Here is a 461,373-nt window from a genome sequence, read left to right on the forward strand (position 1 = left end):
GATTTATGAGCCTGAGTACCCTGAGTTTAGCTTTCCTCAAGATGAACGAATGCCGAAACTGTTTCAAATGTATTTGAGTATGCAGTCTAAATTATCTAAAGAAGCCTTTTTCGATGATAAATTTAACTGTCTTGATTATTTTGTATTCTTAGAAGTGAATAAAATTGCGACTTCATTTGTAATGAACAAAATGGCTCAGAGATAAAGATATCTTATATTTTGTAATAGCGAGCACATATTGGGATTTACAAGCTATTTTACTCTCATGCACAATAGTGCATACGGGGTAATGAAGTGAATAAGTTTAAAACAATATGTGCCAGCTATTAGGAATGAATTGTGCAACACCAACGGACATTACTTTTTCTTTCCGTGGGTTTTCACAACGCGCAGGAATTACCTCTGACCACAGTGATGGATTTGGTATCGCCTTTTTTGAAGATAAGGCATGCCGTTTATTTGTAGACAACCAATCAGCAGTCGAATCTCCAATTGCTGATCTGATTCGTAATTATCCCATCAAATCACGTAACGTGATTGCACATATCCGTAAGGCCACCCAAGGTAAAATTACACTTGAGAACTCCCATCCCTTTATTCGGGAATTATGGGGACGTCACTGGATTTTTGCCCATAATGGCGATTTACATGATTTTAATCCACCGCTTAGTGGACGTTTTACGCCTATCGGTAATACAGACAGTGAAAGAGCATTTTGTTATTTATTAGACCAGTTGGTTGAAGTATTTGGCTATGAAGAGCCAAGTCTTGATCAGATATTTGAAGTATTAGAAAAGATTTCGCCACAAATTGCAGAATATGGCACATTTAATTTCTGCTTATCGAATGGAAAAGCTTTATTTAGCTATGCAATTACTAAATTGCATTGGTTAGTTCGAGAATATCCATTTAACAATGCACATTTAATCGATTTAGATGTAGAAGTCGATTTTAGTGAGGTCACTACGCCTGAAGATAGGGTAGCTGTGATTACAACGGAGCCATTAACCCATAATGAAACATGGACAGCTTATCAACCAGGTGAAATGATTTTATTTCAACATGGAAAGCCTATAAAAAAAGCTATTACCCGAGTTGAAAGATTAATACGTGAAGAGAAAAACCCTGAACTTAAACGGATTACTCGTGCAGACCAATATTAATTTTTTAATTAAATAATTTTTAATAAGTGAAAAGTATATTTTTATTTATTTAGCAATAAAGTATTTTGTTTAAAAAATACTTTATTGTTTTAGTTGGTTAATATTATTTAATTTATTACAAATCAAATGCTTGGATATTTATTGGATTTTGTTTATATAAAACCAACGAAATAGCTTTGTTTTTATTTATACCCTTTAAAGATAAGATGCGATTTATGCAACAGTCATTGAACATCATTGGGGGTGATGGATGAAAATGAAATGGGCTTCGGAATATAATACGGGTATTGATGTTATTGATGAACAGCATAAACGAATACTCGATTATATTAATGAGATTGATGATGTAAAAGATGAAGAAGATAGACGTCGTATTAAAGACGTTCTAGACAATATTATTGATTATACGCAGTCACATTTTACCTTTGAAGAAAGTTTGCAAGAAGAAGCAGATTATAAATATAGAGTTCCTCATAAACGTGTACATGACTTGTTTATTAAAAAAATAGAGTTATATCGTGAACGTTTTGAAATGGGACATACGATTGAAGCAGAATTACAAGAGATTTTGGCTAAATGGTTAATTAATCATATTCAACATGATGATGCCGATTATGTAGGAGCAGTAAAAGAAAATATGATGGGGATTATTAAAGAAAAAGAAAAGAAGAAAGGAAAAAACTGGTTCGCTCGTTTTTTCTCATAAATTTAACTGGAAAAACTCTAATTTACAGTTAGCGCGGCAAACTATCGTTTCGGTGGTTTGCTTTTTTTATTATGCAATCTTTGATTTTCATGCATGAGACGGGCAAAATATCGAGAGACTTTTTCAAGGAATGCATAATGCAGGACATACCTATGTCACGATGGTTATCGCCTCTTATGGCGTTTTGCTTATCTTTTGTCATCATGGCTACATTAGCACCTACCATGGGTATCCAGATTGATCGTCAGCTCGATTTCTGGTTATTGTGGTTTGGCACAATGTTGTTATTGGCATTACCAGTTTGTTATTTGGAAATTGCTTTAGCAAAACGATCTAAAACAACCGCTTTAAATGCGTTATCGAGTTTAACTCGTGAAGCAGATAGTTCACCTAAATGGCGTTTGGTTGGTTGGCTTGCTGTTGTTTTTATTCCTTTTTTAGCCGGTAATGTTCTAAGCACTGCAAGTAATATCTTAGTTGCACAATTTGCTCCAAGCATTTCAGGCCAAATTATTTTTGCAGGCCTTGCAGTCGCGGCCTTGGTATTATCATTTATTCCACGTCAAATTCTCATTTTATTAATGACATTAGGCGTGATCGCTTCTATTGTGCTGGCAAACATGATGGGAACGTCTTTACAACCGTGGCACTGGACCAATGTAGAGTTCAAAGAGTGGGGTAATGCAACCGTACTTGCACTGGTAGCGAGTGGTCTAGGTTTAGGCCTTTACTGGCAAAATACAGTTGGTACGGTTAAAGCTGAAGAAGGAGCAACTAAAACGGTTCTTCCAATTTGGTTGGCTCAGCTCATTGCTGTAATTGCTTTTGGTTTCTTTTCGCTTCAAGCGCAATTACCAGTCCTTACTTGGATATTTACAGGGGTAATGACATCGGCCTTGTTTGTTCAATTGGCAAGAGAGCAGTTGGCTCAGCGTCAGCTTATGCCTATTTTACAGTGGGTGATTATTGTTGTCGCAATTGCGGTTTGGGCAGTGCCTGAGCTTCATAATTTATTTACGCTTATTCTTATGCTTTGGGGCTTACTCATTAGTTTGATCTATGCAATTTTTGCAGGTTGGATTATGAAGATTAGCCATTTGCGTAAATCGATGAATTTCAGCAATGAGCTTTTCTATAATTTATGGCGTATTGCTGTACGTATTGTATTGCCGCTTTCAATTATTGTGGCAATGATTGCTGTAATTGGACAAAGTATCTAATGGAACGTGCTCAACAAGTTTGGGTTGCTTTTGCAGCGCCAGATCAACAGTTTTTAATTTCTATTCCATTTGAAGAAGGGATGACGGCTTCGCAGGCAGTTCAACTAAGTGGTTTATCAAATCAAGTTAATTTGCCTGAACCACTTCAGCTTGGCGTTTTTGGAGTAAAAATAGAAACTGATGCAGTACTACATGCAGGTGATCGAGTTGAAGTTTACAGACCTTTAACGATCAATCCAAAAGACATTCGCAGGAAACGTGCTGCGAAGAATCCAGTGGGTAGATACATTAAAAGTAATCGCTCTAAGCAATCAGCTCAATAAGCAAAACCCCTCAAGTTTTTTCACTTGAGGGGTTTCTTTTTATTAGAAAAAACGATTATAGTGGTGGGGCAGTTAAAATCGCTTCTTTAGAAGCAGGTAAACCTGGTTGCGATTCTGGAATAGTATCTAAACCTTCAATTTTAGTTACGGTTCCGGTTTCATCAAAGTAAATTTTTAAATGCTGACCATGTGCTGCGGGGATTTTCGCTTTTTTAGCATATGTTCCCGGGATATAGTTGTAGATATAGTCCCAACGTTGTGGATTGAGGGGATCAGTCACTGTTGGGCTACCAAGCAAAAAACGAACTTGCTGGAAATTCATGCCGACTTGTACTTGAGAGGCTTGAGCTTTAGTCAATGGAGTCCCTTGAGGAATATCAACCTTATACACACCAAAGATTGAACAACCAGCTAGGAGTGAAGTGACGAATAACGTCAGCACGAGTTTTTGCATTTTGCTACACTATCCCAATAAATTATGATGCATTTGATCAAAGGATAGATCATACTTCATATAAATTCTATTGCCTATTCCAACTTGAGATTTGTTGAGAGACCTTTTTTCATGCCTATTTCCAATCAAGATTTGCGCAAAGCTGGACTTAAAGTTACCCTTCCACGAATTAAGATTTTGGAATTATTAGAAAATTCAAAACAGCATCATCTTAGCGCTGAAGATATTTACAAGACTTTGCTCGAGCAAGGGGAAGATGTCGGACTTGCAACAGTTTACCGTGTGTTAACACAATTTGAAGCTGCAGGTATTATTCAACGTCATCATTTTGAAAATAATCACTCTGTTTTCGAAATTATGCAAGAAGATCATCATGATCACTTAGTATGCCAAAACTGTAATAAAGTCATTGAATTTACTAATGATATTATCGAGAAAGAGCAACACGCTGTAGCTGAGCAACATGGGTTTACCTTAACAGGTCACTCATTAAACCTCTATGGTTATTGTAATGAACCTGAATGTCAGGAAACATTGCGCAAGAAATAATCGTTTTCACATAAAGAAAACAAATAAAAAAGGAAGGTTACGTTTAACCTTCCTTTTTTTATGAAGAAATTACTGACGATCGAAAGTTAAATGCTGTTTTTCGTCTGTTATTTGATCTGGGCCTTCATTTGCAAGCTTAATGGTTAAGCGTAAATCGTTTGGCGAGTCGGCATGTTTAAGCGCATCTTTATATGTAATTTGACCTGCTTTATATAAATCAAATAAAGCTTGGTCAAATGTCTGCATACCCAGTTCACGTGAGCGTTTCATCAAGTCTTTAATTTCATGAATTTCGCCTTTACGGATATAGTCTGAAATTAATGGTGAGTTAATTAAAATCTCAATTGCCGCTCGGCGTGAATTGCCATCTGGTGTTGGAATAAGCTGCTGGGCAATCATGGCCTTTAAGTTTAGCGATAAGTCCATGTAGAGCTGGCTATGACGGTCACTTTCAAAGAAGTGAATAATACGGTCGAGTGCTTGGTTGGCGTTGTTGGCGTGCATTGTGGCTAATACAAGGTGGCCTGTTTCAGCAAAGCCAATTGCATAGTCCATGACTTCACGAGAACGAATTTCCCCAATTAAGATGACATCTGGTGCTTGTCGTAATGTATTTTTTAAGGCAATTTCGAATGAGTCTGTATCGATACCGACTTCACGTTGAGTAATGATGCAGCCTGCATGTTCATGAATAAACTCAATCGGGTCTTCAATGGTAATGATATGGCCTTTAGAGCTGTGGTTACGATGGCTGATCATTGAAGCCAATGAAGTTGATTTACCTGTACCTGTTGCGCCTACGAAAATAATAATGCCGCGTTTGGTCATCGATAAATCTTTCAGTACAGATGGTAGCTGTAAATCATCAATTGAAGGAATTTTAGTTTCAATTCGACGTAGAACCATGCCGGGCATGTCGCGTTGCTGAAAAGCACTCACACGAAAACGTGCCGTTTTATCACGGTTCATAATGGCAAAGTTACATTCACGAGTCTCTGCAAATTCTTTGCGCTGTTTTTCGCTCATAATGGAATGTAAGAGTTGACCAATCACTTCGCCTGAAAGGCTATTTTTCGAAATTGGAACAATTTGACCATTAATTTTCATAGATGGTGCAACACCATCGGTAATAAAAAGATCCGATGATTTTTTCTCAACCATGAGGTTGAGTAAGTCATTAAAATCCATAATTGTACTCTCGCTATTTTGTTATTTTTATAGGAATGATTCAGGCTGTTTTGCCGCAGTACGCGCCGTTTGTGGGCTAATTACACCACGAGACACTAAGTTTTTTAAGCTTTGATCGAGGGTCGTCATACCATGGTTAGCACCCGTCTGAATGGCTGAATACATTTGTGCGACTTTGTTTTCACGAATTAAGTTACGAATAGCAGGAATACCAATCATGATTTCATGTGCTGCTACACGACCACCACCGTTCTTTTTAAGTAAGGTTTGTGAAATAACGGCTTGTAAAGATTCAGACAGCATGGCACGAACCATGTCTTTTTCTTCGGCAGGGAATACGTCAATTACACGGTCAATGGTTTTTGCGGCAGAAGTCGTATGAAGTGTACCGAACACCAAGTGACCCGTTTCGGCAGCAGTTAATGCTAAACGAATCGTTTCAAGGTCACGCATCTCACCGACCAGAATAATATCTGGGTCTTCACGTAGTGCTGAGCGAAGTGCTTCATTAAAGCCATGTGTATCACGATGTACTTCACGCTGGTTAATCAGGCATTTCTTTGACTGATGTACAAATTCGATGGGGTCTTCAACCGTTAAAATATGGTCATAGCGATTTTCATTAATGTAGTCCATCATCGCTGCAAGGGTGGTTGATTTACCCGAACCGGTTGGACCTGTCACCAGTACAATCCCACGAGGATAATCACAGATATCTTTAAAGATTTGACCTAAGCCTAAATCTTCCATGGTGAGTACTTTAGATGGAATGGTACGAAATACCGCGCCAGCACCACGGTTTTGGTTAAATGCGTTCACACGAAAACGGGCAACATTAGGTACTTCAAAAGAAAAGTCGGTTTCGAGTTTTTCTTCATAGTCACGGCGCTGTTTATCGTTCATGATGTCATAAACAAGGCGGTGGACATCTTTATGTTCTAAGGCTGGTAAGTTAATACGGCGAACTTCACCATCGACACGAATCATTGGTGGCATGCCAGCAGACAAGTGTAAATCGGAAGCGCCATTTTTCACAGAGAAGGCAAGTAGCTCTGTAATATCCATAATTTCCCCAAGTAAATCAAAATATGTCATTATTTTGTAGAATAATATACGGCTTTCACCGAGGCTTACCAACACTTCGCTTTAGGTGAAAAGCAAAAAAGTTTTTTGAAAATGAGAACCTTGTCAATGAATTACTTGCAAGATGCGCGACAGCACGTATTACAGCAAATCCAAACTGCTTGTGAGCATGTTCAGCGTGCGCCTGAAACAGTGCAACTTTTAGCCGTATCAAAAACACATCCGAGTGAAAGATTGCGTGAAATGTATGCGGCAGGGCAAAGAGCATTTGGCGAAAACTATTTACAAGAAGCTTTGGACAAAATTGAAGCTCTGCATGATTTAGACATTGAATGGCATTTTATTGGACATGTTCAACGCAATAAGACTAAGTACTTGGCTGAAAAGTTTGATTGGGTACATGGTGTAGATCGCTTGATTATTGCAGAGCGCTTATCTAACCAGCGTGGTGATGACCAAGCTGCACTTAATATTTGTTTGCAAGTCAATATTGATGGCCAAGACAGTAAAGATGGCTGCGCACCTGAAGAAGTTGCCGAGTTGGTCGCTCAAATAAGTCAACTGCCGAAAATCAAATTACGTGGTTTGATGGTGATTCCTGCACCAGACAATACTGCTGCTTTTGCAGATGCCAAAAAGTTATTTGATGAAGTGAAAGGCCAGCATGCTCATGTGCAAGACTGGGACACATTAAGTATGGGAATGTCAGGTGATTTAGAGGCTGCAATTGCCGCAGGTTCAACCATGGTTCGTGTAGGTACGGCTTTGTTTGGAAAACGTGACCCGATTGAGAAAAAATAACTTTTACGGTTTATTTAAATATTTTGTGGTGAAACTGTAATCAGTTAATTTAAATTTAATTTTCCTCATTTATAAACCAGATATTTTAATATTTGAGTGTGTAATGTATGGATTTGTTGCATGTTTTCATTCTGGCAGTCATTCAGGGTTTTGCTGAATTATTGCCAGTTTCTAGTTCCGCACACGTTATTTTAGCTGAAAAGTTAATGGGGTATGATCCATCTGCACCTGACATGACATTCTTACTTGTGATGTTGCATACAGGTACGATGTTTGCCGTGATCGTTTACTTTTGGAAATCTTGGAAAAAGACCTATTTTTCTTCTTGGGAAAGTTTTAAAAAACAAGCCTTCTATATTATTTTGGCAACCCTAATTACAGGTGTGCTCGGTTTAGCGCTCCAATCTATTATTAAACATGTATTCTTCGGCGGCGCGAGCAGCTTCGAAATTGAGCATTTGTTTAGTAACTCAAAATTAATGGCGGCTGCACTGATTTCGGCTGGTGTTCTGATTATTTTATCTTCGCGTTTAGATCGTGGCCAACAAGGTGAAATTAGTTTGCGTAGTGCTTCTATTATTGGGGCAGTGCAAGCGTTATGTTTACCTTTCCGTGGCTTCTCTCGCTCTGGTGCAACCATTTCTACAGGTCTGTTTTTGGGCGTATCGCGTCAAAAAGCTGAAGAGTTCAGTTTTGCACTGGCTGTGGTATTAACACCAGCAGTGATTTTAAAAGAATTATACCGTTTAATTCACGCTCAAGGCTTACAAACAGTTGCTCATGGTCAAGTGTTCCATTCAATGGTTCCAAGCTTATTGGGTATGTGCTTTAGCTTTGGTGCTGGTCTTTTGGCATTAAAATGGTTGTCTTCATGGTTAGAACATGGACGCTGGCATTTGTTCGGTATGTACTGTATTGGTTTTGCAGTTGTCGTACTCTGCGTGAATTAATTTTTTGATGTTTTAAAAAATAAAAAATTAGTACAAGATCATACAAGAAAGAAGGGGGCGTAAATAATACGCCCCTTTGTTATATAAGATTCAATCAAGTTTAAGATATGAAATCCTAATAAATTAACCCACGACCTCAATCGTACTTGCACCCGCACCGAGGGGTTTCACCTGAATTTGTACAGGAATACGTTCATGCATTTCTTGAATGTGTGAAATGAGAATAACCTGACGTCCTTGGTTTTGCAGTTGGTCTAAAGCATTCATGACCATGTGCAAAGAAGAAGCATCCAAAGTACCAAAGCCTTCATCAATAAACAGCGATTCAATTTTCATTGAACCCGATGCCATATTGGCAATTGCTAACGATAAAGCCAATGCTGTTAAGAACGACTCACCGCCTGATAGCGATGCAACAGAGCGAGTTTCTCCATCCATGTCGTGGTCAATAATCGCAAGGCTTAAAGACTGATCTAGACGTTTTAGCGTATAGCGCTGAGATAGCATCGCCAGTTGCTGGTTGGCATGTTCAACTAAAATATCTAGGTGATATTGCTGGGCATAGTCACGGAATTCTTTACCTTTAGCATCACCAATGAGACCTGAAATTTTGCTCCAGCGATGTTCTTCTTGCTGAATAGTTTGAATTTGCTCGGCGTATTGTTGCTGCCTAACAAGATTTTGCTGATGCATTTCGAGTTTAAGTTTCAGTCGATCACGTACTTCAAGCTGTGCTTTAAGCTCTGCAATATTATCCTGAATAAGGCCAACGAGCTTTTCATGCTCAATATCTGGCTGAGTTTGTAAGTGCTCAGTCAGTTGCTCTTGCATGGTTTTTAGGGCAGAGGAGGCTTCACTTAAAAGACGTTCGGCATGATTAAGACGGTTACGAATATCTTGCTCTTGCGCTGAATTGATCTGTAGCAGCACAGTAAGCTCAGATGCCTCAAAATCAGCTTGAGCTTTTAACCAGTTTTGAATTTGGTCATTAAGCTGCTGCTGATGCTGTTCTGTGTGTTGATATTGATGCTTGAGGTGATCGAGCGCCTGCTTTTGCTGCTCAAAGTGTTGTCTAGTCTGTTCGAAACGTTGTTTAGCCTCATGATACGCCGTTTGTTGCTGCTGGCGTTTAGCATCGTGCTCAATTAACCATTCATGCGGTTTAATGTCAGCGCGGCCTGTCATTTGTTGAATGAGTGACACCGCTTTTTCGTTATTTTGTTGGCCTTTAAGCGTAATTTCTTTGAGATTTTGATCGACCTCATCAATTTGTTTGGTCATTTGTTCAAGGTTGGCAGCCAGCATTTTAAGTTCTTGTTGCTGCTGTTCAAAACGCTGTGCAAGCTGTTCTTGTTGTTCAAGTTGCTTGGCGCGTGCATCAAGAATAGTCCAAGTCTGCTTAGCCGTTTGGCTACTCGACTGCTGCCACGCGTGCTGCTCGGTTTCCGATAAACACTCAACAATATGTTGAACTTGTTGTTGCCATTGCTGGGCTGTATTCAGCAAGCTTTCACTGCGTTGGATATATTGAACGAGCTGATTATGCTGTTTAATCGCTTGGGTTAAACGCAAGCTTTCCGACTCAAATGTACTCATCGCAGTTTGTGCGGCTTGTCTGAGCTCGTTAAGCGTTTGCAAAATTTGCTCAGGAGTCTGATTAAGTTCAATGTGGAACTGATTGAGGTTAAAAGCTTGCTCAAGTTCTTGCTTTAAGTTTGCTTGTTTTGCTTGAAATTGAGCTAGATATTTCTGAACTTGCTCAAGCTCGGCATGACACTGGGTCAGCGCATGTTGCTGGGTTTGCCATGCATTAAATTTAGTTTGCTCTAGTGCTACGGCTTGTTGTTCTTGTTGCTGCTGCAAATCGAATAAAGCTTTAGAGACTGCACTGTCATCAACACGGTAAGGGTGATGGGTGCTTCCACACACTAAACAAGCTTCGCCGTCTTTAAGATTGGCTCGTAACTGTTCAATATTTTCAGTATGTAATAAACGCTGCTGTTGCAGAATGTGTTGTAACTTTTCACGTTCAGTTTTTGCTGTTTGGTAATCTTGCTCAGCCGACTGATAAAGCGCTTTGAGCTGTTGCTCTTGGGCTAAAGTTTGGGTCTGTTTTTCGGTGAATTGCTGAAGTTCAGCATAGAGCTCATGATAAATTTTTAGTTTCTGTTGAATCAGATTTAACTGCGTGATTTGAGCAAGTTTTTGCTCTTTATCTTTACGCTGTTGCTCAAGTTTTAAATCAATTTGTTCAACTGTGCCTAGAGAAGCCGTCAGTTGTTCAAGTTCACTTTTAGCTTCCGATAATTTTTGGCGAGCAAGGGTAGGGTTACCAAGCTGCTGTTCAATCGCTTGGTAATTTTGAATAAATTGCCCAAGTTGATTTAAATGCGCTGAGAGGCCTTTGTCTAATACAGCATATTGCTGAGTCTGGGTAAGTTGCTGTTGAAGATGAATTTTGTTCTGCTCAAGCTGTGCAATATGCTGTTGTACAACGTTTTGCTGCTGTTGCAACGGACTAAGTTTTTGCTCAAGAGTATGTCTTTTTTCTTTGCATTTTTTATATTCATCGGCAATAAAAGCACGTTCTTGAATGGACTGTCGAACTTGATTTAAAGCTTGTTGATGCTGTTGCTCAAAATCGAGCGTTTGTTTGAGCTCTTGTTCTGCAAGTTGATATTGCTTTTGTCCCGTTTCAAAAACTTGCACCAACTCATTAAACTTGGTTTGAGCTTGCTGAATTTGCGGCTCAAGCTGTTGTAGCGTTTGTAAATTTTGAGCTTGCTGAAAAACTTGTGGGCGTATTTCAGAGAAAACTTCAAGTCGTTTTAATTGCTCACGCTCACCAGCCAATTGTTGATGATGGTTTTGCTGGGTTTGAAACTGTTGCTGTTTAGCCTGAACCTCTTGCTCAAGTTTGGCTTTACGCTCAAACCATTGTTGTTGTTTGTCTAAGACATTTTTTTGCTGTTCTAACTGTTGACGGTTTTGTTCAGCTTGCTGATATTGCTCGGTAAATGCAGCAATTTCTTCATCAGATAAAATTTCAATATGGCCTAAAAACTCTTCGAGCTGTTTACGCTGCTTTGCAATATCTGCTGTTTTACGAAAAGCCAGCTCACCGATTTTGGCGAAAATACTAGAGTTGGTCAGGTACTCGAGTAACTCACCGCGTTCACTGTCTCGTGCTTTTAAAAATGCAGTGACTTCTGACTGAGCAAGCAATACCGCACGGGTAAACTGTTCAAATGAAAGCTGGGTAATTTGCTTAACTTTTTCATCAACCGCTTTGGCTTTATCGGCAAGCACCACACCATCGGTCAGACATTTTAAGTGGCGCTGTACACTTTGTAATTTGCCATTTGGGTTTTCACGTGCACGTTTAATTTCCCAACGTGCCAAATAGCGTTTTTGATCTTGGGCAATAAAGCAAAGCTCAGCAAAACCATGTCCTGTACCACGGCGTAAGACCGTCAAAGGTGAGTTAGTGAGTAACTCGGAGCCATCGACATCTTTTAATTTACCATCGCTGTCTTTAAGACGTGGAACCCGATTAAACAAAGCCAAACACATGGCGTCTAAAATGGTCGATTTACCTGCGCCTGTTTTCCCTACAATTGCAATTAAACCCGCATGGGCGAGGGGTGCGCTTTCAAAGTCAATAAAGTGTTCATCAGAAAGAGATGCCAGATTTTTTATTCGAATGGATAAAATTTTCATGACATATCCTTAAGGGGTTGCATCATTTTCAAGATGTTTTTGTGCTTCTTGTACTAGGCTTAGAAAATCTTTTAAGACCGCATCATCTGCGCTGTAACCTTGTTTTTCCCAGATATTTTGAAATAGTTTTTCTGGTGTTGGTGGTTCAAGAGCGATGTGCTGAGTGGTATTTGAATCGGTCGAGTCTTTATTGACATATTGGCGTGAAATACGCACTAAACGATAGCGCTCAGGTGGTAAGGCTGCTTCAAACTGCTGACGTAAATTGGGCTGTGGCGGCGTTAAACTATAGTATTCAATATCGACATATTCACGGTGGTCAATATTTTCAATCACGCCGTGTGGCAAAGCTTTGAGTTGTTGTAGCACTTCGTTTAACTCACCACGAATGCGGTGTAATTGTATGCAACGCGGAATTTCTACTGCTTCAAATTGCAAACGGTTGTCTGTATCTTGAGTAGGGTCAATTTTGACCTCAACCACTTGGTGTTTATAGTTAATTTCACTAAAGGAAAGTGGAATGGGTGAGCCACTATAACGAATGTGAGGTTGACCTACTTTTTGTGGTTTATGTAAGTGTCCTAGCGCTACATAGTCCACAGCATCTTCAAACAAAGTCGTTGAAAGCGCTTCTTCATTACCAATAATAATCGGGCGTTCAGAGTCGGATGTTTCCCCACCTTGCATGTGGGCATGCGACATCAAAATAAGTGCTTGATCTGGTGTTTTACGACGTTTGGCTTCGGCAATCAGTTGCTGGTGCAAATAAGCAATTGCGTTTTTACTGTTGGTGGTATGTTCATTAAAGCCTGTAATTTCGGCCGAGCGTAAAAAAGGTAGGGCCAGACACCATGCCACAATATCTTGATTTTGATTATAAATAGGTAAAAGCAGTCGATCGAGATCTAGCGTTTTATCTTCATTCCAGCGAACTACACCCACGGTTTTTGCATTATATTTTTCTAAGAGTGGTTCAACCTGTTCAATCCTATAGCCTGAGTCATGGTTGCCTGCAATCATGAGCGTTTGCATGTGCGGTGCAAGGCGATGTGCATCTGCTAAAAATTGGTAGAGTTGTTTTTGTGCTTGTGAACCTGGATTAATGACATCAAAAATATCGCCGGCAATAAGCAGGGCATGCGGTTGTTTTTCTTGGATTTGAGTGAGTAACCAGCTTAAAAATTGTTGGTGTTCGTAGTGGCGTGAATGATTATAAAAAAACTGTCCCAAATGCCAGTCAGAAGTATGTAGAAAATGTACGGACATAGAAACAGACATCAAGCCAAAATAAACACAGATACGTTAGCATAATTTGGCGAGAGATTTTATCAAGACATTTTAAAGTGCTCGTTATTTAAGCCCGTAGAAAAACCTGAATTAAATTGTTCACTTTGAACTTTGCTTTGTTACTATCAACTCAAACAACGAACTTTGAGAATAAAATGACCATTCATGAATACCAAGTAAAAATACAGTGGGAAGGTAATACAGGTACAGGCACTTCATCTTATCGTTCATATAAACGAGACTTTAGTATTCAACATCCTCAAAAGGCCACGATTCAAGGTTCATCAGACCCTGCCTACTTAGGCGATGTGACTAGATGGAACCCCGAAGATTTATTGGTTGCTTCCGCCTCAGCTTGTCATAAGCTTTGGTATTTACATCTATGTGCAGTCAATCATATTCATGTACTAAGTTATGTCGATCACGCGCTTGGATTTATGGAAGATGCAGATCCAGTTAAACGTGGTCACTTTACCCAAATTACTTTAAGACCAGAAGTTGTTTTAGAAAAAGGTGCGGACCAAGAGTTGGCTGCGAAATTACATGAACAAGCACATCATGAATGTATGATCGCCAACTCTGTGAACTTCCCAATTACATGTGAAGCCAGCTTTAGTTTTGCTGAGTAATTAATATGAAATAGCCACCGTTTAAAAGGCGGTGGCTATAGATTAAAAATAAAGTGGTTAAATAAGCTCTTTTAAGCTGCATTTTCATCGGCTTGAAAAATACCAAAAACGTTGTGGTCTAAATCGACAAAGTAACCATGCCAAGCGCGGCCGGGAATAGCGAATTTGTCCATCGCGACAATACCGCCTTGCGCTAAAATTTTTGCTGCCACTTCATCGAAATTTTCCACTTGAATAGAACAGGTAAATGCATTGGTACCGTATTCCATAGGTGGGGTTTGAGCTGGGCGTTTTAACAGTCCACCCATAATTGACGGCGTTTCTATACGATAATATTCGATGGGTAAGTTTGGATCTAATTTAAATTGCCAGCCGAACACAGCTTGATAGAACTCTGCGTCGCGAGCAGGGTTTGAAGACTGGATTTCAAAATAGGCAATAGCGTTCATATTATTTAAATCATATTTTTATGGTGTAAATAATATAGACAAAGACTGAATGGTTGGTGAAGCACCATTGTGTAAGGATAGGGTAAATTTAGGAATGCCAGATAATAAAAACCGACGATTCGAGTGATGAGAGAATCGTCGGTCAAAAACTTCATCAAGGGTTTGGCTGCTAACAAAACCTAATCCGAAGGTAGAAAGAGTCGTAATGAAAGGTCACCGAAACAAATTTGCGGATGCCGTGCAAAGGAAGTATTCGGTTGCTGCGACCTTATTACCCTATATAACGTCGAGAGATTAGGATTGGTTGACATAAAAATGAAAAAAAATTGAAAAAAATTTATAATTATTTTTTGAACTCATAAATTAGGCAAAAATATGACCAAATTACGTTCTTACTTTCTCTGGTTTTTGCTTTTATGCTTTGGACTTACCTTGGTGGTTGGGGTGGTTGCAGCAATTTTACCAGCGAGCGTAGGTGGTATTTTAACAGCCGTTCCATATTTAGGTGCAATGATTTTTGTCTTGTTTAGATTTTTAAAGAAAGAACGCCGTGCGCCGACTGTACAGGAAAAAAAGAAATTTACTTTAGGTTTTACCCTCATTTTTTGGGGCTATAACTTATGTGGTGTTTTATTTGGTTTGTTTTTATTTGCCAGAAAAGACCCTGAAATTTTGCAAAACTTTATGCTTTACCTCAAACAGCCGCAATTTTTAAGCATTATGGTGATTATGCTTTTAATGTTAGCCATTCCACTTTATTTAATTACTTATTGGTTTTATGGCAAGCAAGCACAGCGAATGGCAAGCAAAATGTTTAATACACCATAGATCACTACAAAAATGGCTACGATTAGCAATGAGTGATCCTTATATAATTAAATAAAACTTACTGTCCTCGGTTTTGGAGGAAATATGAATAAGAACGTATTAATCACTGGTGCTAGTGGTTTTATCGGAACATATTTAATTAAGTTCCTATTACAAAAAAATTATAACGTGATTGCTGTGACACGGCAGGCTGGAAAGGAATCTGACCATCCTGCCTTACAGTGGGTACAAAAGTTTGAAGATATTTCGACACGTCAAATTGACTATGTAGTGAATTTGGCAGGTGCAAATATTGGCGAAAAACGCTGGACCGAGTCACGCAAAAAACAACTCATTGAAAGCCGAGTGAGTACGACACGGAAATTGTATACGTGGCTCAAGCAATCTGAAATTTTTCCAGAAGTAATTGTCTCTGGTTCAGCTATTGGTTATTACGGTATAGATGTTCAAGAAAAGTGGACAGAGGTGTGTACAGAACAAAGCTCGCCACAGCCTATTTTTATGTCCGAGCTTTGCCAAGAGTGGGAGCGAGCAGCTTTGGCCGATCCTCAGCAAAATACTAAAATTATTCGCTTAGGTGTGGTGTTTGGGCAGGGCGGTGGCATTTTGCCTAAAATGTTATTTCCGATTCGGCTCAATTTAGTTGGTCAAATTGGTCATGGTCGTCAGCCTGTGGTGTGGGTGCACATTGAAGACGTGTTAAGCGCAATCGAGTTTATATTTAAGCATCCTCAATCTGCTCAGATTCACAATGTAGTGGCGCCAGAAAATGTGACTCAACACGCTTTTGTTGAACAGGCAGCTGCGGTACTCAATAAGAAACCACTGTTGAAAGCACCAAGTACAGTTTTCCGCTGTTTGTTAGGGGAACAGTCGCAATTGATTTTAAATGGTCAATACGTCAAACCTGCTGCTTTACAAGCAGAAGGATTTGAGTTTGCTTATCCCAAACTAAAAGCAGCTTTAGAGAATATACTCGCGTCAGGCTAAGATTTTATTTTGTAGGCGCTCTGGCGAATATGCTTTTGCATCCACTAAGGTCGGTTGACCCAGCATAAGCTGACGGAGCAATTGCGCAGAGCCTGCACCCATACATAACCCATTTCTAAAGTGACCAAAGTTTGCCCATAGGTTGTCCATTTCAGGCATTTTGCCAATGTAGGGCACACCATTTGGTGAACTTGGTCGAAGTCCTGCCCAGCGCTGTACAATTGGGAAATCGGCCAGTTCTGGCACCATTTCTAAACACGCTTCTAAAATATTGTGCTGAGTGGTTTCATCGGTAGAGGTGTCAAAACCACGATGTGCCATGCTCGAACCACACACGATATGACCGTCCATACGTGGAATCAAATACATCACTCGATTCATGCACATGGTCGGTAGCCAGTGAGCAGGGGTTTTAAATAACAACATTTGGCCTTGAACAGGTTCAACTGGAATTTCGAGTTGTAATTGTGAGTTCCAGTAGTGACTCCAAGCGCCCGACGTTATTACAAAATGGTCTGCTGTATGTCTGCGACCATCTTCGGTTTGTAGGGCTTGTATCACATCGCCCTGTTGAATCAGTTTTTTAACAGCAGCGTGCTCAAAAAACTCAACATTGGGATGTTGTTTTAAATAACTAATCAGGGACTGTAAAACGCGTGGATTACGGATATTAGACAGTTCAGGGAAATAAATGGCTTCTTGAAACTGATCGGAAATATGTGGATTGACTTGTTCTAGCGCATCTCGCTGTAAATATTCACAGCGTTGCATTGGTTCTTGATGCTGCTCGGCGTAAGAAAGTCCAACGTCAAAATCTTCTTCATCAAAAATCAGCATCCCTGTGTCATGAATTTCAAAATCAATGCCTGTAACAGGGTGGAGCTTTTGATTCCATGCTTGATAAGAGGCTTTGCCAAATTGAGCAAGTTGGTTCACTGCATGCACATAGCGCCACGGATACATTGGAGATAGAATGCCTCCACCAGCCCAAGAGGCTGCTTGTCCCGCTTGTTGTTGATCAAAAATGCTGATGGTACAGCCTTGTTCAACCAACTCCAGCGCAGACATTAATCCACTTATGCCCGCGCCAATAATTGCAATATGCATGCAGTGTTATCCTTTCTCTGCGAACTTAGTTCATTTCCTTGAGTTTTTCGGCAGCAGTTTCTGCAAAGTAAGTCCAGATCCCATCTGCACCTGCACGGCGGCAGCACATGAGTGATTCTAAAATGACTGAGTCAGATAACCAGCCATTTTGAATTGCGCCCGCTAACATTGCATATTCGCCGCTGACTTGATAAATGAATGTTGGAATACCAAAGGTATCTTTCACTTCACGTACTACATCAAGATATGGCATGCCCGGTTTTACAATCACCATGTCGGCGCCTTCTTGAATATCAAGCGCGATTTCATGTAACGCTTCGGCACGGTTGGCAAAGTCCATCTGGTAGTTGTATTTATTACCACCTTTTAGGTTGGATGCAGAGCCAACCGCATCACGGAACGGGCCATAGAAACTCGATGCATATTTTGCAGAGTAGGCCATTATGTTGGTGTAGATGTGACCATTGGCTTCTAAAGCCTGACGAATTGCGCCAATACGGCCATCCATCATGTCACTTGGTGCAATCACTTCGGCACCGGCTTCAGCGTGACTTAACGCTTGTTTAATCAAGCATTCAACAGTCTCGTCATTGAGCACATAGCCTGTTTCATCAATAATGCCGTCTTGACCATGTGTGGTATATGGGTCAAGAGCACCGTCAGTAATTAACACCATTTCTGGTAATTCTTTTTTAAGCAAACGGCAAGTGGTTTGTACTAAACCATCTTCACGCCATGCAGCTTCTGCGGTGAGGCTTTTGTCTTCTTGAGGAGTAACTGGAAAAAGAGCCAGTTTTGATACGCCCAATTCCAGAAGTCTTTCAGCTTTTTTCAGTAATAAATCTGCCGACAAACGCTGAATGTTTGGCATACTTGGAATATCTTGGGTTTGATTTTGCCCCGGTAATACAAATACTGGATAAATCAAGTGATTGGTAGTGAGCTGTGTTTCGCTGACCATCGCACGCAACTGGTCATTTTTACGGATACGGCGCATGCGAGTAGCTGGAAATGCAGGACGATTGAACGTATAAGTCATAACAATCTCGATGTTCGGTATTACACTAGGATAGGTTGGCGGATATTCCATTACTGTCAACCGACTGCTGTATTGTAGCCCCATAATGTTGGATTTGTACAAAATTATGGGTGTTTATCATGCTTTTAAATTTAGGCAATGTATGAGTGATGAAAAGAAAAATTGGACTGGGAACATACAATTAGGTACAAAAACTGACCTAAATGTAGTGCTCAACCAATTATGTAAAGCGTTTAATAGCTGCCCTTTTTTTAAGCATAGTGGAATGATTATGCGTGTGGTTGATGGGCATATCGAAGGCTATGTTGAAATGCAACCTGAGCTGATTGGTAATCTGGCATTTCAGGTTTTACATGGCGGTGTAGCTGCAACTTTGCTCGACAGTATTGGTGGTATTGTGGCAATGGAACATTTATATCGACGTTCAACACCAGAGACCTTGCCTGAAACGATTAAACAAGTAACGCGTTTGGCAACTGTCGATATGCGAGTAGATTATTTAGCACCGGGACGCGGTAAGTATTTTATTGCACGCGCCGAAGTGTTACGTTTAGGGCGTAAGGGCTGCACTATGCGCATGACGATGGTCAATGATGAAGATAAAGCCATCGCCGCGGGGATCGCTTCATATGTCTATTAGGCGATGAATTGAACAATTTAAAAGCACCTAGCGTGCTTTTTTTGTGTTTAAAAAGCTAAAATTTTCATAAAAACCTTGAGATAAACATTAATTTAATTAGAACGAACGCATTAGTTATATTTTTTTATTCTCATATCATGAGGTTTTAGCGTTAAAATTGACTGCTTTGACAATGCGATATGTCTTGTTCATAGAATAATAAAAACTCTATAACAAGGTGTAGTGCGAGATTGATGGCAAAGCCAACTCATCTTTAGGAACATACCATGACTGATGCACAAAGCAATGTACAAGAAACAGTGCCAACAACATCTGCCTCGGATGACAACATGAAAAACAAGCGCAAAAAATTTCTTGGTTTTTTTGCGCTGATTTTATTGATCGCCGCTATTTTATATGCAATTTGGGCTTTATTTTTAAATCATTCCGTGAGTACGGATAATGCCTATGTCGGTGCAGAAACCGCTCAGATTACCTCAATGGTTAGCGGTCAGGTCGCTCAGGTTTTGGTAAATGATACTCAAACAGTACGTCGGGGTGACGTGCTGGTTCGCATTGATGACCGTGATGCCAAAATTGCATTGGCTCAAGCTGAGGCAGAGCTTGCCAAAGCAAAACGCCAATATAAACAAACCGCAGCAAATAGCAGTTCTTTAAACTCTCAAGTTGTGGTGCATGCTGACGAAATTAATAGTGCCAAAGCACAAGTTGCTCAAGCACAGGCAGACTACGACAAAGCTGCTTTAGAACTGAATCGCCGTGCGCAGTTAGCAGCCTCTGGTGCAGTATCTAAAGAAGAACTGACCAAAGCACAAAGTGCGGTTGAAACAGCAAAAGCAGGGCTTGAGCTTGCTAAAGCAGGTTTAGCACAAGCATCTTCAAGCCGTAAAGCTGCTGAAAGTACTTTAGCTGCAAACGAAGCATTAATTCAGGGTGTAAGCGAAACTTCGACTCCGGATGTACAAGTTGCACAAGCGCATGTAGAACAAGCTCAGCTTGACTTGGAACGTACTGTGATTCGTGCGCCAGTCGATGGTGTAATCACGCGTCGTAATATTCAAGTTGGACAACGCGTTGCACCGGGTGCCAGCATGATGATGATTGTGCCACTCAACGAGTTATATGTAGACGCTAACTTTAAAGAAAGTCAGTTGAAAAAAGTCCGTCCGGGTCAGCCAGTAACACTTACTTCAGATTTATATGGTGATGACGTTGAATACCACGGCAAAGTGGTGGGCTTCTCTGGTGGTACAGGCTCTGCCTTTGCCTTAATTCCGGCTCAAAACGCAACAGGTAACTGGATTAAAGTGGTTCAACGCTTACCGGTTCGTATTGCACTTGACCCGAAAGAACTTGCTAAACACCCACTACGTGTTGGCTTGTCGATGGAAGCAAAAGTCGACTTATCTGCGAAGTAAACGCTTATGAAAACGCAAACACCTTTTGCCGAGTTAAGCGGTGGCCGTTTATTACTGGCAGCGTTTGTTATTGCCTTGTCGAACTTTATGGTCGTACTGGATACGACCATTGCCAACGTCTCTGTACCACATATTACCGGTAACCTTGCTGTATCAAGCACACAAGGTACATGGGTCGTTACGTCCTATGCAGTTGCAGAAGCGATTTGTGTACCCTTAACTGGTTGGCTTGCTGGGCGCTTTGGAACTGTACGGGTCTTTATATTTGGTTTAATTGGCTTTACGGTTTTTTCTTTTCTGTGCGGATTGGCAACATCGTTAGAAATGCTGGTGTTTTTCCGTATTGGACAAGGCCTATGTGGTGGTCCACTTATGCCGCTCAGTCAAACCTTGCTTATGCGTATTTTCCCTCAAGAAAAGCATGCACAGGCGATGGGCCTCTGGGCAATGACCACAGTCGTTGGGCCAATTTTAGGACCAATTTTAGGTGGTTTAATTAGTGACAACCTATCTTGGCACTGGATCTTCTTTATTAATTTACCTGTCGGGATTATTTGTGTTTTTGCTGCAATGCGCTTATTAAGAGTCGCTGAAACAGAAACCATTTCCTTAAAAATTGATACGGTTGGTTTAGGCCTATTGGTACTTTGGATTGGTGCGCTACAGCTCATGCTTGACTTAGGGCATGAACGCGACTGGTTTAACAGCACAAGTATTGTAGTTTTAGCTTTAATTGCCGCCATTGGTTTTGTGGTGTTCCTCATATGGGAGCTGACCGATAAGCACCCCGTCGTGGATGTCAAAGTATTCCGGCATAGGGGCTTTGCAATCTCGGTACTGGCGCTGTCACTCGGTTTTGGAGCCTTCTTTGGTAGTATTGTACTGATACCGCAGTGGCTACAAATGAACCTTTCCTACACTGCAACATGGGCAGGTTATTTAACGGCAACCATGGGCTTTGGTAGTTTGACCATGTCACCGATTGTGGCAAAGCTTTCGACCAAACATGACCCAAGAGCGCTCGCGAGTTTTGGTTTAATCTTGTTAGGCGGCGTGACCTTAATGCGAGCATTCTGGACTACAGATGCTGACTTTATGGCACTGGCTTGGCCGCAAATCCTACAAGGTTTTGCTGTACCATTTTTCTTTATTCCACTGTCCAACATTGCACTCGGTTCAGTACTCCAGCAAGAAATTGCATCTGCTGCGGGCCTTATGAACTTTTTAAGAACCATGGCAGGGGCGATTGGTGCTTCAATTGCAGTGACGGTATGGGACGACCATGCCAAAGTTGCACGTAGTGAAATGGTGTCAAACCTCAACCCAACCGAAGTACAAAATAACCTTTTGCAAAATGGTTTTACGACTGACTCGACCTTAGGAATTATTTCAAACCTTGTCGATAAAGAAGCCATTACCATGTCGGCCAACCATGTGTTCTTGCTGTTTGCGATTGTATTTATATTTGCGGGACTAGTGATTTGGCTGTGTCCTAAACCCAAAGGGAATACGGGCGGTATGCCTTCTCACTAAATATAAAAAAGCATCTCTTCGGAGGTGCTTTTTTTAGGCCTACTAAAAAATAGAGCGAGTCTATAAATGGTAGATTTTGCCTGTATTTCACTAAATAAAGCATGCCAGAATCGGGCAGATCAAATATAAAAGCGTGTAATATCAAGCAAGGAGGCTTAAGACAGGGCACAGGAAAAACGCCCTTAAACATTCAATATTATAAAACCTTATTTTTATCAAAGATTAAAAAAACTTAATACCTGAAAACAAAGAAGCTTGCATGGCAATTGCATGGATAGGCAGGCGTATATATTGGAGTTATCACGTGAATAAAAGATATTCATTTTTGTTCAGTAGTTTATTAGCAGTCGGTTTATTACAAGGATGTGGAGATAATTCTTCAGATCAACCCAAAGACGATTCAAATACAACCCCACCTGATTTAATTGTTGATAATGACCCGACCAGTTGTAGCAAACTGGCACAAGACGGTTCAAACGTGGTTGTGGGTTCTAACCAAAATGGTGACCCAGCAGCCCCTGAAGGCGCATCGGGTTATCGACTCGGTAACACGGTTAAATACTCAGATAAATATATGGTGGTGGCAAATACACCACTTGCGGTAAAAGCAGGTTGTGATGTTTTAAGAGTCGGCGGTAGTGCAGTCGATGCGGCGGTTGCGGTACAAGCAGTGCTTGGTTTGGTTGAACCACAGTCGAGTACGATTGCTGGTAGTGGTTTTATGATGTATTACGATGCTAAAACCAAAAAGGTTACGGCTTATGATGGCCGTGAAACTGCACCAGCAGCAGCCAATCCATATTACTTAATTCGCCAAAATATGGATGACCCGAATTCACCTGCACCAGTACCGAGTGCCCGCCGTAGTGGACGTTCAATTGGTGTGCCGGGTGTGATGCGTTTGCTCGAACAAGCACAAAAAGAGCATGGCAAACTTAAGTGGAACCAGCTTTTTGGTGAAGCGATTGGTTTGGCTGACAACGGTTTCCGTATACCGGGACGTTTGGCCGATGCAATTACAAGTAATGCAAGTGATTTGGCGCTTGATGCAAATGCAATGGCGACTTATTTTTATCCGGATGGTTCACCACGCAAAGTGGGTGAAATCATGACCAATAAAGAATATGCAAAAACACTCGAAGCACTTGCTGTACAAGGTGCAAATGCACTGCATACTGGCCCAATTGCCCAAGCGATTGTGGCAAAAGCAGGTCAAACAGTTGGGGATGACCCCGCACGTACACCAATTACTCCAAGTTTGATGACCTTGCAGGATTTATCGAACTATGAAGTGAAAAAACGCGACCCGATTTGTACCACTTACCGTGATCGTTACTATGTTTGTACGATGCCACCTCCATCTTCGGGAGGGATCGCGGTTGCGCAAACACTGGGTATTTTAGAAAACTTCGATATGTCGCTGTATCCACCTAAAAACCCTGAAAATGAAGGCGGTGTACCAGATGTAATGGGCGTGCATTTAGTGTCTGAGGCAGAGCGTTTGGCCTATGCTGACCGCGACAAATATGTGGCAGACACCGACTTTGTTCGTTTGCCGGCACAAGGCATTCCAAGCTTGATTGATAAAAACTACCTTAAACAACGTGCAGCACTGATTAACCCGAATCAGAGTATGGGTGTTGCTCAGGCAGGTAATTTCAATACCGCTTCGGGCGTCGACACAACTGTTGAACATGGTACAACCCAGTTCACGATTGTAGATGCATACGGCAATGTGGTTTCAATGACATCGACTGTTGAATCGAGCATGGGTTCATTCCACATGGTGGATGGTTTCTTACTGTCGAACCAATTAACTGACTTTAGCGCGAACCCTTATGACAGTACTGGGGCACTGGTTGCTAACCGTGTAGAAGGAGGCAAACGCCCACGGAGTACCATGGCGCCAACAATAGTGTTTAAAGGCACCACGCCAGATGAGTTTTATATGGCAACAGGTTCACCAGGTGGTGGTACGATCATTCAGTTTGTGGTAAAAACTTTGGTAGGAGCACTAGACTGGAACTTAAACGCTCAGCAAGCCACTTCCCTTGTAAACTTTGGTGCGACCAATAGCCCAACGACCAATATCGATAGCTCGAATGTACAGCTTTCTATGCTTGATTTGATTGCGGGCTTAAAAGCCAAAGGGCATGGCGTTGCCAACACTGCACAGACCAGTGGTATTTCAACGATTATGAAAGTAAAAATTGATAACCAAAGCAAATACGCAGGAGGGGTAGACCCACGCCGTGAAGGTATTGTGTTAGGCAATGGTGCTTTATAGACCGAACTTTAAAAAAAGCTGTCATTTGTGGCAGCTTTTTTATGTGGCCCTTGAAAAAAACAAAAGACACTCAATTATGTAAATATGTTCATCAGTAGCGGACTGTTGATAAAATGCACAGTATTTTATTTTAGTTATGCTATGATGCTCATACATTCATGGGGATGTTATTGGCTTCGACGCTGGTGATGAAACTCATAGATGCATGCCGAGAGCGCATTTTCTCTCGTAAATCAAATTTGCATATTTTAGTCGCAAACGACGAAACTTACGCTCTAGCTGCCTAAGGGCAGTTTGTCCGCTTCCTAGAATACTTGTGGTTTAGGAACCCGACCGTAGCGCACGCACACAAGTCCGTATAGAGTCAAGCCTTGGGGCTTTATACCAAACTTAGAGGATCGCAACTTGTACCCTGTTCGTCGGGTCACTTGGTGTTAAAACAATAGACGATATCTAAGCATGTAGTATTCTCGAGCGTAGTGCTGGCGGACGCGGGTTCAACTCCCGCCATCTCCACCAAGATTCGTGAAAAGCCCTGAAACGAAAGTTTCGGGGTTTTTTATTTTTAAGATTTAAATTATTAAATTATCTATGCGATGAAAGAAAAAGATGAATTTTAAATTCTCCTAAAATTAAGAAAAGTCTTTATATATGGTTTTTATGATTTGAAGCCCCCTCAAATTTAAGTTTTTAAATTCCTTGTTTTTTTAATTGATTTCAATTTTTAGGAATATGATTTCAGCTATATAACCAACTTGAATCTAATGTGTAAGGATGTATTTAAATTTTCATTTTATTAAGCTTGAATGAGTTAGAAAGAAGAAACAATAAATCGATAACAAATACAATATAAGTAGAAAGTTATATATTCTTTATAAAGAATTACTTGCGTAATGTTTTGTAATCTCGTTATAGTCTAACCTCTAATATATAGGGGTTAGATTGTGAAAAAAATAATAGGAATATTTTTATTTTCCTTAGTGTTAGTTGGTTGTGGTAAATCAGCAGAAGATATTGCTAAAGAAAAGCAAGCTCAAGAACAAGCACTTAAAATAAAACAAGAACAAGAGAGACAATTAAAAGAACAGGCTGAACTTAAAAAAGTTGAGGATGCTGTTCGCTATTATCTTAAAGATGGTGATTCTGCAAAATTTAGAAATGTTATTAAAAATTGTGGTGAGGTAAATGCTAAAAATTCATGGGGTGCTTATTCGGGTTTCTCCAGATTTATAGTTAAATCAGAAAAACAAGTTATCTTTGATGGACCTGATAATTACTATTTTGATAGTTTGGTTAAGTTATATTGCCATAAAGATTATTTAGCTAAGTTCCCAGTGCAAACAAGTGAAGATATAGCAATTGATGCGAATACAATGGAACAAGTATCAGCGACAGCGGCTGCTGATGCGGCAGCGGGAGAAACTTTAGAAAATGAAACAAGATCGGCTAGTAAACATCAGAAAGAAGAAGTAGCTGTTGAGGAATCAGCTACTGAATCTACAACGTCAGATACTGGTAGTTCTGAAAATTATTAAGATGTTTAAATTTTAAAACCCGCATATGCGGATTTCTAAATCTACAAAATATTGTGGGAAGTAATCTTGGTATTTTATACCTAAATTTTTGGACATTACTAAACACTATGTAGGGACATACTCTGAAATTTGGGGAAATTTTAAAAGATGATTACTCCGCTGGGGAGCGGTTTAGAAAAACGGTAATCATCTATTTTTAAATAATTTATAAGATTTGGTTAGATCAAATGAACAACTTAATAACGAGATTTTTAAATAATCTGGGGCAGTGGCATGAAGTTGCACTGACAATGACTAAAGCCATAGTCGCAATAGGGGTGTTGTGCTTAGTTGCTTATCTTTTAACAATTAACTATATCCCTTCGGAAATTAGCTTTGGTGATACGCTCATTTTTTTACTAATTTTTGCAGCATTTTCTATTGTTTATACTGGGTTCTGCATGATGCTATTTTTCTTTGGTATCTCTTTAATACCCGTAACTTGGTTCATCTTAAGTGTGGTTGACAAGTATTTGCCATCTCACGTAAGAATTGGGCAAAAACTTCCATTTCCAAAGATTAGTATTATCACATTGGGTGTATCTATTTACCTTCTATATATTATTCGTGGTTTATTTTTCCTAGATTGGAAAATTAATGCCTATATGGATATTACAGTAAGTCTAATTTCTTTATTTTATTATGCTTTTTACGTCAATCAGAAGAGAGTCAAAGAATACCGTTTAAAGTTTGAAAATTTAAGAGATATCATTGATGATCCTAAAGCAAGTGAAAATCTAAAAACTTTTGCAGAAACAAAGTTAAAGCAATTAGAAATATGGATTAAAAACTCTATACAATCAGCCCTATTTCTTATTCTGACTCCACTAATCTTTATGTTTTTGATTGGAGATGTGGGCAAAATTTTTTTACATTACACAATGCAAAAAACTGGTGTAAGAATAGAAAAAGCGAATTTATACATCAAAAAACCTTATGCCAATCTAATTGAATTACCAAAACTGACCACTAAAGAACTAAGCCAAGACCAAATTTTTATTTTTAGGGGGATGGAAGTTCCATTTCAAGGAATTGGTAAAAATACTTTAATTTCTTACAAGTTGAAAGATGTTGAAAAGCAGATTGTAATTCCTAATGAATATATTACTGTAGAGCGAAGTATGAAAATTAAAGAGTAATTAAAGCTATTATTAAAATGAATAGAGTTAAACTAATTAAAAGATATCTTTTAGAAGGAGAGTCTTTCAGAAAGAAAATTTCTATTGAGATAAAATGACTTGCTTTGAAGTTTTAAATCATTTTCTAAGATACTAATTCTAGATGATTACATATAACTTATTTTTTAGTTTAAGAGAATTTTGATATCATATATTGAAAATTAGAACAGGAAACATAATGACAAGTCCTATTTTTTAAAAGACCTTCTTATTGAACAATTAGAAAAGCTGTCAGAAAATGATATTCAACGAATTTCTAATGCTGAAAAACTTTATTGGAATAATAAACCACATGCTATCTACTGCGTAGCTGTACATGGAGCTAAAACTCAGAATGATGGTTTAGTTAATGCATCTTCTACTAATACGAAAATAAAAGGATTATCTATTGCCCGTGTTGGAGATGATGTTATTTATGCAGATGGTACAACCTCCAAAATCATCTCTGGTGCTGGTACAGCATGTATTGTTGATGGGGCACCAGTAGCTCTAGTGGGCAGTCGCTTAGAAAATGGGGATGAAATTATTGAGAGTCCGAATACTACTATTGCGATCAAAATTTACAAAGATCAGCACTTACTCAAAACTTTTTGAATCATGTCTAATTTTTAAGGTGTAGTCTATGGCTAAAGGTTTTGCAATTCACAATGCTATTACTGATCATGGTGGAGTTATTCCATCTACGCAAGCAATAAGCTCTCAAATGGGAAACTTGTTTGTTAGAGCTGGTGATGGCCATATGTGCCCTAAATGCAGGTGTTGGTCTGTAGTTATTAAAAGTCATGACCATGTGATTTTTGATGGTAAACCAGTAGCATATGTGGGTGATAAGCTATCATGTGGCGCAACGATTCAACCACAACAGTCTCATGTTGTAGGGGAAAGTGGTAGTCCTTATTCTCGCGCAACCTCACAGACTAATAATAAAGATAACTTTGTTGACTTACACGACTATGGTCAAAGATATTTACTGATTGATGAAATAACAGAAACCCCTCTAAGCAATGTATGCTATGAAATTTATAAATCAGGTGCTCTTTGTACTCACGGAAAAACTGATGATCAAGGATATACAGAAATAGTTACAAGTAAAAATGAAGAAGAAATTGAAATAGTTATACATTCTGAAGAGGGAGACCATAATGGCTATTGTTGCAAAGGATAAAAGCAAATTACCAAGAAGAATAGGAGATGAATATCAGGTCAAACAAGTTAAAGTTAGTTCGCAACGTTCTTTAACTGCTCGTGAAATTACACTTGCACGGGAAGTCTTTAAAGATTCCATTGACTATTCAAAAGTAAAAATTATTAATGGCGGTTTACTAGGAATGCCAAATGCTAGTAAAAATGCTATGACTCCTTTCGGAAGTATTCATCTACCTAGTGAAGATTATAATACTACAAAAGATTTTGGGTTGGATAATGTTGATGCAACACTAAAAATTTGGTTTATTCATGAAATGACACATGTATGGCAATACCAACATGGCTTTAATAATGCACGTGCGGGAATTAACACTGGAATCAATGGTGGATACACCCAGAGAAGTTTAGCTTATGAATATAGCTTAGCTGACAAAAGTAAAAAATTTAATGAGTACAATATGGAACAACAAGCTGAAATAGTTTCACACTATTTTGATGCTACGCATACATACCAAACTATTCACAATAGTCCACGTCTTCATAAACAAAATGTTATGAATTTACCTAATCTTCGGCAAGTTTTATCTGAATTTTTAGTCAACCCAGATAATAAACAATTAGTTTCATTATCTAGAGGTCAGGAAAACTACTGGTTTAAATAATATGAATAAATCTCTTTTTATACTCATTAGCTTATGTTTTTCGCAGCAAATTTTTGCAATGAGCAAAGAATATTCAGGTGGAGAAGTCTACATAACAATAAAAGATAATTCCCCTTGTTTTTATATAAACAATAAAAATATAAGTGGAGATTATGACATTACACTTTATGAACGAAATATCAATTCTGGTCTTTATAAAGTTAGTAGTATTTCATCAATATTAGCCTCGAAAAGATATCCAGACAAAGAAAAATGTATTACAACAAATGAAATAAAAGATAATTTTAAGTATAAAAATAACACTCCATATTTGGTGGTTTTAGAAACCGATAGATTTAGCTTTGGTAAAAATTTTTGTGTTGATTCAGCAACTAAAACTATTCAAGATTTCACAGACACCTGTAAAGTAAAAAACTTATCTTGGTGGGAAAAAATTCTTAATTTACTTAGCTTTTAATAAGTTTCTATTAAAATGAGATAGAAATGCCATGAAATTATTGTATTTACTACTTTTTATTAGTGGTACTGTTAGTGCTTCTCCTAGTTCAACACTATATGTAAAAATTAAAGATAGTGATGTGTGTGTGTTTACAAAAGGAGGATATGATAAAGCATATGGAAATCAGACTTTAATTTATATGGGAAAAGTAGATGGAATTAATGCTTTTCACTCTTCGTATTCAAAGACTTATTTGAATCTTAAAATGCCTATTATTGAAGAAAACTGTATTAAAATTAAATCTTCTGAATTTAAAGAGCCTTTTCCATATGATGTTGTTCTTGAGACAGACCAATCATATACACAAAGAATTTGCGTAAATAGGACTAGTGAAGGTAAAACTGTACTATTAGAAGCTAAAGTAGACCTTGATAAAGGTATATATTGTGGCACTAACCAATATGATTACTCTAGTAATGGCCTTTGGACTAAATTAAAAAATCTCTATTATTGGTTAATTAATTTTTTTAATTAGAATACTTTTAAAGAGGTCATGGATACTCTATATATGACACATGTATTCATGTTTATAGCTCTCCATTTCCACAACAGAATTTTAATTTTTTGCGCTGATTTAAAGTAAGAAACTTTTGCAATACAGAGATAAAGGGGCTAAGCCAACCGTTTAGACCCTAAAGCCTAAATTTTAAATAAATAAAATAATTAAAAGGGAGAGGGGTTAATTTAAAAATAGTCATGCTCAACTCCTTAGAATTTATGGAGCTCTATCCTTAAGAATAACCGTCAATTAATTAGGGTGGTAGAGCGAAAAAGAGGGGCAAGTTGGCTTCAAGAACCCAACACCTATGGAAGTGTCCTACCTTTCGAGATAGGGATTAACAGCAATATAAAAAACAACATTACCCTTCATGATGAATGCTTCATGTAGTTTTTCATGAAGGAAAACCCCAAATTAATATTTCTTTCATAATGGCACAAAAAGTCAAATCTAAGGCTATCGCTGTCAAGACATTCCTCTGAGTCATAAGATAATCTGATTATAAATTCCTACTCAGATTAGCAATTATTCAATGTGTCTGTCAGAAATAGAGTATTGCTATTCGCCAGTATGAAATGCATAACCATTATTTTGCTATAGGGATATACATGAGTACTCAAGCAAAAACATCTAAGCCTGATCTATCTGAAAAGTTCAAATTTGAGAGCGAAAATTATTTAGCGCAGCGCATTCAACATTTTAATCATGGTGAATTTGAATTTAAAGTTATTGATACAGGTCCACTTGATGGTAAGCCAGTAATTTTATTACATGGTTTTCCGGAAGTTGCCAGCAGCTGGGAAAAACTCAGTGATATTTTAATTCAACATGGCTATCGTACTTTTGCGATTGAACAGCGTGGTTATAGTAAGCATGCTTCTCCTAAAGGGCGCTTTCAATATCGTATTGATCAACTGGCTGGCGATGTTTATCAATTTATTAAAAAGATTCAACAGCCTGTATATTTGATTGGTCATGATTGGGGTTCAATAGTCGCTTGCGAACTTGCAAGACGAAATCCCGAAGTAATTAAACACCTAACACTAGTCTCGGTTCCACATAAGGGCGCTTTTATCCAAGCCATGTTTAGTAGTGCGCAAATTTTTGCATCCTACTATATGGCTTTTTTTCAGTTACCTGTTATTCCAGAATTTGTGTTTAAAAAAATGCCTAAATTTAAACATTATTTTCTTAAAAACTCTGGAATGACTGATGAACAAATAGCAGATTTTAATCAAAATTTTATTGAGGAAGATCGTATCGGTACGGCAATTAATTGGTATCGAAGTATGCCGCTGACATCTCCAAGATCAATCTTTCAAAAAATCACTGTACCCACATTATTTGTCTGGGGAAAAAAAGATATTGCCGTATGGGAAAAAAGTGCTCACCTAAATAAAAAATATTTTAGCAACACTTATCGTGAAGCATTTTTAGATGCTACGCACTGGATTCCTAACCAAAATGCTCAAGAATTAAGTCTGCATTTTTTAAATGCAGTCAAAGTGGGAGAATAGATATGCATCCATTACAACGTTTAGAAAATCACACGATTAAACAGCGCAAAGTAAAGTTTGATTTCAGTCAAACTCCACACTACTGGATTTATGACAATCCATTTGCAACTCATTTAATTAATGCTGTGCATTTAATCCTCCCTGTAGGTGAGCTTTGGATGTGTCGTGTATTTAATCAAGCATTACCTTTTGTGACTGATGAAAAATTACGTTCTGATGTCAAAGGTTTTATTGCCCAAGAAGCACATCATGCTGCTGCCCATAAGGTCGCACAGGATTATTTACGTCATTACGGCTATGATATTGACGGACTATTAAACTATATAGAACTAGCTTTTAAAAAGTTAGGAGTTGATTCACCACTCGGTTTAACTTTACCTAAAAGCTTGCAGCCTCACTGGCTTACTGTAAGGGTGGGTATTGCGGCATCAGTTGAGCATTTTACTTCAATGTTAGGTACTTGGTGTTTAGATACACAGCCTTGGCAAGAGCAAATGGCTGATGAGGCCATGTCAGCTTTGTTTGTTTGGCATCTTGCCGAAGAAGTTGAACATCGTAGTGTCGCTTTTGATTTATATATGCATTTATGTGGTGAGGAAAATAAAAACTTTGCGTATCTCCAACGTCAAGCAATTATGGCTGCTGTTGCACCATCCTTTATTATGATTTTGCATCATTGCTTTAAAAGCTTGGCCAAGGGTGATAGAGAACTTAATGTTCCTCTAAAACTTGATTTGTTCAATGTGGCAAAGCAATCAGTCGTTGAAAATGCAAGATCTAAACAAGTGCCTAGTTTTGTTGAAATGGTGGGCAGTTTAAAACGTTGGATCAGACCGAGTTACCATCCATATTATGAGGGTGACACAGCAAAAGCATTACAAGTAATGGAAAATTCTTCGGCAGTCAAAGCACTTAAAGCAGCCGCCCTTGCTACTGCTTAAAGGCTATATGGTTAAAAGAGCTTTCAAGTGATGCAAAGTATTTTCTAACCTTTAGTCAAATCCTGAAAATTGAGTGGTATTTAAAAGAAATGCCACTCAATTTTTTTATAGTTTGGCGTGATATAAAGCGCAAAAAAAAGCAGATATATCAAATATCTGCTTTTTTAACTTTATTGGCTATATGAAAGAATAATTCTGTTCATCAAAATATCTGAGATCATTTCTCATATGTTGTATTGTCCAAGGATAATTCGATACATTGACCCTTTGATCATCAAGATAATAACTCACACAACCACCACGATTAAAAACTGTTTTATCTAAAGCATGTTGTAATTTTTGATTATATGAATCATTTGCTAAAGAATTTACTTCAAAAGAGTTTTTACGCTTTTTAATGACTGATTTCATGGCTTGAATTCCATATCCAATATGAATTTCAGCCGTAGTAATAAAAGAATTATAATTTAAGCTATTAGGCCCTAATACATAAATTGCATTTGGTACATTCTGAATTACACAGCCTTTATACGCTTGCATTTTATTTTTTGACCACATTTCAGCGAGAGTTTCTCCTGTTTTTGTGACAATTTTCTTAGCAATTGGGGCTTGAGTAACTTCGAAGCCTGTTCCCCAGATAATAATATCTAAAGGAATTTCTTTACCATCGACAACAATTCCATTTTCGGTCATTTCTTCGACACCTTGGGCAATGACGGTGGTATTGCTTGTTGCTAAAGCCGAATAATAAGTATTTGAAAAGAGAATCCTTTTACATCCCATCGTAAATTGTGGAGTCACTTTTTTACGTAAGTTAGGATCTTTGATTTGAGAGTGCATCCATTGGATCAATACTTTACCCGTCGCTTCTAAAGACTTTGGATGACTTACAGCTTGACTCAATAATTCCATTGAAATGTCTGTCGATAATCGAACAAATTTTAAAAGGAGTGGCGTATTTTTCATTGCACTTTGTGAGAGTTTACCTAGTTCCATATTGGGTTTAGGAATAACCCATGGAGCCGTTCTTTGAAATACATAAAGCTGATCAACTTGCTTTTGAATGGCTGGAATAATTTGAATTGCAGAAGCTCCTGTACCTACAACCGCAACTCGCTTACCTGTTAAATCAACGGAATGGTCCCATTGTGCTGAATGAAACATTTTGCCTTTAAATTTTGACATACCATTGATTTTAGGTATTGCTGGATGGCTTAATGGTCCACCTGCGAAAAAAACAAATTTTGCATAATACGTTGTTTCGGCTATTTTAATTTCCCAACATTGCTTTTGTTGTAGCCATTTTGCTTGTTGTAATTCTTGATTAAATTTAATTTTTGGATATAGATGATGTTGATGTGCAACATCTTCTATATATTCCTTAATTTGAGTTTGTTTGGCAAAAACATGGTTCCATTTGGGATTCGGTGCAAAAGAGTAGGAGTAGAGTGCTGAAGGAATATCACATTCACAGCCAGGATAGGTATTATCTCTCCACACTCCACCAATTTCATGGGATTTTTCAAGAATTAAAAAATCTTTAATGCCTGATTTGAGTAATTTTATTCCTGCCGCAATTCCTGACAGTCCAGCGCCAATTACAATCACTTCAAGATTTATAATCTTTGAGTCTGTTGATGTTGATAGTTGACTCATTTCACTTTCCTTAAACATTAAATTTGTTAAGTTCTTTCTAAAAGGTAGAGGCAATACAAGAACCTTTGATTATTAGGTCCAAACTGTAATTAAGAATTAAATAAAGAAAGAACACTTAATATGGGATATCGACATATTCCATATAACATCGACCTTCGATTGGTCTATTTTCAAACTCACCATGAAATTTATAGCAGGTCGAATAACCCACACCATGACCATAATGGTATTCAGTGTCCGCATCACCTAAGATAGACAAAAGAACATTTCCTTGCTTATCTTTGGCGATCCAAGATAATTTTTTAGGTACTTTCGTTGAGCCACCATTGAGACCCACTTTTTCTTGTTCGTAATATTCTAAAACCTCAAATTTTACGTCATCATAATATTCAGAAGATTGGTTTAAACGACGTACATGGATGCAATAACAAACGGGCACACCTAATATTTCAGCTTTAGTCAGTAATACTTGAATATCTTGATCAATTTTTAAAATTTGATAAGTAAAGAAATTTAAAGGAATTTTATGACGGTAATCAATAGGTCGATTTTTTAAACTATATAAACCAAAAGCGCGAGCATATTCGTAAGTACATAATCCTTTAACAGGTGTTTCCTGACCATTAAATATGATTCGGCCTTCATAAGTTGCTAATAAACTTAAATGATCGTAAATAAAACTTTTTGTAAAGTATGAAACTTGATCGGTAATATCAACTTGAATATCAATATCTAACCCAGCGTAATTTCCAATTAATTTTACATGCGGATATTTACCTTCTATTTTTAACTCTTGTCCAAATGTGATATCACTGCCATCTGCATTCGCATGACATTCTTCATTAATGATATAACCTTTGAGTAAAAAATCTGAGCATGCAGCGGTACCAGAAAATAATGTCGCTGTTGTTCTCGGAGAATCATTTTTCACTAAATAATCATGATCAAACGCCATTGCCCCTGGGGTACCAAACAAGATCATAATATTCAGAAAACGATGTGGTTCAGGTAAATCAGAAAAAAACAAACCAAAATGTGACCAGCAATACCAATTATCATTAAAGCGAGGAATCATGATTTGTGGATTCTTAAATGGTGCTACAGAGCCAGAACTAGCAGAATCAGCTATTGGCTTTAAGCCAATCAAGGCTCCCCCCATACATTTTGAAAGAATGGAAGATTTTTGCTCTCTCATGAAATGTCCTCTTACCTATTGTATTTCTTAAATTATGTAATCATGCTTGAGGACGTCACTTCACTTTATTCTATTTCTATCCTAACTTATTGCATTTTTCCAAATCCTTAGCAGATAAATCTCTGGATAAAACAAAATTGTCCTAACATGACACATTATTGAAAATGTGATTTCTGTAGAATTGATTCAGAACCAAGATATTACGATTAGTATTTCAGTTTGTCTTGACACTAAATTTTATAATTTATCTTTTTATGCCACTGAGAATGTTATGACAGAAATAGTTACTATTCCTGGAATATTATTGGAATTAGTTGAAAGTTATATACATAATAATCAGTTAGATATTGATCAGGTCAATACTTTGCTTCGACAATATAAAGGACGAGAACGGATTCCTTTAGAAGTTTGGTGGGAAATATTGGAACTTATTTATGAAAAATATCCTGTTCCAGTGTTAGGGCATTATATTGGCAGTCTGATTGAACCTTGTCATATCAATATTTTGGGATATTTAGCGTTATCTAGCCCTAATGTAATCAGTTTTATTGAAAGTTTTAAAAACTTTCAGCCTTTATTACAAAATAGTGCGCAGTTTTCTATAAATATTGAACAAAATAAGTTCGCAATGACATGGACACCCGTCATTGTTAAAAACTCCCAGTTATCTAATGAGGTACTTATTTCTGGAGTATTAAAGTTACTTCAAAATATACTGCACTATAATAATATTAAACCTTTAAAAATTGAATTTTCAGCAACCAAACCTAAAATAATAAGACATCATGAAGAAGTATATGGTTGTCCTGTTAGTTTTGACTCAGATGCTTTACGTTTATGGTTTCCTATTGATATGCTTTATTTACCTATTCCAACTGGGGATCCATATTTAAAAGAATTACTTAATAAACAAGCTGAAGTACTATTAAAAGCCTTACCAAATGCTGATAGCTTTCTAAAAAAGCTACAAGAAGTCATTGTTCAAACGCTTAATAATAAAGAGCCCACCGTACAAAATATCGCAATACAAATGGATTTATCTGTACGTACATTTTATAGAAATGATATGTGCTGAATTAGCAGGAGACTTTCACTTGGGATATGCTAGGCAGCTAACCGATAAAAGTTCTCTGCTATTTGATTTGGCGTTTTAAAATCCAAACTCTTTTGAATTCTTCGCTGATTATAAAATAACACAATGTATTCTGTAATATCTGCTTTAGCTTCATCTCTGGTTTTATAGTTGCAATGATGCACTAATTCATTCTTGAGTATGCCCCAGAAACTTTCAATCGGTGCATTATCGTAACAGTCCCCACGTTTGCTCATTGAACCTTGAAAATCACATTTTTCCAGTATCTTTCGATATTCATGGCTGCAATATTGGCTGCCTCTGTCCGAATGAATAATTAAGCCTTTCGTTGGTTTTTGATTACGAATCGCCATAGTCAGTGCATTGCAAACAAGTTGTGCGGTCATACGCTCATTTAAGCTATAGCCAACCACTTGTTTCGTGTACAGGTCTTTTACTGCTGCCAAGTATAACCAACCTTCAGCAGTCCAAATGTATGTAATATCGCTTGACCATGCAAGATTGGGCTTAGTCATTGAAAACTGTTGCTCTAGTAAATTTGCGTAGATCGCTCGATTATGATCACTCTTCGTAGTTCTTTTGAAACGCTTATGACGCTTACAATACAGCTGGTTGAGCTTTTTTATTTGACGTACAGCATACGTACTGATTTTGATACCTTGCGCTTGTAAATGCTTAGTTAATCGAATATAGCCATAGCTTTGTTTAGTTTCCTCATGAGCTATTTTGACCAAAATTGTCTGTTGATTTCGCTGAACCAATCTTTTATTCATGCCTCGTTTTAGCCAATCATAAAATCGTGACACTGAAACGTGAAGTAATCTAGCCATAAAGCTAATCGGGAATAAATATCTTTGCTGTTTCATATAGGCGTACCTTACTGACTTTCTTTCGCAAAGTACGCTGCTGCCTTTTTTAGAAATTCACGTTCCATTTCAGCTGTTTTGAGCTGTTGTTTGAGCTTTTTATTTTCTTCGAGTAAGGCATTTAGATCAGGTGAATATTGTTTAGTGCCTGCTAAGGTGCCAGTCTTTGCTTTATTATTCCAATTTGAAAGAGTTTGCATTGAAATGCCAAGTTGTCTGGCTGTTTCCGATACATTGCCTTGATTGGCTTCAATCAATTTTATTGCTTCAACTTTAAATTCTGCGGTGTAAGTCTTCTGTTTCTTGCTCATGGTAAACTCCTGATGAGTGTCTATAGTTTACCAAGTTAAAACCTCCTGTTTTCTCAGCACACATCAAAAGCTTAATCAACGTGGATTGCAATACTCTGATATTGTAAAAAATATAAGAAAAGAGCTTGCTAAAAATTATTTGGTAGAAACAGATTTATCTTTATCTAAAATTGCTTTTTTATTGGGTTATGCAGAACAAAGCGCATTTAGTCGCGCTTTTAAACAGTGGGAGACTCTCACGCCAACAGAATATCGTAAATCTTTTCAAAAAATGAATATTAAACTTTAAAAGTTTAATTCTAGTTATATTTTTAATGTGATCAGGCCCCCATGCCACAACAGAACTTTAATTTTTTGCGCTGATTTAAAGTAACCCACCATTGCGACACAGAGATAGAGGAGCTAAGCCAAACGCTTAGCCCATGTCGTTTTTATCGCACCGCCGCATCACACTAAAAAAAGTAGGGGCAAAGTCCTGTGGGAGAGCAGGACTTTGCAAACTGACATGTTCTAGGCGCTGCATAAGCTGAGGCGAATACGCTTCTTCAAGCCGTTGGTAAATACAGTCGCAACTTGCGAGGGTGTGTCCACCCGACAGGCAAATTTTTTCAAACTCCTGTTGAGTGTGGATGTCACAACCCGAAACGCTGTAATCGCCTATAACTAGGCCTAAAACCAAAAGAGTTTTATAAAATTTCATATTATTCTCGTGATGATTTGGGGATATCTCAATGAGAAAAAATAAATAGCTATATTTAAAGTTTTAAAATCATTTTTTAGGATGTAATTAATCCGCCTATAAAATAAGGAAAATAAAATGATTAAAATTTTAAAATAAAAATAATTTATAGATTTAAAAAATTAGATAATAGAAAACCTAAGTTTTAAATAAATAAAAAGTTTATAGGGGAGAGGGGATAAGTTTATATAGTGGCATGGTCAACTCCTTAAAATTTATGGAGTCCTACCACCCAAAATCACCGTCAATTGATTTAGGTGGTAGAACGAAAAGGGGTTAGCAGACTGGGATCCATGGAACCAGCACGCGCAAGCGCGTCCCCCTCTCGTCCTACCGCAAAGAAAAGGGACGCAAGGGTCTAACGACTTATAGTAGAACTATAACCCGCCGTGGATCTACGGTCTGCTAAAACCGTCTGGCAATGTAGGCCAGCGAGACCATAATAATCATAAGTTTTTAATAGGTCAATTCAATTTAAATAAAATATTATAAAAATTTTAATCATAATTTTATATTTTAATTAAACTCAAAAATTAATCCATTAAAATAGGTAAATTAATAAAGATAATAAAGTTAAACTAAACCATTATATAAAATTTAAAACGTATAACGATAATTAATTAATACACGGTGCTGATCCCAATCTTTACGGGTCATTCCATTTATTTTTTCACCTAAGTTTGCATTTAGAAAAAATTCAAATCAAAAATAAAAGTTTAAAAAAAATCTTGATTGAAGCTTTGTGGGCGTCTGTAGTCGTTTGCTTAATTTCTCCTCTAATTCAATCTATCTAAATATAGCTTTAAAAATAAGCAAAAGATTGAGAGGGACGACATGTATTGCCGCTGAACATGTATGGCTATAGCATTTCAAAGGTATTTCTAACACAATACGCATCGAAGAAATTTGAGGTTCAACATTGTGATTACGGGCGAGATTAAAAGTAAAATTGACCAAATTTGGAATGCTTTCTGGAGTGGTGGAATTTCTAACCCTTTAGAAGTCATGGAGCAAATGACATATTTACTGTTTATTCGCCGTCTTGATGAAATTCAAACTACAAAAGAAAAAAAGGCGAATCGTCTCAAAATTGCTGTTGAACAACCAATTTTTAAACCAGAACAAGATCACTTACGTTGGTCTAAACTCATTCATTTAGGTGATCCAGCTAAGTTATATAAAACGGTTGCAGAGGAAGTCTTTCCTTTTATTAAAAACTTAGGCCGTGATGATGACACTACTTATAGTCATCATATGAAAGATGCCCGTTTTACTATTCCTAATCCTGCATTATTAACTAAAGTGATTGACCTTTTGACAGATGTGCCAATGGATGATAAAGACACTAAAGGTGATGTTTACGAGTATATGCTCGGTAAGATCGCTTCAGCGGGTCAGAATGGGCAGTTCCGGACACCTCGTCATATTATTAAAATGATTGTAGAGCTTATGCAGCCTAAGCCTACCGATACCATTTGTGACCCAGCTTGTGGTACGGCTGGTTTTCTTGTGGCAGCAAGTGAATACCTTAGCCAACATTATAGTACTGAGATTTTTGCTAACTCTGAAGCTGCAAAACGCTTTAGTGAAGAAACTTTCTTTGGTTACGATTTTGACAGCACCATGCTTCGAATTGGTTCAATGAACATGATGCTACACGGGGTCGAAAACCCAAGTATTGAAAACCGTGATTCATTAAGCGAAGCACATTCACATATTGAAAGTAAGTACAGCCTAATTCTTGCTAACCCTCCATTTGCGGGTAGTTTGGACTACGAAAGTTGTGCCAAGAATATTCAGGCGATTGTTAAAACCAAAAAGACTGAATTGCTGTTTTTAGCTTTGTTCTTACGTTTGCTTAAAACAGGTGGGCGCGCTGCGGTGATTGTGCCTGATGGTGTGTTATTTGGTTCATCTAAAGCGCATAAAGATTTGCGCCAAAAAATTGTAGAAGAGCAAAAGCTCGAAGCGATTATTTCGATGCCGTCCGGTGTGTTTAAACCGTATGCAGGTGTTTCCACTGCAATTATGATTTTCACTAAAACTGAATCTGGTGGTACAGATAAAGTTTGGTTCTATGACATGCGGGCAGATGGTTATTCACTAGATGATAAGCGTAATGAACTAGATGCGTCTAAGCATGAAAATAACAATATTCCTGACATCATTGCCCGTTTTAAAAATTTAGATGCTGAAATAGACCGTAAAGCGACTGAACAAAGTTTCTTGGTAGATAAAGCCGATATCGCTGCCAATGGTTATGATTTATCAATTAACCGTTATAAAGAAGTGGTGTATGAGCAAGTGCAATACGAATCACCAAGTAAAATTTTGGCGGATTTAGAACTTCTTGAGCAGGATATTCTAAAAGGAATGAATGAGCTTAAGGAGTTGCTGAAATGAGTTACCCTTTAGTTTGTTTAGGTGATATTGCTGATTTTATTAATGGCGTTGCTTTTAAGCCTGAAGATTGGGGAACAGAAGGTAAACCAATTATTCGTATTCAGAACTTAAATGACCCTTCAAAAGAATATAACTATACAGAACGTGAAGTTAAAGATGCTAACATCGCGCGTAAAGGTGATTTATTAGTTTCATGGTCAGCTAGTTTAGGTGTTTATGAGTGGCACGGACAAGATGCTTGTATTAATCAGCATATTTTCAAAGTTGTACCCAACAATGAAAAAATTGATAAAACTTATTTAAAACGTGCTCTTGAACTGTCTATAGTTGAAATGGAGAGCCAAGTTCATGGTGCCACGATGAAACATATTACTCGTGGAAAGTTTCTAGCAAATAAAATCCCACTCCCACCACTAGCAGAACAACGTCGAATTGCTTCAATTTTAGATAAAGCGGATGAGTTACGCCAAAAACGTCAGCAAGCGATTAAAAAGCTAGACCAGCTTTTACAAGCCACGTTTATTGATATGTTTGGTGATCCTGTGAGTAATCCTAAAGGGTGGGATTTGGTTAATCTTGAATCACTTTTAGCTAAAAAGTTAATAAGTGGAGCTTATTTCCCTAAAGAAACATATGTAGATTTAGGGGGAACCCCAATGGTGCATATGGGAGATGTCTTTTATGGCGTTGTTAAACCCGATAATTTAAAACAAGTTAATATTAGCAATGAAGAAATTGAAAAGTATAAGATCACAAATAAAGACCTCTTAATTGCTCGACGTTCATTAACCTACGATGGTGCTGCAAAAGCATGTCTTATTGAATGCTCTGAACAGAACATGATTTTTGAATCATCGTTAATTAGATTAAGTCCGAATCTTGTAAAAGTTTTGCCTGAATTTCTTTATCATTATTTAAATAATAACGATGTTAGAAATAAATTTATTATTCCTTACATTACAAAATCTACTATTTCAGGGATTAATCAAGCAAATTTGAATAAAGTTACAGTGCTACTTCCACCTTTGGCTAAGCAAGAAAAATTTATAGAAATTTGTGATAAATTTAAACAGCTTGGAACAATACTTACTCACGATTTAAACAAACTAGATGAATTATTTAAATCACTACAAAACCAAGCATTTAACGGTATTTTATAACATTTCATTAAAAATATGAGGGAATATATACATGAGTAACTTTCAGTTTTTAGAGCCTGAATTTAAAAGCTTAGCGGCTACGGCTAAAGAAGCTGAAAAGCTCGTGTATATTTCTCCTCAGTTTGCGCTTGCTGCGGCACGTTCATCGCTCGAAAACCTTGTTTTATGGCTCTATCAATACGACAAAAAACTCACCCAACCCTATGATGCATCACTGCATAACTTACTCAATGACATAAAATTTAAAGATCTCATTCCCCCTTATATTTGGGACAAAATGGACAATATTCGCATGGTTGGCAACAGTGCCGTTCATGGGAAAAAGTTCAAATACCTCACCACCGAAGAAACGGTAAAACACATCAGCCATTTATTTTTGATGTATGTTTGGTTTGAACGTAATTACGGTTCACCTTCAAAAGATCGTTCTCAGTCTATTTTATTTAACCCAAAACTGATTCCAAATGCTGATAACACCCAGCAAATCACAGCCAACAAAGAGCAACTGCAAAAAGAAACTGAAGCTAAAGAAAAACAGTTTGCAGAACAACATAAAGCCCTACGTGAATTAGAACAACGACTGTTTGAACAATCTGCAAATTTAGAAGAACGAGAAAAACTACTCGCTCAAGCAGATGCAGAACGAGCGCAGATTCGTCAGCAAGTCGAACAAGCCAAAATTGCCAATAGCAAAATCGAAGATCATACCGACTATAAAGAAGACGAAACCCGTAAACTTAAAATTGACCTACTTCTTGAAGAGGCAGGTTGGGAAATTGGTGACACCGTACGCGAAGAAGTACCAGTTACAGGTATGCCAAACTCATCAGGTAAAGGCTCAGTTGATTATGTGCTTTATGATGCTGATGGCTTACCCTTAGCGCTTGTTGAAGCAAAACGTACATCTGTCAATCCTGATATTGGACAACAACAAGCAAAGCTTTATGCGGATTGTTTAGAACAACAAACAGGGCAACGGCCTGTAATTTTCTATACCAATGGCTACAAAACTCGAATTTGGAACGATGTGCAGGGCGGCCCGCCACGACTAGTCCATGGATTTTATACTCAGGCAGAACTTAAACGGCTTATTGAACGACGTAAAAACAATCCTGATCTGAGTAGTTTCCCAATTAATGCGGAAATTGTTGAGCGTTATTACCAAACTCGTGCCATTAAAGCCATGCTTGCAGCGTATCAACGTAAAGAACGTGCTGGCTTGCTCATTATGGCGACAGGTACAGGTAAAACCCGTACAGCGATTGCATTGGTTGATGTATTGATGAAAGCTAATGTAGTGCAAAAAGTACTCTTCCTTGCTGACAGAACATCATTAGTCAATCAAGCGACCAATGCTTTTAAAGCCAATTTACCTGATGCTGCACCAGTAAACTTAGTCGATAGTAAGAACCAAAACGGACGAGTTTATCTTTCTACCTATCACACAATGATGGGCCTGATTGATGAAATGAATGCAGATGGAACCCGTAAATACGGTACAGGTATGTTTGACCTGATTATTGTTGATGAAGCACACCGTAGTGTTTATCAAAAATTTGGTGAGATTTTTAACTACTTTGACAGTTTATTAGTTGGTTTAACTGCAACACCGCGAGATGAAGTGGATCGTGATACTTATGCATTGTTTGGTTTAGAAAGTGGTGTCCCAACCGATTACTACGATCTCGATCAAGCTATTGCTGATGGTTATCTAGTACCACCAAAAGCCTATTCAGTTCCTCTTAAATTCATGCGTGAAGGCGTGAAATATGATGAACTTTCAGAAGAAGAAAAACAGCATTGGATTGAATTGGACTGGGAAGGGGGAGATGCACCGGAAGAGGTTTCAGCATCCAAACTTAATAAAGAACTCTTTAATACGGGTACAGTCGATAAGATGCTTCAACACTTAATGGAAAATGGCATTAAGGTAGAAGGTGGTGATCGGTTAGGAAAAACAATTATTTTCGCCGTAAATCAAAATCATGCTAATTTCATTGCCGAGCGCTTCGACAAAAACTATCCGCAATATGATGGTAAATTTGCACGTGTAATTACTCACGCGACTAAGTACGCGCAAAGTTTAATCGATGGTTTTAGTAAAAAAGACCTGCCAGACCCACAAATAGCTATATCTGTGGATATGCTTGATACAGGTATTGATGTACCTGAAGTGGTTAATCTGGTGTTCTTTAAGGCGGTACGTTCTAAAGTCAAATTTATGCAAATGATTGGGCGAGGTACACGACTGTGTAAAGAGCTATTTGCACCAGAACAAGATAAAAAAGAGTTTTATATTTTCGATTATTGCTCAAACTTTGAATATTTTAATGAAAACCCTGAAGGTGCTCCAGTCTCTACGACTGAACCGTTGGGACAGCGATTATTTAAAGCTCGATTAAATATTTTAAGTTTATTGAATACCAAAGATTTTGAGACTGAAGAATTAAAAGCAGTACAGCAAGATATTCGTCTAAGCTTACAGACAGAAGTGAGATCGATGAACAATGAGAATTTCATTGTGCGGTCTGAACTCGAATATGTTGAACATTTCAAAAATGATGATGCTTGGAATAATTTAGATGACCTATCTATGGGCATATTACGCGAGCATATTTCAAAATTACCAAATGAGCTTGAGGCTGAAACCCTAGAAGCAAAGTTATTTGATATGTTGTGCTATAACCTTGAACTTGCAGTATTAGCAAAGAACAATAAAGCAATTCAAACGTATGCTAATAAAGTGATTGAAGTTGCATCTAAGCTAGAGACTAAAGAAAATATCCCTGTTGTTGCTGCACAAATCACTTTAATTCAAGAAATTCAAACTGCTGAATATTGGAAAGATATTACACTTCCAATGCTTGAATCGATGCGTAAACGTATTCGTGGCCTAGTAAAACTGATTGAGAAATCCACCTCTACCATTGTTTATTCCATGCTAGATGATGAAATTGGTAATGCAGTAGCAATTGATATTCCTGTCGTTTCTAGCGGTGTCAATCTTGCACAATATCGTAAGCGTGTTGAAAATTTTATTAAGGCAAATGAAAACCATATTACTATCGCAAAATTAAAACGTGGCCTAGCATTAACCCCGACTGACTTAATTGAGTTAGAGCGTTTTGTCTTTGAAGCACAAGAAGTCGAGAGTAAAGAAAAATTTGAAAAGTGTTTTGGTACAGAAAAGTCTTTAACTCTCTTTATCCGTTCTCTAGTGGGTTTAGATCGGCAGGCAGTACAAGAGGCATTTTCAAATTATTTACATGGCACTACATATAACGAAAAACAAATCCGTTTCGTAGAGATGATTATTGACCATTTAACTATGCGCGGAACTTTAGAAGCGTCTCAACTTTATGAACCACCGTTCAATCAAATTCACTATGAAGGTATTGATGGCGTGTTTGCTGATAGGGATGCTGACAAGATATTTGGCGTTGTTGAAGCATTTAATCAAAGTGCGGTAGCGTAATATTTTTAGTTAAAAAATCATGATTACGACCAGTGCTTTTACATAGTTATAATCATGATTTTGTAACCTAAATGTTCAGCCTATGCTTAAAATGTATAACGGTAATTAATAAATACACGGTGCTGGTCCCAATCTTTCCGAGACATGCCATTTATTTTTTCACCTAGGTTTGCATTTTCAAACTTTGACTCATAATGCAAAAATGAATAACGCACATCTATGTTTTTTACCCACGGCAAGGCATAACTTACCGTAAAGTCAAAGTAACGCTCTTTACCTTCAATATCACTGCTAATGTTACTTTGGTGAGCACCAAAACCATAAATATACTTCGCCTCGGTTTTTAAACCTTTCACATAGTCTTTCCAGTTATATTTCAGCCGAAGGGCAATGGCGGTTTCATCGTTATTGGTAAAGTCAGGGCCAATGGTCGACGAGGTTGGAAATGGGTTAGTACCGTGGTCTTGCGTCAAAACCGAGTTACGATCAGAGTGTACGGCAAAGTTATCTTCTATCCAAAAACCATCAAACTTTGAAACGGCTATGCCGCCTTCAATATTATTCTTGGCTACATTTACATCGACAAAGTAACCATTGCCACGATTGTTAATGTCTTGGCCTTTGACACAGTCCAGCTCGGTTTCTGCACCGCATTTAAACAGCTTGCCATCATCACGCGAGAAAAAAGCCCCTGTGTTGAATGTCCACACAAGCCCATGCAGGGGCAATTTATATTGCGCAATTGCCCCGTACTTTTTTAAATAATCTTTGCTACTTAAATATTCGGCATTCACGCTCCAGTTTTTGTACTGATAGTTGGCACCAAGCAAGCCGACATAGTCAATATGCTCATCATTTTCAGTCACGAATTTTTCAAAACTATCCATGCTGCGAGGTTTCCAGCGGTCATAGTAGGCAATGTAGGTCTGTAGTTGGTCATTCAGTTGAAACTGACCACTCACACCCGAAAAAGTATCGGGCACCGCGCGGTTATTGGTGCTTTTAAGCAATAGCGAGTCTTGCAACTGACGGCCTAATTTAATTTCGCCTTTATCGCCGAGTTTTGCCTTGATATAGAGCTGCCCTAAAGTCGCAAAGTTTTGATCGAGCTTGCCGTTATTTTCGACCTCTAAAAGCTGAGCGCTCGGTTTGCCAGAGTCAAATAACTTAGTGACTGCATAAAGTGAACCATCCACCCCAAGCCAGTCCCACATGTAAGGTGACTGATAATTTAACTCAAGCCCTAACGCACTTTGTTCATATTCACTCGACGAAGGCGAAGGGTTAGCGAGCGTGGGGTGGGCAGTGCCTTCATCGTTCCAGTAACGGGTGTTGAGTTTTAATTCTAACTTGCCAAATTCTTGAGGAAGCTCTGCATAAGCGTTGCTTACACTGCCTAAACCAATACAGCCCCATAGCAAATATTTATTCATTTTAAATTCCTTTTTTAAGCATGAATAAGCCCTTTGCCTAACAATGAAGCTAGGCAAGCTTTTTATAAAATGGGTGAATTAAGGAGAGAGTTCTTCGAGCACTTGGCCTTTGGTTTCAATAGCAAACAAGAAGGTCACTAGGCCACCAATGAGCGCCACAACGGCAAGTACACTAAACACATATTGAATGCCATAGCCACCAACCACGAGGCCGACCATAACCGGCCCAATTGCAGAGCCGGCACGTAACCAAGCAGTACTAAAACCAATGCCTATCGCACGTAGGCGAGTAGGGTAAAGTTCGGCAGCGTAAAGGTATAAAGAGAATGAAATGGTTTGCAAAATGGCATAGCTAATCGTTGCTAAAATCACCACTTCCATTGCCGATTTGGCACCTAAAATCGTTAGGCTCATGAGTGGAATAATCGCCAAGAAAAACGCTGCACTGTACCAAGGGCGGCGACCCACTTTATCAATCATTAACGCACAGATAATAGAAGCAACCACACCTACGCCCGAAGTAATCCAGCCATAACCTAAACTGGTTTGCAGCGACAGACCAAAGTGTTGTTTGTAGAGAGATGGCAGCCAAGTCACCATGGCATTGTTCACCATATACACGCAAAACCACATGCCCCATAGGGTAAAGGTACGTTTGCGGTAAATGCCACGGAACAGTTCACGCCAGTCGGTTTTTGCCATGCCTTGCGAGTTAATTTCTTTAACCACAGGTTCAGCCAAGGTTTTACCGCTTTTAATGGCACCGTCTTCAAAGCTTTTGACGACTCGATCTGCTTCTTTAAAACGGCCTTTTGAAGCAAGCCAGCGTGGTGACTCAGGCAAGAAAAACCGTAAAGGAATAACCAGTATCGATGGAATTAAGCCCACAATAAACATGACTTTCCAGCCATAAATTGGCATCAGAAAAAATGCTGCCATGCCTGCAAACATTAGGCCAAGTGGGAACAAAACTTCATAGAGCAAGAAAAACTTACCGCGCTTTTCTGCACCAATAAACTCGTTAATGTAGGCACTCGCAACAGGCACTTCGCCACCTGTTCCAACACCTTGCAAGAAACGGAAAATTAACAGTGACATTCCGCTCCATGCAAATAGACATGAAATATCCATTGCCACAAACAGTAAAATGGTAAAAGACAGTACTTTTAAACGACCGACTTTTTCGGCAAGTGAACCAAAAAAGATCGCACCGACCAGTTGCCCGACATAGCCCGCGGCAATGATCGCACCGACATAGGCAGGCGTCAGGTGCCATTCGGTAATGAGTTGAGGTAAAGCAAAGGCAATCGCAAGAACAGTATAAGCGTCAAAAAAGGTCGCTATACCAATGGTAATTCGCATAAATTGCATTCGACCAGTGACGGGTAGCCGTTCAAGTCTTGCAATAATTTCCGCATTTTTTTGATGATGACTAATTTGTTCTACATCCGCTAGATTTGTCATCTTCTATCTCCTTATCACTACATTCCTCGTAGTTTTGTTGTTCTATTTCGCACTACCTGTTCACCACAGTTTGCATGCTTTTATTATTATTTTTAAGAGACATGCCCAATGTTTGGCCTCAGGCAGCGTACAGGAAAAAAAGGCTAGCGTACATGCTAGCCCGAATCGAATTTAAGCAACGGCTTGGGTTAAATCGACCTTGCCAATTCCCGCTTGACGCATCGCATCATGAATTTCTTGCTCAGCACCCTCTGCAAGTGGAAGCAATGGTGAACGCACAGTGGCATGGTCCAAAATTCCGCGAGCAACTAATGCATGTTTAAGCGCGACCGTGCCTTCCATGTGTGAACCACGGTGATAGACATTGCGAGTCACTGGTAATAATTGGTCGTGAATAGCGCGTGCTTTAGCGTAATCTTTGGCTTTACCTGCTTTAATCATTTCAATTAAAAGCTCAGGAGCAATATTGCCGTAGCCAACCAAAGCGCCGTCTACATCAAACATGGTGTGAAGCAGATATTCATCGTGGCAAGTCAACACTTGTAAGTCTGGACGTTCACGGCGAATAATCGGAATTTCAACATCCCAGCGGCGCATGTTACGTACACCATTTTTCATGGCAAACACACCTGGCTGTGCAGAAATATCAAGTAGAGTTTCTAGATCGTAAGTGGCTTTAGTCGCATCTGGATATTGGAATAAAATAGATGGTAAACCGCTTTCTTCATAAATCGCTTTATAGCGGTCTTGTGGTGCGCCTTTTTGATAGCCAAAACGTAACCAACCATGTGAAGGGTAAATTAAACCTGCCGAAGCACCAGCACTCACGGCACGTTTTGCTTCTTCTGCTGCAACAGAAGTACCTTCGAGTGTAATCCCTGCGATTACCGGAATTTTATTATCTACAGATTTAACAAAGCTTTCGATGACCTGCATTTGTTCTTTTTGCGACAAGAATGTTCCTTCACCTGCATGCCCAAGAACAACCAAGCCTTTCACACCATCAATACTGCCTAACCATGAACCTAAACGTTGAATCGCATCATGGTCTACTTGTCCGTCACGGGTAAAAGGAGTCACAGGTGCTGGGGTCAATCCACGTAAATCTAAACTCATAATCGTACTTCCTATACAGTTTAATTAAATATTCTCTGGTTCTTAATCTGACTTAAATCGTGTTGTAGAGAACATGATTGGAGTATAGAAATAGGTGAGCTATATAGGAATTACTAATTCTTGAATTTCAGTTATACTGAAAATGTATAGCTCAAAAGTGCAAGTTTACGATTTAGGAAGAATCGATGAATTATGAATTATGGAAAATATTTTTAGATGCGGTGGAACTCGGTAGCTTAAGCAAAGTCGCGATGCTGCATAACACCAACCAACCGCAAATTAGTCGGCAAATGAACGAGCTTGAGGCGCAATGTGGTGGACGTTTGTTTAACCGAACTGGACGCGGTGTCGAACTCACCGATTTAGGCCAACATTTACTTCCTAAAATTCGTTCATGGCTGAATGTGACCGACCAACTTAATAATGAAATTTTGCACTCGACCGATACCCCGATTGGTACGGTTCGTATCGCCAGTTTGCCGTCTACTTCTCATCCTTTGCTATCGACTCTCTATAAAGTGCTTCAAGAGAAATATCCCTTAATTAAACTGTCGGTGCGTGAAGGGCAAGGCGTGCATTTAGAAAAATGGCTTGAAGATGGCAGCGTCGATTTAGCCATACTTTATCGGTTTAACCCGACACCAAAACAGGGTGATGTTTATCTTACCCAAGCCGATACTTACTTAGTCGGTTGTGAAGGAGATGTGCTTACTCAGGCAAATGAAGTCGAATTTAAAGAGGTCAGTCAGTTACCACTGGTCACTTTTTGCAGGCCAAGTAACTGGCGCAATTTTTTAGACCACATGGCTTATGAAAATGGGGTAGACCTGAACATTGTGTTTGAGGCTGACTCGATTAGTTTACAAACCCATTTGGTTGCCGAATCTCGCATGTATACCATGCTAGGGCCACAAGCTTTAAAAAAGGCCAGCCAATACACCCCAATTCAAGCTGCAAAAATCATTAATCCAGCCCTAAAGCGCTATATTTCTTTGTCTATTTCTAAACAGGGCTATTTAACGCCTGCTTGTAAGGCAGTGATGGAAGAAATTAGAAAGCTGGCCGATTTGCTTTAATCAACGCGTAGCTTTATGGCTGGCACTGTTGCATTGTACGCAGCATGGTTTTCACAAAATCACGTGGTACTTCTGGGCTTTGTAGACTTAAACTGCCAAGTTTATGCATAAATTTAGGAGAGTATTGACGCTCTAAACGGTGGTAAATACACAGACAACTTGAGCGGCTATGTCCGGCTGTAATGCATTTTAAATAAAAGTCACGCTGTGCGGGATGCTTGTAGCCAGCAGAGGCAAGCGATACAAATAATAATCCACCTAAAAAAACTAAAAAATTATAAAAAGACATGTTCCTTCTCTTTGTTTTTTCTTTATCAATCACTTAGCACAAAGTTATTTGTGCGAAATACTGGCAAAACTCACGGCTTCATCATAGTCAGAACGGTTTTAGAGGTCAAATTGATTTGAAGATGAAAAACATTTTGTGATTTAAAAAGAGACAAATCACATTGTTGCTGTTTTGAAGACAGTGTTGCGACATTAAACACCCTATGTTTTTACATGCTTTTTTGTTTTTATAAATGCTTTAGCTTTGATTTGTTTTTAGATTTTTTAAAACATCTTTGTACCGAATGTAATGACTTTAAAATAACAGGATGCAGCTTATGCCAGAGACCTCAAATCAGCAAGAGACACAAAGTACATGGGCCATATGTCGAGATCCTGTTTTACTGACAATGGTGGGTGGGGCAATTGATACCATTGGCTTTATTGCATTATTTGGTTTTTTTACTGCGCACGTTACAGGTAACTTGGTACTGGCAGGGGCAGCCTTAGTAAAAGGCGGTACGGGAGTATGGATTAAGCTTGCTGCTATTCCACTATTTATTTTGACTGTGGTGATTACCAAACTGTTAATTGACCGTAGTCAGGTCAAACACAAAACGCTGTCTTATTTATTTTTATTTGAAGCTATTTTCCTGTTTGCCTTTATGGTGTCAGGGCTGTACTTCGAGCCATTTAAAAATGCCGATGCAATTACCGTTGCCCTCACGGGGGGACTTGGTCTAATTGCCTTGGCTATTCGTAATACTTCCAGTAAAACGCTTATTAAAAATATTAGCCCAAGTACCATGATGACAGGCAACACCACTCAGCTTGGTATAGATATTGCCAACTTGCTCAAAAACAATAATGAAGCCAATCGGGCAAGCTTGCTTAAAAGTGCCAGTATTGTCATTGGCTTTGTGATTGGTGCTTTTATGGGGGCTGTGCTGTATGTTTATTTTGACTTTTGGAGTGTAGCGCCGTTTATTTTACCTATACTCTATTTTTCGTATTTGGCTTCACAGCAGAAGTTTAAACAAGCTTAAAAGTAGTTGTTCAAATAGCCTGAATTTAAACGAATTCGGGCTTTTATTTTTTGAATAAATGGCAATCAAAGCTGAGCTGAAATTGTTCGTTCACAGCTTTACAGGCATAATGATGCATGGGGAAATACACTCGCGAAAGGAATGCGCAATGACAAAGTCTAGCCATTATTTCATGCTCACAATAATGGGACTGCTCAGCGGTTGTCAGGTCATTCATTTAAAAGAAAGTAACTTAAGTAGCGCGTTAAAAAGTAAAAATGAAAGTATTTTGACCGACGGTACCTTAAGTCATCAAACGCAAAACTTGCTGTACTTGGTCAAAAAAAATGAAAAAACCTGCCTGCAAAATTTTGATGATTGTTTAAAGCAAGTACAAAGCCTGTCTGAAAATAGCAGCAGAGAAGAGCGTTATGCTGCACTCAGTGAAATTTATTTGGCAAAAGCTTTAGACGTTGGGCGTAGTAGTCAGTGTAATAGCAGTAAAAGTAATGGTTGTGTTGAGCAAGAGCTGGCTTTATATGATAAGAGCTTGCGCTATAGCTATGTTTATTTGTTTGACTCAGAAGAGTCGCCTTTCGACCGAGTGTTCGACCATCGCCAAAATCAGGTACGTATTTTTTATAACGTGGCTTTGTCGAAGCTTATGACCACGTATTTTAATCATTTAAATACGCTTCATTTTCCCCCTTTGCTCAAAGCAGACGGGCATGAGTACCATGTCAATTTTGATCATGCCTTAGATGTACAAAACATTGAGGTCGATACTTTTCGCTCCAGCTATAACATGAACTTTTCAGGGTTCAATACCGTTAACCGTAGGGACGGTTTAGGCGCAGAGTTTATTGTTGGACGTAAGGAGCATGATGTAAATCATGGTTTCATTTTAGACCCCGATACTTTTTATGCTCACGAGACGAATTCCAATATTCATTTGCCACGTTTCTTTCCCGTGACGGCCATTGCTTATCCAAAACAAAAAGCGACAGCAGAACAGGTGATTGCTGGGGCAGACTTAGAAATTGCCATGTTCGACCCGTACCGAAAGGATCGTGTAAAGGTTGAAGGTGTGGATTATCCGCTGACTGCAAACTATTCGGCACCTTATGGGCTGTGGCTGTCAAAATATAATTTAGGTGCGGCGGGTTATTGGTCTTTAGTGAATAAAGAATCTAATTTGATCATGCCGCATTTATATATGCTAGAACCCTTTAACCCCAATAAAAAAATCATTGTGTTTATTCATGGTTTGGCAAGTAGCCCAGAAGCGTGGGTGAGCCTAACTAACGACATTATGGGCGATGCCGAATTAAGGAATAATTATCAAGTTTGGCAGGTGTTTTACTCAACCAATATGCCAATTTTTGAAAGTCGTTTTCAGATTTATTCTTTGCTGAATCAGGCTTTTCAAAACATTGCCAAAGACAGTTATGCTGCACACGATGCTGTGTTAGTCGGGCATAGTATGGGCGGAGTGATTAGCCGATTATTGGTAAGCGATGCCGATGTTACGGAGCAAGCCATGCAAAAAATGAATGAAGCCCAATTAAACCGTTTAAAAGAAAATCCGGTAATTCGAGAGCGTTTTCAGTTCAAAAGTTTGCCCTATTTTAAGCGGGTTGTTTTTGTGTCAGCACCGCATCATGGTACTGACTATGCCGACAGCTGGTTTACCCAAATTGCCCGCCGTGTTATCCGTTTACCGGCTGACTTTTTTATTGCAGTTGAAATGAGAGATGAGAAAAATACAAAACTCAGAAAGGGCTTAATTGAAAATGGAGCGAGTAATTTAAGTCGTTTTTCTAACTTTATGCAGCTCACCCAAGCCATTCAGCCATCGTCCAACGTGGTCTATCACTCGATTATGGGTAATATAAATGGCACCACAGATAAGTCCAAAATGAGTGATGGGATTGTGCCTTATCAAAGTTCACATTTGGGTGGCGAGCAGTCAGAGCTGATTATTAAAGGTGGGCATTCGATTCAAACCACACCAGAGGCGATTTTAGAATTACGCCGTATTTTAAGATTGCATTTAAAGCAGTCACAGTCTGCAAAATAGAGAGCATTTAATTGAAAAAAACCACTGCTGAAATGGGGCAACAGTGGTTGAGGTGATTAATTGAGTTGGTTTTGTTTAAGCGATTTTTTATGCTCAAAGTAGCTGATTGAAAAAATAACCAAGCCGACCAAATACAACACGCCAGACAACAGCAGTAAGTCTAACCCTGCGGCATAGAGCAACCAAAGCGCATAGATTGAAGCAACGCTTGCAATGGCAATATGTGGTGTGCGTTTGTGGCGAATTGATTCTTTAAGATAAAAAGCCGACACCAGAAAATAAGGCAGCAAAATCATGACCGATGAAATCAATAAAAGCTGAGTATAGTTTTTATTGAAAAAATACACGGCAATGAGTGAACCTTGCACCACAATCGTTGTGAGCCAAAGTGATGAAATGGGTACGTTGTTCTGATTATTCTTTAAAAATAATTTAGGGAATGCACCATTTTTTGCAGCCAAAAATGGAATTTCGGTCGCAAATAACGTCCAGCTTAAATAAGACGAAGAAACAGAAATAATCAACCCGATGGTAATAATGACAGTACCCGGTAGACCGATCAGTTGCTGCAAAATGGTCGCCATCGATGGGTTATGCATGCCTGCAAGCGCTTCACGACTCACCACACCATAAGCCAATACGGTGACCATTACATAAAAACTTAACGCCAGTAACACACCTAAAATGGTCGCTTTACCAATGTCATTACGGTTTTTTGCGCGTGATGATAAAACCACAGCACCTTCAATACCTGTAAATACCCAAAGGGTAATCAGCATCAGGTCTTTAACTTGCTGCCAAAGCGGAACTTTTAAAGAGAAATCATTTAAGTTGAGTTTGAATAAATCAAACTTAAAGGCAATGAAAGTAAAGAAGATGAAAACCACCATTGGAATGATTTTGGCAATGGTGGCCAATAAATTCACTACAGCAGCTTCTTTAATACCTCGGCTCACTAACCAATGTACCAGCCATACAAAAATACTTGAACCAATCAGGGAATAAAGCGTATTGCCTTCACCAAAAATAATATGGTCTTTGCTGTCGGTAAACATACCAACACCTGAAAAGGCAATCACGACATACCCTACAATACCAATGGTGGTACACAACCAATAACCCCACGCCGAGCAAAACCCAATCAGGTCTCCAAAACCTTCTCGCGCATAGTTATAAATACCGCCGTCTAGGTCTGGTCGTTGGCGGGTCAAATGCAATAGCGTGAGCGCCAAGAAAATAATGCCGACTCCGGTAATGAGCCATGCAACAAGAAGGGCAGAGCCGTTGGCAACCTGAGCCATATTTTGGGGGAGGCTAAATACACCTGACCCCACCATAGAGCTAAATACCAACGCTGTAAGAGACAATAATCCGATTTTGGCAGCAGACATGGTATTTATTCTTTAAAAAATTGAGAAAGTTCAGCAATGTGTTCTGGGCCAATACCACAGCAACCGCCAACTAGACTTGCACCTGCTTGCTGCCATTGTTTTGCAAAACCAAGATAAGCCGGCGCATCTAAGTCTTTACGGATTTCATCCAGACCATCGTTGGCAGTAGCACTTTCATCTTGCGGTGGGAAAGCGTTGGCATAAGCACCAATTTGTACAGACTCTGGAATGAGTCCTTTAATTTCATTAATCGCCTGCAAAATCACTTCAGGCTGACAGCAGTTAAACAATACGGCTTTGGCATTTGATTTGTTTATAAACTCAGCCACTTGTTGCATGGTTTCGCCAGAACGAAGGAGTGCTTGTTCATGTTTGATTTCATCTTGCAGCGTAAAAGACACCCAATAATCTTTACCATCTTGTGGTAACAAGGCATGTACTGTTTCAACTTCTTTTAAGCAAGATTGAGTTTCAGCGAGCCAGAAATCAACCTCTGGTGCCAATGTGTTAATGATGGGCTCAGCAAGGTTTTTCGCTTGTTCAGGCTGAAACAAGTCTGCGCGGTAAGAACCAAATAAAGGGGGTAAGCAGCCGGCGATTTTGACATTTTTGCCGCTTTCTTTAACTGCATTTTTTGCTTGTTCAATCGCAACTTTAATTAAACGCACGCCGTCAGTTTCAAAGCGTTCTTGACCAATGTGAAATGGTACAACAGCGTAGTTGTTAGTCGTAATGACTTCTGCACCCGCGTTAATAAAGTCGAGGTGGACTTCTTTTACTGTTTCAGGAGCTTCAATGAGTGCCAGAGCAGACCATTCTGGTTGACGAAATGGAGCGCCACGACGGGCCAATTCACGGCCTAAACCACCATCTAAAATTTTCATAAATTACAACGTAAAGGGAGAAAAATAATTTAGCTAATCTAGCGTGTAGATGAGGTGGGTTCAATCGCGAATATGCTCGATATATTTCTAAATAAATTAGATTGTTATGAATATTTTTTCTTAAAAGGAATTCTGTAGATGATGTTCAGTTTTACTGATGAACTTCATGTGAAAAAGAGCGCGTATTAATTTGAAAATATAGAATGAAAAATGCCTTTATAAAGCACCATATTGTTGCCAGCTTTGACCTGTGTCTTGGGTTTTATAATAGGCTTGAAGTTGTTTAAGCTGTGCAAAGTGAATACCTGACCAAACCAATAAACTGATCAATATTAAAATCTTAAATACATTGCGAAGTTTATTTAGGCGAGCAAAAGCCAGTAGAATAAAAAACAGTGCAGGTAAAAATATAAAGATTTGAACAGGGGTGAAAAACAAATGTGCAGTACTCAAATATATCGCGGCTGCACTCATCAACACATTTAAAACAGCACATAATTTTTGATATTTACCGAGCTTAAATGCATAAGCCGTAATGGCAAGTAACACGGCTGAGCTGACATAAATTGCGGTACCGCCAATCATCCACATGTAAAACCCGCTCAACAAAAGATAAGCCAGTAGCAAAACAAGCACGAGCTTAAAACAAAATGATAAGAGGCGAGGTGATGAGTTTAAAGGCGTCATAGCTAGTCTAAATGTCTCAACTGTGGTCTAAAAAAACAAAAGGACGAATCGAAATTCATCCTTTTGATATTTTACTTATACATCATCAAACTTAGTTTGCTTTTGCAACAGGGGCAGCAGCAGTTTCATCGTTTGCAGCTTTGAATGGAGATGTATAGTTCAAGCCAAGTGTAGAACTTGTGTACTGACGAACTTTGTCGAGTAACGCAGGGTCTTTACTTAAGTCTTGCTTATAAGAAACTACAATTTCATGAAGCTTCTGGTTCCACTTACCTTCAGTTTGCTGTGGGAAAGCTTTTTCAAGCAAGTTCAGCATGATGTATGGAGAAGTCGAAGCACCCGGAGACGCACCTAACAATGCAGTTACAGCGCCGTCTTTAGAAGCAAAGATTTCTGTACCGAATTGAAGTGTTGCAGGTTTACCCGGTTCTTTCTTGATGATCTGAACACGTTGACCACCTTGGCTTAAGCGCCAGTCTTCAGCTTTCGCATCTGGGTAGTATTTACGAAGTTCATTTAGACGGTCTTGGTCTGACATCATCACTTGGCTTACCAAGTATTTCACAAGATCAAGGTTTTCCAAGCCAACAGTCGTCATTGGTAAAACGTTGTTTTTGTTGGTAGAGGCAAGCAAGTCAAGCTGAGAACCATTTTTCAGGAACTTGTTTGAATACGTTGCAAATGGGCCAAACAATACATATTTTTTACCGTCGATATAACGTGTATCAATATGTGGTACAGACATTGGAGGCGCACCAAGTTCAGCACGGCCATATACTTTTGCAGTATGTTGAGACGTAATTGCTGGGTTATCAGTAATTAAGAACTCACCACCTACAGGGAAGCCGGCATATTGTTTCGCTTCTGGTAGACCAGTAAGTTGCAATAATTTAACCGCTGCACCACCTGCACCGATAAACACAAAACGTGTTTTAACGTGATCTGTTTTACCAGTTTTCAAATCTTTGAAAGTTACAGTCCAAGTTTTGTCATCATTTTGGCTGATGCCAGAAACTTCAGTTGAAGTCTGTAATTTGAAATTTGGGTTTTGGTTTAAGTGTTTCACCAACTGGTTCGTGATTGAACCGTAGTTTACGTCTGAACCAACTTCCATACGAGTCGCTGCAACTTTTTGAGTTGGATCACGATCGTTCATGACTAAAGGTGCCCATTGCTTAATCACAGCTGGGTCTTCAGTAAATTTCATACCTTTGAACAACGGGCTTTGAATCATGGCAGCATAACGTTTTTCTAAGAACTGAACGTTATCGCCCCAAACGAAAGCAATGTGTGGAACTGGGTTAATGAATGTTTTTGGTTCAGCTAAAACGCCTTGTTTTACCTGATATGACCAGAACTGTTTAGCCACTTCAAACTGAGAAGCAACTTTTTCAGCTTTGACAATTTCCATCTTACCGTTTTTTTCTTCGGTATAGTTCATTTCCATAAAGCCAGAGTGGCCTGTTCCGGCATTGTTAAAGCCGTTTGAACTTTCTTGAGCAACTTGGTCAAGACGTTCATACATACGGATTTGCCAGTTTGGTTCAAGCTCTGTGAAATAAGTACCGAGAGTAGCACTCATGATGCCGCCGCCAACAAGAACAGCATCAACAACAGGCTCATCTTTTGCAGTTTGTACTTGTTTTGACGCAATCGGTCTAAACAAGAAAACGATACCTGCAATTAAAATAAGAATGATTAATACCAGAAGGTATTTCAAAAACTTCTTCATGTAAGGGGGACCTTAAAATAAGTTATTTGAGTCACTTAAGGTGTGAGGAAACCTAGACAGCGTATCCAGACAAAATGGATATAAATGCGAAAGTAAAATTCTCCAAAACAGAGAACTTCAAAAAAATAAAAATTAATGGAGATTATCGCAAACACACTATATTTTAGACTAATTTTGCATTGACAAGACAATTTTTATAATAAATGGGGTTCATCAAAATCATAAATATGATTTATATTTAATCAAATTAAGCTTTTATAAGATAATTTTCTGTATATTTTCTTGTTTAAGTTTTTGAAATTTAATTAGTAAATTTATGTTGATTGAACTTTAATCATTTAAGGGTTTTTTGCTTATAAAAATAAGATAATTTTTGTTTTATGCGATATTTATGTAAATCAGCACTTTTGAGTTGCTTATTTTCTGTCATACATAGTTCTTATTAATATTTACGCTTACATCTTAAATAAAGGGCATATTCTGTATAAAAAATATGCCCTTAAGCGTTTTATGATGCTACATAGAAGGGTGCAGTTGAACGTGGTAACGCTTCACGCCCACGAATTTGATCTGCAATTTTCTCGGCAATCATAATGGTGGTTGCGTTTAAGTTACCGGTAATAATCAGCGGCATAATTGAGGCATCAACTACGCGTAAACCCTGCATACCATGTACGCGACCTTGACCATCTACTACAGCCATTTCATCTTCACCCATCTTACAGCTACAAGAAGGATGGTAAGCTGTTTCTGCGTGGTTACGAACAAAGTCGTCAAGCTCTGCATCGGATTGCAAATGTTTGCCCGGACTAATTTCTTCACCACGATATGGGTCAAGTGCAGGTTGCTGCATAATTTCACGCGTGATACGAATTGCATCACGGAATTCACGCCAGTCTTGTTCAGTCGACATGTAGTTAAACAAGATACTTGGATGTTCAAACGGATCTTTCGATTTAAGTTTGATACGACCACGTGAAGGCGAGCGCATTGAACCTACGTGTGCTTGGAAACCATGCTCTTTTACGGCATTACTACCGTTATAGTTAATGGCAACTGGCAAGAAATGGTATTGAATGTTTGGCCATGTGAACTCATCTGAACTACGGATAAATCCGCCTGCTTCAAACTGGTTACTTGCGCCAATACCTGTACCATTAAATAACCACTCGGCACCAATGGCAGGTTGGTTATACCATTTCAAGGCAGGATATAAAGAAACGGGTTGCTTACATTTATATTGTAAGTACATTTCTAAATGGTCTTGCAGGTTTTCACCTACGCCCGGCAAATCATGAACCACATCAATGTCCATTGATTTTAAGAAGGTACTTTGACCAACACCAGAGCGCTGTAAAATTTGCGGAGAAGCAATTGCACCTGCACATAACAATACTTCGCGTTTTGCCAAGGCACGTTGTAAGTTGTTTTGGTCAGCACCAATAATATATTCCACACCAATCGCTTGTTTTTGGTTAAACAAGATTTTATTGGTTGTCGCATGGGTCAAAATGGTCAGGTTTGGACGACCTTTGGCCATATCCAAATAACCACGTGCGGTGCTTGAACGACGACCTTTAGGCGTAACTGTACGGTCCATTGGACCAAAGCCTTCTTGCTGATAACCATTTAAGTCATCGGTACGTGGGTAACCTGCCTGTACGCCTGCTTCAACCATGGCATGGAACAGTACATTGTTGCCATTTTTAGGAGTGGCAACTGAAACAGGGCCACTATCACCGTGGTAGTCATTGCCACCAATGTCGCGGGTTTCAGCTTTTTTGTAATAAGGTAAGCAGTCGGCATAAGACCAGTTTTCAAGGCCTTTATGGGTTGACCATTGTTCTAAATCCATTGCGTTACCGCGGATATAGCACATGCCGTTAATTAAAGATGAGCCACCTAAACCTTTACCACGACCACATTCCATACGGCGGTTATTCATATGTGGTTCTGGGTCGGTTAAATAAGCCCAGTTATAGCGACGGCCTTGAAGAGGGTAGGCCAAAGCTGCCGGCATTTGTGTACGGAAATCCAAACGATAATCCGGACCACCTGCTTCTAACAATAAAACGGTAGTATCTTTGTCTTCGGTAAGACGTGCAGCGAGTACATTTCCGGCAGATCCTGCGCCAATAATAATGTAATCATATTCTTTAATATTCATAGCTATCCTTTTTTTACTAACAGTTTGCCTGAGCAATCTATAAAGACTGCTCGGCATATGTGATTTAGGTTGAAGTGTTTAAAGCGATGGATGCATTAAAAAATGCTTTGATAATCGCCAAGTTCAACTTGAATAGATTTGATACGGGTGTAGTGCCCAAGAGTGGTGAGACCATTTTCGCGGCCTACACCTGATTGTTTATAGCCACCTACTGGCATTTCGGCAGGCGATTCGCCCCAGGTGTTAATCCAGCAAATACCAGCTTCAATCTGGTGAATAATCCGATGAGCGCGACTAATGTCTTGAGTAACAACGCCGGCAGCCAAACCAAAGGTCGTATCGTTGGCACGACGGATGACTTCTTCTTCGGTTTCATAGCTTAAGATGCTCATGACAGGTCCAAAAATTTCTTCTTGAACAATCGCCATCTGGTCAGTACAGTCACTAAATACCGTCGGAAGTACATAAGCGCCTTTGGCAAGTTCGCCTTCGGTCGCACGGCCACCACCAATTAAGACTTTAGCTCCTTGTTGTTTGCCTGACTCAATGAAAGACAACACTTTTTCCATGTGCGGGAAGCTAGTGAGTGGACCGAAGTTTGTGTCTTCAGCCATTGGATCGCCCATGCGAATACGTTTTACACGCTCTACCACAGCTTTTTCAAAATCGGCTAAACGTGATTTTGGAACAAATACACGCGTACCGTTGGTACAGACCTGACCTGAACTAAAGAAGTTCGCCATAACTGCAATATCTGCTGCACGGTTCAGGTCAGCATCTTCACAAATAATCAGTGGTGACTTACCACCAAGCTCCATGGTCACTTCTTTAAGTGTAGAGCCAGCAGCGCTTGCCATGACTTTTTTGCCGGTTTCAACGCCACCAGTGAATGAGATTTTTTCAATCACAGGATGTTCAGTGAGCCATTGACCAATTTCACGGCCAGCACCTTGTACAACGTTAAATACGCCGTCTGGTAAACCAGCTTCTGTATAGATTTCTGCAAGTTTAAATGCAGTGAGTGGCGTTGTTTCACTTGGTTTGAAAATCATGGCGTTGCCGGCTGCAAGAGCAGGGGCAGATTTCCATAAAGCGATTTGAATTGGATAGTTCCAAGCCCCAATACCTGCAACTACGCCTAATGGTTCACGGCGTGTATAAAAGAAACTTGATTCGCGAAGTGGAACTTGGTCACCCTGAATGGCAGTTGCAAGTCCTGCGTAGTATTCGAGTACATCTGCACCAGTCACAATATCGACTGTAGATGTTTCGCTATAGGCTTTGCCTGTGTCTAAGGTTTCAAGTCGAGCAAGCTCATCATTACGTTCACGAAGAATATCGACAGCGCGGCGTAAAATGCGTGAACGCTCCATAGCGGTCATAGCTGCCCAGATTTTTTGTCCTTGTTGGGCACTTTTTACAGCAGCTTCTATATCTTGCTCAGATGCTTGTTCAAGAGTCGCGATAATTTCGCCGTTGGCAGGGTTAATACTATTAAATGTTTTACCACTAGTTGCTTTAACGTAGCGTCCATGGATATACAACTGATGAACTTGTGCATCATTCATTTTGTCTCTCCTGCAAAGGCTTGTTCGCAAATTGCAATTGCGTTTGTACATAATCGTAAGCAATGGAACGGGCAAGGTTGCTGTCAAATTCGTTATGACGGCTTAAACTGCCTCGTAACCATAATCCATCAATCAATGCTGCCAAACCTCGAGCGGCAACACTGGCCTGTTGTTCTTCCATTAACTTGAGAAAATAAAACTTCAAGTTGGAATACAGGCGTTGATCATTAATCTTTTGCAAGCGGCTTAAGTCTGGTACATGCATACTTGCAGACCAAAAGTCTAACCAGACCCGCATTGCTTTTTCGTTGACCTGACTAATGTCAAAGTTAGAGTCAATAATCGCCTTAATCTGGCTCTCTGGATGCGAATCTGCTTCTGCTCTGTACTGTTCGGTTTTCCGACGCAAAACATTTAGCATTTCTTGCATACAGGTATTTATTAACCCCTGTTTGTCACCAAAGTAATGGCTGACAATGCCGGTCGACAGCTCGGCTTTTTTTGCAATTTGTGCAATGGTGGTATTGGATAACCCCACTTCATAAATTACGTCGAGTGCAGCGTTCATAATCTCTTCACGGCGCACATGCTCTGGTTTTACTCTGCGTTTTGTCATGATTGTCCACATCAGCACTTTTATGGGTGCTTTAAATTCAGCATGTTAACTTGCAGAGCATCATAGCACTTTTTTTATCATACTTGTTATTGATTGAACGTTCAATCAATAACAAGTATGATATGTAAAAATCAATGAATTTTTGAATCTTACTTCGGGGTAGAAGAGATAGAATCAGAAGTTCTTAAGGATAGGATGATGCGCATAAGTCCAGTACTTATCACGTTATTTTTGAAAAAATACACCGATTGCAAGGAGCAATAAGATGGTGTTGAAAGGTAATGGATATTATTCAGACCATATTCGGTTAAATCGTTTCGTATTTTGGAGTTCAGCAGTCAGTATCGGCATTTTTGGCCTCTTATTTGTACTGTTTCCAGAAAAAAGTCAGTTTTGGCTGACCTTTGTACAAGAGCAGGTAAATCACTTTTTCGGGTGGTATTACATGCTGGTGATTGTGGTGTGTTTAGGCTTTGTGGCTTGGCTTGCTTTTTCAAAAGTTGGGCAAATTCCGTTAGGTAAAGATGACGACAAACCCGAGTTTGGCTATTTGGCCTGGACCTCTATGCTGTTTTCGGCAGGGATTGGGATTGCTTTACTTTATTACGGCGTTGCAGAGCCTGTTGACCATTTTCTAAGACCGCCAGAAGGTGAGGCCGGCACCATTCAAGCCGCCCGAAATGCCATGACCAATAGCTTTTTGCACTGGGGTATTCATGGCTGGGTACTTTATGCTTTGCTTGGCGTGACTTTAGGTTACTTTGCCTTTAGAAAAGATTTACCTCTCGCATTACGCTCGGCACTCTATCCAATTTTTGGAGAGCGTGTTCATGGCTTGGTGGGCGACTTTGTCGATGGTTTTGGTATTTTAGCGACAGTGATTTCGCTTGTGACTAACTTGGGTATTGGTGCTTTAGTATTAGTCTCAGGCATTTGCTATTTAATTCCTGAAATACCGCATAACTCTCTTACTTTAATTACCGCTGTTTTACTGATGATGTCTGTGGCAACCATCACCACAGTGGTTGGCATTGAAAAAGGTTTGGCATGGTTATCACGCATTAACTTGCGATTACTCTATGCTCTATTGTTATTTGTGTTTTTAACAGGACCGACTAACCATTTGTTAAATGGTCTGGTTCAAAATGTGGGTGACTATCTCGACCATTTTATTGGCAAAAGTTTTGATATGTATTTATACAATCAAAAGGCCAGTGGCTGGTTGGGTTCGTGGACTGTGTTTTATTGGGCATGGTGGATTGCTTGGGCACCTTTTGTAGGTATGTTTATTGCCCGCATTTCCAAAGGTCGAACGATTCGTGAAGTGGTTTTAGGGGTTTGTTTAATTCCGCTTGGTTTTACTTTGGCTTGGATTTCGATTTTTGGAAATACCGCAATTTATTTAATTCTTAATCAAAAACAGAAAGCTTTAGGTGATATGGTTTTAAATGATCCGGCATTGTCATTATTCAAATTACTCGAATATCTCCCGTTTAATCCATATATAGCCGGGATTGTTGTTGTAATTTGTTTCGTTTTATTTTTGACACCGGTTGGGTCTGGTACACTAATGATCGCCAATTTGTCCTCGAAAGGGGGCACCAGTGATAGTGATTCACCGATCTGGTTACGTATCTTTTGGTCTGTGGTCATTACCATTGTAAGTATCGGCTTATTATTAGCTGGTAGTTTTAACTCCATGCAAAGTGCCGTGGTGTTATGTGGTTTACCATTTTCAGTCATTATTTTGCTTTATATGTTTGGTTTAGCCAAAGCCTTAAAGCAAGATGATTTTGACCCGAATGTCGCGAAAAAGCAGTTAGCTATTTCAAAAGACATTTCTACTCCATCGAATTGTGACCAGAATAAAGTGACCGAGGTTTTATAATCTTGGTTAATCACAGTTATTTATATTTTTTGCGTTCAAAGCAGTCTTTTCATTATTATTAAATAGTGAAAAGGCTAAATTGAATATTTTATTTTTCTTCTATTCCTTGAGGATTGTATGGCAACAGATAATCCAAGAGCAGTTGATGATTTAACATTATCTAAATCTAAAAAAGACCCGCTTAACCGTGTGGTTTTTTATATTTCAGCTCTAATCATTTTAATCTTTTCTCTCGTTACTTTTTTCTTTAACGATTTTGCAAATCGAACCATTAACACGGTACTTGAATGGGTAACGGCAACATTTGGCTGGTATTACTTACTGGCTGCAACACTGTATATGGTGTTTGTAATTTTCATTGCATGTTCAAGATATGGTGAAATTAAACTTGGTCCTAAACACTCAAAGCCTGAGTTTAGTCTACTGAGTTGGTCTGCCATGCTGTTTTCGGCAGGTATTGGTATCGATTTAATGTTCTTCTCGGTAGCCGAGCCATTATCTCATTATATGCAACCACCTGTTGGAGTAGGCCAGACCTATGAAGCTGCACGCCAAAGTATGGTGTGGACCCTGTTTCACTATGGTTTGACTGGATGGTGTATGTATGCCTTGATTGGTATGGCACTTGGCTATTTCAGTTATCGCTATAATTTGCCACTTACTATTCGTTCTGCACTTTACCCGATTTTCGGCAACAGAATTAATGGGCCGATTGGTCACAGTGTAGATACTGCCGCTGTCATTGGGACAATTTTTGGTATTGCGACCACCTGCGGGATTGGCGTGGTACAGCTGAATTATGGTTTACATGTTTTATTAGGACTGCCAGAGAATATCTGGATGCAGTTTGCACTGATTGCCACTGCGGTTGGCATTAGTATTATTTCGGTGACTTCCGGAGTCAATAAAGGCCTTCGGATTTTGTCTGAGATCAATATTTATGTATCCATTGGTCTTTTGCTGTTTATTTTGTTTTTGGGTAATACCGAGTTTTTACTTAATGCGCTGGTACAAAATATTGGTGATTATTTAACTCGGTTCCCAACTTTAGCTTTGCAAAGTTTTGCTTTTGAACAGCCTAAAGAGTGGATGAGTAGCTGGACTCTGTTTTTCTGGGCATGGTGGATTGCTTGGTCTCCATTTGTAGGACTCTTTTTGGCGCGCATTTCAAGAGGGCGTACTATTCGTGAGTTTGTCTGCGGGACTTTAATTATCCCACTTTTATTTACGATTACATGGTTATCTATTTTTGGTAATAGTGCATTACACAGTGTGATTTTTGAAGGTAACAAGACTTTAGCTGCAACGGTATTAGTCAATCCTGCTCATGGTTTTTATGACTTATTGGCGCAGTACCCAGGTTTTACCTTTATTGCTTCAATCGCAACAGTGACAGGTCTCTTGTTCTATGTAACTTCTGCCGACTCAGGTGCTTTAGTTTTAGGAAACTTCACCACTAAGCTTACTCATATTGATAATGATGCACCGCGTTGGTTAAGTGTGTTTTGGGCAATTGCCATTGGTTTGTTAACGCTCGCCATGCTCATGACCAACGGGATTACCGCTTTGCAAAATGCAACCATTATTATGGGATTGCCGTTTAGTTTTGTGATGTTCCTTGTCATGGCCGGTCTTTATAAGTCACTTAGACTTGAAGACTACAGGCACGCGAGCCGGAGTATGAATGCGGCACCTGTGGTGGGTAACGTTGATATTCTGAATTGGAAAAAGCGTTTGACCCGTGTAATGCATCATCCCGGAACGACTGAAACCAAACGTATGTTAGATGATGTTTGTTATCCAGCAGTTCAAGCCGTGGCTGATGAGCTGATTAAGCAAGGCATGAATGTCGATGTACAGCAAACTCCACTTGAAGATGAAGAGGCGCTTTATCACCTCGATATCACCATTCATTTGGAAGAAGAGCAAAACTTTGTTTATCAGATCTGGCCAGTTCGTTATAGCGCGCCTAACTTTAGTCAGCGTGTAAAACGAGGCAAGCAGTTCTATTACCGTTTGGAAACTTATCTTTATGAAGGCTCTCAAGACAATGATCTTGTAGGCTACAGTAAAGAACAGGTTATTAATGACATTTTAGATAAATATGAAAGACACATGACTTTCTTACATATTAATCGTATTAGCCCAGGGAACCGTCCATTGTTCCCAGATCCGCAAGCTTAAGGGGAGTATGCATGGTTTCACCCTATCTGCATTCTTTTGCTTTATTTTTCTCTTTGCTCAATCCATTTTTAATGAGCATTTATATGATTGGCCTCATTCGCCATTCAGACGCGAAGGTATTTAATAAAGCCTTAATTCAAGGCAGTTTGATTGCTTTTGTCGTGTTCATGCTGTTTGCATGGGGCGGCGAAACAATTTTTAGTAAATACCTGAATGTTCGCTTTGAAGCTTTCCAGATTTTTGGCGGCCTTATCTTTTTAGTGATTGGCTATCGTTATGTGTTTCAGGGTGCCGATACCATTGGTGAAATGCGCGGTGCACCGGAGCATCTGGCTGGCACCATTGCTATGCCTTTTATGATTGGGCCGGGCACCATCAGCGCTGCTGTAGTCACAGGAATAGGTATGTCAATTGTTGAGGCAGCTTTAGTCATTGCCTTCACCTTGTTTCTAACCTGTAGTATTTTGATTTTGATGAAATTTTCACATGATCATTTACGTTATAAACATGCAAAATATATCGATCGCTATTTCGATATTGTCGGGCGTTTATCTGCTTTATTAATTGGTACGATTGCGATTGATATGATTATTAATGGTGTAATCGGCGTAGTGAATAAAGTATAGCAAGACCTCTGTAAAACCACGCTATGTCATTTAAAACTAAAAAAAATGGCATAGCATTTTTTTTAACTTTGATTAAGGCTGAGCTGTTTCTTTATTTAAGAAAAACTAAAAAATGATTAAAAAACGCGATTTAAAAAAATAATCGACAATATTAAGAAATACGATGCTATGTAGTGGATTTAAACATGTTTTTTTTATGAATAATCCACCATAATATTTACTGAGCTTGTTTGAGACAGAGTTGAGTCATGACTACATTAGATGAAATGACAACAGTAACTGATGATCAGTCAGAATTATCCATGTCAGTTTTAATGACACCCGACATGGCAAATTTTTCAGGTAATGTTCATGGTGGAACAATTCTAAAGTTTTTAGACCAAGTGGCATATGCGTGTGCAAGCCGTTATTCGGGCAGTTATGTGGTGACCTTATCTGTAGATAAAGTGAATTTTAAAGAACCGATTTATGTAGGTGAGCTTGTTACATTTTTAGCAAGTGTGAACCATGTTGGGCGTACTTCAATGGAAGTGGGTATTCGTGTCGAAGCCCAAAATATTCAAAAGCGTACTGTTCGCCATACCAATAGCTGTTATTTCACTATGGTTGCTGTAGATGAAAAGGGCAAGCCGTGTGAGGTTCCGCAATTAAATCTGGATACTGAGTGGAAACGCTGTCGATTTGAAGCAGCAGAGCATCGTAAAGTTTTACGTTTACAAGAAAATCATAATCCTTCTTGTAGCATGTATAAGAAAACTTCTTAAAAAAAAGATCGAACCGCAGCATGGTTCGATCTTTTTTTTTGTTCTTCACCGGAAATTAACGTCCTGTTTCATTCCAGTAAAATTATCTCTGAGCTTGGAGGAGAGTACAGAGATAATTAACGAGTTGCAGGAGCAGCTTCAGAAGCAGAACCTACCGCCTCAGATGCAGCATTTGCAGTGTTTGCTTGTTCTTGAGTTGAAACTACAACTTTATCTTCAGGAGCATGAACTTTATCATGTTTAGAAGCAGCAAAAGTTGAAGCAGCAGTTAAAGCGAGTGTAGTAGCGAGTAAAGTTTTAGCTAATTTCATTTTATGGCATCCTTAAATATCTATTGATAAATAAATTAAACTTAACAGTCCATACATCGAATATGTATTTGAGAACGATTAAGTTAGGAGACATGCTAAGCCGCACTGGGCATTACATCAATTAACTTAACAATCTATTACGGCTATCTTAACAATAAGAAATATAAGGCCCGTTTATGTGCGTATACTGTAAAATTAGAGCGCCAATTAGGGTCTAAAAATGTGAAAGAATATTTCTTGTTGGATAAAAAAAAATCAAGTTGGTTACGTAAACAAAACACTTTGGCATGAATTATGAATGTCTATAAATAGAATATTCCGTTTAATTGTTTATTATTCAAAGTTAATTTAGATACTTGATGAGATGTATGTCTCATTTTTAGTGCTTAAACCGAATAATTGAAAAGTATATCTTCAAAATGAAAAATTATTTTCATGACACATAAACAGTGATATACCTTAAACAGATTTTAAAACCTTGTTGATTTGAGCCGCTTGTGAAACTAATTGCCCAAAAAACCGTTCCGACCCATATTATTTCAGGATTTTTAGGGGCAGGAAAAACCACATTGCTACAGCATTTATTAAGCCAGAAACCTAAAGATGAAGTATGGGCTGTATTAATGAATGAGTTTGGGCAAATAGGGGTAGACCAGCAACTCTTACCGCAAGAACAAGGTTATGCCGTAAAAGAATTATTAGGTGGCTGTTTGTGTTGTAGTAGCCAACTCCCCATGCATATTGCCTTGGCGCGTTTGTTAAGTGAACAAAAGCCAGATCGACTCTTTATTGAACCAACTGGGCTTGGTCATCCTTCGCAATTGTTTGATCAGTTAACGGAACCTCACTGGCAAAATAGTTTAGCCATGCGTGCATTGGTCACGGTTGTAGATGGTAGTCGTCTGCATAATACCAGTTGGGTAAAGCAAAACCTTTATGAAGACCAGTTAAAAGCTGCGCAAATTGTGGTGGTGTCGCATGCTGACATGATGACTTTTGAAGATGATCAGGCGCTTGATGAGCTTCAAGAAGAATATCAACCTTATGGGCAGCAGTGGCTAAAGAGCGAACATGGCCAACTTGAACTTGAGCAAATAGATGTAGCTGCTCGTTTAACTGAACGATCTATACAGCCTTTGCTTAAGATTCAAAAGAAAATGACTCAAGCTGAGGCTGCAAAAGAAATTCATCAATTGCCTTATCATTATGTTGAGTCGGCGCAAGGCTATATTGTTGCAGGTTGGAAATTACCTAAACGTTGGAAATTCGAGTTTTATGCTTTGCTCGATTTACTCTGTGCACAGCAAGATTGGCTACGTATTAAAGGTATTTTCAATACCGATCAGGGTTGGAAAACATTTAACTTTAATCCTGAGCAGTTTAATTACAAGTCGGGTGAAGAAAGTATTGATAACCGCATTGAAATCATTGGTCAACATCACCATGACTGGTTAGCATTTGAAACAGACTTGTTAGCTTGCAGAATTGATGAATAGAGAACATTGAAAAAATAGCTCAATGTTCTCAAAAATATTCATCTATTTTTTGAGGTCGAGCACAGCTTTAGCTTGAGCATGGTCAATGTCTTTTTCCCAATGTGCAATCACAACGGTAGCAACACAGTTACCAATTAAGTTGGTGCAGGCACGAATAATCCCGATAAACCAGTCTACAGACAATAAAAGCACTAAACCAATTGCAGGTAAGCTTGGAATAACCGAAAGTGTCGCAGCAAGAATCACTAGGGCAGACCCGGGAATACCATGTGCCCCTTTAGAGGTAATCAGCGAAACCAGTAAAATAGCCAACAAGTCATGCATAGAAAGATCGATATTGCAGGCCTGTGCAATAAAGATCACCCCTAAGGTTAAGTAAATTGAAAAACCATCTAAATTAAAAGAATAACCCGTTGGGATGACTAGACCCACTGTTGAATCTTTAATGCCTAGGTTTTTAAGCTTTTTCATTACTTGCGGAAGAACCGAATCGGAAGAAGCGGTACCTAAAACAATTGCCAACTCATCTTTAAAATAGCCCACAAATTTGAAGATGTTGAGGCCAGCCAGTTTTAAAATGGCACCTAGAACAATCACAACAAATAAAATACAAGTGATATAGAACAGCAGCACCAAATAACCAAGTTGTAAGAGTGAGTCTGATCCAAATTTAGCAGTGGTGTAGGCAACTGAACCGAATACGCCGAGAGGTGCCAAACGGATAATCAGTCCCATAATTTTAAAGAAGACTTCAGAGAAAGCCTCAAGTGCTTGACGTACCAACTCGGCTAAATGTTTAGGAATTAAAAGTAGCGAGACACCAAATAAAATCGCAATGAGTAAAACCTGTAAAATATCGCCGTTGGCAAAAGCAGCAGTAAATGTTTTTGGAATGATATTGAGTAGAAAGTCCGAACCTGTATGCATGTCATGAGCACGTTCGGTATAGGTACTTAAATCTTTAGCATCTAAATGATGAATATCTATATTCATACCGACGCCCGGTTTAAAGACATAAGCAACAATAATTCCCAAAATTAAAGCAATACCGGTGACTACTTCAAAATAAAGAATCGTTTTTGCACCGACTTTGCCCATTTTTTTAATGTCGTTTGCACCATAGATTCCCAGTACCACCACACAAAACACAATCGGTGCAATTAACATTTTAATGAGAGAAATAAAACCATCGCCGAGAGGTTTCAAAGCTAGGGAGAAATCATGAAAACCAAGTCCTACTGCAATTCCAAGGAACAGAGCACAGAGGACTTGTAGAAATAGACTACTTTTAAGTTTTTGCCACATAAGTCATCAAATCGAGAGAGGAATACAATCCCTTTCAAGCAAAAAGCCCGCCAACTTTGAAAGTGCTTAGATGTTTTGGAATAAGAGGTAAATTTAGAGAATAAGAAGTTTTGTGTTACTGCGTTTTTTCTATAATTTTTTTAACTAAAATCGAGTATTCTTAGCGCCAAATTTTTGGACATATCGACTATGGCGCTTAAAGCAACAATTTATAAAGCAGATTTGAATATCGCCAATATGGATGACCATATTTATGGTGATTATCAACTAACGCTTGCCTTACATCCTTCAGAAACTCTAGAACGATTAATGGTTCGTGTCATGGCATTTGCACGTTTTGCAAGTGATAGTCTTGAATTTACCAAAGATCTTTTTGAGACCGATGAACCAGCATTATGGCAAAAAGATTTAACAGGCCAGTTAGAAAACTGGATTGAAGTTGGTTTACCTTCTGAAGATAAAGTAAAAAAAGCCAGTGCTCGCTGTAAAAGTGTGGCAATCGTTGCCTATGGTTCACAGGTCGAAGACTGGTGGAAGAAAAATAGTAAAATTAAAACATTGAGTAATGTTCAGGTCTGGCAAATTGCTTCTAAAAGTACCGCAGAGCTAGAGCAACTTTGTGAGCGCACTATGCAGTTGCAGTTAAATGTTATGGACTCAGAATGGACTGTACTTGGTGAAAATGGCCAAGCGAATGTCGTGTGGACTCAATTACAGTAAAATTGAAAAGCGCAACAAAACTTACAAGTTCACTTGCTAGACTAAAGACTGAGTCTGAATTGTCAAATTAAATGAAACGGGAATGTTATGATCACTGAATTAGAAATTATCGATTTAAAAGTAGGCGAAGGTAAAGAAGCGGTTAAAGGTGCTCTAATTACGACTCACTATACGGGGTGGTTAGAAGACGGTACTCAATTCGACTCTTCGATCGATCGCGGAAATTATTTCGAATGCGTGATTGGTACCGGCCGTGTCATTAAAGGATGGGACCAAGGCATTATGGGTATGAAAGTTGGCGGAAAACGTAAACTTATTGTTCCTGCGCATTTAGCGTATGGTGAACGTAAAATGGGTAAAATTATTCCGGCAAACTCAAATTTGATTTTTGAAATTGAATTATTTGACGTAAAAACCCGTGATGAATGAAATCAAATTTTTTAGTTTTTGATTTTATATATGAGCTTTAAATATATATACATTAGTTATTTATATTTTAGCTTAGTGAATATTTAAGATTATTTTCAGTTTATTTGATTATAAAGGTGAACTGAAAAACTGTTCTTTTGGGACAGTCTGAACCTAAGAGCTAAACGAGTATAAGTTTTGGTCCTTAGGTTTAAATTTCACATAAATAATCTATATTGCTATTGAGACGCTATTTCATGATTACCCGTTTTGCATCTCCTTTGTTGAATCTAACGCTTGGCTTAGCTTTAGCAGGCTTGTCAGGTATTGCATTAGCTAAGCCTCCTAAAATAGATGCTTCAGAACTTACTGTTATTGGTTATCATGAAATTACCGATACTAAGAATGCCTTAATTCCTCAATATGCAGTAACCACGAAACAATTTAGTGAGCATATTGATTGGCTGCAAAAAAATGGCTTCCATTTTATTACGGTAGACCAATTGATTCGTGCTCATCAGGGGAAGGTTTCACTACCGAGTAAGCCAGTTTTATTAACTGTAGATGATGGTTATCAGACTTTCTATCAAAATGCTTATCCAGTTATTAAGGCTAAAAAAATTCCGGTGGTACTTGCAGTTGTTGGTTCTTGGTTAGAACCAAAAGAAAATCAGAAAGTCGATTTTTCTGGTGAAGAAATTCCACGTGATAAAATCTTAAGCTGGCCTGAACTTAAAGAAATGCAAGACAGCGGTTTTGTTGAAATTGCAAGCCATAGCTATCATTTACATCGTGGTATTACAGGTAACCCGCAAGGCAACTCTGAGCCAGCGGCAACCACTCGTTTTTATGATGTAAAAACCAAAACGTATGAAAACGACAAAGAATACCAAGCTCGTATTTATAATGACCTGAAAAAGAATAATCAGTTACTCAAGCAACATGGTATACGTTCGCCACGTATTATGGTGTGGCCATATGGTCGCTATAATATGCAAACGATTCAGATTGCTAAAAAGCTTGGCATGCCAATTACCATTACGCTTGATGATGGGGCAGATCATGCAAAACAATCTCTACAAAATATGAGTCGTATTTTGGTAGAGGGTGGCATGAGTACCAATGATTTGGCTCAAGAGATTAAGAACCGTGAATTAAACTTAACGGATAATAATCGTCCACAAAAAATCATGCATGTTGATCTCGACTATATTTATGATCCAGATCCGCAGCAACAAGAGCGTAATTTAGGTAATTTACTCGACCGAATTAATGCGATGGGTGTAAATACAGTTTATTTGCAAGCTTTCGCAGATGCAGATGCTAATGGTTCTGCCGATATGGTATACTTCCCAAATCGACATATGCCTATGCGTGCTGATTTATTCAACCGTGTTGCATGGCAAATTCAAACGCGTACCCCTGTAAGTCGTATTTATGCGTGGATGCCATTATTGGCATGGGAACTACCAAAAACTGATCCTGTATCTAAAGATTTGGTTGTGACTCAACAGGATAAAACGAGTGGACATCTCAATATGGGATACATTCGCTTGAGTCCTTTTTCACCTGAAGCACGTCAAACCATCCGTGAAATATATGAAGATTTAGCGAAGTCAGCGTCATTCAACGGAATTTTATTCCATGATGACGTGACTCTATCTGACTATGAAGATGCAAGCCCTGATGCTTTAAAAGCCTATGCACAACAAGGCTTACCAACAGACTTGGCAAAAATTCGTGGAAATGACGCAGATTTGCAAAAGTGGACTGCATACAAAACCAGATATTTAGATGATTTTGCAATGCAGCTTGTTGATGAGGTACGTCAATATGAACCGTTCCTGTTAACAGCACGTAATTTATATGCACAAGTGGCTTTAAAACCATATGCGGAAAATTGGTACTCTCAATCACTTGAAGAGTCGTTAAACCGTTATGATTTTACTGCCATTATGGCGATGCCTTATATGGAGAAAGTAGATAACGCAGATCAATTTTATAAAGATATGATTGACCGCGTTAAAAAATATCCAAATGGCATTAAGAAAACTGTTTTTGAGCTACAAGCGACAAACTGGCGTAACAACGAAAAGGTACCTTCAACTGAAATGGCTGCAACAATTCATTCTCTCTACCAGCAAGGTGCAATGCATATTGCATACTATCCTGATGACCCAATTAAAGATCATCCAGACGTTAACGTGATGCATAAAGCATTTGCAGAAAAGTCATCTCGTCTTGTGCCATAGACGAGGCTGAAACATGACAATCTTTGCTGCAATATGGTCGCAAGCTTTAAAATTCGTTTTTTATTATCCATTGTTTATGTCATATCTATGGATGATAGGTGCGGTCATATTCTATTGGAAGGAACGTAAGGCTCCGCCTTATGATCAACCGGCTCCATTAGAAAGTTATCCAAAAGTTGCTGTACTCGTTCCTTGCTTTAACGAAGGTGATAATGCTGAGGAAACGATTAGCCATGCTTTAAAACTGGATTATCCTAATTTTGAAGTCATTGCGATTAATGATGGTAGTTCGGATAATACGGGTGAAGTGCTGGATCGTTTAGCTGAACAATACGAAAAATTACGTGTTGTTCATCTTGCGCAAAACCAAGGGAAAGCGATGGGTCTACAGGCTGGTAGCCTGATGACTGATGCCGAATTTTTAATTGGTATTGATGGCGATGCTTTACTTGACCCTCATGCAGCAAAATGGATGATTCGTCATTTTATTCAGAATCCAACAGTTGCAGCTGTGACTGGAAACCCACGTATTCGTACACGTTCAACTTTGTTAGGACGTATTCAAGTTGGTGAGTTTTCTTCGATTGTAGGAATGATTAAACGTGCGCAGCGTACATTTGGTCGTTTGTTTACTGTATCTGGTGTAATTACAGCTTTTCGTAAGAGCGCAGTTCACCAAGTTGATTATTGGTCTCCAAATATGTTGACCGAAGACATCGACATTACTTGGAAATTGCAGCGTGCGGGCTGGGACATTCGTTTTGAACCGAATGCTTTGGTCTGGATTTTAATGCCTGAAACATTAAACGGATTGTGGAAACAGCGTTTACGTTGGGCAATGGGTGGGGCACAGGTATTAATTAAAAATATTGATGTGTTCACCAAACCGAAATTGAATTTTTTATGGCCTCTCATGTTTGAGCTTTGCTTAACGTTAGTATGGTCATATTTAATGCTGGCAATGGCTTTGTTGTGGTTGGCACATTTTATTTTACCGGTGCCGGCATTAGCCGTTGTGAGTTCCCCATTTTTACCGTATGGTAGCGGTATTTTATTGGGGGCAACCTGTCTAATTCAGTTTGCTTTAAGCAAATGGATGGATAGTCGTTATGAACCGCATCTAGGAAAAAACTATTTCTGGATGATCTGGTATCCATTGGTCTTTTGGCTAATCACCATTTCGGCAACCATTGTGGCATTTCCAAAAGTCTTACGACGTGGAGATGAGAAACGAGCACGTTGGGTAAGCCCGGATCGGGGCATTCGTTAGATGAAATGCAAGAGTCATGAGATTTTAAAGATCGTGCTGTATTGATGTCTGGGGAAAACCACAGCACTTCGTTAGGTAAAAGAGAAATGAAGACAAATTCGTTGATTATTGATTTACGTCGTCAATTACCGTGGCACAAGCGCTATGTTTCTACAACAAGCACAGCCATGATGTGGGGCGGTTGGTTGTTGTTGTGGCGTCCGTTTGTATTTATCTGGCTATTGGCGGAACTGCAAAAAACTCATTTGGCACACCGTTTATTTAGTGCCTTTGGTGTGGGAATTGAGCATGGCTTTACAGCACTGGTTGCTTGTGCAATTGGTTTGTTGTTATGGAGTCATATTTTGCCTGAACGCCGTGTGGGTGGTGATGAACTTGACATGAAACAGACAGATGATTATGCGCGCTACTTTGATTTACCTGAGCAAGAAATTGAGCAGGGACGTAGCCAAAAAATTACGATAGTTCACCACGATGAATTAGGTAAAATCATTAGAGTTGAATAAGCCAAATTAATTCAAGAAAGCCCACATCATGTGGGCTTTCTTTTTTCACATTTATTCTTATGGAATAATACGCCTGAGTAGGTTTTATTTGCCTTTAAAATGAGGTGGACGCTTTTGTAGCATGGCAAAAATACCTTCTTGAACATCTTCTGTTGTGAGTAAAGGCTGTAGATGATTTTGTAATTGATTAAAAGCAGCTTCGTAGCCTTCATTCATGGCTTCACGTGCAGAGGCAAGGGTGGCTTTTACAGCAAGTGGTGCCGCTTCGGTAATATGTTCAGCAAGTTCTATTGCACGGTTAAGCTCCGTCCCTTCTGGGCATATTTCTGTAATCAGGTTCATATCAAAAGCTGCTTTTGCATCAAAAGAGTCCCCTGTAAGCAAATAGCGCATGGCCTTGGCCCAGCCCGCAGCTTGAGTGAACCGTGCAGTTGCTCCGCCAAAAGGTAAGATGCCACGTTGGACTTCCATTTGAGCAAATTGAGTATTTTCACTTGCAACAGTAATATCTGCATTAAGAAATAGTTCTATGCCAGCTGTATAGCAATAACCCTGTACGGCTACAATTAATGGTTTACTCAGTTTTCGGCCAACAGTACCCCAAGGGTTAATTTCATCATCACTAAAATCAAAAACACCTGTAGCAAGCTTAGGTTGTAGCTCAACTAAATCTAATCCTGCTGTAAAATGATCGCCGTGTGCGAAAATAATCGCACAGCGCAGGTCATCGTTATTTTCATATTCGGTGAGTGCAAGTGATAAATCTTTAATAAGATGGCTATCAAAGGCATTGCGCTTTGCTGCCCGATCTAGGCCAATTAAAAAGATGTGACCGCGAGTTTCACGGCTGACTTTTCCTTCTTGATTTGACATATTCTCACGCTCTTTATTTGTCTTTACTTATCTTTTAAACAATCATTTAAAAACGATCAAATATAATTTGTTGATGACTTGGTCAGTAAAAATAAAAAGGATGCTGTAAATATGAGTTAAAAGTACAACCTAACATCATTGTTATGTCAGGTTGTATAAGCTTATATAGAGCGCCGTGAATACATCAATAGACCTAAACACAGCATGCTTAAACCTAAAATAAGGTGTGAGCTAAGTTGTTCATGGTTAAACCATGTTCCCCAAAAGGTAGCTAAAACAGGGGTGATAATTGTAATCAGTAGTACCGTTGTTGGCTGTAGTACTTTAATGAGTTGATAATAAAAAATCATGGCAAGTACGGAAGAAAATACAGCACTATAGAAGACCGCTAGTGAAATTTTTAGACTTGGAAATTCAGTTGGAAGATGTGACCAGAAGAACGGCAACAAGCATACATAACCTACCCATGAGACAAGGCTAGAGCCTGTCATTTGTATAATCGGGTGAATATGCGCTCCGACAGATTTTACGGCAAAAGTCGACAATACATAAAACAGCATGGCGATCAGTTCTAGCATAATACCGATGTGGTTGAGTTGAAGACCTGATGAAGATAGCCCCAATGTAAAACTCATCCCGACAAGAGCAATACCCAGACCAAGCCATTGCCATGACGAAAAACGCTCGCGCCCTAAAACAAAAGAGCTAATGAGCCCAGATACTAAGGGAGAGGTGCCGTAAATAATTGAAATAATCGCCGAGGGAACTTTATCTGCACCCATATAGCAAAAAGCCATAGAACCAAATAAACCAATGGCTCCAGCACAGTAGCTTAAAACAGCTTTTTGACTAAAGATCAGTTTTAAACGGAAAAATTTTAGACATAGTAAGGCAATAGGAATTGCTAAACTAAAACGAATAAATAGTCCCCATGCCCAATGAAATTCTTGTACTGTCCAGACGGCTGCAAGAGGGGTAAGCGACCAAATAATAATGACAGCAATAAATTGGCCGGCTGTAGCGAGTCGAGTTGAAGATGCAGATAATGCTACAGCCGGCTGAATCTGTGGGCTGGACGTACTCTGTTGCTCAAATAAAGGCTTCATATAAAGCTCCATAAGGTGATGTTTGTATAATGAAGAGATATAAAAAAAAGCCGCGTTTTATGGCGGCTTCTTAAGAAAAATCAGAGAGTATATTAAGTCATTAACTTCTTGATTTTTTGATTCAAAGCGCCAAATTGTCCAAAATAAGGACGTCGCCAATTGACCACACAGAACTTGATCTCTGAGGCGTAGAATTGACGCGCTAGACAATAATGGGCTTTAGATAAAAACATGCTAAATATATTAAAAATATAGATAATATTTTTATAACATATAAATAGAAAAGTACAAATTAGATTCAAGCGTGAGACATAGTTTTTTTTGAATACCTTAAATTAGTTGTTTGCTTAGTGACATATTTTTCTCATAATACCTCGTCAAATTGAACTCAGTAAGAAGCTATTCTTATGTCACCTTTAGAAATTTTTGCAGTCTTGATTAGCTTAATCGGAGTCGGGTTAACTGTTATTCGAAACATGTGGTGTTGGCTGTTTAATTTCTTTGCTTTTGTTTTATATGCCTATTTGTTTTACGAATTTAAACTTTATGGCGAAACGATTTTGCAATTGTTCTTTATGGCAGTAAATTTTTACGGTTTTTATTACTGGTTCAAAGGCAAGCAGCAAGACCATGATATTCGTATAGAACCGATAGCACCTAAAGTTGCAATTTTTCAAATGATCATTGCTGCAGTAGGCGGTTTACTTTTTGGTTTGATACTTAAAAACTTTACCGATGCAGCGGTGCCTATGCTCGACTCGCAACTTGCAGCATTTAGTTTGCTTGCAACTTACTGGACCAGTCGAAAGCACATTGCCACATGGATACTTTGGGTTTTTGTCGACATTATTTATGTGGGTATGTTTATTTATAAAGATCTATTTTTAACTTCAGCCTTATATGCCGCTTTTGTATTAATGGCAGCTTATGGTTGGTATCAATGGGAAAAAGTGAAAAGAAAGCAGGTTGATCATATAGATCTGAAAAAAACCATTTAATGTATGAGAAAATATTAAGACAATAATCCTGTTTGGAAATTATTTGATGACTCATACTTTAAAAAAACTTTTACTTTGTTTATTTCTTTATTCTGGTTATGCAAATGCTCAGGTTAACGCTCTTCCTTTAAACCAGCTCAGTAAATTACCTGATTCATGTCAGAAAGATGAACCAGCTGAAAATAATAAATTAGTTATACAAGCCTCTCAGGTAAAAATACAAAGTTATTCTTGCTTTAAGCCCGATATAGCTGATGCGCTAGGATATAATGTGTTTGCTATCAATTTAGATAAAAACAAAACCTATTATTTTAAATCGCAAACTCGAGATATATCCTCAATAGCGGGTCAGAACATACATAAAATTGATTCTGAAACCTTTGCAATAGACAACTATCAAGAACGTGGCGGAAATTTCATTATTTTTTGGATAGCGAATTGGTCAAATATTTATACACAAGATATTAGTTATTATACGGATGATGAAGTCTCTATAGATAGTGTTATTAAAGACAACCAGATTTATTTACAGAAGAAAAAATATTTGAATAATACCAAAACCAAAAAAGTTGGATATCCTTTAGTCATTATGAAAGATAAACAAAAAGGTTTGATTATTAATAAGACTAAGACACAAAACTTTTAAATCTTTAATTTCTGGATTTTTATGAAAAATTTAACTCATATATTTTTATTTTGTATTGGTTTTTTAGTAGCAACGACCTCTTATGCACAAGTAAATATTAAACCTTTATGGCACGGTAAAGTATTAAACAGTTTTAATATTCCCTTAAATAACCTGAAAAAGCCAAAGCAAGTTATTAAAGGTGAGGCTGATGAATGCAATGGTGGTTATTTTCCGGATCAATGGGTATATGACGATGGAGTGGTACTCGCTACAGGCTCATTAGATACAGTATATGTAAGTCAGCAGAACGGTCTAAAGTATGGTTCCCGATTATTTAATCATTTAACTACCGAGAATGAGTTCAAAAAATTTTTTGGTGAACAGATCTATATGACTAAAAAACATGTTTATTCTTTACAACCTTGGGAAGGTAGTAATGATGGCTTACACTTTCATTTCCGTAATGGAAAATTGCACTACTATACGCACTCTATTGATGACTGCTAATGATTAAACGTTAAGAATAGCCATGATCCTGAATTTAATCCTATATAAACAGCAACAGTTTGATGCGGTGGCCCAAAAAATTATGGCTGAATCGGCAAAATATATAGATTTTAATTCGGTGTCAGATTTTTATAGTGCTGTGTGGCTTAAAGAATTTCCACAAGGTACTCAAATCTCTGCGACAGGTTTAGATGATGGTGCTGAAGAGTTTTATGCCGTAATACAGTTTAAACAGCAGTATTTAAAGTTTGATATTAAAGAAAATCATTCGACACTGAGTTTTCAGGACATAAATGGGGAAATGTTTAAAAGTAATTTTTAATTGATGAAATAGCAGCACAAAAAAAGCGACTTAATGTCGCTTTTTTTTAATAGATAAATTTTGAAATTTTATCTGCGGTTGTAATTACTAGGCTCGCGATGTCTTCTTTAAAGGTCTCTTCATCGTAAGTCGTAATTGGACAACTCACCGAAAGGACTGCCACCATTTTTCCATTCGATTGTTTGAAAATAGGAGCAGCACAAGCAGCCATATCATGATTGTAATGACCCCAGCTCACCATCGACTTTTGAGTTTTTACATAACTCAATTTTTGTAAGAGTGCTTTCAAACTGGTTGGAGTAAGTTCTGAGTAACTGTCCCATTCATTGAAATTACGATAGCGTTGTCGTACTTCTGCCTCTGGCAAATCTGACAATAACATTTGTCCAATGACCGTGGCATGAGCAGGCCAGCGAGTACCTAAACTAATATTGCTGGTAAAGGTTCCCATAGATTGAACGTTATTTACAAAAACAATGTGAGTCCCTTCTAAAACCGTTAGGTGTACTGCAAGTTTGGTTTGGTCACGTAGTTCTTTCATTAATGGCGTTGATAAATCCAGTAATGAAAGTTTAGATAAACTATTAAAACCAAGTTCCATGACTTTTGAATCAAGTGCATAGGTTTTTTGAGAAGCTTTTCTTAAGTAACCGCAAGCTTCGAGTGTATAGATCAGACGAAATGCACTAGAACGGTTCACTTCCAAAATTTCGGCAATTTCGGTAATCGTCATTTCTTGTGCTTGTTGATTAAACGCTTGCAAGATGGCTAAACCACGTACAAGCCCTGGTACTAAATACCGATCATCATTTTTTGTTGTTTCTGATTCTTGCGAATCTTCTTCAATCTCTAGGCTCATTCGTGTTGTTTTCCTATAAATAAAACAGGGTTCGAATTGGGGCATTATGCTTTATTTTAGAACTATTGTAATTATAAAGATAACATAAAATAATTTTTATATTTAAAACAATGTTTCCATTCTGAAACGTAACAAATTATTTATAATTTATTAATAATATGATTTATATAATTATTTTTACTTTGACAAAAATTAACCAAGAGTATTATTCTTTGCTTGTGTTTTGAAAATGAAATTAAGTTTTGTATATAAAACAAAACGAGGACGCAAGATATGAGTTGGATCTCAGTTTGTCAGCAAGGTGACGTTAGCGAAGATGAGCCGAAAGCCATCGAAATTGAAGGGAAAAAAATAGGCGTATTTTTCGTCGATGAAAATTACTTTGCTATCGAAAATGTTTGCCCTCATGCGTATGCCTTATTAACCGAAGGATTTATCGAAGATCAGACTGTTGAATGTCCATTGCACGAAGCAATTTTTGACATTCAGACAGGTGAGCTAAAAAGTGGACCCGGGTGTAGAAACCTATGTACTTACCCAGTTCGTGTTGAAGGACAGGATATTCAAATTCAACTCTAGTCCTCTCATGTACAAGGAAGCAGAACAATGAAGACATTTAATGAAAAGTTGGCAAGCTGGATTCATGCAACGCCAGCAACTGAAGCAGGTATCAACAATATTCAAATTCCTGGTCAATCTGAATTGTTGGTTTGGCAAACTCGATATAAAGAACCAACCCTCTACGAACAAGATTTTGTAAAGAACTTGATTCAGGCATTTTCTGCGGGCGCAACAGAGTTAGATGACGTTGTTTCTGCACTTAATCAGCAAGGTTTCCGTTGTGAATCTGGTGATGAATGGACTTCTGCAAGCTTTACAGAAGAAATGCAACGTTTAGGTTATTGATTCAGGGAAGAATAAAATGAACGCAATCGTATCAGCTTCACAAAGTGCTGAAGAATATTTAGAACTTGGTTTACGTGATCAATGGCATCCGGTTTTAGCAAGTTGGGAAGTCGCTGCCAATCCCGTCGGAATTACCCGTTTAGGTGAAAACATTGTGGTTTGGCGTGATGCCGAAGGTCAGGTTCATGCGCTTGAAGACCGCTGTCCGCACCGCGGTGCTCGTCTTTCCCTTGGTTGGAACTTGGGTGACCGAGTAGCTTGTTGGTATCACGGTGTTGAAGTTCGTGCTGATGGTGTCGTTGCTGATGTGCCAGCCGTTCATGAATGTCCAATGACTGGAACCAAATGTTTAAAGAACTATCCAGTGATTGAGCAACATGGCGCAATCTTTATCTGGTTCGGTATTGATGCAAATGAACAGCCAAAACCGCTTGAGTTCCCAGAGCAACTCGAAAGTGAAGAATGGAGTGCATTCCTTTGCCAAGCAGACTGGAAAGTAAACCATCAATACGCGATTGATAATGTAATGGATCCAATGCACGGGACCTATTTACACGCGACATCACACTCTATGGCAGATGGTGAGCGTACCGCAGAGATGAAGCACCGTACAACCGATAACGGCTTTGTTTTTGAAAAAGAAGGTCAAACAGGGGTGAACTTTGACTGGGTCGAATATGGTTCAACTGGTGCAAGCTGGTTACGTCTTTCAATTCCATATCGTAAACAATTTGGCCCAGGCGGCGAATTCTGGATTGTGGGTTATGCAACCCCAATTGATGCCAACAATACTCGCGTATTTTTCTGGCGCTGCCGTAAGGTAAGTGGGTGGCAACGTAATGTATGGCGCTTCTTATATCGCAATCATTTAGAACAGTTGCACTGGGATGTATTGGAACAAGACCGCATTATTTTAGAAAACCTTGCGCCAAATGCCCGTGAAAAAGAGTTCCTCTATCAACACGATGTTGGTCTTGCACGTTTACGCCGTTTAATGAAAAAAGAAGCTGAAAAGCAATTAAAGAAAATTGCTGCGCTCAATGCATCAAACCGTATCGAGATGCAGGAAGAAGCTCATGGCTAATGTAGCGTTGTTGCAAGGCAAAAAAGTTTTAGTGACGGGTGCTGCACGTGGTTTAGGCCGAGATTTCGCTCAAGCCATTGCCGAAGCAGGTGCTGAAGTTGTGATGGCAGATATTTTATCTGACTTGGTGCAACAAGAAGCGCAAGCTTTACAGAAGCAAGGGCTAAACGTTCATGCTGTCACTGTTGACCTTGCCAATGCAGACTCTATTGAAAGTGCGGTTGCAAAAAGCGTGGACGTTTTACAAGGACTAGATGGCCTTGTGAACTGTGCAGCGCTGGCAACCAATGTCGGTGGAAAAAATATGATTGATTACGATCCTGAACTTTGGGATCGGGTCATGAATATTAATGTAAAAGGCACATGGCTGATCAGTAAGGCCTGCGTTCCACATTTAAAGCATTCGGCTGCTGGCAAAATTATTAATGTTGCTTCCGATACAGCACTTTGGGGTGCACCAAACCTGATGGCTTATGTGGCAAGTAAAGGGGCAATTGTTGCCATGACACGTTCAATGGCAAGAGAGTTGGGACAGTCCAATATTTGCGTCAACACCTTGTCACCGGGGCTGACTCTAGTTGAAGCAACCGAGTATGTGCCTCAGGAACGTCACGATTTATATGTCAACGGAAGAGCGATTCAACGTCAGCAACTTCCACAAGATTTAAATGGAACAGCATTGTATCTACTGTCGGATTTGTCCTCTTTTGTGACAGGTCAAAATATTCCGGTCAATGGCGGTTTTGTCTTTAACTAAGGAGTAGTCAAATGATTACAGGGATCGAGATTTTAAAGTTTGGAGTTGAAGATAGAGCCGCTTCAAACAAGTTTTTAGCAGATTTTGGTTTAAGTCAAAGTGCTTCGGATATTGAAGGTGCAGATTTATACCAAACTCAAAACGGCAGCAAGATTTATCTATTTAATTGTGATGATGATCGTTTGCCTGCTGCCATTGAACAAGGTTCAACTTTACGTGAAGTCACTTGGGGCGTTGATCATGCTCAAGACCTTGAAGATTTGGCAGCTCGTTTGGCTGATGTAGAAGGTTTTAAACGTTCTGAACATACAGTTCAGTGTCTTGACCCAAATGGCATGACCATTCGTTTTGAAAAAAGTTTTGTAAAAGACGTGCCAGAACTTAAAACGGAAGGCATTAACCAATACGGCAACATTCAACGTGTCAATGCAGCAAGTCCTGTCTATGAAAAAGGTCAACCTGTTGCGATTGGACACGTGGTGTTCTTTACACCAGATTTGGTAACAACTGAAAAGTTCTATATTGAAAAAGTAGGCTTTCATTTATCTGATGCCTATAAAAATCGTGGTGCATTCTTACGTTGTCGCGGTGAAGGTTATCACCATGATTTATTCTTACTCAGTGTTCCAAATAAACCTGCTGGCTTAAATCACGTTGCGTTTGTAGTACGTGATATTCATGAGGTGATTGGGGGCGGTTTAAATATGAATCGTTCGGAATGGTCGACCTTTATTGGGCCGGGACGTCATCCAATTTCTTCTGCTTATTTCTGGTACGTCAACTCACCATTAGGTGGTGCATTTGAATATTACACCAACGATGATTATTTGACCGAAGAGTGGCAGCCACGTGTAGAAGAGCATCGCTTAGAGCTTTTCACCGAGTGGGCGATTGAAGGTGGTCTTGATGATACAACCCGCCGTCAGGTGAAGCCTGTTTAACAGGTATGGCTACAAGGAAGATGGCTATGGAAAAGATTGTAATTGTAGGTGCAGGGCAAGCAGCAGGTTGGGCAGTAAGTACACTACGACAAAATGGTTATGTGGGCGAAATTCACGTGGTTTCAAATGAAGATCAAGTGTTTTATGAGCGTCCGCCACTGTCTAAGCAAGTACTTTCAAAAGAAGCCACTTATGAAAGTTTGAATCTGTTCTCTCCTGAACAGGTTCAAGAGTTCAACGTTCAATGGCATAAACCAGAAATTGCGACAAAAGTCGACCGTGAGCAAAAACAGGTTCATTTAGAAAGTGGTCAGGTTTTGCCGTATGACAAATTACTGATCGCAACAGGAAGCCGTGCACGTGTACCTGTCAATACATGGCAGTTTATTCCAAATGTGGTGACCTTACGTAATGTGCATGACTGTGAACGTTTGGCTGAAATCTTAAAGACTGCAAACAATGTCGCTGTGATTGGCGGTGGCTGGATTGGTTTAGAAATTGCTGCAACTGCACGTAAACAAGGTAAAGAGGTTCATATTTTTGAATATGGCGACCGTTTATGTGCAAGAAGCGTAAGTCCGGAAGTTTCTGCATTTTTAAAAAATATGCATGAAACCCAAGGTACAAAAATTCATTTAGACAGCAAGAGCCTTCACTTGGTTGAAGCCCCTAACCAAAAAGTGGAAGTGGTGAATCATCCACAACATAGCCGGTTATTTGACTGTGTTGTAGTGGGTGCAGGCGCTGAGATTGCTAAAGAGTTAGGTGTACATGCTGGTCTCGATGTGAAAGACGGCATTGTGGTGAATTGTTTTGGGCAAACTTCAGATCAAAACATTTATGCCGCAGGCGATGTCGCGATTCATCCGGGTTTGGGGTATTGCATTCAGTCTTGGGCAAATGCGCAAAATCAGGCGATTGCAGCTGCAAAGTCAATGCTTGGAATTGAAACTGAATATAGTGATATTCCGTGGCTTTGGTCTGATCAATACCACTTTAATATCCAGATTTTAGGAACATATCAACCTGAGAAAACCAAAGAAGTGGTGATTCGCCAAGGCGGTGAAGATCAGGTGAGCTATTTATATCTGGACCATGAAAATCGTTTGCTCAACATGATTGCCATTAATGACTCGAAGTTAGTCAAACTGGCAAAACGTTGGATGCAAGCCAACACCGTTTTAGACCCAAAACTGTTAGCAGATGCTGAATTTAATGTCATGAAGTTAAAACCGTAAACATTAAATCTGGTTCTCATTACCAAATCGAAGGAATGACACATGAGTAATGAAGAGAAAAGTGGATTGAAGCATTGGGTTCCTGCTTTTGTCCTTATGGTGTGTGTAGTACTGGCATTTTTCGACAAGATCAGTATTGCGGTTTTATTTTCAGATCCGCATTTTCAAAACTCGATGGGAATTGCTGGAGATAAAGCCAAACTAGGATGGCTCATGACAAGCTTTTTGCTTTCCTATGGTTTCTCATCAGTATTTTTAAGCTTTTTAGGCGATATTTTTAACCCAAAGAAAATGCTGTTCTGGAGTGTGACCTCTTGGGGGTTACTCATGTTCTGCATGGGCTTCACCACCAGTTATTCAGGCATGTTGATTTTACGTGTACTGCTCGGTTTAGCAGAAGGTCCATTGTTTGCCTTGGCATACACCATTGTGAAGCAGACATACACAGACCGTCAGCAGGCACGTGCTTCTACCATGTTCTTATTAGGAACACCAATCGGGGCCTTTCTTGGATTTCCGATCACTGCAAATGTTTTGGCACACCATGACTGGCACACCACTTTTTTTGTAATGGCTGCGCTAACCCTCATCGCGATTTTCAGCATTGTTTTTGGTCTGCGTAACTTGCAACTCAAGAAAACTGTCGAAATTGAGGGCGAGAGTAAACGCACCAATTTCAAAGGTCACATTGCCAATACTAAATTGCTTTTGAGCAATAGCGCATTTTGGTTGGTTTGCCTCTTTAACATTGCATTGATGACTTATTTGTGGGGCTTAAACAGTTGGGTTCCTTCTTATCTTATGCAAGACAAAGGCTTCAATCTCAAAGAGTTTGGGATGTATTCAAGCTTTCCATTTATTGCCATGTTAATTGGCGAAGTGCTTGGTGCATTTTTATCGGACAAGTTAGGCCGCCGTGCGATTCAAGTATTTAGCGGATTATTGGTAGCGGGCATCTTCATGTATGTGATGGTCATTATGACCCAGCCATTGTTGATTATTGCTGCCATGTCTTTAAGCGCTATGGCGTGGGGTTTTGGAGTAGCAGCTGTATTTGCTCTGCTTGCAAGAGTCACAACCTCAAATGTAGGGGCGACTGCGGGTGGAATATTTAACGGTTTAGGTAATTTTGCAAGTGCAATTGCGCCTGTTCTTATCGGTTACATCGTGATGCAAACACATAGTTTTAATTTAGGAATTACCTTCTTGGCTGCTGTCGCTGTCATTGGGTCGTTGTTCTTGGTTCCTCTTTTAAAACGTTATTAATTCACTGTATAGGAGTTTAAAAATGACTACACAACAATTCGAATCATGGACACAACCAGAAGGTGCTTCTTTAGAAGATTGGTTAAACACGCGTATTGCTCGCTTTGAGACACGTAAATATGACTTTGATGCTTTGAAGTTCCAAGCCGATTACGACCCGAAATATCGCCGTGCACAAATGCGTTATATGGGTACAGGCGCAACAGGTGTTGTAAATGACGGCAACACTGTACCGGCAGAAAACTTCACGTTTTCAACCATGGTTTTGCCACCACAGTGTGAGGGTCCTTTGCACATTCACCACGACGTTGAAGAAGTATTCTTTATGCTTCGCGGCGAAATTGATTTGTTTATTGAGCACAACGGCGAGAAATTTGAGACCCGTTTAAAAGAGCGTGACCTGATTTCAATTCCACCGGGTATCTACCGTGGTTTATTTAACCCTGGTCAAGAAGATGCCTTGATGTGTGTGATGTTAGGAACAGGTAAACCAACGATTCCGAACTATCCACCAGAGCATCCATTGTCTCAAATCAAACGTTAATTGTTTGATGAAGTAAATGAAGGAAAGAATTGAAAATGATGACACTCATTGAAAAGTTAGCAGAGTTTCCGGTGAAAACCGTCACTGTTCAAGGCCAGCAGCAAGCCTATCGTGAAGCCGGTCAGGGCCAATACCTTGTGCTGTTGCATGGCATTAGTTCAGGTTCTGCTTCATGGGTGAACCAACTTGAAGTGTTGTCTCATCATTTTCATGTCATTGCCTGGGACGCACCGGGCTATGGCAAATCAGATGAACTTTTAACTGATCAACCGAATGCGACCGATTATGCAAAGCGTTTAGCAGCGTTGTTTGATGTTTTAAAAATTGAAAAAGCAATTGTGGTCGGACACTCATTAGGTGCCTTACAGGCGAGTGCATTTGCTGCATTTTACCCAGAGCGAGTGGAACACTTGGTTGTTGCTAACTTAGCGCAAGGCTACCAACGCCACGATAAACAGACACAAATTCAGGTTTTTGAAAAAAGACCAAAAATGTTGAAGGAACTCGGTGCTAAAGGCATGGCTGAAAGCCGTGGACCTCATTTGATTTATAAACAAGAGCCACAAGCCTTAGCCTTAGTTTCAGAGGTGATGCAACAGTTGACCTTACAGGGTTTTACCCATGCATCGTACTTACTGGCTTATGACGAAATACGTAATTATTTAACCCATTTAAAAGTCCCATGCACAGTGATTGCAGGGCAGCAAGATCAAATCACTCCTGCGTTAGGTATACAAGCACTTGCTCAGGAATTGCAGTTGGAACAGCGCTTTGTCATAGAAGATGCAGGACATTTAAGTTATGTCGACCAACCGCAAGCATTTAACCAAATTATGTTGACGATTCAGGAACAATCGTAAGAGAGATTAAGGATTATGAGCTTCCAAGTTGAAGGAAAAGTTGCAGTTGTTACCGGTGGCTCATCTGGGATTGGGCTGGCTGCTGTTGAAATACTGGTTGCAGAGGGTGCAAAAGTAGCGTGGTGTGGTCGCGATGAAGAACGTTTAAATGTTTCTAAACACTATATTTTAGAAAAATATCCGCATGCCAATATTTTTACCAAAGCATGCAATGTATTGAAAAAAGAAGAAGTTCAGCAATTTGCCAAAGACGTCAAACTCAATTTGGGCAATGTGGACATGCTCATTAACAATGCTGGGCAAGGCCGTGTTTCAAACTTTGAAAATACGCAAGATGAAGACTGGATGAAAGAAATTGAGCTGAAATATTTCAGTGTTTTACATCCGGTACGGGCTTTTCTTGATGACTTAAAACAATCGGCAAATGCCTCAATTACCAATGTGAACTCATTATTGGCATTGCAACCAGAACCGCACATGATTGCGACTTCATCTGCACGCGCTGCACTGTTGAATTTAACCCATTCGTTGGCCCATGAGTTTACTCAATATGGTGTTCGTGTGAACTCGATTTTACTCGGAATGGTCGAATCTGCGCAGTGGAAACGCCGTTATGAAACCCGTTCAGATTTAAATTTGTCATGGGAAGAGTGGACCGGAAATATCGCAAAAAACCGCGGTATTCCAATGCAGCGTTTAGGCCGACCAGAAGAACCTGCACGTGCTTTAGTTTTCTTGGCATCGCCATTGGCATCGTACACCACAGGTTCCACCATAGATGTCTCGGGTGGTTTTAACAAACATTTATAAATATTAGGTGCTGTCATGAAAAAGTTGATGATGATTGGTTTTGGCGCAATGGCAGCAGAAGTGTATGCCCATTTGCCCCAAGATCTGCAACTCAAATGGATTGTCGTACCATCTCGCAGTATTGAAAAAGTTCAATCACAAGTCTCGTCTGACATTCAGGTGATTTCCGATATTGAGCAATGTGATGGTGAGCCAGACTATGTCATTGAGGTGGCAGGTCAAGCAGCAGTGAAAGAGCATGCTCAAAAAGTTTTAGCGAAAGGCTGGACCATTGGTCTGATTTCGGTAGGTACTTTGGCTGATAGCGAATTTTTGATTCAGCTTAAGCAAACTGCCGAAAAAAATGATGCCCATTTGCATTTGCTTGCAGGCGCTATCGCAGGCATTGACGGTATTTCTGCGGCCAAAGAAGGTGGTTTGCAAAAAGTCACTTACAAAGGCTGTAAAAGCCCAAAAAGTTGGAAAGGCAGTTATGCAGAGCAATTGGTCGATTTAGACCATGTTTCAGAACCTACGGTCTTTTTTACTGGAACTGCCCGTGAAGCTGCCATGAAATTTCCTGCCAACGCCAATGTTGCAGCAACCATTGCACTTGCAGGGCTTGGAATGGATGAAACAATGGTTGAGTTAACTGTTGACCCAACCATCAACAAAAACAAACACACCATTGTGGCAGAAGGTGGCTTTGGGCAAATGACCATTGAACTGGTGGGCGTGCCGTTGCCAAGTAACCCGAAAACATCCACTTTGGCTGCGCTTAGCGTGATTCGTGCTTGTCGCAACAGTGTAGAAGCAATACAGATTTAAGAAGGATTTGATCATGGCAAAGGAAATTTATATTGCGGGTGAATGGCGATTAGGTCGTGGTGCAGTCATTCAAAGCCTGTTTCCGGCAGATCAGTCGGTAAACGCTGAGCTTTCAACAGCAACGCTTGATGATGTAAATGAAGCAATTGAAAAAGCAGATCAGGCTTGGCGTCAACCGAGCTGGAGAAACAGTTTGCCGCATGAACGCGCACGTATTCTCTACAAAGTTGCAGACATTATTGAAGCGCGTGTAGATGAATTAGCAAAATTACAAACACGAGATAATGGTAAGCCTTTAACCGAAACTCGTGGTTTGGTGATGAGTGCGGCGGCAACTGCACGCTATGTTGCGGCGGCATGTGAAACGCTGAACGATGAACTCACCACTCAACGCGCTCCAGACTTTATGACCATGAGTGTGCATGAACCTGTAGGCGTGGTAGCAGCAATTACGCCGTGGAACTCTCCAATTGCGAGTGAAGTTCAAAAGCTTGCTCCAGCTTTGGCGGCAGGTAATGCAGTGGTGTTAAAACCCGCAGAAGCAACTTCACTGATTGCTTTAGAGCTTGCCAAAATTTTTGAAGAAGCAGGCTTACCAAAAGGCTTACTCAGTGTGTTAGTTGGGCGCGGTTCTGTGATTGGTGATGCAATTGCTCAACATCCGCTGGTTCGTAAAATCTCTTTTACAGGTGGAACAACCACGGGTCGTCATTTGGCACATATTGCAGCTGAAAAACTGATTACTACTTCGCTTGAGTTAGGTGGTAAGTCACCAACTATCGTTTTACCGGATGCAGATGTCGAACTGGCTGCTAAAGGTGTGGCGTACGGTATTTTTAGCTCGGCAGGCCAAGCGTGTATCGCAGGTTCTCGCTTGTTTATTCATAGCAGTCTTTACGATCAGTTTTTAACACGTTTGGTTGAAATTACCAAAGGTCTACGTGTGGGCCATCCAGAACAAGCGGGTGTGCATTTAGGGCCACTAGTGAATGACAAACATTTGCAGTCCGTTGATCGCTATGTGCAGCTTGCCAAAAGCGAAGGTGGTCAAGTTCTGATTGGTGGTGAAGCGCTTACCACGGGTGACTATGCCAAAGGAAGCTATTACTTACCAACGATTATTACGGGTTTAAATAACAGTGCTCAAACTTGTCAGGAAGAAATTTTTGGCCCTGTTTTAGTCGTTATGAAATATGACAACGAGCAAGATTTAATTGCCCAAGCGAATGATAGTTGTTTTGGTCTTGCCGCAGGTATCTGGACTGAAAGCTATCGCAAAGCTTGGCGCATTGCACGTGCCTTAGAAGTGGGAACGGTATGGATTAACACCTATAAAAAATTCTCGATCAGTGCGCCGTTTGGTGGCTTTAAAGACAGTGGAATCGGGCGCGAAAAAGGCCGTTTGGGCATTTTATCGTACATGCAACAAAAGAGTATTTATATGGGGCTGAATGAGCAGCCTAACCCTTGGTGCGATTAATAAATTCAAGGACTGAAAACAAATTTTGAGGAACAGACATGACTGAACGTGTAAATGTAGGCGAAGCAATCGCAAGAGTTTTAGAAGCGCACCAAGTTGATAGTATTTATGGTGTTATTTCCATCCACAATTTACCTATTGCCGATGCGGTAGGCCGCCGTGAAAAAATGCGCTTTGTCGCAGCGCGCGGCGAAGCTGGTGCGGTCACTATGGCAGATGCACACTCACGCTTTAAAGGCCTAGGTGTAGCATTGACCAGTACAGGTGCAGGGGCAGGTAATGCAGTGGGTTCACTGATTGAAGCAATGAATGCCGGTAGTCCTGTACTACATTTAACAGGTCAAGTTGAGCGTGAATATCTCGATCGTGATGCGAGTTTTATTCATGAAACCAAAGACCAACTTACGTTTTTACGTGCATCAAGCAAAGCGGCATTTCGCATTACCAGTCCAGACAACGCCGTTGGCGTGATTCGTGAAGCCATCCGTGTAGCAACGACTGTTCCAATGGGACCAGTAAGTGTCGAGCTACCTATTGATGTACAAGCAGCAGAAATCGATTTGCCACTTAATCTTGGGCCAGTCAAAGCACTTGAGTTACCACAAGCAGAACAAGATGAAATTGATCTTCTTGTGAGTGAAATTAAAAAAGCAAAACGCCCAATTTTCTGGATTGGTGGTGGAACTTTAAATAGTGTTGCCGAAGTTAAAGCCATTGCAGATTTAGGTATTCCAGTGGTGTCATCTACGCATGGTCGCGGTGTGTTGCCGGATGATCATCCACGTAGTTTAGGTGCGTTCCATAACTCGGCAGCGGTTGAGCAGTTACTAAAAGATGCTGACTTAATGGTTGTAGTAGGTTCACGTTTACGTAGTAATGAAACCAAAACTTATTCGGTTGAGTTCCCTGAAAATATTATTCAGGTAGATGCAAATCCAGTGGCTCAGCAACGTAATTACAAAATTCGTAACTTCATTTGTGGCGATGCCAAAGATGTCTTAACACGTGTGTTAGAACAGCTTCAAGGAACCTCAAAAATCGATGCCGATTACGATGCTGCTGTAGTGGCGGCTAAACAATCTGCAATTGATGCACTACGCAAACAAATTGACCAATACGCTTTGATTTGTGATCACTTACGTGCGGCTTTACCGCAAGACGGCATTTTTGTACGTGACATCACCATGTCAGGTAGCACTTGGGGTAGCCGTTTATTCCCTGTACAAGCACCAAACCAAAACATCCACTCACTCGCGGGTGCAATTGGTTTAGGTCTTGCAACTGCAATCGGTGCTTCGGTTGCTAACCCTGACAAGAAAGTAATTGGTTTAGTCGGTGATGGCGGCTTAATGCTTGGCATTGGTGAGATTGCAACCATGGTGCAAGAAAACACCAACATGATCCTCATGATTATGAATGATGGTGGTTATGGGGTAATGCGTGGCATTCAAAATAACTACTTTGGTGGTCGTCAATATTTCAATGAATTGCATACACCTGACTACAAACTTCTTGGCGAATCAATGGGTGTGAAAAGCTGGAAAGTGGGTAGTGCAGATGAGTTTAAAACGGTTATTCAAGAGGCTGTCGCTTTTGAAGGGCCAACCGTGATCGAGCTTGATATGAACTCGATTGGGCCATTAAACTTTGCGGGTCCACCGCAAAAGAAACTGTATTAACCAGTTTGGATGGTTTAGTACATATGCGATGGGAGCTGCTAAGCCATCCTTTTTTTAGATAAATTTTTTTGTCTAAAAAACAATAAAAACTAAGTTTTACAGGTAAAACAAATAAAGTTCCAGCAGGACGCTGGAACTCAATCAAGGATGTAGAGATGAAAAAGACTTCATTGATCATGGCATTCATTGCACCGTTTACGCTGGGGGTAAGCGTCAATGCTTTTGCAAAAGATTCATTACTTGAATGGAAAAGTGATGATGGAACTGAGTCATTAAAGTTAGGTGGGGTGGTACGTTTAAATCAACGTTACGAAGATTGGGAAGGGCCAAACCGCGGTTTTGGTAAGCTCTATTTTGATATTTTCAGGGTCGATCTCAAAGGTAAGTTTGATGATGCTTACATCAACGCCAGTTATCTATTTCAAGACCAACAAAAAAGGTCTATTGAAAAAGCCTATGTGGGCTACAACTTAAATGCCAATAACAGCATTGAAGCAGGCTTGGTCTATAAACCTTTTACGATTTATCCATACCCGCAAAATGGCTGGACCTATCACATTCCATTCTTTCTAGGTTATGGCAACAATATTGCACCGGGGCTTAACTGGAATTATCACGACAAAGATTGGGATGTAAAACTTGGTTATTACCCGCAAATGCTAGAGACTAATCTGCGTTATTCACCTGAAAGTGCAACTTATGATGACTTGGCAGGAAATGCATTTCCATCTCAAAAAGCCTATCAAAATGAAAAACGCAATCAGGTTAACACCCGTATTGTACGTAAGTTAGAAACAGACTTTGGTAAGCAAGAGTTTGGCGTTTCGGGTGCAATTGCTCAGTTACATAACAAAGTAACCGATAAAGACGGCAAATATTATGCAGTCGGTTTGCACACCGAAAACAACTACAATCGCTTTAATTTACAAAGTTCTGTCATTCACTATCAATACGATGCTAAAAACCCAGATGGTGTAAATAATGACATGACTTTAATGGGTAACAATGGCTTTACACCTGCCTATTTCATTGCGTCGGAAGGGACAATTGCTAGTTTAAACCTTGCCTATACGTTGCCTGTCACCAATATGGGTAAACTAAAAGCCATTAAATTTTATAATGACTATAGTTATCTCGATAAAAAACGTGATGATTGGGCAGCTTCGCAAATGAACACTACAGGTATGATGTTTATTGCTTCACCATTTATGGTTTGGGCAGATTATACGTGGGGTAAAAACTCCAATATTATAGGCGGATCAACCAACTCAACAGGTTATACCTCTGCCACTTCGCCAAACAGCGACAAATGGTTATACCGTATTAACTTTAATATTGGCTTTACTTTCTAAAGTGTATAGCAATAAAAAACCACGCAATCGGCGTGGTTTTTTAGTTTATGAGTTAAAGCGTTTAATATCTGTTTTTTTCAAATTTATTCCAAAAAACAAAAGCAGTCACAAAGGCCAAAATAGTGAGCGCGAAAATATAATACATCGCACCAATATCACTATATTGACTAAGCCAATGTACTAAAGGCAATGTCATACCACCAACAATGGCATAAGACAAATTATATGAAAATGAAATGCCCGAGAAACGCACAGGCGCGGGAAACATTTTAACCATACTGCTCGACACCATACCAACCGTGCCTGAGCATAGACCCAACAACATATATAAACCAAAAATAGTTGAATGTGCGGCGTGACCTAAACTGTTATAAAAAACTGCTGCTGTGAGTGCCACTGCAAGCGCACCGACCATCATGACTTTGCCACAGCCAAAACGGTCAGCAAAATAGCCCGCCAAAATACAGCCGACCATTTGCATGATAATGGCTGCACTTTGCATTTCAAAAGTCTGTGCGCGTTCAAAACCAAATGAACCAATCAATAAATTTGGCATGGCTAAAATCACCACCACCACACAACCAGTTAAAAACCATGTAAACAACATGCCAATTGCAACAGCTGTTTTATGCGTTTTTAATACTTGCTTGACGGGCATTTCTTTTGAAATTTCTTTACGTGCCTGCATGGCTTTAAACACAGGCGTTTCTTTTAAATAAGTCCGTAAATAAAGTGCAACCAGACCAAAAATACCACCAGCAATAAAAGGAATACGCCATGCCCAGTCATGGATTTGTCCTTCACTAAAATTCAGTGAAATCCATAAAGACATCAGCGCACCTAGTAAAATTCCTAAAGACAACCCAGCGGTGAGTAAACCATTGGCCAGTCCAATTTTTCTTTCAGGGACGTGTTCAGACACAAATGTCCATGCGGCTGGAATTTCCCCCCCAATTGCAATTCCTTGTACCACTCGCATAAGTAATAAAAGTAGCGGTGCCAAATACCCAATATTTTCAAAGGTGGGCAAAATCCCGATAAATAAGGTAGGCAGTGCCATCAGCAAAATTGAAAGTGAAAAGAGTTTCTTACGCCCGACCAAGTCACCAAAATGGGCCATGACAACCCCACCCAACGGCCTAAAAAAGTAACCTGCCGCAAAAATGCCGTAAGTATTGAGCATGGCCCAAAAAGGACTAAGCGTACTTGGGAAAAACAGGTCGGAAATGATTTTTGCGTAAAATACATAAATCACAAAATCGTAAAACTCTAAAGCACCACCCAATGAAGAAAGGGCGAGGGTTCGTTTATCTTCTTTATTAAGATAGTTCGCATCCTGCAAAGTTAAGTCCTGTTCCATTTTTTTACTTAATTGTTGTAATTGAAGTTTGGATATTAATGGAAAAGTGAAGTAAAAGTAAATGGAGGAAATTTGTTCTATAGGTGACGGTCAATTGGTCTACCTAAGAAAAGCAAAAAGCTTTAAAACAAAAAACGCTTTAGATGAAACAAAAACAGATGTAGGAATGACTTTTCTTTTGAGCCATTCAGCGACACAATAAAACTTGTCTGGCCAGTTTAATGAGAGATTCAAAGGATGAGCGTAGTTTTACCTGTCGCGAAGCGTGGTGAAGATATTTTGAAACTGATTGCGGCTCCAGTCTCGGCAAATGAGTTAAACAGTGATTGGCTTTATCAGTTGGCAGCCGCTATGCAAGCAACCATGCTTGAGCGTAATGGTGTAGGGATTGCAGCACCACAAGTTTATATCTCTAAACGTGTCATTATTGTGGCGTCTCGACCAAACCCACGTTATCCAGATGCACCTGAAATGGATGCTGTGGTGATGGTAAATCCTGAGATTTTAGAGTTCTCAAACGAAGTTTGTTTAGGTGAAGAAGGCTGTTTAAGTGTGCCTGATGAGCGTGGACAAGTTGAACGTGCAGAAATGGTCAAGGTCAAATACTTAACGCTTAAGGGTGAGGTGGTTGAAACGATTTTTCATGGTTTTCCTGCTCGCATTGTTCAACATGAAGTCGATCATTTAAATGGAATCTTGTTTGTAGAAAGAATAATCTAATTTGCTATTTAAAGTTTTGAAAAACCTATAATGAGCTTGAAATGAATAAGACATAGCAATTACAATACTTATAGCGTGATATTTAAATCATTACAAAAGATATAATTTTAATATTATCAGCAGGTTGTGCTGAAATTTTGCGCGATGTTGTGAATCTCCTCATTTAAGGTTACTGACCATGAAAACCCCTCTCCCAGAATATTTGGCAAATGTTATAGAAGCCTGTGACATCGATAACAGCGGTCATCTCGCCGATTATATTCCTGAGTTGGCAAATGCAAACCCAGATCGATTAGCTTTAGCAATGTCTACGGTAGATGGCGAAATTTATTCGGTTGGTGATGATGATGTCGAATTCACCATACAGTCGATTTCTAAACCTTTTGTATATGCTTATGTTTTACAACAACTTGGCATTGATGCAGTACTTGCGAAAGTAGGGGTGGAGCCTTCGGGGGAAGCCTTCAATGAAATTTCATTGGGTAAAGACGGACGTCCGAAAAACCCGATGATTAACTCTGGCGCAATTACTGTGCATTCTTTGATTCAGGTCAAGCATGGTTTGCATAGTGCAGAAATTCTACGCCGTTTTATGAGCGAGCTTGCAGGTCGCGAATTAAGTTTTGATGAGTCGGTTTATGATTCGGAAGTCAAAACAGCTTACCGTAATCTTTCGATCGGTTATATGTTACGCACTGTCGGAATTTTAGAAACTGACCCTGTCGATATTGTGAATGGTTATATTCGCCAATGTGCGATCATGGTTACGGTTAAAGATCTGGTACGTATGGGCAGTGTGCTTGCCAATGGTGGGGTCGACCCTAAAACTGGAAAACGCCTATTGAACCGATCTGTGGTTAGACAAGTACTCAGTGTCATGATGAGCTGTGGTATGTATGATGCCGCGGGTGACTGGCTTTCAACTGTAGGTATTCCTGCTAAGAGTGGTGTGGCAGGCGGTATTTTAGGTGTGCTGCCGGGTCAGGTGAGTATTGCCGCTTTTTCGCCTCGACTAGATGAACATGGTCATAGTATTCGAGGTATTGATATTTTAGAGCGATTATCTCGTGACATGGGATTACATCTCATGGAAGGTACACCTTCTGCACAAACCATTGTACAAAGCCATTACCGTACAGGAAAAGATGCTTCATTAAGTGTGTATGTGCTTCGTGGCGTATTGAAATTTACTGAAGCTGAAATGTTGTTGCGTATTTTACAAGATGAGACAACTGACCAAAGCACAATCGTCATTGATTTAACTCAGATTTCACTGATTCATGATGTGGGTAAACGTATGTTCTTAGAAGGGGTAGATCGTCTGATTGATGATGGTCATACTCTTGTTTTAGTTGACCCAGAACAGCGATTGGATCATGCGAGAACTGCCAAAGATCGTGAGCTTCATGTCTACCACGATTTTGATGATTTACTAGAAAAGCACGAGATCCGCACTAAAAAAAAGACTTATAGCGACATCGCGGCACTTCTAAACTGCTGAGGTGTTTTTCCTAGATGTCGCTTAAACATCGCACTGAACGCACTGGGGTTTGTATACCCCAGTGATTCTGAAACTTGAGCAATAGATTCACCATTCGCAATTTTGCTCAAAGCAATTGCAATATGCATTTGCTGTACCCACGCCCGATAAGACAGCCCAGTTTCTTTTTGGAACATGCGCATAAGAGTTCTGGAACTTGCTCCAATATCATCAGCCCAATCTGTTAAATCTTTTGAATGGTCAGGAGTATGTAATAACTCTTGGCAAATTTTTAAGAGCCGTTTGTCTTTCGGCCACGGAATCTGAATAGGCAACAAATTGGCCCGATGAATTTCTTCAAAAATCAAAATTTGTAAAGAGCGTGATAGCTCTTGAGACGTCGCCGTATTTGGCGTGTCTTCTCGCTCAATTTCATTTAAGCGAATCAAAAGTTCATGAAGCAGATTGCTGACTCGAATAATAAAGCAATGTTGTCCCATTAAAGCTGCTGCATTTAATTCAACCAATGCCGTATTTAACTTCACGTGACTGAGCGAAATGACGCTGTGCTCTACATTTGCCGGAATCCATAACGCGCACATGGGCGGCACAATCCACACATGATTAGGCGTAAAAACCTGAATATTTCCAGTGGATGCATATAAAAACTGTGCGCGTGTATGCGTATGGGTAGGCGTGATTTCTCGATAAGAATGCTCGGAAGATAGCCCAATCACCAGTTCAGACAAATCGGACTGAATAAGAGTATCGGACATAAACTATCCTAAAAATTGTCATTTATACGATGATTATTGGAAGATAACGTTATAAGCGACAATTTACAATAAACATCTCACTTAAAAAATATTGGAGTTTTTCAGGTATGACGTCTTCAATACAATTGAAAGATGGTATTGCCAATACCGTTGCAAATGATCAGCCTCAAGGAATGATTATTAAAATTGTAGGCGCTGTAGCGATTGCACATTTACTCAATGATTTAATTCAGGCAGTGCTACCAGCCATTTATCCAATGCTAAAGGCAAACTTTTTGCTGAGTTTTGCCGAGGTTGGCCTAATCTCGTTTGTATATCAAATTACAGGTTCGCTGCTACAGCCTTGGATTGGACTTTATACCGATAAACATCCAAAACCGTATCTTCTCCCACTCGGAATGGTCGTTACATTCTGTGGCATTATCTTATTGGCATTTTCGCCAAGTTTTGCTGTGTTGTTATGTGCATCTGCATTGATTGGGGTAGGCTCTGCAACCTTTCACCCAGAGGCTTCGCGAGTGGCACGAATGGCATCGGGCGGACGCTTTGGTACAGCCCAATCGACTTTTCAGGTGGGTGGAAATACGGGTACAGCCATTGGCCCATTATTGGCAGCTTTGCTGATTGTCCCGTTTGGACAGCATGCAGTTGCAGGCTTAGTAATCATCGCGCTTTTAGCGATTTGGGTTTTGTTTGGGGTAAGTCGTTGGACGGTAAGTCATGCAAAAAGTCAGATGGCTGCGCGTGTAACTCAAGCACATAGTAAATTACATGGTCGTAAGCTGATTATTGCATTGAGCACAATTAGTGTGTTGATGTTTGCTAAATTTACCTACATTGCCAGCATTAGTAATTACTTTACGTTTTACTTAATTCAAAAGTTCCATATCAGCATTCAAACTGCTCAACTACATTTGTTTGCCTTCTTGGCAGCCGTTGCTTTAGGTACATTTGCGGGTGGTCCAATTGGTGACAAAATTGGTCGTAAAGCAGTTATTTGGGTTTCATTTGTGGGTATGGCGCCGTTTGCATTAATGATGCCGTATGCAAACTTATTTTGGACAACAGTTTTCTCAATTATTGCGGGTTTGGTATTGTCGTCTGCTTTTGCTGCCATGGTGGTTTACGCACAAGAAGCTGTTCCAGGTCGTGTGGGTATGATTGCTGGTTTAATGTTTGGCCTCATGTTCGGGGTAAGTGGTATTGCCGCAGCAGGCTTAGGACATTTAGCCGATATTAACGGCATTGAATGGGTATTTGGTTTATGTTCATTCTTGCCATTACTTGGGTTTGCAACTGCATTTTTACCAAACACAAAAGCTAAATAAATAAAAAAACTCTCAGTCATATCCAGCTGAGAGTTTTTTTAGCTAAATATAGCTGCACCTGAAAAGACTATTTTTGAACACCAAATTTAAATACTGTGACACTGTTATAAGTTTGATTTGGGTTTAAACGTGTAGAAGGGAAGGATGGTTGATTCGGACTGTCTGGAAAATGCTGTGTTTCTAACGCTACCGCATCTGCTTGTCGATAGAGCACACCATTTGCACCAACAACATTTCCGAGTAAATGATTCGCCGTATACATTTGGAGGCTTGGTTCAGTGGTTAAAACCTGCATGGTTCGTTTAGATTTTGGATCAAATACACTAGCTGCAAGATTTAACTTTCCGTGAGACTTCTGATTAATCACCCAAGTTTGGTCATAGCCATATCCATAAGCCAACTGCTGATGATTGGCTCGAATATCTTTCCCAATGGCCTTTGGCGTCCGAAAGTCAAAAGGTGTGCCTGTAACTGAAGCAATCTGCCCTGTTGGTAAAGAGTTTTGATCGGTTACCAATATACGGTCTGCATTGAGTTGTACGACATGATCGAGCACACCATAAGGGTTATTGCCAGCGCCTGATAAGTTGAAATAACTGTGGTTGGTAAGATTGACGACTGTAGGTTGATCAGTTTTGGCTTTATATTCAATCTGGAATTCATTTTGATCTGAAAGACTGTAGATCACTTCTACATCTAACTTTCCGGGAAAGCCTTGATCTCCATTTGGACTGGTTAACTTCAAAGAAGCTTTAACGGTTTCACCTTTGGAAACGAGGGGCTTAACTTGCCAAACACGTTTATCAAAACCGGGGTTACCGCTATGTAATGAATTCGGGCCATTATTTTTTTCAAGATTATACGTTTTTCCATCTAAGCTAAATTTAGCATTACCAATACGGTTTGCATAACGACCAATCAATCCACCAAAATGAATACCTTCCTTGGTATCAGTGACTTCATAGCCTTTTAAGTAATCAAAGCCCAAAACGATATTATTTTGTTTACCTTGTGCATCGGGAGTCAAAATTTGTGTAATTACACCACCATAACTAATAAATGAAACCGAGACTCCTTTATTATTACTCATGGTGTATAGATCAACTTTTTGACCGTCTTGAGTTGTGCCATATGGCTTTACATTTAATGTTGCTGCATTTGCAATTTGTGCAAAGCTATAAATCGCAACACCTAAAATTACTAATTTTTTCATGCTTATACTCTATTTTTTAATAATTGGACTAGATGAATATAAGATTGATTTTTCATCTTTTTAAAGAGGTTTTTATTATATATAGTGTTAATAATAATCGAGTAGTTAATGCTAAGTATTGAACAAACTCCCACAGTTTAAGGCTATGAACAAAATAACTCGATTAGTAAAATTCAACGGTAAGCTATTTTTATGAATTATCCCGACTCTGTTTTTAAATTTTCACTTGGTCTTAATGGCTTGTCATTTGATATAGACAACCAGCACGTTCAACTTGAGCAGGGCTTAGGTTTTGTTAATTCAAAAAGTATTAGGCATGGTGTTATTGATGAACTTGCTATCGAAAAGATGATTTATTTTATTGAAGAAATCATAGAGTCACAGCCCCTCAGAAATCTAAAGATAAGTGGTGTAGCTGCAACGTCTGATGCGGCCATGACACAACTGAGTGAGTTATTTTTTAGTGCTAAAAAGCAAATTAGCCGTATCGAGCTTGAGCATGGATTCAATGATTTTATTGAGCGTTTGAGCTACTACACAAGCCAAGTGGCTCCAGATCAGCTTTATATTTTTACCTACTTTGTATTTATTCGAGAGATGATGCATCACTTAAGAGTTGAGGAAATTCAGATCTTTTAAAAAATCACTTTCTCAATCTACTAATTCATCATGAATCCAGTTTAAAACAGTTCAATTTTAGGAATAAATTGGTGGGTTCGAGGATATACCAAATGATGAGCAGAAATAGGAATCGATAGCTCCTCTGCAAAAACTCTAACCAACTTTCCAGATTCTAAATAATTTGGGGTAAGCAAATTACTTTCTAAAACAAAACCTAGCCCGTGTGTAGCTGTTTCAAATAACGAATTTTTAAAACTGAAAATTATGATAGAGACTTGAAAGGTTGATTTTATCATTTTTTAAAAATAAATAATTGAATTTTAATGTGTTAATTTTTGTAAGTGATGATAATATCTATAGGGATTTGGAAAAAAAAAATTAATATGAGGATATTATGAGTTATAAACTAATCAAAATAAGTTTATTAAGTGCTATTTTTTTAATTGGTTGTGGGGAGAATTCCAAAAGAGAAGAAAATGAGTATGAGAAAAATATACTAACAATTGAAGCTGAAAATTTTACCGATAAAGTTAATTTGAATGTAAAAGAAGAGGAATACAGCTTAATAGCCCAAGGAAATAGCCCTGATGTAACTGTTTATTTTAACAAATCTGAAAAAACAGATTTTCCTATCTATGGTGAATTGAGGCTTTTAGCTGAAAGTAATAAAGCGAGTTTTGCCGCCCTTGCTTGGATAAATAAATATAATAATATGAGTGTTTTGTTTTGTATAAATTATGAAGATTGTTCAGGTAATACAGAATATAGTTTTGATAATGCTAGCAGACAATTGAATGTAAAATTTAAAAATAACATTAATCAATTATGGAAAGATTATCTAGGGGATTGGGGAAGGGAAAAAGCGTTAGCTGCAAAAATTACAGCTAACTTAGAATTAAAAATTCCCTCTAACTGGATAGCTTTTAATAAAGATAGATTTCCAAGAAAAAGTGGGGTAGGTATCCTAGAATTGGATAATCAACCATATAAATTATCTGATATGAATTCAGATATTGTTGTTTATAAAGATGGAAATAATAAACGCATTGGGAGTGTAGATAAGCTTAGTTTTAAAAGAAGTGATGATAATGTTGATATTGAAATATTTAAACAAAATAATGATAATCAATATACTGAAGATATAATGCTTAATGTGAGAAGTTATAATTTAAAAAATTATGAATCAGATTTTTCTTTTTATGGCTTAATTCCTGCCTCTTCGATCTCATGGGGAGATGATGGAAAGATACTATCTATTAATATACAGAACTTAAACTTATTTGATAAAGGACGAACTAAATCTAGAGTATTAGATTTGGAATATAATATTCCTAGGAATACTTCTAATATTTTAATTAATAAAGAAATATACCCTATTTTACGCCAAAATTATGGTTTCGCTTATGTAGTAAATGATCAGAAAAAATATTCTATTAGTTTAATAGGGCAAGCAGGAGCTTATCCATTGGAATTAATTCAAGAATTCAATGGTCATATTTCAATTGAAACTACGAAAGAAAATGAAAAAATAGTTTGTGGAGATCGTTATAAATCTTGTTTCGGTTTATCTATGGATAATGATAAAAAAACTTTTAGATTTAATAATGTTAAATTAGGTGAAGATGTTTTAAATGGAGTGATTTATATTCCAGGAATTATTGAGTAAATATAATAAAAAATCCCCTTACTCGAGGGGATTTTTTTATTACTATTTAAACTTAAACAATCGAATCATCTAAATTCGGCGCTAACCAACGTTTCGCTTCATCTAGTGTCCAACCTTTACGTTTTGCATAATCTTCAAGTTGGTCTTGAGAGATTTTACCCACGTTAAAATATTCACTTTGAGGGTGAGAATAATAGAAACCACTTACCGAAGATGGCGGCATCATTGCAAAGTGTTCAGTCAGTTTAGTACCAATTTTGTCTGTAGAGCCTAACCAGTCAAACAACACCGCTTTTTCAGAATGCTCTGGGCAAGCAGGGTAACCAGGTGCAGGGCGAATACCGACATATTTCTCTTTAATCAACTCTTCATTACTGAGTTGTTCGTCAGCTTTATAACCCCAGAACTCTTTACGAATGCGTTCATGTAAGTGTTCTGCAAAAGCTTCAGCAAAACGGTCAGCCAATGACTGCACTAAAATTGCAGAGTAGTCATCACCTTTGGCTTTGTATTCATTTGCCAGTTCTTCTGCACCAAAAATCGATACAGTGAATCCGCCTAAGTAGTCTTGTTGCTTACGGTCAGCGCGAATGTAATCTGCCAAAGACAAGTTTGGTTTCCCAGTTACTTTGTCAGATTGCTGACGTAAGTGTTCAAAAGTATGCGTAACATTTTGGCCAGTTTCATCAAATACGCTGACTGTGTCTGCGTCCGTACGCTCTGCAGGGAACATACCAAATACAGCACGAGCATCAAAACGATTGTTGTCGATAATATCTTTCAACATCGCTTGAGCTTGGTTGTAAAGGTCAGTTGCTGCTTCACCAACCACTTCATCTTCTAAAATTTTCGGGAATTTACCTGCCAAGCTCCAAGAAATGAAGAATGGTGTCCAGTCAAAATACTCTACGAGTGTCGCAAGCGGGTAGTTCGTTAAAACTTGTGTTCCCAAAAGATTTGGTTTTGGTGGTACGTAGCTTTCGTCAATTTTAAAGCCATTCTCAACCGACTCTTTATAAGTCAATTTAGCCGCTTTTGGTTGTTTGTTGGCTAAGCGCTCGCGGATCTTGGCATATTCAGCACGGTGCTCTGCAATAAAGTTTCCGCGCATTTCTTTCGAAAGGAGAGTCGTTGCAACACCTACAGCACGTGAAGCGTCGGCAACATAAATCACTGCATCGTTTTGATATTGAGGGTCAATTTTTACTGCTGTATGTGCCTTAGAAGTCGTCGCGCCACCAATTAACAACGGAATGTTAAAGCCTTTACGCTGCATTTCTTTAGCAACAAATACCATTTCATCTAGAGATGGGGTAATCAGACCAGACAACCCAATGATGTCACATTTTTCATCAATTGCAGTTTGTAAGATCTTCTCGCAAGGAACCATCACCCCAAGGTCAACAATGTCGTAGCCATTACAGCCCAGTACCACGCCTACAATATTTTTACCAATATCGTGTACGTCGCCTTTAACAGTTGCCATCAAGACTTTACCTTTAGATTGGCTACCTGTTTTTTCAGCTTCAATGTACGGGTTCAGCCAAGCTACGGCTTGTTTCATAACACGTGCAGACTTCACAACCTGTGGTAAGAACATTTTGCCTGAACCGAATAAGTCACCGACAACATTCATACCATCCATCAAAGCGCCTTCAATTACATCTAAAGGACGTTTAGCTTTGAGGCGAGCTTCTTCGGTATCTTCATCAATATAAGTGGTAATACCTTTAACCAATGCATATTCAAGACGCTTTTCAACCGACTCATTACGCCATTCAAGGTTTTCAGCTTCACGCTGAGCTCCACCTTGCCCACGATATTTTTCTGCAACTTCAAGCAATTTTTCAGTCGCGGCTTGACCAGACTCACCTTGGTTTTGGTTTAAGATGACATCTTCAACAGCTTGTTTTAGCTCGACTGGAATATCATCATAAATTGCCATTTGACCAGCGTTCACAATACCCATGGTCATGCCTTGTTTGATGGCATGGTACAAGAACACTGAGTGAATCGCTTCACGTACAGGCTCATTACCACGGAACGAGAATGAAACGTTCGACACACCACCAGAAATCATAGCGTGCGGCAAGTTTTGTTTAATCCAACCCGTTGCTTCAATAAAATCGACCGCGTAGTTATTGTGTTCTTCAATACCAGTTGCCACTGCGAACACGTTCGGGTCAAAAATAATGTCTTCAGCAGGGAAGCCCACTTCATTCACTAAAATGTCGTATGAGCGCTTACAAATTTCGCGTTTACGCTCAGCAGTATCAGCCTGTCCGGCTTCGTCAAAGGCCATCACAATAATTGCGGCACCATATTGACGGCAGAGGCGGGCTTTTTCGACAAACTCGTCATAACCTTCTTTTAAGGAAATCGAGTTAACAACGGGTTTACCTTGTACGCATTTTAAACCAGCTTCAATGATTTCCCATTTTGATGAGTCAATCATGATGGGTACACGTGAAATATCTGGTTCAGATGCGACAAGGTTTAAGAAATGCACCATCGCATTTTGCGAATCGAGCATCCCTTCATCCATGTTAATGTCGATAATTTGCGCGCCAGCTTCAACTTGTTGCTGTGCAACTTCTAAAGCTTCGGCAAAGTTTTCTTCACGAATGAGGCGTAAGAATTTCTTAGAACCTGTAACGTTAGTACGTTCACCCACATTTACGAAAAGAGAGTCATCATGAATATTAAATGGCTCTAAACCACTTAAACGGCAAGCTGGGACTGTTTCAGGTACTTGGCGTGGTGCAATGTCTTTTACTGCATTGGCAATGGCACGAATATGATCTGGCGTTGTACCACAGCAACCACCCGTAATATTAATTAAACCGCTTTCAGCAAATTCTTTTAGGAAAGCTGCAGTTTGCTCAGGCGTTTCATCATATCCACCAAATGCGTTTGGTAAGCCTGCATTTGGATGTGCTGAAACAAAAGTATCTGCAACATCAGAAATGGTCTTTACGTGAGGACGCATAGCATCTGCACCAAGGGCACAGTTAAAACCAATTGAAAGCAAATCACCATGACGAACAGAGTTCCAGAAAGCTTCAGCAGTCTGCCCTGTTAAGGTACGACCTGATGCATCGGTAATGGTCCCTGAAATCATAATTGGTAATTCACGACCAATTTGTTTGAAGACTTCTTTGACCGCAAAAATCGCCGCTTTACAGTTTAATGTATCAAATACGGTTTCAATCAAAATGATATCAATACCGCCTTCAATGAGTGCATGAGTCGCTTCAATATAGTTTTCTTTTAGCTCATCAAAGGTAATGTTACGAAAGGCAGGGTCATTTACATTCGGTGAAATTGAACAAGTACGTGATGTTGGCCCAAGCACACCTGCAACAAAACGCGGTTTATCTGGAGTTGAGTACTTTTCACAAGCTGCTTTGGCTAAACGTGCTGCTTCACGGTTAATCTCTGGAACAAGATCTTCCATGTGGTAATCAGACATTGAAACACGGGTGCCGTTAAAGCTGTTGGTCTCAATAATGTCTGCACCTGCATCGAGGTAAGCTTCATGAATGCTTTGAATGATTTGAGGTTGTGTTAAAACTAAAAGGTCATTATTACCTTTTAAGTCATGTGCCCAATCGGCAAAACGCTCACCACGGTAGTCAGCTTCTTCTAATTTATGGCGCTGGATCATGGTTCCCATAGCACCATCAATAATCAGAATGCGTTTAGCAAGAAGCGCTTTGAGGGTGGCAAGCGTAGACATAGAAAACCCCGATCTTTATACGAATTTAAAAATGCGGCGCTATTGTAACAGAATAGCAGCACAAATGATGACCTACCAAGGTCATGAGTAAATGAGAAAAATATTAAAAAGAGGAGGCTTTTATGACAAAAAAAGAAGAATTTTCATGAAATATTCATCAAATGATCATGATATTGAAATATTTCATGCTCAATATGCCGAATTATTACAGTTGTCTTGTGTAAAAAGTAGCCATATGGGTCATTTTATATATTTTTTTGCTGTAAAAATAGGCACAAAAGGAGTTAATAATTAATTAATTAAGTTATTGTAATTTAAAAATAAAATAAAAAAGGTCGGGGAAAGGTGCATCAAATGAGGTCAAAATATGAAAAATTGACTTCATCAGGCGGCTCTTTGTCATATAATTGTCATAATTTAATTTAAGAATACAGAGGATTTTATTATCCTCTAACCGTCTGCATGAATTCTAATCTACCCCCTGTTTCGGATTCAAAACTTGCGGCAAACCTGCAAGCAAAATCGACGAATGTACATGTCCCAACACCTAAGTTTTTTATGCCGGTGTTTCTGACGATTATTATTGCAACACTTATTTATATTGGGTTTCAGGTGAGTGCTGATTTAGCACACGTTCCACCTTTGAGCCTTTATTCAGTTATTCTTTTATCTACTGCACTCTTAATTGCATTAGGTTTTGAATTTGTAAACGGCTTTCACGACACGGCTAATGCAGTTGCAACGGTAATTTATACAAATGCTTTGCCTGCGCCAGTTGCAGTGATGTGGGCTGGTTTTTGTAATTTTCTTGGGGTAATGGTCGCAAGTGGTGCTGTTGCTTATGGCATTATTGCACTGCTTCCAGTTGAACTAATCATGAATATGGGCAGCGGTGCTGGCTTTGCAATGGTTTTTGCGTTGTTGATCGCTGCAATTCTTTGGAACCTCGGTACTTGGTTCTTAGGAATCCCTGCTTCTAGCTCTCATACCTTGATTGGTTCGATCTTGGGTGTGGGTATTATGAACCATCTGTTGAGTGCATCGACTGGCATAACAACCAGTGGTGTAGATATGGATCAGGTCATTAAAGTTGGTAAAGCATTATTATTTTCACCTTTAATTGGTTTTGCTTTTGCAGCAATCTTATTCTTGTTGGTTAAAACTATTTTTAAACGCCAATTAGAATTATTCCAGCCACCTGAAGGGAATAAGCCACCACCAGCAATCATTCGTGCAATTTTAATCTTTACCTGTACAGGTGTAAGTTTTGCACATGGTTCTAATGACGGCCAAAAAGGTATGGGTCTCATCATGCTCATTTTGGTTGGTTTGGTACCATTAGCTTATTCAATTAATAAAAACCTCGACACACAACAGGTTCAATCATTCCACCAACTTTCTTCTCAAACTGCTGTTTTGTTAAACCATAATCAGCAAGAATTAACTGATGAGAAAGCGCGTGCAGTTTTAACTAAATATATTCAGACCAAACAACAAACACCTGACGTTGTGCCTGCATTGGCAAGCATGACTGACCATTTAGGTGCGCGTGTTTCTAGCTATAGCAACTTAAAAGATATTCCTGAAGCTGCAATTAGTGAAATTCGTAATGACATGTATTTAAGTACGACTACGTTTAAACGTTTGGACAAAGCAGATGCTTTACCAAAATTAGATCAAACACAGCAAAAGCTTGTGAAAGATTATCGTAGTAGCTTGGATTCATTCTTACAGTACATCCCTAATTGGGTGAAAGTGGCAGTTGCATTAGCACTTGGCCTTGGCACCATGGTCGGTTGGAAACGTATTGTGGTGACTGTAGGTGAGCGTATTGGTAAGCACCATATGACTTATGGTCAAGGTATGTCTGCTGAACTTATTGCAATGAGTACCATTGCAGCGGCAGATGGCTTAGGTATGCCGGTTTCAACAACACACGTTTTAAACAGTGCTGTTGCGGGTACGATGGTTGCAAATAAATCAGGCCTAAATTTCAATACCATTAAGACCATTTTATCAGCTTGGATATTTACTTTACCTGCGACGATCTGTTTGTCAGGTGGTTTATATTGGTTGTTCTTACAGTTTGTATAAGCAGTCTGTTTAAATGTAAAAAGCCGCTATTATTAGTGGCTTTTTTATTGGCATATTTTTAAAAAAAGATCGCTTTTTTCAGGGAAATTCAGTAAAGAATAAATGATTATTGCAAACACTTAGTGTTGAGTAATTAGCTCAAAAAATTACGAAAGGATATAGGACGAAAATGCTTCAACTCGATCAACTAAAACAACAATTTCCACTTATTCAAACATTACAAGATTATCAAGAAACATTTTGGTTTAACCCGAACCGTTATCCTTTAAAAGAAGCTCTGGCAAAAGTTGGACTTACAGAGCAAGACGTAAAAGATGCCGAAGCAAGACTAGAACGTTTTGCGCCTTACTTGGCAAAAGTATTTCCGGAAACTCAAGCACAACATGGAAAGATTGAATCCGAGTTAGTTGAAATTGCAGCTATGCAACAAGCTCTATCTGTAAAAGAGCAAAAGGAGCTTACAGGGAAACTTTGGTTAAAAAAAGATAGTCATTTACCTATTTCAGGTTCAATCAAAGCACGTGGGGGCATTTATGAAGTTTTGGCTCATGCTGAAAAACTAGCAATTGAGGCAGGGCTTCTCAAGTTAGAAGATGATTACAGTAAACTCGACCAAGGCGCATTTCGTACGTTCTTTTCTAAGTACCAGATTGCGGTAGGTTCGACAGGTAATCTTGGTTTATCTATTGGCATTATGAGTGCAAAGCTCGGGTTTAGAGTGTCGGTGCATATGTCTGCCGATGCAAGACAGTGGAAAAAAGATAAGCTGCGCTCACTGGGTGTAAATGTCGTGGAATATGCCAGTGACTATGGGGTAGCTGTAGAGCAAGGCCGTAAGGCTGCCGAGCAAGATCCATTTTGTTTTTTCATTGATGATGAGAATTCGATGACTCTGTTTTTAGGTTACGCAGTTGCTGGCTTACGTTTAAAAGAACAATTTGAGCAAAAGCAAATCAGAGTAGATGCAGAACATCCATTATTTGTATATTTACCATGTGGAGTAGGCGGTGGGCCGGGTGGGGTAAGTTTTGGCCTAAAACTGGCCTTTGGTGAGCATGTTCACTGCATTTTTGCGGAGCCGACGCATTCTCCGTGTATGTTACTTGGGGTTTATACGGGTTTGCATGATCAGATTTCAGTAAATGACATTGGTTTAGATAACATCACAGCAGCAGATGGGTTGGCTGTTGGCCGTGCTTCTGGTTTCGTAGGACGTGCTATGCAGCAGTTAATCGATGGTTACTATACGATTCATGATGAACGTTTATATGAGCTAATTGCGCTTTTAAATCAAACTGAAAATATTCAAGTTGAACCCTCGGCAGCGGCAGGTATGATGGGGCCATATTATGTTCAAACTACGCCAGATTATTTGGCTTTGCATCACTTGTCAGTTGATCAGTTACAACAGGCGACCCATGTGGTCTGGGCAACAGGAGGAGGAATGGTACCTTCTGAAGAAATGCAAAAATATTTAACTCACAGCCAAAGCAAATAATAAGCTGTTAAAAAAGCCCAATTTTAAAATTGGGCTTTAACTCCGTTATTTCTTAGAGAATTTCCCAAAGGGAAGTTTTTCGGCCGCAAAACCATAGATGGCTGCAAAAGGAAGTGCAGTACGGGCTAAATAAGCAACACGCCATAGTCCACCATGATTTGCTCCTTCCATCATTAACTCTAAAGGATGTTCGAGTACAGTTTCAGGGTTTGCGACAGAAGATTCATTTCTTAAGTCATGAATCCATAGCGCAGCCATAATCGCATTGGTGGTTTCAGGGCTAAATGCTTCTACATCAAAAAGTTCGGCACCATTAAATGCAGCTTTAAGTAGCGGATTTTTAGTCACTGAGTGAGTTGTTGTAGAGGGGGCAATATTGATGCTTACACGTTGTCCATGATGACGAGCAAGCGTTGCACGCCATTGTTGAATACGTTTTGCCAAAGCATAGTTTGGTCCTTGTTCAACAACTAAACAGTCTGCAATGCCATATGTTTTTCCATTTTCGCTAGTGATCAAATCTTGATAAGGTGCTTGAAAAAAACGTTTAAGCGACAGGGTAGAAATACCTTTGGCAGCCATTTTTTGTATTTGTGAGCGAGATTTAAATTTCTCTTGAGCAGCCTCAGCAACTTCTTTAGGTACTGCATAGACATCGGTTGGGGTGCACATAAACATTAAGCTTGTATCAGATTTATGCTCACTCACATATTGCATAATACTGTCCATTGCCATTGAGACACGGACATGTTTTTCCCCATCTAAATAAGCAATTGCAGCCAAATCTAATTTTTGTGGAAATTGAACTAGCCACTGTGCAATTTCTGGTAGTTGAGTCAGTAAATTGGCGCCCAATTTATCTTTTAATTCAGAAGACTTTGCTGATGGGGCAATTGCCTCAACACTTGGGGCAATCAGCGTGGCATTTCCTTTTTGAATCGTATTTAAAATTTTGCCCCAAACACGCGAGTTTGGTAAATCGACTGCAATGATATTTGCTTTCCACTTTGCTAACCATGGCAAGGGACCAGCTTCTGATGCTGCACCAAATAAGACCATAGTGCGGTCAGATAAATCAAACCATTCAGGGTGAGCAACAGCTTCACGTAAAGCCTTTGCATGACTAGGCTCAATAATGCCCGCATTTTCCCATTTTTGAATTTGATCAAGTAAGCTCTGTCCACTGAGTTTTTGCCCTTTATAAGGAACATACCATTCTGGGCCTGCTTCACTTTCACCTTTAAATTTCACTGTATTTAAAGGGGCTGAAGGGGTGATATGAACTGCATCTTTTAATAGATAGTGCTTACCATCGCGGAAATAATCAAAAAGATGGTGGGCCTTATGTAAACCTTGTTTTGCAATAGTAATCGGGTTGTTGTTATTAGAGAGTCCATGCTGAACAAGTGATTTAAAGTATGTTGGATAATTTTTCCGCCAGTTTTTTTCAGTCAAAATTTGTTGAGCAGTTTTATTATCTACAATAGATAAAGCTTCTGACAAAATCTCTTGGCCTGTGCGAGAAGTACTTTGCTTTTTTGTTGAAGCGTGTATCGGAAATTGTAAACCTTCGTCTGGACTCTGGCTGGACATAAAATATCTCACTTGTACGGTAGCATTAATATACAGGTGTATACATTATCTATGCCAATTAAAAGAAACGAGTGGCAATAACTGACAAAATGAAAATTAAATTATTTTTGTGATAGAGGTTGTTTGAGTGATTTTTTATGATAATTTGATCTCATTTTTACCTCAATTTTTTTCACATTTTTAGAACATTTTTATAGACTTACGTTACATAAATGATTATTTTGTATAGACAGAATTCATCAGGTTTAAGCTGAAGATAAAATGTTCAAAATGTATCAATAAAAAAGATACGATGATGAGTAAAAACTAGACTTTTTTATTAAATGATAAGAAAAGTCAAACCGAATAAGAAAGAATTGGGGTGAAACTAGATGGAAGACAACGTAAGATTGTCTTTTAAAAATCTTGGGGATATGGTGATTTTTTTACACCATAATTTTCTAGTTTCATCCCATCTAATTTTGGGTGAAACCCTCCACATAAGCTGTAGATTTTCTTTCCACAGGGCAAGATTAATTTATTTACAGTTTATCTAAACCTAAGCTTTAACAACGACCTTTTTTGGCTTGTCCAGGTGGGCAGAAGTCTCCAGGGTGATTGTGATAAGGTGAATCAGGATCAACCACAACACTGCCAGTAGGTGTATAAACTGCGCAAGCTGACAGTGATATGGTGAAAATTGCCGCTGCACAAACGAGTAATCTTTTCATTTTGTTCTCACTTTTTATCATTCTCCCTTTTAATATTTACTATAGAAATTATTAGATGGTTTTTCGATCTATTTTTGGTTAAGAAATATCAATACTACAAACTCGTTTTAATCTATTGAGCTGTGCGCAAAATTGTACGAAAACCCACATGGGTCGCGGCTAAATCAAAATCTTGAGGGTAACGGCTACTGTTGCGATAACGTGAGCAGTAATTTTCAGCACATAAAAATGAGCCTCCTTTAATTACATATTGAGTACTGCTCATTTCTTTTTTCCTTAACTCAGAATAATTACCCATATGCTGATCATGCGCACCTTGATAGGGAGAAGATGTCCATTCCCACACATTTCCAATCATATCGAATAGTTTAAAACCATTTGGTTTAAAGCAGCCGACTGGAGCTACACCGGTAAAGTGGTCTTGATTTAAGTTTTCAAAAGGGAATGCGCCTTGCCAGTAATTTGCTTGTGGATGCTGATGCTCATCGGTAGGTGCTTGATGTAAAGGCGTGTCAGTTTGTGAGTTTGCTTTAGCCGCATATTCCCATTCAAGTTCAGTGGGCAAGTCGCGTCCTAGCCAAACTGCATAATGTTCAGCATCATTTTTTGTTACGTAGCGTACGGGTTCATGAGGATTAGGAGCTGCTCCATTTTTACCGTTTGGAGTTTTCCATGTATATCCCGATTTGATTTGCCACCATTGCTGTGGATGATGTGGGTCAGGAGAAAAAACAGCAGCCTGTTTTTGTTTTTCAGCATCAGTCATATAGCCAGTTGCTGTTATAAAACTTGCGAACTGAGCGACAGTAACCTCAGTTTGATCCATCCAGAAACCTTTGACGTCTCGCTGTTTTTTTCCAAAGTTAAGTTCATCTGGATAAGCTTTTTCAGAACCAAAATTAAAATGACCATCTGGAATGAAGACCATTCCAGCGGTTGTATTTTTAAGCCAACCTGAAGGAAGACCTGTATAACTTTGACACTGCTCAATAGAACCCAAAGCAGCCGATGGTGTGGCTTGCTTTGGTAAAACGGTTTTTGTGTCAGAGCTATGTTCGGACTTGCTACAACCTGTAATGAACAACAGGCTGATTGCAGTACTTAAAACCAGGTTCAATTTCATTTGGCGTTATATTCCTGTACGCCGTTTTGTTCAGTGTACTTTTGATAAACTGAGAGCAACTCTTGAACTTTTGCTGGATAGAGCTGAGCAACATTGTGATTTTCACCACGATCCGTAGCAATGTTATATAGCTCCCAAGTGCTGGTGCCTAATTCAGGGCGACCTTGAAGCGCAATTTTCCATTCGCCTTGTTTCGCATATTTACTGCCATGTAATTCATCGGCAAAACTGAAATTTGCTGGACGAATGGTTTGTGATTTATTTTCAAGTACAGACTTCCATGAATAACCACTCGGTGTATTAATGGTGCGGCCTTTATATTGCCCTTGAGGTACAGGAATATGGGCATAATCTAATAACGTTGGAAAAACGTCGAGCACAGAGGCAAAACTATGATTGGTTTCCTCAGCTTTTTTCTGATTTGGTAGTTTAACAATGGCTGGGGCAGTAGTTGCGCCCTCACCAGCAGTATCTTTCCATAAGTGGAATGGGGCAGCACTAACTTCGGCCCAACGTGGTCCAATATAGTGGTATGAAGTAGGTGTACCTACGTTTGCCACAGAGTTATCAAAACCAGATTCACTACCATATCCACCACGAATAAAGCCTTCAGCACCGTTGTCGGAAACAAAGAAAATTAAAGTATTTTCATAAAGATTATTTTGTTTCAAATATTGAATAATTCGACCTATGTTGGCATCTAGATTTTCTACCATACCTGCGTAGATTTCCATTTTACGGGCTTCAAGTGCTTTTTGTTCGGTTGTTAATTCATCCCACTTTCCATATTTTTGTGGTGCATTTTGCGTCGCAATGGGTTCTGCGGCCTCAAAGTTTGCAGGAATAATTCCAAGCTGTTTTTGGCGAGCTATACGTGCTTTACGAATCGCATCATAACCGACATCGTAAACGCCACGATATTTATCACGGTATTCTGCAGGAGCCTGTATAGGCCAGTGAGGGGCTGTATAGGCAGCATAAGCAAAGAAGGGTTTGCCGCTATTTTTGCCTGATTCTAAATAGCTAAGTAATTTGTCGGTAAAATAATTGGTCGAGAAGAAGTCATCGGGCAATGCTGAAACGGGAATAATTTGCCCATCTTCGGTATACGTCGAATTTCGTTTAAAGGCACTTGGGGCTTGTTTAAAGTGATGGTCTAGACCTTGCAATAAGGTAAATGAATGATCAAAACCTTTAGCATGTGCATTGGTTTCAGGTGTTAAGCCTAAATGCCACTTACCACTTATATAAGTCCGATAGCCATTGTCTTTGAGCACCTGAGCAATTGATAAGGAGCGTTCATTTAAATAACCTTCATAACCAGGCTGTCCTTTTAAATGATCTGGGGTAAGCTCTGCCATAGCACCTATACCTGCTAGGTGATGGTCAGTCCCTGAAATGAGTTGCGAGCGAGTAGGGGAGCAAGTGGGTGCAGTGTGATAGTCCGTTAAAAGTCGGCCTTCTTGTGCCAGACTATCAATATTCGGTGTATGAATTTCACCACCAAATGCGCCTAAATCTGAATAGCCTAAGTCATCGGCCATAATGAATAGAATATTGGGCTGTTTTGGAGTACTTGCCGCAGTTTCTTGTGAGTCATTATCGTTACAGCCAGCTAAAGATAAGCTAAATAATGCAATTGAAAGACTAGATAAAAGAGCTTTGTACTTCATTGTATCATCTGAATTATTAAAAGAATTGTGCTTGAGTTTAATCAGATGGTTTTTGCAATCAAAACAAGGAATTGATCAAAGAAAATCAGAAAAATGTCTGAGAATTTATGTTGATAAATAAATGAGTAAAAAAGAAAAGCCCATTTAGGGCTTTTCAAACATGCTAAATTTAAAACGGCAAGCGGGTAAGTTGATCTAGGAAATGCGGAATAACTCTTGGCTCAATCAAAATCGTTACAACCACGCCATAAGCCGCACCCCATAAATGGGCACTATGGTTAATATGAGTATTGCCACGTTTACCTGCCCAAATGCTATAAGCGACGTATAAAATTGCAAAAATAATCGCTGGGACAGGAATAAAAAATACAAAAATCAACTTCCATGGCTGAAACAGGATATAGGCAAATAAAACCGCAGATACCGCTCCTGAAGCTCCAAGACTCGCCCAGTTTGCATCATTTTTATGTTGTAGATAGCTTGGTAAGATCGCAAAAATTAATCCACCTAAATAGAACAACACAAAACCCATGTCATAAAAATATTGGCGATAAAAACTTTCGATAATGCTGCCAAAGAAAAATAGGGTAATCATATTAAAGAGTAAATGAGTACCATCTGCATGAATAAAGCCATGGGTAATGAAACGATCAAATTGTCCACGTTGCATTGCAGGTGGCCAGAAGATCAGGCGGTTCATAACGTTTTGATTGCTAAAAGCAAGTAAAGAGACGACGACCGTAATAATAATAAGGGTAATGGTATGGTTAAACGGCAAATTCAACATAAGAAATATTTAAAAAATGATCAATACTACGGTCAATAATGCCATTAAAAATACAACTTGAAACCCTGTTGTGTATAAATCCGACAAATTTAGTTGATTTTTTTTAAATCCCCCTCATCTTCGGTTAATATAAAGGCATCAGCTTGAGGAATATTGTTATGTCGACTGAGAACACCAACACTGCTGTTGCAGAAGAAATTCCGAACCTTTTGATTACACCATCTGCACAAGAGTATTTGCACGAATTATTGGCAAAGCAAAATACTCCGGGAATTGGCGTTCGAATTTTTGTTGAACATCCGGGTACACCACGTGCAGAGTGCTGTATGGCATATAGTGCACCAGAAGAAGTGGTACCAACGGATTATAAACAGGACTATCCTGATTTTCCTGCATACATTGATGCACCGTCTATTCCATATCTTTTAGATGCTGTAATTGATTACAACAAAGATCGTTTTGGTGGTCAGCTTACCTTCCGCGCACCGAACTCTAAAGTGCCACGCGTAGGACCAGATGCTTCAATTGAAGAACGTATTACTTACATTCTTCAAGCAGAAATTAACCCAGGTCTTGCAGGGCATGGCGGCAATTGTAGCTTAGTAGAAGTGCAAGATGATCCAGAACATGGTTTAACTGCTGTATTGAAATTCGGTGGTGGCTGTCAAGGTTGTTCTGCAATTGATGTGACTTTAAAACAAGGCGTAGAAACAACGTTGAAAGAAAACATTCCTGAGCTTCAACGTGTGGTTGACCAAACCGACCATACGCAAGCAGAAGGCGCTTACTTCAAATAATAAAATTATTTGAAAAGTGAAATAAAAAAGCCTCATTAAGAGGTTTTTTTATTTTTAGTAATTGAAAATAATTATCAATATTATTTATTTTATTATTTAAATTTGTTACATTTGTTTAAGTAAAACTTAATATTTATTCATAATTTAATCTGTTGGAGCAGGATATGACTAAGCGTATTTTCCAATCTGTACTATCAATTTCGGTATTTACAGGAATGTTTCCTGCGGCTTATGCTGCTGAAAGTGAAAATATTTTAGTTGATTCTTCCAGAAAAAATAAAAAATCAGGGGAAGTTGCACAGTTAGAAAAAATAGTCGTGACAGCAAGTGGTTTTGAACAAAATATAAAAAAAGCAGCAGCTTCAATTTCAGTTTTAACTCAAGATGAAATTAATAAAAAAGCATATCGTGATGTCACTGATGCCCTTAAAGATGTGCCGGGTGTTGTGGTTACAGGTGGTGGTAGTTCATCTGATATCAGTATTCGTGGAATGGGGAGTGCCTATACCGTTATTATGGTCGATGGCAAGAAAGTAAATACACGTTCTGTGCGACCAAATAGTGATAACTCCGGTATTGAGCAAGGCTGGTTACCTGGTATCGAAAGTATCGAGCGCATTGAGGTTATTCGTGGTCCAATGTCGGGACTATACGGTTCAGATGCGATGGGCGGTGTAATTAATATTATTACTAAAAAAGTTGCAGATGTTTGGAGTAGCTCAGTTAAGTTAGATACTACCATCCAAGAAAATAATAAATCTGGCAATCTTTACCAAGCCAATACGTATGTTTCGGGGCCATTAATTAAGAATTTACTTGGGTTAAAAGCCAACGGCACATTTTCCCAAAGAGATGAAGATGAAATTATTGGTGGCTATAGCAAACAAAAAATTCGTGCAGGTGGGGCTACTTTAAGTCTGACTCCGAATGATCAACATACGATTGAACTGGAATATCAGCGTTCTATCCAAAATCGTAATGCTACAGTTGGAAAATCAGTTTCACCTGTTCAGACTGGACGTAATCCACCAGTGGATTCAATAACGGATTATTATCGTACCGAATATAGTTTGACCCATCGTGGTGACATTGGTCCTGTGAAAACTCATTCTTATATTCAACGTGAAGAAAATAAAAACCCTTCAAGAAATATGGAGGCCATCAATACTACCTTTAACACACTTAACCAGATTACATTAGCAAATCATGCGCTGAGTGTTGGAGGAAGTTATTTAAAAGAAGAATTAGACGATTTAGGTAATCAGTTAAACGTGGGTGGTGCAAAGCCTGTCTCTAATTTAGATCGTTATAGTTGGGCATTATTTGCAGAAGACGCATGGAATATTATTGATCCCTTTACTTTAACAATGTCACTGCGTATGGATAAAGACGAAAAATTTGGAGATCATTTTAGTCCTAAAGTCTACGGCGTGTGGACTTTAAATGATAACTGGATTATTAAAGGCGGTGTATCAACAGGCTATAAAACACCTGCGCTAAGAGCGACTGTAGCAGAATGGGGACAAGCTACAGGCGGAGGACGTTCAGCGGGAGTAATTGTTGGTAATCCAAATTTAAAACCAGAAAAAAGTACCAACTATGAGTTGTCTTTCTCTTGGGATAATTTAGATAACTTGAATGCTGGTTTAACGATTTTTAATAGCGAATTTAAAGATAAAATTACAGAAGTGAGAACATGCTCAGGAGATGCAGGTACTTATAATTGTGATTGGTTAGGTACAAAATTTGATTTTGTGAGTCAACGTACCAATGTGGATAAAGCCACCATGAGAGGTGTTGAAGCCACTTTGGGTTGGTTAATTTCACCTGAGCTCAAATTAAATGCCAATTATACCTATACCGATACAGAGCAAAAAAGTGGAGAGTTTAAAGGCCAACCTTTAAATGAAATGCCGGAACATATGTTTAACACTACTTTAGATTGGCAAACTAATGATTTGGTTAGCATGTGGGGCCGTTTGAATTTCCGTAGCAAAACTTCTGAATATTTAAGCCGAACTTCAATGGCTGAAGGAAAACCTGCTTATGGCTTGGTTGATATTGGCATGAACTATAAACCGACCGATAAAATCCAAGTGGCGGCAGGAATTTATAACTTATTTGATAAAGACATTGATGTCGCATCTTATAATTATGTTTTAGACGGGCGCCGTTATAATTTAGGAATTATTTATAAATTCTAAGTGATTAAATAATAAAGGCGCTTTAAGCGCCTTTATTATTTAGAATTTCTAATGTTTTTTCAGAATAATAAAATTTCTCTAGATACACACGAGCACGGCGTCTTAAATGTCCTGTTGTGACTAATTGTTGTAATACAGGTACAAGTAACTGCGTGAGTTCATGTTTTACTAAATTTTCGTCAATGTTAAGGTCACGGAGCAATAAGTCAAAATTACGTTCCTGATTACGCACATACCAAGTATAGATGCCATCATGTACTTGCTGTTTCAGGTAAGCAGTCTGGCGCATATGGTCCCAGATTTCATGACCCAAACCGACTGTTTTTGTTAAATCTTGCACTTCGACATAATTTTTCAAAACAGCAAGCGGCATAGTTTTAACTTTATGCCAAACATTGGCTTGAAAGTGATAGAGCTTATCATTGTCAAAATGTTGGTTTAAAACACGCTCACTCATTTGGCTGAGTTTTAAAATATTCTTTTGCAAATAATGATTAATCGTATCGTCGAGGTTGGAGTCGGTGACTGTTTCCAATACAGATTTGCCCATTTTCATAAAACGGCCGACACCTGGCACGCGTTTTGACATGGATTCGTCTAAATAATCATGCATTGTTTGCTGAATCAATTGCGTTAATAGCGCTGAAAAGGCTGGATTATTTACAATCGTTTTAATGAGCTTTTTACGGTGTTCTTCTTTACTTGCAACGTACTGAGCAATTCGGTCAATGGTTAAAACAGGAATAACATCTTCAACAGTTGCTGTGCCATTTGCAGGATGAATCAGTGCAAAACGAATATGATCAGTAATCTGTTCAATCAGAAAATCAGAAGCAGGTGTGTCCAAAATCTGCTTTTGAATAAGCTGCTGAATCTGTTCAAACGTCCACAAATGTTGTAATTGCCGAGTCCCCAACCAATGATAAAATTGTTCAAACTCTTGTTGGATCACTTGAGACTGAGCAAATTGCTCATCTAAGAAATCTAGATGAGCTTCAATAAGTTGTTCTATAAGTGGTTGGGTAGACATAAGGTCTCACAAGTCCGAAGTTTTATTTAAGGTGTAGCCGTTTTCGGCGACTGATTTGCTTCTACTTTAAGTAAAAACGGCACATATTGTTGAACAACTAACTGCTCAGCTTCCAAAATTGGCATGTGGCCTACATTTTCTAAAATGACAGGAGGTTGAGCATTCTTTATAAGGTGTTTTAATTCACTTGCCACTTCTACATTAATAATCTTATCTTGTTTGCCCCACAAAATAAGGGTAGGTGCATCAATAGTCTTGGTGAGTACTGCAAATGAGTCTGGTGTATAGACTTTATTAAGTGCAATGAGTTGGTCAACCAGTTTTTGTGTTTGAGGTGCCTGATTAATCATTAGTTTTTCCTGAGCTTGTAGGAACTCTTTAGGAATAAACGGAGGATTAAACATGGTTTGTTTTAATAAATAATGAAAGTCACCTTTTTTAGAGACTAAGAGTTGCTTTAGATAAATTGGATCTTTTAAGTAAATTGTATTGGCAGAACGAAATATACCGCCGCTATCGACTAAAAATAGACTTTTAGTTTCAAATGGATACTGTCCAGCATAAAGTAGAGCAATCGAGCCACCAAGTGAGTGTCCGGCAATATGGATTGGACCTTTTAAATTTGCAGCTTCAACAAATCGACGTAATTTTTCAGCAAGGTTTGGAACTGAGTAGTCGAAGTCTTGAGAAACCACAGTTTCGCCACTGCCGGGTAAATCTGGAATAACGACGTGGTAATTTGTAGTTAAATAATGTGCTACACGATTCCAGTTATCTCGACTACCCGCTAAACCATGAATCAATAGTAAAGTTGGTTTTGTTGTAGAACCTCCTTCACTATAAGACCATGTGATATCGCCGACTCTTAATTTTTTGCTTTGTAAACCCGCCCAACTACGTTCTTGCTGCAAAATAGTTTGAAATGCCACATCAGTATTATCGGTTGCCTGAGCCTGAGAAATACTCATAACAGAGCATAAGCTACAAGCCAGAGCGAGTGCAGTAGCAGTTTTTTTCAGAGAGGCTTGAATTGATGTGGACAGCCTGGTCATAGATTTCATCCTTGAAGCTTAAGCGAGTTTGAAAAATTATTGAAAAACTTTGCCAATGAGTCATTTGCCAAACGTTTGGAATGATGAAAATTATAGTCAATCTAGAAACTAAAGTATGTCTATTTTTTCACTAAACAGTAGGGAATACGCAGTAATAGCCACATTAAAACGATGAAGTATTTTTAAATTTTTTTATAGCAAAGGATTTATTTTTTTGTCAGTGACATTCAAATTTTGACACTTTAAAATGATTCCAACCTTGAAAAAACAATGGAAATATAAAATGCCTACTGCGCAAGAAGTTTTAGATCGTCTGAAAGCTGGTAATCAACGATTTGTAAATGGAAATACTTCCCTTGCAAAAACCCTATCGCATCATGAACGCGCTGAAATGGCAAAGGACCAAAACCCGTTTGCGATTGTATTAGGCTGTTCAGATTCTCGTGTACCAGCAGAAATGGTATTTGATCAAGGACTTGGTGACTTATTTGTAATCCGTGTTGCTGGTAATGTTGTTGCGCCGTCTCAAGTCGGTAGTGTTGAGTTCGCAGCAGAGCGTTATGACTGTCCGGTTGTTGTGGTGTTAGGACATAGTCATTGTGGCGCGATTCAAGCGACTATTGATACGTTAATGAATCCTGATCAACCACCTTCATCGAACTTAATGTCGATTGTGAACCGTGTACGTCCATCAGTTGAAATCTTGATGCAAACTGACTTAAAAAATGATTTGAAAAAACTTTCATGTCATGCAGTACGTTCAAATGTTTTTGCTTCGGTAAATCAATTGCGTCATGGTTCGGCGGTGTTAGAAAATTTAATTGCACAAGGTCGGTTGATTGTTGTTGGTGCTGAGTACTCACTAGAAACTGGTGAAGTTACTTTTTTTGACTTCTAATTATATTAAAAAGATTTAAAACCAAAAGGTGCCTAAAGGGCACCTTTTATGTATGGGTAAGCTAAATTAAGTAATTTAGATTGTGCTTGAGCATTGGGGTGAATCAAGTCATTTTGCATAAGCTGTTTTTGACCAGCAATGCCATCAAGAAAAAACGGGAGTAATTTCACCTGATATTTCTGGCTGACAGTTTTGTAGTTATTTTCAAATGCTTTGCTATAAGCAGACCCATAGTTTGGCGGAATTTTCATGCCAAAAAGAATAACCTGAGCTTTTTGTTTTTGGCTTAATTGAACCAGTTGAGATAGATTTTGCTGAATCATTTGTGGTGGTTGTCCGCGCAAGCCATCATTTCCACCTAACTCAATGACCACAATCTCTGGTTTATGCGTCTGTAAAAGTTTAGGTAATCTTGCCAAGGCGCCACTAGTCGTTTCACCACTCATACTTGCATTGACCACTTTATGCTGTTTGGGATACTGTTGGTCTAAACGTTTTTGTAGTAATTGTACCCAACCTTGTTTAGGGTCTATTCCATAGCCGGCACTAATACTATCTCCTAAAATTAAAATAGTTTTTGCCGAGACCAACATAGGCAACATGCTTAATGAGATGAGCAAGAGGCTTTTAGAACCAAACAAAAAAGATTTATACATTTGTCTTCGACCCGAATACTAAAATATATAGGACTGATTACATCATGCCACAACCCATCATTGCTGCCCATCAAGTTACACAAACTATTCAGATTAATCAAAATCAATTTACGATTTTAAAAAATATTGATTTAGACATTTATGAAGGTGAGCAGGTAGCAATTACGGGTCGTTCAGGTTCTGGTAAATCGACACTATTGGGGATTTTAGCAACGTTAGATCAACCGTCTGAAGGTGAGGTTTGGTTATGCGGTCAGGCAGTACACCAGTTGACAGAAGAACAGCGTGCTCAAATTCGAATGCAGCATATTGGTTTTGTATTTCAGTCTTTCCAGCTTTTACCACAGTTGAGTGCACTTGAAAATGTGATGTTACCGCTTCGGTTACGCAAAGACTTTGAGTATAAAGTGGCTGAACAAAAAGCATTGGAGTGGTTACATCGAGTGGGTTTAAGTCGCCAGGCAGAGCAAACCCCTAAAGTCCTCTCTGGGGGAGAACAGCAACGTGTTGCAATTGCCCGTGCATTAATTGCAGAGCCGCAAATTATTTTTGCCGATGAACCTACCGGAAATTTAGATAGTCAAACAGCACAAGAAATTGAAGGTTTGCTTTTTGATTTAAATCGAGAGCTTGGTACGACGCTGATTTTAGTCACGCATGACCGTAATTTAGCGGCGCTTTGCCAACGTCATATTGAACTAGATGGCGGTCAATTAAAGACAGTGCAGGGTGGCTAAAATATGCGTAATTTACTTAAGCCACTTTTGCTACAGAGTTTTCGTACAGGTGGGCTTTATTTACTTATTATTGCGCTTTCACTTGCGATTAGCGCAACAACCGCTCTCAAGTTCAGTAATGATCAGGTTAAAAATGCGGTAAGTCTGCAAGCGTCACAAATGTTAGCAGCCGATCTAGTTCTATCAAATAATGAGCCGATAGACTCAAAATGGAAAAAAGAGGCAGAAAAACTTGGTTTAAAACAAACCAATGTGATCATGTTTAGTTCTATGGCGCATACTCAAGATCAGTTTGTCATGGTCAATGTAAAAGCGATAGAACCTGCATTTCCATTAAGAGGACATCTTGATATTGCTCCTCGTGTTCATAGCATTCAGCCGGGCCAAGTATGGTTGAGTCAGAGAGCAGCCGATTTACTGAAAGTTAAACTAGGAGATGCTGTATCTATTGCTGATGCAGAATTTCGCTTTAGCGGTCTTATTGTACGAGATTCAAATCAAGAGTTGGGTTTTTCTGGGTTTTCGCCTACCGTTATTATTCATCAGGCAGACATTGCTAAAACCCATGCAATTCAAACTGGAAGTAGAATCGATTATCGACTATTAATGTCTGGTCAACCTGAACAGGTTCAGAACTTTAGTAAGCAATTTAAACAACAACATAAACCTGTAAATGATCAGGAAGAAGCCACAGGTTTACGGTTACGGGATGCTAGTGAATCAAATAGTAGATTATTACGTCCACTTGAGAACCTCGATACCTTTTTACAACTTGCCAATATTTTAACGATTTTATTGTGTGGTATTGCGATTGCTTTAACGAGTCAACGTTACGTTCAGCAAAACCAAGATCATATTGCTTTAATACGTTGTTTAGGGGCCAGTAAGTTTCAAATTTTATGGGCCTATATTGGGTTGCTTTGTGTTGTTAGCGCAATTTCAATTGGAATAGGTAGCCTGTTAGGCGTCATCATGGGCTATGGCTTGCTCGAACTCATGCTACAACTGATTCCGCAATTAGAATTAAGTTTCTCAGTCGTCGGCTTTTTACTTGGCCCATTACCGATTGCTATTTTTACCAGTGTGATTGTGCTCCTTGGATTTATTCTGCCAAGCATTTGGGAGCTTCTAAATACACCACCTATTCGTGTCATTCGAGAGCAGGCAAAATCCCGAAAATCATTATTCTTTATGTTTTTTGCAGGGATCAGCAGTCTAGTTATTTTTAGCTTGGTTTTAAGTGAAAACTTAATGCTTAGTATTTGGGTGTTAACTGCCATTATTGTGCTTTGTATTTCGCTTTACCTCGTTGTTTGGCTATTGCTTCGTAGTTTAAAAAAGATGAAAACCCGTTTGTCTTTTTATATTCGTTCTCCCTCTCAAAGTGCCTTGCAAATTACAGCTTTGGCTTTGGGATTAAGCCTCATTACGGTATTAAGCGTACTAAGAACAGATTTATTAGAGCGGTGGCAACAGCAGTTACCAGAGGGCACACCTAACCAGTTTGTTTATGGTTTGCCTCCATTTGTAGTAACAGATTTTGAGCAACAGTTAAAGCAACATGGTTGGCAAAGCACGCCGCTATACCCCAATGTTCGTGGGCGCTTACTTACAAAGAATGATGTTCCTTTCTCGGAAGATGCAATAAAACAAAATAACTCCTTACGTCGTGAATTAAATTTAACTCAATCAAACACCCTACCAAGTGACAATGTCATTACAAAAGGCCAAGCTGGTTTTAACGCTGTAGGACAAGTTTCAGTCGAGGAAAAAACTGCTGAAAGTCTAGGCATCCAAATTGGAGATAAGCTTACCTTTGGTCTGCCAGACGGTACCTTGCAGGCTAAAGTCGTAAACTTCAGGAGTGTTGAATGGGAAAGTTTTAGCCCTAATTTTTTCTTTATTTTTTCACCTAAAACATTCGATGAAAATGCTGGAAGTTATTTGGGTAGTTTTTATGTGCCAAAACCAGATCAACCTAAAATGATTAGTATCATTCAGCAGTTTTCCAACACAGTGTTTATTGACGTTGACCGTATTTTGGATGAAGTGAAGCGCTTAATGAATGTAATAGTCAAAATTGTGACTGTACTAGCAGCATTAGTAGGCTTTTCTGGAATATTGGTATTAATTGCTTGTTTAAATTTATTAATGGATGAGCGCCGTCGAGAAGTCGCTTTGTTACGTTCATTTGGTTTATCTAAAAATAAAATGAAGCACATGCTCAGTTTTGAAATTGGCTTTTTAGGGTTATTAGCAGGCATTGTTGCCTGCTGTTTTGCCGAGGTAATTAGTGCAATTGCAAGTTATAAAATGAACATGGCTCTACAATCGCATATCGAAATATGGTTGATTCTACCTCTTGCCATGATGCTACTTTGCGCCCTGATCGGTCGATATCGACTAGGTTATTTGTGTAACTTACCGCCATTACAAAGCTTACGGGAGCTAAACCAGATTTAAATTAGGGAAGCATTTCCGGGTTCTGGATTAAAACTTCATGCCAAAGCGGAAGTAATGGAGAGTTGAGCTGATTACAGTAAATATAGAATCCGACCGTAATGAAAAGTGCTCCGAGTAGCCCTAAAAATTTTAAGGTCATACTAAGTTTGGTACGGTAACTTAAATACCAAATCAGAGCGAGGAATGCGCCAATAATCATCCCGCCGACATGAGCAGCATTATTAATCCCTGTTGCGACAAAACCGAAAATCAGGTTAATCGCCATAATCATTAAGAGTGCTTTTTTGTCGAGTAGATAGGCTTGATGAGGCAATGGTGGAAATAATGAAAGGACTGTTAACGCAGCGCCTAGGCCCATCACCGCACCCGAAGCGCCTGCACTCACGTGAGGAAGTAAGCTCTGATCAAAATGCTGTAGTAGTTCATGCCCATGTTGAATGTTGATATAGCTGCTTAAAAGGCTGCCAAATAGGCCAGCAAGCAAATATAGGCCGATAAAATATAGTCGGCCAAATAATGCTTCAGCGACATTACCAAAGATATATAAGGCCCACATGTTAAGCATAAGGTGAATGATACCAAAATGAAAAAACATGCTGGTGAACAAACGTTCTGGCTGTCCAGTAAAAGTAAGTGGTGTAAAATCTGCACCCCAGTGAAGGGCATCTTTTATGGCCGGGTCACTAATGTCGACACCAGATAAGATTTGGCAGATAAACAAAGCAACATTAATCGAAATCAGTAGGGCGGTCAGCCACCAAGCTTGTACATTGAGTTTACGATTAATGTGCGGAGGCTGAGATTGAGTCATGCTATGCTTTTGTTATATATGAACATGCTTTACAGCTTAACATGAAAAAAGTTGAATACAGGAGATCAAGACGAACATGAAAGCTTTTATTGTTCGCGTGTTGTTAATTTTTATTGGGGCAATTCTTCTTATTCAGCTTTGGATTTTTTCAAGTTTAGTCTGGTGGCGTACACATGAAGTTGATACCACCATGTTTATGCGAATTGATTATTGGTCAGATACCTCTAAACCAATTATTCATGAATGGCGTGACTATGATGATATTAGCGACAATTTTAAGCATGCGATTTTGGCGGCCGAAGATGCAAAATTTATCCACCATCACGGTTTTGACTGGAATGGTATTCGTTTTGCGCTAGAGCGCAATAATGAAGAAGGGGAAGTTGTTGCTGGTGGTTCTACCGTATCTCAACAACTTGCAAAGAACTTATTTTTATATAATAAACGCTCTTTCATTCGTAAGGGCCAAGAAACCGTAGCGACTTGGATGATGGAGCGAATGTGGTCAAAACACCGAATTCTTGAGGTATATATGAACTCGGTTGAATTTGGCAAACATTTATATGGTGTTGAAGCTGCTGCTCAATATTATTATGGTAAAAGTGCCAAAAGTTTAACGAGAGAACAAGCTGCCTTTTTAGCAGCGTTATTGCCTGATCCAAAATATTATCAAGATCATCACGATGATCGTAAACTACAATATAGAAAACGCATTATTTTACGTTATATGAATAGCACCCCAATTCCTGATTAATGCTGTGTTAAATATGTGTTATTTTTTTAGTGTTTATCAAATTGACATAATTTTGCAGCATACTGGTTTGCAGAGATTTTGGTTGGAAAGAGATAGAGTTAGACATGAATACAGCGATTACAGCAACGACCCCAACAGAATATAGTTATAACGACCGTTATATTAATCGTGAATTGTCTATTCTTGACTTTCATTTGCGTGTATTAGAGCAAGCTGTAGACCCTTTACATCCATTACTTGAGCGAATGAATTTCTTACTCATTTTTTCGCGTAATTTGGATGAGTTCTTCGAAATTCGTGTAGCTGGAGTCATGGAGCAATTTGCTCTGGGCAACGAAAGTCGAAGTCCAGATGGTTTAACGCCAAGACAGGTCTTACAAAAAATCTCTGAAACTGCTCACGCTGCAATTGAGCGTCAATACCGTATTTTAAATGAAGAAATTTTACCTAAACTCCGTGAAGAAGATATTTGCTTTTTACGTCGTGGTGAGTTGACACCAGCGCAATCTGCTTGGGTGAAAAAATACTTTCAAGAACAAGTTGCACCTGTTTTAACACCCATTAGCTTAGATCCGGCTCACCCATTTCCACGTTTAGTTAACAAAAGCCTTAACTTCATTGTGACCTTAGAAGGTAAAGATGCGTTTGGCCGTCAGATTGATTTAGCAGTAGTACCAGCGCCGCGCTCACTACCACGTGTTGTACGATTACCGGATGAGTTAACAGGTGGAAAAGAGCACCATGTCATGCTGTCTGCAATTATTCATGAACATGTATCTGACTTATTCCCAGGTATGACTGCAACTGGATGTTATCAATTTCGTGTTACGCGTAATGCAGACTTGGCTCTCAATGAAGATGTTGAAGATTTAGCAAAAGCTTTAAAAGGTGAGTTGAGTTCACGTCGATTTGGCCGTGCAGTTCGTTTAGAAGTGACTCATAACTGTCCAAAGCATATTTATGAGTATTTACTTGAAGAGTTCGATTTAAACGAAGAACAATTATATAAAGTTGATGGTCCTGTGAACTTGGCACGTTTAGTGTCCAACTTTAAGCGTCCTCATTTACGTTATGACTCACATACACCAGTCGTACCGAAAGTGTTTAAAAAAACCGAGAGTATTTTCTCGGCAATGCAAAAACAGGATATTTTGCTTCATCATCCCTTTGAGTCATTCGCTCCGGTTATTCAGTTACTACGTGAAGCTGCGCGTGATCCACAAGTACTTGCAATTAAACAGACGCTTTATCGTAGTGGTGCCGACTCTGAAATTGTGCAGATTTTGGCAGAAGCAGCACGTAATGGAAAAGAAGTAACAGCAGTCATTGAATTGCGTGCCCGTTTTGATGAGGAATCAAATATTGAGGTGGCAAATGTACTTCAAGAAGCAGGAGCAGTCGTTGTTTACGGTATTGTAGGTTATAAAACCCATGCCAAAATGATTATGGTGGTACGCCGTGAAAACAATAAATTGGTGCGTTATGTTCATTTAGGCACAGGTAACTACCATGCCATGAATGCCCGTATTTATACCGATTATGGCCTCATGACGACCGATAAAGACTTGTGTGAAGATGTACATCGTATCTTCCAAGAGTTAACCGGTATGGGCAAAATGGCAAAACTGAAAAAGTTACTCCATGCGCCATTTACTTTGCATGCTCAACTCATTAATTTTATTGATGAAGAAATAGCCAATGCAAAAGCCGGTCGTAAAGCTCAAATTATTGTGAAGGTCAATGCATTAACTGAAGTTCAGCTCATTAATAAACTGTATGAAGCTTCTCAAGCAGGAGTACAGGTAGATCTCATTATTCGTTCGATTTGTTGCTTACGTCCAGGCTTACCAAATTTATCGGAAAATATTCGTGTACGTTCGATTGTAGGGCGTTTCCTTGAGCATACCCGAGTTTATTATTTTAGTAATAACGGTGATGCACGTATTTATTGCTCAAGTGCAGACTGGATGGATCGTAACTTATTCAATCGTGTTGAAGCATGTTTCCCAATTGAAGATCCTGCGTTGAAAAAACGTATTTATCAGCAAGGCCTTCTTAATTATTTGCAAGACAATCAGCAAGCTTGGTTATTACAAGGGGATGGTACTTGGGTACGTGCGCAGCCTGCTGAGGGTGAAAAATTACATAATGCTCAAAGAGTACTATTAGAAACATTTAAATAAAACTTAATATTAAAAAGCCGACTTCATGTCGGCTTTTTAATTGCTTGAAATTCATAATAATTTAATGTGCTTTCTCAAATGGTTGCAGGATATACGATAATAATTTGAATCACCGCAATATGTTTTAAAAATATGTGATTCTTTGCATAAAACATTGAATTTAAAAAATATACAAATTAAGTGAAATCTACTTTAATACGCGCCATTAAATATACTTAACTTTGGTAAGTGAATAATATGCAAGGCTTTATTAAAAGTTTATTTATTAGAATATTTTTGGGGATAATGCCAGTGACTGCCTATGCAGATCAAAAGTGCTATGGAGATATTATTGTTTTTCATAAATATGATGATCAAATGATATATCCCTACTTTGTACAACCTTCTAAGGAAAAAAATAAGAAAAATGAAACACAAAACAAGGTAATAACTGTCCAGAAAAGAAAATCTACTCAAGATGAATTAGTAGCACAAAAGAAAGTTGAAGATAGTCAATTTAAAAAAATAGATGAAAAGAAAAATCTTGAGAATAAAAAACAACTTGATGCAGCGGTGGCGAAAGAAATTTTAGAAAATGGCGAAAAAAAATGGATGGTACAAGTTGCATTGGCACCTAATCAAAATAAAGCAAATATGATCCAGTCTCAATTGCAGGCGAAAGGATATAAGATTGTGACTAGCCCAACCACAAAAGGAATACGAGTCATGGTAGACCCAGCCAATGACTATGCGATTGCACAGATCATTCGAGAAAAAATAATTTCAGATGAGAGCTTGGATTTGAAATCAGCTTGGGTCTTTAAATGGGCATCTTTAACAGCACAGTAAAAGAAAAAGGAGTCCGAAGACTCCTTTTTTTTATTCATGTAAATTTGTAGTAATTTTCTGCATGATTTGCAGCAGTACATCAAACTCGCTTTGTAATGGCGTACTTTTACGAGTAACAAGTGCCAAAGTACGACTTGGTGCATCTTCAATTGGTTTTGCAGTAATTTGATCATTAAACTTGATCATACTATTTTCAATTGCGATTTCTGGTAAAAGCGTAAAACCTAAATTAGAAGAAACCATCTCGACTAATGTTGGTAATGAACTTGCTTTTAAGCGGTTATCATTTTTACGCTCACCAATTGGACAAGCACTTAATACGTGGTCACGTAAACAGTGGCCTTCTTCAAGCAAAATAAGACGCGACAAATCAAGGTCATCAAGTGAATTTGCTTGAAGTGCATTCGTATCTTGTTTACTGCAAACAAGATATAAATTTTCTTTTGAAATTTCAGCTACTTTTAGACTTCTTGTGTCAAAAGGTAGGGCAAGGACGATCATGTCCAAATTACCATGTTCTAAGCGCTCTACAATTTTCTCACTTTGAGCTTCATGTAAATGCAACTGAATCTTTGGTAATTGCTGATGCACCTCATCAAGTAACCGTGTCAGGATGAAAGGTGCAATTGTTGGAATAACACCCAAATGAAGATCACCAGTTAATGGTTCACTCATTTCACGGCTTAAACGCATTAAATCTTGAGCATCTGCTAGCAGTACACGGGCTCGAGCAACGACTTGCTCACCCAACGGCGTTAAACGCACATTCTGACGGTCACGCTCAACCAGAACGCCACCTAGTAGCCGTTCCAGCTCCATAATGCCGCCCGATAAAGTCGATTGGGTAACAAAAGAGCGGCGTGCTGCTTCAGTAAAATGCAAAGTTTCCGACAACGTAACTAAATATGATAGCTGTCTTAGTGAGGGTAATGCAGCCATAGTGTCCTAGTATGATGATTTAAAATGATGCGCAAATAAACCGCTAAGCTGTGGAATAAAATGGGCAGGGATATCATGCCCCATTCCATCAATTAATTCAAACTTAGCACCGGAAATTGCTTTTGCTACAGCCTTACCATGACTAGGTGGAAGTAAGCGGTCACGAGAGCCATGTAAGACTAAAGTAGGTTGCTTAATTTCACGGTCCAGTTGAAGTAAGGAACCTGTACATAATATTGCTAAAAACTGTTGAAGTACACCAGCAGGATAATAGCTACGTTGATAAAGTTTTCGTGCAGTTTGAATAGCTTCAATATGATTAATATAACCAGGTGAGCCAATCAATTGAAATAATTTTAAGCTGTGGTTAACAATCCCTTCTTCATCACGTGATTCTGGTTTGCCAATCAAGCTTAAAAGTTGTTTAGGAAATGGAGGAGGTAGAAATGGCTGATTATTACTTGTAAACATCAAACCGAGTTTTTCTACTCTTTCTGGATATTTTGCAGCAAGAATTTGTGCAATCATCCCGCCCATGGAAGCCCCAATGACATGTACTTTGTTTACTCCTAAACGGTCAAGGAGCATAGATACATCATCTGCCATATCGTACAAGGTATACGGCGCGCCCTGATTACTGAGTCCTAAAGCAAAGCGGCCCATCAACTTCATGGTATTTAAACGTTTACCCTGATGACGTACTTTCGAAGAAAGGCCAATATCGCGGTTATCAAAACGAATAACACGGAAACCTTGGTCAATGAGTGATTTGCAGAAAAAGTCCGGCCAAAAAAGCATTTGGGCACCTAAGCCCATAATAAGCAAAATGGTTGGATTTTCTGGTTTTCCACCTACTTCAACATGTAACTCAATCCCATTGCCTAAGTTGACTTTGGTTTCTTGCATAAAGGGAGTGTACGGTGAAATACTAAATTGTAAGGCGCTATTCATGTTATTCATTCCTTGAGGGAATACTCAAATTATGAGTATTCCTGTTTTAAACCTTATGCTTGGGCAGGAATAAGATCTGGAACAAGCTTAGTTAAAGTTAAACGTTGTTTGCCTGCTGTTGCACCTAACAATACAAAGCCACGCAATGTTCCTTCATTGTCAATTGCTTTAGCAAGCATACCATCGTCGTACTCTTCCGTTTCCCAATTTACGTCAACATCAACCGGAGCAGGTAAAACCGTAAGTGGGGCAGCCGGAGTTTTTACTGCAACTGGCATAGCAGGATAATGTACAGCTGTTTGTTGCCCGCTTAACGTTTTTGCTAAAGCACGAGCTTGCTGCATAATCGGCATGACATATGGAAGCAGGGTACCATTTACCTCTGCACAGTCCCCAATGGCATAAATATCTGCTTGATTCGTTTCAAGCAAGCTATTGGTAATCACACCACGGCTAGTGTGAATATTTGCACTTTGAGCAAGAGATATATTGGGTTGTAAACCAATCGCGGAAAGTACGATGTCAGCTACCAAAGTTTGACCATTTGCCAATGTAACTGCGTAGTCTTCGCCATTATTAATTTTATTTACTTTTTCAACGGTTGTGCCTAAGGCAAACTTAACACCAGCTTGTTCAAGATTTTGCTGGAATGCTGAAGCAATGTGTGTCGGCAATAAACGACCTAATGGTTGAGGTGCTAAATCAATTACTGTTATATCGTGTTCACTATGAAGTAAGTCGTTGGCAAATTCACAACCGATTAAACCAGCACCCAAAATCACAACGCGCTTGTCTTTGCGCTTTTCTAGATTTTCACGGAAGGTACGATAATCAATGAGTGAGTTAACAACATGGATATCATCACTACCATCACCAGCAATTGCTAGACGAATGGGGTTAGCACCGATAGCCAAAACTAATTTTGAATAGGGTTGCTTCGACGTTACGCCGTCTTTTTCTAAAACCAGCTCATGACGCTCAGCTAAAATTTCTTTTACCCAAGTAAATGGCTCAATACGCATATTGAGTTGAGTACCCATTTTAGCAGCATCACCTAAAGGAATTTGTTCTGGTGCTTTTTTACCTGCAAATGCGTTTGATAACGTTGGTTTTGCATAGTTCACTGCATCATCCGCACAAATCATCACAAGTTCTTGCTCGGGGCTAAGCTTACGAAACTCACGTGCTAAGGTATAACCCGCCATGCCTGATCCGATAATGACGATAGGATGCATTTTTCTCTCCAGAGTTAGAATTATTTATTGAATACAGTGATTGGGAATATTCGTAAAAAAGACCATGTTGATCATGGCCTTTTACTTTAAGTTCTTAGATTTCGATCATTTCAAAGTCAGCTTTTGAAACGCCACAATCAGGGCAAGTCCAGTCATCAGGGATATCTTCCCATTTTGTTCCTGCTGCAATGCCGTCTTGTGGCCAACCTTCTGCTTCATCATAAATCCATCCACAAACGATACATTGATATTTTTTCATGAGACTCTCCGCACTGATAAGTTTGCTCAAAGCTGCCTTTCAGTAAAACTATTCCATCTATTAATAATGTAACTACGATCCGTTCAATAATAACTAATGTAGCTTTGATCGGATATCAAATTTTTACGCAGTTATACATTTAAAGTAAAGCACATAAGGGAGTTTAATCATTCATAAGCAAAGATGAATGGCATATCAAGACAAATAAGTGGTTATTTAGGCAAAACTTCAACATAAATATCTAATAAAGAAAATATTTTTATGAATTTATTAATGAAAGAACGCTGTAAGTGATATGAAGGGTTACAAAAAGATCAAAGCATTCATATAAATAATCCATCTAAAAACGTAATCTGATTAATAAGTAGACAGATAAATTGATATTTATATAAATCGAGAAATCTAGTGAACACTTAAGTAACAAAGGATAAGGATATCGAATATGGAAACTTTAATATATGAAGTAGAAATTGAAGCACCCATAGAAAAAGTATGGGACATACTTTGGAATAGTGAAACATATAATGCTTGGACGAAATTTTTTGCTCCTAGCTCTTCAATGCATACCGACTGGCAAGTAGGTGGAAAAACGTATTTCCTTGATGGAGAAGGGAATGGCATGGTTTCCACAATCGATGAAATGAAAAAGCCTGAGATTTTGATTTTTAAACACTTAGGAATGATTAAAGATGGTAAAGAAGACTTGGAAAGTGAAGAGGTGAAAGTATGGAGCGGTTCACTAGAGAAATATTATTTAAGCCAAAAAAATGGCGTAACCATTTTGAAAGTTGAAATAGCCACCTTACCTGAATATATCGGCATGTTAAAAAGTGGCTTTGTCCAAGGTTTTGAAGCTGTTAAATACATTGCAGAACAGAATTAATTCATAAGGTTTAATTTTTTAGTCTGAATGATTGAAGTCTATAAATAAGGTTATGCAAAGTATTTTTTATGAATTTTTATAATCAGATCATTCAGGCGAGACGGATAAGCAAGACGATGATGGCCGCCTTCATATGTTTCTATTGTCATATAAGGTGAAAGCTTTTCTTGTACTTGATACATATCAAGTTGCTCATCTCCTAACTCTAAATAAGCCATTTTAGGATTAGAATGATCCAAGTCTTCATCACAAAGGTGAGGATAATCACCACGAAAGTTAGGAGTAAGGCTAGGGTTGGCAACAACAACAGCTAATTTATGTTGAGCAGCAGTTTTTAAAGCCCAGTAACCACCAAGGCTATGACCGACCAATAAATCAGGTTTAATGGTTTCAATCGCTTGATGATAAAAATCTTTAACTGAGGCATAACTTAAGTTACGATAATCGACGTCAATACAAAATTTTTCAGGATGTAAAATAGCATGGAACTTTGTTGATTCTCGAGAAGAATCCAAGCCATGTAAAAATAGAATTTTCATTATTTACTACACAATCTCATAGATAAAATAAAAGGCAAAAGAGGCCTTCTAAAATTGAGGTTATTTGGATTTTTTTATATTTTACTTAAAGCTAAAAAAAAATGATCTTAGCGATTGGTCTAAGTAATTTTTGTCATTCAATATAAGCTTAATGTGGACGGTTTGACTTTTTTCATTTTTGTTTCGTTGAAATCATTCGAAAAACTTCAGCAATCTGTTAAGCTATGTCACTTCATTTTTACTTAACCGAGGCAGAGATGACGCAACAAAACGCTCAATCGACTTCTGAACCAACTATTTCCGAAAACGATTTAATTGCACAGCGTCATGCCAAATTAAAGCAAATCCAAGAGGTTGCAAAGGATACTGGAAAGAGTCCTTGGCCAAATACATTCAAACGTGAACATTACGCTGCTGATCTACAAGAACAATTTAAGGATCAGTCGAAAGAACAAATCGAAAGCGCTGAACATGTTTATGTAAAAGTTGCTGGCCGTGTCATGCTAAACCGTGGTTCTTTTATGGTTATCCAAGACATGACTGGCCGTATCCAGTTATACGTTGACCGTAAAGGTTTACCTAAAGACATACTCGAAACAATTAAAGGTTTGGACCTAGGCGATATTATTGCCGCTGAAGGTTATATTGGCCGTTCTGGTAAAGGTGACTTATATGTTCACTTAGAAGGTTTTGAACTTCTTACAAAATCACTTCGTCCATTACCAGATAAATTCCATGGTCTGAATGATACAGAAGTTAAGTACCGTAAACGTTACCTTGACTTAATTGTAAATGAAGAAACACGTAAAACTTTTGAAATCCGTGCCAAAGTGGTTGCAGGTATTCGCGCATTTTTAAACAATGAGCGTTTTATGGAAGTGGAAACGCCAATGATGCATGTGATTCCAGGTGGTGCATCTGCACGTCCATTCGAAACACATCATAATGCTTTGGATATGCCGTTATTCTTGCGTATCGCACCTGAACTTTATTTAAAGCGTTTGGTTGTTGGTGGTTTTGAACGTGTGTTTGAAATTAACCGTAACTTCCGTAATGAAGGGGTATCAACGCGTCATAACCCTGAATTTACAATGATTGAGTTTTATCAGGCATATGCTGATTATAAAGACTTGATGGCTTTAACTGAAAACATGCTTGAAAAGTTAGCTCTTGATATTTTAGGTACAACTGATGTGCCTTACCAAGGCGAAGTATTCAGTTTTAAAGGGCCATTCAAAAAAATCTCTATGTTTGATGCGATTTTAGAAAATAACCCTCAATTTACGCCAGAAAATGTAGGTGACCGTGAATTCCTTGCAAAATTTGTTCGTGAGGAATTAAAAGAACAAGTTAAACCTGGTTTTGGTTTAGGTAAGCTTCAAACAATTGTATTTGAAGAAACTGTTGAAACTAAACTTCGTCAACCTACCTTTATTACTGAATACCCAGCGGAAACTTCTCCACTGGCTCGCCGTAATGATGATAATCCACACATTACTGATCGTTTTGAATTCTTCATCGGTGGTCGTGAATTGGCAAATGGCTTTAGTGAGTTAAATGACCCGATTGATCAGGCTGAACGTTTCCAAGCTCAGGTAGAGGAAAAAGATGCAGGTGATGATGAAGCAATGCATTACGATGCAGAGTTTGTTGAAGCGCTTGAATATGGTTTACCGCCAACAGCTGGTGAAGGTATTGGTATTGACCGTTTGGTTATGCTTTTTGCTGATGCACCGAGTATTCGTGATGTAATTTTGTTCCCGCATATGCGTCGTAAAGAAGGTTAATTTAATCTTCAAAATAAAAAAGGCAGTTTATACTGCCTTTTTTATTAACTATTTATATATAAAAAACACTTAAATTATAGAAAACTTAAAGCCCCGTTAAAAAATGTAATTGCACAGTTTAACAATTGCAAAATTGTGATAAAAAAATTAATGTGTTGCTCATAAATAACTTTGAGAATTGTGCTGACATGTTTTTAAGAAAAACACTTTCAATTGCATTATTAGCGGCTGCCTCATCAGCTGTTTTTGCACAAGGTTTAGTGTTAAATGATGCGAATTTACGCGCAGATTTAAACTGGTTAAATCAACAGGGTGTCATTCAAATCAGCACCTCAACTTGGCCATTGAGTGGGGATGAAATTCAGCGTGCCTTATCTCAGGCTAAAATTAATAATAATGCGCAGCAAAAAGTTGTTGATTCAGTAAAGCATGCTTTAGATGCTGATAATGAAACTGTGAAGCTTGGTGTGTTTGCTGAAACTGATCCAAAAGCAATGCCACATACTTTTGCTGATCAACAAAATGCAAAATATCAGATTTCTGCAGAGTTTAATGCAGGAGGAGAAAATTGGGATGCCAAACTCCGTGTCAATGCAGAAGATAAATTACTTATTAAGAACAACCATAAAGTAAATGTTGAGGGGTCATATTTAGCAGGGAAATTTTGGAATCAATGGGTGATTGCTGGACAAGTTCCAACCTATTGGGGGCCTGCACATGATGGTAGTTTGATTCGAGGAGATGCAAGTCGTCCTGTGTATGGTGTGACCATGCAACGTGCTGTACAAGACGCTTTTGAAACAAAATGGTTATCTTGGATTGGACCTTGGCAATATCAATTATTTGCTGGTCGATTACAGGATTACCAATCTGATCCTGGAGTTAAATTACTGGGCATGCGTTTGACTGCACAGCCTTTACCTTATCTAGAATTAGGTGCATCTCGAGCAATACAATTTGGCGGTGGCGATCGTCCTGAAAACTGGGACCGTTTCTGGAAAGCAATAGCTGGCCATGACAATGTACAAGATGGTAGTGAAGATCCATCAAATCAATTAGGTGGATTTGATGCCCGTTTATCTTTACAGCCTTTATTGCAGATCCCTGTAAGTATATATGGACAGATGATTGGTGAAGATGAAGCAGGTTATTTGCCTGCAAAATGGATGTATCTTGCAGGTACAGATTTTTCATCAGTTTATAAAAATATGCCATATCAGCTGTATGCAGAATGGGCTGATACTCGTACAAATCTCGGAGAGAAAACTGGAATTTCTTATACACATTATGTATATCATGATGGCTTTTACCAACAAGGTTTTCCATTAGGCCATGGTATGGGTGGTGATGGTCAAATGTATTCAGTTGGCGGTAATATCAGCTTTGATACGATGAATCGTTTAAGTGGACGTGTTCTCTATGCCAAACTTAATCCTTTAAGCCTTGCTGTCAATCAGGCTTTTCCTGAGAAGGATACAATTAAAGGCTTAGACTTGACTTGGACACATTATATAAAACCAACACTTCCATTAAAAATTAATGGTTGGATAACAGACTCAGATCGTAATGGTCGAGATAATGGCGTTTCTGTAGGTGTTGAAATTCCATTAGAACGTAAAATGTTTGGTTTTTAAGACCTAAATAGTGCTTAGAAAGAGAGAAGCTAGAATGGCTTCTCTTTTTTATTGTATTTACAGAAATCTAAAGATGAGATGGTGATTTGCCTCAGTTAATGATGCGAGCTAGGATGAATGGGTTAGTTATGCAAATCAGTATTTTACATTTATATGATGAATTTGAATATCAATATGAAAAAACAAGCAAAAGAAAACAGTTTTAAATCACTATAATGCATAACTAATGCTATAAGCCTCATAAAGGCTTGTGGTTGGATTATTTATCACGAAAAATTGGAGTTGTTATGGCACTCGTTCCTCCACATGGTCTTCTAAGTGGTGGTTTAATACCACTTCTAGATTTTATGGGCAAAATGGATAGAGAAGGACGTGTTCATGACTGAATCAAGACTTACGCACCTCAAGCAACTTGAAGCTGAAAGTATTCATATTATCCGTGAAGTTGCGGCAGAATTTGAAAATCCAGTTATGCTTTACTCAATTGGTAAAGACTCGGCTGTAATGCTTCATCTTGCATTGAAAGCATTTTACCCTGCTAAGCTTCCTTTTCCTTTACTACACGTAGATACAGGTTGGAAGTTTAAAGACATGATCGCATTTCGCGATAACATGGCGAAAACGCATGGCTTTGATTTAATTGTGCATCAGAACAAAGAAGGTCGTGAAGCAGGAATCAATCCATTTGATCATGGTAGCTCAAAATATACAGATATTATGAAAACCCAAGCTTTAAAACAGGCTTTGGATAAATATCAATTTGATGCTGCTTTTGGGGGGGCACGTCGTGATGAAGAAAAATCACGTGCCAAAGAGCGTGTGTATTCATTCCGTGATAGCAAACACCGTTGGGACCCTAAAAACCAACGTCCTGAACTTTGGAATCTTTACAATGGTAAAGTGAACAAAGGCGAAAGTATTCGTGTATTCCCATTATCAAACTGGACAGAGTTGGATATCTGGCAATATATCTATTTAGAAAATATTCAAATTGTTCCTCTTTATTTCTCTGCTGTACGTCCTGTGGTTGAGCGTAGCGGTACGCTCATTATGGTAGATGATGAACGTATGCGTTTAAAAGAGGGTGAAGTTCCGCAAATGAAGTCTGTACGTTTCCGTACACTTGGCTGTTACCCATTGACTGGTGCGGTTGAGTCTGAAGCTGATACATTGCCTGAAATTATTCAGGAAATGCTTTTGGCGACAAGTTCTGAGCGTCAAGGTCGTATGATTGACCATGATGAAGCAGGCTCAATGGAAAAGAAAAAGCAAGAAGGCTATTTCTAAGACAGTTTCTAAATTTGTGGAGTTTGAGCAATGTCTCATCAATCAGACTTAATCAGCCAAGACATTCTGGCTTATTTAAAACAACATGAACAAAAAGACCTTTTACGCTTTTTGACTTGCGGTAACGTAGACGATGGTAAAAGTACTTTAATTGGTCGCTTACTTTACGATTCAAAATTGATCTATGAAGATCAATTACAAGCCGTAACCCGTGATAGTAAAAAAGTCGGTACGACGGGTGATGCACCAGACTTGGCATTACTTGTAGACGGTTTACAAGCTGAGCGTGAGCAAGGTATTACCATTGATGTGGCGTATCGTTATTTTTCGACTGAAAAGCGTAAATTTATTATTGCTGATACACCGGGACATGAACAATATACCCGTAACATGGCAACTGGTGCATCGACCGCTGATCTTGCAATCATTTTGATTGATGCGCGCTATGGGGTTCAAACGCAAACCCGTCGCCATACGTTTATTGCAAGTTTGCTTGGTATCAAAAATATTGTTGTTGCCATTAATAAAATGGACTTGGTTGAATATTCTCCTGAACGTTTTAATGAAATTCAGATTGAATATGATGCGTTTGTAAGCCAATTAGGTGAGCGCCGCCCAGCCAATATTTTGTTTGTTCCAATTTCTGCTTTAAATGGCGATAACGTTGTAAATCCATCTGCTCATACTCCTTGGTACAAGGGTCAAACCTTAATGAGTATTCTTGAGTCTGTAGAAATTAGCCGCGAATCAAACAAACACGAGTTCCGTTTCCCTGTTCAGTATGTGAACCGTCCAAACCTCGACTTCCGTGGTTTTGCTGGTACTGTTGCTTTAGGTGAAATTAAAGTAGGTGACGAAATTGTAGCGTTGCCTTCTGGTAAGCGTTCTACGGTTAAGGAAATTGTTACTTTTGACGGTAATCTTGAGCAGGCAGTTGCAGGTCAAGCAGTTACATTAACGTTAAATGACGAAATTGATATTAGCCGCGGTAACGTGCTAGTTCGTGCAGGTGAGCAGCCATTAATCTCAAGAAGTGTTCGTGCTTCAGTGGTATGGATGAATGAACACCCGCTTGTAAAAGGTAAGTTGTATAACATTAAGATTGGTACTCAAACTGTTCCAGCAAAAGTGACCAATATTCACTACCGTGTGAACGTAAATACACTCGAGCATACTCAGGTAGAAGAGCTTGAGTTAAATGCGATTGCCGATGTGGTAGTTGAGTTTGATGCTCCAGTAGTATTTGACCAATATCAAGATTCACGTTACACAGGCTCGTTTATTTTTATTGACCGTTTAAGTAACGTGACTGTGGGTGCCGGGATGATAGAGGCGGCTGTAGAATGGACTGCTCATAGCAATCCTGTTACTGCTGAAGACCGTGCTGCTCGTTTAGGTCAAAAACCTGCGGTTATTGGTGTTTCTGTACCATTAATTGAAAAAGCTCAAGCCTTAGAAAGTTTGCTAATCCAGCAAGGCGTAGTTGCAATCGCGAAAGCAAGCTTAACAGCTGAGCAATTGGTTCTATTACGTGAGACAGGTGTTGTAATTATTACAACTTCTGTGGATGGTATAGATACAGAGATAACTGCTGAAACGGTAGAAGAAGCAGTAGAAAAAATTGTGGAATTGGTTCGTCTTTAATAGATTGAAAATGATTCTAAAAACCCGCGTAAGCGGGTTTTTTATTGAATTTAGAAAATACTTTGAGTTTTTGAAGTTAAATATTCTCTCAAATCTTTAGGATAGCTTTGAATCATCTTTAAGAATGTATCTCGATCACCTTGATATAAGGCGCGTGTTGCTTCCTCATAATTTGGCATATTGCCTAACATGGCAGACATAAAACGGTCGATGGCTTGTTTGGTCAGCATAATATTGCCTTCAGAATTTGGATTATTTAACTCTTTATCAATTAATTTGCGAATAACTGCTGATGCACTCGCACTTTGTTGATCTAACCAATCCCAATGTTTTTTCTGTAAAGTGATTTCACGCGAAATTACTCCAAGTTTAGGTCGACCAACTTTTTTAATTTCTTCCGGTTCAGCATAGCGCTGTTGAAATTCTTGTTCCGAACCAGAAAGATCAAGATCAATTTGTTGACCTGTTTGATCATTAAAAATCAGAATATTTTCTGTTGTTTTAGGACGATCTTTGATTTTTTTTGCAAGTTCGACAAGGGAGTCACTCGCAATAAGCGTGCTTCCGGTGAAAGCAGTATAAGTGATTTTAGTATTCATTTTAGCCGCATATTTTTATCAGGGTAAAATGATATTATCAGGGTAAAACTAATTTGGCAAATAATTAAAATTATAACTAAAGAATTAGCTAATTTTAGGAGTGTAGTCTCTGAAATTAGGACTATAAAAATAGTCAAAATAATAGGCTATTTAAAATTTTACTCTGCTTTAGTATCGCTTTTATGAGAGAATACGCCTTTAGTTGTATGTATAAGGACTCCTATGTTTGAGCAATCTCCTGAATCTTTAAGCGATATCGAAATTTTAGACATCTTACAGTCTATGAAAAAAGATAAGCTAGATACGGAAGCAAATGAGATCATCCGTAACGGGGGAAAAGCAGGGCGTCAGGAAGCACATAAACAGGCTTTGGTAGCACTAAATACAAGTTTTGAAGAGAAGTTTGTAGAGGCTGTTACTCTTGCATTAGGTTTAAATGCAGGCCAAGCTAAAAAAATTCGCTATAAAAAAGATCGAATTCGTATTTTAAAAGCGCGTGGTATTGATTATCTTGCTATTGATGGTGCAGAAACAGCACAAGTTCTGGCGCAAATTTCACAAGCAATTGTTCGAGAAGATGCAATCGTTACCCATGATTTGCATAATATTTTTCCATTTTGGAAAGAAGGTTGGCCAATGGTGCAATTTGATAATGCCTATAAAATTTTAGAAGAAGATATTACATTGCACTTTCATGCGTTCTTAGACGCCATGATTGAATATGTAAATAAATAAAAAATAAAAGCCCCAATTGGGGCTTTTATTTTTTATAGTAAATGTGATTAAACTGCGCTGAACAGCGGGAAAACACCAATCACTAAAGCTGTACCCATCAACACCATACAAGTAATAAATGCCCACTTAAAAGTGAACTTTTGGTGGTCTGCAAAATCGACTTTAGCAAGGCCACATAACAAGTAAGTTGATGGAACAAGTGGTGATAATAAGTGTACAGGTTGACCTACGATTGAAGCACGAGCAATCGCTTCTGGGCTAATACCATAATGTGAAGCGGCTTCAGCAAGAATTGGCAATACACCATAGAAGAACGCGTCATTTGACATAAAGAATGTCAAAGGCATGCTCACTAAAGCGGTAATTGGCGCAAGATATGGCCCCATACTTGTAGGAATCATTGCGACAAATTCTTTAGACATCGCTTCAACCATGCCTGTGCCAGATAAAATACCTGTAAAAATACCTGCCGCAAAAATTAAACCAACCACAGCCAAGATGCTATCTGCATGCATAGCGATACGCTTTTTCTGCATATCAACATCAGGATAGTTGATGAGCATAGCGATACAGAATGCCAGCATGAACAACACTGACATCGGTAAAATACCTTTAATCAATGCAATCATAAGAATAATGGTGAGCACCATATTTACTTTACGTAAATGTGGACGCGTCGCTTCAGGATCTTTTGAAACTGTAATGTTGTCACCGTGATGACTTTCAAGCTCAATAACCCCTAAACGTTTTTGCTCATAACGACCATATAAATATGCTAAGAAGAATAACCAGCCAATACTAATGACCATAGGAAGAATCATAGGTACAAAAATATGGCTTGGATCAACTTGAAGAGCACTTGCTGCACGGGCAGTAGGGCCGCCCCATGGAGTTAGGTTCATTACACCACTACATAGCAGCATGAGTGCTGTCATAATAAGTGTATTCATACCTAGGCGCTGATAAAGCGGTAGCATAGCAGCCACACAAATCATATAAGTGGTTGAGCCATCGCCATCAAGAGACACTAATGTAGTTAAAAAAACAGTCCCTAATGTAATTTTTAAAGGATCACCCTTAACTTTTTTCAAAATCCATTTAACCGGTGGATCGAAAAGACCTGCATCGATCATTAAGGCAAAATATAAAATTGCAAATAATAGCATTACGCCAGTAGGCGCAAGTTTTTTGATGCCTTCTAGCATCATTTCACTGAGGCCTTTGAGCTCAATATGACTTAAGCTTTCAAAGTAATGACCAAGACCCCAGGCAATAAGAGAAAAAATAAATGGGATAAGAATTAAAGCAATAATAGGGCTTAAACGTTTGGACATGATTAAATACATGAAGCATAAAATCATGCCAACACCAAGTAATGTCAGCATACAATCAATCCTTTGCCTTTAGTTTTACTGAACAAGTTTATTCAAAACTCTGACCTTGATTATTCTTATGAATTTTTATTAAAAAGACAAATAATATATTTAGTTTATTTGGTTAATATATATTCATTTAGAAAGGTATATTTTGATGAAATACTGAACATATATAATAATGGTATAGTCCGTTCATTATATATAATACTTATTATCTAATTTTATAATGCCTTTATCATATTTAAAATTGGCATATATTTTTAAAAATTATACTTATTTGATGACTGAAATGAGAAGTATATCCATTTACAATGGCTACTTTTCACTACGTTATAGAAGATAGAGATTGCTGTAAATGTTTAATTTGCAAATTTTTATTTCGATTTAATTTAACTTTTTATCTGAATCCCAAGCTTAATTAATATATTAAAAAATATGATTAGGGTAATTAATTAAACTTTTAATGGAAAATATTAAATGAGGATGGTGATTTAAAAGCTATTAACTACATTAAAAAATATCCTGCATTTAGCAGGATATTTTGCACCAAAATAAATCAATTTTCATCAGTTGGTGATTGTAAATCAGACTTTTCTAATACGCGAGTTACTAATAATTGATCAATTTTAAAATGATCTACGTCAACAACTTCAAATTTATAACCTCCGAATTCAACAAAATCTGCTGGACGAGGAATTTTACGTAAACGGTACATCATAAAACCGGCAAGTGTTTCGTAATTTTCTTCATCTGGCATTTCATCAATTTCTAGAGCGTGTCTTAGGTCATCAATTGGTGTACTACCATCAATTAACCATGAATTATTATCACGTTTAATAATTTGCTGCTCTTCCTCAATAGGAGTTACCCAATCGCCCATAACAGTAATCATAATATCGCTTAAAGTAATAACACCTACAACAAGTGCATATTCATTAATTACGACTGCAAATTTTTCTTTTGTTGAACGGAAACGGTCGAGTAATTCAGAAAGTGTTAGCGTATCGGGAATAATAAGAACATTACGTATGGTTGATTCATTTAGTTGAGTCGGTGATTGATTATTTAAAATGCGAACAAGGAAATCTTTAGCATCTACATAACCAATAACCTGATCGATGTTTTCATTACACACTAAAAATTTTGAATAAGGATATTCTGCTAATTTTTGTCGAATACTGTCTTCATGTTCATTTAATGTGAAATAAACTACATTTTCACGTGTCGTCATGCTCGATGGTACGTTGCGTTCTTCGAGTTCAAAAACATTTTCAATAAAATGATGTTCTTGTTTTTGAAGGACACCTGCTTGAGCACCAGCATCCATAACTGCTGAAATATCATCAAAGGTAATATTGTCTTCGCGAGTTGTATTTACTTTAAATAAGCGAAACAACAGATTCGCAATTGCATTAATTCCCCAAGCTAAAGGTTTGCAAACCTTAATAAAAACCTGAATAGGGTTAATAACACTAATTGCAATTTTTTCAGGGGCAATCATAGCCAAACGTTTCGGCATAAGATCGGCAAATAAAATAAAGAGCGATGTCACTAAAGTAAAGGACAGGGCGAAACCAATCGTTTGTGACCAGGGTCCTACGTAGAAACGGTCAACTAAGGTGACGAAAAAAGGACGAAATGCAGCTTCACCCAAGATACCGCCTAAGATTGCAACAGCATTTAAGCCAATTTGAGAAGCTGCAAAAAAATCTGCAGATTGTTCTTGTAAATCAAGTACTTTTTGAGCACGTTCTTCGCCAGCTTCGGCTAGAATTTTTAACTTTACTTTTCTGGCACCCGCTAGAGCGATTTCAGTTAAAGATAAAAAGCCTGCTGCGATGATGAGCAGTACGATGATAATGATATTTTGAAAGAGACTCACAAATCACCCGAGGATCATCATTATTATGACTATGTTTTAACACAAAAAAGCGCTGAGGTAATCAGATTGATTGCTCAGCGCTTAAAGATAATATTTAAAAGGACTATTAAATTATGATTTATTTAATAGTGAGAAAATTGTGAATTGTTGGTTAGGAATTCACGATTTTCCTCTTCGATCATTTGGCGAGCAACAAAGAGAATAAGTTGGCGTAACCAGCGATGAGCTGGATGATGGTGTAATAATGGACACCATGCCATTTTAAGTTCGAACTCAGGAATATAAAACGGAGGATCTTTAATCACTAATTTAGGATTTTGTGCTTGAAGACGCGCCATTCGAGTTGGGAGGGTGGCAATCAAGTCAACATTTTGAGCAAGTAATGCTGGCATTTGATAGTGGCGAGTAAAGACAGAGATTTTGCGGCGTTGACCAATACGTTCTAACGCCTGATCAATCCAGCCCAAGCCACCTTGTTTATCTGGGTTTACACCAAAACCAACACCCATACCTGTTTTAGATACCCATATGTGTTGTGCATCTAAATAGCTTTTTAAATTTAAATGAGTAACAGCAGGGTGTTTGTCATTTAAAATACAGCTAAAACTATCACGCCAAACTAAAACTTGGTGGAAGCTTTGTGGAATTTCATTGAAGCGATTGATTGCTAGATCAACTTTCCCTTGTTCCATGTCTCTATATGACACATCACTTGGGGTAAGAAAATCGAGTACAACATTTGGAGCTTCAGAGCGTAGGGCTTTTACAAGTCGAGGAACGAGGGTGGCTTCAGCATAATCAGAAGTCATAATGCGGAAAACGCGATTACTTGTATAAGGGCGGAATTCGGTACGCGGTTCCAAAATCATAGACAGATCAGCAAGGGCATCACGAATACGCGGTTGTAATTCGAGTGCGCGTTCTGTCGGTGTCATACCTTCAGATGAGCGGATCAGGAGAGGGTCATTAAATAAATTACGCAAACGGCGTAAAATATTACTCATGGCAGGTTGAGTAACACCAAGCTGTTCGGCTGCGCGAGTAACGTTTTTTTCACGAAGAAGAACATCAAGATATATTAATAGATTAAGATCTACCCGCTCCAGATTCATAAAAAAAATACCGAAAATAAAACCCTGAAATTGTTTCAAATTATGCCATATTTAAAGGACATTGTGTGAAAAAATGATGAGAAAAACAACATTTTTTGTTGAAATTAAGTGTGCTTGAAAAGTACTTCAAACACTCGATTTTATTATCTTTGACCCGTTTTTATAGTCATACTTATTTAAAGGAAAATTTTATTTAATATTTTTAATGTTCTAGCATTTTGATTGACTTTTTGCATTGGCAAAAATCGCCTAATTTACAATTGACTTTTAAGACTAAAAATGAATGGAAAAATCTCTAAAATTGTATAAAAATAAAACTTAGATAGTTTTTTGATCAAAATACTATACTCCTTTAGGATTATTTTGTTTTTATAAACAAACTATTATGTTTTTTAGTTTTACTTATAATATCGATTTATTGGTATATTTTTTAAATAAATACTGAAGATTAACGAAGGATATTGGATTAATTGATTGGCTAAGTCTAAGCTGTGTACATGAAGGAGCAGCTTGTGTCATAAGAAATTTAAGTAACATGACTCTAGGCTTCGATCGATGAAATCCTAAAATGAATACAGGACAATATCATGACTACATATCAAACAGCGATTGATGCAGTACGTGAATTAAAAGCAAAATTCGGCAAAACTTGGGCAGACATTAGCCCGGAAGATGCTGCTCGTATGCAACTTCAAAACCGTTTCAAAACTGGTTTAGATATTGCTAAGTATACAGCTGCGATTATGCGTCGTGATATGGCTGAATACGATGCTGATTCAAGCAAATATACTCAATCATTAGGTTGCTGGCATGGTTTCATCGCTCAACAAAAAATGATTGCTAACAAAAAATACTTCGGTACTACTAGCAAACGTTATATCTACCTTTCAGGTTGGATGGTTGCTGCACTTCGTTCAGAATTCGGTCCACTTCCTGACCAATCTATGCACGAAAAAACTTCAGTACCTGCTTTGATCGAAGAAATCTACACTTTCTTACGTCAAGCTGATGCAAAAGAATTAAATGACTTGTTCCGTGCTTTAAATAAAGCAAAAGAAGCGGGTGATTCTGCGAAAGTAGCTGAAATCACAGCTCAAATCGACAACTTTGAAACTCACGTTGTGCCAATTATTGCAGACATCGATGCTGGTTTCGGTAACGAAGAAGCAACTTACTTACTTGCTAAGAAAATGATCGAAGCTGGTGCTTGTGCACTTCAAATCGAAAACCAAGTATCTGATGCAAAACAATGTGGTCACCAAGCTGGTAAAGTAACTGTTCCACATGCTGACTTCATCGCTAAGATCCATGCTCTTCGTTACGCATTCTTAGAAATGGGCGTAGAAGAGGGTGTTATCGTTGCTCGTACTGACTCTGAAGGTGCTGACCTTACTCAAAGCATTCCAGTAGTTAAAGAGCCAGGTGATATTGCATCTAAATATATTAGCTACTTAGATACTCAAGAAATTGATATTTCTGAAGCAACTGATGATGAAATCTTAATTAAACGTGATGGTAAATTACATCGCCCAACTCGTTTAGCTTCTGGTTTATATCAATTCCGTGAAGGCACTCAAATTGACCGTGTTGTACTTGACTGTATCACTAGCCTTCAAAACGGTGCTGATTTACTTTGGATCGAAACTCCGACTCCAAACGTAAAAGAAATTGCACACATGGTTAACCGTGTTAAAGAAGTAGTTCCAAATGCGAAGCTTGTTTACAACAACAGCCCATCATTCAACTGGACTTTAAACTTCCGTCAACAAGCTTATGACCGTTGGGTTGCTGAAGGTAAAGACGTTTCTGCTTACGACCGTGCTAAATTAATGAGCGCTGAGTACGACAATACTGAATTAGCTGCTGATGCTGATGAAAAAATCCGTACTTTCCAAGCAGATGCTGCGCGTGAAGCTGGTGTGTTCCATCACTTGATCACACTTCCTACATACCACACTGCTGCTCTTTCAACTCATGAATTAGCACAAGGTTACTTCGGTGACCAAGGTATGTTAGCTTATGTTGCTGGCGTACAACGTAAAGAAATTCGTGGCGGTATCGCATGTGTGAAACACCAAGCAATGGCTGGTTCAGACATCGGTGATGATCACAAAGAAATCTTCGCTGGTGAGAATGCTCTTAAAGCTGGTGATGATTCTAAAAACACAATGAATCAATTCTCAGCTCACTAAGAATTGATTTCATGAAAAACCCGCTCAAATGAGCGGGTTTTTTATATTGAAAAATTTATTAATCTTCTTTTTTCAATACATAATGTTCAGCTAAAGAACCTTCCATTTTCTTACCTTCAAGATCTAAAGCAGTCGCTGTATTTTCACCAATAAAGAATTTACGGTTTTGTCCTTTATCATCTAAGGTAATAATAGAAGTATTGTCTTTATTGAAACTAAATTTACCGTGTGTTTCAAATGGTTTTGTATCACCTTTGCCTAAGTAAGTTTCAGTCAACTCATACGTTTTATCATCTTTTAATTTTAGTTCAGTTTTAATGCCTTCACAGTCTGCACATGGAAGAGTGCCTTTATATTTACCGTTCCAATCTAGTGAGTTTTCTGCTGTATGTTCAGTATCTACGGCAACAGCATTACTTGCTTCAGTCGTTTGTACAGGGGTAGAGGCATCAGAAGTTGTCTCTGTTTTATTTTCATGTTTATTACATGCGACAAGTAAAGTACTCATAAGTGCAATTGCTAATAATGATTTTTTCATAATCAATAAAACCTCAAAAAAATAAAAAATAAAAAATAAAAAGTATTTAAAGCCTAGGAAAAAAGAATAAAAAATAAAAGCTTTCGTGTGTAACTTAATTTTAACAAAAGGTAAAGTGAGTAATAATTAGGCGGTTTGAATGATATTTTTTGAATTAAGTTGGGGAAGAGGTATCTACTCAAGTGATTTAATAGATACCTTATAAACTAATTATGGATGAGCGGGAACTCCACCGAGAGAATCACAAGCTGATTTATAAAGTTCATACTGCTTCTTTACGACTTCATCTAATGGCATATCGAATAATTCTTCACCATTTTTATAGCTTTCTACATACGAAGTTGCTTTGTCTTTACTGACAGCTAAAGATTGCTGGTAATAAGAGTTGATTGAACTTGTGGGAATTTCACTTGTTTCAACATTTTTACATTGAAAATTATTTAGCAGTTTTTCTGCACGTTTGACCTCACTAGATTGGCCAAAAATACACCCAGTTAAAAATACAAACGGTACTAACACGAAAAAGATTTTCATGGAAAAATTTTATAAGAGTGAGGATGGGCGCTATTGTATAAATAATTCCATGCTTTACTGTGGTTTTATGTTAGACATTGATTATTTTTTAACTCATTAAAATAAAAAAATTGTTTCTAAGTTTGTAGTGACCTCTTTTTGTATTTGGTGCATATTTTGCTTATTAAAAAAGCCATGTTTAAAAATGAGCCAAAATGAATCGGATTCAACAGTTTTCTCAAACTTCTTTAGCACCATTTTGGTATGCAAAATTAGAACTTGGTTTTTGTTTTAAAAATTCTCGCACCATAATGAATCATAGGAAACATTATGGCCCTGTTCGGGTGCAAAAAATGCTCTGGCCTGAAAAGACTGGCGTTTGCCACACCATTATTGTTCATCCGCCTGCGGGTATTGCAGGTGGTGATCATCTTACTTTTCAGATTGAAACAGAACATCAGGCGCATGCTGTTGTTACTACTCCTGGGGCTGGAAAATGGTATAGAACCAACGGTAAGCAAGCTTTTCAGCATATTTATTTGAATGTGAAAAATGAATCTATTTTAGAGTGGATGCCACAAGAAACTATGCTGTTTGACGGTGCTTTAGCACACTCAGAAACACATATTCATCTTGATCAAACAGCAAGTTTTATTGGATGGGATATGCTGGTATTGGGACGACAGGCTCGAGCCGAGAGTTTTGTTGAAGGAAGTTATTACAATCAGTTTAAATTATGGCGTGAAAATAAATTATTAGTTGCCGATACCTTATATTTTGAGGGGGGAGATCGCTGGTTAAGTTCTTGTTTAGGAATGAACAATCAGGCAGTGATGGCAAGTTTTTGGGCTGTACCACCTGAGAAATTCCGTACCTCATTTTATTTAGAGCAACATGTTGAACTCATTCGTGAACTAATCATGCGTATGGATGTTTCCGTTACTCTAACTTTATTAGAAGATGTATTCTGTGCTCGTTTTTTAGGAAATGATGTACGACGTTGTCATGATGCTTTTGCAGCTATAAGAGCGAGATTGAGACGTTATTGGTTTGATTTAGATGAGGAATTTCCAAGAATTTGGAAAACCTAAGTTACGTTAAATTGCGTATTTTAAAAACGATTAAAACAAGTATGCTGCTTTTGAGCATGCATTTTGCTTAAAGAAAACTAGATGCTATTAGGAAAGAGATATGGAACTCAATCCAACAGAAAAAGATAAGTTACTCATTTTTACCGCAGGTTTAGTGGCTGAACGTCGTAAAGCGAGAGGCTTGAAGCTGAATTATCCAGAAGCAGTTGCATTTATTTCCGCAGCCTTACTTGAAGGTGCGCGGGATGGTATGACGGTGAGTGAACTCATGCACTTTGGTACAACCTTATTAAAACGTGAAGATGTCATGGACGGCGTACCTGAAATGATTGCTGATGTGCAGGTTGAAGCCACTTTTCCTGATGGTTCGAAGTTAGTCACTGTCCATCAGCCTATCGTATAAAAGGAATGCTTATGATCCCCGGCGAAATTATTACCCCAGAGACTGATATTGAACTCAATGTCGGACGAGAAACTTTAAAAGTTATAGTGGCTAATCTTGGTGATCGGCCTATTCAGGTAGGTTCGCATTTTCACTTTTATGAAGCAAATGATGCATTACAGTTTGATCGTGAGGCAGCAAAAGGCTTTCGGTTAAATATCGCGGCGGGTACGGCAATACGTTTTGAACCAGGACAAACTCGTCAAGTCGAGTTGGTTGCTTTAGCGGGTAAGCGAGAAGTATATGGTTTCGCAGGCCGAGTCATGGGGCGTTTGGATGAAAATGTTGATTAGAAAAGCAACGAAAGATGACACAGATACTATCGTTGGCATAATTGCTCCATATATAGATCAAGTGATTTCAAATGAGGAAGGGCGCTCACGCTTTAAACCAGAAGTCATACAAACAATTTTTGATCGAGAAGATATTCATTATTTTGTTGGAGAGATTGATCAACAGATCGTGGGTATAGTCGCTTATATGGAACCCTCACATTTAATGCATTTTTTTATTAAAAAAACACATTTGAAACTAGGTCTAGGGCGACAGCTTTGGGATTTCATAGAAGAAAAAATTAAAAATGAAAATATAGACGTTGAAAAAATTACGGTGAATTCAAGTTTTTATGCTCAAGATATCTATGGAAAATTTGGTTTTATTGTAAGTGGTGATGCTGCTGAAAAATGGGGAATTCGGTTTATCCCGATGACAAAATATTATGCTTTGCCATCAGAAAAATAAGGAACTAATCGTATGAAAATGTCACGTCGTGCATACGCTGAAATGTTTGGACCAACGGTTGGAGATCGTATTCGGCTGGCCGATACAGAGCTTTTTATTGAAGTCGAGCAAGACTTAACGACATATGGTGAAGAAGTTAAATTTGGCGGCGGAAAAGTTATTCGTGATGGGATGGGGCAATCTCAGCTTTTAGCTGATGAGGTTGCTGATACAGTGATTACCAATGCTTTAATCGTGGATTGGTGGGGAGTTGTAAAGGCGGATGTTGGTTTGAAAAATGGCCGAATCTGGAAAATAGGAAAGGCCGGAAATCCTGATATTCAACCTGACATCACCATTCCTTTGGGTGCTGCAACAGAAGTGATTGCTGGTGAAGGGCAAATCTTAACGGCAGGCGGGATTGATACTCATATTCACTGGATTTGTCCGCAGCAAGTTGAAACTGCGCTCATGTCAGGTACCACAACAATGGTTGGTGGTGGTACAGGACCAGCGGCAGGCACTTCGGCAACGACAGTGACTCCCGGGCCTTGGCATATTGCGACCATATTGCAGGCGATTGATGATTTGCCTATGAATATTGGTCTGTTAGGCAAAGGAAATTTGAGTTTGCCAGATCCAGTTCGTGAGCAAATTAAAGCTGGGGTAATCGGGTTAAAACTACATGAAGACTGGGGCTCAACACCTGCGGCTATTGATAACTGTTTGAGTGTAGCTGACGAGTTTGATGTACAAGTTGCAATTCACACAGATACTTTAAATGAAGGTGGTTTTTTAGAAGAAACTCTGGCGGCTTTTAAAGACCGTACCATTCATACGTATCACACAGAAGGTGCAGGCGGTGGACATGCACCAGACATTTTAAAAGCAATTGGGCAAAGTAACGTGTTGCCATCTTCGACCAACCCAACGCGGCCATATACCATTAATACCATTGATGAGCATTTAGATATGCTCATGGTATGCCACCATTTAGACCCTGCAATTGCTGAAGATATTGCTTTTGCAGAAAGTCGGATTCGCCGTGAAACCATCGCTGCCGAAGATATTTTGCAAGACTTAGGCGCAATTGCCATGATGTCTTCTGACTCTCAAGCGATGGGTCGGGTGGGTGAAGTGATTTTACGTACTTGGCAAACTGCTCACAAAATGAAAATTCAACGTGGACCTCTAGAGGGTGACAATGAGTTTCATGATAATAATCGAGTTAAACGTTACATTGCCAAATATACCATTAACCCTGCAATTACTCATGGTTTAAGTCATGAAATTGGTTCGATTGAAGTCGGAAAACTTGCTGATTTAGTGTTGTGGAAACCTGCTTTCTTTGGTGTGAAACCTTCCATGATTATTAAAGGTGGCATGATTGCAGCCGCACCGATGGGTGACATTAACGCCTCAATTCCGACGCCTCAACCCGTACATTATCGTCCGATGTTTGGTGCCTATCCGCGTGGTGTGCATAACACTTGTATTACCTTTTTATCTCAAGCGGCAATTGATGAAAAGGTTGCTGAAAAGTTAAAACTTAAAAAGTTAATTAGTCCGTGTAAAAACACGCGTTCAATTACCAAAGCTGATATGAAACACAACACATATTGTCCAGTTATGCATGTTCATCCTGAAACTTACGAGGTGCGGGCTGATGGTCAGTTATTAACATGTGAACCTGCTGATGTATTACCGATGGCTCAGCGTTATTTCTTGTTTTAATGAGTTTTATCGAGGTGAGTTGCCTCATTGATTTATACATATGAAAGAAATAAATAAGGAGAGAAAAGTTAAATGAAAATCTATACCCAGCGTCTTGAAGATATTTCTCCTAATCAGACATTTGAAACAGTTGAGTTAACGTTTGATACTCGTCAAAAATCACGGTTTCGAGCGACTTTAGCGAGTGGCGTCGATATTGGTGCCGATTTACCACGTACTGGCATTTTGCGTAGTGGTTCTTATATTGCAACTCAACAAGGTGATGTACTACGTGTTGATGCTAAGCCTGAACGTTTGATGCAAGTCAGTGCAACAACTGATTTTGATTTACTTAAAGCTGCTTATCACCTAGGTAACCGACATGTGCCATTAATGCTAACGCCGACAGCTTTATATTTTGAACCTGATCATGTGCTTGCAGAAATGGTAGAGGGGTTAGGACTGACAGTGACAGAAATTGATCATCCATTTGAACCCGAAAGCGGTGCTTATGCACAGCATAGTCATGACCATCGTTTAAGCCCAATCAAAGCTTTGCATCATGTCCATGCATAACGCAGCACAATTACTTCAACTACTGACACTGTCTTCTACGGCATTGCCAGTTGGAGCATATTGTTATTCTCAAGGTGTAGAAACAGCCATAGATATTGGTTTGATACATGATGAAAGCTCTGCAATTGCTTATTTTGAAGAGGTACTTGAAATGCTGTTGGTACGGTTTGAGTTACCCGTACTCAAACGTCATATGCAATATTATGATGACCCAGACCAATTTTTAGTTTGGGCAAATTTATATAAAGCCAGCCGCGAAAGCAAAGAGTTACTCGCTGAATCTCAGCAGTTAGCATTTTCTTTAAATGCTTGGATTAGAGATGTTTTAAAAAAAACGGTCGAGGTAAAAAAACAATTTGGTTTTGTACCTGTCTATGCACAGTTATGTGGACGCTTAGAACTTAAAGACATTGATGTACTCACAGCCTATACATTTACAGTTTTAGAAAATCAGGTTTTGGCAGCAGTAAAAACGGTTCCGTTAGGACAAATGGCGGGGCAAAGAATTTTATGGCATTTGCATGGGCTAGTACCACAAGCGGTAGAAAAAGCTTTAAAACTTAATGATGAGCAATTGAGTAGTGCTTTACCCCGCTATGCCATGCTGAGCATGAAACACGAAACACAATATTCACGGTTATTTAGATCTTAAGCTTAGGAAATAAAAGGATAAAAATCATGACAGAACGTAGTCCATTACGAGTAGGAATTGGTGGGCCAGTAGGTTCAGGCAAAACAGCACTTACGCTTAACCTATGCCGTGCATTGCGTGATAAATACAATATGGCTGTAGTGACAAATGATATTTATACCAAAGAAGACTCAAACTTTTTAACCCGTAACGAAGCGATGTCACCAGAGCGTATTGTTGGTGTTGAAACAGGTGGGTGCCCACATACAGCAATTCGTGAAGATGCCTCAATTAACCTGGCTGCAATTGATGATTTATGTGAAAAATTTGATGGTCTAGAACTGATTATTATTGAAAGTGGTGGTGATAATCTGGCAGCAACATTTAGCCCAGAACTTTCTGATTTAACCTTATATGTGATTGATGTTGCTGGTGGTGAAAAGATTCCTCGTAAAGGGGGGCCTGGTATTACCAAGTCAGATTTGCTCATTATTAATAAAACTGACCTTGCACCTATGGTGGGCGCTAATCTTGATGTGATGGACCAAGATGCGAAACGTATGCGCGGTGAAAAGCCATTTTTATTTTCAAACATGAAAACACAAGATGGGCTTGAAGAAATTATTCAATTTATTGAGAAGCAAGGTCTGTTTAAAGTGTAAGGAGTAACTATGAACTTCATTAAAAAATGGAGCGTTGGGCTCCTTAGTATGTTACCTGCGTTAGTCATGGCGCATCCGGGACATGATCATGCACATTCAGGTTTTGTGGCAGGTTTTATTCATCCTTTTACTGGTTTAGATCATTTAGTCATGGCCTTGGGTTTTGGTGTCTTGCTATGGTCAGCAGCTAAACAGTGGAAAATTGCTGGCATAATCACTTTAAGCATTACCTTAATTTTAGGCTTTCTAATAGGTGCTCAAGGTTTAGTGCCTTCAAATATTGCTGAATATGGAATTATTGCTTCTTTGATTATTACAGCGATTGCACTATGGACAAAATCAAATCGGATTTTACCCATTGCCGCAGCTTTACTCGCAAGCTTTCATGGTATAGCGCATGGTGTTGAACTCGCACATGCGGGGCATATGGTTGCATTAGTAACTGGTATGGTTGCTGGTATGGCACTTATCTATTGCGGTGGTTTAGCATTAGGAGCAATACTTTCGCGATATGTGCCATATGGCAAAAAGATTGTAGGTGCCTGTGCAGCAATCGTTGCAGTGATTGGTTTAAGTTAATTAAAACCTTGCAGAAAAAGGTAGCTTTAAGCTACCTTTTTTGATTTGCAAAATAAAATGTGTGTGCATAGAAATATTTATACTATTTTTACAGCGATGGTTATGTTTTATAGTGGGTATGTGCAGGCCTATGATTTTTTTCAACCAGAAAATGATTCTACTTTACTAGATACAGATCAGTTGTTAGATCACTCAGATTTGAACTTGGAACAAAGGCGTTTAGCCATTGAGCATGATAATGAAGTTAATAACTATAATGTGCTCAAAAACGAATTTTATTCAAATGAGCGTTGGGTGATTTATAATTATACAGCCTATGATACAGGGCAACTTCACAACAAAAACATCCATGGTTTAACGAATCATATTAATATCCAAGATTTATCCATTTCAGTTGGGTATGGAGTTAATTATAGTGTTAATCCAAAACTGAAAATTGGCTATGAATATATTTCGAGTTTTCCTTATGATCGAGGTCAGCTCATACGATTTTTTACGATCTATTTATTCTGAAATACAAAATTAAAATAATCGCATTCAAATAAATAGATCAGGTAAATTAATTCGTCATCAAAATGCTACATGATTAAATTTTCTGATAAAGCCCTGCATGGACTGTACCAGCTTTAGTGGTTTTAACTTGTTGCCATGATGCAGGAAGTTGAAGCTGAGATAAATCTCGGTCAGCCTCAACATAAATGTATCCATTCTTTTTAATGTGTGAATCTGCCAAGTGGGCAAGCTCTTGCCATAAATCGAGACTATAAGGTGGATCTAAAAAAACTACATCAAACTGTTCTTTTAAGCGCGGCAAAGCTTGTTGAGCAGTTGCATTGACTAAATGACAATTCTGCGCTTTTAGTAATTGAATATTATCTTTTAAAAATTGTGATTGGGTCTTATCGGGTTCAATCATATAAACAGATGCGGCACCACGCGAAAGTGCTTCAAAACCTAAAGCACCAGAGCCGGTGCAGATATCGAGAACCTGAGCGTTTTGGATGTCCCACATGAGCCAGTTAAATAACGTTTCACGGACACGATCTGGGGTTGGTCTTAAACCCTCAATACTGGCAAATGGTAAAACGCGTCTTTTCCATTCGCCTCCAATAATACGTAATTGATTTTTCATTATTCATCAATCTCATTTGTAACAGGGGCTGCTTGAGGGGCAGAGGCTGCTGTGGTAGTCGTAGCCGCTGCTGGCGTAGAACTAGCAGTTTCACCACCACTTGGGAGTTCACCTGGTTTAATTCCTGCTGTCATAAGACCACCATTGACTTGATGGTTGGCTGGACGAATCGGATTTTTATTGCGGGTTAATAACCAGTAATCAAATATAGGTTTAGCAAGTTGAGCTGCTGAACCACCATGACGACCATTTTCCCAAATGACAGCAATTGCAATTTCAGGTTTATCTGCTGGTGCAAATCCGACAAAGAGACCATGGTCAAGTTGGCGCTCACTAAGAGCAGCTTCATTATAGCGCTTGCCTTGCGCAATACTTTTAACCTGTGCAGTACCTGTTTTTCCGGCAATTTGATAGAGCGATGTGCGAATACCACGCCCAGTACCTGATTGAATTACATCAATCATAGCATCTCGCATTTTTACCCAGTCTTCGTCTGTACCATTGAAATTAATTTTTCCATCTGGTGCATTACGTACTGTAAATGGTTTAGCACCATGTGTTGCGCGTAAAACATGTGGCACCACATGTGAGCCATGGTTTGCTGTAATGGCAGTTGCCATAGCAAGCTGTAATGGAGTTGCAGTAAATGCACCTTGACCAATACTGACTGAAATTGTTTCACCCTTCATCCATTTAGTTTTGCGCGTACGCATTTTCCATTCAGGACTTGGGTATAAACCTTCACTTTCACTTGGTAAGTCGACACCTGTTTTTTGACCAAAGCCAAATTGACGCATCCATTGGTTCATCTGGTCGATGCCCATTTGATTTGCCAAAATATAAAAATAGGTATCACAAGACATGATAATGGCTTTGTGCATGTTCACGATGCCGTGACCAGTTTTCTTCCAGTCACGGAATTTGTGAGAGTCGCCCGGTAAGTGGAAATAACCTGGATCGGAGATGGCAGTAGACCAATCGACAATACCATAATGTAAACCACCCATTGCTTCCATTGGTTTAATGGTTGAGCCTGGCGGATACGCACCTTGAACTGCACGGTTATAAAGAGGTTGGTCTATGTTGTCGCGTAGAGAACTATAATCTTTATGATTAATACCCGTCACAAATAAGTTCGGGTTAAAGCTTGGGCTTGAAACCAGCGCAAGAATTTCACCTGTACGTGGGTCTATTGCAACGATTGCACCACGACGACCAGCAAGTTGCTGTGATGCAACGACTTGTAAACCATAATCTAATGATAAGTATAAGTCGTTGCCACGTGTTGGGTCTTTACGACCTAAATGCCGCAAAATATTACTATGGGCATCTGCTTCTACAGATTCATAACCAGGTGTTCCATGAAGTAGATCTTCATAGCTTTTTTCTACGCCAATTTTACCAATCAGGTTTGTGCCAGCGTATAAGTCTTTATCAATACTTTTTAATTCTTTATCGTTAATACGACCCACATATCCAATAACATGACCAAACAATTCGCCATGCGGATAGTAGCGTGTCATCTGGGTTTCAATTCTAACCCCAGGGAATTTGTACTTCACCTCACTAAACTTGGCAATATTTGTCTCGGTTAAGTTGAGCTTAATTGCCACACGTTCAGTTTTGCGAGCGGTTTTAATACGACTTTTAAAACGATCTACATCTTCTTGAGAGAGTTCTAAAATGGGCTGTAATTGCTCAACAACCGTATCAACATTCTCAACGTCTGCTTTACTTAATGTTGCAGTAAAAACCGGGTAATTATCAGCAAGTAAAACTCCATTTCGGTCATAAATATAACCACGAGCAGGAGGAAGGGGTTGTAAGCGAATACGGTTTTTATCCGATGCAGTCGAGAACTCATCGTAATGGAAAATTTGCAGATAAGCGTAGCGACTGGCTAGCACTAATAAGCAGATAATCACAAGCCCTACGGCAAAAAATATACGACCTCGATAAATGCGCTTTTCTTGCTGGATATCTTTTAAAGGAAAGTGCTGTTTCATACGGATCGACTTAATGACATAGGGTGAGAAAAATAGCTGCTTATTCTAACGCAAGCGCACTTAAAATATTGCATAATTTTCAAAGTTTCAGTCATGAAGCCAATTCGCTTTTTTGACTTTGCAGACAACAAAATTGTAGAGTCTTGTATATAAGAAGCAAAATAATTCTGCTAAAGTCTCTCATTCAATAGAATAGGGTTGTTCTCACCATACGATTAGGGAAAATGGAGAAAATAATGAGAAAAATTTATCCCTTACTTGCAGTTTTGACAATAAGTAGTTGGGCTCATGCTCAAGATTACTCATTTCTTCCAGAGGCAAAATTAGCAGATCATAAAGCATCTACTTGGAATGTAGGCGCAGGTTTTACTCAAAAGTTATTACATCTTAATGGTGAATGGGTAAATCCTTACGGAATTGCTTATGCAAAAGTGGGTGCATTTTTAAATGGTGATAAAACTGCCGGTGGACAAGTTGGATTTCGCTATCCTTACTACCTGACTGGAACAGATAAAAATGGTTATTATATTGGCTTTTATGCAGGACACCTTGATAGCAAAACGGTAGACGGGGAGTCCAAATCTCGTTTAGGTGCTGGTGTCGATATAGCATATGTATTGTTGAATTCAGAAAGGATTAGTACTTTTAGTGTGGGTATTGGTGCAGCTGAAAAATTAACTGACCAAAATGGCGCTGTTGCTGCCGATACTAAACCACAAATTCAATTTTCTTATTCTTTAAGTTTTGGTTTATAAAACAAAGCAGTTTATCGTTAACTCGCCATAAACAGAGCACAAATAAATACGAGAGTCTTACATGTTAGAGTACGTCAGCGGATTGTGGCAGACCTTTTTACACAGACCTGATTTTTGGGCCGTTTTAAGTATCATTCCAGTCACTGCCTTTGTCACATGGGCACATGTATGGATGGCGTTAAAAATGGTGTTTTACCCAATTAAGTTTTGGGGATTTCATCTGGGGCCTTTACCCGTTGGCTGGCAAGGTATTGTGCCACGTAAAGCTGGGCGTATCTCTGGAATTATTACCGATAATACTTTATCTAAATTAGGTTCTTTGCGTGAGTTTTTAGAGGCAATGGACCCTGAAGACATGGCGCGTATTATTGGTGAGCAAGTTGGATTTGAACTTGAGCATTTGATTGATGAGGTAATGATCGATCGTAATGCGGTGCTTTGGGAAAATTTACCTTATTCAATTAAACGTCGTATTTATGCTCAAGCGCATAAACAATTACCAGATGTGCTTAGAGAATTGGTGACTGAGCTGACCATGAATGTGGAGTCACTGGTTGATATGCGTGAAATGGTTGTCAGCCAAATGGAAGGTGACCGCCGTTTAATGGTACGTATGTTCTTAAAAGTTGGGCAAAAGGAAATTAACTTTATTTGGCATATTAGTGCCTTAATTGGGATGTTTTTCGGTATTTTCCAAATGGTGGTCTGGTTTGTGGTACCTTGGCACTGGACAGTACCGTTTTGGGCATCGATCTGGGGTTTTCTAACCAACTGGATTGCGATCTGGATGGTATTTAACCCAATTGAGCCGAATTATATCCGTTATCCGCAAATCTTTAGATTAACAAAAGATCGTAAATTCCCTTGGATTGTACCGGTTTTACGAATTGGCACCTATAATTTTCAAGGTGCTTTCATGAAGCGTCAAGAGGAAGTTTCTGAGGTCTTTTCAAGTGTAGTGACAGAAGATCTGATTACGTTAAAGTCGATTATGACAGAAATGATGTATGGTCCACGTAAGGACAAAACACGTCGTATTGTTAAACGTCATATTAACGAAATCATGGAAACGCCACTTGTTCGAACATCTTTACAGCTTTCTTTGGGCCCAAGAGAGTATGCAAGATTAAAGACGGACTTGATTGATCGTTCAATTGAAATTACGATGGGACCCGTATGTGACCCCGCACTCAATGCAAGCCGGGCACAGAAGATTTTTCAAATGTTTAAAGAGCGTATTCGTGAACTAACACCCAAAGAGTTTCAGAATTTATTACGTCCGGCATTCCAAGAGGACGAGTGGATTCTTATTGTATTAGGTGGGGTAACCGGATTTATTGCTGGTACAATACATTTGTTTGTAGCTTTCTTATAATTCGACGTCGGGCAGGATCTATTGAAGATTAATGAGAGTTTTTCTGCCAGGCTTCATATTCATTGTTTTAAATGAGGATGTTTTTTATGCGCATTATCTTACTCGGACCACCTGGGGCAGGCAAAGGGACTCAGGCTCAGTTGATCTGTAAGCGCTACAATGTCCCACAAATTTCAACCGGTGATATGCTCCGTGCTGCGATTCGTGAAGGTACTGAATTAGGTCTAAAAGCTAAAAGTGTAATGGAATCTGGTGGTTTGGTTTCAGATGAACTTATTATCGGTTTAGTAAAAGAACGTATTGCTCAGCCTGACTGTGCAAATGGCTGCATTTTTGATGGTTTCCCACGCACAATTCCTCAAGCAGAAGCATTGGAAAAAGAAGGCATTAGCATTGATCACGTGATCGAAATTGATGTGCCTGACGAAGAAATCGTAAAACGTCTTTCTGGTCGCCGTCAGCACCCGGCTTCTGGTCGTGTTTACCACACTGTATACAATCCACCTAAAGTGGAAGGTAAAGATGACGAAACTGGTGAAGATCTTGTTCAACGTCCAGATGACCAAGAAGAAACAATTCGTAAGCGTTTAGCGTCTTATCACACTGAAACAGAGCAATTGGTTGGTTTCTACCAAGGCCGTGCAGCTTCTGGTGAAAATGCTCCGACTTATGACAAGCTTGATGGCTTGCGTACAATTGAAGATGTACAAAAAGATTTGTTCAACATCTTAGACAAATAATTTAATATTATTTGTGATAATGAGCCCTCTTTGTGAGGGCTTATTTCTTTTAATCAGTGCGGGAGATGGGTATGAAAATCATTTTGATTTTGGTGGTATTGCTAAGTCTGGCACTATTATTATTTTTGCTATATCAAAGTCAAAAAATGTTGCGTCATGTGCAGAAACAACAGGCTTTGGAAAATAAAAAAAATGGACGAGAACGTCAGCTACATCCCAAATTGCAGCATCTTAAAAAACCTCAGGATTAACTGAGGTCTTTGGTTGGAATTGCTTTTATAGCGCCAAATTCAAAGCGGTCAGGCCAGTTGCAGACATCTGAAACCACGCATTCTGAGCATTTTGGTTTACGGGCGATACAACAGTAACGACCATGTAATATGAGCCAGTGGTGTGCATCTATAATAAACTCTTTCGGAATCACCTTAACCAGACGGTGTTCAACCTCAAGTACATTTTTGCCTACTGCTAAACCAGTACGATTTCCTACACGGAAAATATGAGTATCGACCGCCATAGTCGGTTGTCCGAATGCTGTATTTAAAACAACGTTTGCTGTTTTACGTCCTACACCCGGTAAAGCTTCCAAGTCTTTTCTGTTATTTGGAACTTCGCCGTTAAATTGCTCCATTAAAATCCTACATGTCTTAATGACATTTTCAGCTTTCGCGTTATAAAGACCAATGGTCTTTATATATTCTTTAAGTCCATCTACGCCTAAGTTGTAGATTTTTTCAGCAGTATTGGCGATAGGGTAGAGTTTATCCGTTGCTTTATTAACGCTGATGTCGGTCGCTTGTGCCGATAACATGACGGCAATTAACAATTCAAACGGAGAAGAATATTTTAATTCGGTTTGTGGAGAAGGTCTTTGTTCACGAAGGCGTTCAAAGAAAATTTGAATCTGCTTTTTCGTCATATTTTTGACGGCCATTCAGACCTCCTGTAATTGAGTGAGTTGTTGCTGTAGCTCTTCAAGCTGAAGGCGTTTTTTCACATCTTCGCGCACACTGAGCTGTTTTTCCAATTTTTTAATTTGTGTACGAATTTTAGCTAACTCAATTGTAGTTTTTGCATCAGTTGGCAGAGTTTCTTTAGGTTTCTCGATGAGTTCAATAGAAGGTAATTCATCAAGTGCCTGAGAAAACTGTGCAAACAGTTGAGTATCAATTTCAGCGCGTACGACAGGACCTTTGCGGTGAATGCGGCGTTTTTCTTCACGTTGAATATGTGCGTAGTAGCGCTGTCTTAAATCATTTTGTTCTACAGTACGCTGTTGTTCATTTGGTAGGGCTTGAGTGTCTTCGACCAAATCAATGCAATCTACAGGACAAGGTGGAATGCATAACTCACAACCCGTGCATAGGTCGGTTAAGATGGTATGCATAAGCTTACCACTGCCAATAATCGCATCTACAGGACAAGCACTAATACATTTGGTGCAGCCAATACATTCATCTTCACGAATAATCGCTTTCATTCGCTGTGGGCGACCATCTGCTTGTACAGGCCATACGCTACTTTCAGCAGTGAGTGGAGGGCGATTTAATAGATTTGCCAGAGCATCGGCCACTGGCTGTCCACCAGGAACACATTTATTTGCATCTTCACCTTCGGCAATGGACTTTGCGTAAGGTAGACAGCCGTCACGGTGTCCACACAAACCACATTGTGTTTGTGGCAATAACGCATCAATCTCGCGTATGAGAGAAATAGATGGATTCATAGAGGAAAATAGCTTGCTTAAAACGTTGGGATAATGAAGAAAAACCTAAGTAAGGTCAATGGATTTTAACGAATTTATTGGCTTTTTGATTGACCTAAAATGTAGCTAATATTGCACAATAATAGATCAATAAAAGTGAAAAGATAAATGACTATTTTTGATTTTTAGATAGTTTTTCTAAAATTAAACTTATGATAATTAAGAAAAATAAAATAATTTAAAATAACTATTGTTAAAATTGATGGAAAGGGATTTAATATTTTGCTGCTAAATGATGCATTTTAAAATGTATTGCACCAATTTAATTCATTACTATGCTGAGGACCGTGCATTGAAATACAATAATCTGAATGAATTCCTGAATTACGTGCAAGCGCGTGATCCGCATCAACCTGAGTTTTTACAAGCTGTTGAAGAAGTCATGACAAGCTTGTGGCCATTTATTGAAAAAAATCCGGAATATGCAGAGCAGGGATTACTAGAACGTCTGGTTGAACCAGAACGTGTTATTCAATTCCGTGTTTCATGGATGGATGATCAAGGCCAGACTCAAGTTAATCGTGCCTTTCGTGTTCAATATAATTCAGCAATTGGTCCGTTTAAGGGCGGTATGCGGTTCCATCCATCGGTCAACCTATCTATTTTGAAATTTTTAGGGTTCGAGCAAACATTTAAAAATTCACTGACCACTTTGCCAATGGGCGGGGGGAAAGGTGGTTCAGATTTTAATCCTAAAGGTAAATCTGATGCTGAAATTATGCGATTCTGTCAGTCACTCATGATTGAACTGTATCGTCATTTAGGACCAAACACTGATATTCCAGCAGGAGATATTGGGGTAGGTGCGCGTGAAGTTGGATATATGGCTGGCATGATGAAAAAGCTGAGTAATGACACCGCTTGTGTCTTTACCGGTAAAGGAATTTCATTTGGTGGTAGCTTAATGCGTCCAGAAGCTACAGGCTATGGTACGGTTTATTTTGCAGAAGAAATGCTAAAAACACGTGGGCAGTCTTTTGCTGGTAAAACTGTTTCGGTATCTGGTTCAGGTAACGTTGCACAATATGCTGCCGAAAAGGCAATGTTCTTAGGTGCTAAAGTCGTTACCTTGTCAGACTCGAATGGTACAGTTTATGTAAAAAATGGCTTCACAGATGAATTGCTAGCTGAAGTCATGGAGCTGAAAAACGTTAAACGTGCTCGTATTTCTGAGTTTGCTTCTAAGCATGGTTTTGAATATTTCGAAGGTAAAACACCGTGGCATATTCCTGTAGATATTGCTTTACCATGTGCAACACAAAATGAATTAACTGGCGAAGATGCCAAAGCTCTTATTGCTAATGGTGTCATTTGTGTAGCTGAAGGTGCCAATATGCCATCTACACTTGAGGCAGTTGAGCATTTTATTGAAGCTAATATTTTATATGCACCAGGTAAAGCATCTAATGCGGGTGGAGTGGCAACCTCTGGTTTAGAAATGTCTCAAAATTCGATTCGTTTAAGCTGGGCACATGCCGAAGTTGATGAACGTCTACATGCAATTATGAAAGATATTCATGCCAATTGCGTAAGATACGGTACGAAAGAAGATGGGACTGTAAATTACGTAGACGGAGCTAATATTGCAGGCTTTGTAAAAGTTGCTGATGCCATGCTTGCGCAAGGTATTTATTAACTACCGAAATAAAAAATCCGATGCAAAAGCATCGGATTTTTTTAGTTTAAAAACTTATTTTTTAGGTTTTTTAACCATTTCTTGCTCAACAACCATATCTAACACATCTGCTTGGCTAGATTGATCTGCTGCTGGGTTTTTCACTTCAAAACGTTTTACACGTAAGATAACGCGTTGGTTTGGATTGTGTTCAAAACCTTCGATTTGACCATAATATAATGACCAGTTTTTGTCGGCATAAGTTTTAACGCCTTTGTCATCATATTTAACTTCACGAACTTGCAAGCAAGTTTGTGGTGCAACACCCGTACAAGATTTAGTTTCTGGCGCTACTTCAAGGAAAACAGTTTTACCTTCAGATTGATATTTTGCTTCAGGTGTCATTTTACCTGTGAAAGTATATTTCTGACCTTGAGCATCAACGATTGTCAATGTTGGTTGATCAGCATCTGTTGTATTAAGTTCAAATGGAATCGCACGTTTTTGGAAGAGGCTGCTAGAGAATTGTTCCTGTTTCATTAAAGCAGGTTCACATGCCATCATTGTTGACATTACATCAGCAGTTACGATGGTATTGTTTTCAACTTTCCAAGTTGTGCCTTGACGGTTACAACCCGTTGCGATAGATAAACGGTCATTTGTAAAGTTAAGAACGATCGGCTTTTTAGTATTTTCAGGTTGGTATGACCATGAATAATCAGTTAAAGCTTGAGTATTAGTTGCTTTTACACCTTGGAAAATATGCTTTTGACCTGCTTTATCTGTCACGCTTAAGATTACCTGACCATTGCTATTACTAATTTCGATTGGTAATTTTGCTTCACTAAAGATGCTATTAGACAATTGTTCTTGTTTCATTAAATCGTCTTGGCAAGCCATCATTGTTGATGCAAGAGGAGAGGTAACAAGTTGGTTACCTTCAACTTTCCAAGTACCACCTTGACCATTACAGCCTGTATTAATTGCTAATTTACCGTCAGCATTAAAGTTAAGAACAAGTGGCTTAGATGCTTTTACATTTTGATAAGTCCAAGCATATTCACCTAAAGTCGCTGCAAGGTTTTGTTGTTGCTCAGATACAATTGGAGCTTGAGTATTTGAAACTGTTTGACACGCCATCAAAGAAAAAGGTAATAACGCAAGAATTAAATATTTAATTTTCATTTAAAAAACTTCAAGTAAAAAAACAACAGCACTAAGCTTAAAACATTCTTAAAAAAATAAAATGTAAACATATGATTGTTTCGGTTTTTAAAATGTATAAGTTTGTAAATTATTCGAAATTTTAATAAAAATAATGGTATACCCCGCAAAACGGGGTATTGCCTAAAAATTAATCAAAACGATAAATATCCATACCCAATGAGCCCATTGAGAAGCTGCTGTGAACAATCGTAAAACGATGACCAGTTCCCATCGCAAAAAACAAAGGTGCAAAATGTTCAAGGGTTGGGTGATTACGTTTTATAAAAGGAAGTGTCTGCCACTCTAGTACAGCATCATAATCTTGATGACTGAGTTTACTCACTACGTTATTTCTAAAAGTTGAAGCCCATTCAGGAACTTTAGAGTTGTCTCCTTGCCAAGACAATTCTGCCAAATTATGAGTAATACTTCCTGAGCCGATTAGTAAGATTTGTTTTTCGCGCAAAGGAGCAAGTGTTTGTCCAATTCGATAAATTTCTTGTGCTGTTAAACTCATTGGCAAAGAAATCTCAACAACAGGAATGTCTGCATCTGGATACATGTGTAAAAGAGGCATCCATACACCGTGGTCGCGAGGGCGAGTGCTATTAGCATGAGCAACAAAATGAGCATCTGCCAGTAATTTCAAAATTTCTTCTGCAAGTTCTGGTTCACCAGGTGCACTATAACGAATATCATATAACTCTGGTGGAAAACCACGGAAGTCATGCCATGTTTCTGGGCGAGTCGAACTACTTACTTCAAGCGCTTTACTTTCCCAGTGGGCAGACATCACGATGATTGCCTTTGGGGTAGGTAGATTTATACCAAGACGGTGTAAAGCCGGACCCACTTGCTCTGGATCAAGTGCAAGCATGGGTGAGCCATGTGAAATAAACAGTCCGGGAAGGGTTAGTAGTTCCATTTCATTACACCTGAGTTAAAAGCAGAATAATAGTCATTATGCCAAAATCAGGACATGTTAAAAGTATCCTGATTTCAACGGATTGTTCTTAAAATGAAACGTTTGTTCTTTTTATGCACGGTGATAAGGATGATTATGATTAATGCTCATCGCTCGGTAAAGTTGCTCAATTAATAAAACACGTACTAAAGGATGCGGCATAGTAAGTTTTGAGAGTGACCAATGCCAAGCAGCAGCTTTACGTACCTGATCTGACAAGCCATCTGGTCCACCAATAGCCAGTGCAACATCATTACCTTCAAGCATCCATTGTTTCATGGTATCAGCCAGTTTTTCTGTGTTCAGTTCACGCCCACCAACTTCTAAAGCAATTAAAGTCTCATTAGGTTTCAAAGCACTTAAAATACTTTCACCTTCAATTTGACAGTATTTCAAAATATCTGCTTCTGAGTCATTCTTTCCGCGTTTTGCCATTGGAAGTTCAATGACTTGAGTCTGAACAAAAGGTTGGATGCGTTTGAAATAATCTTCAAAACCGGTAAGTACCCAAGCAGGCATTTTTTGACCAATGGTCAGAATACGAATTTTCATGTTGTCTATTTAGTCAAAACGGCTGACATAGTATACCTGAGCCAATGATAACTTCGGGAAAGCAACTGGGCATAAAAAACGCAGTCCAAAAAACGGTGTTGGACTGCGATCAAATGATCATCTGTCTGGAGTTCAGATGATCATAGAGAATAAAAAAACAAGCCTATCTATGACATAAGATAGCTAAGAGCAAATAATAAAATTAATCACTCTTAGTTCTTATTATGAGGAAGGTTGGATATTTTTCAATCAAATTATGTAACAAAAAAAAGAGAGCCGAAGCTCTCTTTTTTATAATTTCAATTAGTGACGTGCTGCTTTTGAGCCTTCCACCGGTTTTACAATCGGTGTCTTAGGTAAAGGCTTTGGCATCGAGGTTAATGCTAAAGGCAAGATTTCATCAATGCTTTTCACAGCTTTGATTTCTAACCCTTCTTTCACATTGTCAGGAATCTCTGCCAAGTCACGTACGTTATCTTGAGGAATGAAGACGAGCTTAATTCCACCACGATGTGCAGCAAGAAGTTTTTCTTTCAAGCCACCGATACGCATCGCACGACCACCAAGACTTGTTTCACCAGTCATTGCAATATCTGGACGAATTGCAATACCAGTAAACGCTGATACAAGTGCAGTTGTTAATGCCAAACCAGCAGATGGACCATCTTTGGGAGTTGCACCTTCAGGTAAGTGAACGTGTACATCAGTTTCTTCAAAACGAGACGCTTCAATACCCAATTCATCAGCACGTGTACGTACTACAGTCATCGCTGCGGTAATCGATTCTTTCATTACATCACCAAGAGAACCGGTTGTAATAAATTTACCTTTACCTTTTACAGCTGCAACTTCAATAGTAAGTAATTCACCACCAACAGAAGTCCATGCCAAGCCGTTTACACGACCTACTTGCGCTTCATCTTCTGCAATACCAAAGTCAAATTTGTGTGGACCTAGGTATTCAGGAAGGTTAGCAGAGGTAACATCAAGCTGTAAGTTTTTAGACTTTTTACTTACGGCTTCTTTTACCACCTTACGCGCAATTTTAGAAACTTCACGTTCTAAACTACGAACACCAGCTTCACGTGTGTAACGTTGAACAATGTCACGAATCGCTTCTTCATGAATTGTTAACTCTTTTGCACGTAGACCATTGTTCTTAATTGCTTTTGGAACAAGGTAACGTTCAGCAATATTTACTTTTTCATCTTCGGTATAACCTGGTAGACGAATAACTTCCATACGGTCAAGCAATGCTTCTGGAATATTCATACTGTTTGCTGTACAGATGAACATCACTTCAGATAGGTCAAGATCAAGATCTAAATAATGATCGTTGAACTTACTGTTTTGTGATGGATCAAGTACTTCAAGCAATGCAGAAGCAGGGTCACCACGGTAGTCTTGAGCCATCTTGTCAATTTCATCGAGTAAGAACAATGGGTTCTTCACGCCGACTTTTGTTAAAGACTGCACAATTTTACCTGGCATCGCACCAATATAAGTACGACGGTGTCCACGAATTTCTGCTTCATCACGTACGCCACCAAGCGCCATGCGAACAAATTCACGACCTGTTGCTTTAGCTACTGATTCACCGAGTGAAGTTTTACCAACCCCTGGAGGACCTACTAAACAAAGGATAGGGCCTTTGAGTTTTTTCACACGTGATTGAACAGCTAAGTACTCAACAATACGGTCTTTAACATCATCAAGACCATAATGGTCAGCATCAAGAATCTCTTGAGCTTTCGCAAGGTTAATACTGACTTTACTTGCTTTGTTCCACGGCGTATCTAAAATTACTTCTAGATAGTTACGTACAACGGCAGCTTCACTAGAAGCGGGCTGCATTGCTTTAAGTTTACGGAACTCAGCTTCAGCTTTTTTGCGTACGTGTTCAGGTAAATCAGCTTCAGCAAGACGTTTCTCAATTTCAGCAACGTCATCTTCAGCACCGCCATTCATATCGGAAAGCTCACGTTGAATAACTTTCATTTTTTCATTTAGAAAGTATTCGCGTTGATTTTTTTCCATTTGGCGTTTTACGCTGTCATGCAAAGTTTGTTCAATTTGCTGTTCAGCAGATTGATTCATCAAGTAGTTCATCAACTCTTGTAAATGAGCTTCAAACTCATCGTGCTCTAGAAACTTCTGTTTAATTTCAATATTAAGAGGCACACGAGTTGCTACGAAGAACATAAGTTGTAATAAGTCTTCGATTTTATTAGCCGCAGCGACTAATTCACGTGCATTACGTAATTTTGCTTCTGCATATTGAGCAAATAAGTTACGTAACTCTTGTAAACGAGTCTCTTGAGTTGCCTTATCTACATTAATAGTCATTGGACTTAAATCATGTTCAGCAGTCAAATAACTATCTTCATCGATAATTTTTGTGAGCTTAGAACGATGTAAGCCTTCAATAAGTACTTTAATGCAGTTTTCATCATTTTCATGATTAACTACTTGCACAATCTTAGCGACTGTACCGTACTGGTATAAATTGTCGTGATCAATTTCTTCTGTAAGCGAATCTTTTTGCGCAACTACAAATACTAAATTGTCACTGTTACGAGCCACATCAACTGCATTGATCGATTTTTCACGACCCACGAATAGCGCAATTTGCATGTGTGGATAAACCACCACATCACGTAACGCTAATAGTGGTAATACACTTGGAACCTGAGGCTCTAAGTCAGTTTTTTCATTCATAATAAGTTCAGACATGGGCACTCCTAATGAGTGACAACGAGGTTGCCATGTTTTTTATAGTGATGTGTATTTCAAAAATTACAAGGGCATGACAATAGAAAATGTTGAAAAAATGACTAATTTAGTCAACTTTTTTTTAAAAATGTTATGAATCAATAGATTAATTCTTAAGAAGAATAAAATTTTGTAGTGAAGCTAAGCATTTTTACTTAATAATTATTCTTTACGATGTAAGGAAGATAATTCTCTTCTGGTACAAGTTTTTGTTTAGTTTTATTTTATAATTTCTATATCTGTTAAGTATATTTAAAAATTAATTTATTTTATAATTTTATTATTAATGAGGTAATTGCACTATTATTTATAATATACACATGTATTTTAAAATATATAATTGCGAGTAAAAATTTATATTAATAACGATATTTTTTAGAGTTAATATTCTATTTTAATAAAATACAAATGTATTTTTAAAAATATTTATTTTTATTAATTTTATCAAAATTAATCATATATTTAGAGCTATTATTCTATTTTAAAATAAAGTTACAAACTATTAACATAAACTAAACAATATATTCTTTTTTAATTTTTTATTAAATAAATTCAATATGTTGAAATTAACTATAAAATTATATTTTGTGATTAAAGTCTCATATTTTTGAGCGTTTATGTGGTTTTTATATTTACCCTTTAAATTTATTCATTTAGGATGCCGCCTCTTTTTTTGGGCCTGAAAATTATAAAAATGTACTTCTACATTTTTATGGGTCTTTGATTTTGGTATTTGTCTGAGAAGTTTTATGAATAAAGTTTATAAAGTCATTTGGAATGCTTCGATTGGAGCATGGGTTGCAACATCTGAAATTGCAAAAGGTAAAACCAAGACTAAATCAAAAACTTTAAATGTATCAGCGGTGGTTTTAGCGGGCGTAATTAGTTTTGCTCCACATGCCTTTGCAGGGACAAATACCGATGGAGGATTAGGTCAAGGTACATCTATTTCAGGTACAACTTCATGTCGTGAAGGAAATGCGAATACTGCCAATGAAAAAGATGTCGCTATTGGTTGTGGCGCCCAAACTCAAGACAGAACAGGCTCTAACATCGCAAACCGTAACAATCCATATAATAATTCTACGGGTGCTTACGCCGGTGCAATGAAACAAGGTGGAGCAATCAGTGTCGGTACGGGCGCTGTAGTTGAAAAAGGTTTAGGAACAGCAATTGGTTCTTATGCAACAACACAAGGTATTTCAGGTGTAGCAATTGGTACAGGTGCTCTATCTTCAGGGAATACCGCTCTTGCACTTGGACGTCAATCTGCAGCGACTGCCGATTTTTCTCAAGCCATTGGTAATGTTGCAGCGGCTACAGGTAAAGGTTCTTTAGCAATTGGGCATTCGGCAACGGCAGAAGGTTATCGTTCAATTGCAATTGGTTCACCAGATATTGAAAATGCTGACCCAGTTGCAGGACAGGCGGGTGCTGCTTATCAACCTAAAATGGCAACAAAAGCAACTGGTAAAGACTCGATTGCATTCGGTGGTGGTGCAGTAGCAACAGAAGAAAATGCTTTAGCGATTGGTGCATTTTCAGAATCTAAAGGTAAAAAGTCTGTTGCAATTGGTACAGGCGCAAAAGCAAAAAAAGATAATGCAGTTGTGATTGGAGACCAAGCTGAGGCTACTTTTGATGGTGGTGTCGCAATTGGTAAAGGGGCCCGTTCAGAAGCTGAAAATAGTATTGCTGTAGGTAAAGATTCAAAAGCAGTCCAAGCTACAGGTGAAAGTTTCTTAACTAAACAATCAGCTCCAACTGGTGTTTTATCAATTGGTGACGTGGGAAGTGAGCGCCGTATTCAAAACGTAGCAGATGGTGCAGCAGATTCGGATGCTGCCACTATACGTCAGTTAAAAGCCGCTCGTACTCACTATGTCAGTATTAATGACAATGGTCAGCAAGGTGGCAATTTTGAAAATGATGGGGCGACTGGACTTAATGCGATTGCTGTTGGGGTGAATACTTCGGCTGCTGGTCGTGATGCATTGGCGATTGGTGGATATGCACAAGCAATGGGCGTTGGTGCAATTTCAATGGGAAGTAGCAGCCAAACCATTGGCAGTGGTGATGTTGCTATTGGCCGTAATGCATCGACAAAAGGTGCAGCAGGAACGCCGACTGGCTATAGCAATCAGTCGATTGCGATTGGTGATCAGACAAAAGCAATTGGAGATCAGTCAATTGCGATTGGTGCGGATGTCATTGCAAGAGGAAACTCATCTGTTGCCATTGGTGGTGATGATGTAGATAAAATCGCCCAAGATGCCGAGTTGAGTAAAACCTATACAGAAATTACAGGTGGTGTGCTTAAAGCAGGTAAGTATCCAACGACTGAAGCGAATCACGGCTCAACTGCTGTAGGTACTCAAGCAGTGGGTACTGGTGCATTTTCATCGGCTTTTGGTATGACTTCTAAAGCTACGGGTGATGCTTCCTCGGCTTTTGGTGTGATGTCAAATGCTTCGGGTAAAGGTGCCGCTGCATTTGGTGCGGTTGCTCAAGCAACAGGTGACGGCGCATCGGCAATGGGTATTAACTCATTTGCATCGGGTACAAATTCAACAGCAATTGGTTCTGGTAATAAACCAGGTGAAGGTGCAAAAGCAACTGGACACAGTGCTGCTGCAATTGGTAGTGGTGCCCAAGCAACAGGCGATAACTCGGCTGCAATTGGTAAAGGGGCTGAGGCTACAAACGAAAATGCTGCTGCTGTAGGCGGCGGTGCAAAAGCAGCGGGTAAAAATGCTGCCGCTATTGGTGGTGGTGCAATTGCTGACCAAGAAAATGCAGTTGCAATTGGTCAAGGTGCTCAATCATTGGTTGAAGGTGGTGTAGCTTTAGGCGCACGCAGTAAAGTAGAAGCTAAAAATAGTGTTGCTTTAGGTCAAGATGCTGTAGCAACTGAAGCGACAGGAAGTTCTTTCCTCACGAATCGCGATGCTTCTAAATCTAATGGTGTTATTTCTGTTGGATCGGCTGGAAAAGAACGCCGTATTACCAATGTTGAAGATGGTTCGGCTGACTCGGATGCAGTAACAGTACGCCAGCTTAAAAATGTTGATGGACGTGTAAATCAAAATGCGAGCAATATTAGTAAAAATGCTCAGAATATTACCAATCTAAATCAAAAGTTAGATGATACAAAAACTGACTTGGGTAACCAGATTACGGATACAAACACCAAGTTAAACAATACCAAAGATCAGTTAACAACTCAGATTAACGACACTAAAACTGAGTTAAACAATACGATTGGTAATACGAAAATTGAACTGAATAGCAAAATTGACAACACCAAGACCGAGCTTGAAAACAAAGGTTTGAACTTTGCTGGCAATAGTGGTGCAGACGTACATCGTAAATTGGGCGAGAAGCTCAATATTGTGGGTGGTGCAGCTGCTTCAACACCAGCTTCAAAAACAAGCGGTGAAAATGTCATTACCCGTACCACTCAAGATGGCATTCAGATTGAACTGTTAAAAGACTCGAAGTTTGACAGTGTGACTACTGGCAATACTACTTTAAACAATAATGGTCTGACGATTAAAGACGGTCCAAGCATTACTAAAGATGGTATTAATGCTGGCGGTAAACAAATTACCAATGTAGCTGATGGTGTAAATGCTAAAGATGCAGTAAATGTTGATCAGCTAACCAAAGTAAAAGATAACTTGAATGGCAAAATTACTGATACAAATAATCAGTTAAATGATGTGAAAAAAGATTTGGGTAATCAGATCGCAGATACCAACAAGAATTTAAATGATGCTAAGAATGATCTTGGTAATCAGATTACGGACACCAATACCAAGTTAAACAATACCAAAGATCAGTTAACAACTCAGATTAACGATACTAAAACTGAGTTAAACAACACGATTGGTAATACGAAAACTGAACTGAATAGCAAAATCGATAACACCAAGACCGAGCTTGAAAACAAAGGCTTGAACTTTGCTGGTAATAGCGGTGCAGATGTACATCGTAAACTTGGCGAGAAGCTCAATATAGTGGGTGGTGCAGCTGCCTCAACACCAGCTTCAAAAACAAGCGGTGAAAATGTCATTACTCGTACCACTCAAGATGGTATTCAGATTGAACTGTTAAAAGATTCGAAGTTTGACAGTGTGACTACTGGCAATACCACTTTAAACAATAATGGTCTGACTATTAAAGATGGGCCAAGCATTACTAAAGAAGGTATTAATGCGGGTGGTAAACAAATTACCAATGTGGCTGATGGTGTAAATGCTAAAGATGCAGTCAATAAAGGTCAGTTAGATGATCTTGCTGCCAAGCAAAATGCAACTGATGATGCTGCAGTGAAATACGATGATGCTAAGACCAAAGACAAAGTTACCTTAAAAGGTAAGGACGGTACGGTTTTAGATAACGTGAAAGCAGGTAACATTTCATCGACTTCAAAAGAAGCAGTAAATGGTAGCCAGATTCACAATATTTCAAACAGTATTAAAAATAGTATTGGTGGCAATACAGTTGTAAATCCAGATGGTAGTTTGACTACGAATAACATTGGTGGAACAGGCAAAAACAACATCAATGATGCAATTAAATCTGTAGATGACAAAGTTACAAATGGCATTAAGGATGTTGAAAACAAAGGCTTAAACTTTGCTGGTAATAGCGGTGCAGATGTACATCGTAAACTTGGCGAGAAGCTCAACATTGTGGGTGGTGCAGCTGCCTCAACACCAGCTTCAAAAACAAGCGGTGAAAATGTCATTACTCGTACCACTCAAGATGGCATTCAGATTGAACTGTTAAAAGACTCGAAGTTTGACAGTGTGACTACTGGCAATACTACTTTAAACAATAATGGTCTGACGATTAAAGACGGTCCAAGCATTACTAAAGATGGTATTAATGCTGGCGGTAAACAAATTACCAATGTAGCTGATGGTGTAAATGCTAAAGATGCAGTTAATAAAGGTCAATTAGATGATCTTGCTGCTAAGCAAAATGCAACTGATGATGCTGCGGTGAAATACGATGACGCCAAGACCAAAGACAAAGTTACTTTAAAAGGTAAGGATGGTACGGTTTTAGATAATGTGAAAGCAGGTAATATTTCATCGACTTCAAAAGAAGCAGTAAATGGTAGCCAAATTCACAATATTTCAAACAGTATTAAAAATAGTATTGGTGGCAATACAGTTGTAAATCCAGATGGTAGTTTGACCACAAATAACATTGGTGGAACAGGTAAAAACAACATCAATGATGCAATTAGTGAAGTGAAAAATACTGCAACTAAAGCAAAAACGACTGTAACTGAAGGTGACAACATTGTAGTAAAAGAAACTGTAAATAAAGATGGCAGTACTAACTACGAAGTATCAACCAAAAAAGATCTGATATTAGACAGCGTAACTGCGGGCGATAGCGTACTTAATCATAATGGTTTGACTATTAAAGATGGTCCAAGCATGACTAAAGATGGCATTAATGCTGGCGGTAAGAAAATTACTGATGTCGCGAACGGTGTGATTGCACAAAACTCTAAAGATGCTGTAAATGGTAGCCAGATTCACAATATTTCAAAAAGTATTAAAAATAGTATTGGTGGCAATACAGTTGTAAACCCAGATGGTAGTTTGACTACCAATAACATTGGTGGAACGGGTAAAAACAACATCAATGATGCTATCAAGTCTGTAGATGACAAAGTTACTAATGGTGTAAATGACTTGACTCAAAAAGGGTTGAATTTTGGTGCGAATGACCAGAAGGCAACTAAAGGTAAAGCTGTCCACCGTAAGCTTGGTGACACCATCAATATTATGGGTGGTGCTGATGCAGAAATTGCTGAGGATAAAACCAGTGGTGAAAACATCATTACTCGTACCACAGAAGATGGCATCAAAATCGAAATGCTAAAAGATGTGAAGTTCGACAGTGTAAATGTCGGTGGTCATATCTTGAATCAGCAAGGTCTCATCATTAAAGACGGTCCAAGTGTCACAATTAATGGTATTGATGCGGGTGGTAAAAAAGTTACCAATGTTGCTGATGGTGTAAATGCCAAAGATGCTGTCAATAAAGGCCAGTTAGATAAGCAAATTAATGATGTTAAAGATCAAATTGGTAAAGATATTGGCAAACTTTCTGATCATGCTGTGCAGTATGACAAAGATAAAAATGGCAATGTCGATAAGAACTCAGTCACTTTAGGTGGCGGAGATAAAGGTACAAACCTGAAAAATGTAGCTGATGGTAAAGTTGCTGAAGGTTCTAAAGATGCCGTAAATGGTGGCCAATTATGGAATGTTCAAAATCAAGTCGATAAGAACTCGAATGATATTAAGAACATTCAGAACAATATTGACAACATTTCTAATGGTAAAGCTGGTTTAGTTCAACAGCAAAAACCAAATGGTGAAATCACGGTTGGTAAGGATACTGGTGGTACTAGCGTAAATATGGCTGGTAAAGACGGTGACCGTGTTGTCCAAGGTGTCAAAGATGGCGAGATTAAAGCCGGTTCGAACCAAGCCGTAAATGGTGGTCAGATTCACAATATTTCAGACAGTATTAAAAACAGTATTGGTGGAAATACATCAGTAAATAGTGATGGTTCAATCACGACTAAGAATATTGGTGGAACGGGTAAAGACAATATTAATGATGCGATTGGTACATTAAATCAATCTAACCAAGAACTGGGTAATAAAATTACCAATCTGGGTGATCAGTTACAACAAGTGTTCTATGACACCAATAAACGTATTGATGACGTTGAGAAAAAAGCCAATGCAGGTATTGCCGCTGCAATGGCCCTAGAAAATGCACCCTTCGTAGCAGGCAAATATACCTATGCTGTGGGTGCGGCATATCATGGTGGTGAAAACGCAGTTGGTGTGACCTTACGTAAAACCTCTGACAATGGCCGTTGGTCAATCACAGGTGGTGTGGCAGCTGCTTCTCAAGGTGAGCCAAGCGTTCGTATTGGTATTAGTGGTGTTATTAACTAAGAAACTGGTTAGGAGAGTAGCAATGCTCTCCTTGCTCGACAGATTAAAGAGATTATAGAGATGAACAAAACAATCCAAAGCTTAGTCGTAGCAGCCTTTGCTGGTTTCGCGGTGACAACTTATGCAAATGAACCCGTTCAACAACAGGAAATTCATTTTCCTGCAATTGAAAAAAGTTATTTAAAACAAGTAAAACGTTATGAATACCAAGATGTTGCTCGTTTAGATGCAGGACTGAATAAAGATCAAATTCGAGCTTTATTGGGTAATCCACAATTTAGTGAAGGTCTTTTTGCAGTAAAAATCTGGAACTATGTACTTGATGTTCGTATTCCTAATACGAACCAATATCAACGTTGTCAGTTGCGTATTGATTTTGATAAGCACTATTTGGCAGAGCGTTTATCATGGAAAGGTGAAGCATGTGAAGGCTTGGTTGCTTGGGGGGAAAATAATCAGGTACCAGCGCATAGCAACTTAATAGGTGAGCGTACAGCCAGTGTGTTATTTGCTTTTGATCAGTTTGATGCTAAAGCGATTGAACAAGGAACTGATAGCGTTACTAAAGTTGCTGAACAAATCAAGAAAAGTGGGGCAACAACTCCTATTGTAGTTTCGGGCTTTACAGATCCTTTGGGTAAATTTAGCTATAACCAGAAATTGTCTTCTCAACGTGCTAATACGGTTGCCAAGCTATTGGTAGAACAAGGTATTGAAGCAAGCCGAATACAAATACATGCAAATAGCCAAACCGATTTATATAAGCAGTGTAGCGGTAACAATAGTTCACAAATTATTCAATGTTTAGCACCAAATAGACGTGTTAATATTACTTGGTAAAACGGTCTGCGCGAAAAAGTCACCATCCTCTAAGATGGTGACTTTTTCGTTTTAGGAGGCTAAAAAATAAAAAACATATATTTAAACCTATTCAGTTTATAAATTTAGATAAACATCATTTCTTTAAATAATAAAAGAGCCATGAAGCCATCAACCTCTCTAGTGTTTAGCACCTGCTTTGATGTTCTAAAGTATAACTAATCAATATATGAATGCTGTGTAACAAACCTCTAGCTCTATAAAAATTTTTACAATTAAAATTTTGTCTATATAAAAAATATTTTTAAATTTTTTCATGGAAAAGTTTAATATTTTAAAAGTATATGTTTTATTTATAACTTAAGTGGGATTTAAATAATTAACATAAGAAAACCTTTCAATGCTCGCAACTTTTATTTTTATAAGAATTTTATAATATTTTTTTTCTATTTAAGTGTTTATATATTGTTCATTTTTTTAAGAAACTTTTCCCATTACTGATTTTTTGTGTGATTTATTTCTCATTTTTTCTCTGATATAGTGCGCGAAAATTGCTATACCTTTTGCTTTTTGAAACTTTATGTAACTTAAGGTAAGCATCGTCTATTTTGTGTAAAAATGCGAGTAAGCATATGAATAAGATATACAAAGTCATTTGGAATGCTTCATTAGGAATCTGGGTTGCCGTTTCTGAAATTGCAAAGGGCCATTCAAAAACTCGTAGCCAAAGAACAGATGATGCTTTGGTACTTTCAACTGAAGTTTCAAACAATAATTTAATTATCAATCCCTCATCTCTCCCAGCACCACTCCTTTTTCGAATCAAACCACTTACATGGGGGGTACTAACAGTACTTGTTCCTTCCATCACTTTTGGTGCAGTTGGTGTTAATGGTGGTGCTCTTGGGCCAAATGGTACTGTTAACTCAACAGCAATGTCAGCATGTACTGGAACCACACCGGGAACGACTACTGGCCAAGCTTATGTAGGAGGAGACCGTTCATTAGCGTTTGGTTGTGGTGCTGTAACAGATTCAGATAGAGATATTGCAATAGGAAGCCAAGCTTCTACAGTAAATCCAGCAAATGCGACGGGAACTTATAATGAGTCTATCGCGATTGGTGCTCAAGCCACGGCAAGTGGAGCGCAAGCTGTCGCATTAGGTGGTCAGACTGTAGCGAAAGGTAATTCATCTGTCGCTATTGGTGCTGACGATATGGATAAAGTCGCTAGTACGAATGCTCCAGCTTTTAACTATACGCCAGCTGCTGGTGATAATGCTGTATATAACAATACTGCTACTGCAACTGCATATAAAAATTTGACGGGCGATTACTTAGTCAACTTTGAACAAACAAATGGTGGTGCATCTGCAGTAGGAAATCGTTATACCAGTGTACAAACAGGTGAAGCTGCGGTTGCGGTAGGGTCAAAATCAACTGCTAATGATTTGGGGACAGCTTTAGGTCCTGTAGCGACAGCTGGGGCACTAGCATCAGTAGCATTAGGTACAAAAGCGGATGCAGAGGGGCAAGGTAGTTTATCTATTGGTGCATTGGCTTATACAGGTAAAACAGGTGATGTTGCTGTAGGTATTAATTCTGCTGCTACAGGTGGTGATTCAATTGCAATTGGTGCAGGAAAAGACTTAAAAAGTACTGCCTACGTACAATCAGGTGCAACAGCGACTCAAAAAGGTGCCAGTGCATCTGGGGCAAACTCGATATCAATAGGTACTAACACTGCGGCGACTGGTACAAATGCAGTGGTTGTAGGTACGCAATCAACTGCATCAAATCTGGCAGTAGCAGTTGGTTCAGTTGCTACAGCTGGAGACCAAAGTGTTTCTATTGGTTCAAATAGCGCAGCTTCTTCTCAAACATCTGTAGCAATTGGTGCCGGAGCACAAGCAACCTTACAGAATAACTCGGTTGCTTTAGGTAGTGGTTCTGTTGCTGATAGAGCTTCTGGTTCACTCGGATATGATCCTTTAACTGAAACGAGTACAACAAGTACCAATAGTACTTGGAAGGCAACAGATGCTGCTGTTTCAGTTGGAAATGGAACTACACGAACTCGCCAGATTACTAGCGTTGCGGCTGGAACAAATGATACAGATGCAGCCAATGTCGCACAGTTAAAGAAAGCAACTTCTAAAGTTTTAGCTGGAACAGGTACGACAGTTGCTCAGGGAACAGATAGTAACGGTATAACGACTTATACTGTAAACGCGAATACATTTGCGATACGTCAAGGAACGACCAATAAAGCGACTATTGGCGATAACACAAATGATAAAGTTAGCTTTATCAATGGTAAAAATACTGTTGCCAAAGTAGCGGATGAATTAAATAGCAATACTGATGTTACTTTTGATTTAGCTGATGATATTTCATTAAATAGCGTAACAACTGGTAATACGGTGCTGAATAGTACAGGTGTTACAGTTAATGGTGGGGCGAATGGTCCAGTAAAATTAACAAATACTGGGCTAGATAATGGTGGAAATAAAATCATCAATGTCGCGGCAGGCACTATTTCATCTACATCCACAGATGCAGTGAATGGTAGCCAGTTAAATACCACCAACCAGAATGTAACGACTGCGCAAAATACTGCAAATACAGCAGTGACCAATGCAGCAGCAGCCCAAGCAACGGCAGATAAAGGCCTAAACTTTAGTGTCAATGGTGGCACAGCAGACAATGTGAAGCTAGGTGAAACGGTTAACTTTGCAGATGGGACTAACACCACTGCAACGTATGATCCGACAACCAATACTTATAAATACAGCGTGAATGACAATATTGGTTTAACCAATGCGGGTAGCTTAACGGTTGGCAACACCAAGGTTGATAACAGTGGATTAACCATTACTGGTGGCCCAAGTGTGACCAAGTCTGGCATTAATGCGGCTAACCAGAAGATTACTAACGTAGCAGCAGGCACTATTTCGTCTACATCTACAGATGCAGTGAATGGTAGCCAGTTAAATGCGACCAACCAGAATGTAACGGCTGCGCAAAATACTGCAAATACAGCAGTGACCAACGCAGCAGCAGCACAAGCGACGGCAGACAAAGGCCTGAACTTTAGTGTGAATGGTGGTACAGCAGACAACGTGAAGTTAGGTGAAACGGTTAACTTTGCAGATGGTACCAACACGACTGCAACGTATGACCCGACAACCAATACTTATAAATACAGTGTGAATGACAACATTGCATTAACCAATGCAGGTAGTTTAACGGTTGGCAACACTAAAGTTGATAACAGTGGATTAACCATTACTGGTGGCCCAAGTGTAACGACTGCAGGTATTAATGCGGGTAACCAAAAGGTTACTAACGTTGCAGCAGGCACTATTTCTTCTACATCAACAGATGCAGTCAATGGTAGCCAGTTAAATGCGACCAACCAGAATGTAACGACTGCTCAAAATACTGCAAACACAGCAGTCACCAATGCAGCCGCAGCCCAAGCGACGGCAGACAAAGGCCTGAACTTTAGTGTCAATGGTGGTACGGCTGACAACGTGAAGTTGGGTGAAACGGTTAACTTTGCAGATGGTACGAACACCACTGCAACGTATGACCCGACAACCAATACTTATAAATACAACGTGAATGACAACATTGCATTAACCAATGCTGGCAGTTTAACCGTAGGTAACACTAAAGTTGATAACAGTGGATTAACCATTACTGGTGGTCCAAGTGTAACGTCTGCTGGTATTGATGCGGGCAACCAGAAGATTACTAACGTTGCAGCAGGTACTAACCCGACCGATGCTGTTAATGTAAGCCAGTTGGGTGCAGCAACTACAGCAGCCAATACCAAGACAGATGCTTTAGGTACCAGTACCGCAAGTAATTTAGGTGGTGGTGCAGTTTATAATCCTGTTACAGGTGCAGTTAGTTCACCGATTTATACTGTAAATGGCAACAACGTAAATAACGTGGGCGCTGCAATCACGGCATTGGACAAAGGCTGGACACTACAAAGCAATGGTGCCAATGCAGGTGCAGTGAAAGCTGGTGATACGGTTGATATTGGTACGGCTACAGGTGAAACGAACCTGAAAGTAACTAAAACTGGTAACAATATCCAGTATGGCTTAAACCGTGATCTTAATATTGACAGTGTAACGGCAGGCGACAGCAAGTTAGACACTAACGGTTTAACTATTACTGGCGGTCCAAGTGTAACCAAGTCTGGCATTAATGCAGCTAACCAAAAGATTACTAATGTTGCAGCAGGAACCATTTCTGCTACATCAACAGATGCAGTGAATGGTAGCCAGTTAAATGCGACCAACCAGAATGTAACGACTGCGCAAAATACTGCAAACACGGCAGTGACCAACGCAGCAGCAGCCCAAGCAACGGCAGACAAAGGCCTGAACTTTAGTGTCAATGGTGGTACGGCTAAGAACGTGAAGTTGGGTGAAACGGTTAACTTTGCAGATGGTACGAATACGACTGCGACGTATGACCCAGCAACCAATACTTATAAATACAGCGTGAATGACAACATTGCGTTAACCAATACAGGTAGCTTAACGGTCGGCAACACTAAAGTTGATAACAGTGGATTAACCATTACTGGTGGTCCAAGTGTAACGTCTGCTGGTATTAATGCAGGCAACCAGAAGATTACCAATGTTGCAGCAGGTACTAACCCGACCGATGCTGTTAATGTAAGCCAATTGGGTGCAGCAACTACAGCAGCCAATACCAAGACAGATGCTTTAGGTACCAGTACCGCGAGCAATTTAGGTGGTGGTGCAGTTTATAATCCTGTTACAGGTGCAGTTAGTTCACCGATCTATACTGTAAATGGTACTAACGTAAATAACGTGGGCGCTGCAATCAGTGAATTGGACAAAGGCTGGACATTACAAAGCAATGGTAGCAATGCTGGTGCAGTGAAAGCTGGTGATACCGTTGACATTGGTACAGTTGCAGGTGAAGCCAACCTGAAAGTCACCAAAACTGGAAACAATATCCAGTATGGCTTAAACCGTGATCTGAATATTGACAGCGTAACGGCAGGTGACAGCAAGTTAGACACTAACGGTTTAACTATTGCAGGTGGCCCAAGCGTGACCAAGTCTGGCATTAATGCGGCTAATCAAAAGATCACCAACGTTACAGCAGGCACTATTTCGTCTACATCAACAGATGCAGTGAATGGTAGCCAGTTAAATGCAACCAACCAGAATGTAACGACTGCTCAGAACACTGCAAACACGGCAGTGACCAATGCAGCAGCAGCACAAGCGACGGCAGACAAAGGCCTGAACTTTAGTGTCAATGGTGGTACAGCAGACAACGTGAAGTTAGGTGAAACGGTTAACTTTGCAGATGGTACGAACACGACTGCAACGTATGACCCGACAACCAATACTTATAAATACAGCGTGAATGACAACATTGCGTTAACCAATGCTGGCAGTTTAACCGTAGGTAACACTAAGGTTGATAACAGTGGATTAACCATTACTGGTGGTCCAAGTGTAACGTCTGCAGGTATTAATGCGGGTAACCAAAAAGTTACTAACGTTGCAGCAGGCACTATTTCTGCTACATCAACAGATGCAGTCAATGGTAGCCAGTTAAATGCAACCAATCAGAATGTAACGACTGCTCAAAATACTGCAAATACAGCAGTGACCAATGCAGCGGCAGCACAAGCGACGGCAGACAAAGGCCTGAATTTTAGTGTCAATGGTGGTACGGCTGACAACGTGAAGTTGGGTGAAACGGTTAACTTTGCAGATGGGACTAATACCACTGCAACCTATGATCCGACAACCAATACTTATAAATACAGCGTGAATGACAACATTGGTTTAACCAATGCAGGTAGTTTAACGGTTGGCAATACTAAAGTTGATAACAGTGGTTTAACGGCTGGCAATACTAAGGTTGATAACAGTGGATTAACCATTACTGGTGGGCCAAGTGTAACGTCTGCTGGTATTAATGCAGGCAACCAGAAGATTACCAATGTTGCAGCAGGAACTAATCCGACCGATGCTGTTAATGTAAGCCAATTGGGTGCAGTAACTACAGCAGCCAATACCAAGACAGATGCGTTGGGAACCAGTACAGCGAACAACCTAGGTGGTGGTGCAGTTTATAATCCTGTTACAGGTGCAGTTAGTTCACCAACTTATACCGTAAATGGCAATAACGTAAATAACGTGGGTGCTGCAATCACTGCATTGGACAAAGGCTGGACACTACAAAGCAATGGTGCCAATGCAGGTGCAGTGAAAGCTGGTGATACGGTTGATATTGGTACGGCTACAGGCGAAACAAACCTGAAAGTCACCAAGACTGGAAACAATATCCAGTATGGCTTAAACCGTGATCTTAATATTGACAGCGTAACGGCAGGCGACAGCAAACTAGATACCAATGGTTTAACTATCACAGGCGGTCCAAGCGTGACCAAGTCTGGCATTAATGCAGCTAACCAAAAGATTACTAATGTTGCAGCAGGCACTATTTCTGCTACATCAACAGATGCAGTAAATGGTAGCCAGTTAAATACCCTCGATAATCGTGTGACTAAGAATGGTGATTCTACAGCCAATATTTTTGGTGGTGGTGCCAAAGCTAATCCAGATGGTTCGATTTCTAACCCGACTTATAATGTTGCAGGTACAAGTGCCAACAATGTAGGCGATGCATTAACAGCACTTGATAAAGCAGTCACTGATGCAGGTACAGCAGCAAATGCAGGCTGGACTGTTTCAGCCAATGGCGATACAGCGACTGCTAAAAACATCAAGCCAAATGGCAAAGTCAACTTTACAGGCGACGATAACTTAACCGTTGCTCAGACGAGCAATACGGATAATGAAGGTAACATTAAGGTTGCGCTGAACAAAAACTTGAAGGTTGATAGCGTTACAACGGGTACGACAGTAATTGATACGACTGGCGTAAAAGTTGGAGATAACGTTCAGTTAGGAGCAACAGGTTTAACTATTGTTGGTGGACCAAGTATTATGACTTCTGGAATCAGTGCAGGTAACAAGGTTATTACCAATGTAGCTGCTGGTGTTAACACGACAGATGCAGTGAACAAAGGCCAACTTGATAGTGCAATCACGAACATTAATAACAATGTTGGTGCATTGGCTAATAGTGCAGTTCAGTATGACAAAAATGCAGATGGTACAGTCAACAAAGACTCTGTGACTTTAGCAGGTGGTGCTAATGGTACAGCACTTAAGAATGTCGCAAATGGTACGGTAGCAGAAGGTTCTAAAGATGCTGTAAATGGAGGCCAGTTGTGGAATGTTCAACAACAGGTTGACAAAAATACGGGTGATATCTCGAACCTTCAAAATAACATTAACAATGGTAAAACTGGTCTAGTTCAACAAGCGGATAAAGATGCTGCGATTACTGTTGGTAAAGACACGGGTGGTACACAAGTTAATGTTGCTGGAAAAGCGGGTGACCGTACGGTGACTGGCGTTAAAGCGGGTGCAGTGACTGAGTCTTCAAAAGATGCAGTAAATGGTTCTCAGCTTAATGCAACCAATCAGGCGCTTGTAAACGCACTAGGTGGTGGAGCGGGTTATAACAATATTACCGAAAGCTTCTCAAACCCTACGTATAACGTGGCTGATAAGTCTTACAACAATGTCGGTGATGCGATAGGCGCATTGAATCAAGCTGATCAAACATTAAACAATAAAATTGATAATGTGAACAACAAGCTTGAGCAAGCGTTCTATGCAACAAATCAGCGTATCGACAACTTGGAAGAAAAAATGTCTGCTGGTATTGCTGCAAATGCTGCACTTGAAAATGCGCCATTTATTGCAGGGAAAGTCACTATGGCTGTTGGTGCTGCTTACTATAATCAGCAAAATGCTGTAGGTGTGACTGTGCGTAAAACAGCCGACAACGGTCGCTGGTCACTTACAACAGGTGCAGCGCTTGGCAGTCAGGGTAGCCCATTAGTACGAGTTGGTGTAAGTACAGTCATTGACTAATTTTGACTAGGCGAGGAAGGCTTAAGGCCTTCCTCATTCTCCATTTCGAGAGTAAAAATATGAAAAATACAGTTAAGGTGTTATTTATTGCTGTTCTTTCTGGCCTGGCAATGGTTAGTTATGCACAAGAAGACACAAGATCTCAGCAAGAGGTTACTTTTCCTAAAGTATCTGATAGCTATTTAAAACAAGTAAAACGTTATGAGTACCAAGATGTTGCTCGTTTAGACTTAGGGCTGAATAAAGACCAGATTCGAGCTTTATTGGGCAATCCCCAATTTAGTGAAGGAGTATTTGCAGTAAAAGTCTGGAACTATGTACTTGATGTGCGTATTCCTCACACAAACCAGTATAAACGCTGCCAGTTACGTATTGATTTTAATAAAAAGTATTTGGCAGAACGTTTATCGTGGAAAGGTGAGGAGTGCGAAGGCTTAGCTGCTTTGGGTGAAAATAATCAGTCACCTGTGAACAATGCTGTGATTAGTGGACGTACAGCAAGCGTTTTATTCGCTTTTGATCGTTCCGATGCAGCTGCAATTCAGCAGGGTTTAAACAATCTAGACAAAGTTGTCGATCAAATTAAGCAAAGCCCATCGACAACACCTATTATTGTTTCTGGATTTGCAGATCCATTAGGTAAGTTTAGTCATAACCAAGAATTATCTTCTAAACGAGCCAATACGGTGGCTAAACTACTTGTACAACAGGGAGTAGATCCAAATCGTATACAAATACAGGCAAATAGTCAGACCGATATATATAAGCAGTGTAGCGGTAACAATAGTTCACAACTTATTCAATGTTTAGCACCAAATAGACGTGTTAATATAACTTGGTAAAACGGTCTGTCACGGCAAAGTAATCACCCTCTTAGGGTGGTTACTTTTTCGTTTTAGGAGACTAAAAAATACAAAGCATATATTTAAAACTGTTAAGTTCTAATATTTTATATAAATATCATCTTTGAAAATAATAAAAGTGTTGAGGCGTAAGTAGAGCATCTAAGGGTTGATCCCAGCTTTGTCGTTTTAAGGTATGTTCAATGAATTGAAACTGATGTGCCAATCCTAAACGGTAAGGCTTATGCTTAGCACTTGCCAAAGTACGATCATAATATCCGCCCCCCATACCAATACGTGTCCCATATTGATCACAGGCCAAAAGTGGCATAAGCAGTAAATCAAGCTCTGATACATGTTTTCCTCGCGTTGCCATAGGTTCTTTCATACCTAAGGGATGGTGAGAAAACCGTCGAGTTAAATATTGGTTCTTATTTATTTTTACCCATACTAAACGTTGGTTCATTGAACAAATCATTGGTAAATAAACGTGTTTGTTCTTTTTAAAACATAGTTTGATAAGAAGATCAGTATGGATCTCACCAAATGCATGTAAATATAAGCCGATTTTTTTTGAAGAATGAAAAATAGGAAGGTGATTCAGCTCATGTAATACCCGAAGCTGAGCCTTTTTTTGCTCAAATTGAGTTAAAGAACGTCTTTTAGATCTTAGATTTTTTCTAATAAAACTTAGTTCATTCATGGATAAATCTAACAAAGATTTGAGATCAGTCGTGCAAAATTATACCTACTTTTCTATAACTTCACTGAAATATCCTCATTATTGAAAAAATAGTCGAACTTACTTAGTAAAGTAACTATATTTTGTTCCGAGAAGAATCTATTTGCATAAGTTTTATAATTTTTTTACCTATTTACAGTATTTATTTATCTTTAATCAGGATAAGTATATTTAAAGATGAATATGAAACTGTGAAGCAGATGAATTTAAAAATTTTAACCTTGATGATATGTACTACGTTGTTCGCTGGATGTACAAAACAAGCCGAATCTGAGACTGCTCAAGTTGACTATAAGACTCAATTTGAAGAGTCTGATCAAAAAATTAGTGAGTTCTTAGATCAACTGGACAATCCAAACACACCTCAAGAGGTTAAAGTTAAAATTTTATGCCATGATTATCCTGATGTGTACAAGAAACAATACATGCCGGCATTAATAAAAATTTCACCAAAACCGTATACAGAAGAAAAGTTATTGTCAGATTTAAAAAGTGCCACTGATTACTATAAAGGGAATTTAGGGATAAAGTGTGATTGATATTTGTTTATTAATTCTCAAATAAATTAATAAATGTGAATTGATTGGCATTATTTAGTTGTGCTAAATTTCTCTGGGTTAATTATTTGACGTTTTCAGGATTTGATATGCAAATCTTAAAATTTTTGCAGAGCTTTAATACGGTTAGTACTTATTTGACACTTGCTTCTATCTTGCTAGTGGTCCTAATGATTTACTTTTATGTAATCAACCCTACATGATGATTTTGAAAAGAAAACGTTAACTTTTAACTATTTCCTTGTTTAGCGCAGCTGTTTAATAAGAAATTAGGATAGGGATATGAAATTCAAAATATTATTGCTAAGTTTTATAGCCACGGGCTGTTTTGCTAACGAGGATGTAAACGATCCTGATATTTGCAATATCGTGAAAAAAGTTGCTTATAACGTAATGGAAGCAAGACAAAAAAAAGTACCAGCTCAAGACTTACAACAAATTGCCAATGGTCTTACCGATGAAAAAGCGCAACAGCTTTATCAAGATTTAATTAACTCGGCTTATGCAGCCAAGGTATTCAAAACAAGTTTTTTTAAACGTAAAGCCATCGAAGATTTTCAGACAGGGTGGTATGAAGAATGCCTACATAGAAATGGGCAATAATTAACAATAGTAGAGATTTAATTTTTAAGTTTATCTAATTAATTTGAAAAAATGAACTTTGAAATAGACTGACAGATCTGTCTTGAAATCTTAATTTAAAATAAAAATTATATTAATAGTGATCTAAGAAAAATAAATACTCCGAAGATGCCGCTGCATGTGTCGTTACCCTGAACCCGATGAGTTCAAGGTGGACGCGACGTATACTTCCTGGGTTTCCTACACAGGGTAGGCATACACTCTAAATATACAGAACACAATCCATAAGTTTAAGTATCGGCAGGGGAATAGACCCGCTGGCGAACATCCCAGAGTTAGCTTAAGTATAACCGATCTGGTTCCTTTGGCAATGATCTGAGTTTATTGAACTGTAAAGTTATTCTTCGTTTGATGAAGCTTTGTACACTCAAGGAACATTAATCAATATTTAAGTACACTAAATAGTTTGAATACAAAAATGCCTTGCTTCTATAAATGATAGTGCAAGGCATTTTTGTATTGATAGCTATCTATCTATTAAACAGCTTGTTCAACATCTTCCAAAATAGCCTGTAGCAGGCGTTCACAATGCGTATATTCTTGCAAAGATTTATTTAAACTTAACACTTCTTGAGTGAGCTGTAGAGCAACCATAATCACAAGTTTATTGTGCTCAACGCGAGGTGCACTACGGCGCATATCATTGAACTTCTCGTTAAGGAGTTCTGCTGCACGTTCAAGCTCATCTCTTTTATCGGAAGTAGTAGCAAGCCTAAAGGTCTGCTCAATCAGCCGAAGCTCTACCATGACTTGTTCACTCATGATTGTGTCTCCTCGCCAGCTTCAGCAATTGGATGGGCAAGTTGCTGAATTTCTTGTGCATGTTGATCTTGAGCTGTGCCTAAAATTGCTAAACGTTGAATAATGGCTTCAACTTTGGCTTTGGCAAGTTCATTTTTTTGTAACAAACGATCACGATCTTGCTGTAAGTCATGTAACTCTTGCTGAGTTTGACGCTGATGTGACTGAAGTTTTTCTTTGGTCACGCGTAGCTCATTACGTTCTGCCAAAATTTCCTGAAAACGATTTTTTAAATCGGTCGTACTTTTCTCTAGGCGACTGTAACGTTCAGCAAGTGTGTTAGCATCTTGATTCAATTGTTGAAATTGACCTTGTAACTGAGTAAGTTGCTCAGTTAATGTCTCAATTTCCTCTTGTTTTTTAGTGATGATGCTATTTTTTTGCACAACTTGTGCGTGATGCTCTGTTTCAGCCAGTTCTTTAGCTTCCAAGAGAGTCGTATTTTCACTCTCTAGATGATGTAAGCGTGTTTTTAAAACGCCAATATGCGCTTGTAGCCGCTGTAATTGTTCTAACATAACGAGGTCGCACAGAATTGCAATCAAAGGTAATATATACGAAGTATAGAGATTGGATAAACGAATGCAAGACGATATTTCAGGCTGGACAGAATGGAACGCTCATTTTGAAGGAATTGAAGAAATTTCAAGCCCTAGTGAGTTACATGGTTTACTAACAGGTATTGTTTGTGTGACTGAAGCGCCAACGCGTGAAGAATGGACACAAATTTTAACAACTCTTAATGTGCCAGAGTTAAATGAAGAAGCTTTAGCCGTCTTAACTGATGAAGCGCAAGATGTCTCACACGCATTATCGGAAGATGAATTGGACTATTTACCAATGCTTCCAGATGATGAGCACACACTTCAAGATCGTGTACAAGCATTATCGGACTGGTGTGCTGGTGTTGTACTTGGTTTTGGTTTGGCATCGGGGCATGTTCGTGGTGATGAACGTGAGCTGATTGAACATTTACAAGATGTTGCAGCAGTAGAGTTTGAAGACTCTGATAATGATGAAGAAGGCGAAAGTAGTTACGAAGAACTCTATGAATTTGTACGCTTAATCCCTGTAAGCTTGTCAATTGGTAGAACGAAAGTAGCTGTTGCTGAAAGTTCATTATTGAAAAACTTTTATGCAAAAAGTAAAACTTCTGCTGTAAGCACTCTAGATCAAAATATTGTAGAAATGTTTACACCACATCGCCCAAGTTAATTGAGGCGATGGGTTATTGGTTATATTTTATTTTTTGACTTTAAAATTCTAAATCAAGTAGATCATTATGAAATTGCCTCAAGCTGATTTTCAACATCGCAGAGACCGTCTGGCAGAAAAAATGGGTCCTAACAGTATTGCAATTATTGCAACACGTGAGGAAATGTACCGTAATCGCGATGCGGATTATAAATTCCGTGCCGATAGTAGTTTTTTCTATTTGACGGGTTTTGCGGAGCCTGAGGCAGTGGCTGTCATTGAAACTTTTGATGACGTTAATGACTATAGCTATAGTCTTTTTTGCCGTGAACGTAATCGTGAGATGGAAATCTGGAATGGTTATCGTGCGGGAATCGATGGCGCAATTGAAGAGTATGAAGCAGATGAAGCCTATGCTATTGATCTACTTGATGAAGAAATTATTGAAAAACTATTAAACAAAGAACGTCTTTATTATCGAATTGGGCACAATGCAACATTTGATGCGCGTGTGAGCCAGTGGATTAAAAAAGCGAATGCTGAGCATCGTCATGAAGCTGCTCCAGCTCAGTTGGTTCAACTTGACCGCATTGTCGATGAAATGCGTTTAATCAAGTCACCGCAAGAAATCGAGCTAATGCAGATTGCCTCAACAATTAGTGCTAAGGCACATACTCGTGCAATGCAAACTGTTCGCCCCGGCATGATGGAATATGCACTTGAAGCCGAGCTCAATTATGTATTTGGGCAAAATGGTTGCGTACCTTCTTACAACAGTATTGTCGGTGGTGGCGCTAACGCTTGCATTTTACACTATGTTGAAAATAACCAAGCTCTTAAAGACGGCGATTTGGTTTTAATTGATGCCGCATGTGAATATGAATTTTATGCATCGGACATTACCCGTACTTTTCCGGTAAATGGGAAGTTTAGTGCTGAACAAAAAGCATTGTATGAAGTGGTATTGGCATCTCAATATGCGGCGATTAATGCGGTACGTATTGGTAATTCGTATCGTGAGCCTCATGAGGTTGCAGTTAAAATTTTAACTGAAGGCTTAGTTGATTTAGGTTTGCTCAAAGGTAATGTGAGTGAGCTGATTGAAAATGAAGCATATCGTCAGTTTTATATGCATGGTACAGGCCACTGGTTAGGTATGGATGTACATGATGTCGGTTCTTATAAAAAAGATGACGACTGGCGCCAGTATGAAGAGGGCATGGTCGTTACCGTTGAACCAGGCTTATATATTGCGCCAGACGATGAAACTGTAGATCAAAAATGGCGTGGTATTGGTATTCGTATTGAAGATGACGTGGTCGCAACATCAAAAGGCCCACGAATTTTAACTGCCGACGTAGTTAAAGATATTGCAGATATTGAATATTTAATGGCGCAAGCTAAAGCATAATTAAACGTATTCGCCTAAGGAGCAAAACTCTATGCAACAACAAGTGATTATTGTAGGTGGGGGTATGGTGGGTTTGAGCCTTTCCCTGATGCTGGCGAAAGCTAATATCGCAGTAAAGTTATTAGAAGCTGTGAAATACCCAAACTATGATGATCAGAATGTTGCTCCTTACCATTCCAGTTTTGATGCACGTAATACGGCTTTATCACGCCGTAGCGTACAGATTTATCAGAAGCTAGGGTTATGGGATGCGTTACAACAACATGCAACCCCAATTTTACAAGTTCACATTACTGAACAAGGTAGTTTTGGCAAAGCACGTTTAATTGCTGAGCAAGAGAAAGTTGAAAGCTTTGGGCAGGTGATTGAAAACGCTTGGCTTGGGCGAGTTTTATTAACTCAAGTACGTCAGCAGCCTTTGATTGAGCTGATTGATGGTGTACAGGTTACTGCTTTAACTCAAGATGCTGAACAGGTACATATTGAAGCTGAGCGTGGCGATGAAGTCTTAAAGCTTGAGACAAAATTATTAATTGCAGCAGATGGGCGTGATTCTTTTTGTCGTCAAGCAATTGGTGTGGGTGTCGATGTTCATGACTATGATCAGGTTGCCATCGTTACGACTGTTCAGACCTCAAAACCGCATGAGCAGGTGGGCTTTGAGCGTTTTAGCGCATTAGGGCCTTTAGCTTTATTACCTTTACCGGGTGAATACCGTCGCTCAGTGGTATGGCCTGTTAAAAAAGGGACGGAGGGTGAGTGGCTGGGTGAAGAAAATGACCAACACTTTTTAGATGCTCTACAACAAACTTATGGCGATAGAGCGGGTAAATTTGAAAAAACGGGTAAACGTTTTAGCTATCCGCTTTCACAAGTGCTGGCACATAAACAAGCTGTTGGCCGCGTTATTTTAATGGGGAACGCAGCGCATACAATCCATCCAGTTGCAGGACAAGGATTTAACTTATGTCTACGTGACGCTGATGTTTTGGTACGTTATTTAGTGAATCAGTTAAGCGCATCTGATGACATTGGTAACCCAGATAATTTACTTGCCTATGAACAGGCACGTTTGTCAGACCAGCAGCGCGTGATTAAGTTCTGCGATACTGTCGTTCGGGGTTTTAGTAACCAAAATCCATTATTAAAATTGATCCGTAATACGGGATTAATTGCATTTGATGTGATTCCGGGTGTTAAGCCACTGGTAGCGAACTATGCAATGGGGCTAAAAGCATGAGTGAAGTGTTAGATGTCGTTATTGTTGGTGGTGGACTGGTCGGTGGCTTAACGGCTTTATTACTTGCACAAGGTGGTATACAGCCTACAGTGCTGGATGCTGCTCCTGTACTTGATGTTGAAAAAACATTAAGCGTGATGAACCCACGTGTTTTAGCACTGAGCCAAGCGACGATTCATTTACTTAAAACGGTTAATGTTTGGGATGATCTTGCACGCCAAATGCCTTATACCGGCATGCAGGTGTGGAATATGAATGGCTATGGAGAAATTAATTTTGGTCATGAGTCTGTAAAAAGACCAATGCCTGAACAAGCCTTGGGCTCTATGGTTGAGCCGAGCGTATTGAATGTGGCCATTCAGCAAAAAATGCTTGAGCAGTTAACAGACTATCGTACTCAAGTTCGCGTTACCCGTATTGAGCAAGGTGTAGGATGCTGGCATATTCAACTGGCTGACGGCACAACACTTAAAACTAAATTGCTTATTGGTGCAGATGGTGCAAATTCATTTGTACGTGAGCAAGCTTTTATTGATTTAGATGTACTGGATTACAAACAAGCAGCCATTAGCTGTGCAATTAAGACTTCTAAGCCTCATCACTATGTTGCTCGTCAAATTTTCTTACCTACGGGACCTTTGGCATATCTGCCGATGGCTAGTCTTGAAGAAAGTGAAAATGGCTACTGGCAGTCTATTGTCTGGACGCTACCAGACGATTATGCCGATGAATATTCCGCTTTAACCGATCATGAGTTTATGCAGCTTTTAACTCGTGAAAGCCAACATATGTTGGGTGAAGTGCTCGATGTTCGTTCAAGAGCACAATTCCCACTTAAGGCTCGCGCTGCAAAACAATATGTTAAAGCTGGTTTAGCCCTCATAGGGGATGCAGCACATGTTATTCATCCACTAGCTGGGCAAGGGGTGAATATTGGTTGTTTAGATGCAGCAGTACTCTGTGATACATTGCTGCATGATTTAGGCCGCGGTGTCTGGGCACATGAACAAACATTAATGCGTTATGAACATCGCCGTAAGGGACAAAACGATGCGATGATGCATAGTATGTCGGCAATTGGCTGGGTAGAAAGTAGTGAGCTATTTCCATTTGTTTGGGCCCGAAATGTGGGGCGCAAGCAGGTTGAACAAATTTCGTTCTTAAAAGAGCGTTTTATGCAACAAGCGAATGGTTTAGGGGCTTTACAAAACACCCAGTATAGTCGTTAAAATAATTACGAAGTTTATGCTCTACTGGTCGAAATAAATATCAGTAGATATTTTTTAAACAATCATTTATATATCATTACCAATTCGGTCAGAAAAGATACGGATTTGACCAATTTGGCTCTTTGCTAAATGCAAAGAGATTGCTAAATTTCTGAGGTCTCAAAAGCCATAGCGATGATGCAATACAAATCATTGTGGGGAGTGTAAATATGACAGATATCAATGATTATGAAGATGCAGAAGATTCTGCTGTAGATGAAGACGAAGCCAAAGCGGCTGAAAGTGGTGCAGCTGATGAAGAAGCAGGCAACTTAACTGATGCTGATCTTGCAGAAGCAGAAACGCTTACCGTAACTGCGAAACAAAAACAGCGCCAAGCATTGGAAGATGAAGTTGCCGCGTTTTTAGCTCGTGGCGGGAGAATTACTGAAGTTCCACCAGATGAACATAGCGATCATTAATATTAAAAAAGCATCACATGAGTGATGCTTTTTTATGGCCTGCTGTAGGCTGAGTTAAAGGTTGTTTTGCAATTCTTTTAAAATGCCGCATTCGTCTACTGTACGGTCAGTAGAGCAGTGCTGTTTTAAATCGATGAGAGTTTCTTTTAACAGCAAAAGTCGTTCAATTTTTTCAGATACTTCAATCAAATATTTATTCACCAAATTATCAATTTCCGTACACGCCTGTTTGGGCTGAGCTTTCATTTCTTTTAGCGTTTTAATGTCATTAAGAGAAATATCTAATTCACGGCAATGCTTAATAAATAAAAGATCGGCGAGTGTCTGGTCTGTGTAAATACGATAGTTATTTTCTGAGCGCTGAATACGGTCTAGTACGCCTACTTTTTCGTAATAACGAATAGTATCGATCGGGACATCCGCTTTTTTTGATAATTGGCCAATAGAAAGATTCATAAGACTTGACTCTGGAGCTACTCAAGGGTTTTTAATCACTATAAAAGAGTTTTTGAGGAAATAAAATGGCTGGATGTGGATGCGCTTCAACATGTTCTCCTACAAAGAAAGTAAGTCCACGCTTTAGAAAAGCGTTATGGATTGCACTTGTCATTAATGCACTGATGTTTGTGGTTGAAATTGTGGGAGGTTACAAAGCCCAATCTGTTTCACTATGGGCAGATGCACTAGACTTTGCCGGCGATGCAGCAAATTATGCTTTGTCTTTAGTTGTGCTTTCGATGAGTCTTTATTGGCGAGCAACGGCAGCACTTGTTAAGGGGATCACAATGGCATCTTTTGGATTCTTCGTGATTGCAAAAGTAGTGTGGTCATTTTTTCATGGCGTTTCACCTGAACCTATGGTTATGGGGGCAATTGGAGTAATCGCCTTAATTGCTAACGTTTCAGTCGCTTTAATGCTTTATGCATTTAGAGATGGTGATGCCAATATGCGTTCGGTTTGGTTATGCAGTCGAAATGACTCTATTGCCAACATTGCAGTTATTTTTGCTGCTGTAGGGGTGTTTGGAACAGGCACCGTATTTCCAGATTTATTGGTAGCCTTTGTGATCGCATACTTAGGTGTATCTTCGGGCTATGCTGTGATTAAGCAATCATTACAAGAAAGAAAACAGTCTAAGATGATATTGGGTTCAGAAGCTTGATTTTGATTGCATAAATAAAAAAAGTACCATGTAAACATGGTACTTTTTACTGTTTGAATGCATTAGATGAGAAGCGAAATTGCAATACTCCACATCACGCAACCAATGAGAAAATCTAAAATTTTCCAAGCTTTAGGATTGGTAAATAATGGTTTTAATAATCTTGCGCCGTAACCCAAACTGAAAAAGAAAAGCCAAGAAGCAAGAATACTGCCCAATGCAAAACTAAGTTTGTCTTCTAATTGGGTTGCAACAGAACCCATCAACACAATGGTGTCCAAATACACATGCGGATTTAGCCAAGTAAAGGCAAGACAGGTCACGAGTGCTTGGGTTAAAGTCTGTTTTTGGCTGCCCTCAAGCTCCATGCCTTGATTCGTTTTAAATGCTGCATAGAATGCTTTTGCGCCGTAGACGAATAAGAAAGTTGCTCCTAAATATTTAGCGACTGTAATTAAGATGGGTGATGCTGTCATAATTTCAGCAAAACCTAATACACCACAGGCAATTAAAATCGAGTCGGACAATGCACAGATTAAACATAGCCAGAATACATATTGCTGTTTAAGCCCTTGTTTTAGAACAAAAGCATTTTGAGCACCAATCGCTACAATTAGGCCACTACCAATACCCAAACCTTTAAAAAATACACTGAGAGAAAGCATAACCATCAAGTAGAAAATAATCAGATGCGGGAATTATCTGACTTTTTATTGAGAAATAAGTAAAATTAAGAATATTTAGGTTTGGCTAAAAAATATTTAGGTTTGTATATGTTAGATAGTAGGCAATGTGAAGCTTTTCTGGCTGTTGCAGAGGTTGGAAGCTTCGATGCAGCAGGAGAGCATTTATGTATAACGCCCTCTGCTGTATCATTACGTGTACAGGCATTAGAAAAATATTTAGGGCAGATTTTAATTATACGTGGTCGCCCAAGCGTGCTGACGCAAGCAGGGCAAATCTTACTGCAACATTTGCGTCATACAAGATTAATGGAGCAAAATTTATTACAAGGCTTAATGGGTAAATCATCTGAGTCAGAATTTTATAAAATTGCTTTGGCCTCAAATGCCGATTCATTAGCCACTTGGCTTTTACCCAGCATTCAGCAAACCTTGTTTAAAGAAAAAATAGTATTAGAGCTAAAAATTGATGATCAATCTCATACGCATACTTTGCTAGAAACAGGGCAAGTCAATGCATGTATATCGGCAGAAGAGCAAGTGATGGCAGGTTGTTTAGCCCAGCCTCTGGGTAAAATGCGCTATAAAATGCTGGCATCGGCCGAGTTTGTGAACCACTGGTTTAGTGGGGGAATTAACCGAGAAACTCTAAGAAAAACTCCAGCAGTGATCTTTAATCATAAAGATTTAATGCATTCGGAAGTCTTATTGAAGGGCTATGGTTTACCGATGCAAAGTTATCCTTACAGTTTTATTCCGGCAACAGATGCTTTCGTTAAAGCAATTCAATTAGGTTTAGGTTACGGTATGGTGCCAGAGCTTCAAGTTCAGCCATTACTCGAAAATGGAACACTCATTGAGATTATGCCCGAGGCTCAACTTGATGTCCCTTTGTATTGGCACCATTGGAAAAGACAGTCGAAACAACTTGATGCACTGACCGAGACTATTGTCCAAGCAGCAAAACATGTACTGAGATAACGTTTAGATATTTCTGTCTGAATAAAAATTTGAAATATGCTGAATATAAAACTCTATATCTTGTGGTGAGTAACCTAAAAGTTGTCCGATCCTACGGTCTAAGCCTAAACGCTCTTTAAATTGAGTTTCTGTTAGTGATTTTTCAATACACATCACAAGCTCATTTAAATCGGCTAAAGATGCATCTTTATAGATCAACATAATTGAAAAAGGAATAGGAAGAGAAGTTTCAATATCTTTACTGAGCATAGTTAAAGTACCTTGCTCAAGGTGCTTTAGAAATTTAATAGGTAATAAGTCATAAAATAAAGCAATCGGTTTATGACCAGAAAGTAATAATTCTAGTTCTTGCCCTTCATGGGGCCCAAGTTTGCCAAGCTGTTCAGCCATATCAATACTCTTGTTTTTATATTTAATATTATTATGCAAAATTCATGTACGATGATGAGATACTCTGTTTGTCATCACCGCACGTAATTAAAAAATTAAGATTGTGTTAACTCAAGCGCACGTTGATAAGCAACTTTTTTCTTAATACCCGTTAAATCGGCCGCAAGTTGAGATGCCGCTTTAACCGATAAATCTTGAAGTAAACGCTTTAAAAGCTCGTCTAATTTTTCTTGTTCTAGATCCGTTTTTTCCGGTGCACCGCCAATCACAAGAACAATTTCACCTTTTTCTTGGTTATGGTCATTTTCAATAAAACTAACCAAATCTTTTAAGGTCATTTTTTTGATGGTTTCAAACGTTTTTGTAATTTCACGTGCAAAACCAACAGGGCGATTTTCGCCAAATACCTCAGCCATATTTTTTACGCATTCTAAAATACGGTGTGGGGCTTCATAAAAAATTAATGTCTGAGTTTCATTTTTTAGCTTTTCGAGTTGCGTAATACGTTGAGAGGCTTTAGATGGTAAAAAACCTTCAAAACTAAAACGGTCACTTGGTAAGCCTACAGCACTTAACGCAGCAATTGCAGCGCATGCACCTGGTACAGGCACGACTCTAATACCATGCTCTTGAGCGGCACGAACCAGTTTAAAACCGGGGTCACTAATAAGCGGTGTACCAGCATCACTGATCAAAGCAATATTTTCACCAGCAAGTAACTTTTGAACTAACTGATCAATTTTATTACTCTCGTTGTGGTCATGGCATGCGGTAAGTGGGGTAGATATATTATAGTGCTTGAATAATTGAGCCGACTGGCGTGTATCTTCGGCAGCAACAATAGAAACTGATTTTAAGATATCAATTGCACGGAAAGTCATATCATCTAAGTGCCCGATTGGGGTGGCTACAACAAATAACTGAGCACTCATTTGGTCTTACTCCGTACAGATAAACAATTTTAATGGGTTAGTGTACCCGAAATTATGTTTTTGGCGTGAACAATGTCAGCGGGCTTTTTATTTTCAAAAGTCATCTGCTTTGGATTTGCTCAATTCAAAAAATTAAAAAGGCATAGCACAAGCAATGCAGCGGACATACTTTTTAAATGGGGAAAACAATTATCATGTTAGTGGCACAGCAACTCGGCCAATGGGCTGAACAAACGGCATTGGATATTTTAAAAAAACAAAATTATGAATGGGTCGCCAGTAATTATCACTCACGCCGTGGCGAGGTTGACCTGATTGTAAAACGCGGTAACGAATTGATTTTTGTTGAGGTAAAAGCGCGAGGGCAGGGAAATTATGGTCAAGCTTGTGAAATGGTCACTGTGAGTAAACAGAAAAAAATAATTAAAACAGCGATGAGGTTTTTACAGCGCTACCCATCTTATCAGGATTTTTATTGTCGTTTTGATGTGATTTGTTTTGATTTTCCACAGAAAATTGCAAAAACAGTACAGCAAGACTTTTCTAAATTCCATTATGATCTGCAATGGATCGAAAATGCATTTACTTTGGATTAAGAGTTCATTACTCTTTTGACCAAGTTAAAAACTGATGTTTTATGATCAAGCCAAGAAGAGATTGATAGGAGTCTGGTGGAGTGTTAAAACGTATTGCTGTAACGGCGCTTTGTGTCGCAAGTTTGTCAGGTTGCGCAAGTTTTATTTCTGGTGGAACAGGTACAGCTCCAGTTGGAACAGATAGTGGTGTACGTAGTTTAGGTCAAGTATTCATTGATTCTTCAATTAAGCGTACAGCGAATATTAATCTTTATAAGCTTGATCAGCGTTTCAAAGAGTCTCGTATTAACATCGAAAGCTTCCATAGCACAGTATTGTTAACAGGTCAGGTGCCAGATCCATACTTGAAACAATTGGCAGAAGACAATGTTAAAGCAATGAGTGATGTAAAAGCCGTACATAACTATATTACGGTGGGTAACAAAGTTAGCTATAACACCATCATGCAAGATGCGGGTGTAACTGCAAATACACGTGCTCTATTAATGAAAGCACCTGTTGTATCAGACAGTAAAGTATTGGTGCATACAGAAAATGGTGTTTTATATGTGATGGGACGCTTAAACACAGCTGAAATTAATGATTTAAATAATGTGCTGCAAAACGTTGGTAACGTGACTAAAATCGTGACGCTTATTGATAATATTGATTTAGCACCAGCTCCAGCAGCAAATACTGCCAGCGCAACAACGACTCCGGTCATTAATAACGTTCTTGCTCAACCAACAGTTCAAACTCCTGTTGCAATTGATCCGGACCAAACAGAGCCAGCGTCTACTGCACAATAAAATATGAATCTGATTGAACAATTACAAAGCAAAATTGAACAGGCGAGAACTCTTTACAAAGAGTTCCGTCTATATGATTTGGGGAGCTTTGCTTTAAACCGTTTTACTCCAAAAGACGGCTTTGAGCAGGTTTTAAATGTGCGTTATGGCTTAAAGCCACGCCATCGTTTAGATATTTATCGTTCTGCAAAAAAATTACCACACCGACCACTCATTGTTTTTGTACATGGTGGTGCATGGCAACACGGTAATAAACGGGACTATTTATTTGTTGGTGAAGCATTTACCAAAGAAGGTTATGACGTTGCCGTTATTAACTATCAGCTTGCTCCAAAAAATATTTTTCCAAGTTATGTGGATGACTTAACCCAAGCGTTAAATCATTTACACCAAAATCAAGAAAAGCTCGAAATATCGACAGAGAATGTTGTACTTATGGGACATTCGGCAGGAGCGTTTAACGTGATGTCTGCTGTTTATCACCCAACACCAAATACAATTCAATGTTTAGGCAATATTAAAGCAATTTTTGGTTTAGCAGGTCCTTATCATTTTGATTATAATGGTGATCCACTTGCTGAAGATGCTTTTGATCAAAGCATTTCTTATCAGGAGGTGATGCCATATTATTTTGTAAATCAAAACAATATTAAGCATTATCTTTTAATGGCTGAGAATGATCAGCTTGTAAAAAAAGAAAATACCTTTGATCTTGATCAAGCCCTAAGACAAAGTGGAAATCACAGTCATATTGCCGTGATTCCTAAAACAGGCCATATCACAATTTTGGCGAGCCTCTCGAGCTTTGTAAGTCATTACTTCAGAACGAAACGGACTATTTTGCATTTTCTCGATGAAGTATTCTAAAAAACATCTAGTTTTAAAAAGCGCAGATTACTTCGCTTGAGTAATCTGCGTAATCATTGCGTGTGCAATACTGCCTTTAAATGGAATTTCAGGAAGCTGATCAAATTTAAAGAACTGTGCATCGGCAATTTCATCTTCTTGCAAAGAAATTTCGCCTGACTCATATTCAGCTCTAAACGCAATCATTAAATTACTTGGGAATGGCCAAGGCTGGCTTGACATATATTGAATATTTTTGAGTTTAAGACCCACTTCTTCTAACGCTTCACGTTGTACAGCTTCTTCGAGTGTTTCACCGACTTCCACAAATCCTGCGATCAAACCATACATATTGGTTTTATTGTGAATAGATTTCGCCAATAAAATTTCATTATCACCTTTGGTAATGATCGTGATAATGCATGGGTTTACACGAGGGTATTGGTGATAACGACAAGAAGGGCACACCATTGCATATTCAGTCGGGTGTACTTCGGTTGGGTGTCCACAGTGGCTACAAAACTTGTGGTTACGTCGCCATTCGAGCAATTGAACAGCACGACTCGCCTGTAAAAATTGCTCTTTTGACCAGTTGGAAATAAGTTGTCGAATTGGAACGAGCTGTAAACCTTCGGGTATGGACTCTTCATTTAACAGGTCACGAGCAATGACCTGTTCATCATGACTGAAAAGCAAATCACTTGCTAACTTTTCGACTTTGGGTAATTGAAGGTTTTGGTCAACCAATAACTGTTGATGATGAAAAATATATGCAAGTGATAACTCAGACATTAAGCTGCCTTTTTTTGAAGTTGTTGACTACTAAGCAATGCTACATCAAACATGGATTGTAGAACAGGCTGTTTATTTTTTAAATTGTCAACTAACATATCTAGTCCAGCTAACACGTTAAAAATACAGTGAATCTGATCATGATTAAAAGGCTGATTTAGATCAATTTGCTGCTGTACAAATTTTGCTGTTTCAAGCAAAGCATTTTGTTGAACCGTACTTCCTAAAAACTCAGCCGCACCCGCTAATTCTTTTAAAGAGCCTGCAATTGCTTCAATATTTTGTGTTGGATCGTTGGCATACAGTGTCAAACTTTGACATACAAAATCGGTTAAATTTTTCGTCTCATTTAATAAAGTTTGATGTGCTTCGTCTAAACGATCTAGAGAAATATGCGTATTGTTGACACGAATTTGTAGACGATTAGATGAATAATGACGTACCAAAATACCAATTGAGTTCATGGCAGATAAAATGCTTTTCATGAGCTGCTGAGCGTAATTTTCATTACTCAATATATTCATCTGACTTAAACTACTCGCTTGCTGAGTAAGTTCTAAAGCAGCTTCATTTAAGTTAAGTAGTTTAAAGGTGTGAGCAAGCTGCATAAGATTCGTTTGCAGTTGTTGGGCCTTTTCTGGGGACATGTTTTGGTAGTTATATTCAATATCATTACGAATTTTGTTCATTTCGCTTAATATTAATTGGCTTACCGTTTGCATAGTATCAAAGTCTGGACCATACAAATGCTTGCTTAACGTTTTGAGTTGAGAGTCGGTAAGAAACTCATTGCCAATATCGAGTTGATTACGAATCTGCTGAGCAAAGTGATCTTCTTGTCCAATTACAATACTCAAAATATCTGCTAATACATTTAAACCCGCTTCAAAACTTTCAGGCGATGCTAAAAATAGGCTTATTGCATTTTCAAGGTTAATGAATACACGCAAGCGTGCATCATTTAAAACAAGCTCATCAATATGATTAAAGGCAGCGTTAACCAATTGCCAATACTGCTGGCTTGGTTGACCATGAGCCATACTCACTAAATAGCTTCCAATGAGCTTAAATGCCTGAAACTCTCGGGCAGTTTCAGCTTTATTTAAAAACTGATAAAGAGATAATTTATAAAGTTGATGGATAAACTGAGTTCTTTCATTAATCAGAATTTCGGGTTGTGGCAACTCAAGTGAGCTTGTCGTAAGGTTTGAAGCAATCTGTTGGCCTGATGAAGTTAAAGGTTTGTTTAAAGCTTTTTCCAGATTATTTAGGGTGTCTAAAAGAAACTGAGGTACTTCGACTTCACGTAAACAAATAAACTCAATATAGCGTTTCACCATGGTTGTGCCTTCACTTAAAGCAACAACGTCATCGGTATTGATGTGTTCTGGCTTCGCCATAATTTTTTGCATCAATTCAGCTGAATATTGAGTGATCTTTGCTAAATAGGGAATATCAATAAGGCGTAATACTTGAGTGCATTGCTTAAATTGTTCTAATGCATCATCAATACCAAAAGGGAGAGTCTGTTCTTCAATTAATGTGCTTACAGCGCCTTCCACCAGTTTTATTGAATTATCAATTTCATTTTTAATGATGAGTAAAGCTGTTGGATCAAACTGAATCGAATTATGCCCAGACATAAAAATTCCCCTTTGCAAAAAAAATCAATTGTTATATTCGTCATGGCTCAATAGTTTGAGCTAAAAATCTATATAACTAATATAACTTAACTTGCAAAAGGGGAAACTAAAAAAACACTAGAGAATCAAAAAATTATTTTGCAAAAAGGCAAGGTTCTCCATATTTTTTCTCAAATTCTTTGACCCAAGTCTCATGTATGTTTAACTCTTCATCCGAAGGATAAATGATGGGTAAATCAATTTGAACACGGGTTCTTTTGGTATTTTGCTGGTCTTTTTCACTTTGAGATAATGCATCCATATCAAAGGAAACCTGACCACCTGTCATTGCCAAGTAAACATCAGAAAGAATTTCAGCATCGAGTAACGCACCATGGAAGGTACGGTCACGTGCTGGAATCTCATAACGTCTCACTAAGGCATCGAGTGAGTTTTTCTGTCCAGGGTGTTTATTTTTTGCGAGTGCTAACGTATCAGTAACTTCACAAACTTCTGAAAGAGCAGGCAAACCAACGCGCTTAAACTCCATGTCCAAGAAGTTCATATCGAAGGTTGCGTTATGAGCGATAATTTCTGCGCCTTTTAGATACTCAAACAAAGTATCTGCAATGTCGGCATACAGAGGTTTGTCTTTTAAGAAATCATCACTGATACCGTGAATGTTTTCTGAATCTCCCACAGGTTTTTGCGGGTTAATATAAATGTGAATTGAGCTGCCCGTAAGCTTACGGTTAATCATTTCGATCGCGCCGACTTCAATAATGCGGTCGCCATCTTGGAAATAGAAACCTGTCGTTTCCGTATCGAGAATGAGTTGTCGAGGGCCTTGCAGCTTAAGCTTTGCTTCGGTAACAACAATCTGTGGATGAATATTGCTAGTTTGCTGCTTTGTTTCTTGCTCGACAGCTTCAACCTCATTCATTTCTTGGTCCACACTTATCATCTCAACTTCTTGTGGTTGCTCAAGAGCGATATCTTCATCTTCGGATGTTTCAACCAGATCAAATCCGAACGGATCATCTAGCAACCAGTCCTGTTCAGGCTTTTTTATATCTTGCGGTACAGCTACAGACTGTGGTTGCTTGAGTTCTTGAGCAGTTTTGTCTGCACCTAAGTTTGCAAGTTGGTCTGCCATTTCATTGCCAGTATGTCCAGCGTGGCCTTTAATCCAATTCCACTCAATATTTCTACCTGCGCAAACAGCATCAAGTTTTTGCCATAAGTCAGGATTTTTAACATCTTTCCAATTTTTCTTTTTCCAACCATGAATCCATTCTGTAATGCCTTGTTTCACATAATTTGAGTCTGTCCAGACAATTAATTGTGCATCGGGTGGGCAAAAAGAAACGCCTTCAATAGCCGCTGTAAGTTCCATACGGTTATTGGTTGTGTCGGGTTCGCCGCCAAATAATTTATGTTCACCCTGTTCAGTAATGACATATGCACCCCAACCGCCTAAACCGGGATTGCCACGACATGCACCATCAACATACAGTGTGATTGTTTGAGACATAAATCGAAACCTAAACTGAAAGAAAAAGAGCTGAATATGGTGTATTGTATACGCAAAAAGTTCGGTTCCATCGTTACAAAGCAAGCTTTTTTTAATTTCTTGTAACATTTCCATGCAAATGACATTAAATTATTGCCTTGTCTATCCTGCATGCTTTACTACAATGGCATCGAAGACCTAGGGTTTGTGGGCAGACCCCAAGAAATATTACGCGAGTTGTTTGGAAGTTTTTATGTATAAACCAACCACATTTGTGTGGCAGCCATCTGCAGCATCATTATTCAAAATTACAGTACTTAGCTCTGCTTTAGCTGCGTTGGGTATTACAACAGGCTGCTCTTCGACTCCGCAATCTGCAAAAACCTCGAAATCAAAACAGGTCAGTGGAGCAGGCTATCTTGATGCAAGCAGTCTAGACTCGTTAGAAGATTTACTTTCAGCAACAGATATGCGTGCTGTAGAAGGCGACCGTTTACTCATTTTAAAACACGGTGACGTCTGGAAGCGTATGGCTGTGGGTTTCAAAATGGACTTAAACCATTGGGACTCTCGTATTGAAGCACAGCGTAGCTGGTTTATTTCACGTCAGCCTTATATTGACCGTTTAAGTGCTCGTGCAAGTCGCTATTTATATCATACGGTGAAAGAAGCAGAGCGCCGTGGTCTTCCAACTGAACTCGCTTTATTGCCTGTAATTGAAAGTTCATATGACCCTGCTGCAACAAGTAGTGCAGCAGCAGCAGGTTTATGGCAGTTTATTCCGAGTACGGGTCGTATCTATGGTTTACAACAAACCGGTATGTACGATGGTCGCCGTGATGTTGTCGAATCTACACGTGCCGCATATGAGTTTTTAGGAAGCTTATATAACCAGTTTGGTTCATGGGAATTGGCTTTGGCAGCCTATAATGCTGGTCCGGGTCGTATTCAACAAGCGATTAACCGTAACCAAGCAGCTGGCTTACCAACTGACTATTGGTCATTAAAACTTCCACAAGAAACCATGAACTATGTTCCACGTTTCTTGGCGGTTGCTCAAATTATTAAAAATCCGCGTGCTTATGGTGTGACATTACCACCAATTGCTAACAGACCCCATTTCCGTGAAGTTACTTTATCTGCACCTTTATCATTAAATGAAATTGCATCGGTAACAGGGCTTAGCCGTGCTGAGTTATATGCATTAAACCCAGGTTATCGTGGTGAAACAGTAGACCCTGCAAGTCCGATGCGTATTTTAATTCCGGCTGATATAAGCCCATCAGTTGATAATAAGCTAAAAGGCATGAAAGCAGGTGGAAGTACAGGCTGGTGGGCAAATGTCACTTCGCCATCTAAACCTACGACCAGTCCTTCAAGCTCAGTTACAATTAAAACTACTCCTGCAACTCAAGTTCAGCCAGTAAGACCATCGACACCTGCTAAAACAACCAGCGGTTCTGTGACTGTAAAAGGTTCAACACCGCGTGGTTCTGATGCTTTAGCTGCTTTTGCAGCCTCAGCTGACGTACCAAGTGCACCGCGTATTCCGGTTGCAGTAACACCAGCGACCAATGTTAAGCCTGTACGTACAGAACCACCAATTTCAGCAACTGAGCGTGAGAAGATTTTAGCGGCAGTACGTGCTGAAGGTGAGAAGGAAACAGTTGAACAAGCTCTACAGCCACAAGCTACTCAAGCTGAAAAAGACCAAGTGGTTGCTGAGTTAAAGGCAATTGCACCTCAAGGTACTGAAATTGTCGATCCTTATGATGGCAAAATTAAGTTAACGGCGATTCAGACAAGTCAGTCGGTTGCTGAACAACAAGGTAAAGAGTTAAGTAAAGGCTTTGCTTATCCGAAAACTTTAACTGAAGATGCAAGCGTTGCGAACTCTGAAGATGCAAAGCGTAATCAAGATAAGCCTTATATTAAAACTGATACTGATGTTGTAGTTGTGCCGCCTAAAGGTAAACGTAGTACCTACACCATACAACCAGGTGATACCTTAGCTATTATTGCAATGAAAAATGGTGTCAACTGGCGTGACGTAGCGAAGTGGAACCAGATTGATCCTGAAAAGACTTTATTTGTAGGAACTAGCCTATATCTTTATGATGCCAAGCCTCAAGAAGTAGAGTCTAGTTCAAAATCAACAACTAAACCTGATGTATATGTTGTTCAAGCAAATGACAGTTTAACTGGTGTGGCAAATCAATTTAATTTGTCTGTGAAACAGCTTGCTGAATATAACGACCTATCTGTAAGTGATGGTCTATTTGTTGGTCAAAAACTGCATTTGAAAGAGCCTAAAGGCAACCGTAATTCGGCTAAGACAGAGTCTAAAGCTGTTCAGGCAAGTACACGTCGTATTGCAACAAAGAGCTATACGGTTAAACGTGGCGAATATTTAAAATTAATTGCAGATCGTTATGCGTTATCGAACCAAGAATTGGCAGAGCTAACACCAGGCTTGTCAGCTGGTAGTAATTTAATGGCTGGTCAGAAGATTAATGTACCTGCAAAAGAAGTTGCCGCTGTTGACGAATCTGATGACAACAAAACTTCTGGTAAATATGAAAAACTTGCCGCGGGTCCGTCGTATAAGACTGAAAGTTATAAAGTACAGCGTGGTGATACCTTATCGAGTATTGCGACTAAGTCTAAAATTAGCTTAGCGGAACTTGCCGAACTGAATAACTTAAAAGCGAGTAGCCATGTACAACTTGGTCAAAACTTGAAAGTACCTGCAGGCGTAAGTGTTCCAGACCACTATGTGGTGCAGTCAGGCGATAGTTTGCATGCGATTGCAGCTAAATATAACCTGCAGACAAGTTATTTGGCTGATTTAAACGGTTTATCTCGTACAGCAGGTGTTCGTGCTGGTCAGCGTTTAAAATTGACAGGTGAGGTTGAAGCACCAAGCAAGGCTACTACTAAAAATATCAAAGAAGAAACACCAGATACCTATACCGTTAAATCTGGCGATAACTTACGAAGTATCGCTAGCCGCTATCATTTACAGTTAGATTACCTGACTGCATTAAATGGCTTGTCTCGTAACAGCAGTGTGCGTGTCGGTCAGCATTTAAAGCTAACAGGTGATGTTCCTACTGTAGAAACAGCGAAAGCTGATACAGCAAAATCATCAGCTAAACCTGTTGCAGCAGGCAAAAATACTGAAAAGTATACGGTTAAAGCGGGTGAGTCGTTAAATGCGATTGCGAGTCGCGCAGGTATTTCAGTTCGTGAGCTTGCTGAAATGAATGCATTAAAAGCAAATGCTAACTTACAACGCGGTCAAAATATTGTGATTCCAAAAACTGTAGTGGAATACAAAGTTAAACGTGGTGATACCTTAATTGGTCTTGCAAGTAAATATGGTCTAGAAACGACTTTACTGGCGGAACTCAATAATTTAACACCGTCGACGCAATTACGTATTGGCGATATCATTAAAGTGCCTAATTTATAGAATAATTAGAACTTTATGCAAAAGTTATATTCTCAACTGAGCCTGCTAGTCGGGCTCAGTGTTTTTTCGCAAGCTATTTTTTCTGCACAGCAGACCACGCCCTATATTGCAGTTCATTCCAAACCTAAATATCTTTCAATGACTGCTATGCCTTATGCCAATCCCAATGCGCCTAAAGGTGGAGTACTAAGTCGGGCGGCACAAGGTACGTTCGATAACTTAAATAGTATGAACGGCAAGGGAAACGCGACAGAAGGGGTAAATTATCTTTTTGATACTTTAATGACGCAGTCACTCGACGAAGTTGGAGTTTTATATCCACTTCTGGCAGAAAAAGTTTCCTACGATCCTGAAAAAACGCAGTCAGTTACTTTCTATTTAAACCCTAAAGCTCGGTTTAGTAATGGACAGCCTTTAACCGCAGCAGATGTCAAATTTAGCTTTGATATCTATCAGGCCAAATCCAACTTTGGTTTACAAATGTATCTTTCGGACTTGGCAAAAACGGAAGTGATAAACCCACATCAAGTTAAGTTCACCTTTAAGTCTCACCATAACCTGAAAATGGCATTTGTCGTGGCGACTTTACCCATTTATTCAAAAGCAGATTGGCAGAACCGTGATTTTACACGTCTTACCTTGCAACCGATTATAGGTTCAGGCCCATATGTGCTTGAGAAGATTGATGCAGGACGAAGTATTAGCTATAAACGAAACCCCAATTATTGGGCGAAGGACTTGCCTATTAATAAAGGGCGCTATAACTTCGACCATTTAAAATATGTCTACTATCGAAATTGGGATATTGCATTTGAAGGTTTTAAATCTGGGCAATACACCTTGCATGAAGAGACTAGTCCTAAAAAATGGGTCACTGACTATCAGTTTCCAGCGGTAAAAGCTGGTTTAGTCACTCAATATAAATTTAGACACCATAATCCGATTGCAACCGAAAGTTATGTGTTTAACACAAGGCGCAAACCTTTAAACGATATCCGCTTTAGACAAGCCTTAACCTATGCCTATGATTTTGAATGGCAGAACAAAGCTTTGTTTTATGGGCAATATCAGCGATTACAAAGTTATTTTGAAAATAGTGAATTGGCAGCAACAGGCCGTCCATCAAAGAGTGAGCTGGCTATATTAAAGCCTTTATTGCTAAAGCTCTCCCCAATAATGCAAAAAGGTGTATTGGCAGATTGGAAATATCCAGTCTCAGATGCTAGTGGTTTTAACCGTCAAAATTTGTTAATTGCAAGACAACTACTTATTCAGGCAGGTTATAAAATTAAAGAAGGGCAGTTATATACGCCTGAAGCTAAACCTGTGCAAATTGAGTTTCTTATTCAACAAGATGGTAAACAAAGAACACTCATGCCATTTGTAAGAAATTTAAAAAAATTAGGAATTAATATTCAATTACGCCAAGTTGATGCACCGCAATATTTAGAGCGTACACGCCGTTATGACTTTGACATGACGACTATGAACTTACCGCAATCTTTAAATCCGGGCAATGAACAGGCTCAGTTCTGGGGGAGTGTCGCAGCCGTTCAAGATGGCAACTATAATTACGCAGGTATTCGTAATTCTGTCATTGATGAAGTTATTTCAAAACTGGTCACTGCCAAAGACCGTGAACAGCAAATTACTTATACTCATGTTCTTGATCGATTACTTCGAGCAGGCTATTACCAGATTCCGACTTATGGAAAAGGTGATTATTGGTATGCATACTGGAATATGTATCAGCAACCTAAAGTGAAACCTGTGCTCTCTGCTGGTATAGAGTATTGGTGGAGTAATGCAAACCAAGCCAAGAAAGTTGCTCAGTATTTACATCAACAATAAAAACATGTACCTAAAGGAAATCCTGTTATATGGGTTCATATATTCTTAAGCGACTTCTTTTAATGATTCCAACGTTGTTCATTATTTTATTGATCAACTTTGTGATTGTTCAAATTGCACCGGGTGGACCTGTTGAACAAGCAATCCATGAGGTGCAAAGTGGTGTAGGGGCAGGGCGTATATTAGGTACTGAAATGTACTATCAGGGTACTAAAGGATTAAGCCCTGAAATGGTCGAGCAAATTAAAGCACAATACGGTTTTGACCATCCTCCAGTAGAACGTTTCTTATTGATGTTAAAAGGTTATTTAACTCTGGATTTTGGACAAAGTTTTTTTAAAGATAAATCAGTAGTTGAGCTGCTTTGGGAAAAAATGCCTGTGTCGATTTCACTTGGGCTATGGAGTACTTTGCTGATTTACCTCATTTCTATTCCACTTGGTATAAAAAAAGCAAAACAACAAGGGTCTTGGTTTGATCGTTCTACTTCACTCTTGCTCGTGGTGGGTTATGCGGTGCCAAGTTTTGTCTTTGCGATATTACTGATTGTTTTCTTTGCTGGTGGGTCATATTTTCACTGGTTTCCATTGCAAAACCTAGTATCAGATAATTTTCATCAGTTGAGTTTATTTGGCAAAATTATGGACTATTTATGGCATATGACTTTGCCACTTATTACCATGGTTTTAGGTGGTTTTGCGAGCTTAACTTATTTAACCAAATATTCATTTTTAGAAGAACTCAATAAACCTTATGTTTTGGCCGCTTATGCAAAAGGCTTAAATGATCAGCAAGTTTTATATAAGCATGTATTTCGGAATGCTATTTTAGTGGTGCTCGCTGGATTGCCAGAGGTTTTAGCAGGTATTTTCTTTGTGGGAAATCTGTTTATTGAAATTATTTTTCACCTCGATGGAGTTGGGTTATTAGGCTTTGAAGCAATTGTGCAGCGGGATTATCCGGTTATTTTTGGTGTGTTATTTTTCTTCACACTTTTTAGTCTACTTTTGCGACTTATTTGCGACGTGCTGTATCAATGGATTGATCCGCGTATTCACTTTAACGCACAAGGAGGCAAATAATGTCTCTCATGGCGCAATCACGGCTGCAAAAGTTTAGACAACATAAATTGGGATGGATAAGCTTTATTCTGTTTAGCCTCATTTTGATAATGTCATTATCTGCTGAACTCATTGCCAATGACAAACCATTGTTGGTCAAATATGAGGATGCTTATTATTTGCCGGTTTTTAAGGCATATCCCGAAACCACTTTTGGTGGTGTGTTTGAAACAGAAACAGATTATAAAGACCCCGCTGTACAAGACCTCATTAATCATAAGGGCTGGGCGATTTGGCCGCTTATTCAATTTTCTTATCAGACTCCTAATTTAGACTTGGCTGTACCTGTGCCGTCACCACCTTCCAAGCAGAATTGGTTAGGCACAGATGACCAAGGACGAGATGTGTTAGCACGTATACTTTATGGGCTTAGAGTTTCGTTACTTTTTGGTTTGGCTTTAACGGGTTGTGCAGCCTTATTTGGTATTTTAGTGGGCGCTGTACAGGGCTACTATGGTGGTTGGGCCGATTTGTTGGGACAACGACTGGTAGAAGTCTGGAATGGTTTACCCATGCTGTTTATGGTCATGATTTTGGTCAGCATGTTTACTCCAAATGTATATTGGCTATTTTTTATTATGCTGTTCTTTAGCTGGACTGTACTGGTGGGGATTGTTCGTGCGGAATTTTTAAAGGCGCGCCAGCTTGACTATGTTCGCGCCGCTCAGGTTTTAGGTGTAAATGATAGCGGAATTATCTTTAAACACATTTTACCGAATGCCATAAGTTCTAGCCTGTCGCAGCTACCATTTATTTTGACGACCAATATTATTGCTTTAACAGCACTTGATTTCTTGGGCTATGGTTTGCCGCCAGATGCGGCTTCTTTAGGTGAGTTATTGTTACAAGGCAAAAATAACTTAGATGCACCTTGGTTGGCTTTATCTGGGTTTTTTAGCTTAGCTTTTGTGTTGTCATTATTAATTTATATTGGGGAGGCGGCACGCGATGCATTTGACCCAAGAAAATAACTTAAGTGTAGATGGTACGTTGCTAAAAATAGAAAACCTTTCAATTTCTACGCAAGGTCAGCTTTTATTAGAAGGCCTTAATTTGCAGTTACAAGCTGGTGATACGCTTGCAATTGTAGGTGAAAGTGGTTCAGGTAAAACAATAACCTGTTTGGCGATGATGGGTCTATTACCAGAAAAATTAAAAACATCTGGTCGTATTCTTATTGAGTCCAAAAATATTTTAGACATAGACGAAAAAGCGAAAACCTATATACGGGGTCGCCAAATTGCCATGATTTTTCAGGAGCCTTCTACGGCTTTAAATCCATTACATAGGGTTGAAAGAATTGTCGGTGAACATTTTATTTTACAAGGTTGGTCAAAAAACAAAGTACAGCAACATGTTATTCAACTATTAAAAGATGTAGGAATAGCTAACCCAGAGCAAATTTTAAAACGTTATCCGCATGAGCTCTCTGGTGGACAAAAGCAAAGGGTCATGATTGCGTCAGCTCTGGCACTTCAGCCTAAAATTTTAATTGCAGATGAACCAACCACTGCGCTTGATGTGATTTTACAGTCACAGATTTTAGAGTTGTTAAAGTCTTTACAGAATAAATATGGCATGGCGCTGATTTTAATTAGCCATGATTTGAATGTGGTACGCCGTTATGCAAATGGCCTTATAGTATTACACAAGGGACAAGTTGTAGAGCAAGGTCAGCTTCAACAGATTTTTGAAAAGCCCACATCAATTTATACCCAGCAATTGTTAGATCATGATCTTGGCTTTGCTGAGCCTCTAGCATCTGGTCAGAAAATTTTATCTGTCCAACACTTAAATATTAAATACCCAATTCGAAGTGGTTTCTTTAACCGAATTCAAGGTTATACCACTGCTATTGAAAACTTAAGTTTTGAGCTTATCCAAGGTGAAGCACTAGGCATTGTGGGTGAAAGTGGTTCCGGAAAATCTTCATTGGCTTTGGCGTTGGTTCGCTTAATTAAAAGTGATGGGCAAATTGTCTTTTTAGGACAGGATTTAAACCACTTAGAACAAAAAGCTTTGCGTAAGATGAGGTCAGACCTGCAAATTGTATTCCAAGACCCATTTGGTAGCTTAAACCCACGTATGACAATAGGGCAGATTATTGCCGAAGGGTTGAAAGTAAAGGGAGTCGCTGATAAACAGATTAAACAGCAAGTTGAATCTGCCTTGGTAAAAGTTGAGTTGGCTGAAGACTTTCAATATCGCTACCCACACGAGCTTTCTGGTGGACAGCGTCAACGCGTTGCTCTAGCGAGAGCTTTAGTGGTTCAACCTAAACTTTTAATTTTAGATGAACCAACGTCTGCATTAGACCGAACGACACAAAAAGCGATGATTCAATTATTGCGACGTTTACAACAAACAGAGCACTTAAGCTATATTTTTATTAGTCATGATTTAAATGTGGTCAAAGCACTCTGTCATAAAGTGATGGTATTACACCATGCAAAAGTTGTGGAATATCAGTCGACTGAACAGTTATTTAATGATCCTAAAACTGAATATACCAAGCAATTAATTATGGAAAGTCTTTAATTTACTTTAATAAAAATTTGTTTTATAAGCATAAATTTCATTTAAATTTTTAATGCAAAAAGTTGCAGTTTTCTATACTTTTTAAATTTGACATGTGCTATTGTCAGTTATCGATTTTACCTTGACATGACCTATAACTCGTCTAAATTAGAGTAATTGCTCTAAAATATTAAAAGAGGTTAACCATGAGCCAGATTGCACAACCAATCACGATTCGAAATACCACCTTTAAAAACCGGATTATTAAGGGTGCAATGAGTGAGGCACTTGCAAACTATGAGGGGCAGCCGAATGACTTACATTTAGGTTTGTACGGTGCTTGGGCAAAAGGTGGTTTGGGCTGTGCAATCACTGGTAATGTCATGGTCAATGTCGAAGCCAAAAATGAGCCGGGTGTAGTGGTTATTGAAACTGAGCGTGATCTGGAACGTTTAAAAGAATGGGCAGCAGTCGGTAAACAATATGGCATGGTGCAGCTCATTCAGTTGTCTCACCCTGGTCGTCAGTGCCCTAAGGGCTTAAATAAAGAAACGGTTGCACCTTCGGCAGTTCCTTTTAGCCCAGCTTTAGCGACTATGTTTGGGACACCACGTGCGCTTACACATGAAGAAATTTTAGACATTATTAACCGCTTTGCAAAGGCTGCTTGCATATGTGAAAAAGCAGGTTTTGAAGGGGTTCAGTTACATGGTGCACATGGTTATTTAATTAGCCAGTTTTTATCGCCATTAACCAATAAGCGTACAGACCAGTGGGGTGGTTCATTTGAAAACCGTACTCGCTTTTTACTAGAAGTTTATAAAGCGGTACGTGAAGCAACTTCAGAGAATTTTATTATTTCCGTGAAGCTTAACTCTGCTGACTTTCAGCGTGGTGGTATTAGCGAAGAAGATGTGATTTCGGTATTTAAAGCAGTTGATGAGGCGGGTATCGATTTAATTGAAATCTCAGGCGGTACTTACGAAGCACCTGCAATGGCTGGTGTTAAAGCCGATAAACGTAAGGCAAGTACGATTGCACGTGAAGCATACTTTTTAGACTTCGCTGAAAAAATTCGTCAGCATGTAAAATGTAAACTTATGGTGACAGGCGGTTTTCGTACAGTAGAAGGCATGAATGCTGCTCTGGCAAGCGGGGCATGTGACTTTGTTGGTATTGCTCGTCCACTTGCTGTTGAAACAGATTTAACAAACCGATTAATCGCAGGCCAAGACGTTCGCTACGCAGTAAAACCAATTAAAACAGGTTTACCTTTTGTCGATAAAATGGCGATTATGGAAATCATTTGGTACGCAGCACAATTTAAAGCAATTGGACAGGGTAAAAAGCCAAATCCAAAACTATCACCATTAATTGTGTTTTTAAATTACGCCAAGGGCAATATTAAGGCGATTGTTCAAGGGCGCGTGAATTCACGTAAGTCTGCATAAATAAATTACCAAGCAATAGCCCAGTAAGTCTGAAACATAGAAGCAGACCATTGTCCTTTAATTAAAGCATTTTTAAAGGCAGGTCTGTTTTCTATTTGGGTCAAATAACGCTGTATATGTTTAAACTGGCTGTAGTTTTGTGTGCAAGCCAATAATGGAAACCACATCAAAATATCAGCAGTAGTAAATTGATCTCCGACAAACCATAAGTGATGCTCTAAATGTTTATCAATCATGCTCATGTGTTGTTGTAATAGTTGATTGAGATAACCTTGATCAAATCCATATTTTAAAAGCTTGGGAATAAAACGGACTGGAAAAGGCGTACGCTGTGCAATTTGGTGAAAGATTTGTTTGAGTACTAGATCGGGAATGAATGTTGCCTCGCAATAATTTTTCCAATAATAGAAATCTTGAAGTTGTTGGCTTAATAAATTGTTCTGTCCCAACTGAGGATGTAAATGAGATAAATAATCTAAGATTGCTGAGGTTTCAGCCAAAATTGAAGTTTGCCCTTGTTCAATAATTTCAAGAGTTGGAAATTTTGATAATTGATGTGGTGAGTTATTATTTTTGTCTTCATCTGAATGGTATTTAGTCATTAGCTCATAGTTGAGTCCTAATTCTTCTAAAAACCAAATAATGCGTTGCGAGCGTGAATTTTGTAAGTGAAATAATCGAATTTGCATGTCATGTTCAAATTATAGTTCTGATCTATTTTTAGTATAATGTGGAATATAACTCAAACATAATAAAATATTGATAAATCATAAATTTATAATTTTTTGAAGAGGTTTAATATAGAAATTACCGCTGGTAAAGTTATGGGTCTTAAAACCAGTTAGACCTTGATCCCCCAAGTTGCTAACATACGTTACACTACTAGCTCAAATATGTACAATTATGTTTTGGGTTACCATATTAGCCTACTGAAAGAATAAAATCCTTTCACAGCAGGTAGCATAACTAGTCGTTTTTAATTGTATTTTTGAAAATCAAAATAGTTTTTATATTTATTTAGGGGAAATTCGATGTTTGCGATTGTTGGCATATTTTTAATAGCCATGATGATATTGGCAATTTTAAGTGTTTTAAAAAAAGGGGAAAGCAAAAATAGAAATGCAAAACGTAACCCAATCAAGGGAAAGCGTATCATTACTATGAATGAACAACCTACTTTTATGAAGCTAAGAGAAGCTTTGCCTGAACATATTATTTTGGTACAAGTTGCTTTTAGTGCTTTTATGACAGCACAAGGATACGCGACACGTAATTTATTTAATCGCAAAATTGCTGATTTTGTTGTGTTAGATAAAGCATTTAATATAGTTGCTATTGTTGAACTAGATGATTCGAGCCATAAAGGAAAAGAAAAGTTTGATGCTGAGCGAGATGCTTTAATTCAAGAAGCAGGTTTTAAAGTTATACGTTATAAAAGAACCCCAGAGTTAGCACAAATATATGTTGATTTCAATATTGCATCAAGTTCATTGACCCAAGTTTCAATAGAACCAAATGTAACTGTGACAAGAACAAAGTTTGTCGCTGATACAATAATTATTGAGAGAGATGATCCAACATTACAACCCACTCAACATATTGATGAAGTAAAGCTGAAGTCTTAAATTTTGACAATAAGAAATTTATCTCATGGATGAAATTTGAAGTGAGATAAAATAATTTGAAGCGATGATTCTTTATAAAAAGAATATGGCGTCCCTACGGGGATTCGAACCCCGGTTACCGCCGTGAAAGGGCGATGTCCTAGGCCTCTAGACGATAGGGACGTTGAGGATGGCGGTATCTTAAGAAGCCGCCACCAAACTGTCAAGGAGGTAAGGAGACAGTTTGTTCAAAATATAGCAAAACAGTTCAGCAGTCTTCTGAGTATCGTATAAAGCAGAGTGTGCTTCTTTACCATCGAACTCAATTCCAGCTTGAATACATGCTTTTGCAAGCACAGTTTGACCGAACATAACCGCACTTAACGTAACGGTATCCATGACTGAAAAACTATGGAACGGGTTTTGGTTTTTTGTAGCTGAGCGAGCAATGGCTGCTTGTAAAAAACCAAGGTCAAAATGTGCGTTGTGACCTACGAGTACCGCATGAGTACAATGTTGCTGTTTACGGACTTCATTGACAGATTTAAAAATGCGACGTAACGCAGTACGTTCATCTTCAGCCATAGCAACACGCATTGGGTTGAATGGATCAATTCCAATAAAGTCGAGCGAACGGCGGTCAAGGTTAGCCCCTTCAAAAGGGTTAATGTGTGCATGAAATGCAGGACCAGGGACAAATTGCCCCTGAGCATCATACACAATTGGAATGCACGCGATTTCTAGCAATGCATCTGTCTGGGCATTAAAACCTGCCGTTTCAACGTCAACAACAACAGGTAAGAAGCCACGAAAACGTTGGCCAATGACCGGGACAGAGGTTTCTTGTGTCACACTTTTCTCCATTGCAGCGTTTTCCCGGCATGCAGCGGGATGATTTTTTGATCATCTAAATAATCAAAAGATTCTGGAACGAGGTTATCTTCTTTGACCAAAGTAATGGTAGAAGTATTACGAGGTAAGCCGTAGAAGTCAGCACCAAAGTGGCTTGCAAAACCTTCTAGGCGTTCTAATTTACCAACTTGGTCAAACGCTTGTGCATAAAGCTCAATTGCATTAGGTGCACTATAGCAGCCTGCACAGCCACAAGCATTCTCTTTTGCATTTTGTGCATGAGGTGCACTATCTGTACCTAAGAAAAACTTAGGATTACCGCTTGTCGCCACTTCAAGCAAAGTCGTTTGATGTGTTTGACGTTTTAAAATTGGTAAACAGTAGAAGTGCGGTCTAATCCCACCGACCAACATATCATTACGGTTAAATAATAAATGTTGAGGTGTGATCGTTGCAGCGACATTACGATCTTGTTCTAAAACAAAGTGTGCAGCATCACTGGTCGTGATGTGCTCAAGCACTACTTTAAGTTTTGGGAACTGTTTCAGTAATGGTGATAATACCTCATCTAGGAAGCGTTTTTCACGATCAAAAATATCTACATGATTGTGAGTGACTTCACCATGAAGCAATAACGGCACTTGATGCTCTTCTAATTGCTCAATAACTGCATAAACTTTGCGAATATCACTCACACCATTGTCAGAGTTTGTAGTCGCACCAGCGGGATAAAGTTTAATTGCATTTACATATTGTGATTCTTTAATTTTACGAACTTCATCTGGTGAAGTGTGGTCCGTAAAATAAAGCACCATACGAGGGTCAAAATTATTGCCTTCTGGAACATGGGCAAGAATACGTTCGCGATACGCTAAAGCTTCTTCCACAGTTTTTACAGGAGGTACAAGGTTTGGCATACAGATCGCGCGTGCGAATTGTTTAGCCAAATCTGGAACAGTACGTTTTAATGCTAAACCATCACGTAAATGTGCATGCCAATCATCTGGCTGGAGCAGGGTAATAGAGTTCAAGGCAGTTCAAACTTCGAAATAAAACAAATGATAATCGATAAAGTGTGAAAATGGTAACGAGAATTACGGACAAATGGCAAAATAAAGCACAGGGAGCTTTAAAAAATAATGTTATATTTTGTTAACGCAAGATATGTAGGAACCGAGTAGTGGTCAATAGGGGAAATGTACATCAATTACTCAAATCAAAAGAAGAAATTGAATATTTGGTCACGCTACATACCCATCGTTACGCCAATACGGCTTTGCCAAAGCAACTTGAAAAAAAGTTCTGGTGTTTGAATCTTGATCGGACTCGGCAGAATATTTCGAAGTTTTTAGCAAGTGGCATACTCACTTATTTAATTTTTATTTTACTTGTTCTTCCAACCGACTATTTAGTGATAGGTGAGCCTTATATTACTTTGGACTTTGTTCATTGTTTGCTTAGCGCCATGAATATTGCTTTTGCGCTATTACTTTTTTGGATTTTTGCTAGATTCAAAAAGCTTTCTGAGCATTTTTATCTGGCTGCATGTGGCATTGTCTTTTTATCAATTATTACGAGTGCCATGCTCTTACTGAGTGTTGCAAATATGGCACTTAAAAATCAGTCGATGTTGCTTCTTTCATTTTTATATATGCTTGGGTTTATCTTAAGCGGTATTAAGCCGTTGCATATGGCATATGTCGGCTTATCAGCGGCAATCTTGGTTTTTGTTTTACTTATTTTTTTAAACGTAGACTGTGATTATATTGCGCTAGGGCGTGCCTTATTTGGTAGTTGTATTTTAGGTTTTTCAATTAGCAGTATGCTTATTTCAAGGGAAAGAAGTCTTTTTCTAAATAACCAGCTTGCTGAAATTAATGAGCAGATTTTACGGATTGAAGCATCAGAGTTACTGCATTTGAGCCAACAAGATGCGCTTACTCAAATTTCCAATCGTCGTACTTTTGATGAAATGTTTGATTTTTTCTACTATCGAGCCAATCAAGAGAAACGCCCTTTAGCCGTTTTATTTATTGATATCGATTTTTTTAAAAACTATAACGATTTTTATGGGCATCAGATGGGGGATAAAGTCATCTCTAGCATTGCCTCAGCAATTAAAAACTCAATTCGGCATGTTGACTTTGTTGCGCGATACGGTGGTGAAGAGTTTGTCGTGCTATTACCTGAAACACCTGCACAAGGTGCATATTCAGTAGCGGCCAATATTTATAAAGCCATTGAAAGACAGGCCATTCCTCATGCTGCTTCGTTAGTATCGAAGTATGTCACGATCAGTTTAGGGTTTACCGTATATACGGGCGGGTTAAAGTTGGGGCAAGATAAATTAATTCATGCCGCAGATCAGGCTTTGTATCGAGCAAAGCAACTGGGACGTAATCAAATTTATTATCAGCCTTTACAAGTTGCTGAAATTGCCTAACTTAACTTTAAATATAAAAAAGGCCACCTCACTAGGTGGCCTTTTTTGACGTCATAAGAGAATTATTTTTTCTTACTGTCTAATTGAGGGATAGCAGAACCTTGACCGATTGAAAGTAAACCAGCATCTGTATAGATACCAAGTTTTGCACGTGTATCGGTAATGTCGAGGTTACGCATAGTCAACTGACCAATACGGTCCATCGGCGTAAACATTGAATCGCCTTTTTCCATCGTTAAACGTTCAGCTTCGTACGTTAAGTTTGGAGATTCGGTGTTCATGATGGTGTAGTCATTACCACGACGAAGTTCAAGCGTTACTTCACCAGTAATCGCTTTAGCAACCCAACGCTGTGCAGTTTCACGCAACATAAGTGCTTGAGAGTCGAACCAACGACCTTGGTAAAGTAAACGACCTAAACGTAAACCGTTAATGCGGTACTGTTCGATCGTATCTTCGTTGTGAATACCAGTAACTAAACGCTCGTAAGCAATATGAAGAAGGGCCATACCCGGTGCTTCATAGATACCGCGAGATTTTGCTTCGATAATACGGTTTTCGATTTGGTCAGACATACCTAAACCATGACGACCACCAATACGGTTTGCTTCAAGAATAAGTTCAACCGGATTGTTAAAAGTTTGACCGTTTAATGCAACAGGTACACCTTCTTCAAAACGTACAGTGACTTCTTCTGGTTTGATTTCAACTTCTTCTTTCCAGAAAGCAACGCCCATGATTGGGTCAACGATTTTGATACCAGCATTTAGGTATTCAAGATCTTTTGCTTCGTGAGTCGCGCCCAACATGTTTGAGTCAGTTGAGTACGCTTTTTCTTTTGACATTTTATAGTCAAAACCGTTGTCGATGAGGAACTGTGACATTTCTGCACGGCCACCGAGTTCATCGATGAAGTTTTGATCTAACCAAGGCTTATAAATTTTAAGATTTGGGTTGGTTAACAAACCATAACGATAGAAACGTTCAATATCGTTACCTTTATAAGTTGAACCGTCACCCCAGATGTTTACGTCATCTTCTTTCATTGCAGTAACTAACATGGTACCTGTTACTGCACGACCGAGTGGAGTCGTATTGAAATAAGGAACACCACCTGTACTGATATGGAATGCACCACACTGAATTGCAGCAATACCTTCAAGCGCCAATTGTAAGCGGCAGTCAATTAAGCGAGCTTTTACAGCGCCGTATTGTTCTGCTTTCTTTGGAATTGCATCGTAGTCATCTTCATCTGGCTGGCCTAAGTTTGCAGTATATGCATAAGGCTCAGCGCCTTTTTGTTTCATCCACAATAAAGCTGCTGAAGTGTCTAAGCCTCCGGAGAAGGCAATCCCAACTTTTTTGCCTACTGGTACATGCTGCAAGATCGTTGCATTATCAGTCATTGCTAGTCCTAACTATTTCGAAATAGGCACCCTAATACTTCGGTGACCAAGAGAATTTATTCGCTCAGTACTATATCACTTTTCAAATCGATTTTTTTTCTGTTAAGAAAGGAATTCTTTTTTTTTCATTTGAAAAATAGATTAATATTGGAAAAATATAAAGTTTTACGATAAGTATGACAATTTAGACGAAATGATATAAAAGGAAAAAAGATTCAACGTTTCAATTACCCATAAAAAATTAAAATAAAGGATCACAAGCTCGAATAATTGACAATTTCAACACGTAAAAAAATACGTGTGGTCATCCTAACATTTAAAAAAAGTATTAAAGTACTATGCAACAAGTTGCAAAAAAATATTGGGACGCAGCATGACAAGTTACGCCAATTTATTAAAACCATTACATTTGGGCTTCACTACCATTAAAAACCGTGTAGTCATGGGTTCAATGCATACGGGATTAGAAGATCGCTTTTTTAACTACCCCAAATTAGCAGCTTATTTTGAAGAGCGTGCCAAAGGTGGGGTAGGTTTAATTATTACTGGTGGTATTTCTCCGAACCGTCAAGGGTGGTTAGCACCTGCCGGCGGAACTATGAATAGCCTGTTTGATGTTCCTCAGCATCGGTTGGTAACGCATGCCGTTCATAAGCATGGTTCAAAAATCTTAATGCAAATTTTGCATGCGGGCCGCTATGGTTATCAGCCATTTGTAGTGTCTTCAACAGCAATTAAATCGCCAATTTCACCATTTAAACCGCGCCAGCTTTCTGAAAAAAATATTCAAAGCACAATTGAAGACTATGCACAGTGCGCCGATATTGCCAAAAAAGCAGGTTATGACGGTATCGAGATTATGGGATCAGAAGGTTATCTGATTAACCAATTCTTAAGTCGCCATGTAAACCAGCGTACTGACCGTTGGGGCGGTGAAATCGAAAACCGTATGCGTTTTCCGGTTGAAATTGTTAAAGCAATTCGTGCAAAAGTAGGCGAAAAATTTATTATTTGTTTCCGTCTATCGTTACTCGACCTTGTACATGACGGCAACACGATGCAAGAAGTAGTAATTGTTGCTAAAGCTTTAGAAAAAGCAGGTGTCACTTTATTAAATACGGGCATTGGCTGGCATGAAGCACGTGTACCGACCATTGTAACCTCTGTGCCTCGCGCAGCGTTTGTCGATTATACGGCCCATGTAAAACAACATATTTCAATTCCGGTGATTGCGTCTAACCGTATTAATATGCCTGAAACTGCTGAAGAGATTTTGGCAACTGGTAAGGCAGACATGATTCAAATGGCTCGTCCTTTATTGGCCGATGCTTTTTGGGTCAATAAAACCGCAACAAATCGTGTTGATGAAATTAATACCTGTATTGCGTGTAACCAAGCGTGTTTGGACCATGCCTTTAAAAATAAACGTGTGTCATGTTTAGTTAACCCTCGTGCGGGTCATGAAACAGAACTGGTTTATTTAAAGACTAAACAACCGAAACGTATCGCCGTTGTAGGGGGCGGCGTAGCTGGTATGTCTGCTGCAACCGTGGCAGCGAGCCGTGGTCATGCGGTGACTTTATTTGAGGCAACTGCAGATGTAGGTGGCCAGTTCAACTTTGCAAAGGTTGTACCGGGTAAAGAAGAATTTCACGAAACAATTCGCTATTTCAAAGTTCAACTTGAAAAAACAGGAGTAGATGTACGTTTAAATACTCGTGTGAATCGTGAGCAACTTGAACGTGAAGGGTTTGATGAAGTAATTGTGGCAACAGGTGTAATCCCTCGTGCTTTAAAAATTGAAGGAAGTAATGCGCCACAAGTTCTTTCTTATGCTCAAGTTCTAAAGGGCGCAGAAGTTGGACAAAAAGTTGCTGTGATTGGTGCAGGCGGTATTGGCTTTGATGTATCGGAGTTTTTACTAAAACCACCACATCAACCACAGCCTCAACCTTTAGCTGAGTGGCAACGTGAATGGGGGGTAGACCCAGATCCAAATTATATTTCTGAAGGTGGTATGCAGCCACCCGTGGTTGAACCAGCAATACGCGAGATTTATTTACTACAACGTAAAACAACACCGCTTGGTATTGGTCTTGGCAAGACTTCGGGATGGGTTCATCGTGCTCAACTTAAAAAGCATGGCGTGCGTATGCTACGTGGTGTGCAATATAAAGCCGTTACTGATGAAGGGCTTTGGATTGAACATAATGGTCAAGACCAGCTTTTACGTGTAGATACTGTTGTGGTGTGTGCAGGTCAAGAGTCGGTAAAAGACTTAATGCCAAAAGAAGGTGAGTCGACTATAGCGAACTACCATATTATTGGTGGTGCCAAGCTCGCAGCAGAGTTAGATGCGAAGCGTGCGATCAAAGAAGGCGCAGAATTGGCTGCTCAACTGTAAAATTGATGAAACAATATGCACTTGAACACAAAGCGATGATATTTTTCTTGAATAAAATGAATAAGCTTTGTATTCTTACGCACATGGAAGCGTGGCAGAGCGGTTTAATGCACCGGTCTTGAAAACCGACGAGGGTGTGAGTCCTCCGTGAGTTCGAATCTCACCGCTTCCGCCAAATATTTAAATAAGCCCTTGTTTTTACAAGGGCTTATTTTTTACCTATGCGTTTACCCCTCATCATATTCCACACAAAAATTTGGGTTGAATTACATGGGATAGGACTAGAAAAGAATAAATGGGAAATCGCTAACGGTTAGTTGAGTCGTTGAACAGCCACAAAATAATTTACAGGCCCAGTTGGCATTTTATGTCAACCTACTATGGTTTTAGGCTCAAGATATGCGTTAATGCCCCAACGACCATTTTCCCGACCTAATCCAGAAAACTTGAAACCTCCAAATGGTGCATGAGGTTCATTGGTTAGTGTATTGATCAGCACACGTCCTGCATTAATTTGTTGAGCAATTGCTTCACAACGAGCTATATCTGTTCCCAAGACCAATGCACTTAGACCATAGTTTGTATCATTGGCAATGCTAATAGCCTCTTGATCATTGTTATAAGGAATAATCGTTAGTACTGGACCAAAGATTTCCTCTCGAGCAATTCGCATTTGATTGTTGGCTTGGGTAAAGACTGTGGGTTTGACAAACCAACCTGCTTGAAATCCATCTGGTCTACCTTCGCCTCCAGTAAGTAGTACAGCACCTTCCTCTTGTCCCAGACGGATATAATTTTGTACCCGTAGCCATTGTTTCTCACTAACCATAGGCCCAATGTCTGTATCAGCCAGATATGGGTTTCCAGATTTAAGTTTTATGACAGCTTGTTTGGTGATTTGTTCGAATTCGCTCAGACGTGATCGAGGGACTAGAATACGAGTACCAGCGATACAGGCTTGACCACTATTAGCAAATCCAGCTTGTAATACTAGTGGTATAATCGTATTAAAATTTGCATCATCTAATACTATTGTAGGTGACTTACCTCCTAGTTCTAAGGTAATACGTTTCATCGTAGCAGCGCCTGCGGTCACTAAATGTTGTCCAACCAAAGTTGAGCCAGTGAAAGAGATTTTTGCGATATCTGGATGTTTAGAGATTTCTTCTCCAACAATCTCTCCGCGCCCATTTACGATATTAAAAACGCCGGGTGGGAGGACGGCTTTGTGTAAAGCTTTAATTATCACTTGTGTCTGTAATGCACTCATTTCACTTGGTTTTATGACTGTTGTGCACCCAGCTGCTAATGCAGTGGCTAATTTATTGCAAATAAAGCCTGCATTGCTATTCCATGGGGTGATCAAGCCTGCTACGCCTACAGGTGTATAGACTACTTTGGCATGACCAAGTTTTTCTTCAAAGATAAATTCCTTTAAGGAACTAATGGTTTGTGCAATTGCATCAGCTGGGTAGGTTGCCATCCAACGACCTTTAACTGATGGAGCGCCATATTCTAAAAGAATGGCTTCCATGAGCTCATCTTCACATGCAACAATAGCTTGATGCATTCGTTCCAGTACCGCAATGCGTTCTTCACGGGTAGTGCGTGACCAGGCCGGAAATGCCAACTTTGCAGCAGAAATTGCAAGTTGTACATCCTGTTCGTTGCCTAGTCTTACTTGACCAAAAACCTCTTCGGTACTTGGATTATGAAGGTTAGCCCATTCTTGCCCAAATGGAGTCACAAACTCGCCATTGATATAGATTTGTTCAATACGGGTCATGTTGATTATCCTATTAGATATGTCATGTATTTAGTCTAGTCATGATTCATTATTCTGATAAGCTAGTTTTTAATGAATGAGTCATCCTTAAATTCAGGATAATCTATGCATAAAACAGGAATGACTGAACTGGAAGTGATTTTGGCTGTCGCACGTCGTAATAGCTTTCGTGGAGCAGCGCAAGAGTTAGGCATGTCTACTACTGCTGTAAGTAGCGCAGTTGCTGGGCTTGAAGCACGTCTTAAAGTACGGCTTTTTAATCGTACAACGCGGAGTGTGGCACTTACTGATACTGGGCTTCGTTATATAGAGCGTATTGCGCCAGCACTTATTGAGATTCAAAGAGCAGGTGAGGAAGCGAGCACAGGTTCTGAAATACCCAGTGGTACATTGCGTATTAATGCACCGCAAGGTGTTGCTACATTTCTGTTAGCACCATTGTTCAATCGATATGCGCAACGCTATCCTGAAATGTGTATTGATATTACAAGTGATTCTCGTTCGGTAGATATCGTAGCTAGTGGTTTTGATGCAGGTATTCGTTTAGCTGAGTTTGTACCGCAAGATATGATTGCTGTGGCTTTGACACCCGACATTCGTATGCTAATCGTGGCAACACCTGAATACTGGGTGAACAACACTAAGCCGAGACACCCTCGAGATCTGCTTCAGCATCAGAGTATCGGTATGCGTATGTCACATGGTGGTATTTACCACTGGGAACTAGAGAAAAAAGGGCAGAAGTTACGAATGGATCTTCCGGTTCGTTTCACACTTAATGAACTGACAGCAATTAAGCAAGCTGTAATGTTGGGATTAGGGGTTGGTTTTCTGCCTGAGTGGTTGATTGAGGAAGAGTTAAAGGCAGGTAAGCTCATACCTGTATTGATTTCGTGGTGTCCCTCATTTGGTGGTTTAAGATTATATTATTCTGGACATCGTTTCATACCAGCTCGGTTAAGAGCATTGATTGATATGATACATGAATTGAATTAGAGGCTAGACAGTTTATTGTTGTATGCAGATCTGATGGAGCACGTGTCGCATATAGGAGGGCAGATCAAGCAGGTTGTACCTAAAGGGAAGTTTGAAGTGTGCTCAGTCGGATTGAATGGATTTGCTCGCCAAACAAGCCATTCTTTTTTTCAGATAAGCCCCAAGTAAGTAATATAAACATTATCTCGATAATAATTTATAATTTTTATATCACTAAAATTAGTATTATAAATAACTGTTTTACCATTTTTGAGTGGTATTTTTTAATTTTAATTAATGATTTTGTGATTTTATAGCCAATCGTATTGATATGCATTTAAAATCTTTATAAATTCAATCTCTTTGCTATCCTCTGCTATAGAGACTCGGTGGATTTATTGTTTTGGGTAATAGATATAATTTGCATAGATTTGCCAATGCAATCAATAAATCTCAAGTGTTATATTTATTTTAAACTCTAGATCATCTAGTTATTTTAGCTTTACCTTGTTTATTAAAATTTTGAACTTTAGAAGACATTAAAATCTACTTTATAGGCTTATTTAATAATTAATGCTGTGAAGGATTTAACTAAAGTTGGTCTAAATGAGTTTTAAGAAACAATATTAAACCTACAATGGTTATTTTCTTTAAATATATGCAATAGCCATTTAGTTACCAAGAATATGTAAGTAATAGGATAAAAATGTTAGAAACTGATGTTTTAATTGTTGGAAGCGGTCCTGCTGGTTCTTCTGCTGCACTTATGTTAAGTACTTATGGAATCAGAAATATCATAATAACTAAATATAGATGGCTGGCAAATAGTCCTCGTGCCCATTATATCAGTCAAAGAACAATGGAAGTTGTCCGAGACTTAGGGATATCTGATGAAGTAATAGCAAAAGCAGCGCCAAAGGAAGTTATGGGAGATGTTGTTTATTGCACATCTTTAACGGGAGATGAAATTGGACGCTTTCCATATGGCATGAATAATCCAGAAAGAATGTCAGAGTATGCTAAAGCAAGTCCCTGTGAGCAGTGCGATCTGCCTCAACACCTATTTGAACCTATTTTGCTTTCAAATGCAGCATCACGAGGTAGCCATCCAAGATTTGATACGGAATATTTATCTCATGTACAAGATGAAGATGGTGTAACTGTCACTGTTTTAGATAGATTAACTAAAGAAACATACTTAATCCGATGTAAGTATTTAATCGGAGCTGATGGGGCGAGCAGCCAAGTCGTAAAAGATCTAGATTTACCTATGGCAGGTAAAATGGGAAAAAGTGGCAGTATCAGCATTATTTTTAAAGCCGATTTAACAAAATATGTTTCGCATCGACCTGGATACCTATGGTGGATTATACAACCCGGAGCAAACATTGGTGGAATCGGGTTGGGGTTGTTGCGCATGGTCAGACCTTGGAATGAATGGCAAATTGTTTGGGGGTATGACATTGAAAAAGAAGAGCCTTCTCTTACCGATGATGAAGCGATTGCGATTTGCAAACAGCTTATTGGTGATAACGATATTGAAATAAATATAAGTAGTAAGTCGTTATGGACAGTCAATGAAATGTATGCAGAGCAATATTCGAAAGGACGAGTTTTCTGTATTGGTGATGCTGTCCATCGTCATCCGCCTTCTAATGGCTTAGGTTCAAACTCATCTATACAAGACGCTTATAATTTATGTTGGAAATTAGCATTTGTATTAAATGGCAAAGCAGGTCGTGGTTTATTAGACAGTTTTAATGATGAAAGAGCACCGGTTGGTGAGCGAATTGTTAAACGAGCCAATCAAAGTGTTAGAGAGTTCTCTACAATATTTTCTGCTTTAGAGCTAGATGGAAAGTATAGTACCGAGATGATGCAAGGAAGCATAAACGCTTTAAGTGAGGCTAATGAAAACGGTGCTGTTAAACGTCGTGATTTAAGGTCTGCAATTGAATATAAAGCTTATGAATTTGCTGCTTTAGGAGTAGAAACTAACGTGCGCTATAATTCATCTGCAATTATTGGAGCAGAGTCTGCTATTGAAAATAAAGTAGATTCTAGTAGAGATGAAGATCTTCATTATTATCCTTCATTTACCCCTGGTCATAAACTTCCTCATACATGGCTAGTCAAAAATCACAGAAAAATCTCAACTTTAGACTTAATTGGAAATGGAAAGTTTACGCTTTTCTGTTGGCTACAAGGTGACAAATGGAAGTGTGCTGTAGACAAACTTAATAACCAGCTCAACTTGGATATTAAAGTTATACAGGTAGGCCCGAAAAGAGATGTTGAGGACTCTTATGGAGAACTTTCTCGCTCTTGGACTAATGATGAAAATGATTGCATGCTGATTAGACCGGACGGTTATATTGCTTGGACAAGTAACAAAATTGAAGCGGCGGATGATGAATTATCTAGTGCTATATCATCAATACTTAGTTTGATTTAGTTGATTGTCTATGAGATAAATTTTAATAAAATCTATTGAAAAGTATTTTATTGAATTTGGATTTCCAGTATCCGTCAAATTCTAAAAGCCTCTGTTAAAAGCAGGGGTTTCTTATATGCAAAGTCTATAAATCAAACCAATCTTTAGCTTAATTATTGATAACAAATCCTAAAAATTTCATATAAATCAAAAGAGTATGTATTTTAACCAAAATTGATTCATTTATATAATATATTTTTTATTTTCAATATCTTACAGTGATTCTGCCTACATGTCAGAATTGATCAAGTTATTTGTAGAATATTCATTTATTGATATATGATGAGCCAATACTTAGAAACTGATTCAAAACATAATTCTATTGTTCGGCGAGCAAGTTCAAGGAAGAAATAAGGCTGAATTCAGGTTTCTAAACCCTATATCTGGAAATTATTTCTAGCCAAATATTATATTTTGACCCAATAGTTGGGAATGTCTCACTCTTATTTGGAGGAGGCGTTTCCTAGTTTAGGATATATCTATGAAAAAATTATTTAGTGTACTGTTCAGCGCATCTGTACTGACACTGACTGCATGTAACAAACAACCTGCACAAACTGAAAATACAGCAGCAAGCAAAGACAAAACAGAGTCAGTTCGTACAATTAAACTGGTTTCAACAGGTTCAGATACTGACGTATGGAAATATGTTGCAACGCTTCCTGAGACTAAAGAAGCGGGTATTAAACTCGAAGTGACCAATTTGACAGACTATGTTGTGCTTAATACATCTGTCGCAAGTGGTGAACAAGATGTCAATGCGTTCCAGTCATTTAACTATTTGGCTGCTTATAATGCTTCAAACAAAGCCAAAGTTGCTGCGGTTGCGACGACTTACTTAGAGCCAATGGGACTTTATGCAAATAAAGTTAAAACTGTTGAAGAGTTCCCGCAAGGCGCTACAATCGCGATTCCAAATGATACTGCCAATGAAGCTCGTGCATTAACATTATTGCAGTCTGCTAAACTGATTAAACTTAAACCGAACTTTGACCCTGTAAAAGGGACTATCACTGATATTGCTGAAAATCCTAAAAATTTGCAATTAAAACCAATTCAAATGACGACAGCAGTTCGTGTTAAAAACGATGTAGATGCGATTGTACTTGGTAATACATTGGCACTAGAAGGTGGTCTCAATGTAATGAAAGACTCTATCTTCCGTGAGCCAATTGACCAATCTACTAAGCTTTATGTCAATTTATTGGGTGTGGCTGAAGCAAACAAAAATGATCCGATCTATACGAAGCTAGGCGAACTTTATCACTTACCTAAAGTACAAAAATTTGTGAGTGAAAAATTCGGTGGTACAAAAGTTGAAGTGAACAAGCCTGTTTCTGAATTTGCGGACATCAAATAAGTAATTTTTTAATTAAAATTATTTTTCAAAGCTAAGCTCCGGTATCGGGGCTTAGTTTTTTATAATGTTGTACTTAAGTGAAATGATAATAAAATTATTTATTAACTTAATTTTACATCTATATTTTAAGTTGTTTTATAGGGAATTAAGAGTTAAAAAATAAGCTGTTCTAAAGAATAGGCAAGGCATAGCCATAATCATTGGGTAAATATAAAAGTTTTTTAATATCAGTTCTTTTTAGCATTTGTACGCTATTCATTCTTTTAAAATCATACATCTGCTTAACTATATTCATCAAAATGACATCGATTGGTCATCTAAATGAAATTCTGCTGGTCGAAAATAATCCAATTTATTGGGGTGAATTCCAGTCATGCAGAAAAAATCTTATAAAGTTCTAAGTTTGGCGTTTCTTATTGCGAGCACGATGGGTTTAACTGCCTGTAATGATAGCCAAGATCAGCAATCTACAGTAGTTTCCCCAACACCAACAGATACTCGTGACCAGCGTTTTCTAACGGTAAAAACCAATGATGTGATACAAGTTGCGATTGATGACTTGATCCCAACGCAGGGTGCGATTGGCTATGATCAAATTTATTATAAATTAGGTCGTTGGCAAGGTGATTTACAGCGCCCAACTTGGCAAGCAGACCCAGTCAATCAATTAGTTTATTTAAATAAAACCATTGGTAAGAAGTTTAGCGATTATTGTGAAGCGATTGGTGCAAAAGGTCGTGATGATTTTACAAGTCTGCAAGACCTACAAAAGGCCAATTTAAAACAATTAGAGACATTTAAGTGCCAAGAACAGCCGGGCACTGAAACGGCTGATTTGAAAACAGTCGTTGTTGGCTATGATGGGCGACTTTACCTGACCGATGGTCATCATACGATGACAGAGTTCCGTGAACTGCCAGATGGTGGTGGTCAACTTAAAGTATGGGTAAAAGTTGTTGGGAACTATAACGATAGTAAAACGGCAGATGAGTTTTGGGCGAAAATGCTTGCAAATGGCCGAGCATGGTTAAGAGATGGAAAGAATCAACCGATTTCATATCAACAATTACCTAAAAACTTAGGCCTCAAAACTGCAACAAACCCTGATGGTATGCAGAATAATCCATATCGTTCATTGGTCTATTTCACGCGTGATATTGGTTATAGCAAAGTTGCCAACGCAACGGACTATACTGAATTTCTATGGGAAGATTGGTTTAATAAGCAAATCGACAAAAACTTGGTACATCCTTTAAGTTTTTATCATACCGATGCCAGTGTGTACGGTGTTGCAGATGTGTTGGCATCTACAGAAATAAAAACGGACTTAACTGTATCGGGGAGTGCAACAGGTTATCAGGCAGCGGTTGCTGATTATTCATTATTGATGGGAAGTACTAAACCGACTGATATTATTTATGGGACTTCAACTGCCGCAGATTTGGGTGCATTACAGCTTGTGAAAAATGCGGCTAAAGGTTCTGTTACTGCGACTTCAATTTCCAATCTTGCAGATTTGACCCGTGATGAAATCAAGAAAGATAAAACTCCGCGTGCGGGTGGTAGCATCTGGTATGCCGTAAATTACAAAGCATGTGGTAAACCCGCTACAGGAACGTGCTGGGGTTGGTAATTCATGCGTAGTATAAAAAAGGAGTGAGTAAAGTCGCTCCTTTTTTAATATAAATAAATTATGAACGTTTGATCAGAACGGAATTAATAATTTAAAAATTAAAAAGCCATGACTTGCTCTTGCTTAAGTCCTAAACATTTCGTCTTACACATTCTATTAAGATTTTTTCTATTTTTATAAATCTAAAATTAACAATAACTTGTTAATTATTTAACCTTACTTTTTAATGATCTAATTTAAAACAAATATCATTTTGTGTGCTTGACTGAGAGAGAGTTGGGAACTATTCTTTGCCTGCTGGCCACATTGCCAGTCGGTTTTGACAGACCGATTTTATTGGATTGCATCAGAGTTATTCCTTCTGAGGGATAATTTTGAGGGTACTTCTCGTCTCTTTCCCGTAGCGGTAGGACGGGAGAGGGACACTTTCGAGTGTGCTGGTGTCAATCCAATCCGGTCTGTCAACCCTTTTCCGTTCTGCCACCATAATTTTAATGTCTTGGCAGAACTCCAAATAAAAAGGAGTTGGCTTTGCACATTCTTAATTTCTTGGCAGCCCTTGCCATAAGCTATAACGACACAGCTTAAAAACTTCAAAGCAGCTTGATCACCAATAGGTTTTCAGGCTTTAAGTCATTACGGCTCAAAAAACTTAGCAACAATAAAACTTGAGATGTGCCAAGCACAGTCTTTATGGCTTTGCTGTGCCTTTTTTTCTCCCAGAAAGGGCACAGGCTTTTTTATCTCATTTAGAAACAACAAGAATTTAAAAGGTAAAACTATGCGAAATTTAGAAACCTCTTCCAAAAAATTACAGGCTGTTCAGACTGCCATACAACTTATTACGACGCATGGGTTTAATAATGTAGGCGTAGATATGATTGCTAGAGAAACTAAAATCACCAAAGGCACGCTTTACAAGTATTTTGGCTCAAAAGAAGGCCTGATCGAAATGTGCATCGTTTTTCAAAAAAGCCTATTGAAGGAAGAGGTACTCTCCATTGTCTACTCAAGCCGTTACTGCACTTCAAAAGATAAACTTAAACAAATTATTGTTTTACATACCAATTTAAACAGTTTGTACAATCTTTTACTTAAAGCCATTTTTGAAATAAAACTGCTTTATCCGAAGGCCTACGGCATGGCGGTTGAATATCGAAAATGGTTGCATCATGAGATTTTTGACTTGATTTTTAGTTTAGAAACTAGGGGATTAAAGCCTGATCCAAACATGGTTTTGAACCTCATAGACGGTTTGATGCTACAGGTTTTAAGCTTAAACAGTTTGGAGGAAAGGGACACGGTTATAGAGTGTTTTTTATGTCTGTAGAATAGATGAAATAAGAAAAAATATGGGAGGAAAGTATCCAAATGGTAATTTATCTCTCTTTCCTCAAGTATGGAAAATATTTTAAACTGAACTGAATTTAGGGAAGTAATATTTATCATGTTCTAATTGGTTTGATTTTCCATATTAGTATTGTTGGTATATCTCTATTTTTATACTAAACCATTAGTACTTAAGTCTTAGTGAGATATAAAAGGTAATATTTCTAGTTGGATTATTATGTTGATTTGTTTAATTTTTTAGTATTTTTAAATTTAATATTTAGATTAATTAAAATATTAAAATTCATAAATAGTTATAAAAAATTGAAAAACTATTAATTAGAGAAAATTACCCCCTAATTCCTGAGTATATCATCTAATTCAGAGATAGGGGGGCTGATTATAACTAGCTAATTATCTTTCTTGATAACAAATAAACTTATTTTTCTAAAGTAATTACTCCAGATTGATTTGAAAGACCAGGCTCATTAGATATTTTAGCTGGCAAATTACTTACTTTCTGTTTCTTATCTTGTATTTGTGTATTCATTAAATCAGTTAAAGATTTGGACATCATTTGCTCATTATTTTTAACTTGTATATCCTGCTGAACATCAGATCTAAACTTAATATTTTTTTGATTATTATCCATTTTATAAAAGTGGTAGCTAAGTATACTAATGATAAATGTCAAAATTATACTGCTGATAACAAAATATTTTTTTTGCATATACATCTTTTCATTTTTGTAACAATTAGTTAAATTATACAGCAATTTTAATGAGAAGATGAATAAAAATTGAAGAAAATTTTTAATAAAGTAATTTTGTTTTTAGTAACTTGGATATCCATGTCTATTTGTTTTGCAGCAGGTACTGATTATTCAGCTCTTACAAATAACTTAGCAATAGCGCCAGGTATTCAGGGAGCTACAAAAGGTTATGATATGTTAAGTGGAAAAGTTACTCAAAATATTCCTTTAGTGAAAGGTAATTTACCATTTACCATGCAGTATCATGCATCTTTACGTCTAGAAAGTGAGGGAGGTGCTAATCTCTATCAAGAGCTAGATGAAGGTGGCGTTGCAGATTGGAGTAATGAATATTCAGGCCAAGTAATTACTAGTACCATTCCATCGTCTAATACAAGTGTTTTTATAATTCAATTACCAGGCAGTAGTGAAAAATATTTGATTTCAAGAGAGGAGGGAAAAATACTTAAACGGATTTATTATAATGGAGCTGGGCAGTTTGAAGCTAAAACATTTTATTCCGAATATTTACGTGATATCTCTTTTAACCAAGTAAATGGTTCTATTGTCATTGTTAAAGATGGTGTTAAGTATACGGCTTCTATTTACAAAAATATGGAATCAGTTTTTGGTAGTACAACTATTCCTAGTTATTTGTATAAGTTTACTGAAATACAATTTCAAGATGGAAGAAAATTAGATTTGTCATATGATAATGGTTATAATTTAGTTCAGGTTAAAGATAATCGAAATAATACTTTAAATATTCTTAGAGAGTACAAAAAGTTTGGATCACTTAATCAAACTTATCTTGAACGTAAATTAATTACTGGTGTTGAATTAATTAGCGGCTCAAATGTTCAGAAATCAAGTATCACTTATCAAGAAAATCAAGTCAAAAGTATCATTGATCCTTCAAAAATAGAAACTCGTTATACTATTTCTTCTATTAACTCGATTGTTGCTGGAAATTTTTCTTTTCAATATGAAGATGAGTCTAGAGGCTATTGGATTCAATATATTCTAAATAATACATCAAGAAAAATTACGAGTTCCAGTGAAGGAAATTATCCAATACTGAAAAGGGTAATTGACCAAAATAACAATGTATTAAGAGAATATGAGTATGGAAATGTTTGGCAATTTTATAATAGTTCATCAGTATTTCTAGTATATACCACACAGATTACAGCTTATACACCAATAAATAATCAGAAAACTCAAAGAAGTATTTCTGCATGGAATGATATGCGGGGAGAATTTGCAAATCGTTTTACCATTAATGGTCAAGATCAGGCTATGGACTATACTATGGCGGCAGTTTCACTACCAGGAACATATAATCAAGCTGATTTGGGACTTATGTCATCAGCAACAGCAACTATGACAATTCAAGGTGATTACCCTGGTCTTTTGAGTGGTTCCACTCCTATTCGGTCAGTACAATTTAATCCATTTACACATCGTTTGAAGTCAATCACTGATTTAAATGGGAATGTATCGACGTTTAATTATGATCAACTTAACCGTCTTACCCAAAAAACAATTGCCTCTGGCACAGCAGATAGTCAGTCGACGACTTATAACTATACAGTACTTACAGATGGGACTGAAAATAGATATCCAACCCCCAACGAGATTGTGACTGATGGACAAAAAGTCACTAACAGTATTAATGCCAATGGATGGATCGTACAGCAGGTAATCTCTTATCCGAGAGGGGGTAATAGTAAAATAATTAACTATTCTTATTATAGTAACCCTAATAATGTTGATTATGGTCTTATCAGTAATGTTGATGGACCACGTGGTGACGTAGATGATTCAACCACCTTTACTTATGATGCATTTGGTAATAAAGCAACTATGGTTCAAAATGTAAATAATCGATCAGTAGTTACTAAATATCTAAATTATAATTCGTTTGCTCAACCTGAGCGTATTGTTTATCCATCAGGCTTAGTGGATCTGTTTATTTATAATGCAGATGGCACATTACAAGCAAAAGTCATCGGTAATGGAGGTGAATCAGGAAATATTACAGGACCTGTTACTCGTTTTAGTTATGATTATCTGAAGCGTAAAAAATCTGAAACTAATCCTGACAATGAATCTATATTGTATGATTATGATAGTGTAGGGCGGTTAGTCAAAATAACTATGCCTGATGGTAATGTGACAATTCAGACTTACTTTGACAATGATGTACTGAAGGCTGTTGAAGGAGCTGTTAATACTTATAATGAAATTAATGTACAAGGACGCATTGCGAAGTCGCGTACGGGCACAGATCCTAATTCAAATTGGAAGACTTTTTTTTATGATGGAAATGGGAACATTATTCAAACACAAACAGCATTGGGTATTGTTGAGAAATGGACCTTTGATGCCTTAAATAGAAATATCAGTTATACAAATGGTGAAAATGAAACAAGTACTAAAAATTATGATAAAAGTGATAATCTAATTTCCTCAAAAGACTCTGCGAATTCAGGCTCAAACCCTTTTAACTATGTAAGCAGTACTTTAGTTAAGAGCGAAATCAATAATGACTATGGGGCAAAAACTTATAACTATAATCAAGCGGATCAGGTGATTAGTAAAAGTCATGGTAATAGAACTTGTAATTATTCTAGTATTGATAGCATTGGGCGTACAGGCGAAATTAATTGTTACAGTGAAAATGATGGAGATCCAGCTTTTGCATATAACTATCAATATACTTATGACAACTCTCGTTTTGGGCGGTTAGATAGAGTATCAAGTAATACTTCATTTGGGGTTAATACTACTTATAATTATGATGCATTAAATAGAGTCGTGGGTAAGACACAAACTAATAAGGCTCTAACAACATGGGGCGGGACTAATAATTCTTTAAGTGTTGGTTATGATTATAGCCCTGCTGGAAAAATTACATCAATCAATATGCCATCAGGTCGTACGATTAATTATAATTATGTTGGTAATAAAGGGTACTTAACTTCTATACAAATTGCTGGTAATCCATTTATTAATAATATTAGCTATGATAAATATGGTCAGCTTTCTTCTTGGAATATTGAAAATACTAATGCTAAATATTTGATTAATTATGATAATGCTCAAAATGGTGAAATAAAGGCTATTTCATTCAATAATAAAGATAATATTTCTTTATATGCGGAGGAATATAGTTTTGATAGTGATCGAAGAATTACTAAAATTAATTATTTGAATAATCATATTAAGAACTTTACATATTCAAAGTCTAATCAACTTTTAAGTGAATCACAGTTTAAAGGAGACTTTAAAAATTATACTATTTACCATGGTTATAGCAGTAATGGTAATAAAATAGTGGGTTCTTACCCAGAAAATAGAACTGGCTATATGGGAGTAAGGTTTGAGTTCAAAGCTATTTCTAATTCAAATCGTTTTGAAGAAATAACTAGATACTTGCAAAATGCCCATGGAATTGATTTTTATAACCTCAGTGTGAAGTATTTGCCAACAGGTGAGTTAGTTAATGCTGGATTATATAATACTTATACAGCAGACCTTTTTGATTTATCAAGTAGTTATGATGGCTCAGGTCAAATTCGATACATAAAAGGGCAAGGCGGTCAATATTATATGGCCTATAACCATAAAAATGAGCGTACAGTCCGTGCTTTAAATACTTCTGGTAGTTGGTATGCTGGTGCAGTTCAGTATGTTTATGATGAAAATAGTAATCTGCTTGGGGAGTATACGGCAAATGGAACACCAATTGTTGAATATGTCTGGATGGGGAATCGTCCTGTTGCGGCAATTTATGGGTTAGGTAGTGATAAAGTTTATGCTGTTGTGACAGATCACAATGCAACACCAAGAATGCTTGTGGATAATGTTAATGGTAATGCGGTTTGGATGTGGGACAGTACAGCTTTTGGTATGGGATATCTTACGAGAAATCTGACATTTAACTTAAGATTCCCTGGTCATTATTATGATGAATTTACTGGTTTACACTATAACTTAAATCGCTACTATAGCCCTGAATTTGGCCGCTATATGGAGCCGGATCCAATAGGTTTAGAAGGTGGGCCAAATCCATATGCATATGCAGAGAATAACCCATTAAGTAATGTCGATCCGAGTGGTTTGGATAGTTATAATTTTTCATTTTTCGAAGCTTATAAAGGTGATAGTGCATATAAAGCTAGTTTATTCGAAGAGTGGGGATTAAAATCATTTAATTTACCTGACTTATTTAGTTCTAATCAACATTTATTATTTAATGGTGGCCCAGGTACAGATGTACAAATTGATGCTGAAATGCTCAGAGTAGAACCTAATGGTGAATGGACAAAAATTAAAAAAACAGGGCAATATGTTCTTCCTGTTCGGGCAAATGGTTATAGAAACCATTTTGGTCAATGGATTGATGAAGGTTTAATTAGTAAACCATCCAAAAGTTCGAAAGGATATTGGGTTCATGGGCAATTAATGATGAGGGAAGATGGAACATTGTTACCGAATGATTATAATTTTGAACAACATAAGGCTAGTAGTGCTTTTGATTTTAAAACTGTGATAAGAAATTGGGGTACCGTAATTGGTGCACGAGAAGCATCAAATGGTTTAACTAATGTAATTAATCAAGGATTTAAATTCAAATTTACAGGTAAACCTTATTGTCCAGCTTGTAAACCACGTTAATATAAATAGGGGAAAAGATAATGTATCTTTTCCCCTTAGGAGTTGGATATGAAAGCTATACACATCTTATCTTTGGTAGTAATTTTCTTTATAATTTTTATATTATATAATATAAATAAATTTTCAAATGTAGATAATAAATATGACTGTTTTCTTTCAGGGGGTGTTTGTGTCGATAGAATAACTTATAATAATAATTACTATTATAATTTGTATTTAAATAATGGTGAAAAAACTGAAATCCAATTTGGAAATGAAAACTTGTTTTTTATTGGATTTAAAGAGGATTCAGGTAAATTATATATTCTTGTGCAAGAGTCAATAATGAATAATCGGAAAATTATTGAAGAGTGTAATAAATTAAATCAACCTTTTAGATTTTCAGAAGATAAATATGTTTTAAATTTGTATATTTTAAGTAGTGGTGAAAATAAAATTTCAATAAAAATTATTAATAAAGAAGATAGTCCTCAATTAATTAGAGAGTGGGTTTCAAAATATAAATTAAATCCAAGTTTAGAATTTATATGCTGAATTTTTTAATTTGGCTATAAGTTAATGTGTTATGTGCGAGATCACTAAAAACACATCAAAATGAATGGAATATTAATTTTTTATTTTAAGTAAATTTTTGGAAGATTTTATTTGGTGGCTAATGTGCTATTAATAATTTAAAATATGTATTGAAAATAAAATATATTAATTTGAAAATTATTAATCAATCAAGTAATAAAATTTAATGTCTAATTTTGATATTGTGTACCCTATTTCTTGTGCTTTTTTAAATGTCTCTGCTCTTATTTTTTAAACATTAATTTATATTAATTACTTTTTGGTTAGGTGGGTAAATATGTTCCAGTCACTTACTTTTTTTATTTCTTAAATAAATTAAACCTAGGCTTCACTCAGATAAATCTTACTTCTTTTTGGTAAAGTGATATGTATATTTTAGACATTCATAACTCTGGAAAATATTTTTATCGATCATTACGCCCGCTTTTTACCAAAAATATTGCCAACCACACCACCAGTAATACTTGCACTAATTCCACCGAAAAATGTTCCTACATTACCATCCATAATTACACCTAATGATTCAGCTACAGTATCAATCGATGGTTTACTGCTACAGGTTTTAAGCTTAAACAGTTTGGAGGAAAGGGACACGGTTATAGAGTGTTTTTTTTAAACCTACGTGTTTAAGGTAAATGAATTAAAGTATAAGAATATAAGAACTTATATGGCATGGCTATAACTATGCCAATTTTAAGGGTAAAGTTAACAGGCTACGTTTGGGGGTTACGATATGACTCTCAGAAAAAGTTGGTAAGTTATGATGAATAAAGTAGAACCACTATAGATGCATCTAGCCAAAAACTATTTGGTTATAAAAACAAAATGATTTAAAAGCCAAAATAATTATGTATTTTTATATGGATGCGAAAAAAGTTAAGCCAAAGACACTTAGTATTCCAAATATGGCCACAAAAGTAGGGAGAGCCTTAGCATATTTTTTTAAAAGAATAGACAGAGTAATCAAACAAGCGAAATAGATGAATGGGGATACAATTATAAATAACCACATCCAAATAAAACTGCTTTTTCCTTCAAAAAAGGATATGTTAATTGTCAGAAGTTGGGCAATTAAACTACCAATGACCAAGCTGGCTGGTAAACCCAATATGAGATAACAGATAATAAGTCCCATGGGTGTACGTTGCTTGACGGATGAATTTAGTAAGTTCTTATCTTTTTCCATAAAGTATTACTCTTACTGCTAATTTATTTTTTACCGTCCTTTAAATATATGCCTGTTATTCTAATAAATGATGACAGTCTCATTTTAATCAGAAACCATCCATCATTAACGTAAATTTATTTTTTAGAGATATAGCATTTGATTTACATTTATGCTGACTCAAGTTCAATTAAAGTATTGATATAATTCCATGTTTTCTCTGGTTCAATAGGGGCTTCTTCGCAAACAGACCCATTGATTAAACCATCCAAAAGAGACAGGAATAAGTGGGTTAGTGTCATAGGGTCCCTAATTTGCATCTCTTTAAAAATAGAAGCTGTAGTATCGAATAACCAATTTCGGTATTCATCCAGCACGATTTGAATCGATGGGTATAAGCTTCCTACATCCATTCGTGCTTTATGAAATGGGCATCCTCTGGCACCATTTTGATTTACCCAATCGATATACCACATATAAAGTTGCTCTAATTTTTCTAAAGGAACTGTTTTTGATGAGATTTGCTTTTCTACAGCAATCTTCATTTCGAGTTTCAATTCCTGTAAGCAAGCAAATACCAGATTTTCTTTAGACGGAAAGTTCTTATAAAAAGTCATTTTAGCTACTTTAGATTCCGTAATAATACGGTCGATACCAACAGCTATATAACTTTCCTGAATAAAAAGCTGGGTAGCAGTGCTTAGAATAATTTCTCGTTTTGATTGTTTTTTAAATTTTATTTCTGCGTTCATAATAGGGTTATTGCAATGAGTTGAGGTGTTAAGTTTATTATTTTAGTTGATAGATGAGATATTCGACTAGTCATTAGAGAGAGAATTAATATAAAAAATAGACAAATCTGTCTGTTTTTTATAAAATATGTTCGATTGTAACTCAAATTTATAAATATAGTGATGTTCAATAATATTTTTCAAATCTTAGAGAGTTTTGGTTTCCTCTCACAACATCGTTCGGTGTATCTCCAGTTTTCAGATGCATCCCTGACTAGTCAAGTTTTTTTACAACGTATAGATGGGCAACATTCTCTTAATCAGGGCATGACAGCCGAACTGATTTGTTTATCAACCAATGCCCATATTTCACTCAAGAAATTTATTGGGGTGCAGGTTGCTGTTGATCAGGTAACAGATCGAGGAAATTTCTTCCGTACTACGGGTATTATTACTGGAGCATCGCAGGGGCAAAGCGATGGTGCTCTAACTATATATAAGCTCACCATAAGTGATCCAACCTATCTCTGGCATAAACGCAGAAACAGCCGTGTGTTTATGAACAAGAGCGTGAAAGAAATTAGTGAAATACTATTTCAAGAATGGCAGGGGAAAAGTCCATTATTTGCTTCGAGTCTGACTTTAGATTTGAGCGGGTTGAAACAAGAATATGACATACGTCCTTTCGTGATGCAGCTCAATGAAAGTGACTATGAATTTTTAACTCGCTTATGGCGTAGTGAAGGGATTAATTGGTTAATTGATGAAGCTGAGCTGACTGTACCGAGCAATACAGATCATATTCAACCACAAAAATTACGTCTGATTGATGATAATAACCAATATCAAGCGCTGACTAGAAGAACGATTCATTACCATAGAAGTCATGCAACTGAACAATTTGACAGCATGACTGGCCTCATGGCTAACCGTGGTTTACAGCCGACATCTGTTTTTGTGCAGCGCTGGCAGTCAGATGTATTACAGCAAACAGATGGGGCTGGTAGTGTACAAAGTAAACATCAGCATAGCTCTAACTATGATAATCAAAGTTTAAGTCTTGAAGATGCTTGGCATTTTAGTCCGGCATGGATGCAAGATTTAAAAGGTGAAGATGGAGCAACCTCAGCAAGTAACCAACAACTGGAAAAATTTAACCAGAACCTAAGTGCCTACTACGATGCCCAGTCTAAGCAATTTATTGCTCAAACCACGGTACGGGATACCCAAGTTGGCTACTGGTTTGAACTGAATGAACATCCTGAAATTGATCTGCATGATGGCGCAGATAAAGAATTTTTGATCATTGGTAAGCATTACTACAACCAAAATAACTTACCGAAAGACTTAAACCAGCAAATTCAAGCGCTAGTTCAACAAAGCCATTGGCAAGCTAGTCAGACAGACGAACGCCAAGGCAATGAACTGATTTTACAACGCCGTAATATTAAGGTGGTGCCTGCATATCAACCTTTAGAGAATCGACCTAAAGCTTCTGTGCAACGTGCCCGAGTGGTAGGGCCCGAAGGCGAGCAAATTTATGTTGACCAATGGGGACGTATAAAAGTCCGTTTCCTGTTTACCCGAGCCGATGACCATCGCCATGATGGTGGGGCTGGAAGTAACGACAATGACACCGATTCGGCTTGGGTTGATGTTTTAACCCCATGGGCTGGAAAGGGGTATGGGGCACGTTTCTTGCCACGTGTCGGTGAAATCGTGGTGATTGATTTCTTTGATGGCAACATCGACCGACCATTTGTGGTGGGACGTATTCATGAAGCAGAACGCCATCCAACCCAGTTTGACCAGAAAGGACAGCTACCAGAGACTAAAAAGCTGAGTGGTATTCGTTCAGAAGAAGTCGGCGGCAAAGGTTTTAACCAGTTACGCCTTGATGATACCACTGGACAAATTAGTGCCCAGCTACAAAGTAGCCATGCAGCCAGTCAGCTAAATTTGGGTAACCTAAGCCATCCAAAAGACAGTGCGACAAGTGATGGCCGTGGTGAAGGCTTTGAACTCAGAACTGACCAATGGGGTGCTGTTAGAGCTGGTAAAGGTTTGCTCGTTAGTACCCATAAACAAGACCAAGCTCAAGGAACACATTTAGACGCAGCCGATGCCAAGCAACAAATAGAAGGTGGCCTTAATAATGCCAAGGCACTCAGTGAAGTTGCGAAAAACCAGCAAACTGATCCATTGGAAATGCTTGAGAATCTAAAAACTTTCTTGGAACAAATTGAACAACAAGATAAAGAAAAAGCGGCCGTATTTAAACAAGCTTTAATGGTATTAACCGCACCTAACAGTATTGCAGTAGCTAGTAATGAAGACATTCACCTAAGCGCAGATGGTCAACTGAGTCAAACTGCTGGGGATAGTATTAACCTAACCACACAGAAAAACCTGATTGCGCATGCTCAAAATAAGGTGAGTTTGTTTGCCGCTCAACAAGGAGCGAGACTCTATGCGGGCAAAGGAAAAGTTGAAATACAGGCACAAGCGGATGGAGCTGACTTTATTGCCCGTAAAGGCATTCAGATTATTTCTACAGAAGACAAAATTGAAATTAATGCTTCTAAAGAAATTGTGATCACAGCTGGTAGTTCTCAAATCAAGATTAATGGTTCAGGAATTTTTCCTGTTACGGGTGGCAAGTTTGAGGTAAAGGCTGGGCAGCATGTGTTTATGGGGGGAGGTAGTGCAAACGCGAATGTTCCTCAACTACCTAAAGCTAAACCCATGCAGGGAGCGTTGGAATTATTGCGAAGTTATGGTGGAGATAAGTTCTTCAAGCAAAATAGCTATAAAGTAATTGATTCATTAGGTAAGCAAATTACAGGCAAACTTGATGCAAATGGTTTTGCACAAGTAACAGGTATTGCACCTGGGCCAGCTAAAGTGGTTTTTGAGAAGGATAATACGAGTGCATGGCTGCAAAGCAGTGATTTTAATCGTAAATATACTTGGGCTGAGCCAGTCAAAAGTGTTCAAGGATTAATGAAAAATGCACTAGGAGCAGTGGGGCAAAATGCGATGTCGCAGTTGCAAAATAATCTTCTTTCAACTGATAAAAATAGTTTCAAAAACTTGGGTAAAAATACTTTAGATAATTTTGTTGGCCAAACAGTAGGCCAGATTAAAAATCAGGTGACCAATACAGCCCTCAACACTGTTTCAAAAGAGCTTAATCTCAATTTATCTGCCGATCAAATGAAAAGTCTTGGTCAAATGGCGGTAAACCCAAGCCAGTCTCTTGAAATGCTAAAAGAGCAAGGCCAAGGTTTTTTGAGTGATCAAATGACTGCAAAATTATCCAAGTCCACAAATCAAGATTCACCTATTCAGCAAGGTGCTTTAGATAATTTTATTCGGTCAAAAAAGTAAATTGGATGAATAGAGCGATCCAATATAGAAAAATATTGTTGTAATTTAATGAATTAAAGGTTTTATATTAATGGCTAATGAGAATACACAGCAGAAAGAAATTAAAAAACAACCTACTGTTGAACTTGCTGTTTTTAACTTAAATAGCGTGACGGATGTAGCAGACTTGCAAATGATCGCAAATCAGGTTCAGCTGTATTTACAAGTTTGCGGAAATACCTCATTAGAACAAATAAAAAGTAAGGCCAACATAACCACGATTGCTAATATCTTTGCATTGACTGGTAGTGTACTAGACCTAATGCTTTATGCCACAGATAAGAAAACTGGTGATGCTGCCGCACAACGTGGAGCATTACTTGCGGCAAATTTAATTGGTTTATTTTCAGAACCGAATAACGAAGCACATGCACGCATGGCTTTACGTCCAATGTTTGGTTTAATGGCAGAATGCTTATATCGAGAAAATGGAAAAATTAAAGAAACTGATATTAAGCGTTTAGGTTTACATCTCAATGCGATGATCGCTGGAGATTTAGAGAAGTTTTTAAAAGAGACTCAAGCGAAGTTAAGCAGTCTACTTACTGGCGCTACAACATTGGGTGTAACTATCCTACAAAGTATGGCGACCCCAGCAACAGGTATAAATGCAGGAATAACCACTGCGGCAGGTGCAAGTGCAGAAAAACGAGATCCGAAACTCAAATTTACCAACTGGGCTGTTCCACTCATTGATTTATTAGGGAAGCCGAGCCAAGCAAATTTAACCCCTAAAATACAACCAAATATAACAAGTCGTTTGCAACAAGAAGCAACTCAAGCTATTGCGACTTTAAGTCAAACTTTACAACAACAAGCAAATGCTAGCCAAAAATATACTTTAGCATGGCTATTACAAGAAACTCTGAAAGCCATACAAGTATTAGAAAATAAAGGTAGTACGAGTGTGCCAATCAACCAGACGGGTGAATATGAACGGCATACAAAAGGAGATACTTTAGAGTTCGTAAGTTTACAGGCAGATGCTTTAAATGCTCCCCCATGTGAAGGTGCAGATTCGCAATCTGGAAAAAGTATTAGCTATTCAATTGGTGCTGAACGGGTTCAACATGCAGACTTCTATTTACCAAAAATAGGTTTTTCTTTTATACGGCAATATAACTCACAAATGGATGAGTTTGATCAAAGCATGGTCGGTGCACGTTGGATGATGCCATTTTCCAATATGATTCAACAAACTGTCCAAGGCTATCTATTTATTGATAGTAAAGGGCGAAAGCATCAACTGCCAGCTTCCATTACATTTGAAAATTATGAAGTACCTTATGAGGGATGGATTATTAAACCCCTTGAAAATGGAGATCTGATTCTAAACTTCGGTGGAGATTGGTCTTTTCAATTCCATCAGTTTTCAGTTGACCAGGCTTATCAATTGATTCAACAATTCAACGAAAAAACACAAGAAAAGATCGATTTAAGTTATCTTATTTTCGATAAAACTGCTTATCTTCAACATATTGATTTTCAATTAGAACATGCCAAGCACCAATTAAAATTTGCTTTTAGTGAGCAAATTAAAATCATTGCGGTGTTTTTAGATGATAAAGCTGAGCCATTAGCACGTTATGAATATGATACCCAAGGTAACTTGATTAAAGCCATTGACCAAAATGGCCATACAAGAACTTATGAATATAACCAATTTCATCAGCTAACACGTTATACAGACCGTACAGGGCGTGGACAAAATATTCGCTATGAATCAACAGACGCCAAAGCTAAAGCGATAGAGGAATGGGCCGATGATGGTAGTTTCCATACCAAACTAAAATGGCATCCGCGCTTACGTCAAGTAGCAGTTTACGATGCTTATGGGGTTCCAACTTATTACTATTTCGATCTGAATGGACTTACATATCGCACTCATTTAGCGGATGGGCGTGAGTCATGGTATAGCCGTGATGGGCAAAAGCGTATTACTCGTCAAATTGATTTTGAAGGGCGAGAGACTCAACAAGAATATAATGATCGAGATCAACTTGTTAAGATTGTTCAGCCAAACGGTGGAATAATTCGTTTTGCATATAATGAACAGGGTAATTTAGTTGAAATTAAAGACCCAGAAGGCAGTATTTGGAAACGGGAGTATGATGAAAATGGTAATCTTAATAAGGAAATTAATCCATTAGGGCATATCACACAGTACAAATATAACAATGATAATCAACTGGTTGAAGTCATTGATGGAAAAGGTGGTGTTAAGAAAATTCAATATAATGAATTGGGGCAGATGATTTCATATACCGATTGCTCAAGTAAGAGTAATACATGGGAATATGATGAAGATGGTGCACTGACAGCTCAACAAACTGCAAATAATAAAGTTATACAGTATTTTTACAGTACCAAAGGCCGAGATAAAGGACAGCTACAAAGTATTATTTATCCTGATGGGCTAAAAGAATACTTTGAACATGATGAAGAAGGACGTTTACTTAAATATACCGATACCAAAGGTTTAGTAACGGAATATAAGTACAATCAAGTTGGCTTATTAGAGCAGCGTATTGATGCCAATCGACATAGCATAGCTTATCAATGGGACAAACAAGGCCGCATTCACAAGGTGATTAATCAGAATCAAGCCGAATATTTGTTTGGATACAATCCGTATGGATATTTGATACGTGAACAGGCCTTTGATGGAGAGGAAAAGCACTATAGTTACAATGAGAACGGAAGGTTATTTCAAATCCATCAACCAAATATACTGACCCAATTTGAATATTATGCAGATGGACAAATTGCTTCGAAAAGCTTTACCCACTTATATACAGGGCAGAAACAAATAGAACAATTTGACTATAACCTGAATAATCAACTGAGCCGAGTCAGTAATGAGGTTAGCCAAATTGATTTCTATTACAATGCACTTGGGCAGTCGGTTAGAGAGCACCAGCATTATAAAATTCCAGAACTGAAACCGCTCACAGCAGTATTACATTATGAATATGATGAGCTTGGAAATTTAATTAAAACAATTCGACCTGATGGTCAAACATTGAATCATCTTGTTTATGGTTCAGGGCATATTTATGCAATTGGTTTAAATAACCAAGAAGTTGCTTCATTTCAGCGTGATGATTTGCATAGAGAAACAACACGACTATTAGCAAATGGGCTCATGCAAATCAAACAATATAATGATGTGGGATTACTGAGTTCACAGTTCATTCAACCTGAGCAAGAAACTCAAGAATATTTACAATATCAAGCGCATAGACACTATCAATACGATCAAAACTATTTGCTTAGTCAAGTCGAAGATAGCCGTTTGGGTAGGTTCAATTATCAATATGACCCAATTGGGCGTTTAATTGCAGTTCAAAGTTTACATAAAACAGAAAGCTTTAGCTTTGATCCGGCAGGTAACTTAATTGATTCTGACTCGGTATTAAGTCCAGCACAAATTAAAAATAACCTTATTAAAAGTTATAAAGGTAAACACTACCAATATGATACTCAAGGTAATGTGACAGAGATTATTCAAGCGGGCAAAAACCTTAAACTGATTTGGGATAACCAAAACAGACTTATTCGAAGTGATAATAATGGTCTAGTTACAGAATATGGTTATGATGTATTTGGTCGTCGACTCTACAAAAAAACATCTAATGAGTTAACCATATTTGGTTGGGATGGCGATTTAATGATATGGGAATCATTTAAATCGGCACAGACTAGTTATACAAAGCACTATATTTATGAACCTGATAGCTTCACTCCATTGTTACAAGCAGGCTATAAGGATTTCATTCAACTAATAGAAACTCCTGATTATCAGGAATATCAAACAAAACCATATTCTATTTATAAAGATCCAGTATGGAATAGTATTACTCGGAAAAAGCGTGCTGATGTAGAGCAAATAACATTTTACCACTGTGATCAGGTAGGAACACCACAAACCATGACCAATACCCGCGGTGAATGTGTATGGGAAATTCTTCAAGACACATGGGGCGCGGCATCACAAATTAAAGCGATAAATCAAGATAATCCATTTGAGCAAAATAATCTACGCTTTCAAGGACAATATTACGACCGTGAAACAGAACTGCACTATAACCGTTATCGTTATTATGAACCTCATAGTGCAAGATATATAAGTAAAGACCCGATTGGTTTGAATGGTGGATTTCATACATCTGCTTATGTAGAAAATCCAACTAAGTTAACTGACCCGTATGGATTATCTCCTGATATTTCAATTCCTGGTATGAAAGGAGACCCAAGAATGAAAGATAGGTCAACATTAGTTCAGGCAACTGATAGAGCGTTGAATGGAACAAGTGCTAATATTAGTGGTGCACTAGGATTAGGTATAACACATAGCACTACTTATGCAGGAGGTGGGAGGGCTGTACATTCTACTGGACGAACGTTAGGTTTAGGTGTTTCGGCTAGTACTACGCGGGATATACTTAATATAGGTAATAAACCTGATGGTAGATATATAGAAGCTTGTGGAGGTGTTGGTGCTAATTGGTTTGGACAAATTTGTGGTGGGTATTCTTGGTCTGGAAAATCATTTTATGCGGTCATAAAAGGTGGAAGTGGAGCAGGAGCTGGTTTAGGAATTACAGATGGGTGGCAAAATACATCAGATTATATACCTGAACAACCAGTCTATACTATTCCACCAGAAAAAATGCCAGTAATTCCGGCTCAGCCATTTAATTTTCCAAGGTTCTAATTATATGGAAATACTATTTTATTTAAGATGGTTTTTGGTTTTTTTATTTGTCTCTAATTTCATTCTAATGATGTATTTCTTATATAGGTATTATATTTATAACAATATGGCAACAGATATTTGGAATTTTTTTTCAAAGAATAATAGTTTTAACAAGGTAATGAGCGATATTGTTTTTAAGAAAAAAAATAATTATCAAAAAATTACTAAGCTAATAAGGTTAACATATTGGTTAGTAGGTTTGTTTCTTTGTTTAAGTATATGGAGTGTCGGTTATTATGAAGCCAATTTTATGTAGTTTTTTATTTTTTTTAACTTTGATTAAACCTGCTTTTGCTTGTGAGAAAATTGAATATTCTAATCAGATTAAAAACTCTAATTTTGATCTCAATATTTTAAGTTTACAAGGAAATCTAAAAAAGATCAATGAGGTAATAAATGGCTTACCTGATGGATTTTATAAAGAGTATATTCTAGGTGTGAGTTTTTTAGACGGGAAAACAAAGTTGGTTGATTTAAAAGAAGCTGAAAAACATTTGATAAATTCTGCTAAGTATTGTTTCTCACCAGCACATTATTCTCTAGGATACTTATACTATTTAGAAAATAAATTAGAAGACTCTAAGAAATGGCTCCTTTCAGCAAAGAAACTTGGTGATAGTTTATCAGCATATCAGTTAGGTTTGATTTATATAAAAGAAAATAACCCTGAGAAGATGTTAGAGAGTTTAGATTTTGCTGAAAAAACAGATTTTACACCTGCTATAACAGAGTTGGGAGTACAATATTATGATGGTAAAATTATAAATAAAGACTTAATAAAAGCATTTAAATATTTTGAAAAAGCGGCCTTAAGAAATGATCCTTTAGCTCAAAATAATGTAGGGTGGATGTATGAAAATGGAGAAGGGGGAGTAAACGTAAATAAAGAAAAAGCATTGTATTGGTATAGAAAAGCTTATGATAACGGATTTTCTGGAGCATATGAGAATTATAGTAGGCTGTTGGGTAAGAAATAAGTTTTTAAGTATTTGAGAGGTGGTTTTTTTAAATAACTAAATTATCAATTTTAAATTATTAAAGATAAATTTTAAGATAGCATGTAGATTTGGTTTTTATATTTATAGAAGGTAATAATTATGAGTTGTTTTTTTGGTAAGATTTGTATTTTTAATTTAAAAGTAAAACTGCTGATAGGATTTTAAAGCTATGAATAAACTAGTTTTATTAATAGTAAATTAAGGGGGTTTTCATATGTATAATAAGTATTTTAAAAATTAGTGTAAGTATGAAAAGTATAGGTTTTAATTTCAGATATATTGTCGATACCCAAGGCAGAACCATTACGGGAGCGATTAAGGACTAAATATGAAATTAAATAAATTGAGTTTAGCAGCTTTTATGCTTTTCACATTCACTGGTTGTGGTGGAGGTGGTGGAATTTATCCACAGCCTTCAGATAAGTATCCATTTGAAGCAAAAATGAAAGCATTGTTAGGCGATAATCTTAAAATTGTAAATTCGTTGCGTAAAGCAGAAGTTCAAATTTCTTCTTTTAGATTTGAAAAAGATCCCAATAAATTGAAAAAAGTAATTAATCAATTAGAAAAAGATGGTTGGATATTAAAGGGTCATGGACAAGGGGTAGATACATACTGTTTAGGAGCTAATAATAGTATTAATATTGTTAGTCCTACTGCAATTGGTGTTTATGACTATCAAGGTGGTAAACTAAATATAACTGATTATAATTCTGATGCTATATCTTATAGTTATAATAAATGGGGTGAGGATTTGTGTGAGTAATTTTTTCAGATATATAGCACTATTTTTCTTGTTTTTACAGGTGGGTTGTTCTAATGGAGTGTATGAACAGCCTAAGGATAAATATCCTTTTAAAGGTAAAATGATAGAGTTTTTAGGAAATGATATTGAAATTATAGATTCTATAAATAAATATGAAGCTCAAGTTTCTTATTTCGAATTTACTAAAGACCCTAGGAAGTTAGAGAAAATAGTCAGGCATTTAGACAAAGATGGATGGGTGTTAAAAGGACAAGGGCAAGGAGTTGATACATATTGTTTAGGTCTAAAGAATAAAATTAATATAGTGAGCCCGATCTTTGGGAAGATTCAAGATTATAAAGGCGGGGAGTTGAAAGTAACTAATTATGATGTTAATACGGTTTTGTATCGATACTATAAGTGGGGAGATAATTTGTGTGAATAATTTCGTGGTTAAATAACTAGCTGGAATAACAGTTTTGTTGCTATTGATTTTGTAAACTAGCTATTCTAGTCAAACTTATAAGACGATAAAAATATAATTATTTTATTAAAGAGGCTTTTTAAACAATATTTTCACTATTAAAACTCTAAGCCAAACAACTTGTTTGGCTCTTATTTTCAGAATTTAATTCCTATCTATTGAGACTGAACTAAGTCACGTTCGCGGCATGATAATTCATAGTAATTACCTTTTGGCAGAGAACGAATTTTAAAGCCATAATAATCACTCGTTGACTCTATAGGACCGACACTACATTGATTTGTTTTTGCAAATTTTTCAATCAATTTCAAATTAGATGTTTGCTTAAATACAGCTCCCCAACCTTCACTCACACAACAGCCTACATATTCAGACATATATTCATCTGAAATGAGTACAAAGTTTTGTCCCATAAATTCATAAGGCTTTTTCAGTTTGTATATATCGTTATAGTCTGCTCGTGAAATATTAGGTTTTTTTGAGATATAGCCTTTTTGTTTGAGTATTTGGAACTTTAAAAAATCCTGAGGTCCAGTGCCAAGTCCTCGATAAACCGAATTATTATCTTCTGCAAAGCTATATGAGCTAAGCATACTGACTAAACTTAAAAATAATATTTTTCTCATTTTAAATTTCAAAAGTTATATGAGGCCGCAATTCTTTCATATCTTATGAGTAGCGTAAAGTAAGTAGCTGAATTAAATTATTTTTTGAGCTAGATGAGATAAGAGAGGGAGGAAAGTAATCTAAATGATGACTTTCCTTTTTTAAAGTAAGAGAAAAGCTTTAAAACTAAGCTTAATAAAATAGGGTTATTTCTTTACTTTAAAACGGTATTTACATTTTAGACAGCGGTAGTCCTGAAAGATATTTTTATCGATCATTACACCTGCTTTTTTACCAAAAATATTGCCCACTACACCGCCAGTAATACCTGCACTAATTGCACCCACAAATGTTCCTACAGTACCACCAACAATCACACCTAATGGCCCAGCCACAGTACCAATTGCTGCTCCTATCGAAGCACCCGTTGCAGCACCACCTACGGTACCCGCTGTTGTTCCCGCAGCTGTTAGTAAAACACCGCCAGTGGTTTTAAGCAGTTTGTCATGATCACGTGTTTCAACTTCTGTAGAACCACACTTCGGACATTGCAGCGTTTTTTCCATAAAATTTTTCCTGTCTTTCATCATTAAGTGACGCAGTGGATGGAACAAAATCAGTAAAGTGAGTAAAAGTGCTGCTTATGGTGAAGCGTCTTTTCCTGATTAATGATCGCAACGATATACCTGGTCAGCCACGATTTTAGCTGAACATTGGCACAAATATTTATAGATCATGTAAACACTTGTACTTTAATAATGATCTCTTAAAAATGTCTTAAGCACCTTTTTTAAAAGGATCACATGTACCTAAAAGTAGCTAAGTGAACTGTGATTCAAAGGGGCACAATAAAGATATTTGCCTGTTCAAATTTGCGGTAGTGGCAAGCTTGTTTATAAGTCCTTAAAACAAGAAAGGCTTATTCTATTTGAATAAGCCTTCTAAGATGATTAAAGTGATTTATCTAACCTTAAAATTTTATATAAACCAAGCATTAAAGTAATCCAGATAGGAATTAAAATTACCGATTCTTTAAAGCCCTGAGTCCACATAATGTATAAAATCATGCCAATAAAAGCGAGCACAACATAATTACTCAAAGGCGAAAACAGAGCAGGGAACTTGGCAACTTGTCCTTCTAATTTCATGGCTTTTTTAAATTTTAAATGGGTAAAGCTAATAATTGCCCAGTTTAAAACTAAAGCTGCAACAGCCATATACATAAGATGGCTTAAAGCTTCTTCTGGTACAAAATAGTTGAGTAAAACACACCCAAAAATCAGAATAGAAGAGAAGACAACAGCGGCTGTTGGTACGCCTTGTTTACTGACTTTTGCAAAAACTTTTGGTGCATTACCTTGGACTGCTAGTCCGTACAACATACGGCTGTTAGCATACATGCCGCTGTTATAAACTGAAAGTGCAGCAGTCAAAATAATAAAGTTCAGTAAATGAGCTGCCCAACCAATGCCAAGTTGACTAAAAATCATGACAAATGGACTTTTATCTAAACCACCGAGGTCCAGTTGATTCCACGGAATAAGCGACATAATAATCGCGAGTGAAGCTACGTAAAAAATTAAGATTCGAAAAATGACTTGGTTAATGGCTTGCGGAATACTTTTTTCCGGATTCTCAGCTTCAGCAGCGGTCATTCCAATCAGTTCAATACCACCAAATGCAAACATTAAAAAAGCAAGCATATAGAACAAACCCGAAAACCCATGCGGAAAAAATCCGCCATGCTGCCATAGGTTTGAAAAGCTCGCTATAGAGTCATTGCCTGCTGTAAGTAATAGATATAAGCCAAACACAATCATTGAAATGACTGCGGTAACTTTAATAATGGCTAACCAAAATTCAGACTCGCCATAAAATTTAACATTGCCCAAGTTCAAGCAAGTGACTAGTACAAAGAAAAATAAAACAGAGACCCATGCAGGGATATGAGGCCACCAATAATGCACATATTTAGCTACGGCGGTAAGCTCAGTCATAGCCACTAAAATGTACACAACCCAATAGTTCCAGCCCGATAAAAAACCGGGAAATCTTCCCCAATACTTTTGTGCAAAGTAGCTAAAAGAGCCAACCACAGGTTCCTCTACAATCATTTCACCCATTTGGCGCATAATTAAAAATGCAACCAAACCGACAATGGCATAACCTAAAATGATTGAAGGACCAGCAGACTGAATGACTTGTGCAGAGCCTAAAAAAAGTCCTGTGCCTACAGCACCACCCATAGCGATTAACTGGATGTGACGATTTTTAAGTCCACGTTTTAATTGGGAAGTTGAGTTACTCAAAATACTATGCGCTGTCTGAAAAAGCCGACGCTATTGTAATGGATTGGATAGGGATAACCTAGTTTGAAAAGTAATATTGCGCTTATATAAAAAGATTCGCACGAACCTGTACGAATCTTTTTTTAGAAAAATGACGTTTTTATAAATTAGAAAGATACCATTTTGCCTGGGTTAATCATTGCACCGATGCCATACATACTTTTAGCGAGCGGAATAACAACTGGTGCAAGGGTACGACCAAAAATAATATTTTGATGGTCAATTTTAGATAACATTTCAAAGTCATTCGATTGCCCAACAAAATCATTTGCAATGGCTTTACCAATGCGGACAGTCTGTGCCACTCCGTGACCGCTCCAACCGTGAACAGCATAAATCGGGAATTTATGACCAAACTTACGACTGTCGACTGCACCATTAACAGTTAAATCGGTTGTGCCACTCCACACAAAATCCATCTCTAGATTTTTAATTTGCGGGAACACGGTATGAATTCGATGCTCTAGATAATTTAGAGTTTTCTCTGGTCCCCAACATGTGCCAGTGCCTTGTCCTCCAAACAATAAACGGTTATTAAAGACAGGACGGTAGTAGTCAATCTGGAACTGAGTGTCATAAACGGGATGTCCAAATGGCAGAAGCTCTTTGGTGTCCAGTTCTAAAGGAGCAGTGGTCGCAACATAGGTGTAAAACGGAATAGTCGTATTGCTTTGTTCTGATAAAAGTTTAAACGAGGCATGGTGTACTGCTAACACCACAGACTTTTTAGCCTTTACTACAGCATTTGCTGTTTGAACATAAATCCCATCTTCTTTTTCTACTATTGAAATGACTTCTGTTTGTTCATAAACAGTACCGCCATTTTGGCAAAAGCCATAAATTAAGCCACGGTTTAAAGCTAAAGGATGGATTTGTCCGCCTAACTCATCAATTAAACCACCTGTATAGTAGTCCGACTTAATATAGTCCATGAGTTCATGCTTACCCACAATACGGGTATGGTCTTCGCCTAAATATTTTCGTGCATCGGCGCCTTGGGTTAAGCCAACCAAATGTCCTTCATGAACGGCGGCAGTAATATGCCCATATTTACGGTCAAAGTTGAGTTGGTATTTTTCCGAGATGTCATCAATGAGCTGCATGGCTTCAGTAGAGGTAAAATGCCATAGTTTTTTGGCATCTTCATAGCTGAGTCGATCGGCCATTTCTTGAGCTTCCCAGCGTGCTAAACCGGGAGTCAGTTGTCCACCATTTCGGCCTGAGGCTGCACTACCAATGCGGTTTTTTTCTAATAAAACCGTATCTACACCTTGTTCAGCTAAGTGTAGGACAGTCGATGAACCTAATAAACCACCACCAATCACCACAACATCACATTCAATGTCGGCATTTAAACTATCAAAGGTATGCCAATCAGACAGTGAGCTTTCATAATAGTTGGCTGGGTTATCTACCGATGCATCATTAATCGTGGCTGTATCAAATTTCGCATGTTTTGGATTTAACCAACTCCACTCTTTACCCACTTGTAGAGATTTACTTGGTTTGTATTCCACATCTTTTAAAAGCTGAGGTTTAGAAATAATTTTCATAGAGAAGTTCCTTAAAAAATTAATAAGCATTACTAATCGCAATACTTTGTTTTTTAATCGTTTTATAGATGAATAAAAGAATGCCTAAAGATAACCAGAAGCATCCAAAAATGAGTGAAGATGAGTCGAGATTGAGCCATAAGCAAATAATGCTAATGACCGATAAAAGCGGTAAAAATAGATTTAGAAATTTATTTTTAAAACCTAAACGCTGTTTATCTTTAATATAAAATTTCATAAAAACTGAGAAGTTTACAGCCGTAAAAGCAACGAGCGCACCAAAACTGATCAGACTAACAACTTGAGCTAAATCTAAAAAAATAGCCGACATTGAAATAAGCCCGACAAATAAAACCGAGAAAAAAGGCGTACCTAAAGAGCTATGGATGGTTCCAAAATACTTTTTAGGAAAAATATTGTCAGAACCCATTATATACAGTAAACGCGAGGCACTGGCATGTGAGGCCAGACCTGAGGCGACTGTGTTCATAATTTGTCCGCATAAGAAGATAGACTGAAACAAAGCACCGCCCACATAAAGCACAATTTCAGGGAGTGCTTCTGAAGGGTGGTGAAAACGAACATTGTTTGGAAAATAAAGCTGAATAAACCAAGCCGCAGTGAAGAAAATAAGCCCACCAGTAAGTGTTGTTAACATGACTGCACGAGGAATATTTTTGGTGGGTTGTTTGGTTTCATTTGAAAGGGTAGTAACTGCATCAAAACCTAGAAATGAAAAACATAGAACTGAAGCGCCAGCGACGAGAGGTAATAGCGATTGCTGGCCATGCCATAGCGGAGCCAAGGTAAGCACATGCTCATAACCTTGAGTCGAGCCAATACCACGAATGACTAAATATACAAAAATGACCATCAGTATGATGGGTGCAAACACAAACACGAGGCTTAAGTTGGCAAGTAACCGAATACGAAAACAGTTGACTAAGGTTATAAGTCCTGCCGATACAAGTACCCAGAACCAATAAGGTAGACTTGGAAGAAGTGCGGTAAGATAAATTGCAGCAAGTAAAACATTAATAAGCGGTAATAACAGATAGTCGAGTAGAGAACACCAGCCGACAAAAAAGCCACTTTTAGGTCCTAAACTTTCAGCCGTATAACTATATGCGGAGCCTGATTTTTCCGAATTTTTACTAAATCTTGCATAACTCCAAGCAGTGAGGAGCATAGCGCCTAAAGCAAGTAAGTAAGCAAGAGGAACATGGCCTTGAGTAATTCCGGAAACAATACCGAAAGTATCAAAAACCGTCATGGGGGTCATATAGGCAATACCAATAATCGTGACTTGCCATAGAGATAGTTTTTTTAAGGAAGACGCTTTATTTTCCATGTCTTTTCAACCTCAAATTTCGTTGTTTTTGCTTTTCATCCAGAAAGGCGATGCTATTTTTAGGCCAAAACTTCCCCTAGACCTGAATAAACAAGTCTGATTGAAGAAAGTTTGAACAGTAGCTAGAGGCTTAAAGTGCTATTTCACCTTGGTGGCACACTAAAGTTAGAATAAAGAACTATTATTCTTTGCTTTTTAAATCACGACCAATTGGAAAGATTGACACGGTCGTGAGAAAAACTGTTGAGCAGTCTTTTCTTTAAACAATGTCCCGGTTCTGATGTTAATGTCATTTGAAGTAATGACCCGAGATGAATCATTCATAATGACTGCTTTTTGCTTGATATTTTTGAGTTTTGGCATAAGCAGCTTTTCGAGTGCCGAAACTAAAATATCCGTCGCAATGACACCAATAAACTGATCATGAATCATGACAGGGTGAGCAATGGTGATGGTGTAGGCGCCGTTACAAATATAATCAACGTAAGGGCCATGTATGCAGGGGCTTTTATCTTGAGCAGGTTTGTGGAACCATTCAAATGAGCGAAAGTCTAAAAAGCGCTGCGCATTTTGATAGTTTTCAAGTTTCGCTTGGTGTAATTGATCTTCTTTTTTATACCACCATTCGAGTGTCCAATAGTCTTGCTCATCTTGTGTTGCTGGACTATAACTTGCAAAACCAGTTCCTTGACTATAATGGCTCTGATTTAGCGCATTTTTTATTTCCTTCTGTAAAGCGGAGCGTTCTGAAGTTGAAAGCTTGATATCTGCATTTTTTTCAGATGCATGCTTTGACAGAATTTTGCTTGCTTTATTTGCGAGTGTTTCGGTAATTGTTGTTGTTTCCTCAACAACACTTTTTAATAAATTTTGAAGCTCTTCTATATCTAAGTGTTGGGTCATTCCTATAACTCCTAAAATTCCATATTTCTAACTTGATTATTGATAAGCCATCTCATTTATTATTTTTATTCACTCGATAACTTATACCGAAGCATTTGGTCAGTGAGCATTGAAACTATTTTTCTTGCTTGAATCACAGCTTCATTTTCATTGTTTTCAACAAAAGATGACAAGAGATGGTGATATTGCTTTACAACTTCACGGTGAAAATCATCATCTCGATAAAGTACGGCGATAAGCGGAGCCCATTCAGCCTGAATGGTCAGTTCTTGATTTGCGAGTCTTGCAGATTGAGCAAATGAGGTGAGTGTAAGCAAGCAACGTAAATCAAGCTGCGCACGTGTATCGGCTTCAACTGCTTGTTCAAATTGCTCAATGAGCTCTTTGATTTTGCCTAGTTCATATTCAGTGGTTCTTTGAGCGGCCAAATATGCACTATGCGTTAAAATTGCACTGTGAAACTCGCCTAAATCGGCAAGATACTCATTTGAAGCTTGGCGTAATGGATGTTGGTTTAAAAGTAAGTCTGAAGGTAGTTCACAAACAAAACTTCCGCCATTTCTACCGCGACGTGTATCAATTAAACCTTTTACACGCAAAGTATTGAGAGCTTCGCGAACGGTAATTGGCGAAACTCCCATTAAGCGTGCTAAATCTGCCTCATTAGGAAGTTGTTCATTGCTTTTGAGCAAACCAGAGATAATTGCATTTTCCAAGCGTTCTACAACTTGTTCCGAACGAGTTGCTTGAGCAATAGGTGCAAAAATTATCGTATATGCTGACATGGCGAATTCTCTAAAAGCTAAGCCAAAAGACTTAGCTTAATGAAGCGGATAAATAATTATTAAAACACGCCATAACCATGGACAGCCTGTTCATCTTCAGGAACAGCTGGTATTGCATCCCAAAGTTCAGCAATTTTGCCATTTTCAACTCGCCATAACTCAAAATAGGCATGTCGATTTCCAGCTATACTGCCTTCGGAATGTGTCAATACAAATTGACCATCAGCAATGGAGCGATGCGTTTTGGAGTATACCAAACCTTGTCCTTCATTACGGATATTGTTCAAAAAATCAATGACTGCTTTAACACCATCTCCAATATCAGGACTATGCTGAATGAACTGGTCGCCATGAGTGTATTCTTTGAAAGCATCGTAATTTCCATCAATTAATGACTTCTTAAAGAAAGACGTCACAATCTCACGGTTTTGCTCTGGGTCATGGTGAGTTACGATTTCGGTTGGGCCGTCTAATTGGGTTCTACCACTTACATTTGGCGCTGCTTCTGCTACAAGCCCATCCCAATGTTCCACAATTTTGCCGTCTTTTACTCGGTAAATATCAAAGCCAACCAAAGGGTTTTCATCTAATCCCTGAAAGCGGCCATGTATCGCAACCAAGTCACCATCTGCCAGTACCCGTACAGCTTCGTGTTGCATGTCTGGGCAGTCTTCTACCAATTGACGCAGACCCGAAATACCATTGGCAACCAGTGGTGAGTGTTCTATAAAGTCTTCAGAAAAATAACGATCAAGAGCAGTGGTGTCGTGCAAATTAAATAGCTCGTGATGGGCTTTAGTCACCAAGTCTTTCATTTCTTGCTTATTCATTTTGATCTCCTTTCAAAACTCATTGTTATTATTCGTTTGAACTCATCACGTGTTTAACGCGGGTATATTCTTCAAAACCATAGCCAGATAAATCTTTACCGTAACCTGATTTTTTGAAACCGCCGTGTGGCATTTCTGCGGTTAAAGGAATATGGGTATTAATCCAAACTGTACCGAAATCAAGTTCACGTGACAGACGAGTCGCGCGGGCGTGATCTTTTGTCCAGACACTTGAAGCTAGGCCATATTCAACATCGTTGGCTTTTTCAATTGCATCATTTTCATCGGTAAATTTTTGAACGGTAATGACTGGTCCAAAAATTTCTTTTTGAATGGCTTCATCGTGTTGTTTTAAACCACTAATAACAGTCGGTTCAAAGTAGAAACCCGGGCGGTCTGCTTGTTTTCCGCCTGTTTCAACTTTGGCATGAGCAGGTAAGTTATCAATAAAGGCTTTAACATTCTTTAATTGATTGGCATTGTTGAGTGGACCATAAAGAGCGTCTTGATCATCTGGATCGCCAAAACGAGTATTTTTGGCTGCTTCAACTAACTTTCTTAAAAATTCATCGTGAACAGATTCAGCCACAATGACACGTGTTGCAGCAGTACAGTCTTGGCCTGCGTTGAAATAGCCTGTTAAAGCAATCATTTCAACGGCTTTATCAATGTCGGCATCTTCAAAAACCAGTACTGGCGCTTTACCGCCAAGTTCAAGGTGGGCTTTCGCTAAATTTGCTGCGGCAGAAGCGGCAACTTGTAATCCGGCACGCACTGAACCAGTAATAGAAACGAGAGCAGGGGTTTTATGTGATACAACTTTTGAGCCTACCTGTGCTTGACCTAACACCACGTTAAATGCACCTTTAGGGAAAAATGGTGCAGCAATTTCTGCCAGTAAAAGAGTACTTTCAGGTGTTGTATCACTTGGTTTGAGTACCACTGTGTTACCCGCTGCTAAAGCAGGAGCAATTTTCCAAATTGCCATCATGAGTGGATAGTTCCAAGGTGTAACTTGGCCAACTACACCAATGGGTTCACGGCGAATAGAAGAGGTTAAACCTTCTAAATATTCACCAGTTGCTGAACCATCAAGTAAACGGGCAGCACCTGCAAAAAAACGAACTTGATCTGCCGATACACCGACTTCTTCAGATGCAATTAAGTGTTTTAATTGACCTGTATTGCGACTTTGCGCTTCAATTAAACGCTCAGCATTTGCTTCGATAGCATCTGCCAGTTTAAGTAATGCTTTTTGACGCATTGATGGTGTACTGCGTCCCCAAATTTTAAATGCTTCTTTGGCAGCGGCATACGCTGCATCAACTTCTGCTTCGGTTGCATTAGGTGATTGTGCATAAACTTCACCAGTAACCGGACTGACCAGGTCGAAGTAATCATTTCCTTTGCTAGCAACATATTCGCCGTTAATAAAGTGTTTTAGTTGAGTTTTAGCCATTTTCTTATACCTTGTCCTTAGGTTTTAACATATAACATATAATACTATATGTATTATGTTTTAAATTTTCTGTCAAATGCCATGACGGAGGGAATGAGTGAAAAAAGTTAGAATTTGAATCAAATTAGATTTTAAGTTTTTGATTTGATTGTTTAAAAAAAATTAAAAATTTATTGAGGATTTTTAGAATGGACTATGGCGTGATGGTTTTTAATTTTAATAGTGGGTGCTTAAGGAAATTTCTTTGTATGAGTGGGTGGATGAGCCAAACCTTATGCTTAGCTCATCAATTCTTATTCTTTGAAATTAAAGTGAATGATCAGGTTTTATGACTGGCAAGCAAGATGCTGGTTTCAGTGTTATAAATACCTGAAATATTCCTAATTCTTTCTAAAACTTTATCAAAGTTTTCTAATGTGTCGGAGCGCAGTTCGACTAAAAGATCCCATTTGCCATTGGTTTTATGCAAGCATTCAACTGCACTTTCTAGACGTAATTCTTTAATCACAGATTGTGCTTTGGTGCCTTCGACCATAATACTCATCCATGCACGGATGACATTGCGTTCTGCATTGGGTTTAAAACGAACCGTATATCCGGTAATGATGCCCGAAGACTCAAGATACTCCATTCTCTTTTTAATGGTTGCTCTTGAGACGTGAACTTTTTCGGCTAACTCGGTTACAGACATCCGTGCATTATCTTTAAGTAAACCTAAAATAATTTGATCAATAGTGTCCATATTGTAATTGTCAATTATCAAAGTGGTAAAAAATAATTCATTTTTTGCTGAATTACAAATTTTGTGAATCAATTTGATTTTGAATAATAGGGGCATTAGCTCACCCGAATAATTCAATTTAATGGACTAGATAAGATGAATAATTTTCCAGTTTCTCGCGGCAACTTTAATGAGTGGATGGTTCCAGTTTTTGCACCGGCAAATTTCATTCCTGTACGTGGTGAAGGTTCACGTATTTGGGATCAAGAAAATAAAGAATATATCGATTTTGCAGGTGGGATTGCAGTAAACGCATTAGGTCATGCGCATCCAGTGGCAGTAAATGCATTAACAGAACAAGCAACAAAACTTTGGCATGTAGGGAACGGTTATACCAATGAACCAGTTCTACGCCTTGCTAAACAACTCACCGAAAATACATTTGCAGATAAAGTATTCTTCTGTAACTCAGGTGCAGAAGCCAATGAAGCCGCATTAAAACTGGCTCGTAAAGTAGGCTTAGATAGTGGTGTTGCGGGTAAAAGCGGCATTGTGGCATTTAATAATGCTTTTCACGGTCGTACTTTATTTACCGTTTCAGCAGGTGGTCAACCAAAATATTCACAAGACTTTGCACCACTTCCAAACGGTATTAATCATGTTGCTTTTAACGATTTAGAAGCTGCAAAAGCAGTTATTAATGAGCAAACATGTGCAGTGATTGTTGAACCGATTCAAGGTGAAGGTGGTGTTATTCCTGCTGACATCGAATTTTTAAAAGGTTTACGCGCGCTGTGTGATGAGTTTGGTGCCTTACTTATTTTTGATGAAGTGCAAACAGGTGTCGGCCGTACAGGTGCACTTTATGCCTATATGAACTCTGGTGTTACACCAGATGTACTCACTACTGCAAAAGCATTGGGAGGTGGCTTCCCAGTCGGTGCAATGTTAACGACTGATAAATTTGCGCCGCATTTTTCAGTGGGTACACACGGTACAACTTACGGTGGTAACCCATTAGCAAGTGCAGTTGCGGGTGCAGTCTTTGAGTTTATTAATACGCCAGAAGTGCTTAACGGCGTCAAAGAACGTCATGACTACTATAAAAAAGCTTTAAATAAATTAAATGAAGAATATGAAGTTTTTGAAACAATTCGCGGTGAAGGTTTACTAATCGGTTGTGCCTTAAAAGATAAGTTTGCAGGTAAAGCAAAAGATATTAATAACCTTGCGGGTGAGGAAGGTTTACTGAGTCTGATTGCTGGACCAAATGTTGTGCGTTTTACACCGTCTTTAATTATTCCATTTGCTGATATTGATGAAGGTTTAAAACTGTTTGAACGTGCCCTTGCTCGCTTTGTCGAAATTCAAAAGGATGAACAAGCCGCATGATGATTATTCGCTACATTGAACCTAAGGATGTTAATGATCTTTACCTTTTGGCTCAAAAAGCGGGTTTTGGTTTGACATCTTTGCAGCCAAATATGGAAAAGTTGGCTGCACGTATTGAACGCGCCTGTAAAACGGTTGGGGGTGAATTACCAAAAGCAGATCAGGTCTATTTATTTGTTTTAGAAGATACTGAACTGAATAAAGTCGTAGGTGTTTGTGGTATTGAAGTTGCACTGGGTTTAAAAGAGCCTTGGTACAACTTCCATGTGGGAACCCAAGTTCATGCCTCTGAACCGCTTAGTGTTTATAAAGCTTTACCGACTTTGTACTTGAGTAATGACCATACCAACTGTAGCGAGCTCTGCACTTTATTTTTAGATCCAGACTACCGTTTAAATAAAAATGGCAAGTTTTTATCTAAAGTTCGCTTCTTATTCTTATCTGCGTTTCGCCAATATTTTGAAGAAACGATTGTGGCTGAAATGCGTGGTTATTCAGATGCAACTGGACAGTCGCCATTTTGGAATGCCGTAGGCCATAAGTTTTTTGATATTGAATTTACTAAAGCCGATTATTTAAGTGGCGTAGGGCAAAAGGCATTTATTGCCGAGCTGATGCCAAGACATCCGCTCTATGTCGATATGTTGCCGGACGATGCTAAGGCTGCAATTGGTATGGTTCATCCAAATACGCGACCTGCTTACAATCTTTTGCTAGAAGAAGGGCTTCGCTATAAAGGCTATGTCGATATTTTTGATGGCGGAGCAACGCTACAAGCCGATATTGAAAATTTAAGAGCTATCAAAGAAAGTCAAATTGCGACTGTACAAGTTGTAGAGTCTGCTCACTTAAGTTTAAGTGATGAACCAAACATTGTTGCTAATGACGATTATGAAAATTATCGGGCAATTGTGGTGTACAGCTCGCCCTCTCAAAATCAATTAAAACTGAGTACCGAACAGGCGAAACAGCTCAATATTCAAAATGGTGCATTGGTTCGTGTACTGAGTATTAATGTTCAGCAGGTTTCAAAAACAAAAACTGTAAAAAGGTTGGAAAATAATCAACATTTGCAAATGGTGGTTAATTAGGCAGTGAGTTTTTATAACTCACCAAATTTCACGAGGAATACTATATTATCCCTGAATCAAAAATTTGATATGGATATACATCATCTTAATTGAATGAGTGGGGCTTGTAGTTTCACTTTAAATATTAAGATGATGCGGAATAACAGGATAGTTCTATGGCATATATTTTATTGTTTTAAATAACTATTTTAAGATTTAAAAATGGAATTTACTAAATTATAAGTGGTTTTAATAATATTTGTAGGATGATTTATTCGGTTCAAACGAAACCTCTGTCACTCATATTATTAAAACATTTATAACGGTTGCTATAAATTGGAGTCAATATTACATGAGTAATAAGAAAGGAAAGCAGTTCCTGGAAGGAGACCTCCTTGGTAGTCAGCATATGACTGAGCAAGAAGAGGAGAAATTGCAACGCTCATTGACCAACCGTCATATTCAAATGATTGCGATTGGCGGTGCAATTGGTACTGGATTATTTATGGGTTCTGGAAAAACGTTAAGTGTTTCCGGGACTTCAATTATTTTAACCTATTTAATTATTGGCTTTTTCTTTTTCTTCGTGATGCGAGCAATGGGCGAGTTATTACTTGCTAACACGAACTTTAAAACATTTGCCGATTTTGCAACCGCTTATTTAGGTCCATGGGCAGGCTTTTTTCTAGGTTGGTCGTATTGGTGTAACTGGATTATTACAGCCATTGCCGATGTGATTGTGATCGGAGGGTACATGCAGTTTTGGTATCCCGATTTACCCGTCTGGATCCCTGCATTTACTTCATTAGCTATCTTAACCATATTAAATTTTGTGGCAGTTCGACTGTTTGGTGAGCTCGAATTTTGGTTCTCACTCATCAAAATTACCGCAATTATTTTGTTTATTCTGGCTGGTATATATTTAATTGGGACTGGATTTACTTCTCCAAATGGCGTCAAAGCTTCGATGAGCCATTTGTTTGAAACACAATCTATGTTTCCTTATGGCGTAACAGGTTTCTTAGCGGGCTTCCAAATTGCCATATTTGCATTTGTAGGTATTGAGCTGGTGGGTACAACTGCTGCAGAAACCAAAGACCCGCATACTTCACTTCCAAAAGCCATTAACTCTATTCCTTTACGTATTTTATTGTTCTACGTAGGTGCATTGGTTTGTATTATTGCAGTCTCATCTTGGGCAAAAATTTCACCAGAAAAAAGCCCATTTGTAGAAATGTTTACTTTAGTTGGCTTACCAATTGCTGCGGGTTTAATTAACTTTGTTGTGGCAACGTCAGCACTTTCTTCAGCAAATAGTGGAATCTTTGCAACCAGCCGTATGTTGTACGGTTTAGCATTAGACAATGATGCACCGAAAAGCTTTAGTAAGTTGTCTAAAAGAAAAGTTCCAATTCGAGGGCTTGTGTTTTCAATGGCTTGTGTAACGCTTGGAACATCTATTTTATTTATTGTTCCAAATGTTATGACTGCGTTTACGATTATCTCAGCACTCACTTCAATTTTATGTATTTTTACATTTATGTTGATTGTGCTTTCATATATTTATTATCGTAAGAAAAGCCCTGAATTACATATTCAGTCAAAATATAAAATGCCGGGTGGCTTATTTATGGCATGGCTAACCATGTTATTTTTAGTTTTTACTATCGTGATTTTAGCTTTAGATCATGACACACTGATTGCTTTAGAGTTCTCACCAGTATGGTTTGTTGGCTTATTTATTGCCTATAAATATAAAAAGAAAAAGATGTTGCAGCTTGATATTTTAAAAGCTCAAAAGGTTGATTATATTTAAATAAATTTTAGTGGTTTTATTAGAAATCTTATTATTTTAAACCCGATAAAAAAGCCTCATTACGAGGCTTTTTTTATACACTTTATTTAATATTAGGATCACCTTTTTTCAAGAAAAAGCGAATCGCTAATTTTTGAAGGAATGTTCCATAAGGAGGGTGGAAAAGCTGAGTCGGGAAAAACCGATGGCGTATAAATACAGTTTTGGCATGAGAAAGTTCACGGAAACCTTCTTCACCATGATATGACCCCATACCTGAGTTACCGATACCGCCGAAAGGAGCATCATGGTTGACTACATGCCAGCCCCAGTCATTGATGGTTACACCACCTGAATGAGTTTCACGTAAAATTCGATCACGCTCTACCGAGCTATGTGTAAAGTAATAAAGTGCCAATGGTCGTTCGTCCGATTTCACATAGGTAATGGCATCATCTAAAGAATCATAAGCCACCACAGGTAAAATAGGGCCAAAGAGTTCTTCTTTCATAATGCGCATATCTGGCGTGCAATTCAGCACAATATGCACAGGCATTCTACGACCTTGTTGGTCAAAGCTATACGTGTCGCAAGGAATAATGCGTGCACCTTTTTCTTGTGCATCGGTCAAAATATCTTGAATGCGCTTTAAATGGCGGTCATTTACAATCGATGTGTAATTCTCATTGTTTACGATGTTTTGACCAAACATTTTTATAAAGCTTGATTTCGCAGCTTCAACAAATTCATCAATACTTTCTTTTGGAACCAACGCATAGTCAGGCGCTACACAGATTTGTCCACTATTGGTTGCTTTACCATGCGTAATACGTTTAGCAGCGTCAGCAATCGGGTAATTGCGGCTTACAATAGCAGGTGATTTACCACCTAACTCAAGCGTAACAGGCGTTAGATTTTCAGCAGCAGCTCGCATGACGACTTTGCCAATAGTAGGAGAACCTGTAAAGACAATATGGTTAAATGGTAAAGAGGTAAATCTTGCTGGGTCTGTGATTTCTTCACCAAAAACCGCCACTTCATCTTCATTGAAAACTTCGGCAAGCATGCGTCGTACCATTGCATTGGTATTCGGGGTAATTTCTGGAAGTTTAATCATAACTCGGTTGCCCGCAGCTAATGCGGCAATGAGTGGACCAAGTGCTAAATAAACAGGAAAGTTCCAAGGAACAATGACACCAACCACGCCTTTAGGTTGATATTGCACACTTAAACGGTTCGATAAAAACAAAAGCTCAGTACGGCGTTTACTTGGACGCATCCAGCGACGTAAATGATGAATCGCATGATCTACCTCTAACACAGAGCCAAGCAAATCTAATAGTTTAGATTCATCAAGTGATCTTGAACTAAAGTCAGCATTAATCGCGGCAGCTAAAGCATCTTGATAACGAATAATTTGTTTTTTGAGTTGATGCAGTTTTGTGCGGCGTGCCTCAAGGCTTGGGTAAGGATCTGCCTCAAAATTGGCACGTTGTTTGTAAAAAATAAGTTCCATATGTTCAGTGGCAGAGCCGCTATATTCTTTTAAAGTGGAGCTTTCCATTATTGTTCCTTCCATACTTTTGCTTATCATACTTTATGCTTGAAGCACGGTATGGTCGATGTTAAATTGAGACAACAAGAGGTAGTTTAGTGCCATTATGCATGTCACTCTAGGGATGGTGTGAGTTAAATGCCTAAAAATATTTATAAAAATGCAAATACCGTTATCCAAGGAAATTATAATAATACATCTCTGGGTTCGAATACATATTTGCTGGGCTTGACCAGTTTATTTGATGAAATGCGTTTACAAGGTCATTCAATATCAGAAGTTCTGTCTGGCACAAATATTTCGCCAGATACGATGAATCAATCCTCTTTATATATTTCTCAAGTCCAAAAAATTCAGCTATTTCAAAATATTCAAAAACTATCTCACGATCCACTCATTGGACTACACGCAGGGCAAAAGCAGCGGTTGTCAGATTTTGGGGTGTATGGTTACGCGCTATATTCTTCGCGTAATTTTAGACAAGCGGTAGAGCTTGGTATTCGACACATTAAGCTTGCAGGGCCTATTTTAAAGAAGTCTTTTTATATTCGAGATGACGCTGCCGTTTTTGAAGGGCAGGACATTATTGCACTGGGTAAGCTTCTGCCTTTGGTGTGCGAGTTCTGGTTTAGCTCCATGCAAACCTTAATTGAACGTGTGCTTGAAGGACCTTTTCAGGCAAAAAAACTTTTATTGCCATATCCTGCGCCTGACTATGCGGAAGAATATGAAAAAGTTTTTCATTGCCCTGTTCAATTCAATGCTGGGGTGATGCAATGGCACTTTGATTTAAAGTGGCTCGATGTACCTTGCCCAAATGCCAACCCGATTACTGCGGATATGTGTAAGTCGTTTTGTGAGCGAATGCTAGGTACAGATGAACTTGAAGAGCCTGAGTTAGTGAAAACAATCCGTTTAATATTATTGGATGGAACAGGGCTTTTTCCATCAGCTCAAGAAATGGCTGAACGCTTACATATGTCAAAGCGTACCTTACATCGGCGTTTGGCAGGTTTTGATTTCACCTATCAAGAATTGTTAGATGAAACTCGGCGCCGTCTTGCCGATGAATATTTGAGAGAGACGACTTTAACCATAGACGAGATTGCGGAGAGAATTGGCTTTTCAGATACTTCTAATTTTAGAAAAGCCTATCGTCATTGGACAGGCATTTCACCGAATGAGTATCGGCTACAGTATTAAATTAGAATGACTTATATCTGTATCTTAAATCGAGAGAGTAACTTTTTCTGTAAAAATGGATTGCAGAGCAATATGGCAAATAAAATAATAAATATGCCGATAATGCTGAATAGATCTGGTAATTCATGCCAAAAAACAAATCCCCATATTCCTGCAAAAATAATGGCAATGTAGTTCATGGGGCCAATTTGTCCGGCTGGGGCTAGGCTATAAGCATAAGACATAAATAGTTGGCTAATGTTTGCTAAAAGACCAGCGACAATAAGCAGACTTAATTCATGCCAAGTGAAAATGCGCCAATGCCAGAACATTGGAATAGATGAAATTAAACTACCAAAAATACAAAAGTAAAAAACAATACGTTCAGGTGGTTCTGTGCTGGTTAAAGCTCTTACAGTGACAAAAGCCATTGCTGATAAAAAGCATGCACCCAAACCAATAAAAGACAATGCATTAAATAACCCTTGGTCGGGTTTAGCGACGAATAAAACCCCAAATAGACCAATCACAGCGGCAAAAATCATCGATTTAGTAATTTTTTCTTTTAAGAAAAGCCATGCAATCAGTGGAATAAAGATAGGTGATGAATAACTAAAAACCATGGCATTTGAGAGTTTTAAGTTAGCAATCGCATAGAAAAAACCATACATGGCAGCAAGTCCTACTAGACTTCGCCACGTGTGCATCCAGAGTTTATCGGTTTTAACAAAGTCTAAGCCTTGCTTTAAAAGCATCGGAATAAAAATAAATAAACCCACTGCATTTCTAAAAAACACAACAGTTGCATTGTCCACTGTTTGTGAAGCAAAACGAATGCACACTCCCATAATGGAAAATAATAAAGCCGATGTCATAAGACAAAGCAGTGCTTTTCCAAGTTGAGTCGAGGGCTGAGTTTGAGCAGTCTGATTTTGCATATCGAAATGACTTTTTAGTTTTCGGTGTTATCTTAACAGTGATGCTAGGTTTGGATGAAATATCATTTAATAATGATTCGATAGTGATACTTAACAAAATAAAAAAGAGAGCCTGTTTAGCTCTCTTTTTATCTTATTGGATGTTATTTACAGCTAAAGTTTTCAGCCTTTTCGCTATCACCTTGACCATTGTAACGGGCAATCAGTGGATAAGGGCAAAGTGGGCGGGTACGGTCTGGCGCCCAGTCTTGCGGAAGTTCCGTATTAATCTGACCACCTAGGTTACCTACGCCGCGTGCTGACGCAATAATTTTGTCAGGTGCTTGCCCATATTCGACCCAGTTGACTAAAGCAGTCAATGCGTCAAATTGATCGGTTGCAATGCCATCACGGGTATGGTTCATGCCCGGAACTCTAAAGAAACGCGCAAATTCAGGTGCTGTACCTTTCACATCATTTTTATAGTGTTGGAGTAGTTGATCGTACCAATTTTTGGTGTCATCTACAGAGAAAACGCCATCTGCTGTACCTTGTACTACAATCATTTTTCCACCGTGATCACGGAGTTTATCTAGATTAAGTTCATCGGGTGGCATCATAAATGACATCGAACTTTCGGTGTACACATTATTGGTTGCCGAGAGTTTTGGATAGTCGGTATCGAAGTTAAAATTAAAAGCAAATTGTCTAGAGTTTTGAGTCACGGTTGGATCTGGTGGAACTTGAAAAAGAATCCCGACTGCAACAGGGTCACGTGCTGTTCCTACCGAAGATTCGAATTTCCAGCTTGCCCAGTTACTACCGACTAAACCGGGGTCGAAAGGCTGGGTTGCATAGAGTGCTTGTCCAGCAGAATTTACAGGGCCACGATAAATGTTGGCTAACACATCAATTTGTTCGGTGCTTAGGCATGTGCCATCTCTTGTGCTTGAGCAAACGGGTACATCTTTGTGAATATCAAAAGCAGTACGACAAGCTTCGACATCTTGAACCAGTCCATCTGCAACACCGTCTAAAGCATCGCATCGATCTAAAATCGCTTTTGCTAATACTTTGCGTTCTGAAAGGGTAAGAGCAGTACTTAGGTCATTTTCATCTGTTGCGACACGACGAAGCTGCTGAGCTGTGTAGAGTTGAGCTGCGGCTGCACGAGGTAAATGAAAACCCGGGGTGCTTGCCAAAATTCCATCATATTGGTCGCCTAAACGTGTTGCGGCAATCATGGCATGTCGTCCGCCGTTAGATGTACCACCTGCATAAGAGCGGTCTGGCAATTTACCATATGCAGCTTTAATCAGATTTTTTGCCATCGGTGTGAGTTTGGTTATAGCACCGTAGCCATAGTCGATTCTGGCTTGAGGGTCTAAACCAAACATTGGATTTTGTGAAGAGTTATGTCCGGCATCGGAAGAAATGACCGCAAAACCGTCATGTAGGGCATTGGTGAGTGGACCACCGCTGCCAACCTGACCTGTTGCGGGTACTAAATTACCATCGGTTCCACCATTGCCTTGATAGAGAAAACGGCCATTCCAGTCTATTGGTAAGCGCATTTCAAAACCAATTTGATAGGTTTGTCCATCAACAGGACTTACACGTTGACCCATATAACCTTTAACTAAACAGTGAGCACCAATCGGTTTATTGGCTACAGTCAATGTGCCAGCCTCTTGAAGGGTAGCAGAGCTAATGACTGTATTGTCATAATGAAAACCAGTCAGATCTGAGCAGCTTCCTGTCATTTTTGCGCCTACAGCAGGCGACAACTGAGGTGGTTTTGTTGTTGAGGGAGATGATGTGTCGTTATTATCACTTCCACAGCCTGCCAAAGCGCCAAGCATGGCAAGCATTAAAGCGGAATAGGTCAAAATTCGTTTATTGTTGGTGTAATTCATTTATTCATATCCTTATTGAATGAATGGTCGCGATTAATCTAAAACCAGAAAATTAGCTGTGCTTCGTGCAATCATTTTGTTGTTTTGCCAAGCTTCACTTTCGAGATTCAGTACGGTTTTCCCTTGTTTAATGAAGCGGCATTTTGTAATAACTTCGCCTACCGCACAGGGCCTTAAAAAATCCATGGTCAAGTTAATGGTGGTGGCTGGTTTACGGTCATTGGCAAGATATGCAAAAAGCCCCATTACATCGTCAAGCATGGCGCAGATCATGCCGCCTTCAACGGTGCCACGAGGGTTGGTAAAGCTTTCTAGTGCCATGTAATGGATGGTGAGTTCAGTATTTTCTTCATTCCAATGAATATTATGTCCACCTAAATGGTGATGGATGGGTGGTAAGTGTTCTAAAGTTTTTTGATCCATAGTGAAGGGGTCCATGCTGAATTATTTATTTCCCGAAATAAAAAGAGGTTCTATTTGTGATAGAACCTCTTTTCCATTTATTTAAATTTCCATGTGTAATCAATGTTAATACGGGTTTCGTTTACAGGTTTAATGTTCGCTGTAGAGAGCATGTTGTTATCATAAATGGCATAGCGCGCACGTAATCCTAGGTTTTTTAACCAGCCACTTTGAACGGTGTAACCTAAATCAAAGTCTGTTTCTCGCTCTTTTAGATTTGTGCCACCTAAGTTGGGTGCGTAAATATTGTGACCTGTGGTGTAACGGGTCATAAAACGTAAACCCGGCACATAATCTTTAAAGTCATATTCATAACGGAAGCTATAGGCTTTCTCTTTTGCGTTTAAAAATTCACCCGGCCATGTATCAATAAGTAGTCCAGTTTCACCTCCGGTCAAATACGGAAATGCGGTATCGCCATGATGTTGGAAGGTGCCAAAAATAAATTTATGGTTTTGGTGTTTAAGTTCGAAATGCGCATGATAAAGATCATTATCGACTAAACCCGCTTTTGCTTGTCCGTCATCGCGGCTGCGATAGTAGCGTAATTGCGAACTCAGATTGGTCGTGTCATTAATTTTGTATTGATGTATGGCTCCAACCATGGTTTGGTCATAAAGATCATTAACATCCATGTAAAAAGCGGTGAGCTTAAGTGCAGGATTAAACTGATAATTCCCACCTAAATAATATAGACCGCTGGTCTCAGCACTTTTGTATCGACCATTTACGCCTGAAATTTTAATTCTTTCATAGTTGGTCGAATCTCGTTGATTCACCTTATCGATATAAGCAGCTTGTAAGTCGAAGTCTTTAATATCTTTACTGGTGAGTGAAATTCCTCGATAAGTTTGTGGGAGCAAACGAGCAGGTGAAGCCACTAAAACAGGATTCATTGGCATGAGCGTACCTATACGTAACTCGGTCTGGCTCATTTTTGCTTTTGCTGTGACACCAATTTCACCGTATGAGTCAGCAGGCTCGTTAGTGCGCGTATCTCTAGGTAAGTTTCCTGTACCTGCGTATTTGGCGCTGGCATCCAGTTTAAAACCTGCTGTTGCCAATACATCTAGCCCAAAACCAACAGTTCCTTCGGTATAGCCTGAGTTAGCTTTGAGAATAAACCCTTGTGTCCAGTCCCGCGCTGCCGGATAAGCCGATGGGACTTGATAGTCTCGGTCAAAGTAGAAATTCCGTGTGGTGAGTTCTACTGAACTGTTATCAATAAAACTGCCCGCCCAAACCGAGCCTGAGAGCATAAGGGTAGAGTACATCCATAATTTCGACATTGCATTTCTTCCTGAAATATCATTTTTTGTTTTCACCAAGGCATGGTTGTTCTGCCTGCCTTGTCTGGTTTTTAAATCGAATTATTTTCCGAGTAGTTCTCGGGCAACGATTTCTTTCATAATTTCATTGGTTCCCCCATAAATTTTTTGTACCCGCGCATCCACAAAAAAGCGCGAAATCGGGTATTCCTGCATGTAGCCATAGCCACCAAAAAGCTGAAGTAATTGATCAATCACTTCGCATTGCACATCGGTAATAAAGCATTTCAAAGCTGCCACTTGAGTGACACTTAACTGGTGGTTTTGATACAGCGCTGCACATTGTTCTACAAAAGCTTGTGCGGCTTTTGCTTTGATTTGCGCGTTTGCGAGTACAAAGCGCGTATTTTGCATTTGACTTAAAGGTTGTCCGAAAGCTTTACGCTCCAGTACATAGACTTTGGTGATTTCGATAGCGCCTAAAATTGACCCCAAAGCCATCATGGAAATACTCAAACGTTCACGCGGTAACTCTTGCATTAAATAAGCAAAACCTTGTCCTTCTTCACCCAAACGCTGAGTTGCAGGCAAACAAACATCATCAAAAAATAGTTCGGCTGTATCTTGGGCATGCAATCCAATTTTTTGCAAAGACCGACCTTTTTTAACGCCATCTAACGCAGCATCGACTAATAAAATTGATATGCCTTTTGCTTTGGCTTGTGGATCTGTTTTTGCAACTAGAACGATCAGATCGGCATGTAAACCATTTGAAATAAAAGTTTTTGAACCATTCACACGGTAATGGTCATTTTCCAAAATGGCTTGAGTACGTATAGCCTGTAAGTCTGAACCAGCATTGGCTTCGGTCATGGCTATTGCAGTGACGACTTCACCTGTCACCATTTTGGGTAGCCAATAACGTTTTTGCTCTTCGGATCCAATATTTTGCAGATAAGGAGAGACCAACTCATTTTGCCCGCCAATAGCAACTGCTAAAGATGCAAAACCAGCTTGAGCAGTTTCTTGAACCAGCATGAGGGAGTAATGAACAGGAGCGCCGTAACCACCATATTCCTCGGGCACATCGACGCACAGAAAGCCATTTTCCCCAAGGCGAAGCCATATATCACGTGGAATCAGGCCATCGTGTTCCCATTGTTCATAATACGGAGCAACCTGTTCTTTTAAGAACCTGCGATAGCTGTCCCGAAAGAGTTCAAATTCTGTATCGTGTGGCATGTTGAACCTTTTTTTGGCAAACGTGAGGCTAAGGCCCAAACCGAAGTTTGAGCTTCCTTTTTTATTTCAATTGCTTATTGTTTTAAGGTGGGCACCCGAATAATCAGCGGGTTATCAGTTTGCTTTTGATAAAGTTCATCAATTAAAGCAGCACGACGCTTGGTAATATTGCTTTGATTGAGGTTGCCTTTATCGGTCACTTCACCTGCATCGAGTTGAGGCGGCTCGGTCATTAAATAAAGCATTGAGACAGTATTTGAGCTACCAGTCGCATCTTTATTAAAAGTTGTTAAAAATTGGCGGAACCATTGTTGGATTTTAGGGTGTTGTAATATCTCTGTTGCAGAATGCTCACCTAGTTTAAGGTTTGCATATTGAGCACAGGCTTCTAATTTTGGAAAAATTAGAAAACCAACAGCATTTAGGTTTGAACCGGTAATACAAACATCTTGAACCAGTAAGTTACCTTGAATGAGCACTTTGTTGCGTAGTGTGCCGACATTTACAAAAGTACCCGTATTGAGTTTAAAGTCTTCGGCAATTCGTCCGTCGTACATCAGGCCTTTAGTTGGATCATTGATATCGACTAAACGAACAGCATCGCCTGTATGGAAAAAGCCTTCATCATCAAACACAGTGCTTTGTTGGTCTGCCTTTAAGCGCCAATAGCCTTTCATGACATGTTTGCCACGAACGCAAAACTCAAGTTTGTCGCCACATGGAACCAGCTTAATTTCGCACCCCGGAGCAGGGTAGCCAATAAAGCCAGCCATCACGCGTGGGCCAGTTGTAAAAGCGCAAGATGGTGCAGTTTCAGTCATGCCTAATCCGCTCATGATGCGGATTTTTTCTCCGCAATGTTGCTGAGCAATTTTATCGAGTCTGTTCCAGCCCGCTTCTGAAAGTGCAGCACCTGCAAAGAATAAAATTTTAACTTTGGCAAAAAAGCGGTCTCTTAATTCTTCATCTTTTTCTAAAGCTTCGGTGAGTTCTTCCCAACCTTTTGGCACATTTAAATAAACGGTTGGGGAAATTTCTTTGAGGTTACGAATGGTTTCTTCAAATTTTCCTGCAACGGGTTTGCCATCATCAATGTAAATGGTACCGCCGTTGTAGAGTGCAATACCGACATTGTGACTACCCCCAAATGTGTGGTGCCAAGACAGCCAATCGAGTAGGACAGGCGGCGTTTCTTCAAACTCAGGGAAAGTTTGTAATAACATTTGCTGATTAACACACAACATTAAATGCGTGGTTGGTACAGCTTTAGGAAGTTTGGTTGAGCCTGATGTAAATAAGAATTTGGCAATCTGGTTTTCATCAAGGGTGTGATAAAACTCCTGAACATTGGAAACAGGCGTATCTAATAGCGATTGAAACGACGTGCAGATCTGATCGCCAACAATCCCTTTATTGGTCACCACTTCAATGTCAGGTGTAATACATGCTTGAATAGCCTTGGCAAAAGCTTGACCATCGCTCGCATAAACCATGCCTGGGGTGAGCACTTCAAACACGTGTTTGAGTTTGCCAAAGTCTTGAGAAATCAGAGAATAGGCGGGGGAAATAGCGGAGAATGGCACACCTGCCAGCATGGCAGCCATAGACAGTGTTAAATGTTCAAGATCATTACCACTTAAAATGACCAGAGGTCTTTCTTGACTTAAGTTACGTTCATGTAAAGCTTGAGCAATGTGCCATGCACGCTGTAGAACTTCTGCATAACTCAGTTTGACCCATTCACCTTGAGCATTGCGTTTTGCTGCAAAAATATGGTCTGGTTTAGTTTGTGCAAAATGAATTAACCGATCTGTCAGTTTTTGTGGATACGGTTTTAATTGCTCTTTTGGGCTGATATAGAGCGTGTCATCTTTATGGTGATAATGAATATCATGTTGCCCTAATTTTACGAACCGTTCGCGGTCTTGTGATTGAGTGGCATTCATTTGCATTTCTTTCACTCCATGGAAAGCGCATCACTGCGCTTTATTTTTTGCATCATGCAATTTTTATTTAATATGTTGTTGTCCGCATTAGCCTGACTAAATCGGGTAATGACGTGATTGGGTTTGAATGGTAATCCAGCGTAGTTCGGTAAATTCGGCAACAGAGACTTTACTACCAAAACGTCCGTAACCACTCGATTTTGTTCCGCCAAATGGCATTTGAGCTTCGTCATGTACAGTTGCGCCGTTAATGTGACAAATACCCGAATCAATCTGGTGAGCGACTTCTAATGCCTGTGAAATATTTTGGCTAAACACTGCTGAAGAAAGACCGAACTCGCTATCATTTGCCAGTGCTATGCCTTCTTCAATGCTTGAAAAACGTTGAACTGTGCATACAGGCCCAAACGATTCTTCGCGGTAAAGCAGCATGTCAGGTTTAATATTAAGTACCAGCGTCGGTTGCATGCTGGTGTCTTCAATATGAATGCCTAAAGGTAAGTCAGCACCTTTGTTTTGAGCATCTTCAAGCAAATGCTGAATACGGTTTGCAGCGCGGCGACTTTCTAAAACACCGAGTACATTGTCTTTTGAAGTTGGATTACCTGCCCGAATAGAGCGGGTTTTTTCAATCAGTTTTTCAATAAATTGGTCGGCAATATTGTCTTGAACTAAAACACGTTCGGTCGACATACAGATTTGACCCTGATTAAAGAATGCTCCAAAAGCAACTGCATTTACGGCTTCATTAATATCGGCCTCATTTAAAACCACGACAGGGGCCTTACCACCCAATTCAAGTAAAACAGGTTTTAAATATTTGGCAGCAGTCTTGGCAATAATTTTTCCGACTTTGGTGGAACCTGTAAAATTAATGCGCTTCACAGCTGGATGAGACACTAAGCGCTCCACGATTTGTGGGGCATCTTCGGCGGCATGTGTAATCACATTCACCACACCTTCACCAAGACCTGCTTCATGTAGCACTTCACCAATAAGACGATGCGTTGCTGGGCAGGCTTCCGATGCTTTTAACACTACCGTGTTACCACAAGCCAAAGGCATAGCAAGCGCACGTGTTGCCAAAATGACAGGCGCATTCCAAGGTGCAATGCCAACAATCACACCGCAAGGAACTCGCACACCCATTGCAAGATTGCCCGGCACATCTGACGGAATCAGGCTTCCGTCAATTTGTGTAGTCATGGCTGCTGCTTCACGTAACATGTTGGCAGCAAGCTGAACGTTAAACCCATACCATGTTGCAGTTGAACCTGTTTCTTGCATTCCGGTTTGAATGAATTGCTCGGTCTTTTGGTCCATTAAATCGGCTGCTTTTAATAAGCGTAAACGGCGTTCGGTAGGTGAGAGCTTCGACCATACTTTAAAAGCTTGTTGTGCCGAATCGATTGCACGATCAACATCGTCCAAGGTGGCAGCAGCAGCTTTTGTTGCCACTGATCCATCAATGGGGCTAATACGCTCAAAAGTTGCCTGATTTGATGCATCAACAGATTGACCGTGAATAAGTAACTGTACATTTTGCATGGGTTGTGTCCTTACATTGCCATTAAAGAATCAAAAGTTAACCAGTACGTTTATAGCTCTGTAAACCTGGTTTAATTGATTTTTCATCTAAAAATTGTTTCAAACCTTCTTGGCGACCATTTTCAGTATCGCGGTGGATACATTGATCGAGCTTGGCATATAAGTAGTCTTCGTTTTGGTCCCATGTCAGTTCGCGGCAGCGTTTAAAGCCATTTTTAGCGGTACGAAGGACGACTGGGTTTTTCTCAAGCAAGCAATTTGCTAGTTCGGTTACTTCTGCTTTAAGTTGTTCAAGGGGTACACTTTTATTCACAAGACCCATAGTTTCAGCTTCTTTACCGCTAAAGGTTTTACCCGTCATGATGTAGTACAAAGCTGCACGGTGACCTACGGTATCAGCCATTGCTTTACTTACAAGGTTGCCCGGTGGAATACCCCAGTTAATTTCAGATAAACCAAAGGTTGCTTCATCTGCTGCAATTGCAAGATCACACGCCACTAAAGGTGAGAAACCGCCTCCGAAACACCAACCGTTGACCATTGCAATCGTTGGTTTTGAATACATGCGAAGAAGTTGCCACTGCCAACGGCATGAGTCACGGCGAATACGCTCTTGATAAATTTCAGGCTGAGTGTCGACTTCGCGGAAATATTCTTTCAAGTCCATGCCTGCTGTCCAAGAGTCACCTGCACCGGTCAACACTAACACACGTGCATCTTGATCAAGTTCTATTGCTTCAAGCACATCGATCATTTCACGATTGAGTGTAGGACTCATGGCATTTTTCTTTTCTGGACGGTTTAGTGTAACCCATGCAATTCCATTTTCAACTTTAACATCTACTGTTTCCCAGCGGTTTTCATAACTCATCTTCATACTCCTTGAATGATTTTTAGCTGTTCTGGGATTTAATTTAATATCAGTTAAACTTACATTCAAGTCTTTTTTATGAATTTTTATAATTATTTTTTAAATCATTGTATTTTATGCATTAATTAAATTAATAAATAATTTTATATAAAAATAAGTTGATTTTTTGATAAGTTTAACTGATATTTTTGGGGTGTTTAAACAATAATACACAAAGGGCTAAATGGAACGACTAGTCAATAAGGGACAACACAATGGAAAAAATATTAGGACAGTCCGCAAGGGCAAAAATCACGTTGCTACTGTGCTTTGCCATAGCAATTTTTGAGGGCTTTGATCTTCAATCGATGGGGGTAGCCGCTCCACGAATGCGGGCAGAGTTTATGTTAGACAATGCCCAAATGGCGTGGGCATTTAGTGCTGCAATTTTGGGAACCTTGCCGGGTGCAATATTGGGCGGCAGATTTGCAGATATAGTTGGGCGTAAGAAAATTCTGATTTTTAGTATTTTACTTTTTGGAATTATGTCTTTATTAACCGCCTATGCCGCCAACTTTAGTTTGTTGTTACTCATTCGTTTTTGTACTGGATTGGGAATGGGTGGTGCACTTCCAATGATGATTACACTTGCCTCTGAAGCTGTGCCTGACCAGCACAAGGGTAAAGCGGTAAGTGTTATGTATAGTGGTATTCCTTTCGGTGGCTTACTCACTTCCATCGTTGCTATGATGGTGGCGGGCGATGCAGAGTGGCGTCATATTTTCTATATTGGTGGGATTGCACCTATTTTACTCATTCCCCTGATTATGCGCTTTTTACCTGAGTCAACTGATTACCTGCAACGTAAAGTTCAAGCGCAAAAAACCACACCATTCTTTGAGGTTTTATTTGCCAAAGAACGCCGTATGTCGACTATTCAGCTTTGGGTGAGTTTTTTCTGCACGTTGGTGGTACTGTACTTCTTGTTGAACTGGTTGCCGTTACTGATGGGGGCGCAGGGTTTATCGAAACTACAAGCAAACTATGTACAGATGGGCTACAACATTGGTGGAATTTTAGGCTCAATCTTAATGGGTGTATTGCTTGATAAATTACGCATGAGTTTTGTGATTAAGCTGATTTATCTCGGCATTTTATTTTCACTTTGTTGTTTAGCAATTTCTCCAACTGTGGCGTTACTTGCTCTTTCGGCAGTGGGTTGTGGTTTATTTATTGTGGGTGGACAATCGGCTTTGTATGGTCTGGCTGCCATGTACTATCCGACAGAAATGCGTGGAACTGGAGTGGGTTCAGCGGTTGCAATTGGGCGTATAGGTTCTTTTGCAGGGCCTTTACTGGCTGGTTTTTTACTTTCGCTCGGCCAAAGCTCGACCATTGTGATTGGTTCAAGCATTCCAGTGATCTTAATTGCAGCGATCTCTGCATTACTTCTTGTCAAAAAACCTAAACAGCCTGTACATTTAGTGCAAAGCTCGGGTGCTCGCTAAGTTTTAACGAAAGTATGGGGTTAGAACCTCATACTTTCACTACAGATTTTCTTATGATGAATGAAAGGTTATGGTAAGTTCGAATTTAGTTCAAAAAAAAGTAGAAGATGAGCCTAAGTTAAGTTACATGATTGCTCGTGTTGACCGAATTATTAGTAAACATTTAACAGAACATTTAAAAGAGCTTGAGATTACCTTGCCGCAATTTACTGCGCTTTCTGTTTTAGCTTCAAAAAGTAATTTATCTAATGCCAAGCTTGCTGAGCGCTCTTTTATTAAGCCGCAATCTGCCAACAAAATTTTGCAAGATTTGCTGGTGAATGGTTGGATTGAGAAAAAACCAGACCCAACCCATGGCCGCCGTATTTTAATTACACTGACCGACAGTGGTATTGATAAGCTGAATAAATGCAATGAAGTGGTTTTAAAAATTGAAGAGAAAATGCTTGAAGGCATTGATATTAACTTGGCTTATTTAATCCGTAATAACCTCGATATTATGGTGAATAATCTGAAAGGTCTTTAAGCGAACATTGTTGGCAATTTAATTTTTTAAAGCCTACAGTCCTGCTTAAGCACTGATTCACACAGAAAATTTATTTCATTTTACAAATGAACTTGCTAGCATCGAAGTGACGTTTTTGGTGATGTGTGGCAGCGGATGTCTTCAGGACAACAAGTTTTACTTAAACTAAGAAAAATGATTATTTCAGGGGAACTTGAAGGCGGTGCCAGAATTGCCGAAATTCCAACGGCCGAGTTACTTGGCGTTTCAAGGCAGCCTGTTCGTATTGCCTTTCGGTTGCTCGAACAAGAAGGTCTCCTCATTAAAAACCCAACTCGTGGTTACACGGTTCGTGAAATTTCAGAACAATTGGTTCATGATGCGCTTGAAGTGCGCGGTGTGCTTGAAGGGTTGGCTGCGAAAACTTTGGCAGAACAAGGCTTAAGCGAAGAGCAGAAAAAGACGCTGCAACATTGTATTCAAGAAACTGAAAAACTCTTTAATGAAAAGGACGAGTTTGGCGATGCTGAACTAGAGCGTTATCATCATTTTAATGTCATCTTTCATGACACCATTATTGAAGGTGCGCAAAACGTCGCACTCATACAAGCCTTAGCAAAAAACAACCAATTGCCTATGGCTTCTGCCCAAGCCATTACCTATGATCAGAACCAAGCTTTGTCTGAATATCGTCGTTTGCACTACGCACATTTACAGCATTGTTCGATTTTCGATGCCTTGGTACATCGACAGGCAGGGCGTGCTGAAACATTAATGCGTGAACACAGCAGTGTAGTGATTTTAGGTGAAACGCTCAGAAATGTTTTAAGTGCTTAAGGCGAAATAAGTTCCTTTATATTTGAATAAAGGAACTTTCGGGTTAAAGCTCAATCACAAGATTTTTAGTTTTTGCACGAGAACAGCAGGGCGTAAAATGGTCGTTCAATGCATGTTCTTCATCGGTCATAAACATATCTCGATGATCAGGCGTGCCTTCTACCACACGGGTAATACAGGTCCCGCAAATGCCTTGTTCACACGAAATAGGAATATCAAAACCATTTGCAATTAATGCTTCAGTAGCAGTTTGCTCTGGTAATACTTCAATTCGACGGCCAGTACCTTTAACTTCAATGGTAAAAGCTTCATCGTTAGACGTATCTACTTTTTGAGCGACAAAATGCTCTTGATGTAACTGTTCGCTATGCCAACCTGCTTGTACGGCTGAGTTCATGACAAACTGCATAAACCCAGTAGGCCCACACACATATAGGTGTTTATCTGGTGAAGCTTGGGCTAAAACCTCTGCCATATTACATTCGGTGTCGGGTTGGTCTTGAATATGAAAATGGACTTGCTCACCAAAGTGCTCGGTTAAATTGCCATAAAAGGCAATCATTTCATGACTACGAACAAAGTAGTGTAATTCGAAAGGAATATTGGCTGACTTAAGCCGATACGCCATCGATAAAATAGGGGTAATACCAATACCACCCGCAAATAAAATCGCCTGCTTTGTGTGAGGGTGAATTTCAAATAAATTACGCGGCTCACCAATTTTTAAATGATCGCCTTCACGATATTCAGTGTGAATGCAACGTGAGCCTCCGCGTGAATTGGCATCATGTAAAACACCAATCACATAACGATGTTTTTCACTACAACAGTTTGAAAGTGAATATTGACGGGTGAGGCCATTTTTTAGATGTACATCAATGTGCGAGCCTGCTTCAAAACTCGGTAGCTCTGTGCCATTTGCGGAGACCAATTCAAACGCACGAATGGTCGGAGTGAGCTGGTGAATTTTTTGAATAATAACGTCCATGTTCATGCTCCATTAAATAATCCGAATGTTTGGAAACTTCTGTGCGGATGTTTCAGGAGGTGTTTTATTTTCTTCGGCAAGTAATCGCTCAATCACTTTACGAGACTGTACACCGCCTGCATCGATGTTGAGCATCAGTAACTTGCGATGTGGGTTGTTTAAAATATTTTGCTGCTGTTGTTCTAGCATTTCTAAATCTTCAGTAAAGATTTTGCCTTGGCCTTCACGAATTTGATCGGTGAGTTCAGCATTGTCAGGTTGGAAGTTGCGTGCCATTCCCCAGAAATACCAGTGTGAGGTTTCAGTTTCTGGTGTAATAAAATCAACCACAATTGAGGAAACTTTTTTGTCATTTGGTGCGTGATAACCCCCATGTCCAGCATGCGCTACACCAACTTCAATATGCACATTACTTGGCGCAAAGAAGTGGCAACGTTGCCAACGGTCAACGGGTACATCTTCTGCTAAGTGGTTACCACGAAGGGCCATTTGCCAAAATGGAGGCGCGATCACATTTTCCATATAGCGTTCGGTAATGACATGGTCGCCGTCAACTTTAGTGACTGGTAATGATTCATCAATCTCTTTTTGTCCGATGCTGCTTGAATGAACATAGGTCTCGTGGGTTAAATCCATCAGGTTATCGACCATCAAGCGATAGTCACACTGAATATGAAACAGGCCTCCGCCATAGCTCCATTCAGGATGATCTGCCCATTCTAAAGTTGGCAGTTTTGCTTCATCTGCTAATGCTTTCTCACCCGGCCATATCCAAATAAAACCAAACTTTTCGACAACCGCATATGCTTTGTTGCAAGGAAAACCATTTACACGTTGAGCTGGCATTGAAACAGTTTTTCCATCACAACCCATTACTAAGCCATGATAACCACAGACAAGGTTGCCATCTTCTACATAACCCAGTGAAAGCGGGGCACCACGATGGGGACAAAAATCTTCAACGGCTGCAACTTGGTTTTCTTTCCCACGATAAAAAACAATTTTTTCACCACAAATGGTGCGGCCTAATGGTTTGTCATGGATTTCTTCTGGGCGGCAGGCTACATACCATGCATTTTTGATAAACATTGTGACGACTCCTTATCACTTATTGGATCCAATTTATAATAAATAAAAATATTGGTCAATTGGTGAACAGTGTATTTTTTAAAAAATTATTGATCTTTAAAGGTGGGTTTTCTGTATATTTTTAAATGTTATCAAGTGTGTTTATCGTTGTTTTAAATTTAGAGGTGAAATTTTCATTAGCTTTTATTTGGATCCATATTGATTTGGTTGAAAGCTGAATAGAAATGGTACTTAGAATGATAAATTTGAAAAATAGATAAATTTTATGGATCCATATTTTTTGTTTTAATGGTTTTAAATAAATTATAAATATATTTTTCAATTATTTAATTTATGGTTTATTAAATTTTAAAAATATTGTTGATTTTTTGGATCCAAATAATCAGTATGGAAAAAGAGCAGGATGCTCAAAAAACAAATATTCCTCTAGGTCATTATGGATACGGATATGCATAACCACCCAATCGCTCTTATCGGCAATGTCGTGTGTATCTCTTATCCACATTGGGAGATGCACAAATGGAAAGAGACGTTCTAAGTGAGATCAATCAGAACAACATGAGCCGTTATCAATGGTTTGTTATTTTGATCTGTATTTGTCTCAATATTATTGATGGCTTTGACGTGATGGTGATGGCATTTACTGCGCCATCCGTGTCGGCAGAATGGTCGCTTTCAGGGGCACAAATTGGTTTGTTGCTGAGTTCTGGCCTTTTTGGAATGGCTGCGGGTTCAATTTTTCTAGCGCCTTTAGCCGATAAAATCGGTCGTCGTTTACTTATTTTAGTTTGCCTTGTGATTGCTGGTTTTAGCATGTTGGGCTGTGCTTTGGTTCAAAGCCACAGCATGTTAGCAGCACTTCGGTTTATTACCGGCATTGGGGTAGGTGGGATTCTTGCCAGCAGTAACGTTTTGGCAAGTGAATATGCCAATGCTCGCTGGCGCAGTCTGGCTGTTAGCTTAATGTCTACAGGTTATGGAATTGGCGCGACACTGGGTGGAATACTATCACTGGCCTTGATTGAGCATTTAGGTTGGCGCTCAATCTTTTTGGCAGGTGGGGTTACCACTATTGCAATGCTACTAATCAGCGCATGGTTATTACCTGAATCTTTAGATTACTTACTCGCGAAACGACCAAATCAGGCACTCGAACGAATTAATGCAACTGTAAATCGCATTGGGCTAAACGAATTACCCGTTATGCCGCGTTATGAAAAAATGAGCACGCAAAATGGTAGTGAACTGGGCAAATTATTTGCTGGACAACTGGGGTTTCAAACGCTTTGTCTGTGGTTTGCATTCTTTTTAGTGATGTTTGGCTTTTACTTTGTGATGAGCTGGACACCAAAAATTCTTATTTCAATGGGAATGTCGCCACACCAAGGTGTAAGTACCGGCATTTTAATTAGTATTGGCGGGATTTTCGGGGCAGCCATTATTGGTTTATTGGCATCACGTATGAAAATTTTCTATGCCTTAAGTCTATTTTTAGGGCTAACGTCTGCATGTGTTTTCCTGTTTGTTGCAGTCTCGGCTCAAGTCAGCATTGCACTCATAGTCGGCTTATTACTTGGCACACTCATTAATGGCTGTGTGGCAGGTTTATATTCGATTTCTCCAACAATTTATGATGCTGAAATCCGTAGTCGCGGCGTGGGCTATGCAATTGGTTTTGGTCGTATTGGGGCAATTTTATCGCCAACGGTGGCAGGTATTTTTCTGGATAGAGGTATGGCGCCTGCAACGCTTTATGCCTATTACGGTGTGGTCTTTATTTTGGCTATTTTCCTGATTTTAAGCTTGGGTAGTGCTTTTTACCGCAGTCAAAAAGAGCAAAACTACTCGCTTAAAACAGCACCTTAATCCATTAAAAATTAAATAGTTGAGATAAAAAATGAAAAAGACACCATTGTGGGTGGGGGTATGCTTGTGCCCATTATTTAGTCAAGTTGTGCATGCCGAGTTTATTGCAGATAGTAAAGCTGAGCTGACACTACGTAATTTTTACTTTGACCGAGACTATAAAAAAGACCCATATCCTTATACAGCAGCCAGAGATTGGGCGCAGGGTTTAATTTTTAAAGGACAGTCTGGTTATACCGAAGGGACAGTTGGTTTCGGTGTTGATGTGCTGGCAATGGCAGGTTTTAACCTGATGGGAAGCCGCGCCGATGACTATGCACGTAGTGGCTTACTACAAGTAAATAGCGATAACTCGCGTGATGATTATTATGGGAAAATCGGCATTACAGGGAAGGCTAAATTTAGAAAAAATGAGCTTTTTGTGGGTGATTTAGTTCCGCAGTTACCGACTATATTTTCATCGCCAGCGCGTTTGTTCCCTCAGACTTATCGCGGTATTCGCTTTGTTTCAAATGAAATTCCCAATCTTCAACTCGAAGGTTTTTATGTTGACGAAGTACGGCAGCGCGATTCCATTCGTTATACCGATGTTGGAACAGATAATATCAACCATCGTTTTGACAAAGCTGCAACTACAGACTCGTTTTATACTTTGGGAGGAAGTTATCAGTTAAAGGACTACCGTTTACGTGCTTATCATGCTGAACTCAAAGACATTTACCAGCAACAATTTTTAGGATTTAACGGAAAACAACCTTTAAATGACCAGCTTAATTTTTTAAGTGATGTACGTTTTTTTAATAGTGAAGAAACTGGAAGCAAAAAAATAGGAGAGGTCGATAACCGCCATATTAGTGGCTTATTTGGTTTGAACTATCAAAATCATACGGTTTCTTTGGGTTATATGCAGTCATTTGGTTCAACAGGTCTGCCATTTTTGTCGGGAACAGAAAGCCCAGTCGTGCTTGATTTTATGAGTTCGGACTATTCGAATAAAGATGAAAAAGTCTATTCGATTCGTTACGAATATGACTTCAAAAATGCCCAATTAGGGGATGTTTCATTAAATGGTCTGCGCTTTATGACCCGCTATGCAAAAGGTGAAAACATTGATTTATTGCAATATGGCGATCAGCGTTTTAAAGAAGAGTCGATGGAATTTGATTTGGGTTATAAAATTCCTGAAGGTAAGTTAAAAGGTTTGGGAATGCGAGCTCGTTTTTCTCACTATCGCAACGATATGCCTACTAATATGACTTTTCACTCGGCAAATGAAACACGTTTGAATGTCGATTACACCTTTAAATTTTAATGATTAATATTTAACTAAATTCAAGACAAGTTAAAACATTGTGACCATCAATGTTTTAACTTTAGTTATCAACTGCACAAAATCACTCTATAATAGCGCCAATCTTATTAAAGCCAATTGAGTCTCTCATTAAACACATGGCTTTAATCTCTCATTTTTTTAAGTCAATTTCTTCGCTGTGATTCGGCTTATTTTTCAATATTTAGAATTTTATGTGTCTGTGCTGACACATAAAAATATTTAGGTGCCAGCATGGAAATCAAGGTTAATTATCTCGACAATCTTCGACAGGAAGCTAAGTTCGATGACTTTACGGTAATTGCCGATCAACCAATTCGCTACAAGGGTGACGGTTCGGCACCGGGCCCATTTGACTATTTTTTAGCATCGTCAGCATTGTGTGCAGCGTACTTTGTAAAAGTGTATTGTGCCGCTCGAGATATCCCAACTGATAACATTCGTTTATCGCAAAATAATATTGTTGATCCTGAAAACCGCTATAAGCAAACCTTTAAAATTCAAATTGAATTACCAGCCGATATTTCAGAGAAAGATCGCCAAGGGATTTTACGTTCGATTGACCGTTGTACTGTTAAAAAAGTGATTCAAACGGGTCCTGAATTTATTATTGAAGAAGTTGAAAGCATTGATGCAGATGCACAAGCCTTGCTATTGCCAAGCTTAACTTCTGAAAACCATACCTATATTCAAGGTAAAGACCTGCCATTAGAAGAAACCATTGCCAATATGTCAGCTATTTTGGCAAATTTGGGTATGAAGATTGAAATCGCATCTTGGCGTAATATTGTGCCAAATGTATGGTCATTACATATTCGTGATGCACAGTCTCCGATGTGTTTTACCAATGGTAAAGGCGCGACTAAAGAAAGTGCTTTAGCGTCTGCATTGGGCGAATTTATTGAACGTTTAAACTGTAATTTCTTCTATAACGACCAGTTCTGGGGTGAGGATATTGCCAATGCTGAATTTGTGCATTATCCAGATGAAAAATGGTTTAAACCGGGTCCAAATGGTGAATTGCCTAAAGAAATCTTAGATGAATACTGTCTTGAGATTTATAACCCAGATGATGAGCTACTGGGTACACATTTATACGACACCAACTCAGGCAACGTAGAGCGTGGTATTTGCTCGCTACCTTTTGTGCGCCAGTCTGATGGTGAAGTTGTATATTTCCCATCAAATTTAATTGAAAACTTGTACTTAAGTAATGGTATGAGTGCAGGCAATACTTTGGCAGAAGCCCAAGTTCAATGCTTGTCAGAAATTTTTGAACGTGCTGTTAAACGTGAAATTTTGGAAGGTGAAATTGCACTTCCGGATGTTCCTGAAGACGTATTAGCACAATACCCAAGTATTGTTGCTGGTATTAAAGGCTTAGAAGAGCAAGGTTTCCCTGTATTAGTTAAAGATGCATCACTAGGCGGTCAGTTCCCTGTAATGTGTGTAACTTTAATGAACCCGCGTACAGGTGGGGTGTTTGCATCTTTCGGTGCGCATCCAAGTTTTGAAGTTGCGTTGGAACGTAGCCTGACCGAATTACTTCAAGGCCGTAGTTTTGAAGGCTTAAATGATTTACCTCAACCGACTTTCCAAAGTAATGCGGTCACTGAGCCGAACAACTTTGTTGAGCACTTTATTGACTCAAGTGGTTTGGTTTCTTGGCGCTTCTTTAGCTCTAAATCTGACTATGACTTTGTTGAATGGGATTTTTCTGGCGAAGGCGAAGAGTCGAATGCAGAAGAAGCTGCAACATTGTTCGGTATTCTCGAAGAGATGGGCAAAGAAGTATACATGGCTGTGTACGAACACTTAGGTGCGACTGCTTGCCGTATTTTAGTGCCAGATTATTCAGAAATTTATCTCGTTGAAGATTTAATTTGGGACAATACCAACAAAGCACTTTCATTCCGTGAAGATATTCTAAATCTGCATCGTTTGGATGATGAACAGCTTGAGGCATTGGTTGAGCGTTTAGAAGAATGCGAGTTAGATGACTACACTGAAATTACCACACTCATTGGCATCGAGTTTGATGACAATACAGTCTGGGGACAGCTCACCATTTTAGAGCTGAAATTGCTAATTTATGTGGCTTTACAACAGTTTGAAGAAGCAAAAGAGTTAGTCGAAACTTACTTGCAATATAACACCAATACCGTTGAGCGTGGCTTGTTCTATCAGTGCATGAACGTGGTACTTGAAGTAATGCTAGATGAAGAACTAGAGCTTGAAGACTACTTGACTAACTTCCGCCGTATGTTTGGTGATACACGAATGGATGCGGTATTAGGTTCTGTCGAGGGTAGCGTTCGTTTCTATGGTTTAACACCAACAAGTATGAAACTAGAAGGACTTGATCGTCATTTACGTCTGATCGAGAGCTATAAAAAATTGCATGCAGCTCGTGCTAAAGCCGTGGCGATGTAATTTAAAAAGCGAAATAAAAAAAGCCTATTTTTAAATAGGCTTTTTTTATACAACAAACTTTTAGATTAAGCAGAGGCTTTTGTGAGCTCTACAGTTTCTACTTGCTGATCTTGTTGTTCGCCCAAAGTATGTTTGGCTGGAATATATGACATCGCACGTTCAGCGAGTGCTGTAATGGTTAGACTTGGATTAACCCCTAAATTAGCACCTAACATTGAACCATCTACAACATATAAGTTTTTATAGTTAAAGACACGGTTTTGTCCATCGACTACGCCTTGTTCGGGGCTAGAAGCTATGGCACAGCCACCCATACAGTGAGCGGTAAAAGGCACATTAAACAAAATTTCGGTAATGGTGGTTATTGGATGCCCATTAAACATTTTGGCTACTTTTTCAGTAAAGGTATTGGCCTGTGGAATATAAACAGGCAGTTTTTTACCTTCGCTCGATAACACCTTGCCAAAAGGCCAGAACCAATTGCGTTTCAAGCGCATATTAATAGACGCATCTGCTGTTTGCATCACCAAGAAAATTAAGGTTTGGCGTGCAAAACCGACAGGGTTCGTCATGCGAAGAAATATAAAAGGATGGCTCAGAAATGCCCATAACCAAAAGAAAATACGTGTCCAACCCGGTTTGCCTTTTGCCATGTAGGTACACATAAGGCCCATGGCATCTGAGCCAGTTTGGTAACGCGTTGCTTCAATGTGAGTGTCATGGTCGATGTAAATACTTGAACCAATGGCAACTCCTTTACTCATGTCGACATCTTTACCAAAAAAGCGAACCCCTAAAATAGACTCGGCATTGGTACGTACTCGGTTGCCCAAGTCATCAGAAATATTAGGGAGAGAACCAGACTGTTTTAAACGGAACAACATCTCTTGGGTACCCAAAGAAGATGCCGAGAAAATTACATTGCGTACGCGCCATGTACGACGCTGTTTGTTAAACCATGAACTTGAGCATTCAGTTGTGACTTCATAACCATCACTGCCATCGGCTTTGCCATTGAGAGGCTTAACATCAACCACTTTGGTTTCTTCGTAAACTTTGGCGCCATTTTTTTCAGCAAAGTATAAATAGTTTTTATCGAGCGTATTTTTTGCGTTATGTTTACAACCCGTCATGCAGCCGCCACATGCAGTACATGTTCCGCGGTCTGGACCTTCGCCGTTAAAATAAGGGTCTGGGTAGGTCTTTCCGCCTTGTTCGCCTTCGGGTGGAAAGAAGGTTGCAACACGAGTCGGTTTAAAGGTATGTCCAACACCAACTGCTTCACCCATTTTCTTTAGCATATGGTCGGCAGGACCTAAAATTTTATTATCAGTTACCCCGAGCATACGTTCGGCTTCAGCATAGTGCTGTGGCATTTCATTTTTCCAGTCTGCCGCATCTGCCCATGTGCCTTCGTCCCAAATATGTTCAGGTGGAACAAGCAGGGTGTTGGCATAGGTAATTGAACCCCCACCTACAGCATTCCCGCAAATAATGGTGACATGGCGGAAAAAACGCATATTAAAATAACCGAAAAGTTTCATGCCCGGACGCCAAATCCAGCGACGGGTATTCCAGTTGTTTTTAGCAAAATCTTCAGCTTTCCAGCGACGGCCCATTTCCATTACGGCAACCGAATAGCCTTTTTCGGTCAGACGGCAGGCAGAAACACTACCACCAAAACCTGAACCAATAATGAGGTAATCATAGTCATAATTGTTTGTTGTCATGACGAAGGCTCCTGTCTAGTGATATTTTTTATATTGACTGTGTATGTTTATTAATGAATTGCCTAATGCGCTCAATTGAGTCATCAGATTCCTTTAGTATACCTGCATGAAATTGAAAAACATGTCCGACGTGGTCATAAATCCTAAAGTTCGTCGGAATACCATGTTTTTCAGTTTGTTCAGTAAGACGTTTTGCATCGTCTAATAAAACTTCTTCGGTGCCGACATGAATCAAAACAGGCGGTAATCCAGTCAAGTCCGCATAGAGTGGAGAGCAGGTTTGATCAGTGAATGATTTTTGCCCGCAATAGTTTTTTGCACACCAAGCTAACCAGTCTTCTGACAGCATTGCATCTTGACCAGCATGAGTTTTTATACTGCTTCCAGAGAGACTTAAGTCAACCCAAGGTGAAAGTAAAACTAACGCCGCGGGTAAGGGTAAACCACTATCTCGAATAGCCATTGCCGTGCTTAAGCTTAATCCACCGCCCGCAGAATCCCCAGCAATCACGAGTTTTTTCGGGTCCTGTCCTTGAGCGAGAAGTGCTTTATAAACTGCTATAACATCTTCAGTAGCAGCAGGGCTTGTGTGCTCTGGAGCTAGGCGATATTCAGGTAACCAGACTTGTGCCTGAGCTGCGTGACCGATTTGAGCCGCAAGCTTGGTATGACTTTTTGAACTACCCACAACATAGCCACCCCCATGTAAATACAAAATGCCCAATTCTGATTGAGTCGTTTTGGGTTGAATATGAACTATCGGTACTTGAGCAATCGTTTGCTTTTTTGTTTTATAGCCACGTGGTCCAAGCACAATAGCACTGGCCGCATCGCTACAAAAACGTTGTAGCTTCAATGGCGTTCTAGGCGATAAAGCTGGACGTAGCGTAGTACGAATGGTCCATGCGAGAAGCTGCTTCATAATAATGACTCACACTAAGCATGTGATTAAGTCAGCATCTCTCAAACTTAAGAGCATACTGACCGCTATTGTTATTTTGCTGATTTGTTGAGTAGACGAGTTTGTAGGGCAGTCGCCGTTGCGAAAATCTTTTGATAACCCTGTGGAAGAATACGTTGAATCACATCAATGGCTTTCGCATCGGCTCCAATAAGTAAGCGGCGGCGGTCTTTACGAACAGCCTCTAAAATTTGTTGAGCGGCATCATCGGCTGGAGTGCGAAGTAATTTATCGAAAGCATCCTGACTTTTTAGGGGGTCCATTCCTAAAGACTGAACGCTATTATTCATTCGGGCAGCTTTGGCAATATTGGTACGAATACCACCCGGATGCACACAGGTTGCACTCACCCCAGCGTTTTGCATATCGAGTTCTTGGCGTAGAGACTCGGTAAAGCCACGAACGGCAAATTTACTGGCGTTATAAGCACTTTGGGTCGGTTGAGCTGTTAAGCCAAACATGCTGGAAATATTAATAATATGCCCATCACCACTTTGTTTTAAGTAAGGCAAAAATTCTTTGGTGCCATAAACCACGCCCCAAAAATTAATACCAATCAGCCATTCAAGGTCTTCATAGCTCACACCTTCAGCCGTGCTACCAATTGCGACACCGGCATTGTTAAAAATTAAATTAACTTGACCATGCTCATCTACAACGGCTTTTGCCCAAGTCGCAATCTCATCACGTTTAGCGACATCAACTTTTTGAGTGGTCACTTTGACGGAATAGGGCGCTAACAGCTCGGCTGTTTTAGCTAGACCTGTTTCACTGATATCGGAAAGCGCCAGATGGCAACCTTGTTTGGCCAGTGCAATAGCAAGTGCTTGTCCAATCCCAGAACCTGCACCTGTTACAGCTGCGACTTTATTTTTAAAAGACTTCATAAAATTCTCCTTTTATTTTTCTCATTTCCTATGGTGAAGCTTTATTAAGAAATAGCCGAAACTTGAGTGTAATTTTCAATATCGAAGCGGCGAGTACGTTGACGATATTCAAGGGTAAAACCTGGCCAGTTATTGGTATTTTTGCCATCAGCAGTTTGATACCAACTGGTACAACCTTGTGCCCAGACAGTTTTTTTCATTTTTTCTTGGATGCTTTGATTAAACTCATGTTGAATTTCGGCACGAATATTGGTGAACAAGATTTTGTTTTGTAAGGTTGTTTGAATGGCATCTAAAATATAATTCACTTGGCTTTCAATCATATACACAATTGAGTTGTGCCCAAGATTGGTGTTTGGACCATAAAGCATAAAGAAGTTTGGAAAGCCGCTCACAGTTAAACCGAGATAAGCTTCTGCACCATCTTTCCAAGTGTCTTTTAAGGTGCGACCATCCAGACCAGTAATCTGCATGGGTGCCATAAATTCCGTTGCGGCAAAGCCTGTACCATAAATAATGGTATCGACTTCACGTAGCTTTCCTTCCGTATCTAAAATGCCGTTTTCGGTAATTTCTTGAATGCCCGTATGAATGACATCGACATGAGGCTGAGTCAGCGTTTCATACCAATGATTCGAAATTAGAATACGTTTACAACCAATTGGATAATCCGGCATTAAACGGTGTCGTAATTTCGGGTCTTTAACAACTTTACGAATGTGGCGCTGAAATAAATATTCCACCAAAGGCATTTCATTCAGTGAGGTGGTAAAGGCCAGCAAACGAATTTCATGATGACCATATTGAAAAGCCCGATCCAGACTTTGCAAAATCGGAAGTTTACGAAAAGCCTTTTTCTCTAAAGGCTGGTAAACGCGATCTGGTTTTGGAATCACATAAGGCGCTGAACGTTGGTAAACATCAAGGTGTGCCACTTGTTTGGCAATTTCGGGTACGAACTGAATTGCGCTTGCACCTGTACCAATCACAGCAACACGTTTACCAGTTAAGTCATAATCATGATCCCAACGCGCTGAGTGAAAGGCTTTACCTTTAAAGTTTTCAATACCTTTAAGTTTTGGGTAGGCAGGGCGGTTGAGCTGACCCACGGCACCGACTAGAAATTCAGCTTCAAACTGTTCACCAGTCGTACTTTGAATGTGCCATACACCTTGTAGGGCATCAAATTCGGCACTGGCTATTTCAGTATTAAATTGAACATGCGGACGAATCTCATATTTGTCGGCACAGTGGCGTAAATATTGATAAATCTCTTGAGATGTCCCGTAGCGATTTTTCCAGCCGAGTTCTTGCTCAAAAGAAAAGGAATACAGATGAGAAGGCACATCACATGCAGCACCCGGATAGGTATTGTCACGCCATACACCGCCGACATCGGCAGCTTTTTCAAATAGAGTGAATTGTTCAAAACCTGCTTGTTTGAGTCGAATAGCTAAACCTAAGCCACCGAAACCAGTGCCTATAATGGCGATACGTACATTTTTATTTGAATTAGACGTCGAATTAAACATAGGCTGCTCTAAAATCCTTAAAAACAGTGGGCGAAAAAATCGCAATTTCCTGTATGCAGCATAATCGTTTATTTACTTGATTTAGAGGATGGATGAGGACAAAATATTGTGATTCGAGGACATTCTGGATAGTACAGTGACGTACGCTTGGGCATTTGAACGTAGCATACATAGTGTTCGACTCATGGCTGATTTTGCAGCGGAAGCAGGTATTCCTTATCAAGTGATTTTGAAAGGTACAGGGCTTAGCCAACAACAATTACTTGACCCTCATATGGTGGTAACCGGCCATCAAGAATTACAGCTCATTCATAACTTGGTTGAGCAGTTTGATGATCGGCCTGCATTGGGCCTAGAAGTGGGTGCGCGCTATCATTTCACCACATTTGGGCCATTAGGTATGGCGCTCATGAGTAGTGCTAGCATTCGTGAAGCACTTGATTTTGCACTGACCTATTTTTCATTAACCTTTGCCTTTACCCGTTTTGATGTATCCGAGACGCCAAAGGGAGTACGCATTGAAATTGATGAGCAAGATATTCCATCATCAGTGCGTCAATTTATTATCGAACGCGATTCAGCCGCTCTGATTACGGTGCAACGCGACCTTGTACAAGATAATTTTTGCCAATATTTAGCTTTTTCTTTTCAGCCTAAGGGTGATGCCGAGCCATATCAAAATTTGTTTGGTGTAATGCCAGAGTTTGGTGCAGCTAAAAGCTTTGTGCTTCTTGATCCGCAAAAAGTAGACCAAAAGCTACTTATGGCAAATGATCTGGTGTTGCACACCGCCGAAGAGCAATGTCGACAAATATTAGAGAAACGCCAATCACAAAATAAATTTACAACCTTAGTGCAACAGCAGTTGATGAGTGTACGTGGGGAAATGCCTTCTATGGAAATAGTCGCAGATCGATTGCACTTAAATGTCCGAACTTTGCGCCGTCACTTGGCATCAGAGGGAATGACTTTTATTCAAATTCGTGAAGAAGTGAGACAAGTTCTAGCTGAACAATATTTGGCTTTGCCTAAAGTTTCTGTGGAACAAATTGCAGAGTGGTTAGGTTATGCCGAGCCTGCCAGTTTTATTCACGCTTATAAACGATGGCATGGGAAAACACCTCATGCCATGCGATTAGACAACCACTAATTTATACTTTTATTTTTTTAAACGCAGATGCAATAAACGGGTCGCCGAGGTATGGCGTATATTGTCGGCACGCGCATTAAAATATCGTTCAGTAATGGCTTCACCCGATAAGTCTTCCACGACTTCAAAGCCCATTTCGTTAACAGCATGGTGTAGATCTGAAGGTTTAAATTGACCCAATAAAGGTTCTTTGAGCAAGTGGGTAAACTGTGCGACACCCATACTTCCAAGTCGCTCAATCCCGGTTAATTCCTGAAAATCGGTCGAATAGTCGAGTACAACCTCACTCCCGTTTGCAGCAAATTCAGCAATACTTTTTAAAGTTTGCAGGGTGGTTTGCGGGTTTAAATAGTGAGTTGTTCCTAACCATGAAAAAAATGCAGGAGCAGATTGATCATAGAGACTTTTGGTCAGAGCTTCTGAAATAGATTCTTTTTCAAAGTTAATAGAAACAAATTCAACAGTAGAGGGGAGTTCACCTAGCTTTTTGAGCTTTGCTTGTTTAGCCGCTTGAGTATCAGGATGATCTACTTCAAAAATTTTTAAAGTTGGGTAATGCTGTGACTCACGTAGTACAAAAGAGTCTAAACCCGCCCCAACCAAAACATATTGGTAAATGTTGTATTGAACAGCCTGATCCAGTAAATCTTCGGCATAACGGGAACGTCCGACGACTTGTCCAGTAAGCAAACCTAAAGTACGGTTTAAAACTGCTGAATTCATGACTTTAACAATAAATGGTGTAGATAAAAGTTGTTTCCAACCTTTGCTGGTCAGTTCAAAAGCATAAGGGTCTGAAAATACGGGGTTCTTTGTATTTTGAAAATGATTGGCTCGTAATGCAGCAGCAGCTTCGGCGGTGCGACTTGATTGACCTTCTTTCATCTTTATCCTGTTTTTTTATTTCTTGAAGATATTCAACGAAGAAGGCAGTGTATTTCATGAAAATCTAAAATACACTGCCCATTCCTTACAACTGATTTGGTCAAAATTACAAATTAATGTGTTTTTGACGTTTGGTAAGTCACTTCATAATCTTTCAAATCTAGTTTTTTCAAACGTTGTTTAAGCTTTTTCAGTGACCAAGGCCATGCAGCGAAGTTGCGACCGTTTGCGTCAAGATAATAGCTCTTACAACCGCCGCTATTAAATACGGTTGTTTGTAAGTGTTTTTGTACCAAGTCGTTGTGCTTTTTAATCACATCCGACTTGACGTTTAGTTTGCTAATTCCTTTGTTTTTAATTTTCAACAAGCCATCTACAATGTAGTCGAGCTGTGCTTCTGCCAAACCAATAAACGAGTCATACACCAGTACGTTTGGCCCTAAAACTAAGAATGCATTCGGTACATTTTCAATGTTGGTTCCTAAGTAAGCTTCTGGTGAAGTGTTTTTCCATAAGTCATTTAAACGTTGACCTTTTTCATTAAACACACGTTTACCAATGGGTGGGTGAGACACTTCAAAACCTGTACCCCAAATAATCACATCAACTTCGTGACGTTCACCATTGGCAGCAACCACTGTATTGCCTTCTACTTTCACCAAGCCATGAGGGATCAGGGTTGTATTTGGGGCTTGTAGTGCAGGATAGTAATTGTTGGCAAACAAAATACGTTTACAGCCAATATCAAAGTTTGGCGTGACGTTTTTACGTAGCACAGGGTCTGTAATTTGAAGTTTAAGTAATTGCTTACCGAGTACATTTACTGGTTTTAGCGCAAGAGGATTACGTAAACCAAAGTTAATCGCATTCAGCGTTAACGCTACACTTTTACGCCAGCTCGCCTGAATAGAGGGATACTTTGCAATCACAGATTTACTCAATTCACCCAAGTCCGTATCCGGTTTAGGCAATACCCATGGTGCCGTACGCTGGAATACAAAAAGCTCTTTGGCTTTAGGTTGAATTTGTGGCACAAACTGGATGGCAGATGCACCTGTACCAATCACGGCAATGCGCTTACCAGTTAAGTCATAATCATGGTTCCATTTCGCTGAATGGAACATTTCACCTGTAAAAGTTTCTAGGCCTTCAAGACGTGGAATTTGAGCTTCGGTAATTGGACCTGTGGCAAAAATAACGGTTTTAGATAAATATTGACCAGTAGTGGTATCAAGTACCCATACATGACGTGAGTCGTCCCATGCTGCGTTGAGTAGTTCATTATTAAACTCAATTTTAGACATGATATTAAATTCATTACTCACATCTTCTAAGTAACTTAAGATTTCAGGTTGGCGTGCAAATAAATGACTCCATTTTGCACTTGGTGCAAATGAGTAAGAATAAAGAGCCGATGGCACATCACAACCACAACCCGGATAGGTATTTTCACGCCATGTTCCGCCGACACGTGCTGCTTTTTCTATAATTTTATAGTTGGTATAACCCACTTGATCGAGACGAATAGCAGCAGCGATTCCTGAAATGCCAGCGCCCACAATAAAAGTATCGAAAATGTGGCTAGGTGAATTGACAGCTTTTTTTGCTGAAGCATTTGTTTTCATTTGCGCAGTCATATATGTACTACCTATAAATTTCTTATTTAAATAATTTGTACGATGTACCAAGGAACTTGGTATACAAGCTTGGAGATGCACGTTTCATGAGCCAGAATAACTTCGCATCAATTTGAGGAATGGTATACAACTCATCCTGATCAAGACGGTTAAGGGTTAATCTTGCGACATCATCACTTGTTGTCATGGCATAGTTCATCAGTGCATGATCTGCTAGTTTTGAATAGCGACCCGGAATACGGCCATTTTTAATGATATTGGTCGGAACCAAAGTTGGGCAGAGCACATTCACTTTAATGTTAAATTTGTGAAGCTCAGCAGAAAGTGTTTCTGAAAGTGCACGGACACCTGCTTTAGTCACGTTATAAGCGGTCATTTCTGGAGCAGCAGTATATGAGGCTGCAGATGCGACATTAATAATCGCGCCATAACCTAGTTTTTTAAACTTAGGAACAAATGCATGACAGCCATGAATTACTCCCCAAAGGTTAATGTTCATGACCCAGTTCCAGTCTTCTAGGGTGAGTTCATCAAATTTGCCACCCAAACCTACACCAGCATTATTAATAACAAGAGTCACAGGGTGCCCAAGTAAGATTTCAGCAGTTTCAGCTAGATGATTAACTTGTTCTGCATTGCCTACATCACAACGCATAGCAAAAGCTTTTGCACCTTCTTGTTCAAGAAGTTTTACAGTTTCTTCAGCAGCTTCCAAATTAATATCTGCACACACTACGCTGCTACCACGTTTTGCCAGTTCAATTGCAAAACTTCGACCAATTCCACTGCCTGCACCCGTCACTACGGCATAAGCTTTTTGGCTTGGTTTAACTTTCTTTTTGCCAAATAAAATCATGATTCATCCCTAAATAGCTTGAAGAGATACCAGCTATCTTTTGATAGCTGGAAATGCAGGACGATTAAGACATGCGTACTGGAGGGGTTAATTCTTTAACAAAGTAAGGCGCAATTGCACCGCCTTCGCTCAGTAATTTGTTTTTGTAATACTCAAGATATTCAGTTGTATCATGATCATTTGGATGAAAGTCTGGGCGTAAGTAGTCAAGAATTTGACCAATCGTACTTCCGAATACACCGTCTTTAGGGCCAAAGATTAAACCCACACCACGACCAGCATCTTTCCAGAACTTTCGAGTGAGCATCTCTTGCGGCTTTCTTAAAACAGGTACAAATAATGTAGTCGCAGGAATTAAACCTAAAATGGTAAATAGCGCAAGGAAGAAGCCCGATGCACGTAGTGGATAGCTGCCATTTAAGAGTTGATAAACATCATAGGCAATATCTTTATGTTCGGACTCTTCAAGCATGTGCCACATCCATAGTGCACGGCTTTTTGCATCGTCTGAATAATAGAAGTTCTTTTCGTGCTTCATCATGTATTCAGCAAGTACAGCGGTAAAATGCTCAATACCCGCCATCATCGATAATTTGAGGGGTTGAGGGAACTTTAAGAAAACATATTTAAAGAAGTTCGAGCCAAGAAAACGATATAGCGCAACAGGGTATTCAGTATCTTGAAGAGCATCGTTATATTCATTATGTAATTTAGAATGAATGGCTTCTTGACCAATCAGTGAAGTAACGCGCTGTTTCAATATTGGGTCTTGAATAAAGTCACGGTGATGGCGAGCGGTTTCAATCACCAGATCTTCACCATAAGTTAAAAAGACCGAAAGTGTGGCAAAAAACATCGTGGCAAATTGATTGTCCATATAAAATCTGACGTCAATTTCTTTGCCATCAAAACCAATATTTAAGTGGCGAATAGGAATAGAGTTTTTGCTAGCAAAGTCCGGTAACTCGATTTCACGGTGAAATTTAAGTTTGTTTAATGATTTTTTAACTGTGGTCGAGATCATGGCGATACCCTGAGACAAAGTAGTGGTGCATTTTGATGAAAATCAATCAATTCAATCATCAGCAAAGCACTGTAAAATCCATTTTCAAATACAGATGATTCTCTGCATTGACTACGGTGTTGTTGCTCCGTTATTTGTTTGATTATTTGGCTGAATAACGGAAAGAAGAGTTGATCTAGACGAGAGTCGTCTAATGACTCTTCTTTAATTTTTTCATGTTAATCTGACTTTATGTTCGGATTCAATTCGGGTAACTTTTCAAGTTTTTAAAGTTTCGATTTCGCATTTTTATAAAATAAATGAGGAATAATAAAACCTATTAATATATTGATTTTTATATTAATTATATGATTTTCTTTAGGGTTGTAGTTTCAATAATAAAAGGACTGATAAATATGTTTAGCTGTAGGTTTAAGGAAATTATTTTATAAAATTTGACAAGTATTCGGATTTTATTTTTTTATTAGAGTAGGGCCAGATTACATGCTAATCTGAGTTTATGTTCGGATTATTTATAAGAAAACATGTCAACCCGAAAACCCCGTCAGGCACGCGCCAAAGTCACTGTCGACACGATAATTGAAGCTGGTTTTATCGCTGTGGCACTTCATGGGCCAAGTGGCACGACCACACGCCACATTGCAGAAATTGCAGGGGTGAGTGTCGGGTCTTTATATGAATATTTTAAAAATAAAGAAGAAATTTATGATGCGATGAATCATTTTTTTGTTCGGGAAATTCTGGATATGATTACAGAGCTTACACCGACTATTTTACAGTTGGAGTTAGAGCCTGTCATTGAAATGATTTTTTATACATTTAGTGATTTATTAAAGAAAAATAATGACCGATATTTAACGGTTTTACGTTATGCAGGTGAGCTACAATACGATAAATATATTCCAAAAATTGAACAGGCTTTAATGGAAGTCATCATGAAATATATGATGCATAATCCTAAATATCTAAAAATTAATAATTTACCTGTCATTACTTATATTTGTATTAATAGCGGTATTTTTAACGTAGCAAGGCATCTGATTTTACCCAACCCATTTATTAGTTTTGATGAAATGGTGCAGGGGCTAACCACTATGATTATGAGTTATATCAATACTGAAATGGCAAAATCGGAAGACCAGTCGTAAGTTTTTGATGATTAATGTACATAAAAAAACACCTGCGTATATCTCTACGCAGGTGTTTTGTTGATTATGGCATGGTTGGAACTTCTTCCGGACGCATATTAAAAATCAAAATTTCAGCGTTGTCACCATTCGTAAATGATAACTTGCCTCCATCACGAATACGCGCAGCATCACCTGTGTTAAAGGTTTTACCGTTTACATCAATACGGCCTTTTGCCACATGGAGGTAAACATAGCGTCCTTCTGGAATTGTGAACTCTGCTGTTTCTTCACCATCAAAAAGACCTGAATAAATATTAATGTCTTGTTTGATCGATAAAGTTTTTTCGCCACCTTTTGGTGAAATCATCAAGTGCAATTTACCGCGTTTGTCTTCCTCGGAAATATGCAATTGTTGATAGCCCGGTGTGGTATTCACTTCGTTTGGAACAACCCAAATTTGCAAGAAATGAACATTTTCTTGAGCAGAGTGGTTAAATTCACTATGAGCAACACCACGACCTGCGCTCATTAATTGAATATCACCCGGCACAATAACCGAACCTGTACCCATTGAGTCTTTATGTTCTAAAGCACCTTCTAGCACATAGGAAATAATTTCCATGTTGCGGTGAGGGTGAGTACCAAAGCCTTTTGATGGCGCAACAGTATCGTCATTAATCACAAGCAAATCTGAAAAGCCTACTTGTTTCGGGTCCCAATAATTTGCAAATGAAAACGTGTGTTTTGACTGTAACCAGCCATGATGTGCTGCACCACGCTCATGAGATAAACGCATATCAAACATGATTTATTCTCCTCAATCCAATTTTTTTTCTCTGAGTGCAGTTTATCGTTTGCGTTTATGCAATGAAGCTCTAAAAACAGAAAGCTTGGTGTGATTTTTGGAACGATGATATGTAAGTGTGAAATAGTTGAAATTATAGGCATAATATCTCAGATATTATCATTTTAAGACATTTTTAAATCATTTTAGGACATGTGTATTTTTAGATAAATAAATATGAATAATCATAAGTTATATAACTTATTTGAAATAATCAAAAAATATTTTAGTTGGCAAAAAGTTTCAATGCGGGTTGGCTTTTTTTGTCCTTGTTTGGGTGATACATCAAGCGCACTATTTAATTTAATTTAATTTAATTTAATTTGATTTGGTGAACTTAACAGCGTTTAAGTTCATAAAACATGGCAAGGCAGATGTATTCGAGCAAATGTTTGTTCTAGAGCAGTTAAAGATTGCAAGAAATAATCTAAAGACAACTTTACCTGTTTGATTCGACGCTGCCTTGTATTTAACAAATTTTATAGGGTGTCGAAAATGGTCGCTCAAGCTATCCGAAATATTATTTCTCCTCAATCAGTGATTGCTCGCTATCAAAAGATAGACTTCTCTAATAAAGGATCTATCCCAATCCGCCATTTAAATATCGGATTTGATGGCAAAGAAATTGATATCGAGTTTTACGTCAACAACCAATTCGCTACTTTGTTTTTCGCCACACTATCGGTGTTTTTAACGTATGGTGAGGATCTGGTTATAGAAACCGCTCGTCACCACCGTGAATTTATTCAAGACCCGATTTTAAAACAGCGCGTTACTTCACTGATTGGCCAAGAGGCTATTCATTCTAAATTGCACAATGAATTTAATGATGCAATTAAAGAACTGGAATATCCGGTCGACTTGTATCGTTTCTTAGGCGAAAACTTCTTTAAATATGTTTTTTTAAAATTTCCTCAACCATTAAAGCTTTCGCTCATGGCAGGTATTGAGCATTTTACGGCAGTACTTGCTGAATACATGATGAAGCATGAAAAGAATTTTTATTATACCGATGATGCAAAAAGCCGTGCTTTATGGATGTGGCATATGCTCGAAGAGTCTGAACATAAAGACATTGCCTATGATGTTTATCAGGTTCTAAACGGTAACTATCCTTTGCGTGCATCTGGTTTTCTTATGGCTTTTATCACGATTTTAGGACTTATTCCGGCAGCAACGTTATTGGTACCCGTACTACGTAAACCGCAAGAGATGTTGACTAGAAAATTCTGGAAAGACGCTCGTCGTGGGGTCAGCTTAATTTTTAGTCCAAAAGACGGAGTATTTGGCAGTACCCTCGGCCAGATTTTTGATTATTTACGTCCCAATTTCCATCCAAATGATCATGATACAACTGAATATCTTGAGTATTACAAAAACAAATTATTGAACGAAGGTGGAGCAATCGCACCTTATTTCGTAAAGGAATTTACTCCCTCAGTTCGTGTAGTTTCATAAAACTGCTGGTCATGGCGGTAATAGCAAAATTACTGCCGTTTCCCTAAATTTTTTAGGATTTACTATGATTCTATTTGGTAAGAAAGACCAGCCGAGTCGAAATGCATATGCAGTTGTGACAGGTGCAGGCAGTGGAATTGGTCGAAGTTTTGCGATTGAACTGGCAAAGCGTGGTGGCAGTATTGTCTGTGCAGATATTAATTTAGAAGCTGCACAAGAAACCGTAAAGTTAGTTGAACAGTTTGGACAAAAAGCATTTGCCGTACAGTGTGATGTTGGACAAGCCGAACAAGTACAAGCTTTGGCTGATCAAGCTGAACAGTTACTTGAGCATCCAGTAACGCTCATCATTAACAATGCCGGTGTAGGTTTAGGTGGCAAATTTGATGAAATGAGTCTGGAAGACTGGAAGTGGTGTATGCATGTAAATCTATGGGGAGTTATTCATGGGTGCCATGCATTTGTGCCAAAGCTCAAAAAACTAGGTTACGGCGCAATAATTAATGTTGCTTCTGCGGCCTCATATACCGCTGCTCCAGAAATGAGTGTCTATAACGTAACGAAAGCTGGTGTATTAGCATTATCAGAAACGCTTTCAGCCGAGCTTCGCAAATTTAATATTAAAGTGAATGTACTCTGCCCAACTTTGGTTCCGACCAATATTATTAAAAATGGCCGTATTCCGGGTCGTTATTCAAAACTAGCTGACCATGCACTCATGAACTATGCCATGACCACCAGTGATGCAGTAGCCAATCTCACATTGAACCGATTAGATCGAGGTCAGCTCTATACCACACCACAGATCGACGCCAAATTATTCTGGCTTATGAAAAGAACGTCTCCAACTCTATATGCAAAGTTCCTCGGGCTTTCTTATCAGTTATTTAAATAAAATTTTGTATAGGCAGAAAAATTATGGTCACTAAACCTAGAATAAATACACGTACCCGTAAAAACCAAGAAGTTGCACATATTTACGATACTTTTATAGTCGGTGCAGGTATCTCAGGAATAGCTGCTGCCATTAAGTTAAATGAAGCTGGTTTAACTAACTTTAAGATTATAGAAAAAGCAGCACGTGTCGGTGGAACATGGCGTGAAAATACCTATCCGGGTTGTGGTTGTGATGTGCCATCAGCTCTTTATTCTTACTCATTTGCACCAAGTGCAAAATGGAGTCATTTATTTGCACGCCAACCAGAAATCTTAAGTTACTTGGAAGACGTAAGCCGCGAGTTTGATATTGAGTCTTCTATTGAATTTAATACCGAACTATTAAAAGCTGAGTGGGATGACCTGCAACATGTCTGGAAACTAGAAACAAGCTCTGGCTTATATAAAGCTAAAACTGTTTTATTCGCTACTGGTCCAATTACCGAAGCTCAAATTCCACGTCTTGAAGGTTTGGAAACATTTACAGGTGAGATGTTCCATTCAGCCAAATGGAACCATGATTATGACTTAACTGGTAAGCGCATTGCCGTGATTGGTACGGGTGCATCTGCCATTCAGTTTGTTCCACAAATTCAGCCTCAAGCTAAAGAGCTTTTTGTATTCCAGCGTACGGCGCCATGGGTATTGCCAAAACCAGATACAGACTTGGGTGAATTGAGTAAATCTGTGATTGCAAAGTATCCCTCTATTCAGGCCACTTGGCGACAAGCTGTAGCGAGAACCTTAAATGTCATTAATTTTGGTCTACGAAATCCCAAAGCATTAAAACCTGTTAATTTTGCTGCGAAACAACTTTTAAAGTTGCAAATTAAAGACCCAGTTTTACGTCAAAACGTCACGCCGAATTTTGATATTGGCTGTAAACGTATTTTATTTGCCAACAATTACTATCCAGCTTTACAAGCACCAAATACGACGCTTATTCCACATGGTCTAGTCAAAGTTGAAGGTAATACAGTAGTTGCTGCTAACGGTGAACGTCACGAAGTTGATGTAATTATTTGGGGCACGGGTTTTGAAGTATCTCACCCGCCAATTGGTAAACGTGTGTTTAATGAAAAAGGGGAATGCTTAGCTGAACTTTGGAAAGATTCATCACCAGAAGCTTACTTAGGAACTAATATTGAAAACGTACCCAATGCATTTCTTATGTTAGGACCAAACGTATTGGTTTATGACTCGTTTATTGGTTTAGCAGAAGCACAGTTGCAATACATTGTAGATGGTTTACTCCAAATGAAGGCAAAAGGGATTGCTAAACTTTCCGTTAAGTCAGATGTGATTAAAAAGCATAATGACTTGGTGCAAAAACACCTGCAAACGACTGTATTTAATAGTGGGGGATGTAAAAGCTACTACCTCGATGCCAATGGTCGTAACTTTGCCGCATGGCCTTGGTCACTGAAAAAGCTTAGAGAGCGCTTACATCATTTAAAATTAGATGAATATGAGGTGATTTTTGAGACAGATTTGATAAAAACTAAATCGAAAATCGAAGAAGTCGCTGGTTAATTAATTTATAAAGCCCATTTTTATTTATTAAGATGGGCTTTTTATTTTGAAGTGATTTAAGAAATAAATGAAAATTCAATCAATCTTATAATGAAGTTAAAGTAAAAAATAAATTTAAATATACTTAAAAATAAAATTCGGCCAAGTACTATATATAAGTTTTACGTAAAATAATATAGTTATTTTTAAAAATGATTTTTTAAGTGAAAAGTTTTCTTTTTAATCAAATTTTAAATTGCAAAGTAAGAATCACTTTTTATATCAATAGCTTGAGCAATTGATAATTATTGTAAATAAATGTGAAAATATTCACAAACTGCCTATTTTTTGTTAAGATCATTAACATTAAAAACATAGAGATAATAATAATGATCAATAAAGTATTAATAGTGTTATGTGTGAGTATTGTCTTTGTATTAGGGTATTGGGCATATTTAGATACGCAAAATAAAAGACATCAGGAGCTCATGCGAATTATTCAAGAAGCAGAAAAAAATTTGCAGACCATTGAGCAAAATCCTAATCGGGTTCACCATAGCGATTTAGCTTCTTATAATTGGAAAAAATATATCAGTGATAAAAAAGTTTTTTTCTAACAAAAATAGTTCATGTAATTTGCTTTAAAAAAGTACGCCATTGATCATATCTTTTCATAAATTTTGATCATGTTGCTGTTGAATCTGTTAAACTTATTGAACGTATAGTAAAAAAGCTGCATAAGGGTTATGCAGCTTTTTTGTGTTTCAAGAGGGGCTGTGGCTATTTTCTGTGTATAAAACCAGAAATCAAATGAGTGGCATATTTGTTGCTTCGTCTATTTGAAATTCTTGTCTAGAGATCTGAACAGAAAAACAAGATTGTTCAGATACCTACATAGAAGTACATATTTCACAGTTCAGATTTTGTATAGAGGCTACTTATGGCGGCGCCCAATTCTTCGGCTGGCTGGTTAGAGCGTTTATTTAAGTTAAGCGACAATAAAACCACGTTTCGAACAGAAGTTCTTGCTGGTGTAACTACATTTTTAACGATGTGTTACATCATCATTGTCAATCCACTCATTTTATCAGAAACCGGCATGGATCATGGCGCCGTATTCGTTGCGACCTGTTTGGCGGCAGCAATCGGTTGTTTAGTGATGGGTATCATTGCCAACTACCCAATTGCCTTAGCACCTGGTATGGGGCTTAATGCTTATTTTACCTATTCAGTATGTATGGGCATGGGAGTGCCTTGGCAGACTGCTTTAGCTGCTGTTTTTGTGTCAGGCGTTGTATTTCTTGCAATTAGCTTCTTTAAAGTTCGTGAGGCGATTGTCAACGCAATCCCGATGTCACTTAAATTTGCAATAGGCGGTGGTATTGGTTTATTCCTTGCACTTGTTGCCTTAAAGAACGCCGGAATTATTGTAGCTAACCAAGCCACTTTAGTGGGTTTAGGTAATATTAAGCAGCCTACGGTATTGCTCGCTTTATTTGGTTTTCTACTCATTGTAGTTTTGCATCATTTGAAAGTTCGTGGCGCAATCATTATTAGTATTTTGGTGGTTACAGCAATTGCTACTGCCTTGGGGTTAAATGAGTTTAAAGGCGTGGTCGGTGAAATTCCTTCAATTGCACCAACTTTCATGCAAATGGACTTTAAAGGCTTATTTACCGCAAGTATGGTCGGTGTCATCTTTGTCTTCTTTATTGTTGACTTGTTTGATAGTACCGGGACTTTGGTTGGTGTTTCACACCGTGCGGGGCTTTTAAAAGATGGTAAATTACCACGTTTGAAAAAAGCATTATTTGCTGACTCGACTGCAATTGTGGCAGGTGCTGCATTAGGTACCTCGTCAACTACTCCTTATATTGAATCAGCTTCAGGTGTAGCAGCGGGTGGACGTACAGGTTTAACTGCGGTAGTGGTTGCCTTCTTATTTGTTTGCTGTTTATTTTTAGCGCCTCTTGCTCAGTCTGTACCAGGTTTTGCAACAGCACCGGCTTTATTGTTCATCGGTGTATTGATGATCCAAGGGATCACACATATTGATTGGGATGATATTACAGAAGCTGTTCCATCCTTTTTAACGATTGTATTTATGCCATTTGCTTATTCAATTGCAGATGGTATTGCAATGGGCTTTATCAGCTATGCATTAGTGAAATTATTCACAGGTAAGGCAAAAACTGTTCCATACATGGTGTGGATTATTGCTGCTCTTTGGGTATTTAAATTTATCGTCTTTGGCGGTTAATACAATTTTATAATTTTCTTTTAGAACTACTTTAGCGGTAGTTATATAAGATAGAAATTATTAAAGGGTGTGCTTAACACACCCTTTTTTCTTTAGATGTGGAGTTAATATGAATCAAGTCGAGCTGATTCAGGCCTTACCAAAAGCCGAGTTACATGTGCATATTGAAGGTACATTTGAACCGGAATTAATGTTCGCAATCGCACAGCGTAATCAGATTCAGATTCCTTACAAATCTGTTGAAGAAGTCAAGCAAGCTTATAACTTTCATAATCTTCAATCATTTTTAGATATTTACTATGCAGGCGCAAATGTTCTTGTTCATGAGCAAGATTTTTATGACTTGGCATGGGCATATTTTGAAAAATGTGCAGAAGATCGGGTCGTTCATACAGAAATGTTCTTTGATCCGCAAACTCATACCGACCGTGGTATTGCTTTTGCAACGGTGATCAATGGCCTTAAACGTGCGTGTGCTGATGCAAAAGCTAAATTTGGTATTAGCTCTCAGCTTATTATGTGTTTCTTGCGTCATTTAAGCGAAGAGGCGGCATTTGAGACGCTTGAGCAAGCTTTGCCGTTTAAAGAAGACATCATTGCTGTTGGACTTGATTCAAGTGAAGTCGGCCACCCACCGGCTAAATTTGAACGTGTTTTTGCTAAAGCGCGTGAAGCAGGCTTCTTAATCGTAGCCCATGCAGGCGAAGAAGGCCCGCCTGAGTATGTGTGGGAAGCATTAGACTTGCTCAAAGTAAATCGTATTGACCACGGTGTACGTTCTGAAGAAGATGAACAATTAATGGCTCGTTTAATTAATGAAAAAATGCCTTTAACCGTTTGTCCTTTAAGTAACTTAAAGTTGTGCGTGGTTAAGGATATGAAAGATCACAATATCCGTCGTCTTTTACAAAAAGGCGTACACGTGACGGTTAACTCTGATGATCCTTCATATTTCGGTGGTTATATGAATGATAACTTCGTTGCTATTCAGCAAGCACTAGACTTAAACAATGATGAGTTAAAGCAACTCGCGATTAACTCTTTTGAGGCTTCTTTCATTTCAGATGAAGAGAAAGAAAAGTGGATTTCGGAAATCCAAAAAATCTAAATAAAAAAACCGCCTGATATAGGCGGTTTTTTTACACAAAATTTATTTTGGTTGTTTGGTCATGCTGTTTAAAATATTGTCTTTATCAATAAAGTGATGTTTTAAAGCTGCAAGGATATGCCCAACAATAAGTAAACCTGCAAACCATGAAATATAAATATGTAATGGTTTAACAATAGCTAAAAGTTCATCATTTTTTTGAACTAAACGTGGAATATCAAATAAATATAAAACTGGAGCAGGGTGGTCTGCACTCCAGCTAAATAAACAACCAGTAACAGGTAAAGCGACCAAAATCACATAGAGTAATAAATGTCCAATATGAGCTAGGGTTTTCATTATTGGTGACATCGTGTCAGGCAACTTTGGAGCTGGGTGTGTATATCGCCATAAAATCCGGATAATCACCAAAAAGATAATAGTTGTGGCAATGTTTTTATGCAGTGTAATGACATCGCCTTTAATGGTACTAGTATCATAACTTAAAAAATTTCCACTATAGAAGCCAATCACCCAAGCTGTAATGAAAATGATGGCCATCACCCAATGCAGAATCTGCGCAGTACGGGTGTAGTATTGAGAGGATGAGGCAGGCATAAAAGACCCTTTTTTTGTCATTTTAGCGCTAGATTCTATGGGAAAGTACAGTTTTTGAGAAATGTTGTTCTCGTAACGGAGCGTGCTATAAACAGAACGCTTTAATTAAAAAATTATGTGCTTTGTTAGAACGAGATGAAAAGAGCAGTAGATTGCACAAATGCATCAATTTATTTGTTTCTTCTAATCACAAGTTTAGGCAAAATACGCGCTGCTGAGGTTCGATCAAAGGAAAAAATGATGAAAAAATTGATGCTCGCTGTAGCACCAGTTGTTTTGGCTTTAACTGCATGTGCAACAACACCTGGTACAGGTTCTGCAGAAACTACAACTCAACAATTAGGCATGACTGCATTAAAAGTTGCTGTAAATGCGAAATGTATTACAGAAATTAATAATGTCGCTGCATGGAAAACAGCAACAAAGCTTATGACTGCTGAACAACGTGATAGTATTCAAACTAATGTTTGTGGTTGCGTAAGTGAAAAGGCACCAAACAGTGTTACTGCAGTTGATTTGGCTACCGCTGCACTTGACCCAGCTGCACGTGCAACAATAGTAACTCAAGTCGTTTCTAATACTGTAAATGCTTGCGTGGCTGAAGCTTTACAAAAGTAATTAATAATTTAAGTTTTAAAGAAGGCTGATTCATATTGATCAGCCTCTTTTTTTCATTGGAGTATACATGTTCGTTGCAGGCGTAGATGAGGCGGGGCGAGGCCCATTAGTGGGTTCAGTTGTTGCTGCAGCTGTTATTTTAGATCCGAATAATCCAATTTTAGGATTGAACGATTCTAAAAAATTAACTGAAAAAAAACGTGAAAAGTTGTTTATCGAAATTCAAGAAAAAGCTTTGGCATGGTCAATCGCAGAAGCGACGCATGCAGAAATTGATGAACTGAATATTTTGCAAGCGACTTTTTTAGCAATGCAGCGTGCAGTAGATGGCCTGAAAACACAGCCGCAAAAAGTCATTGTAGATGGTAATCAAATTCCAAAGGGAATCATCATTCCTTGCGAAGCGATTGTTGGTGGCGATGCAACGCATGCTGAGATTAGTGCAGCGAGTATCTTGGCTAAAGTCACTCGTGATCGTCAAATGATAGCTTTGGATCAAGAATATCCATCATTTGGTTTTGCCAAACATAAGGGTTATCCAACTAAAGCTCACTTTGAAGCGATTGCAGCTCATGGGGTGATTGATCAGCATCGCCGTAGTTATGCACCGGTAAAACGTGCATTAGGCCTATAAATTTAGATACTCCCAAAAAATTTAAAGCGACTATAAAGTCGCTTTAATTAGGGAGAGAATAACTTCATACTAACGATTGAAGTTTTTCTGTGCATAATTATCATCTTCATATGAAACTTGATAATCTTGATCAAGATGTTGAAGGTGTTCATGCATTGCACGTTCATGTTGAATACGTTGATAAATTTCTTCGCGATGAACAGAAACCTCTTTTGGTGCATTCACACCAATTCGAACCTGGTTTCCTTTGACGCCAAGCACAGTAACACTGACTTGATCCCCAATCATTAATGTTTCCCCGACACGGCGGGTCAGAATCAGCATGTTTATCTCCTTGCTAAACGCTTAAAACTGCAATATTGGTACCCAAATAAAAAGCTCAACCTCAGTTTTCAGTCAGATTCTAACAGAAATATGAGAACAAAGTCATATTTTGATAATCTCTGCCAAAAAACTTTCCGTTTAATATAACAGAGCCGCTATAAAAAAAACTATAGCGGCTCTGTGTTTTCTTTCATTATTGTCGGACAAGTAAACATTTTTGAATGAATTCTTGACCGTTTGGTAAAATTAAGCGCGGGCGCTGCTTTCACCATGTTCACGATCCAAACCAAAAGCGGTATGTAAGCAGCGAACAGCAAGTTCAAGATATTTCTCGTCAATAATGACAGAAACTTTAATTTCAGATGTAGAAATCATAAGGATGTTAATGCCTTCGTCAGCAAGGGCAGTGAACATTTTGCTCGCTACGCCTGCATGTGAACGCATACCTACACCAACGATAGATACTTTAACGATATCATCACGTGTTGAAACTTCACGTGCACCAATATTTTTGGCAGTTTCGTTTAAGATTTTTTCAGCTTTTGCTAAATCTACACGGTTTACAGTAAAAGTGAAATCTGTTGTGCCATCTTCTTCAACATTTTGAACTATCATGTCTACTTCAATGTTGGCATCACTTACTGGTGATAAAATTTTAGAAGCAATACCTGGTTCATCAGGCACACCTAAAATCGTTAATTTTGCTTCGTCACGGTTAAAAGCAATACCTGCAATGATTGGCTGTTCCATAGTATCTTCCGCCTCAGTCGTAATGAGTGTACCTACATTTTCTTTAAATTCGTCGTCAAACACGCCGTCGTTGTCATTATCAAAGCTTGATAATACGCGTAAAGGAACCTGATATTTTCCGGCAAACTCTACTGAGCGAATTTGTAAAACTTTAGAACCTAATGATGCCATTTCTAGCATTTCTTCAAAAGAAATACGATCAATTTTCTTTGCTTTAGGGGCAACACGAGGGTCTGTAGTGTAAACACCATCAACGTCAGTATAGATTTGGCATTCATCTGCTTTTAAAGCAGCTGCAATGGCAACACCAGAAGTATCTGAACCACCACGTCCTAGAGTTGTTGTGTTTCCATTGGCATCAAAGCCTTGGAAGCCTGCAACCACAATCACACGGCCTGCATTTAGGTCATTGGTCATGACATCTGTGTCAATAGACTCAATACGCGCCTTGGTAAATGCACTGTCAGTTTTAATACCGACTTGACGTCCGGTATAGGATTTAGCTTCCACACCAATCGAATTAAGTGCCATAGCTAACATGGAAATCGTCACCTGTTCACCGGTTGAAACCATTTGGTCTAACTCACGTGGGTCAGGTGTTTCGGTAATGGCTTTAGCGAGGGCTAGCAAGCGGTTTGTTTCACCACTCATTGCAGATACGACCACAACAACCTTGTGACCGTGATCATGCCAACGCTTCACACGACGAGCAACATTTAAAATGCGCTCGGGGGTACCCATAGAAGTACCGCCATATTTTTGAACGATTAGTGCCATAGTTGTTCCATATAAGCCATGACCCTGAGAGGCTTTTCAGGGTCAGTTACACAAAAAGTGAAGTCTTATTTTTGTTCAAGCCAAGCAGGCAATGCTGCGATAACTTGTCCAAACTTCTCGTTAAGTGGCGCGCCACCTTGTGCTAAGTCAGGTTTACCACCACCTTTACCACCTAACTCAGTCGCTAGATGTTTGATGATGTCACCTGCTTTTAGATTAGCAGTGTATTGCGACGCGACTGATGCAAGCAGGCTGACTTTGTCACCCTCTACACCTGCTAACACAATCACTGCGTTTTCTAATTTTGATTTAACACTGTCATGTAGGTTACGAAGCGCTTTCGCATCTACACCCTGAACAGTGGTAATAAGCGTTTGACGACCAGCAATCGTTTGTACTTGGTCAATCAAGTCAGCCGCTTGGAAGTTTGCCAATTTCTGGTTGAGTTGTTCAATCTGCTTTTGTAGTGCAGATACCAATTCTACATTGGCTTGTACACGCTCAACTGTTTGGTCTTTCTGTGCTTTTAATAAGCTATTGATGTGCTGAATATCGTTATCAGCTTTTTGTACCACTTCTAACGCTTTAGTGCCAGTCACTGCTTCAATACGACGTACACCGGCAGCTACACCACCTTCAGACGTGATTTTGAATAAACCAATATCACCTGTACGTTTTACATGAATACCACCACAAAGTTCGATTGAGAAGTTTTTCTCATCAATGACTGAACCCATAGAGAGTACACGTACTTCATCACCGTACTTTTCACCGAACAACATCATTGCGCCTTTTGCTTTCGCTGCTTCAATGTCGAGAAGTTCAGTCGTCACAGGAGTATTTGCAATCACTTCAGCATTTACGAGACGTTCAACTTGTTGTAATTGTTCAAATGAAACTGGTTGGTCATTTGCAAAGTCAAAACGTAAGATGTCGCTTGCAACTAAAGAACCTTTTTGTTGTACATGTGAACCTAAGATTTGACGAAGGGCAGCATGTAACAAGTGAGTTGCTGAGTGATTACGTGCAGTAGCTTCACGAAGATCTGCTTTAACAATCGCTTCTACATTTTGATTTGCTTTTAGATTACCAACAGTCACAATACCTTGATGAACAAAGGCACCACCAGACTTTTTAGTATCTTGAACTTCAAAAATACCTGTTTCGTTTTTGAAGATACCTGTATCACCAATCTGACCACCACTTTCAGCATAGAAAGGAGTTTGGTTTAAAACGATTAGTGCTTCGTCACCTTCAGAAACTTCATCAACTTGTACGCCATCTTTATAGATCGCTACAATCTGGCCTTGACCAGTTGTGTTGATATAACCGTCAAACTGAGTTTCGCCTTCAACTTTTACAATGTTGTTATAGTCAACAGCAAATTTACCAGCGTCACGTGCACGTTGACGCTGTGCAGCCATTTCAACTTCAAAACCAGCTTCATCAATAATAAAGCCACGTTCACGTGCAATATCAGCCGTTAAGTCTGTTGGGAAGCCGTAAGTGTCGTAAAGTTTAAATACTGTCGCACCAGGAATAGTTTTGTCTTTTAACTGAGCAAGTTCACCTTCGAGAAGTTTTAGACCTTGCTCAAGTGTTTTAGCAAACTGTTCCTCTTCACGAATTAAAGTTGCTTCAATCACATCTTTACGAACGGCAAGCTCTGGATATGCATCACCCATCACTTCAATTAAAGGTTGCAACATTTTGTAGAAGAACGTACCTGTTGCACCAAGCTTGTTACCGTGACGAACAGCGCGGCGGATAATACGGCGAAGTACATAGCCACGGCCTTCATTGCTTGGGTTTACACCATCAGCAATTAAGAAACAGCATGAACGTGCATGGTCTGCAACGACACGTAAAGAAGGCTGACCTTCGTCTTCAATACCAATAATATTTGCAGCAGCTTTTAATAAGTGTTGGAATAGGTCAATATCATAGTTTGAATTAACATGTTGCAATACAGCAGAAATACGCTCTAAGCCCATACCTGTATCAACAGATGGAGCAGGGAGTGGGTGAAGCACGCCATCAGCAGTACGGTTAAACTGCATGAAAACGTTGTTCCAGATTTCAATGAAACGGTCGCCATCTTCTTCAGGTGAACCTGGTAAGCCACCCCAAATGTGATCACCATGGTCAAAGAAAATTTCAGAACATGGACCACACGGACCTGTATCACCCATTGCCCAGAAGTTATCTGATGCGTATTTTTCGCCTTTGTTGTCACCAATACGGATAATGCGTTCTGGTGCTAAACCAATTTCTTTGTTCCAGATGTCGTAAGCTTCATCATCGGTATGATAAACAGTGACATAAAGTTTATCTTTTGGTAAAGCAAGCCATTGTTCGCTGGTTAAAAATTCCCAAGCAAATTTGAGCGCATCACGTTTGAAATAATCACCAAATGAGAAGTTACCTAACATTTCAAAGAATGTATGGTGACGAGCAGTGTAGCCAACGTTATCTAAATCGTTATGTTTACCGCCAGCACGCACACATTTTTGAGAAGATGTTGCACGTACATAGTCACGCTTTTCAAGACCTAAAAAACAGTCTTTAAACTGGTTCATCCCAGCATTTGTAAATAATAAAGTTGGGTCGTTGGCAGGAACAAGAGAACTCGACGCGACACGTGTATGCCCTTGCGTCTCAAAGTAGCGCAAAAATGCTTCACGAATTTCAGCAGATGTCATTAAACGAGTACTCACAACCAAGTCACTCCATATTTTCGAATTTGGCTAAAAGCATCACCACAAGTTTGTTTATTCACAAATCTCGCATGTGACACGGGGCTTATTTTTAAAAAACGCTAAATTGTAACGGAAAAACCCCACCGAACCAACGATTTTAGCGGGAATATCTTACAAAACTGTGATTTGGCTAAAAATCTATATTCAATTGGCCTTGACGTGTTTTACTATATGCCTTCTTTCGCTTCTGGTTTTGTAGATAAGGATAAGTCATGCAACGTATCGCCATTAATGGGTTTGGCCGGATTGGACGTAATGTTTTACGTGCATGGTTTGAGAGCCCGAAACAATTTCATTTTGAAATCGTGGCGATTAACGATATAGCAGATGTACAGACACTGGTGCATTTATTTAAATACGACTCAACCCATGGTCGTTTTCATGGCAAGGTTGATGTTGTTATTGAGAATGAAAAGATTTATTTAAATATCCGGTCGAATCAAAGAAATTTAAAAGTTGAGGTTTTAAAGCAGAAACAACCGGAACTGTTGCCATGGGCTAGTTTACACATTGATGTTGTACTTGAATGTACTGGCTTGTTCCGTTCGCATGCCGATGCAACCCGTCATTTAGAAGCAGGTGCAAAACGAGTCATTATTGGGGCTGCACCTTTTGATCATGTTGATGCAGCCATTGTTTATGGTGTTAACCATGCTGAAGTGAAGCCGTCAGATCGGATTATCTCGAGTGTGTCATGTACTACGCAGGCTTTGGTTCCTTTAGTTAAAATTATTGATGATGCATTCGGTATTGAAACGGCGCTCATGACTGAGATTCATGCGGTAACGGCAGACCAATCTGTCCTTGATCATGCGCATCGTGACCTGCGTCGTGCCAGAGCTTCAGGGCAAAATATTATTCCAACAACCTCTAGCGCACTTGGGGCATTAAAACGGGTAATGCCGAAAATGGAAGATCGTATTGACGGTTATTCAATTCGAGTTCCGACCATTAATGTGGCAGCAATTGATTTAACGTTCATGGCGCAATCTCCAATTACTGTTCATCATATTAATGAGTTGCTTATTAAAGCTTCTGAAACAGATTATGCAGAAATTATGGCTGTTACAGATGAACCATTAGTTTCAAGTGATTTTAATCATTCGCCATATTCACTCATTGTTGATTTAACCCAGACCATGGTGGTTGGGCATCAAGCGAAAGTATTTGCTTGGTATGATAATGAATGGGGCTATGCAAATCGATTATTGGATTTGTGTGATTCTTTCTAAATGTAAATTTAAATAGTTTAAGGATATTAAGTTAATTTAATATCCTTTTTTATTAATATAAATCTCGATATAAAACTAAAAGAAAATTTAATATCTGTGTTGTATACAGGTATTTCTATTTGTATGATTCGCAAACATTAAAATTTTAACTATAGAGTTCATATGAAATTTAACTTAAAAAGAATAAGTGGTTTTTTAATTATTACATCTACTATGACTTTAACTGCATGTGGTGGTGAAAGTTCAGATCAATATACGGATGATCAAGCTGAGAGTAATTTAGAAAAAGAAAATAAAATTTATCAGGTTTATTATCAGCCTTCCGATATCTCTTCTGGGCGCTATAGTGATTTTTTCGAAATTACTCAATATTCTATTAAGAATAATGAAGTATTCTTTGCAAAGTCACATAACCAGCCGCTAGAAAAGGACCTTTTAACTGAACAGAAAGTTTTAAATAAAGGAACTTTACAAACAAATATTGTGAAAAGATTAACCCCTAGCAGTTGGACTTATGAGCTTACACCAAGCTTAAAACAAAACTTAAATTTTGAAATTGTTAAAATAGATGGTGAAAAAATCTTTGATAGAGTATTGCCTGGCTATAGAGAGAATAAAAACTTAGATACTGGACTTCATGATCAGCTTGATAAAAATTTAATTGACTTCTATCGAAATTATAAAAATATTACGTTCCCTAAAAATAGCTACTGCTATCGTTTAAAAGAGACTCAATGGAATCAATCTTATATTTCAGATATATCTGGTTTTAGTTCAAACCCTCTATTTAGTGAGAAAAAGCAGTCAATTATCGAAAGATATAATAACTTGGGTCAAGATAAAAAGTATTTTAGACTTATAAACTCTCAGTGGTATGGCTATAACTTAGTTGTGTTAGAAAACTTGGAAACGGAGGATATTCAAAGTGCATTGGGAAATAATAATAACCAGTCTGCGAATATCGATTTTGTATCAAGTAGCTCGTGGGATGCTGATAGAGAGTTAGCTTATGAGAAGTCTCACCTTTATTCAGCTGATGATGGCCCGCTTAATAATGGGCATGCATTAATTGCTTTAAGACAAAAGTTAAAAATTGCAAATCTTGAAAAAGGTTGCTTTGCTTTTAATACTCAAGCAGCTAAAGCTATTCAACAGTTAAATTTGGTTAATTGGAAACAAGGCGATAGCTCAGATATTGCCCCTTTCTTTGGTCGAAGAACTTTTGTCTATAATAGTAAATGAAGTAGAGTAAGGTATTGAATATTCTTATTAATTTATACAGGCTTCTTTTTGACTTTAGAGTTTATTAAGTAAGATTTATGCAAATTGTAAGGTGCATGGCACAAAGTATCATGCTACACTAAGAGAAATCGGGTGTGTTCCCGATTTTTTTATGTGGGGTCGTTCCACGTTGATCAGATTTTAGGCTTGAAATATGACCATTTCAGAGACATGGTTGCTGCCTGACGGGGTAGCAGATGTATTGCCGGAACAGGCGCAAGTCATTGAAAAACTTCGCCGTGAAGCTATCGATTTCCTCGCAGTACGAGGTTATCAACTGGTATATACACCATTTATCGAATACATCGAATCTTTGTCTTCATTATCAGAATCAAATCAAGACCTGGATTTAGTAACTTTTAAAGTCATTGACCAGCTTTCAGGCCGTTTACTCGGCATCCGTGCTGATATGACACCGCAAGTTGCCCGTATTGATGCACATGTAAGACCAGTTGAAGGTGTAGCACGTTACTGTTACGCAGGAACTGTATTACATACAAAACCACAAAATTTCAATGCGACTCGCGCACCTTTACAATTGGGTGCAGAGCTATATGGCCACGATAGTATCGAAGCTGATGTTGAAATGGTCGATGTAATGCTTGGGCTAATTGAAAATGCCTATACGTTGCAAGGTGCACATTTAGACTTAGGGCATGTAGGCTTATTTCGCAGTTTGGTTAAATATGCTGGACTTTCTAAAAATGAAGAGCATGAGTTATCAGATCTTTACCAAAGAAAGGCATTACCTGAGTTAGCTGAATTTACTCAAAACCTAAATATGGGTTCTGATTTTTATGCGCTTGGCCGCTATTCAAGTGATCTCGCTGCACTACAGGCAAACCTAAGTGTGAACATATTACAAGATGCTGAATTTAAAGCAGCATTAGATGCACTTAAAACTACACTTGACCAAATTAAAAACCGTTGGCCAACTCTCAATGTTGGAATTGACGTTGTCGAACTTCGCAGTTACCACTATCACACTGGTTTGATGTATGCAGTCTATGCGCCGAACCGTGCTGCCCCTTTAGCACAAGGTGGTCGTTATGATGGTATTGGCGAACATTTTGGTCGTGCGCGTCCTGCTACTGGTTTTAGTTGTGATTTATATGCTTTAGGAGCAAATCAGTTTGCTGAAATTGAAACTGTAGTTGCACCTAAAGGTACTGATTTAGATTTGCTTAAAGCAATTGAAAATGCGCGTTCGCAAGGCTTACGTGTGGTTCAATTATTAGGTAATGATGATTTAACTTCTATTCCCTATGCGACACACCAACTGGTGTTGCAAAACGGACAATGGAATATTGAAAAGATTTAATCGCCAACGGTAATTTTACTGGTGGTTTCCAATTTTAACAGCATGATGTAATGAGGCTATTATGGGCAAAAATGTTGTGGTACTTGGTACCCAATGGGGCGACGAAGGTAAAGGTAAAATCGTCGACCTGCTCACAGATCAGGCGGCTGCGGTAGTACGTTATCAAGGCGGACATAACGCAGGTCATACTCTTGTCGTAGGTGGTAAAAAAACTGTATTACACCTCATTCCATCAGGTATTTTACGTGAAAACGTATTGTGCTTAATTGGCAATGGCGTGGTGCTTTCACCAGCAGCATTAATTGAAGAAATGGGAATTTTGGAAGCTGAGGGTGTTCCAGTTAAGGAACGTCTTCGTATTTCTCCAAACTGTCCACTTATTTTGCCTAACCACATTGCACTTGATCAGGCACGTGAGAAGAAACGTGGTAATGCTAAAATCGGTACTACAGGTCGTGGTATTGGTCCTGCTTACGAAGATAAAGTAGCTCGCCGTGCAGTGCGTGTTGCTGACCTTGTTCGTGGTGGTGCAGCGTTAGAAGAAAAACTGACTGAAATGCTTGAGTTACATAACTTCCAATTAACTCAGTTCTACGGTGTAGAAGCAGTTAAACTTGAAGATGTATTGGCTCTTTGCAACCAATGGCGTGAAGTGCTTGCTCCATTAGTGGTTGATGTGACTAAAGTGTTGCATGACTATCGCAAAGACGGTAAGGCTGTGATGTTTGAAGGTGCTCAAGGTTCACTTCTAGACATCGACCACGGTACTTATCCGTATGTGACTAGCTCAAATACAACAGCTGGTGGCGTAAGTTCTGGTTCAGGTATGGGTCCTTTACATCTTGATTATGTATTAGGTATTACCAAAGCTTATACAACACGTGTAGGTGCGGGTCCTTTCCCAACAGAACTAGTTTACGATGCAGCAACTGATACAGGTGATGCGATTGGTAAGCACCTAGGTACGGTTGGTCACGAGTTTGGTGCTTCTACTGGCCGTCAACGTCGTTGTGGTTGGTTCGATGCTGAAATTTTACGCCGCTCTGTAGACGTTAACTCTCTTTCAGGTATTTGCTTGACTAAACTTGACGTTTTAGATGGTTTAGAAGAAGTAAAAATCTGCGTGGGTTATGAAAATACCGATTCAGGTTGTGTAGGTTCATCTGATGCGGTTTCTTTCGAATGTTTGAAACCAATTTATGAAACTATGCCGGGTTGGAGCGAGTCAACTGTTGGTTTAACTAGCATTGATCAATTACCTGCAAATGCTTTAGCTTATGTGAAACGTATTGAACAATTAATCGAATGTCCGATTGATATCGTTTCTACAGGTCCAGACCGTGCAGAAACAATTGTTTTACGTCATCCGTTCTCTGCTTAATTAGCAAAGATGATAAAAGCCTCCTTAAAAAGGGGGCTTTTTTATATCCGACTAAAGTGCAGTTTTGGTTTTATTCGATTCGGATTAAAACGTTATATATAGATCAGGAATAATGAGCTCAGGATGAAGCTACAACCCACTATTTCCAAAACCATTTTTTATTCTTTTTTATTTGCTATAGGTGGTTCACCAACGTTGGCTATGTTGGTCATCTATGGCCAAAATTATAATCCTGACTTCTTTATGACAGCATTCATGAGTCTTTCGGTTTTGATTGCGTGTGTCTTAATTCCAGTTGTTCTTATACAGAACAGTTATTTACTCTGGAAAAGGGAAAGTCTTAATATTGAAGAGAAAGTTAAGCCTTTAAGTTATATCTATCTTGGCTTAAATATAATATGTTTGCTGTTCTGGATATATTTGATGACTTTATCTACTTGATCGTTACATAAATACTATGATCATAGAGAAATGAGACATTCAAAGCTTGTTTGGTATTTCTTATAATAAGTGCAAAAGAATAAACAGCTTTTTAACGATTTAGGTGATTCATGTTGATGAATAAAAAACTCTTTTTAAGCTTGTGCGCTGCGGGCGTCGTAACAATTTCTGGTTGCGCAACGATGGCGGACATGGCAGGTGCAGATACAGCAACATTGAATGCTCAATCTGCACAAGGTTTTACTAAAATGGTGCAGGAAGCGCGCGGTAAAGGGACTTTAGATACAAGTTCAAGTACCTATAGCCGTATTAATGCTGTTTTTAACCGTTTAAGACCTTATGCAGACCAAGTGAACCAGACAGGGCAGCCATTTAGCTGGCAGTTAGCTGTACTGAAATCAGATACGGTTAACGCTTACGTTGCACCAGGTGGCAAGGTCGTGTTCTACACAGGTATCGTCAATAAATTGAACCTGACCGATGCTGAAATTGCAGCTGTTATGGGGCATGAGATGACGCATGCCTTGGAAGAACATGCTAAAAGTAAAATTGGTGCTCAAGCTTTAACTGATTTAGCATTAAATATTGGCTTAAGTCAGCTTGGTGGCGGTAACGTCAATCAACTCGGAGCGGCTGCTGCACAATTGGGTTCGCAAGTAGGGGTAGGTCTACCTTATTCGCGTAGCTTAGAGAGCCGTGCTGACCAAGGTGGTTTAATGTTAATGGCGCGTGCTGGCTATAACCCAAATGCTGCGATTACGCTATGGGAGAAAATGAACAAGTTTGATGGCGCTGGCGGTTCATCTTTCTTGTCGACTCACCCATCTAACTCACAGCGTATTAACGATATGCGTAAAAACTTACCAGCAGCATTAGCTATTTATAATAACCGTCGGTAAGTTTTAAAACTTATAGAACGAATGTAAAAAACGGATGCTTAGGCATCCGTTTTTTATTTTAAGGAGCGGGGTTAGGCTGTTGTATATGAATAGCTTCAATACCTTGTAAAATCTCTGGAGAAAGCTCGATTTCAAAAGCCTGAATATTTTCCTTGAGTTGATCTAAGTTAGTTGCACCAATAATTGTACTGGTGACAAAGAACTGTTGTTTAATAAAAGCTAATGCCATTTGAGTTAAGCTTAGCCCATGTTTTTCAGCAAGCTGTGCATATTGTTCAGTTGCCCACTCGCTTTGAGGGTTACTGTAGCGGCTAAAGCGTGGAAATAGGGTAACGCGAGCATTAGCAGGACGAGCGCCATTTCTAAACTTGCCAGAAAGATAACCAAATGCCAGAGGCGAATAGGCAAGTAAACCTACATCTTCGTATTTAGCAATTTCTGACATGCCTATTTCATAAGTACGATTGAGCAGGCTATATGGGTTTTGCACACTTACAAATTTACTAACCCCTAGCTTTTCGGCCAAATGTAAAAATTTCATAGTGCCCCAAGGGGTTTCATTTGATAAACCAATATAGCGAATACGTCCGCGATTAATTTCGTCTTGTAGAGCGAGTAATGTTTCTTCTAGAGGTGTCGTGTCGTAATCGTTTTGTGCTTGTTGATTGCCATAGGCGAGCGTACCAAAAAAGTTGGTATGACGTTCAGGCCAATGTAGTTGATAAAGATCGATATAGTCCGTTTGGAGGCGTTTAAGTGAACCATCTAGGGCTTTGGCAATATGGTCGCTATTAAAGCGGGTATGGCCTTCTCGGATGTGTGTACCACCAAAGCCTGGTCCTGCAATTTTAGATGCAAGAAAAACTTTGTCTCGTTGCCCATGCTGGGCAAACCAATTGCCAATAATGGTTTCAGTTGCGCCGTAAGTTTCAGGTTTGGGTGGAACAGAATACATCTCTGCCGTATCCCAAAAATATAAACCATGTGCCAAGGCATAATTAAGTTGTTCAAAAGCTTCTTGTTGGGAGTTTTGCTCACCAAAAGTCATGGTGCCTAAACAAATTTCTGGAAGTTTAAGGCCTGTGCGACTAAGTGGGTTAAATTGCATACAGCTGAATCCTTGGAAATTTTGAGTTAGCCTAACGGAGAATATGTATTCAACTTAAATCATAAAAACCGAATAGTTTGTAAGTTTTGTGTATTAACTCATTGTTGCATATAAAAAAAGCAAACCGAAGTTTGCTTTTTATTTAATAATTACGAGTAATTATTCTTCATCATCATAGTCTTCATCGGCGACAGGCGTTTCTTCTAATGAAGCATCAAAAATCAGAATAGCTTTACCATCTGTCTGGATCATGCCTTGATCTTCTAAGGTTTTGAGTACACGGCCAACCATCTCACGTGAACATCCAACAATACGGCCAATTTCTTGACGAGTAATACGGATTTGACGACCATTTGGCAAGATCATTGCCTCTGGCTGTGATGATAAGTCGATTAGGCAACGTGCAATACGACCAGACACATCAATGAATGCAAGGTCAGTCATTTTTCGAGTTGTATTTTTTAAGCGACGGACAAGTTGCGCGAAAACGGCATAGCTGAGATCTGGATATTGTTTGCTAAGTTCGTGAAAATTGTCATAAGAAATTTCAGCAATTTCGCAGACATCACGAGTACGAACTTCAGCTGTACGTTGAGGATTCGGTTCGAAAAGCCCCATTTCCCCAAAGAAGTCACCAGGATTCAAATATGCCACAACAATTTCACGTTCATCGTCTTCACGTAAAATAATTGAAACTGAGCCTTTTAAAATTAAATATAAAGATTTTGACTCTGTTCCGGCATCAACAATTGTGGTTCGTTTTGGATATCTGTTGATGTGAGCACGTTTTAACAATGCTTTAACGGATTCAGGTAGTTGCCCCGGAGATAAAGCATCTGTGCTGAGTTGTGAAAAATTTGAAGTCATGCTTGATATGTTCCGAATAGGGTAAACAATTCACACAAGCTCGAGATGAGCTATTACACAGAAGAGATGAAATTCCTTATCAACTCATTTTATGTTAGTGTACAAAACAAGGGCCTGTTGACATTTCACAGATGGTTGCGACATAAGACGATTTTTCTAGACGTTACGAAGCAAGAACTATGGAATTTAGTCATTCTAAATAAATAGAGCTTAACAACGAAACGCACAAAAAATCTGGTCTTGCGCTGCACCTCAGATGCTTGAATCGCACCTCAGATTTTGGCTGAAATTTAACAAACTTTATTACAAAACTGGACAAAGGATTGCCCTTGTCTGTGTTTTGCGTTTTTATTTGGATTAATTTTTAGCTATTACGCAATCCATAGATGAAATGTCAACAGACCCTGCTTAAATTTATAATTTTTTTTGGGTAGTTGCAATGCAAACAAGTGTACATTGGCTAGAGAATGTTGCTTTTGAAGCGAAATCAGAGAGCGGTCACAGTGTAGTGATGGATGGCTCACCTGAGTATGGTGGTGAAAACCGTGGACCACGTCCCATGGAATTAATATTAATGGGACTTGGTGGGTGTGCTTCGTTTGATATTGTGACTATTTTAAAGAAATCTCGCCAAGATGTGACGAATGTCGTATGTCAGCTTAAAGCTGAGCGAGCAGATGCAATTCCTGCAGTTTTCACCAAGATCCATTTACACTTTGTGGTAACAGGCAAAGCGGTGAAAGAAAAACAGGTTGCAAAAGCAGTTGAGCTATCGGCTGAAAAATATTGTTCAGCGAGTAAAATGCTATCTGATGGCGGCGTAGAAATTACCCACGATTTTGAGATTATTGAAGCTGCATAATTTTATGTGAATGCCTGAAAAAGAAAAGCTAACAACCATGTTGGCTTTTTTTATGTGCAGAAGAATTAAAAAGTAAAAGGAGAATGTTGAGTGAATATCCGTTTAGCTCAATGGGAAGATACCGAGACTATATGTTATTTATTGGAACAAATGGGATATTCCCAGCCTTTAACATTGGTTCAGGAGCAATTTCAAAGATTAAGTACAGACCATAACGCCATTACATTGGTAGCAGCCGATGACCTAAATGTGTATGGCTTTTTATCGCTTTATTTTATTCCGCAAATTGCTTTAAGAGGGGACTTTGCCAAAATATGCTATTTATGTGTTGATGAGAATATGCGTAGTAAAGGAGTGGGGCATTTACTTGTACAAGAAGCAGAGCGATTAGCAAAGCGACGTGGTTGTGATCGAATGGAACTTCATTCAGGAATCCAAAGACCTTTGGCACATCAATTTTACCTCAAAGAAGGCTATGTCGAGGCGCCAAAGTATTTTCGTAAAGCTTTAAATTACTGAGTTCGGTTTAGAAAAAGCTGTGGGTCTACTCGAGCATTGTTAAGACTCATGCCCCAATGTAAATGAGGGCCTGTCACACGTCCAGTTTTGCCCACTAAGCCGAGTACCTCACCTTGATGGATACGTTGTCCCTTTTCTACTTTTATTTGGCTTAAATGGCAAAACATACTGATTAAGCCTTGGCCATGATCAATTAAGACAGTTTTACCATTAAAGAAATAGTGTCCTGTTTGAACAACTATACCATCCGCAGGTGCAACTACTTTTTGGCCTACGGGTGCTGGAATGTCGAGTCCTGAGTGGGGAGCACGTTCTTCACCATTAAAAAAGCGTTTTCTTCCAAAAGAATTGGTAAATTTTCCTGAAGTTGGACGTATAAATTTGGGTAAGCTTTGCCATGAGCTTTGAGTGAAAGAGCTATAAATATCATTTTGCTCTTTAGCTTCTTGAGCATAACGGTCTAATTGACTTTGATTAGGGTTCACATAGTCCTGATTCGTGACTTTAATCCGCTGCTCGGCATAAGGATATGATTTAACTTCTATCTGAATAGGTGCTTTATTGGTATCGAGCTGAACACTACCTAGAGGAGTTGCTAATGGAATACCTACTACAGCATAACGTTGATGGCCTTCTTGGCTGATAAGAACGGGTTTATGTTGAAAAGTAACTTGAGTAATATCTGAGCTTAAGGGAATGACTGCGATTCCACCGGGTCTTCTTGAGTCTTGTGGAAGCTCTGCCATTGCTAGAGTCGAGCTCAAAAGACAACTTGTTAATATAATATGTTTTAAACGCATTTTTAATTTCAAAATCAGTAGGGAATTAAAGCGATAAATTAAAGCTTAATCAGGCAATTCTCAATGAAGACTTTGTGAAGAGGATGGAACAGACAAAATTAAATATAAATATTTAAGCTATTTAATAAAATGTAGCCGAAGTGTACTTGAAATATATACAAAACAAACCCATATTATAATCGAGTTTTACTCATAGTATTTTTTATAACTTTATGAAAAATATATAAAAATTTATTTGAAATCCGAAAAAGTGTTCCCATCTATTAGACAAGTACAAATTTGTTGTGAGGAATAACAAGAATGCGATTTGAAAAATTTACGAACCGCTTGCAGCAAGCCCTCTCAGACGCTCAATCTTTAGCGATGGGTAAAGACCATACCGCTATAGCAGGTATTCATATTTTGAGTACTTTACTAGAAGAGCCGTCCAATATTAGCTTGTTGCAACAAGCAGGTGCACGGTTACCTGAACTTAAACAAAAGCTTGAGCAGGCTTTAAAAGATGCTCCGACCATTGCGAACCCAACGGGTGATGTCAACTTAAACCCTGAAGCAGTTAAAGCACTCAACTTGGCCGATCGCTATGCGCAAAAAGCTGGCGATGAATTTTTGTCAACCGACTGGGTTTTATTGGGTTTAGCAGAAACGGGCGAAACAAAAAATATTTTAAGTGCCGTAGGTGTAACTCCCGACAGCTTACGCAAAGTAATTGAACATATTCGAGGTAATGACAAAGTCATGAGTAATAATCACGAAGACCAACGTGACTCACTGAATAAATATACGATTGATTTAACTGAGCGTGCTTTAGTTGGGAAACTTGATCCGGTCATTGGGCGTGATGATGAGATTCGCCGTACCATTCAGGTTTTGTCACGTCGTACAAAAAACAACCCTGTACTCATCGGTGAGCCAGGTGTTGGTAAAACAGCTATTGTTGAAGGCTTAGCACAACGTATTGTAAATGGTGAAGTGCCAGAAGGCTTAAAAAATAAACGTGTTTTATCGTTAGACTTAGGTTCATTACTTGCTGGTGCGAAGTATCGTGGTGAGTTTGAAGAACGTTTAAAAGCTGTTTTAAAAGATTTGGCGAAACACGAAGGCGAAATCATCCTGTTTATTGACGAGCTACATACGCTTGTAGGCGCTGGTAAAGGCGATGGCGCGATGGATGCGGGGAACATGTTAAAACCTGCACTCGCACGTGGTGAATTGCGCTGTGTGGGTGCAACAACCTTAGATGAATACCGACAATACATTGAAAAAGATGCAGCCTTAGAGCGACGTTTCCAAAAAGTGTTGGTTGATGAGCCAAGTGTCGAAGATACCATTGCGATTTTACGTGGTCTAAAAGAAAAATATGCTACTCACCATGGTGTGCAAATTTTAGACTCAGCGATTATTGCTGCGGCGAAAATGTCTCATCGTTATATTACAGATCGTCAGTTACCAGATAAGGCAATTGACTTGATTGATGAGGCAGCTTCTCGTATTAAAATGGAGATTGACTCTAAACCTGAAGCACTCGATAAGCTTGACCGCCGTTTAATCCAGTTAAAAATGCAATTGGAAGCGGTAAAAAAAGATGAAGATGCAGGCAGTAAAGCCGAAGTTTCTCATCTTGAAAAACAGATTGCTGAGGTTGAAAAAGAGTACAACGATCTGGAAGAAATCTGGAAAGCTGAGAAAACTCTGGTAGAAGGCACTAAACAAGCTCAAGTTGAACTAGATAAAGCGCGTATTGCTTTTGAAAAAGCGCAACGTGAGGGTGATTTGGCAGAAGCTGCACGTTTACAGTATGGCGTAATTCCAGAGCTTCAAAAACAACTGGAGCAAGACGAAGTTGCAGAAGAAAACGAAGAGCCAAAACTTATTCGTACTAAAGTGACTGAAAACGAAATTGCTGAGGTTGTGAGTGCTGCAACAGGTATTCCAGTTGCTAAAATGATGCAAGGCGAGCGTGAAAAACTCCTTAATATGGAAGAGTTTTTACATGACCGTGTTGTAGGGCAAGATGAAGCAGTTGTTGCAGTGTCGAATGCAGTGCGTCGTTCGCGTGCTGGTTTATCTGACCCGAATCGTCCTAGCGGATCATTCTTATTCTTAGGACCAACTGGTGTAGGTAAAACTGAGTTGACCAAAGCTTTGGCGAACTTCTTGTTTGACAGTGATGATGCCATGATTCGTATCGATATGAGTGAATTTATGGAGAAACATTCTGTCAGCCGTTTAGTTGGTGCGCCTCCGGGTTATGTGGGTTATGAAGAAGGCGGTGTTTTAACTGAAGCTGTTCGCCGTAAGCCGTATAGTGTGGTGCTCTTTGATGAGGTTGAAAAAGCTCATCCAGATGTCTTCAATATCTTGCTACAAGTGTTGGATGATGGACGCTTAACAGACTCACAAGGCCGAGTAGTGGACTTTAAAAATACGGTTATTGTGATGACTTCAAACTTGGGTTCACAAGATGTCCGGGAGCTAGGTGAAGGTGCAACTGACGATGAAGTGCGTACAGTGGTGATGAGTGCGGTAAGTCAGCATTTCCGTCCGGAATTTATTAACCGGATTGATGAGCTTGTCATTTTCCATTCACTCAAAAAAGCACAAATTCGTGGTATTGCGGATATTCAGTTAGACCGCTTACGTTCACGACTTGTTGACCGTGATATGAGTTTAACTGTAGATGACAGTGCATTTGACTTATTGATTGATGCTGGTTTCGATCCTGTATATGGTGCGCGTCCTTTAAAACGTGCGATCCAACAACAGATTGAAAACACATTGGCTCAAAAAATCTTGTCGGGTGATTTTGTCGCAGGTGATACCATTTTAGTTAAAGGCGAAAATGGGCATTTAGTCTTCGATAAAATGAAACTCAGCTAAGCTTTTTCTGCTAAAACCGAAAAGAGAATATGGAAACATATTCTCTTTTTTTTATATTTAACTTTTATGCTGATTTGAAGAGAGGAGTGCGATAATTGAGTCTGCTACTTTTTGAGTCAAAGTTTTTAGCTTTTGTTTAGCATGACCTGATAAAAAATAATGATAATGGTAAATGCGGCCTTGATAAGAAATACAGATAAAAAAAGTGCCTACAGGTTTTTCTACGGTTTCACTTCCGCCATGTTTTAATAAACCCGTGCAACTTACAATAATATCAGCTTGTTGAAATAGGGTTTGACCCAACTTACACATTTCCTCGGTAACTTGAGGGGATTCTGCTGTGTGCAGATCTATTAACTTTGGATCGACTTTTAAAATACTGATTTTAATACTAGGGTCATAACTCACTAACCCGCCCAGTAAAATATCGGCCCCGCTATTTTTATAAATAGAAAACTGACTGGTTAAGTAGCCAGAGCTGGCACTTTCAATGAATGCAATTTTAAGTTGAAGATTTTCTAATAACTGGCAGCATTGCTGAAGCATTATTTCACCTCATATGGTGTTTATTTATAAATAAAATCAATTACAAATAAGTTACCAATTCAGATTAAGTGATTTAAGAAAGCTGTTCAAGCCTGAGATTAAAATTAATGAAACAACTGGAATATTCACAAAATACCTATGATATTTTTTGATCATAAAATAATCAGTGTTAATTGTCGGGAAGTTTCTTTATATCATTGCGACGAGGTTAAAAAGTTGCTAGTTTGATTCGATATAACAAACAATAACAATTTTAGGAAGTAGGAAATGAATAATAAACAAGGCTATATGCTGGGAATTTTGAGCGGCATGTTTGTATTATTATCAAACACATGGGCAGCTCAACCAATGACTGAAAGTGCACTTTCAACTCAGACAGGAGCGGTAACCGCATCTTTACCTGTCATTATTGCTAAAGCTCAAGATGATGCAAAAAAACCTCAAATAGAGCAGCATCAAGCTCGCAAAGAACTAGGGGATAACTATTTACAAGAAGTTCGTTGGAACTCATTAAGATCGAGTGTGTTATCGCCTTACCAAGAACAAAAACAAAATCAGGTTATCGATATTAAAGAAAAGCAAAAATTGGAAATGATTGCATTACCGGACCGAGCGGACCGTTTTACGCGTTATGACTTTGAGCCAAAAAATGTACGTGGTGAAGTTATCATTACCGTGAAGTAATGATAACTTTTTTGAAATGATATTAGTTCAGACCTAAATGCTGAATTTTCCATGCACGGTGGATTTTTTGATTGCGTTTAAAATCAAGTCCAATCGTTTCAGAGGTAATTTCTTGAACGTCATAAAGTGCTTCAATCTCTTCATCCATCTCAAAGCCACGGTAGTTATTTGAGAAGTAAAGGGTACCTTCACTTGTTAAACGGTTCATTGCACGCTTAATAAGAGAAACGTGGTCGCGTTGAACATCAAAGGTACCGTAGAACTTTTTAGAGTTAGAGAATGTTGGTGGGTCAATAAAAATAAGATCGTATTGTTCATGACCTTCTTTTAGCCACTCAAAACAGTCACTTGCAAAGAACATGTGTTGTTCATCTGCATGATCGACAGTTAAACCATTTAAAACAAAGTTTTCTTTTGACCAGCTCAAATATGTGTTCGATAAGTCGACACTTGTGGTACTGGCAGCGCCACCTAAAGCAGCATGTAAGCTAGCTGTAGATGTATAACTATATAAGTTTAAGAAGTGTTTGCCACGAGCCTCTTGAGCAATACGTAAACGCATTTGGCGGTGGTCAAGGAATAAACCTGTATCAAGGTAGTCCGTTAGGTTTACTAAAATTTTAGCTTTACCTTCTTGAACGATGAAACGTTTTGAAGCTGTACTTTGTTTCGTATATTGATTGGTACCAGTTTGACGAGCACGTGTCTTAATAAAGATAGCATCGCGGTTTAAACCGGTAACAGCACGAATTACAGCAAGCGCTAAATTAAAACGTTTTTTTGCTTTTTCAGGATCGATTGTTTTTGGTGGCGCATATTCCTGAACATGTAAACGATCACCATATAAATCTACAGCGACATTAAAGTCAGGTAAGTCGGCATCATATAAACGTAAGCAATAAATATTTTCTTTGGTTGCCCATTTTTTCAAGGCAGTCATATTTTTTTGCAAACGGTTAGCAAAATCTTGAGCTTCTTCTATTTCAACTGGTTGAGCTTGCCAGTTTGCTAAAAATGGTTGAGTTACTTTTTCTGGTTTGATTGCCCCAAAGCGAATGTAAATCGGCAACTTACCATTCATTAAACGTAAGGTTTCAGGTGCTTCAAAAGCTAAAACATCGGCTTGTTCAATTTGAGCTGCAATAATGGCTGCATATTGATTTGGGAAATGTTTTTGTAAAAGCGCAGATAAACCGAGGTACAGAGAGCGGTTTGATGCTTTATCACCTAAACGTTCACCATAGGGCGGGTTGGTCACAATAAATGCTGTTTTATGTTCAGCAGAAAAATCAGGCCAGTCAGCTAAAGTACGTTCTTCAATTTGAATTTGACCTAATACTTTTTCAAAGCCTGCTGCAATAATATTTTCACGAGTTGCTTTGATCGCTTCCCAGTCCGCATCGTAGGCATAAAACTTCGGTAAAGGTAATTCAAGAGCCTTTTCATGGCGTTCTGCAGCTTCAGCTTTTAAAGATAACCAAAGGTCGCGGTCATGACCATGCCAACCATTAAAACCAAAACGACGAACAAGTCCTGGCGCACGGTCAGTCAAAATCATTAATGCTTCAATAATAAATGTACCTGAACCACACATTGGGTCGAGTACAAGCTCTGGATGACGTTCTTTAAGCTTAGCTTTTTGTAAAATTGCCGCAGCTAAGTTTTCTTTAATCGGTGCATCCGTCATATAACGACGGTAGCCACGTTTATGTAATGAGTCACCAGATAAATCTAGGCAGTAGGTATGTTCAGTTTTACCTGCTAAAACATATAAGGTAATTTCTGGTTGTTTAGTATCAATGCTTGGGCGACGACCTACCGCTTCCATAAAGGAATCGACTACACCATCTTTTGTTCTAAGTGTCGCAAATTGAGTATTAACTTTAATTTCACGCTCTGCATGTAAGCGAATAGCGAAGGTACTTTGTGGTGCAAAAATAAGTGACCAGTCAAAGCTCATTGCACCTTCGTAAAGCTCTTCTGCTACATCACGTGCATCGTGTGTATATTCAAGTTCATACGTATGAATAGGAAGTAAAACACGAGAAGCAAGACGTGACCACATGCAAATGCGATAAGCATGTTCAAGCGTCCCTTCAATGATTAAACGTCCGGCTTTACGTTCTGTCACTTTGGTGCCAAGCTGTTCTATTTCTTCTTGTAAGAGGGTTTCTAAACCATCAGCACAAGTAATCCAATAGTGGTTTAAACGTAAAGAGGTATTCATAAACTCGATTGACCAAAACATATAAATATTAACGATGCAAAGTTTAACTTATTTTGATGTGTAAAGGTTTTTAAATTATTGCAACCTAGCACAATCTAACCAATAAACTGATTTTTAAAGATTAATACAGTAAAAGTGGTATGTATTTTGCTAACCCAATCCTATCAATGGTTATTTAATTAACAAACATAGCCAGTTTTTAAGCATTTTATTATTTTAAATTGATGGGGTAATGATAAATGAAAGACATGATGGGGAATGGTTTTATTGCCAATGCAGATGCTTTCTCGGTAGCTACACAAATATATGTACGCATGCGTAGGGTGACGGGGAGAGTAATTGATGCGATGTACGTGGTTCAAAATAAAGATTATGCAAAATATGTAATTGCGCTAGCACTAGAAATAGATGATGACGAATTAAAACGATGTGTCGAGCGATTAAGGTCTTTGACTGACACTCTACCAGAAGTTTCTCAAAAAGAAATGCTGGCTAAAGTTGAACCTAACGAAGAATCGGAAATCACGGCGGAAGAGATTTATCGAGCACAAGTTCCACATCATTATATAGGTGCATTAAGATAAACTGGGTATGGCTCTAAATTTCTGGTCAATTTAGGGCCTTATTATGTAAAGTTCTTCTGCGAAAAGAGCGGAATTCAGCTACACTATGCACGTTTTCGCGATTCGACCCATAGGAATCCATTATGCATATTGCAGCGTTGCATCAACCGAGCCAGGTTCAGCTCAATCAAGACGGAAATTTAAAACATTTTTTAACGATTGAGGGCCTTTCAAAAGAAAACCTTACTAAGATTTTAGATACCGCGCAAAGCTTTTTAGACGATAATAATAATTTAATTAACCGCCCGCTTTTAGAAGGACGGACGGTTATGAATCTCTTCTTTGAAAATTCCACTCGTACCCGTACTACTTTTGAAGCGGCAGCAAAACGTCTGTCTGCTAACGTACTGAATATTGATATTGCACGTTCAAGTACTTCAAAAGGTGAAACGTTACGAGATACGCTTTGGAACCTTGAAGCAATGGCTGCCGATATTTTTGTAGTTCGCCATTCATCTTCGGGGGCTGCACATTTTATTGCTAAAGATGTATGTCCAAAAGTCGCAATTATTAATGCTGGAGATGGACGTCATGCTCATCCAACGCAAGCGATGCTGGATATGCTCACTATTCGCCGTGAGACGAAAAAACCATTTGAAGATTTGAGTGTTGCCATTATTGGTGACATTAAACACTCTCGCGTAGCGCGTTCAGATGTAGCTGCACTTCAAACTCTTGGATGTAAAGATATTCGTGTGATTGCACCGAATACATTATTACCTGTTGGTTTTTCAGAGTATGGCGAGCATGTCCGTTTGTTTAATAATATGGACGAAGGTGTTACTGGTTGTGATGTGATTATTGCTTTACGTATTCAAAATGAGCGTATTGATTCACCAGCATTATCTTCGCAATCTGAATTTTACAGAATGTATGGTTTAAACAAAGAGCGCCTTAGCTTAGCTAAACCAGACTGTATTGTGATGCATCCAGGTCCAATGAACCGTGGTGTAGAAATCGATTCGAGTATTGCCGATGGTGATCAGTCCGTAATTTTAAAACAGGTTACTAACGGTATTGCAGTTCGTATGGCAGTATTGGCGTTGTCTATGCAAGGGCAACTTCAAGAACAAGGTTTAATTGAAGCGATTGCGTTGTAAGGAATGGATCACATGAGTATTGTAAAAATTGAAAATGTACGTGTGTTAGACCCAATCCAAAAAACAGACAGCGTACAAACTGTATATATTCAAAACGGTAAGTTAGTCGCTCGAGTTGACCAAGTTGCACAAACCATTGATGGTCAGGGCAAATGGTTAATGCCAACCATGGTGGACTTGTGTGCACGTTTACGTGAACCGGGCCAACAACAGCACGGTACGCTTAAATCTGAAGGTAAGGCAGCACGTGGCAATGGTATTTTACACGTGATCACGCCACCAGATTCAAAGCCAATTGTTCAAGACAATGGTGCCCTCATTCATGGCTTGGTTGAGAAAGCTTGGCTTGATGGTGGTATCCACATGCATATTATTGGTGCTCAGACTCAAGGCTTAAATGGTAAGCAACCAGCCAATATGGCAGGTCTTAAAAAGGGTGGGTGTACTGCTGTTTCAAATGCGAATGCTGCTTTTGAAAATGATGATGTCGTCGTTCGCACGCTTGAGTATGCAGCTGGCCTTGGTTTAACAGTGGTGTTCTATGCTGAAGAACCTCAACTTGCTAAAGATGGCTGTGCTCACGAAGGTTTTATCGCTTCGCGTCAGGGTTTGCCAATGATTCCTGCGATTGCTGAAACTGTAGCGATTGCAAAATACCTGCTTATGATTGAAGCAACAGGTGTTAAAGCCCACTTTGGCTTGTTGTCTTGTGGTGCGTCGGTTGAACTCATTCGAGCAGCAAAAGCAAAAGGTTTACCTGTCACTGCCGATGTGGCAATGCATCAGTTGCATTTGACAGAGCACTTAACTGATGGCTTTAACTCACTTGCACATGTTCGTCCACCGCTGCGTTCTGAGCAAGATAAAGAACTTTTACGCCAAGGTTTAAAACAAGGTGTCATTGATGCAATTTGTACGCATCATGAACCTTTAAGCAGTTCAGCGAAAATGGCGCCATTTGCTGAAACTCAACCGGGTATTAGTGCATTTGATACTTATGTGGCTTTAGGTATTCAGCTTATTAATGAAGGTTTGTTCGACCCACTTGAGTGGGTTACTAAAGTAACAAGCGCACCTGCACAGGCAGCGAATATGACTACACGCTGGCAAGCTGAAGCAGGCTGGGTGTTAGTCGATCCTGAGTTAAGCTGGACGTTAAGCAAAGAAACGATTTTATCACAAGGTAAGAATACTCCATTACTGGGTCAAAACCTTACAGGTAAAGTGCTTCAGACTTTTGCTGTCTAATTTGAAGGAATTAAAAACTAATTCAATCTATAAACAGGTAGATCATAATGGTCTACCTGTTTTGTAAATACTCGATGGAAAATTGTATATAAATTATTTAAAAAACAACAAAAGATTTCGCGCACATTAGAATAAAAAACTATCAGCAAAGAGAAGTATTTGAATAATCAAAAGTTGCTGGTTACGACTTATAAGATTCGGGAGAATAATCAATGTCGATAAACCCTATAGAACTGCTTAAAGAAAAAGTATCATCAACAATATTAAACAACCAGGATGGATTCCTCGGCGACAAAACAAACGCTTTATCTAAATTTTATCCAATCTTACTTTCACTATTGGCTGCAAAACCTGATCTTATTGGACAATTGAAAAACAGTTTGGCTCCATCCTTATCTGATCTTTTTTCACATAATGATCAAATCAAAAATACAGTACTGACGCATTTAAGTGGTACCGCACCCTCAGCAGAGATTGAAAGTACACTTAATAGCGCGATTAAACCTAGTCTTAACACAATTTCTGAAGTTGCTGGCAGTGATCAACAAAGTATTGTGAACTATTTACGTCAGCATTCGGAAACGATCCGTTCATATTTACCGGGCTGGGCAGTTGGTCTGTTAGCACCATTGGGTATTGGCGCAGGTTTATCGTCAATACCTACATCAACAGCACCTCCGCTTGCGTCAGCATCAGAAACAACGGGTAAATCTCGTGGTATTTTACCTATCATTGCACTGATTATTCTTGGGTTGTTAATTGCCTGGTTATGGCGCTCTTGCCAGCATAAAGAGGCTGCACCTGTACCTGAGACTACTCCAGCAAGTGGGGTAGCGGCCGCTGCGCCTGCTACTTTAACTTTAAGTACAGATGATAAAGGTGCTGTGAGTCAATGTCAGGCTGGTATTGGCGATCAGGGCTTCTTGGCGACCTTACAAACTCAAGTTAAAAAAGTTCTTTCAGCATCTAAAGACTGTAACGTCGATACTAGCCAAACCTATGCTGCTGCATTTACCGATAAGGATGCATTAGCAGGTGTACTTGGTGCATTAAAAGGTGTGCCAAATGCGTCTTTAGAATGGGTAGGTGACAAAATTACGTTGAAAGCAGGTGATGCAGCAGCTTTAGAAGCTTTAACTGCAAAAGTAAAAGCACTTGTTCCTCACACTGAAGTTGTTTCAGCTGCACCACAAACAGCTGAGCAATCGGTAAGCAATAGCTTAAGTGCTTCGCAATCTGCTTTGGGCTCAATTGATCCGAACAATGTAGATGTAAATGCCTTAGTTAAAGCGCTTAACTTGCAAATTATTAATTTTGCGAGTGGTTCAAGTGAAATTCCAGCAGATAACAAAGCCATTCTTGATCAAGCTGCAACGCTGTTAAATAAAGTGACTAGCGTGAAATTAAATGTTGGTGGTCATACAGACTCAACAGGTAATGCTGCTGCCAATAAAGCACTTTCTCAACGCCGTGCTCAAGCTGTAGTCGATTATTTGGTTTCTAAAGGAGTAGATGCATCTAAACTTGTTGCCGAAGGTCATGGTTCAGAAAACCCTGTTGCAGAAAATACAACGGAAGAAGGACGCTTTAAAAACCGCCGTATTGAGTTTTCAGTAGCTCAATAATCAATAGATTCATAAAAAAAATTGATTTTATTGAATTCTGATTTGAAAAAAGCTTCTCATTTTGAGAAGCTTTTTTTATAAAGATCAATATTGTTGGGTTGGCATGAAAATCAGTTTGTTAGGAAGTGGGCGTGTTGCTTTTCATTTGGCAAAAGTACTCTTGGTGAGAGGTCATCACATTACCCAAGTTTATGCACGTGATTTTGAGAAAACCCAGAAATTTGCAGATAAAATTCAAGCAAAAGCGTGTCAGTCTCTTCAAGAATTTCAATCAAGTGATTTAATTATCTTAGCAGTTTCAGATAGCGCTATTGCTGATCTTGTCATGCAAGTACATCAACTATTTCCCGAAACCTTGATGGTTCATACTTCGGGGAGTACCAATATCGAAATCATCAGTAATATTCATGAAAAAGCAGGGGTGTTTTATCCTTTGCAAACATTCAGTCTTGAAAGAGACGTTGATTGGCAAGCCACCCCATTATTTGTAGAGGCGACCAATAAAACCGATTTAGCAATGCTCTCTGATTTAGCAAATAGCCTAAGCAGTCGAGTATATCAATACACCTCAAAACAACGTTTAACTTTGCATTTGGCGGCAGTGTTTGCCTGTAATTTTAGTAATTACTGTTTTGATATGGCTAAGCAGATTGTGGATGCAGAGCAAGTGGACTTTGGTTTGCTTTATCCATTAATAGTGGAAACAGCAAAAAAAGCCACTGAAAATGATCCGAAACAAATGCAAACTGGGCCTGCCGTAAGGCGAGATCAAAATATCTTGGCCATGCATCAGGAGCTATTAGCTCAAGCAGAGCGAGAGGATTTAAAACAGGTCTATCAACTTTTAAGTGATGGCATTTTAAACCGCCATCACTCGGATTAAAGCTTATTTAAAATTAAGGTTCGCCGTTATTGCCCCATTTTAAGAACCCCGGACGTTGATTTAACAGTTCAAAATATTGATCGACAGACTTGAGCGTTGGATGGTTAAAAGGAGTAGCCTTCCAACGTTGTACAGACAGACCAATTGGAATATCCGCTAGGGTAAACTCAGTACCTGCAACATAGGCTTGAGTTTTTGCAAGTTGTTGGTCAAGAATCTGCATATGATGATTCCAGTTATCAATACCTTGCTGTAATAAGTTTGGATCTTGATGATCTGGTGAATGTCTAAGTAGAGACATAATCGTATAAGTCCAGCTGTTATTCAGCTCGATCGCTTGCCAATCAAGCCACTGGTCTACAAAAAATCTTTCTTTTGCTTGAGTAGGGTAAAGCTTATGTTCTTTATCATAAGCATTTGCTAAATAGCGGATAATACTGTTGGACTGCCAAAGGACTAAATCACCATCTATAACAACAGGAATTTGGCCATTTGGGTTTAATTGTAAATATTCAGGTGATTGTGCAGAGCGAAAGCCTCGTCCCCAATCTTCTTTTTCATATTCAAGATTTAATTCTTCACATAGCCATAAGACTTTGCGAACATTAATCGAGTTCTCGCGCCCTAAAATTTTTAACATGTGTTGTCCTTAGCAATTTTTAGTGTGGCTAATAGCAGTTTCTATAAATAGCTAGATTTGGGGCGATTGGCAAACATTAATTCGAAAGAAAAAATAGAATAAGTCAGTGCTAATAAATTTTTTTAATATTAAAAAATAAAAGGCTTAGTTATGAACTAAGCCTTTTGTTTTTTTACTTAATCTTTTTAAAGATAAAGTCATTAATTTTATGACCAGACTCGATACCACGGCGTTCGAACTTAGTCACTGGGCGCCACTCTGGACGTGGGTAGCTGTTGCCTTTACCTGCCAAGTTTTCAAGATCTGGACGGTTGTCTAAAATATCAAGCATCCATTCCGCATATGGTTCCCAGTCTGTTGCAGCGTGGAATGTACCGCCAAGCTCAAGTTTCTGTTCAACCAGTTGCATACGCTCATGAATAACAAAACGGCGTTTGAAATGACGCTTCTTCTGCCAAGGGTCCGGGAAGTAAAGTTGTACGCAGTTAATGCTGTTATCTGGCATTTCGCGTAAAACTTGAATCGCATCTGCATCAAGTACACGTAAGTTTTTAAGTTCCGCTATACCTGCTTCATATAGACATTGCGCAATACCGGGTACATGAACTTCAATACCCACATAATTGCGCTCAGGATTCGCTTTAGCCATAAGTACTAAAGAACGACCCATACCAAAACCGATTTCAACAGTTAAAGGGCGCTCAGGATGCTCAAAGTGCTGACGTAAGTCACCCACTGGATATTCCAAAATTAAATCGCGATGTTGTTCTAATGCCGTGCGTTGAGACGTATTAAGTGGTGCTGAACGACGCATAAACGTCACAATTTCACGGTGTTCAGGCAAATTGTCTAATTCTGCAATTTGCGTTTCTAACTGATCGATCGACATAACCTTGGCAATATTGAAATTCAAAAGCGGTATTTTAAGTCTTCAGGTGGTCAAGTCAAATGTTTCGGTGTTTTTCTTCATGTAGATGTCATGATCAATATTTAATCTAAGAGACTAATTAAAACTCACATGAACATTTTTAATCATGAAAACTTTTCAATTAAGAACACTTTCAGTTTTTTTAAGTGCATTTGGTGCATTTTCATATAGCTCTGTTGCTCAGGCACAGCTCATGTTTAGCCAGTATGTGGATGGCAGCAGTAATAAAAAGGGGTTAGAGATTTATAACCCAGATGGAACTACTGTTAATTTAGCTGATTATGAAATTCAACAATTTAATAATGGTGGAACTGCCAAGACAATAACTGTCCGTTTACAAGGTACGCTTGCAAGTAAGCAGAAGTTTTTAGTGGGCCGCTCAGAGCTGCAAACTGAACTTGGCAGTAAAGTAAATCAAGTGGCTGCATTATCGTTTAATGGTGATGATGCTGTCGTGCTCGTTTATAAAGGTACACCTGTTGACCGTTTTGGTCGTATTGGTGAACGTCCAGAGGCAGGATGGGGAACAGCCGTTTCAAGTTTAGGAAATAGTTTTAAGCGTATTGAAACTGAAAACCCTGCTTTAAGTATTGATCCGACCGCTGCATTTGATTTGGACCATTCATGGTCAGCATGGGCAAACCGCAATGATTTTTCAAATTTATCAGGTTCTACAACAACTCCGCCTCCTGTTCAAACAGTCAGTTGTTCAAGCGCTGATACCCCAATTGCCGATTTAGCTACATCAACACAAAACCAGATTTATACAGTGCGTGGTGTGATTACTGCTGATTATCGCTATGCCAATGGCTTCTCAGGTTTCTATGTTCAAACACCTGACACCAAAGCACGTGCGAATGTCAGTAATGCCATTTTTGTTTATATTCCAAATAGCAGCACTGTGAAAGGTGGGCAGGTGGGTGATGAGGTTATTTTACGTGGCCGATTAACCAGCTATCAAAACCAGCTACAAATAGACCAATTACAGCAAGATATTCAAAGCTGTAATAGCAATATGGCAAATCAAGTTCAGCCGATTAGCTTAGAGTTGCCATTTACCAGCTTAACAGGTAGTACGACGAATTCTCCGCAGCGCTATCAAGGTATGTTGGTTAAATTACCTCAAGCTTTAACGGTGAGTGAAAACTATAATTATGGTCGTTATGGTGAGCTGTCTTTAAGTTTGGGCCGCTTATATATTCCAACCAATTTATATCCAGCCTTGTCGCCAGAAGCGAAAGCTTTAGCTCAGAAAAATTTATTATCGAAAATTATTTTTGATGATGGCTATAACAACCAAAACCGTACTCCATGGTTACCGACAAATTTTAGTGCAGCTAATACCTTGCGTTCAGGCTACCAACTTAAAAATGTTGAAGGGATTTTAGAGTATCGTTTTAATGGCTGGCGTGTACAGCCTGTGCTTGGACGTACACAACCAGAAGTGGTTACTCAAACAAATCCACGCCAGAGTGTCATTACGAAAAATGCCAATCATATCCGTGTAGCTTCATTTAATGTTTTGAACTATGACAATGGTGCAACAGGCTTCCCCACAGAACGCGGTGCAAATACACAAGCAGAGTTTGATAAACAGCACCGTAAAATTGTGAGCGCATTAAAAGCGATTGATGCTGACGTGTACGGTTTAATGGAAATAGCTAACAATGGTTATGGTCCAAACAGTGCTATTGCTCATTTAACTAGTGCACTCGGCCCAGACTGGAAATATGTTGTACCTGAAAATTTAGACCGTTTAGGTGGTGATGTGATTGCTGTTGCTATTATTTATAACAGCAAGCGAGTTAAGCCTTTAAACAAACCTGTTGTACTTGATTTAGGTGATAAAAACCGAACGACATTAGCACAAACTTTCCAAGCTGTTCGTGGCAATAAAACGTTTACCGTTATTCCTAATCATTTGAAATCAAAAGGCTGTACTGGAGTAGATGCTAACTCTACTGATGCAGACCAGAAAGATGGTCAAGGATGCTGGAATCCGACACGTGTAAAAGCAGTTGATCAAATCGTGCAATGGCTCGCGAAAAATCCGACTCAGGTTTCTAAGCAAAATGCTTTGCTCGTTGGAGACATGAACAGCTATGCAAAAGAGGAACCGATTTTGGCATTTGAAAAAGCCAATTATAAGGTCTTACTCAATGACGCTAAAGTTGGACAGGGCGCTCAGGCATATAGTTATGTTTTTGGTGTCGCAAGTGATGCAAATGGCAATGGCGGCGCGGGTAATTTAGACCATGCAATTGCTGATGCAGATTTATATCCAAAAGTAGTTCGTACGTTTGCTTGGCATATCAATGCAGATGAGCCAACAGTTCTAGATTACAACGAAGAATATAAAACCGATGAGCAGAAGGCTCTGTTTTATGGTGAAGATGCCTATCGTTCTTCGGACCACGATCCTGTAATTGTGGATTTAGATTTAAATGGTAAAGACTCAAACCATACTGATAATGGCAATAAAAGTCCTATTTTTGATTTCTTATCTCAATTAGTGGAATGGATTAGCCAACTTTTTAAGCGTAATTAACGGTAAAAATGCGTGATGTGGATGTGTTTTATCATATTTTAAACAATCGTCACGTAAGACAACTTGCAAGGTCAAACTTTTTCAAGAATATTAGATAGTGTAAGTATTTTATAAATTTACGCTTTTTTACAATTAAGGAATTGTACAAACCTTGCAGGTTTTTTAGAAGCAATTTAAAACGTTAATGTAAGATAAGAAGGATCAGATATGAAATTATATTATTCGCCAGGCGCATGTTCTTTAGCTGCACATATTATTTTAAATGAAATTAATGTTGATTTTGATTTAGAAAAAGTAAATTTAAAAACACATAAAACAGAAAAAGGTGCAGATTATTACGAAATTAATCCGAAGGGATATGTACCAGCTTTAGAAATTAACCCAGGACTCATTTTGACTGAAAATGTGGCGATTCTACCATTCCTTGCTCAGCATGACCCTAAACAAGATTTGATTCCTCCTTCTGGCTTAGGCCGTGCGAAGGTATTGGAATGGCTGGGTTATTTAAACTCAGAATTGCATGATGCATATGCGGTATTTTTTGGGGCAACGTTAACAAGCGAAGAAAAAACCAAAGCTTATGCTGAAATCGACCGTCTTTTAAAATATATCGATAGTTATTTATCTGAAACTGATTATGACTATTTAGTAAATGATAATTTTGGTCCAGCCGATGCATATTTATTTGTTTTAACAAATTGGTCAAATTCAATTGAGCATGACTTGACGCCATATAAACATATTATTGCACTACGTAATAAAGTTGCTGAGCGCCAATCTGTACAAATTGCAATGCGTGATGAAGGTTTAATCTCATAATAGATTTAAAACCATTAAAAAAAGCCCCTGCATTAACAGGGGCTTTTTTTATGTTAGATCTAATTAGTGCTGAGCTTTTTCTTTTACATCAGCAGCAGACTTTTCAACCGCTTGAGCTGTATCTGCAGTTGCTTTACGTGCAGTTGCTTCTGTTTGTGCAGCAGCATTTGCAGTGGCATCAGCAGCGTGGTCAGCAGCAGCATCAATTTTAGCTGTAGCCTTATCAGTTGCAGTTGCAATATCGCTCGCAGCTTGGTCACCCGCTGTTTTGATATCAGCAGTTGCTTGTTGAGCTGCATTTTCTAAATGTTCACCTGTAGTCGCCCCAGTTTCTGGCGCTTTATTTTTATTACAACCAACAAGAGCAACAGTCGCAGCAAGACCTAAAGCAACAAGTAATTTATTCATTGTGTTTTTCCTTCTAATTCATGGCATCCGAAATTATGGATGTCTAAAATATAAACATAAAGTAAATGATTAATAAAGATCAAAAATTGTTAAAAAGTTGTAACTTTGTGATTAAAAAAGCCTAGCATTTTACAATGCTAGGCTCTAACTCAATGAGAGGGAACTAACCGTTTTTATTGCCCAGAGCGAATGATGTAATCAAACGCTGAAAGTGATGCTTTAGCGCCTTCACCTGTGGCAATAATGATTTGCTTATAAGGTACAGTTGTACAGTCACCTGCAGCAAATACACCTTGTACATTGGTTTCGTTGCGGTCATTGACAATGATCTCACCACGGTTGGTTAACTCAACCTCACTGTCTTTTAAGAAGTCAGTGTTTGGGAGTAATCCAATCTGTACAAAGATCCCTGCAAGCTCTACCACATGCTCTTCATCAGTCGCACGGTCTTTATATTTAAGACCAGTCACTTGTGAGCCATCACCTAATACTTCTGTGCTTAAGGCATTCATAATCACAGTCGTGTTTGGTAAGCTATGCAATTTGTTTTGCAAGACTTGGTCAGCACGAAGTTTGGTGTCGAACTCAACCAAAGTGACATGCTCCACAATCCCTGCAAGGTCAATCGCAGCTTCTACACCCGAGTTACCGCCACCAATCACGGCAACACGTTTGCCTTTGAACAATGGACCATCACAGTGTGGACAGTACGCAACACCACGGGTACGGTATTCTTGTTCACCCGGTACATTCATTTCTCTCCAGCGTGCACCTGTTGAAAGGATCACGGTTTTCGATTCAAGTTTTGCACCGTTTTCAAGTTCTACTTCAACCAAGCCATTGGCAGTCTGGTTTGCACCTGTGATTTTGCTAACACGTTGTAGGTTCATGATATCGACATCGTATTCACGAACATGGGTTTCCATCTCGGCAGCAAACTTAGGACCTTGAGTCTTTTGCACAGAAGTGAAGTTTTCAATGTCCATGGTATCCATGACCTGACCACCGAAGCGTTCAGCTACGATACCAGTGTTAATGCCTTTACGTGCCGCATAAATTGCAGCTGTTGCACCCGCAGGACCACCACCTATCACCAATACATCAAACGCATCTTTGGCATTGAGTGCTGTTGCATCTTTTTCAGCTGAGTTGGTATCAAGTTTCGCTACAATTTCTTCAAGGGTCATACGACCTTGACCAATGTGTTCATTGTCCTGAAACACCATTGGTACAGCCATGATTTTGCGTTGTTCCACTTCATCTTGGAAGAATGAACCGTCAATCATGGTTGCCGTAGTATTCGGGTTATAAATGGCAATCAGGTTAAGCGCCTGTACCACATCCGGACAGTTATGACAGCTTAAAGATACAAACACATCAAAGTTGGCTTTGAGGTTTAAGCCTTTAATTTGGTTCAGCACTTCATTTGACACTTTAGGTGCATAGCCAGAGACTTGTAACAGCGCCAAGATCAAAGACGTAAACTCATGACCCATAGGTAAGCCAGCAAAGAACACACGAGGTTGTTCACCTGCTTTAGCCACCCCAAAGCTTGGACGGCGTGTATTGTTACCATCAAAACGCGCAGTCACCTTGTCAGAAAGTTCAGCAATTTCAGACACCAGTTCTTTAATTTGAGCAGCTTTATCTGACTCATCCAAAGCAGCAACCAATTCGATAGGACTTTCTAAACGTTCTAAATAAGCTTTTAATTGAGTTTTAATGTTTTGATCTAACATCTGTTTTTTCTCCAATGCATCCAAATTCTTTCAATAGATGCATAGTACGTTAAAACATTAAATAGGTGAAACAGTATGTTTTTATGAATTTGATCGGTTTTTTGAATTGTTGATGGCATTCATAAATAAGATCAATAATTTATCTCTAAATGCTCTTTATTACTCTTTTTCATCTTTTAAAGTGAAAGTATTTAAAAATTTATATATGTTATATGGCTGTAAAGATTTTATGTCATAACATTAAAAGGTACTTTCATGTCATTGCAACGCGGCATTTATCAGCATTATAAAGGTAATCTCTATCAAGTTTTTTCTGTAGCAAAACATAGTGAAACTGAAGAAAAGCTAGTTGTTTATCAGTGTCTTTATGGCGACTATTCAACATGGGTGCGTCCACTAGATATGTTTACTGAAACGGTTCAAATGGCTGACGGAAGTATCGTGCCGCGGTTTAAGTTGATTCAAAGTACTTAACTCAAACGGCTGTCATATAAAATAACGATTTTAAAGGGTGAAGATATGCCAAATACTTTTTTCTTACAAAGAGTTGCAGATTTATATGACACCTTTAAACGACATGATGCCCAGCAGTCAGATCGCTTGCTACGCTATCGAAATATTGAGGCTGAGTCTGCAAAACTTCTATCGCAATTGATTCGAATGCAGCAGGCCAAATCAATTTTAGAAATCGGTACTTCAACAGGTTATTCTACTCTATGGCTTGCTGAGGCTGCACAATCGACTCACGGAAAAGTCACCACGCTTGAAATTGATGCTAATCGCAGTAATGAGGCGAAACGCCATGTTACTGAACTAGCATTAAATGAAGTGGTTGATTTTTGGATAGGGGATGCAGCCGATTATTTAAAAGAAGCTCAGGGAACTTTCGATTTTATTTTGTTAGATGCGGAACGTGATGCTTACGAGAATTATTGGCCCGATTTAAATCGTCTGATGAAGCCCAAAGGTGGTGTTCTGATTATTGATAAGGTCATTTCACATGCAGCTGAGGTAAGTTCATTTTTATCTTTGATTAAACAGAATGCAGATTTAATGAGTAGTATTTTACCTGTTGGTGCAGGGTTGTGTTTAGTGGTCACAAAATAGTTATGCTGAAATAGCTTTATATTCCAGAGAAGGCCTGTTTTGAACAGGCCTTTTTTATAATTTTTATGAGGCAATTACCAAAGATAAACGTGTAAAGTGTAAATTAAATTCTAAATATTTATATACAAAAGCTGCTTTGTCAGTGGAGCGTAATAAGTTGTCATAAACAAACTCGGGTACAGGATGATAAAGATCTCCTGAACCATCGCTATAAAATATTTTTAAATGACGCGATGTTGAATTGTATTTCCATGAAGTGACAACCGCTGTATTCGCCATAAATGCACCCCTTTATTTCATATCAAACATTCTCAAAAATTAACCAGTTGTTTATTTGACATTACTCAATGTTGATGTAACGGGGAAGGGCAGAATTGTAAAAGTATCAGTAGAAAATGTGATGTGCTTATTCAAAATAAAAGAACCACCCTAAAAGGGTGGTTTTTTCAGTTTTTAAAATCTAAGAGAGATTAGATTTTACCAACTAGGTCGATAGATGGAGCAAGAGTTGCTTCGCCTTCTTTCCATTTAGCTGGACAAACTTCACCTGGGTGAGCGTGTACGTATTGCGCAGCTTTTACTTTACGAAGAAGTTCAGATGCGTCACGACCGATACCACCAGCGTTAAGTTCAACGATTTGGATTTTACCTTCTGGATCGATAACGAAAGTACCACGATCAGCTAAACCTTCAGATTCGATAAGAACGTCGAAGTTTTTAGAAAGAGTCCAAGTTGGGTCACCAACTAATGGGTATTGGATTTTTTTGATTTCTTCAGAAGTGTCGTGCCAAGCTTTGTGAGTGAAGTGTGTATCAGTAGATACAGCGTAAATTTCAACACCAAGTTTTTGGAATTCAGCGTAGTTGTCAGCTAAGTCACCAAGTTCAGTTGGACAAACGAAAGTGAAGTCAGCTGGATAGAAGAATACAACAGACCATTTACCTTTAAGGTTAGTTTCGTTAACTTCAACAAATTGGCCGTTGTGGTAAGCAGTTGCTTGGAAAGGTTTAACTTCAGTATTAATCAAGCTCATCATTGTCTCCATGATTGAGGTTTATATTTAAACTTGTTTACGAGATGTAGAATAAATAAAAATTCTTTATTGGGGAAATAGTATTTTTACATGACTAAAATCGGAAAATTGAATAAGTGATAAATTTACGATTTTTAAGTCCCCAAACACTGTATTCGATTTGACTGCAAAAACATGTAAATCAAATGACAGTTATCGTAAAAGAAACTTGCCTAACAACATGAAGTCTAGCAAGTCAAAATTCAAGGGTAAAATTTTAAAAAATTAAAAATATATAAAAAACCAATTGTTTTACCTTAGGAGCATTAGAGCGTAAAATAGCGGATTGTTGAATTTTCAGGAAAATTTATCTGTGCAGAATGATTTAAATATTGATCAATGGGTGATGGCAAGAGATCGTTACCGTTTAAATCGTTTACGTAAAGATAAAAAAGCCGATACTTCAGAGATTGAAAAATTATTTGAACAGTCTAATGCCAAAGTTAGACAGCGTTTTGAACGTTTACCTAAAATTAAGCTGAATCAAGATTTACCTGTTTCTCAATATGCAGACCGTTTAATTGAAGCGATTCAAAAGCATCAAGTTATTATTGTGGCAGGTGAAACGGGTTCGGGTAAAACCACTCAGCTCCCTCAAATTGCAATGCTAGCAGGTCGTGGCTTAACAGGTATGATTGGTCATAGCCAGCCACGTCGTTTAGCTGCACGTAGTGTTTCACAGCGTATTGCAGAAGAAGTCGGCGAAAAACTCGGCGAATCGATTGGTTTTAAAATCCGATTTAATGAACAAGGTTCGCAAGACTCGATTGTACGGTTAATGACCGATGGTATTTTGCTTGCCGAGTTAGGCAATGACCGTTTCTTGTCTAAATATGACACGATCATTATTGATGAAGCACATGAACGCTCACTCAATATTGATTTTATTATGGGCTACTTAAAGCAATTACTGCCAAAACGCCCAGATCTAAAAGTGATTGTGACTTCGGCAACTTTAGACGTAAATCGTTTTAGTAATTACTTTAATGACGCGCCAATTTTTGAAGTAGAAGGTCGTAGCTATCCGGTTGAAGTACGTTATCGCCCAATTTCAGAGATGAATATTGGTGGCAGTGATGACGATGAGTTTGATGATTTTGAAGAAAACCTCCCTCGTGCAGTTGTACAAGCGGTAGAAGAATGTTTTGCTGATGCTGAAGCAAAAGGTCACCCAGAACATGCTGATATTCTGATTTTCTCAAGTACAGAGCAAGAAATCCGTGAGTTACAGGAAACCTTGCAAAAGCATGGACCTAGACATACTGAAATTTTACCGTTGTATGCACGTTTAGCTGTTTCTGAACAACAAAAGATTTTTAGTCCAGGTGGCAAAGGGCGTCGTATTATTATTGCGACCAACGTTGCCGAAACTGCACTTACAGTTCCAAACATCCGTTATGTGATTGACAGTGGTTTTGCACGTATATCGCGCTATAACTATCGTTCACGCGTACAACGTTTACCAATTGAAGCAATTTCTCAAGCTGCTGCCAACCAGCGTAAAGGACGTTGTGGTCGTATTGCTGCGGGTGTGTGTATTCGTTTATATAGCGAAGAAGACTTCTTAAGCCGTCCTGAATTTACCGAACCTGAAATTAAACGAACCAACTTGGCTTCGGTCATTTTGCAAATGCACAGTTTAGGTTTAGGTGAGTTAGAAAACTTTGATTTTATTGAGCCGCCAGATTTTCGTCTTGTAAACGATGGCCGTAAGTTGCTGATTGAGTTGGGTGCACTCAATGAGAAGAAAAATGAGCTGACTAAGGTCGGTCAAACAATGGCTCGTATGCCAATCGACCCACGACTTGCACGTATGATCGTGGGTGGTGCTCATTTTGGTGTACTTAAAGAAATTTTAGTAGTTGTCAGTGCGCTTGCAGTGCAAGATCCGCGTGAGCGTCCGGCAGATAAACAGATGCAAGCTGACCAAAAGCATGCATTATTCAAAGAAGCAGATTCAGATTTTCTGTTTTATTTGAAACTTTGGGAGACTTTAAATCCTAAAGGCGAAGCAGGCATGTCTGAAAATAAACGACGTCAATTTGCCAAGCAGCATTTTTTGAGTTGGTTACGTTTACGTGAATGGAAACAGACGCATAAACAATTGGTCGAGTTAGCTGAAGGGTTAAAACTGAGTTTTAATGAAAAACCTGCGAACTATGAAAACTTGCATCGTGCGTTATTGACAGGTTTATTGTCTTTTATTGCCAATAAAACTGATGAGCGTAATATTTTTATGGCAGTGCGTCAGCAAAAGGCGAAAGTCTTTCCTGCCAGTACTTTACATAAAACTAATACTGCTTGGGTAATGGCTTTTGAGATGGTGGAAACCTCTCAAGTGTACTTACGTACTTTAGCCAAAATTGACCCTGAATGGATTTTGCTTGCCGCACGTGATTTATTGAAATATCACTATTTTGAGCCGCATTGGTCTAAAAAAGCAGGCATTGTAAATGCGTATGCGCAAATTTCCTTGTTTGGTTTAATTATTGAACCGAAGCGATTGATCAATTTTGAAAAAGTTGATCAGCCTGCTGCTCATGAGATTTTCTTGCGTGATGCATTAACCACTGGTAATTTGGGTACAGTTCCGCCATTTTTAAAACACAACTTGCTTAAACTTGAAGAAGTTGAACGAGTTGAAGATAAATTGCGTCGCCGTGATTTGGTCGTTGATGAAGAAACAATTTATCAGTTCTATGCTTCTAAAATTCCTGAAGAAATTGCGAGTCGAAGCAGTTTTGAAGACTGGAGAGCAACGGTTGAAGCAAAAAATCCACGCTACTTATTTGTAGAAGATGATGCACTTTGGCTGAATGACAGACCAACAACCCAGCAATTCCCAGATCATTTACATAATGGTCAGCTACGTTTGGCAACGTCATATCGCTTTGACCCAAGTCATGATGAAGATGGTGCAACGGTTCAAATTCCGGTACAGGCTTTACCACAAGTCGATGAAAATATCTGGTCTTGGGGTATTCCCGGTTGGCGTCAAGATTTAATTGAAGCTTTACTTAAAGCGTTACCAAAAGATAAACGCCGTAATGTGGTTCCTATTCCGGATACCGCCCGTAAGCTCATGCATGGTGTCGATGCTGTACATTTAAGACAGCATATTTTTAGCTACCTTGCGTTTGCGTTGCGCGGTGAACAAATTACGGATAAGGATTTTTCGTTTGAACGAATAGATCCATATTTGGTGCCTTTTATTAAAGTGATTGATGAAAAAGGTAAATTGATTGCGAAAGGTCGTGATTTACCTGAGTTAAAAGCGCGCTGCCGTGTAGAAACACATCGTCCTGTTAAACAGCAAAAGGGTGAGTTTAAAACTTTCCCTGAAAACTTCATATTTGAAGCGTCTCAAAAGGTAACAGGTGTTGTTGTTAAGCAATATCAGGCATTAGTACCCATCAAAGCCTTTGCTGATCTTGATGCGAAAGATGAGACTGGGGTTGTTATTCAGACCTTTAATGATCAGTCAGAAGCCATTAAGCAGCATCGTGAAGGGATTATTCGTCTGGTTCATATGCAGCTTGGTGACTTGGTTCGTCAGTTGAAAAAGCAGATTTCAAAACCACTCTCATTGGCTTATTCACCTCTGGGTGATAAAGCTAAACTTGAGCAAATGTTGGTCTATGCTACCTTGCAGATGGCAATTACAACTTTGCCAATTAATGCAGATGAATTTCATAAACTGCTTGAACAAGTCAAAAAGCAATTTTTGAGCTACGGGCAGCAAGCACTTGAGCAATTAAGTGATATTTATATTCAATGGCAACAAATCCGCCGTCAGCTTTTGGTACTTGATGCAGGTGTGTTTGGGCGCAGTATCGATGATATTGAAGATCAGCTAGATCTCATGTCACTTGGTAATTTTGTTTACTGCCAACCCGTCGATCTTTGGCAGGAATACCCGCGTTATTTAAAAGCGCTGCTATTGCGTTTAGACCGATTGCCAAATAATCTACAGCGAGATCATGCCGCTATTGATGATGTCGATCCATGGATGGACAAGGTATTTAAATTCAAAAACGATCCAAGAATCAAAGAATTGTATTTGATGTTGGAAGAATTCCGCATTTCTTTATTTTCTCAACCGATGAAAACCAAGATGCCTATTTCGCCAACTCGACTGCAAAAGTTATGGGATCGTTTGGGAATCAGTTAAGATAGATCGGGGTCTGTTTATGTTGTTTTTAGCTGGCAACGCAATTTATAAATGAAAGATTAACAGACCCTATTCATTTTTTTAGGAGTTTTACATGGGCATTCGTATCACAGGTACTGGGCTATTTCACCCAACAGAAATCATTTCTAATGAAGAACTGGCCGACAGTTTAAATGCTTATGTGGAACAATATAACCAAGAGAATGCAGAGAAAATTGCAGCAGGTGAACTCGAAGAATTGCGTGGTTCAAGTGCTGAGTTTATTGAAAAAGCGTCTGGTATTAAGCGCCGTTACGTGATTGAGAAATCAGGTATCCTCGATCCAAATCGTTTGCGTCCTCGTTTGTCTGAGCGTTCAAATGATGAACTTTCACTTCAAGCAGAGTGGGGTGTTATTGCTGCGAAACAGGCAATGGAAAATGCAGGCGTAACTGCTGAAGATATCGATGTTGTAATTTTGGCATGTTCAAACATGCAGCGTGCTTATCCAGCTGTTGCAATTGAAATTCAGTCGGCACTTGGTATTCAAGGTTATGCCTACGACATGAACGTTGCATGTTCTGCTGCCACTTTTGGTTTGAAACAAGCGGCAGATGCAATTCGTTCAGGTGCTCGCCGTGTTTTATTGGTAAATGTCGAGATTACATCGGGTCACCTAGACTACCGTAACCGTGATTGTCACTTCATTTTTGGTGATGTTGCGACCGCTTCTATTATTGAAGAAACCACTACTAAAACTGGTTTTGAAATCTTAGATATTCACTTATTTACTCAATTTTCAAACAACATTCGCAATAACTTCGGTTTCTTAAACCGCAGCGAAGATGCAGTGGTTGACGACAAGCTGTTCCGTCAAGATGGACGTAAAGTATTTAAAGATGTTTGTCCATTGGTGGCAAAAATCATTAATGCGCAGTTGGAAAAAATGCAGTTAACTGCAAACGATATTAAGCGTTTCTGGTTACACCAAGCCAATGCCAACATGAATGAATTAATCTTGAAATATGTTGCTGGTAAAGAAGCTGATTTAAGCCGTGCGCCTATTATTTTAGATGAGTTTGCCAATACTTCGTCAGCAGGTGTGATTATTGCTTTACATCGTACAGGCCACGAAGTGAATGATGGCGAATATGGTGTGATTTCATCTTTCGGCGCTGGTTACTCAGTAGGTTCGATTGTTGTACAAAAGCACGTTGCTTAAGTTGCAAGGTTCATAAAAAAACGCTCATAAGAGCGTTTTTTTATGAACGAAATAATATAAAAAGCGAACCTAAGTTGGCATGCTTAGATTGAATTTAAAAGTAATTAAAACTTTTTGGTGTAGTTTACAAACAATCGGTCTTCACCAAAGTCATTGCCATGTTTTACGTTGTAATCAATACGAATATATTGCAGCGCAAAACCCTTTAAATATGGCTGTTGAAATGCATAGTTCAGAATGATATTGGACTCAGTCTCATGATTTTTCTCACCATTCGCTGCTTTAAAGTCATTGCCGTAAACATATTTCACCATTGCATTTAAGCCTGGCACATAATCTTTAAAGTCGTAGCCATACATCACATGGTAAGACTTTTCATCTTTTTTAAAGAAGCCGGTAGCATTCCAGTTAATGAAATAAGTCTCTGGTAAAAAACCATCTGGTAATGGGTACGCCGACTCACCAATAATTTGTTGGTATCCCAAACCAAAGGTATGGTTTTTTACTTTAAAAGTTTCTAGCACGCCAATGTTTTGTGCATCAATATGAAAAGTGCCGCCGTCATTTTTTGCATTAAAGTATTTAAACTTAGAGGTGAGGGAAAAATTAGGTTGTTTCCAATTATGCTCAAGCCCCACATAATGCTTATTGTAAAGGTCTTCTAAATTACCAAAATAATATTCACCCTTGAGTGACGGCGTGAATTGATAACGCAGGTCAATATAATTCAATCCATCAGATTCTTTGGTAATTCCATTTGCCGTGAACGAAAACTTTTTAAAGTCTTCTTCATTTCGTGGAGAGACTTTTTCCACTCGGCCAATTTCAGCATAAAGCTGATCTGAGATTTGAGACTTAAGATTAGTTCCCCAATAAGAGGCAAGTAATTGTCGGCTCGCATCGACAGCCGTTACGGGTAAATCTAGCCAGAGTTCACCGACACTTAAAAGTGTTTTGTCATAACCCAGTTTTAAAGTTGCGCCGTGTTTTAGAAAGTCGGATGCTTGAGATTGCGTTTCCTTATTAAAAGGCAAAACCGTGTCCGCAACGTGTTTATCTGAACTTAAGCGCACGGCGTATTGAACAGAAGCATCGGCGCCAATGGTGATTGGCTTGTCGGCTATGACTAATGGAGTGTCATGCATTTTCGACTTATAAAATAAAGATGCGGCTTGAGACCAACTGCCAGTATCTTTGAGCGCATCATTATCAAAATTACGGTTGATATAGGCATTCTTTAGCGTGAACTTCCATTCATCTTCGCTTTGTTGAGCCGTATCTGCTGCCCATAAACTTGAGCTAGTCAAAAAACTTAATAATGTTGCTATTGCTAAATTACATGGTTTAAAGCGGTGTAATAATTCCATAATCCATTTCCAAAAAGATGCGCCAGTCCTCGGCGCATTTATATTTACTGCTGGGTAAGCGTGTTTTGAGGGTTAAAAGTTGATGGAGTCTGTGCAGCAACAGAGGCTTTTAGATTGACCATAAATATTGCAAGTGCAGCAATTACACCCGGAATGGCAATCGCTAAGAAATTCATTTGGTGAGGAAGCTCAAGTGTGAGTAGGGCGCCTGTTAAAACAGGTCCAATAATCGCACCGATACGGCCAATTCCAGATGCCCAGCCCATGCCAGTTGAACGAAGTGCGGTCGGATAGAACTGTGCAACGAAGGTGTAGAGTAAGATTTGTGAACCAATTGTGGCAGCACCAGCAATTGCAATCAGGCTATATAAAATAAATTGTGGACTATTAATCCCAAGCAGAATTAAAGCTGCCGATCCCACAATAAACATAATGGTAATAACAGGTTTTAAATGGAATCTATCCGCTAAAGCACCGCCACCAATTGCACCAACCATACCGCCAATATTGAGTGCAAACAGGAACAACATGCTTGCACCTAATGAATAGCCCGCTTGCAGCATGAGTTTAGGTAACCAGCTTCCTAAGGCATACACCATGAGTAAGCACATAAAGAAAGCAATCCAAAACATAAATGTGCTGAAAGTACGGCCTTGTTGGAAAAGTGCACGCACAGGTGCATCTGTTGTGGTGCTTTCGTTTAACACCAGTTGTGTATTGGCGGTTACCTGAGTTTGAGGTGCAATTTTACAAACAATACTTTTTGCCTGTTCGCTATGGTTCGATTTCACTAAAAAGGTGAGAGACTCTGGCAAAAATTTCCAGATCAGTGGGAGCAATAACAGCGGAATACCCGCAATTAAAAACATGATTTGCCAGCCCATATCTTTCACGAGCCATGCACCGAGTAGCGCAGATGTCATACCACCAATTGCATAGCCACTAAACATGATTGCCACCAATGTACTGCGGATTTTCTTAGGTGCGTATTCGGTCATAAGTGCCACAACGTTTGGCATAACGCCACCAATCCCTAGACCTGCAATAAAGCGTAAAATAGCAAACTCGGTGGGTCCTGTAGCGAAAGCTCCTATAAAGGTAAATCCGCTAAATAAGCTGACACAAATTAGGATGGTTTTTTTTCGTCCCAGTTTGTCTGAAAGCGTGCCGAAAATCATGGCGCCAAACATCATGCCGAATAGAGCAGCACTGGCGAGTAAACCAGCTTCTACCGCAGTTAAAGACCATTGTTGCATTAACAGAGGAAGAGCAACCCCGTAAATAACTAAATCATATCCATCAAAAATAATAATAAGTAAGCACCAGATTAAAACTTTCCAATGGAAAGATGTAAAACATGCCTTATCAATTAGCTCATTAATATTAACCTTGCTCATATCCATTTTCTTCACCTCCAATTTTTGAAGCATCGCGTTATTTTTTAATAAACTATTTTGTTATTGGATTAGAGTCAAAAACCTAATTGATATATATTTATGTTTTTTAGGTATCTTGTTTTTATGATTTTAAGTAATTGAAAATTATAAATTATTTTAAATTAATGGGGTGGTCTTGTTACAACACTTAAAATGCGGTTGAATATTGTATTATGAGAATTTTAAGGATTTTATAGACGTTTTTTTTATAGATTTTATTGGTGAGAATCACAGTTGAAAATATAAATGGGTTTATATTATGAATTGAAGTAAAAATATAAGAATAAAATATTAAAGCCTATTATTTAATTATTTTAGAAATTGCTCTTAAAAATGAAATTTAATTTATATTCAATAAAAATCGCCAAATCAGAATTAGCAAATTATTTGCTGCCTGATTTGGCGATTTAAGCTGTATTTTAGTTGGAGGGACTTCGATAAAAAACTAATTAGTGGCTGGAGCTGAGCGTGGTATAAGAATGAAATGGGCGATTACACCAATACAAATACCCCAAAAAACTGAGCTTAATCCAAGAAAATGCATGCCTGAAGCTGTCGCTAAAAAAGTAATGAGCGCAGCATCACGTTGACTATCATTTTTCATGGCAACAGAAATATTGGTGGCAATTGCTCCAAGCAAGGCTAAACCTGCTAGTGCTGCGACCAGTTCTTTAGGAAGTAGGCTAAATAGCATGACAATACTGCCAGCAAATAAGCCTCCTAAAATATAAAAAATCCCATTGGCAATGCCTGCGATATACCGTTTTTCTTTAAGTTCATGCGCATCTTTACCCATACATAAAGCAGCGGTAATTGAGGCAAGCACAATCGTAATACCACCTACGCAGGCAACAGCTAAAGAGGCAATACTGGTAGCAGTAATAATGGGTTTGGCTGGGGTGTCGTAACCGCTGAGTTTCATAATCGCCATACCCGGTAAAAATTGGCCGGTTAGACTGACTAAAATGAGAGGAACGGCGAGGTTCAGTGTTGAGTTCCATGTCCATTCTGGGCTAATCCACTGCGGAATAGCTAAACTAAAACTCACATCAACCGGATTCATTTTGCCTAAAATAAGGCTTAATAAAACTCCAGCAGCTAACACCCAAATCATGGTGTAGCGCGGCATTAAACGTTTGGCAATTAAAAAGACAATGAGCATGCTAAAAACAATAAAAGGCATGCTATCAGACGCGGTAAATAGACCAATACCGAATTGAAAAAGAATACCCGCCATCATGCCGGCAGCGACATCTTGCGGAATCCACTTCAGTAACTTGTCGAAGTAACCTGTAACGCCAATTAAAAAAATAACGATGGCAGAAGTAATATAGGCGGCTACCGCTTCATTTAATGAGACATTTGGAAATAGGGTAACTAATAGGGCAGTGCCTGGTGCTGACCATGCGGTTATGACAGGAGTTTTATATTTAATCGAAAGATAAATACCTGAAACGGCGGCACCAATTGAGATTCCCCAAATCCATGACATCATCATGTCGGTAGACACATGAGCACGCTGAGCAGCTTGGAAAAAAATAATCAGTGGGCCTGAGTAAGAAATTAAAACCGCGAGAAAGCCCGCAACTGTTGCTGATATAGACCAGTCATTTTGTAATGTCTTTAACAGGGTTGCCATGTGTGATTGCCTCCATGCAAATCATGTTATTTACCCAATCATGCAAAAAGATCAGGGTTAACCCTGATCTCCACCTCCGACCGAAATAACCGATCCGGTCATATAGGATGCTTCGTCTGATGCAAGAAATAAAATTGCATTCACTTGTTCTTGAATTGTGCCATAACGGCCCATAAATGTTCGATCTATAGTTTGATCAACTACTTGCTGCATCCAGTCTTTTTCATTTTGACTTAACGGATTGGCATTTCGTGGCACTTTGCGAGGTGGTGCTTCGGTTCCACCAGTCGCAACGGCATTGACTCGAATTCCGTCTTTGGCATGTTCAAAAGCAAGCGATGCCGTTAAAGCATTTACACCGCCCTTGGATGCAGAGTAGGGAATACGGTTAATACCACGGGTCGCAATTGAAGATACATTTACAATCACACCCGACTGTTGCTTAATCATGGCGGGTAACACAGCGCGGCAGCACCATAAAGTTGGAAACAATGAGCGATTTACTTCCTTAATGATCTCTTCTTCGGAAAATTCTTCAAAAGGTTTCATCCAGATCGCGCCGCCTACGTTATTAATCAGGATATCTACCCGACCATAGTGTTCAATGGCTTTTGCAACAACCGCTTGTGCGCCTACATAGGTTTCAAGGTCAGCATTAATCGTGACGGCATCGCCACCCGCACTTTGAATTTCTTTAAGAACGTCTTCAACATATTCAGAGCGGTCAGCCATGATGACTTGGCCGCCTTCAGTTGCAACTTGTAATGCCACACCACGACCAATACCTTGAGCACTACCCGTAACAATCACGACTTTATTAGTAAATCTTTGACGGTTTGACATAGATAACTTCTCCACCTGTTAATTCGCAGAGAATTTTTCAAACAAGAAGTTAGCAGGTTTGATATTTTCAGTTTCTAACCAGCCACGTACAGCCTCTACCATTGGAACGGGTCCACATAGATAAACATCGACGTCGCCACCGTTTAACCATTCATTTTCAATATGACCAGTGACATAGCCTTTGCGTTCATGGTTGCTCTCAGGGTTTGCAACTACAGTTCGGTATTCGAACCACGGGAATTCCGTTTGCAATTCATTGAGTTTTTCTAGAGCCACCAAATCAAAGTCATTGGTGACACCAAAAACTAAACGAACAGGCTGTTCAGAACCTTTTTCTTCAAGCACTTGTAACATCGACATAAATGGAGCAATGCCAGTACCACCTGCCAGCATCAGCACTGGGCGAGCTACATTCCGTAAATAGAAGCTACCGAATGGACCAGTAAAAGTCATTTTGTCGCCAGCTTGAGCATTCTTACTTAAAAACTCACTCATTTTGCCGTTCGGTACGTTACGGACCACAAAGCCCGTTAAGCGATTGCCCGGTTTTGAGCTAAATGAATATGAACGTGTTTCGCCAGTTTCAGGAATAGCAACGTTGACGTACTGACCTGCAAGGAAATGAATATCTGGTTGGCCTTCATCAAGTTGAATATCAAAAGTAATAGTTGAGTCTGATAAATTTTCAACGCGGGCTAGGGTGCCTTGGAAGCTATGAATTGCAGTTTTGCAAACATCTGACGAGGCTTGAATTTGAAATACCGCATCTGAGGTTGGACGACATTGGCACGCAAGAATATAGCCTTGCTCAGCTTCTTCTGGTGTTAATGCATCTTCAATATAGGTTTCTTCTGGCATGTCATAACTACCGGACTCGCAAAATGCGCGGCAAGTTCCACATGCACCATCACGGCAATCCAAAGGAATATTAATTTTTTGGCGATAGGCTGCGTCAGATAGGGTTTCGCCCTGAGCTACGTTAATGAAACGTGTAACACCATCTTCAAATTGAAGTGCAACATTGTGGTTTGACATGGCATGTATCCTACAAAATATTTGAAACTTTTGCCCTCAGCCAACTATCCGTTTAACTGAGGGGGTATGTCTTAAAGGTGGTAAATATCAATAACCTGATTGATGTAGTCATTTTTCAAAACGACATACTTGCTCAAGATTTTTGGTTGATCACCTGAAAAATCGATCACATAACGTGACATACCGAAATAGCTGTAATTTGTTTTGTAACGGAAACTCAAGGTATTCCAGTTAAAGCGAACAGTGACTTTGTCTCCGTCGCGATCGAGAACTTCAACATTTGCAATATTGTGGCTCGTGCGTGTGTCCGGCATGGTTGCAGATGAGCGCTCGGTTTTAATACGGAACACGCGATCTTCTAAACCTTGACGATCTGGATAATAAATAAGTGAAATTTCAGATTGCGGATCTTCAGTTAATCTATCGTCGTCATCCCAAGCTGGCATCCAGAAAGAGGCTTCCGGTGCATAGCATTCAAGCCAATCATCCCATTGTTCATCATCTAAAAAGCGAGCTTCACGATAGAGAAACTGAGCAATATTTTCTAAAGTTGCTTTGTCTTGAGCACTCATGCTGTTTCTCCCTGATCAGCAATTTCTTTCTCTGATGCAATCGCATGTTTCATGGTGTGTAACCAATATTGATGTTGGGCAAGATAAAGACCTTCATCTTCAGTTTTGATACCACTTAACATTGGTTTTAAACCGATTTCATTTGCTGCATCGTCTGGTCCATAAATCCAGTGCTTTGAACCACGGCACATGTCATTCCACTCAAGTGCAATACCTGCGTAGCCTGCCTGACAAGCACGGAATTCTTCTAAATCGTCTGGTGTTGCCATGCCTGAGGCATTAAAGAAATCTTCATATTGGCGGATACGACGTGCACGAGCTTCGGGTGCTTCACCTTTAGGTGCGATACAGTAAATAGTGACTTCAGTTCTATTGACAGAAAGTGGGCGAAGTACACGAATTTGCGAACCAAACTGATCCATCAAATAAACGTTTGGATAAAGACACAAGTTACGTGAACGCTCAATCATCCATTTCGACATTGCTTCACCGTATTTTTCGGTGTATTCGTCTGCTTTCGGGAAGTTTGGACGGTCTTCTGGGTTTGCCCATTGTGTCCAAAGCAACATGTGGCCATTTTCAAAGCCATATGAGCCACCTCCTTGTTTCCCCCAAGAACCTGCACTCATGGCACGAATATTATCGGCAGCTTGAGTTTCTTTACGGTGTTGAGTAGTTGCTGCGTAGTTCCAGTGCACAGCAGAAACGTGGTAACCATCGGCGCCATTTTCAGCGGTGAGTTTCCAGTTGCCTTCGTAGGTATAGGTAGATGAACCACGTAAAACTTCCAAACCATGTTCAGACTGATCAACAATCATGTCGATGATTTTGGTGGTTTCACCCAAGAATTCTTCAAGTGAAGGAACATCGGGATTTAAGCTACCAAATAAGAAGCCTTTGTAGCTCTCAAAACGAGCTACTTTTTTAAGGTCGTGTGAGCCGTCTTGGTTAAAACAGTCAGAATAGCCTGCTTCACTTGGATCTTTAACCTTGAGCAATTTACCTGAGTTGTTAAATGTCCAACCATGGAAAGGGCAAGTATAAGTCGCTTTGTTACCACGCTTGTGACGGCAAAGTTGTGCTCCGCGGTGTGAACACGCATTGATCATGGCATTGAGTTCGCCGTTACGATTGCGGGCAATAATAATTGGCTGACGACCAATGTAGGTGGTGTAGTAGTCATTATTATTTGGAATTTGGCTTTCGTGTGCCAAGTAAACCCAATTACCTTCGAAGATGTATTTCATTTCGAGGTCGAATAGAGCTTCATCCGTAAATACTGAGCGATGAAGTTTAAATTCACCTGTATCGATGTTATCGACAAGTAATTCATCAATACGGTCAAGATGGCTGGTATTAATTACAGGAATACGTGGCATGTCCGTTCTCCGACTTTCCAAAAGTGTGGAAGTCACCAAGGCCTTAGCTACTCTTAAAGGTCTTGATATCCTAATGTTGTCAATGAAGCGCATAAGACGCTGGGTGTTGAACCGTGTATTCATGAAGATGAATCGCTTGAAGATTGCTAGAACAGCTTTTTCACAAAGTAATTCATCACTTCATCGGCTTGTTGCTTGTGTATACCTTAAAAGAATGGGTAAACTGTGTCTAAGACTGAATTTGCATTTTTTTATATCTTAAAGGTATGGAAACCTGATGGAACTACGACATTTACGGTATTTTGTGGCTGTTGTTGAAGAACAGAGCTTCACAAAGGCAGCCGAAAAACTATTTATTGCTCAACCTCCTTTGAGTCGACAGATTCAAAATCTGGAAAGCGAGCTTGGAATTCAACTGTTTGAGCGAGGAAGCCGTCCTTTACAGACAACCCCAGCAGGACATTTCTTTTATCAGCACGCCCTTAAACTTTTGTCGAATGCTGAAGAAATAAAAAGTATGACCAAACGTATTGGTCTGATTGAACGTAGTGTGACGATTGGTTTTGTTGGGTCTTTACTCTATGGTTTACTGCCTCGAATCATTTATTTATTTCGTCAGCAGCAGCCGCATCTGAATATTCAATTGATGGAGTTAAGTACGACTGAGCAACTACAGGCATTAAAAGAAGGACGTATTGATGTTGGGTTTGGACGTTTAAGAATTAGTGATCCTGCGGTGAGACGTATTTTGCTACGTAAAGAACGCTTGGTAGTTGCTGCGCACACGAGCCATCCGATTGCACAGCGTACAGAAGGGGTATATCTGGCCGATCTCATTGATGAAAAGATGTTTATGTATCCCACGTCGCCTAAACCTAATTTTTCGACCCAGCTTTTGAACATTTTTGCCGAGCATAGTTTGGTTCCAAAAAATATGCATGAAATACGGGAAATTCAGCTGGCTTTGGGCTTGGTGGCGGCGGGTGAAGGTTTGTGTATTATTCCTGCCAGTGCAGATACTATTCGCTTTCCTCATTTAAACTACATTCCGATTTTAGATAACGGCGCAGTCAGCCCAATTTTTATTACTGCTCGTGCAATGGACCGAAGTGAAGACTTACAGCTTTTATTTGATTGTATTTATCAGGTGTATGATCTTGAAGGTATTCCATATAAACGCACCGTTTTTACGCTAGATCAGAACCCGATCGATGATTCAAACGGTATCGACTTTTAAATAAGTAGGGCATAGCCTCAAAGGTTGAAGCTATGCATTGATATGTTTTAGAAAGCCCAAATCAGTTTTAGCCAACTGGTATGGCCTTCGGGACGATATTCGACTTCGGTTTCTTTTAGAAATTTGGCTTCAATAGACCAGTTTTTATCGGCATATTGAATGCCTGGACCAACTGCAAAAGCCTGTCCTTTAAACCCAATGTCACTTCCGTTTACTTTGTCATCTGTGGTTTGTTTAAAAGCATAGCCTTCAACTGCAACTTTGAGTTTGGGGTTAATGCGGTAACCTAAGCTATAGTCACCCGCAATGTATTGTCCAGACTTATAGTCGGTCGCATTGTTACGTGTATTCCAGCTATAAGACAGTTTAGTTGAAAGATCTAAACCTACCGCGTTGGCATAACTATAGGCAATAATCGGTCGAATGGTGTGATAGTTTTTCCCGAGATTGGCTTCCACTGGATGTGTCGTACTTGGAGTGTCGTATTCACCTGTTCCCAGTACGGTTTCTAGAGCTGCAATCCAGTGATGGTTTCCTTTATGCCAGCCGAGCATACCACCCAAAATCAAGTCTCCGAGACCTTGGTTTGAGTCAGCCATCCCATTTACTTTAAGGCGTAGATCAACCAATGGCTGGGCTGCATAAAACCCGAGTTGTCCATCCATAATTTTTTGATCGGTCATCCACACCAACCGCGGAACTATGGCGTTGACATCAACATGGAACTGATCGGGACCATTTTGAAACTCTGATGCATGATAATTTTGATAATAACTAAGTAGATAGACCCCAGCAGGTGGTAAGGCTCCCGCCATCATACCTTCGGCACCTAAGGCAAAAGAGTCTGAGCCATTTTCTGTCGCAAATGCAGATGGAACGTAAATAGCAGTGAGCACACCACATATGATTGCAGAGATTTTGTTATTCATAGAATGTCCTATTCTGTGTTGTTTCGCATATCACTAAAAAACGTTATTCCTTAACGGTCTTGTAAAATTTGAAATGCAGAACTCCTGTGAGCCTTGTATTTGCTTTCTAAATTACAAATACAAGGCTCATTTGAAAAAGCGGAGTGCTTAAAGGTTTATCTTTAAATATGTTTGAATAAAGCCGAACGCGATTGTCCAGCAGCGCCATCGGCTGCACTTAAGAAACGTTCAGTGTGAATGTCCCGTTCGAATAAGCGACTTTGCATGAGTGTTGAAATTGCCGAGTCAATCATGATTGGAGGACCGCACAAATACGCTTTGTGTCCACCACATCGATTTTCAAAGTAATCGGCAACAGCCTCATGCACAAATCCGGTAAATCCAGTCCATTGGTCTTCTGCTTTTGGTGCATTCAAGGCAGGGATATAGCGGAAGTTCGGATAGTCTTTTACGAGCTGTTCAAACAATTCTCGGTTATATAGCTCTGCCAAGTCTCGTGCTCCTTGGAACAGGTAAATCGTGCGACTATCTCCAGATTCAAGTAAATCTAAAATCATCGATTGTGGACTTGAAAGACCTGAACCACCTGCAATGAAAATGGCATTTTGATCATCTGACTTGCGTACAAAAAATTGACCATAAGGGCCTGAAATATCAAGCTGATCACCTATGGCAAGCTGTTCATGTACATAAGTCGTCGCCGCACCACCTTCAACTTTACGAATATGCAGCTCAACTATGCCGACTTCACTTGGTGAATTGGCAATTGAAAATGCACGAGTTCCTTCAATATCTGGGAACTGGACGTTGATATATTGACCCGCTTGAAATTCGATTGAGCGATCTAGTTGTAGTCGGATTCCTTTAATGGTCGGCGACAAGTCTTTTATTTCAATGACGATCGCTTGATAGTCTTGAACCAAATGACCTAAGAAATCTGGGTCTTCATCGACATCGGCTTCAATGACCATATCGGATTGTGGTTTGCAGCAGCAGGCAAGCACCTTATTTTCATCACGTTCAATATCCATGAGTGCAAATGGCGAGGCTTCACCAACATCATAAAAACCGTCGGTGACTTGGACCTTGCATGTCCCGCAAGTGCCATGACCACAGGCAAAGGGTAACCAAACGCCTTGGCGTAGGGCAGCATCTAAAATGGTTTGGTCTTCTTCTACTTCAATCGTTGTTCCGATCGGTTCAATGGTGACTTGATAACTCATGACACACCTCCGAATTAAACATAGCTGTCGTTATAGCCATTTAACTTTGGCGTAACGAAACGAAGTAATGACTTGTGACTAAAACCAAGCTCTGCCAAAGTTTTTGTACTCTCAGGACTGATTATTTGACCATCTAAGGTGTATTGCACTTTTGACCAATCAATTTTGGCAAATTCTGGATGTTGGGCAAAGCCACCTGTAATTTGTTGCTCAATCAACTGTCCAAAAGTTTGTTGAGGTGAGGCAAGCATGGCATGTGCCGAGCAAAAAAGTGTGTGATGATCCCAACCCACGTAAAGTAAGAATTGATCACCATAATTTTTTTGCAGATCAAGCGGTTCAAATTGATAGTTGTTATGTATCGCGCGAACAGTCATGTTCAATCTCCTTATTTCCTATCAGGCAGCTTGATGACTGCCTGAACAATTCCTTGTGCTTAAGCTGCGTTGCCTTTCCATTTTTTCCAGCGCTGTTGGTCTGGTGAACCTTCAATATCCAGATTGTCGGCACCGATATTCATGCGGTAATAATCGCGGAGCATGGTTTCGAAGTCACCGCCACCACAGTTGCCTTGCAAAATTTGATTTACAGGTAGCCATGCTTGTATATATTTCTCAGGCTCACGCTCGAAAATGTCATGACAGCCATCTGAACAGGTGTGGTAGCGTTCGCCTTGGTAGATGCTATGGCGATAACTAAACTGAGTCGGATCATCGCCCATTTCGGTAAAGGTCATTGGTATCTGACAAACCTGACAAAGCTGTGGCAAACCTGCGCTATAGAAGCGTTTACCTTCAGCTTCCATTTTGCGAGCTAACTCCCATTTTGGACGGTAGTATTTATCGAAAGTGTCTGGATATTTAGCAGATAACCAATCCATTTCTTCATCGGTTGGAATCCAAGTATGGAAACCAGCAGCATGACCAAAGTTGTAGAAAATCCACCATGCCTGATGTGAGACATGCTCTTTTTCTTTCACAATGACATCGCTATATTTCGGCATACGAATGCCATAACGACTCAAATCTTTAAATAGCGCACCGCCTGCCTGTTCAAAATAAACTTCCCACGCTTCTTTCCAAGACATCACTTTGTTTGGCAGCATGTAATCCATCATCATGCCCACAATTGAAAGTAAACGCGTCCCACGCCAGAACCATTTATCAATCCATTCCTGCACAATCGGCACGTTGTCTTCATGTTGTTCGAGCAAGAATTTCACGATTTCAAGACCAAGCGTCATGTGGCGCGCTTCATCTGACTGCGCACTAAAACCAAAGGTTACGGTTGCCATATCGCCGTTATAAGCTGCTCCCGACATAAACGGCACAAACAGTAAGTTGGTAAGTACATATTCAAAAGCAAAACTAATGGCTAATAAAAACTCGAAAGGGCCAGCAGAACGGGCATCTTCAAAAAATGATTTAGGCACAGACAAATACCAAACGCGGTCATGCATATGCGCCCAGTCCTGAAAACCATCAAAGAACTTGTTGTAATGGCTCATGGCATGAATTTGAGTCTGTACATGACGCAGCTCATCAATCGATTGCATCTGAGAAGCAATACGTGCACCAATACCACTAAACTGACGGCCTACATGGGCATAGCCTTGATAAGCCTGATATTCAAGTGGGGTCACCGCCGTTAAAAAGAGCTTGATCGCATTTAAGTAGCGTTCATTGCTGACATTCATCTGACCATTGTTTTGAGCAAAGGCATCAAAAATGGCATAAAGTTTTTTCTCTTTTTCTGCCTGATATTTCCAGTAAGAATCCATCGTTAAACGGAATGGATCTTCCCATTTAGACCAGTCGGTAATTTTGATGCCCTCAAATTCTTCATAAGGGAAGGCTTCTTTACGGTCAGCATAGGAAAAATCCCAGTCCAGATCACGAGTTAATGCACGGTAACGATCTTTCGCATTTAATTTTTTGCTGGTTTCTTTGGTTTGAGTTGTCATGATTGATCATCCTTAAATCTTTGTTAAACAACATCTATGTTGTGATTAATTCCAGTGAAGGCGGAAAGTATCGTCATCTTCTTCGACGTTGCCGCCCAGCGTAATCATGTTGAGTTGTAAAGATTGGATGTCCCAATCTTGGCCTAGTTTTTCAGATACGGTTCCGGCTTTAATCACCAAATCAGTTTCACTTTCAATGCGAATCATGGCTGGTAAATATTGAATTGACGCTTCAGGGTTATCTTCTTCAATCGCCTCGATGATGTAGCGTGAAGTATCGTTGTCTTGTAATGCGAGATAGACTTTAGACATGTTGCTTCTCCTTAAGCATTTGTAAGTGGTTGTAGGCCGAGTTTTTTTGCACGTTCAATAACTGCTTGTTCTGCTTGATCGACCGCATCTGCTGTTAAGGCAACTGTTGCCCAAGGTGTAAAGGCCGCTTTTACTTGAGCCAGAGATTGAGTGAACCATTCATTTAATAGCTGTTTGTTGTGTTTGGACTCTGCTGTGGCAGTTTTAATGACAGTGTCTGACCACTTACGTAAATCAGCTAAAGTGTCTTTCATAAACTCAGTCAGCATGGCTAAGTCACGAGCATGTTGAGTGACTAACCACTGATCAAACTGTTGATAGACAAGCTCTGTCACAAAGCCGTCAATCACAAGGTTTTGTAATAAGAAAAGTTTGAAGTAGTCTTGCTCGGTAAGACTTTCTTCACACAGACGGCGTAAGCTTTGCCATGCCGGATGTTGCATCCAAGCCTGTTTTGCCTGTTGTAGTGAGTCGCCGCTGTTGCCATCTAAAGCTAAACCAATGCGTGAGATGTACTGCGCAATTCCTAAATGATCCATCGCGGCATAAATACAAGCTTGGGTCAGCACGGTGCCATAACCATAGGCACTGCCAGACATCATGTGTAAGTTTGCAGTTTGTTCAACGTGGCGAAATGGTAATAGGCATTCAATGACCTTGGCTTTGACTTCATCAGACAAATGTTCTGCAAGCTGACGTTTTTCAAAAAAAGCAAAATTACTTTCGGCGGTGTCTTGTAAACGCGCACGGTGTTGAACATAAGTTCCATAATAGAATTGACGTGGATCTTTAAATGCATACCAGTCTTGCATTTGCAGGGCAGTATGGGTTTTATCATTTAAAGTCTTTTCTGGTTTCCACAATGGTCGATAGTGGAAGTTAGTTTCTGCCTGTACATCGAAACTTACTTCTTGATATCGAGTTGCTGGCTTACTACCAAATCGTCTTTCGATATAGGCATAGTTCTGGCGGATAGGTTCGACATTTGATGTTTTGATTTCTAAAGTCATGGCTTTATCTCCTTATATTTTTTACATCTGATCATCGTGATCGTTGCTATTACGTTGCGTGCCGACTAAAGTTGCTTCGGTGCCATAACGCCATTTTTCTTCCTGAGCATCATTAAAAGCTTGCTGCTCTTGGGTCATTTCAACCACTTGATTGGTCTTACAAAAATCATTAAATGCATGTTTAGGCAAAACCAGTTCTACAAATAGACTTGGGTCATGAATAGCAAAATCGAATTCGATAAATTCTGCGTTTAAGTCGCCAGTGACCCGAATATATTTGGTTAATGCTTCGACTTGAGGTTGCGTCATGCTGTACTCCATCAAGACATGGTCTTGAAATTGATGAATGCTCCTTGCTCTCGCTATAAGCTTTACAAAAGCTATGCCAACTTTATTTTTATCATTAAAAACAGTAAATTGAGTTTTTTATGGGAAGTGAGACGGTTTTAAGATTCACCATTTCATGAATATTTTTGAATGGTGAAATAGAGATATTCATGATTTGATGAAGAGGGCCGTAGAAATTTCTTTTTAGATTGTTTGAGACTTTAAAAGGAGAGATCTAGACATACTTTTTTAGTATGAAGTTATGTCTTTAAGGTACTAGGACATTTATCTTATTCTTCGATAAGATGAGATAACACCCAAATGTGTTTAATGGATTAAAACAGATCACTCATGGCTCGAGTAAAATACGATACAACGGGACGATATACAGATCATCCGCAAGAAATTCACGATTTGCTGTCTAAACTGCACTTTGATACGGCCCATGGCCAAATCTGGTTTGATGAATATCGAATGCTGCTTTTACACACCAGTATTATGGGATATTTGCGTAAAGACTTAGCACACATGATTGGGCTTGAGCGGACCAAACGTTTCTTTATTCGTTTAGGATATCAAGCTGGGTTAAAAGATGCTGAAGTTACAACAAAAATGCGTCCCGATTTAAATGAACACGATGCTTTTATGGCGGGTCCACAAATGCATGCGATTCGTGGAATGGTGCAAGTACAGGCTAATCAACTTAATTTAAGCCACGATAAAAAACAGTTTTATGCCGATTTAAATTGGCTCAACTCTTTTGAAGCCGATGTGCATTTAGAGCACTTTGGCCCAAGTGATGAACCTGCGTGTTGGATGCTTTTGGGTTATGCATGTGGATATAGTAGTTTTGCGACGGGCATGACCATTATTTATCAAGAAATAGAGTGTAAAGCTTGCGGCGACGAGCATTGCCGTATTATCGGTAAACCTTTAGAAGAGTGGGAAAATGCAGATGAGCTGATTCAGTTCATGTCTCCCGAACCCATGGAAAAAGAACTGATTGCGTTGCAGGCTGAACTGTTTGAACTTAAAAAATCAATTTACAGTGATAGTGAAGCTGATTACCAATTATTTAGTTCTGTGGGTAAGTCAGCCTCTTATAAACAGGTCTGTGCATTATTAACCAAAGCAGCAGGTTCGAAAGTTTCCATTTTGCTACAAGGCGAAACAGGCGTTGGTAAAGAAGCTTTTGCACGAGGGGTGCATGAAAATAGCCAAAGAAAAGACCAACCTTTTATTGCGGTAAATTGTGCAGCGATTCCACCAGAGTTAATTGAATCTGAGTTATTCGGAGTAGAAAAGGGTGCCTATACAGGAGCACATCAATCTCGCTTGGGGAAGTTTGAACGAGCTAATGGCGGTACTATTTTTTTAGATGAAGTGATTGAGCTTTCTTCGCGTGCACAAGCAGCACTATTACGCATTTTGCAAGAAGGTGAATTTGAGCGAGTAGGAGACTCACAAACTCGTATTTTAGATGTCCGTGTAATTACAGCAACTAATGAAGACCTTGAGCAAGCTGTGAAAACAGGCCGCTTTCGGGCAGATTTGTACTATCGTTTAAATATTTTCCCAGTGCAGATTCCACCTTTGCGGGAGCGCCGTGAAGATATTCCTTTACTGGTTGAACACTTTCTTCATCGTTTTGAAAAAATGTACGGCAAAACCATTCAGGGTGTAAGTGAAAAGACCAAAGTTTTTATGCAGCAATATGAATGGCCAGGCAATATTCGTGAGTTGGAAAACTTATTGGAAAGGGCGGTTTTATTAACGGACGATCAGCAGCTGATTAAGTTAAATGCCATTTTCCCACAGATCAAGCATGATCCAGAGCAGGCAGTGACCATAGAAACTGACTTTGAGCAATTATTACAGCCAGAGTTTAATTTAGAAGAACACGAGAAGCAGTTAATTTTAACGGCTTTAAAAAAGGCAAATCATAATGTGTCTGAAGCGGCACGTTTATTGGGGCTAACTCGGGCAGCACTGGATTATCGAATTAAAAAATTTCAGCTTTGAGTCAATATCAATAAGCTCAAAAATAAAGGCCTAATTTTAAACGTTAGGCCTTATTCATTATTGCACTTTCGCTGGAAAACCATCTTCTTCAAGCGCTTCGGTAATTTTATCGACGCTTTCACTGCTTTCAACAGTCACGATTTTGGTCGCTAAATCTACATCTACTTTTGCATTTGGGTCGATATCTTGAATCGTCGCAGTTACACCGCGAGCGCAGCCGCCACAAGTCATATTTTCAATAAGTAGTTTCATGTTCATACTCCATCAAGAATGAGATGTTTGTTTGGATAACACTGAGTCTAAACCTTGTCATGATTGTAAGGTCAAGACCAATTTTTTAAAAAAATATGCTTGACCTTCCCATGATGGGAATCTGTATGCTCAATAAAGAATATTAAATTTTGCAGATTTGCAGAGGTGTTTGATGGACTCAAAAAACACAAAATTGCCAGCATATAGTGAAACCCTTCCAATCGAAGGCATGACTTGTGCCTCGTGTGTAGGTCGTGTCGAAAAAGCACTTAAGAAAGTTGAAAATGTAGAGATTGCTAACGTTAATTTGGCAACAGAAAAAGCCGTTGTTTATTCAAATCAACCAATCCAGCGCGAAGCACTGGTTAAAGCAGTTGAACGAGCAGGGTACGATGTTCCAAAAGCAGCACCAGTGGAATTGTCTATTGAGGGCATGACCTGTGCATCTTGTGTGGCGCGTGTTGAAAAAGCACTCAAAAAAGTAGACGGCGTTCAAGAAGCCACAGTCAACTTAGCAACAGAGCAAGCGTGGGTGCAGGCAGATAATGCTGTCAATGTCGAAGACCTCATTCGCGCTGTTAAAAAAGCTGGTTACGACGCGAAAGCATCTGAAAAAAATCAAGATGAGCAGCTCGACAAAAAAGCGTCAGAGTTAGATCAACTTAAAAAAGATTTGATCATCTCGATTGTGTTGGCTTTACCTGTGTTTATTCTGGAAATGGGTTCACATCTCATTCCAGCTTTTCACATGTGGGTTATGCACACCATTGGTCAATACAATAGCTGGCTTTTACAATTTGTTTTGACCACCTTAGTACTCGTTTTTCCGGGTCGCCGTTTTTACCAAAAAGGTATTCCAGCCTTATGGCGTTTAGCACCAGATATGAATTCGCTGGTTGCTGTTGGAACCTTGGCTGCCTATAGTTTTTCAGTTGTGGCAACCTTTATGCCGCATGTGTTACCCCAAGGCACGGTCAATGTTTACTTCGAAGCGGCTGCCGTTATTGTCAGTTTAATTTTGCTTGGACGATATTTTGAAGCCAAAGCCAAAGGACGAACCTCGCAAGCGATTCAACATTTAGTTGGAATGCAGCCCAAAACAGCCCGTATTCAGCGTGATGGACAAGTAGTAGAAGTTGCAGTTGCCGAAGTAGTGAGTGGAACTATTGTAGAAATTCGTCCGGGTGAACGTGTGCCAGTTGATGGTGAAGTAGTTGACGGACACAGCTACATTGATGAATCTATGATTACGGGTGAGCCTGTTCCTGTTGAAAAAAGAATAGGCCATCAAGTGGTCGGTGGTACGGTCAATCAAAACGGAACACTGAACATTCGGGCAACCGCAGTGGGTAGCTCGTCTGTACTCTCACAAATTATTCGCATGGTTGAACAAGCTCAAGGTTCTAAACTTCCGATTCAGGGTTTGGTCGATAAAGTCACCATGTGGTTTGTACCGGCTGTCATGCTAATTGCAGCAATCACTTTCTTGGTTTGGTTTATTTTTGGGCCAGAACCCGCGCTGACTTTTGGATTAGTGAATGCTGTTGCTGTACTGATTATTGCGTGTCCTTGTGCGATGGGACTTGCAACGCCAACTTCTATTATGGTCGGTACTGGGCGTGGTGCTGAGTTAGGAGTTCTGTTTCGTAAAGGTGAAGCTTTGCAGCTTTTACAAGAAGCACAGGTCGTTGCAGTTGATAAAACGGGCACACTCACCGAAGGCAAACCGACACTGACAGACTTTAATGTGCAATCAGGTTTTGAGCGTGAACAAGTGCTAACTCTAGTTGCCTCGGTCGAAGCCAAGTCTGAACACCCAATTGCACACGCTATTGTTCAAGCAGCAGAAAGCGAAGGTCTAAACTTATTACCCGTAACAGCATTTAACTCGATTACAGGTTCAGGTATTGAAGCGGAAGTTTCAGGTCAAAAAGTACAAATTGGCGCAGACCGTTATATGCACCAACTTGGTTTAGATACCAACTCATTCCAAACGATTGCTGCTCAATTAGGTGAAGAGGGTAAAACACCGCTATATGTCGCTATTGATCAGAAACTTGCTGCAATTATTGCCGTGGCAGACCCAATTAAAGAAACAACCTATGCTGCGATTGAGGCCTTGCATCAATTAGGCCTCAAGGTTGCCATGATTACAGGAGACAACCGTCATACAGCACAAGCGATTGCTAAAAAGCTGAATATTGATGAAGTTGTGGCAGAAGTTTTACCCGATGGCAAAGTGGACACAGTTCGCCAACTGCAAAAACAATATGGTCGCTTGGCCTTTGTAGGTGATGGTATTAACGATGCACCAGCCTTGGCACAAGCAGATGTTGGCTTAGCCATTGGTACAGGAACAGATGTTGCCATTGAAGCAGCCGATGTTGTGCTGATGTCTGGTAGTTTAAAAGGCGTACCGAACGCAATTGCATTAAGTAAAGCAACCATGCGAAACATACGTCAAAACCTGTTCTGGGCATTTGTATATAACGTTGCTCTAATTCCAATTGCAGCAGGTGCGCTATATCCAGCATTTGGTGTATTACTTTCACCTATGTTTGCAGCAGGCGCGATGGCACTTTCTTCGGTTTTTGTTTTAGGCAATGCATTACGCTTAAAACGTTTTCATGCGCCAGTACAGTAAGGGTGCTGAAAATCAACTTTTGGTTTAAGATCATGACAGCAGGTCTTAAACCAAATTTAATATTCGAGGTGTGAGATGAATATCGGTCAGGCATCCAAACATTCAGGCATTTCGGCGAAAATGATTCGCTACTATGAAGAAATCGGTTTACTTGAAGCCGCTCAGCGTTCTGCTTCTGGCTATCGTATTTATTCAGAAACAGACCTTAAAACTTTAAACTTTTTAAAACACGCTAGAGAGTTAGGTTTTTCATCTGAACAGATGAAAGAACTTATTTCGCTTTGGAAAAACACAGATCGGCAGAGTGCAGAGGTGAAAGCCTTAACTGTAAAACACATTGCCGAATTAAAACAGAAAATTACCCATCTACAAGAGATGGTTAATATTTTGCAGGCTTCAGCCGATGATTGCTGCGGTAACCAGCAAGCTTCATGTGCCATATTAGATCACATTGAAAAAGGTGCGGGTGTAAGCTAAAACTCATTAAAATAAAAAAGGAAAAATGATGACTTATACAGCTTCCTGTCTTTGTGATGGGATTCAACTACAAATTAATAGTGAATTAGAACCCATCATGGTCTGTCATTGTAAGCAATGTCAAAAAGCGCAAGGGGCTGCTTTTGCTGCCATTAGCCAAGTACAAAAAAATGATTTGAATATTGTGCAGGGTGAAAACCTGTTACAGGCTTATTTTGCATCGCCTAATAAAAAGAGAGTGTTCTGTAAAACTTGTGGTTCGCCTATCTGGAGTGAGCGTTTAGATAAACCTGATGTGGTGCGTTTAAGGGTAGGGCTCATTAATGAAGAAATACCAACCCAAGTTGTTTCTCATGCTTTTGTCACTTCAAAGGTGAAATGGTATCCAATTTGCGATAATGCTCGACAATATCCAAATGGGGTAGAAAACTCTTAAATATTAAGGTTTGATCATGTTTTATTCATTTGTAAAAAAACGTGAACAACACTCGCCATGAATAAATAATGTGCTATAAATGTACCTAGGGTAATCGTAATATCTCCTCGATCCACAGGGAAACTTGGGACAGGAAAAAAGATACGATAAGACCTTACATATAGCTAGCAAAGAGCATGTAAGAGATGGATAGACACAAATCTTAGTTTGCTCACCGTTGCAGAAAAGCCCGTGAAACGGGCTTTTTTAATGTCTGTAAAAGCTCTTTCTTATTTAGAAAGAGTATAGATTTTTAAACTATTTATGAAAAAGTAATGTAAAAATAATAAAATATTTTAAATATACAGACTATTCTGTATTGCAATTTGCTTTGATTAAGGGTACATTTAGTTAACGGTTTAAAGTTCAAGCTTAATAATGAACTCATGGTCGTTGTGGGAGATCTAAGAGCCTGCATTTTCCCCAAGATGCGGGTTTTTTTTATGCCTGAAGAAAAGTAGTTATTTATTTCATCTAAAACTTTAACTTTCTCATTGTTTGTTCTTTAAAATTTTAAAACCTACGAACATCATAGATCGTAGGTTTTTAAGTAAACTCGAAATTAAGCACGATACGCCTGACAAGCTTTGGCACATGCTAAACAAGCTTTTGCACATATTTGGCAATGCTCATGTTGGTGTTTACCACATTCAGCTGCGCAAAGTTGGCATGCGCTGGCACATAATTGCATAGCTTGTTCAGCAAGCTCCGAATGTCTTAATTCTAACGATGTACATAGTTGACAGGTTTCAATACAAGTCAAACAGTGTTTAATGCATTCACGCATCATATGCACATGGTCTTCTTGTAAGCATGCAGAAGCACAATGCTTACAAGCAAACATGCATTCAATGCAAGCTTGAATCGAAGTAGATGCTTGACTAAACAGGGAATGATTGGGTTCTTGTGAGCTATTCATTTTAATATTCTCCTTCTGAAAGGCTATTATTAAAAAACCGAATATTGTTATCTTTTTTCATTTTATAAAATCATTTTTCCTATAGGGCATTTTGAAATGAAAGATCTACAAATGCTCAATAAGTAATTAACCTCGTATAAGAATGTTACATGTACTTTTCTAATTAAATTTTTGAAAGATGATGAAGACGGGACAAGAAATTTCGTAAAACAAGATATAAAATTTATTTCGATATAATACTTTTGGCTAATTTTTTATTGCATGAAAAATAGGCAAATTATGTATGTGAACTTTAAGGACACATGTATGGAAAACATTGAACAATACGCTCACGGAGCTGAGCACGAAGTCCATGTACACTGCAAACGATCATTTGGTACCTTAATACTCAGTCTATTTGTATTAATTACAACTGGTCGGTAAAAGAAAAAGCACCTAAGGGTGCTTTTTCTATATATGAGTAATAGGCTTGTTTAAGAACCAGTAAAGCCACGACGTTTTTTATAGGCCTTTCGGTCATAAGAAGGGATATTGGACTTTTGAAGATCAATAGCCAGTTGCTTCTTGCGTTGAAATTGTACTTCACTTAAAAGCGCATCATAGATTTTGGGACGATCAGTTTTAAACGTATCTACATCCAATGGAATCTTATTGTCCTCTTTTACAATATATAAAACAGAGCCATTACCGTTCGTTTCATATATTGTCCAACCAACCCGTACAGTGTATAGGCCGGTTTTTAAATTCTTTCCTAGATATGATTTGAAACCATCAGGATGAGGGCGAACATAAGCATTCATCATGCATCCTCCATCAACTGTTTAACTCGATGAAAGCGGCGATTAATGAATTGATGGGGAACAATACATCTATTCAGTAAAATCACGATTTTCATGTGTATATATATTGATCAATTCTGCAATTTCAAGGTTTTTGGTCTTTCTTTTTATTGCTCAAAATGAAGGAGAGGTAGATTAAAAATTACTCCCATATAAGTCCTTTATTTAAAGAATAAAGACCGATCAAATTGTAGACTAATTTTTAAATTAAGGGAGCCATATCACAATTTGTGTGACGTATTGTGCAAATATAAAATTAAAACAACTTTTAGTGAAACGCGCGTTCACTATTTATTAAGATTCTGATTTTTAAAAATAAAAAATAAGAAAAATATTTCTTGTTACAACGAATTTGTCGACAATATATGATTGTTTTTGACATATTTGCCTTGCGTAATTACTTGAGTTTCTTGCCTATGACGGTGTCATTTTTGTTTATTGGACTTGTAGTCACTATTTTATTGACTCCAGGACCAACAAATACATTGTTAGCCTCAGCTGGTATACAGGCAGGGGTAAGGCAGTCTCTTAAATTGATTCCAGCAGAAGTGGTGGGTTATCTGATTGCGATTACGTCATGGGGTGTTTTACTTGAGTCTGTGTCCCACTTCCTTCCATGGCTTCCAGCACTATTAAAACTGATGAGCGCGAGTTTTATTCTTTATCTGGCTTTTAAACTCTGGATGACATCAACTGAAGATATTAAGTTAGACCGACCACTTATTACGCCAAAAGCTTTATTTCTTGCTACACTCTTAAACCCGAAAGCTTTACTTTTTGCTACGGCTATTTTCCCACATGCAGCGTGGGAAGTACCGCACTTGTATTTTATTCATATTGTTGTCTTTTTATCTCTAATTACCCCAATTGCTTTTTTATGGATTATGTTTGGGACAGTATTAATTTCAAATAAAGTCACTTGGTTAAATCAACGTAATTTACAACGTACAGCTGCATTTATTTTAACTTTCTTTGCAATGCCAATCGGCTATTCAGCGATTAGCTCATTTTAGACCTAACAATTTAATTTATATTAAAAAATTTAATATACAGGAGTTTTTTTATGAAAAGATTAAAAGTCATTATTAAGGATCAGTTTGACAAAGAATCAATTGCTTTAGCAAAAGTTAGACCTATGAACGATCACGCGCTTGAGCTTCATAAAAGCGTTGAACATATTGAAATTAATGATGATATTATTCTTCCTAATATGGATTTACTGTATGAAAATCCAAAAGATGGCAAGATTTATCAATTAATTGGGCCATTCAATGAAGAATAATTCTTAAACTAAGTTTAACAATAAACATGAGCAGAGCTTGTGTCTGGTTTGATCTTAATAAAAGAAGTTTTAGTTTTAAGATGTGATTAAAATTAAGCCAAACTAACGTATAGACACAATTAAAATATTGAACATCGAAATAGGTTATGGGACTATGTTTTTGCAAAAGTGTGACCTAATCCTCACTTTTGTATTTCAGGACTAAGTGGTGTTCACTAAGCCCATTTCTTCAATGAGAAGTAGAAATGGGCTTTTTTTATAGAAAAATTATTCTTTGAACGTCTCATCTAAAGCTTGTTGAACGGCTTCAATACGAGATTTACACGCTTTATAAGCGCTAATCGACTCTTCAACAATTTTCATTAAATTATCAATATCGGGGCTTTCCTGAGATTCAAGTAATTCAGCATTTCGCTTTAAGATGTCATGACCTTCTTTAAAAGATAGCTCTTTATCATTCATTAGGAATTACCTCAGTAATATTAGCTTTAAGAGTGCCATCTTGCATTTCAACTGTAATGGCAGAGCTTGAAATTTGGTGAATAGATCGAATGGCTTTACCTTCTGATCTCACTATTGCATAACCCTTTGCTTGAATTTGCTGCGGATTTTGTAGAAGAATTTCTCTCATAAGAGATTCAGTTTGTGTCAAAGAAAATTTAACCTGTTGCTGTGACACAAATTGAATGCGTTCTTTGAGCTGTTCAACGACCTGTTGTGCTGAATTAAGCTGAGCTTGAGCAGAGGATTTAATATGCTGAAGGTATTGATCACTTTTACTCTGATATGTCGTAATTTGATGCCGTGACAAGAGCTTAATCGTCTGTAGACTGTCTACCGCCTCTTGAACACGTTCAACAATATGATTACGAATACCAGCAATCACTTTACTCGGAGTGTCAAATGAACGGTGCGCAATTTCATCAAGGATAGTGCGATCCTTTTCATGTCCAATACCTACCCAAATCGGTACACTGCGTTTGCAGAGTAGAGCCGCAAGCTCATAGTCATTTAAGTAAGCTAAATCATTAACAGCACCACCACCACGAATAATCACAATCAGATCTGGTGGAAAGCTAAAACTACTGACCCATTGCTTTAATCCTGTTGCAAGCGATTCCATCAAGCTAGTAGCGGCGGTATTTCCCTGAAAAGTAGCGGTTTGATAAACAAAATGACACACATCATTTCTTTCTAAAGCATCGGCATCTTTTTTGAAATCACCTAGACCTGCTGCATTTTGTGGGGCAATGACTAAAACATGGTGTATATCAAAAGGAGTAGGTAATAATTTATTCTTATGAATCAAGCCTTCTTGAGTTAAGCGCTCCACAATTTGTTGGTAGCGTTTTGCAATTTCCCCGAGCGTAAAACTTGAATCTATTTCTTCAATATTGACTGAAAATCCATATTGAGGGTCAAAACGTGCTCTAATTTTAATGAGAACATTTAAATCACTTGAAAGCTCAATTCCCGTTTCTCTTTCAAACTTAAGAACAATTTTACTGGCTGAAAACTTCCATATAGTTGCTTTACAACTGGCAATGACCTTGTCTGTATCGGAGTCTTTTTCTGCAAGCTCTAAATAATAATGTCCACCTTTAATATTTAGATTCCGAATTTCTGCTCTAACCCATACCGGCTCATCAAAGGTCAGGCGTATAACTTCCTGCACAGTGCCGAGATATTCACTAAGGGAGAACTGAGGATCAGACATATAAACTATAAATGTATAAATGATGGGATGAAACTAGATAGTATAAAAGCTATTCAAGCAAGGCAATTGATGTCTATGAATATCGGGTTCTATTTAAAATAAATACAACAATTTAAAGAATTAAAAGTTCAAAATGGATAGGCATATCTAGACTGAATAGATAAAAAGAAAAATTAATAAAAAGATAATTCTTAATAATTACAACCGATTAAAAAATAAAGTTTGCTTTATAAAATATATGGGCGTATAAAGCTTACTTCCAATTGCGGGATGGAGCAGTCTGGTAGCTCGTCGGGCTCATAACCCGAAGGTCGTTGGTTCAAATCCGACTCCCGCATCCAAAATATTATGCTCTGTGATGTACTACTTTTCATGATAGGAATTCATGAAAAGCAATTAGCTTATAAATAACCCTATATCAAGCTAAATATTAAATTCTAGACGAATTGTCCATACCTTAAATCTAGCGTTCTAATTAAATACCGTTAAATCACATGAGCTCAGTAATGAGTGAATACGATTGTGAATATAGTAAATGAGTGGCAAATTGCTACAGCCGTAAATGGCAATGAAATTAATGTGAGAGTCATTCCTCATATCCGTAAGCAAAACTCGCTTGATGGTTATCGTTGGGTTGAAGTTGGAAAGAAAATTCAGCTTCAAACTGGTGAAGAAATTGAGTTGAACCAAGATGGTAAGAGCTTTTATGCTGGCTTTAATCAACTTTATCGTTTAAATACATATTGTTGATAACACTATGGCACTAAAGCGAAAAAACCTATCCCTTTTTAAAGAGATAGGTTTTTTTATGTTTATAGGTTATATAAATAATTAAAATTATAAAAAAGTAAAACCTATGAAAATTTTGAAATTATTATTTTAGCTATATTTAATAACTCAATTAACCTGCTCGCCAGAACTGACGCCCCATCACTTTAAAGTTTTTTCCGTTCTCTTCGGTTACACGGCGGTCTCTAAATTTTTCATTTAAGCTATGCAAAATTAAAGAACCATCTGCTTCTTTAAAAATTTGCTTAATCATTCCTTCGCCAGCGAAATAAACAGCATAAATTTCTCCATCAACGACTTCAGTCTGGGAAATATCAATCCCCACCAGATCTCCATCCTTAATGTAGTCCGTCATACTATCGCCTTTAGCTTTAATAATACGCATGCATTCTTGTGGAACCCGTTTTTCTTTAAAGAACGAAGCAGGAAAAGGGATTTTTCCATTAATTGCATCGAAATGAAATTCGATAGACTCACCTGTACCACAGGAAAAGCTCGCCTCAACCACCGCAATCCATACATATTGATCTGCTGCATCGCTACTCACAACAGTAGGGCTAAATACATCACTTTCCCTAAAAGAATCTTCTGTGTTTCCTGTGGTAAGCCAATATGCGTCTACACCTAAAAACTGTGCAATGAGGGGAAGAAAAGCAGATTTTAAGTTCTTTCCCGATTCTAAAGCTTGATAAGCAGGCTGAGACATTTTTACTGCTTCAGCAACTTCTGCCTGAGTTTTTTTAGCTTTAATTCTTGAATCTTTTAAACGGTCTTTAAGAGCCATAATGATCGCACCAGCTAACTTAAAACAAATATATAACTAAAGTTATATCTAGTAAAACAACTATAGTTATTGACTAGTAATAACTATAGTTATAATATCAGTTATAAGAAATTATTGATAGAACAATGAAAATATTCTACACAAATATATTTTTAAATTTTATCAATAGCTTATATGGAAGTCTTAATTATTCTGCCTCAATGGACGACAGAATATAAAAATGGTGATAGTCGAAGAGTGAACTAAATGGACTATTAAAAACAAAAATTGAATTAAAAAAAGCCCGATTCCGTGGATCAGGCTTAATGTTCGTCGATAAAGGGTATCAAGAACATGGAGAATCTAACAAAGAATTTAATTCGCCACAAAAGTTTCCGATATACGGCAAGGTGTTATCTCAAATTTTTGGTCAAAAACCTACAAGTAAGCCAATTCATTAGTTCTTCAGCTTTGACTTGTTTTTATGAGCGTACCAGAAGCTTTGAAACTAAAGGAGTGATGAGCCTAGAAACCTTGGTATAGCAGAGTGATAAATGAAAATATGAAAAATAACAAGGCGGTCAAGAGTTTCATTTTTCAAGCTTTGTCTTTTAAACAGGATTAAATTATGGAAAAAATTTTAGCAGAAAGTGCATTGGCCACTATGTTTCATCTCTATGGCACCGTCATGATGGTTGCTCTAGCAATTAGTCTTGTTGTCGCGGTTGTTTTAATCATGCGATTTCCACGTTCGCCTCAAGAATGGGTGGTAGGCTTAATCTGCACTATCGTTTCAAGTTTGACTGGTGGCTCATTCATTATCATGAAATGGAATCTGCATGAATGGGTGACAGATATTTGGGGAATGATCACTTTAGGTGGCTTCTTCTTTATTTGTGGATTACCTGGTTGGGCAATTGTGAGATGGATTTTTAATTTCATTAATAAACAGGAAGGAAAAACCATTATTGAAGTCATGAAAGACTTAAAAAAAGCAAAAGATGATATCCAAAGCTGATACTTCATAGGCTGAAATATAGATGAGGGCAATACAATGAATATTGAACAGTATTTAGATGAACTTATAAAACGTGAAGGTGGGTATGTGAATGACCCAAATGATCCCGGGCATGCGACTAAGTTTGGTATTACACAAGCAGTTGCACGTGCATATGGATATCAAGACAACATGGAAAATTTATCTTTAGAGAGGGCTAGAGATATTTATAAAAAGCAATATTGGTTTGAACCGCGATTTGACCAAGTTAATTTGATGAGTGCACCTATAGCTGAAGAGCTGTTCGATACAGCCGTTAATTGTGGTATTGGTTTTACAAAACCACTGTTACAACGCGCTTTAAATTTGTTGAATAGACAAGGCAAAGAAGGTTGGGTAGATCTTATACTCGATGGTGAATACGGGACAGCTACTTTAAATGCTTTATCAATATATATTCAAAAACGCGGTACTGAAGGGGAAAAGGTATTGGTTCGACTTCTTAATATTATGCAAGGTCAGCACTATATTGAGATCACCGAGAAAAACCCAAAGTACGAGCAATTCTTCTATGGCTGGCTGGCGAACCGTATAAGCTTGTGAAAAAGCCAACTTGCTAAAATTGTTTTAAGCATAAATGCGATGAAACGTTTAACAAGTTGGCTTTTTCTTTTTAATGGAGAAACACGTAGGGGCTTATTGAGTAATCAGCAAAATAGCCAGAAGAAAGAAAATACAACCACTCACTTTATTGAGTTTTGAAAAATTATTCCCTGCAAGCATTTTCTCTTTAAAAATCGAAGAAAAGTTGGCATAAACTAAATGAATAAAAAAACCAATTAGGCAAAAAGTTAAAGATAAAACAAGAAACTGATTTAATATTTCTTTTTTAATATCAATAAACTGTGGGAAAAGCGCAATAAAAAACACGATTGTTTTTGGATTAAGCAATGAAGCAAATAAACCTTGATAGAAAAGTTTTGATTTTTTTACCCCTTTCTTGTCATGCTCAGTTTCTAATAAATCTTGAGTCGGAGATTTTTTAATAAAATTTTTATAGCCTAAATACATGAGGTAAAAGGCCCCGATAAATTTTAAGACAGTAAAGATGGTTGGATTACTCGTAATAATAAGTCCCACGCCACTCGCAGAAATCACTGCAATAATGAACATACCAATAATTAAACCACTAATACCAAATAGAGCTGTACGTACCCCGTAATTGATTGAGTTCGTGACTGTAAATAAAACGCCTGGTCCAGGGCTTGATAAAGTAAGAAAAGCAATGGTTATAAAAACTAAAAGACCGTTCACGTTGTTACTTCCTGTTTATCATCAATATGTTAAATGGCATTGTTAGATTAAATCACAATAGTTAAATTGTATACAGACAAGTACGTATATTTTATAAAAAAGTAAGTTATTTTATAAACATGTATAAGTGGGTATTGATGCCATAATTATAGTCGATTTTCACGCAAAAATTTCTTTGTTAAAAATTTAAATATACTTAATTAATATATAAAAAATTATATTTTTTAATTTAAAAATCAATAAATTAGCATTTCTGACGTGGGGTTGTATTTAGTGTGAATTTAATTATTTAAGATATAGATTGCAATTCGTTAGGAAGCGTGTATAGTCAAACGCAACTACAAAAATATTCATGTTCGCCTAAATCTCTCTTTTCGCAGTTTTATTTATAATCCTCCGTGTATTTTTAGATATTTAAGTAAATGTATGTTTTTTAGCTCAATTGGTTTATCCAATAATAAATGATAATTGTTTTAAAAGTTAGGATTAATTTATGTCTAATACTACTGGTACAGTAAAGTGGTTTAACGAAACTAAAGGTTTTGGTTTTATTCAAACTGATGAAGGTAAAGATGTTTTTGCACATTTTTCTGAAATTCAAACACAAGGCTTTAAAGTTCTTCTAGAAGGTCAACGTGTTCAGTTTACTGTGACGCAGGGTAAAAAAGGCCCACAAGCTTCGAATATCACTATTGTGACGAATGCTTAAATTTATATAATTTGATGATTTTATTTGAATTCTTTAGAGCGAATTGCTCAAGTAAATGATCTAAAATTATCAGTGTAGTTAAAAAACCCACTTCTTCCTTTGTGGGTTTTTTTATATGAATAATCAAATAAGTTGATTGTTTGTTTTATATAATATAAAAATCAAACTAATGCTCAATAAGTTAACTTAATAATTGGTATAAAAATGGATATTTGTATTGGTGGTATTTTAAACGGTAAAGTTAGAAAGAATAATGAAAATTGTTTCAGAACAGGAAATCCTCATACACAAGATGTAGTTGAATATCAAAAGCAGTACTTCCATTTAAAGGGGAAGCTCTTGTCATTTTGGGTATGTAATGAGTTAAATTTTCAAGAAGCAGCACGTATAGCTGAAAGTTTCTTGGAAAAGAACAAGGATTTTTGAAGTAAATATTAAATAAAGTAGTTTAAACATGATTAAGCTCTTTTTAAGAAAGAGATAAACTAAAAATATTTTTAATTACATATTTTTAACAATTTGGATTAATTTGTTATCCCTAAAATCATAAGTAAAGGGTACTCTAAGCTCAAGATATAGATTTGTTGTAAAATTAAACTTAACATTCATAAAAATTTATTAAATTTTTATCGTATTAACAATGCATGACTTAAGTCATAAATAATATTTCTTTTTGTAGTATATCTAAAGGAAGGAAATACTTCTCAATGTTGAATGTAGTACAACCAAATATTTGCTTTATTGGCAGTAGTAATCTGTCGTTAGCTTTAATTGGAGGCTTGGTTTTAAAAGGTTTCCAAAAAGAAAAAATTAATCTTATAGAGGAAATTAAATTCGATAATGAAATTATTCTAAAGCAAAAGCAGCATGAGGTGAAAAAGGCAGATATTGTTATTTTATTGCTAGACCCGAAAGATCTAAAAAACATACTTGTGCCATTAAAAAAGTGGCTAGTTGATAAAACTATCGTCTCAATGATGGCTGGAATTAATATCAAACAATTGATGAATATTACTGGTTCAAAAAAAATTATAAGAATTATCTCTAATCCACCTGTATTAACTTATGCCGGTACACATGTGCTGATTGGTTCGGAAAATTTAGAGCCAACAGATAAAGAAGCAATTGAGGAAATTTATTCGGCAACTGGGAAGACCTACTGGGCAAATTCAGAATCGGAAACTGATGCGATTATCGCTTTGTCTGGTTCAGGACCCGCTTACTTCTTTTATATTCTCGACAGTATGGTAAAAACAGGTGTTTCCATGGGGCTGGATAAGCAATTTGCTTTAGATCTGGCTTTGCAAGCTGCTTCAGGTGCTGTGGAAATGGTTCGTAAAAGTAATGTTCAGCCGAGTGAGTTATGTGGCAAGGTGACATTGGCCAATGGAATTACAGAATCTGCATTAAGAATGTTTGAATTAGGAAATCTTTCTGACGACATTCGCTTGGCTTTAAAAGCGGCGTATCATCGTAGTCGGGAAATCAGTGCAGAAATTAATGCAGAGATTGCCACACACTAGTTCTAGTGTAGTGCTCAGTACCTTTCAATTTTGAGATCACTTGTATATGCAAGGTACTTCCCAAAAGATTAACTTGAATTATGTGAGAGAGATAAACGTTTAGTTTATTTCTCTCACTAAAGCCGCCTTACTACTTACTTTTTTGATGTAAAGCTTTAACTTATGGAGTCTGTAGGAAATATTCCCAAATAATAAACCCTAAACCGAACCCTAACATTGAGTAGAGAGTGATAATAAATAATACAAAACTAGCTTTATTTTTCTTTCTTAAAAAACTCATGTTAGCTACCTCGTGTCTCGATGTGACTATCATGAACAAATATCATGTGTAATCATAGATACAGAGTTTTTTTAAAAAAATATAACAGATGTCACGGTTGTTATATTCTGGACTTTAATTAAATTTTTCTTGAAATTGATCGTGTATAAAGACTGCCATATAGAAGGGAGGATTTAACAAAAAGAATGTCAGAAAGAGAGGTTTATATTGATTATTAAATACTTCGATTTAGTCTAATACTTAATAATAATCACTTACAATTGCAAGAAGATATGTCTAATTAATTAAAATTATTAAGTAAATTGTGAAAGGGTTATCTAAATTTTAATTCTTATGTGATTTATTTTGGTGCAATTTTACACAAGACAAGTAGTTTTTACATTGCCATCTAATTTATTTTCACTCAATTACAATTAATCTATCATAATGAGAATATGAATATTTTTTAATTTCAAATGGTTATAATAATATTGAGGAGGAAGAAATGCCAAAGTATTTAGCTATAGCAGATAAAGTATATAAAGAAATTAAAAAAGATAAATTGTTCACGGAAGATACTATTCAAAATCTAAATTGTTTAATAAGTTTGATTCGTAAAGCCATTAAAGGTACCGAATTTAAACTTAAATACAATTTTATAAATTTTGAAGAATGTTTAAATCAATTTAATAAAGAAAAATCAGTACACGTCGATTTAAGCCTGATGCCAAAGCATCAAAATGAAGGGGAGTTTATTTTATGGCTTGCTGGCTTTATTGAACGCATGACTATAGGAGGTAAAGAAAAGCTTCCTCCTATTTCGAACTATATTCCAAAAGGCTTCAGCCTTGATAAGGTTGAAGCTCCTGTAGCTGTTGAGCAAATCAAAGAAGAAAATGCCGAGATGATCATTAACTACTTTAAATCTGAGGACTATATCAAAAATAATAAAGTATCCTCTTAATAAATATAGAAGTGCTTTTCCACCGTACTTCTATATCTGGCTGATAAAAATTCAGCTACCGCCTTCTGGGGCGGTTTTTTATTATAAGTAATACTCAATTGAACATGAGAGTAGTTCTTATAAAATAGTCTTCCATTTTAAAAATTTTATTTATTGCTTAATGGGCCTAATTTAAAATGTCAGAAAATATGGAATTGTTTTTTAAATAAATAATAATTATATAAAAAATAGATATTTGGGGGATATGGCGTTATTTCTGTTGAAGTATTTTTCACATAAAAATAATCTTAAATTACGTATAGAAACGTTTACTAGTACATACTTTCTAAAAAAATAGGAAGATAACGAGATGAATGAGAATGCTGAACTCATTAAATATTTAGATATTGCCGAAAACGTCTATGCAAATATTTATGAAAAGTATCAGATCACCAATAATCCTGTGACGAACTTGAATAGGGTTATGGCGGAAATTAAAAAAGAAGCTGATCAAAACGATTTAAAGTTAAAGTACACTAAAATTGATTTTGAAGAATGTTTAAGTAAACCTCTTTCAGAAAGAGAGATAAAAGTCGATTTAAGTTTGCTTCCTCGTTTTGAGTATAGAGATGAATTTATTTTATGGTTGGCTAATTTTATTGGGAATATTAGTGTGCAGAAAAAATTTATAAAACAAAATTTTCACTTTAATTAACTTGTTATGTGACAAGAGTTTTAATCACTATCTTAGAACTTAGCGATATAAAAAGAACAATAAAGTACGCCTGAGTAGAGGTAACTTCTATGAAGAATATTACTGAAAAATCACTTTTCGATGTGTTTACACAACATCAAGCCTATCTTTATAGGGCATCTTCAAGAACAGTAAATGACATTCTTAAGCTCTTTTATAGTAAAACATTCGATATGCTTGATAAGTTAGAACCTTTACTAAAAGTCTTAGATGAAACGGAAAGATTTACTTTAGCAGGCGGCGAGTACACCACTCATAGTTTAAAAAAAATCCAACGTGTTATTTCGGATTGGTTTATTTCAATTAGCACTGCTGTATCACAAATTTTTACTGACTCAGCTACTTCTCTAGCGATATATGAATCTAAGTATATGGCTAAACTATTTGGCAAAGTTATTAAAGAAGTGAGAGGAGAAGCCTTATATACGTTAATAAAACGAGTTCCCTTAGCAGGTGGGGCTTTGATGGATGAGTCCTTAGCTCAAATGAGTGAAAACACCCTACAAAGAGTTGAATATGCTATTCGTGATGGAATGAATACAGGGATGACTCCCCAGCAGATTATTAAACGTATTAGTGGTACTAAACGCCTTAAATATGAAGATGGGTTACTCAACACTAGCAAAGTCGACATTGAGCGGATTGTGAGAACCTTACGCAGCCATATATCAAATCAAGTCTATTTATATAACTTTAAAAACTTTAATTTTGAATACGTAAGATTTGTGAGTGTGTTGGACGGAAGAACTTCTAAAACCTGCGCAGCAATTGATGGCTCTATTTGGGAATTAAATGATCCAACGAAAAAAGTACCTCCTTTACATCCTAACTGCCGAAGTATTTTGGTACCGGTAAGTAGGGATGGCCGACTTATCGGTAACCGATCTTTTCTTATGGATGAAAGGAAAGTACGAGACATTCCTAAACATGAACGAACTCAGTTAATGGGGTATATAGATGCCAATATTTCCTTTAAAGAATTTTTTAAACTGACAGATAGTTTTTTCCAAAAAGAATGGCTAGGTCCTAAACGTTATAAATTATATAAAGAAGGCCAATTTGATTTTGATAAATTTTTTGACCCTAAAGGGCGACTCTATACTCTGGATGAGTTGAGTGAACTTGATGAAAGAACCTTTAAAATACTTGGGTTGTAGGTGGAATTAGTCAGTAATAACCTTTTAAAACTTAATTTTTAATGCATAAGTTGTTACCCTTGCACGTGAAATTAAGGTGAGATTATGAAATTTATATTCCTCTTTATGAGCGCAATTACTCTTCCATGCTACGCAGCATCACCCACAATGGAAATGCACTATTGTCATCTTGTGAAAAATGCAGCAAAAGGAGTAATGGATGCAAGGCAACATGATGTGCCGGTAATTGAATTACAAGAGATTGCCAGTCATCTTGAAGAAGTAGAGGCGAAGCAGCTTTATCAAGAACTCATTGATACGGCATACTCGTCAAAATTATTTGAAGATCCTTTAATTAAGACAAAAGCTGTTGAAGACTTTCAGTCAGTATGGCATGAAAAATGTTTAGCGAGAAGTTCTGTAAGCTGAGACGTCTATGTAAATCGGGCCTACTCTTAGAGTAGGTTTTTTCTTAAAGCGAATAAAATAAATACCAAGCTGCAGCAGGTTTATAGTAGTTTTAATTTTTATGACAAAATTATTAAAAATTTAGAAATAACAAAGTATTTACAACAAATTAAGTTGTATAAAAGTTCAAAACAGTATTTATAGGAAAAATTTGTATTTTATTTTTACTCTTAATTTAACCTTAAGGCTTGGGCTATTAGATATCGGCTAATGAATACGTATGTTTGGAGAACATACAATGATAAGTCATGAAAGTTTATCTAAAACTTTGAGTAAAGTTCCAGAAGTCACGTTACTGTTCTGGATCATTAAAATTGCTGCTACTACCTTGGGTGAAACTGCCGGAGATGCGCTATCTATGTCCCTAAATTTGGGATATGTCATTAGTACAGCAATTTTCGCAGTGATATTTGCAGTTTTTGTCGGTCTGCAAATTAAAGCCAAGAAATACAATTCATTTTTTTATTGGGCAACCATTATTGCCACGACTACGTTAGGGACTACAATTGCCGATTTTGTTGACCGGACTTTAGGTGTGGGCTATGCAGGCGGAAGTTTAATATTAGTTATTTTATTAGGCCTCTCTCTCTTCGTTTGGTATTTAAGCTGCGGCACAATATCGGTAAAAAGTATCCAATCTGCTAAAAGTGAAGTCTTTTATTGGTTAACCATCATGTTCTCTCAAACATTAGGGACAGCATTAGGTGACTGGACGGCTGATACTCAAGGGTTAGGCTATACGAGTGCTGCGTTAATTTTTGGTACTTTATTACTGGTATTAGCGATCTGCTATTTTTATACCAAAATCTCAAGAACCTTACTATTTTGGTTGGCCTTTGTTCTTACTCGACCACTCGGGGCGGTTTTAGGTGATTTCCTTGATAAACCTATCGCACATGGTGGGTTAGAGCTAAGTAGATTTAGCGCATCTTTCGTCTTGTTTGCTTTTATAGTGGTTTGTTTAATGGTCTTTAAACCTAAGGCAGCACAAACATCTCATTAAACTAATTATCAATTAAAAAGCCACATTATTCTTTTGGGTGATGTGGTTTTTTATGTGAGCGCAAAAGATTAAATGAAGCATCATTTATACTTTTTTCGGACGTAAAAAAGCCCTTGCTCGAAAGCTAAGGGCTTAGTCATTCATTGATCTAGCAATGAACTATATAAGGCTCATCTCATACTGAGGTCAGTATATATGAAAGTGAGTCAATAAAGAAGGTGATCCATAGCAGATTATCTTGAAGAGCAACAAGCCAAACAACTTTATCAAGAACTTATCAAATTCGCATGTCCTTGAAAGCTATTTGAAGCCCCCTTATTAAGTCAAAGGCTATCGAGAACTTTCAAACGACTGAGTATGGACGATGTTTGGCAAAAGGATTAGCGAAAAATATTTGAGGGTGATAGGGAGAAGTAGCTAACTAACGGATACTAAAAAACCACCTATTTTTTAAGCTAGGTGGTTTTTTAATTTTAGAGAGGGAAAAACGAGCTTTAACGAATGATCTTAATTTTGGCTAGACTTTAATTTAGTGCTGTTGAGATAAATAGTTATGACGTTGAGAATTCTACATGCTTATTAAAACTCATGACTAGAATAAAGGTGAAATAATACGATTTAAAAATTTAAATGAGCGTTGTAGCTAAGGAGTAGCTCATTATTAAGTTTAAGTTTTATCGCTCGAAAGAGTGGTAAATTTGTAATTAAATATTTCTTTAAGGAATGAAATTATGCATAAATGAATAATAACTGCGTTATTAATTTATAACTTAGATTATGAATCTAGCTTCATATTAGGTAATAAAAGGTAATACTAGGTAAGTTATAAGTTGGATAATGAATTTTATAATTTATTTAATAACAAAGTTATTCATATAATGAATAATTATGATGTAACAAAATACAGCAGTTGTTTGGTAAACATCTAGTTATTTAAGCACAACTCTTATAAAGTAAAAACCAGAACTCTTCCATATAGAAAACTGTTTTACCAGCTTGTTGACTTTGTGGATAAAAAAAAGACCAAGTACTGCAATACTTGATCTTTTTTGTGGTTCAGGTGGTTTCTCATAACTGCAATCATGAGAGACCTTAATTTCTAACCGCTGCTGACCAGCACAAATTAAGGATACTTAACATGTAAAACGGTTAAAAATTAACTTTAGTAAAGCATGCTTTACTAACTTTAGTTAGTAAATATTAGTCTAGAGGTTTATGTAAGTAAACATTTTGTTTACTTTAGTAAACCTTTGGTTTAATCCACTAAACATTTCGTTTGGTAGGCTTCTCTTTTCCTAATTTATAACTAACTAATAAAATTTATTTTTTCGTTTTATTTCCTTGATTTTGTAGCGTAGCGGAACTCTTTATAAGAGGACTTGCATATGTATAAACCCCACACATTACACAATTCTTTAATTCTAGTTGTGGATGCCATAATTGGTGGAGAGATTCAACCTTGTGTTGATGCCCGCACTTTACATCAATGGCTGAAAAGTGAAGATCTTTTTGCTGACTGGATAAAAAGGCGAATCAAAACTTATCGATTTGTTGAAAATGAAGACTATATTGTTTTTTCGGTAAAAGGCGAAAGACTCTATAGTAGAAAGGCTTATCAGGAGTATTTATTAACACTGGACGTTGCCAAAGAGCTATCAATGGTAGAAAACAATGAGCAGGGGCGAATTGCACGCCGTTACTTTATTAACTGTGAGAAAGTATTAAGGCAATCAGCTTTCCATTTAATAGATCAATTTAATCGAGCTACATTGGATCTTGAGACTTTAACAGACATTGCTTCTAAAGCTGGAAGGACTTTATGTTTGGTTGGTAAGCAACTTAAACCGAAAGCAAAATATAAAGTTGAAGAGTTAAAACAAAAGATGCAGCCACTTTTAATCTAAGCGATTAAAGAAGAAACCACCTTTCGAGGTGGTTTTTTTATATCTTAAATGTTAGATTTTGACCATTAGTAATAAGAGGTAGTTTCATGAAAAGAATAATTTTAATAGGTGTAATTTGTTTTCCTGTACTAGCATTAGCAAAACCAGTTCAACCTGTAAGTGATAGCGAGCATGAGCAAAATTGTAGAAATACAATGGAAATTGCAAATGTAATTATGCAACAAAAGCAAAATGGGATGCCTTTAATAAAGGCATTGGAGGCTAATGATTATGCATTCAAAAAGAACCCTGATAAAAATATGCAAAAGATAATTAACTTAATTACACGTGATGCTTATGAACAACCAAGTTATTCAACACCTTCAATAAAACAGGAGCAGTTAAATGAATTTTCTGCTAAATATTATTTAGGTTGTATGGCACTGTATGAGTAAAAGAGATATTCATTAATTGTGGGTGATAAGTTCAGGTATAATTTTTAGGGTGTAAATATGAAAAATTCAACTCTACAAAATTTGTGGGAAGTAATATGAAAAAGCTTTTATATTTAGCTATATCTACATTTATTTCTACCCAAACTTTTGCTAATGAGCCACTCACAACTGATAAAATAGTTGAGAAATGCTCAGGGTTTGCGGAGGTGACGGAATCTGCAGTACAAGCTAGGCAAAAAGGCATCCCTGCTGCACATATGTACAAATCACTAATCAATAAAGATAAAAATACACAAGCCATGTTAAAACTTGCGCTTGATGGAGCATACAAAACACCTTTGGGAAGATCTAAGGAGGAAAAAGAAACTATAATTCTTTCATACACAAATGAAACTTTTAACGATTGTATGAAATTTCTTACTGAATATAGTGGGAAATAGAAGTTATAAAAATAGGATTAAAGCACCCTAGGGTGGTTTAGCCAACCGATTCACTGCTGCTTGAATAATATCAAGTAAAAGTTTTTTAGGACCTTTGCGGTCAGCAATAGCTTTATTATAAATCCTCTTTAAAAAATAAATTTATTGATTTATATACTAAAGGCTAGTATAAAGTGCTCCCATGTGAGGGTAGATTAAATTTAATCTTGTAAAACCTTATGAATAATAATAGCTATGTTAATTTAAAATGGGTTCATCTAAGAATACAATATATGAAAAGTACAGTTTTAAAAATTGAAGAAGCAGGAATATGGCTTGTAACTTATCTAGGAGCTATATTAGTTTTTTTTTGTATTGTTGCATTATTTGGAGAAAAAGTTAAAAATTTTTTTGAAAGCAGAAGTAAGGTGAAGGCTCTTTCTGATAATGATTTTAATTATGTTTCAAGTACTTATGGTGAAACTAATAATTCGTATGTATATATAAATAATATTTTAGATTTTCTTAACTCTTATATTCCAAGTAATATCTTAATTTTATTGTTCCTAGGAATTATTTATTTTTTATATTTGCTTACAGTAGGTTATATAAAAAATATTAAACCTAATAGAAATAGTTATTTAATATATTTTTCGAATGCACTAGCATCTATTGCTTCTGGGGTTTGTTCTTTAATGTTCTTTATTACCTCAACATTAATTATTTCAACTGTATTTATTGTAAGTGTAGGAATGCTTTCAAGTAATATATTCTTATTTGTACTTTGCTTTACTATCATATATATAACACTTACTATTTTTATATTTTTCGTTGATAAATCTCTGTCGGAAGCTGTGAATAAAAGTGTACGTTAAATTACTATAATAAATAAATTCTAACGGTTAGAATAAAAACTAACTGTTAGAACTATTTTTTTAGTTTATAGTAAAAATTTACTTTATAAAGACGGCTTACATGATTTAATTTTTCATCAATCTAATGTTTCCTTATTATGTAAATACAAACCTAACCTATAAAAATATCTTTTACTTTAAATGATCTTTATATTCATCTTTATATATTCCTGCTGCAGATGTTTTATTCTTCGTGTTGATAAGCCTCGCATTCAAACCATGCATAAGCTACTTTCAGTTTGTTTCTCTTGTTGATGCACTACATCTAGGGAAGGAACAAGCAGAAGTAAGATTAATAAATTTTTTTCTCACATTTTTTATAATTGATTAAGGCCATTTTTTTCTCTAAAGTGGTTTTTGAGCCTTTAAATTTACTTTGAAATAGTTACAAGTCAATTTTCATTGTTATGTCAAAATAATTTTAAATATTAGTTATTAAATTGCATGTGATAGGTATAGGGCATAGCTTGATTTTAGTTAACCAACAACCCATAAAAAAACCACCTAACTCTTTCGAATTAAGTGGTTTTTAAATTTTGGAGCGGGAAACGAGACTCGAACTCGCGACCCCAACCTTGGCAAGGTTATGCTCTACCAACTGAGCTATTCCCGCAATGTGAGCACATTATAGAGTGTTTCATTAAAGTGTCAACACTCTTGTGATCTAATTGAACGTTTAATCAGCACGACGCCAAACTGTACCTTGACGTGTATCTTCAAGAACTACGCCTTGGTCGAGTAAAGACTGACGAATACCGTCCGCTTTAGCAAAGTCCTTTGCTTTTTTCGCATCAACACGTTGTTGAATGAAATCTTCAATTTCAGCATCAGACAGAGTAAGTGCTTCTTGTCCAATATCTGACTTTAAGAAATCATCTACATTGTGTTGTACCAAACCTAAAATGTTGGTGAGGTGACGTAATGTCGAATAAAGCACAGTCGCTTGGTCAGCTTGCTCTTCTTTTACAGCACGGTTTAACTCTTTGTTGAGTTCAAACAATACCGCCATTGCTTCAGCAGTATTGAAATCATCACACATCGCATTGTTAAAGCGTTCGATAAAGTTTTGATCAAGCGATTCAGTTGTCGTTTGATCGTACACTTGTTGATAAGCTTTAAATGAATGGTAGAAGCGAGTTAAAGAAGTTTTTGCTTCTTTAAGTGCTACATCAGAGAAGTTCACAGGGCTACGGTAGTGTGAAGACACAATAAAGTAGCGAATCACTTCAGGGTGGAATTTCTCCATCACGTCGCGAATAGTAAAGAAGTTGCCTAAAGACTTAGACATCTTTTCACCATCAACGTTAATGAAGCCAACATGCATCCAGTAATTTACATACTGTTCACCAGTTGAGGCTTCACTTTGCGCAATTTCATTTTCATGGTGTGGGAACATTAAATCTGAACCGCCACCATGAATGTCAAAGTGATTGCCTAGGCAGCAAGTCGACATTGCAGAACATTCTATGTGCCAGCCCGGACGACCATTGCCCCAAGGAGATGCCCAAGATGGTTCATTTTCTTTGGCATGTTTCCAGAGTACAAAGTCAAACGGATGTTTCTTTTCAACTTCTACGTCAACACGTTCACTTGCGCCAGCTTGCATATCGTCAAGCTTACGGCCAGAAAGACGACCGTATTTTTCAAATTTGGTCACTTCAAAATACACATCGCCATTTGAAGCAGGGTAAGCAGAACCTTTATTGACCAAATTGCCAATCATATTTTGCATTTGCTCAATATATTCAGTGGCTTTTGGTGCTTCGTCTGGAGCTAAACAGCCTAAGTTCGCTGCATCTTCATTCATTGCATCGATAAAGCGAGTAGTGAGCTGTTGAATGGTTTCGCCATTTTCATTTGCGCGCTTGATGATTTTGTCGTCAATGTCGGTAATGTTGCGAATGTAGCGAACATTCCAACCCTGACTACGTAAAAAGCGAATAATGTAGTCAAATGCAACCATAACTCGAGCGTGCCCGATATGACAGTAGTCGTAAACGGTCATACCGCAGACGTACATATCGATGTGACCTTCTTTGCGAGGTACAAATTCAACTTTTTTTCGTTGCTCAGAGTTATATAAAACAAACGGTTGCATAAGGGTTTTCAAACACTCAACAAAAATAGTGTTACATCATAACTGATGCATCATTTTTAAAAAAGTTTTATGCATTAATTTTATAAGCTTGTGAAATCTTATACATTTAAAAACGTGTAACTGATTGAGTTATGCTAGAATGCCCCCAAATCTTTTGATTAAAATCACCGATCTCAATTGAGAGATCAGATCAATTATTTTGAGTCAAACTCGTATGCCTAATCCTACAGATTTCCAGAGCAGTGCATTAGCTACATTGCGTATTGAGCAACAAGCCATAGATGTATTAGCAACACAAATTGATGACCGTTTTAGCCGTGCTTGCGAAGTACTGTTGCAGTGTAAAGGTCGTGTTGTGATTACAGGTATGGGTAAATCTGGGCATATTGGTCGAAAAATGGCGGCAACATTTGCCTCTACAGGCACACCGTCTTTCTTTATGCATCCTGGTGAAGCAGGGCACGGCGATTTAGGTATGCTGGTTCGTGGTGATGTACTCATTGCAATTTCCAACTCAGGAAAAAGCGATGAAATCATGATGCTTATGCCACTTATTAAACATCTTGGCGTACCTATGATTACGATTAGTCGTAACGATAAAGGTCCAATGCCGCAAAATGCCGATATTGCTTTAACTTTAGGTGAGTCAGATGAAGCTTGTCCTTTAGGCTTAGCACCAACCTCTAGTACAACAGCGACTTTGGTGTTAGGCGATGCTTTAGCGGTAGCCTTACTTGAAGCACGTGGTTTTACTGCTGATGATTTTGCTCGTTCGCACCCGGCTGGTGCATTAGGCAAACGCTTGCTTTTACATGTAAAACATTTAATGCATACAGGCGATGAGTTACCAAAAGTTTCACCTGAAACACCAATGAATCAAGTGCTTTATGAGATTTCAAATAAGCGTTTAGGCTTGACAACAATTGTTGATGAACAAGACCATTTGCTTGGTATTTTTACAGATGGGGATTTACGTCGTCTGATTGATAAGCAACAAGGTTTTGATGTGAATTTACCTGTTTCTGAAGTCATGACTAAAAAGCCATCAACGATTTCTCAAGAAGCACGTGCTGTAGAAGCTCTACAACAGCTTAACCAGAAAAAAATCAGTCAGTTTGTGGTGGTTGATGATCAAAATAAAGTGATTGGTGTAATTAGTATGCATGACCTTATTCAGGCAGGGGTGAATTAATTCATGGCATCGTATGCATTGTTAGAACAAGCACGTCATTTGCAGGCATTGGTTCTGGATGTTGATGGTATTTTGAGTGATGGCTTTGTGACTTTAACCAACACGGGCGATGAAATTAAATCGTTTGATATTCGTGATGGTTTGGGCATGAAACTTGCGCAAAAAGCAGGTATGAAAGTCATTATTATTACTGGCCGAAAAAGCAATATTGTTGAAAAACGTATGTCTGATTTAGGCGTTGATCTGGTTTTTCAAGGTCGTGAAGACAAAGGCTCTGCACTTCGTGAAGCCTGTGCACAGTTTAATATCCTACCTTCTGATTGCTTATATATGGGCGATGATTGGCCTGATCTTTCAGCATTTGCAATTGCTGGAATGAGCGTTACTGTTCCAAATGGACATGAAGAAGTACGTCGCCGTGCACATTTGGTAACCCAAGCCATGGGTGGTCGTGGTGCTGTACGTGAAGTCTGTGATATGTTGCTGATCGCAAAAGGCATTTACCAAGAACTTCTTGAAAAATATCTTGCAGTACCGCATTAATAACTAGATTACTTAAAAAGGTAGGCTATTCCTGCTCATGGATACCAGAGTTTTATATATTGTTGCTGTAGTGGTTGCTGCTGTAAGTGGTGGTTACTACTACTATAGCGGCAAGGCAAAAAAACTGGACATTGGTTCGGCGAAGAATATGACGTATTCAGCGCAGGGCGTCCATTTGACTCAAACTGATGACAAAGGCAATTTGTATATTCGTGCTGAAGTTCGTCAGCTTGAGCAGGATATGCAACAAAAGACATCAAAGTTGGATCAACTTAATGCCTCTATGTATAAATTAGGTAAAGTTGATGCAACATTCTTTGCTAAACAAGCTTATGGATATGATGATAATCAAAAGGTTGTGTTATCGGGTGATGTGGTAGCAACTAAGCTAGCACCTCAAGGAACACTTGAGTTTCAAACCGATGAATTAACGGGTTATCCAAAAACCAGAGATATTGAAACGAATCACCAAGTGACTGTTCAGTCTCCACAAGGCGAGTTTGTGAGTAAAGGATTAAAAGGCAATTTGAATAATGGTCAGTACGAATTTTTTAATATTCGAGGAAAGTATGCACCAAAGTCTTAATTTAAAACGTTCTTCAGCTTTCCTAAAACAAGCTGCGGTAATTACACTCGTTGCTTTATCATCTGCTTCGACTTTTGCTTTGCCGTCTGACCGTAATCAACAAATTTCATTGGTTGCAGACCGTGCAACTTACAATGATAAGACTGGTTTGACGACTTACACGGGTAACGTCGTGATTGAACAAGGTACGATGAAGCTTCAAGCTGACTCGATTGTTGCAAATCTAAACTCGAAACGTGAAATTCAGGTGATTACTGCAAAAGGTAGACCAGCCAAGTTCCAACAGCAAGTCAATGCCAATAAAGGCGTTGCACGTGGTGAAGGACAGACCATTGTTTATAATGCAGACACAGGCATTATTACGTTGTCTGGCGGCGCGTACTTATATCAAGATGGTTCAAGTATTCGTGGTAACTCTCTGAAATATAGTATGAATAAAGGTGATGTTGAAGCTCAAGGTTCTTCTTCAAACCGCGTACAAATTATTATTCCACCTTCAAGTTCAAAAAGTTTCCCAGGAGCGCGTGACTAATGCAACAAGCTCTTCAACAACCGCAAACTTTGTGTATTAAACACTTAGCAAAAAACTATAGTAAGCGTTGGGTGGTTAAAGACGTCTCTTTTAGTATGCAAAGTGGACAGATTGTTGGTTTGCTTGGTCCTAATGGTGCCGGAAAAACAACGAGTTTCTATATGGTCGTTGGGTTGGTGCGTATGGATAAAGGCGAAATCCATCTTGATGACTTGGATATGTCCGACTTGGCAATGCATGAGCGTGCACGTAAAGGTATTGGTTATTTACCTCAAGAAGCTTCTATCTTTAGAAAGTTGACGATTGCTGAAAATATTATGTCGATCTTAGAGACGCGTAAAGATTTAAATAAACAGCAACGTCAACAACGTCTTAATGAATTATTAAATGACTTTAAAATCAGTCATATTAAAGATTCACTAGGGATGAGTGTTTCTGGTGGTGAACGCCGCCGTGCAGAAATTGCGCGTGCGTTGGCAGCAGATCCTAAATTTATGCTCTTAGATGAACCTTTTGCTGGTGTTGACCCGATCTCGGTTGGGGATATTAAAGACATTATCCAGACACTCAAAGATCGTGGAATTGGTGTACTCATTACAGATCATAATGTACGTGAAACTTTGGCGATCTGTGAGCGCGCTTACATCGTAAGTGAAGGCTCGGTTATTGCCGAAGGCACCCCACAAGAAATTTTAGATAATGAACAAGTGCGTAAAGTCTATTTGGGCGACGATTTTACAGTTTAATTAAAGTAATTAATCTAATTGGTTAAAAAGAGGTCAAGGCCTCTTTTTTGTTTTTTGGTGTTTTATAAATAAAAACAAACATATATACCACTCATTTAATAAAAAAATAATGTGTGATTTATTCGACCAATTATGCTGTTTTCGTTGAAAAACTATGTAGAATGGAGATGCTTTTAAACGATAACAAACAACATCAACAAGATAAGCATGATTGGATATAACCAGAAAAGAGTGAAAGGGAAATGTAGTAAGCAGGCTTTCCTGAAAGGGCTGATGCTTCTAAGTACACTACATGTTCCTGTCGTGGTATATGCTGCTAAACCAAGTGAGCAATATCACACCCTGAAAGATAACCTGTCACAACTTTTTGTCCCTAAAAGTAGTGATGAATTTAAAGTTGCCAAGATGCAAGAGCTTAGTAATTTTAAGCTAGATCGTTCTATTGCACAGGAATTTCCAACAGTTCAGCTTAATGATAAGTCGGCCTCATCTTTAGCCAACTTGCCGTCTAGAACGATGACCTTGCAGGATGCTGTAAAAATTGCCATTCAGCGTAGCCCGGATATTTCACAATCTATTGCAACTTTAGCAGGTCAAAATTCAGGAGTTGACGTTGCTAAAGCAGGTTACTATCCCCAGCTTGCTGGAGGGATTTCAACTGGTGATTTAAGCAGTGGAGAGAGAGGTAGGCAGTTACTTACTTTAAGTGCCACTCAAATGCTTTATGACTTTGGTAAAGTCAAATCAGGCGTCAATATTGAGCAATCTAAAGTTCAGGTTGAACAAGCGAATGTATTAGTTAGTATTGACACGCTAGCGCTTGATGTTGCACAGACCATCGTTAATATCCAACGTTATCTTCAACTTAATAAAATTGCTGAGCAGCAAATAGCAGGTATTCAACGTATTCAAGACATTGCTAACCTGCGTGCAAATGCTGGTGTCGCGAGTCAAGCTGACCCTATTCAAGCCCAATCCTATTTACAGGCCGCACAAGCTACATTGATTGCCCAGCAATCATTGCTACGACAGTATCAACAGCATTAAAGAACACTATTAGGTGCCGATGTTAGTCGTACTGGATGGATTATTTCCGACGATCTTGTTAAGCAATCAGACTTATATAGCGAACCTGAATTTAATACCATTCCTAAAATGATTGCAGCACAGGCAAGTGTTGAAGTCGCTAAAGCACAAAAAGAGCAAACTCGTTTAACTCGCTACCCGACTTTAGCTGTCAAAGGCTCGGTCAGTCAGGCGATTAACGGTAAAAATCCAAATAATGATAAAGATGATGGTCTATATAGTTCCGTCATGCTTGAAGCAACAAGCCAGTTTTATCAAGGTGGAGCAACTGCTTCACAAGTAAAAATGGCAAGCTATGCTGAAGAAGCAGCTAAATCTAAGGTGAATTCTGTTTATCTGGAAGTTCTGGATCAAATTAGAACAAGTCGTGAACAAATTGAAAATAAACAACGGCAAATACAGGTATTAGTAAGCCGCCAAGCAACAACGGTTCGTACGCGCGAACTGTACCAAGAACAATATAAACTCGGTACCCGTTCACTCGTCGATTTATTAAATGCTGAACAAGCGATTCACAGTGCCGACTCAGACCTCGAATCAGCACGTTATGATATTTATAACAGTATTGTTCAGTACATAGCAGCAACAGGACGTTCCCGCCAAGCCTACGGCTTAAATAATATTTCAATTCAGGGGTTCGAAGTACAACCATGATGACAAAAATAAATTACCAGCCTTGGTTACAGGCGGTCTTAACTATTGCCAAACATTATCGAATTGAACCTTCAGAAGAAAGAATTCGTTTACAACTCGATTGGAACCAAAATCAGAATTTAGATGACGTGTTACAGTTAATGACGCGTCAGGTCGGCATGAATCTGCGTAAAGCACCATTTTCTTTAGACTTGTTAAACCCATGGCGTTTACCAGTTATGGTAGAGTTTTTTGATGGGCAAGTTGGTGTTATTGATAAAGCCGATACGCAAGGAAACGTTAGTATCCAGTTCAGTGGTGATCAGGGACTTTCGCAAAATTTATCTTTAGACGCTTTAAAAACGACAATTAAAAATGTCTATATTTTGCGTCCTGAGACATCTATTCCAGATGCGCGTATTGATGAATATATCAAGCCATATGAAGCAAACTGGTTCTGGTCAATCGTTTTAAGAGACTGGAAACGCTACGTTGATATTATGTTTGCCTCACTCATTGCCAATATTTTGGCATTGGCAACCATTATTTTCTCGATGCAGGTTTATGACCGTGTTGTGCCATCTCAGTCGATTCCAACGCTATGGGTTTTGGCAGGTGGTGTTCTCATTGCAGCGCTTTTCGAATTTACCTTACGTATATCACGGGTGTATTTATCCGATATTATTGGTAAACGTGCAGACCTACGTGTGTCTGACCGCGTATTTGGTCATGCCTTACGTATTAAAAATAAAGACCGCTCTAAATCTACCGGTAGTTTTATTTCTCAAATTCGTGAACTCGAAGGTGTTCGTGAGCTAGTTACCTCCACAACGATTAGTGCAATTGCCGATTTCCCATTCTTTTTCTTATTCCTGATCATCTTTGGGATTATTGGTGGGAAATTATTCTGGGTTATGCTCGTTATTGTGCCTCTTATGATCTTGCCTGGTGTTTTGGTACAAAAGAAACTGGCACAGCTTGCTCAAGAAGGTATGCGAGAATCTTCAATCCGTAATGCAATTCTTGTAGAAGCGGTGCAGGGTATTGAAGACATTAAGCTATTACGTGCTGAATCACGTTTCCAAAACCAGTGGAACCACATGAATGAGGTTGCCGCTGATGTTGGGATGAAACAGCGTAAAATTGTCGGTACTTTAATGGCTTGGACTCAAATGATTCAAGGCTTAACGTATGCGGTTGTGGTATTAGTCGGCTGTTTTGCTGTGATGGATGGAGAGATGACAACGGGTGCGCTTGTTGCATGTTCGATTCTTTCCTCACGTATGTTGGCGCCAATTGCCCAAATTACTGGAGTGTTGGGTCGCCTACAGCAAGCAAAAGTTGCTAAACAAAGTCTAGATGAGCTCATGCAGCGTCCAATTGATCAGGCGGATCGTGCGCATTTAGTTCATAAAGCAGTTCTAAATGGTAATTACGAATTAAAAAATCTAACGTTCCAATATGGTGATGATGATCCAAAACCGAGTCTTGCAATTCGCCATTTACAGATTCGTGCTGGGGAAAAAGTTGCAATTTTAGGACGTAATGGTGCAGGTAAGTCGACACTGCTTCAACTTCTATCGGGTATGCAAGTTGCAACTCAAGGCGCAGTGCATTTAGATGGTTTAGATCTTTCTTTAATTGATCCGTCAGATGTACGTCGTGACATGGGGCTTCTGAACCAAAATGCACATTTATTCTACGGAACAATTCGTGAAAACCTCACTTTAGGTGCGCCGCTTGCGACCGATGAAGATATTCTTCGTGCATTGGTAGTGACAGGTGCATTACCTTTTATTCAAGAGAAAAAAGAAGGACTCGATCACCTGATTTTAGAAGGTGGTGTCGGTTTCTCTGGTGGTCAAAAGCAAGCGTTATTGCTTGCACGTTTATTGATTCGCCAACCAAATATTTTATTACTCGATGAGCCGACCGCGGCGATTGATGATGTGGCAGAAAAGCAACTTATTGATCATCTAAAAGGCTGGTTGGCACATCGCACATTGATCGTTGCAACCCACCGCCGCGCTGTTTTAGAACTGGTCGACCGTATTATTGTCGTGAACGAGGGCAAGATCGTCATGGATGGGCCAAGAGATCAAGTACTTAATCAATCAACAGCCCAACAAAAACAAGTAAGCCAAGGGGGTTAATTCATGAGCGAACAACAACAAGAACTCACCCGTTCAATGAATGTATCTTATAGTGAACCGCCATTACCACGTGCCAGTTTAGTCATCTGGATTGTTGGTATTGGGCTCGTTAGTTTATTTATTTGGGCATGGTTTTTTAAGTTAGAAGAAGTGTCGACAGGTACAGGTAAAGTCATTCCATCGTCTAAAGAACAGGTCATTCAGTCTTTAGAAGGCGGTATTTTAACTAAACTGAATGTACAAGAAGGTGACATTGTTCAAAAAGGACAAATTCTTGCTCAGTTAGATCCAACCCGATTTGCATCAAATGTGGGTGAGTCAAGATCTTTGCTGATTGCAGCTCAGGCAACAGCAGCACGTTTACGTGCGGAAGTGAATGGTACACCGTTAGTTTTTCCTGAAATGGTTGCAAAAGATCCAAAGCTTGTCCATGAAGAGACGGCTTTATATGAGTCTCGTAGAGCTGATTTACAGCAAACCCTTTCAGGTTTAAAGCAAGCATTAGAGTTAGTTCAACAGGAACTAGCGATGACTGAACCTTTAGTTGCTAAAGGCGCGGCGAGTGAAGTGGAAGTTTTACGCTTACGCCGTGAAGCGAATGATTTGCGAAATAAAATGAACGATGCACGTAACCAATATTATGTGAAGGCTCGTGAAGAGTTATCTAAAGCAAATACGGATAGCCAAACTCAACAACAAGTAGTGATGGGTCGTAATGACAGTTTAGAGCGTGCAATATTTAGAGCACCTGTACGTGGCGTTGTAAAAGAAATTACAGTAACAACGCATGGTGGTGTTGTTCCACAAAACGGTAAGCTAATGACGATTGTCCCAATTGATGAGCAATTGTTAATTGAAGCTCGCATTTTGCCTCGAGATATTGCGTTCATTCGCCCTGGCCAAGAAGCGTTAGTTAAGATTACAGCTTATGACTATTCTATTTATGGTGGTTTAAAAGGGAAGGTTACGGTTATTTCTCCAGATACCATTCGTGATGAAGTGAAGCAAGACCAATTCTACTATCGTGTTTATATCCGAACAGATACCGATAAGCTTTACAATAAACAAGGCAAAGCTTATGGAATTACACCGGGTATGGTGGCAACTGTAGATATTCGTACAGGTGAGAAAACTGTACTGGATTACTTACTTAAACCATTTAATAAAGCGAAAGAAGCGCTGCGAGAAAGATAATAAAAAAAGCCCCGAAGTTCGGGGCTTTTTTTATAGGTTTGATTCTATTAAATTCACGTTATAATTTGATTTTTATTGTGCTTTATTTAATTTATGGCTTTTACGATTGCATCACCCGTTACATTTGAAGAAGAAATTAAAAAAAGTAGATTTCAGGCGATTGCTGCGCCAGTAGAAAATGAACAGCAAGTGAAAGAATTTTTAGAAATCAATAAAGATATATCGACCACGCATCAGTGTTGGGCATGGAAAATTGGACATAATGTTCGCTTTAACGATGATGGCGAGCCATCAGGTACAGCAGGGCGTCCAATCTTGGCAACTATTGAGGGAAATGACCTGACCAATATTATTGTGATGGTCAACCGTTGGTATGGCGGAATCAAGCTGGGAACTGGTGGTTTGGTACGGGCCTATGGCGGTTGTGCTGGGCAATCATTATTGTTGGCTGAGCGGATTGAGCTGATTGCGAAGAAAACCATTCACTTTTCTTGTCATTTTAATGAATGGGCCATCTTTCAGTATGAGCTTTCGCAGCAGCAAATAGAATATCAAGAAACCTATACCGCAACAGGTGTAGATATTGAAGCGAGACTGCAAATCCACCAAATTGAACCACTTGCCTTGAAACTCCGAGATGTAACCCGTGGTCGTGAAGAATTAAAAGTTGAGGAGGAATTAACTGATGACTGACTCCTTACTTAAATACCGTGAGCAACATAAGCACCGTTTAAATTACATGCCATGGCTATATTGGACTCTAAAGCCTAAACACCGCGCTTGGGCCGAAGAATGGCAAAAAGAATATCAAGCTTATTTAATGGATATGGAAACAGTCGAGATCGGTGAGAACTGCTTTATTTCACCGTTGGCTCATATTTTTGCTGAGCCGGGCCGTAAAATTAAGATTGGTGATAACTGTTTTATTGCAGCCGATTGTAGTTTGCATGGGCCGCTTGAGATTGGTAATGAAGTTGCTATTAACCACCATTGCATTTTAGACGGTGGTCGGGCCGGCATAAAATTGCATGATCAAGTTCGTATAGCTGCTTATTGTCATCTCTATGCATTTGATCATGGTATGCAGCTAGACCGTCCGCTTTACCAACAGCCTGTTACTTCCAAAGGAATTGAGATTGAGCAAGATGTTTGGTTAGGGGCGCATGTCGGGGTGAAAGACGGTATTAAAATTGGTAAACACACCGTAATTGGTATGAATAGCATGGTCACCAAGGACATTGAACCCTACCATATTGTGGGCGGAAACCCTGCAAAATTTATTCGTTTAAGAGAATAATACAGTCATAAGAATGTAATAAAATGTTTGATCTTTAAACAAAAAGTTTGTTTTTAATACATAAACCTTAACATACAAATTTTTATCTATGTTAAGTTAAAGCTAAGTTATAGAAAAATCTCCAAGGCAAATAGACCTGAAGAAGAGAGGCAACAAATGAACCGTGTTATTGCGTGTATTGACTCATCACCTTGTATTAATGCGATTGCAGATGCAGCAGCTTGGGTTGCCAAAGCAACCGGACGAGAGCTTGTGTTATTACAAATTCTAGATTACTACCCAGCAAGTTATCACCTCGGTGAAATTAGTGGTGTAATCGGCTTTGAAAGCAATGCAATGTTGCTTAAAGAGTTATCTGAATTAGAGCAAAAACAAAGTGAACTTGCTTTAGATTACAGCAATAATTTACTCAGACATATTTCTGATGTAATTAAAGAAAAACACGGAATTACTTGTTCAAAAATTCAAGAAAAAGGTGATTTTTTAGAACAAAGTTTTAATCTCTTGCATGAAAACGATATTGTTATTTTAGGTCGAGTTGGCGAAAGAGCTGCCGAAAAACATAAACCAATTGGTAGTAATGTTGAAAACTTTATTCGCGGAGCGAACTGTACGGTTTTGACCATTGGTGAAAACTTTAAAGTACCAACGCGTTTTATTTTCGCCTATGAATATTCACCTACATGTCAAAAAATGATGCACCGTATTGCACAAAGTGATTTGTTACGCACATTGCAATGTCATTTAGTATATGTCGGCGATCATCCTGAAATACTAAATGAGCCAGAGCATTACCTCAAACAAGCGGGGCTAGATGTGGTTACCGTTTACCGTTATGGTGATGTAGCCCAAAATATTCTTGAATATCAACAAGAGCACGGTATTCAAATTATTGTACTGGGTGCATTTAGTCACAGCAAAATTCATCAATTCTTCTTGGGAAGTATTGCAACCACTATATTCCGAAACGCGACTGTCCCATTACTTGTGGCTAAATAATGAGATAAGCATATAGTTATCCGCAAATCTTGTGGATAACTATATGGAAAAGCAAGGGTAATAAAAGTAATTTGTTGATTATAAATAATAAAATGTAAAAGATGATTTTTTGATCATTATTTCACAATTGCAATCGCGAAGCCATCGTGACCTTTTGAGCCAACGGTTTGTAACGCGGTACAAGACAGAATTTGCGGATGGTTTTCTAAAGCTTTGAACGTTTCACGAATGCCTTCAATGCTTGGCTTTTTGTTTTCCGGATTTAAAATATCACCAGCACGAATAACATTGTCGAGCACAATAATCGTGCCTGATTTTGAAAACTTAAGGCTGAGTTCCAAATATTCCGGATAACCCTGTTTGTCGGCATCGATAAAGATAAAATCGAATGGTTCCATCGACTGCGGATCAATTGCTGAAAGTATATCGGCAGCACGACCCGCTTTTAGCTCAACTTTTACAGGCAGATTTGCATGGTCGATATTTTTTTGAGCTATTTCTGCATGAGTGTCACGGCCTTCAATGGTAAGTAAATAACCATCTTCAGGGAGGGCACGTCCTAACCAGATGGTGCTGTAGGCAGCAAAAGTCCCAATTTCTAAAACACGTTTGCATTTATTCATCTGAATCAGCATTTGCAAAAGCATCCCTTGGTTTGGAGCAACTGCAAGATGATTTGAAAAGCCGTGTTCGTCGGTATTTTTTAATGCAAAGTCGAGTCGGGGATCTTCGGGAATTAAATGTGAGTCGATATATTCGTCAATGTCTGTCCACAACTGCTGCATAGTCAAATTTACCTGTATATTGATAGGCGTATTTTAAACGTTTATCACTAGAGTGCAAAAATCTTCGATTGAAGAATTTTTGGTTGCTTATGGAATGAGCAAAATACTGTTCCTACGTAGCTAAACCAAATTAAAAAATAAATATAAAAGGCTCATTTCTTGCTTATTTTTTCAATGTCTAGTTAGTAATGTATAAATGAGATGGATATTACGTTTGGTGTGTTCACAAGTGTAGATTTTGAAGAGGGTGCAGAGGTTTATTGTTCCGCTTTTAGTAATGAGCCATGGAATGAGCGGTTTGATGATTTAGAACCAATTAGAAAATATTTTGAGAGTTATTTCCAATATTCATGTTCTTTAGGCTTTTGTGCAAAATGGGAAAACCAATTAATTGGTGTTGGGATGGGGCATATTCATCCAACTATACAAGGGATTCGTTATTATTTAGATGATTTTTTCATTCATATTGAATATCAAGGAAAAGGAGTTGGCTCTAAGCTTTTAAGTTATATAGAAGGAAAGTGTAGAGAAAATAATATAGAAACTATTGTTTTGCACACCTTAAGAGAATCTATTTCAGAAGATTTTTATAAAAAGCATGGCTTTAAACCCCGTTTAAAACTTATTTCTTTAGCGAAACGCTTGTAATAGGGCTTAAATAAAAACTCCTTTCAGGTGAAAGGAGTTTTTTTCTTAGAAATGACACATAGAAGAGTTTCGGGTTAAGTCAGGGCCCCAAGTACGATAGCCTTGAGTATCAATATGGATTTGTCCTGAACTATATAAACCAATCCCTAAGTTTAAACTTTGGCCATGTTGAGCCCAGAATTGACACAATTTAAACTTGGTATTTTCAATAAATGCATAGTCTTGTGGCTGCGGAACTTCTGGCCCAATACGGAAATCGATAGCCGAGTTAAACAAATGTTTAGATGAGCTTGCACCACCAGCACATTGGTTTAATGGAAGGTCACGATAAACAGAAGTCACTTCAAAGTCAGTTAAAATTTTTGCGGCAACTAAGTATTTAAAGACACGTAAAGTCGATAAAGAGTTATTCCACAGCTCACGATTGGGTACGGCATATTCTGAACTGCCGCATTTTTGCCAATCACGGGCGGATCTTAATAATTCAAAACTTGGTACGATGCCTGCCACATCATTACGCGCTAGAAATTTTTCATATTCGCGTACACGTTCATAATGATCGCCTGTATTTAACCAAGCGCGATAAGAAGCAGGCTCAACTTTAGGGGGAACTGGGCGTTCGATAGTAACGCGCTCTTGAGGAATAAAGATGCGTTTACCGTTTGGAGAGGTTTTGCCTGTTGTTGTGTGTTGGGGAGAGCTGGCACAACCCACCATAATCGCTGGGATTATGCATAAGGGCACCAAGCTCTGCAAAAACTTCCGCATAAGAAAAATCAAAAGCTTATAAATATTGCGCCTATTTTAATGCAAAACAGTGCACAAATTACGAGGATTTTGCAATGAAATGTTTGAATAGGGTATAAAAAAGATCAGCGGTTGCTGATCTTTTTTTGAAATTATTTTTCTAAATACTGTAACTTATCTGGTTTGCCGTTCCATTCTTCACGGTCAGCAGGTTGGTCACCAATTTGAGTAATGTTAGGCCATTTTTGAGAAAGCTCAGCGTTTAACTCAATAAATGCTTCTTGACCTTCTGGTAACTCATCTTCAGAGAAAATTGCATTTGCAGGGCATTCTGGTTCACACAATGCACAGTCAATACATTCATCCGGATTAATCACTAGGAAATTCGGACCTTCGTAAAAACAGTCTACAGGACAAACTTCTACGCAATCTTGGTATTTACATTTAATACAATTTTCAGTGACAACAAAGGTCATGGCGACAGCTACCTAAAAAATATGGTTTCATTTCGAATAGCTTATTTTAGGCAAAAAAGGGGTAAACAAACAATTGCTTTTATTGATATTGTTTATTTATACATATGAAGATAAGTTAATACTTTGATATTCAAAAGAATGTTCTAGCCTTAAGCTTGGCTAAATTGTGAAATTAAGATAAAAATATATTTTATAAAACAATAGCTTAAGTGAAGTTTTTCCGAGGAGTTTAAATGTCATTTAAGTCAAGGTATCTATTTGATTAGATACCTTAAATGCAACTTTTGCTTTTGAATTAGGCTTTTGAGCATCATGGATATTCAAAAAATCTTTGAATTAGAGTGCTTAAAGCGTACAAAGCAGGTGAATGTCTTCGGGTTCAAGCTCCCATAATTGCCGATCTGGATGCTTTAATGGCTTTGCACCATGCTTGATATAAAAGTCGACTGTACGTTTACTCGGTGTCGCTGAAATATAAAGTTGATGAGCGCCCAGTTGTTTGGCAGACGCTTTCGCTGCCTGCATAAGCTGTGCACCAATACCTTGACCTTGTTGGTCGGCATCGACATAAAAATATTGCAGTAACTTTGCATCGGGATAATCAGTAATCACTTGATCTGATACCACACTAATACCGACTAACTGTTTAGCAGCATTAAAAGCACCTATAAACGATGCACCTTGTTGATAAAGTTCTTTTAATTTGGGTGGGTCATTTTCTAAATGATATGCATCCCACTGCTGAACGTCATAAAAACATTCTGTTAATTCTAATTGTTCTTGTTTTTGTATATAGAGTTGGGTAATCAGTTCTCGTCGACTAATTTGTTGCCAAATTAAATCGATCTCTGCATAGAACAGGGACCTTAAGAAAATAGAAATTTTATTCTCCTTAGAGTAAGAGCAAACATGTTTTTTACATGTTTGCTCAATAAATAATTATGAATTGAGCGCTGCTTTTAGCTCATAAAGTTGTTCAAGTGCCTGACGAGGCGTCAAGTTATCTACTTCAATTTGCTTAAGCAAATCTAGAGCAGGTGAAGGCACTTCAATTTCAATCACTTTCTCGATAACTTGAGTGTTCGATATCGCATTTGAATCGATAGTGGCAAACAAATCGTCTTGAACGCTGGTTTGTAAGTGTTGCTGTTGCTGCTTCTCTAAAATGCGTAAACGCTTTTGAGCTTCTTTAATAACATTGGCAGGAATACCAGCCAATTTCGCAACTTGTAAACCATGGCTTTGGCTTGCAGGGCCTTGTTGAACTTTATGCAATAAAATCAGGTTGCCATTTAACTCTTGAGCAGTTACATGGTAGTTGTCGATACCTGCTTCACTGCCTAACTCGGTCAATTCGAAATAGTGGGTCGCAAACAGACATAAGCACTTAACACGTTTGGTTAAATCAATGACACACGCCCATGCTAAAGAAAGACCATCGTAGGTACTCGTACCACGGCCAACTTCATCCATTAACACCAACGACTGATTAGTTGCATGGTGCAAAATTTGAGAAGTTTCAGTCATCTCAACCATAAATGTTGATTTACCCGTTGACAAATCATCGGCTGAACCAATACGGGTAAAAATACGGTCAATCGGGCCAAGCTTGGCAGCTCTGGCCGGAACATAACTACCGCAGTAAGCAAGCAAACTAATTAATGCAGTTTGACGCATAAACGTAGATTTACCACCCATGTTCGGGCCGGTAATAATCGCCATGCGGTGCTGTACATCAAGGAAAGTATCATTTGGGGTAAATGGTGCTTTACTTAGGGCCTCAACCACAGGGTGACGGCCGCCTTGAATTTTAATACCCGTTTCTGGTGTAAATTCTGGACGTGCCCAATTGTTTAAACGGGCTTGATGTGCAAAGTTTGCCACCACGTCAATTTGTGCAATTGCTGAACTCATCATTTGTAGATGAGCAATATTTTCGCGAAGGTTTTCAAGTAAAGCTTCAAACAGTGCTTTTTCACGAGCTAAAGCACGCGACTCGCTTGACAGTACTTTATCTTCGAAGCTTTTTAGCTCAGGCGTAATGTAACGCTCAGCATTCTTTAAAGTTTGGCGACGAATATAGTCGGCAGGGGCTTGCTCGGCTTGCGCACGAGTCAGTTCAATGTAGTAACCACTGACACGGTTATAACCGATTTTTAAGGTATTAATGCCAGTACGTTCACGCTCTTTAATTTCTAAATCAATGAGGAATTGACCTGCATGATCACGAATTTGACGTAATTCATCGAGTTCAGCATCGTAACCTTCTGCAATTACATTGCCATCACGAAGTAATACTGGCGGGTTTTCAACAATAGCTGCCATTAAGTGTTGATGAAGCGCTTTAAAGTCGCCAAGTTCTTGATCAAGTTGAACTAATAGTTTCGATTTTTTCGCTTGAATCACTGGCGTTAAAGCTGTTCTTAACGCTGGAATTTGCGCGCAAGCATGACGAAGCTGAACTAAATCGCGTGGACGAGCACTGCCAAGCGCTACACGGCTTAAGACACGTTCAATATCGCCAATTTCTTTAAGCACTAGACGAACAGGGCTTTCATGATACCCCTGAATTAACTGTTCAATCGCATCTAAACGAGCATCGAGCAATGCGGTATCGCGAACAGGTTGCGTGAGCGTACGGCTCAGTAAACGCCCGCCCATTGCTGTTTGACAGTCATTCACAAGTTGGAATAAAGAGGTTCCATGATCAAATAACGGTTCAATAATTTCTAAGTTACGGCGCGTGATTGGGTCGAGCGCAATAAAGTCTGTACTTTGTTCCAGCAAAATTGAACGAATATGCGGTAACGCCGTTTTTTGGGTTTCTTTAGCATAGTGAATCAGAGCCGCAGCAGCAGCTTTAGCTAAAGGTAATGGGTCTAGTCCAAAACCAGAAAGTGTAGATACCGTGAACTGATCACATAAAGTTTTTTGTGCATTATTTAGATTGAAGTCTACATTTGGGCGTTTGGTAACAGGGCAATCTAAGTGCTTTTTAATTTGCTCAATAATATGAGTGTCAACCAAATCTTCATCAATCAAAATTTCACTTGGCATGAGGCGCGCAAGTTCAATTGGAAGTTGTTCTGGTTTGTAGTCTTGTTGCTGAACTTTAAAAATACCCGCACTTAAGTCGAGTAAAGCAAAACCGATCTGGTTTTGATGAATGCATAGCGCCACAAGGTTAGATGACTGATAACTTGTAAGTAGTGCATCGTCAGTTAAAGTACCTGGCGTAAGAATGCGAACAACTTTACGTTCAACAGGGCCTTTGCCTGTGACTTCGCCGACTTGTTCGCAAATGGCAACGGTGCGGCCTGCTTTAACCAAGCGTGCAAGATAACCTTCTGCTGAATGGTAAGGAACACCTGCCATTGGAATCGGGTTGCCGTTTGCTTTACCACGATGGGTTAGGGTAATTCCTAAAAGTTTGGCTGCTAAATGCGCGTCTTCAAAAAAAAGTTCATAAAAGTCGCCCATACGATAAAACAGCAACGCATGTTGATATTCTTTTTTGACCTTGAGATATTGCTGCATCATTGGAGTGTGGGTGGAGAGATCAGCCATGATTTCAGCGCTATTCATGCGTAATAAACCCTTAAAAAATCAATAATATTTTACGTTTGGTCATCTAGCCAATTCTAACAATATCTGTGTGAATTGGATTTAATCTAAGAAAAAAGTATACCTTCTAGTGTACCTTTTTTATGTCAAAATTGAGTCAACAGTGTGAGAGAGCTTAACTTAATTTCTCAAGGTTGCCATCTTAACAAATTGAGGCTGATTGGCAAAAAGGATTCCTAAAATGAGTGAAGAAATAAACAGCAAAAAGAAAGTACTCTTATCAGCTTGATCAATAGACAAAATAAAGATTGGCAATGTGAATAAAGCTCCTGTTGGGGAACATATAGATTGCAAATATTTGTGAAAAGCTATGTTTTATGAAGATAGATGACTCAATTTCTCATGCATGAAATCAATAATCGCTCTTGTTTTAGCGGGTAAATACCGACGATTTGAATAAATCGCAAACAAATGCAATGGCGCTGCCGATTGCTCAAACTCAATTTCGATTAATCGTCCATCGCTAATGTAGGGTTGGCAAGCTTGTTTGGATAAAATTGCAAAACCAACACCTGCTACAGCAGCTTGTCCTGCCATCTCTCCACTGTTTACCCGATAATGCCCTTTGACCTTGATTGTTTCAAACTCTCCCTTTTTATTTACAAACTGCCAAGGAGCACCTTTGAGTGCAGTTACTGTTGTAATACAGGGTAACTCTTCAAATTGCTGGATATGAGTAGGGGTGCCATAACGCTGAATGACCGAAGGAGCTGCAACAATAGTGCAAGGGATCGTCACCAACTGACGGGCGATATAGTCACTGTTATCTAGCTGTCCACGGGTAATAATAACCGCTAAATCCAGATCATCTCGCAGAGACTCGAAACCGGACAAATTTGTGACACAGCTAATTTCTAGGTCTGGATACTGGCAGGCGAAGTCGGCAATAACAGAACCTAGCAGCGCAGGGCCTATTTCATTGGGAATACAGATACGTAATGGACCCTTGAGCTGTATTTGTCGTAACGTTAACTCTGTTTCAGTTTGCTCAAGCGCTTCTAGTAATGGCTTTGCTCGGGTATAGAGTAGGTGTCCCGCCTGAGTGAGTTTCATATGTCGGGTGCTACGCTCAATGAGCTGTAGATCTAATTTTTCTTCTAACTGGGAAATACAACGACTCACGTTTGATGTCGGCATTTCAAGGATTTTTGATGCCCCAACAAAACTTTCTCTTTCAACCACCGCAATGAACACTTTCAGAGTATTAATATCAAAAGCCGATCGCATCAATTATCCCAAATTTGATAATAATAAGTGCCATTTTTAGCACATAATAAACACTATTGATAGCGATTAAACTTGGGTGTCTTTCATCCATAGGTTGCTTGCTATGCCTCTAGGCACACCAACATTGAATCATAAAGCCCTTATACGAATAGCGATTGTGATTGCTTTTGTCCAGTTCACCAATGCGCTGGAATACATGGTGTTCAATCCCATTTTTGTTTTTATGGCAACAGATTGCTCTGTGCCTGTATCATTTTCAGGCTATGTGTCGGGTATGTACACACTCGGAGCCGTTCTTTCTGGCGTTATAGCCTTTTACCGGATTGATCACTTCAATAAGAAAAATTTCTTAATTGCCAATATGGCACTACTAGGCTTACTGACACTATTAACAACTTTCACATCTAGTTTTAGTCTTCTGCTTGCTCTCCGATTTTGTGCAGGGCTGGTAGGTGGTACAACAATGGGTGTGGGTATCAGTATATTGATAAACAACGCACCGCCGCACTTACGCGGAAAAATGTTAGCGACAGTGATTGCGTCATTTTCGATAGTCAGTATTGTAGGAATGCCCACTCTAATATATCTGTGTATACATTATGGTTGGCATGTGGCTTTATGGGTAATCGCTATATTGTGTCTGTTGGCATTGCCATTGGTGGTATCCATTATACCCAAAGACCCAGTCTCTTTAGAGGTGTTTCGAGCGCCGTCTCTTGATGGAGATACTTTACTGTTCGCCTCCAGTAATGCGCTTGTACAGTTTAGTCCAATGCTGGTTATTCCTATTCTAGCGCCATTAATGATTCAGCAATTGGGCGCTTCGCAAGACCTACTACCTTGGCTTTTCTTTTGTGGGGGCATTGTAGGCTATCTATCTACAAAAATTACAGGCCTGTTAACTTCCCGTTTTTCTGCTTTGCTGTTGGCTACAGCTTCAACCATAGTTTTTATACTCAGTTTGCTCATACCAGTTTTAGGCTATCAGCAGGCAGGGTTATTTATTACTTTATTTCTCGGCGCTTCTTACAGTCGTTTGGTGTCATCTTCGGTGGTTACGATGCAATTTCCTGACGATCAGCAAAGAGCTGGATTCTCTTCATTACAGACATCAATCATGTATCTCATGACAACCATCGCATTTTTCCTGTCTGCTTTTTTATTATCAGACCACGCCATGGCACCACAAAGTGTAAATAAGTTACTGGTGTTATGTGCAATTTCCGCAGCAGGATTCCCAATTTTGGTTCTTGTTTTGCAAAAGAAACTGACTAAACGCTTTCAACTGAAAGAATTCTAAAATCGCTGTTTTCGGTACATGCAAAGAGTCATGAGTACAAATAGTTTGGCTTTTGGCTCTACCAATTTGAATAGTACATTTGCTCAATTCACTCTGGCACATGAGTCCTGAGGGGTAAATACTGATTAAAAATTTTCTTGTCTTGGTCGTCAGGCAATCTATTTTCTTTCAAATAAATATATACTATGGGGGAGTATTAATAAAAGACCATAAATATGGAAATCAATAGCAACTTAGAACGTTACCATTCTCATCAGTTCGATGAAGGAAACCCTCTGGCTCAAAAGAAAATTTTGATAGCAACTATCCTAACTGCCGTGATGATGGTTTTTGAAATTGTAGGGGGGTGGATCTTTAATTCCATGGCACTTTTAGCCGATGGATGGCACATGAGTTCACACATGGTTGCGCTAGGGCTGGCTTATATTGCTTACAAAATGGCTCGCCGTTATGCCCATGACAAACGTTTTAGTTTCGGAACTTGGAAAATTGAAATTTTGGGGGGCTATAGCAGTGCAATCATATTAATGGTGGTTGCGCTTTTGATGGGCGCCCAATCTATTGAGCGATTACTTCATCCTGTTGATATTCACTATGATGAAGCGATTTCTATTGCTGTTGTAGGGTTGGCTGTCAATATAATCTGCGCATGGCTATTACATGATAGCCATGACCACCACCATCATCACGATCATGGGCATAGTCATCACCATCATGATCATCATCACGATTTAAATCATAAAGCTGCGTTTATACATGTGGTTGCCGATGCTGTAACTTCGGTATTAGCCATAGTTGCACTTTTTGCTGGTAAATATTTTGGATGGAATTTTTTAGATGCACTATTGGGGATAGTAGGAGCCATACTTGTTGCCCAGTGGTCTTGGGGACTTTTACGTGATACAGGAAAAACGTTACTAGATGCCGAAATGTCACATCCCGTTGTCGCTGAAATCCAAGAAGTTATAGAGCAATTGTCCCAAGTGAAAATTACCGATTTACACGTATGGAAAGTAGGTAAGGGAAAATTCTCATGTATTTTGGCTTTAGAAACGAATAGAACAGATTTAACCCCCGATTTGGTCAAAAAAGCATTGTCTATTCACGAAGAAATTGTACATGCCAGTGTAGAAATACATTTTGTCTGACCAACGCAGTAGAGTTACAACGAAATCACTGCTAAAATCCACCCCATTGTCATTGGGGAGTAGCCATTCCTAGTACCCAGCTAGGAAGAGCACGTCAACAAACTTGAGATGAGTATCTCATGGCGTGTTCAGCCGCTGTATATATACAGTGTGAGCTAGGCGAGACCTTTGGCCACAACGTACTTTGCTAGTCGGGCGAGGAGCGTTGTTGCGCCAATGGTTTCTTGTTCGCCCGGCTGGAATGATTCTATGCTCCTCACTTTTATCTTATTCTTTTTGTCCGCTGGGGCAATTTATCTCGCCTGCGAATATTTCGTTAACGGCATTGAATGGTTTGGTAAACGTCTTAACCTCGGTGCAACCGCAGTAGGCTCAGTTCTCGCAGCTTTTGGTACAGCGCTACCTGAAAGTGCAGTCACTTTTATGGCCGTTGTATTTGGTAATACGCCAGAACAAAAAGACTTGGGTGTTGGGGCTGCAATGGGTGGCCCACTGGTTTTGGCAACGTTGGGCTATGCTGTTGTTGGTCTGGTATTAATCCTTCATCGTAAAAAGCTGGCACGCGCATCAAATCAGGTACAAGTTGATTACGCTCGCTTAAGTCGAGATCAGGTTTCTTTCCTTGCAATCTTTGTATTAAAAGTAGCGCTTGGTTTGGTTGCATTTGCCATTAAGCCTTGGCTAGGCATTTTATTTTTGGCGGCTTATGCAGCTTATGTCTGGCGTGAGATTAGAGAATCTGACACAAGCGCTGAAGAAGAAGAACTTGAACCCCTCAAATTTCGTCCAAATACGGCCGAACCATCTTTAGGTTGGGCGGGTCTACAAGTCTTGTTGGCTTTAGTTGTGATTAGCATTGCATCACACACCTTTGTGGCTCAACTAGAAGCGATTGGTACAGCACTTAGCTGGCCGCCTCACATGGTTGCTTTGCTACTGAGTCCGGTTGCAACTGAATTACCTGAAATTATGAATGCGCTGATTTGGGTGCGCCAAGGCAAAGAACGTTTAGCTTTAGCAAACATTTCCGGAGCCATGATGATTCAGGCGACCATACCAAGTGCATTGGGTATTTTCTTTACACCGTGGCGCTTTGATGGCGTGCTATTGGCATCTGGTGTGATTACTGCACTCGCTATTGTATTTCTATGGGCTTTATTCCGCCGTGGTTCGGTCGATGGCCGAGCATTAGTTGCGGTCAGCAGTCTATATGCTGTTTTTGCAGTAATCGTTGCTATTTCTCTTAGATAAAACTTGAAGGCTAAATCAGCCATTTTCAAAATGCTTAAATAGGTCATCTTATGCACCTACGGGTGTGTAAGATTACGATAAGCGCATATTTTTTGACATTTGTTTGAATTTTCACCATTTAAAGGCTGTACCTTGGTAGCAGAGGCATGTATTGTTAGGTCATGATACTTTAAAATTAAGGAGTACTTAAAAAACAGTATCGTTCAATTAAACAACAGAACTGTACCAGCATTATTAAAACAATACCTACATTAAAACGAAAAGTATAAAGAACAGGGAAATAAAACATTACGTTTTATGAGTAAATATTGAAATGGAGTATCAATGATCACATTGGGGATCTATGTAGAAATATTTTTATGGTTGATTTATTTATGATAGCTTCGTCTTACTTAAAAAAACAAAAGAAAAATTATAGTGCCATAAAGGATCAGCAACTTACTATTGCAGCCAAAGCCAATATCTTTATTTGCCTTATTTTTTGCTTGTTTTGGACAATATATTTCGCAATTGCACAAATGTGGCTTATTGTTTGTATGGATATCTTTTTCACAATGATATCTCTATTTAGTCTTTTTTTACTGTATATACGTCAAATTTCAGCGGGTATTCTCTTATCCCAAGCCGTGCTGCTGGTTTTTCCAGTGGTGTTTTGCCTGTTTTTTGATGTGGCGAGTATTGATTACCCGCGAGTGGCACACTTGTTTTTGCCTGCCGGAGCGATATTGGGGTATTTAAATTACCGCCGTGATCCAAGTTTCTTACAATTTATTTTGATTGTATTGTCGATTACATGTTTTATATTTTTTAGTGGCAGCTCTTTTAATATCGCTGGCGCAATCCCTTTACCAGAAAGCATTCGTGATCATGGTGGATGGATTGTAACTTGTGTCGCCACACTCATGATTTGTATCTCAATTTATACGATGCAATTAGAGATGCAAATAGAAAATAAATTGGTGCAAGACCTACGACTGGCGCTTGCGAAAAAACAATTTGAGCTTTTTTATCAACCACAAATAGATTCGTCTGAAACCCTGATTGGTGCGGAGGCTTTGCTCAGATGGCATCATCCTGTTTTAGGATATGTTCCGACAAAAGATTTTATTCCGGTCGCTGAAGTTTATGAGTTAATGCCCAAGATTGGCGAATGGGTACTTGCGCAAGCCTGTTGCGTGTTGCATCAATGGAGCAAAAAAGAAGAGACCAAAAAACTGAAACTCTCAATCAATATTAGTGCCGATCATTTTATGCAACAGCACTTTGAACAAACTGTGATTGGTATGGTTCAGAAACATGGCATTAATCCATCGCTGCTCATATTAGAAATTACTGAAAATATTGCTTTAAATAATTGCGCTAGCATGATCGAAAAAATGCACTTCTTGTCAAAACATGGAATCCAGCTTTCTCTTGATGACTTTGGCACGGGTTATTCATCTTTAAGCTATTTGCAAAAAATGCCGATTAGCCAAATTAAAATTGATCGTAGTTTTGTAGAGGCTGCTTTAGATGACAAGCGTAGCAATAAACTGGTCACGGGCATTATTAAAATTGGTCTGGACTTGAACCTTCGTGTGTTGGTAGAGGGAATAGAAACGGCCGAACAGTTTAGCGCTTTTAAAGATAATGGTTGTACGGAGTTTCAAGGCTATTTATGGGGATGCCCAATGCCTTTAAGGGACTTTATTGATCAAGTACCAAATTTCAGTAAAAAAACATAGTCGGTTGTTTCTGACTTGAATGTACGAAAAGGTGATAAAAAAAATACATTATTTGCCTACTAAAAAGATGAATTAAGCGGATAAAAAATTTTTTTCTAAAGAGAAGTTAAAATAAGCTTAAAGAATAGCTTAAAATTAACAGTTTGATAACATTTGTTTCTTAATAATACATAAACTTACACGAATAAACATAACTTAAAGCATACTTACTTTGAGAAGCAACCGAGTACTACTTCAAATATAAGGAAAAACTCAATGCCACAATACTTAGCTATTGCTGAAAGTGTGTATAGGAAAGTTAAAGAAGTTGAGCTTTTTTCAGATGATACTATTGAAAATCTTAATCATTTAATAATTTTTATACGTAAAGAGATATCTGGAACCGTTTTCAAACTAAAGTATAACTACATTAATTTTGAAGAAGCTTTGATAAAACCCTTAAATGAATGCCAAGTAAAAATAGATATTAGTCTGATTCCACATCCTGATATGGAAGATGAATATATCTTATGGCTAGCCGGATTTATTGAAAAAATCACAGAAGGTGGGCCTAAACCACCGCCACCGATTAAGAAATTTATTCCTGAATTTATGAGCTTTAAATCAGAACTGGATTTTTTAAATATTCCAAAGGAGAAAGTTCTAAACCAAGGCGAAGAGATTACTGACTATTTTAATTCAGATGCATTTACGAAAAATTTGAAAAGTAAGTGATTAATATTCTTATAAATAATAAAACTCCCAGATGGCTGTAGTTAAGGTATTGCGAATGAATAAGTAAGAACTGTAAGTTGAGCTTAAAAATAGACACACTTTGCAAACGCATATAGGGTTCACGTGTGTTAGGATGATTACCTATACCTCTAGATATTTACAGTATGACGAAATCTGAACCGCAGTATAAGTCTGGGCAGTTTCAATTTTCCTTTCTATCACTGAAATATTGGGGTATATGGTTTTCAGCTTTTATTCTTATGTTTCTTGCCTACTTGCCTTGGGCAATCCAGTGGCGGTTAGCAAAACTTTTTTCAAAAATTGCTTGGTCACTCTTGGCCTCCCGAAGGAAAACAACGTTAAGAAATTTGGGAGCGTGTTTTCCGGAAAAAACACCTGAGCAAATTGAAGCCAAAGCTAAGTTAGTTTTTACCGATACAATGATTGGTATCTTTGAAGCCTTAAATGCTTGGTATTGTCCTGCATGGTTTAAAAAGAGAGTTCATATAGAAGGCTTAGAGCACCTAAATGACAATCGGGATCGGGGTATTTTGCTATTAGGCACACACAGTACATTACTCGATGCAGGGGGCGCTGCTTGCACCTTATTCTTCGATATGGATGTGGTGTATAGACCTCAAAATAATCCTTTTATGGATTTCCTCATTCATCGCAGTCGCGCTAGAGTTTATAAAAATCAAATTGCGAAAGACAACATGCGAAGCCTCATCGAAAAACTAAAAAAGGGTCATGCAATCTGGTATAGCCCTGATCAGGATTTCGGTTTAAAACAAGGGGTCATGGCCTCATTTTTTGGAATACAAGCTGCAACCGTAACCGCACATCGCAGGCTTATGGATATTTCAAATGCTGTTGCAATTCCCTTATATTTTTATAGAAGTGGCGATATCCGAAACCCTCAATACAACGTTCTGGTCGAACCTAAACTTGAAAACTTTCCAAGTGGCTGTGAAGTTGATGATGCTGAACGCGTCAACAAAATTATTGAAAACCAGATCCGAATCGCCCCAACACAGTACATGTGGTTTCATAGACGGTTTAAGACTCGCCCTGTAGGTGAAGCAAAGTTTTATTGATGGATGATTTACTCAAGGTCGAGTTGATCATCATCCTTAGTGACTTTGATTTTTAAATTTTTATATTTCCGTTTGTTTGGGTCAATTGCAGAATTTATGACTTCATCTGAGAAGGATGAACATAGCATCAATTTTGCATATGCTCGGTAACCTATTAAAATTCTGCGTAGGGGATAGTCGGTTCTTGTAGAGTAATATTCAATTCTTGAGTTGAGTTCTTGTAGCAGGGGCTGCTGGGTCATTGAAATAATTTCTATAAGTAGTTCATGACAGCATATAGAGATTTATCTAATCTAAGAAGAAGTATTTTAAAAATAAGATATCCTCTAAAAAAATAAGTGATTAAACTGCATGTTAAAAAAATAATAAATATATAAATTTATTTTTAACTCTAATTATTTTAAGTGGATACAATGAAATTAAAGAATATCCAATTTTAAAAAATTAATAGTAACAACTCTTTTTAAAATAACAGGTGTATTTGTGTTATAGTTAATCTCGATTAATTATTGGTATTAAAATGGATATCTGTATTGGCGGCATACTCAATGGCCAAAAAAGAAAAGATAATCATAATTATTTTAAAGTAGATAGTCATTATTCAGAATATGGTTCTGAATATAGTAAAGAATATTTTCACTTAAATGGGAGGATTTTCTCATTTTGGGTGAGTAAAGAAATGAATTTTATTGAGGCTCAAAAAAGAGTTGAATCATATCTTGTTGAAGTTTAAAAGATCTTAAAGTGGTTTATCGTTTTATTTAATATAAATCTGATTTATGAAATCTCTCCATACATAAGATTCAATGAGTTTTATATTTTTGTATTGTAATATGAAATAAATTAGGCTTTAGGTATGGCTATGAGTGATCAATTAATTGAAAGAGATAAACTTTTACAATATCTAACTCAAAAAAATGCTGAGAAAGAATTGGAGTGTGAGTGGCTTAGAAATATTATTATTCGGTTGCTTGATGAAATTGAAGATAACAGACTACAGGCTCAACTCATTCGACAAGTCAATGCAGAGCTAATTTTACTGATCCAAACACATATAGAGCCAGATTTTACCTTAACAGATTTAACAAAATTTCAAAATTAAATCATAACTAATTTTAAGAAATGGTTATATTAAAAACATAAAAAAATTAATAAGAAATTTTGATTGGAGAATCTGTTATTTTTATAATAAATACAATTGGTTTTTGGTGTTTTTGGTGCTAAAAATATAGTTTTAAAGTCAATTATTTAAAAAGCCCTATATTAAATAGGGCTTATAAATTAATTAAAATAAATTTTAATTAATTTTATTGGCTATTTTCTTTTTTGTTTTGCTCTGGTGGTGAATTTTCTGCTTCAGGGTTTTGAGTGTTTTTTTCATTTTTTTCCTCAGTAGGCTTAGAGTTGGAATCGTTTTGATCTTGAGTTGCTTTTTTTGAAAAATCTTTAAAATCAGACATTTTAAACTTCTTTAATAATAGTAATAAGGAAGTCTTATAATAGGCTGTTAATCTAGTTACATTGCAGTGATTGTGGGAACTATATGTAGAGATATGTGCTTAAAATAGAGCAATTATCGACAAGATGTTTCTTTAAATTAAATAGGCTATTGATATGGTAGGTTAAATATATTTAGCTCAAATACAGGAAGTAACATATATATTAATATTGATTGTTTTTAATTTTTAGATAAATAAAATTTAATTAATTAAATGATAGGTAGGGTGTTATATGGCTGATATTGTGTTAAGGTAATAAAATGCTTATCTATAAATATATTTAGAAAATTTACATATACAGTTTTAAATGCATACTCAATCAACTTAATTTTTAAAAATGAGAAAAATATGGATACTGATATGAAAAAATATTTTGATGTGGCTGAAAGTGTTTATGAGAATATTAATTTAAACAATCAATCCTCAAAAAACATAATTGATTGTTTAAATAGGCTTTTAGTAGAAATTAAAAAAGAGGCTGCTATTAATGATTTGAAATTAAAATACAGTGCTATTGATTTTGAAAGTTGTTTAAATAGACCTATGAAAGAGCGTATTATTAAAATAGATTTAAGCCTCTTGCCTAGCTTTAATAATAGATATGAATATATTCTTTGGTTGGCAAGTTTTATAAAAAGTATTTCTGTCTCTAGGACTGAAAATTTTTAAAAAGAAATTAACTTAGCGAAATATTTACTGAGGGGAGATCTAGGAAACTGAGTAGCTCAGTTTTGCTTAGCAATTTTACATTCAAGTACAGATCATCACTTGTTCAGTGTATGCATTTATGTCTTACTTTAAATTCCAGTACTACAATAAAAAAGGAATTTATTATGAAGTACATTAAGTCTATTTTCGCGGCTTTACTGATCGCTCTCTCTGCTCCAACCTTTGCAAAAGAACATGCTTACCATGGTTCGCATCAGGGCTATAGCCATGCTTATCGTGGCTCACATCAGGGCTATGGTCATGCCTATCATGGTACACATCATGGTTATGGCCATGCTTATCGTGGTTCGCATCATGGTTATGGTCATGCTTATTATGGCCCGCATCATGGCAAAGGCTACTATCATAATAAAGCCCATGGCGATCATGGGTCTGATATGCATAGCCACGGACGTGGTCATCGATAATTCAGTTCACTATAGAACCCTGCAATATCCTGCGGGGTTTTTTATGCTTCCATCTCACCTATTTATAAACTCAAATTTTATCAACTATGGTGAAGTTGTTCAGGATTTAGATTAGGCGTCTGTTATTAATAAAATTATTTTTCGATCAATGCATCTTTAATAATCTTAAACGCAGGAGATATTAAACGCCGACTCGTATAGAACAAATAAAAGGGTGGCAATGTGACAGCATATTGCTCTAATAAACTTACTAGTTTTTTTTCTTCCAAAGCTGGTTGCACGAGCGAATAGGGTAAATAGGCAATTGCACAACTGTCTATTACTGCATCTAACATCTCATCTAAACTGGTCATCACGAGTTGTACTGGCCCTCTAAAATATATACTTTTATTTTTATCTTTAAACTCCCAAGCCATTAGAGAGTTATCAGTTAATAACCTGATATAAATTCCTTTATGATTTTTTAAATCTTCAATCGTATGGGGTGTACCGTATTTTTCTAAATACATAGGTGAAGCCACCAAACGAAATGGAATCTCTTTACTTATAGGGATCGCAATTAAATCTTTTTCGACTAAATTGCCTACACGGACACCAGCATCATATCCCTCTTTGGCAATATCAATCCGTCTATTCTCAGAAGTCAGTTCAATCGATATATCGGGATATTGCTTAACAATATTTTTAAGTTTGGGCCACAAATGATATTTAATCGTATAAGCATCTGCAGAAATACGAACATGTCCACTCGGCAGGTCTTTCATAGAACTAATTTGTTCTATTCCTAAGTCTATATTTTCTATGTTTTGACCGACTAATTCGATTAAACGAGAACCCGCTTCGGTAAGAGTTAAGCTGCGGGTAGATCGGTTTAATAATTTGATACCTAACTGCGCTTCAAGATTATTAATACTTTGACTCACAGCAGACTGAGTAACGCCCATATATGCCGCAGCTTTCGTAAAATTTTTAGTCTTTACTACTTCAGAAAATGTTTTTAAATCATTCAGATTGATTTTCATGATTTATAAGTTCTACTAATAGTTACGATCAAATTATACCTTCTAATCAGACTAATCGTTGCTTGTTACTATGGTTTTAGTGAAATGAAGCACAAGCAAAACTCATCCCATTTTTTCAACAAAACATTTAAGTTAATTAAGGAATCAATCTAATGAAAACTGTGAAATTTCAAAACACTAATGGTCAAGGCAATACAATTGCTGCAAATATTCATTACCCACCAACTTTTGATGAAACTCAAAAATATCCTACAGTTGTTGTTGCTCATCCGGGTGGGGGCGTAAAAGAGCAAACAGCAGGTTTATATGCAGCTAATCTTGCAAAGCAAGGATTCGTAACTATTGCATTTGATGCCTCTTATCAAGGTGAAAGTACAGGTCTTCCACGTCAATTGGAAAATCCTTATATCCGTACAGAAGACATTAGTGCCGTTATTGATTATCTCACCACGTTAAGTTATGTCGATCAAAACCGTATTGGGGCGATGGGTATTTGTGCAGGTGCGGGTTACGCTGCGAATGCGGCAATCAATGATCATCGTATTAAAGCAGTAGGTACGGTAAGTGCAGTAAATATTGGTTCAATGTTTAGAAATGGTTGGGAAAATACAGTTAAAGATGCAGACGCTATCCCATACATTCAAGCCGGATCTGATGCTCGAACAGCAGATGCAAATAGTTCAGATATTGCAACCATTCCGCTTGCGCCTTTAAAAGAGGAAGATGCGCCGAATGAAGAGCTGCGTCAAGCATGGGAGTATTACCATACACCACGAGCTGAACACCCTAATTCACCAGGATTTGCAACAGCTCGTAGCTTAACTCAAATTATTACTTATGATGCCTACAACAAAGCTGAAGCTTTCTTAACTCAGCCATTAGTTTCGATTGCTGGAAGTGTGGCAGGTAGTAAGTGGATGAGTGAAGATTTAATTCAGCGCGCGGCAAGTCAGGATAAAACCTTACATATTATTGAAGGTGCAAATCACATGGAATTATATGATATTCCTCAATATGTAAATGAAGCTTCGAGCGTACTTACAGATTTCTTTAAAATAAAACTATAAGTTGATTAGCATTCATACAGTAAAAGCCGTTTAATGGGCTTTTACTCTTTTGAAATAAAACTTATTTTTGTTGGATGAATTAATTTATTTCAAGCGCTTTAAAAATGAAGGCTATTTTAGATAAAGATAGACCAGATAGACTTGCGGTTTAGCGCATTTATACACTGAACAATATTGATTTAAACTGAGAAACCGCCACTTTATAAACTCCAATTTAACAATAACTTGTTAATTATTTATCCTTACTTTTTAATGATCTAATTTAAAACAAATGTCATTTTGCGTGCTTGACTACACGTGACTTGGACACTATCCTTTGCCTGCTGGCCTACATTGCCAGTCGGTCGTCGCAGACCGTTTCACACCGCATCAGGGCTATTCCATCTGAGGAGTAGTTTTGTGTGTACTCTCGTTCCCTCCCGTAGCGGTAGGACGGGAGAGGGACACCTATGGTGTGCTGGTTGTGTGACCAGTCTGCGAACCTTCTTCCGTTCTGCCACCCTAATTTTAATGTTTGGCAGAACTCCCAATAAAAAGGAGTTGGCTTTGCACATTCATTATTTCTTGGCAGTCCTTGCCAAAAGCTATAACGACACAGCTTAAAAAATTACAGCAGCTTGAACGCCATAAGGTTTTCAGGCTTTAAGTCATTTTTACTTAAAACTTACGTTAACAACAAAACTTGAGATGTGCCAAGCACCGTCTTACGGCTTTGCTGTGCCTTTTTTTCTCCCAAAAAGGGCACAGGCTTTTTATCTCATTTAGATACAACAAGAATTTTATAACGGTAAACCTATGCCAAATTACTTAGAAACCTCTTCCAAAAAATTACACATTATTGATACCTCTATTCGTCTATTTACGACTTATGGATTTCACACAGCAGGCGTAGACCTGATTGCCAAAGAGTCTAAAATTCCAAAAGCCACACTTTACAACTACTTCCACTCAAAAAGAGGTCTGATTGAAATATGCCTCTTACTTCAAAAAGCCACACTTATGGATAAAGTAACAGAGGTCATAGAAACGACTCAATATTCCACTTTGACTGATAAACTCAGGCAAATTTATCTTTTACATGCCGACTTAAATAGCGCTTACTATTTACTGTTTAAGGCAATTTTTGAAATTAAAACACTTTATCCTCACGCTTACCAAAGCGCTGTGCGTTATAGGCGCTGGCTAAAAAATGAGGTTTTCTGCCTCATGGTAGAAACTAAAAAAATGGCTTCCTATGCAGAAGCAGAAATTTTGGTATTTATGATAGATGGGGCAATTTTAGGGCTTTTAACTTCAAACAAAATTGAAGAACAAACTAAGTTGTTAGATTACTTTTTGGCGAGAGTCGCCGAGCTGTAAAAGCAAAAGAAGCATCTTAGTGTTAAATATTTAAGAGATAAATAACATTTAGAATTTTAAATGCTCCTTACATTGCCTAGACAGGAAACACCAAAGAACCTCGTCAAAACTATAACAAAGAATGCTGAAGATTGTTGCAAACGATGGAACTAAGAAGCAATTTTCAAGTAAAGTTGGTCTGTTGTAATTAAGCTAATTCGAAAGAGTTGGCTTTTTTGTTTTATACATGACCGAAGGAGAATCACATTTTAAAGGTGTTTATTTAATTTCAATAATACGATTTAGAATTTGCTTGATTATTGCAATGCTATCACCTGAACACAAAGAGAGTCTGATATTACTTTCGCACAACTGAATATTACAGTGAGATATGTTAAGTTTTATAGTCTAAGTCACGATTACTTTTTTAGTAGGTGTGGTGTGTAATGAATGAAATATGGGAATATCATTTTAAAAAAGGATGGATTCATCAGCACAATTTTCTTGCCGCTTACCTCACTTTATTTAATGAGAAAGATATATCTAAAGCTATAATTGCACTGGGATATTTTGGAAAATATGGCGTTTATCAAATAGATGATTCAATACTTGGAAATCCAATTGAAGTATATGAATTACAAAATGGTTCCAGACTCCCCAAATACTTAATTGAATATTGTCCAGTAGGAGCAAATATCGATTATTTTGTTGCATGTAATATGCCGAGCTTGATTGAGCTTTTAAACAAGCTAGCTCCATTAGTTCATGCAGTAACAGCATGTAATCAAATTAATGATATATCACCGAATTTAAAAAAACATTCAAAACTAGTTATTTAGATTTTAAATCAATTCTAGTTACTAAGCTTGAATTAATTTTTGATTATTTGTTCTATTGTGATGAAATCTTAAACATTTTGAGTAGAACTTTGTTATGACAAGAGAATATAAATATTATCAAGTGGAATCTACTCATTACAATCTTGAACAAGTTGTTAAATTTACAACAAGTACAGACTTGCGTTCAGCTCTCGTTCGGTTCTCAGATGGCTCAGAAGAGGAGTTTACTTTTGCTAATGAGGATGAGTATTTAGAGTTCCTGCAAGTAATAAGAGGGATAGAATTTTAATTTTTTAATGTGATAAATCTATCCATACGCTAAAGAAATAGTATTTATTATTATTTGTATTTTAAATGAGTGCGAATTATACATAACCGCTAATTAGCCATTATATAAAATTACTTGATAGATTAAGTAGAATATTAAAAAATACTTTGAAAACGGATATAGATTTTGGGTTTGTTAGGATGATTTCTGATTTGAGTGATTTAAAGTTGTAGCACTATTGATTTTGAAAGTTATTTAAATAGACAAGTGAAATAATATATTATTAAAATTGAATTAATTATGCTGCCTGGTTTTAAAATAAATATATATTTATTCTTTGGTTAGAATGCTTTTTAAAAAGTATTTCTATTGTAAAAAAAGATGTAAATATATAAATTTCACTTAAGATTTTTATTTTATTTATAATTGAATTAAATTTTTTGAGATGCTTAAAATTAGATGCAGGAAAAAATTATAATTATTAATTATCCTAATAGTAAACAAGGAGATCACATTCAGATACATTTGTATAGTATCTAAGTAAGGGTAAAAGGACTATGGTCATTAAGTGCTAGATAATCATCTACACACCATTAAATAGGAGAGACTCTAATGTCTCAACCAGACCAAGTTAAAAATGATCAAGATAAATCAAAGCAGCAACAACAGCAACAACAAGATGGTAAAGAGTTTGTGCCAAAAATCCCTGATCAGAATGATTTAAATAAACCAAATCAAAATGATAAAAATCAGGAAAAATAATATAATAAATTTTTTTCTTAATAGTTTAATTGGTAGAAAGAATTACGATTCTTTTTGCCATTTTTTAAGATTAAGAGGAATATTTTAAAATGATTTTTATTATAATCGTTATTTTTTTAGTTTTTTGTTCCTGTTTTTTATTTAAAATTTTTTCCAAAGTTTATTTGGAGCTGCCTGAAAGAACAATAAAAATAGCTGGGAAGATATTCACAGAAAATAAAAATTTTTTTGAGCATGAAATAATTGTAACTTTATATCAGGAAGAGTTGATAACTTTGGTAGGTGACCAAAATAGTGACAAGATTACTGTTTTTAAAAATGCAGTAATATGTTTGGAAAAAGAAACAAATAAAATTGCCGTATATATAGATACTTTAAGAGTAGGATATCTTAATAAAATAAATTCTAATAGTTTTTCTGATTTTTTGAAAATAAAAGGTTTTAATAAAAAGGATGCTTTTGAAGTTGATGCGATTATAATTAGTGAAAAATTAAGCCTATGGAGTGTGAAGCTAGATATACCATATGATATGAAAAAATTTAGGTTTGATAAGTATTAGATTTATAATAACTATTTAAGTTTATTTTTGTTATGTATGTCTTAATATTTTTTTGTATTTAAAGAGAAAAGAGATCATAATAATTTTGTGAATAATAAAAAGGCGAAAAACTATGGAACGTAGAGCTGTTAAAATGCATAAAATGTTTAGAGAATTTCATGAAGAAAAAGAGCATGGTTATATGGGAGAGTATGATGAAAAACATAACCTTGTAGAGGTATATGATATTTTTAAAGAAAGAATGAAGAAAATAGAAGGAACTTATCAGTGGGTTTTGCCTTCATCGGGTGAAGTTTTCTTTGTTGAGGAAGACCCGCTCTATATTCGCTAACTAATTTTTCTTATTTATTGGCATTTTCCAAATTCTCTATATTTATACCGCTTAAAAAAATATCTGATAAACGACTCTTAAAACCCAAGCTATTGAGCTTGGGTTTCTAAACGCTTAATACTGTAATGTCATTATATGTATTTTAGTCTTTCTCAAGAAATTTCGTAATTTCTATAATCTTGTTAAGTGCTTGTGGCTTGAAAAATTTAAAGTGACTTGCAAATCATTTTTTTTCTTCTTCGAAAATTAGTTCTAATGCCGTGTTGTATTTATTTAACTGATTTATAAATCAATGAAACGTATATAAATCTTTTATAATATCTTTGTTTTTTTCAGAGCCAATAAAAGTATCTCCCCAATGAAAAAAATTTCTTTATCTCAGTTAAATAACTTTTCAACGAGTGAAAAAGCAACTTCATCAATCTCTATAGAGCCTATACAATCTTTATTTCTATTTAGAACCAAAGGTATAATTTGAATATTTAAGGAACCTACTGAATTAGAATTTAATTTAACATAAAAATTAATTTTCATATTAAATAGATGAATAATTTAAATTTTATGTCTATAAGGCTAAACAATTTATCCTAAAAAAATCTAGTCAATTAGATAAATATAAATTAGCCAAATAATTAAAGATATAAATGTATTGGAGAAATGTGTGAATGATCATGAGTTAAAAAGAAAAGCCGGCACTCTTGAAATGGTTGTAGCCATGCTACTTTCAGGGAGTATTGGTCTATTTGTAATTAAATCAGGTCAATCACCGATTAATATCGTATTTTTTCGCTGTCTGATTTCCGCACTATGCTTGATACCCATCTGTTTATTCTATGGACATTTTAAAAAAGTATACTTTGACAAAAAAGAACTGTTTTTAATGGTGACTTCGGGCTTACTGATTATTTTTAATTGGGTACTACTGTTTGCAGCTTTCCCAAAAACTTCTATTTCTTTAGCCACGATTGTTTATCACGTAAACCCGTTTGTTATTTTATTTTTAGGGGCTTTAGTCTTTCATGAAAAGCTAAATAAAAATGATGTGCTATGGACCATAGTTGCTTTTGTTGGCTTAATCGTGATTATAGGTTTGGGCAGTGCTTCGGTAAGCTCTAATGAGTTAGCAGGTTTGGGCTTGGTTTTAGTTGCCACAACACTGTATTCGGTATCCGTTCTAATCACTAAAAAATTAACCCACACACCGCCGTTATTAATTGTGCTTATACAAACCTTAAGTGGAGCCATTGTTATGACTCCATTTATCTCTGTTTTTGAAAACCCACCTATAGGTCAACAATGGTTGTTTGTACTCGGACTAGGGATTCTACATACTGCATTTCTTTATTATTTGATGTACTCCGCAATTAAGAAAATACCTTTAAATAACATTGCGATCTTATCTTTTATTTATCCTATATCGACCATAGTAATTGATTATTTCTTCTTTGATCATGTACTTACTAGTACCCAATTTTTAGGTGCAGGTTTAATCTTAGTGGGGGTGTTGGGAGTGAAGTTACACTGGAATGTTTTTGCGTTAAAAACATTAAAATAACAATACTAAAGGTTTTGCCCGTGAATAAAATTGAGAAAGTGGCTCTTTTTAGCGAGTGACGATGCAAGCTTAATTACAGGAAATGCTTTACTTGCTGATGGTGGCGTAACTATTTGTAAAAGCTAGCTAGAGAATTACTATATAAATAGTAAAAAGTGAGGCTGCTAGAACCTCACTTTTTGTTGGATGTATTTGATTTACAAGCTAATGTTCTAAAGCAAAGGTTTTCAAGTAAAGATCTGCACGCTGTGCATGACCAAAGCACCAATCTTCAGCAGTATTTTGTACAATCACAAACATAATATCCTGCTCAGGAATGTTAAATGTTTGATGGAGTTGTGTAGTCACATGCTGCATTAAATCTAATTTTTGCTGAGCTGTTCTGGGTTTGCCAGAAGTGATGTATAGCAGCATAAATTTTTCAGTACGGGGAGACCTCACCCAATAGTTAGGGTCGACAATTACATTGTCTTGAGGTAAGTGCTCAAAAATATGGAAGCAATCATTTTTTGGAGTATCAAAATAACATTCCATACAAGTCTGCACAATTTTTGAAATCTGAGCTTTCTCAAGATCTGTATAGGCATAACTGGTCGTAAAACGAATCATGGGCATGACCATATCTCCTCTGGCATATGTTCAAGTGCGGAAATGGCAGTAGGTAAGCCTGCATAAAAAGCAATATGGGTAATGGCTTCTATAATTTGCTCTTTGGTAATGCCTTGAGTTAAGGCATTTTTGACGTGCCATTCGAGCTGTGAATAACGCCCTTGTAAAACGAGTGCGGTAATTGTAATAAAACAACGTGTTTGAGTTTCAAGCATAGGCCTTTGCCAGATATCTGCAAATAAGTAGTCTTTACCAAACTCATAAAGCTTGGGCGAAATACTTTCTAAGTTATGAATATCAATTTTTCTGAACATTTTAGATCTCAACACTCATGCTGTTGTTGCTAATATGGCAGTTTGATATAGTTTAAAAAATCAAAACTTTTCTAACTAATGATTCGGTTTTTATGAATGATTATGCCAAACTTCCAACCAATCTTGATTTAGATGCCTTACGCGCGTTTGTTAAGGGAATCGAGCTTGGAAGTTATCAGCTAGCAGCACAACACTTATGCCGTTCTCCGGCCGCAATTAGTGCGCAATTAAAAAAATTAGAACAGCAAACAGGTTGCCAGCTTCTTAGAAAACAGGGGAGGTTATTAGAATTAACTCCTAGTGGTGAATTGTTATTGAGTCATGCTAAAAATATGTTAGCCATTAATGATACGGTGCTTTTAAAACTGCATCGGACTCAGGCCAGTGGCGTCATCCGTTTTGGTCTACAAGAAGATTTTGCTGAGGGAACCTTACAGCAACTTATCGCTCAGTTTATGTTGCAACATCCTAATGTACAGTTTCAAATTCAGGTCGACCGAAACCAGAATCTGATCGAGAAAGTACAAAAGCAAGAACTAGATTTGGCGCTTATTTGGCAGCAAAAACCAGTAATTGAAAACTTTTATGAACTCAAAAGTGTCGAGACAAAATGGTTGTTTTGTGCCCATGCGCATATTCAGCAAATCATTGAAGATAAAGCTTCTATTCCACTCGTAGTATTGCAGCAACCTTGTATGTTAAGACATATGGCGATTGAGGCACTTGAACAGGCTGGATTGGCTTGGCATATTGCTTATGAGTGTAACTCTGTTCAAGCATTATGGCCTGCTGTACGGGCAGGTATTGGTATAAGTTTGAGATCATGTTTTCAAACGCCTTCAGACATTCAGACCATAAAAAGTGATGTATTGCCGGTGCTTAAGCCTTTAACTTTTGGTCTCTATTTCAATTCAACCACACAATCTCTACATATTATTCAGCAGTTTCAACAATATATTGAACAGCATCTACGGTAATTTTTATTCTAAAATTTCCATTGTCCGATATAGCTTTTAGATTGATTTATCTTTGATTTTATCTTAGTAATAAAAAGAGCTTTGTGCGACACAGTAAAACGATAAACCTTAGAGTATGACTATGAAGCTTAAAGAATTAGCAGGTTGTGAGGAGTGCGATACCGTCTATCGTAGAGCTCCGCTTGCTTACGGAAAAAGGGCTTACTGTGTCTGCTGCGGTGCAGAGCTTTATCGGCATACCAAACCGTTTAGCACGATGTTGGCTCTCATTTTAACGGCCTTAATTGTATTTATTATTGCCAACAGCTTTCCGATTGTAAAAATTGAACTGCAAGGCAACATATCCGAAACCACTTTACTGGGCGCGGTATGGGTCATGTTTCATTATGATCGGGCGTTTGTGGGTGTCCTCATTTTAATAACGACGTTTATTGTGCCGCTCTCATATTTGTTATTACTGGGTTATGTCCTTGGTACGGTGAGTATATTAAAGAGACGTCCCAAGTTTTTAATCGGTGCCTTACGAACACTTTATTTTATGAGAGTGTGGGGAATGGTGGAGGTATTTCTCATTGGAATTTTGGTCACACTTGTAAAATTAATGGGGATGGTGCTGGTTATTCCCGAAATTGCCTTGTGGGCATTTGGAGCCTTGAGCCTATTGATGGTTTATATTACTTCCATAAAAGTCAGCGATATATGGAACGAAATTGATAGGTCACAACCATGAAAACAATAAAAAATGTGACGCCACATAAACCCTTAACTACCGATACGGTTCTAAAGCAGTACCCAAGAGCCAAAGATCTTTCGCTCGTCCTCTGTCACTGCTGTGGATTATTGAACTCATCAAAACTAAATAAAACATCAGCTCTTAAAAAACCTAAAGTTTTACGCTGTGTGAGATGTCATAGTGTACTGCATGAGCGTAAGCCGGGAAGTTTAAACCGTACCTTTGCTTTAGTAGTGGCTGCCACTATTTTGTATATACCGGCAAACGTGTTGCCGATGACGATAACTGACTCACTGTTAGGCAGCCAAAAAGACACCATCATGAGTGGTGTGATTTACTTTTGGCAAAATGGAGACTATTTGGTGTCGGTGGTCATTTTCATGGCCAGTATTTTTATTCCGATGCTTAAGCTATTTATTTTGTATTTCCTGTTATTGGTTGTATATATACAGTCATCGGCAGCATGGAAATTTTCACCAGAGCAATGTATCAAACTATACCGTATCGTTGAATTTGTTGGGCGTTGGTCCATGATTGACGTATTCGTGGTCGCTTTATTAACCGCGCTTATTCAGATTCAATCGCTTGCGACGATTTTGGCAGGGCCGGGTTCTATTGCTTTCGGCGCAGTTGTGGTTTTAACCATGTTTGCATCTTTAAGTTTTGACCCGCGTATTATTTGGGATAATTTCTATGCATCTCAAAATACAAACAAGCCCAACCGTTTTTCTCCGGAAAAAACCACAATTATTCAAGACGAACACTCGCCTTTGAATAATGATTCCATTAATCCCAGTCAATAAAAGAACAATGAGTATGTCTGAAAACAAAACAACCGGTGGTACCTCAGATCATCATGAGACAGATGTTGAACTGGAAAACATGAATGATTTACCAGAACCCCAAGAAAAGAAAAATAAGTGGAAGCCTTTATTAATTTGGATTATTCCGCTTATTGCACTGTTAATTGCACTTTCACTGGCTGTGAAAGCACTGTTGTCTAATGGACCAACCATTGAAGTATCATTTCGTACAGCCGAAGGTTTAGTCGCAGGTAAAACAACAGTACGTTATAAACAAGTAGACATTGGGTTGGTACGGCAGATTGCTCTTGCAGAAGACCGTTCACACATTATTGCGCGAATTGATTTGCGTAAGGATGCAAGCAACTTTGCTGCCCAAGACTCACGGTTCTGGGTAGTACGACCACGGATTGGGACAGGTGGAATTTCCGGAATTGATACTTTGTTATCAGGTTCCTATATCGAAGTAGACGGCGGGAAATCCCCCGAGAAAAAACTTGAATTTACGGGCCTAGAAATACCGCCAGTGATTACCTCGGATGTGCCAGGTAAAGAATTTTTCCTAAAAGCCGATGACTTGGGATCTTTGGATATCGGTTCACCGATTTATTACCGCCGAATTAACGTCGGACAAATCACCGCTTATAAGCTAGCTGATGACGGTAAAAGTGTGCAGCTTCAAACTTTTATCCGTGCGCCGTATGATAAGTTTGTAACCACAGATGCACGCTTTTGGCAGGCAAGTGGTATCGATGTAAGTTTGAATGCTTCAGGCTTTAATTTAGATACTCAATCACTGGCGAGCATTGTTGCTGGTGGTATTGCGTTTGGTTTCCCTGAAAACTCAAATGCGACTACAGCCGCCAATAAGAGCAATTTTACGCTTTGGGATTCAAAATCTGAAGCTCTAAAAGAACCAGACGGGCAGCCTCGTGGCGTGATTATGTATTTTGATCATTCGTTACGTGGCTTGGCTGCGGGTGCGCCAATCGACTTCATGGGCATTGAGATTGGTAACATTAAATCAATTAATGCCGAGTTTTATAACAACTATAAGCAGATTCGTATGCGTGTTGAGGCGGTTATTTATCCGTCACGCGTTGAAAATGGTTTAGCACTCAATCCAAACAGCACTATTTTCAAAGATTTTGTTGAGCATGGATGGCGTGCGCAAATGAGAACTGGAAACCTCTTAACTGGCCAAAACTATATTGCTTTGGATAAGTTCCCTAAAGCGAAACCGGCAACTTTACAAGTCTTGAAAGATGGTCGTGTAGTAATTCCAACTACGCCAACAGAGCTAAGCGGTTTACAGGCACAAGTTTCTCAAATTGCTGATAAGTTAACGAAATTCCCATTAGTTGAAATTGGGCAGGATGTACGTAAAACGCTTAAAAATATGAATACAGCGATTGAGTCTACAGACAAGCTGGTTAAACAGTTAGATGGAAAAGTTGCACCTGGTTTACAAGCCACATTAGACGATGTTCGTAAAACTGTAAGATCATCTGAGTCTATTTTGTCGAGCGATGCGCCGTTACAACAAGACGTACGTAAAGCGCTACAGCAAATGACTCGTGCGGCTGCTTCGTTACAACTCATGTCTGATTATATTGAGCAACATCCTGAATCTATTATTCGTGGTAAGAGACCAGAGGCCAACGATGAAAAATAAAAAGAATCACTCATTACACTCTAAAGCAGCCAAATGGCTACTTGGGGGTGGCATGGTTTTCACAGCAGTTGCTATGACTGCTTGTTCGAGTTCGCCAACGCCAAATTATTATACGATTAGCCCGAAAGTGACTCCGGCAGTTAACTCAAGTATTCGAGTCATTGAAGTTTTACCGGTTGGACTTCCAGACCGTTTAGACCGCGCACCTTTGGTGCTACAAGACAGTAACGGTAAGTCTACCGTACTTGATAACGAGCGTTGGACTTCGACCATGAGTACGCAATTACGCGATACTTTATCGGCAGGGTTACAACAAAAATTAGGAGCGATTGATAGCTATAGCAGTGGGCTTGCCGGAAATAATCAGCCTCTATATCGAGTTTCTACAGACTTCTCTCATTTTGATATTGTCGATAAAAGTAATATTAATATTGCGGTGTCGTGGGTCGTGAAGCGTCAAATACCTCCGACTCAATTACAATCATCTAATGCCAAAGTCATTACCAATGCAGGGTCTCAGCTCAATTGTCGAATTGCTTTTAAGCAGCCGATTGATCAAAAAGCTAAAAAACTCGAAGCCATTGTGAGTGCTTCAAGTGAGGCCATGACTCAAATTATTAATACGGTGTCTGCTTCAATTGTTGCGCTCGATTCGAATAAAAAATCAGTGATTAATAACGGTGTTTGTTCTTAATAACGCCTTATCTTTGACTTTTTTGTTCTATGTTTAATTTAAAGCTCCTTATTGTTAAGGGGCTTTTTTATATTTAAATGGGATTTAATTGCTATAAAGAGAGCAATTTTATTCTAGTCGTACTGAGCATTGTATCGGTATAAAGAATAGATGAAATAAAAGGACTAAAAATGAAAACGATTGGCTTATTAGGCGGGATGAGTTGGGAATCTACAACGCTTTATTATCAACAAATTAATAAAGCGGTTCAGGACAAATTAGGAAAGTTACATTCAGCTAAAGTCATTTTAAATAGTGTCGATTTTGAAGAAATAGCTGCATTGCAATCGAAAGGTTTATGGCAAGAAGCAGGCGTATATTTAGCAGAGCAGGCGCTAAACTTAGAGAAAGCAGGGGTAGATTGTATAGTGCTATGTACTAACACTATGCATAAAGTTGCCCCTCAAATTGAAGATGCGATTACGGTTCCCTTTATACATATTGCTGATGCCACAGCGAAAGAAATTTTAAGTCAAAACATCCGAAAAGTTGTACTGTTGGGAACAGCTTTCACCATGGAGCAAGACTTTTATAAAGCTAAATTGCAAGAGCATGGAATTGATGTTGTTACTCCAAATGAAGCAGACCGAAAGACAGTCCATCGCATCATTTATGAAGAGCTTTGTTTAGGAGTAATTAATCCGGATTCGCAGCAAAAGTATATTGCTATTGTAGAGAAACTTATAGCCGAAGGAGCTCAAGGTATTATCTTGGGTTGTACTGAAATTTGTATGTTGATTGGTGATGTCAAATTTTCTGTGCCTTTATTTGATACTACCGCCATTCATGTAAAAGAGGCTATAAACTTTGCTTTAGAGGAGTAAAAAACTATAGTTTAGTTATTTCTCTAATTTGGCTGCCGATTTTTAGCACTTAACATTTCATAGAAAATAATTAATTATTAAAAGTACGGGGGGCTTTGGAAAAGCAACATTGATGAGATTACGAAAATTGAAGAAATTCATAATCTATTTTCTTTACTGCATTTTCCTGAGAAAGAATAAAAATTTATTACTTTAAAAATAATAGTGTGAATTCGATCATGTTTCTACTGAAGGATAAGGACGGTTTTTTCAAGCGACAAACAAAAGACTCTATTAAAGTTGCTTGTTTAATTACAGGCATAAATTAACCTATCTCCATGACGACAAAAAATAAATGGTGATAAATCATGACTAAACGTTTTTTACTGCCAGTTTTAGGCACTACGGTTTTAATTACATTAGCTGGATGTGCTTCATCCTCGCAATATCCTATTACTGAGAGTTATGGGCCAGACCCAAAGTTACCTGAACCTAAATCAAGTTTAATCCCTACTGTTAATATTGCACCTGCAGAAGGTTGGCCGAGTGGGGCTATGCCAACACCAGCACAAGGCTTAAAGGTAAAAGCATTTGCTAAAGGGCTTGAGCACCCGCGTTGGCTCTATGTCTTACCAAATGGTGATGTATTGGTGGCCGAAACGGATGCTCCACCTAAACCGGAAGATAGCAAAGGGATTAAAGGCAAGATCATGTCTTTTGTGATGAAGCGAGCAGGTTCATCTCACCCAAGTGCAAATCGTATTAGTTTACTTCGTGATACCAATGGAGATGGAATGGCCGATAAAAAGACGGTTTTCCTTCAAAATTTAAACTCACCATTTGGTATGGCGTTGGTGGGTAATAATTTATATGTTGCCAATACGGATGCACTCATACGTTTCCCTTATCAAGAGGGTGAAACTAAAATTACCACAAGTGGTACGAAAGTATTGGATTTACCGGGCGGCCCTTTAAACCATCACTGGACTAAAAACGTAATTGCTAACCGTGAAGGGACCAAGCTCTACATTACAGTGGGTTCCAATAGTAATGTTGCTGAAAATGGGCTAGATCAAGAAAAAGGCCGTGCACAGATTATAGAGTTTGATATTGCAAGTGGTCAGGCACGCCCATTTGCAACGGGATTGCGTAATCCAAATGGCATGGCTTGGCAGCCTCAAAGCGGTAAACTCTGGACGGTTGTTAATGAGCGTGATGAAATCGGTAGCGATTTAGTGCCAGACTATATGACCTCGGTTCAAGATGGTGCTTTTTATGGTTGGCCCTATAGTTACTATGGTCAACATGTTGACGTACGAGTAAAACCTCAAAACCCTGAAATGGTCGCACGTGCAATTAAACCTGACTATGCACTAGGTAACCATACTGCTTCTTTAGGACTTGCTTTTTATGCCGCTGAATTGATGCCACAATTTAGAGGTGGGGCGTTTATTGGTCAACACGGGTCATGGAATCGTAAACCTCATAGTGGTTATAAGGTGGTTTTTGTCCCATTTAGAAGTGGTCAACCCTCTGGTCCGCCGCAAGATATTTTGACTGGATTTCTCAGTGATAAAGGTAAAGCTTATGGACGACCTGTTGGAGTGGCAATTGATTTCTCGGGAGCTGTATTAGTTGCAGATGATGTCGGTAATACAATTTGGCGAGTTTCACCTGTTGCTGAAACAACTTATGAGACTCCATATAAAAATAAATAGCCTATATTCATTTTATAACTTCATTATTTTTATCTTATTTCCACGTTTTGAAATAGATAAATATTTATAATAACTAATCAATTAATCCTATTTTTTGGTTAATTGATTAGTTTTGTTTATATATCTATTTTTTATAAATAGTTAAATGCAGTTCTTTTACAATTAATAATTAAATTTTGTTAGCATTCGCGGCAGAGACAATAAGAACTGTTGATATAAATTATGACCGACCAATTAAGAGCAAAATTTGAAAATTTAGAACTTAACGCAGGTTTAGGGAAAATTAGTGCCTTTATTTCCATGTCACTTAGCTTACTTTGCTTATTCGGTGCTTTATGTTTTTTATTTCCAAGCGTACTTACAACTCCTGAGCTAAGACCATTTTACGTAAAGCATTATCATCTTTTTTATTATGGCCTCATTACAGGCATAATCATTAGCGCTGGTTTTGGTGCATTTAGTGCGATCATTCGACAAAATCGATATGGTTTTTATGGTTTATGCTTTGCACTTCTGGCGGCAGTATTGGGCTGTGGTGTGATACAGGCTCCTGTCATTCCAAGTGTACCGTTTTATGCGGGCATTGATTATTTTGTACTTACATTGGTCATTTTGGCTTTTATTTTTATTCCTCTTGAAGGCTTTTTTGCAAAAAATCCTGAACAAAAGATCTTAAGGGTGGGATGGGTGACTGACATGAAATATTTCATGGTGAGTCATATTGGCATTCAACTATTTAGCTTTTTAACGGTTATGCCAATTCAGTATTGGATTACGCACCTGCCGAATAATCCAATTGTGCCGTATGTTCAAGCTCAGCCAATTTGGCTGCAATTTATTGAATTGCTCATTGTGGTTGATTTTACAGTGTATTGGTTGCACCGAGCCATGCATGAAGTTAACTTTTTATGGCGTTTTCATGCGATTCACCATTCAACTGAATATATGGATTGGTTAGCATCGTCTCGTTTGCACGTCATTGAAGTATTAATGACTCGTTTTATTGCAACTCTGCCAATTTTCCTTTTAGGGTTTCATACTTCTGCTGTTTTTGCGTATTTAATCTTTATTTCATTCCACGCTATTTTTATTCATTCCAATGTACGTTTTCGTTTTCCATATTTACGTTGGTTTATCGCAACACCAGAATTTCATCATTGGCATCATTCTTCTGAAAAGCCCGCAATTGATAAAAATTACGCTGCTTTTATTCCGCTGTATGATGTTATTTTTAAGACTTTATATATGCCAAATCACTTGGCGAGCGTATATGGTACAGTCGGTTATAAAATTCCAAATAGCTTTGTAAAACAGTTTACATGGCCATTTAAAAAATATGTAAAACGTTTTTTAAAGCGTTGGCGTGATCAGTAATTATAAAAAAAAGCCTCACATGAGGCTTTTTTTATACGGTTATTTATTTTTAAAATTTTTAAAAATCATGAAAAGGGCAACTAGCGATAGTAAGAGAATAAAACAAATATAACCATTTGCTGTATGCATCAGTCCAATCTTGCCAACAAAATAACCCGCTAAAATTGCAGGAATACTAAAGGCCAAATAACTTTCAACGAAAAATGCCGCCATAAGGCCAGCACGTTCTTCTGGAAGGGCTAATGGCATTACACTACGAATGGCACCCATAAACGCTGTACCAAAACCCACACCCGTGATAATAGAACCTAAAAACAGAACGACAGCGCTGGTCAGATTAATTGCTAAAAACAAAACCATCGCACCAATTGTAATGGATAAGGTACCGGTTAATAAAATACGAAAATTTGTCGATTTCCTAAGCGTTAATATGCCTGCTGCACCTGAAAGAGCTAACGCCATAAAGGTAATACCGTTTAGCCATGCAGATGAAGTGTGGAAAATTTTTGCGAGTAAAGAGGGCATAAGTGATAAGAAAAAACCACTGACCATCCAGAGGGCAATATTAATTGGGCTAATACTTAATAAAGCACTTTTTGTTTGCGGAGGAATAGCCATATTCGGCTTTAAAGATACAAGCGCACCCGCTCTTTTTTGTACTGTCTCGGGAGTAAGAAAACTTAAAATGAGTTCACAAATAAGAAGAAAACATAAAAACTCAAAAACAAGCTGCAAGGGGTGAGCAGAGAACTGCAAAATAGAACAGGTCAGAAAAATACCAACGGCCATACCTACCATCGGGGCGATACTATTAATAAGTGAGCCATGAAGCTTACTAAAATCTAAAATTGCTGCACCTATCGCTGAAACAGCAAGACCAGTTGCTATACCTTGTAAGCCTCTTGCGGTATACAACATTGAAACATCTGAAGCAAACAGGAAAAAACTCATTGAAATAATTTGCAGAGAAATGGCTGCAATAATGACTGGGCGACGTCCAATATAGTCAGACAAAGAACCAATAATGAGTAATGAACCCAGCAGTGTAAAAGCATAAGTTGCAAAAATTAGAGTCAATGTGACTGGTGAAAATTGCCAAAGCTGCTGATATAGGCGATACAGTGGTGTAGGTGCACTCGATCCAGCCATAAATGTCATGAGTGTAATCGTATTGAGTGTCAACGCACTTGTTGAGTCTAATTTAAAAACAGACAGTGACTGTTTTGAACTTGAATTGTTCATATAAGACGAATAACATAAAAGCTAATATTTAGCTTTTATACATTATTTTTACATTAAAGCAAATATTTAGCTTTAGTATATTTTGTATATAGATATAACTAAGTTTTTTTTAACACCTTTACAGAGTTTATACATGGCAAAAGTTGTTACTGGATTACGCCCAGGTGGTCGCAGCGAAAGAATACAAACTGTAGTTCATCAAGCTGTAAAAGATTTACAAAAAGATTTTGAGCAAAGCCAAATTACAATTCCAATGATTGCAGCAAAAGCTCGTGTAACACCATCAACTATTTACCGACGTTGGGGTGATATTAACCAGTTATTTTCAGATGTGGCTTTAAATGAACTCAAACCAGATATGGAACCCAAAGATTTAGGTTCATTTGAGCGAGATATCACGGCATGGGTCGAACAATATTTTGAAGAATATGCATCAGAAGTGGGGCAAGATTTATTGCGAGATGTACTCTATACATCAAATTCAGATTCTAATGCCCGTAAATGTGAAACTCTCATTATTCAACAACTCGACATTATTCAAAATCGAGCAAAATTACGTGGTGAAGCCACTATAGCGAATCAAGAGATCATTGAAACTGTCATTGCTCCAATGCTATTTCAAATCTTATTTACCAATCATGAGCTGAGCTTAAATTATGTTCATACTCTATTAAAAAAGTTATTTACTTAAGTTTTGAAAAATATGATTGGGATATTTAAAGAGAAAAATGAATATCTTAAATATGTAAAGAATAAGTAGGCTTTTGTTTTTACTAACAAACTATATATCAATATTTCTTATTATTTAAAAACTAAATTCTCATAATTTACTGTTAACATGTGATTGGTTTTATCATTTATTTTTGAAATGTATGCTTGGGTGGTCTTAAAATTAAAGTGAAATTTATTTTAAACAGAGTTTTATGAATTAAATAGAATAATAAACATGGGTTTATGTGATTTTTTAATAAAATTAATTAAGTTTTATTTTTAGAAAAATTGATAGAAAAGATGATTTCTATACAAAAATACACATGGTTTTTTAATTTAACATTTTTTAAATTTATGACACAGGGTGTTTTTTATTCTTTACAATGACTTCACTTCATTAAAGCAGCTTGTGGTGCGCGCTTTATATTTTATTTTTTTATCCCCACCGAAAAGGTATTTAGATAATGGATTTCAATACCCTTGACCAAGAAACGGTACAGAAAAAACAGAAGTTTCATCAAATTTTGTATGTACAGGTCATTTTTGCAATTATTTTAGGCGTTTTAATTGGTCATTTTTACCCGGAACTTGGTGAAAGCTTAAAACCGCTTGGTGATGCATTTATTAAAATCGTTAAAATGATTATTGCTCCCGTAATCTTTTTGACTGTGGTAACCGGTATAGCCAGCATGACGAACATGAGTCGGGTTGGACGTGTAACCGGTAAAGCAATGCTGTATTTCCTTACTTTCTCTAGTATTGCACTTGTGGTTGGTATGATTGTGGCAAATATCATTCAACCCGGTAAAGGCTTAAATATTGACCCGGCTACTTTAGTCAGTGACAAAGTAAATACTTATGTTGAAAAGGCTCATGCTACCAATATTACTGACTTTTTCATGAATATTATTCCGCAAACATTAGTCAGCCCGCTTGCTGGTGGTGACATTTTGCAGGTCTTATTCGTGGCAGTGTTATTTGGTATTTCTTTGGCTGCATTAGGCGATCGCGCACGTCCAGTCACAGATTTTTTAAATAATTTAACAGCTCCGGTGTTCTATTTAGTGGGCATGTTAATGAAACTTGCTCCGATTGGTGCTTTTGGTGCTATGGCATTTACCATTGGGGCATATGGAATCCAGTCAATCGGTAATTTATTACTGTTAATTATGACGTTCTATATCACGGCTATATTGTTTGTTTTAATCGTTTTGGGCGCTGTGGCTCGTTACAATGGCTTTTCAATTATTGATTTAGTTCGCTATATCAAAGATGAGCTTTGGTTGGTTTTAGGTACAAGTTCATCTGAAGCGGCTTTACCGTCTTTAATGGATAAAATGCAAAAAGCAGGTTGTGAAAAATCTGTGGTGGGCTTAGTTATTCCGACAGGTTACTCGTTCAATCTTGATGGTACCAACATCTATATGACGATGGCTGCTTTATTTATTGCACAAGCATGTAATGTAGATTTATCAATTGGTGAGCAGTTTGCATTACTTTTAGTGGCAATGGTGAGCTCGAAAGGTGCGGCAGGGGTAACGGGTGCGGGCTTCATTACGCTTGCAGCAACTTTATCGGTTGTGCCATCAGTACCTGTTGCCGGTATGGCACTCATTTTAGGTATTGACCGTTTCATGTCGGAATGCCGTGCTTTAACCAACCTAATTGGTAATGCATGTGCAACAATCGTTGTTGCGCGTTGGGACAAAGCTTTGGACAAGGACGTTCTAGATAAAGCATTACGCAAATCAAAAGTGAATTAATTATTTAATTCTAAATAAAAAAACCTGTAGCAATTGGCAATGTTGGGAGAGGTGCCAAGCTACAGGTTTTATTATGTCTGATTAAAATAAATATAATTTAAAAATAACTAAGTGTTGGTGGTTAATTATTGGAAAGCCAATATAAAAATTTTCACAAGTCCATATCTATCTACTTTGTAAAAGCAGAACCTTTAAGTTACCCATACTATAAAACGTATGAGCAAATAGAATCTCAACTTATGCTTTTAAGTGATCCTCAAACTCTTCACCTAACTGCATCGCTAAAGCATTACCTGCCAGATCACAAGTTACTAAACCATATTCTTTTTTAAAACTGAAAGTAAAACCTTTTCCATCGGCAAGGTTTTTAACCGAATACCCTAATTTTTCTAACCAAATACGGAACGCAATTAGATTTTTAGCTTTAACAACCTTTTTCACGTGAGAACTCCTTCTATCCGTGCATTACATCTTATTTATTAATAGGGATTTACTCGGATTTTTTAAAGGGGGAAAACTTTGTTTTATTTTGCAACTTGTAAAAAAAGTAAAATAGATAAACTAATATCCTTCATTTTATAAATTTATTCAGTTTTTATGTAATCAACTTATATATGTTTGAGATATAAATAATTGTTTTTTATATTTATTTTAAAATAACTCAAATAGAGTGAAATTTAAGCAAAACAAGTTCATTTAAAATCAATAAATGTAAAAAATAATTTCAGGAAACATGCTTTATTAAAAAAGATACAGTTCTTAAAATTAAACTGTATCTTGCCATGAAATTTATATAGTTAGAAATTGTCTTTTAAACTACGTAAATGAGCGAACTCTTCTACACTTTCGGCACGTAAAAAGGGATTGGTAGCCAATTCAAGTTCAATACTACTTGGTAAAGTAATTTGACCGTTCTTACGAAGCTCGCGGACCTGTTCAATACGCTCTTGCAAGGCATGATTTTCAGGTTCTACACTCAATGCAAATTCTGCATTAGAGAGCGTGTACTCATGCGTGCAATACACTTTGGTTATAGTGGGAAGAGCAGCAAGTCGATTTAACGAGTGATACATTTGCTCGGCGCTACCTTCAAATAAGCGGCCGCATCCCATAGCAAAAAGAGTATCTCCACAAAATAGGGTATTGAGCTCCTCAATAAAGTACACAATATGGCCTAGGGTATGGCCAGGTGTTGCAATAATCTCTACTTTTAAATCGTTAAATTTTAGGTGGTCATCATGTTGTAGTGGGTGAGTAATGCCCGGAATTTTAGATAATTCATCTCTTGGACCGTATACAGCTATAGCATTGGTCGCCGTTAATTCTGCAACCCCGCCAATATGATCTTTATGCCAATGAGTCAGCCAAATTTGTTTTAACGTTAAATGATGGTTTGTGCAAAATTGAGTAACTAACTCCGCCTCTGTTGGATCAACTGCAACAGCTTCATGAGTTTCAGTATCTTCTAAAATCCAGATATAGTTTTGTAGGGCATTTTGCACATCAATATAATGAATTCTGTAACGCATCGTTTTATCCTGAAACTAAATCTAAAAGCAGTGTTTACGGGCTAATTTTGATAATAACAGAAATTGTGTTGGGCAGTTTGTCTAATAAAATGTCCCATAAACATAAGTCATCTAAAATAAAAAAGCCCTCTTGAAGAGGGCTTTTTAGATAACTGAATTAGCGCATTTTAGCGAGCCAGTTTCCTAACATCTGAACGATTTGTACCAAAAGCAATAATACAATAACCGTTAAAATAACGACGCTTGTATCAAAACGCTGATAACCATAAGAAATTGCCAAGTCACCAATACCACCGGCACCCACCGCACCAGCCATAGCTGTAGCGCCAATAAGGCTAATGGTAGCGGTTGTTAAGTTCAAAATCAGAGAACTACGAGCTTCAGGCAGGATAAAGCGTGAAATAATCTGCCAAGGTGTTGCACCCATTGCTTGAGCAGATTCAATAATGCCTTCATTGACTTCAAGTAGTGAAGTTTCAATAAGACGACCCATATAGGGACCCACGTAAATCGTCAAAGGAACAATCGCTGCCCATGTACCAATTGAAGTACCTACCAATAGTTTGGTTAGTGGAATAACCGCAATAAGTAAAATAATAAATGGCAGAGAGCGTAACGCATTTACAATTGGGTTGAGTAAATGGTAAATGAATTTATTTGGCAAAATACCCTCAGGGCGAGTAACAAGGAGAATAATCCCTTGAATGAAGCCCCAAATACCACCAAATAAAAGCGCAAAGAACACCATATGGAAGGTTTCTTGTAGCGCTGTTACGAACTGGTCAATTGAAAGGGAACTATGCCAGAAAGGTTGAGTAAGTTCAGTTAACCACTGTACGATTAAATCTCTCATACTTGATCTCCTGATTGAACTACACTCACTTCATTTTGTTCTAAAAACTCAATCGCCTGACGAATCAACTGTGGATCACCTAAAAGCTGTACAAACATCTGTCCAATCACGATTCCATTAATCTCAGTCATATTGGCAAATAAGATATTTAAACTAATATCAAACTGTTTAATAAGTGACTGAATTACAGGTTCTTGAGCCGAACGACCTAAGAACTGTAAGCAATAGATGCTGTGGTGATGCTGGTTTTCCAGTTGATTTAAAATATTCACAGGTAACTGTTGATGTAAAACAGTTTGTATGAAGTTTTTAGTCGTTGGATGTTGAGGATTACTAAAGATATCAATTGTTGAGCCTTGTTCAATCACTTTGCCGGCTTCCATAACCGCCACATGATCACATACAGTTTCAATCACATCCATTTCATGAGTCACCATGACGATTGTGATTTTTTGCTCTTGATTGATTTTCTTTAATAACTCTAAAACCGACTTTGTTGTTTGCGGGTCTAGGGCAGAGGTTGCTTCATCACACAAAAGAATTTTAGGATGATTTGCTAAAGCGCGTGCAATACCGACACGTTGTTTCTGACCACCAGATAGTTCATCTGGATAAGCATCTTTTTTATGCTTAAGGTCAATGAATTCAAGTAGTTCATTTAAGCGCTTTTCACGTTCTGCTTTGTTGTAATTGAGCAGACGCATTGGCATCTCAATATTTTCAGCCACTGTTTTGGTTTGAAGCAAATTGAAGTGCTGAAAAATCATGCCAATATTTGCACGTTCCTGACGTAATGAACGCGCATCCAAAGCAGTGAAGTCCTTTTGATTAATGATAACCTGACCTTCATTTGGTCGCTCAAGTAAGTTAATCAGGCGGATTAAAGTACTTTTACCTGCACCACTATAGCCAATAATGCCGAAAATACTGCCTTCAGGAATTTCCAAATTAATTTGGTCCAGTGCACGTATGGTTTGGCCTTTAAGCTGATAGAGCTTTGAAATGTTTTTAAATTGAATCATGTCGTCAAAAACTATGCTAAAAAGAAAAAACAGGCAAAGAGACTTTGCCTGTTTCGCGTTGCGGCTATTATATTACTATTTAGCTTCTGTGAGGTAGCTGATTGGCTGATTCACGTCAACTTTTGTACCACCAAAGTGTTGTTCAACGTATTTTTTAACAGCTTCAGTGTGATAAAGCTTGCCAACCTTCTGAAGAACAGCATCATCTTTACGAGATTCAGCAGTAGCAAGAATATTTACATTCAATTTTGTGCTTTGGTCAACTGGCTCATAATAGATAGAATCTTTAAGCACATTTAAACCGCCTTCTAGTGCCAAAGTATTCCCTAACACAATCGCATCAACTTCGTCTTTTACGCGAACAGCAGTTGCCATTTGAATTGGCTTAATGTCAATTTTTTTGCTGTTGTCGATAATATCGCTTGGTGTGCCTTTAGCAGGGTCAAAGTCAGCTTTAAGTTTGATTAGACCCGCGCTTTGCAAGAGTATCAATGCACGAGCTTCGTTCGCTGCATCATTTGGAATAGCAATGCTTGCGCCTTGTGGGAACTCGTCAACTTTTTTGTACTTGCTAGAGTAAATACCCATTGGTTCAAGATAAGTTGTTGCAACAGGAGCGATCTTATCTTTGTTAGATGCATTAAAAGCAACTAAATATGCATAAGATTGGAATGCATTTAAGTCAACTTCTTTGTTCGCTGCTGCTGTATTCATAGCAACATAATCAGTGAAGTTTTTCACTTCAAGTTTAATGCCGGCAGCTTTAGTTTCCGGTAATGTTGCAATGTAACGCCAAATATCAGCGTCAGAACCAGTTGAAGCAATGACAACAGTTTGTAACTGAGAAGAATCATTACCTTTGCCAGTTTGCGGTTCATTTTGCTGTTTGCCACAAGCTGCAAGTAATAGCACAGACATGCCTAAAAAAAGACTGATCAGCTTTTTCATGTAAAAAAAGTCCTGATTATGAGAGATATCAACAATTCCTGTTGGCTCTCAGCTGGGAAAATTGATGTTGTAAACTTACAAAGCCTTTTAATATCGAATGCAAGTTGCATAAATTTCGATACTTTTCTAAATCTTTGGGCACTTACCTTAACATTTAGATTCGCTTTAAATAAAACTATTTCTCAACAGTTTTATGATAAGTCGCAATTTTTCAAACGTTATATAGGGAAGTACTAAGCGTTAAAAATAGCGATTATTTTTAACGCAATTAGATTAAGTACACTAATACGCTAGAGCACATCACTTTGTTGCAAGTTCCAACGGTTTAACCAATCATATCAATAAAAACATATTCAATATAGTGGACATGTTTCGTTCTTATTAATCAGAAGTGAATAAAAATTGCGATTGATATGAATATTAATGATAAATAAGAACTTAAAATAAAAAAGCCCTCTAAACAGAGAGCTTTTTTATTATTTTAAATTTTTATTGAGCTTTTTCACGAGCAATGGCGCGGTAACCGATGTCACTGCGATATTGCATACCTGTGAAAGTTACTTGTCCGCACACTTCTAAAGCATTGATTTGTGCTTCAAGAACGCTATCACCTAGGGCGGTTACGCAAAGAACACGTCCACCAGAAGTGATGATATGACCATCTTCACGAGTAGAAGTACCAGCATGGAAGATTTTAGTATCTTCTGGTGATTGACCAATACCTGAAATCACATCACCTTTACGTACGCTATCCGGATATCCTTCAGCTGCAAGTACCACACCAATTGATTTGCGCTCATCCCATTCAGCTTCGCTTGGTAAATTGCCAGCAATACCAGCTTCAACCAAGTCTACAAGAGATGATTTTAAACGCATCATGATTGGTTGAGTTTCAGGGTCGCCAAAGCGGCAGTTAAATTCAATTACACGTGGTTGACCTTGTTCATCAATCATTAAGCCCGCGTATAAGAAACCAGTGTAAACATGCCCATCAGCAGCCATACCTTCAACAGTTGGACGCATAATTTCAGACATTACACGATCAAAAACATCAGGAGTCACAACTGGAGCAGGAGAGTAGGCACCCATACCGCCAGTGTTTGGACCTTGGTCACCTTCAAAAATACGTTTGTGATCTTGTGACGTTGCCATTGGTAAAATGTTTTTACCATCAATCATACAAATGAATGAAGCTTCTTCACCAGCAAGGAACTGTTCAATTACAACACGTGAACCAGCATCACCAAATTTATTACCAGCAAGCATGTCATCAATTGCTGCAAAAGCTTCTTCGTTGGTCATTGCAACGATTACGCCTTTACCAGCAGCAAGACCGTCAGCTTTAATAACGATTGGTGCGCCATTTTTTTCAACGTAAGCTTTAGCGGCATCTACTTCGGTAAATACATCATAAAAAGCAGTTGGAATGTTATGACGTTTTAAAAAGTGTTTAGCAAACGCTTTTGAGCCTTCAAGCTGTGCTGCATATTGAGTAGGTCCCCAAATTTTTACACCTGCTTCACGTGCAGCATCTACCACGCCATTCACTAATGGTGCTTCTGGGCCAACAACAACAAGCTCAACATTATTTTCTTTAGCAAAAGCAATAATTGCCGGATTATCTAAAATATCGAGTTGAACGTTTACACATTTTGCTTCCGTTGCAGTTCCAGCATTACCAGGAGCAACAAAAACTTGAGTAACTTTGGTATCTTGCGCGATTTTCCATGCTAACGCATGCTCACGACCACCACTACCTAAAACTAAAATATTCATTTTTAATTTGTTCCTTAACTTTAATCCTTTTTCATCCCCCTCTATTTCTCAAAGTGGAGAGATAGTTCCATTATTGTGGAAAACCCTCCTGAATAAAAGGAGGGTTAGGGAGGACTAAATTTAAATTAGTGGCGGAAATGGCGCATACCAGTGAAGACCATTGCAATACCAGCTTCATCAGCGGCTGCAATAACTTCTTCATCACGCATAGAACCACCTGGTTGGATAATGCATTTAATGCCAGCTTTAGCCGCATTATCAATACCGTCACGGAACGGGAAGAATGCATCAGATGCCATAACAGCGCCTTCAACAACTAAGCCAGCATGTTCAGCTTTAATTGCAGCAATACGCGCTGAGTTAACACGGCTCATTTGACCCGCGCCTACACCAATAGTTTGACGGTTTTTTGCATAAACAATAGCGTTTGATTTTACATATTTCGCAACTTTCCACGCGAAAATAAGGTCATCAATTTCTTGTTCAGTAGGTGCACGTTTAGTCACTACTTTAAGATCATCTTTAGTGATCATGCCCAAGTCCTGGTCTTGAACAAGTAAGCCACCGTTAACGCGTTTGTAGTCAAGTTGTGGTGCACGTGCATCAATTGCAGGTAATTCACCACATACTAATACGCGTACATTTTTCTTCGCACCAGTTACTTCAAGTACGCCATCAGCAATACTTGGAGCAATAATAACTTCAACGAATTGACGTTCTACAATTGCTTGAGCTGTTGCAACATCTAACTCGCGGTTAAATGCAATAATACCGCCGAAAGCAGATTCAGGGTCAGTTGCATAAGCTAAATCGTAAGCAGCTTTAATGCCGTCTAAAGAAACAGCAACACCACAAGGATTTGCATGTTTTACGATTACACAAGCAGGTTTTGCAAATGATTTAACGCATTCAAGAGCAGCATCTGTATCAGCAATATTGTTATAAGACAACTCTTTGCCTTGTAGTTGTTTTGCTGTAGAAACAGAAGCTTCTTTTGCATTTGCTTCAACATAGAAAGCAGCAGATTGGTGCGGGTTTTCACCGTAACGTAAATCTTGTGCTTTATTTAGTTGAGTGTTGAACGTACGTGGGAATAAATCAGCTTCACCTTCGGTCTTGCCAACACGAGCGCCTAAGTAAGAAGCGATCATACCGTCGTATTGAGCTGTATGTTCAAATGCTTTTACCGCTAAATCGAAACGTGTTTCGTAAGAAAGTGAACCAGTAGCTTTTAATTCGCTAATAACTGTATCGTAATCTGAAGCGTTTACCACAATACCTACAGACGCATGGTTTTTAGCAGCAGCACGGACCATTGTTGGGCCACCGATGTCGATGTTTTCGATAGCATCGGCAAGTGAACAGTTCGGTTTAGCTACTGTAGCTGCGAATGGATAGAGGTTAACTACCACTAAATCGATTGGATCGATATCGTGTTCTTGCATAACAGCTTCGTCTAGACCGCGACGAGCCAAAATGCCGCCATGAATTTTTGGATGTAGTGTTTTTACTCGACCATCCATCATTTCAGGGAAACCTGTGTGTTCAGATACTTCAACAACAGCAATATTATTATCTTTAAGCAACTTATATGTGCCGCCTGTAGATAATAATTCTACCCCTAAAGCTGCAAGGTTTTGAGCAAATTCGACAATTCCTGTTTTGTCTGATACAGAAATCAAAGCACGTTTAATAGTCATGATGTTCAAGTCAACAATTTCAAGTCTACGGATTAAAACCAATTAGAAGCATAAAAAAATGCCCACGAAGTCGTGAGCATTTTATCATTTATTCACTCATTAAACCGTGAGCTTTTAACTTTTTGCGTAAAGTGCCGCGGTTTAGTCCGAGAATCTCTGCGGCACGTGTCTGATTACCACGAGTATATTCAAGAACTACAGATAAAAGAGGTTTCTCCATTTCTGCTAGCACCATGTCATAAACCTGAGATGGTTGCTCACCTTGCAATTGTGCAAAATAATGACGAACTGCGCGATCCACGTGGATGCGAAGAGCAACATCAGATTGTGCAGTAAAAATAGGAGATTTGCTATTCATGCGAGTTAATCCGAAAATCAAATACTAGCTTGGGTAAAGTAGTATATAAATGTGGTCTAAAAATACGGAGTCCTGTTTTAGATCCTAAAACAGTGACTCTAAAACATAAGAACAATTAGCTTGCCATATTTCTTCGTATTGAATAAAAAATAAGCGTAACAATAGTTAAATATTTGTTACAGCCCCCTCAAAAACAAAAAAAGTTAGGCTATGCGCTTAATGTAGAAAAGCACACATGCTTAACAGTATTTTTTTTGGATTGAGAGCGAGGAGTATATGAGTCAAAGCTTTCGTGGCGCGTATCATACCATTGTCTAGGAAAAAGTGAGCAAATTAACTGCATTTTTTTTTATTTTTTTTTCACTTTTTTTACAAATTAGGGGTGGACAATTTCTAATCGATAATTTTGTAGGCTTTTTTTGCTTTTATTTAAGTCAAATTGAAATCTAAATGGTGTATTAGTCGGGATGCGTTGAATACCACGTAAATTTTCAACCAAGTATTGCTTGGGTGTAAAAATGATTTCTTCTTGATCAGCTTCTTTACCAAAGCTGAGTTTTAAGTTGGGCAATTCGATACTTTTGTTATTTTTGTTGATAAGAACACCTGAAACTTGAGTATGTTCCATATCAATTCTGCGTAGCTTTACCTTTTCTATATTAAGAAGTTCATATTGTTCAGCCGGCTTACTGCAATGCAATATTTGACAGACATAATTAAATGCATGGCTAATTGCAGGACTCTGTTGCATAAGTTTAGGATTAAACCAGAGAATCTGAAAAGTGAAGACCAAAATCAGGATCAGATTCGCAGAACTCCAAAGTGTATAGTATAACCAACTATGCTTTTTACCATTATCTTGTTCAGGTGAGTTTGCTTGCTCAGCTAAATTAAGGTTAGGAAGTGCATTGATCGGTTCGTTGTGGAAGTAATTTAAATTATTTAAATAAGTCAAAAGATCAATATTAGAGTTTTCAACTTTTTGATCAAAGATATCTAATACATGAGAATGCGTCATATATCTTGTTTGAATAGAGCCATCTGCTAAAACAGACGAGTTTGATATTTCTGGTTGTTCAACATTGACCAAGTTGGTAAGTGCATTAAAATTTAAATTACATTTAGGGCAACAAACCATACCCTGAGCAACAGTTAATTGGGTAAGAGAAACTTTATAAACTGTTAAACACTTAGGGCAGCGGGTTTGTTTTTCATTCATGAGTTAAAAAATCTCAATTTATTGTTTTACGTTTTCCTGAAATGCGGCACCAATTTTCTTCGCGCTTTTCGACATCTAATATATCAAAAAATTCAGAATAAACACCTGAAACATCAGCAACTTGTTCTTCGATTACACCAGCAAGTGCGAATTCGCCATCAGATTTAAGTAATTTTGCAAACTCTGGCGCAAGTGCCATTAACGGACCCGCTAAAATATTTGCTACTAAAACGTCTGCTTGTTGTGGTTTGAATTCTTGATCAAACTCTTCAGGAAGTCCAACATATAATCGGTCTAATACGCCGTTGAGCTCAGCATTTTGTTTTGTTGCTAAAACAGCTTGTGGGTCAATATCGGTCGCAAATACTTTTTTGGCGCCTAATAATAAAGCTGCAACACCTAAAATGCCTGAACCACAACCATAATCGATTACGATCTTATCTTTAACATCAGTTTTACCTAACCATTGCAAGCATAAGAAAGTACTTGCGTGGTTACCAGTACCAAAAGCAAGACCTGGGTCAAGTTTAATATTTGTTGCATCTGCTTCTGGTGGCACTAACCATTCAGGTACGATCCAGAATTTTTCCCCAATTTGAATAGGTTCATAATAATCCATCCATGCGCGTTCCCAAACTTGATCTTCAAGCTCTTCATGGCGCATAGGAGTATCTGGAAGCTGAGCTTTTAAGAAAGCTTCTAAAGTGTCAACATCAATTGGGTCTTGTTCGTCTTGTTGATAGATACCTGTAACAATAACTTTATTCCATAGCGGTGTTTCACCTGGTAATGGTTCAAGTAGAGCCTGATCTTCGGCATCATCCAGAGTTACGCTTACCGCACCTAGAGACATTAAAAGTGTTTCTGTGAATTCAACTTGTTGTTGATCAACGGTAATGTGTATTTGTAACCACTTCACGAAAAGGACCTAAAATTTTATTTAAAGGCGTATTGTAGCCCACTAGAGTGGTTTAAAAAAGAAAACGGCCCATCTTTAATGGACCGCTTTTGAAAATGATGATGTGGCATATAAGAAAATAATGTGATTTCTTTATGCTTTAAGTCAAAATTATATTAAGGAGCAGGGGCCTTAAATTGTAATTTGCCGTTTTCATTTGGTTGGCAAGTACCATTAAAGGTTGCGCCATTATGACTATAAGATACCCAGTCGCCCTGACGTTTTTTAGCACAAGCTCTCAGCTGTTTTTGCATCTCCGATTTGCTTGACTCAGCAGCATGATGAGCTGTTTTACTTGTTTTAGCAGTGTGAGTTGATTTAGCAGTATGGTTAGTGGCAGCGTGGGTCAACGTTACGCCTGAAAAACAAAGGAGAGATGCGGTTAAGATTTTTAACATGGTACTTTTCATTTTGTGTTCCTTCTCGTTGCGTTAATTCTAAAGTGATAGAAGTGCTGTACATTTTTTATTCTAAAATGAATTTTTTTAAAAAACACTCACTTTGTATTGAATTCATGCAACAAAATGTCAAAACATGTGGTGTAGCGTAAATCATGTGTCGACAATTTTGTAATTATGTACATCATTAAGTAGATAATTTTGATATAATGTTCCGTCTTTTTTTTCTGGTGTTTTTGTACTCATGCACTATCCTAAAGTTTATGATGTTATCGTTATCGGTGGCGGTCACGCAGGTACGGAAGCGGCACTTGCTGCGGCGCGTATGGGACGACAGACTTTGCTTTTGACCCATAACATTGAGACTTTGGGTCAGATGAGCTGTAACCCAGCAATTGGTGGTATTGGTAAATCACACTTAGTCCGTGAAATTGATGCTCTTGGCGGTGCGATGGCATTAGCTGCCGATAAAGGTGGTATTCAATTCCGTATTTTAAACTCGCGTAAAGGTGCAGCAGTACGTGCAACACGTGCTCAGGCTGACCGTGTCCGCTATAAAGCTGCGATCCGTGAGACTTTAGAAAACCAAGCAAATCTTGATATTTTCCAACAAGCAGCTGATGACCTGATTGTTGAAGGCGATACTGTTAAAGGTGTTGTTACCCAAATGGGTATTCGTTTTGATACCAAAACTGTTGTGTTGACTACGGGTACATTCTTGGGCGGTGTGATTCACGTTGGTTTAGAAAAATCAAGCGGTGGTCGTGCAGGTGATCCACCTTCTATTGCACTTGCTCAGCGTCTTCGTGAACTAAAACTACCAGTAGGTCGTTTAAAAACGGGTACACCACCGCGTATTGATGCGCGTTCAGTTGACTTTTCAGTGATGATTCCGCAGCCGGGTGATTTCCCATCACCAGTGATGTCATTCATGGGTGATGCTTCTATGCACCCTG

The 461,373-nt window shown here is 38.5% G+C and carries 406 protein-coding genes, 4 tRNA genes, 2 other RNA genes, 7 pseudogenes and 1 riboswitch (2 of these 420 only partly in view); of the genes and pseudogenes, 245 read left to right on the top strand and 174 right to left on the bottom strand.

Annotated features, from left to right (window positions below):
- The 5 genes from ABLB96_RS06980 to ABLB96_RS07000 all read left to right on the top strand — a co-directional run.
- Window positions 1-205 carry the final stretch of a GNAT family N-acyltransferase gene (locus tag ABLB96_RS06980; protein ID WP_348897793.1) on the top strand. 578 nt of this gene lie to the left of the window's left edge, so only the last 205 of its 783 coding nucleotides appear in the window; its start codon lies off the left edge, out of view; it ends in the stop codon at window positions 203-205.
- Window positions 206-314: 109 nt separating this feature from the next.
- Complete coding sequence (locus ABLB96_RS06985; protein WP_348897794.1) at window positions 315-1,163, top strand: class II glutamine amidotransferase; 849 nt, start codon at window positions 315-317, stop codon at window positions 1,161-1,163.
- 250 nt (window positions 1,164-1,413) lie between these two features.
- On the top strand, window positions 1,414-1,869 hold the full coding sequence (locus tag ABLB96_RS06990; protein WP_044099926.1) for a bacteriohemerythrin: 456 nt from the start codon (window positions 1,414-1,416) through the stop codon (window positions 1,867-1,869).
- A gap of 152 nt (window positions 1,870-2,021) precedes the next feature.
- The gene (locus ABLB96_RS06995; protein ID WP_348897795.1) at window positions 2,022-3,089 is read left to right on the top strand and encodes a hypothetical protein; all 1,068 of its coding nucleotides are present in this window, start codon (window positions 2,022-2,024) and stop codon (window positions 3,087-3,089) included.
- The gene (locus ABLB96_RS07000; protein ID WP_348897796.1) at window positions 3,089-3,412 is read left to right on the top strand and encodes an RnfH family protein; all 324 of its coding nucleotides are present in this window, start codon (window positions 3,089-3,091) and stop codon (window positions 3,410-3,412) included. Before ABLB96_RS06995 ends, ABLB96_RS07000 begins: the two co-directional genes overlap by 1 nt.
- A gap of 55 nt (window positions 3,413-3,467) precedes the next feature.
- Here ABLB96_RS07000 and ABLB96_RS07005 read toward each other — a convergent pair whose 3' ends face one another.
- Window positions 3,468-3,866, bottom strand: coding sequence for an outer membrane protein assembly factor BamE (locus ABLB96_RS07005; protein ID WP_348897797.1), 399 nt, complete (start codon window positions 3,864-3,866; stop codon window positions 3,468-3,470).
- A gap of 111 nt (window positions 3,867-3,977) precedes the next feature.
- On the opposite strand from ABLB96_RS07005, the gene fur reads away from it, so the two are divergent.
- Window positions 3,978-4,415: a ferric iron uptake transcriptional regulator gene (gene fur / locus ABLB96_RS07010; protein WP_309456688.1), complete on the top strand. Its 438-nt coding sequence runs from the start codon at window positions 3,978-3,980 to the stop codon at window positions 4,413-4,415.
- Between the two features lie 69 nt (window positions 4,416-4,484).
- Here the strand turns inward: fur and ABLB96_RS07015 are convergent, their stop codons facing one another.
- The gene (locus tag ABLB96_RS07015) at window positions 4,485-5,603 is read right to left on the bottom strand and encodes a PilT/PilU family type 4a pilus ATPase (RefSeq protein WP_348897798.1); all 1,119 of its coding nucleotides are present in this window, start codon (window positions 5,601-5,603) and stop codon (window positions 4,485-4,487) included.
- Between the two features lie 27 nt (window positions 5,604-5,630).
- Window positions 5,631-6,668 (bottom strand): type IV pilus twitching motility protein PilT, encoded by a 1,038-nt coding sequence (locus ABLB96_RS07020; RefSeq protein WP_107972265.1) that lies wholly within the window; start codon window positions 6,666-6,668, stop codon window positions 5,631-5,633.
- 126 nt (window positions 6,669-6,794) lie between these two features.
- On the opposite strand from ABLB96_RS07020, the gene ABLB96_RS07025 reads away from it, so the two are divergent.
- Both ABLB96_RS07025 and ABLB96_RS07030 read left to right on the top strand, forming a co-directional pair.
- Window positions 6,795-7,487: a YggS family pyridoxal phosphate-dependent enzyme gene (locus ABLB96_RS07025; RefSeq protein WP_348897799.1), complete on the top strand. Its 693-nt coding sequence runs from the start codon at window positions 6,795-6,797 to the stop codon at window positions 7,485-7,487.
- Window positions 7,488-7,594: 107 nt separating this feature from the next.
- Window positions 7,595-8,437, top strand: a complete 843-nt coding sequence (locus tag ABLB96_RS07030) for an undecaprenyl-diphosphate phosphatase (protein WP_348897800.1) — start codon at window positions 7,595-7,597, stop codon at window positions 8,435-8,437.
- A gap of 123 nt (window positions 8,438-8,560) precedes the next feature.
- Here ABLB96_RS07030 and ABLB96_RS07035 read toward each other — a convergent pair whose 3' ends face one another.
- The gene (locus tag ABLB96_RS07035) at window positions 8,561-12,157 is read right to left on the bottom strand and encodes an AAA family ATPase (RefSeq protein ID WP_348897801.1); all 3,597 of its coding nucleotides are present in this window, start codon (window positions 12,155-12,157) and stop codon (window positions 8,561-8,563) included.
- 9 nt (window positions 12,158-12,166) lie between these two features.
- A complete protein-coding gene (locus ABLB96_RS07040) occupies window positions 12,167-13,435 on the bottom strand; it encodes an exonuclease SbcCD subunit D C-terminal domain-containing protein (protein ID WP_348897802.1) in 1,269 nt (422 codons plus the stop codon).
- 164 nt (window positions 13,436-13,599) lie between these two features.
- Between ABLB96_RS07040 and ABLB96_RS07045 the strand changes: the two genes are divergently transcribed.
- Entirely contained in the window at window positions 13,600-14,073 is a 474-nt protein-coding gene (locus tag ABLB96_RS07045; protein ID WP_348897803.1) for an OsmC family protein, read from the top strand.
- Window positions 14,074-14,144: 71 nt separating this feature from the next.
- Here ABLB96_RS07045 and ABLB96_RS07050 read toward each other — a convergent pair whose 3' ends face one another.
- Window positions 14,145-14,522, bottom strand: coding sequence for a VOC family protein (locus tag ABLB96_RS07050; protein ID WP_348897804.1), 378 nt, complete (start codon window positions 14,520-14,522; stop codon window positions 14,145-14,147).
- A gap of 375 nt (window positions 14,523-14,897) precedes the next feature.
- Between ABLB96_RS07050 and ABLB96_RS07055 the strand changes: the two genes are divergently transcribed.
- Window positions 14,898-15,350 carry an ABZJ_00895 family protein gene (locus ABLB96_RS07055; RefSeq protein ID WP_348897805.1) on the top strand — a complete coding sequence of 151 codons (453 nt, stop codon included), beginning with the start codon at window positions 14,898-14,900 and terminating at the stop codon, window positions 15,348-15,350.
- A gap of 84 nt (window positions 15,351-15,434) precedes the next feature.
- On the top strand, window positions 15,435-16,340 hold the full coding sequence (locus ABLB96_RS07060; protein WP_348897806.1) for a TIGR01777 family oxidoreductase: 906 nt from the start codon (window positions 15,435-15,437) through the stop codon (window positions 16,338-16,340).
- Here ABLB96_RS07060 and ABLB96_RS07065 read toward each other — a convergent pair.
- Window positions 16,332-17,447, bottom strand: a complete 1,116-nt coding sequence (locus tag ABLB96_RS07065) for an FAD-dependent oxidoreductase (RefSeq protein ID WP_348897807.1) — start codon at window positions 17,445-17,447, stop codon at window positions 16,332-16,334. The two genes, ABLB96_RS07060 and ABLB96_RS07065, sit on opposite strands and share 9 nt — an antisense overlap.
- A 25-nt stretch (window positions 17,448-17,472) precedes the next feature.
- Window positions 17,473-18,486 carry a porphobilinogen synthase gene (gene hemB, locus ABLB96_RS07070; RefSeq protein WP_000222569.1) on the bottom strand — a complete coding sequence of 338 codons (1,014 nt, stop codon included), beginning with the start codon at window positions 18,484-18,486 and terminating at the stop codon, window positions 17,473-17,475.
- A 142-nt stretch (window positions 18,487-18,628) separates the two neighbouring features.
- On the opposite strand from hemB, the gene ABLB96_RS07075 reads away from it, so the two are divergent.
- The 14 genes from ABLB96_RS07075 (at window position 18,629) to ABLB96_RS07140 (ending at window position 32,380) form a co-directional block, all read left to right on the top strand.
- Window positions 18,629-19,126, top strand: coding sequence for a thioesterase family protein (locus tag ABLB96_RS07075; protein WP_348897808.1), 498 nt, complete (start codon window positions 18,629-18,631; stop codon window positions 19,124-19,126).
- A 266-nt stretch (window positions 19,127-19,392) separates the two neighbouring features.
- Entirely contained in the window at window positions 19,393-20,544 is a 1,152-nt protein-coding gene (locus tag ABLB96_RS07080; RefSeq protein ID WP_348897809.1) for an EmrA/EmrK family multidrug efflux transporter periplasmic adaptor subunit, read from the top strand.
- A 6-nt stretch (window positions 20,545-20,550) separates the two neighbouring features.
- Window positions 20,551-22,077 carry a DHA2 family efflux MFS transporter permease subunit gene (locus tag ABLB96_RS07085; RefSeq protein WP_348897810.1) on the top strand — a complete coding sequence of 509 codons (1,527 nt, stop codon included), beginning with the start codon at window positions 20,551-20,553 and terminating at the stop codon, window positions 22,075-22,077.
- Window positions 22,078-22,381: 304 nt separating this feature from the next.
- Window positions 22,382-24,364 (top strand): gamma-glutamyltransferase, encoded by a 1,983-nt coding sequence (ggt, locus tag ABLB96_RS07090; RefSeq protein WP_348897811.1) that lies wholly within the window; start codon window positions 22,382-22,384, stop codon window positions 24,362-24,364.
- A 160-nt stretch (window positions 24,365-24,524) separates the two neighbouring features.
- Window positions 24,525-24,883, top strand: a transfer-messenger RNA (tmRNA) gene (ssrA, locus tag ABLB96_RS07095).
- 425 nt (window positions 24,884-25,308) lie between these two features.
- The gene (locus ABLB96_RS07100) at window positions 25,309-25,899 is read left to right on the top strand and encodes a hypothetical protein (protein ID WP_348897812.1); all 591 of its coding nucleotides are present in this window, start codon (window positions 25,309-25,311) and stop codon (window positions 25,897-25,899) included.
- A 227-nt stretch (window positions 25,900-26,126) separates the two neighbouring features.
- Complete coding sequence (locus tag ABLB96_RS07105; RefSeq protein ID WP_348897813.1) at window positions 26,127-27,077, top strand: hypothetical protein; 951 nt, start codon at window positions 26,127-26,129, stop codon at window positions 27,075-27,077.
- Between the two features lie 249 nt (window positions 27,078-27,326).
- On the top strand, window positions 27,327-27,710 hold the full coding sequence (locus tag ABLB96_RS07110) for a PAAR domain-containing protein (protein WP_348897823.1): 384 nt from the start codon (window positions 27,327-27,329) through the stop codon (window positions 27,708-27,710).
- A gap of 28 nt (window positions 27,711-27,738) precedes the next feature.
- Window positions 27,739-28,281, top strand: coding sequence for a PAAR domain-containing protein (locus tag ABLB96_RS07115; protein ID WP_348897814.1), 543 nt, complete (start codon window positions 27,739-27,741; stop codon window positions 28,279-28,281).
- Complete coding sequence (locus ABLB96_RS07120) at window positions 28,259-28,924, top strand: zinc protease (RefSeq protein WP_348897815.1); 666 nt, start codon at window positions 28,259-28,261, stop codon at window positions 28,922-28,924. Before ABLB96_RS07115 ends, ABLB96_RS07120 begins: the two co-directional genes overlap by 23 nt.
- A gap of 1 nt (window position 28,925) precedes the next feature.
- The gene (locus tag ABLB96_RS07125; RefSeq protein ID WP_348897816.1) at window positions 28,926-29,381 is read left to right on the top strand and encodes an NF045616 family extracytoplasmic (lipo)protein; all 456 of its coding nucleotides are present in this window, start codon (window positions 28,926-28,928) and stop codon (window positions 29,379-29,381) included.
- Between the two features lie 31 nt (window positions 29,382-29,412).
- Window positions 29,413-29,898 (top strand): NF045616 family extracytoplasmic (lipo)protein, encoded by a 486-nt coding sequence (locus ABLB96_RS07130; protein WP_348897817.1) that lies wholly within the window; start codon window positions 29,413-29,415, stop codon window positions 29,896-29,898.
- A 632-nt stretch (window positions 29,899-30,530) separates the two neighbouring features.
- Complete coding sequence (locus tag ABLB96_RS07135) at window positions 30,531-31,439, top strand: alpha/beta hydrolase (RefSeq protein ID WP_348897818.1); 909 nt, start codon at window positions 30,531-30,533, stop codon at window positions 31,437-31,439.
- Between the two features lie 2 nt (window positions 31,440-31,441).
- Window positions 31,442-32,380, top strand: coding sequence for a metal-dependent hydrolase (locus ABLB96_RS07140; RefSeq protein WP_348897819.1), 939 nt, complete (start codon window positions 31,442-31,444; stop codon window positions 32,378-32,380).
- 177 nt (window positions 32,381-32,557) lie between these two features.
- Here the strand turns inward: ABLB96_RS07140 and ABLB96_RS07145 are convergent, their stop codons facing one another.
- On the bottom strand, window positions 32,558-34,036 hold the full coding sequence (locus ABLB96_RS07145; protein ID WP_348897820.1) for an NAD(P)/FAD-dependent oxidoreductase: 1,479 nt from the start codon (window positions 34,034-34,036) through the stop codon (window positions 32,558-32,560).
- A gap of 115 nt (window positions 34,037-34,151) precedes the next feature.
- Complete coding sequence (locus tag ABLB96_RS07150; RefSeq protein WP_348897821.1) at window positions 34,152-35,231, bottom strand: DUF6670 family protein; 1,080 nt, start codon at window positions 35,229-35,231, stop codon at window positions 34,152-34,154.
- A 271-nt stretch (window positions 35,232-35,502) separates the two neighbouring features.
- Here ABLB96_RS07150 and ABLB96_RS07155 point away from each other — a divergent pair, with 271 nt between their 5' ends.
- Window positions 35,503-36,306 (top strand): AraC family transcriptional regulator ligand-binding domain-containing protein, encoded by an 804-nt coding sequence (locus ABLB96_RS07155; protein ID WP_348897822.1) that lies wholly within the window; start codon window positions 35,503-35,505, stop codon window positions 36,304-36,306.
- Between the two features lie 29 nt (window positions 36,307-36,335).
- On the opposite strand, the gene ABLB96_RS07160 is transcribed toward ABLB96_RS07155, so the two are convergent.
- A protein-coding gene (locus tag ABLB96_RS07160; protein ID WP_085947548.1) for an IS3-like element ISAba21 family transposase occupies window positions 36,336-37,501 on the bottom strand; the annotation gives its coding sequence in 2 pieces (ribosomal slippage) (window positions 36,336-37,243 and window positions 37,243-37,501; 1,167 coding nt in all).
- An 85-nt stretch (window positions 37,502-37,586) separates the two neighbouring features.
- Here ABLB96_RS07160 and ABLB96_RS07165 point away from each other — a divergent pair.
- Window positions 37,587-37,790: pseudogene (locus ABLB96_RS07165) on the top strand (helix-turn-helix domain-containing protein); the annotation flags it as partial.
- Window positions 37,791-37,916: 126 nt separating this feature from the next.
- Here ABLB96_RS07165 and ABLB96_RS07170 read toward each other — a convergent pair.
- Complete coding sequence (locus tag ABLB96_RS07170; protein WP_348896110.1) at window positions 37,917-38,201, bottom strand: hypothetical protein; 285 nt, start codon at window positions 38,199-38,201, stop codon at window positions 37,917-37,919.
- Between the two features lie 636 nt (window positions 38,202-38,837).
- Window positions 38,838-38,969, bottom strand: a pseudogene (locus ABLB96_RS07175) (hypothetical protein); the annotation flags it as partial.
- Window positions 38,970-39,161: 192 nt separating this feature from the next.
- Here ABLB96_RS07175 and ABLB96_RS07180 point away from each other — a divergent pair.
- From ABLB96_RS07180 to ABLB96_RS07190, 3 genes are read left to right on the top strand one after another with little or no spacing between them, the layout of a single operon-like run.
- A complete protein-coding gene (locus ABLB96_RS07180) occupies window positions 39,162-40,643 on the top strand; it encodes a class I SAM-dependent DNA methyltransferase (RefSeq protein ID WP_348896109.1) in 1,482 nt (493 codons plus the stop codon).
- Window positions 40,640-41,803: a restriction endonuclease subunit S gene (locus ABLB96_RS07185; protein ID WP_348896108.1), complete on the top strand. Its 1,164-nt coding sequence runs from the start codon at window positions 40,640-40,642 to the stop codon at window positions 41,801-41,803. The genes ABLB96_RS07180 and ABLB96_RS07185 overlap by 4 nt, the downstream gene beginning before the upstream one ends.
- Window positions 41,804-41,834: 31 nt before the next feature.
- Entirely contained in the window at window positions 41,835-45,278 is a 3,444-nt protein-coding gene (locus ABLB96_RS07190) for a DEAD/DEAH box helicase family protein (protein ID WP_348896107.1), read from the top strand.
- Between the two features lie 86 nt (window positions 45,279-45,364).
- Here the strand turns inward: ABLB96_RS07190 and ABLB96_RS07195 are convergent, their stop codons facing one another.
- The 3 genes from ABLB96_RS07195 to ABLB96_RS07205 form a co-directional block, all read right to left on the bottom strand.
- Complete coding sequence (locus tag ABLB96_RS07195; RefSeq protein WP_348896106.1) at window positions 45,365-46,711, bottom strand: OprD family outer membrane porin; 1,347 nt, start codon at window positions 46,709-46,711, stop codon at window positions 45,365-45,367.
- Between the two features lie 78 nt (window positions 46,712-46,789).
- A complete protein-coding gene (locus tag ABLB96_RS07200; protein ID WP_348896105.1) occupies window positions 46,790-48,175 on the bottom strand; it encodes an MFS transporter in 1,386 nt (461 codons plus the stop codon).
- 171 nt (window positions 48,176-48,346) lie between these two features.
- Window positions 48,347-49,291 carry a dihydrodipicolinate synthase family protein gene (locus ABLB96_RS07205; protein WP_348896104.1) on the bottom strand — a complete coding sequence of 315 codons (945 nt, stop codon included), beginning with the start codon at window positions 49,289-49,291 and terminating at the stop codon, window positions 48,347-48,349.
- Window positions 49,292-49,476: 185 nt separating this feature from the next.
- On the opposite strand from ABLB96_RS07205, the gene ABLB96_RS07210 reads away from it, so the two are divergent.
- Window positions 49,477-50,367 (top strand): LysR family transcriptional regulator, encoded by an 891-nt coding sequence (locus ABLB96_RS07210; RefSeq protein ID WP_348896103.1) that lies wholly within the window; start codon window positions 49,477-49,479, stop codon window positions 50,365-50,367.
- A 13-nt stretch (window positions 50,368-50,380) separates the two neighbouring features.
- On the opposite strand, the gene ABLB96_RS07215 is transcribed toward ABLB96_RS07210, so the two are convergent.
- Window positions 50,381-50,656 (bottom strand): hypothetical protein, encoded by a 276-nt coding sequence (locus tag ABLB96_RS07215; RefSeq protein ID WP_348896102.1) that lies wholly within the window; start codon window positions 50,654-50,656, stop codon window positions 50,381-50,383.
- A gap of 316 nt (window positions 50,657-50,972) precedes the next feature.
- Between ABLB96_RS07215 and ABLB96_RS07220 the strand changes: the two genes are divergently transcribed.
- Complete coding sequence (locus tag ABLB96_RS07220; protein ID WP_348896101.1) at window positions 50,973-51,680, top strand: YoaK family protein; 708 nt, start codon at window positions 50,973-50,975, stop codon at window positions 51,678-51,680.
- 148 nt (window positions 51,681-51,828) lie between these two features.
- The gene (locus ABLB96_RS07225) at window positions 51,829-53,739 is read left to right on the top strand and encodes an alpha/beta fold hydrolase (protein WP_348896100.1); all 1,911 of its coding nucleotides are present in this window, start codon (window positions 51,829-51,831) and stop codon (window positions 53,737-53,739) included.
- A gap of 56 nt (window positions 53,740-53,795) precedes the next feature.
- Here ABLB96_RS07225 and ABLB96_RS07230 read toward each other — a convergent pair whose 3' ends face one another.
- From ABLB96_RS07230 to betI, 7 genes are all read right to left on the bottom strand, one after another.
- Complete coding sequence (locus ABLB96_RS07230) at window positions 53,796-55,130, bottom strand: basic amino acid/polyamine antiporter (RefSeq protein WP_348896099.1); 1,335 nt, start codon at window positions 55,128-55,130, stop codon at window positions 53,796-53,798.
- A gap of 5 nt (window positions 55,131-55,135) precedes the next feature.
- Entirely contained in the window at window positions 55,136-56,014 is an 879-nt protein-coding gene (locus tag ABLB96_RS07235; protein WP_348896098.1) for a homocysteine S-methyltransferase family protein, read from the bottom strand.
- 216 nt (window positions 56,015-56,230) lie between these two features.
- Window positions 56,231-56,701, bottom strand: a complete 471-nt coding sequence (locus ABLB96_RS07240) for a hypothetical protein (protein WP_348896097.1) — start codon at window positions 56,699-56,701, stop codon at window positions 56,231-56,233.
- A gap of 91 nt (window positions 56,702-56,792) precedes the next feature.
- On the bottom strand, window positions 56,793-58,433 hold the full coding sequence (mqo, locus tag ABLB96_RS07245; RefSeq protein ID WP_348896096.1) for a malate dehydrogenase (quinone): 1,641 nt from the start codon (window positions 58,431-58,433) through the stop codon (window positions 56,793-56,795).
- 508 nt (window positions 58,434-58,941) lie between these two features.
- Window positions 58,942-60,600, bottom strand: a complete 1,659-nt coding sequence (betA, locus tag ABLB96_RS07250) for a choline dehydrogenase (protein ID WP_348896094.1) — start codon at window positions 60,598-60,600, stop codon at window positions 58,942-58,944.
- Between the two features lie 95 nt (window positions 60,601-60,695).
- Window positions 60,696-62,168, bottom strand: coding sequence for a betaine-aldehyde dehydrogenase (gene betB / locus ABLB96_RS07255; protein WP_348896093.1), 1,473 nt, complete (start codon window positions 62,166-62,168; stop codon window positions 60,696-60,698).
- Window positions 62,161-62,784 carry a transcriptional regulator BetI gene (gene betI, locus ABLB96_RS07260; RefSeq protein WP_348896092.1) on the bottom strand — a complete coding sequence of 208 codons (624 nt, stop codon included), beginning with the start codon at window positions 62,782-62,784 and terminating at the stop codon, window positions 62,161-62,163. Before betI ends, betB begins: the two co-directional genes overlap by 8 nt.
- A gap of 265 nt (window positions 62,785-63,049) precedes the next feature.
- Between betI and ABLB96_RS07265 the strand changes: the two genes are divergently transcribed.
- The 4 genes from ABLB96_RS07265 to ABLB96_RS07280 all read left to right on the top strand — a co-directional run bounded on the left by ABLB96_RS07265 (window position 63,050) and on the right by ABLB96_RS07280 (window position 68,246).
- Window positions 63,050-64,672 carry a BCCT family transporter gene (locus ABLB96_RS07265; protein ID WP_348896091.1) on the top strand — a complete coding sequence of 541 codons (1,623 nt, stop codon included), beginning with the start codon at window positions 63,050-63,052 and terminating at the stop codon, window positions 64,670-64,672.
- 117 nt (window positions 64,673-64,789) lie between these two features.
- The gene (locus tag ABLB96_RS07270; RefSeq protein WP_348896090.1) at window positions 64,790-66,856 is read left to right on the top strand and encodes a choline transporter; all 2,067 of its coding nucleotides are present in this window, start codon (window positions 64,790-64,792) and stop codon (window positions 66,854-66,856) included.
- Between the two features lie 11 nt (window positions 66,857-66,867).
- Window positions 66,868-67,482 carry a MarC family protein gene (locus tag ABLB96_RS07275; protein WP_348896089.1) on the top strand — a complete coding sequence of 205 codons (615 nt, stop codon included), beginning with the start codon at window positions 66,868-66,870 and terminating at the stop codon, window positions 67,480-67,482.
- A gap of 248 nt (window positions 67,483-67,730) precedes the next feature.
- On the top strand, window positions 67,731-68,246 hold the full coding sequence (locus ABLB96_RS07280; RefSeq protein WP_348896088.1) for an acyl-CoA thioesterase: 516 nt from the start codon (window positions 67,731-67,733) through the stop codon (window positions 68,244-68,246).
- Window positions 68,247-68,362: 116 nt separating this feature from the next.
- On the opposite strand, the gene ABLB96_RS07285 is transcribed toward ABLB96_RS07280, so the two are convergent.
- Complete coding sequence (locus ABLB96_RS07285) at window positions 68,363-68,557, bottom strand: hypothetical protein (RefSeq protein ID WP_199966869.1); 195 nt, start codon at window positions 68,555-68,557, stop codon at window positions 68,363-68,365.
- A 497-nt stretch (window positions 68,558-69,054) separates the two neighbouring features.
- Here ABLB96_RS07285 and ABLB96_RS07290 point away from each other — a divergent pair, with 497 nt between their 5' ends.
- Entirely contained in the window at window positions 69,055-70,053 is a 999-nt protein-coding gene (locus ABLB96_RS07290) for a GTP-binding protein (protein ID WP_348896087.1), read from the top strand.
- A gap of 42 nt (window positions 70,054-70,095) precedes the next feature.
- Here the strand turns inward: ABLB96_RS07290 and dctA are convergent, their stop codons facing one another.
- Entirely contained in the window at window positions 70,096-71,358 is a 1,263-nt protein-coding gene (dctA, locus tag ABLB96_RS07295) for a C4-dicarboxylate transporter DctA (protein ID WP_348896086.1), read from the bottom strand.
- Window positions 71,359-71,547: 189 nt separating this feature from the next.
- On the opposite strand from dctA, the gene ABLB96_RS07300 reads away from it, so the two are divergent.
- From ABLB96_RS07300 to pgaD, 5 genes are all read left to right on the top strand, one after another.
- Window positions 71,548-72,078 (top strand): YaeQ family protein, encoded by a 531-nt coding sequence (locus ABLB96_RS07300; RefSeq protein ID WP_348896085.1) that lies wholly within the window; start codon window positions 71,548-71,550, stop codon window positions 72,076-72,078.
- A gap of 87 nt (window positions 72,079-72,165) precedes the next feature.
- Window positions 72,166-72,507: an FKBP-type peptidyl-prolyl cis-trans isomerase gene (locus ABLB96_RS07305; protein WP_309456296.1), complete on the top strand. Its 342-nt coding sequence runs from the start codon at window positions 72,166-72,168 to the stop codon at window positions 72,505-72,507.
- A gap of 236 nt (window positions 72,508-72,743) precedes the next feature.
- Window positions 72,744-74,738 carry a poly-beta-1,6-N-acetyl-D-glucosamine N-deacetylase PgaB gene (gene pgaB / locus ABLB96_RS07310; RefSeq protein WP_348896084.1) on the top strand — a complete coding sequence of 665 codons (1,995 nt, stop codon included), beginning with the start codon at window positions 72,744-72,746 and terminating at the stop codon, window positions 74,736-74,738.
- A 13-nt stretch (window positions 74,739-74,751) separates the two neighbouring features.
- A complete protein-coding gene (gene pgaC, locus ABLB96_RS07315; RefSeq protein ID WP_348896083.1) occupies window positions 74,752-76,008 on the top strand; it encodes a poly-beta-1,6-N-acetyl-D-glucosamine synthase in 1,257 nt (418 codons plus the stop codon).
- An 86-nt stretch (window positions 76,009-76,094) separates the two neighbouring features.
- Window positions 76,095-76,514, top strand: coding sequence for a poly-beta-1,6-N-acetyl-D-glucosamine biosynthesis protein PgaD (gene pgaD / locus ABLB96_RS07320; RefSeq protein ID WP_348896082.1), 420 nt, complete (start codon window positions 76,095-76,097; stop codon window positions 76,512-76,514).
- Between the two features lie 84 nt (window positions 76,515-76,598).
- On the opposite strand, the gene ABLB96_RS07325 is transcribed toward pgaD, so the two are convergent.
- Both ABLB96_RS07325 and ABLB96_RS07330 read right to left on the bottom strand, forming a co-directional pair.
- Window positions 76,599-77,387, bottom strand: a complete 789-nt coding sequence (locus tag ABLB96_RS07325) for a crotonase/enoyl-CoA hydratase family protein (RefSeq protein ID WP_348896081.1) — start codon at window positions 77,385-77,387, stop codon at window positions 76,599-76,601.
- A 161-nt stretch (window positions 77,388-77,548) separates the two neighbouring features.
- Window positions 77,549-78,493 carry a DMT family transporter gene (locus ABLB96_RS07330; protein ID WP_348896080.1) on the bottom strand — a complete coding sequence of 315 codons (945 nt, stop codon included), beginning with the start codon at window positions 78,491-78,493 and terminating at the stop codon, window positions 77,549-77,551.
- 407 nt (window positions 78,494-78,900) lie between these two features.
- On the opposite strand from ABLB96_RS07330, the gene pnuC reads away from it, so the two are divergent.
- From pnuC to ABLB96_RS07350, 4 genes are read left to right on the top strand one after another with little or no spacing between them, the layout of a single operon-like run.
- Complete coding sequence (pnuC, locus tag ABLB96_RS07335) at window positions 78,901-79,491, top strand: nicotinamide riboside transporter PnuC (RefSeq protein WP_348896079.1); 591 nt, start codon at window positions 78,901-78,903, stop codon at window positions 79,489-79,491.
- 46 nt (window positions 79,492-79,537) lie between these two features.
- The gene (locus ABLB96_RS07340; RefSeq protein WP_348896078.1) at window positions 79,538-80,137 is read left to right on the top strand and encodes a hypothetical protein; all 600 of its coding nucleotides are present in this window, start codon (window positions 79,538-79,540) and stop codon (window positions 80,135-80,137) included.
- 21 nt (window positions 80,138-80,158) lie between these two features.
- Window positions 80,159-80,626 (top strand): hypothetical protein, encoded by a 468-nt coding sequence (locus ABLB96_RS07345; protein ID WP_348896077.1) that lies wholly within the window; start codon window positions 80,159-80,161, stop codon window positions 80,624-80,626.
- 22 nt (window positions 80,627-80,648) lie between these two features.
- Window positions 80,649-80,948 carry a hypothetical protein gene (locus tag ABLB96_RS07350; protein WP_348896076.1) on the top strand — a complete coding sequence of 100 codons (300 nt, stop codon included), beginning with the start codon at window positions 80,649-80,651 and terminating at the stop codon, window positions 80,946-80,948.
- 46 nt (window positions 80,949-80,994) lie between these two features.
- Here ABLB96_RS07350 and ABLB96_RS07355 read toward each other — a convergent pair whose 3' ends face one another.
- Entirely contained in the window at window positions 80,995-81,807 is an 813-nt protein-coding gene (locus ABLB96_RS07355) for an IclR family transcriptional regulator (RefSeq protein ID WP_348896075.1), read from the bottom strand.
- Between the two features lie 273 nt (window positions 81,808-82,080).
- On the opposite strand from ABLB96_RS07355, the gene ABLB96_RS07360 reads away from it, so the two are divergent.
- The 14 genes from ABLB96_RS07360 (at window position 82,081) to ABLB96_RS07425 (ending at window position 95,531) form a co-directional block, all read left to right on the top strand.
- Window positions 82,081-82,386, top strand: a complete 306-nt coding sequence (locus ABLB96_RS07360) for a non-heme iron oxygenase ferredoxin subunit (protein WP_002117586.1) — start codon at window positions 82,081-82,083, stop codon at window positions 82,384-82,386.
- 27 nt (window positions 82,387-82,413) lie between these two features.
- The gene (locus ABLB96_RS07365; RefSeq protein ID WP_005070730.1) at window positions 82,414-82,713 is read left to right on the top strand and encodes a recombinase-like helix-turn-helix domain-containing protein; all 300 of its coding nucleotides are present in this window, start codon (window positions 82,414-82,416) and stop codon (window positions 82,711-82,713) included.
- Window positions 82,714-82,729: 16 nt separating this feature from the next.
- The gene (locus tag ABLB96_RS07370; RefSeq protein WP_348896074.1) at window positions 82,730-83,797 is read left to right on the top strand and encodes an aromatic ring-hydroxylating dioxygenase subunit alpha; all 1,068 of its coding nucleotides are present in this window, start codon (window positions 82,730-82,732) and stop codon (window positions 83,795-83,797) included.
- Window positions 83,790-84,554 carry an SDR family oxidoreductase gene (locus tag ABLB96_RS07375; RefSeq protein ID WP_348896073.1) on the top strand — a complete coding sequence of 255 codons (765 nt, stop codon included), beginning with the start codon at window positions 83,790-83,792 and terminating at the stop codon, window positions 84,552-84,554. The genes ABLB96_RS07370 and ABLB96_RS07375 overlap by 8 nt, the downstream gene beginning before the upstream one ends.
- Before the next feature lie 11 nt (window positions 84,555-84,565).
- On the top strand, window positions 84,566-85,495 hold the full coding sequence (locus tag ABLB96_RS07380; protein WP_348896072.1) for a VOC family protein: 930 nt from the start codon (window positions 84,566-84,568) through the stop codon (window positions 85,493-85,495).
- Window positions 85,496-85,521: 26 nt separating this feature from the next.
- Complete coding sequence (locus tag ABLB96_RS07385; RefSeq protein ID WP_348896071.1) at window positions 85,522-86,733, top strand: FAD-dependent oxidoreductase; 1,212 nt, start codon at window positions 85,522-85,524, stop codon at window positions 86,731-86,733.
- Window positions 86,734-86,775: 42 nt separating this feature from the next.
- On the top strand, window positions 86,776-87,999 hold the full coding sequence (locus tag ABLB96_RS07390) for an MFS transporter (protein WP_348896070.1): 1,224 nt from the start codon (window positions 86,776-86,778) through the stop codon (window positions 87,997-87,999).
- Window positions 88,000-88,021: 22 nt separating this feature from the next.
- Window positions 88,022-88,543: a cupin domain-containing protein gene (locus tag ABLB96_RS07395; protein ID WP_348896069.1), complete on the top strand. Its 522-nt coding sequence runs from the start codon at window positions 88,022-88,024 to the stop codon at window positions 88,541-88,543.
- A gap of 35 nt (window positions 88,544-88,578) precedes the next feature.
- Window positions 88,579-89,403 (top strand): alpha/beta hydrolase, encoded by an 825-nt coding sequence (locus tag ABLB96_RS07400; RefSeq protein ID WP_348896068.1) that lies wholly within the window; start codon window positions 88,579-88,581, stop codon window positions 89,401-89,403.
- Window positions 89,404-89,418: 15 nt separating this feature from the next.
- Complete coding sequence (locus ABLB96_RS07405; protein WP_348896067.1) at window positions 89,419-90,213, top strand: SDR family oxidoreductase; 795 nt, start codon at window positions 89,419-89,421, stop codon at window positions 90,211-90,213.
- 15 nt (window positions 90,214-90,228) lie between these two features.
- Window positions 90,229-91,020, top strand: coding sequence for an aspartate dehydrogenase (locus ABLB96_RS07410; RefSeq protein ID WP_348896066.1), 792 nt, complete (start codon window positions 90,229-90,231; stop codon window positions 91,018-91,020).
- A gap of 13 nt (window positions 91,021-91,033) precedes the next feature.
- Window positions 91,034-92,500 (top strand): aldehyde dehydrogenase, encoded by a 1,467-nt coding sequence (locus ABLB96_RS07415; RefSeq protein ID WP_348896065.1) that lies wholly within the window; start codon window positions 91,034-91,036, stop codon window positions 92,498-92,500.
- A gap of 38 nt (window positions 92,501-92,538) precedes the next feature.
- The gene (locus tag ABLB96_RS07420; protein ID WP_348896064.1) at window positions 92,539-94,179 is read left to right on the top strand and encodes a thiamine pyrophosphate-binding protein; all 1,641 of its coding nucleotides are present in this window, start codon (window positions 92,539-92,541) and stop codon (window positions 94,177-94,179) included.
- A 155-nt stretch (window positions 94,180-94,334) separates the two neighbouring features.
- Window positions 94,335-95,531: a hypothetical protein gene (locus ABLB96_RS07425; RefSeq protein ID WP_348896063.1), complete on the top strand. Its 1,197-nt coding sequence runs from the start codon at window positions 94,335-94,337 to the stop codon at window positions 95,529-95,531.
- 61 nt (window positions 95,532-95,592) lie between these two features.
- On the opposite strand, the gene ABLB96_RS07430 is transcribed toward ABLB96_RS07425, so the two are convergent.
- The gene (locus ABLB96_RS07430; RefSeq protein WP_348896062.1) at window positions 95,593-96,891 is read right to left on the bottom strand and encodes an MFS transporter; all 1,299 of its coding nucleotides are present in this window, start codon (window positions 96,889-96,891) and stop codon (window positions 95,593-95,595) included.
- 237 nt (window positions 96,892-97,128) lie between these two features.
- Here ABLB96_RS07430 and def point away from each other — a divergent pair, with 237 nt between their 5' ends.
- Both def and ABLB96_RS07440 read left to right on the top strand, forming a co-directional pair.
- On the top strand, window positions 97,129-97,611 hold the full coding sequence (gene def / locus ABLB96_RS07435; RefSeq protein WP_348896061.1) for a peptide deformylase: 483 nt from the start codon (window positions 97,129-97,131) through the stop codon (window positions 97,609-97,611).
- Window positions 97,612-97,789: 178 nt separating this feature from the next.
- Complete coding sequence (locus tag ABLB96_RS07440; RefSeq protein ID WP_348896060.1) at window positions 97,790-99,112, top strand: glutaminase; 1,323 nt, start codon at window positions 97,790-97,792, stop codon at window positions 99,110-99,112.
- On the opposite strand, the gene ABLB96_RS07445 is transcribed toward ABLB96_RS07440, so the two are convergent.
- Window positions 99,079-99,867: a helix-turn-helix transcriptional regulator gene (locus ABLB96_RS07445; protein WP_348896059.1), complete on the bottom strand. Its 789-nt coding sequence runs from the start codon at window positions 99,865-99,867 to the stop codon at window positions 99,079-99,081. The two genes, ABLB96_RS07440 and ABLB96_RS07445, sit on opposite strands and share 34 nt — an antisense overlap.
- A 107-nt stretch (window positions 99,868-99,974) precedes the next feature.
- Here ABLB96_RS07445 and ABLB96_RS07450 point away from each other — a divergent pair, with 107 nt between their 5' ends.
- Complete coding sequence (locus tag ABLB96_RS07450; RefSeq protein ID WP_348896058.1) at window positions 99,975-101,195, top strand: MFS transporter; 1,221 nt, start codon at window positions 99,975-99,977, stop codon at window positions 101,193-101,195.
- Window positions 101,196-101,262: 67 nt separating this feature from the next.
- Here ABLB96_RS07450 and ABLB96_RS07455 read toward each other — a convergent pair whose 3' ends face one another.
- Complete coding sequence (locus ABLB96_RS07455; protein WP_348896057.1) at window positions 101,263-102,408, bottom strand: aldose epimerase family protein; 1,146 nt, start codon at window positions 102,406-102,408, stop codon at window positions 101,263-101,265.
- Window positions 102,409-102,600: 192 nt separating this feature from the next.
- On the opposite strand from ABLB96_RS07455, the gene ABLB96_RS07460 reads away from it, so the two are divergent.
- Window positions 102,601-103,047, top strand: a complete 447-nt coding sequence (locus ABLB96_RS07460) for a hypothetical protein (RefSeq protein WP_348896056.1) — start codon at window positions 102,601-102,603, stop codon at window positions 103,045-103,047.
- Window positions 103,048-103,059: 12 nt separating this feature from the next.
- Here the strand turns inward: ABLB96_RS07460 and ABLB96_RS07465 are convergent.
- Window positions 103,060-103,259: pseudogene (locus ABLB96_RS07465) on the bottom strand (LysR family transcriptional regulator); the annotation flags it as partial.
- A 164-nt stretch (window positions 103,260-103,423) separates the two neighbouring features.
- Between ABLB96_RS07465 and ABLB96_RS07470 the strand changes: the two are divergent.
- Window positions 103,424-104,695 carry a hypothetical protein gene (locus ABLB96_RS07470; protein WP_348896055.1) on the top strand — a complete coding sequence of 424 codons (1,272 nt, stop codon included), beginning with the start codon at window positions 103,424-103,426 and terminating at the stop codon, window positions 104,693-104,695.
- 52 nt (window positions 104,696-104,747) lie between these two features.
- Here ABLB96_RS07470 and metH read toward each other — a convergent pair whose 3' ends face one another.
- Window positions 104,748-108,434, bottom strand: a complete 3,687-nt coding sequence (metH, locus tag ABLB96_RS07475) for a methionine synthase (protein ID WP_348896054.1) — start codon at window positions 108,432-108,434, stop codon at window positions 104,748-104,750.
- A gap of 91 nt (window positions 108,435-108,525) precedes the next feature.
- Between metH and ABLB96_RS07480 the strand changes: the two genes are divergently transcribed.
- From ABLB96_RS07480 to ABLB96_RS07490, 3 genes are all read left to right on the top strand, one after another.
- A complete protein-coding gene (locus tag ABLB96_RS07480) occupies window positions 108,526-108,729 on the top strand; it encodes a hypothetical protein (protein WP_348896113.1) in 204 nt (67 codons plus the stop codon).
- A gap of 167 nt (window positions 108,730-108,896) precedes the next feature.
- Window positions 108,897-110,528 (top strand): inorganic phosphate transporter, encoded by a 1,632-nt coding sequence (locus tag ABLB96_RS07485; RefSeq protein WP_348896053.1) that lies wholly within the window; start codon window positions 108,897-108,899, stop codon window positions 110,526-110,528.
- 169 nt (window positions 110,529-110,697) lie between these two features.
- Window positions 110,698-112,026, top strand: coding sequence for a D-serine ammonia-lyase (locus ABLB96_RS07490; RefSeq protein WP_348896052.1), 1,329 nt, complete (start codon window positions 110,698-110,700; stop codon window positions 112,024-112,026).
- 45 nt (window positions 112,027-112,071) lie between these two features.
- Here ABLB96_RS07490 and ABLB96_RS07495 read toward each other — a convergent pair whose 3' ends face one another.
- The 5 genes from ABLB96_RS07495 to ABLB96_RS07515 all read right to left on the bottom strand — a co-directional run bounded on the left by ABLB96_RS07495 (window position 112,072) and on the right by ABLB96_RS07515 (window position 117,912).
- Window positions 112,072-113,619 (bottom strand): hypothetical protein, encoded by a 1,548-nt coding sequence (locus tag ABLB96_RS07495; protein ID WP_348896051.1) that lies wholly within the window; start codon window positions 113,617-113,619, stop codon window positions 112,072-112,074.
- A 545-nt stretch (window positions 113,620-114,164) separates the two neighbouring features.
- Window positions 114,165-114,329 carry a hypothetical protein gene (locus ABLB96_RS07500; protein ID WP_348896050.1) on the bottom strand — a complete coding sequence of 55 codons (165 nt, stop codon included), beginning with the start codon at window positions 114,327-114,329 and terminating at the stop codon, window positions 114,165-114,167.
- Window positions 114,330-114,441: 112 nt separating this feature from the next.
- Window positions 114,442-115,452, bottom strand: coding sequence for an SUMF1/EgtB/PvdO family nonheme iron enzyme (locus tag ABLB96_RS07505; RefSeq protein ID WP_348896049.1), 1,011 nt, complete (start codon window positions 115,450-115,452; stop codon window positions 114,442-114,444).
- Complete coding sequence (locus ABLB96_RS07510) at window positions 115,449-117,125, bottom strand: arylsulfatase (RefSeq protein WP_348896048.1); 1,677 nt, start codon at window positions 117,123-117,125, stop codon at window positions 115,449-115,451. Before ABLB96_RS07510 ends, ABLB96_RS07505 begins: the two co-directional genes overlap by 4 nt.
- Before the next feature lie 169 nt (window positions 117,126-117,294).
- A complete protein-coding gene (locus ABLB96_RS07515; RefSeq protein ID WP_348896047.1) occupies window positions 117,295-117,912 on the bottom strand; it encodes a rhomboid family intramembrane serine protease in 618 nt (205 codons plus the stop codon).
- A gap of 158 nt (window positions 117,913-118,070) precedes the next feature.
- Here ABLB96_RS07515 and nfuA point away from each other — a divergent pair, with 158 nt between their 5' ends.
- Both nfuA and ABLB96_RS07525 read left to right on the top strand, forming a co-directional pair.
- The gene (nfuA, locus tag ABLB96_RS07520; RefSeq protein WP_004703125.1) at window positions 118,071-118,709 is read left to right on the top strand and encodes a Fe-S biogenesis protein NfuA; all 639 of its coding nucleotides are present in this window, start codon (window positions 118,071-118,073) and stop codon (window positions 118,707-118,709) included.
- 164 nt (window positions 118,710-118,873) lie between these two features.
- Window positions 118,874-120,913 (top strand): ligand-gated channel protein, encoded by a 2,040-nt coding sequence (locus ABLB96_RS07525; RefSeq protein ID WP_348896046.1) that lies wholly within the window; start codon window positions 118,874-118,876, stop codon window positions 120,911-120,913.
- A 22-nt stretch (window positions 120,914-120,935) separates the two neighbouring features.
- Here ABLB96_RS07525 and ABLB96_RS07530 read toward each other — a convergent pair whose 3' ends face one another.
- Window positions 120,936-121,943 carry a hypothetical protein gene (locus ABLB96_RS07530; protein ID WP_348896045.1) on the bottom strand — a complete coding sequence of 336 codons (1,008 nt, stop codon included), beginning with the start codon at window positions 121,941-121,943 and terminating at the stop codon, window positions 120,936-120,938.
- Window positions 121,944-121,969: 26 nt separating this feature from the next.
- The gene (locus tag ABLB96_RS07535; protein WP_348896044.1) at window positions 121,970-122,995 is read right to left on the bottom strand and encodes an alpha/beta hydrolase; all 1,026 of its coding nucleotides are present in this window, start codon (window positions 122,993-122,995) and stop codon (window positions 121,970-121,972) included.
- A gap of 283 nt (window positions 122,996-123,278) precedes the next feature.
- Here ABLB96_RS07535 and ABLB96_RS07540 point away from each other — a divergent pair, with 283 nt between their 5' ends.
- Window positions 123,279-123,893: a carbonic anhydrase gene (locus tag ABLB96_RS07540; RefSeq protein WP_348896043.1), complete on the top strand. Its 615-nt coding sequence runs from the start codon at window positions 123,279-123,281 to the stop codon at window positions 123,891-123,893.
- Window positions 123,894-123,925: 32 nt separating this feature from the next.
- On the opposite strand, the gene ABLB96_RS07545 is transcribed toward ABLB96_RS07540, so the two are convergent.
- Complete coding sequence (locus tag ABLB96_RS07545) at window positions 123,926-124,549, bottom strand: arylesterase (RefSeq protein WP_348896042.1); 624 nt, start codon at window positions 124,547-124,549, stop codon at window positions 123,926-123,928.
- Window positions 124,550-124,593: 44 nt separating this feature from the next.
- On the opposite strand from ABLB96_RS07545, the gene ABLB96_RS07550 reads away from it, so the two are divergent.
- Window positions 124,594-125,286 (top strand): ABC transporter ATP-binding protein, encoded by a 693-nt coding sequence (locus ABLB96_RS07550; protein WP_348896041.1) that lies wholly within the window; start codon window positions 124,594-124,596, stop codon window positions 125,284-125,286.
- 3 nt (window positions 125,287-125,289) lie between these two features.
- On the top strand, window positions 125,290-127,749 hold the full coding sequence (locus tag ABLB96_RS07555) for an FtsX-like permease family protein (RefSeq protein WP_348896040.1): 2,460 nt from the start codon (window positions 125,290-125,292) through the stop codon (window positions 127,747-127,749).
- Window position 127,750: 1 nt separating this feature from the next.
- Here ABLB96_RS07555 and ABLB96_RS07560 read toward each other — a convergent pair whose 3' ends face one another.
- Window positions 127,751-128,560, bottom strand: coding sequence for a rhomboid family intramembrane serine protease (locus ABLB96_RS07560; protein ID WP_348896039.1), 810 nt, complete (start codon window positions 128,558-128,560; stop codon window positions 127,751-127,753).
- 76 nt (window positions 128,561-128,636) lie between these two features.
- On the opposite strand from ABLB96_RS07560, the gene mtgA reads away from it, so the two are divergent.
- The 3 genes from mtgA to ABLB96_RS07575 all read left to right on the top strand — a co-directional run bounded on the left by mtgA (window position 128,637) and on the right by ABLB96_RS07575 (window position 132,325).
- Window positions 128,637-129,314: a monofunctional biosynthetic peptidoglycan transglycosylase gene (gene mtgA / locus ABLB96_RS07565; protein ID WP_348896038.1), complete on the top strand. Its 678-nt coding sequence runs from the start codon at window positions 128,637-128,639 to the stop codon at window positions 129,312-129,314.
- A 104-nt stretch (window positions 129,315-129,418) separates the two neighbouring features.
- Window positions 129,419-131,497: a polyphosphate kinase 1 gene (gene ppk1, locus ABLB96_RS07570; RefSeq protein ID WP_348896037.1), complete on the top strand. Its 2,079-nt coding sequence runs from the start codon at window positions 129,419-129,421 to the stop codon at window positions 131,495-131,497.
- A 237-nt stretch (window positions 131,498-131,734) separates the two neighbouring features.
- A complete protein-coding gene (locus tag ABLB96_RS07575) occupies window positions 131,735-132,325 on the top strand; it encodes an SPOR domain-containing protein (protein WP_348896036.1) in 591 nt (196 codons plus the stop codon).
- A 30-nt stretch (window positions 132,326-132,355) separates the two neighbouring features.
- On the opposite strand, the gene oxyR is transcribed toward ABLB96_RS07575, so the two are convergent.
- The 4 genes from oxyR to rubA form a co-directional block, all read right to left on the bottom strand.
- On the bottom strand, window positions 132,356-133,264 hold the full coding sequence (oxyR, locus tag ABLB96_RS07580; protein ID WP_002054474.1) for a LysR family transcriptional regulator OxyR: 909 nt from the start codon (window positions 133,262-133,264) through the stop codon (window positions 132,356-132,358).
- A gap of 6 nt (window positions 133,265-133,270) precedes the next feature.
- Window positions 133,271-134,215: an esterase EstB gene (gene estB / locus ABLB96_RS07585; protein WP_348896035.1), complete on the bottom strand. Its 945-nt coding sequence runs from the start codon at window positions 134,213-134,215 to the stop codon at window positions 133,271-133,273.
- 53 nt (window positions 134,216-134,268) lie between these two features.
- Window positions 134,269-135,450, bottom strand: a complete 1,182-nt coding sequence (gene rubB / locus ABLB96_RS07590; protein ID WP_348896034.1) for a rubredoxin reductase RubB — start codon at window positions 135,448-135,450, stop codon at window positions 134,269-134,271.
- A 94-nt stretch (window positions 135,451-135,544) separates the two neighbouring features.
- Window positions 135,545-135,709, bottom strand: a complete 165-nt coding sequence (gene rubA / locus ABLB96_RS07595; RefSeq protein WP_000760495.1) for a rubredoxin RubA — start codon at window positions 135,707-135,709, stop codon at window positions 135,545-135,547.
- Between the two features lie 442 nt (window positions 135,710-136,151).
- Between rubA and ABLB96_RS07600 the strand changes: the two genes are divergently transcribed.
- On the top strand, window positions 136,152-136,592 hold the full coding sequence (locus tag ABLB96_RS07600) for an SRPBCC domain-containing protein (protein WP_348896033.1): 441 nt from the start codon (window positions 136,152-136,154) through the stop codon (window positions 136,590-136,592).
- A gap of 50 nt (window positions 136,593-136,642) precedes the next feature.
- On the opposite strand, the gene ABLB96_RS07605 is transcribed toward ABLB96_RS07600, so the two are convergent.
- Window positions 136,643-137,131 (bottom strand): YqiA/YcfP family alpha/beta fold hydrolase, encoded by a 489-nt coding sequence (locus tag ABLB96_RS07605; RefSeq protein ID WP_348896032.1) that lies wholly within the window; start codon window positions 137,129-137,131, stop codon window positions 136,643-136,645.
- Between the two features lie 257 nt (window positions 137,132-137,388).
- Here ABLB96_RS07605 and lysS point away from each other — a divergent pair, with 257 nt between their 5' ends.
- From lysS to cysN, 5 genes are all read left to right on the top strand, one after another.
- Complete coding sequence (gene lysS / locus ABLB96_RS07610) at window positions 137,389-138,918, top strand: lysine--tRNA ligase (RefSeq protein WP_348896031.1); 1,530 nt, start codon at window positions 137,389-137,391, stop codon at window positions 138,916-138,918.
- 188 nt (window positions 138,919-139,106) lie between these two features.
- On the top strand, window positions 139,107-140,552 hold the full coding sequence (locus tag ABLB96_RS07615) for a capsule assembly Wzi family protein (protein WP_348896030.1): 1,446 nt from the start codon (window positions 139,107-139,109) through the stop codon (window positions 140,550-140,552).
- Between the two features lie 254 nt (window positions 140,553-140,806).
- Window positions 140,807-140,938: a hypothetical protein gene (locus tag ABLB96_RS07620; protein ID WP_081401316.1), complete on the top strand. Its 132-nt coding sequence runs from the start codon at window positions 140,807-140,809 to the stop codon at window positions 140,936-140,938.
- Window positions 140,931-141,839: a sulfate adenylyltransferase subunit CysD gene (gene cysD, locus ABLB96_RS07625; RefSeq protein WP_000140408.1), complete on the top strand. Its 909-nt coding sequence runs from the start codon at window positions 140,931-140,933 to the stop codon at window positions 141,837-141,839. Before ABLB96_RS07620 ends, cysD begins: the two co-directional genes overlap by 8 nt.
- A 30-nt stretch (window positions 141,840-141,869) precedes the next feature.
- A complete protein-coding gene (gene cysN / locus ABLB96_RS07630) occupies window positions 141,870-143,483 on the top strand; it encodes a sulfate adenylyltransferase subunit CysN (RefSeq protein WP_348896029.1) in 1,614 nt (537 codons plus the stop codon).
- Window positions 143,484-143,533: 50 nt separating this feature from the next.
- On the opposite strand, the gene ABLB96_RS07635 is transcribed toward cysN, so the two are convergent.
- On the bottom strand, window positions 143,534-144,082 hold the full coding sequence (locus ABLB96_RS07635) for a DUF2239 family protein (RefSeq protein WP_348896028.1): 549 nt from the start codon (window positions 144,080-144,082) through the stop codon (window positions 143,534-143,536).
- Window positions 144,083-144,304: 222 nt separating this feature from the next.
- On the opposite strand from ABLB96_RS07635, the gene ABLB96_RS07640 reads away from it, so the two are divergent.
- A complete protein-coding gene (locus tag ABLB96_RS07640) occupies window positions 144,305-144,817 on the top strand; it encodes a hypothetical protein (protein ID WP_348896027.1) in 513 nt (170 codons plus the stop codon).
- A gap of 47 nt (window positions 144,818-144,864) precedes the next feature.
- On the opposite strand, the gene ABLB96_RS07645 is transcribed toward ABLB96_RS07640, so the two are convergent.
- The 3 genes from ABLB96_RS07645 to ABLB96_RS07655 all read right to left on the bottom strand — a co-directional run bounded on the left by ABLB96_RS07645 (window position 144,865) and on the right by ABLB96_RS07655 (window position 149,187).
- Window positions 144,865-146,202: a CitMHS family transporter gene (locus ABLB96_RS07645; RefSeq protein WP_348896026.1), complete on the bottom strand. Its 1,338-nt coding sequence runs from the start codon at window positions 146,200-146,202 to the stop codon at window positions 144,865-144,867.
- A 547-nt stretch (window positions 146,203-146,749) separates the two neighbouring features.
- Complete coding sequence (locus tag ABLB96_RS07650; RefSeq protein WP_348896025.1) at window positions 146,750-148,075, bottom strand: hemolysin family protein; 1,326 nt, start codon at window positions 148,073-148,075, stop codon at window positions 146,750-146,752.
- A 122-nt stretch (window positions 148,076-148,197) separates the two neighbouring features.
- Window positions 148,198-149,187: a LysR substrate-binding domain-containing protein gene (locus ABLB96_RS07655; RefSeq protein WP_348896023.1), complete on the bottom strand. Its 990-nt coding sequence runs from the start codon at window positions 149,185-149,187 to the stop codon at window positions 148,198-148,200.
- Window positions 149,188-149,774: 587 nt separating this feature from the next.
- On the opposite strand from ABLB96_RS07655, the gene ABLB96_RS07660 reads away from it, so the two are divergent.
- Window positions 149,775-151,379, top strand: a complete 1,605-nt coding sequence (locus ABLB96_RS07660; RefSeq protein ID WP_348896022.1) for an isocitrate lyase — start codon at window positions 149,775-149,777, stop codon at window positions 151,377-151,379.
- 58 nt (window positions 151,380-151,437) lie between these two features.
- On the opposite strand, the gene ABLB96_RS07665 is transcribed toward ABLB96_RS07660, so the two are convergent.
- Both ABLB96_RS07665 and ABLB96_RS07670 read right to left on the bottom strand, forming a co-directional pair.
- Window positions 151,438-151,917, bottom strand: a complete 480-nt coding sequence (locus tag ABLB96_RS07665; RefSeq protein ID WP_348896021.1) for a copper resistance protein NlpE — start codon at window positions 151,915-151,917, stop codon at window positions 151,438-151,440.
- Between the two features lie 210 nt (window positions 151,918-152,127).
- Complete coding sequence (locus ABLB96_RS07670; RefSeq protein ID WP_348896020.1) at window positions 152,128-152,451, bottom strand: hypothetical protein; 324 nt, start codon at window positions 152,449-152,451, stop codon at window positions 152,128-152,130.
- Window positions 152,452-152,645: 194 nt separating this feature from the next.
- On the opposite strand from ABLB96_RS07670, the gene ABLB96_RS07675 reads away from it, so the two are divergent.
- From ABLB96_RS07675 to ABLB96_RS07720, 10 genes are all read left to right on the top strand, one after another.
- A complete protein-coding gene (locus ABLB96_RS07675; RefSeq protein ID WP_348896019.1) occupies window positions 152,646-153,521 on the top strand; it encodes an urease accessory protein UreD in 876 nt (291 codons plus the stop codon).
- A gap of 100 nt (window positions 153,522-153,621) precedes the next feature.
- A complete protein-coding gene (gene ureA, locus ABLB96_RS07680; RefSeq protein ID WP_348896018.1) occupies window positions 153,622-153,924 on the top strand; it encodes an urease subunit gamma in 303 nt (100 codons plus the stop codon).
- Between the two features lie 11 nt (window positions 153,925-153,935).
- Entirely contained in the window at window positions 153,936-154,256 is a 321-nt protein-coding gene (locus tag ABLB96_RS07685) for an urease subunit beta (protein ID WP_348896017.1), read from the top strand.
- Complete coding sequence (locus ABLB96_RS07690) at window positions 154,246-154,704, top strand: GNAT family N-acetyltransferase (RefSeq protein ID WP_348896111.1); 459 nt, start codon at window positions 154,246-154,248, stop codon at window positions 154,702-154,704. Before ABLB96_RS07685 ends, ABLB96_RS07690 begins: the two co-directional genes overlap by 11 nt.
- 12 nt (window positions 154,705-154,716) lie before the next feature.
- Window positions 154,717-156,417, top strand: coding sequence for an urease subunit alpha (gene ureC / locus ABLB96_RS07695; protein WP_348896015.1), 1,701 nt, complete (start codon window positions 154,717-154,719; stop codon window positions 156,415-156,417).
- A 72-nt stretch (window positions 156,418-156,489) separates the two neighbouring features.
- On the top strand, window positions 156,490-156,972 hold the full coding sequence (gene ureE, locus ABLB96_RS07700) for an urease accessory protein UreE (RefSeq protein ID WP_348896014.1): 483 nt from the start codon (window positions 156,490-156,492) through the stop codon (window positions 156,970-156,972).
- A complete protein-coding gene (locus tag ABLB96_RS07705; RefSeq protein ID WP_348896013.1) occupies window positions 156,959-157,624 on the top strand; it encodes an urease accessory UreF family protein in 666 nt (221 codons plus the stop codon). Before ureE ends, ABLB96_RS07705 begins: the two co-directional genes overlap by 14 nt.
- 26 nt (window positions 157,625-157,650) lie before the next feature.
- Entirely contained in the window at window positions 157,651-158,265 is a 615-nt protein-coding gene (ureG, locus tag ABLB96_RS07710; RefSeq protein ID WP_348896012.1) for an urease accessory protein UreG, read from the top strand.
- 9 nt (window positions 158,266-158,274) lie between these two features.
- Complete coding sequence (locus tag ABLB96_RS07715; protein ID WP_348896011.1) at window positions 158,275-158,844, top strand: HupE/UreJ family protein; 570 nt, start codon at window positions 158,275-158,277, stop codon at window positions 158,842-158,844.
- A gap of 57 nt (window positions 158,845-158,901) precedes the next feature.
- The gene (locus ABLB96_RS07720; protein ID WP_348896010.1) at window positions 158,902-159,357 is read left to right on the top strand and encodes a hypothetical protein; all 456 of its coding nucleotides are present in this window, start codon (window positions 158,902-158,904) and stop codon (window positions 159,355-159,357) included.
- A 73-nt stretch (window positions 159,358-159,430) separates the two neighbouring features.
- Here ABLB96_RS07720 and rsmD read toward each other — a convergent pair whose 3' ends face one another.
- Both rsmD and mrdA read right to left on the bottom strand, forming a co-directional pair.
- Window positions 159,431-159,976, bottom strand: coding sequence for a 16S rRNA (guanine(966)-N(2))-methyltransferase RsmD (gene rsmD, locus ABLB96_RS07725; protein WP_348896009.1), 546 nt, complete (start codon window positions 159,974-159,976; stop codon window positions 159,431-159,433).
- Window positions 159,976-161,982, bottom strand: a complete 2,007-nt coding sequence (gene mrdA / locus ABLB96_RS07730; RefSeq protein WP_348896008.1) for a penicillin-binding protein 2 — start codon at window positions 161,980-161,982, stop codon at window positions 159,976-159,978. The genes rsmD and mrdA overlap by 1 nt, the downstream gene beginning before the upstream one ends.
- Before the next feature lie 236 nt (window positions 161,983-162,218).
- Here mrdA and ABLB96_RS07735 point away from each other — a divergent pair, with 236 nt between their 5' ends.
- The 4 genes from ABLB96_RS07735 (at window position 162,219) to ABLB96_RS07750 (ending at window position 165,103) form a co-directional block, all read left to right on the top strand.
- Window positions 162,219-162,737, top strand: coding sequence for a hypothetical protein (locus ABLB96_RS07735; RefSeq protein WP_348896007.1), 519 nt, complete (start codon window positions 162,219-162,221; stop codon window positions 162,735-162,737).
- A gap of 61 nt (window positions 162,738-162,798) precedes the next feature.
- Entirely contained in the window at window positions 162,799-164,112 is a 1,314-nt protein-coding gene (locus ABLB96_RS07740; RefSeq protein WP_348896006.1) for a hypothetical protein, read from the top strand.
- Window positions 164,113-164,198: 86 nt separating this feature from the next.
- Window positions 164,199-164,852, top strand: a complete 654-nt coding sequence (gene adk / locus ABLB96_RS07745) for an adenylate kinase (RefSeq protein WP_002117671.1) — start codon at window positions 164,199-164,201, stop codon at window positions 164,850-164,852.
- A 71-nt stretch (window positions 164,853-164,923) separates the two neighbouring features.
- The gene (locus ABLB96_RS07750; RefSeq protein WP_348896005.1) at window positions 164,924-165,103 is read left to right on the top strand and encodes a hypothetical protein; all 180 of its coding nucleotides are present in this window, start codon (window positions 164,924-164,926) and stop codon (window positions 165,101-165,103) included.
- On the opposite strand, the gene nth is transcribed toward ABLB96_RS07750, so the two are convergent.
- Together nth and ABLB96_RS07760 are read right to left on the bottom strand one after the other, a co-directional pair.
- Window positions 165,100-165,786, bottom strand: a complete 687-nt coding sequence (gene nth, locus ABLB96_RS07755) for an endonuclease III (protein ID WP_348896004.1) — start codon at window positions 165,784-165,786, stop codon at window positions 165,100-165,102. The two genes, ABLB96_RS07750 and nth, sit on opposite strands and share 4 nt — an antisense overlap.
- Entirely contained in the window at window positions 165,787-166,578 is a 792-nt protein-coding gene (locus ABLB96_RS07760) for an RnfABCDGE type electron transport complex subunit B (RefSeq protein WP_348896003.1), read from the bottom strand. It abuts the gene before it with no gap.
- 271 nt (window positions 166,579-166,849) lie between these two features.
- Between ABLB96_RS07760 and gdhA the strand changes: the two genes are divergently transcribed.
- The gene (gene gdhA, locus ABLB96_RS07765) at window positions 166,850-168,253 is read left to right on the top strand and encodes an NADP-specific glutamate dehydrogenase (RefSeq protein ID WP_348896002.1); all 1,404 of its coding nucleotides are present in this window, start codon (window positions 166,850-166,852) and stop codon (window positions 168,251-168,253) included.
- A 54-nt stretch (window positions 168,254-168,307) separates the two neighbouring features.
- On the opposite strand, the gene ABLB96_RS07770 is transcribed toward gdhA, so the two are convergent.
- The 4 genes from ABLB96_RS07770 to lon form a co-directional block, all read right to left on the bottom strand.
- On the bottom strand, window positions 168,308-169,417 hold the full coding sequence (locus ABLB96_RS07770; protein WP_348896001.1) for an META and DUF4377 domain-containing protein: 1,110 nt from the start codon (window positions 169,415-169,417) through the stop codon (window positions 168,308-168,310).
- A gap of 169 nt (window positions 169,418-169,586) precedes the next feature.
- Window positions 169,587-170,363 carry a class III extradiol ring-cleavage dioxygenase gene (locus ABLB96_RS07775; RefSeq protein WP_348896000.1) on the bottom strand — a complete coding sequence of 259 codons (777 nt, stop codon included), beginning with the start codon at window positions 170,361-170,363 and terminating at the stop codon, window positions 169,587-169,589.
- 111 nt (window positions 170,364-170,474) lie between these two features.
- Window positions 170,475-170,954 (bottom strand): 23S rRNA (pseudouridine(1915)-N(3))-methyltransferase RlmH, encoded by a 480-nt coding sequence (rlmH, locus tag ABLB96_RS07780; RefSeq protein WP_348895999.1) that lies wholly within the window; start codon window positions 170,952-170,954, stop codon window positions 170,475-170,477.
- A 303-nt stretch (window positions 170,955-171,257) separates the two neighbouring features.
- A complete protein-coding gene (gene lon / locus ABLB96_RS07785; protein WP_348895998.1) occupies window positions 171,258-173,687 on the bottom strand; it encodes an endopeptidase La in 2,430 nt (809 codons plus the stop codon).
- Window positions 173,688-174,475: 788 nt separating this feature from the next.
- Here lon and ata point away from each other — a divergent pair.
- From ata to ABLB96_RS07805, 4 genes are all read left to right on the top strand, one after another.
- Window positions 174,476-180,727 (top strand): trimeric autotransporter adhesin Ata, encoded by a 6,252-nt coding sequence (ata, locus tag ABLB96_RS07790; protein ID WP_348898537.1) that lies wholly within the window; start codon window positions 174,476-174,478, stop codon window positions 180,725-180,727.
- 60 nt (window positions 180,728-180,787) lie between these two features.
- Entirely contained in the window at window positions 180,788-181,567 is a 780-nt protein-coding gene (locus ABLB96_RS07795) for an OmpA family protein (protein ID WP_348898538.1), read from the top strand.
- Between the two features lie 611 nt (window positions 181,568-182,178).
- Window positions 182,179-189,567, top strand: coding sequence for an ESPR-type extended signal peptide-containing protein (locus tag ABLB96_RS07800; RefSeq protein WP_348896491.1), 7,389 nt, complete (start codon window positions 182,179-182,181; stop codon window positions 189,565-189,567).
- Window positions 189,568-189,626: 59 nt separating this feature from the next.
- The gene (locus ABLB96_RS07805) at window positions 189,627-190,409 is read left to right on the top strand and encodes an OmpA family protein (RefSeq protein ID WP_348896490.1); all 783 of its coding nucleotides are present in this window, start codon (window positions 189,627-189,629) and stop codon (window positions 190,407-190,409) included.
- A gap of 118 nt (window positions 190,410-190,527) precedes the next feature.
- On the opposite strand, the gene ABLB96_RS07810 is transcribed toward ABLB96_RS07805, so the two are convergent.
- Window positions 190,528-191,112, bottom strand: a complete 585-nt coding sequence (locus ABLB96_RS07810; protein WP_348896489.1) for a 5-formyltetrahydrofolate cyclo-ligase — start codon at window positions 191,110-191,112, stop codon at window positions 190,528-190,530.
- A 239-nt stretch (window positions 191,113-191,351) separates the two neighbouring features.
- Here ABLB96_RS07810 and ABLB96_RS07815 point away from each other — a divergent pair, with 239 nt between their 5' ends.
- The 3 genes from ABLB96_RS07815 to ABLB96_RS07825 all read left to right on the top strand — a co-directional run bounded on the left by ABLB96_RS07815 (window position 191,352) and on the right by ABLB96_RS07825 (window position 192,311).
- Window positions 191,352-191,690, top strand: a complete 339-nt coding sequence (locus ABLB96_RS07815; RefSeq protein ID WP_348896488.1) for a hypothetical protein — start codon at window positions 191,352-191,354, stop codon at window positions 191,688-191,690.
- Between the two features lie 107 nt (window positions 191,691-191,797).
- Entirely contained in the window at window positions 191,798-191,911 is a 114-nt protein-coding gene (locus ABLB96_RS07820; RefSeq protein ID WP_309454973.1) for a hypothetical protein, read from the top strand.
- A gap of 79 nt (window positions 191,912-191,990) precedes the next feature.
- A complete protein-coding gene (locus ABLB96_RS07825; RefSeq protein WP_348896487.1) occupies window positions 191,991-192,311 on the top strand; it encodes a hypothetical protein in 321 nt (106 codons plus the stop codon).
- 134 nt (window positions 192,312-192,445) lie between these two features.
- On the opposite strand, the gene ssrS is transcribed toward ABLB96_RS07825, so the two are convergent.
- The 3 genes from ssrS to ABLB96_RS07840 all read right to left on the bottom strand — a co-directional run bounded on the left by ssrS (window position 192,446) and on the right by ABLB96_RS07840 (window position 193,669).
- Window positions 192,446-192,629: non-coding RNA, 6S RNA (gene ssrS / locus ABLB96_RS07830), on the bottom strand.
- Window positions 192,630-192,827: 198 nt separating this feature from the next.
- On the bottom strand, window positions 192,828-193,112 hold the full coding sequence (locus ABLB96_RS07835) for a cell division protein ZapA (RefSeq protein ID WP_309454975.1): 285 nt from the start codon (window positions 193,110-193,112) through the stop codon (window positions 192,828-192,830).
- On the bottom strand, window positions 193,109-193,669 hold the full coding sequence (locus tag ABLB96_RS07840; RefSeq protein ID WP_348896486.1) for a hypothetical protein: 561 nt from the start codon (window positions 193,667-193,669) through the stop codon (window positions 193,109-193,111). Before ABLB96_RS07840 ends, ABLB96_RS07835 begins: the two co-directional genes overlap by 4 nt.
- 64 nt (window positions 193,670-193,733) lie before the next feature.
- Here ABLB96_RS07840 and ABLB96_RS07845 point away from each other — a divergent pair, with 64 nt between their 5' ends.
- From ABLB96_RS07845 to ABLB96_RS07865, 5 genes are all read left to right on the top strand, one after another.
- Window positions 193,734-194,366: a UPF0149 family protein gene (locus tag ABLB96_RS07845; protein WP_348896485.1), complete on the top strand. Its 633-nt coding sequence runs from the start codon at window positions 193,734-193,736 to the stop codon at window positions 194,364-194,366.
- A 67-nt stretch (window positions 194,367-194,433) separates the two neighbouring features.
- Window positions 194,434-195,756 carry a Xaa-Pro aminopeptidase gene (gene pepP / locus ABLB96_RS07850; RefSeq protein ID WP_348896484.1) on the top strand — a complete coding sequence of 441 codons (1,323 nt, stop codon included), beginning with the start codon at window positions 194,434-194,436 and terminating at the stop codon, window positions 195,754-195,756.
- Between the two features lie 31 nt (window positions 195,757-195,787).
- Window positions 195,788-196,996, top strand: a complete 1,209-nt coding sequence (ubiH, locus tag ABLB96_RS07855) for a 2-octaprenyl-6-methoxyphenyl hydroxylase (protein WP_348896483.1) — start codon at window positions 195,788-195,790, stop codon at window positions 196,994-196,996.
- The gene (locus ABLB96_RS07860) at window positions 196,993-198,225 is read left to right on the top strand and encodes an FAD-dependent monooxygenase (RefSeq protein WP_348896482.1); all 1,233 of its coding nucleotides are present in this window, start codon (window positions 196,993-196,995) and stop codon (window positions 198,223-198,225) included. The genes ubiH and ABLB96_RS07860 overlap by 4 nt, the downstream gene beginning before the upstream one ends.
- Window positions 198,226-198,434: 209 nt before the next feature.
- Entirely contained in the window at window positions 198,435-198,686 is a 252-nt protein-coding gene (locus ABLB96_RS07865; protein ID WP_004703010.1) for a hypothetical protein, read from the top strand.
- 54 nt (window positions 198,687-198,740) lie between these two features.
- On the opposite strand, the gene ABLB96_RS07870 is transcribed toward ABLB96_RS07865, so the two are convergent.
- Window positions 198,741-199,142, bottom strand: coding sequence for a MerR family transcriptional regulator (locus ABLB96_RS07870; RefSeq protein ID WP_348896481.1), 402 nt, complete (start codon window positions 199,140-199,142; stop codon window positions 198,741-198,743).
- Between the two features lie 65 nt (window positions 199,143-199,207).
- Here ABLB96_RS07870 and ABLB96_RS07875 point away from each other — a divergent pair, with 65 nt between their 5' ends.
- Window positions 199,208-199,849, top strand: a complete 642-nt coding sequence (locus ABLB96_RS07875; protein WP_348896480.1) for a cation diffusion facilitator family transporter — start codon at window positions 199,208-199,210, stop codon at window positions 199,847-199,849.
- Between the two features lie 62 nt (window positions 199,850-199,911).
- Here ABLB96_RS07875 and ABLB96_RS07880 read toward each other — a convergent pair whose 3' ends face one another.
- Window positions 199,912-200,514: a LysE/ArgO family amino acid transporter gene (locus ABLB96_RS07880; RefSeq protein WP_348896479.1), complete on the bottom strand. Its 603-nt coding sequence runs from the start codon at window positions 200,512-200,514 to the stop codon at window positions 199,912-199,914.
- A gap of 108 nt (window positions 200,515-200,622) precedes the next feature.
- Between ABLB96_RS07880 and ABLB96_RS07885 the strand changes: the two genes are divergently transcribed.
- Complete coding sequence (locus ABLB96_RS07885) at window positions 200,623-201,513, top strand: LysR family transcriptional regulator ArgP (protein ID WP_348896478.1); 891 nt, start codon at window positions 200,623-200,625, stop codon at window positions 201,511-201,513.
- Between the two features lie 3 nt (window positions 201,514-201,516).
- On the opposite strand, the gene ABLB96_RS07890 is transcribed toward ABLB96_RS07885, so the two are convergent.
- On the bottom strand, window positions 201,517-201,903 hold the full coding sequence (locus tag ABLB96_RS07890) for a hemin receptor (protein WP_348896477.1): 387 nt from the start codon (window positions 201,901-201,903) through the stop codon (window positions 201,517-201,519).
- 95 nt (window positions 201,904-201,998) lie between these two features.
- The gene (rsmI, locus tag ABLB96_RS07895; protein WP_348896476.1) at window positions 201,999-202,835 is read right to left on the bottom strand and encodes a 16S rRNA (cytidine(1402)-2'-O)-methyltransferase; all 837 of its coding nucleotides are present in this window, start codon (window positions 202,833-202,835) and stop codon (window positions 201,999-202,001) included.
- A gap of 194 nt (window positions 202,836-203,029) precedes the next feature.
- Between rsmI and ABLB96_RS07900 the strand changes: the two genes are divergently transcribed.
- The 3 genes from ABLB96_RS07900 to ABLB96_RS07910 all read left to right on the top strand — a co-directional run bounded on the left by ABLB96_RS07900 (window position 203,030) and on the right by ABLB96_RS07910 (window position 205,086).
- The gene (locus ABLB96_RS07900; protein WP_348896492.1) at window positions 203,030-203,431 is read left to right on the top strand and encodes a YraN family protein; all 402 of its coding nucleotides are present in this window, start codon (window positions 203,030-203,032) and stop codon (window positions 203,429-203,431) included.
- An 80-nt stretch (window positions 203,432-203,511) separates the two neighbouring features.
- Window positions 203,512-204,219 carry a BON domain-containing protein gene (locus ABLB96_RS07905; protein ID WP_348896475.1) on the top strand — a complete coding sequence of 236 codons (708 nt, stop codon included), beginning with the start codon at window positions 203,512-203,514 and terminating at the stop codon, window positions 204,217-204,219.
- A 3-nt stretch (window positions 204,220-204,222) separates the two neighbouring features.
- The gene (locus ABLB96_RS07910) at window positions 204,223-205,086 is read left to right on the top strand and encodes an alpha/beta hydrolase (protein ID WP_348896474.1); all 864 of its coding nucleotides are present in this window, start codon (window positions 204,223-204,225) and stop codon (window positions 205,084-205,086) included.
- A 27-nt stretch (window positions 205,087-205,113) separates the two neighbouring features.
- Here ABLB96_RS07910 and nudC read toward each other — a convergent pair whose 3' ends face one another.
- The 3 genes from nudC to dnaQ all read right to left on the bottom strand — a co-directional run bounded on the left by nudC (window position 205,114) and on the right by dnaQ (window position 209,013).
- Complete coding sequence (nudC, locus tag ABLB96_RS07915; RefSeq protein WP_348896473.1) at window positions 205,114-205,857, bottom strand: NAD(+) diphosphatase; 744 nt, start codon at window positions 205,855-205,857, stop codon at window positions 205,114-205,116.
- Window positions 205,857-207,500: a chemotaxis protein gene (locus ABLB96_RS07920; protein ID WP_348896472.1), complete on the bottom strand. Its 1,644-nt coding sequence runs from the start codon at window positions 207,498-207,500 to the stop codon at window positions 205,857-205,859. Before ABLB96_RS07920 ends, nudC begins: the two co-directional genes overlap by 1 nt.
- Before the next feature lie 133 nt (window positions 207,501-207,633).
- Window positions 207,634-209,013 carry a DNA polymerase III subunit epsilon gene (gene dnaQ / locus ABLB96_RS07925; RefSeq protein WP_348896471.1) on the bottom strand — a complete coding sequence of 460 codons (1,380 nt, stop codon included), beginning with the start codon at window positions 209,011-209,013 and terminating at the stop codon, window positions 207,634-207,636.
- Window positions 209,014-209,245: 232 nt separating this feature from the next.
- On the opposite strand from dnaQ, the gene ABLB96_RS07930 reads away from it, so the two are divergent.
- The 6 genes from ABLB96_RS07930 (at window position 209,246) to ABLB96_RS07955 (ending at window position 219,407) form a co-directional block, all read left to right on the top strand.
- Window positions 209,246-212,467 (top strand): LysM peptidoglycan-binding domain-containing protein, encoded by a 3,222-nt coding sequence (locus tag ABLB96_RS07930; protein WP_348896470.1) that lies wholly within the window; start codon window positions 209,246-209,248, stop codon window positions 212,465-212,467.
- Window positions 212,468-212,482: 15 nt separating this feature from the next.
- Window positions 212,483-214,318 carry an extracellular solute-binding protein gene (locus ABLB96_RS07935; protein ID WP_348896469.1) on the top strand — a complete coding sequence of 612 codons (1,836 nt, stop codon included), beginning with the start codon at window positions 212,483-212,485 and terminating at the stop codon, window positions 214,316-214,318.
- A 29-nt stretch (window positions 214,319-214,347) separates the two neighbouring features.
- Window positions 214,348-215,400: a microcin C ABC transporter permease YejB gene (locus tag ABLB96_RS07940; RefSeq protein ID WP_348896468.1), complete on the top strand. Its 1,053-nt coding sequence runs from the start codon at window positions 214,348-214,350 to the stop codon at window positions 215,398-215,400.
- The gene (locus ABLB96_RS07945) at window positions 215,400-216,410 is read left to right on the top strand and encodes an ABC transporter permease (RefSeq protein WP_348896467.1); all 1,011 of its coding nucleotides are present in this window, start codon (window positions 215,400-215,402) and stop codon (window positions 216,408-216,410) included. Before ABLB96_RS07940 ends, ABLB96_RS07945 begins: the two co-directional genes overlap by 1 nt.
- Window positions 216,388-217,977 carry a dipeptide ABC transporter ATP-binding protein gene (locus ABLB96_RS07950; RefSeq protein WP_348896466.1) on the top strand — a complete coding sequence of 530 codons (1,590 nt, stop codon included), beginning with the start codon at window positions 216,388-216,390 and terminating at the stop codon, window positions 217,975-217,977. The genes ABLB96_RS07945 and ABLB96_RS07950 overlap by 23 nt, the downstream gene beginning before the upstream one ends.
- Before the next feature lie 185 nt (window positions 217,978-218,162).
- A complete protein-coding gene (locus ABLB96_RS07955; protein WP_348896465.1) occupies window positions 218,163-219,407 on the top strand; it encodes an NADH:flavin oxidoreductase/NADH oxidase family protein in 1,245 nt (414 codons plus the stop codon).
- A 5-nt stretch (window positions 219,408-219,412) separates the two neighbouring features.
- Here the strand turns inward: ABLB96_RS07955 and ABLB96_RS07960 are convergent, their stop codons facing one another.
- The gene (locus tag ABLB96_RS07960; RefSeq protein WP_348896464.1) at window positions 219,413-220,096 is read right to left on the bottom strand and encodes a glutathione S-transferase N-terminal domain-containing protein; all 684 of its coding nucleotides are present in this window, start codon (window positions 220,094-220,096) and stop codon (window positions 219,413-219,415) included.
- 342 nt (window positions 220,097-220,438) lie between these two features.
- Here ABLB96_RS07960 and ABLB96_RS07965 point away from each other — a divergent pair, with 342 nt between their 5' ends.
- Window positions 220,439-221,032, top strand: coding sequence for a DUF2726 domain-containing protein (locus ABLB96_RS07965; RefSeq protein WP_348896463.1), 594 nt, complete (start codon window positions 220,439-220,441; stop codon window positions 221,030-221,032).
- An 86-nt stretch (window positions 221,033-221,118) separates the two neighbouring features.
- Here ABLB96_RS07965 and ABLB96_RS07970 read toward each other — a convergent pair.
- The 3 genes from ABLB96_RS07970 to pyrC all read right to left on the bottom strand — a co-directional run bounded on the left by ABLB96_RS07970 (window position 221,119) and on the right by pyrC (window position 222,894).
- A tRNA-Glu gene (locus ABLB96_RS07970) sits at window positions 221,119-221,194 on the bottom strand.
- Window positions 221,195-221,212: 18 nt separating this feature from the next.
- Window positions 221,213-221,875, bottom strand: coding sequence for a ribonuclease T (gene rnt, locus ABLB96_RS07975; RefSeq protein ID WP_348896462.1), 663 nt, complete (start codon window positions 221,873-221,875; stop codon window positions 221,213-221,215).
- Window positions 221,860-222,894: a dihydroorotase gene (gene pyrC, locus ABLB96_RS07980; RefSeq protein ID WP_348896461.1), complete on the bottom strand. Its 1,035-nt coding sequence runs from the start codon at window positions 222,892-222,894 to the stop codon at window positions 221,860-221,862. The genes rnt and pyrC overlap by 16 nt, the downstream gene beginning before the upstream one ends.
- A gap of 149 nt (window positions 222,895-223,043) precedes the next feature.
- Between pyrC and ABLB96_RS07985 the strand changes: the two genes are divergently transcribed.
- Entirely contained in the window at window positions 223,044-224,306 is a 1,263-nt protein-coding gene (locus ABLB96_RS07985) for a diguanylate cyclase (protein WP_348896460.1), read from the top strand.
- Window positions 224,307-224,368: 62 nt separating this feature from the next.
- Here the strand turns inward: ABLB96_RS07985 and argG are convergent, their stop codons facing one another.
- Window positions 224,369-225,712, bottom strand: coding sequence for an argininosuccinate synthase (argG, locus tag ABLB96_RS07990; RefSeq protein WP_019458243.1), 1,344 nt, complete (start codon window positions 225,710-225,712; stop codon window positions 224,369-224,371).
- A 373-nt stretch (window positions 225,713-226,085) separates the two neighbouring features.
- Between argG and ABLB96_RS07995 the strand changes: the two genes are divergently transcribed.
- Both ABLB96_RS07995 and ABLB96_RS08000 read left to right on the top strand, forming a co-directional pair.
- Complete coding sequence (locus tag ABLB96_RS07995) at window positions 226,086-228,116, top strand: NADPH-dependent 2,4-dienoyl-CoA reductase (protein ID WP_348896459.1); 2,031 nt, start codon at window positions 226,086-226,088, stop codon at window positions 228,114-228,116.
- Between the two features lie 85 nt (window positions 228,117-228,201).
- Window positions 228,202-228,291 (top strand) — tRNA-Ser (locus tag ABLB96_RS08000).
- A 195-nt stretch (window positions 228,292-228,486) separates the two neighbouring features.
- Here the strand turns inward: ABLB96_RS08000 and ABLB96_RS08005 are convergent.
- Entirely contained in the window at window positions 228,487-229,902 is a 1,416-nt protein-coding gene (locus ABLB96_RS08005; protein WP_348896458.1) for an aldehyde dehydrogenase family protein, read from the bottom strand.
- A gap of 105 nt (window positions 229,903-230,007) precedes the next feature.
- Here ABLB96_RS08005 and ABLB96_RS08010 point away from each other — a divergent pair, with 105 nt between their 5' ends.
- From ABLB96_RS08010 to ABLB96_RS08030, 5 genes are all read left to right on the top strand, one after another.
- Complete coding sequence (locus ABLB96_RS08010; RefSeq protein WP_348896457.1) at window positions 230,008-230,898, top strand: LysR family transcriptional regulator; 891 nt, start codon at window positions 230,008-230,010, stop codon at window positions 230,896-230,898.
- A 685-nt stretch (window positions 230,899-231,583) separates the two neighbouring features.
- On the top strand, window positions 231,584-233,332 hold the full coding sequence (locus ABLB96_RS08015; protein WP_348896456.1) for an FAD-dependent monooxygenase: 1,749 nt from the start codon (window positions 231,584-231,586) through the stop codon (window positions 233,330-233,332).
- Between the two features lie 520 nt (window positions 233,333-233,852).
- Window positions 233,853-234,731, top strand: coding sequence for a MetQ/NlpA family ABC transporter substrate-binding protein (locus ABLB96_RS08020; protein ID WP_348896455.1), 879 nt, complete (start codon window positions 233,853-233,855; stop codon window positions 234,729-234,731).
- 373 nt (window positions 234,732-235,104) lie between these two features.
- Entirely contained in the window at window positions 235,105-236,364 is a 1,260-nt protein-coding gene (locus ABLB96_RS08025; RefSeq protein WP_348896454.1) for a ParB/Srx family N-terminal domain-containing protein, read from the top strand.
- 781 nt (window positions 236,365-237,145) lie between these two features.
- Complete coding sequence (locus ABLB96_RS08030) at window positions 237,146-237,694, top strand: TetR/AcrR family transcriptional regulator (protein ID WP_348896453.1); 549 nt, start codon at window positions 237,146-237,148, stop codon at window positions 237,692-237,694.
- A gap of 438 nt (window positions 237,695-238,132) precedes the next feature.
- On the opposite strand, the gene ABLB96_RS08035 is transcribed toward ABLB96_RS08030, so the two are convergent.
- Complete coding sequence (locus ABLB96_RS08035) at window positions 238,133-238,423, bottom strand: hypothetical protein (protein ID WP_348896452.1); 291 nt, start codon at window positions 238,421-238,423, stop codon at window positions 238,133-238,135.
- Between the two features lie 120 nt (window positions 238,424-238,543).
- Here ABLB96_RS08035 and ABLB96_RS08040 point away from each other — a divergent pair, with 120 nt between their 5' ends.
- Together ABLB96_RS08040 and ABLB96_RS08045 are read left to right on the top strand one after the other, a co-directional pair.
- Complete coding sequence (locus ABLB96_RS08040) at window positions 238,544-243,127, top strand: RHS repeat-associated core domain-containing protein (protein ID WP_348896451.1); 4,584 nt, start codon at window positions 238,544-238,546, stop codon at window positions 243,125-243,127.
- A gap of 48 nt (window positions 243,128-243,175) precedes the next feature.
- Window positions 243,176-243,661: a hypothetical protein gene (locus ABLB96_RS08045; RefSeq protein ID WP_348896450.1), complete on the top strand. Its 486-nt coding sequence runs from the start codon at window positions 243,176-243,178 to the stop codon at window positions 243,659-243,661.
- Window positions 243,662-244,043: 382 nt separating this feature from the next.
- Here the strand turns inward: ABLB96_RS08045 and ABLB96_RS08050 are convergent.
- A pseudogene (locus ABLB96_RS08050) lies at window positions 244,044-244,243 on the bottom strand (hypothetical protein); the annotation flags it as partial.
- 792 nt (window positions 244,244-245,035) lie between these two features.
- Window positions 245,036-245,617, bottom strand: a complete 582-nt coding sequence (locus ABLB96_RS08055; RefSeq protein ID WP_348896448.1) for a TetR/AcrR family transcriptional regulator — start codon at window positions 245,615-245,617, stop codon at window positions 245,036-245,038.
- A gap of 159 nt (window positions 245,618-245,776) precedes the next feature.
- On the opposite strand from ABLB96_RS08055, the gene ABLB96_RS08060 reads away from it, so the two are divergent.
- From ABLB96_RS08060 to ABLB96_RS08080, 5 genes are all read left to right on the top strand, one after another.
- Window positions 245,777-248,986, top strand: coding sequence for a type VI secretion system Vgr family protein (locus ABLB96_RS08060; RefSeq protein WP_348896447.1), 3,210 nt, complete (start codon window positions 245,777-245,779; stop codon window positions 248,984-248,986).
- 70 nt (window positions 248,987-249,056) lie between these two features.
- Window positions 249,057-253,742 carry an RHS repeat-associated core domain-containing protein gene (locus ABLB96_RS08065; protein ID WP_348896446.1) on the top strand — a complete coding sequence of 1,562 codons (4,686 nt, stop codon included), beginning with the start codon at window positions 249,057-249,059 and terminating at the stop codon, window positions 253,740-253,742.
- A gap of 278 nt (window positions 253,743-254,020) precedes the next feature.
- Window positions 254,021-254,761 carry a tetratricopeptide repeat protein gene (locus ABLB96_RS08070; protein ID WP_348896445.1) on the top strand — a complete coding sequence of 247 codons (741 nt, stop codon included), beginning with the start codon at window positions 254,021-254,023 and terminating at the stop codon, window positions 254,759-254,761.
- Window positions 254,762-255,110: 349 nt separating this feature from the next.
- Window positions 255,111-255,548, top strand: coding sequence for a hypothetical protein (locus ABLB96_RS08075; protein ID WP_002047998.1), 438 nt, complete (start codon window positions 255,111-255,113; stop codon window positions 255,546-255,548).
- The gene (locus ABLB96_RS08080; protein WP_348896444.1) at window positions 255,541-255,972 is read left to right on the top strand and encodes a hypothetical protein; all 432 of its coding nucleotides are present in this window, start codon (window positions 255,541-255,543) and stop codon (window positions 255,970-255,972) included. The genes ABLB96_RS08075 and ABLB96_RS08080 overlap by 8 nt, the downstream gene beginning before the upstream one ends.
- A 194-nt stretch (window positions 255,973-256,166) precedes the next feature.
- On the opposite strand, the gene ABLB96_RS08085 is transcribed toward ABLB96_RS08080, so the two are convergent.
- From ABLB96_RS08085 to ABLB96_RS08130, 10 genes are all read right to left on the bottom strand, one after another.
- Window positions 256,167-256,637, bottom strand: coding sequence for a hypothetical protein (locus tag ABLB96_RS08085; RefSeq protein ID WP_348896443.1), 471 nt, complete (start codon window positions 256,635-256,637; stop codon window positions 256,167-256,169).
- A 186-nt stretch (window positions 256,638-256,823) separates the two neighbouring features.
- Window positions 256,824-257,183: a hypothetical protein gene (locus ABLB96_RS08090; protein ID WP_309456391.1), complete on the bottom strand. Its 360-nt coding sequence runs from the start codon at window positions 257,181-257,183 to the stop codon at window positions 256,824-256,826.
- Between the two features lie 384 nt (window positions 257,184-257,567).
- Entirely contained in the window at window positions 257,568-258,926 is a 1,359-nt protein-coding gene (locus ABLB96_RS08095; RefSeq protein WP_348896442.1) for an amino acid permease, read from the bottom strand.
- A 146-nt stretch (window positions 258,927-259,072) separates the two neighbouring features.
- Window positions 259,073-260,518, bottom strand: a complete 1,446-nt coding sequence (locus tag ABLB96_RS08100) for an FAD-dependent oxidoreductase (protein WP_348896441.1) — start codon at window positions 260,516-260,518, stop codon at window positions 259,073-259,075.
- Window positions 260,519-260,537: 19 nt separating this feature from the next.
- Window positions 260,538-261,869, bottom strand: coding sequence for an APC family permease (locus tag ABLB96_RS08105; protein ID WP_348896440.1), 1,332 nt, complete (start codon window positions 261,867-261,869; stop codon window positions 260,538-260,540).
- A gap of 195 nt (window positions 261,870-262,064) precedes the next feature.
- Window positions 262,065-262,772: a cache domain-containing protein gene (locus ABLB96_RS08110; RefSeq protein WP_348896438.1), complete on the bottom strand. Its 708-nt coding sequence runs from the start codon at window positions 262,770-262,772 to the stop codon at window positions 262,065-262,067.
- A 65-nt stretch (window positions 262,773-262,837) separates the two neighbouring features.
- The gene (locus ABLB96_RS08115) at window positions 262,838-263,557 is read right to left on the bottom strand and encodes a FadR/GntR family transcriptional regulator (RefSeq protein WP_191108524.1); all 720 of its coding nucleotides are present in this window, start codon (window positions 263,555-263,557) and stop codon (window positions 262,838-262,840) included.
- Window positions 263,558-263,616: 59 nt separating this feature from the next.
- Window positions 263,617-264,387 (bottom strand): nuclear transport factor 2 family protein, encoded by a 771-nt coding sequence (locus tag ABLB96_RS08120; RefSeq protein WP_348896436.1) that lies wholly within the window; start codon window positions 264,385-264,387, stop codon window positions 263,617-263,619.
- 28 nt (window positions 264,388-264,415) lie between these two features.
- Complete coding sequence (locus ABLB96_RS08125; protein WP_348896435.1) at window positions 264,416-265,846, bottom strand: gamma-aminobutyraldehyde dehydrogenase; 1,431 nt, start codon at window positions 265,844-265,846, stop codon at window positions 264,416-264,418.
- Between the two features lie 319 nt (window positions 265,847-266,165).
- Window positions 266,166-266,588, bottom strand: coding sequence for an Lrp/AsnC family transcriptional regulator (locus tag ABLB96_RS08130; RefSeq protein WP_348896434.1), 423 nt, complete (start codon window positions 266,586-266,588; stop codon window positions 266,166-266,168).
- A 135-nt stretch (window positions 266,589-266,723) separates the two neighbouring features.
- On the opposite strand from ABLB96_RS08130, the gene ABLB96_RS08135 reads away from it, so the two are divergent.
- The 3 genes from ABLB96_RS08135 (at window position 266,724) to ABLB96_RS08145 (ending at window position 270,845) form a co-directional block, all read left to right on the top strand.
- Window positions 266,724-267,959, top strand: coding sequence for an aspartate aminotransferase family protein (locus tag ABLB96_RS08135; protein WP_348896432.1), 1,236 nt, complete (start codon window positions 266,724-266,726; stop codon window positions 267,957-267,959).
- Window positions 267,956-269,050 (top strand): arginine N-succinyltransferase, encoded by a 1,095-nt coding sequence (gene astA / locus ABLB96_RS08140; RefSeq protein ID WP_348896430.1) that lies wholly within the window; start codon window positions 267,956-267,958, stop codon window positions 269,048-269,050. Before ABLB96_RS08135 ends, astA begins: the two co-directional genes overlap by 4 nt.
- Before the next feature lie 331 nt (window positions 269,051-269,381).
- Complete coding sequence (locus tag ABLB96_RS08145) at window positions 269,382-270,845, top strand: amino acid permease (RefSeq protein WP_348896428.1); 1,464 nt, start codon at window positions 269,382-269,384, stop codon at window positions 270,843-270,845.
- A gap of 82 nt (window positions 270,846-270,927) precedes the next feature.
- On the opposite strand, the gene ABLB96_RS08150 is transcribed toward ABLB96_RS08145, so the two are convergent.
- Entirely contained in the window at window positions 270,928-272,388 is a 1,461-nt protein-coding gene (locus ABLB96_RS08150; RefSeq protein WP_348896426.1) for a coniferyl aldehyde dehydrogenase, read from the bottom strand.
- 129 nt (window positions 272,389-272,517) lie between these two features.
- Between ABLB96_RS08150 and ABLB96_RS08155 the strand changes: the two genes are divergently transcribed.
- Window positions 272,518-273,582 (top strand): AraC family transcriptional regulator, encoded by a 1,065-nt coding sequence (locus ABLB96_RS08155; RefSeq protein ID WP_348896424.1) that lies wholly within the window; start codon window positions 272,518-272,520, stop codon window positions 273,580-273,582.
- Between the two features lie 11 nt (window positions 273,583-273,593).
- On the opposite strand, the gene ABLB96_RS08160 is transcribed toward ABLB96_RS08155, so the two are convergent.
- The 8 genes from ABLB96_RS08160 to ABLB96_RS08195 form a co-directional block, all read right to left on the bottom strand.
- The gene (locus ABLB96_RS08160) at window positions 273,594-274,499 is read right to left on the bottom strand and encodes a DMT family transporter (protein ID WP_348896422.1); all 906 of its coding nucleotides are present in this window, start codon (window positions 274,497-274,499) and stop codon (window positions 273,594-273,596) included.
- Window positions 274,500-274,642: 143 nt separating this feature from the next.
- Window positions 274,643-276,394, bottom strand: a complete 1,752-nt coding sequence (locus ABLB96_RS08165) for a tannase/feruloyl esterase family alpha/beta hydrolase (RefSeq protein WP_348896421.1) — start codon at window positions 276,392-276,394, stop codon at window positions 274,643-274,645.
- A 33-nt stretch (window positions 276,395-276,427) separates the two neighbouring features.
- The gene (locus ABLB96_RS08170) at window positions 276,428-276,817 is read right to left on the bottom strand and encodes a PaaI family thioesterase (protein ID WP_348896420.1); all 390 of its coding nucleotides are present in this window, start codon (window positions 276,815-276,817) and stop codon (window positions 276,428-276,430) included.
- A gap of 77 nt (window positions 276,818-276,894) precedes the next feature.
- Window positions 276,895-278,145 (bottom strand): OprD family porin, encoded by a 1,251-nt coding sequence (locus ABLB96_RS08175; protein WP_348896418.1) that lies wholly within the window; start codon window positions 278,143-278,145, stop codon window positions 276,895-276,897.
- An 81-nt stretch (window positions 278,146-278,226) separates the two neighbouring features.
- On the bottom strand, window positions 278,227-279,366 hold the full coding sequence (locus ABLB96_RS08180) for an acyl-CoA dehydrogenase family protein (protein WP_348896416.1): 1,140 nt from the start codon (window positions 279,364-279,366) through the stop codon (window positions 278,227-278,229).
- A 74-nt stretch (window positions 279,367-279,440) separates the two neighbouring features.
- On the bottom strand, window positions 279,441-281,327 hold the full coding sequence (locus ABLB96_RS08185; protein ID WP_348896414.1) for a feruloyl-CoA synthase: 1,887 nt from the start codon (window positions 281,325-281,327) through the stop codon (window positions 279,441-279,443).
- An 81-nt stretch (window positions 281,328-281,408) separates the two neighbouring features.
- Complete coding sequence (locus ABLB96_RS08190; protein ID WP_348896413.1) at window positions 281,409-282,860, bottom strand: aldehyde dehydrogenase; 1,452 nt, start codon at window positions 282,858-282,860, stop codon at window positions 281,409-281,411.
- Between the two features lie 37 nt (window positions 282,861-282,897).
- On the bottom strand, window positions 282,898-283,737 hold the full coding sequence (locus ABLB96_RS08195) for a p-hydroxycinnamoyl CoA hydratase/lyase (protein ID WP_348896412.1): 840 nt from the start codon (window positions 283,735-283,737) through the stop codon (window positions 282,898-282,900).
- A 248-nt stretch (window positions 283,738-283,985) separates the two neighbouring features.
- On the opposite strand from ABLB96_RS08195, the gene mhpT reads away from it, so the two are divergent.
- The 3 genes from mhpT to ABLB96_RS08210 all read left to right on the top strand — a co-directional run bounded on the left by mhpT (window position 283,986) and on the right by ABLB96_RS08210 (window position 286,560).
- Window positions 283,986-285,218 carry a 3-(3-hydroxy-phenyl)propionate transporter MhpT gene (gene mhpT / locus ABLB96_RS08200; RefSeq protein ID WP_348898546.1) on the top strand — a complete coding sequence of 411 codons (1,233 nt, stop codon included), beginning with the start codon at window positions 283,986-283,988 and terminating at the stop codon, window positions 285,216-285,218.
- 70 nt (window positions 285,219-285,288) lie between these two features.
- Window positions 285,289-285,744, top strand: a complete 456-nt coding sequence (locus ABLB96_RS08205) for a MarR family transcriptional regulator (protein ID WP_348898545.1) — start codon at window positions 285,289-285,291, stop codon at window positions 285,742-285,744.
- Between the two features lie 123 nt (window positions 285,745-285,867).
- Window positions 285,868-286,560 (top strand): GntR family transcriptional regulator, encoded by a 693-nt coding sequence (locus tag ABLB96_RS08210; protein WP_080947713.1) that lies wholly within the window; start codon window positions 285,868-285,870, stop codon window positions 286,558-286,560.
- A 43-nt stretch (window positions 286,561-286,603) separates the two neighbouring features.
- Here ABLB96_RS08210 and ABLB96_RS08215 read toward each other — a convergent pair whose 3' ends face one another.
- Together ABLB96_RS08215 and ABLB96_RS08220 are read right to left on the bottom strand one after the other, a co-directional pair.
- The gene (locus ABLB96_RS08215; RefSeq protein WP_348898544.1) at window positions 286,604-287,548 is read right to left on the bottom strand and encodes a PDR/VanB family oxidoreductase; all 945 of its coding nucleotides are present in this window, start codon (window positions 287,546-287,548) and stop codon (window positions 286,604-286,606) included.
- A gap of 12 nt (window positions 287,549-287,560) precedes the next feature.
- Window positions 287,561-288,637 carry an aromatic ring-hydroxylating dioxygenase subunit alpha gene (locus ABLB96_RS08220; RefSeq protein ID WP_348898543.1) on the bottom strand — a complete coding sequence of 359 codons (1,077 nt, stop codon included), beginning with the start codon at window positions 288,635-288,637 and terminating at the stop codon, window positions 287,561-287,563.
- Between the two features lie 519 nt (window positions 288,638-289,156).
- On the opposite strand from ABLB96_RS08220, the gene ABLB96_RS08225 reads away from it, so the two are divergent.
- The 3 genes from ABLB96_RS08225 (at window position 289,157) to ABLB96_RS08235 (ending at window position 294,266) form a co-directional block, all read left to right on the top strand.
- Complete coding sequence (locus ABLB96_RS08225; protein ID WP_348896747.1) at window positions 289,157-290,503, top strand: MFS transporter; 1,347 nt, start codon at window positions 289,157-289,159, stop codon at window positions 290,501-290,503.
- 31 nt (window positions 290,504-290,534) lie between these two features.
- Complete coding sequence (locus tag ABLB96_RS08230; protein WP_348896746.1) at window positions 290,535-291,815, top strand: OprD family outer membrane porin; 1,281 nt, start codon at window positions 290,535-290,537, stop codon at window positions 291,813-291,815.
- A gap of 252 nt (window positions 291,816-292,067) precedes the next feature.
- Window positions 292,068-294,266: an OsmC domain/YcaO domain-containing protein gene (locus ABLB96_RS08235; protein WP_348896745.1), complete on the top strand. Its 2,199-nt coding sequence runs from the start codon at window positions 292,068-292,070 to the stop codon at window positions 294,264-294,266.
- A 65-nt stretch (window positions 294,267-294,331) separates the two neighbouring features.
- On the opposite strand, the gene ABLB96_RS08240 is transcribed toward ABLB96_RS08235, so the two are convergent.
- From ABLB96_RS08240 to ABLB96_RS08255, 4 genes are all read right to left on the bottom strand, one after another.
- On the bottom strand, window positions 294,332-295,996 hold the full coding sequence (locus ABLB96_RS08240) for a GMC family oxidoreductase (RefSeq protein WP_348896744.1): 1,665 nt from the start codon (window positions 295,994-295,996) through the stop codon (window positions 294,332-294,334).
- Between the two features lie 28 nt (window positions 295,997-296,024).
- Window positions 296,025-296,918 carry an alpha/beta hydrolase gene (locus tag ABLB96_RS08245; protein ID WP_348896743.1) on the bottom strand — a complete coding sequence of 298 codons (894 nt, stop codon included), beginning with the start codon at window positions 296,916-296,918 and terminating at the stop codon, window positions 296,025-296,027.
- A 71-nt stretch (window positions 296,919-296,989) separates the two neighbouring features.
- Entirely contained in the window at window positions 296,990-297,844 is an 855-nt protein-coding gene (locus ABLB96_RS08250; protein ID WP_348896742.1) for an SDR family oxidoreductase, read from the bottom strand.
- Between the two features lie 44 nt (window positions 297,845-297,888).
- Window positions 297,889-299,376, bottom strand: coding sequence for an NAD(P)/FAD-dependent oxidoreductase (locus tag ABLB96_RS08255; protein WP_348896741.1), 1,488 nt, complete (start codon window positions 299,374-299,376; stop codon window positions 297,889-297,891).
- Between the two features lie 136 nt (window positions 299,377-299,512).
- Here ABLB96_RS08255 and ABLB96_RS08260 point away from each other — a divergent pair, with 136 nt between their 5' ends.
- The gene (locus ABLB96_RS08260; protein ID WP_348896740.1) at window positions 299,513-300,526 is read left to right on the top strand and encodes an AraC family transcriptional regulator; all 1,014 of its coding nucleotides are present in this window, start codon (window positions 299,513-299,515) and stop codon (window positions 300,524-300,526) included.
- A 9-nt stretch (window positions 300,527-300,535) separates the two neighbouring features.
- Here ABLB96_RS08260 and ABLB96_RS08265 read toward each other — a convergent pair whose 3' ends face one another.
- From ABLB96_RS08265 to ABLB96_RS08280, 4 genes are all read right to left on the bottom strand, one after another.
- Entirely contained in the window at window positions 300,536-301,411 is an 876-nt protein-coding gene (locus tag ABLB96_RS08265; protein WP_348896739.1) for a class I SAM-dependent methyltransferase, read from the bottom strand.
- A 113-nt stretch (window positions 301,412-301,524) separates the two neighbouring features.
- Window positions 301,525-303,048, bottom strand: coding sequence for an NAD(P)/FAD-dependent oxidoreductase (locus ABLB96_RS08270; protein WP_348896738.1), 1,524 nt, complete (start codon window positions 303,046-303,048; stop codon window positions 301,525-301,527).
- 22 nt (window positions 303,049-303,070) lie between these two features.
- Window positions 303,071-303,904: an SDR family NAD(P)-dependent oxidoreductase gene (locus ABLB96_RS08275; protein WP_348896737.1), complete on the bottom strand. Its 834-nt coding sequence runs from the start codon at window positions 303,902-303,904 to the stop codon at window positions 303,071-303,073.
- 64 nt (window positions 303,905-303,968) lie between these two features.
- Window positions 303,969-304,928 carry a metal-dependent hydrolase gene (locus ABLB96_RS08280; RefSeq protein ID WP_348896736.1) on the bottom strand — a complete coding sequence of 320 codons (960 nt, stop codon included), beginning with the start codon at window positions 304,926-304,928 and terminating at the stop codon, window positions 303,969-303,971.
- Window positions 304,929-305,452: 524 nt separating this feature from the next.
- Between ABLB96_RS08280 and ABLB96_RS08285 the strand changes: the two genes are divergently transcribed.
- On the top strand, window positions 305,453-306,076 hold the full coding sequence (locus ABLB96_RS08285) for a TetR/AcrR family transcriptional regulator (RefSeq protein WP_348896735.1): 624 nt from the start codon (window positions 305,453-305,455) through the stop codon (window positions 306,074-306,076).
- A 64-nt stretch (window positions 306,077-306,140) separates the two neighbouring features.
- Here ABLB96_RS08285 and ABLB96_RS08290 read toward each other — a convergent pair whose 3' ends face one another.
- Window positions 306,141-306,863: a pirin family protein gene (locus ABLB96_RS08290; protein ID WP_348896734.1), complete on the bottom strand. Its 723-nt coding sequence runs from the start codon at window positions 306,861-306,863 to the stop codon at window positions 306,141-306,143.
- A 534-nt stretch (window positions 306,864-307,397) separates the two neighbouring features.
- On the opposite strand from ABLB96_RS08290, the gene ABLB96_RS08295 reads away from it, so the two are divergent.
- From ABLB96_RS08295 to ABLB96_RS08320, 6 genes are all read left to right on the top strand, one after another.
- A complete protein-coding gene (locus tag ABLB96_RS08295) occupies window positions 307,398-308,360 on the top strand; it encodes a metal-dependent hydrolase (protein WP_348896733.1) in 963 nt (320 codons plus the stop codon).
- A gap of 64 nt (window positions 308,361-308,424) precedes the next feature.
- The gene (locus ABLB96_RS08300; RefSeq protein WP_348896732.1) at window positions 308,425-309,255 is read left to right on the top strand and encodes an SDR family NAD(P)-dependent oxidoreductase; all 831 of its coding nucleotides are present in this window, start codon (window positions 308,425-308,427) and stop codon (window positions 309,253-309,255) included.
- 23 nt (window positions 309,256-309,278) lie between these two features.
- Window positions 309,279-310,829 carry an NAD(P)/FAD-dependent oxidoreductase gene (locus ABLB96_RS08305; protein WP_348896731.1) on the top strand — a complete coding sequence of 517 codons (1,551 nt, stop codon included), beginning with the start codon at window positions 309,279-309,281 and terminating at the stop codon, window positions 310,827-310,829.
- 368 nt (window positions 310,830-311,197) lie between these two features.
- Window positions 311,198-311,425, top strand: a complete 228-nt coding sequence (locus ABLB96_RS08310; RefSeq protein WP_348896730.1) for a hypothetical protein — start codon at window positions 311,198-311,200, stop codon at window positions 311,423-311,425.
- A gap of 323 nt (window positions 311,426-311,748) precedes the next feature.
- Window positions 311,749-313,068, top strand: coding sequence for an NCS2 family permease (locus tag ABLB96_RS08315; RefSeq protein WP_348896729.1), 1,320 nt, complete (start codon window positions 311,749-311,751; stop codon window positions 313,066-313,068).
- A 109-nt stretch (window positions 313,069-313,177) separates the two neighbouring features.
- Complete coding sequence (locus ABLB96_RS08320; protein ID WP_348896728.1) at window positions 313,178-314,176, top strand: adenosine deaminase; 999 nt, start codon at window positions 313,178-313,180, stop codon at window positions 314,174-314,176.
- 42 nt (window positions 314,177-314,218) lie between these two features.
- Here the strand turns inward: ABLB96_RS08320 and ABLB96_RS08325 are convergent, their stop codons facing one another.
- On the bottom strand, window positions 314,219-314,773 hold the full coding sequence (locus ABLB96_RS08325; RefSeq protein ID WP_348896727.1) for a cytochrome b: 555 nt from the start codon (window positions 314,771-314,773) through the stop codon (window positions 314,219-314,221).
- 240 nt (window positions 314,774-315,013) lie between these two features.
- Here ABLB96_RS08325 and ABLB96_RS08330 point away from each other — a divergent pair, with 240 nt between their 5' ends.
- Window positions 315,014-315,391, top strand: a complete 378-nt coding sequence (locus tag ABLB96_RS08330) for a hypothetical protein (protein ID WP_348896726.1) — start codon at window positions 315,014-315,016, stop codon at window positions 315,389-315,391.
- Between the two features lie 67 nt (window positions 315,392-315,458).
- Window positions 315,459-316,025: a ribonuclease HII gene (gene rnhB / locus ABLB96_RS08335; RefSeq protein WP_348896725.1), complete on the top strand. Its 567-nt coding sequence runs from the start codon at window positions 315,459-315,461 to the stop codon at window positions 316,023-316,025.
- A 69-nt stretch (window positions 316,026-316,094) separates the two neighbouring features.
- On the opposite strand, the gene csrA is transcribed toward rnhB, so the two are convergent.
- The 3 genes from csrA to alaS form a co-directional block, all read right to left on the bottom strand.
- Window positions 316,095-316,349 carry a carbon storage regulator CsrA gene (csrA, locus tag ABLB96_RS08340; protein WP_000906487.1) on the bottom strand — a complete coding sequence of 85 codons (255 nt, stop codon included), beginning with the start codon at window positions 316,347-316,349 and terminating at the stop codon, window positions 316,095-316,097.
- A 246-nt stretch (window positions 316,350-316,595) separates the two neighbouring features.
- Window positions 316,596-317,876, bottom strand: coding sequence for an aspartate kinase (locus ABLB96_RS08345; protein WP_348896724.1), 1,281 nt, complete (start codon window positions 317,874-317,876; stop codon window positions 316,596-316,598).
- A 65-nt stretch (window positions 317,877-317,941) separates the two neighbouring features.
- Window positions 317,942-320,578: an alanine--tRNA ligase gene (gene alaS, locus ABLB96_RS08350; protein WP_348896749.1), complete on the bottom strand. Its 2,637-nt coding sequence runs from the start codon at window positions 320,576-320,578 to the stop codon at window positions 317,942-317,944.
- Window positions 320,579-320,847: 269 nt separating this feature from the next.
- On the opposite strand from alaS, the gene gap reads away from it, so the two are divergent.
- From gap to ABLB96_RS08380, 6 genes are all read left to right on the top strand, one after another.
- A complete protein-coding gene (gene gap, locus ABLB96_RS08355) occupies window positions 320,848-321,867 on the top strand; it encodes a type I glyceraldehyde-3-phosphate dehydrogenase (protein WP_348896723.1) in 1,020 nt (339 codons plus the stop codon).
- A 162-nt stretch (window positions 321,868-322,029) separates the two neighbouring features.
- The gene (locus ABLB96_RS08360) at window positions 322,030-323,109 is read left to right on the top strand and encodes a hypothetical protein (RefSeq protein ID WP_348896722.1); all 1,080 of its coding nucleotides are present in this window, start codon (window positions 322,030-322,032) and stop codon (window positions 323,107-323,109) included.
- Window positions 323,110-323,302: 193 nt separating this feature from the next.
- Window positions 323,303-324,469: an ATP phosphoribosyltransferase regulatory subunit gene (locus ABLB96_RS08365; RefSeq protein WP_348896721.1), complete on the top strand. Its 1,167-nt coding sequence runs from the start codon at window positions 323,303-323,305 to the stop codon at window positions 324,467-324,469.
- A gap of 61 nt (window positions 324,470-324,530) precedes the next feature.
- Window positions 324,531-325,850: an adenylosuccinate synthase gene (locus ABLB96_RS08370; RefSeq protein WP_348896720.1), complete on the top strand. Its 1,320-nt coding sequence runs from the start codon at window positions 324,531-324,533 to the stop codon at window positions 325,848-325,850.
- Window positions 325,851-325,973: 123 nt separating this feature from the next.
- Complete coding sequence (locus tag ABLB96_RS08375; protein WP_348896719.1) at window positions 325,974-326,291, top strand: hypothetical protein; 318 nt, start codon at window positions 325,974-325,976, stop codon at window positions 326,289-326,291.
- Window positions 326,292-326,407: 116 nt separating this feature from the next.
- A complete protein-coding gene (locus ABLB96_RS08380) occupies window positions 326,408-327,190 on the top strand; it encodes a M48 family metallopeptidase (RefSeq protein ID WP_348896718.1) in 783 nt (260 codons plus the stop codon).
- A gap of 58 nt (window positions 327,191-327,248) precedes the next feature.
- On the opposite strand, the gene ABLB96_RS08385 is transcribed toward ABLB96_RS08380, so the two are convergent.
- Together ABLB96_RS08385 and crp are read right to left on the bottom strand one after the other, a co-directional pair.
- Window positions 327,249-328,298 (bottom strand): NADP(H)-dependent aldo-keto reductase, encoded by a 1,050-nt coding sequence (locus ABLB96_RS08385; RefSeq protein ID WP_348896717.1) that lies wholly within the window; start codon window positions 328,296-328,298, stop codon window positions 327,249-327,251.
- A gap of 159 nt (window positions 328,299-328,457) precedes the next feature.
- The gene (gene crp, locus ABLB96_RS08390) at window positions 328,458-329,165 is read right to left on the bottom strand and encodes a cAMP-activated global transcriptional regulator CRP (RefSeq protein ID WP_348896716.1); all 708 of its coding nucleotides are present in this window, start codon (window positions 329,163-329,165) and stop codon (window positions 328,458-328,460) included.
- Between the two features lie 264 nt (window positions 329,166-329,429).
- Between crp and ABLB96_RS08395 the strand changes: the two are divergent.
- The 3 genes and pseudogenes from ABLB96_RS08395 to ABLB96_RS08405 form a co-directional block, all read left to right on the top strand.
- Window positions 329,430-329,510 (top strand): annotated as a pseudogene (locus tag ABLB96_RS08395) (hypothetical protein); the annotation flags it as partial.
- A 94-nt stretch (window positions 329,511-329,604) separates the two neighbouring features.
- Window positions 329,605-330,027, top strand: coding sequence for an OsmC family protein (locus ABLB96_RS08400; protein ID WP_001195082.1), 423 nt, complete (start codon window positions 329,605-329,607; stop codon window positions 330,025-330,027).
- Between the two features lie 90 nt (window positions 330,028-330,117).
- A complete protein-coding gene (locus ABLB96_RS08405; protein WP_348896715.1) occupies window positions 330,118-330,546 on the top strand; it encodes a GNAT family N-acetyltransferase in 429 nt (142 codons plus the stop codon).
- Here the strand turns inward: ABLB96_RS08405 and ABLB96_RS08410 are convergent.
- A complete protein-coding gene (locus tag ABLB96_RS08410) occupies window positions 330,540-331,346 on the bottom strand; it encodes a peptidoglycan DD-metalloendopeptidase family protein (RefSeq protein WP_348896714.1) in 807 nt (268 codons plus the stop codon). The two genes, ABLB96_RS08405 and ABLB96_RS08410, sit on opposite strands and share 7 nt — an antisense overlap.
- Before the next feature lie 300 nt (window positions 331,347-331,646).
- Here ABLB96_RS08410 and clpB point away from each other — a divergent pair, with 300 nt between their 5' ends.
- Window positions 331,647-334,226, top strand: a complete 2,580-nt coding sequence (gene clpB, locus ABLB96_RS08415) for an ATP-dependent chaperone ClpB (protein ID WP_348896712.1) — start codon at window positions 331,647-331,649, stop codon at window positions 334,224-334,226.
- A gap of 57 nt (window positions 334,227-334,283) precedes the next feature.
- On the opposite strand, the gene ABLB96_RS08420 is transcribed toward clpB, so the two are convergent.
- Entirely contained in the window at window positions 334,284-334,772 is a 489-nt protein-coding gene (locus ABLB96_RS08420; protein ID WP_348896711.1) for a CinA family protein, read from the bottom strand.
- 267 nt (window positions 334,773-335,039) lie between these two features.
- Here ABLB96_RS08420 and ABLB96_RS08425 point away from each other — a divergent pair, with 267 nt between their 5' ends.
- Entirely contained in the window at window positions 335,040-335,456 is a 417-nt protein-coding gene (locus tag ABLB96_RS08425) for a hypothetical protein (protein WP_348896710.1), read from the top strand.
- Window positions 335,457-335,478: 22 nt separating this feature from the next.
- Here ABLB96_RS08425 and rlmKL read toward each other — a convergent pair whose 3' ends face one another.
- Complete coding sequence (rlmKL, locus tag ABLB96_RS08430) at window positions 335,479-337,683, bottom strand: bifunctional 23S rRNA (guanine(2069)-N(7))-methyltransferase RlmK/23S rRNA (guanine(2445)-N(2))-methyltransferase RlmL (RefSeq protein WP_348896709.1); 2,205 nt, start codon at window positions 337,681-337,683, stop codon at window positions 335,479-335,481.
- 239 nt (window positions 337,684-337,922) lie between these two features.
- On the opposite strand from rlmKL, the gene ABLB96_RS08435 reads away from it, so the two are divergent.
- From ABLB96_RS08435 to ABLB96_RS08455, 5 genes are all read left to right on the top strand, one after another.
- Window positions 337,923-338,267, top strand: coding sequence for a hypothetical protein (locus ABLB96_RS08435; protein WP_348896708.1), 345 nt, complete (start codon window positions 337,923-337,925; stop codon window positions 338,265-338,267).
- Between the two features lie 122 nt (window positions 338,268-338,389).
- Entirely contained in the window at window positions 338,390-339,406 is a 1,017-nt protein-coding gene (locus ABLB96_RS08440; RefSeq protein ID WP_348896707.1) for an aspartate carbamoyltransferase catalytic subunit, read from the top strand.
- Between the two features lie 12 nt (window positions 339,407-339,418).
- Complete coding sequence (locus ABLB96_RS08445; protein WP_348896706.1) at window positions 339,419-340,654, top strand: dihydroorotase; 1,236 nt, start codon at window positions 339,419-339,421, stop codon at window positions 340,652-340,654.
- Between the two features lie 212 nt (window positions 340,655-340,866).
- The gene (locus ABLB96_RS08450) at window positions 340,867-342,279 is read left to right on the top strand and encodes an OmpA family protein (RefSeq protein ID WP_348896705.1); all 1,413 of its coding nucleotides are present in this window, start codon (window positions 340,867-340,869) and stop codon (window positions 342,277-342,279) included.
- A 103-nt stretch (window positions 342,280-342,382) separates the two neighbouring features.
- Window positions 342,383-343,162, top strand: coding sequence for a F420-dependent NADP oxidoreductase (locus tag ABLB96_RS08455; RefSeq protein WP_348896704.1), 780 nt, complete (start codon window positions 342,383-342,385; stop codon window positions 343,160-343,162).
- 13 nt (window positions 343,163-343,175) lie between these two features.
- On the opposite strand, the gene ABLB96_RS08460 is transcribed toward ABLB96_RS08455, so the two are convergent.
- Complete coding sequence (locus tag ABLB96_RS08460) at window positions 343,176-343,802, bottom strand: glutathione S-transferase (RefSeq protein WP_348896703.1); 627 nt, start codon at window positions 343,800-343,802, stop codon at window positions 343,176-343,178.
- Window positions 343,803-343,974: 172 nt separating this feature from the next.
- Entirely contained in the window at window positions 343,975-344,691 is a 717-nt protein-coding gene (trmB, locus tag ABLB96_RS08465; RefSeq protein WP_077168203.1) for a tRNA (guanosine(46)-N7)-methyltransferase TrmB, read from the bottom strand.
- A 145-nt stretch (window positions 344,692-344,836) separates the two neighbouring features.
- Between trmB and ABLB96_RS08470 the strand changes: the two genes are divergently transcribed.
- Window positions 344,837-347,278 carry an ExeM/NucH family extracellular endonuclease gene (locus ABLB96_RS08470; protein ID WP_348896702.1) on the top strand — a complete coding sequence of 814 codons (2,442 nt, stop codon included), beginning with the start codon at window positions 344,837-344,839 and terminating at the stop codon, window positions 347,276-347,278.
- A gap of 207 nt (window positions 347,279-347,485) precedes the next feature.
- Window positions 347,486-348,097, top strand: a complete 612-nt coding sequence (locus ABLB96_RS08475; RefSeq protein WP_348896701.1) for a glutathione binding-like protein — start codon at window positions 347,486-347,488, stop codon at window positions 348,095-348,097.
- A 63-nt stretch (window positions 348,098-348,160) separates the two neighbouring features.
- Here ABLB96_RS08475 and ABLB96_RS08480 read toward each other — a convergent pair whose 3' ends face one another.
- Complete coding sequence (locus tag ABLB96_RS08480; RefSeq protein WP_348896700.1) at window positions 348,161-348,505, bottom strand: hypothetical protein; 345 nt, start codon at window positions 348,503-348,505, stop codon at window positions 348,161-348,163.
- Between the two features lie 173 nt (window positions 348,506-348,678).
- Entirely contained in the window at window positions 348,679-350,244 is a 1,566-nt protein-coding gene (gene ahpF, locus ABLB96_RS08485; RefSeq protein WP_348896699.1) for an alkyl hydroperoxide reductase subunit F, read from the bottom strand.
- 255 nt (window positions 350,245-350,499) lie between these two features.
- Between ahpF and ABLB96_RS08490 the strand changes: the two genes are divergently transcribed.
- Both ABLB96_RS08490 and ABLB96_RS08495 read left to right on the top strand, forming a co-directional pair.
- Window positions 350,500-350,718, top strand: coding sequence for a DUF1653 domain-containing protein (locus ABLB96_RS08490; protein ID WP_068934442.1), 219 nt, complete (start codon window positions 350,500-350,502; stop codon window positions 350,716-350,718).
- A 45-nt stretch (window positions 350,719-350,763) separates the two neighbouring features.
- On the top strand, window positions 350,764-351,351 hold the full coding sequence (locus tag ABLB96_RS08495) for an O-methyltransferase (RefSeq protein WP_348896698.1): 588 nt from the start codon (window positions 350,764-350,766) through the stop codon (window positions 351,349-351,351).
- A 63-nt stretch (window positions 351,352-351,414) separates the two neighbouring features.
- On the opposite strand, the gene ABLB96_RS08500 is transcribed toward ABLB96_RS08495, so the two are convergent.
- Together ABLB96_RS08500 and ahpC are read right to left on the bottom strand one after the other, a co-directional pair.
- Window positions 351,415-351,630, bottom strand: coding sequence for a KTSC domain-containing protein (locus tag ABLB96_RS08500; RefSeq protein WP_348896697.1), 216 nt, complete (start codon window positions 351,628-351,630; stop codon window positions 351,415-351,417).
- A 191-nt stretch (window positions 351,631-351,821) separates the two neighbouring features.
- On the bottom strand, window positions 351,822-352,385 hold the full coding sequence (gene ahpC / locus ABLB96_RS08505) for an alkyl hydroperoxide reductase subunit C (protein ID WP_003652649.1): 564 nt from the start codon (window positions 352,383-352,385) through the stop codon (window positions 351,822-351,824).
- Between the two features lie 352 nt (window positions 352,386-352,737).
- Here ahpC and hrpA point away from each other — a divergent pair, with 352 nt between their 5' ends.
- Both hrpA and ABLB96_RS08515 read left to right on the top strand, forming a co-directional pair.
- Entirely contained in the window at window positions 352,738-356,595 is a 3,858-nt protein-coding gene (hrpA, locus tag ABLB96_RS08510) for an ATP-dependent RNA helicase HrpA (RefSeq protein ID WP_348896696.1), read from the top strand.
- A 94-nt stretch (window positions 356,596-356,689) separates the two neighbouring features.
- Window positions 356,690-357,796 (top strand): beta-ketoacyl-ACP synthase III, encoded by a 1,107-nt coding sequence (locus ABLB96_RS08515; RefSeq protein WP_199964929.1) that lies wholly within the window; start codon window positions 356,690-356,692, stop codon window positions 357,794-357,796.
- A gap of 104 nt (window positions 357,797-357,900) precedes the next feature.
- Here ABLB96_RS08515 and ABLB96_RS08520 read toward each other — a convergent pair whose 3' ends face one another.
- From ABLB96_RS08520 to benA, 7 genes and pseudogenes are all read right to left on the bottom strand, one after another.
- Entirely contained in the window at window positions 357,901-359,163 is a 1,263-nt protein-coding gene (locus tag ABLB96_RS08520) for an OprD family outer membrane porin (RefSeq protein WP_348896695.1), read from the bottom strand.
- Window positions 359,164-359,207: 44 nt separating this feature from the next.
- Complete coding sequence (locus tag ABLB96_RS08525) at window positions 359,208-360,566, bottom strand: aromatic acid/H+ symport family MFS transporter (RefSeq protein WP_348896694.1); 1,359 nt, start codon at window positions 360,564-360,566, stop codon at window positions 359,208-359,210.
- A gap of 478 nt (window positions 360,567-361,044) precedes the next feature.
- Window positions 361,045-362,238: a benzoate/H(+) symporter BenE gene (gene benE, locus ABLB96_RS08530; protein ID WP_348896693.1), complete on the bottom strand. Its 1,194-nt coding sequence runs from the start codon at window positions 362,236-362,238 to the stop codon at window positions 361,045-361,047.
- A 57-nt stretch (window positions 362,239-362,295) separates the two neighbouring features.
- Window positions 362,296-363,081 (bottom strand): 1,6-dihydroxycyclohexa-2,4-diene-1-carboxylate dehydrogenase, encoded by a 786-nt coding sequence (locus tag ABLB96_RS08535; protein WP_348896692.1) that lies wholly within the window; start codon window positions 363,079-363,081, stop codon window positions 362,296-362,298.
- Between the two features lie 18 nt (window positions 363,082-363,099).
- A complete protein-coding gene (gene benC / locus ABLB96_RS08540; protein WP_348896691.1) occupies window positions 363,100-364,116 on the bottom strand; it encodes a benzoate 1,2-dioxygenase electron transfer component BenC in 1,017 nt (338 codons plus the stop codon).
- 52 nt (window positions 364,117-364,168) lie between these two features.
- Window positions 364,169-364,688, bottom strand: a pseudogene (gene benB / locus ABLB96_RS08545) (benzoate 1,2-dioxygenase small subunit).
- Window positions 364,685-366,067, bottom strand: coding sequence for a benzoate 1,2-dioxygenase large subunit (gene benA, locus ABLB96_RS08550; RefSeq protein ID WP_348896690.1), 1,383 nt, complete (start codon window positions 366,065-366,067; stop codon window positions 364,685-364,687). The pseudogene benB and the gene benA overlap by 4 nt, the downstream one beginning before the upstream one ends.
- Before the next feature lie 277 nt (window positions 366,068-366,344).
- Here benA and ABLB96_RS08555 point away from each other — a divergent pair, with 277 nt between their 5' ends.
- Window positions 366,345-367,304 carry a LysR family transcriptional regulator gene (locus ABLB96_RS08555; protein WP_019457431.1) on the top strand — a complete coding sequence of 320 codons (960 nt, stop codon included), beginning with the start codon at window positions 366,345-366,347 and terminating at the stop codon, window positions 367,302-367,304.
- Window positions 367,305-367,351: 47 nt separating this feature from the next.
- On the opposite strand, the gene ABLB96_RS08560 is transcribed toward ABLB96_RS08555, so the two are convergent.
- The 7 genes from ABLB96_RS08560 to ABLB96_RS08590 form a co-directional block, all read right to left on the bottom strand.
- On the bottom strand, window positions 367,352-368,233 hold the full coding sequence (locus ABLB96_RS08560) for a transporter (RefSeq protein ID WP_348896689.1): 882 nt from the start codon (window positions 368,231-368,233) through the stop codon (window positions 367,352-367,354).
- 161 nt (window positions 368,234-368,394) lie between these two features.
- Entirely contained in the window at window positions 368,395-369,456 is a 1,062-nt protein-coding gene (locus tag ABLB96_RS08565) for a phenol 2-monooxygenase domain-containing protein (RefSeq protein WP_348896688.1), read from the bottom strand.
- 14 nt (window positions 369,457-369,470) lie between these two features.
- On the bottom strand, window positions 369,471-369,833 hold the full coding sequence (locus ABLB96_RS08570; protein WP_348896687.1) for a phenol hydroxylase subunit P4: 363 nt from the start codon (window positions 369,831-369,833) through the stop codon (window positions 369,471-369,473).
- Between the two features lie 59 nt (window positions 369,834-369,892).
- Entirely contained in the window at window positions 369,893-371,419 is a 1,527-nt protein-coding gene (locus ABLB96_RS08575) for an aromatic/alkene/methane monooxygenase hydroxylase/oxygenase subunit alpha (protein WP_348896686.1), read from the bottom strand.
- Between the two features lie 45 nt (window positions 371,420-371,464).
- Window positions 371,465-371,731, bottom strand: a complete 267-nt coding sequence (locus tag ABLB96_RS08580) for an MmoB/DmpM family protein (RefSeq protein ID WP_348896685.1) — start codon at window positions 371,729-371,731, stop codon at window positions 371,465-371,467.
- An 11-nt stretch (window positions 371,732-371,742) separates the two neighbouring features.
- Window positions 371,743-372,741 carry an aromatic/alkene monooxygenase hydroxylase subunit beta gene (locus ABLB96_RS08585; RefSeq protein ID WP_348896684.1) on the bottom strand — a complete coding sequence of 333 codons (999 nt, stop codon included), beginning with the start codon at window positions 372,739-372,741 and terminating at the stop codon, window positions 371,743-371,745.
- Between the two features lie 21 nt (window positions 372,742-372,762).
- Complete coding sequence (locus ABLB96_RS08590; RefSeq protein WP_000193471.1) at window positions 372,763-373,050, bottom strand: phenol hydroxylase subunit; 288 nt, start codon at window positions 373,048-373,050, stop codon at window positions 372,763-372,765.
- Window positions 373,051-373,419: 369 nt separating this feature from the next.
- Between ABLB96_RS08590 and mobR the strand changes: the two genes are divergently transcribed.
- Window positions 373,420-375,090: a phenol degradation transcriptional regulator MobR gene (gene mobR / locus ABLB96_RS08595; RefSeq protein WP_348896682.1), complete on the top strand. Its 1,671-nt coding sequence runs from the start codon at window positions 373,420-373,422 to the stop codon at window positions 375,088-375,090.
- 57 nt (window positions 375,091-375,147) lie between these two features.
- Here mobR and ABLB96_RS08600 read toward each other — a convergent pair whose 3' ends face one another.
- The gene (locus tag ABLB96_RS08600; RefSeq protein ID WP_077164555.1) at window positions 375,148-375,348 is read right to left on the bottom strand and encodes a heavy-metal-associated domain-containing protein; all 201 of its coding nucleotides are present in this window, start codon (window positions 375,346-375,348) and stop codon (window positions 375,148-375,150) included.
- A 166-nt stretch (window positions 375,349-375,514) separates the two neighbouring features.
- On the opposite strand from ABLB96_RS08600, the gene ABLB96_RS08605 reads away from it, so the two are divergent.
- From ABLB96_RS08605 to ABLB96_RS08615, 3 genes are all read left to right on the top strand, one after another.
- Window positions 375,515-377,986 (top strand): heavy metal translocating P-type ATPase, encoded by a 2,472-nt coding sequence (locus tag ABLB96_RS08605; RefSeq protein WP_348896681.1) that lies wholly within the window; start codon window positions 375,515-375,517, stop codon window positions 377,984-377,986.
- 75 nt (window positions 377,987-378,061) lie between these two features.
- The gene (cueR, locus tag ABLB96_RS08610) at window positions 378,062-378,463 is read left to right on the top strand and encodes a Cu(I)-responsive transcriptional regulator (protein WP_348896680.1); all 402 of its coding nucleotides are present in this window, start codon (window positions 378,062-378,064) and stop codon (window positions 378,461-378,463) included.
- A gap of 28 nt (window positions 378,464-378,491) precedes the next feature.
- Window positions 378,492-378,899, top strand: a complete 408-nt coding sequence (locus ABLB96_RS08615; protein ID WP_348896679.1) for a GFA family protein — start codon at window positions 378,492-378,494, stop codon at window positions 378,897-378,899.
- A gap of 601 nt (window positions 378,900-379,500) precedes the next feature.
- Here ABLB96_RS08615 and ABLB96_RS08620 read toward each other — a convergent pair.
- Window positions 379,501-379,857 carry a four-helix bundle copper-binding protein gene (locus ABLB96_RS08620; RefSeq protein ID WP_348896678.1) on the bottom strand — a complete coding sequence of 119 codons (357 nt, stop codon included), beginning with the start codon at window positions 379,855-379,857 and terminating at the stop codon, window positions 379,501-379,503.
- A 473-nt stretch (window positions 379,858-380,330) separates the two neighbouring features.
- Window positions 380,331-380,660, bottom strand: coding sequence for a hypothetical protein (locus tag ABLB96_RS08625; protein ID WP_348896677.1), 330 nt, complete (start codon window positions 380,658-380,660; stop codon window positions 380,331-380,333).
- A 452-nt stretch (window positions 380,661-381,112) separates the two neighbouring features.
- Between ABLB96_RS08625 and ABLB96_RS08630 the strand changes: the two genes are divergently transcribed.
- Both ABLB96_RS08630 and ABLB96_RS08635 read left to right on the top strand, forming a co-directional pair.
- Window positions 381,113-381,709, top strand: coding sequence for a LysE family transporter (locus ABLB96_RS08630; RefSeq protein WP_348896676.1), 597 nt, complete (start codon window positions 381,113-381,115; stop codon window positions 381,707-381,709).
- 50 nt (window positions 381,710-381,759) lie between these two features.
- Window positions 381,760-381,978 carry a hypothetical protein gene (locus ABLB96_RS08635; RefSeq protein ID WP_348896675.1) on the top strand — a complete coding sequence of 73 codons (219 nt, stop codon included), beginning with the start codon at window positions 381,760-381,762 and terminating at the stop codon, window positions 381,976-381,978.
- Window positions 381,979-382,245: 267 nt separating this feature from the next.
- Here ABLB96_RS08635 and xseB read toward each other — a convergent pair whose 3' ends face one another.
- Both xseB and xseA read right to left on the bottom strand, forming a co-directional pair.
- Window positions 382,246-382,440, bottom strand: coding sequence for an exodeoxyribonuclease VII small subunit (gene xseB / locus ABLB96_RS08640; RefSeq protein ID WP_348896674.1), 195 nt, complete (start codon window positions 382,438-382,440; stop codon window positions 382,246-382,248).
- Window positions 382,433-383,695 carry an exodeoxyribonuclease VII large subunit gene (gene xseA, locus ABLB96_RS08645; protein WP_348896673.1) on the bottom strand — a complete coding sequence of 421 codons (1,263 nt, stop codon included), beginning with the start codon at window positions 383,693-383,695 and terminating at the stop codon, window positions 382,433-382,435. The genes xseB and xseA overlap by 8 nt, the downstream gene beginning before the upstream one ends.
- Window positions 383,696-383,959: 264 nt before the next feature.
- Between xseA and ABLB96_RS08650 the strand changes: the two genes are divergently transcribed.
- Both ABLB96_RS08650 and ABLB96_RS08655 read left to right on the top strand, forming a co-directional pair.
- Window positions 383,960-384,036, top strand: a tRNA-Met gene (locus ABLB96_RS08650).
- Between the two features lie 178 nt (window positions 384,037-384,214).
- A complete protein-coding gene (locus ABLB96_RS08655; protein ID WP_348896748.1) occupies window positions 384,215-384,445 on the top strand; it encodes a transposase in 231 nt (76 codons plus the stop codon).
- Between the two features lie 151 nt (window positions 384,446-384,596).
- Here the strand turns inward: ABLB96_RS08655 and ABLB96_RS08660 are convergent, their stop codons facing one another.
- The gene (locus ABLB96_RS08660; RefSeq protein ID WP_348896672.1) at window positions 384,597-385,268 is read right to left on the bottom strand and encodes a S24 family peptidase; all 672 of its coding nucleotides are present in this window, start codon (window positions 385,266-385,268) and stop codon (window positions 384,597-384,599) included.
- Window positions 385,269-385,875: 607 nt separating this feature from the next.
- Between ABLB96_RS08660 and ABLB96_RS08665 the strand changes: the two genes are divergently transcribed.
- Both ABLB96_RS08665 and ABLB96_RS08670 read left to right on the top strand, forming a co-directional pair.
- The gene (locus tag ABLB96_RS08665) at window positions 385,876-386,265 is read left to right on the top strand and encodes a hypothetical protein (RefSeq protein WP_348896671.1); all 390 of its coding nucleotides are present in this window, start codon (window positions 385,876-385,878) and stop codon (window positions 386,263-386,265) included.
- A 36-nt stretch (window positions 386,266-386,301) separates the two neighbouring features.
- Window positions 386,302-386,847, top strand: a complete 546-nt coding sequence (locus ABLB96_RS08670; RefSeq protein ID WP_348896670.1) for a glycosyl hydrolase 108 family protein — start codon at window positions 386,302-386,304, stop codon at window positions 386,845-386,847.
- 93 nt (window positions 386,848-386,940) lie between these two features.
- Here the strand turns inward: ABLB96_RS08670 and ABLB96_RS08675 are convergent, their stop codons facing one another.
- A complete protein-coding gene (locus tag ABLB96_RS08675; protein ID WP_348896669.1) occupies window positions 386,941-387,558 on the bottom strand; it encodes a LysE family translocator in 618 nt (205 codons plus the stop codon).
- 493 nt (window positions 387,559-388,051) lie between these two features.
- Here ABLB96_RS08675 and ABLB96_RS08680 point away from each other — a divergent pair, with 493 nt between their 5' ends.
- From ABLB96_RS08680 to ABLB96_RS08690, 3 genes are all read left to right on the top strand, one after another.
- Window positions 388,052-388,267 carry a cold-shock protein gene (locus tag ABLB96_RS08680; protein WP_000072673.1) on the top strand — a complete coding sequence of 72 codons (216 nt, stop codon included), beginning with the start codon at window positions 388,052-388,054 and terminating at the stop codon, window positions 388,265-388,267.
- Between the two features lie 204 nt (window positions 388,268-388,471).
- Window positions 388,472-388,693, top strand: coding sequence for a hypothetical protein (locus tag ABLB96_RS08685; protein WP_348898114.1), 222 nt, complete (start codon window positions 388,472-388,474; stop codon window positions 388,691-388,693).
- Between the two features lie 281 nt (window positions 388,694-388,974).
- Complete coding sequence (locus ABLB96_RS08690) at window positions 388,975-389,790, top strand: pyrroline-5-carboxylate reductase dimerization domain-containing protein (protein ID WP_348898115.1); 816 nt, start codon at window positions 388,975-388,977, stop codon at window positions 389,788-389,790.
- A gap of 160 nt (window positions 389,791-389,950) precedes the next feature.
- Here the strand turns inward: ABLB96_RS08690 and ABLB96_RS08695 are convergent, their stop codons facing one another.
- Window positions 389,951-390,070, bottom strand: coding sequence for a hypothetical protein (locus ABLB96_RS08695; protein WP_348898116.1), 120 nt, complete (start codon window positions 390,068-390,070; stop codon window positions 389,951-389,953).
- A 484-nt stretch (window positions 390,071-390,554) separates the two neighbouring features.
- Here ABLB96_RS08695 and ABLB96_RS08700 point away from each other — a divergent pair, with 484 nt between their 5' ends.
- The 9 genes from ABLB96_RS08700 (at window position 390,555) to ABLB96_RS08740 (ending at window position 397,985) form a co-directional block, all read left to right on the top strand.
- Window positions 390,555-391,013, top strand: a complete 459-nt coding sequence (locus ABLB96_RS08700; RefSeq protein WP_348898117.1) for a hypothetical protein — start codon at window positions 390,555-390,557, stop codon at window positions 391,011-391,013.
- 349 nt (window positions 391,014-391,362) lie between these two features.
- Window positions 391,363-391,707, top strand: coding sequence for a hypothetical protein (locus ABLB96_RS08705; protein ID WP_348898118.1), 345 nt, complete (start codon window positions 391,363-391,365; stop codon window positions 391,705-391,707).
- Between the two features lie 89 nt (window positions 391,708-391,796).
- Entirely contained in the window at window positions 391,797-392,903 is a 1,107-nt protein-coding gene (locus ABLB96_RS08710; RefSeq protein ID WP_348898119.1) for a minor capsid protein, read from the top strand.
- An 84-nt stretch (window positions 392,904-392,987) separates the two neighbouring features.
- Window positions 392,988-393,311, top strand: coding sequence for a hypothetical protein (locus tag ABLB96_RS08715; protein ID WP_348898120.1), 324 nt, complete (start codon window positions 392,988-392,990; stop codon window positions 393,309-393,311).
- Window positions 393,312-393,588: 277 nt separating this feature from the next.
- Window positions 393,589-394,353: a hypothetical protein gene (locus ABLB96_RS08720; protein WP_348898121.1), complete on the top strand. Its 765-nt coding sequence runs from the start codon at window positions 393,589-393,591 to the stop codon at window positions 394,351-394,353.
- Between the two features lie 1,385 nt (window positions 394,354-395,738).
- On the top strand, window positions 395,739-396,257 hold the full coding sequence (locus ABLB96_RS08725) for an antA/AntB antirepressor family protein (protein ID WP_348898122.1): 519 nt from the start codon (window positions 395,739-395,741) through the stop codon (window positions 396,255-396,257).
- Window positions 396,258-396,343: 86 nt separating this feature from the next.
- Window positions 396,344-396,691, top strand: coding sequence for a hypothetical protein (locus tag ABLB96_RS08730; RefSeq protein WP_348898123.1), 348 nt, complete (start codon window positions 396,344-396,346; stop codon window positions 396,689-396,691).
- A gap of 95 nt (window positions 396,692-396,786) precedes the next feature.
- Entirely contained in the window at window positions 396,787-397,131 is a 345-nt protein-coding gene (locus ABLB96_RS08735; RefSeq protein ID WP_348898124.1) for a hypothetical protein, read from the top strand.
- Window positions 397,132-397,403: 272 nt separating this feature from the next.
- Complete coding sequence (locus ABLB96_RS08740) at window positions 397,404-397,985, top strand: hypothetical protein (protein WP_348898125.1); 582 nt, start codon at window positions 397,404-397,406, stop codon at window positions 397,983-397,985.
- A 576-nt stretch (window positions 397,986-398,561) separates the two neighbouring features.
- On the opposite strand, the gene ABLB96_RS08745 is transcribed toward ABLB96_RS08740, so the two are convergent.
- Window positions 398,562-398,637 (bottom strand) — tRNA-Gly (locus ABLB96_RS08745).
- 63 nt (window positions 398,638-398,700) lie between these two features.
- Window positions 398,701-400,122: a cysteine--tRNA ligase gene (gene cysS / locus ABLB96_RS08750; RefSeq protein ID WP_348898126.1), complete on the bottom strand. Its 1,422-nt coding sequence runs from the start codon at window positions 400,120-400,122 to the stop codon at window positions 398,701-398,703.
- 214 nt (window positions 400,123-400,336) lie between these two features.
- Between cysS and ABLB96_RS08755 the strand changes: the two genes are divergently transcribed.
- From ABLB96_RS08755 to ABLB96_RS08805, 11 genes and pseudogenes are all read left to right on the top strand, one after another.
- Window positions 400,337-401,314, top strand: a complete 978-nt coding sequence (locus ABLB96_RS08755) for a KpsF/GutQ family sugar-phosphate isomerase (RefSeq protein ID WP_348898127.1) — start codon at window positions 400,337-400,339, stop codon at window positions 401,312-401,314.
- 3 nt (window positions 401,315-401,317) lie between these two features.
- Window positions 401,318-401,857, top strand: coding sequence for an HAD-IIIA family hydrolase (locus tag ABLB96_RS08760; RefSeq protein WP_348898128.1), 540 nt, complete (start codon window positions 401,318-401,320; stop codon window positions 401,855-401,857).
- A 37-nt stretch (window positions 401,858-401,894) separates the two neighbouring features.
- Window positions 401,895-402,443, top strand: coding sequence for an LPS export ABC transporter periplasmic protein LptC (gene lptC / locus ABLB96_RS08765; protein ID WP_348898129.1), 549 nt, complete (start codon window positions 401,895-401,897; stop codon window positions 402,441-402,443).
- Window positions 402,427-402,975, top strand: a complete 549-nt coding sequence (gene lptA / locus ABLB96_RS08770) for a lipopolysaccharide transport periplasmic protein LptA (RefSeq protein WP_348898130.1) — start codon at window positions 402,427-402,429, stop codon at window positions 402,973-402,975. Before lptC ends, lptA begins: the two co-directional genes overlap by 17 nt.
- Window positions 402,975-403,721 (top strand): LPS export ABC transporter ATP-binding protein, encoded by a 747-nt coding sequence (gene lptB, locus ABLB96_RS08775; RefSeq protein WP_212511667.1) that lies wholly within the window; start codon window positions 402,975-402,977, stop codon window positions 403,719-403,721. The genes lptA and lptB overlap by 1 nt, the downstream gene beginning before the upstream one ends.
- Before the next feature lie 273 nt (window positions 403,722-403,994).
- Window positions 403,995-405,461, top strand: a pseudogene (locus ABLB96_RS08780) (TolC family protein).
- Entirely contained in the window at window positions 405,458-407,593 is a 2,136-nt protein-coding gene (locus ABLB96_RS08785) for a type I secretion system permease/ATPase (RefSeq protein WP_348898131.1), read from the top strand. Before ABLB96_RS08780 ends, ABLB96_RS08785 begins: the two are co-directional and overlap by 4 nt.
- Before the next feature lie 3 nt (window positions 407,594-407,596).
- The gene (locus ABLB96_RS08790) at window positions 407,597-408,787 is read left to right on the top strand and encodes an HlyD family efflux transporter periplasmic adaptor subunit (protein ID WP_348898132.1); all 1,191 of its coding nucleotides are present in this window, start codon (window positions 407,597-407,599) and stop codon (window positions 408,785-408,787) included.
- Window positions 408,788-408,880: 93 nt separating this feature from the next.
- Window positions 408,881-409,480: a YigZ family protein gene (locus tag ABLB96_RS08795; RefSeq protein WP_348898133.1), complete on the top strand. Its 600-nt coding sequence runs from the start codon at window positions 408,881-408,883 to the stop codon at window positions 409,478-409,480.
- Window positions 409,473-410,084, top strand: a complete 612-nt coding sequence (locus ABLB96_RS08800) for a DapH/DapD/GlmU-related protein (RefSeq protein ID WP_348898135.1) — start codon at window positions 409,473-409,475, stop codon at window positions 410,082-410,084. Before ABLB96_RS08795 ends, ABLB96_RS08800 begins: the two co-directional genes overlap by 8 nt.
- A gap of 156 nt (window positions 410,085-410,240) precedes the next feature.
- The gene (locus ABLB96_RS08805; RefSeq protein WP_348898136.1) at window positions 410,241-411,083 is read left to right on the top strand and encodes a universal stress protein; all 843 of its coding nucleotides are present in this window, start codon (window positions 410,241-410,243) and stop codon (window positions 411,081-411,083) included.
- Between the two features lie 116 nt (window positions 411,084-411,199).
- Here ABLB96_RS08805 and ABLB96_RS08810 read toward each other — a convergent pair whose 3' ends face one another.
- Complete coding sequence (locus ABLB96_RS08810; protein WP_348898137.1) at window positions 411,200-411,868, bottom strand: O-methyltransferase; 669 nt, start codon at window positions 411,866-411,868, stop codon at window positions 411,200-411,202.
- A gap of 201 nt (window positions 411,869-412,069) precedes the next feature.
- Here ABLB96_RS08810 and ABLB96_RS08815 point away from each other — a divergent pair, with 201 nt between their 5' ends.
- On the top strand, window positions 412,070-412,516 hold the full coding sequence (locus tag ABLB96_RS08815) for a GNAT family N-acetyltransferase (protein WP_348898138.1): 447 nt from the start codon (window positions 412,070-412,072) through the stop codon (window positions 412,514-412,516).
- 45 nt (window positions 412,517-412,561) lie between these two features.
- Here the strand turns inward: ABLB96_RS08815 and ABLB96_RS08820 are convergent, their stop codons facing one another.
- From ABLB96_RS08820 to ABLB96_RS08840, 5 genes are all read right to left on the bottom strand, one after another.
- Window positions 412,562-413,284: a D-Ala-D-Ala carboxypeptidase family metallohydrolase gene (locus ABLB96_RS08820; protein WP_348898139.1), complete on the bottom strand. Its 723-nt coding sequence runs from the start codon at window positions 413,282-413,284 to the stop codon at window positions 412,562-412,564.
- A gap of 131 nt (window positions 413,285-413,415) precedes the next feature.
- Window positions 413,416-413,739: a ferredoxin FdxA gene (fdxA, locus tag ABLB96_RS08825; RefSeq protein WP_347747841.1), complete on the bottom strand. Its 324-nt coding sequence runs from the start codon at window positions 413,737-413,739 to the stop codon at window positions 413,416-413,418.
- Between the two features lie 345 nt (window positions 413,740-414,084).
- Window positions 414,085-414,615 (bottom strand): GNAT family N-acetyltransferase, encoded by a 531-nt coding sequence (locus ABLB96_RS08830; protein ID WP_348898151.1) that lies wholly within the window; start codon window positions 414,613-414,615, stop codon window positions 414,085-414,087.
- 63 nt (window positions 414,616-414,678) lie between these two features.
- Window positions 414,679-417,324 carry a DNA mismatch repair protein MutS gene (mutS, locus tag ABLB96_RS08835; RefSeq protein ID WP_348898140.1) on the bottom strand — a complete coding sequence of 882 codons (2,646 nt, stop codon included), beginning with the start codon at window positions 417,322-417,324 and terminating at the stop codon, window positions 414,679-414,681.
- A 354-nt stretch (window positions 417,325-417,678) separates the two neighbouring features.
- Complete coding sequence (locus ABLB96_RS08840; protein WP_348898141.1) at window positions 417,679-418,590, bottom strand: LysR family transcriptional regulator; 912 nt, start codon at window positions 418,588-418,590, stop codon at window positions 417,679-417,681.
- A gap of 103 nt (window positions 418,591-418,693) precedes the next feature.
- Here ABLB96_RS08840 and ABLB96_RS08845 point away from each other — a divergent pair, with 103 nt between their 5' ends.
- The 6 genes from ABLB96_RS08845 to ABLB96_RS08870 all read left to right on the top strand — a co-directional run bounded on the left by ABLB96_RS08845 (window position 418,694) and on the right by ABLB96_RS08870 (window position 425,824).
- The gene (locus ABLB96_RS08845) at window positions 418,694-419,890 is read left to right on the top strand and encodes an MFS transporter (protein WP_348898142.1); all 1,197 of its coding nucleotides are present in this window, start codon (window positions 418,694-418,696) and stop codon (window positions 419,888-419,890) included.
- Between the two features lie 215 nt (window positions 419,891-420,105).
- Window positions 420,106-421,038 carry a CDF family Co(II)/Ni(II) efflux transporter DmeF gene (gene dmeF / locus ABLB96_RS08850; protein ID WP_348898143.1) on the top strand — a complete coding sequence of 311 codons (933 nt, stop codon included), beginning with the start codon at window positions 420,106-420,108 and terminating at the stop codon, window positions 421,036-421,038.
- A gap of 42 nt (window positions 421,039-421,080) precedes the next feature.
- Window positions 421,081-421,276: riboswitch (yybP-ykoY riboswitch) on the top strand.
- Between the two features lie 11 nt (window positions 421,277-421,287).
- Window positions 421,288-422,289: a sodium:calcium antiporter gene (locus ABLB96_RS08855; protein WP_348898144.1), complete on the top strand. Its 1,002-nt coding sequence runs from the start codon at window positions 421,288-421,290 to the stop codon at window positions 422,287-422,289.
- 359 nt (window positions 422,290-422,648) lie between these two features.
- Window positions 422,649-424,013 (top strand): EAL domain-containing protein, encoded by a 1,365-nt coding sequence (locus tag ABLB96_RS08860; protein ID WP_348898145.1) that lies wholly within the window; start codon window positions 422,649-422,651, stop codon window positions 424,011-424,013.
- A 255-nt stretch (window positions 424,014-424,268) separates the two neighbouring features.
- Entirely contained in the window at window positions 424,269-424,727 is a 459-nt protein-coding gene (locus tag ABLB96_RS08865; RefSeq protein ID WP_348898146.1) for a hypothetical protein, read from the top strand.
- A 164-nt stretch (window positions 424,728-424,891) separates the two neighbouring features.
- Window positions 424,892-425,824, top strand: coding sequence for a lauroyl acyltransferase (locus ABLB96_RS08870; protein WP_348898147.1), 933 nt, complete (start codon window positions 424,892-424,894; stop codon window positions 425,822-425,824).
- 8 nt (window positions 425,825-425,832) lie between these two features.
- Here ABLB96_RS08870 and ABLB96_RS08875 read toward each other — a convergent pair whose 3' ends face one another.
- Window positions 425,833-426,066: a hypothetical protein gene (locus ABLB96_RS08875; RefSeq protein ID WP_348898148.1), complete on the bottom strand. Its 234-nt coding sequence runs from the start codon at window positions 426,064-426,066 to the stop codon at window positions 425,833-425,835.
- A gap of 278 nt (window positions 426,067-426,344) precedes the next feature.
- Here ABLB96_RS08875 and ABLB96_RS08880 point away from each other — a divergent pair, with 278 nt between their 5' ends.
- Window positions 426,345-426,557, top strand: coding sequence for a hypothetical protein (locus ABLB96_RS08880; protein WP_348898149.1), 213 nt, complete (start codon window positions 426,345-426,347; stop codon window positions 426,555-426,557).
- A gap of 129 nt (window positions 426,558-426,686) precedes the next feature.
- Window positions 426,687-426,926 carry a hypothetical protein gene (locus tag ABLB96_RS08885; protein ID WP_348898150.1) on the top strand — a complete coding sequence of 80 codons (240 nt, stop codon included), beginning with the start codon at window positions 426,687-426,689 and terminating at the stop codon, window positions 426,924-426,926.
- Window positions 426,927-427,131: 205 nt separating this feature from the next.
- Here the strand turns inward: ABLB96_RS08885 and ABLB96_RS08890 are convergent, their stop codons facing one another.
- Window positions 427,132-427,284, bottom strand: coding sequence for a hypothetical protein (locus ABLB96_RS08890; protein ID WP_348897824.1), 153 nt, complete (start codon window positions 427,282-427,284; stop codon window positions 427,132-427,134).
- A 387-nt stretch (window positions 427,285-427,671) separates the two neighbouring features.
- On the opposite strand from ABLB96_RS08890, the gene ABLB96_RS08895 reads away from it, so the two are divergent.
- Window positions 427,672-427,992 (top strand): hypothetical protein, encoded by a 321-nt coding sequence (locus tag ABLB96_RS08895; RefSeq protein ID WP_348897825.1) that lies wholly within the window; start codon window positions 427,672-427,674, stop codon window positions 427,990-427,992.
- A 164-nt stretch (window positions 427,993-428,156) separates the two neighbouring features.
- A complete protein-coding gene (locus tag ABLB96_RS08900) occupies window positions 428,157-428,459 on the top strand; it encodes a hypothetical protein (protein WP_348897826.1) in 303 nt (100 codons plus the stop codon).
- A gap of 134 nt (window positions 428,460-428,593) precedes the next feature.
- Here the strand turns inward: ABLB96_RS08900 and ABLB96_RS08905 are convergent, their stop codons facing one another.
- On the bottom strand, window positions 428,594-429,481 hold the full coding sequence (locus tag ABLB96_RS08905; RefSeq protein WP_348897827.1) for a LysR family transcriptional regulator: 888 nt from the start codon (window positions 429,479-429,481) through the stop codon (window positions 428,594-428,596).
- A 152-nt stretch (window positions 429,482-429,633) separates the two neighbouring features.
- Between ABLB96_RS08905 and ABLB96_RS08910 the strand changes: the two genes are divergently transcribed.
- The 8 genes from ABLB96_RS08910 (at window position 429,634) to ABLB96_RS08945 (ending at window position 436,201) form a co-directional block, all read left to right on the top strand.
- Window positions 429,634-430,548 carry an alpha/beta hydrolase gene (locus ABLB96_RS08910; RefSeq protein WP_348897828.1) on the top strand — a complete coding sequence of 305 codons (915 nt, stop codon included), beginning with the start codon at window positions 429,634-429,636 and terminating at the stop codon, window positions 430,546-430,548.
- A 795-nt stretch (window positions 430,549-431,343) separates the two neighbouring features.
- Window positions 431,344-431,907 carry a TetR/AcrR family transcriptional regulator gene (locus tag ABLB96_RS08915; RefSeq protein ID WP_348897829.1) on the top strand — a complete coding sequence of 188 codons (564 nt, stop codon included), beginning with the start codon at window positions 431,344-431,346 and terminating at the stop codon, window positions 431,905-431,907.
- Between the two features lie 425 nt (window positions 431,908-432,332).
- Window positions 432,333-432,725 carry a hypothetical protein gene (locus tag ABLB96_RS08920; protein WP_348897830.1) on the top strand — a complete coding sequence of 131 codons (393 nt, stop codon included), beginning with the start codon at window positions 432,333-432,335 and terminating at the stop codon, window positions 432,723-432,725.
- Between the two features lie 94 nt (window positions 432,726-432,819).
- On the top strand, window positions 432,820-433,014 hold the full coding sequence (locus tag ABLB96_RS08925) for a hypothetical protein (protein ID WP_348897831.1): 195 nt from the start codon (window positions 432,820-432,822) through the stop codon (window positions 433,012-433,014).
- 591 nt (window positions 433,015-433,605) lie between these two features.
- On the top strand, window positions 433,606-433,755 hold the full coding sequence (locus ABLB96_RS08930; RefSeq protein ID WP_348897832.1) for a hypothetical protein: 150 nt from the start codon (window positions 433,606-433,608) through the stop codon (window positions 433,753-433,755).
- 89 nt (window positions 433,756-433,844) lie between these two features.
- Window positions 433,845-434,315, top strand: coding sequence for a hypothetical protein (locus tag ABLB96_RS08935; protein WP_348897833.1), 471 nt, complete (start codon window positions 433,845-433,847; stop codon window positions 434,313-434,315).
- Window positions 434,316-434,457: 142 nt separating this feature from the next.
- Window positions 434,458-434,646: a hypothetical protein gene (locus tag ABLB96_RS08940; protein WP_348897874.1), complete on the top strand. Its 189-nt coding sequence runs from the start codon at window positions 434,458-434,460 to the stop codon at window positions 434,644-434,646.
- Between the two features lie 661 nt (window positions 434,647-435,307).
- A complete protein-coding gene (locus ABLB96_RS08945) occupies window positions 435,308-436,201 on the top strand; it encodes a DMT family transporter (protein WP_348897834.1) in 894 nt (297 codons plus the stop codon).
- 204 nt (window positions 436,202-436,405) lie between these two features.
- On the opposite strand, the gene ABLB96_RS08950 is transcribed toward ABLB96_RS08945, so the two are convergent.
- Complete coding sequence (locus ABLB96_RS08950; RefSeq protein WP_348897835.1) at window positions 436,406-436,816, bottom strand: tautomerase family protein; 411 nt, start codon at window positions 436,814-436,816, stop codon at window positions 436,406-436,408.
- Window positions 436,807-437,124, bottom strand: coding sequence for a carboxymuconolactone decarboxylase family protein (locus ABLB96_RS08955; RefSeq protein WP_348897837.1), 318 nt, complete (start codon window positions 437,122-437,124; stop codon window positions 436,807-436,809). Before ABLB96_RS08955 ends, ABLB96_RS08950 begins: the two co-directional genes overlap by 10 nt.
- A 92-nt stretch (window positions 437,125-437,216) precedes the next feature.
- Here ABLB96_RS08955 and ABLB96_RS08960 point away from each other — a divergent pair, with 92 nt between their 5' ends.
- From ABLB96_RS08960 to ABLB96_RS08995, 8 genes are all read left to right on the top strand, one after another.
- Entirely contained in the window at window positions 437,217-438,101 is an 885-nt protein-coding gene (locus ABLB96_RS08960; protein WP_348897838.1) for a LysR substrate-binding domain-containing protein, read from the top strand.
- A 121-nt stretch (window positions 438,102-438,222) separates the two neighbouring features.
- A complete protein-coding gene (locus ABLB96_RS08965) occupies window positions 438,223-438,831 on the top strand; it encodes a paraquat-inducible protein A (protein ID WP_348897839.1) in 609 nt (202 codons plus the stop codon).
- Window positions 438,828-439,637: a paraquat-inducible protein A gene (locus tag ABLB96_RS08970; RefSeq protein ID WP_348897840.1), complete on the top strand. Its 810-nt coding sequence runs from the start codon at window positions 438,828-438,830 to the stop codon at window positions 439,635-439,637. Before ABLB96_RS08965 ends, ABLB96_RS08970 begins: the two co-directional genes overlap by 4 nt.
- A gap of 7 nt (window positions 439,638-439,644) precedes the next feature.
- Window positions 439,645-441,312: an MlaD family protein gene (locus ABLB96_RS08975; protein WP_348897841.1), complete on the top strand. Its 1,668-nt coding sequence runs from the start codon at window positions 439,645-439,647 to the stop codon at window positions 441,310-441,312.
- Complete coding sequence (locus ABLB96_RS08980) at window positions 441,302-442,006, top strand: PqiC family protein (RefSeq protein WP_348897842.1); 705 nt, start codon at window positions 441,302-441,304, stop codon at window positions 442,004-442,006. Before ABLB96_RS08975 ends, ABLB96_RS08980 begins: the two co-directional genes overlap by 11 nt.
- 170 nt (window positions 442,007-442,176) lie before the next feature.
- The gene (locus ABLB96_RS08985; protein ID WP_348897843.1) at window positions 442,177-442,869 is read left to right on the top strand and encodes an aspartate/glutamate racemase family protein; all 693 of its coding nucleotides are present in this window, start codon (window positions 442,177-442,179) and stop codon (window positions 442,867-442,869) included.
- Between the two features lie 347 nt (window positions 442,870-443,216).
- Window positions 443,217-444,566 (top strand): sorbosone dehydrogenase family protein, encoded by a 1,350-nt coding sequence (locus ABLB96_RS08990; protein WP_348897844.1) that lies wholly within the window; start codon window positions 443,217-443,219, stop codon window positions 444,564-444,566.
- 222 nt (window positions 444,567-444,788) lie between these two features.
- Window positions 444,789-445,940 (top strand): sterol desaturase family protein, encoded by a 1,152-nt coding sequence (locus ABLB96_RS08995; RefSeq protein WP_348897845.1) that lies wholly within the window; start codon window positions 444,789-444,791, stop codon window positions 445,938-445,940.
- Between the two features lie 39 nt (window positions 445,941-445,979).
- Here the strand turns inward: ABLB96_RS08995 and ABLB96_RS09000 are convergent, their stop codons facing one another.
- Window positions 445,980-447,182, bottom strand: coding sequence for an MFS transporter (locus ABLB96_RS09000; RefSeq protein WP_348897846.1), 1,203 nt, complete (start codon window positions 447,180-447,182; stop codon window positions 445,980-445,982).
- Window positions 447,183-447,315: 133 nt separating this feature from the next.
- On the opposite strand from ABLB96_RS09000, the gene ABLB96_RS09005 reads away from it, so the two are divergent.
- Both ABLB96_RS09005 and ABLB96_RS09010 read left to right on the top strand, forming a co-directional pair.
- Complete coding sequence (locus ABLB96_RS09005) at window positions 447,316-447,873, top strand: TetR/AcrR family transcriptional regulator C-terminal ligand-binding domain-containing protein (RefSeq protein ID WP_348897847.1); 558 nt, start codon at window positions 447,316-447,318, stop codon at window positions 447,871-447,873.
- A 484-nt stretch (window positions 447,874-448,357) separates the two neighbouring features.
- Window positions 448,358-449,656, top strand: coding sequence for a dicarboxylate/amino acid:cation symporter (locus ABLB96_RS09010; RefSeq protein WP_348897848.1), 1,299 nt, complete (start codon window positions 448,358-448,360; stop codon window positions 449,654-449,656).
- A gap of 237 nt (window positions 449,657-449,893) precedes the next feature.
- On the opposite strand, the gene ABLB96_RS09015 is transcribed toward ABLB96_RS09010, so the two are convergent.
- The 11 genes from ABLB96_RS09015 to ABLB96_RS09065 form a co-directional block, all read right to left on the bottom strand.
- Window positions 449,894-450,097 carry a hypothetical protein gene (locus tag ABLB96_RS09015; protein WP_000758190.1) on the bottom strand — a complete coding sequence of 68 codons (204 nt, stop codon included), beginning with the start codon at window positions 450,095-450,097 and terminating at the stop codon, window positions 449,894-449,896.
- A gap of 356 nt (window positions 450,098-450,453) precedes the next feature.
- Window positions 450,454-451,185, bottom strand: coding sequence for a hydroxyacylglutathione hydrolase (gene gloB / locus ABLB96_RS09020; protein WP_348897849.1), 732 nt, complete (start codon window positions 451,183-451,185; stop codon window positions 450,454-450,456).
- Window positions 451,186-451,342: 157 nt separating this feature from the next.
- Entirely contained in the window at window positions 451,343-452,038 is a 696-nt protein-coding gene (locus tag ABLB96_RS09025) for a methionine ABC transporter permease (RefSeq protein ID WP_001205190.1), read from the bottom strand.
- Window positions 452,035-453,060, bottom strand: a complete 1,026-nt coding sequence (locus ABLB96_RS09030) for a methionine ABC transporter ATP-binding protein (RefSeq protein WP_348897850.1) — start codon at window positions 453,058-453,060, stop codon at window positions 452,035-452,037. Before ABLB96_RS09030 ends, ABLB96_RS09025 begins: the two co-directional genes overlap by 4 nt.
- 75 nt (window positions 453,061-453,135) lie before the next feature.
- Window positions 453,136-454,008 carry a MetQ/NlpA family ABC transporter substrate-binding protein gene (locus ABLB96_RS09035; RefSeq protein ID WP_348897851.1) on the bottom strand — a complete coding sequence of 291 codons (873 nt, stop codon included), beginning with the start codon at window positions 454,006-454,008 and terminating at the stop codon, window positions 453,136-453,138.
- Window positions 454,009-454,497: 489 nt separating this feature from the next.
- The gene (purD, locus tag ABLB96_RS09040) at window positions 454,498-455,784 is read right to left on the bottom strand and encodes a phosphoribosylamine--glycine ligase (RefSeq protein ID WP_348897852.1); all 1,287 of its coding nucleotides are present in this window, start codon (window positions 455,782-455,784) and stop codon (window positions 454,498-454,500) included.
- A 125-nt stretch (window positions 455,785-455,909) separates the two neighbouring features.
- On the bottom strand, window positions 455,910-457,484 hold the full coding sequence (gene purH / locus ABLB96_RS09045; RefSeq protein ID WP_348897853.1) for a bifunctional phosphoribosylaminoimidazolecarboxamide formyltransferase/IMP cyclohydrolase: 1,575 nt from the start codon (window positions 457,482-457,484) through the stop codon (window positions 455,910-455,912).
- A gap of 88 nt (window positions 457,485-457,572) precedes the next feature.
- Window positions 457,573-457,842 carry a DNA-binding transcriptional regulator Fis gene (gene fis, locus ABLB96_RS09050; protein ID WP_001086304.1) on the bottom strand — a complete coding sequence of 90 codons (270 nt, stop codon included), beginning with the start codon at window positions 457,840-457,842 and terminating at the stop codon, window positions 457,573-457,575.
- 376 nt (window positions 457,843-458,218) lie between these two features.
- On the bottom strand, window positions 458,219-459,061 hold the full coding sequence (locus ABLB96_RS09055; RefSeq protein ID WP_348897854.1) for a zinc-ribbon and DUF3426 domain-containing protein: 843 nt from the start codon (window positions 459,059-459,061) through the stop codon (window positions 458,219-458,221).
- 13 nt (window positions 459,062-459,074) lie between these two features.
- Window positions 459,075-459,980: a 50S ribosomal protein L11 methyltransferase gene (gene prmA / locus ABLB96_RS09060; protein WP_348897855.1), complete on the bottom strand. Its 906-nt coding sequence runs from the start codon at window positions 459,978-459,980 to the stop codon at window positions 459,075-459,077.
- A 155-nt stretch (window positions 459,981-460,135) separates the two neighbouring features.
- The gene (locus tag ABLB96_RS09065) at window positions 460,136-460,429 is read right to left on the bottom strand and encodes a hypothetical protein (protein ID WP_348897856.1); all 294 of its coding nucleotides are present in this window, start codon (window positions 460,427-460,429) and stop codon (window positions 460,136-460,138) included.
- 232 nt (window positions 460,430-460,661) lie between these two features.
- Between ABLB96_RS09065 and mnmG the strand changes: the two genes are divergently transcribed.
- Window positions 460,662-461,373: the 5' portion of a tRNA uridine-5-carboxymethylaminomethyl(34) synthesis enzyme MnmG gene (gene mnmG, locus ABLB96_RS09070; protein WP_348897857.1), read on the top strand. Its footprint extends 1,169 nt past the window's final position; 712 of the gene's 1,881 nt are visible here — the first part of the coding sequence; it begins with the start codon at window positions 460,662-460,664; its stop codon lies beyond the right edge, outside the window.

The sequence above is a fragment of the Acinetobacter sp. XH1741 genome, assembly GCF_041021895.1.
GTDB lineage: Bacteria > Pseudomonadota > Gammaproteobacteria > Pseudomonadales > Moraxellaceae > Acinetobacter.

Bases quoted from the DNA above. Each gene is read 5' to 3' on its own strand.
- ABLB96_RS06985 (WP_348897794.1), top strand. From the start codon at position 315: ATGTGCCAGCTATTAGGAATGAATTGTGCAACACCAACGGACATTACT.
- ABLB96_RS06990 (WP_044099926.1), top strand. From the start codon at position 1,414: ATGAAAATGAAATGGGCTTCGGAATATAATACGGGTATTGATGTTATT.
- ABLB96_RS06995 (WP_348897795.1), top strand. From the start codon at position 2,022: ATGTCACGATGGTTATCGCCTCTTATGGCGTTTTGCTTATCTTTTGTC.
- ABLB96_RS07000 (WP_348897796.1), top strand. From the start codon at position 3,089: ATGGAACGTGCTCAACAAGTTTGGGTTGCTTTTGCAGCGCCAGATCAA.
- ABLB96_RS07005 (WP_348897797.1), bottom strand. From the start codon at position 3,866: ATGCAAAAACTCGTGCTGACGTTATTCGTCACTTCACTCCTAGCTGGT.
- fur (WP_309456688.1), top strand. From the start codon at position 3,978: ATGCCTATTTCCAATCAAGATTTGCGCAAAGCTGGACTTAAAGTTACC.
- ABLB96_RS07015 (WP_348897798.1), bottom strand. From the start codon at position 5,603: ATGGATTTTAATGACTTACTCAACCTCATGGTTGAGAAAAAATCATCG.
- ABLB96_RS07020 (WP_107972265.1), bottom strand. From the start codon at position 6,668: ATGGATATTACAGAGCTACTTGCCTTCTCTGTGAAAAATGGCGCTTCC.
- ABLB96_RS07025 (WP_348897799.1), top strand. From the start codon at position 6,795: ATGAATTACTTGCAAGATGCGCGACAGCACGTATTACAGCAAATCCAA.
- ABLB96_RS07030 (WP_348897800.1), top strand. From the start codon at position 7,595: ATGGATTTGTTGCATGTTTTCATTCTGGCAGTCATTCAGGGTTTTGCT.
- ABLB96_RS07035 (WP_348897801.1), bottom strand. From the start codon at position 12,157: ATGAAAATTTTATCCATTCGAATAAAAAATCTGGCATCTCTTTCTGAT.
- ABLB96_RS07040 (WP_348897802.1), bottom strand. From the start codon at position 13,435: ATGTCTGTTTCTATGTCCGTACATTTTCTACATACTTCTGACTGGCAT.
- ABLB96_RS07045 (WP_348897803.1), top strand. From the start codon at position 13,600: ATGACCATTCATGAATACCAAGTAAAAATACAGTGGGAAGGTAATACA.
- ABLB96_RS07050 (WP_348897804.1), bottom strand. From the start codon at position 14,522: ATGAACGCTATTGCCTATTTTGAAATCCAGTCTTCAAACCCTGCTCGC.
- ABLB96_RS07055 (WP_348897805.1), top strand. From the start codon at position 14,898: ATGACCAAATTACGTTCTTACTTTCTCTGGTTTTTGCTTTTATGCTTT.
- ABLB96_RS07060 (WP_348897806.1), top strand. From the start codon at position 15,435: ATGAATAAGAACGTATTAATCACTGGTGCTAGTGGTTTTATCGGAACA.
- ABLB96_RS07065 (WP_348897807.1), bottom strand. From the start codon at position 17,447: ATGCATATTGCAATTATTGGCGCGGGCATAAGTGGATTAATGTCTGCG.
- hemB (WP_000222569.1), bottom strand. From the start codon at position 18,486: ATGACTTATACGTTCAATCGTCCTGCATTTCCAGCTACTCGCATGCGC.
- ABLB96_RS07075 (WP_348897808.1), top strand. From the start codon at position 18,629: ATGAGTGATGAAAAGAAAAATTGGACTGGGAACATACAATTAGGTACA.
- ABLB96_RS07080 (WP_348897809.1), top strand. From the start codon at position 19,393: ATGACTGATGCACAAAGCAATGTACAAGAAACAGTGCCAACAACATCT.
- ABLB96_RS07085 (WP_348897810.1), top strand. From the start codon at position 20,551: ATGAAAACGCAAACACCTTTTGCCGAGTTAAGCGGTGGCCGTTTATTA.
- ABLB96_RS07105 (WP_348897813.1), top strand. From the start codon at position 26,127: ATGAACAACTTAATAACGAGATTTTTAAATAATCTGGGGCAGTGGCAT.
- ABLB96_RS07115 (WP_348897814.1), top strand. From the start codon at position 27,739: ATGGCTAAAGGTTTTGCAATTCACAATGCTATTACTGATCATGGTGGA.
- ABLB96_RS07120 (WP_348897815.1), top strand. From the start codon at position 28,259: ATGGCTATTGTTGCAAAGGATAAAAGCAAATTACCAAGAAGAATAGGA.
- ABLB96_RS07125 (WP_348897816.1), top strand. From the start codon at position 28,926: ATGAATAAATCTCTTTTTATACTCATTAGCTTATGTTTTTCGCAGCAA.
- ABLB96_RS07130 (WP_348897817.1), top strand. From the start codon at position 29,413: ATGAAATTATTGTATTTACTACTTTTTATTAGTGGTACTGTTAGTGCT.
- ABLB96_RS07135 (WP_348897818.1), top strand. From the start codon at position 30,531: ATGAGTACTCAAGCAAAAACATCTAAGCCTGATCTATCTGAAAAGTTC.
- ABLB96_RS07140 (WP_348897819.1), top strand. From the start codon at position 31,442: ATGCATCCATTACAACGTTTAGAAAATCACACGATTAAACAGCGCAAA.
- ABLB96_RS07145 (WP_348897820.1), bottom strand. From the start codon at position 34,036: ATGAGTCAACTATCAACATCAACAGACTCAAAGATTATAAATCTTGAA.
- ABLB96_RS07150 (WP_348897821.1), bottom strand. From the start codon at position 35,231: ATGAGAGAGCAAAAATCTTCCATTCTTTCAAAATGTATGGGGGGAGCC.
- ABLB96_RS07155 (WP_348897822.1), top strand. From the start codon at position 35,503: ATGACAGAAATAGTTACTATTCCTGGAATATTATTGGAATTAGTTGAA.
- ABLB96_RS07170 (WP_348896110.1), bottom strand. From the start codon at position 38,201: ATGAAATTTTATAAAACTCTTTTGGTTTTAGGCCTAGTTATAGGCGAT.
- ABLB96_RS07185 (WP_348896108.1), top strand. From the start codon at position 40,640: ATGAGTTACCCTTTAGTTTGTTTAGGTGATATTGCTGATTTTATTAAT.
- ABLB96_RS07190 (WP_348896107.1), top strand. From the start codon at position 41,835: ATGAGTAACTTTCAGTTTTTAGAGCCTGAATTTAAAAGCTTAGCGGCT.
- ABLB96_RS07195 (WP_348896106.1), bottom strand. From the start codon at position 46,711: ATGAATAAATATTTGCTATGGGGCTGTATTGGTTTAGGCAGTGTAAGC.
- ABLB96_RS07200 (WP_348896105.1), bottom strand. From the start codon at position 48,175: ATGACAAATCTAGCGGATGTAGAACAAATTAGTCATCATCAAAAAAAT.
- ABLB96_RS07205 (WP_348896104.1), bottom strand. From the start codon at position 49,291: ATGAGTTTAGATTTACGTGGATTGACCCCAGCACCTGTGACTCCTTTT.
- ABLB96_RS07210 (WP_348896103.1), top strand. From the start codon at position 49,477: ATGAATTATGAATTATGGAAAATATTTTTAGATGCGGTGGAACTCGGT.
- ABLB96_RS07215 (WP_348896102.1), bottom strand. From the start codon at position 50,656: ATGTCTTTTTATAATTTTTTAGTTTTTTTAGGTGGATTATTATTTGTA.
- ABLB96_RS07220 (WP_348896101.1), top strand. From the start codon at position 50,973: ATGCCAGAGACCTCAAATCAGCAAGAGACACAAAGTACATGGGCCATA.
- ABLB96_RS07225 (WP_348896100.1), top strand. From the start codon at position 51,829: ATGACAAAGTCTAGCCATTATTTCATGCTCACAATAATGGGACTGCTC.
- ABLB96_RS07230 (WP_348896099.1), bottom strand. From the start codon at position 55,130: ATGTCTGCTGCCAAAATCGGATTATTGTCTCTTACAGCGTTGGTATTT.
- ABLB96_RS07235 (WP_348896098.1), bottom strand. From the start codon at position 56,014: ATGAAAATTTTAGATGGTGGTTTAGGCCGTGAATTGGCCCGTCGTGGC.
- ABLB96_RS07240 (WP_348896097.1), bottom strand. From the start codon at position 56,701: ATGACGCCTTTAAACTCATCACCTCGCCTCTTATCATTTTGTTTTAAG.
- mqo (WP_348896096.1), bottom strand. From the start codon at position 58,433: ATGAAGAAGTTTTTGAAATACCTTCTGGTATTAATCATTCTTATTTTA.
- betA (WP_348896094.1), bottom strand. From the start codon at position 60,600: ATGAATATTAAAGAATATGATTACATTATTATTGGCGCAGGATCTGCC.
- betB (WP_348896093.1), bottom strand. From the start codon at position 62,168: ATGAATGATGCACAAGTTCATCAGTTGTATATCCATGGACGCTACGTT.
- betI (WP_348896092.1), bottom strand. From the start codon at position 62,784: ATGACAAAACGCAGAGTAAAACCAGAGCATGTGCGCCGTGAAGAGATT.
- ABLB96_RS07265 (WP_348896091.1), top strand. From the start codon at position 63,050: ATGGTGTTGAAAGGTAATGGATATTATTCAGACCATATTCGGTTAAAT.
- ABLB96_RS07270 (WP_348896090.1), top strand. From the start codon at position 64,790: ATGGCAACAGATAATCCAAGAGCAGTTGATGATTTAACATTATCTAAA.
- ABLB96_RS07275 (WP_348896089.1), top strand. From the start codon at position 66,868: ATGGTTTCACCCTATCTGCATTCTTTTGCTTTATTTTTCTCTTTGCTC.
- ABLB96_RS07280 (WP_348896088.1), top strand. From the start codon at position 67,731: ATGACTACATTAGATGAAATGACAACAGTAACTGATGATCAGTCAGAA.
- ABLB96_RS07285 (WP_199966869.1), bottom strand. From the start codon at position 68,557: ATGAAATTAGCTAAAACTTTACTCGCTACTACACTCGCTTTAACTGCT.
- dctA (WP_348896086.1), bottom strand. From the start codon at position 71,358: ATGTGGCAAAAACTTAAAAGTAGTCTATTTCTACAAGTCCTCTGTGCT.
- ABLB96_RS07300 (WP_348896085.1), top strand. From the start codon at position 71,548: ATGGCGCTTAAAGCAACAATTTATAAAGCAGATTTGAATATCGCCAAT.
- ABLB96_RS07305 (WP_309456296.1), top strand. From the start codon at position 72,166: ATGATCACTGAATTAGAAATTATCGATTTAAAAGTAGGCGAAGGTAAA.
- pgaB (WP_348896084.1), top strand. From the start codon at position 72,744: ATGATTACCCGTTTTGCATCTCCTTTGTTGAATCTAACGCTTGGCTTA.
- pgaC (WP_348896083.1), top strand. From the start codon at position 74,752: ATGACAATCTTTGCTGCAATATGGTCGCAAGCTTTAAAATTCGTTTTT.
- pgaD (WP_348896082.1), top strand. From the start codon at position 76,095: ATGAAGACAAATTCGTTGATTATTGATTTACGTCGTCAATTACCGTGG.
- ABLB96_RS07325 (WP_348896081.1), bottom strand. From the start codon at position 77,387: ATGTCAAATCAAGAAGGAAAAGTCAGCCGTGAAACTCGCGGTCACATC.
- ABLB96_RS07330 (WP_348896080.1), bottom strand. From the start codon at position 78,493: ATGAAGCCTTTATTTGAGCAACAGAGTACGTCCAGCCCACAGATTCAG.
- pnuC (WP_348896079.1), top strand. From the start codon at position 78,901: ATGTCACCTTTAGAAATTTTTGCAGTCTTGATTAGCTTAATCGGAGTC.
- ABLB96_RS07340 (WP_348896078.1), top strand. From the start codon at position 79,538: ATGACTCATACTTTAAAAAAACTTTTACTTTGTTTATTTCTTTATTCT.
- ABLB96_RS07345 (WP_348896077.1), top strand. From the start codon at position 80,159: ATGAAAAATTTAACTCATATATTTTTATTTTGTATTGGTTTTTTAGTA.
- ABLB96_RS07350 (WP_348896076.1), top strand. From the start codon at position 80,649: ATGATCCTGAATTTAATCCTATATAAACAGCAACAGTTTGATGCGGTG.
- ABLB96_RS07355 (WP_348896075.1), bottom strand. From the start codon at position 81,807: ATGAGCCTAGAGATTGAAGAAGATTCGCAAGAATCAGAAACAACAAAA.
- ABLB96_RS07360 (WP_002117586.1), top strand. From the start codon at position 82,081: ATGAGTTGGATCTCAGTTTGTCAGCAAGGTGACGTTAGCGAAGATGAG.
- ABLB96_RS07365 (WP_005070730.1), top strand. From the start codon at position 82,414: ATGAAGACATTTAATGAAAAGTTGGCAAGCTGGATTCATGCAACGCCA.
- ABLB96_RS07370 (WP_348896074.1), top strand. From the start codon at position 82,730: ATGAACGCAATCGTATCAGCTTCACAAAGTGCTGAAGAATATTTAGAA.
- ABLB96_RS07375 (WP_348896073.1), top strand. From the start codon at position 83,790: ATGGCTAATGTAGCGTTGTTGCAAGGCAAAAAAGTTTTAGTGACGGGT.
- ABLB96_RS07380 (WP_348896072.1), top strand. From the start codon at position 84,566: ATGATTACAGGGATCGAGATTTTAAAGTTTGGAGTTGAAGATAGAGCC.
- ABLB96_RS07385 (WP_348896071.1), top strand. From the start codon at position 85,522: ATGGAAAAGATTGTAATTGTAGGTGCAGGGCAAGCAGCAGGTTGGGCA.
- ABLB96_RS07390 (WP_348896070.1), top strand. From the start codon at position 86,776: ATGAGTAATGAAGAGAAAAGTGGATTGAAGCATTGGGTTCCTGCTTTT.
- ABLB96_RS07395 (WP_348896069.1), top strand. From the start codon at position 88,022: ATGACTACACAACAATTCGAATCATGGACACAACCAGAAGGTGCTTCT.
- ABLB96_RS07400 (WP_348896068.1), top strand. From the start codon at position 88,579: ATGATGACACTCATTGAAAAGTTAGCAGAGTTTCCGGTGAAAACCGTC.
- ABLB96_RS07405 (WP_348896067.1), top strand. From the start codon at position 89,419: ATGAGCTTCCAAGTTGAAGGAAAAGTTGCAGTTGTTACCGGTGGCTCA.
- ABLB96_RS07410 (WP_348896066.1), top strand. From the start codon at position 90,229: ATGAAAAAGTTGATGATGATTGGTTTTGGCGCAATGGCAGCAGAAGTG.
- ABLB96_RS07415 (WP_348896065.1), top strand. From the start codon at position 91,034: ATGGCAAAGGAAATTTATATTGCGGGTGAATGGCGATTAGGTCGTGGT.
- ABLB96_RS07420 (WP_348896064.1), top strand. From the start codon at position 92,539: ATGACTGAACGTGTAAATGTAGGCGAAGCAATCGCAAGAGTTTTAGAA.
- ABLB96_RS07425 (WP_348896063.1), top strand. From the start codon at position 94,335: ATGAAAAAGACTTCATTGATCATGGCATTCATTGCACCGTTTACGCTG.
- ABLB96_RS07430 (WP_348896062.1), bottom strand. From the start codon at position 96,891: ATGGAACAGGACTTAACTTTGCAGGATGCGAACTATCTTAATAAAGAA.
- def (WP_348896061.1), top strand. From the start codon at position 97,129: ATGAGCGTAGTTTTACCTGTCGCGAAGCGTGGTGAAGATATTTTGAAA.
- ABLB96_RS07440 (WP_348896060.1), top strand. From the start codon at position 97,790: ATGAAAACCCCTCTCCCAGAATATTTGGCAAATGTTATAGAAGCCTGT.
- ABLB96_RS07445 (WP_348896059.1), bottom strand. From the start codon at position 99,867: ATGTCCGATACTCTTATTCAGTCCGATTTGTCTGAACTGGTGATTGGG.
- ABLB96_RS07450 (WP_348896058.1), top strand. From the start codon at position 99,975: ATGACGTCTTCAATACAATTGAAAGATGGTATTGCCAATACCGTTGCA.
- ABLB96_RS07455 (WP_348896057.1), bottom strand. From the start codon at position 102,408: ATGAAAAAATTAGTAATTTTAGGTGTTGCGATTTATAGCTTTGCACAA.
- ABLB96_RS07460 (WP_348896056.1), top strand. From the start codon at position 102,601: ATGAATTATCCCGACTCTGTTTTTAAATTTTCACTTGGTCTTAATGGC.
- ABLB96_RS07470 (WP_348896055.1), top strand. From the start codon at position 103,424: ATGAGTTATAAACTAATCAAAATAAGTTTATTAAGTGCTATTTTTTTA.
- metH (WP_348896054.1), bottom strand. From the start codon at position 108,434: ATGTCTACGCTTGCCACCCTCAAAGCGCTTCTTGCTAAACGCATTCTG.
- ABLB96_RS07480 (WP_348896113.1), top strand. From the start codon at position 108,526: ATGAGAAAAATATTAAAAAGAGGAGGCTTTTATGACAAAAAAAGAAGA.
- ABLB96_RS07485 (WP_348896053.1), top strand. From the start codon at position 108,897: ATGAATTCTAATCTACCCCCTGTTTCGGATTCAAAACTTGCGGCAAAC.
- ABLB96_RS07490 (WP_348896052.1), top strand. From the start codon at position 110,698: ATGCTTCAACTCGATCAACTAAAACAACAATTTCCACTTATTCAAACA.
- ABLB96_RS07495 (WP_348896051.1), bottom strand. From the start codon at position 113,619: ATGTCCAGCCAGAGTCCAGACGAAGGTTTACAATTTCCGATACACGCT.
- ABLB96_RS07500 (WP_348896050.1), bottom strand. From the start codon at position 114,329: ATGAAAAGATTACTCGTTTGTGCAGCGGCAATTTTCACCATATCACTG.
- ABLB96_RS07505 (WP_348896049.1), bottom strand. From the start codon at position 115,452: ATGAAATTGAACCTGGTTTTAAGTACTGCAATCAGCCTGTTGTTCATT.
- ABLB96_RS07510 (WP_348896048.1), bottom strand. From the start codon at position 117,125: ATGAAGTACAAAGCTCTTTTATCTAGTCTTTCAATTGCATTATTTAGC.
- ABLB96_RS07515 (WP_348896047.1), bottom strand. From the start codon at position 117,912: ATGTTGAATTTGCCGTTTAACCATACCATTACCCTTATTATTATTACG.
- nfuA (WP_004703125.1), top strand. From the start codon at position 118,071: ATGTCGACTGAGAACACCAACACTGCTGTTGCAGAAGAAATTCCGAAC.
- ABLB96_RS07525 (WP_348896046.1), top strand. From the start codon at position 118,874: ATGACTAAGCGTATTTTCCAATCTGTACTATCAATTTCGGTATTTACA.
- ABLB96_RS07530 (WP_348896045.1), bottom strand. From the start codon at position 121,943: ATGTCTACCCAACCACTTATAGAACAACTTATTGAAGCTCATCTAGAT.
- ABLB96_RS07535 (WP_348896044.1), bottom strand. From the start codon at position 122,995: ATGACCAGGCTGTCCACATCAATTCAAGCCTCTCTGAAAAAAACTGCT.
- ABLB96_RS07540 (WP_348896043.1), top strand. From the start codon at position 123,279: ATGCCTACTGCGCAAGAAGTTTTAGATCGTCTGAAAGCTGGTAATCAA.
- ABLB96_RS07545 (WP_348896042.1), bottom strand. From the start codon at position 124,549: ATGTATAAATCTTTTTTGTTTGGTTCTAAAAGCCTCTTGCTCATCTCA.
- ABLB96_RS07550 (WP_348896041.1), top strand. From the start codon at position 124,594: ATGCCACAACCCATCATTGCTGCCCATCAAGTTACACAAACTATTCAG.
- ABLB96_RS07555 (WP_348896040.1), top strand. From the start codon at position 125,290: ATGCGTAATTTACTTAAGCCACTTTTGCTACAGAGTTTTCGTACAGGT.
- ABLB96_RS07560 (WP_348896039.1), bottom strand. From the start codon at position 128,560: ATGACTCAATCTCAGCCTCCGCACATTAATCGTAAACTCAATGTACAA.
- mtgA (WP_348896038.1), top strand. From the start codon at position 128,637: ATGAAAGCTTTTATTGTTCGCGTGTTGTTAATTTTTATTGGGGCAATT.
- ppk1 (WP_348896037.1), top strand. From the start codon at position 129,419: ATGAATACAGCGATTACAGCAACGACCCCAACAGAATATAGTTATAAC.
- ABLB96_RS07575 (WP_348896036.1), top strand. From the start codon at position 131,735: ATGCAAGGCTTTATTAAAAGTTTATTTATTAGAATATTTTTGGGGATA.
- oxyR (WP_002054474.1), bottom strand. From the start codon at position 133,264: ATGGCTGCATTACCCTCACTAAGACAGCTATCATATTTAGTTACGTTG.
- estB (WP_348896035.1), bottom strand. From the start codon at position 134,215: ATGAATAGCGCCTTACAATTTAGTATTTCACCGTACACTCCCTTTATG.
- rubB (WP_348896034.1), bottom strand. From the start codon at position 135,450: ATGCATCCTATCGTCATTATCGGATCAGGCATGGCGGGTTATACCTTA.
- rubA (WP_000760495.1), bottom strand. From the start codon at position 135,709: ATGAAAAAATATCAATGTATCGTTTGTGGATGGATTTATGATGAAGCA.
- ABLB96_RS07600 (WP_348896033.1), top strand. From the start codon at position 136,152: ATGGAAACTTTAATATATGAAGTAGAAATTGAAGCACCCATAGAAAAA.
- ABLB96_RS07605 (WP_348896032.1), bottom strand. From the start codon at position 137,131: ATGAAAATTCTATTTTTACATGGCTTGGATTCTTCTCGAGAATCAACA.
- lysS (WP_348896031.1), top strand. From the start codon at position 137,389: ATGACGCAACAAAACGCTCAATCGACTTCTGAACCAACTATTTCCGAA.
- ABLB96_RS07615 (WP_348896030.1), top strand. From the start codon at position 139,107: ATGTTTTTAAGAAAAACACTTTCAATTGCATTATTAGCGGCTGCCTCA.
- cysD (WP_000140408.1), top strand. From the start codon at position 140,931: ATGACTGAATCAAGACTTACGCACCTCAAGCAACTTGAAGCTGAAAGT.
- cysN (WP_348896029.1), top strand. From the start codon at position 141,870: ATGTCTCATCAATCAGACTTAATCAGCCAAGACATTCTGGCTTATTTA.
- ABLB96_RS07635 (WP_348896028.1), bottom strand. From the start codon at position 144,082: ATGAATACTAAAATCACTTATACTGCTTTCACCGGAAGCACGCTTATT.
- ABLB96_RS07640 (WP_348896027.1), top strand. From the start codon at position 144,305: ATGTTTGAGCAATCTCCTGAATCTTTAAGCGATATCGAAATTTTAGAC.
- ABLB96_RS07645 (WP_348896026.1), bottom strand. From the start codon at position 146,202: ATGCTGACATTACTTGGTGTTGGCATGATTTTATGCTTCATGTATTTA.
- ABLB96_RS07655 (WP_348896023.1), bottom strand. From the start codon at position 149,187: ATGAATCTGGAGCGGGTAGATCTTAATCTATTAATATATCTTGATGTT.
- ABLB96_RS07660 (WP_348896022.1), top strand. From the start codon at position 149,775: ATGACTACATATCAAACAGCGATTGATGCAGTACGTGAATTAAAAGCA.
- ABLB96_RS07665 (WP_348896021.1), bottom strand. From the start codon at position 151,917: ATGAAAAAATCATTATTAGCAATTGCACTTATGAGTACTTTACTTGTC.
- ABLB96_RS07670 (WP_348896020.1), bottom strand. From the start codon at position 152,451: ATGAAAATCTTTTTCGTGTTAGTACCGTTTGTATTTTTAACTGGGTGT.
- ABLB96_RS07675 (WP_348896019.1), top strand. From the start codon at position 152,646: ATGAATCGGATTCAACAGTTTTCTCAAACTTCTTTAGCACCATTTTGG.
- ureA (WP_348896018.1), top strand. From the start codon at position 153,622: ATGGAACTCAATCCAACAGAAAAAGATAAGTTACTCATTTTTACCGCA.
- ABLB96_RS07685 (WP_348896017.1), top strand. From the start codon at position 153,936: ATGATCCCCGGCGAAATTATTACCCCAGAGACTGATATTGAACTCAAT.
- ABLB96_RS07690 (WP_348896111.1), top strand. From the start codon at position 154,246: ATGTTGATTAGAAAAGCAACGAAAGATGACACAGATACTATCGTTGGC.
- ureC (WP_348896015.1), top strand. From the start codon at position 154,717: ATGAAAATGTCACGTCGTGCATACGCTGAAATGTTTGGACCAACGGTT.
- ureE (WP_348896014.1), top strand. From the start codon at position 156,490: ATGAAAATCTATACCCAGCGTCTTGAAGATATTTCTCCTAATCAGACA.
- ABLB96_RS07705 (WP_348896013.1), top strand. From the start codon at position 156,959: ATGTCCATGCATAACGCAGCACAATTACTTCAACTACTGACACTGTCT.
- ureG (WP_348896012.1), top strand. From the start codon at position 157,651: ATGACAGAACGTAGTCCATTACGAGTAGGAATTGGTGGGCCAGTAGGT.
- ABLB96_RS07715 (WP_348896011.1), top strand. From the start codon at position 158,275: ATGAACTTCATTAAAAAATGGAGCGTTGGGCTCCTTAGTATGTTACCT.
- ABLB96_RS07720 (WP_348896010.1), top strand. From the start codon at position 158,902: ATGTGTGTGCATAGAAATATTTATACTATTTTTACAGCGATGGTTATG.
- rsmD (WP_348896009.1), bottom strand. From the start codon at position 159,976: ATGAAAAATCAATTACGTATTATTGGAGGCGAATGGAAAAGACGCGTT.
- mrdA (WP_348896008.1), bottom strand. From the start codon at position 161,982: ATGAAACAGCACTTTCCTTTAAAAGATATCCAGCAAGAAAAGCGCATT.
- ABLB96_RS07735 (WP_348896007.1), top strand. From the start codon at position 162,219: ATGAGAAAAATTTATCCCTTACTTGCAGTTTTGACAATAAGTAGTTGG.
- ABLB96_RS07740 (WP_348896006.1), top strand. From the start codon at position 162,799: ATGTTAGAGTACGTCAGCGGATTGTGGCAGACCTTTTTACACAGACCT.
- adk (WP_002117671.1), top strand. From the start codon at position 164,199: ATGCGCATTATCTTACTCGGACCACCTGGGGCAGGCAAAGGGACTCAG.
- ABLB96_RS07750 (WP_348896005.1), top strand. From the start codon at position 164,924: ATGAAAATCATTTTGATTTTGGTGGTATTGCTAAGTCTGGCACTATTA.
- nth (WP_348896004.1), bottom strand. From the start codon at position 165,786: ATGGCCGTCAAAAATATGACGAAAAAGCAGATTCAAATTTTCTTTGAA.
- ABLB96_RS07760 (WP_348896003.1), bottom strand. From the start codon at position 166,578: ATGAATCCATCTATTTCTCTCATACGCGAGATTGATGCGTTATTGCCA.
- gdhA (WP_348896002.1), top strand. From the start codon at position 166,850: ATGATGCATTTTAAAATGTATTGCACCAATTTAATTCATTACTATGCT.
- ABLB96_RS07770 (WP_348896001.1), bottom strand. From the start codon at position 169,417: ATGAAAATTAAATATTTAATTCTTGCGTTATTACCTTTTTCTTTGATG.
- ABLB96_RS07775 (WP_348896000.1), bottom strand. From the start codon at position 170,363: ATGGAACTACTAACCCTTCCCGGACTGTTTATTTCACATGGCTCACCC.
- rlmH (WP_348895999.1), bottom strand. From the start codon at position 170,954: ATGAAAATTCGTATTCTGACCATTGGTCAAAAAATGCCTGCTTGGGTA.
- lon (WP_348895998.1), bottom strand. From the start codon at position 173,687: ATGTCTGAACTTATTATGAATGAAAAAACTGACTTAGAGCCTCAGGTT.
- ata (WP_348898537.1), top strand. From the start codon at position 174,476: ATGAATAAAGTTTATAAAGTCATTTGGAATGCTTCGATTGGAGCATGG.
- ABLB96_RS07795 (WP_348898538.1), top strand. From the start codon at position 180,788: ATGAACAAAACAATCCAAAGCTTAGTCGTAGCAGCCTTTGCTGGTTTC.
- ABLB96_RS07800 (WP_348896491.1), top strand. From the start codon at position 182,179: ATGAATAAGATATACAAAGTCATTTGGAATGCTTCATTAGGAATCTGG.
- ABLB96_RS07805 (WP_348896490.1), top strand. From the start codon at position 189,627: ATGAAAAATACAGTTAAGGTGTTATTTATTGCTGTTCTTTCTGGCCTG.
- ABLB96_RS07810 (WP_348896489.1), bottom strand. From the start codon at position 191,112: ATGAATGAACTAAGTTTTATTAGAAAAAATCTAAGATCTAAAAGACGT.
- ABLB96_RS07815 (WP_348896488.1), top strand. From the start codon at position 191,352: ATGAATTTAAAAATTTTAACCTTGATGATATGTACTACGTTGTTCGCT.
- ABLB96_RS07820 (WP_309454973.1), top strand. From the start codon at position 191,798: ATGCAAATCTTAAAATTTTTGCAGAGCTTTAATACGGTTAGTACTTAT.
- ABLB96_RS07825 (WP_348896487.1), top strand. From the start codon at position 191,991: ATGAAATTCAAAATATTATTGCTAAGTTTTATAGCCACGGGCTGTTTT.
- ABLB96_RS07835 (WP_309454975.1), bottom strand. From the start codon at position 193,112: ATGAGTGAACAAGTCATGGTAGAGCTTCGGCTGATTGAGCAGACCTTT.
- ABLB96_RS07840 (WP_348896486.1), bottom strand. From the start codon at position 193,669: ATGTTAGAACAATTACAGCGGCTACAAGCGCATATTGGCGTTTTAAAA.
- ABLB96_RS07845 (WP_348896485.1), top strand. From the start codon at position 193,734: ATGCAAGACGATATTTCAGGCTGGACAGAATGGAACGCTCATTTTGAA.
- pepP (WP_348896484.1), top strand. From the start codon at position 194,434: ATGAAATTGCCTCAAGCTGATTTTCAACATCGCAGAGACCGTCTGGCA.
- ubiH (WP_348896483.1), top strand. From the start codon at position 195,788: ATGCAACAACAAGTGATTATTGTAGGTGGGGGTATGGTGGGTTTGAGC.
- ABLB96_RS07860 (WP_348896482.1), top strand. From the start codon at position 196,993: ATGAGTGAAGTGTTAGATGTCGTTATTGTTGGTGGTGGACTGGTCGGT.
- ABLB96_RS07865 (WP_004703010.1), top strand. From the start codon at position 198,435: ATGACAGATATCAATGATTATGAAGATGCAGAAGATTCTGCTGTAGAT.
- ABLB96_RS07870 (WP_348896481.1), bottom strand. From the start codon at position 199,142: ATGAATCTTTCTATTGGCCAATTATCAAAAAAAGCGGATGTCCCGATC.
- ABLB96_RS07875 (WP_348896480.1), top strand. From the start codon at position 199,208: ATGGCTGGATGTGGATGCGCTTCAACATGTTCTCCTACAAAGAAAGTA.
- ABLB96_RS07880 (WP_348896479.1), bottom strand. From the start codon at position 200,514: ATGCTTTCTCTCAGTGTATTTTTTAAAGGTTTGGGTATTGGTAGTGGC.
- ABLB96_RS07885 (WP_348896478.1), top strand. From the start codon at position 200,623: ATGTTAGATAGTAGGCAATGTGAAGCTTTTCTGGCTGTTGCAGAGGTT.
- ABLB96_RS07890 (WP_348896477.1), bottom strand. From the start codon at position 201,903: ATGGCTGAACAGCTTGGCAAACTTGGGCCCCATGAAGGGCAAGAACTA.
- rsmI (WP_348896476.1), bottom strand. From the start codon at position 202,835: ATGAGTGCTCAGTTATTTGTTGTAGCCACCCCAATCGGGCACTTAGAT.
- ABLB96_RS07900 (WP_348896492.1), top strand. From the start codon at position 203,030: ATGTTAGTGGCACAGCAACTCGGCCAATGGGCTGAACAAACGGCATTG.
- ABLB96_RS07910 (WP_348896474.1), top strand. From the start codon at position 204,223: ATGAATCTGATTGAACAATTACAAAGCAAAATTGAACAGGCGAGAACT.
- nudC (WP_348896473.1), bottom strand. From the start codon at position 205,857: ATGTCTGAGTTATCACTTGCATATATTTTTCATCATCAACAGTTATTG.
- ABLB96_RS07920 (WP_348896472.1), bottom strand. From the start codon at position 207,500: ATGTCTGGGCATAATTCGATTCAGTTTGATCCAACAGCTTTACTCATC.
- dnaQ (WP_348896471.1), bottom strand. From the start codon at position 209,013: ATGTCTCAAACAATCACACTGTATGTTGATGGTGCATGTCGTGGCAAT.
- ABLB96_RS07930 (WP_348896470.1), top strand. From the start codon at position 209,246: ATGTATAAACCAACCACATTTGTGTGGCAGCCATCTGCAGCATCATTA.
- ABLB96_RS07935 (WP_348896469.1), top strand. From the start codon at position 212,483: ATGCAAAAGTTATATTCTCAACTGAGCCTGCTAGTCGGGCTCAGTGTT.
- ABLB96_RS07940 (WP_348896468.1), top strand. From the start codon at position 214,348: ATGGGTTCATATATTCTTAAGCGACTTCTTTTAATGATTCCAACGTTG.
- ABLB96_RS07945 (WP_348896467.1), top strand. From the start codon at position 215,400: ATGTCTCTCATGGCGCAATCACGGCTGCAAAAGTTTAGACAACATAAA.
- ABLB96_RS07950 (WP_348896466.1), top strand. From the start codon at position 216,388: ATGCATTTGACCCAAGAAAATAACTTAAGTGTAGATGGTACGTTGCTA.
- ABLB96_RS07955 (WP_348896465.1), top strand. From the start codon at position 218,163: ATGAGCCAGATTGCACAACCAATCACGATTCGAAATACCACCTTTAAA.
- ABLB96_RS07960 (WP_348896464.1), bottom strand. From the start codon at position 220,096: ATGCAAATTCGATTATTTCACTTACAAAATTCACGCTCGCAACGCATT.
- ABLB96_RS07965 (WP_348896463.1), top strand. From the start codon at position 220,439: ATGTTTGCGATTGTTGGCATATTTTTAATAGCCATGATGATATTGGCA.
- rnt (WP_348896462.1), bottom strand. From the start codon at position 221,875: ATGGAGAAAAGTGTGACACAAGAAACCTCTGTCCCGGTCATTGGCCAA.
- argG (WP_019458243.1), bottom strand. From the start codon at position 225,712: ATGACTGATAATGCAACGATCTTGCAGCATGTACCAGTAGGCAAAAAA.
- ABLB96_RS07995 (WP_348896459.1), top strand. From the start codon at position 226,086: ATGACAAGTTACGCCAATTTATTAAAACCATTACATTTGGGCTTCACT.
- ABLB96_RS08005 (WP_348896458.1), bottom strand. From the start codon at position 229,902: ATGACCCGTATTGAACAAATCTATATCAATGGCGAGTTTGTGACTCCA.
- ABLB96_RS08010 (WP_348896457.1), top strand. From the start codon at position 230,008: ATGCATAAAACAGGAATGACTGAACTGGAAGTGATTTTGGCTGTCGCA.
- ABLB96_RS08015 (WP_348896456.1), top strand. From the start codon at position 231,584: ATGTTAGAAACTGATGTTTTAATTGTTGGAAGCGGTCCTGCTGGTTCT.
- ABLB96_RS08020 (WP_348896455.1), top strand. From the start codon at position 233,853: ATGAAAAAATTATTTAGTGTACTGTTCAGCGCATCTGTACTGACACTG.
- ABLB96_RS08025 (WP_348896454.1), top strand. From the start codon at position 235,105: ATGCAGAAAAAATCTTATAAAGTTCTAAGTTTGGCGTTTCTTATTGCG.
- ABLB96_RS08030 (WP_348896453.1), top strand. From the start codon at position 237,146: ATGCGAAATTTAGAAACCTCTTCCAAAAAATTACAGGCTGTTCAGACT.
- ABLB96_RS08035 (WP_348896452.1), bottom strand. From the start codon at position 238,423: ATGCAAAAAAAATATTTTGTTATCAGCAGTATAATTTTGACATTTATC.
- ABLB96_RS08040 (WP_348896451.1), top strand. From the start codon at position 238,544: ATGTCTATTTGTTTTGCAGCAGGTACTGATTATTCAGCTCTTACAAAT.
- ABLB96_RS08045 (WP_348896450.1), top strand. From the start codon at position 243,176: ATGAAAGCTATACACATCTTATCTTTGGTAGTAATTTTCTTTATAATT.
- ABLB96_RS08055 (WP_348896448.1), bottom strand. From the start codon at position 245,617: ATGAACGCAGAAATAAAATTTAAAAAACAATCAAAACGAGAAATTATT.
- ABLB96_RS08065 (WP_348896446.1), top strand. From the start codon at position 249,057: ATGGCTAATGAGAATACACAGCAGAAAGAAATTAAAAAACAACCTACT.
- ABLB96_RS08070 (WP_348896445.1), top strand. From the start codon at position 254,021: ATGAAGCCAATTTTATGTAGTTTTTTATTTTTTTTAACTTTGATTAAA.
- ABLB96_RS08075 (WP_002047998.1), top strand. From the start codon at position 255,111: ATGAAATTAAATAAATTGAGTTTAGCAGCTTTTATGCTTTTCACATTC.
- ABLB96_RS08085 (WP_348896443.1), bottom strand. From the start codon at position 256,637: ATGAGAAAAATATTATTTTTAAGTTTAGTCAGTATGCTTAGCTCATAT.
- ABLB96_RS08090 (WP_309456391.1), bottom strand. From the start codon at position 257,183: ATGGAAAAAACGCTGCAATGTCCGAAGTGTGGTTCTACAGAAGTTGAA.
- ABLB96_RS08100 (WP_348896441.1), bottom strand. From the start codon at position 260,518: ATGAAAATTATTTCTAAACCTCAGCTTTTAAAAGATGTGGAATACAAA.
- ABLB96_RS08105 (WP_348896440.1), bottom strand. From the start codon at position 261,869: ATGGAAAATAAAGCGTCTTCCTTAAAAAAACTATCTCTATGGCAAGTC.
- ABLB96_RS08110 (WP_348896438.1), bottom strand. From the start codon at position 262,772: ATGACCCAACACTTAGATATAGAAGAGCTTCAAAATTTATTAAAAAGT.
- ABLB96_RS08115 (WP_191108524.1), bottom strand. From the start codon at position 263,557: ATGTCAGCATATACGATAATTTTTGCACCTATTGCTCAAGCAACTCGT.
- ABLB96_RS08120 (WP_348896436.1), bottom strand. From the start codon at position 264,387: ATGAATAAGCAAGAAATGAAAGACTTGGTGACTAAAGCCCATCACGAG.
- ABLB96_RS08125 (WP_348896435.1), bottom strand. From the start codon at position 265,846: ATGGCTAAAACTCAACTAAAACACTTTATTAACGGCGAATATGTTGCT.
- ABLB96_RS08130 (WP_348896434.1), bottom strand. From the start codon at position 266,588: ATGGACACTATTGATCAAATTATTTTAGGTTTACTTAAAGATAATGCA.
- ABLB96_RS08135 (WP_348896432.1), top strand. From the start codon at position 266,724: ATGAATAATTTTCCAGTTTCTCGCGGCAACTTTAATGAGTGGATGGTT.
- astA (WP_348896430.1), top strand. From the start codon at position 267,956: ATGATGATTATTCGCTACATTGAACCTAAGGATGTTAATGATCTTTAC.
- ABLB96_RS08145 (WP_348896428.1), top strand. From the start codon at position 269,382: ATGAGTAATAAGAAAGGAAAGCAGTTCCTGGAAGGAGACCTCCTTGGT.
- ABLB96_RS08150 (WP_348896426.1), bottom strand. From the start codon at position 272,388: ATGGAAAGCTCCACTTTAAAAGAATATAGCGGCTCTGCCACTGAACAT.
- ABLB96_RS08155 (WP_348896424.1), top strand. From the start codon at position 272,518: ATGCCTAAAAATATTTATAAAAATGCAAATACCGTTATCCAAGGAAAT.
- ABLB96_RS08160 (WP_348896422.1), bottom strand. From the start codon at position 274,499: ATGCAAAATCAGACTGCTCAAACTCAGCCCTCGACTCAACTTGGAAAA.
- ABLB96_RS08165 (WP_348896421.1), bottom strand. From the start codon at position 276,394: ATGAATTACACCAACAATAAACGAATTTTGACCTATTCCGCTTTAATG.
- ABLB96_RS08170 (WP_348896420.1), bottom strand. From the start codon at position 276,817: ATGGATCAAAAAACTTTAGAACACTTACCACCCATCCATCACCATTTA.
- ABLB96_RS08175 (WP_348896418.1), bottom strand. From the start codon at position 278,145: ATGTCGAAATTATGGATGTACTCTACCCTTATGCTCTCAGGCTCGGTT.
- ABLB96_RS08180 (WP_348896416.1), bottom strand. From the start codon at position 279,366: ATGCCACACGATACAGAATTTGAACTCTTTCGGGACAGCTATCGCAGG.
- ABLB96_RS08190 (WP_348896413.1), bottom strand. From the start codon at position 282,860: ATGCAAAATGTACAGTTACTTATTCACGGTCAATCTGTTGATGCATCA.
- ABLB96_RS08195 (WP_348896412.1), bottom strand. From the start codon at position 283,737: ATGAAGATGAGTTATGAAAACCGCTGGGAAACAGTAGATGTTAAAGTT.
- mhpT (WP_348898546.1), top strand. From the start codon at position 283,986: ATGGAAAAAATATTAGGACAGTCCGCAAGGGCAAAAATCACGTTGCTA.
- ABLB96_RS08205 (WP_348898545.1), top strand. From the start codon at position 285,289: ATGGTAAGTTCGAATTTAGTTCAAAAAAAAGTAGAAGATGAGCCTAAG.
- ABLB96_RS08215 (WP_348898544.1), bottom strand. From the start codon at position 287,548: ATGGACGTTATTATTCAAAAAATTCACCAGCTCACTCCGACCATTCGT.
- ABLB96_RS08220 (WP_348898543.1), bottom strand. From the start codon at position 288,637: ATGTTTATCAAAAATGCATGGTATGTAGCCTGCCGCCCAGAAGAAATC.
- ABLB96_RS08225 (WP_348896747.1), top strand. From the start codon at position 289,157: ATGGAAAGAGACGTTCTAAGTGAGATCAATCAGAACAACATGAGCCGT.
- ABLB96_RS08230 (WP_348896746.1), top strand. From the start codon at position 290,535: ATGAAAAAGACACCATTGTGGGTGGGGGTATGCTTGTGCCCATTATTT.
- ABLB96_RS08235 (WP_348896745.1), top strand. From the start codon at position 292,068: ATGGAAATCAAGGTTAATTATCTCGACAATCTTCGACAGGAAGCTAAG.
- ABLB96_RS08240 (WP_348896744.1), bottom strand. From the start codon at position 295,996: ATGACAACAAACAATTATGACTATGATTACCTCATTATTGGTTCAGGT.
- ABLB96_RS08245 (WP_348896743.1), bottom strand. From the start codon at position 296,918: ATGAAGCAGCTTCTCGCATGGACCATTCGTACTACGCTACGTCCAGCT.
- ABLB96_RS08250 (WP_348896742.1), bottom strand. From the start codon at position 297,844: ATGAAGTCTTTTAAAAATAAAGTCGCAGCTGTAACAGGTGCAGGTTCT.
- ABLB96_RS08255 (WP_348896741.1), bottom strand. From the start codon at position 299,376: ATGTTTAATTCGACGTCTAATTCAAATAAAAATGTACGTATCGCCATT.
- ABLB96_RS08265 (WP_348896739.1), bottom strand. From the start codon at position 301,411: ATGAAAGAAGGTCAATCAAGTCGCACCGCCGAAGCTGCTGCTGCATTA.
- ABLB96_RS08270 (WP_348896738.1), bottom strand. From the start codon at position 303,048: ATGACTGCGCAAATGAAAACAAATGCTTCAGCAAAAAAAGCTGTCAAT.
- ABLB96_RS08275 (WP_348896737.1), bottom strand. From the start codon at position 303,904: ATGATTTTATTTGGCAAAAAGAAAGTTAAACCAAGCCAAAAAGCTTAT.
- ABLB96_RS08280 (WP_348896736.1), bottom strand. From the start codon at position 304,928: ATGATCTCGACCACAGTTAAAAAATCATTAAACAAACTTAAATTTCAC.
- ABLB96_RS08285 (WP_348896735.1), top strand. From the start codon at position 305,453: ATGTCAACCCGAAAACCCCGTCAGGCACGCGCCAAAGTCACTGTCGAC.
- ABLB96_RS08290 (WP_348896734.1), bottom strand. From the start codon at position 306,863: ATGTTTGATATGCGTTTATCTCATGAGCGTGGTGCAGCACATCATGGC.
- ABLB96_RS08295 (WP_348896733.1), top strand. From the start codon at position 307,398: ATGGTCGCTCAAGCTATCCGAAATATTATTTCTCCTCAATCAGTGATT.
- ABLB96_RS08300 (WP_348896732.1), top strand. From the start codon at position 308,425: ATGATTCTATTTGGTAAGAAAGACCAGCCGAGTCGAAATGCATATGCA.
- ABLB96_RS08305 (WP_348896731.1), top strand. From the start codon at position 309,279: ATGGTCACTAAACCTAGAATAAATACACGTACCCGTAAAAACCAAGAA.
- ABLB96_RS08310 (WP_348896730.1), top strand. From the start codon at position 311,198: ATGATCAATAAAGTATTAATAGTGTTATGTGTGAGTATTGTCTTTGTA.
- ABLB96_RS08315 (WP_348896729.1), top strand. From the start codon at position 311,749: ATGGCGGCGCCCAATTCTTCGGCTGGCTGGTTAGAGCGTTTATTTAAG.
- ABLB96_RS08320 (WP_348896728.1), top strand. From the start codon at position 313,178: ATGAATCAAGTCGAGCTGATTCAGGCCTTACCAAAAGCCGAGTTACAT.
- ABLB96_RS08325 (WP_348896727.1), bottom strand. From the start codon at position 314,773: ATGCCTGCCTCATCCTCTCAATACTACACCCGTACTGCGCAGATTCTG.
- ABLB96_RS08330 (WP_348896726.1), top strand. From the start codon at position 315,014: ATGAAAAAATTGATGCTCGCTGTAGCACCAGTTGTTTTGGCTTTAACT.
- rnhB (WP_348896725.1), top strand. From the start codon at position 315,459: ATGTTCGTTGCAGGCGTAGATGAGGCGGGGCGAGGCCCATTAGTGGGT.
- csrA (WP_000906487.1), bottom strand. From the start codon at position 316,349: ATGCTGATTCTGACCCGCCGTGTCGGGGAAACATTAATGATTGGGGAT.
- ABLB96_RS08345 (WP_348896724.1), bottom strand. From the start codon at position 317,876: ATGGCACTAATCGTTCAAAAATATGGCGGTACTTCTATGGGTACCCCC.
- alaS (WP_348896749.1), bottom strand. From the start codon at position 320,578: ATGACATCTGCTGAAATTCGTGAAGCATTTTTGCGCTACTTTGAGACG.
- gap (WP_348896723.1), top strand. From the start codon at position 320,848: ATGCAACGTATCGCCATTAATGGGTTTGGCCGGATTGGACGTAATGTT.
- ABLB96_RS08360 (WP_348896722.1), top strand. From the start codon at position 322,030: ATGAAATTTAACTTAAAAAGAATAAGTGGTTTTTTAATTATTACATCT.
- ABLB96_RS08365 (WP_348896721.1), top strand. From the start codon at position 323,303: ATGACCATTTCAGAGACATGGTTGCTGCCTGACGGGGTAGCAGATGTA.
- ABLB96_RS08370 (WP_348896720.1), top strand. From the start codon at position 324,531: ATGGGCAAAAATGTTGTGGTACTTGGTACCCAATGGGGCGACGAAGGT.
- ABLB96_RS08375 (WP_348896719.1), top strand. From the start codon at position 325,974: ATGAAGCTACAACCCACTATTTCCAAAACCATTTTTTATTCTTTTTTA.
- ABLB96_RS08380 (WP_348896718.1), top strand. From the start codon at position 326,408: ATGAATAAAAAACTCTTTTTAAGCTTGTGCGCTGCGGGCGTCGTAACA.
- ABLB96_RS08385 (WP_348896717.1), bottom strand. From the start codon at position 328,298: ATGCAATTTAACCCACTTAGTCGCACAGGCCTTAAACTTCCAGAAATT.
- crp (WP_348896716.1), bottom strand. From the start codon at position 329,165: ATGACTTCAAATTTTTCACAACTCAGCACAGATGCTTTATCTCCGGGG.
- ABLB96_RS08400 (WP_001195082.1), top strand. From the start codon at position 329,605: ATGCAAACAAGTGTACATTGGCTAGAGAATGTTGCTTTTGAAGCGAAA.
- ABLB96_RS08410 (WP_348896714.1), bottom strand. From the start codon at position 331,346: ATGCGTTTAAAACATATTATATTAACAAGTTGTCTTTTGAGCTCGACT.
- clpB (WP_348896712.1), top strand. From the start codon at position 331,647: ATGCGATTTGAAAAATTTACGAACCGCTTGCAGCAAGCCCTCTCAGAC.
- ABLB96_RS08420 (WP_348896711.1), bottom strand. From the start codon at position 334,772: ATGCTTCAGCAATGCTGCCAGTTATTAGAAAATCTTCAACTTAAAATT.
- ABLB96_RS08425 (WP_348896710.1), top strand. From the start codon at position 335,040: ATGAATAATAAACAAGGCTATATGCTGGGAATTTTGAGCGGCATGTTT.
- rlmKL (WP_348896709.1), bottom strand. From the start codon at position 337,683: ATGAATACCTCTTTACGTTTAAACCACTATTGGATTACTTGTGCTGAT.
- ABLB96_RS08435 (WP_348896708.1), top strand. From the start codon at position 337,923: ATGAAAGACATGATGGGGAATGGTTTTATTGCCAATGCAGATGCTTTC.
- ABLB96_RS08440 (WP_348896707.1), top strand. From the start codon at position 338,390: ATGCATATTGCAGCGTTGCATCAACCGAGCCAGGTTCAGCTCAATCAA.
- ABLB96_RS08445 (WP_348896706.1), top strand. From the start codon at position 339,419: ATGAGTATTGTAAAAATTGAAAATGTACGTGTGTTAGACCCAATCCAA.
- ABLB96_RS08450 (WP_348896705.1), top strand. From the start codon at position 340,867: ATGTCGATAAACCCTATAGAACTGCTTAAAGAAAAAGTATCATCAACA.
- ABLB96_RS08455 (WP_348896704.1), top strand. From the start codon at position 342,383: ATGAAAATCAGTTTGTTAGGAAGTGGGCGTGTTGCTTTTCATTTGGCA.
- ABLB96_RS08460 (WP_348896703.1), bottom strand. From the start codon at position 343,802: ATGTTAAAAATTTTAGGGCGCGAGAACTCGATTAATGTTCGCAAAGTC.
- trmB (WP_077168203.1), bottom strand. From the start codon at position 344,691: ATGTCGATCGATCAGTTAGAAACGCAAATTGCAGAATTAGACAATTTG.
- ABLB96_RS08470 (WP_348896702.1), top strand. From the start codon at position 344,837: ATGAAAACTTTTCAATTAAGAACACTTTCAGTTTTTTTAAGTGCATTT.
- ABLB96_RS08475 (WP_348896701.1), top strand. From the start codon at position 347,486: ATGAAATTATATTATTCGCCAGGCGCATGTTCTTTAGCTGCACATATT.
- ABLB96_RS08480 (WP_348896700.1), bottom strand. From the start codon at position 348,505: ATGAATAAATTACTTGTTGCTTTAGGTCTTGCTGCGACTGTTGCTCTT.
- ahpF (WP_348896699.1), bottom strand. From the start codon at position 350,244: ATGTTAGATCAAAACATTAAAACTCAATTAAAAGCTTATTTAGAACGT.
- ABLB96_RS08490 (WP_068934442.1), top strand. From the start codon at position 350,500: ATGTCATTGCAACGCGGCATTTATCAGCATTATAAAGGTAATCTCTAT.
- ABLB96_RS08495 (WP_348896698.1), top strand. From the start codon at position 350,764: ATGCCAAATACTTTTTTCTTACAAAGAGTTGCAGATTTATATGACACC.
- ABLB96_RS08500 (WP_348896697.1), bottom strand. From the start codon at position 351,630: ATGGCGAATACAGCGGTTGTCACTTCATGGAAATACAATTCAACATCG.
- ahpC (WP_003652649.1), bottom strand. From the start codon at position 352,385: ATGAGCTTGATTAATACTGAAGTTAAACCTTTCCAAGCAACTGCTTAC.
- ABLB96_RS08515 (WP_199964929.1), top strand. From the start codon at position 356,690: ATGGGCATTCGTATCACAGGTACTGGGCTATTTCACCCAACAGAAATC.
- ABLB96_RS08520 (WP_348896695.1), bottom strand. From the start codon at position 359,163: ATGGAATTATTACACCGCTTTAAACCATGTAATTTAGCAATAGCAACA.
- ABLB96_RS08525 (WP_348896694.1), bottom strand. From the start codon at position 360,566: ATGGATATGAGCAAGGTTAATATTAATGAGCTAATTGATAAGGCATGT.
- benE (WP_348896693.1), bottom strand. From the start codon at position 362,238: ATGGCAACCCTGTTAAAGACATTACAAAATGACTGGTCTATATCAGCA.
- ABLB96_RS08535 (WP_348896692.1), bottom strand. From the start codon at position 363,081: ATGTCAAACCGTCAAAGATTTACTAATAAAGTCGTGATTGTTACGGGT.
- benC (WP_348896691.1), bottom strand. From the start codon at position 364,116: ATGTCAAACCACAATGTTGCACTTCAATTTGAAGATGGTGTTACACGT.
- benA (WP_348896690.1), bottom strand. From the start codon at position 366,067: ATGCCACGTATTCCTGTAATTAATACCAGCCATCTTGACCGTATTGAT.
- ABLB96_RS08555 (WP_019457431.1), top strand. From the start codon at position 366,345: ATGGAACTACGACATTTACGGTATTTTGTGGCTGTTGTTGAAGAACAG.
- ABLB96_RS08560 (WP_348896689.1), bottom strand. From the start codon at position 368,233: ATGAATAACAAAATCTCTGCAATCATATGTGGTGTGCTCACTGCTATT.
- ABLB96_RS08565 (WP_348896688.1), bottom strand. From the start codon at position 369,456: ATGAGTTATCAAGTCACCATTGAACCGATCGGAACAACGATTGAAGTA.
- ABLB96_RS08570 (WP_348896687.1), bottom strand. From the start codon at position 369,833: ATGACTGTTCGCGCGATACATAACAACTATCAATTTGAACCGCTTGAT.
- ABLB96_RS08575 (WP_348896686.1), bottom strand. From the start codon at position 371,419: ATGACAACTCAAACCAAAGAAACCAGCAAAAAATTAAATGCGAAAGAT.
- ABLB96_RS08580 (WP_348896685.1), bottom strand. From the start codon at position 371,731: ATGTCTAAAGTCTATCTCGCATTACAAGACAACGATACTTCACGCTAC.
- ABLB96_RS08585 (WP_348896684.1), bottom strand. From the start codon at position 372,741: ATGACTTTAGAAATCAAAACATCAAATGTCGAACCTATCCGCCAGAAC.
- ABLB96_RS08590 (WP_000193471.1), bottom strand. From the start codon at position 373,050: ATGACGCAACCTCAAGTCGAAGCATTAACCAAATATATTCGGGTCACT.
- mobR (WP_348896682.1), top strand. From the start codon at position 373,420: ATGGCTCGAGTAAAATACGATACAACGGGACGATATACAGATCATCCG.
- ABLB96_RS08600 (WP_077164555.1), bottom strand. From the start codon at position 375,348: ATGAACATGAAACTACTTATTGAAAATATGACTTGTGGCGGCTGCGCT.
- ABLB96_RS08605 (WP_348896681.1), top strand. From the start codon at position 375,515: ATGGACTCAAAAAACACAAAATTGCCAGCATATAGTGAAACCCTTCCA.
- cueR (WP_348896680.1), top strand. From the start codon at position 378,062: ATGAATATCGGTCAGGCATCCAAACATTCAGGCATTTCGGCGAAAATG.
- ABLB96_RS08615 (WP_348896679.1), top strand. From the start codon at position 378,492: ATGACTTATACAGCTTCCTGTCTTTGTGATGGGATTCAACTACAAATT.
- ABLB96_RS08620 (WP_348896678.1), bottom strand. From the start codon at position 379,857: ATGAATAGCTCACAAGAACCCAATCATTCCCTGTTTAGTCAAGCATCT.
- ABLB96_RS08625 (WP_348896677.1), bottom strand. From the start codon at position 380,660: ATGATGAATGCTTATGTTCGCCCTCATCCTGATGGTTTCAAATCATAT.
- ABLB96_RS08630 (WP_348896676.1), top strand. From the start codon at position 381,113: ATGACGGTGTCATTTTTGTTTATTGGACTTGTAGTCACTATTTTATTG.
- ABLB96_RS08635 (WP_348896675.1), top strand. From the start codon at position 381,760: ATGAAAAGATTAAAAGTCATTATTAAGGATCAGTTTGACAAAGAATCA.
- xseB (WP_348896674.1), bottom strand. From the start codon at position 382,440: ATGAATGATAAAGAGCTATCTTTTAAAGAAGGTCATGACATCTTAAAG.
- xseA (WP_348896673.1), bottom strand. From the start codon at position 383,695: ATGTCTGATCCTCAGTTCTCCCTTAGTGAATATCTCGGCACTGTGCAG.
- ABLB96_RS08660 (WP_348896672.1), bottom strand. From the start codon at position 385,268: ATGGCTCTTAAAGACCGTTTAAAAGATTCAAGAATTAAAGCTAAAAAA.
- ABLB96_RS08665 (WP_348896671.1), top strand. From the start codon at position 385,876: ATGGAAAAAATTTTAGCAGAAAGTGCATTGGCCACTATGTTTCATCTC.
- ABLB96_RS08670 (WP_348896670.1), top strand. From the start codon at position 386,302: ATGAATATTGAACAGTATTTAGATGAACTTATAAAACGTGAAGGTGGG.
- ABLB96_RS08680 (WP_000072673.1), top strand. From the start codon at position 388,052: ATGTCTAATACTACTGGTACAGTAAAGTGGTTTAACGAAACTAAAGGT.
- ABLB96_RS08685 (WP_348898114.1), top strand. From the start codon at position 388,472: ATGGATATTTGTATTGGTGGTATTTTAAACGGTAAAGTTAGAAAGAAT.
- ABLB96_RS08690 (WP_348898115.1), top strand. From the start codon at position 388,975: ATGTTGAATGTAGTACAACCAAATATTTGCTTTATTGGCAGTAGTAAT.
- ABLB96_RS08695 (WP_348898116.1), bottom strand. From the start codon at position 390,070: ATGAGTTTTTTAAGAAAGAAAAATAAAGCTAGTTTTGTATTATTTATT.
- ABLB96_RS08700 (WP_348898117.1), top strand. From the start codon at position 390,555: ATGCCAAAGTATTTAGCTATAGCAGATAAAGTATATAAAGAAATTAAA.
- ABLB96_RS08705 (WP_348898118.1), top strand. From the start codon at position 391,363: ATGAATGAGAATGCTGAACTCATTAAATATTTAGATATTGCCGAAAAC.
- ABLB96_RS08710 (WP_348898119.1), top strand. From the start codon at position 391,797: ATGAAGAATATTACTGAAAAATCACTTTTCGATGTGTTTACACAACAT.
- ABLB96_RS08715 (WP_348898120.1), top strand. From the start codon at position 392,988: ATGAAATTTATATTCCTCTTTATGAGCGCAATTACTCTTCCATGCTAC.
- ABLB96_RS08720 (WP_348898121.1), top strand. From the start codon at position 393,589: ATGATAAGTCATGAAAGTTTATCTAAAACTTTGAGTAAAGTTCCAGAA.
- ABLB96_RS08725 (WP_348898122.1), top strand. From the start codon at position 395,739: ATGTATAAACCCCACACATTACACAATTCTTTAATTCTAGTTGTGGAT.
- ABLB96_RS08730 (WP_348898123.1), top strand. From the start codon at position 396,344: ATGAAAAGAATAATTTTAATAGGTGTAATTTGTTTTCCTGTACTAGCA.
- ABLB96_RS08735 (WP_348898124.1), top strand. From the start codon at position 396,787: ATGAAAAAGCTTTTATATTTAGCTATATCTACATTTATTTCTACCCAA.
- ABLB96_RS08740 (WP_348898125.1), top strand. From the start codon at position 397,404: ATGAAAAGTACAGTTTTAAAAATTGAAGAAGCAGGAATATGGCTTGTA.
- cysS (WP_348898126.1), bottom strand. From the start codon at position 400,122: ATGCAACCGTTTGTTTTATATAACTCTGAGCAACGAAAAAAAGTTGAA.
- ABLB96_RS08755 (WP_348898127.1), top strand. From the start codon at position 400,337: ATGCCTAATCCTACAGATTTCCAGAGCAGTGCATTAGCTACATTGCGT.
- ABLB96_RS08760 (WP_348898128.1), top strand. From the start codon at position 401,318: ATGGCATCGTATGCATTGTTAGAACAAGCACGTCATTTGCAGGCATTG.
- lptC (WP_348898129.1), top strand. From the start codon at position 401,895: ATGGATACCAGAGTTTTATATATTGTTGCTGTAGTGGTTGCTGCTGTA.
- lptA (WP_348898130.1), top strand. From the start codon at position 402,427: ATGCACCAAAGTCTTAATTTAAAACGTTCTTCAGCTTTCCTAAAACAA.
- lptB (WP_212511667.1), top strand. From the start codon at position 402,975: ATGCAACAAGCTCTTCAACAACCGCAAACTTTGTGTATTAAACACTTA.
- ABLB96_RS08785 (WP_348898131.1), top strand. From the start codon at position 405,458: ATGATGACAAAAATAAATTACCAGCCTTGGTTACAGGCGGTCTTAACT.
- ABLB96_RS08790 (WP_348898132.1), top strand. From the start codon at position 407,597: ATGAGCGAACAACAACAAGAACTCACCCGTTCAATGAATGTATCTTAT.
- ABLB96_RS08795 (WP_348898133.1), top strand. From the start codon at position 408,881: ATGGCTTTTACGATTGCATCACCCGTTACATTTGAAGAAGAAATTAAA.
- ABLB96_RS08800 (WP_348898135.1), top strand. From the start codon at position 409,473: ATGACTGACTCCTTACTTAAATACCGTGAGCAACATAAGCACCGTTTA.
- ABLB96_RS08805 (WP_348898136.1), top strand. From the start codon at position 410,241: ATGAACCGTGTTATTGCGTGTATTGACTCATCACCTTGTATTAATGCG.
- ABLB96_RS08810 (WP_348898137.1), bottom strand. From the start codon at position 411,868: ATGCAGCAGTTGTGGACAGACATTGACGAATATATCGACTCACATTTA.
- ABLB96_RS08815 (WP_348898138.1), top strand. From the start codon at position 412,070: ATGGATATTACGTTTGGTGTGTTCACAAGTGTAGATTTTGAAGAGGGT.
- ABLB96_RS08820 (WP_348898139.1), bottom strand. From the start codon at position 413,284: ATGCGGAAGTTTTTGCAGAGCTTGGTGCCCTTATGCATAATCCCAGCG.
- fdxA (WP_347747841.1), bottom strand. From the start codon at position 413,739: ATGACCTTTGTTGTCACTGAAAATTGTATTAAATGTAAATACCAAGAT.
- mutS (WP_348898140.1), bottom strand. From the start codon at position 417,324: ATGAATAGCGCTGAAATCATGGCTGATCTCTCCACCCACACTCCAATG.
- ABLB96_RS08840 (WP_348898141.1), bottom strand. From the start codon at position 418,590: ATGCGATCGGCTTTTGATATTAATACTCTGAAAGTGTTCATTGCGGTG.
- ABLB96_RS08845 (WP_348898142.1), top strand. From the start codon at position 418,694: ATGCCTCTAGGCACACCAACATTGAATCATAAAGCCCTTATACGAATA.
- dmeF (WP_348898143.1), top strand. From the start codon at position 420,106: ATGGAAATCAATAGCAACTTAGAACGTTACCATTCTCATCAGTTCGAT.
- ABLB96_RS08855 (WP_348898144.1), top strand. From the start codon at position 421,288: ATGCTCCTCACTTTTATCTTATTCTTTTTGTCCGCTGGGGCAATTTAT.
- ABLB96_RS08860 (WP_348898145.1), top strand. From the start codon at position 422,649: ATGGTTGATTTATTTATGATAGCTTCGTCTTACTTAAAAAAACAAAAG.
- ABLB96_RS08865 (WP_348898146.1), top strand. From the start codon at position 424,269: ATGCCACAATACTTAGCTATTGCTGAAAGTGTGTATAGGAAAGTTAAA.
- ABLB96_RS08870 (WP_348898147.1), top strand. From the start codon at position 424,892: ATGACGAAATCTGAACCGCAGTATAAGTCTGGGCAGTTTCAATTTTCC.
- ABLB96_RS08875 (WP_348898148.1), bottom strand. From the start codon at position 426,066: ATGACCCAGCAGCCCCTGCTACAAGAACTCAACTCAAGAATTGAATAT.
- ABLB96_RS08880 (WP_348898149.1), top strand. From the start codon at position 426,345: ATGGATATCTGTATTGGCGGCATACTCAATGGCCAAAAAAGAAAAGAT.
- ABLB96_RS08885 (WP_348898150.1), top strand. From the start codon at position 426,687: ATGAGTGATCAATTAATTGAAAGAGATAAACTTTTACAATATCTAACT.
- ABLB96_RS08890 (WP_348897824.1), bottom strand. From the start codon at position 427,284: ATGTCTGATTTTAAAGATTTTTCAAAAAAAGCAACTCAAGATCAAAAC.
- ABLB96_RS08895 (WP_348897825.1), top strand. From the start codon at position 427,672: ATGGATACTGATATGAAAAAATATTTTGATGTGGCTGAAAGTGTTTAT.
- ABLB96_RS08900 (WP_348897826.1), top strand. From the start codon at position 428,157: ATGAAGTACATTAAGTCTATTTTCGCGGCTTTACTGATCGCTCTCTCT.
- ABLB96_RS08905 (WP_348897827.1), bottom strand. From the start codon at position 429,481: ATGAAAATCAATCTGAATGATTTAAAAACATTTTCTGAAGTAGTAAAG.
- ABLB96_RS08910 (WP_348897828.1), top strand. From the start codon at position 429,634: ATGAAAACTGTGAAATTTCAAAACACTAATGGTCAAGGCAATACAATT.
- ABLB96_RS08915 (WP_348897829.1), top strand. From the start codon at position 431,344: ATGCCAAATTACTTAGAAACCTCTTCCAAAAAATTACACATTATTGAT.
- ABLB96_RS08920 (WP_348897830.1), top strand. From the start codon at position 432,333: ATGAATGAAATATGGGAATATCATTTTAAAAAAGGATGGATTCATCAG.
- ABLB96_RS08925 (WP_348897831.1), top strand. From the start codon at position 432,820: ATGACAAGAGAATATAAATATTATCAAGTGGAATCTACTCATTACAAT.
- ABLB96_RS08930 (WP_348897832.1), top strand. From the start codon at position 433,606: ATGTCTCAACCAGACCAAGTTAAAAATGATCAAGATAAATCAAAGCAG.
- ABLB96_RS08935 (WP_348897833.1), top strand. From the start codon at position 433,845: ATGATTTTTATTATAATCGTTATTTTTTTAGTTTTTTGTTCCTGTTTT.
- ABLB96_RS08940 (WP_348897874.1), top strand. From the start codon at position 434,458: ATGTTTAGAGAATTTCATGAAGAAAAAGAGCATGGTTATATGGGAGAG.
- ABLB96_RS08950 (WP_348897835.1), bottom strand. From the start codon at position 436,816: ATGCCCATGATTCGTTTTACGACCAGTTATGCCTATACAGATCTTGAG.
- ABLB96_RS08955 (WP_348897837.1), bottom strand. From the start codon at position 437,124: ATGTTCAGAAAAATTGATATTCATAACTTAGAAAGTATTTCGCCCAAG.
- ABLB96_RS08960 (WP_348897838.1), top strand. From the start codon at position 437,217: ATGAATGATTATGCCAAACTTCCAACCAATCTTGATTTAGATGCCTTA.
- ABLB96_RS08965 (WP_348897839.1), top strand. From the start codon at position 438,223: ATGAAGCTTAAAGAATTAGCAGGTTGTGAGGAGTGCGATACCGTCTAT.
- ABLB96_RS08970 (WP_348897840.1), top strand. From the start codon at position 438,828: ATGAAAACAATAAAAAATGTGACGCCACATAAACCCTTAACTACCGAT.
- ABLB96_RS08975 (WP_348897841.1), top strand. From the start codon at position 439,645: ATGAGTATGTCTGAAAACAAAACAACCGGTGGTACCTCAGATCATCAT.
- ABLB96_RS08980 (WP_348897842.1), top strand. From the start codon at position 441,302: ATGAAAAATAAAAAGAATCACTCATTACACTCTAAAGCAGCCAAATGG.
- ABLB96_RS08985 (WP_348897843.1), top strand. From the start codon at position 442,177: ATGAAAACGATTGGCTTATTAGGCGGGATGAGTTGGGAATCTACAACG.
- ABLB96_RS08990 (WP_348897844.1), top strand. From the start codon at position 443,217: ATGACTAAACGTTTTTTACTGCCAGTTTTAGGCACTACGGTTTTAATT.
- ABLB96_RS08995 (WP_348897845.1), top strand. From the start codon at position 444,789: ATGACCGACCAATTAAGAGCAAAATTTGAAAATTTAGAACTTAACGCA.
- ABLB96_RS09000 (WP_348897846.1), bottom strand. From the start codon at position 447,182: ATGAACAATTCAAGTTCAAAACAGTCACTGTCTGTTTTTAAATTAGAC.
- ABLB96_RS09005 (WP_348897847.1), top strand. From the start codon at position 447,316: ATGGCAAAAGTTGTTACTGGATTACGCCCAGGTGGTCGCAGCGAAAGA.
- ABLB96_RS09010 (WP_348897848.1), top strand. From the start codon at position 448,358: ATGGATTTCAATACCCTTGACCAAGAAACGGTACAGAAAAAACAGAAG.
- gloB (WP_348897849.1), bottom strand. From the start codon at position 451,185: ATGCGTTACAGAATTCATTATATTGATGTGCAAAATGCCCTACAAAAC.
- ABLB96_RS09025 (WP_001205190.1), bottom strand. From the start codon at position 452,038: ATGAGAGATTTAATCGTACAGTGGTTAACTGAACTTACTCAACCTTTC.
- ABLB96_RS09030 (WP_348897850.1), bottom strand. From the start codon at position 453,060: ATGATTCAATTTAAAAACATTTCAAAGCTCTATCAGCTTAAAGGCCAA.
- ABLB96_RS09035 (WP_348897851.1), bottom strand. From the start codon at position 454,008: ATGAAAAAGCTGATCAGTCTTTTTTTAGGCATGTCTGTGCTATTACTT.
- purD (WP_348897852.1), bottom strand. From the start codon at position 455,784: ATGAATATTTTAGTTTTAGGTAGTGGTGGTCGTGAGCATGCGTTAGCA.
- purH (WP_348897853.1), bottom strand. From the start codon at position 457,484: ATGACTATTAAACGTGCTTTGATTTCTGTATCAGACAAAACAGGAATT.
- fis (WP_001086304.1), bottom strand. From the start codon at position 457,842: ATGAATAGCAAATCTCCTATTTTTACTGCACAATCTGATGTTGCTCTT.
- ABLB96_RS09055 (WP_348897854.1), bottom strand. From the start codon at position 459,061: ATGAATGAAAAACAAACCCGCTGCCCTAAGTGTTTAACAGTTTATAAA.
- ABLB96_RS09065 (WP_348897856.1), bottom strand. From the start codon at position 460,429: ATGAAAAGTACCATGTTAAAAATCTTAACCGCATCTCTCCTTTGTTTT.